Annotated in this window: 352 protein-coding genes, 2 tRNA genes and 1 pseudogene (2 of these 355 cut by a window edge); 220 read left to right on the top strand and 135 right to left on the bottom strand. The window is 48.8% G+C overall.

Annotated elements, in window-relative coordinates:
• The 24 genes from rplD to M4J38_RS12340 form a co-directional block, all read left to right on the top strand.
• A protein-coding gene (gene rplD, locus M4J38_RS12455) for a 50S ribosomal protein L4 (RefSeq protein WP_251759933.1) crosses the window boundary here: on the top strand, positions 1 to 444 show its 3' portion. It extends 198 nt beyond the left edge of the window; 444 of the gene's 642 nt are visible here — the last part of the coding sequence; its start codon lies off the left edge, out of view; its stop codon occupies positions 442 to 444.
• A 19-nt stretch (positions 445 to 463) separates the two neighbouring features.
• Positions 464 to 763, top strand: a complete 300-nt coding sequence (rplW, locus tag M4J38_RS12450) for a 50S ribosomal protein L23 (RefSeq protein WP_251759932.1) — start codon at positions 464 to 466, stop codon at positions 761 to 763.
• Between the two features lie 64 nt (positions 764 to 827).
• Positions 828 to 1,664 carry a 50S ribosomal protein L2 gene (gene rplB / locus M4J38_RS12445; protein ID WP_251759931.1) on the top strand — a complete coding sequence of 279 codons (837 nt, stop codon included), beginning with the start codon at positions 828 to 830 and terminating at the stop codon, positions 1,662 to 1,664.
• Between the two features lie 61 nt (positions 1,665 to 1,725).
• Positions 1,726 to 1,995: a 30S ribosomal protein S19 gene (rpsS, locus tag M4J38_RS12440; protein WP_251759930.1), complete on the top strand. Its 270-nt coding sequence runs from the start codon at positions 1,726 to 1,728 to the stop codon at positions 1,993 to 1,995.
• Positions 1,996 to 2,051: 56 nt separating this feature from the next.
• Positions 2,052 to 2,387, top strand: a complete 336-nt coding sequence (gene rplV / locus M4J38_RS12435; RefSeq protein WP_251759929.1) for a 50S ribosomal protein L22 — start codon at positions 2,052 to 2,054, stop codon at positions 2,385 to 2,387.
• A 31-nt stretch (positions 2,388 to 2,418) separates the two neighbouring features.
• On the top strand, positions 2,419 to 3,216 hold the full coding sequence (gene rpsC / locus M4J38_RS12430) for a 30S ribosomal protein S3 (RefSeq protein WP_251759928.1): 798 nt from the start codon (positions 2,419 to 2,421) through the stop codon (positions 3,214 to 3,216).
• Between the two features lie 51 nt (positions 3,217 to 3,267).
• Complete coding sequence (gene rplP, locus M4J38_RS12425) at positions 3,268 to 3,687, top strand: 50S ribosomal protein L16 (RefSeq protein WP_251759927.1); 420 nt, start codon at positions 3,268 to 3,270, stop codon at positions 3,685 to 3,687.
• A 29-nt stretch (positions 3,688 to 3,716) separates the two neighbouring features.
• Positions 3,717 to 3,929, top strand: coding sequence for a 50S ribosomal protein L29 (rpmC, locus tag M4J38_RS12420; protein WP_251759926.1), 213 nt, complete (start codon positions 3,717 to 3,719; stop codon positions 3,927 to 3,929).
• A gap of 21 nt (positions 3,930 to 3,950) precedes the next feature.
• A complete protein-coding gene (rpsQ, locus tag M4J38_RS12415; RefSeq protein ID WP_251759925.1) occupies positions 3,951 to 4,208 on the top strand; it encodes a 30S ribosomal protein S17 in 258 nt (85 codons plus the stop codon).
• Positions 4,209 to 4,263: 55 nt separating this feature from the next.
• Positions 4,264 to 4,632 carry a 50S ribosomal protein L14 gene (rplN, locus tag M4J38_RS12410; protein WP_251759924.1) on the top strand — a complete coding sequence of 123 codons (369 nt, stop codon included), beginning with the start codon at positions 4,264 to 4,266 and terminating at the stop codon, positions 4,630 to 4,632.
• A 150-nt stretch (positions 4,633 to 4,782) separates the two neighbouring features.
• On the top strand, positions 4,783 to 5,121 hold the full coding sequence (gene rplX / locus M4J38_RS12405) for a 50S ribosomal protein L24 (RefSeq protein WP_251759923.1): 339 nt from the start codon (positions 4,783 to 4,785) through the stop codon (positions 5,119 to 5,121).
• Positions 5,121 to 5,699, top strand: coding sequence for a 50S ribosomal protein L5 (gene rplE, locus M4J38_RS12400; protein ID WP_251759922.1), 579 nt, complete (start codon positions 5,121 to 5,123; stop codon positions 5,697 to 5,699). The genes rplX and rplE overlap by 1 nt, the downstream gene beginning before the upstream one ends.
• Before the next feature lie 3 nt (positions 5,700 to 5,702).
• On the top strand, positions 5,703 to 5,972 hold the full coding sequence (rpsN, locus tag M4J38_RS12395; protein ID WP_251759921.1) for a 30S ribosomal protein S14: 270 nt from the start codon (positions 5,703 to 5,705) through the stop codon (positions 5,970 to 5,972).
• An 84-nt stretch (positions 5,973 to 6,056) separates the two neighbouring features.
• Entirely contained in the window at positions 6,057 to 6,455 is a 399-nt protein-coding gene (gene rpsH, locus M4J38_RS12390) for a 30S ribosomal protein S8 (protein WP_251759920.1), read from the top strand.
• 113 nt (positions 6,456 to 6,568) lie between these two features.
• Positions 6,569 to 7,123, top strand: coding sequence for a 50S ribosomal protein L6 (rplF, locus tag M4J38_RS12385; protein ID WP_251759919.1), 555 nt, complete (start codon positions 6,569 to 6,571; stop codon positions 7,121 to 7,123).
• A 47-nt stretch (positions 7,124 to 7,170) separates the two neighbouring features.
• A complete protein-coding gene (gene rplR / locus M4J38_RS12380; protein WP_251759918.1) occupies positions 7,171 to 7,524 on the top strand; it encodes a 50S ribosomal protein L18 in 354 nt (117 codons plus the stop codon).
• 75 nt (positions 7,525 to 7,599) lie between these two features.
• Positions 7,600 to 8,118 (top strand): 30S ribosomal protein S5, encoded by a 519-nt coding sequence (gene rpsE, locus M4J38_RS12375; protein WP_251759917.1) that lies wholly within the window; start codon positions 7,600 to 7,602, stop codon positions 8,116 to 8,118.
• Between the two features lie 84 nt (positions 8,119 to 8,202).
• The gene (gene rpmD / locus M4J38_RS12370; protein ID WP_251759916.1) at positions 8,203 to 8,382 is read left to right on the top strand and encodes a 50S ribosomal protein L30; all 180 of its coding nucleotides are present in this window, start codon (positions 8,203 to 8,205) and stop codon (positions 8,380 to 8,382) included.
• 48 nt (positions 8,383 to 8,430) lie between these two features.
• The gene (gene rplO, locus M4J38_RS12365) at positions 8,431 to 8,880 is read left to right on the top strand and encodes a 50S ribosomal protein L15 (protein WP_251759915.1); all 450 of its coding nucleotides are present in this window, start codon (positions 8,431 to 8,433) and stop codon (positions 8,878 to 8,880) included.
• 79 nt (positions 8,881 to 8,959) lie between these two features.
• Complete coding sequence (gene secY, locus M4J38_RS12360; RefSeq protein ID WP_251759914.1) at positions 8,960 to 10,294, top strand: preprotein translocase subunit SecY; 1,335 nt, start codon at positions 8,960 to 8,962, stop codon at positions 10,292 to 10,294.
• A gap of 80 nt (positions 10,295 to 10,374) precedes the next feature.
• Entirely contained in the window at positions 10,375 to 11,169 is a 795-nt protein-coding gene (map, locus tag M4J38_RS12355; RefSeq protein WP_251759913.1) for a type I methionyl aminopeptidase, read from the top strand.
• Between the two features lie 333 nt (positions 11,170 to 11,502).
• A complete protein-coding gene (locus M4J38_RS12350; RefSeq protein WP_251759912.1) occupies positions 11,503 to 12,750 on the top strand; it encodes an NAD(P)/FAD-dependent oxidoreductase in 1,248 nt (415 codons plus the stop codon).
• A gap of 195 nt (positions 12,751 to 12,945) precedes the next feature.
• Positions 12,946 to 14,841 carry a 30S ribosomal protein S1 gene (gene rpsA, locus M4J38_RS12345; protein ID WP_251759911.1) on the top strand — a complete coding sequence of 632 codons (1,896 nt, stop codon included), beginning with the start codon at positions 12,946 to 12,948 and terminating at the stop codon, positions 14,839 to 14,841.
• A gap of 207 nt (positions 14,842 to 15,048) precedes the next feature.
• The gene (locus tag M4J38_RS12340; protein WP_251759910.1) at positions 15,049 to 16,893 is read left to right on the top strand and encodes a T9SS type A sorting domain-containing protein; all 1,845 of its coding nucleotides are present in this window, start codon (positions 15,049 to 15,051) and stop codon (positions 16,891 to 16,893) included.
• A gap of 3 nt (positions 16,894 to 16,896) precedes the next feature.
• Here the strand turns inward: M4J38_RS12340 and hxpB are convergent, their stop codons facing one another.
• Together hxpB and M4J38_RS12330 are read right to left on the bottom strand one after the other, a co-directional pair.
• Positions 16,897 to 17,550 (bottom strand): hexitol phosphatase HxpB, encoded by a 654-nt coding sequence (gene hxpB, locus M4J38_RS12335; RefSeq protein ID WP_251759909.1) that lies wholly within the window; start codon positions 17,548 to 17,550, stop codon positions 16,897 to 16,899.
• A 35-nt stretch (positions 17,551 to 17,585) separates the two neighbouring features.
• Complete coding sequence (locus M4J38_RS12330) at positions 17,586 to 18,110, bottom strand: acyl-CoA thioesterase (protein ID WP_251759908.1); 525 nt, start codon at positions 18,108 to 18,110, stop codon at positions 17,586 to 17,588.
• 242 nt (positions 18,111 to 18,352) lie between these two features.
• Between M4J38_RS12330 and M4J38_RS12325 the strand changes: the two genes are divergently transcribed.
• Positions 18,353 to 19,579, top strand: coding sequence for a proline dehydrogenase family protein (locus M4J38_RS12325; RefSeq protein WP_251759907.1), 1,227 nt, complete (start codon positions 18,353 to 18,355; stop codon positions 19,577 to 19,579).
• Here M4J38_RS12325 and M4J38_RS12320 read toward each other — a convergent pair.
• The gene (locus tag M4J38_RS12320) at positions 19,568 to 22,480 is read right to left on the bottom strand and encodes a DEAD/DEAH box helicase (protein WP_251759906.1); all 2,913 of its coding nucleotides are present in this window, start codon (positions 22,478 to 22,480) and stop codon (positions 19,568 to 19,570) included. The genes M4J38_RS12325 and M4J38_RS12320 overlap by 12 nt on opposite strands.
• Before the next feature lie 137 nt (positions 22,481 to 22,617).
• On the opposite strand from M4J38_RS12320, the gene M4J38_RS12315 reads away from it, so the two are divergent.
• The 7 genes from M4J38_RS12315 to M4J38_RS12285 all read left to right on the top strand — a co-directional run bounded on the left by M4J38_RS12315 (position 22,618) and on the right by M4J38_RS12285 (position 35,717).
• Positions 22,618 to 23,784: a FecR family protein gene (locus M4J38_RS12315; RefSeq protein WP_251759905.1), complete on the top strand. Its 1,167-nt coding sequence runs from the start codon at positions 22,618 to 22,620 to the stop codon at positions 23,782 to 23,784.
• A 183-nt stretch (positions 23,785 to 23,967) separates the two neighbouring features.
• Positions 23,968 to 27,495 (top strand): SusC/RagA family TonB-linked outer membrane protein, encoded by a 3,528-nt coding sequence (locus M4J38_RS12310; RefSeq protein ID WP_251759904.1) that lies wholly within the window; start codon positions 23,968 to 23,970, stop codon positions 27,493 to 27,495.
• A gap of 18 nt (positions 27,496 to 27,513) precedes the next feature.
• Positions 27,514 to 29,052, top strand: coding sequence for a RagB/SusD family nutrient uptake outer membrane protein (locus tag M4J38_RS12305; RefSeq protein ID WP_251759903.1), 1,539 nt, complete (start codon positions 27,514 to 27,516; stop codon positions 29,050 to 29,052).
• An 18-nt stretch (positions 29,053 to 29,070) separates the two neighbouring features.
• Complete coding sequence (locus M4J38_RS12300; protein WP_251759902.1) at positions 29,071 to 30,000, top strand: hypothetical protein; 930 nt, start codon at positions 29,071 to 29,073, stop codon at positions 29,998 to 30,000.
• A 12-nt stretch (positions 30,001 to 30,012) separates the two neighbouring features.
• Positions 30,013 to 31,134: a thioredoxin domain-containing protein gene (locus M4J38_RS12295; protein ID WP_251759901.1), complete on the top strand. Its 1,122-nt coding sequence runs from the start codon at positions 30,013 to 30,015 to the stop codon at positions 31,132 to 31,134.
• Positions 31,134 to 33,224, top strand: a complete 2,091-nt coding sequence (locus M4J38_RS12290) for a prolyl oligopeptidase family serine peptidase (RefSeq protein ID WP_251759900.1) — start codon at positions 31,134 to 31,136, stop codon at positions 33,222 to 33,224. Before M4J38_RS12295 ends, M4J38_RS12290 begins: the two co-directional genes overlap by 1 nt.
• Positions 33,225 to 33,248: 24 nt before the next feature.
• Positions 33,249 to 35,717: a zinc-dependent metalloprotease gene (locus M4J38_RS12285; protein WP_251759899.1), complete on the top strand. Its 2,469-nt coding sequence runs from the start codon at positions 33,249 to 33,251 to the stop codon at positions 35,715 to 35,717.
• A gap of 375 nt (positions 35,718 to 36,092) precedes the next feature.
• On the opposite strand, the gene M4J38_RS12280 is transcribed toward M4J38_RS12285, so the two are convergent.
• Positions 36,093 to 36,707, bottom strand: a complete 615-nt coding sequence (locus M4J38_RS12280; protein ID WP_251760868.1) for an RNA polymerase sigma-70 factor — start codon at positions 36,705 to 36,707, stop codon at positions 36,093 to 36,095.
• 86 nt (positions 36,708 to 36,793) lie between these two features.
• Here M4J38_RS12280 and M4J38_RS12275 point away from each other — a divergent pair, with 86 nt between their 5' ends.
• The 9 genes from M4J38_RS12275 (at position 36,794) to M4J38_RS12235 (ending at position 51,980) form a co-directional block, all read left to right on the top strand.
• Positions 36,794 to 37,828 (top strand): LacI family DNA-binding transcriptional regulator, encoded by a 1,035-nt coding sequence (locus M4J38_RS12275; RefSeq protein WP_251759898.1) that lies wholly within the window; start codon positions 36,794 to 36,796, stop codon positions 37,826 to 37,828.
• 173 nt (positions 37,829 to 38,001) lie between these two features.
• Positions 38,002 to 40,155: an alpha-glucuronidase family glycosyl hydrolase gene (locus tag M4J38_RS12270; RefSeq protein WP_251759897.1), complete on the top strand. Its 2,154-nt coding sequence runs from the start codon at positions 38,002 to 38,004 to the stop codon at positions 40,153 to 40,155.
• Between the two features lie 19 nt (positions 40,156 to 40,174).
• A complete protein-coding gene (locus tag M4J38_RS12265) occupies positions 40,175 to 40,909 on the top strand; it encodes an SDR family NAD(P)-dependent oxidoreductase (RefSeq protein WP_251759896.1) in 735 nt (244 codons plus the stop codon).
• Positions 40,910 to 41,191: 282 nt separating this feature from the next.
• Positions 41,192 to 43,738: a glycosyl hydrolase 115 family protein gene (locus M4J38_RS12260; protein WP_251759895.1), complete on the top strand. Its 2,547-nt coding sequence runs from the start codon at positions 41,192 to 41,194 to the stop codon at positions 43,736 to 43,738.
• A gap of 4 nt (positions 43,739 to 43,742) precedes the next feature.
• Positions 43,743 to 44,867, top strand: coding sequence for an endo-1,4-beta-xylanase (locus M4J38_RS12255; protein WP_251759894.1), 1,125 nt, complete (start codon positions 43,743 to 43,745; stop codon positions 44,865 to 44,867).
• A 22-nt stretch (positions 44,868 to 44,889) separates the two neighbouring features.
• Positions 44,890 to 46,356, top strand: coding sequence for an MFS transporter (locus tag M4J38_RS12250; RefSeq protein WP_251759893.1), 1,467 nt, complete (start codon positions 44,890 to 44,892; stop codon positions 46,354 to 46,356).
• Between the two features lie 26 nt (positions 46,357 to 46,382).
• The gene (locus tag M4J38_RS12245) at positions 46,383 to 47,402 is read left to right on the top strand and encodes a glycoside hydrolase family 43 protein (protein ID WP_251759892.1); all 1,020 of its coding nucleotides are present in this window, start codon (positions 46,383 to 46,385) and stop codon (positions 47,400 to 47,402) included.
• A 24-nt stretch (positions 47,403 to 47,426) separates the two neighbouring features.
• Complete coding sequence (locus tag M4J38_RS12240) at positions 47,427 to 50,042, top strand: glycoside hydrolase family 3 C-terminal domain-containing protein (protein ID WP_251759891.1); 2,616 nt, start codon at positions 47,427 to 47,429, stop codon at positions 50,040 to 50,042.
• A gap of 6 nt (positions 50,043 to 50,048) precedes the next feature.
• Positions 50,049 to 51,980: a sialate O-acetylesterase gene (locus M4J38_RS12235; RefSeq protein WP_251759890.1), complete on the top strand. Its 1,932-nt coding sequence runs from the start codon at positions 50,049 to 50,051 to the stop codon at positions 51,978 to 51,980.
• A 13-nt stretch (positions 51,981 to 51,993) separates the two neighbouring features.
• On the opposite strand, the gene M4J38_RS12230 is transcribed toward M4J38_RS12235, so the two are convergent.
• From M4J38_RS12230 to M4J38_RS12205, 6 genes are all read right to left on the bottom strand, one after another.
• Positions 51,994 to 53,058, bottom strand: a complete 1,065-nt coding sequence (locus M4J38_RS12230; RefSeq protein ID WP_251759889.1) for a LacI family DNA-binding transcriptional regulator — start codon at positions 53,056 to 53,058, stop codon at positions 51,994 to 51,996.
• Positions 53,059 to 53,281: 223 nt separating this feature from the next.
• Positions 53,282 to 55,654: a hypothetical protein gene (locus tag M4J38_RS12225; RefSeq protein ID WP_251759888.1), complete on the bottom strand. Its 2,373-nt coding sequence runs from the start codon at positions 55,652 to 55,654 to the stop codon at positions 53,282 to 53,284.
• Between the two features lie 12 nt (positions 55,655 to 55,666).
• Positions 55,667 to 56,842, bottom strand: a complete 1,176-nt coding sequence (locus tag M4J38_RS12220; protein WP_251759887.1) for a DUF4249 domain-containing protein — start codon at positions 56,840 to 56,842, stop codon at positions 55,667 to 55,669.
• 11 nt (positions 56,843 to 56,853) lie between these two features.
• A complete protein-coding gene (locus M4J38_RS12215) occupies positions 56,854 to 58,044 on the bottom strand; it encodes a DUF4249 domain-containing protein (RefSeq protein ID WP_251759886.1) in 1,191 nt (396 codons plus the stop codon).
• A gap of 15 nt (positions 58,045 to 58,059) precedes the next feature.
• Complete coding sequence (locus tag M4J38_RS12210; RefSeq protein ID WP_251759885.1) at positions 58,060 to 60,807, bottom strand: carboxypeptidase-like regulatory domain-containing protein; 2,748 nt, start codon at positions 60,805 to 60,807, stop codon at positions 58,060 to 58,062.
• A gap of 19 nt (positions 60,808 to 60,826) precedes the next feature.
• A complete protein-coding gene (locus M4J38_RS12205) occupies positions 60,827 to 61,540 on the bottom strand; it encodes a hypothetical protein (RefSeq protein WP_251759884.1) in 714 nt (237 codons plus the stop codon).
• 250 nt (positions 61,541 to 61,790) lie between these two features.
• Here M4J38_RS12205 and M4J38_RS12200 point away from each other — a divergent pair.
• From M4J38_RS12200 to M4J38_RS12095, 22 genes and pseudogenes are all read left to right on the top strand, one after another.
• A pseudogene (locus tag M4J38_RS12200) lies at positions 61,791 to 62,264 on the top strand (RNA polymerase sigma-70 factor); the annotation flags it as partial.
• Positions 62,265 to 62,337: 73 nt separating this feature from the next.
• The gene (locus M4J38_RS12195) at positions 62,338 to 63,210 is read left to right on the top strand and encodes a hypothetical protein (protein ID WP_251759882.1); all 873 of its coding nucleotides are present in this window, start codon (positions 62,338 to 62,340) and stop codon (positions 63,208 to 63,210) included.
• Between the two features lie 352 nt (positions 63,211 to 63,562).
• Complete coding sequence (locus M4J38_RS12190) at positions 63,563 to 66,661, top strand: SusC/RagA family TonB-linked outer membrane protein (RefSeq protein WP_251759881.1); 3,099 nt, start codon at positions 63,563 to 63,565, stop codon at positions 66,659 to 66,661.
• A gap of 9 nt (positions 66,662 to 66,670) precedes the next feature.
• Positions 66,671 to 68,083 carry a RagB/SusD family nutrient uptake outer membrane protein gene (locus M4J38_RS12185; protein WP_251759880.1) on the top strand — a complete coding sequence of 471 codons (1,413 nt, stop codon included), beginning with the start codon at positions 66,671 to 66,673 and terminating at the stop codon, positions 68,081 to 68,083.
• Between the two features lie 9 nt (positions 68,084 to 68,092).
• Positions 68,093 to 68,845, top strand: coding sequence for a DUF4843 domain-containing protein (locus M4J38_RS12180; RefSeq protein ID WP_251759879.1), 753 nt, complete (start codon positions 68,093 to 68,095; stop codon positions 68,843 to 68,845).
• A gap of 18 nt (positions 68,846 to 68,863) precedes the next feature.
• Positions 68,864 to 70,405, top strand: coding sequence for a PKD-like family lipoprotein (locus M4J38_RS12175; protein WP_251759878.1), 1,542 nt, complete (start codon positions 68,864 to 68,866; stop codon positions 70,403 to 70,405).
• A 20-nt stretch (positions 70,406 to 70,425) separates the two neighbouring features.
• Entirely contained in the window at positions 70,426 to 71,577 is a 1,152-nt protein-coding gene (locus tag M4J38_RS12170; RefSeq protein ID WP_251759877.1) for a TlpA disulfide reductase family protein, read from the top strand.
• Between the two features lie 733 nt (positions 71,578 to 72,310).
• A complete protein-coding gene (locus M4J38_RS12165; protein WP_251759876.1) occupies positions 72,311 to 74,008 on the top strand; it encodes a trypsin-like peptidase domain-containing protein in 1,698 nt (565 codons plus the stop codon).
• A 54-nt stretch (positions 74,009 to 74,062) separates the two neighbouring features.
• Positions 74,063 to 74,671 carry an HPP family protein gene (locus M4J38_RS12160; RefSeq protein ID WP_251759875.1) on the top strand — a complete coding sequence of 203 codons (609 nt, stop codon included), beginning with the start codon at positions 74,063 to 74,065 and terminating at the stop codon, positions 74,669 to 74,671.
• 277 nt (positions 74,672 to 74,948) lie between these two features.
• On the top strand, positions 74,949 to 75,965 hold the full coding sequence (locus M4J38_RS12155) for a GntR family transcriptional regulator (RefSeq protein WP_251759874.1): 1,017 nt from the start codon (positions 74,949 to 74,951) through the stop codon (positions 75,963 to 75,965).
• Between the two features lie 19 nt (positions 75,966 to 75,984).
• Positions 75,985 to 77,574, top strand: a complete 1,590-nt coding sequence (locus M4J38_RS12150) for a solute:sodium symporter family transporter (protein ID WP_251759873.1) — start codon at positions 75,985 to 75,987, stop codon at positions 77,572 to 77,574.
• A 48-nt stretch (positions 77,575 to 77,622) separates the two neighbouring features.
• The gene (locus tag M4J38_RS12145; protein WP_251759872.1) at positions 77,623 to 79,776 is read left to right on the top strand and encodes an alpha-galactosidase; all 2,154 of its coding nucleotides are present in this window, start codon (positions 77,623 to 77,625) and stop codon (positions 79,774 to 79,776) included.
• 27 nt (positions 79,777 to 79,803) lie between these two features.
• Positions 79,804 to 81,861, top strand: a complete 2,058-nt coding sequence (locus tag M4J38_RS12140; RefSeq protein WP_251759871.1) for an alpha-galactosidase — start codon at positions 79,804 to 79,806, stop codon at positions 81,859 to 81,861.
• Positions 81,862 to 82,031: 170 nt separating this feature from the next.
• Complete coding sequence (locus tag M4J38_RS12135) at positions 82,032 to 85,250, top strand: TonB-dependent receptor (protein ID WP_251759870.1); 3,219 nt, start codon at positions 82,032 to 82,034, stop codon at positions 85,248 to 85,250.
• 17 nt (positions 85,251 to 85,267) lie between these two features.
• Positions 85,268 to 87,184 carry a RagB/SusD family nutrient uptake outer membrane protein gene (locus M4J38_RS12130; protein WP_251759869.1) on the top strand — a complete coding sequence of 639 codons (1,917 nt, stop codon included), beginning with the start codon at positions 85,268 to 85,270 and terminating at the stop codon, positions 87,182 to 87,184.
• A 27-nt stretch (positions 87,185 to 87,211) separates the two neighbouring features.
• On the top strand, positions 87,212 to 88,471 hold the full coding sequence (locus M4J38_RS12125; protein ID WP_251759868.1) for a DUF4959 domain-containing protein: 1,260 nt from the start codon (positions 87,212 to 87,214) through the stop codon (positions 88,469 to 88,471).
• Positions 88,472 to 88,505: 34 nt separating this feature from the next.
• The gene (locus tag M4J38_RS12120) at positions 88,506 to 89,741 is read left to right on the top strand and encodes a DUF4998 domain-containing protein (protein WP_251759867.1); all 1,236 of its coding nucleotides are present in this window, start codon (positions 88,506 to 88,508) and stop codon (positions 89,739 to 89,741) included.
• A gap of 52 nt (positions 89,742 to 89,793) precedes the next feature.
• On the top strand, positions 89,794 to 92,223 hold the full coding sequence (locus M4J38_RS12115) for a glycoside hydrolase N-terminal domain-containing protein (RefSeq protein ID WP_251759866.1): 2,430 nt from the start codon (positions 89,794 to 89,796) through the stop codon (positions 92,221 to 92,223).
• Positions 92,220 to 94,172, top strand: a complete 1,953-nt coding sequence (locus M4J38_RS12110; RefSeq protein ID WP_251759865.1) for a sialate O-acetylesterase — start codon at positions 92,220 to 92,222, stop codon at positions 94,170 to 94,172. The genes M4J38_RS12115 and M4J38_RS12110 overlap by 4 nt, the downstream gene beginning before the upstream one ends.
• A 29-nt stretch (positions 94,173 to 94,201) precedes the next feature.
• Positions 94,202 to 95,428 carry an enolase C-terminal domain-like protein gene (locus M4J38_RS12105; RefSeq protein ID WP_251759864.1) on the top strand — a complete coding sequence of 409 codons (1,227 nt, stop codon included), beginning with the start codon at positions 94,202 to 94,204 and terminating at the stop codon, positions 95,426 to 95,428.
• Positions 95,429 to 95,455: 27 nt separating this feature from the next.
• Positions 95,456 to 97,108 carry a sodium:solute symporter gene (locus tag M4J38_RS12100; RefSeq protein ID WP_251759863.1) on the top strand — a complete coding sequence of 551 codons (1,653 nt, stop codon included), beginning with the start codon at positions 95,456 to 95,458 and terminating at the stop codon, positions 97,106 to 97,108.
• 13 nt (positions 97,109 to 97,121) lie between these two features.
• Entirely contained in the window at positions 97,122 to 97,880 is a 759-nt protein-coding gene (locus M4J38_RS12095; protein ID WP_251759862.1) for an SDR family NAD(P)-dependent oxidoreductase, read from the top strand.
• 10 nt (positions 97,881 to 97,890) lie between these two features.
• On the opposite strand, the gene M4J38_RS12090 is transcribed toward M4J38_RS12095, so the two are convergent.
• Positions 97,891 to 98,364 (bottom strand): hypothetical protein, encoded by a 474-nt coding sequence (locus M4J38_RS12090; protein WP_251759861.1) that lies wholly within the window; start codon positions 98,362 to 98,364, stop codon positions 97,891 to 97,893.
• Between the two features lie 468 nt (positions 98,365 to 98,832).
• Here M4J38_RS12090 and M4J38_RS12085 point away from each other — a divergent pair, with 468 nt between their 5' ends.
• From M4J38_RS12085 to M4J38_RS12065, 5 genes are all read left to right on the top strand, one after another.
• Positions 98,833 to 100,773 (top strand): alpha/beta hydrolase-fold protein, encoded by a 1,941-nt coding sequence (locus tag M4J38_RS12085; protein ID WP_251759860.1) that lies wholly within the window; start codon positions 98,833 to 98,835, stop codon positions 100,771 to 100,773.
• A 15-nt stretch (positions 100,774 to 100,788) separates the two neighbouring features.
• A complete protein-coding gene (locus tag M4J38_RS12080) occupies positions 100,789 to 101,664 on the top strand; it encodes a sialate O-acetylesterase (protein WP_251759859.1) in 876 nt (291 codons plus the stop codon).
• Between the two features lie 35 nt (positions 101,665 to 101,699).
• A complete protein-coding gene (locus M4J38_RS12075; protein WP_251759858.1) occupies positions 101,700 to 102,962 on the top strand; it encodes a glycosyl hydrolase family 8 in 1,263 nt (420 codons plus the stop codon).
• 64 nt (positions 102,963 to 103,026) lie between these two features.
• Complete coding sequence (locus M4J38_RS12070; RefSeq protein WP_251759857.1) at positions 103,027 to 105,495, top strand: glycoside hydrolase N-terminal domain-containing protein; 2,469 nt, start codon at positions 103,027 to 103,029, stop codon at positions 105,493 to 105,495.
• Positions 105,496 to 105,538: 43 nt separating this feature from the next.
• Entirely contained in the window at positions 105,539 to 107,110 is a 1,572-nt protein-coding gene (locus M4J38_RS12065; protein WP_251759856.1) for a glycoside hydrolase 43 family protein, read from the top strand.
• A 60-nt stretch (positions 107,111 to 107,170) separates the two neighbouring features.
• On the opposite strand, the gene M4J38_RS12060 is transcribed toward M4J38_RS12065, so the two are convergent.
• Positions 107,171 to 108,109, bottom strand: a complete 939-nt coding sequence (locus M4J38_RS12060; protein WP_251759855.1) for a ThuA domain-containing protein — start codon at positions 108,107 to 108,109, stop codon at positions 107,171 to 107,173.
• Between the two features lie 674 nt (positions 108,110 to 108,783).
• Between M4J38_RS12060 and M4J38_RS12055 the strand changes: the two genes are divergently transcribed.
• From M4J38_RS12055 to M4J38_RS12025, 7 genes are all read left to right on the top strand, one after another.
• A complete protein-coding gene (locus tag M4J38_RS12055) occupies positions 108,784 to 111,912 on the top strand; it encodes a TonB-dependent receptor (RefSeq protein ID WP_251759854.1) in 3,129 nt (1,042 codons plus the stop codon).
• Between the two features lie 12 nt (positions 111,913 to 111,924).
• Positions 111,925 to 113,823 carry a RagB/SusD family nutrient uptake outer membrane protein gene (locus M4J38_RS12050; RefSeq protein WP_251759853.1) on the top strand — a complete coding sequence of 633 codons (1,899 nt, stop codon included), beginning with the start codon at positions 111,925 to 111,927 and terminating at the stop codon, positions 113,821 to 113,823.
• A gap of 18 nt (positions 113,824 to 113,841) precedes the next feature.
• Positions 113,842 to 116,709 carry a SusC/RagA family TonB-linked outer membrane protein gene (locus tag M4J38_RS12045; RefSeq protein WP_251759852.1) on the top strand — a complete coding sequence of 956 codons (2,868 nt, stop codon included), beginning with the start codon at positions 113,842 to 113,844 and terminating at the stop codon, positions 116,707 to 116,709.
• 22 nt (positions 116,710 to 116,731) lie between these two features.
• Positions 116,732 to 118,510, top strand: coding sequence for a RagB/SusD family nutrient uptake outer membrane protein (locus M4J38_RS12040; protein WP_251759851.1), 1,779 nt, complete (start codon positions 116,732 to 116,734; stop codon positions 118,508 to 118,510).
• 39 nt (positions 118,511 to 118,549) lie between these two features.
• Entirely contained in the window at positions 118,550 to 119,584 is a 1,035-nt protein-coding gene (locus M4J38_RS12035) for a DUF5627 domain-containing protein (RefSeq protein WP_251759850.1), read from the top strand.
• A 286-nt stretch (positions 119,585 to 119,870) separates the two neighbouring features.
• Positions 119,871 to 121,205: a family 43 glycosylhydrolase gene (locus tag M4J38_RS12030; RefSeq protein WP_251759849.1), complete on the top strand. Its 1,335-nt coding sequence runs from the start codon at positions 119,871 to 119,873 to the stop codon at positions 121,203 to 121,205.
• Between the two features lie 177 nt (positions 121,206 to 121,382).
• Positions 121,383 to 122,090, top strand: coding sequence for a hypothetical protein (locus M4J38_RS12025; protein WP_251759848.1), 708 nt, complete (start codon positions 121,383 to 121,385; stop codon positions 122,088 to 122,090).
• Between the two features lie 7 nt (positions 122,091 to 122,097).
• Here the strand turns inward: M4J38_RS12025 and M4J38_RS12020 are convergent, their stop codons facing one another.
• Genes M4J38_RS12020 through M4J38_RS11990 form a run of 7 tightly spaced genes read right to left on the bottom strand, consistent with a single transcriptional unit; the run spans position 122,098 to position 133,470 of the window.
• Positions 122,098 to 123,408, bottom strand: coding sequence for a gluconate:H+ symporter (locus M4J38_RS12020; protein WP_251759847.1), 1,311 nt, complete (start codon positions 123,406 to 123,408; stop codon positions 122,098 to 122,100).
• Between the two features lie 42 nt (positions 123,409 to 123,450).
• Positions 123,451 to 124,281, bottom strand: a complete 831-nt coding sequence (locus tag M4J38_RS12015; protein WP_251759846.1) for a fumarylacetoacetate hydrolase family protein — start codon at positions 124,279 to 124,281, stop codon at positions 123,451 to 123,453.
• Positions 124,282 to 124,291: 10 nt separating this feature from the next.
• Positions 124,292 to 125,305, bottom strand: a complete 1,014-nt coding sequence (locus M4J38_RS12010) for an SMP-30/gluconolactonase/LRE family protein (RefSeq protein WP_251759845.1) — start codon at positions 125,303 to 125,305, stop codon at positions 124,292 to 124,294.
• A gap of 45 nt (positions 125,306 to 125,350) precedes the next feature.
• Positions 125,351 to 127,069, bottom strand: coding sequence for an IlvD/Edd family dehydratase (locus M4J38_RS12005; RefSeq protein WP_251759844.1), 1,719 nt, complete (start codon positions 127,067 to 127,069; stop codon positions 125,351 to 125,353).
• Positions 127,070 to 127,107: 38 nt separating this feature from the next.
• Positions 127,108 to 128,685: an aldehyde dehydrogenase (NADP(+)) gene (locus M4J38_RS12000; protein ID WP_251759843.1), complete on the bottom strand. Its 1,578-nt coding sequence runs from the start codon at positions 128,683 to 128,685 to the stop codon at positions 127,108 to 127,110.
• A gap of 58 nt (positions 128,686 to 128,743) precedes the next feature.
• Positions 128,744 to 130,297 (bottom strand): SusD/RagB family nutrient-binding outer membrane lipoprotein, encoded by a 1,554-nt coding sequence (locus tag M4J38_RS11995; protein WP_251759842.1) that lies wholly within the window; start codon positions 130,295 to 130,297, stop codon positions 128,744 to 128,746.
• 11 nt (positions 130,298 to 130,308) lie between these two features.
• Positions 130,309 to 133,470 (bottom strand): SusC/RagA family TonB-linked outer membrane protein, encoded by a 3,162-nt coding sequence (locus M4J38_RS11990; RefSeq protein WP_251759841.1) that lies wholly within the window; start codon positions 133,468 to 133,470, stop codon positions 130,309 to 130,311.
• Between the two features lie 225 nt (positions 133,471 to 133,695).
• Between M4J38_RS11990 and M4J38_RS11985 the strand changes: the two genes are divergently transcribed.
• From M4J38_RS11985 to M4J38_RS11965, 5 genes are read left to right on the top strand one after another with little or no spacing between them, the layout of a single operon-like run.
• Positions 133,696 to 134,583, top strand: coding sequence for an AraC family transcriptional regulator (locus M4J38_RS11985; RefSeq protein ID WP_251759840.1), 888 nt, complete (start codon positions 133,696 to 133,698; stop codon positions 134,581 to 134,583).
• Between the two features lie 7 nt (positions 134,584 to 134,590).
• Positions 134,591 to 136,108 carry a gluconokinase gene (locus tag M4J38_RS11980; protein WP_251759839.1) on the top strand — a complete coding sequence of 506 codons (1,518 nt, stop codon included), beginning with the start codon at positions 134,591 to 134,593 and terminating at the stop codon, positions 136,106 to 136,108.
• A gap of 32 nt (positions 136,109 to 136,140) precedes the next feature.
• Positions 136,141 to 137,265: a bile acid:sodium symporter family protein gene (locus M4J38_RS11975; protein WP_251759838.1), complete on the top strand. Its 1,125-nt coding sequence runs from the start codon at positions 136,141 to 136,143 to the stop codon at positions 137,263 to 137,265.
• Positions 137,266 to 137,275: 10 nt separating this feature from the next.
• Positions 137,276 to 138,217, top strand: coding sequence for an RraA family protein (locus tag M4J38_RS11970; protein WP_251759837.1), 942 nt, complete (start codon positions 137,276 to 137,278; stop codon positions 138,215 to 138,217).
• Between the two features lie 36 nt (positions 138,218 to 138,253).
• Complete coding sequence (locus M4J38_RS11965) at positions 138,254 to 139,534, top strand: mandelate racemase/muconate lactonizing enzyme family protein (protein WP_251759836.1); 1,281 nt, start codon at positions 138,254 to 138,256, stop codon at positions 139,532 to 139,534.
• Positions 139,535 to 139,556: 22 nt separating this feature from the next.
• On the opposite strand, the gene M4J38_RS11960 is transcribed toward M4J38_RS11965, so the two are convergent.
• The 6 genes from M4J38_RS11960 to M4J38_RS11935 are packed head-to-tail and all read right to left on the bottom strand — an operon-like array spanning position 139,557 to position 148,740.
• On the bottom strand, positions 139,557 to 140,684 hold the full coding sequence (locus M4J38_RS11960) for a Gfo/Idh/MocA family protein (RefSeq protein ID WP_251759835.1): 1,128 nt from the start codon (positions 140,682 to 140,684) through the stop codon (positions 139,557 to 139,559).
• A gap of 46 nt (positions 140,685 to 140,730) precedes the next feature.
• Positions 140,731 to 142,662 carry a glycoside hydrolase family 97 protein gene (locus M4J38_RS11955; protein WP_251759834.1) on the bottom strand — a complete coding sequence of 644 codons (1,932 nt, stop codon included), beginning with the start codon at positions 142,660 to 142,662 and terminating at the stop codon, positions 140,731 to 140,733.
• Between the two features lie 25 nt (positions 142,663 to 142,687).
• Positions 142,688 to 145,300, bottom strand: coding sequence for a xylan 1,4-beta-xylosidase (gene xyl3A / locus M4J38_RS11950; protein ID WP_251759833.1), 2,613 nt, complete (start codon positions 145,298 to 145,300; stop codon positions 142,688 to 142,690).
• A 31-nt stretch (positions 145,301 to 145,331) separates the two neighbouring features.
• Positions 145,332 to 146,405, bottom strand: coding sequence for an esterase (locus M4J38_RS11945; protein ID WP_251759832.1), 1,074 nt, complete (start codon positions 146,403 to 146,405; stop codon positions 145,332 to 145,334).
• Positions 146,406 to 146,413: 8 nt separating this feature from the next.
• Positions 146,414 to 147,562, bottom strand: a complete 1,149-nt coding sequence (locus tag M4J38_RS11940) for an esterase (RefSeq protein WP_251759831.1) — start codon at positions 147,560 to 147,562, stop codon at positions 146,414 to 146,416.
• Positions 147,563 to 147,591: 29 nt separating this feature from the next.
• Positions 147,592 to 148,740, bottom strand: coding sequence for an esterase family protein (locus M4J38_RS11935; protein ID WP_251759830.1), 1,149 nt, complete (start codon positions 148,738 to 148,740; stop codon positions 147,592 to 147,594).
• Between the two features lie 664 nt (positions 148,741 to 149,404).
• On the opposite strand from M4J38_RS11935, the gene M4J38_RS11930 reads away from it, so the two are divergent.
• Together M4J38_RS11930 and M4J38_RS11925 are read left to right on the top strand one after the other, a co-directional pair.
• A complete protein-coding gene (locus M4J38_RS11930) occupies positions 149,405 to 149,740 on the top strand; it encodes an L-rhamnose mutarotase (protein ID WP_251759829.1) in 336 nt (111 codons plus the stop codon).
• A gap of 28 nt (positions 149,741 to 149,768) precedes the next feature.
• Complete coding sequence (locus M4J38_RS11925) at positions 149,769 to 150,671, top strand: AraC family transcriptional regulator (protein ID WP_251759828.1); 903 nt, start codon at positions 149,769 to 149,771, stop codon at positions 150,669 to 150,671.
• A gap of 57 nt (positions 150,672 to 150,728) precedes the next feature.
• Here M4J38_RS11925 and M4J38_RS11920 read toward each other — a convergent pair whose 3' ends face one another.
• The gene (locus tag M4J38_RS11920; RefSeq protein WP_251759827.1) at positions 150,729 to 152,375 is read right to left on the bottom strand and encodes an alpha-L-fucosidase; all 1,647 of its coding nucleotides are present in this window, start codon (positions 152,373 to 152,375) and stop codon (positions 150,729 to 150,731) included.
• A gap of 269 nt (positions 152,376 to 152,644) precedes the next feature.
• On the opposite strand from M4J38_RS11920, the gene M4J38_RS11915 reads away from it, so the two are divergent.
• On the top strand, positions 152,645 to 153,247 hold the full coding sequence (locus M4J38_RS11915; protein ID WP_251759826.1) for an RNA polymerase sigma factor: 603 nt from the start codon (positions 152,645 to 152,647) through the stop codon (positions 153,245 to 153,247).
• Positions 153,248 to 153,351: 104 nt separating this feature from the next.
• Here the strand turns inward: M4J38_RS11915 and M4J38_RS11910 are convergent, their stop codons facing one another.
• Positions 153,352 to 154,470 (bottom strand): DUF4932 domain-containing protein, encoded by a 1,119-nt coding sequence (locus tag M4J38_RS11910; RefSeq protein WP_251759825.1) that lies wholly within the window; start codon positions 154,468 to 154,470, stop codon positions 153,352 to 153,354.
• A gap of 357 nt (positions 154,471 to 154,827) precedes the next feature.
• Between M4J38_RS11910 and M4J38_RS11905 the strand changes: the two genes are divergently transcribed.
• From M4J38_RS11905 to M4J38_RS11885, 5 genes are all read left to right on the top strand, one after another.
• The gene (locus M4J38_RS11905) at positions 154,828 to 155,979 is read left to right on the top strand and encodes a FecR family protein (RefSeq protein WP_251759824.1); all 1,152 of its coding nucleotides are present in this window, start codon (positions 154,828 to 154,830) and stop codon (positions 155,977 to 155,979) included.
• A 173-nt stretch (positions 155,980 to 156,152) separates the two neighbouring features.
• Positions 156,153 to 159,506, top strand: a complete 3,354-nt coding sequence (locus tag M4J38_RS11900; protein ID WP_251759823.1) for a TonB-dependent receptor — start codon at positions 156,153 to 156,155, stop codon at positions 159,504 to 159,506.
• A gap of 18 nt (positions 159,507 to 159,524) precedes the next feature.
• Positions 159,525 to 161,156 carry a RagB/SusD family nutrient uptake outer membrane protein gene (locus tag M4J38_RS11895; RefSeq protein WP_251759822.1) on the top strand — a complete coding sequence of 544 codons (1,632 nt, stop codon included), beginning with the start codon at positions 159,525 to 159,527 and terminating at the stop codon, positions 161,154 to 161,156.
• 234 nt (positions 161,157 to 161,390) lie between these two features.
• Entirely contained in the window at positions 161,391 to 162,800 is a 1,410-nt protein-coding gene (locus tag M4J38_RS11890) for a glycoside hydrolase family 43 protein (protein WP_251759821.1), read from the top strand.
• 138 nt (positions 162,801 to 162,938) lie between these two features.
• Positions 162,939 to 163,012: transfer RNA gene (locus M4J38_RS11885), tRNA-Met, on the top strand.
• A gap of 197 nt (positions 163,013 to 163,209) precedes the next feature.
• Here the strand turns inward: M4J38_RS11885 and M4J38_RS11880 are convergent.
• From M4J38_RS11880 to M4J38_RS11855, 6 genes are all read right to left on the bottom strand, one after another.
• Complete coding sequence (locus M4J38_RS11880; RefSeq protein WP_251759820.1) at positions 163,210 to 164,454, bottom strand: T9SS type A sorting domain-containing protein; 1,245 nt, start codon at positions 164,452 to 164,454, stop codon at positions 163,210 to 163,212.
• Positions 164,455 to 164,603: 149 nt separating this feature from the next.
• Positions 164,604 to 165,800, bottom strand: coding sequence for an FAD/NAD(P)-binding oxidoreductase (locus M4J38_RS11875; RefSeq protein ID WP_251759819.1), 1,197 nt, complete (start codon positions 165,798 to 165,800; stop codon positions 164,604 to 164,606).
• A gap of 448 nt (positions 165,801 to 166,248) precedes the next feature.
• Positions 166,249 to 167,565 carry an ammonium transporter gene (locus M4J38_RS11870; RefSeq protein WP_251759818.1) on the bottom strand — a complete coding sequence of 439 codons (1,317 nt, stop codon included), beginning with the start codon at positions 167,563 to 167,565 and terminating at the stop codon, positions 166,249 to 166,251.
• 240 nt (positions 167,566 to 167,805) lie between these two features.
• Positions 167,806 to 169,002 carry a pyridoxal phosphate-dependent aminotransferase gene (locus tag M4J38_RS11865; RefSeq protein ID WP_251759817.1) on the bottom strand — a complete coding sequence of 399 codons (1,197 nt, stop codon included), beginning with the start codon at positions 169,000 to 169,002 and terminating at the stop codon, positions 167,806 to 167,808.
• Between the two features lie 797 nt (positions 169,003 to 169,799).
• Complete coding sequence (locus M4J38_RS11860; RefSeq protein WP_251759816.1) at positions 169,800 to 170,186, bottom strand: DUF1573 domain-containing protein; 387 nt, start codon at positions 170,184 to 170,186, stop codon at positions 169,800 to 169,802.
• A gap of 62 nt (positions 170,187 to 170,248) precedes the next feature.
• Complete coding sequence (locus tag M4J38_RS11855) at positions 170,249 to 170,704, bottom strand: DUF1573 domain-containing protein (protein ID WP_251759815.1); 456 nt, start codon at positions 170,702 to 170,704, stop codon at positions 170,249 to 170,251.
• A gap of 170 nt (positions 170,705 to 170,874) precedes the next feature.
• Between M4J38_RS11855 and M4J38_RS11850 the strand changes: the two genes are divergently transcribed.
• On the top strand, positions 170,875 to 173,271 hold the full coding sequence (locus M4J38_RS11850; protein WP_251759814.1) for a thiamine pyrophosphate-dependent enzyme: 2,397 nt from the start codon (positions 170,875 to 170,877) through the stop codon (positions 173,269 to 173,271).
• A gap of 131 nt (positions 173,272 to 173,402) precedes the next feature.
• On the opposite strand, the gene M4J38_RS11845 is transcribed toward M4J38_RS11850, so the two are convergent.
• Both M4J38_RS11845 and M4J38_RS11840 read right to left on the bottom strand, forming a co-directional pair.
• Positions 173,403 to 174,128 carry a YebC/PmpR family DNA-binding transcriptional regulator gene (locus M4J38_RS11845; protein WP_251759813.1) on the bottom strand — a complete coding sequence of 242 codons (726 nt, stop codon included), beginning with the start codon at positions 174,126 to 174,128 and terminating at the stop codon, positions 173,403 to 173,405.
• Positions 174,129 to 174,649: 521 nt separating this feature from the next.
• Positions 174,650 to 176,137, bottom strand: a complete 1,488-nt coding sequence (locus tag M4J38_RS11840; protein ID WP_251759812.1) for an amino acid permease — start codon at positions 176,135 to 176,137, stop codon at positions 174,650 to 174,652.
• A gap of 184 nt (positions 176,138 to 176,321) precedes the next feature.
• On the opposite strand from M4J38_RS11840, the gene M4J38_RS11835 reads away from it, so the two are divergent.
• The 3 genes from M4J38_RS11835 to M4J38_RS11825 are packed head-to-tail and all read left to right on the top strand — an operon-like array spanning position 176,322 to position 179,685.
• Complete coding sequence (locus tag M4J38_RS11835; RefSeq protein WP_251759811.1) at positions 176,322 to 177,722, top strand: dicarboxylate/amino acid:cation symporter; 1,401 nt, start codon at positions 176,322 to 176,324, stop codon at positions 177,720 to 177,722.
• Between the two features lie 33 nt (positions 177,723 to 177,755).
• Entirely contained in the window at positions 177,756 to 178,421 is a 666-nt protein-coding gene (locus M4J38_RS11830) for a DedA family protein (protein WP_251759810.1), read from the top strand.
• A 19-nt stretch (positions 178,422 to 178,440) separates the two neighbouring features.
• On the top strand, positions 178,441 to 179,685 hold the full coding sequence (locus tag M4J38_RS11825; RefSeq protein ID WP_251759809.1) for an MFS transporter: 1,245 nt from the start codon (positions 178,441 to 178,443) through the stop codon (positions 179,683 to 179,685).
• 11 nt (positions 179,686 to 179,696) lie between these two features.
• On the opposite strand, the gene M4J38_RS11820 is transcribed toward M4J38_RS11825, so the two are convergent.
• The 3 genes from M4J38_RS11820 to M4J38_RS11810 form a co-directional block, all read right to left on the bottom strand.
• Positions 179,697 to 180,194: a hypothetical protein gene (locus M4J38_RS11820; protein ID WP_251759808.1), complete on the bottom strand. Its 498-nt coding sequence runs from the start codon at positions 180,192 to 180,194 to the stop codon at positions 179,697 to 179,699.
• Between the two features lie 196 nt (positions 180,195 to 180,390).
• On the bottom strand, positions 180,391 to 181,320 hold the full coding sequence (gene mdh / locus M4J38_RS11815; RefSeq protein ID WP_251759807.1) for a malate dehydrogenase: 930 nt from the start codon (positions 181,318 to 181,320) through the stop codon (positions 180,391 to 180,393).
• 56 nt (positions 181,321 to 181,376) lie between these two features.
• Positions 181,377 to 181,871, bottom strand: a complete 495-nt coding sequence (locus M4J38_RS11810) for a peroxiredoxin (RefSeq protein WP_251759806.1) — start codon at positions 181,869 to 181,871, stop codon at positions 181,377 to 181,379.
• A gap of 410 nt (positions 181,872 to 182,281) precedes the next feature.
• Here M4J38_RS11810 and M4J38_RS11805 point away from each other — a divergent pair, with 410 nt between their 5' ends.
• From M4J38_RS11805 to M4J38_RS11785, 5 genes are read left to right on the top strand one after another with little or no spacing between them, the layout of a single operon-like run.
• Positions 182,282 to 183,148: an ATP-binding cassette domain-containing protein gene (locus tag M4J38_RS11805; protein WP_251759805.1), complete on the top strand. Its 867-nt coding sequence runs from the start codon at positions 182,282 to 182,284 to the stop codon at positions 183,146 to 183,148.
• Positions 183,141 to 183,959 carry a hypothetical protein gene (locus M4J38_RS11800; RefSeq protein ID WP_251759804.1) on the top strand — a complete coding sequence of 273 codons (819 nt, stop codon included), beginning with the start codon at positions 183,141 to 183,143 and terminating at the stop codon, positions 183,957 to 183,959. The genes M4J38_RS11805 and M4J38_RS11800 overlap by 8 nt, the downstream gene beginning before the upstream one ends.
• 46 nt (positions 183,960 to 184,005) lie before the next feature.
• Positions 184,006 to 184,383 (top strand): GntR family transcriptional regulator, encoded by a 378-nt coding sequence (locus M4J38_RS11795; RefSeq protein WP_251759803.1) that lies wholly within the window; start codon positions 184,006 to 184,008, stop codon positions 184,381 to 184,383.
• Between the two features lie 24 nt (positions 184,384 to 184,407).
• Positions 184,408 to 185,139: a hypothetical protein gene (locus M4J38_RS11790; protein ID WP_251759802.1), complete on the top strand. Its 732-nt coding sequence runs from the start codon at positions 184,408 to 184,410 to the stop codon at positions 185,137 to 185,139.
• Between the two features lie 39 nt (positions 185,140 to 185,178).
• Positions 185,179 to 185,682 carry a hypothetical protein gene (locus tag M4J38_RS11785; RefSeq protein WP_251759801.1) on the top strand — a complete coding sequence of 168 codons (504 nt, stop codon included), beginning with the start codon at positions 185,179 to 185,181 and terminating at the stop codon, positions 185,680 to 185,682.
• Between the two features lie 182 nt (positions 185,683 to 185,864).
• Here the strand turns inward: M4J38_RS11785 and M4J38_RS11780 are convergent, their stop codons facing one another.
• The 3 genes from M4J38_RS11780 to deoC all read right to left on the bottom strand — a co-directional run bounded on the left by M4J38_RS11780 (position 185,865) and on the right by deoC (position 188,454).
• A complete protein-coding gene (locus M4J38_RS11780; protein ID WP_251759800.1) occupies positions 185,865 to 187,040 on the bottom strand; it encodes a M20 family metallopeptidase in 1,176 nt (391 codons plus the stop codon).
• A 280-nt stretch (positions 187,041 to 187,320) separates the two neighbouring features.
• Positions 187,321 to 187,755, bottom strand: a complete 435-nt coding sequence (locus M4J38_RS11775) for an SPOR domain-containing protein (protein WP_251759799.1) — start codon at positions 187,753 to 187,755, stop codon at positions 187,321 to 187,323.
• A 27-nt stretch (positions 187,756 to 187,782) separates the two neighbouring features.
• Entirely contained in the window at positions 187,783 to 188,454 is a 672-nt protein-coding gene (deoC, locus tag M4J38_RS11770; RefSeq protein WP_251759798.1) for a deoxyribose-phosphate aldolase, read from the bottom strand.
• A 92-nt stretch (positions 188,455 to 188,546) separates the two neighbouring features.
• Between deoC and M4J38_RS11765 the strand changes: the two genes are divergently transcribed.
• The 3 genes from M4J38_RS11765 (at position 188,547) to M4J38_RS11755 (ending at position 194,519) form a co-directional block, all read left to right on the top strand.
• Positions 188,547 to 191,621: an amidohydrolase family protein gene (locus M4J38_RS11765; protein ID WP_251759797.1), complete on the top strand. Its 3,075-nt coding sequence runs from the start codon at positions 188,547 to 188,549 to the stop codon at positions 191,619 to 191,621.
• 29 nt (positions 191,622 to 191,650) lie between these two features.
• Positions 191,651 to 192,949 carry an amidohydrolase family protein gene (locus M4J38_RS11760; RefSeq protein WP_251759796.1) on the top strand — a complete coding sequence of 433 codons (1,299 nt, stop codon included), beginning with the start codon at positions 191,651 to 191,653 and terminating at the stop codon, positions 192,947 to 192,949.
• A 220-nt stretch (positions 192,950 to 193,169) separates the two neighbouring features.
• Positions 193,170 to 194,519 (top strand): hypothetical protein, encoded by a 1,350-nt coding sequence (locus M4J38_RS11755; RefSeq protein ID WP_251759795.1) that lies wholly within the window; start codon positions 193,170 to 193,172, stop codon positions 194,517 to 194,519.
• A gap of 75 nt (positions 194,520 to 194,594) precedes the next feature.
• Here M4J38_RS11755 and secA read toward each other — a convergent pair whose 3' ends face one another.
• Positions 194,595 to 197,909 (bottom strand): preprotein translocase subunit SecA, encoded by a 3,315-nt coding sequence (gene secA / locus M4J38_RS11750; RefSeq protein WP_251759794.1) that lies wholly within the window; start codon positions 197,907 to 197,909, stop codon positions 194,595 to 194,597.
• 354 nt (positions 197,910 to 198,263) lie between these two features.
• On the bottom strand, positions 198,264 to 198,920 hold the full coding sequence (locus M4J38_RS11745) for a response regulator transcription factor (RefSeq protein ID WP_251759793.1): 657 nt from the start codon (positions 198,918 to 198,920) through the stop codon (positions 198,264 to 198,266).
• Between the two features lie 427 nt (positions 198,921 to 199,347).
• Here M4J38_RS11745 and atpG point away from each other — a divergent pair, with 427 nt between their 5' ends.
• The 11 genes from atpG (at position 199,348) to accC (ending at position 211,992) form a co-directional block, all read left to right on the top strand.
• A complete protein-coding gene (atpG, locus tag M4J38_RS11740; protein WP_251759792.1) occupies positions 199,348 to 200,229 on the top strand; it encodes an ATP synthase F1 subunit gamma in 882 nt (293 codons plus the stop codon).
• Between the two features lie 28 nt (positions 200,230 to 200,257).
• On the top strand, positions 200,258 to 201,172 hold the full coding sequence (gene scpB / locus M4J38_RS11735) for an SMC-Scp complex subunit ScpB (protein ID WP_251759791.1): 915 nt from the start codon (positions 200,258 to 200,260) through the stop codon (positions 201,170 to 201,172).
• A gap of 19 nt (positions 201,173 to 201,191) precedes the next feature.
• Positions 201,192 to 202,394 (top strand): diaminopimelate decarboxylase, encoded by a 1,203-nt coding sequence (gene lysA / locus M4J38_RS11730; protein ID WP_251759790.1) that lies wholly within the window; start codon positions 201,192 to 201,194, stop codon positions 202,392 to 202,394.
• Between the two features lie 33 nt (positions 202,395 to 202,427).
• Complete coding sequence (locus tag M4J38_RS11725) at positions 202,428 to 203,279, top strand: AraC family transcriptional regulator (RefSeq protein WP_251759789.1); 852 nt, start codon at positions 202,428 to 202,430, stop codon at positions 203,277 to 203,279.
• Between the two features lie 85 nt (positions 203,280 to 203,364).
• Positions 203,365 to 203,805 (top strand): hypothetical protein, encoded by a 441-nt coding sequence (locus tag M4J38_RS11720; protein WP_251759788.1) that lies wholly within the window; start codon positions 203,365 to 203,367, stop codon positions 203,803 to 203,805.
• A gap of 77 nt (positions 203,806 to 203,882) precedes the next feature.
• Positions 203,883 to 206,714, top strand: a complete 2,832-nt coding sequence (locus M4J38_RS11715) for a TonB-dependent receptor (protein ID WP_251759787.1) — start codon at positions 203,883 to 203,885, stop codon at positions 206,712 to 206,714.
• A gap of 184 nt (positions 206,715 to 206,898) precedes the next feature.
• Positions 206,899 to 207,270, top strand: a complete 372-nt coding sequence (locus tag M4J38_RS11710; protein ID WP_251759786.1) for a BlaI/MecI/CopY family transcriptional regulator — start codon at positions 206,899 to 206,901, stop codon at positions 207,268 to 207,270.
• Between the two features lie 10 nt (positions 207,271 to 207,280).
• Positions 207,281 to 209,215: a TonB-dependent receptor plug domain-containing protein gene (locus tag M4J38_RS11705; protein WP_251759785.1), complete on the top strand. Its 1,935-nt coding sequence runs from the start codon at positions 207,281 to 207,283 to the stop codon at positions 209,213 to 209,215.
• Positions 209,216 to 209,305: 90 nt separating this feature from the next.
• Entirely contained in the window at positions 209,306 to 209,872 is a 567-nt protein-coding gene (gene efp, locus M4J38_RS11700; RefSeq protein ID WP_251759784.1) for an elongation factor P, read from the top strand.
• 272 nt (positions 209,873 to 210,144) lie between these two features.
• Positions 210,145 to 210,636 (top strand): acetyl-CoA carboxylase biotin carboxyl carrier protein, encoded by a 492-nt coding sequence (accB, locus tag M4J38_RS11695; RefSeq protein ID WP_251759783.1) that lies wholly within the window; start codon positions 210,145 to 210,147, stop codon positions 210,634 to 210,636.
• Between the two features lie 18 nt (positions 210,637 to 210,654).
• Positions 210,655 to 211,992, top strand: coding sequence for an acetyl-CoA carboxylase biotin carboxylase subunit (gene accC / locus M4J38_RS11690; protein WP_251759782.1), 1,338 nt, complete (start codon positions 210,655 to 210,657; stop codon positions 211,990 to 211,992).
• A gap of 57 nt (positions 211,993 to 212,049) precedes the next feature.
• Here the strand turns inward: accC and M4J38_RS11685 are convergent, their stop codons facing one another.
• Positions 212,050 to 212,496, bottom strand: a complete 447-nt coding sequence (locus M4J38_RS11685) for a hypothetical protein (RefSeq protein ID WP_251759781.1) — start codon at positions 212,494 to 212,496, stop codon at positions 212,050 to 212,052.
• A 122-nt stretch (positions 212,497 to 212,618) separates the two neighbouring features.
• Here M4J38_RS11685 and M4J38_RS11680 point away from each other — a divergent pair, with 122 nt between their 5' ends.
• Complete coding sequence (locus M4J38_RS11680; protein ID WP_251759780.1) at positions 212,619 to 213,476, top strand: hypothetical protein; 858 nt, start codon at positions 212,619 to 212,621, stop codon at positions 213,474 to 213,476.
• A 189-nt stretch (positions 213,477 to 213,665) separates the two neighbouring features.
• Here the strand turns inward: M4J38_RS11680 and M4J38_RS11675 are convergent, their stop codons facing one another.
• Complete coding sequence (locus M4J38_RS11675) at positions 213,666 to 214,280, bottom strand: hypothetical protein (RefSeq protein ID WP_251759779.1); 615 nt, start codon at positions 214,278 to 214,280, stop codon at positions 213,666 to 213,668.
• 122 nt (positions 214,281 to 214,402) lie between these two features.
• Here M4J38_RS11675 and M4J38_RS11670 point away from each other — a divergent pair, with 122 nt between their 5' ends.
• The 11 genes from M4J38_RS11670 (at position 214,403) to M4J38_RS11620 (ending at position 231,288) form a co-directional block, all read left to right on the top strand.
• Positions 214,403 to 215,524, top strand: coding sequence for a hypothetical protein (locus M4J38_RS11670; RefSeq protein ID WP_251759778.1), 1,122 nt, complete (start codon positions 214,403 to 214,405; stop codon positions 215,522 to 215,524).
• A 164-nt stretch (positions 215,525 to 215,688) separates the two neighbouring features.
• A complete protein-coding gene (locus M4J38_RS11665; protein ID WP_251759777.1) occupies positions 215,689 to 217,539 on the top strand; it encodes a sensor histidine kinase in 1,851 nt (616 codons plus the stop codon).
• Positions 217,540 to 217,548: 9 nt separating this feature from the next.
• Entirely contained in the window at positions 217,549 to 218,199 is a 651-nt protein-coding gene (locus M4J38_RS11660) for a response regulator transcription factor (RefSeq protein WP_251759776.1), read from the top strand.
• A gap of 296 nt (positions 218,200 to 218,495) precedes the next feature.
• Positions 218,496 to 219,092: an RNA polymerase sigma factor gene (locus tag M4J38_RS11655; RefSeq protein ID WP_251759775.1), complete on the top strand. Its 597-nt coding sequence runs from the start codon at positions 218,496 to 218,498 to the stop codon at positions 219,090 to 219,092.
• Positions 219,093 to 219,175: 83 nt separating this feature from the next.
• Positions 219,176 to 220,393 (top strand): FecR family protein, encoded by a 1,218-nt coding sequence (locus M4J38_RS11650; RefSeq protein ID WP_251759774.1) that lies wholly within the window; start codon positions 219,176 to 219,178, stop codon positions 220,391 to 220,393.
• 161 nt (positions 220,394 to 220,554) lie between these two features.
• Positions 220,555 to 223,923, top strand: a complete 3,369-nt coding sequence (locus M4J38_RS11645) for a SusC/RagA family TonB-linked outer membrane protein (protein ID WP_251759773.1) — start codon at positions 220,555 to 220,557, stop codon at positions 223,921 to 223,923.
• 9 nt (positions 223,924 to 223,932) lie between these two features.
• Entirely contained in the window at positions 223,933 to 225,348 is a 1,416-nt protein-coding gene (locus M4J38_RS11640) for a RagB/SusD family nutrient uptake outer membrane protein (RefSeq protein WP_251759772.1), read from the top strand.
• Positions 225,349 to 225,363: 15 nt separating this feature from the next.
• A complete protein-coding gene (locus tag M4J38_RS11635) occupies positions 225,364 to 226,116 on the top strand; it encodes a DUF4843 domain-containing protein (protein ID WP_251759771.1) in 753 nt (250 codons plus the stop codon).
• 25 nt (positions 226,117 to 226,141) lie between these two features.
• On the top strand, positions 226,142 to 227,665 hold the full coding sequence (locus tag M4J38_RS11630; RefSeq protein WP_251759770.1) for a PKD-like family lipoprotein: 1,524 nt from the start codon (positions 226,142 to 226,144) through the stop codon (positions 227,663 to 227,665).
• Between the two features lie 15 nt (positions 227,666 to 227,680).
• A complete protein-coding gene (locus M4J38_RS11625; RefSeq protein WP_251759769.1) occupies positions 227,681 to 229,693 on the top strand; it encodes a TlpA disulfide reductase family protein in 2,013 nt (670 codons plus the stop codon).
• Positions 229,694 to 230,226: 533 nt separating this feature from the next.
• Entirely contained in the window at positions 230,227 to 231,288 is a 1,062-nt protein-coding gene (locus M4J38_RS11620) for a S9 family peptidase (protein WP_251759768.1), read from the top strand.
• Between the two features lie 4 nt (positions 231,289 to 231,292).
• Here the strand turns inward: M4J38_RS11620 and M4J38_RS11615 are convergent, their stop codons facing one another.
• The gene (locus tag M4J38_RS11615; protein WP_251759767.1) at positions 231,293 to 233,785 is read right to left on the bottom strand and encodes a T9SS type A sorting domain-containing protein; all 2,493 of its coding nucleotides are present in this window, start codon (positions 233,783 to 233,785) and stop codon (positions 231,293 to 231,295) included.
• 214 nt (positions 233,786 to 233,999) lie between these two features.
• On the opposite strand from M4J38_RS11615, the gene M4J38_RS11610 reads away from it, so the two are divergent.
• The 12 genes from M4J38_RS11610 to M4J38_RS11555 all read left to right on the top strand — a co-directional run bounded on the left by M4J38_RS11610 (position 234,000) and on the right by M4J38_RS11555 (position 258,859).
• Positions 234,000 to 236,600 (top strand): alpha-L-arabinofuranosidase C-terminal domain-containing protein, encoded by a 2,601-nt coding sequence (locus M4J38_RS11610; protein WP_251759766.1) that lies wholly within the window; start codon positions 234,000 to 234,002, stop codon positions 236,598 to 236,600.
• A gap of 9 nt (positions 236,601 to 236,609) precedes the next feature.
• A complete protein-coding gene (locus M4J38_RS11605) occupies positions 236,610 to 238,313 on the top strand; it encodes a beta-xylosidase (RefSeq protein ID WP_251759765.1) in 1,704 nt (567 codons plus the stop codon).
• 188 nt (positions 238,314 to 238,501) lie between these two features.
• Positions 238,502 to 242,440, top strand: a complete 3,939-nt coding sequence (locus M4J38_RS11600; protein WP_251759764.1) for a discoidin domain-containing protein — start codon at positions 238,502 to 238,504, stop codon at positions 242,438 to 242,440.
• Positions 242,441 to 242,979: 539 nt separating this feature from the next.
• A complete protein-coding gene (locus M4J38_RS11595) occupies positions 242,980 to 243,552 on the top strand; it encodes an RNA polymerase sigma-70 factor (protein ID WP_308217826.1) in 573 nt (190 codons plus the stop codon).
• A gap of 62 nt (positions 243,553 to 243,614) precedes the next feature.
• Positions 243,615 to 244,784, top strand: coding sequence for a FecR family protein (locus tag M4J38_RS11590; protein ID WP_251759763.1), 1,170 nt, complete (start codon positions 243,615 to 243,617; stop codon positions 244,782 to 244,784).
• Between the two features lie 133 nt (positions 244,785 to 244,917).
• Positions 244,918 to 248,544, top strand: a complete 3,627-nt coding sequence (locus tag M4J38_RS11585) for a SusC/RagA family TonB-linked outer membrane protein (RefSeq protein WP_251759762.1) — start codon at positions 244,918 to 244,920, stop codon at positions 248,542 to 248,544.
• A 10-nt stretch (positions 248,545 to 248,554) separates the two neighbouring features.
• On the top strand, positions 248,555 to 249,904 hold the full coding sequence (locus tag M4J38_RS11580) for a RagB/SusD family nutrient uptake outer membrane protein (RefSeq protein WP_251759761.1): 1,350 nt from the start codon (positions 248,555 to 248,557) through the stop codon (positions 249,902 to 249,904).
• 89 nt (positions 249,905 to 249,993) lie between these two features.
• Entirely contained in the window at positions 249,994 to 251,985 is a 1,992-nt protein-coding gene (locus tag M4J38_RS11575; RefSeq protein WP_251759760.1) for a TlpA disulfide reductase family protein, read from the top strand.
• Positions 251,982 to 254,576 carry a prolyl oligopeptidase family serine peptidase gene (locus M4J38_RS11570; protein WP_251759759.1) on the top strand — a complete coding sequence of 865 codons (2,595 nt, stop codon included), beginning with the start codon at positions 251,982 to 251,984 and terminating at the stop codon, positions 254,574 to 254,576. The genes M4J38_RS11575 and M4J38_RS11570 overlap by 4 nt, the downstream gene beginning before the upstream one ends.
• A gap of 453 nt (positions 254,577 to 255,029) precedes the next feature.
• Positions 255,030 to 257,459 carry a glycoside hydrolase family 127 protein gene (locus tag M4J38_RS11565; RefSeq protein WP_251759758.1) on the top strand — a complete coding sequence of 810 codons (2,430 nt, stop codon included), beginning with the start codon at positions 255,030 to 255,032 and terminating at the stop codon, positions 257,457 to 257,459.
• Positions 257,460 to 257,504: 45 nt separating this feature from the next.
• Positions 257,505 to 258,077, top strand: coding sequence for a Crp/Fnr family transcriptional regulator (locus tag M4J38_RS11560; protein ID WP_251759757.1), 573 nt, complete (start codon positions 257,505 to 257,507; stop codon positions 258,075 to 258,077).
• Positions 258,078 to 258,133: 56 nt separating this feature from the next.
• A complete protein-coding gene (locus M4J38_RS11555; protein WP_251759756.1) occupies positions 258,134 to 258,859 on the top strand; it encodes an SDR family oxidoreductase in 726 nt (241 codons plus the stop codon).
• Here the strand turns inward: M4J38_RS11555 and M4J38_RS11550 are convergent.
• Both M4J38_RS11550 and M4J38_RS11545 read right to left on the bottom strand, forming a co-directional pair.
• Complete coding sequence (locus tag M4J38_RS11550; protein WP_251759755.1) at positions 258,849 to 259,559, bottom strand: hypothetical protein; 711 nt, start codon at positions 259,557 to 259,559, stop codon at positions 258,849 to 258,851. The two genes, M4J38_RS11555 and M4J38_RS11550, sit on opposite strands and share 11 nt — an antisense overlap.
• A 72-nt stretch (positions 259,560 to 259,631) precedes the next feature.
• Positions 259,632 to 260,930 (bottom strand): M23 family metallopeptidase, encoded by a 1,299-nt coding sequence (locus tag M4J38_RS11545; RefSeq protein WP_251759754.1) that lies wholly within the window; start codon positions 260,928 to 260,930, stop codon positions 259,632 to 259,634.
• A 172-nt stretch (positions 260,931 to 261,102) separates the two neighbouring features.
• Here M4J38_RS11545 and M4J38_RS11540 point away from each other — a divergent pair, with 172 nt between their 5' ends.
• Positions 261,103 to 261,654, top strand: coding sequence for a ferritin-like domain-containing protein (locus M4J38_RS11540; protein ID WP_251759753.1), 552 nt, complete (start codon positions 261,103 to 261,105; stop codon positions 261,652 to 261,654).
• A 260-nt stretch (positions 261,655 to 261,914) separates the two neighbouring features.
• Positions 261,915 to 264,677, top strand: a complete 2,763-nt coding sequence (locus M4J38_RS11535) for a PAS domain-containing protein (protein ID WP_251759752.1) — start codon at positions 261,915 to 261,917, stop codon at positions 264,675 to 264,677.
• Between the two features lie 422 nt (positions 264,678 to 265,099).
• On the opposite strand, the gene M4J38_RS11530 is transcribed toward M4J38_RS11535, so the two are convergent.
• Complete coding sequence (locus M4J38_RS11530; RefSeq protein ID WP_251759751.1) at positions 265,100 to 266,680, bottom strand: calcineurin-like phosphoesterase family protein; 1,581 nt, start codon at positions 266,678 to 266,680, stop codon at positions 265,100 to 265,102.
• A gap of 65 nt (positions 266,681 to 266,745) precedes the next feature.
• Positions 266,746 to 268,041, bottom strand: a complete 1,296-nt coding sequence (locus M4J38_RS11525; protein WP_251759750.1) for a Gfo/Idh/MocA family protein — start codon at positions 268,039 to 268,041, stop codon at positions 266,746 to 266,748.
• A 298-nt stretch (positions 268,042 to 268,339) separates the two neighbouring features.
• Here M4J38_RS11525 and M4J38_RS11520 point away from each other — a divergent pair, with 298 nt between their 5' ends.
• Positions 268,340 to 268,723: a YidH family protein gene (locus tag M4J38_RS11520; protein ID WP_251759749.1), complete on the top strand. Its 384-nt coding sequence runs from the start codon at positions 268,340 to 268,342 to the stop codon at positions 268,721 to 268,723.
• 3 nt (positions 268,724 to 268,726) lie between these two features.
• Here M4J38_RS11520 and M4J38_RS11515 read toward each other — a convergent pair whose 3' ends face one another.
• The 4 genes from M4J38_RS11515 to M4J38_RS11500 form a co-directional block, all read right to left on the bottom strand.
• Entirely contained in the window at positions 268,727 to 269,410 is a 684-nt protein-coding gene (locus tag M4J38_RS11515; RefSeq protein ID WP_251759748.1) for a type 1 glutamine amidotransferase, read from the bottom strand.
• 399 nt (positions 269,411 to 269,809) lie between these two features.
• Positions 269,810 to 270,607: a Ku protein gene (locus tag M4J38_RS11510; protein WP_251759747.1), complete on the bottom strand. Its 798-nt coding sequence runs from the start codon at positions 270,605 to 270,607 to the stop codon at positions 269,810 to 269,812.
• Positions 270,604 to 273,231 carry a DNA ligase D gene (ligD, locus tag M4J38_RS11505; protein ID WP_251759746.1) on the bottom strand — a complete coding sequence of 876 codons (2,628 nt, stop codon included), beginning with the start codon at positions 273,229 to 273,231 and terminating at the stop codon, positions 270,604 to 270,606. The genes M4J38_RS11510 and ligD overlap by 4 nt, the downstream gene beginning before the upstream one ends.
• Positions 273,232 to 273,266: 35 nt before the next feature.
• On the bottom strand, positions 273,267 to 273,557 hold the full coding sequence (locus M4J38_RS11500; protein WP_251759745.1) for a YciI family protein: 291 nt from the start codon (positions 273,555 to 273,557) through the stop codon (positions 273,267 to 273,269).
• A gap of 97 nt (positions 273,558 to 273,654) precedes the next feature.
• On the opposite strand from M4J38_RS11500, the gene M4J38_RS11495 reads away from it, so the two are divergent.
• The gene (locus tag M4J38_RS11495) at positions 273,655 to 275,949 is read left to right on the top strand and encodes a GAF domain-containing protein (RefSeq protein WP_251759744.1); all 2,295 of its coding nucleotides are present in this window, start codon (positions 273,655 to 273,657) and stop codon (positions 275,947 to 275,949) included.
• 399 nt (positions 275,950 to 276,348) lie between these two features.
• Here the strand turns inward: M4J38_RS11495 and odhB are convergent, their stop codons facing one another.
• Both odhB and M4J38_RS11485 read right to left on the bottom strand, forming a co-directional pair.
• Positions 276,349 to 277,905: a 2-oxoglutarate dehydrogenase complex dihydrolipoyllysine-residue succinyltransferase gene (gene odhB, locus M4J38_RS11490; RefSeq protein ID WP_251759743.1), complete on the bottom strand. Its 1,557-nt coding sequence runs from the start codon at positions 277,903 to 277,905 to the stop codon at positions 276,349 to 276,351.
• A 20-nt stretch (positions 277,906 to 277,925) separates the two neighbouring features.
• Entirely contained in the window at positions 277,926 to 280,661 is a 2,736-nt protein-coding gene (locus M4J38_RS11485; RefSeq protein ID WP_251759742.1) for a 2-oxoglutarate dehydrogenase E1 component, read from the bottom strand.
• Between the two features lie 201 nt (positions 280,662 to 280,862).
• Here M4J38_RS11485 and rpsT point away from each other — a divergent pair, with 201 nt between their 5' ends.
• From rpsT to M4J38_RS11470, 3 genes are all read left to right on the top strand, one after another.
• Positions 280,863 to 281,117 (top strand): 30S ribosomal protein S20, encoded by a 255-nt coding sequence (gene rpsT, locus M4J38_RS11480; RefSeq protein ID WP_251759741.1) that lies wholly within the window; start codon positions 280,863 to 280,865, stop codon positions 281,115 to 281,117.
• An 80-nt stretch (positions 281,118 to 281,197) separates the two neighbouring features.
• Entirely contained in the window at positions 281,198 to 282,931 is a 1,734-nt protein-coding gene (locus tag M4J38_RS11475) for a M14 family metallopeptidase (RefSeq protein ID WP_251759740.1), read from the top strand.
• A gap of 66 nt (positions 282,932 to 282,997) precedes the next feature.
• Positions 282,998 to 283,873, top strand: a complete 876-nt coding sequence (locus M4J38_RS11470; RefSeq protein ID WP_251759739.1) for an energy transducer TonB — start codon at positions 282,998 to 283,000, stop codon at positions 283,871 to 283,873.
• 3 nt (positions 283,874 to 283,876) lie between these two features.
• On the opposite strand, the gene M4J38_RS11465 is transcribed toward M4J38_RS11470, so the two are convergent.
• Positions 283,877 to 285,088 (bottom strand): MFS transporter, encoded by a 1,212-nt coding sequence (locus tag M4J38_RS11465; protein WP_251759738.1) that lies wholly within the window; start codon positions 285,086 to 285,088, stop codon positions 283,877 to 283,879.
• Between the two features lie 219 nt (positions 285,089 to 285,307).
• On the opposite strand from M4J38_RS11465, the gene M4J38_RS11460 reads away from it, so the two are divergent.
• Positions 285,308 to 288,856 carry a glycoside hydrolase family 2 TIM barrel-domain containing protein gene (locus tag M4J38_RS11460; RefSeq protein WP_251759737.1) on the top strand — a complete coding sequence of 1,183 codons (3,549 nt, stop codon included), beginning with the start codon at positions 285,308 to 285,310 and terminating at the stop codon, positions 288,854 to 288,856.
• Positions 288,857 to 289,097: 241 nt separating this feature from the next.
• On the opposite strand, the gene M4J38_RS11455 is transcribed toward M4J38_RS11460, so the two are convergent.
• Positions 289,098 to 294,470 (bottom strand): alpha-2-macroglobulin, encoded by a 5,373-nt coding sequence (locus tag M4J38_RS11455; RefSeq protein ID WP_251759736.1) that lies wholly within the window; start codon positions 294,468 to 294,470, stop codon positions 289,098 to 289,100.
• Between the two features lie 66 nt (positions 294,471 to 294,536).
• Here M4J38_RS11455 and pbpC point away from each other — a divergent pair, with 66 nt between their 5' ends.
• Positions 294,537 to 296,864, top strand: a complete 2,328-nt coding sequence (pbpC, locus tag M4J38_RS11450; RefSeq protein WP_251759735.1) for a penicillin-binding protein 1C — start codon at positions 294,537 to 294,539, stop codon at positions 296,862 to 296,864.
• Between the two features lie 36 nt (positions 296,865 to 296,900).
• Here the strand turns inward: pbpC and M4J38_RS11445 are convergent, their stop codons facing one another.
• Positions 296,901 to 297,332 carry an META domain-containing protein gene (locus M4J38_RS11445; protein ID WP_251759734.1) on the bottom strand — a complete coding sequence of 144 codons (432 nt, stop codon included), beginning with the start codon at positions 297,330 to 297,332 and terminating at the stop codon, positions 296,901 to 296,903.
• 231 nt (positions 297,333 to 297,563) lie between these two features.
• Here M4J38_RS11445 and M4J38_RS11440 point away from each other — a divergent pair, with 231 nt between their 5' ends.
• From M4J38_RS11440 to M4J38_RS11430, 3 genes are read left to right on the top strand one after another with little or no spacing between them, the layout of a single operon-like run.
• On the top strand, positions 297,564 to 298,316 hold the full coding sequence (locus tag M4J38_RS11440) for an intradiol ring-cleavage dioxygenase (RefSeq protein WP_251759733.1): 753 nt from the start codon (positions 297,564 to 297,566) through the stop codon (positions 298,314 to 298,316).
• A 16-nt stretch (positions 298,317 to 298,332) separates the two neighbouring features.
• Positions 298,333 to 298,875, top strand: coding sequence for a hypothetical protein (locus M4J38_RS11435; RefSeq protein ID WP_251759732.1), 543 nt, complete (start codon positions 298,333 to 298,335; stop codon positions 298,873 to 298,875).
• Complete coding sequence (locus M4J38_RS11430; protein WP_251759731.1) at positions 298,862 to 299,542, top strand: hypothetical protein; 681 nt, start codon at positions 298,862 to 298,864, stop codon at positions 299,540 to 299,542. Before M4J38_RS11435 ends, M4J38_RS11430 begins: the two co-directional genes overlap by 14 nt.
• Here M4J38_RS11430 and M4J38_RS11425 read toward each other — a convergent pair.
• The gene (locus M4J38_RS11425; RefSeq protein WP_251759730.1) at positions 299,539 to 300,387 is read right to left on the bottom strand and encodes an Rpn family recombination-promoting nuclease/putative transposase; all 849 of its coding nucleotides are present in this window, start codon (positions 300,385 to 300,387) and stop codon (positions 299,539 to 299,541) included. The two genes, M4J38_RS11430 and M4J38_RS11425, sit on opposite strands and share 4 nt — an antisense overlap.
• Positions 300,388 to 300,590: 203 nt before the next feature.
• On the opposite strand from M4J38_RS11425, the gene M4J38_RS11420 reads away from it, so the two are divergent.
• The 4 genes from M4J38_RS11420 to M4J38_RS11405 are packed head-to-tail and all read left to right on the top strand — an operon-like array spanning position 300,591 to position 307,773.
• Positions 300,591 to 301,895 (top strand): YdcF family protein, encoded by a 1,305-nt coding sequence (locus M4J38_RS11420; protein WP_251759729.1) that lies wholly within the window; start codon positions 300,591 to 300,593, stop codon positions 301,893 to 301,895.
• A gap of 18 nt (positions 301,896 to 301,913) precedes the next feature.
• Entirely contained in the window at positions 301,914 to 302,780 is an 867-nt protein-coding gene (locus tag M4J38_RS11415) for a hypothetical protein (protein WP_251759728.1), read from the top strand.
• Positions 302,781 to 302,812: 32 nt separating this feature from the next.
• The gene (locus M4J38_RS11410; RefSeq protein WP_251759727.1) at positions 302,813 to 306,214 is read left to right on the top strand and encodes a TonB-dependent receptor; all 3,402 of its coding nucleotides are present in this window, start codon (positions 302,813 to 302,815) and stop codon (positions 306,212 to 306,214) included.
• Between the two features lie 20 nt (positions 306,215 to 306,234).
• Positions 306,235 to 307,773 (top strand): RagB/SusD family nutrient uptake outer membrane protein, encoded by a 1,539-nt coding sequence (locus M4J38_RS11405; RefSeq protein WP_251759726.1) that lies wholly within the window; start codon positions 306,235 to 306,237, stop codon positions 307,771 to 307,773.
• A gap of 72 nt (positions 307,774 to 307,845) precedes the next feature.
• On the opposite strand, the gene M4J38_RS11400 is transcribed toward M4J38_RS11405, so the two are convergent.
• Entirely contained in the window at positions 307,846 to 308,886 is a 1,041-nt protein-coding gene (locus M4J38_RS11400) for an MBL fold metallo-hydrolase (RefSeq protein WP_251759725.1), read from the bottom strand.
• 83 nt (positions 308,887 to 308,969) lie between these two features.
• A complete protein-coding gene (locus M4J38_RS11395; RefSeq protein ID WP_251759724.1) occupies positions 308,970 to 309,560 on the bottom strand; it encodes a TetR/AcrR family transcriptional regulator in 591 nt (196 codons plus the stop codon).
• Positions 309,561 to 309,863: 303 nt separating this feature from the next.
• On the opposite strand from M4J38_RS11395, the gene M4J38_RS11390 reads away from it, so the two are divergent.
• Genes M4J38_RS11390 through arsB form a run of 4 tightly spaced genes read left to right on the top strand, consistent with a single transcriptional unit; the run spans position 309,864 to position 312,585 of the window.
• Positions 309,864 to 310,193 (top strand): helix-turn-helix transcriptional regulator, encoded by a 330-nt coding sequence (locus tag M4J38_RS11390; RefSeq protein WP_251759723.1) that lies wholly within the window; start codon positions 309,864 to 309,866, stop codon positions 310,191 to 310,193.
• Positions 310,194 to 310,247: 54 nt separating this feature from the next.
• Entirely contained in the window at positions 310,248 to 311,087 is an 840-nt protein-coding gene (locus M4J38_RS11385) for an arsenite methyltransferase (RefSeq protein ID WP_251759722.1), read from the top strand.
• Positions 311,088 to 311,101: 14 nt separating this feature from the next.
• Positions 311,102 to 311,518 (top strand): arsenate reductase ArsC, encoded by a 417-nt coding sequence (locus M4J38_RS11380; protein ID WP_251759720.1) that lies wholly within the window; start codon positions 311,102 to 311,104, stop codon positions 311,516 to 311,518.
• A complete protein-coding gene (arsB, locus tag M4J38_RS11375; protein WP_251759719.1) occupies positions 311,518 to 312,585 on the top strand; it encodes an ACR3 family arsenite efflux transporter in 1,068 nt (355 codons plus the stop codon). The genes M4J38_RS11380 and arsB overlap by 1 nt, the downstream gene beginning before the upstream one ends.
• Positions 312,586 to 312,952: 367 nt before the next feature.
• Here the strand turns inward: arsB and M4J38_RS11370 are convergent, their stop codons facing one another.
• Positions 312,953 to 313,291, bottom strand: a complete 339-nt coding sequence (locus tag M4J38_RS11370; RefSeq protein WP_251759717.1) for a hypothetical protein — start codon at positions 313,289 to 313,291, stop codon at positions 312,953 to 312,955.
• Positions 313,292 to 313,429: 138 nt separating this feature from the next.
• Here M4J38_RS11370 and M4J38_RS11365 point away from each other — a divergent pair, with 138 nt between their 5' ends.
• From M4J38_RS11365 to M4J38_RS11355, 3 genes are all read left to right on the top strand, one after another.
• A complete protein-coding gene (locus M4J38_RS11365; RefSeq protein ID WP_251759716.1) occupies positions 313,430 to 314,086 on the top strand; it encodes a porin family protein in 657 nt (218 codons plus the stop codon).
• 257 nt (positions 314,087 to 314,343) lie between these two features.
• On the top strand, positions 314,344 to 315,276 hold the full coding sequence (locus M4J38_RS11360; RefSeq protein WP_251759714.1) for a D-2-hydroxyacid dehydrogenase: 933 nt from the start codon (positions 314,344 to 314,346) through the stop codon (positions 315,274 to 315,276).
• 89 nt (positions 315,277 to 315,365) lie between these two features.
• A complete protein-coding gene (locus tag M4J38_RS11355; protein WP_251759712.1) occupies positions 315,366 to 316,697 on the top strand; it encodes a Gfo/Idh/MocA family protein in 1,332 nt (443 codons plus the stop codon).
• Between the two features lie 497 nt (positions 316,698 to 317,194).
• Here the strand turns inward: M4J38_RS11355 and dnaJ are convergent, their stop codons facing one another.
• Positions 317,195 to 318,355: a molecular chaperone DnaJ gene (dnaJ, locus tag M4J38_RS11350; RefSeq protein ID WP_251759710.1), complete on the bottom strand. Its 1,161-nt coding sequence runs from the start codon at positions 318,353 to 318,355 to the stop codon at positions 317,195 to 317,197.
• Between the two features lie 19 nt (positions 318,356 to 318,374).
• Positions 318,375 to 318,932 carry a nucleotide exchange factor GrpE gene (locus M4J38_RS11345; protein ID WP_251759708.1) on the bottom strand — a complete coding sequence of 186 codons (558 nt, stop codon included), beginning with the start codon at positions 318,930 to 318,932 and terminating at the stop codon, positions 318,375 to 318,377.
• Positions 318,933 to 319,061: 129 nt separating this feature from the next.
• On the opposite strand from M4J38_RS11345, the gene M4J38_RS11340 reads away from it, so the two are divergent.
• Positions 319,062 to 320,234, top strand: coding sequence for a class I SAM-dependent rRNA methyltransferase (locus M4J38_RS11340; RefSeq protein WP_251759706.1), 1,173 nt, complete (start codon positions 319,062 to 319,064; stop codon positions 320,232 to 320,234).
• Positions 320,235 to 320,321: 87 nt separating this feature from the next.
• On the opposite strand, the gene M4J38_RS11335 is transcribed toward M4J38_RS11340, so the two are convergent.
• From M4J38_RS11335 to M4J38_RS11305, 7 genes are all read right to left on the bottom strand, one after another.
• The gene (locus M4J38_RS11335; protein ID WP_251759704.1) at positions 320,322 to 320,669 is read right to left on the bottom strand and encodes a T9SS type A sorting domain-containing protein; all 348 of its coding nucleotides are present in this window, start codon (positions 320,667 to 320,669) and stop codon (positions 320,322 to 320,324) included.
• 353 nt (positions 320,670 to 321,022) lie between these two features.
• On the bottom strand, positions 321,023 to 321,496 hold the full coding sequence (locus M4J38_RS11330; protein ID WP_251759703.1) for a redoxin domain-containing protein: 474 nt from the start codon (positions 321,494 to 321,496) through the stop codon (positions 321,023 to 321,025).
• A 133-nt stretch (positions 321,497 to 321,629) separates the two neighbouring features.
• Positions 321,630 to 322,661: a PorP/SprF family type IX secretion system membrane protein gene (locus M4J38_RS11325; protein WP_251759701.1), complete on the bottom strand. Its 1,032-nt coding sequence runs from the start codon at positions 322,659 to 322,661 to the stop codon at positions 321,630 to 321,632.
• A gap of 8 nt (positions 322,662 to 322,669) precedes the next feature.
• Positions 322,670 to 327,004, bottom strand: a complete 4,335-nt coding sequence (locus M4J38_RS11320; protein WP_251759700.1) for a PKD domain-containing protein — start codon at positions 327,002 to 327,004, stop codon at positions 322,670 to 322,672.
• A 47-nt stretch (positions 327,005 to 327,051) separates the two neighbouring features.
• Positions 327,052 to 331,857, bottom strand: a complete 4,806-nt coding sequence (locus tag M4J38_RS11315; protein WP_251759698.1) for a PKD domain-containing protein — start codon at positions 331,855 to 331,857, stop codon at positions 327,052 to 327,054.
• A gap of 47 nt (positions 331,858 to 331,904) precedes the next feature.
• Positions 331,905 to 332,327 (bottom strand): hypothetical protein, encoded by a 423-nt coding sequence (locus M4J38_RS11310; RefSeq protein WP_251759697.1) that lies wholly within the window; start codon positions 332,325 to 332,327, stop codon positions 331,905 to 331,907.
• 12 nt (positions 332,328 to 332,339) lie between these two features.
• The gene (locus tag M4J38_RS11305; RefSeq protein ID WP_251759696.1) at positions 332,340 to 333,842 is read right to left on the bottom strand and encodes a carboxypeptidase M32; all 1,503 of its coding nucleotides are present in this window, start codon (positions 333,840 to 333,842) and stop codon (positions 332,340 to 332,342) included.
• 298 nt (positions 333,843 to 334,140) lie between these two features.
• Here M4J38_RS11305 and M4J38_RS11300 point away from each other — a divergent pair, with 298 nt between their 5' ends.
• Complete coding sequence (locus M4J38_RS11300; RefSeq protein ID WP_251759694.1) at positions 334,141 to 336,528, top strand: hypothetical protein; 2,388 nt, start codon at positions 334,141 to 334,143, stop codon at positions 336,526 to 336,528.
• 3 nt (positions 336,529 to 336,531) lie between these two features.
• On the opposite strand, the gene M4J38_RS11295 is transcribed toward M4J38_RS11300, so the two are convergent.
• A complete protein-coding gene (locus M4J38_RS11295; RefSeq protein WP_251759692.1) occupies positions 336,532 to 339,300 on the bottom strand; it encodes a S9 family peptidase in 2,769 nt (922 codons plus the stop codon).
• 143 nt (positions 339,301 to 339,443) lie between these two features.
• On the opposite strand from M4J38_RS11295, the gene M4J38_RS11290 reads away from it, so the two are divergent.
• From M4J38_RS11290 to M4J38_RS11275, 4 genes are all read left to right on the top strand, one after another.
• Entirely contained in the window at positions 339,444 to 340,547 is a 1,104-nt protein-coding gene (locus M4J38_RS11290) for a Nif3-like dinuclear metal center hexameric protein (RefSeq protein WP_251759690.1), read from the top strand.
• A gap of 1 nt (position 340,548) precedes the next feature.
• A complete protein-coding gene (locus M4J38_RS11285; RefSeq protein WP_251759688.1) occupies positions 340,549 to 341,301 on the top strand; it encodes a zinc ribbon domain-containing protein in 753 nt (250 codons plus the stop codon).
• A 150-nt stretch (positions 341,302 to 341,451) separates the two neighbouring features.
• Entirely contained in the window at positions 341,452 to 343,107 is a 1,656-nt protein-coding gene (gene recN, locus M4J38_RS11280) for a DNA repair protein RecN (protein ID WP_251759687.1), read from the top strand.
• 53 nt (positions 343,108 to 343,160) lie between these two features.
• Positions 343,161 to 343,976: an enoyl-ACP reductase gene (locus M4J38_RS11275; protein WP_251759685.1), complete on the top strand. Its 816-nt coding sequence runs from the start codon at positions 343,161 to 343,163 to the stop codon at positions 343,974 to 343,976.
• 311 nt (positions 343,977 to 344,287) lie between these two features.
• On the opposite strand, the gene M4J38_RS11270 is transcribed toward M4J38_RS11275, so the two are convergent.
• Positions 344,288 to 344,509: a DUF2795 domain-containing protein gene (locus tag M4J38_RS11270; RefSeq protein ID WP_039131553.1), complete on the bottom strand. Its 222-nt coding sequence runs from the start codon at positions 344,507 to 344,509 to the stop codon at positions 344,288 to 344,290.
• A 170-nt stretch (positions 344,510 to 344,679) separates the two neighbouring features.
• Here M4J38_RS11270 and M4J38_RS11265 point away from each other — a divergent pair, with 170 nt between their 5' ends.
• Positions 344,680 to 345,336, top strand: coding sequence for an ABC transporter ATP-binding protein (locus M4J38_RS11265; protein ID WP_251759684.1), 657 nt, complete (start codon positions 344,680 to 344,682; stop codon positions 345,334 to 345,336).
• Here the strand turns inward: M4J38_RS11265 and M4J38_RS11260 are convergent.
• The 6 genes from M4J38_RS11260 to M4J38_RS11235 all read right to left on the bottom strand — a co-directional run bounded on the left by M4J38_RS11260 (position 345,333) and on the right by M4J38_RS11235 (position 350,462).
• Positions 345,333 to 345,890 (bottom strand): cob(I)yrinic acid a,c-diamide adenosyltransferase, encoded by a 558-nt coding sequence (locus M4J38_RS11260; RefSeq protein WP_251759683.1) that lies wholly within the window; start codon positions 345,888 to 345,890, stop codon positions 345,333 to 345,335. The genes M4J38_RS11265 and M4J38_RS11260 overlap by 4 nt on opposite strands.
• A 78-nt stretch (positions 345,891 to 345,968) precedes the next feature.
• Complete coding sequence (locus M4J38_RS11255; protein ID WP_254004475.1) at positions 345,969 to 346,676, bottom strand: ABC transporter ATP-binding protein; 708 nt, start codon at positions 346,674 to 346,676, stop codon at positions 345,969 to 345,971.
• 20 nt (positions 346,677 to 346,696) lie between these two features.
• Positions 346,697 to 346,999: an Asp-tRNA(Asn)/Glu-tRNA(Gln) amidotransferase subunit GatC gene (gene gatC, locus M4J38_RS11250; RefSeq protein ID WP_251759681.1), complete on the bottom strand. Its 303-nt coding sequence runs from the start codon at positions 346,997 to 346,999 to the stop codon at positions 346,697 to 346,699.
• A 131-nt stretch (positions 347,000 to 347,130) separates the two neighbouring features.
• On the bottom strand, positions 347,131 to 347,382 hold the full coding sequence (locus M4J38_RS11245; RefSeq protein WP_251759680.1) for a type B 50S ribosomal protein L31: 252 nt from the start codon (positions 347,380 to 347,382) through the stop codon (positions 347,131 to 347,133).
• Between the two features lie 94 nt (positions 347,383 to 347,476).
• Complete coding sequence (locus M4J38_RS11240) at positions 347,477 to 347,968, bottom strand: YajQ family cyclic di-GMP-binding protein (RefSeq protein ID WP_251759678.1); 492 nt, start codon at positions 347,966 to 347,968, stop codon at positions 347,477 to 347,479.
• Between the two features lie 34 nt (positions 347,969 to 348,002).
• Complete coding sequence (locus M4J38_RS11235) at positions 348,003 to 350,462, bottom strand: TonB-dependent receptor domain-containing protein (protein ID WP_251759677.1); 2,460 nt, start codon at positions 350,460 to 350,462, stop codon at positions 348,003 to 348,005.
• Between the two features lie 301 nt (positions 350,463 to 350,763).
• Between M4J38_RS11235 and M4J38_RS11230 the strand changes: the two genes are divergently transcribed.
• Genes M4J38_RS11230 through M4J38_RS11220 form a run of 3 tightly spaced genes read left to right on the top strand, consistent with a single transcriptional unit; the run spans position 350,764 to position 353,485 of the window.
• Positions 350,764 to 351,939: a T9SS type A sorting domain-containing protein gene (locus tag M4J38_RS11230; RefSeq protein WP_251759675.1), complete on the top strand. Its 1,176-nt coding sequence runs from the start codon at positions 350,764 to 350,766 to the stop codon at positions 351,937 to 351,939.
• 32 nt (positions 351,940 to 351,971) lie between these two features.
• A complete protein-coding gene (locus M4J38_RS11225; protein ID WP_251759674.1) occupies positions 351,972 to 352,586 on the top strand; it encodes a hypothetical protein in 615 nt (204 codons plus the stop codon).
• A gap of 2 nt (positions 352,587 to 352,588) precedes the next feature.
• Positions 352,589 to 353,485 carry a class I SAM-dependent methyltransferase gene (locus M4J38_RS11220; protein ID WP_251759673.1) on the top strand — a complete coding sequence of 299 codons (897 nt, stop codon included), beginning with the start codon at positions 352,589 to 352,591 and terminating at the stop codon, positions 353,483 to 353,485.
• A gap of 2 nt (positions 353,486 to 353,487) precedes the next feature.
• On the opposite strand, the gene M4J38_RS11215 is transcribed toward M4J38_RS11220, so the two are convergent.
• Positions 353,488 to 354,327 (bottom strand): glutaminyl-peptide cyclotransferase, encoded by an 840-nt coding sequence (locus M4J38_RS11215; RefSeq protein WP_251759672.1) that lies wholly within the window; start codon positions 354,325 to 354,327, stop codon positions 353,488 to 353,490.
• 427 nt (positions 354,328 to 354,754) lie between these two features.
• Between M4J38_RS11215 and M4J38_RS11210 the strand changes: the two genes are divergently transcribed.
• Positions 354,755 to 355,993, top strand: coding sequence for a M43 family zinc metalloprotease (locus tag M4J38_RS11210; protein ID WP_251759670.1), 1,239 nt, complete (start codon positions 354,755 to 354,757; stop codon positions 355,991 to 355,993).
• A 91-nt stretch (positions 355,994 to 356,084) separates the two neighbouring features.
• On the opposite strand, the gene M4J38_RS11205 is transcribed toward M4J38_RS11210, so the two are convergent.
• On the bottom strand, positions 356,085 to 357,221 hold the full coding sequence (locus tag M4J38_RS11205) for an FAD-binding oxidoreductase (RefSeq protein ID WP_251759669.1): 1,137 nt from the start codon (positions 357,219 to 357,221) through the stop codon (positions 356,085 to 356,087).
• Positions 357,222 to 357,379: 158 nt separating this feature from the next.
• Between M4J38_RS11205 and M4J38_RS11200 the strand changes: the two genes are divergently transcribed.
• The 3 genes from M4J38_RS11200 to M4J38_RS11190 all read left to right on the top strand — a co-directional run bounded on the left by M4J38_RS11200 (position 357,380) and on the right by M4J38_RS11190 (position 361,303).
• Entirely contained in the window at positions 357,380 to 358,087 is a 708-nt protein-coding gene (locus tag M4J38_RS11200) for a DUF4197 domain-containing protein (RefSeq protein ID WP_251759668.1), read from the top strand.
• A gap of 71 nt (positions 358,088 to 358,158) precedes the next feature.
• Positions 358,159 to 359,142, top strand: a complete 984-nt coding sequence (locus M4J38_RS11195; RefSeq protein ID WP_251759666.1) for a pyruvate dehydrogenase complex E1 component subunit beta — start codon at positions 358,159 to 358,161, stop codon at positions 359,140 to 359,142.
• A gap of 127 nt (positions 359,143 to 359,269) precedes the next feature.
• Complete coding sequence (locus tag M4J38_RS11190; protein WP_251759665.1) at positions 359,270 to 361,303, top strand: TonB-dependent receptor; 2,034 nt, start codon at positions 359,270 to 359,272, stop codon at positions 361,301 to 361,303.
• Between the two features lie 3 nt (positions 361,304 to 361,306).
• Here M4J38_RS11190 and M4J38_RS11185 read toward each other — a convergent pair whose 3' ends face one another.
• Entirely contained in the window at positions 361,307 to 361,456 is a 150-nt protein-coding gene (locus tag M4J38_RS11185) for a hypothetical protein (RefSeq protein ID WP_251759664.1), read from the bottom strand.
• 281 nt (positions 361,457 to 361,737) lie between these two features.
• Here M4J38_RS11185 and M4J38_RS11180 point away from each other — a divergent pair, with 281 nt between their 5' ends.
• A complete protein-coding gene (locus tag M4J38_RS11180; protein WP_251759662.1) occupies positions 361,738 to 362,898 on the top strand; it encodes a sigma-54 dependent transcriptional regulator in 1,161 nt (386 codons plus the stop codon).
• A gap of 8 nt (positions 362,899 to 362,906) precedes the next feature.
• Here M4J38_RS11180 and M4J38_RS11175 read toward each other — a convergent pair whose 3' ends face one another.
• A complete protein-coding gene (locus M4J38_RS11175) occupies positions 362,907 to 363,785 on the bottom strand; it encodes a MerR family transcriptional regulator (protein WP_251759661.1) in 879 nt (292 codons plus the stop codon).
• A gap of 119 nt (positions 363,786 to 363,904) precedes the next feature.
• Between M4J38_RS11175 and lepB the strand changes: the two genes are divergently transcribed.
• Genes lepB through M4J38_RS11160 form a run of 3 tightly spaced genes read left to right on the top strand, consistent with a single transcriptional unit; the run spans position 363,905 to position 366,425 of the window.
• On the top strand, positions 363,905 to 365,416 hold the full coding sequence (gene lepB, locus M4J38_RS11170) for a signal peptidase I (protein ID WP_251759660.1): 1,512 nt from the start codon (positions 363,905 to 363,907) through the stop codon (positions 365,414 to 365,416).
• 31 nt (positions 365,417 to 365,447) lie between these two features.
• A complete protein-coding gene (locus M4J38_RS11165) occupies positions 365,448 to 365,933 on the top strand; it encodes a cytidine deaminase (RefSeq protein WP_251759659.1) in 486 nt (161 codons plus the stop codon).
• Complete coding sequence (locus tag M4J38_RS11160; RefSeq protein WP_251759658.1) at positions 365,934 to 366,425, top strand: YkgJ family cysteine cluster protein; 492 nt, start codon at positions 365,934 to 365,936, stop codon at positions 366,423 to 366,425.
• 119 nt (positions 366,426 to 366,544) lie between these two features.
• Here the strand turns inward: M4J38_RS11160 and M4J38_RS11155 are convergent, their stop codons facing one another.
• On the bottom strand, positions 366,545 to 367,855 hold the full coding sequence (locus M4J38_RS11155; RefSeq protein WP_251759657.1) for a sugar MFS transporter: 1,311 nt from the start codon (positions 367,853 to 367,855) through the stop codon (positions 366,545 to 366,547).
• A gap of 282 nt (positions 367,856 to 368,137) precedes the next feature.
• On the opposite strand from M4J38_RS11155, the gene M4J38_RS11150 reads away from it, so the two are divergent.
• From M4J38_RS11150 to M4J38_RS11135, 4 genes are all read left to right on the top strand, one after another.
• Entirely contained in the window at positions 368,138 to 369,655 is a 1,518-nt protein-coding gene (locus tag M4J38_RS11150) for an MFS transporter (protein ID WP_251759656.1), read from the top strand.
• A gap of 70 nt (positions 369,656 to 369,725) precedes the next feature.
• On the top strand, positions 369,726 to 370,697 hold the full coding sequence (locus M4J38_RS11145) for an ROK family protein (protein ID WP_251759655.1): 972 nt from the start codon (positions 369,726 to 369,728) through the stop codon (positions 370,695 to 370,697).
• Positions 370,698 to 370,719: 22 nt separating this feature from the next.
• Positions 370,720 to 371,718 carry a tryptophan--tRNA ligase gene (gene trpS, locus M4J38_RS11140; RefSeq protein WP_251759653.1) on the top strand — a complete coding sequence of 333 codons (999 nt, stop codon included), beginning with the start codon at positions 370,720 to 370,722 and terminating at the stop codon, positions 371,716 to 371,718.
• 58 nt (positions 371,719 to 371,776) lie between these two features.
• Entirely contained in the window at positions 371,777 to 372,412 is a 636-nt protein-coding gene (locus M4J38_RS11135) for a deoxynucleoside kinase (protein WP_251759652.1), read from the top strand.
• A 106-nt stretch (positions 372,413 to 372,518) separates the two neighbouring features.
• Here M4J38_RS11135 and pckA read toward each other — a convergent pair whose 3' ends face one another.
• On the bottom strand, positions 372,519 to 374,123 hold the full coding sequence (pckA, locus tag M4J38_RS11130) for a phosphoenolpyruvate carboxykinase (ATP) (RefSeq protein ID WP_251759651.1): 1,605 nt from the start codon (positions 374,121 to 374,123) through the stop codon (positions 372,519 to 372,521).
• Between the two features lie 425 nt (positions 374,124 to 374,548).
• On the opposite strand from pckA, the gene M4J38_RS11125 reads away from it, so the two are divergent.
• From M4J38_RS11125 to M4J38_RS11100, 6 genes are all read left to right on the top strand, one after another.
• Entirely contained in the window at positions 374,549 to 375,841 is a 1,293-nt protein-coding gene (locus M4J38_RS11125) for an aminopeptidase P family protein (RefSeq protein ID WP_251759650.1), read from the top strand.
• 27 nt (positions 375,842 to 375,868) lie between these two features.
• Positions 375,869 to 376,636 (top strand): phosphatidylcholine/phosphatidylserine synthase, encoded by a 768-nt coding sequence (locus M4J38_RS11120; protein ID WP_251759649.1) that lies wholly within the window; start codon positions 375,869 to 375,871, stop codon positions 376,634 to 376,636.
• A gap of 7 nt (positions 376,637 to 376,643) precedes the next feature.
• Entirely contained in the window at positions 376,644 to 376,889 is a 246-nt protein-coding gene (gene purS / locus M4J38_RS11115) for a phosphoribosylformylglycinamidine synthase subunit PurS (RefSeq protein WP_251759647.1), read from the top strand.
• A gap of 77 nt (positions 376,890 to 376,966) precedes the next feature.
• Positions 376,967 to 377,653: a 16S rRNA (cytidine(1402)-2'-O)-methyltransferase gene (rsmI, locus tag M4J38_RS11110; protein ID WP_251759645.1), complete on the top strand. Its 687-nt coding sequence runs from the start codon at positions 376,967 to 376,969 to the stop codon at positions 377,651 to 377,653.
• Between the two features lie 55 nt (positions 377,654 to 377,708).
• Complete coding sequence (locus M4J38_RS11105) at positions 377,709 to 378,161, top strand: PepSY-like domain-containing protein (RefSeq protein WP_251759643.1); 453 nt, start codon at positions 377,709 to 377,711, stop codon at positions 378,159 to 378,161.
• 23 nt (positions 378,162 to 378,184) lie between these two features.
• Positions 378,185 to 380,089 (top strand): M1 family metallopeptidase, encoded by a 1,905-nt coding sequence (locus M4J38_RS11100; protein WP_251759642.1) that lies wholly within the window; start codon positions 378,185 to 378,187, stop codon positions 380,087 to 380,089.
• A 358-nt stretch (positions 380,090 to 380,447) separates the two neighbouring features.
• Here M4J38_RS11100 and M4J38_RS11095 read toward each other — a convergent pair whose 3' ends face one another.
• The 7 genes from M4J38_RS11095 to M4J38_RS11065 form a co-directional block, all read right to left on the bottom strand.
• The gene (locus M4J38_RS11095) at positions 380,448 to 381,083 is read right to left on the bottom strand and encodes a response regulator transcription factor (RefSeq protein WP_251759641.1); all 636 of its coding nucleotides are present in this window, start codon (positions 381,081 to 381,083) and stop codon (positions 380,448 to 380,450) included.
• Between the two features lie 98 nt (positions 381,084 to 381,181).
• A complete protein-coding gene (locus M4J38_RS11090) occupies positions 381,182 to 382,615 on the bottom strand; it encodes an efflux transporter outer membrane subunit (RefSeq protein ID WP_251759640.1) in 1,434 nt (477 codons plus the stop codon).
• Complete coding sequence (locus M4J38_RS11085; protein ID WP_251759638.1) at positions 382,605 to 385,718, bottom strand: efflux RND transporter permease subunit; 3,114 nt, start codon at positions 385,716 to 385,718, stop codon at positions 382,605 to 382,607. The genes M4J38_RS11090 and M4J38_RS11085 overlap by 11 nt, the downstream gene beginning before the upstream one ends.
• A 106-nt stretch (positions 385,719 to 385,824) precedes the next feature.
• On the bottom strand, positions 385,825 to 386,916 hold the full coding sequence (locus M4J38_RS11080) for an efflux RND transporter periplasmic adaptor subunit (protein ID WP_251759637.1): 1,092 nt from the start codon (positions 386,914 to 386,916) through the stop codon (positions 385,825 to 385,827).
• A gap of 57 nt (positions 386,917 to 386,973) precedes the next feature.
• Positions 386,974 to 387,315 carry a hypothetical protein gene (locus M4J38_RS11075; protein ID WP_251759635.1) on the bottom strand — a complete coding sequence of 114 codons (342 nt, stop codon included), beginning with the start codon at positions 387,313 to 387,315 and terminating at the stop codon, positions 386,974 to 386,976.
• A 153-nt stretch (positions 387,316 to 387,468) separates the two neighbouring features.
• Positions 387,469 to 388,113, bottom strand: coding sequence for a 16S rRNA (guanine(527)-N(7))-methyltransferase RsmG (rsmG, locus tag M4J38_RS11070; protein WP_251759634.1), 645 nt, complete (start codon positions 388,111 to 388,113; stop codon positions 387,469 to 387,471).
• Complete coding sequence (locus M4J38_RS11065; RefSeq protein ID WP_251759633.1) at positions 388,083 to 389,204, bottom strand: glycosyltransferase; 1,122 nt, start codon at positions 389,202 to 389,204, stop codon at positions 388,083 to 388,085. Before M4J38_RS11065 ends, rsmG begins: the two co-directional genes overlap by 31 nt.
• Before the next feature lie 30 nt (positions 389,205 to 389,234).
• On the opposite strand from M4J38_RS11065, the gene tgt reads away from it, so the two are divergent.
• The 7 genes from tgt to M4J38_RS11030 all read left to right on the top strand — a co-directional run bounded on the left by tgt (position 389,235) and on the right by M4J38_RS11030 (position 396,299).
• On the top strand, positions 389,235 to 390,374 hold the full coding sequence (tgt, locus tag M4J38_RS11060; RefSeq protein ID WP_251759632.1) for a tRNA guanosine(34) transglycosylase Tgt: 1,140 nt from the start codon (positions 389,235 to 389,237) through the stop codon (positions 390,372 to 390,374).
• 121 nt (positions 390,375 to 390,495) lie between these two features.
• Complete coding sequence (locus M4J38_RS11055; RefSeq protein ID WP_251759631.1) at positions 390,496 to 391,587, top strand: LptF/LptG family permease; 1,092 nt, start codon at positions 390,496 to 390,498, stop codon at positions 391,585 to 391,587.
• A gap of 85 nt (positions 391,588 to 391,672) precedes the next feature.
• Positions 391,673 to 392,998 (top strand): citrate (Si)-synthase, eukaryotic, encoded by a 1,326-nt coding sequence (locus M4J38_RS11050; RefSeq protein ID WP_251759630.1) that lies wholly within the window; start codon positions 391,673 to 391,675, stop codon positions 392,996 to 392,998.
• Between the two features lie 150 nt (positions 392,999 to 393,148).
• Positions 393,149 to 393,224: transfer RNA gene (locus M4J38_RS11045), tRNA-Ala, on the top strand.
• A gap of 85 nt (positions 393,225 to 393,309) precedes the next feature.
• Complete coding sequence (locus M4J38_RS11040) at positions 393,310 to 394,536, top strand: tyrosine-type recombinase/integrase (RefSeq protein ID WP_251759629.1); 1,227 nt, start codon at positions 393,310 to 393,312, stop codon at positions 394,534 to 394,536.
• 85 nt (positions 394,537 to 394,621) lie between these two features.
• The gene (locus M4J38_RS11035) at positions 394,622 to 395,572 is read left to right on the top strand and encodes a hypothetical protein (RefSeq protein ID WP_251759628.1); all 951 of its coding nucleotides are present in this window, start codon (positions 394,622 to 394,624) and stop codon (positions 395,570 to 395,572) included.
• A 19-nt stretch (positions 395,573 to 395,591) separates the two neighbouring features.
• A complete protein-coding gene (locus M4J38_RS11030; RefSeq protein ID WP_251759627.1) occupies positions 395,592 to 396,299 on the top strand; it encodes a hypothetical protein in 708 nt (235 codons plus the stop codon).
• A gap of 175 nt (positions 396,300 to 396,474) precedes the next feature.
• On the opposite strand, the gene M4J38_RS11025 is transcribed toward M4J38_RS11030, so the two are convergent.
• The 3 genes from M4J38_RS11025 to M4J38_RS11015 are packed head-to-tail and all read right to left on the bottom strand — an operon-like array spanning position 396,475 to position 397,959.
• On the bottom strand, positions 396,475 to 397,236 hold the full coding sequence (locus tag M4J38_RS11025) for an SOS response-associated peptidase (RefSeq protein ID WP_251759626.1): 762 nt from the start codon (positions 397,234 to 397,236) through the stop codon (positions 396,475 to 396,477).
• A 2-nt stretch (positions 397,237 to 397,238) separates the two neighbouring features.
• Positions 397,239 to 397,424, bottom strand: coding sequence for a hypothetical protein (locus tag M4J38_RS11020; RefSeq protein ID WP_251759625.1), 186 nt, complete (start codon positions 397,422 to 397,424; stop codon positions 397,239 to 397,241).
• 1 nt (position 397,425) lies between these two features.
• Positions 397,426 to 397,959, bottom strand: coding sequence for a hypothetical protein (locus M4J38_RS11015; RefSeq protein WP_251759624.1), 534 nt, complete (start codon positions 397,957 to 397,959; stop codon positions 397,426 to 397,428).
• A 174-nt stretch (positions 397,960 to 398,133) separates the two neighbouring features.
• On the opposite strand from M4J38_RS11015, the gene M4J38_RS11010 reads away from it, so the two are divergent.
• From M4J38_RS11010 to M4J38_RS11000, 3 genes are all read left to right on the top strand, one after another.
• Positions 398,134 to 398,328: a hypothetical protein gene (locus tag M4J38_RS11010; RefSeq protein WP_251759623.1), complete on the top strand. Its 195-nt coding sequence runs from the start codon at positions 398,134 to 398,136 to the stop codon at positions 398,326 to 398,328.
• A gap of 37 nt (positions 398,329 to 398,365) precedes the next feature.
• A complete protein-coding gene (locus M4J38_RS11005) occupies positions 398,366 to 398,614 on the top strand; it encodes a hypothetical protein (RefSeq protein ID WP_251759622.1) in 249 nt (82 codons plus the stop codon).
• 322 nt (positions 398,615 to 398,936) lie between these two features.
• Entirely contained in the window at positions 398,937 to 399,233 is a 297-nt protein-coding gene (locus tag M4J38_RS11000) for a helix-turn-helix domain-containing protein (protein WP_251759621.1), read from the top strand.
• Positions 399,234 to 399,237: 4 nt separating this feature from the next.
• On the opposite strand, the gene M4J38_RS10995 is transcribed toward M4J38_RS11000, so the two are convergent.
• The 35 genes from M4J38_RS10995 to M4J38_RS10825 form a co-directional block, all read right to left on the bottom strand.
• Positions 399,238 to 400,392, bottom strand: a complete 1,155-nt coding sequence (locus M4J38_RS10995) for a hypothetical protein (RefSeq protein ID WP_251759620.1) — start codon at positions 400,390 to 400,392, stop codon at positions 399,238 to 399,240.
• 49 nt (positions 400,393 to 400,441) lie between these two features.
• Complete coding sequence (locus M4J38_RS10990) at positions 400,442 to 400,903, bottom strand: hypothetical protein (protein ID WP_251759619.1); 462 nt, start codon at positions 400,901 to 400,903, stop codon at positions 400,442 to 400,444.
• 1 nt (position 400,904) lies between these two features.
• Entirely contained in the window at positions 400,905 to 401,906 is a 1,002-nt protein-coding gene (locus M4J38_RS10985) for a hypothetical protein (RefSeq protein WP_251759618.1), read from the bottom strand.
• The gene (locus M4J38_RS10980; protein ID WP_251759617.1) at positions 401,903 to 402,244 is read right to left on the bottom strand and encodes a hypothetical protein; all 342 of its coding nucleotides are present in this window, start codon (positions 402,242 to 402,244) and stop codon (positions 401,903 to 401,905) included. The genes M4J38_RS10985 and M4J38_RS10980 overlap by 4 nt, the downstream gene beginning before the upstream one ends.
• 9 nt (positions 402,245 to 402,253) lie before the next feature.
• Positions 402,254 to 402,898: a phage tail protein gene (locus M4J38_RS10975; RefSeq protein WP_251759616.1), complete on the bottom strand. Its 645-nt coding sequence runs from the start codon at positions 402,896 to 402,898 to the stop codon at positions 402,254 to 402,256.
• Positions 402,891 to 404,000 (bottom strand): baseplate J/gp47 family protein, encoded by a 1,110-nt coding sequence (locus M4J38_RS10970; protein WP_251759615.1) that lies wholly within the window; start codon positions 403,998 to 404,000, stop codon positions 402,891 to 402,893. Before M4J38_RS10970 ends, M4J38_RS10975 begins: the two co-directional genes overlap by 8 nt.
• Positions 404,000 to 404,932: a GPW/gp25 family protein gene (locus tag M4J38_RS10965; protein ID WP_251759614.1), complete on the bottom strand. Its 933-nt coding sequence runs from the start codon at positions 404,930 to 404,932 to the stop codon at positions 404,000 to 404,002. The genes M4J38_RS10970 and M4J38_RS10965 overlap by 1 nt, the downstream gene beginning before the upstream one ends.
• A 72-nt stretch (positions 404,933 to 405,004) precedes the next feature.
• Positions 405,005 to 405,661 carry a phage baseplate assembly protein V gene (locus M4J38_RS10960; RefSeq protein WP_251759613.1) on the bottom strand — a complete coding sequence of 219 codons (657 nt, stop codon included), beginning with the start codon at positions 405,659 to 405,661 and terminating at the stop codon, positions 405,005 to 405,007.
• The gene (locus M4J38_RS10955; protein WP_251759612.1) at positions 405,661 to 406,677 is read right to left on the bottom strand and encodes a phage late control D family protein; all 1,017 of its coding nucleotides are present in this window, start codon (positions 406,675 to 406,677) and stop codon (positions 405,661 to 405,663) included. The genes M4J38_RS10960 and M4J38_RS10955 overlap by 1 nt, the downstream gene beginning before the upstream one ends.
• A gap of 3 nt (positions 406,678 to 406,680) precedes the next feature.
• A complete protein-coding gene (locus M4J38_RS10950; protein ID WP_251759610.1) occupies positions 406,681 to 406,932 on the bottom strand; it encodes a tail protein X in 252 nt (83 codons plus the stop codon).
• A complete protein-coding gene (locus tag M4J38_RS10945; RefSeq protein ID WP_251759609.1) occupies positions 406,929 to 407,807 on the bottom strand; it encodes a phage tail protein in 879 nt (292 codons plus the stop codon). The genes M4J38_RS10950 and M4J38_RS10945 overlap by 4 nt, the downstream gene beginning before the upstream one ends.
• Positions 407,808 to 407,816: 9 nt before the next feature.
• Entirely contained in the window at positions 407,817 to 409,649 is a 1,833-nt protein-coding gene (locus tag M4J38_RS10940) for a hypothetical protein (protein ID WP_251759608.1), read from the bottom strand.
• 152 nt (positions 409,650 to 409,801) lie between these two features.
• Positions 409,802 to 410,191 (bottom strand): hypothetical protein, encoded by a 390-nt coding sequence (locus M4J38_RS10935; RefSeq protein ID WP_251759607.1) that lies wholly within the window; start codon positions 410,189 to 410,191, stop codon positions 409,802 to 409,804.
• 89 nt (positions 410,192 to 410,280) lie between these two features.
• On the bottom strand, positions 410,281 to 410,805 hold the full coding sequence (locus M4J38_RS10930) for a phage major tail tube protein (protein WP_251759606.1): 525 nt from the start codon (positions 410,803 to 410,805) through the stop codon (positions 410,281 to 410,283).
• 5 nt (positions 410,806 to 410,810) lie between these two features.
• The gene (locus M4J38_RS10925) at positions 410,811 to 412,232 is read right to left on the bottom strand and encodes a phage tail sheath subtilisin-like domain-containing protein (RefSeq protein ID WP_251759604.1); all 1,422 of its coding nucleotides are present in this window, start codon (positions 412,230 to 412,232) and stop codon (positions 410,811 to 410,813) included.
• 3 nt (positions 412,233 to 412,235) lie between these two features.
• Positions 412,236 to 412,457: a hypothetical protein gene (locus tag M4J38_RS10920; protein WP_251759603.1), complete on the bottom strand. Its 222-nt coding sequence runs from the start codon at positions 412,455 to 412,457 to the stop codon at positions 412,236 to 412,238.
• Between the two features lie 6 nt (positions 412,458 to 412,463).
• Complete coding sequence (locus M4J38_RS10915; protein ID WP_251759602.1) at positions 412,464 to 412,940, bottom strand: Gp37 family protein; 477 nt, start codon at positions 412,938 to 412,940, stop codon at positions 412,464 to 412,466.
• Positions 412,937 to 413,278, bottom strand: coding sequence for a hypothetical protein (locus M4J38_RS10910; protein ID WP_251759600.1), 342 nt, complete (start codon positions 413,276 to 413,278; stop codon positions 412,937 to 412,939). The genes M4J38_RS10915 and M4J38_RS10910 overlap by 4 nt, the downstream gene beginning before the upstream one ends.
• Before the next feature lie 14 nt (positions 413,279 to 413,292).
• Complete coding sequence (locus tag M4J38_RS10905) at positions 413,293 to 413,619, bottom strand: DUF2190 family protein (protein WP_251759599.1); 327 nt, start codon at positions 413,617 to 413,619, stop codon at positions 413,293 to 413,295.
• A 60-nt stretch (positions 413,620 to 413,679) separates the two neighbouring features.
• Positions 413,680 to 415,734: a Mu-like prophage major head subunit gpT family protein gene (locus M4J38_RS10900; RefSeq protein WP_251759598.1), complete on the bottom strand. Its 2,055-nt coding sequence runs from the start codon at positions 415,732 to 415,734 to the stop codon at positions 413,680 to 413,682.
• A gap of 111 nt (positions 415,735 to 415,845) precedes the next feature.
• Entirely contained in the window at positions 415,846 to 417,360 is a 1,515-nt protein-coding gene (locus tag M4J38_RS10895; RefSeq protein ID WP_251759597.1) for a phage portal protein, read from the bottom strand.
• Complete coding sequence (locus tag M4J38_RS10890) at positions 417,357 to 417,578, bottom strand: phage head-tail joining protein (RefSeq protein WP_251759596.1); 222 nt, start codon at positions 417,576 to 417,578, stop codon at positions 417,357 to 417,359. The genes M4J38_RS10895 and M4J38_RS10890 overlap by 4 nt, the downstream gene beginning before the upstream one ends.
• A 350-nt stretch (positions 417,579 to 417,928) precedes the next feature.
• The gene (locus tag M4J38_RS10885) at positions 417,929 to 419,857 is read right to left on the bottom strand and encodes a phage terminase large subunit family protein (RefSeq protein ID WP_251759595.1); all 1,929 of its coding nucleotides are present in this window, start codon (positions 419,855 to 419,857) and stop codon (positions 417,929 to 417,931) included.
• A complete protein-coding gene (locus tag M4J38_RS10880; RefSeq protein WP_251759594.1) occupies positions 419,857 to 420,543 on the bottom strand; it encodes a hypothetical protein in 687 nt (228 codons plus the stop codon). Before M4J38_RS10880 ends, M4J38_RS10885 begins: the two co-directional genes overlap by 1 nt.
• Positions 420,544 to 420,899: 356 nt before the next feature.
• Positions 420,900 to 421,574: a hypothetical protein gene (locus tag M4J38_RS10875; RefSeq protein WP_251759593.1), complete on the bottom strand. Its 675-nt coding sequence runs from the start codon at positions 421,572 to 421,574 to the stop codon at positions 420,900 to 420,902.
• 96 nt (positions 421,575 to 421,670) lie between these two features.
• A complete protein-coding gene (locus M4J38_RS10870) occupies positions 421,671 to 422,048 on the bottom strand; it encodes a hypothetical protein (protein WP_251759592.1) in 378 nt (125 codons plus the stop codon).
• Entirely contained in the window at positions 422,045 to 422,278 is a 234-nt protein-coding gene (locus tag M4J38_RS10865) for a helix-turn-helix domain-containing protein (RefSeq protein WP_251759591.1), read from the bottom strand. The genes M4J38_RS10870 and M4J38_RS10865 overlap by 4 nt, the downstream gene beginning before the upstream one ends.
• Positions 422,275 to 422,721, bottom strand: coding sequence for a hypothetical protein (locus M4J38_RS10860; RefSeq protein WP_251759590.1), 447 nt, complete (start codon positions 422,719 to 422,721; stop codon positions 422,275 to 422,277). Before M4J38_RS10860 ends, M4J38_RS10865 begins: the two co-directional genes overlap by 4 nt.
• A 251-nt stretch (positions 422,722 to 422,972) precedes the next feature.
• Positions 422,973 to 423,365: a hypothetical protein gene (locus M4J38_RS10855; protein ID WP_251759589.1), complete on the bottom strand. Its 393-nt coding sequence runs from the start codon at positions 423,363 to 423,365 to the stop codon at positions 422,973 to 422,975.
• Between the two features lies 1 nt (position 423,366).
• Positions 423,367 to 424,083, bottom strand: coding sequence for a ParB N-terminal domain-containing protein (locus tag M4J38_RS10850; RefSeq protein ID WP_251759587.1), 717 nt, complete (start codon positions 424,081 to 424,083; stop codon positions 423,367 to 423,369).
• Positions 424,084 to 424,097: 14 nt separating this feature from the next.
• Positions 424,098 to 425,816, bottom strand: a complete 1,719-nt coding sequence (locus M4J38_RS10845) for a toprim domain-containing protein (protein WP_251759586.1) — start codon at positions 425,814 to 425,816, stop codon at positions 424,098 to 424,100.
• Complete coding sequence (locus M4J38_RS10840) at positions 425,809 to 426,696, bottom strand: DUF4373 domain-containing protein (RefSeq protein ID WP_251759585.1); 888 nt, start codon at positions 426,694 to 426,696, stop codon at positions 425,809 to 425,811. The genes M4J38_RS10845 and M4J38_RS10840 overlap by 8 nt, the downstream gene beginning before the upstream one ends.
• Before the next feature lie 72 nt (positions 426,697 to 426,768).
• Positions 426,769 to 427,005 (bottom strand): hypothetical protein, encoded by a 237-nt coding sequence (locus M4J38_RS10835; protein ID WP_251759584.1) that lies wholly within the window; start codon positions 427,003 to 427,005, stop codon positions 426,769 to 426,771.
• A 512-nt stretch (positions 427,006 to 427,517) separates the two neighbouring features.
• On the bottom strand, positions 427,518 to 427,838 hold the full coding sequence (locus M4J38_RS10830; RefSeq protein WP_251759583.1) for a hypothetical protein: 321 nt from the start codon (positions 427,836 to 427,838) through the stop codon (positions 427,518 to 427,520).
• 333 nt (positions 427,839 to 428,171) lie between these two features.
• Entirely contained in the window at positions 428,172 to 428,411 is a 240-nt protein-coding gene (locus tag M4J38_RS10825; RefSeq protein WP_251759582.1) for a hypothetical protein, read from the bottom strand.
• Between the two features lie 158 nt (positions 428,412 to 428,569).
• Between M4J38_RS10825 and M4J38_RS10820 the strand changes: the two genes are divergently transcribed.
• Positions 428,570 to 429,694 carry a S24 family peptidase gene (locus tag M4J38_RS10820; RefSeq protein WP_251759581.1) on the top strand — a complete coding sequence of 375 codons (1,125 nt, stop codon included), beginning with the start codon at positions 428,570 to 428,572 and terminating at the stop codon, positions 429,692 to 429,694.
• A gap of 330 nt (positions 429,695 to 430,024) precedes the next feature.
• A complete protein-coding gene (locus M4J38_RS10815; protein ID WP_251759580.1) occupies positions 430,025 to 430,420 on the top strand; it encodes a hypothetical protein in 396 nt (131 codons plus the stop codon).
• Between the two features lie 418 nt (positions 430,421 to 430,838).
• On the opposite strand, the gene M4J38_RS10810 is transcribed toward M4J38_RS10815, so the two are convergent.
• Together M4J38_RS10810 and nagA are read right to left on the bottom strand one after the other, a co-directional pair.
• Entirely contained in the window at positions 430,839 to 431,090 is a 252-nt protein-coding gene (locus tag M4J38_RS10810; RefSeq protein WP_251759579.1) for a hypothetical protein, read from the bottom strand.
• Positions 431,091 to 431,124: 34 nt separating this feature from the next.
• Complete coding sequence (nagA, locus tag M4J38_RS10805) at positions 431,125 to 432,219, bottom strand: N-acetylglucosamine-6-phosphate deacetylase (protein ID WP_251759578.1); 1,095 nt, start codon at positions 432,217 to 432,219, stop codon at positions 431,125 to 431,127.
• A 178-nt stretch (positions 432,220 to 432,397) separates the two neighbouring features.
• Between nagA and M4J38_RS10800 the strand changes: the two genes are divergently transcribed.
• From M4J38_RS10800 to M4J38_RS10755, 10 genes are all read left to right on the top strand, one after another.
• Positions 432,398 to 433,162 (top strand): DUF5995 family protein, encoded by a 765-nt coding sequence (locus M4J38_RS10800; protein ID WP_251759577.1) that lies wholly within the window; start codon positions 432,398 to 432,400, stop codon positions 433,160 to 433,162.
• Positions 433,163 to 433,315: 153 nt separating this feature from the next.
• Complete coding sequence (locus M4J38_RS10795; protein ID WP_251759576.1) at positions 433,316 to 434,206, top strand: aldo/keto reductase family oxidoreductase; 891 nt, start codon at positions 433,316 to 433,318, stop codon at positions 434,204 to 434,206.
• A gap of 215 nt (positions 434,207 to 434,421) precedes the next feature.
• Entirely contained in the window at positions 434,422 to 435,672 is a 1,251-nt protein-coding gene (locus M4J38_RS10790) for a YeiH family protein (protein WP_251759575.1), read from the top strand.
• 27 nt (positions 435,673 to 435,699) lie between these two features.
• Positions 435,700 to 436,875: a FecR family protein gene (locus M4J38_RS10785; RefSeq protein ID WP_251759574.1), complete on the top strand. Its 1,176-nt coding sequence runs from the start codon at positions 435,700 to 435,702 to the stop codon at positions 436,873 to 436,875.
• Positions 436,876 to 437,111: 236 nt separating this feature from the next.
• Entirely contained in the window at positions 437,112 to 440,618 is a 3,507-nt protein-coding gene (locus tag M4J38_RS10780) for a SusC/RagA family TonB-linked outer membrane protein (protein ID WP_251759572.1), read from the top strand.
• Positions 440,619 to 440,636: 18 nt separating this feature from the next.
• Positions 440,637 to 442,121 carry a RagB/SusD family nutrient uptake outer membrane protein gene (locus M4J38_RS10775; RefSeq protein WP_251759571.1) on the top strand — a complete coding sequence of 495 codons (1,485 nt, stop codon included), beginning with the start codon at positions 440,637 to 440,639 and terminating at the stop codon, positions 442,119 to 442,121.
• 13 nt (positions 442,122 to 442,134) lie between these two features.
• The gene (locus M4J38_RS10770) at positions 442,135 to 442,866 is read left to right on the top strand and encodes a DUF4843 domain-containing protein (RefSeq protein WP_251759570.1); all 732 of its coding nucleotides are present in this window, start codon (positions 442,135 to 442,137) and stop codon (positions 442,864 to 442,866) included.
• Positions 442,867 to 442,883: 17 nt separating this feature from the next.
• A complete protein-coding gene (locus tag M4J38_RS10765; RefSeq protein ID WP_251759569.1) occupies positions 442,884 to 444,389 on the top strand; it encodes a PKD-like family lipoprotein in 1,506 nt (501 codons plus the stop codon).
• A gap of 61 nt (positions 444,390 to 444,450) precedes the next feature.
• Entirely contained in the window at positions 444,451 to 445,923 is a 1,473-nt protein-coding gene (locus M4J38_RS10760) for a TlpA disulfide reductase family protein (protein WP_251759568.1), read from the top strand.
• An 82-nt stretch (positions 445,924 to 446,005) separates the two neighbouring features.
• A complete protein-coding gene (locus M4J38_RS10755; RefSeq protein WP_251759567.1) occupies positions 446,006 to 446,653 on the top strand; it encodes an RNA polymerase sigma-70 factor in 648 nt (215 codons plus the stop codon).
• Here the strand turns inward: M4J38_RS10755 and M4J38_RS10750 are convergent.
• A complete protein-coding gene (locus tag M4J38_RS10750; RefSeq protein ID WP_251759566.1) occupies positions 446,632 to 447,630 on the bottom strand; it encodes a bile acid:sodium symporter family protein in 999 nt (332 codons plus the stop codon). The genes M4J38_RS10755 and M4J38_RS10750 overlap by 22 nt on opposite strands.
• 131 nt (positions 447,631 to 447,761) lie before the next feature.
• Between M4J38_RS10750 and M4J38_RS10745 the strand changes: the two genes are divergently transcribed.
• From M4J38_RS10745 to M4J38_RS10735, 3 genes are all read left to right on the top strand, one after another.
• On the top strand, positions 447,762 to 448,847 hold the full coding sequence (locus M4J38_RS10745) for a DUF2891 domain-containing protein (protein ID WP_251759565.1): 1,086 nt from the start codon (positions 447,762 to 447,764) through the stop codon (positions 448,845 to 448,847).
• Positions 448,848 to 449,031: 184 nt separating this feature from the next.
• Positions 449,032 to 450,387 carry a DUF1080 domain-containing protein gene (locus M4J38_RS10740; protein WP_251759564.1) on the top strand — a complete coding sequence of 452 codons (1,356 nt, stop codon included), beginning with the start codon at positions 449,032 to 449,034 and terminating at the stop codon, positions 450,385 to 450,387.
• Positions 450,388 to 450,414: 27 nt separating this feature from the next.
• Complete coding sequence (locus M4J38_RS10735; protein ID WP_251759563.1) at positions 450,415 to 451,770, top strand: Gfo/Idh/MocA family protein; 1,356 nt, start codon at positions 450,415 to 450,417, stop codon at positions 451,768 to 451,770.
• On the opposite strand, the gene M4J38_RS10730 is transcribed toward M4J38_RS10735, so the two are convergent.
• Complete coding sequence (locus M4J38_RS10730) at positions 451,727 to 452,650, bottom strand: DMT family transporter (protein ID WP_251759562.1); 924 nt, start codon at positions 452,648 to 452,650, stop codon at positions 451,727 to 451,729. The two genes, M4J38_RS10735 and M4J38_RS10730, sit on opposite strands and share 44 nt — an antisense overlap.
• A gap of 48 nt (positions 452,651 to 452,698) precedes the next feature.
• On the opposite strand from M4J38_RS10730, the gene M4J38_RS10725 reads away from it, so the two are divergent.
• From M4J38_RS10725 to fmt, 9 genes are all read left to right on the top strand, one after another.
• Positions 452,699 to 453,715 (top strand): metal-dependent hydrolase, encoded by a 1,017-nt coding sequence (locus tag M4J38_RS10725; protein WP_251759561.1) that lies wholly within the window; start codon positions 452,699 to 452,701, stop codon positions 453,713 to 453,715.
• Positions 453,716 to 453,791: 76 nt separating this feature from the next.
• Positions 453,792 to 454,991 (top strand): thioredoxin fold domain-containing protein, encoded by a 1,200-nt coding sequence (locus M4J38_RS10720; protein ID WP_251759560.1) that lies wholly within the window; start codon positions 453,792 to 453,794, stop codon positions 454,989 to 454,991.
• 200 nt (positions 454,992 to 455,191) lie between these two features.
• Complete coding sequence (locus M4J38_RS10715) at positions 455,192 to 456,004, top strand: thymidylate synthase (RefSeq protein ID WP_251759559.1); 813 nt, start codon at positions 455,192 to 455,194, stop codon at positions 456,002 to 456,004.
• Positions 456,005 to 456,024: 20 nt separating this feature from the next.
• On the top strand, positions 456,025 to 456,516 hold the full coding sequence (locus tag M4J38_RS10710) for a dihydrofolate reductase (protein ID WP_251759558.1): 492 nt from the start codon (positions 456,025 to 456,027) through the stop codon (positions 456,514 to 456,516).
• Complete coding sequence (locus M4J38_RS10705) at positions 456,449 to 457,318, top strand: O-methyltransferase (RefSeq protein ID WP_251759557.1); 870 nt, start codon at positions 456,449 to 456,451, stop codon at positions 457,316 to 457,318. The genes M4J38_RS10710 and M4J38_RS10705 overlap by 68 nt, the downstream gene beginning before the upstream one ends.
• Positions 457,319 to 457,427: 109 nt before the next feature.
• A complete protein-coding gene (locus tag M4J38_RS10700; RefSeq protein ID WP_251759556.1) occupies positions 457,428 to 458,549 on the top strand; it encodes a Re/Si-specific NAD(P)(+) transhydrogenase subunit alpha in 1,122 nt (373 codons plus the stop codon).
• Between the two features lie 8 nt (positions 458,550 to 458,557).
• Positions 458,558 to 458,872, top strand: coding sequence for an NAD(P) transhydrogenase subunit alpha (locus M4J38_RS10695; RefSeq protein WP_251759555.1), 315 nt, complete (start codon positions 458,558 to 458,560; stop codon positions 458,870 to 458,872).
• Positions 458,873 to 458,900: 28 nt separating this feature from the next.
• Positions 458,901 to 460,409, top strand: a complete 1,509-nt coding sequence (locus M4J38_RS10690; RefSeq protein WP_251759554.1) for an NAD(P)(+) transhydrogenase (Re/Si-specific) subunit beta — start codon at positions 458,901 to 458,903, stop codon at positions 460,407 to 460,409.
• Positions 460,410 to 460,556: 147 nt separating this feature from the next.
• Positions 460,557 to 461,373: the 5' portion of a methionyl-tRNA formyltransferase gene (gene fmt, locus M4J38_RS10685; protein ID WP_251759553.1), read on the top strand. Its footprint extends 116 nt past the window's final position; only the first 817 of its 933 coding nucleotides appear in the window; its start codon is at positions 460,557 to 460,559; its stop codon lies beyond the right edge, outside the window.

The following is a 461,373-nucleotide window of genomic DNA, read 5'->3' as shown; positions in this document are numbered from 1 at the left end:
CAGAAAGGTACCGGCGGATCCCGTAAAGGTAACCTGCGTAACCCCCTCTACAAAGGTGGTGGTACCATCTTCGGACCTAAACCCCGCGATTACAGCTTCAAACTGAACCGCAAAGTGAAGGACCTCGCCAAAATGAGCGCCCTGAGCTTCAAAGCGAAAGAAAACGCTATCGTGGTACTGGAAGACCTGAACCTTGACGCGCCAAAAACAAAACAATTCGCCGGTGTACTGAAAACACTGAACATCGATAACAAAAAGTCTCTGTTCGTTCTCCCCGAGTACAACGAGAACGTGTACCTCAGCCTCCGCAATATTCCTTCCGTACAAGGTTCCCTGCTGAGCGATATCAATACTTACGATATCGTGAACGCCGACTTCCTCGTACTGAGCGAATCCGCCGCCAAGGTATTCACCGATGAAGCTGTTGAAGAAGTAAACGCATAATTGTCTAAATCATTCAGAGATGAAATTATCAGAAGTTTTGATAAAACCGATCCTTACCGAGAAAGCAAACGCCCAGCAGGAAAAGCTGAACAGGTACGCTTTCAAAGTGGCCCGGAAAGCCAATAAGCTTGAAATTAAAAAAGCTATTGAAGAGTTCTACGGTGCAACAGTTGTGGACATTAACACTTCCGTTGTTCCGGGAAAAGATAAAACCCGCTACACAAAAGCAGGTTTCATCAAAGGCCGCAAACCCGCTTACAAAAAAGCGCTGGTGACCGTTGCCGAAGGAACTACCATCGATCTGTATGCTAACATATAAGCCGTGAATGGTTGTATATACAGATCAAGAATTTAATTAACAACAACGAAGAAATCAGAACATCATGGCACTGAAGAAGTTCAAACCGATGACCGCCGGTACCCGTTGGAGAATCGGAAACGCGTACGCGGAAATCACAACCGATACGCCTGAAAAAAGCCTCCTGGAACCCCTGAAAGGAACCGGTGGACGTAACGCGCAGGGTAGAAGAAGCATGCGCTACATTGGTGGTGGCCACAAGAAGCACTACCGTGTTATCGACTTCAAACGCAACAAAACCGGAATCGAAGCTAAAGTCGCTTCCATTGAATACGATCCGAACCGTACAGCTTTCATCGCACTGCTGAACTACGTTGACGGTGAGAAAAGATACATCATCGCTCCCCAGGGCCTCACAGTAGGTACCACTGTAATCAGTGGAGATGCCGTGGCGCCTGAACTGGGTAATGCGCTGCAACTGAAAAACATGCCACTCGGTACCATGGTGCACAACATTGAGTTGCAACCGGGTCAGGGTGCGAAAATGGCAAGAAGCGCCGGTTCCTCCGCGCAGCTGAACGCCAAAGAAGAAAAATACGCGGTATTGAAAATGCCTTCCGGTGAACTCCGTAAAGTATTGATCAACTGCTACGCTACCGTAGGTGTTGTTTCCAACTCCGACCACAGCCTCCAAAGCATGGGTAAGGCAGGTAGGAACAGGTGGAAAGGTATCCGTCCAAGAAACCGCGGTGTTGCGATGAACCCTGTAGATCACCCGATGGGTGGTGGTGAAGGTAGGGCTTCCGGTGGTCACCCACGCAGCCGTACCGGTAAATACGCTAAAGGAGAAGTTACCCGTACAAGAGGTAAGTCTTCCGATAAGCTGATCATCCAACGCAGAAACGGTAAGAAAGTTAAATAAGTAACAAGTGTTAAAATGGCCCCGCTCTCGCGGGCGGGGCAAATAAACAACCCAATACAATATGGCTCGTTCGATTAAAAAAGGTCCTTTCGTAGACGTTAAACTCGAAACCAAAGTGCTCGCCATCAACGAAGGCAAAGCGAAAAAAGGTGTAGTGAAAACATGGTCACGCCGTTCTACCATCACACCGGATTTCGTAGGACACACTTTCGCGGTGCACAACGGTAACAAATTCATCCCTGTTTACGTAACTGAATTCATGGTTGGCCACAAACTGGGCGAATTCGCTCCCACCAGGAACTTCAAAGGACACTCAAACAAAAAAATGTAAGTGAACCCGGTGTACTGAAAAGGAACCGGAGGAACTGAAAACAGAAACTGAATACAATGGAAGCAGTAGCTAAACTGAGAAATTATCCAACATCACCACGTAAAATGCGTTTGCTTGCAGACCTGATCCGTGGTATGCAGGTGGAAAAAGCGCTGGCGGAACTGGAATTCAACGCCAAGCACAGCGCAAGCCCGCTCCGCAAACTCGTACTGAGCGCTATCAACAACTGGAAGCAGCAGAACGAAGGTGGAGACGAGAGCCAACTGGTGGTGAAGACCATTTTCGTGGATGGCGCAAGAACACTGAAAAGAATGCGTCCTGCCCCGCAGGGTCGTGGTTACAGGGTTAGAAAGCGCAGCAACCACGTAACTGTAATCGTTGATACAAAATAACTATAACAAGTAAACTTAATATACCAAACTCATGGGTCAGAAAACAAATCCTATTGGTGCAAGGTTGGGAATCATCCGCGGATGGGAGTCTAACTGGTATGGTGGTAAAAAAGATTATGCCCAGAAGCTGATCGAAGACAATAAGATCAGAACTTATCTGAACGCACGTATCAATAAAGGCGGTATCGCCAAGATCGTGATCGAGCGTACGCTGAACAAACTGATCGTGACCATTCATACTTCCAAGCCTGGCATCATCATAGGTAAGGGTGGTAATGAGGTGGACCGCATCAAGGAAGAACTGAAAAAGTTGACCGGTAAGGAAGATGTACAGATCAACATCCTGGAGATCCGTCGCCCCGAACTGGACGCCAACATCGTTGGTGATACGATCGCCAAGCAGATCGAAAACAGGATCAACTACAAACGCGCCATCAAAATGTCTATCGCTTCCGCACTCCGTATGGGCGCCGAAGGGATCAAGGTAAAAGTGAGCGGTCGTTTGGGTGGTGCGGAAATCGCACGTTCCGAAGAGATCAAACAAGGTCGTGTTCCCCTGCATACACTTCGTATGGACATTGACTACGCCAATGTTTTCGCCCTTACGGTTTACGGTAAAATCGGTATCAAAGTTTGGATATCCAAAGGTGAAGTGCTCGCTAAGAGAGACCTGAACCCCAACTTCGTAGGCGGTAAGAGCGATGTGAGCGACAGAAGAGGTGGTGAGCGCGGAGATTTCCGTGGCGGCGACCGTGGTGACCGTGGCGGACGTCCTGAAAGAAGGGATGACCGTGGTGGCGACAGAAGAGGCGGTGGCGGAAGAAGATAATCCCCCGATCGTTGGTAATAAATTTCAATTAACTACTTAATATAACGTAAGATGTTACAGCCAAAAAGAACGAAGCACAGGAAGATGCAGAAAATGCCTTCCAGAGGGAATGCCAAACGTGGTACCACCCTGTCGTTCGGTTCATTCGGTTTGAAGGCATTGGAAAATGTTTGGATGACCGACCGCCAGATTGAAGCCGCCCGTCAGAGCATGACGCGTGCCATGAAGCGGGAAGGTAATGTGTGGATCCGTATTTTCCCCGATAAACCCGTTACCCGCAAGCCCGCCGAAGTAAGGATGGGTAAAGGTAAAGGCGCACCCGATCATTGGGCTGCCGTGGTGAAACCCGGAAGAGTTCTGTTCGAAGCCGACGGTGTTCCCGTTGAAGTAGCGAAACACGCTATGGAACTGGCTGCGCAGAAACTGCCGATCAAAACCAAATTCATTGTGAGGAGAGATCTCCAAGCATAATTCGTTCATCAACATAAATCGTATATACGATGTCGTCTAAGAAAGTTGAATTTAACAAAAGCCTGAAAGATATCAGTGATGCGGATCTGAAGGCTAAAATCCAGGAAGATGAACTGCGTCTGAAAAAGCTTGAGTTCGCGCACGCCATCACTCCCCTGGAAAATCCGGTGAGCATCCGCTCACTCAGAAGGGATGTGGCCCGTCTGAAAACAGAATTAACTAAACGTGCATTGGGAGTTTAATCCCGATATAAAAATTGAACAATGGCTGAAAGAAATTTGCGTAAAACAAGGATCGGTGTGGTTGCCAGCAACAAGATGGACAAAACCGTTACCGTAGCCGTGGAAAGAAAGGTGAAACACCCTATCTACGGAAAGTTCGTAAAAAAGACAACCAAGTTCCACGCCCATGATGAAAAGAACGAGTGCAGTATCGGCGACCTGGTGAAGATCATGGAAACCCGCCCCCTCAGCAAAACAAAACGCTGGAGGCTGGTTGAGATCGTGGAAAAGGTAAAATAATCCCTCTGTTTTACATTATATAACAAGTTCCGGAAGGACTTAAAATTATTCAACGATGATTCAGCAAGAAAGCAGATTGAACGTAGCTGATAACAGTGGTGCCAAGGAAGTATTGTGCATCCGTGTGCTGGGAAACAGCGGACAGGATTACGCCAAGATCGGTGATAAGATCGTGGTTACTGTAAAAGATGCCATCCCCGCAGGCGGTATCAAAAAAGGTACCGTAACCAAAGCGGTGATCGTTCGCACTACCAATAAACTGCGCCGTAAAGACGGATCTTACATCCGTTTCGACGACAACGCAGTGGTACTGCTCAACAACTCCGATGAGCCAAGAGGTACCCGTATCTTCGGACCAGTTGCCAGGGAACTGCGCGATAAAGGTTACATGAAGATCGTTTCCCTCGCTCCCGAAGTGTTATAAGATGCCCGGGCAGGTGCTTAACGCAGGTTTTTCCCGGATTTCCGGGGCGTTTGGCAATCAGCGTTGAGCATTCAGCAAAAAAGCATATCTTTGCACCCCCAAAAGGGAAACCTGGGGTGGCGTTTTATAAAAAACGATAAACATTTTACAGTGAGTACAAGATTCAAACCGAAGTTTAATATCAAAAAAGGTGACGCCGTAGTGGTGATCGCCGGAGACGATAAAGACCTGGCCAAACCCCGCCAGGTACTGGAAGTTTTCCTGGATAAATCACGCGTCCTGGTGGAAGGTGTGAACATCGTTACCAAACATACCAAACCTTCAGCCCAGAACACTAAAGGTGGTATCGTTAAAAAAGAAGCCCCCATCCACATCTCTAACGTGATGTTATGGGACGCTAAAGCTGGTAAAGCCACCCGCGTTACCCGCAGCCGTGAAACCGGTAAATTAGTTCGTATTGCAAAAAAATCAGGGGAGGTAATTAAATAATGAGTACCGTAAACTATTCTCCGAGACTGGCAGAAAAATACTCCAAAGAGGTATTACCTGCCTTGATGAAAAAGTTTGGTTACAAAAGCATCATGCAGGCACCCAAACTTACCAAGATCTGTCTGAACCGCGGCGTGAATGGCGCGGTAGCCGATAAGAAACTGGTGGACATCGCCGTGGATGAACTCTCTACCGTTACCGGTCAGAAAGCTGTTCCCACCATGTCTAAAAAGGACATCTCTAACTTCAAACTGCGTAAGAACATGCCCATCGGTGCACGTGTTACGCTGAGAGGTGTAAAAATGTACGAATTCCTCGATCGTCTGATCGCTGTGTCCCTCCCCCGCGTACGCGACTTCAAAGGAGTGAACGACAAAGCTTTCGATGGCCGCGGTAACTATACACTTGGTGTTACTGAACAGATCATCTTCCCCGAAATCGATATCGATAAGGTGAACAAGATCACTGGTCTCGACATCACTTTCGTTACTACCGCCAACACGAACGAAGAAGCTTACGAACTGCTGAAAGAACTCGGCATGCCGTTCAAAAACATTAAAAAAGAAAACGCTCAATAAACCATGGCAAAAAAGTCAGTAATAGCCAGACAAAAAAAGCGCGAAGCCACAGTTGCTAAGTTTGCTGAAAAAAGAGCCGCTCTGAAAGAAGCAGGTGATTACGCAGCATTGTCTCAACTGCCCCGCAACGCTTCTCCTGTAAGACTGAAAAACCGTTGTCAGCTCACCGGTCGTCCCAAAGGATACATGCGTTACTTCGGTCTCGGAAGGGTGATGTTCCGTGACATGGCGCTTGCAGGAAAAATCCCTGGCGTGAAAAAAGCAAGCTGGTAAGAACAACCGCTTGGTTACTGATATCAAATTATTAATTGGATATCGCATTGTAAATCATTTTTATCATTTAACCTCAATCAAACAATGGTTACTGATCCAATAGCAGATTTTCTGACGAGAGTACGTAATGCGCAGATGGCCAACCACCGCATCGTGGAGATTCCTGCCTCAAACCTGAAGAAGCGTATCACTGAAATTCTGTACAACCAGGGTTATATCCTGAAGTACAAATTCGAAGAAGACAATAAGCAAGGGCTGATCAAGATCGCGTTGAAATACGATCCTACCAGCAAACAACCCGCAATCAAGGCGCTGGAAAGAATCAGCCGCCCCGGTTTGCGCCAGTATGCAAAGCCTGAAGACTTCAAACGTGTGAAGAATGGTCTTGGTATCGCTATCGTAAGTACTTCCAAAGGAGTAATGACCGATAAAGAAGCCAAAGCGCAGAATGTAGGCGGAGAAGTGCTTTGCTACATCTACTAAACTGAAATGTTAGCCGGGTCCGTTTTTCGGATCCGGTTCATCATATACCCGGCGCACAAGCCTTTTAGTCGGGGCTGAACACGGGATAACTATCAACTTAAAAGTTTACGACTATGTCACGTATCGGAAAAAAAATCATCAGTGTGCCTGCAGGCGTTACCATTACCGTAGCCGCCGACAATGTGATCACTGTAAAAGGGCCTAAAGGCGAACTGAAACAAGCCATCGACAGAGACATCAAGATCGAAGTGAAAGATGGTGAAGCAACTGTAACCCGTCCTACCGACCAGATCCGCCACCGCGCATTGCACGGTTTGTACCGTTCCCTGATCGCCAACATGGTGAAAGGTGTAACTGATGGGTTTGTTCGCAAACTTGAACTGGTGGGTGTAGGTTATAAAGCCGCCAACCAGGGCAATATCCTCGACCTCGCACTGGGTTATTCTCACAATATTATTTTCGAAATTCCCAAGGAACTGAAAGTGGTGACCGCCCAGGAAAAAGGGCAGAACCCCACCATCACCCTGGAAGGAATGGACAAGCAACTGATTGGCCAGGTGGCAGCAAAGCTCCGCAGCCTGCGTAAACCAGAACCATACAAAGGTAAAGGTGTTAAATTCGCTGGTGAAGTGCTTCGCAGAAAAGCTGGTAAATCTGCTGGTAAATAATTTTAAGCAATAATTCCCGGCAGTATCGGGAATATAAAATAAGAGAAATGAACAACAAAGTAATAAGAAGGCAGAAGATCCGCTACAGGATCCGCAGGAAAGTAGCAGGTACAACTGCGAAACCACGCCTCAGTGTTTTCAGAAGCAATGCTGATACTTATGTACAACTGATCAATGATGAAAATGGTCAGACTTTGGCTTCCGCTTCCACCAGGGATAAAGATATCGCTGCGCAGAAAGGTACCAAATCCGAAAAGTCTAAGCTGGCAGGACAGGCAATCGCCCGTAAAGCCGCTGAACTGGGTATCACCACCTGCGTATTCGATCGTGGCGGATATCTCTACCACGGCCGTGTAAAGTCTATCGCTGACGGCGCCCGTGAAGGAGGTCTTCAGTTCTAATTATCCCTTTGGGAACGAACCAAATCAAAAAAGTAAACATCAACCGGCTTTGTCCGGTACAACAGAATAACTACAATGGCAAAAGTAAACTTAAACAAGGTTAAAGCCGGCGACCTCGAACTGAAGGAGAAGGTGGTTGCTATTAACAGGGTGGTGAAAACTACAAAAGGCGGTCGTGCCTTCAGTTTCTCCGCGCTGGTGGTAGTAGGGAATGAAAGCGGCGTGGTAGGTCACGGTTTAGGTAAAGCCAAAGAAGTTCAGGAAGCCATCACCAAAGGAATTGAAGATGCGAAGAAAAATCTCATCAAAGTTCCCGTAATGCACGGCACTATTCCTCACGACCAACTGGCTAAAGAAGGCGCTGCAAAAGTGCTCATCAAGCCAGCAGCACACGGTACCGGTGTAATCGCCGGAGGCAGCATGCGCGCCGTGCTGGAAAGCGCAGGTGTTACCGACGTACTCGCCAAATCCCTGGGAAGCGCTAATCCGCACAACGTGGTGAAAGCAACTTTCAAGGCCCTGGCTATGCTGCGCGAGCCCATCTCCGTAGCAAAAACACGTACCGTTGCCCTGAAAAAAGTATTCAACGGATAAACTGTTCCTCCGGGAACAACTGTTCAGAATATTGATTGAAAAGTATTTTTCACCCATAATAAACTGGCCCGAAAGGGTAGTTGTATGAGCAAGATAAAGATCACCTTAGTAAAAAGTCCCATCGACAGACCAGAGCGCCAGAAGCTGACGCTCCAGGCTTTGGGTTTGAACAAGCTGAACTCTACGAAAGAAGTGGAAGCTACCGACTCCATCCGTGGTATGGTGCGTAAGGTTAGCCATCTCGTGAAAGTAGAAGAAGCCTAATTTTAATTGCGAGGGGTTGTTGCCCCGTTGAGTAAAAAACAAACAATCATGAAATTACATCAGTTACAGCCTGCAGAAGGTGCAGTTCATAAAGAGAAACGTATTGGTCGTGGTGAAGCCTCCGGTAAAGGTGGTACTTCCACAAAAGGTAACAAAGGTCAGCAAAGCCGTGCCGGTTACCAACGTAAATTCGCGCACGAAGGTGGTCAGATGCCCATTCAGCGTCGCGTTCCAAAACGTGGATTCAAAAACAACAACCGTATCGAATTCAAAGTATTCAACCTCGGTCAGATCGATCAGGTGGTTGAGAAATACGGTATCACTGAGTTCACACTGGAAAACCTGTACATGAACGGGTTGATCAGCCAGACGGACTCCGTGAAAATCTTAGGAAACGGTGAACTGAAATCTAAACTGACCTTCAAAGTAAACGCCATCAGCGAAAAAGCGAAGGCGGCAATTGAAGCGGCAGGCGGAACAGTTGAAATTGTGAAATAATTTTTCCGTAACTTGCCAGACGCATTTAGGAATGCGTCTTTTTTTATTTTGGGGTATTCACAACTAATTACTAACACCCGTGAAGAAATTATTTCAAACACTGAAGAACATTTGGAGCATAGACGAACTGCGCAGTAAGATCATTACTACACTTCTTCTTGTTGCTGTTTACAGAGCCGGTGCACACATCGTTCTGCCGGGTATCGATCCCAATAAACTGGACCTCAGCCGCGCCAAAGAAGGTGCGCTGGGACTGATCGATACTTTCGCAGGTGGCGCCTTCTCCATGGCCTCTATTTTCGCACTCGGTATCATGCCCTATATCTCCGCTTCCATCTTTATGCAGCTGATGACGATACTCGTTCCCAGCATGCAAAAGATTCAGAAAGAAGGAGAAAGCGGACGGAAAAAGATCAACCAATGGACCCGTTACCTCACCGTGGGTGTTACCCTCGTGCAGGGCGCGGCTTACGTGGCTTATCTGAAACAGTCCAGCCAGGGCGCTTTGATCGAGAGTTTCTCCCAATACTTCTGGTTGTCCACCGTGTTCACCCTTACGGCAGGTACCCTGTTCGTGATGTGGCTCGGTGAAAAGATTACTGATAAAGGTCTTGGAAACGGTACTTCCATCATCATCATGGTAGGTATCCTCGCTCGTCTCCCGCAATCATTTGTGCAGGAATTGCAGGCTAAAGGTACCGGCGGTGGCGGTGGAATCCTGATCTTCCTCATTGAGATGGCCGTACTGATCGCCATCATCATGGGACTGATCGTGCTGGTACAAGGTGTACGTCGTATTCCTATTCAGTATGCGAAGCAGATTGTAGGCAACCGCCAGTTCGGTGGTGCGCGCCAGTTCCTGCCGCTGAAAGTGAACGGTGCCGGTGTAATGCCGATCATCTTCGCCCAGGCCATCATGTTCCTGCCTACTTTGTTCTCTTTCACCAAATTTGAAACCGGACAAGGTATCGCGAGGATTTTCTCTGACCCCAAAGATGCGGTGTATATGATCATTTACGCTGTTGTGGTAATTGGTTTCACCTTCCTCTACACAGCTTTGATCTTCAACCCGAAACAAATTGCCGACGACCTGAAAAGGAACAACGGTTTTATTCCTGGTATCAAGCCCGGACAGCCCACCGCCGATTATATCGGTGCGGTAATGGATAAGATCACCCTTCCCGGCGCCGTATTGCTGGCATTGGTAGGTATCCTGCCCGGCTTCGCGCAACGCCTTGGTGTAACGCAGGGATTCGCTTCCTTCTTCGGAGGTACTTCTTTGCTCATCATGGTGGGGGTTGTACTGGATACATTACAGCAGATTGAGACCCAGTTGCTGATGCGTCAGTACGATGGCCTGATGAAGACCGGTCGTATCCAGGGTCGCCAAACGGCTTCCCCGGTATCTATGTAATTCATTTTTAGATGTCATAGTAGCCTGTTGGGAGCAATCTCAACAGGTTTTCTTTTAATAACAGTATGCGTTCAAAGAATATGATTTTTTATAAAACGGAAGCGGAGATCGCGATCATGCAGCGCAATGCGCGCCTCGTGAGCCAGGGGTTGGCCGAAGTGGCCGCTATGCTTAAACCCGGTCTTACCACACTTGAAATTGATAAGTTCTGTGCGGATTATGTGAAGAAACAGGGGGGCATCGCCACATTCCTGAACTTTCATGGTTACCCCTTCAGCATCTGCGCCTCGGTGAATGACGTGGTGGTACACGGATTTCCCAACGATACCCCGTTGAAAGATGGTGATATCGTCAGCATCGATCTGGGGATCACGAAGGATGGATATGTGGGAGAACACGCCTATACATTCATCCTGGGCAATGCAGCGCCTGAAGTGATTGAACTGGTGAAAGTAACCAAAGAGTCACTGTACAAAGGAATCGAAAAGGCGATCGCCGGGAACAGGATAGGAGATGTGGCCTGGGCCATCCAGGAACATACTGAGAAGAAACACGGTTATGGCGTGGTCCGCGAATTGGTTGGGCACGGCCTGGGCAAAACGATGCACGAAGACCCGCAGGTCCCCAACTACGGCAAACGCGGAACGGGCACCATGTTGAAAGAAAACATCACCCTCGCCATTGAACCCATGATCAACCTTGGTAAAAAAGATGTCTATACCGAAGACGACGGCTGGACCATCCGCACCAAAGATGGCAAACCCAGCGTACACTTCGAACACAATGTATGCGTAAAGAAAGGCAAAGCACTCATTCTTTCTGATTACTCGGTGATTGAAGCGGCTGAAAGGGCGAATCCGGAGTTGACGAAGTAGCCTCACCCCACCCCCTCTCCCCGGGGAGAGGGGCAAAGTTCACAGTATTCGATTTGTGTAGAATTCATTTGCAGGAACACATTAATCAACATACTTTACAATTGTTCGCCTTAATTAAAAAAACAAGCCCGCCGCGTCGCTGCGTTGCGAGGAATGAAGCAACCGCGTGAAAAATCAGCCATCACCCGTTGCGTCGTCGCGAGAAAGAAATCTCTTCTAAATAAACGTCCCCAAACACAAACAACGCCTTGCGTCCTTGTTTCTTAGCGTCTTTGCGTGATACGATACGAAACAATGCGTGCTTAGAAACAATGGCGTGAAAAAAACAACACCATGCAACATCCCGATCTCATCATCATAGGCGGCGGCGCCGCCGGCTGCTTCACCGCTGCCAACGCCGCCTCGATGGCCCCGGGTATACGCATCCTCGTGTTGGAAAAATCCCACCGTCTCCTCTCCAAAGTAAAAGTTTCCGGCGGCGGGCGATGCAACCTCACCCACAACCTCACCAGCATCTCCGAGATGGTGAAACGCTACCCGCGCGGAGAAAAATTCCTCAAAAAAACCTTCCACCAGTTCTTTACCAAAGATACCATCGCCTGGTTCGAAAGCAGAGGCGTACCCATCAAAGCAGAAGCGGACGGAAGAATGTTCCCGGTATCGGATGATTCACAATCGGTAATAGAAGCGCTGATGCGGGAGGTGAACAAATACAGTGTGCATTTCCGCCTTAGTTGTGCCGTGCAATCCATCGTGAAACAAGCGGATTTATTTGAACTGGAAACAAGCACCGGTAAAGTATATGCGAAACATGTGGTGATCGCCTGCGGCGGCTTCGCGAAAGCGGAGCAGTTCAACTGGATAAGCGCTTTGGGGCACAGCTTCAGTTCCCCGGTTCCTTCCTTGTTCACCTTCAATATGCCGGGAAATTCGATCCGGGACCTGATGGGCATCAGCATTCCGGATGCGCAGGTGAAAATCGCGGGCACAAAATTAGTGGAGAAAGGCGCTGTACTGATTACCCACTGGGGACTGAGCGGACCCGCCGTATTGAAACTATCGGCCTGGGGCGCCCGGGAACTGGAGGAGAAGCAGTACCAGTTTGCCGTACTCATCAACTGGGTACCGGATTACAATGAACACTCTTTAAAGGAGAAGTTCCGGGAGTGGCGCTTCGCGCTTGCTGCGCAGAAGATCGTCAACCGCAATCCGCTGGGCCTGCCCCAGCGCTTCTGGGAATACCTGCTCCTTCAATCCGATATTCATCCCGATACAAGATGGGCCGATCTCCCGGCAAAAGCGCAGAACCTGCTCATTAAAAACTGTACGGCACAGGAACATGCCGTAAAAGGAAAAACAACTTTTAAGGAAGAATTCGTTACGGCCGGAGGGATTGATCTTGCGGAGATTGATCCGAACACCATGATGAGCCGGATCGTACCTGATCTTTACTTTGCCGGAGAAATCATGGATGTGGATGGCATCACCGGAGGATTTAACTTCCAGCACGCCTGGACCAGCGGTTTCATCGCCGCGAAAGCGGTAGCAACTTCTTTTAATGCATTGAAAAGCAGTGAATAAGTTAAAATATTCGCGATGGTGTTTTTCTTGCCTGGCAACTATTGAATAAAACGGGTGGTCCCCCTGTAAAATCACGCATCCCAACCCTGTATTTTCACTGCTCCTAACCCCGTTTTTTTGTAACCGGTGCCACCGCTAGTACGGAAAAAAAACGTAACTTTGCCGTCCCGAATAAAAAACAATCGGGGCTTTTTTATGTCAGAAAATCAAATTATTAACGAAAACGCTGATCAGCAGGAGAACGTAGCGGCCGAAGCTACCTCTACAGCGACAACAAATGCACCTGCCGCTCCTACGCAGTTTGATACTGCGCACGATGATTTCGACTGGAGCATCGACAAACGCAACGTATCTTCTTACTCTAAAGACGAGAAAGAAAAATACGACAAGGTTTACGACGACACTTTCAAAGTGATCAACGACAACGAAATGGTGACCGGTATCGTAGTTGGTCTTACCAAAACTGACGTTGTGATCAACATCGGCTTCAAATCCGATGGTCTGGTTTCTCTCAACGAATTCCGTGACCTTCAGGGCCTGAAAACAGGTGATGAAGTGGAAGTGATGGTGGTAGAGAAAGAAGACAGGCAAGGGCACCTTCACCTGAGCCGCAAACAAGCCCGTATCACCCGCGCCTGGGAAAGAATCGTTGAGGTTCATAAAACAGGTGAAGTGGTTACAGGTACCGTTACCAGCAAAACCAAAGGCGGCCTGATCGTAGACGTATTCGGTATGGAAACCTTCCTGCCGGGTTCTCAGATCGACGTGAAGCCCGTTACAGATTACGATCAGTTCGTAGGAAAAACAATGGAATTCAAAGTGGTGAAAGTAAACGAAGCCATCAAGAATGCCGTAGTTTCCCACAAAGCGCTGATCGAAAGCGATATCGAAGCACAACGTGCGGAGATCATGAGCAAGCTCGAAAAAGGTCAGGTACTCGAAGGTACCATCAAGAACATCACCGACTTCGGTGCGTTCATGGACCTGGGCGGACTCGACGGCCTCCTGTATATCACCGATATCAGTTGGGGACGTATCAACCACCCTTCAGAAGTACTGAAACTCGATCAGAAACTGAACGTGGTTGTACTGGATTTCGACGACGACAAAAAACGTATCTCTCTCGGCCTGAAACAACTGACCCCACACCCATGGGACGTGCTGCCTGAAGGTGTTGGCGAAGGACAGGTGGTGAAAGGTAAAGTGGTAAACATCGAAGACTACGGCGCATTCCTGGAAATCATGCCAGGTGTGGAAGGTCTGGTACACGTATCAGAAATTACATGGGCCAACTCTCCGATCAATGCGAAGGAATTCTTCAAACTGGGTGATGAATACCAGGCGAAGATCGTAACCCTCGACAAAGACGCCCGCAAAATGTCGCTGTCTATCAAACAAATGACAGAAGATCCCTGGAATACCATCGAAAACAAATTCCCGCTCGACAGCCGTCACAAAGGTGTGGTTAAAAACATCACTCCCTATGGCGTATTCGTTGAACTGGAACCCGGCATCGGCGGCATGATCCACATCAGCGACCTGAGCTGGCTGAAACGCTTCAACCACCCAACCGACTATACTAAAGTTGGCGCTGAAATCGAAGTGATCATCCTGGGTATCGATAAAGAAAACCGCAAACTGCAACTGGGTCACAAACAACTGGAAGAAGATCCATGGAACGCCCTGGAAGAATCTTTCCCTGTTGGATCCGTGCACGAAGCTACAGTGATCAAGAAAGACGACAAAGGCGCGGTAGTATCCCTGCCTTATGGTCTCGAAGGATTCGCGCCTAACCGTCACCTCAACAAGGAAGATGGTAAAACCGTAGTGGCCGACGAAACATTGCCTTTCATGGTAATTGAATTCGACCGCAACGAAAAGCGCATCGTAGTAAGCCATACCCGCATCTGGGAACAAGTACAGGCCAGCGAAAAAGACGCTGCCCGTAAAGAAGCCAAAGCGGATGCTGAAAAAACCAAAAAAGCGGTGAAAAACCTGCAAAGCAAGGTTGAAAAAACCACGCTTGGTGACCTCGGCGTACTGGCTGAACTGAAGAAGAAGCTGGAAGGCGGAGACGAAAACAACGGATAGTTTAACCTGTTTTCAATAGTAAACGGGAACATCTTTTTCAGATGTTCCCGTTTTTTTATGCCATTCAGCGATCGGTTACTAGTATAAATATTGATTATTATCAAAATAAACGCTTACTAAATATAAATAATACACTTAGTACAATAAGTAAAAACACTTATCGTTTTCAAGCCTGTTAGCATCCATTATCCAATTTAATTCCAGGTTATGAAAAACCTTTACACCCTTTTATGCCTTTTCCTATGCCTGCAAACGAAGGCGCAGGTGAATGCCTATGCTAAAGTTGCTTCACTTACCGGAACCAACAGGCTTAACCTTACACTGGTCAATGAATCTTTCGACACCTTTGAAGACGGTGAGCAGGTGATCATCATTCAGATGCAGGATAATGTGATCGGAAGCTACAGTGGGAACAATGTCAATTTTGGTCTTTTAAGTGACATCAGGCAGGCGGGCCGCTTCGAGTTGGCGTATATTCAATCGCACACGGAAGCCGCGGGACTACCCACACAACTTACCCTTTCCGCTGATCTTCAATACACGTATAATATCAATGGCAATTCAAGCGTGCAGGTCGTGAGTTTCCCACGGCTGGGGTCGCCCAATTATACTACTACCGGAACAATGGCCCCTTTGGCCTGGAACGGCAATATTGGCGGTATACTTGCTTTCCAGGTGCAGGGTACCCTGACCATCGCGCACAATATATCCGCTTCGGGACTTGGGTTCCGGGGAGGCGCCACGAACAATGGGAACGCGGGTTCATGCGAAGCGACTTCCAGTTACCGTGTAAGCGCAGACGATGAACATGGCAACAAAGGGGAAGGTATTTACAAATCCACGTCCAACAACCATGCAGCCGGGCGCGCGCGCATCCTCTCTGGCGGCGGCGGCGGCAATAGCCATAATGCCGGAGGTGGTGGCGGCGGACACATCACCGCGGGAGGAGAAGGCGGACCAGGGTGGGGATGCTCCACCGGTGCAGGGGGAATGGGCGGCATTGCATTAGGCACCTATTCGCTGGCCAACCGTATTTTTATGGGCGGCGGTGGAGGAGCAGGAGAGGGCAATGATAACAACAATACCGCAGGTGGAAATGGAGGTGGAATTGTTTTGATATCCGCTGGTAGTATCCGCACAACCGGTACCGCAACCGGCTTAGGAATCCGATCAGATGGCGCAACGTCCGCTAACGTTGGAAACGACGGTGCCGGAGGGGCAGGTGCAGGCGGCACGGTATATATAGACTGCTCTTCCTGGAGCATCGCAGCTACCGCGCCCCTTACCATTCGGGCCAATGGCGGGAATGGTGGGAATGTGAATTATACGGGTCAGCATGGCGGTGGCGGCGGCGGCGGACAAGGCGCTGTAATGCTCAGTTCTGCCCCACCCACCAATGCTACTTTACAAACACTGCCAGGTAATGGGGGATTAAATGAAACCGATGGCGTAGCGGCAGCTTCGGGTGCAGGTACTTCAAATACAGGCGTCCAGGTATTGATCAATGCTATCCTGCCCACACGAGTACTTTATTTCGGTGGAAGGAATACCGGATCGCAACACACGCTCCACTGGATGGTGGCGGATGAAACGCCCGGTACGGAATACCAGGTAGAAAAAGCTGAAGACGGAACCAACTTTAAATTGGTGGCAAAACTGAATGGTAAAGGAACAGCAAATTACCAATGGTCTGAGCAGGCTTTATTTGAAAAAACATTCTATAGGATCAGAGTAGCTGCACCCGGCGTTCAGCCGTATTATACCAATACTGTTTTGTTGCGGATGGGCAACGCCAATGCCAACGAGATGGTGCTTCAACCCAATCCAGCTGTGGGTTTCACGGCGGTCATGCTTAAAACAGAAAAGCCCGGATCAGTGCAACTGAGCCTTGTGGACCTTTCGGGCCGAATGCTGAAGCAATGGAATGAACGTGCGATTGCGGGAAACAATACATGGATTATCGCTTTGGACCAATATCCGCCAGGTATTTACTTGCTAAAAGCCTGGGATGGCGTAACAATGCGCACTTCCAAACTGGTGATCGGTAAATAATGGTCAGATCGTATTCAGCAGCAGTTGGTTGAAGTTGGAGAGCGCGGCTATTTTAAGGTCCGCTGCCGCCCACCTGGCCATCTGCTGTTGGTGTTGCGCGGGTACTACCACGCACTTCATCTTGGCTGCTTTGGCGGCGATCATGCCATTGAAGGAATCCTCAAAACACAAACATTGTGTGGGGACCACGCCTAAAGCGTTCGCGCAGTTCAGGTACACTTCGGGGTGCGGTTTGCCATAAGCAAGATCGCCCGCGGAAGTGATGGCATCAAAAGCGTTTTCAATCCCCAGGAAACGGATCACGTTTTCGATCATGTACATGGGGGAGGAAGAAGCAAGTCCGATACGGAAGTTTCGTTCCTTGAAGAAGCGCAGGATGTATTCCACGCCCGGCATGGCTTTCCCTTTTTCGTGCACTTTTTCGATCACGAGTTCCACGATCTCTTTTTCAGCGGATGGAATATTTTCCAGGGGAAGATTATAGGTCCTGAACCACCAGTCCAGGAATTCGCGGGTACGCAACCCCGTCGTTTTTTCGTATTCTTCCAGCGAGAGTTTAATCCCGTATTTACCCAGTAGTACATCGGCCGCTTCTTTCCAGAGTGGTTCGGAATCTACCAGCAATCCATCCATATCGAAAATCACCGCAGCTTGCATAAGGGACAGTTTCAGAAAAGCTTAAAAAGGAATGGTTATTTCGTGATGCCGAACAGCGCTTTCAGTTCAGTGGCATCATCGGGTTTCATTTTGCCCCCGAGTATCAGGCGGATCTGACGGCGGCGGAGCGCGCCTTCAAACAACTTCCTTTCTTCGTCTGTTTCCACCACGAGTTGGGGAACAGGACGCGGCTTGCGGTTGGGGTCCAGCGCCACGAAAGTATAATAGGCCTCGTTGCTCTTGTATTTGTACTGGTGCGTGTGGTCCTCACCCCATACATTCAGGTGTACTTCCATGGAAGAATTGAAAGCACGGGTAACTTTCGCTTCAATGTGCACCACATTACCGAGTTTAATGGGTGCCTCAAAGGAAATATTGTCAACGGACGCAGTTACCACCGGTGCATTGCAATGTTTACCCGCAGCCAGTGCGGCAGCAATGTCCATCCAATACATCAACCTGCCACCCATCAGGTTACCAAAAACATTGGTGTCGTTCGGAAGCACGAGTTCCGTCATGATAATAGCCGAATCGCTGACTTTTTTCGCTTTGATCTCCATTCCGCTTAAAATTTTTGCGAAGATAGTGCCTTTTCCGCCAGCGGGTGCAGGTAAATGGGCGCATGGTGTTTTTCTGTTTCAAACCACCGTGTTCATACGTCCGGAAGCTGTGCTTTTTCTGCTTCAAAACGTCGCCAACTGCATACAATCGATTGCGGTAAGTTTTTCGGCGTTGTACGTTAAAAAACGGTGCGCAGTCAGGCCCAGATGCTGTACTTTTGCGCTCTGTTAAATCAGCCTGTATGAATCAACACCCTGCATTATCATTCGATAATACAGCCAATGCATTTGCATATAAATCTGACAAGGATCTTAAAAAAGCGCATTTTCTCTTTTCCTGTATGGGCATCGCGCCACTGGTGAAGATCGGTACACGTCTTACGCCCTGGGCCATAAAATCCGGGCTTCCCGTAAAAGGAATCATCAGGAATACCATCTTCGAACAATTCGTAGGTGGTGAAACACTGGAACAGACTGCAAAAGTCGCGGATAAACTCGGCGCCTACCACGTGCAGGTGATCCTGGATTACGGAGTAGAAGGAGGAGAAGACGGAGAACATGGATTTGACCATGCTACCGACGAGTTCATCCGGGTGATTGAATACGCCGCCACGCAAAAGAATATACCCTTCATGAGCATCAAGGTGACCGGTTTTGCCAGGTTCGCCCTGCTCGAAAAACTGGATGCCGCCTCCGGCGATAAAAGCGGTTTTGAAGGAACGGTGCATACAGAGGCGCTTACGCCTGAAGAAAAAGAAGAATGGAACAAGGTGGTGGCGCGTATGCAAAGGATATGCACCGCCGCGGCTGAAAAAGGAATAGGTGTACTCGTGGATGCCGAGGAATCCTGGATACAGGACCCGGTGGATGCGCTCACCATGCAGATGATGGCATTGTTCAACAAGGAAAAAGTGGTGGTGTACAATACGATTCAATTGTACCGCCACGACAGGCTGCAATTCCTCAAAGACAGTCACCAAACAACGAAAAGCAGGAACTTCCTGCTGGGCGCGAAAATCGTACGCGGCGCTTACATGGAAAAGGAACGGAAACGCGCCGCTGAAATGGGCTATGCTTCACCCATTCAACCTAGTAAGGAGGCCAGCGACAGAGATTATAACCTGGCGCTGGAATATGCCATCGCGCACCTCGAGGAGATCGGACTCATCGTGGCCTCACACAACGAATACAGCAACTTATACGCCACTAAGCTCCTGGCGCAGCGTGGATTGCCAATGGATTATCCCCACATCCATTTTTCACAGTTGTATGGGATGAGCGATAACATTACGTTTAACCTCGCTGAGGCGGGTTGCCCGGTGAGTAAATACCTGCCGTTCGGGCCCATCGAAGATGTGATTCCTTACCTGATGCGCAGGGCGCAGGAAAACAGTTCCGTATCCGGGCAAACCGGTCGGGAACTGGGCCTGATCAAAAAAGAACTGCAAAGGAGAAAATCAGCCAAATAGGTAAGCGATATCTTCTTCCGTGAGTTTTTTGATGAAGCCGGAATCTTCACTGATCAGTTCTTCAGAAAGTGATTTCTTCCTTTCCTGGAGGTGCAGTATTTTTTCTTCCACGGAATCGCGGCAGATCATTTTGTAGGCGAATACTTTTTGTTGTTGCCCGATGCGGTGCGTCCGGTCGATGGCCTGTTGCTCTGCGGCGGGATTCCACCAGGGATCCACGAGGTACACGTAGTCGGCCGCGGTAAGTGTAAGCCCCACGCCACCTGCTTTTAAAGAGATCAGGAATACCGGGTGGTCATTGGTTTCCTGGAACTGTTTCACCAGCAGTTGCCGGTGTTCCGCCTTCGTTTGCCCATCGAGGTAGAGGAACGGAATGCCCTGCTCTTCCAGTTTTTGTGCAATCAGCTTCAGCATTCCCGTGAACTGGGAGAATACGAGGGCCTTATGTCCTTCGCCGATCTCGTTGAGGGAGCGGAGCAACTCTTCCATTTTTACCGGCATATCGGTAATGTCTTCGTAGCCCGGCACCAATTGCGGCGCATTACATACCTGGCGCAGCCGTGTAAGCCCTTCGAGGATATATACAGTGCTGGAACCGATACCTTCTTCTTTTACTTTTCCCAACAAAGTCTCCCTGTATTGTTCTTTAACGGTATCATATATGCGTTTTTGAGCTTCCGTCATTTCGCACCATTGGATGATCTCTGTTTTGGCCGGAAGGTCGGTAGCTACCTGCTCTTTTGTCCTGCGCAGCAGGAATGGATGAATCAGTTTGCGGAGTTCAGCGGTGCGCGACGCATCCCCGAACTTATCGATCGGTTGAACGAACAGGTCGCGGAACGCCGCTTTGTTGCCGAGTAGTCCCGGGTTGATGAACTGCATTTGGGTGTAGAGATCCATCGTATTGTTCTGGATCGGTGTGCCACTCAGGATGATGCGGTTCCGCGCATTCAATTGTAATACGGCTCTTGCGGTGAGGGAGTCGGGGTTTTTGATGACATGACTTTCATCCAGGAATACATACCCGAAACTGTGCTGCATGAACTTCGCGATGTCTGACCTGATGGTGCCGTAACTCGTAATCACGATGCTGTGTTCTTCCGATTCCACCGTGGAAAAACGCCTGTCTGCACCGTGATAAATGGCGTAAGCAACATCCGGCGTAAACTTTTTAAGTTCGGCCTCCCAGTTGTACATCAGTGAGGTTGGACAAACTACCAGGTGTTTTTCTCCCGGGTATTTTTTCAATAAGAAACGGAGAAAGCTGATGGTCTGCAATGTTTTACCCAATCCCATATCATCGGCAAGACAGCCGCCCCATTGGGCTTCGTCGAGCAGACAGAACCATTCGAAGCCGGCCTTCTGGTAGTCGCGCAGGTTGGCTTTTACCTCGCCGGGAACCTGGAATACGGTGCCCGGTTGCTGTTGGTGTTGCTGCCATTTTACCGTGAAATCTTTTTTCAGAATGGGTTTTTCCCCCGCTTCTGTTCCGAGGTAATGATCGATCAGGTTCCAGTGTTTATCGGAGAGCCGAAGCGTGTTTTTATCGACGGTTCCCAGCCGGAGCAGGGTTTCATATTGTTTGTTCCATTCTTCCGGTATAATGCCCAGGGAGCCATCTTTCAGGAGGATAAACGGCTGGTGGAACTGCATGGCTTTTTTGATATCGGGCAGCTGCGCTTTTTCGGGGCCGTACATCACTTCGAATTGCAGGTCGATATACCCCTGGTCTTTCGTGGTCCTTTTGACGGAGAGTGTCGGAAAATGTTGATTGTACCTGAAATGCTTCAGTGTTTCCATGCCCATTACCGGGATGTTCTGTTCAGAAAGTTTCCGGTAGAATTTGATGAACCACTGGCTTTTCTCCGCTTCCGCGAAGGGCAGGTAGCAATAGTCGGCAGGTTGCGTCCTGAAACGCGGACTGGTGGAGCGGATCATGTCACGCACCTGTTTTTCTGTTTCCTGGTGCCTTTTAATGGTGATGCGTTCAAGTGCGGTATCAATTACCGTCTCCGTATTAAAATCATCATCAATCAGGTGTTCTTCGTACTGCCATTGGAGTCTGATCATCAGGAAACTACCATTCAGTTCACTCAATCTTACCAGGCATTCGGGTGGTGTGGTAAGTTCTTTTTTTACCAGCAGCACTTCCAGGTTCACCGGGTATTTTTCTTTTAAGGGAAGGATATTTTCACGGATGAATTTTTCCTCCGGCACTGCGCCCTGGTCGATATAACCACCATGTTCAAAGGGGCGGAGCGCTTCCACATCGGGTAGGTTTAGCAGGAAGAATTCGTTCCGGTGGCGCAGCAGGAAGCCGTATTGTTTGAAATCGCTGCAAAGCTGACTTTGTCCATTGATATCAATATAAGCCAGCAGCCTGAGCTTTCCCGAGGGCGTCCGCAGCAGGTGAAAATGGAGTTTGGGTGTATAGGCGCTGATGGCAGCTTTTTTTATTTCGGCTGTGGTACTCAATAAAGGATCAATATACGTATAAAACCAGTGCAGCATGCCTGCGAAGGGTTTGAGTTGCTGGAACTGGTTATAGAAAAAAGTGAGCAGGTTTTTAGCGGTGAGCGCATCCGTGGATTCACTGTGCGTTTCATTGTTTTTTTCACGGAACCAGGCTGTTTGTTCCTGTAAAGCCTGTTTGGTGCACCGGAAGAGAATGGTCCTGATCTCCTTCGGAACCATATTCAATTTCAGCAAAGAAGATTCGTTCAGCAATGGAAAACGGGTCAGTCTTTTACCCTGTTTATCTTCCACGAGCAGGATGCCGTCCAATACAAAGGGTAGATTTCCTTCAGCGGTGAGATCGATCAGTAAGCCCGGTTCTCCTTTTTGTTTTTTCGCGTCGCCTGCACCGGTGGTGATCACAATGGTTTTTCTGGAAGTAGCCATGCGGCAAAAATAGGTATTGCGGGTATTAATGACGGCTTTCCGGGTGAACACGCCAGGAAAAAAAACTTTTGGCGGCACTAGGCATTTTGTTTTTTCCCATCGTTTCATAAAAGGGGATGCCAACATTCCTTTACAATATGACCAGTAACCGACTTACTATACTGCTTTCAAAATACGCTGACAATAATCTTTCCGCGGCGGAAACAGAAGAAATGTTCCATTTGATCGCGGAAACACCCGATGCCGCTGTACGGGAAGAACTTACGCTTTTGCTGAAGCATACCCAACCGGTGTTGGTGTACGATGAACAGCGTTGGGCACCCACCTTACAGCGTGCGATAGAACGGGCCGAAGCGATCCGGAAAACGCCGTCGCAGGTACCTTCAAAACTTATTTTCCTGCGGAAACTGGCCGTTGCTGCTGCGGTTACCGGGCTGATCGCATTGGCGGCATACCAGTTCTTGCAGCCTTCAACTACCAAAAATGAGACGCCCAAAGCTATCGCTCAGCAAACGAAGCCCATCGTGGCGCCGATCATTTCGAAGGCAGTTGTAACATTGGAAGACGGTACAAGTATCTCTTTGGATAGTCTTCATGTTGCCGCCGCTAAGAAAAGTATTCCGGTTTCCATAGCGGACGACGGCACTCTCGTATATGAAGAAAAGGAAGTAACTGCGGCGATACATACCTTGACCAACCCCCGTGGCAGCAAGGCCATACAACTGCGGTTGAGTGATGGTACGCAGGTATGGCTGAACGCCGGAAGCAGTGTACGTTACCCCGCCTTCTTTGGTGCGGGCGGTCGCCAGGTGGAAGTAAACGGGGAAGCTTACCTCGAAGTAGCGAAAGATGTTTCCAGGCCTTTCTCCGTTGTGGCCGGTAACACCATTACAACGGTGTTGGGTACACATTTCAATGTAAACAGTTATACCGACAATGGACCCGTAAAAGTGACTTTGCTGGAAGGAAGCGTGCGTTTCAGTGCCGGTGAATCATCGGTATTGCTGGAGCCGGGAGAACAGGGTATTGCGGGCAACAAACTGGTGAAGATACCGGTAGACGTGGAAGATGTGGTGGCCTGGAAGAATGGTTACTTCGCCTTCACCCACCAAAGTATCGGTGAATTGGCGAATGAACTTGCGAGATGGTATGATATCACCATACATTTTGATCCTGCACTCGCTGGAAGGCGCTTCGGTGGCGGTATAGCCAGGGATGCCGACCTGCAGCAGGTGATGCGGATACTGGAAGAAACTAAAATAAAATGCCGCTTGGAGGGGCGGACATTGTACCTCAGTAAATAAAAAACCAACAACACCCGCGGCACGAAACAGAACCGGGATGTGCGGACACACACCCCGGAGTATGGTCTGGCATCGTGCGCAATGACCTGTCACTGCTTTTTCAACCAAAACCAGAACAAATTTATGCTTTTCAAAGATTTATCCCTTCTTTCAGGAAGAAGGGTGTCTAAACTACTGCTGATTATGAGACTGACCTGTTTCCTGCTGCTCGCCTGCTGCCTCTCGGTAAGCGCCCGCGGCTTCAGCCAGAAAGTATCGCTTAAGGCGAACGGAACATCTATGGGAACGGTGTTCAAAACCATCCAGAAACAGACGGGCTATGTATTCTTTTACGACGAGGCATTGTTGCAATCGGCGGAACCCGTGTTTGCTGACCTGAACGGTGTGCCATTGGAGGAAGCGCTGAAAATATGTTTCCGCGAACAACCGCTTACGTATTCGGTGATCGGTAAAACAGTAGTGGTGAAAAGGAAGACCGGCACGGGATTACCTGAAGTACTTCCTCCTGTGGAAGTGAAAGGGATCGTCCGTAACGACAAGGGAGAACCACTGGAAGGCGTTACCCTGCTCATTAAAGGCTCTTCAAAAGGAAGGACCACTGACAAGAATGGTGAGTTTGAATTTAAAGATATTGAACCCGGAACCATATTGGTGGTATCCGCCGTGGGGCACGAATCCAAAGAAGTGACCGTTAAAAACGGCACCTATCTTTCCATCGTATTAAAGGTGAAGGTGAACGAAATGGAGGCCACCGTAACCGTAAGTACCGGTTACCAGCAAATTAAAAAAACGAACGTCGCGGGTTCGGTAAGCACCATCAAGGCTTCCGAACTGGCATTCAACGGCGTGAATACCATAGAACAGGCTTTACAGGGGCGTCTGCCCGGTGTGGTGGTGCTGAACAATAATGGTATGGTAGGTACCCGCCAGCGTACCATCGTGCGGGGCGTGTCAACCCTTACAGGATCGCAGGACCCCATATGGGTGGTGGACGGCATGATCCAGGAAGATCCGCTTCCTTTTAAAGCCAGTACACTCGACGGGTTGGGGAACATCAGTCCCGATAACTTCGACTTTGTACGCAATTTCGTGGGCAACGCCATCGCCTGGCTCAACCCGAACGATATCGAAGACATTACTGTGTTGAAAGACGCTTCGGCTACCGCAATTTATGGGGTGCGTGCGGGCAACGGGGTGATCGTTATCAATACCAAGAAGGGAAAAGAAGGTCCCCCGGTAGTGAGTTATTCCAATACGGTGAACATCGGGGAAAGGGTGACTTACGACCGGTTGGAAAAAATGAATTCGAAACAACGGGTCGCCGTTTCCAGAGAGGTTTTTGAAAGGGGACTTACCTCTACGACCAGCGCCAACAATATCGGTTACGCTGGTGCACTTGATGATTATCTTTTCGGAAGGGCCACTTTTGACCAGTTCAATGCAAGGGTGAAACAACTTGAAGTGAACAATGTAGACTGGTTTGATATCCTGTTCAGAACACCCGTAAGTGTGAATCATAACCTGAATCTTTCAGGTGGGAACGCCAGTACCAGGTATTATTCCTCTTTCGGCTATTCCACCAATAACGGTACGGCAAAAGGCAACGATCAACGTACTTTCACGGCGAATGTTGGTGTGAATACAAGACTGGGCCGCAAGTTCAATGCGTCGATCCGCGTTTCCGGCAACCAGGCACAGACGAATGGTTTCTTCAAAATGGAACCTTACAAGTATGCTTCTGAAGTGAACCGCGCTATTCCCGCTTACGACTCTACTGGTAGCCTGTCTTATTATAAATTGCGGAGCGGATTCCTCTTTAACGCGATCAACGAACTGGAGAACAGCGGCTCCGCCAACAAATCGGTGAACGTGAACGCCAACCTGAACCTGAACTACGATATCAGCCCGAACATCAGGTTCAATACCATGTTCAGCATCAGCAGCTCAAATACCAACGGGTACACCTATGCGTCGGAACGTACGGAATACATCGCTAAAATCAGGATGTATGACTATGGCACAGTGAAACCGACAGATGCCGCTTTCCGTGCCAGTAAGCTGCCTATCGGAGGAGAATACAATGCCGATGACAACCAGAAAGTGTCCTGGAACTGGCGCAACAACATCAGCTATTCCAAAGTTTTTGCATTAAAACATACTTTTTCCGCCATGCTGGGCCAGGAGGCGAACAGTGTACGTTATACCGGGTTCGCCACTACCAATTACGGATACCTTCCTGAACGCGGCAAAAGTTTTGTAGACCTCCCTGTTTCTACTACAATTGGCTCCATCGTTACACCAAACTCTTTGCTGCTCACTAAAAAAGTATATACCGACAGGGTTACCAATACCATGGGGCTATATGGAACACTGAATTACAGTTTCGATAACCGTTATGTATTGAACGCCAGCGTGCGCTCCGACGCCTCTAACCGTTTCGGACAATTTACCGGGGAAAAATTCAATCCCGTTTACGCGTTGGGACTTCGGTATAACCTGATGTACGAACCTTTCGTGAAAAACCTGGCGTGGTTGTCCGCATTCAGTCTGCGTGCAACTTATGGTTTCCAGCGGAACATAGTAAGCAATGTGAGCCCGGAACTCATTGCCAGGGTTAATTCATCTGTTGGCGCACAGGCTACCGATCTCATGACGGGAGAACCAAGGCTGGTGGTGAGTTCTTTGCCTTATGGCGACCTGCGCTGGGAAAAAACGGCTACCACCAACTTTGGACTTGATTTCGGTTTCCTGAACAACCGGGTGAGCGGTACCGTAGAGTATTATACGAAGAAAGGAAGGGACATCATTACCAGCCTCGACGTTCCCATCGAATACGGCGTTACCACCATGCCGGTAAATGGAGGGGAACTTTCCAACAAGGGACTTGAAGTGTCGATGGCTTTTATCCCGGTTCAAAAGAAAGATTACACGCTTACCGTTTCTTTCAATACATCGAAAGTCTTCAACAAGCTTGAAAGGGCAGGCGCGCAGAATCCTAATTTCAGAACAGCCTCCAACGGCAGTTACTACCTTGACGGATACCCGGTTTCCGGATTCTGGGCTTTCCGCTTCGATGGTATCGATCAAACCAACGGTACTCCTAAGATTGACCTCACCGTTGATAGTAAGAGAAATCCCCTGACTGACCCCTCTGCCTATATGCAATACATGGGCACCTTGAATCCTGATCTCACGGCAGGAAGTTCGGTCAGCTTCAGGTACAAGATGTTCAGCGTGGCCACTTCATTGTACCTGCAACTGGGCGGGTATAAATTCCTGACGCCAGTGTATGTGGTGGGCGATAACCAGGCAGCCGGATTACCAACAGAGTACGAAAACCTTTCCGCCGAACTGGTGAACCGCTGGACACCCACCAATACAACCGCCACTTTCCCGGGGCTACCCACAGGTTCCGGAAATTTCCTTTTGCCCGATGGGAAGACCTACTCCAATGTTTACCAGATGTACAACTTCAGTACGGCAAGGGTGGTAGACGCTTCCACTTTAAGAATGAACAGTATTTCTCTTTCTTACAACCTGCCCGCCAAAATCGCATCGGCGCTTCGCGCGAAGAACCTTTCAGCAGGAGTTAGCGCCTCTAACGTGTTCGCCTGGGTGAGCAAAGATTTTAAAGGGCGCGACGCGGAAGTGGCCACGGGTGCGCAGCCCAGGACAAGAAGCTTCTCTTTCAGGATCAACGCAAGTTTCTAAAAACATTATACCAACGTTATGAAAAAATATTGTTCCATACTCTTACTCGCCTGCACCTGCTTCCTGGCATCTTGCAGTAAGTTCCTGGAGGAATCCAGCCAGGATGAGATCAGACCAACAACTACCTCGGATCTGTATGCGCTGCTTATTGGTACCGCGTATCCTTACCAGAACGTTTTTGATAATTACCTTGATCTTCTTACGGATGATATTCAGTGCAATGGCGTGCCCCGACTGCCCAATGGGGACATCAACGGAACCTTCACCGGTTTCCTGAACAACGGATATTACCTTTTCCGGTTTGACCCTAATATGTTTGAAAGAACAGAAACGGCCATGTCAGCAGATCAGAACTCATGGCTTAATTATTACAAACTGATCAACGGTTGCAACCTGATCCTCGACTATATAGACAAGGTGAACGGTCCGGAAACAGAAAAAAAAGCATTGGAGGGGCAGGCGCTTTTTCTGCGCGGGTACTATTACTTTAAGCTGGCAAATATTTATGGAAGGCCCTATGATGAACCGGGTGGGAACCCTGCCGCCAACCTGGCTGTACCATTGATACTTTCTTCCAAAGTATCGGATGAAAGAAAGACGCGCAATACCGTACAGGAAGTGTATGCACAGGTGGAGAAGGACCTTTTGCAGTCGGAACAATTGCTGGAAGCATATTACGCGCCAACAAACAGCTTCAGGGTGGGGCACGTTACGGCGAAAGCGGTACTGAGCCGATTCTACCTTTACAAAGGAACTGCTGAAGACCTGAAAAAAGCTGCGGCCTACGCATCCGCGGTAATTGAGCTGAAGCCTTCCCTCACCCTGCTCTCCTCGTACTTCAATGCATCAAATGTATTTTCAGTGGCAGGTATATACGATCCGGCAGCGAGCCAGGAAGTAATCTGGAGCTATGGGGTGAACCCCACTGGCGCCAACGCTTATTTTCCGGCTGTTGCCAATGTAGCCAATCTACACCCGCCTTTCACGGTTTCCAACCAACTGGCGGGCATGTACGACAGAGGTACCGGTACCAGTAACCAGGGCGACCTGCGCTATCTTTCTTATTTCGTGAAGTATACCGTTTCGGGCGTACAATATCCGCTGAAATCTTTAAAGATTGGGGTGAATGCGACAGCGATCGGTGACCGCGGCATTCGTGTGGCTGAAATGTACCTCAACAGGGCGGAAGCCATCATCAGGCTGAACGCGCTTGGCGATCAGTCTGCGGGTGCGCTCACGAAAGCATTGGAAGACCTGAACACCTTACGCATTGCACGCTATGATACCCGGAATACGCCTTACCAACCCGTAACCATCACCGATGGCGATGAACTCTGGGCGTTCTGCCAGGATGAAAGGAGAAAAGAACTCTGTCTCGAAGATGGGCACCGCTGGTTCGATATCCGCCGCTGGCGTGTTCCGGTGAAGCATACTTTCATTGATGCGAACAACCAGTCCTCTGAACACGAACTGCCTGCCGGAAGTTTGCTCTACGCTTTGCCGGTTCCTTACCAGGCCATCGAAGCGAACAACGCGCTGCAACCCAATCCCCGTTAATGTTCAAATTCAGTTAAAATGAAAAAGATTATTCTTTATATACTACCACTGTTCTTCCTGGTTGCCTGTTACAAAAAAGAGGATGCGCTCCTGCCTTCCGAAGGAAAAGAAGGATACATAGTACCACAAGGAAACAATGCCTACGACCAAACCATACTTAACTTTTATGAGAAATACGGCAAATACCTGTTGTATGAGTTTACCGATAAGGATACCTATTGGACACCCGGAGGCTGGAAAAACAGTACGCCGAACGCCTCCGGCGTCTGGAGCAACGGGTATGAGGCTGCAAAGGCTGATCCCGCTTATGTGGCTTCCCAACTCCAACTGCTGGATACCATCTGGTTTAAGTATTATTCTGATGCTTTCCTTAAAGAGTTCCTGCCGGTGAAGATCATGTTGTGCCGTTCAGTGGATTCCGTATTCACGAGGTTCGTATCGTTTAATCCGATTACAACAGAAAAGGGGGTTAAGCCCGTGGCGGCATGGTTCAATTACGATAACATTTGCGTGAACCATGGCAATCAGGCTGGCGCTTCCCTCACGCCCGCGGAAGTAAAAGTGGCGGGAGCGAAGCTGAACCTCATCTTCGGACAAAGCATCGGCCTGAGAAGAATGGTTACGGCCACACCCCGATTCGCAGCAGTGGCCAATTACAACGCAACGATCACCACACAGGCCGTCGCTTATGGACAAGGTATCATATACACCTACTACAACGCTCCTAACGCCGACCTGGATTGGGGATTCTACATGCTCGCCATGATGACCACCAGCGAACAGACGCTGAACACAAGTACGCCAAATACCGATGCTTCTTTCAAAGGAATCCTGAATACAACAAAAGACAGCAATGGCAGGATCCGCCAGCGGTACAACATCGTGCGCGATTACTACAAAGAAAATTACAATGTTGACCTCCAGGCCGTGGGCAACGCGTTTAACTGATAAATCCGACGTATGAAAAAATGGCTTTTGATAGTAACCGGGATACTTTTTTTCGCAGGCATTAACGTGCTTGCGCAGGGGGTGAAATTCGAGAAAATCACCTTCCAGGAGGCGCTGAACAAAGCCGGTAAAGAAGACCGCCTGGTTTTCATAGATTGTTACACCGAATGGTGCGGACCCTGTAAAGGCATGGATAAGCAGGTGTTTCCTAAAGAAAACGTAGGTGCGTTTATGAACGCGCATTTCGTGAACCTGAAAATGGATATGGAGAAAGGAGAGGGGCCGGCCTTGCTGAAAAAATACGCCGTGGGCGCTTTCCCAACCTTCCTCCTTCTTAAGCCGGATGGCTCCCTTCATTTCAAATTTGTCGGGGGAATGAGCGATTCTCAATTCGTATCTACTGTACGTTCGGGTATGGCTGCGGACAACAAAGTATTCGCACTACAACAGGCCTATGCTGCCGGTGATAGGTCCCCGGAAGTTTGCAGAAGCTATATTAAAATGAAAGTGGAGGTGCAGGAAATTCCGGCTGCCCAGGAAGCCGCTAAGGAATACCTGGCTTCGCTTTCGCCCAAAGAAAGGACTGCCCCGGAGAACTGGTTCCTTTTTGGAGAGAACCGATATGCCATGTACCTTTCCAATGTGCATTCGGCTTCGTTCCGTTACCTTGTCCAGAACAGGAAGGCCTTCCTCAAAAGGATACCCGCGGATACAGTAGATGCCAGGATTAGGGCGCTGTATGGCGCTTTGGCGGAACATGCGTTGCGCGACTGGTACTTTAAGAAAGAACCCTATACGCCGGGCATGTTTAACGACCTCGTGGCGTATGCCGAAGCTTCTGGTATGAAAGATAAAAAACAATTGGTGGCACTGATCAGAATCGCGGATGCCGCGGGACGCAAGGATGATGAGGAATTGCTGGAATTACTGGCAGCGAATACCACGAAGTTCTCCGAGCAACACAAGCGTGTTTTCTTTCCGTTCATCGGGGGCTACATGTCTCATCTTCCAAAACATGAATTTGACGGTATCCTGAAGCGCATGTTCAGCGACCTGGTCAATACATCCACGAATCCGCACCTTGTATCAATGGCCAATTCCCAACTGAAAAGGCTGAATGAAAACGTTAATTGATGATAACAGTGAAGAAGTTGCTGCTGTTGTGTCTCTGTATCCAACTGCAAAGTTTATTGAAAGCGCAACCTCCCTTGTCCTATCCCGTGGACCTCAAAAGAACGGCAGCCGTCGATTCATTTGATATTCCCGCGCTCCGGAAACTGGTGGGAAGTCTGGACATTGTTCCATTCTTCCTGCCCGCTTCCAATGCGTTCTGGTATGTTTGGGAAGATACGCCCGGGGTAAGAAAATACTGGCTGGCCGATCCCGTAACGAAAACAAAAACCCCGATTCCCGGTCCTGATCCCGGTCCGAAGCGCCCTGTAAAATACCGCGGCGTAGGAGAGCATGCTGCCAATGACAGGTATATATTATACAGCAAGGGACACGAGTTGTACCTGCAACGCGATAGTGTGGAAACAAAGCGGCTCAGCGCCGATGGCGCACGTTATTATTCCTTCGGTGAATACGAGGCGGATGAGCGTGCCGACCGTCCTGCGGCTACTGTTGCCCGTTGGGTAGACAGCTCCACTTTCTTTTATGCGCTGCGTGAAGATAACCGGAAGGTATTTGAAATGCCGTTGGTGCACAGCATGCCATCTCTTCCCTGGTTGGAAAAATGGAAATACCAACTGGCCGGCGATACCGCGGTTACACAGTATGAACTTTTCATTGGCGATACTTCCGGCAGGATCAATAAAGTGGCGATCGAAAAATGGAAGGACCAGGAACTGAAGATCATCGGTGCCAACCCCGTTTTCAATGAAGTGTTCTTTACCCGAAAAAGCAGAACCGGCCAGCAGATTGAACTGTGCGCCGCGCACCTGGTTTCCGGGAAAATACGGGTGATCATTGCCGAAACAACGGATCGTTATTTCAGTCCAGATCTTTTCCAGGTGATCCCCGTAAACAATGGAAACGAATGGCTCTGGTGGAGCGACCGCTCCGGATGGGGGCACTTCTACCTGTACGACCGGAACGGGCATTTGAAAAGAACCCTCACCAACGGGGCGTGGACGGCAGCAAGAAAAGTAAGGCTGGACGAACGTGCCAGGAAACTCTACTTCTATGGCTATGGAAAAGAACGGGGCAGAAACCCAAACCTGCAGCATTTGTATGAAGTATCGCTTGAGGGCGGAACAGTAACGTTGCACACGAAAGAAAACGCGCACCATAAAGTATGGTTTCATCCAGATGGAAAATATTATATCGATGTATTTTCCAGGATAGACCAATCGCCACAGATCAATGTCAGGTCGCTTGCCGGGAAATTATTGATGGAACTTGAAAAACCGGATGTTTCGCGCCTGTATGGTTATGGGTGGCGTCATCCCGAGCCTTTCACCGTAAAAGCCGCGGATGATTCCACCTTGCTGTACGGCCTGATATGGAAGCCTTCCGGCTTCGATTCCACCAAAAAATATCCGGTGATTTCCCAGGTATATCCCGGACCATTTACGGAGACCGTGTGGCCCGATTTTACTGTGTTCGACAAATACAACAACGCGGCCCTTGCTGAAGCCGGGTTTATCGTAGTGGTCATGGGCCACAGAGGGAGCAGTCCATTCCGGGGAAAGGCCTATGCCACTTATGGATACGGCAATCTCCGTGATTATGCGCTGGAAGATGACCGGCATGGCCTGCGCCAGTTGATCCGCGGCAATACTTACATGGACAGCACACGCATTGGGATCATCGGGCATTCAGGTGGCGGGGCCATGGCCGCCGCGGCGATATGCACCTACCCGGACTTTTATAAAGCGGCGGTGGCTTCCGCAGGTAACCACGACAACGCTTTCTACCATAAAAGCTGGGGCGAAACCTACCAGGGCATCGCTTATGATTCCACCAAAACAAAGCCTTTCAATTACAAGGTGAAAAACAATATGGAACTGGCTTCCCGTTTGGCGGGCAGGTTATTGCTGGTGACCGGCGAAACGGACAACAACGTGCATCCCGGGAACACCTTCCGCCTCGTAGACGCGCTGGTGAAAGCGGGCAAGAACTTTGAACTGCTCGTGCTCCCCAACCAGTCGCATCACTACGAAGGGCCATACAAAACCTATTATGAAAACAAAGTAAGGGCATTCTTCCTTCAATATTTATAAACCCGGCTCCGGCCATTTTACTGTATGATGATACGATTTGTTGCCGCCATTCTATTGGCGCAGGTGCTTTCTTTTTCTGCTATCGGTCAGAAAAAAGATTCGATTCCCCCCAAGCGAACCACAACGGGATATGATGCGATCGTTAACGCGCAAATGAAAATTTCGAAAGGACTTTTCACCGTTTACCGGAACGATACGAAATGTTACTTCGAACTTGCCGACTCCGTTTTTGGAAGAGATGTGCTCATCGTTTCCAGGCTCGCCGGCACGTCCGCTGAAATGAGGGGGGAGGGCAGTATTAGGGGATTTGTGGGCGATCAGATCAATGAGAACCTGATTCGCTTCGAAAAGGCGCCGAACGGAAAAATATTCGTCCGTTCCGTTTCCTACCGGGAACGTTCAGCCGATTCCTCCATGCCACTCTACCGTGCCGTGGTAAAGAACGGCATCCTGCCCATTACCATGATCTTTGAGGTGAAGGCCACAAAAACTGACAGTACTACCGGTATGGGATATTCGCTAATTGATATGACGGATTTGTTGAACAGCGATAACGATATGTTGTTTTTCGGCGGATCAAAATCGGCTTTTCGGTTACAGTCTTACCAGCAGGATAAATCTTTCCTGCTGGATGTAAAAAGTTTTCCTGCCAATACCGAGATCAGGACCATGAAAACTTATTCCCGTGCCCCGGCGGGAAACTCCCTGGTGAACGGTGCGCCTGTTGCCGCCGGTGGTGGCAACGCAACAATTGAGATTAATACTTCAATGGTGTTGTTGCCCAAAGAACCGATGCGTCCGCGTTTCGCCGATGAAAGGCTGGGCTACTTCAGTACAAATTATGTCGATTTCGACAGGAATGGCCAGCGTGTAACTAAGCGTTCCATCATCCAGCGTTGGCGGCTGGAACCTCGGCCTGAAGACATGGAGCGGTACAAAAGAGGGGAGTTGGTAGAACCCTTGAAACCTATCGTCATCTATGTGGACCCACTCACCCCCGAGCAATGGATTCCCTACCTGGTACAAGGCATCAACGACTGGAACACCGCTTTTGAAAAAGCGGGTTTCAAAAATGCCATCATTGGACGAAGAGCGCCCACACCTGAAGAAGATCCGTCATGGTCGCTGGAAGATGCGCGGCATTCGGCACTGGTATACAAACCTTCTGATCTGCCCAATGCCAGCGGTCCGCAGGTATCCGATCCGCGCAGCGGCGAAATCATTGAAACACATATCAACTGGTACCACAATGTGATGAAACTGGTGCACGACTGGTATTTTGTGCAGGCCGGCGCTATTGATACGGGTGCCAGAAAAATGGTGTTCAGCGATGAACTGATGGGGCAACTGATCAGGTTCGTTTCTTCTCACGAAGTAGGACATACCCTCGGACTATTGCACAATTTCAGCGCCAGTTCCGCCACGCCGGTGGAGAAACTCCGGGATACCGCATGGCTCACAAAATATGGCCATACCGCATCAATAATGGACTACGCCCGTTTCAACTATGTGGCCCAGCCAGAGGATCACCTCAGGCGGCAGCACATCTTCCCCCGAATCGGCGATTATGATAAGTGGGCGATTGAATGGGGCTACCGTTATTTTCCTTCAGCCGGGAATGCGGAGGAAGAAACTGCGTTGCTGAAGAAAATGGTCCTGGCAAATGCCGGCAACAAAAGATTGTGGTTCGGTGGCGAAACAGTCTCTTCCGATCCGCGTGTGCAGAACGAGGACCTTGGTGATAATGCGATGAAAGCCGGGGAATATGGCATAAAGAATTTAAAAAGAATGGTACCGTCCCTCGTAAAATGGTTCGGTGTGCCGGGCGAAAATTACGCTGATGTAAAGGAAATGCACAGCGCCATCCTCAACCAGTTCTCTCAATACGTTACGCATGTACTTCGTAACATAGGCGGAAGATACATTACGTTGAAAACGGCCGATCAGCCCGGTGCTGTATATGTCCCCGTACCCGCGGCTATCCAGCGCGAGGCGCTTGCGTTCATAGCCAGGAACATATTTATCGCGCCCAGGTGGCTGGCCGAACCAGGCGTACTCAATAAAACAGGTGTTTCAGCCCTTGACATCATTGGAGGATTGCAGGACGAGGTACTCAGCAAACTCATCAATACCACAGTGTTTAACCAACTCCAGGAAGCCGCGGCCCTCTACCCCGGAAGTTATTCACTGCAGGAATACATGCGTTCCGTCCGGATCGCCATTTGGGGTGATCTGTATGCAGGGGTAGCTTCAGATCCCTTCAGCAGAAACCTCCAGTTGCAATACCTGGATCGTATGCTTGTACTACTCGCTCCCGCCGGAGCCGCTCCTTTAAAAACTACGGTTTACGGTCCCGATGGCCTGGCAACAGTCCGCATGCAGTTATCCGAACTGGTAGTCGCCCTACAAAAGAATATTTCAACCGAAACGGACAACCTGGTAAAAACGCACTACACCCTTGCGCTCAAAAGAATAAAAGATGCTTTGAAATAACGTGTTAATGTGTCGCTGTATATCAAGGGGGCGTATCTTAGCTGATGCGCCCCCATTGCGAGTTACGAAGCAATCACGAGTTACGAAGTAATCACGAGTTACGAAGCAATCACGAGTTACGAAGCAATCAAGAGGCAGGAAGCAATCGTGAAATAAGCTATCCCTGCATAAGCTATCCCACCTTCAACAGCCCGTAGCGCCGTGTTGCGAGGTAACGAAGCAATCGCGAGAAAAAAACTTAAACAAGAAACTGCAAAACCAATCCTGCCCGAAATACAACCGCCCTTTGCGTCTCTGCTCTGCGAGGAACGAAGCAGTCTGCCTTCGCGAAGAACGAGGCAATTTCGTGAAAAACAACTACCCTACAAGAAAAAACTACTTCCCAAAGCACCCCAGCAACAACAACGTCAAAGCCCCGCCTGGCTGCGAACTGATAAACGCCCTGATCTGCCGCGTCGCCTCCTGCAAATGCGCCTGCACGGTTTTTACCGAAATCCCCAGTTGCTCCGCGGCGTCTTTATAAGATAATCCCTGTTCCCTGCACAGCTTATACACTTTCAACCGCTGTGGCGGCAGCGTGGCCACAGCTTCATGAATCAGCTGACTCGTTTCTTTCCCGTCCAGCCATGCCTCAATATCGTTGAGGGGCGTGTTGCGCATGGTTTCCGTGAGCGCCTGCACCAGTTGTGTTTCCCTTGATATTTTACGTAACTGGTCCAGTGTGCGGTTGGCGGCCATCTTAAAAAGATAGGCCTGTGGATGTTCCCAATGTGTTGCTTCTTCCCGTTTTACCCAGAGCTGGGTGAAGATGTCCTGCACGATTTCTTCCGCCAGTATTTCAGACTTAATCATGTTCAACACAAAAGGGAATATGCGTTTATTGAAATGATGGAAAACACGGGCAAAAGCCTCCTGGTCTCCGGAAGCTATCCGCGTGAAAAGATCGCGCTCTTCGGTTTCGTTCCATCTGTTGTTGGGTTGGACTGACATTCCTTTCAAAAATAATAATATTCCCGCAACAAGAAGGCCGTAACTATGTACTGGTACAGAACTGATGAATGTATTACATTTGACGCATGAAGCCCGAAAAAGCCGTTACCATCTACGATATCGCGAGCCACCTGAATATTTCCGCCGCTACCGTGAGCCGGGGCTTGCAGGATCATCCCGCCATCAGCCGGGAAACCAAAAAACGCATCCTGGCCGCAGCTAAAAAACTCGGCTACCGTACCAACACTTTCGCGAAAAGTTTAAGAACCCGGAAAACGAATACTATCGGCGTGATTGTGCACCGGCTGAACAGCTACTTCATTTCAACCGTACTGGCCGGAATGGAAAGTACAGCCAACAAAGAAGGCTATAACCTCATCATCAGCCAGTCGCTGGAGCGTTTTGAAAAGGAACAACAGGCCGTACTTACCATGTACAACAAACAGGTGGATGGACTACTGATCTCTCTGGCCGCAGATACGCCCTCTATCGAACACCTCGAGCCTTTTTTCAGCCGGAAGATACCGGTCGTATTTTTTGACCGTGCGCCTGGCGTTAACCTGCACACGAGTATCCTGGTCGATAATTTCAGGGCGGCCTATAAAGCTACCACACATTTACTGGAACAAGGTTGTAAGAAGCTGATGCACCTGGCAGGAAACACCACCAGTAACTTATACGCCGAAAGGCTCGCGGGGTTTAAGCAGGCGCTGAAGGATCATCATATCCGCTTCTCCGACAAACTGCTCTTCGAGAGCGACCTCAGTGAAGATGCCGGCCTTGCTGCGGCAGATTATATCCTGAGTCTGAAAGACCGGCCCGACGGCGTTTTTGTGGCCAACGACAACTCCGCCGTGCATTGTATGCTGCGCTTGCAACAGGCCGGCATGAAGATTCCCGAAGATATCGCCTTTGTGGGGTTCAACAACGACCCCATTACGAGGGTAATTTCTCCCAACCTTTCCAGTATTAATTATCCCGGACTTACTTTAGGTGTTACCGCCATTCAAACCATGCTCAACCACATCAACGGACTGGCAACCCTCGAAAATACCAGTTCCATCGTGCTGCGCGATGAACTCATTATAAGGGCTTCTTCGCTACGGAATAAAAACTTGTAGGATGTCCTGTTTTTTCGCATCTTTACGCAACCGATTGCAAAACTATTTGGTTTTTGAATATAGCTTGTTAAGCTGAAAGCTTCTGAAAATAAGGATTGAAGATGCTGATAAGTTATGCAACGGATGGCGTAAATGTTATTCAGAACCGATTTTAATGTCCAACGATTTATACCATGAAAAGGATTGCTGCCGCCCTGCTGATTTTTTGTTGTATCGCTCTTCCTGCCTTTGCCGCGAACGGTTATGAACTGTGGTTGCCATACCATAAGGTAAACAATACTGTACTTGCCCAACAATATACGAACACGTTTAAAGCTGCTTTCGTTCCAGGAAGTTCCGCTACTGTTGAAGCGATCCGGAAGGAATTGTCGCTGGCTATTCCAAAACTTACAGGTAACGCGCCGGTATGGAACTCTGCTTCATCCAACTCGAGGTTGCTGATCCTGCGTTTTGATGCGTTAAAGAAAATAGATGTACGGGCCAAACTTCAGCCACCACCTTCTCACAAAGAAGGTTACAGCATATTCACCACTTCGATGAATGGCGCTTCAAGGCTGATCGTTACAGCCAATACCGATGAAGGTCTTCTATACGGAACCTTTCACCTGTTGCGGTTATTGCAGTCCGGGAAAAGTATCCAGGCGCTGAACATTGTGGAGGCTCCGAAACTTGATGTGCGCGTGCTCAACCATTGGGACAACCTTGACCGGCACGTGGAACGTGGCTATGCGGGGCAATCCATCTGGAACTGGCACACCTTACCTGGCTACATCGACCAGCGTTACATCGATTACGCCCGCGCCAACGCTTCCGTGGGCATCAACGGAACGGTGCTCACTAACGTGAACGCCAACGCGCTCGTGTTATCTGAAGAATACATCAGCAAAGTAAAAGCGCTTGCCGACGTATTTCGTCCTTATGGCATAAAAGTGTACCTCACGGCACGTTTCAGCGCACCCATTGAATTAGGAAAACTGAAAACCGCCGATCCCCTCGATCCGGAAGTGCAGCAATGGTGGAAGAACAAGGCGGCGGAAATTTACCGCGCCATTCCTGATTTCGGCGGATTCCTGGTAAAAGCCAACAGTGAGGGGCAACCGGGCCCGCAGAATTATAACCGCACGCATGTGGATGGCGCCAACATGCTGGCCGATGCCGTAAAACCTTACAAGGGAATCGTGATGTGGCGCGCTTTCGTGTACAGCAACGAAGTGCCGGAAGACCGTATCAAACAGGCATACAATGAATTTCAACCTTTCGACGGGCAATTTCGAAGCAACGTGTTGGTACAGGTAAAGAACGGACCGCTCGATTTTCAACCCCGCGAACCTTTTCATCCCCTGTTTGGCGCCATGCCAAAAACGCAGTTGATGATGGAGTTCCAGTTGACCCAGGAATACCTCGGCTTCGCTACCCATCTTGTATACCTCCCCCTTCTGCAAAAAGAAGTGCTGGAGGCCAATACGTTTACAGGAAACAAACCCAATCCCGTGAAGCAGGTGCTCACCACCAAAGTGAGCGATAGCGCTGTTTCCGGTATAGCTGGTGTTGCCAACATCGGCAGCGACCTTAACTGGTGCGGGCATCCTTTCGCGCAAGCGAACTGGTACGCCTTCGGAAGACTGGCCTGGAACCCGGACGCGGATGCGAAGGTTATTGCACAGGAATGGATCGCACAAACTTTTGCGCTGAAAAATCAGGCTTCCGCGCCAATCATCCTCCGTATGATGCTCCGTTCCCGCGAAGCGGTCGCCAATTATATGACACCACTCGGACTTACCCACATCATGGGCAATGGACACCATTACGGCCCGGCGCCCTGGAGCGACAACCTGCCCCGTCCAGACTGGAACCCTGTTTATTACCACCGCGCCGATAGTACAGGCATCGGGTTCAACCGCACCGCATCCGGAAGCAACGCCATCGCGCAGTACAGTCCGCAGGTGGCCGCACAGTGGAACGATCCCAAAACATGCGACGAAAACCTCTTGCTCTGGTTCCACCGCCTACCCTGGGATTTTAAAATGAAGAACGGTAATACGCTTTGGAACAACCTCTGCCTGAAATACCAATGGGGCGTAAATGAAGTAAGAACCATGCGGGAAGAATGGAAGCAGGTGGAACAAGCCGTGGATCCAATGCTTTTCAAACAGGTGGCGCAATTGCTCAATGTGCAGGAGCAGGAAGCGGTTTGGTGGAAAAATGCCTGCCTGCTTTACTTCCAGACTTTCTCCAAAAAGCCTTTCCCGCAGGGCGTCGAAAAAGCCGGTAAAACACTAGAAGAATATAAAAAGATGCGGTTCCCCTATGCCCCGGGGAACGGATAACCCTAAACCAGCTAAGTGTATGAAAAATGTAATCGTTACAGGAGGTGGCTCCGGAATTGGTCTTGCGATAGCGGAGAAATTCGCGGCACAGGGACATACTGTAATTATCATAGGAAGAGATGAGCAGAAACTGAATGCGGCACGCGAACGCATTGGCGGCAATTGCCATACGCTGTCCTTCGACCTGAATAAACTGGATGAACTGCCCGCCCTGGCGGAAAGGATCGAAAAGACATTCGGCTTCCCCGATATACTCGTGAACAATGCGGGCATCAACCTCAAAAAGAATTTTGAAGAGGTGACCGATGAGGATTTCGCCCGCATCCAGCAGGTGAATGTGCAAAGCGTATTCGCTTTCTCCCGGGAAATCGTGAAAAGTATGTTGCGGGAAGGCAAAGGCAGTATCGTGAACATCAGTTCCATGGCCTCGCAATATGGTATTCCGAAAGTGATCGCGTACACGGCTTCAAAGAGCGCCATTGAGGGGATGACGCGGGCCATGGCCACCGAACTTTCTCCCAAAGGGATCAGGGTGAATTGCGTGGCACCGGGTTTCATCGCTACGGAAATGAGCGCCAAAGCACTAAACAACGATCCGGAGCGTAAGGCGAAAGTAATGGGACGGACCCCGATGGGCTTCCTCGGTAAGCCTGAAGATGTTGCGGAAGCCGTGTATTTCCTGGCTTCCGACGCGGCGCAATATATTACCGGTGTGATATTGCCTGTAGATGGCGGGAACTCAATCGGTTTTTAAAATGTAAGCGGTTTCATTTTTATAACAGGATGAAGCAATTTTAATACCTCAACAACAAAGGGTGGTTGGAAATGGATTTATGCAGGACAATAGGATTGCTCTGTTTTTTAAATAATTGAAAATCAACTAGTTGTCTGAATTTGTTAAATTTAGTATGGCTTTTTACAGAATAATTTAGCCGATTGATTTTGTAGGAAGCCTTTTTTTACGAACTTTAGCAACCGATTGCAAATTTGTATTTAAGTTTCGATCCATTTTAAAATAACCTTGCATTGCTTGCAGATGAACAGACTATTGATCTTTCTTGGTTTATGGCTTTTTTCTTCTCAAAGTTTCGGACAACGGCAACTCGTTGCTGAAAATGGATCAGGCGCGTTCTCCCTGGCGAATGCGGTAATAGTGGTGGATGCTAACGATCACGAGTTGGTGAAACGGTCCGCTGAACTGCTGCAGCAGGATATAGAAATGGTAACCGGGCAAAAGCCACGGATCATTCATGCTGCTCAAAAAACAACCACTCCGGCCATACTAATCGGATCCTTAGACCGGTCATCGATTGTGAAGGAGTTGCAACGCAAGGTGCTTCCCGGAATAGATTCATTGAACGGAAAATGGGAAAAATATGTATTGAAATCCTCGGACAACCAGTTGTTCATTGTAGGGAGTGACCGGCGCGGCACGGCTTTTGGCGTATTTGAACTTTCCCGGCAGATCGGGGTTTCACCCTGGTATTGGTGGGCGGATGTACCTGCACAGAAAAAGACTTCGATCTTCTTAAAGAAACATCAGCATGCAAGCGATGAGCCTAAAGTGAAATACAGGGGCATCTTCATCAACGATGAGGCCCCTGCGCTTTCAGGTTGGTCCAAAGAAAAATTCGGGGGCTTCAACCACCTCTTCTATGAGAAGGTGTTTGAGTTGATCCTTCGGTTGAAAGGAAACTACATCTGGCCCGCCATGTGGGGCAATGCTTTTTACGACGACGATTCCCTGAACATAAAAATAGCAGATCAATATGGTATCGTGATAGGCACTTCACACCACGAACCGCTGATGCGCGCACACGATGAATGGCGCAGGTATGGCGTGGGGAAATGGAACTACGACAGCAACGCCGTGCGCCTGCAGGAGTTCTGGAAAACAGGGCTCGCGCGTTCTACCAATGAAAAGATTGTAACAGTGGGTATGAGAGGGGATGGCGATGAGCCGATGTCGAGGGAAACCGCTACGGATTTGCTGGAAAAAATCGTTGCGGATCAAAGAAAGATCATTACTGAAGTGACCGGAAAACCCGCATCGGAAACGCCCCAGCTCTGGGCGCTGTACAAAGAAGTACAGGACTACTACGATAAGGGAATGCGGGTACCCGACGACGTTACTTTGTTGCTTTGCGACGACAACTGGGGCAACATCAGGAAACTGCCCAAGCCCGGTGAAAAGCCCAGGAAAGGCGGGTACGGCATCTATTACCATTTCGATTATGTGGGTGGTCCCAGGAATTATAAATGGATCAACACGAACGCGATCCCGCGTGTATGGGAGCAGATGCACCTCGCATGGGAGCACCAGGTAAGGGATATCTGGATCGTGAATGTGGGCGACATTAAACCCATGGAATACCCGATTTCTTTCTTCCTGGATTATGCCTGGAACCCGGAAAATATCTCGCATAAGGATCTTCGGCAATACGCCGGAAACTGGGCGGAGCATCAGTTCGGAAAAGCGTACGGGGAAGCGATCGGTGAACTGATTTCTTCTTACTCAAAATTTAATGCCCGCAGAAAGCCTGAAATGCTGGATGCGAACACATATAGCCTGGCAACCGGTGAATGGGATTCCGTGGCCAATGCTTACAACCGGCTCCTGCAACAGGCGGAAACCATCGCTAAAAAATTACCGGCAAACTGCTACGATGCTTATTTCCAGTTGGTGTTGCATCCGATCAAGGCCAGTGCCAACCTCAACGAAATGTACCTTAATGTGGCCCGCAACCGGGAAGCCGCTTCCAATAAATGGATCGAAGCGAACGGATTCGCGGAAAAAGCAACACAACTGTACCTCAGAGATTCACTCATCACATTGGAATACCACCAGCTCAACAATGGAAAGTGGAACAGGATGATGAGTCAGACGCATATTGGCTACAGGTCATGGCAGGAGCCCCGCCGCCAGCAAATCCCGGAACTGAAACTGGTGGCGGCGCATGAGGCCGTTAAGAAGCAGGATTTCGGGGTGAAAGATATGCAGGCAGTGATAGTGCCTGATGGGGCAAAGGGGTATGTTTTTTATGAAGAAGAGGGGAAGGGAGTGTCTATAAATGCGGATCATTTTACTGCGTCGCATACCGTAAAAAATACCCGTTGGGAAGTGTTGCCCGATCACGGAAGAACGGGTTCGGCCATCACCATTTTTCCGGTTACTGCCGGAAGATGGGAACCTGCCAGTAACGCGCCTTATGTGGAATATGAGTTTTATACGTACAGCAAGGGAAATTTTGCGGTGAACGCTTATTTTTCGCCCTCCCTGAATTTTTACAATACGCCTGAAGGTTTGCAATATGCCGTCTCCGTTGACGGGGAAGCGCCGCAGGTGCTCAGCCTGAACAAGGAGGACCGCGCCACGGGTTCAGGCATCTGGAACCGCTGGGCGGGCGACAACATTATCGTCAAAACAAGTAATCATACCATCACTGCACCGGGCAAACACAAAGTACGCATCTCCATGGTGGATGCGGGCGTGGTACTGCAAAAACTGGTGCTCGATTTCGGCAACGTCGCCAAAACTTACCTGGGACCGCCGGAAACATTGTATAACCCTCAAAACAAATAATCAGATGCGCTACAAATTATTTTGCTCTCCCAAAACACTTGCGGCAGCCCTGCTGCTGGTGACGGGCTGCGTGGCTCCCTCAAAGCAGGTGCCCGCGCAGCAGATACCCTCGCTGAAGGACGCGTTTAAAAACGACTTCCTGATCGGTACCGCCCTCAATGTGGCGCATATACAGGAGCGTGATCAGAAAGCCGCCGTGCTGATCCCTAAGCAGTTCAACGCCGCTACGCCGGAAAATATCATGAAGGCGGAACACATTCACCCGGAATGGGGCAGGTACGATTTTGATATGCCCGACAAGTTGGTGGAATATGGAAAAAAGAACAACATCAGCATCAATGCGCATACATTGATCTGGCACAGCCAGATGCCCGCTTTTGCAAGAAGGATGCAGTCGGTGGATTCGTTCCGTACCTTCTTCAATGAACACATCAAAACGGTGGCCGGAAGGTATAAGGGAAAAGTGCAGTCATGGGATGTGGTGAACGAAGCATTGAACGAAGACGGCACCATGAGAAGATCGCCCTTTCTCCAAAAACTTGGCCCTGACTTCGTGACCGAAGCCTTCAGGCTGGCAGCCGCCGCGGATCCGCAGGCGCAGCTGTACTACAACGATTACAACAACGAGCAGCCTGCCAAAAGAGCGGGATGTATCGCCCTCATCAAAAAAGTGCAGGATGCCGGTGTGAAGATAGACGGTGTGGGGATCCAGGGGCATTGGCACGTAGGCAGGGTACCCTTTCAGCACATCGAAGAAAGTATTGAACAATATGCCGCGCTCGGCATCAAAGTAGCGTTCACGGAACTTGATATCGAAGTACTGCCCCGTAATTTCCAGGGCGCGGATGTGAACCAGCGCATGCAGGACAATCCCGGGTTGAATCCTTATAAAGATGGCCTGCCCGATAGTGTGCAACAACAACTGGCCAAAGATTACCAACAACTGTTCGAATTGTTTTTAAAGCACAAGGATAAAATTTCCCGCGTAACTTTCTGGGGCGTTACGGATGGCGATAGCTGGCTGAATGGCTGGCCGGTTAGGGGACGTACGAATTACCCCCTGTTGTTCGACAGGAACTATGAACCCAAACCCGCTTTCTACAAAGTGGTGGCCACCAAGCGCAAATAAGACATACCGATATACGCTATTTATGAGTACTACCGCCCCGCACAAACTGACCGTTGGAGAGAAAATAGGCTACAGCCTCGGCGATCTTGCCGCCAACCTGATCTTTCAGACCCTGATGGCCTTCCTGGCTTTCTTTTACACGGATATCTATAAAATACCCGCTTCCAGCGCCAGTTTGGTGATGCTGGTAGGCGGTATCGTTGGCGCCGTGTTCAACCTGGTAATGGGCGCCATCGCCGACCGTACCAATACCCGCTGGGGTAAGTTCCGTCCCTGGATTCTGTGGACATCCGTCCCGTTCGGGGTGATCGCCCTGCTCGCTTTCTCCACACCGGATTTCAGCGAAAGCGGAAAAGTGATCTACGCATTCATCACTTACTTGCTGCTCGTGGTGATCTATTCCGCGAACAACCTTCCTTACTCCGCACTCAGTGGCGTAATGACGGGCGATATGAAAGAAAGGAACAGTCTTTCTTCTTACCGGTTCGTGTCTGTAATGGTGGCGCAGTTCATCATCCAGGTATTGTTGTTGCCCCTGGCCATTTCCATCGGGAAAGGCGATAAGGCCGCCGGCTTCGAAAAAGTAATGCTCGTTTTCTCCATAGTTGGGGTGATCTGTTTCCTGATCACCTTCTTCACCACAAAGGAACGCATCACGCCGCCGAAGGAGCAGAAAACGCCTTTGCGGCAGGACCTGACGGATCTGGTGAAGAACCGTCCCTGGCTCATTATGCTCACGCTCACCGTGCTGGTGTTCATCACGTTGGCGCTGAAAGGTGGCATGAACATCTATTTCTTCAAATATTACCTCTCCGAGGCCAGTCAGACTGCTTTCCTGCAACAGATTGGTTTCGGCGGATTCCTGGATAGTTTGTCGAACACCTTCGGAGAAGCCGCTTTCATGGAGTTCCGCAAGGCGGACAGTGCGCCGTATGCCACGTCCAGCATCGCCAACGCGGCCAGTACCATCGCGATGATCCTGGGGATATTTCTTTCCAAACCGCTGGCGGATAAATATGGCAAACGCAATGTGTTTGGCTGGTTCCTCACACTTTCGGCACTCTGCCTGATGGCGATTGTAACGCTTTCTACCGCCAGTGTATGGGGTATGGTGGTACTGCTCGCCATCCACGGGTTCATTTACGGCATTACCATTCCCCTGTTGTGGGCGATGATCGCGGATGTGGCCGATTTCAGTGAGTGGAAGAACAACAGGCGCGCCACGGCCATTATCTTCTCCGCGATGATCTTCGGGTTGAAAGTGGGACTTAGCCTGGGCGGTGCCATCTCCGCGTGGTTGCTCAGCATCTTTGGTTACAACGCCGATGCCGTGCAGCAAACGCCCGAGGCGTTGAACGGTATCAAAATGCTGGTGAGTGTTATTCCCGGCGCTGTATTCATCGCGGGAGCCTGCCTGCTCTTTTTCTATAAGATCGATAAGAAAACTGAAATACAGATAGAGGCCGAACTGAAACTGCGTCGCGCCTGATCGCTATAACTTTAAACGAATTTACCATGCCTGAGGATCCGATAGACCATATTGATTTTGATGAACTGGATAAAAAAGCGATTTCAAAACCCCTTGTAACGCATTTGTACACCGCGGATCCCTCCGCGCATGTGTTCAACGGAAAAATTTACATCTATCCTTCGCACGATGTGGAAGCAGGTATTCCATTTGACGACCTGGGTAGTCATTTCGCCATGGAAGATTACCATGTGTTTTCGATGGATGCGCCCGGTGGCGAAGTGAAGGACCATGGCGTGGCCCTGCATGTAAAAGATGTGCCCTGGGCTGAAAAGCAAATGTGGGCGCCCGACGCGGCGTACAAAAACGGTAAGTATTACCTCTATTTCCCCGCCAAAAAAGCGGATGGTATTTTCCAGATCGGAGTGGCGGTTGGAACGGATCCCGCCGGGCCATTCGTCGCAGAACCGGAACCCATCCAAAACAGTTATTCGATAGACCCCGCGGTTTTTGTGGAAGATAACGGGGAGGCGTACATGTATTTTGGCGGACTATGGGGCGGGCAGTTACAATCCTATAGGAACAACCAATATGATGTAAAGCACGAAGAGCCTTCTGCTGACGAACCGGCTTTAGGTCCGCTGGTGGCAAAGCTTTCAGAAGATATGCTTCAGTTTGCGGAAGAAGTGCGGGAAATAAAGATATTGGATGAGAACGGCAATCCGCTGCTGGCGGGCGACAACGAACGCCGCTTCTTCGAAGCAAGCTGGTTGCACAAGCACAACGGTAAATATTATTTCTCCTATTCAACAGGGGATACGCATTTTCTCTGTTATGCCATCGGCGATAATCCCTACGGACCGTTTACTTACGGAGGTAGAATACTGAACCCGGTGGTGGGCTGGACCAGCCACCATTCCATCTGTCAATTCAACGATAAATGGTATCTTTTCTACCACGATTCCAGTTTGTCGAAAGGGATAACCCACCTGCGTTCCATCAAAATGACGGAGCTGGTGCACCTGGAAGACGGACACATTAAAACCATCGATCCATACATCTGGTAAAGGTGTTGCTAAAATTTTGCCATCATGAAAAAGCTATGCTTTCTTTTCCTGCTGTTCGTTTCCGCCCGGCTATTGGCTCAGGAGTGGAAACAATATCCCATGTGGAACCCATCCCTGCCCATTGAGCAACGGGTGAACGATGTGGTGAGCAGGTTAACGCTGGAAGAAAAAGTGGCCCAGATGCTGAACGCCACACCGGCTGTACCACGGTTAGGGATACCTGCTTACGACTGGTGGAACGAAGTGTTGCACGGGGTGGCCAGAACGCCTTACCGTACCACGGTGTTTCCGCAAGCCATCGCGATGGCTGCTACCTGGGATACCAATTCGCTTTACCGCATGGCCGATTACTCCGCGCTGGAAGGAAGGGCCATTCACAACAAAGCGATTGAATCCGGGAGAACAAAAGAAAGGTACCTGGGACTCACCTACTGGACCCCGAACATCAATATATTCCGTGATCCCCGCTGGGGAAGAGGACAGGAAACCTACGGTGAAGATCCGTTTCTAACGGCGATGCTTGGCCGCGCATTTGTACGGGGCCTGCAGGGGGAAGATGATAAATACCTGAAAGCCGCCGCCTGCGCCAAACATTTTGCCGTGCACAGCGGACCGGAGCCTTCCCGCCACTCCGATAATTTTAACCCCACCACCTACGACCTCTGGGATACCTACCTGCCCGCGTTCAAAGAACTGATCGTGGATGCGAATGTGGTGGGCGTGATGTGCGCCTACAACGCGGTGAACAAACAGCCCTGCTGCGGCAACGACCTGCTGATGAACGATATTCTCCGCAACCAGTGGAAGTTCAATGGTTATGTAACCTCCGACTGCTGGGCGATTGATGATTTTTTCAAATACCATAAAACTCATCCAGATGCTACCTCTGCCGCGGTAGACGCTGTACTGCACGGGACTGATATCGAATGCGGGCAAACCGTGTATTATACCTTGAAAGATGCCGTTCAGAAAGGACTGATTACTGAAGCGCAACTGGATGTTTCTCTGAAAAGACTATTCACTGTAAGGTATAAGCTGGGTATGTTCGATCCGGTGTCTATGGTGAAATACGCGCAAACGCCTTCTTCCGTGCTGGAAAGCGCGCCGCACCAGGCACACGCGCTCAAGATGGCGCAGCAGTCCGTCGTATTGCTGAAGAACGATAAACAAACCCTTCCCCTCCAAAAGAACATTAAAAAAGTGGCTGTTGTTGGTCCCAATGCCGACAACCGCATCTCCGTGCTCGGCAACTACAATGGTGTTCCTTCGCGCATCGTGACGGTGCTGGATGGGATAAAGGAAAAACTGGGTCCTGGTGTGGAAGTGATCTATGAAAAGGGCGTGAACTTCACCAATGATACCTTATTGGCCTACAGCGATCTTTCCAAACAATTCACGTACAACAACGCATCCGGTTTCCAGGCTGAGTACTTCGCCGGACGTGAACTGGAAGGTAATCCTGTTTTCACCAGGGTGGAACCAACGCTGGACCTCACCTGGCAAAGAGGCGATATTATTGGCAATGGACTCACGGCCACCAATTTTTCCGCCCGTTTCAATGCTGTTTTCAAACCTGCACAAACGGGTAAGATTAATCTGGAAGTGAATGCGGACGATGGTTACCGGCTTTTCGTGAACGGTAAAAAAGTAATCGATGCCTGGACGAGAAACCGCTGGGGCGCCCGCACCTATGCTTTGGATGCGAAAAAAGATTCTTCTTATAAAATTACTTTGGAATACTGGCAGGGAGACGATCAGGCGAATGTTTCGCTGCGTACGGGTAACTTTAAAAAGACCGATCACAAAGCGTTGGCCGCAAGACTGGCACAGGCAGATGTGATTATCTTCGCCGGAGGTATTTCTCCCCAACTGGAAGGAGAGGAAATGCCCGTGAATGATCCCGGTTTTGATGGCGGAGACAGAACCACCATTCAATTGCCGGTTGTGCAAACGGAATTGCTGAAAGCCCTGAAAGCAACAGGAAAGCCCCTGGTATTCGTGATGATGACGGGCAGCGCGATCGCTATTCCATGGGAAGACAAGAATGTTCCCGCTATCGTAAATGCCTGGTACGGCGGACAAAGCGCCGGAACGGCGATTGCTGACGTGCTCTTCGGCGACTATAACCCCGCGGGAAGATTACCCGTTACTTTCTATGCCAGTGATAAAGATATTCCCGGTTTCAGCGATTATACCATGAACGGCAGAACCTACCGCTACTTCAAAGGCAAAGCGCTTTATCCTTTCGGATACGGGTTGAGCTATACTAATTTTAAATATGCTGATCTTAAACTTCCTTCAGGAATTTCTTCCGGAAAAGAGTTGCCCGTTACCGTTACCCTCACCAATACGGGGAGCAGGGATGGCGAAGAAGTAATTCAACTGTATGTAGCACACCAGGGCGTGAAAGGGAAAGCCCCGATCCGCGCGTTGAAAGGCTTCAAACGGGTGTTCCTGAAAGCCGGGGAAACGGCCACATTTGATTTTACACTGAAGGCGGATGACCTATCGCTCGTAAAAGAAGCTGATGGTTCCCGTTATATTCCTTCCGGAAAAGTACAGGTGAGCGTTGGCGGTGGCCAGCCGGGAGAAAGAGCCGGTTCGGGGAATGTGGTGTCAGGCATCGTATCCATTCAATAAAAGGTGATGAAAAGATTGTTTGCCTATATAACGGCGCTTTGTTTGCTCCAGGGTATAGCGTATGCGCAGGTGAAATTACCAGCCCTTGTACGGGATAGCATGATCCTTCAGCGCGATAAGCCCGTAAACATCTGGGGCTGGGCCGCCGCGAATGAAAACGTAACCGTTCGTTTTAATGGAAAGCAATACCGCGCCCGTGCGGACAAGGGTGGAAACTGGTCCGTTACATTGCCGCCCGTAAAAGCCGGTGGTCCTTATAATATGGAGATCCGTGGAAAGAATACCATCCGGTTGAAGGAAATTCTTTTCGGTGATGTATGGTTGTGCAGCGGACAATCCAATATGGTACATCAACTCAACATCCACGATGTAACTTATGCGCAGGACATCGCTACAGCCAATTATCCCATGATCCGGCAGTTCTGGATACCCACGCTGACGAATATGCGACAACCAGAAAAAGATTTACCCGAAGGATATTGGGTGCCTGCTGTGGGAGAGGCGGTACGGCCATTTTCAGCAGTGGCTTTTTTCTTCGCGAAAAAATTACATGAAGCACATCAGATACCAGTAGGTATTATTAATGCCAGCGTAGGCGGAACGCCGATACAGGCATGGATAAGTGAAGAAGGATTAAAAGAATTTCCTTCCGCAGTGGAGGCAATCGCCCGAAACAGGGATACGGCCGCATTGAACAGGTCACGCCGTCGTGTACCTGAAAACAGAAATAATACGCTGCCACCCGAAGATGCGGGTATGACAGGAAGCCTGAAATGGTTCGAGCCCGCGTATGCACCAAAAGGCTGGCGCAACATTGCCGTGCCGGGTTATTGGGAAGACCAGGGGGTGCGCGACCTCAATGGGATCGTATGGTACAGGAAGGAAATTGATATACCCGCGTCAATGACGGGCAAGGCCGCGAAAGTGTTCCTGGGAAGAATTGTGGATGCCGACGAATTGTACATTAACGGGACCCGTGTAGGAAGTACCGGTTACCAATATCCGCAGCGAAGGTATTCGGTGCCCGCTGGTGTTTTAAAGGAAGGCAGGAACCTGTTTGTGGTACGTGTGACCAATAATGGCGGGAAAGGCGGATTTGTGCCGGATAAGCCTTACTGTATTTTTTCAGGCACCGATACCATTCCATTGTATGGTTATTGGCAATATAAGGTAGGCGCGGTTTTCAGACCCTCACAAGGCGGATTCGGCGGCGGAGGCGTGAATGCGCAGAACCAGCCTTCGGCCTTGTACAATGCCATGGTGGCGCCCACCGTTCCTTATACCATCAAGGGGATTTGCTGGTACCAGGGCGAGAGCGACAGTGGTCAGCCCGCCATGTATGCAAAGTGGCAGAAAGCCATTATAAAAGACTGGCGCGTACAAAGGAACGATACCACATTGCCGTTCCTCTATGTGCAGTTGCCCGGGTACATGGAGTACAATTACCTGCCTTCGGAGAGCAACTGGGCATCGATGCGCGAAGCGCAGACCAATGCGTTGGAATTGCCCAATACGGGCATGGCCGTGGCCATCGACCTGGGTGAATGGAACGATATTCATCCCGATAATAAAAAGGATGTAGGTGAAAGACTCGCGCTTGCCGCCGAAAAAATCGCCTACGGAAAAGAACTGGTGTATTCCGGTCCCATGTTCCGTTCGGCCCGTATAGAAGGAGATAAAATCAGGATTGGTTTTAACCATACCGGTAGTGGGTTAACCACCAGCGATGGAGAAGCGCCCGCTGAATTCGCGATCGCGGGGGCAGATAAAAAATTCGTTTGGGCCAAAGCCCGGATTGAAGGTGAAGAAGTAGTGGTTTGGAGTCCTGAGATAAAAGAACCGAAGTATGTGCGTTACGCCTGGGCCGATAATCCCGTAAACCCTTCGCTCATAAATAAAGAAGGCCTGCCCGCAGCTCCGTTCCGGACCGATAAGTAGAAAAGCAAAGTTTTTAAAGTACGCCTGTTGTTGCCGGTACGGCCACAGGGCTTTCTGCCCGAAGAGAAGATTCCCGTACGATCAGTTCGGACCGTACAATGATTGTTTTCGTCTGATGCAGTTCCGATGCGCCATTCAGGTACCCGATCAGGTTCCTGGCCGCCACTTCTCCCATATCCGTTCCGGGGTAGTTGATCGTACTCAGTTTGGGGTGAACGATCTTGCCGATGGCGTCGTTGTTGAAGCCAACCACGGCAATGTCGCCCGGGATGTTTAACCCGTTCTCTTTCAGCGTGTGCATACAAACGGCTGCGGTGAAGTCGTTCGTGATGAAAGCGCCGTCGGGCATCGGGTCCATATGCATGATCTCCATGGCGGCGTCTATGCCGCATTGTTCACTGAGGTCCTTGATCAGTACGAGGTGTTTGTTGTAGGGAATGCCGTTGTCTCGCAAGGCGTCCATGTACCCGCTGTGTCGCTGTTCATATACGTTGCGCTGCAGGCTGGCGGTTACCAGTACAATTCTTTTGCAGCCCTGTTCTATCAGGTGTTTGGTGGCCTGGTAGCCACACTTATGGTTGTCGATGATCACATGAGTACTGTCGTGGTTCTCCTCTACGCGGTCGAAGAATACTACCGGAACGCCTCTTTCCCCGAAAGGGGTGAAATGGTCCAGGTTGTGTGTGGTGAAGGAGAGGGATGCGAGTACGCCATCTACTCTTTTGTGGAAGAAATTGAGGGCGTTCGCCACTTCTTTTTCATGGTTTTCAGAAGAGTGCGCGATGATAAGGTCGTAACCGGCGGCGGTGGTCACTTTTTCAATACCTGCGAGCACGGAGGTGATGAAATTGCTGTTCAGCTCATGGACGATTACGCCGATGGTATTCGTTTTCTGCTTGCGCAGGTTGCTGGCGAAGGTGTTGTGCCGGTAACCCAGTTCACGGGCGGTTTCCTGTACGGTTTTTCGTGTTCTTTTGTTGATGATCGGGTTGTCGTTCAGCGCACGGCTGATCGTGGAGGTCGAGAGGTTCAGTTTCTGCGCCAGGTCATAAATGGTGATGTCTTTCTTGATATTCATTGTAATCAATTGCAAACATGTTCACGGCCATTCATTTCCGGCTGAGTATCGCTGAGGTCATGAAATCCTTTAACTATCAGTATTTCCTAAGAAGGGAAGGTGCTGGCCCGCATCGTTTATTTTCCTAAAAGAAATGTTTTAAAAGCAAATTTGCAAACTTTTTCCGTGAAATTTACGCAATCGGTTGCCTTATTTTTTTGCTTATGATTTCCTGATGCTTTTATTACTTCACCTCAAAGAACAACATCCCACTTCCGGCTGTTCCTCCGGTGGAAAGTCCCTCCGCCACCACCACATATTTGCCGGGAAGATCAGATGTATAAAAACGGAGTTTCGCATCAGTGTTTTTCCCGGCTTTAACGGCCGGCGCCCAATGCAGCACGTTTCTGAAATCGGGTATACGACTGTCTTTTTTATCTGGTGAATCATATGCCGGGCTGTAAAATTCCCTGGTCAGTTGCAGTCCCTCATAGTCGACCTGGAGCATGTTGGGCGTTGCCTCATAGTAGGCGGCTGAAGGCGCGTAGGTCCTCCAGTTGAGGATGCCCGGAAAACTGGTATTGCCCAGCACGTATTGTTTTGCCACCACATCCACGCTGTATATTTTCATGGGATCGAACGCCAGGAACTTTGTAAAATTGAATACGGGTACGCCGTCCAGCAGGTTCAGTGGTTTGTTTTCGAAGTAGGCCTTTCTCAATGGATCGATCACGAACAGGTTTACTTCTTTGTTTTTAAACCGCACATCCACCAGGTTCACATATTCGCGCAGCACTTCTTCCATGGTAGTGAAACGGGTGTATTTATCCAGTTGGTATTGCTGGTCGGCGCGGTTGTAAAACGGAATGGTGTCTCCGGAATGGGGCAAATGGTGAACATTCAGTTGGTCTCCCGAATAGATGTTCCTGACCTGCATCCCGATGTTCTGCTGCAGCAGCGTGCCCGGATTTTCCAGCGGTCTGTACATGGTGGGCAGCGTGGAAGTGGAGAATTGCCGGCTGAACGGATCGTGGATGCTGATGGTATAAGAAGAGGATTCCGTTTGTGCGATCAGGTGATGGCTGCCAAACAGGTTCGGGACATCGGCCCTGAAGTTCCCGTTCACATCACTGGTGGCGGGCCTGAACAGGGTGAGGGAAGAAGGGGCCGAAAGGAATACGGTGGTATTGGATGCGGGCTTTTCTCCGCTAAATACGGTTCCGGTAATGAGGTGTCCCTGCAATTCCGGCGCATAACGGTAAATGGGTGTTTTTTGCGAGGTTATAGTTTTCCAGTTGAACCTTCTCCAGCCCTGCGTACGCAGCAGCAGGTCCATTTGCCGGGCTTTGTCTGGATTACTTTCAGCAAAATAAGTCTCCGGATTTTCTATATGCCCCCTGATATCGGAGGACAATAACAGGTAAGAAAGGATATTCCCTGATCCCGGTTGCTGGAGCGAATCTATACTGTACACCGATAAGGAGAACTCCGCGCTGTCTGTTGATGCGGTACTCAACTGCAGTTCCACGGCTTCACGGGTATGGTAAACCGGTTTTGAAACTGAAAGGTTGATGTCCAGTTCTTTTTCGGGATAACTGAATATCAGCCGTTCGCAAACGGGTTGTCCTTTCCCGTTAAAGATCGTTACTACGGAGATGCCTTCTCCCGGAACGGATGCGGGAAGTTGGAATTGCGCTTTCCCTTCTGTAAGTGGAAGTGTGGTATGAAGTCGGGTGATGCCCCGCGTGTGCACGAGTAATCTCATTGCTTCATTGCCTGGTTCGTTCGTATGAATATGTATCCTGAAACCATCCGGCGTGGGTTGCACCGCAAGCGAGGTTCCAACGGAGCGCGTCTCCGGAAGTATTGCTTCAAAAGGAAGGCCGTTCTCCGGTACAATGAAGGCGCGGTAACGGTGTCCTGCTTCTGGTGTAAGCGGGAATGTGCCCATGCCCAGGTGTTCGGGTTCAAAATGCAGCAACGTATCTTGTCCATCCAGTAAATAACCTTTGAACGCAACGCCTTTTCCTGTAGCATTGCTGGCTTTGAAGGCGATCCTGTTCTCCATTCCCTGCACGAGGTCGCCACCCTCCGGGAAGAAGGTGATCTGTGTTTTGTTGCTTTCCGTAACGGGCTTTACCGGCGGCAGGTGGTTCAGGTTCATTACCGCGATCTGTTTCTCGAAGAACCAGTGCGGATCATCATTCTGCATCCACCGGGTATAGGCCCGGAGTTTGTAGTGGCCCGATGCTACCTGTTGGGAAAGGTAGATGGAGCCGTTGCCCGTGGCGTTATGTAAGGCTATTTTTTCCTGCCGGACGGCTTTATTGGCGCTGTCCAGTATTTCAACGTAAGCTACTTTACTGAGGGGGAGCGGCTTGTGCAGGAAAGCATCGGCGCAATATATTTTGAACCAGATGATTTCCCCCGGCATATAATAATCCTTATCGGTATGCACATACAATTTCTCCCTGATCGATTGTGCGCTGAAACGGGTAAGCGCTTCCGCGGGGTTTATTCCGGTATCCTGCGCATGAAGCTTTGGGCCACAAACAGCCAGGCACAACACGAAGCAGGGAAGGAAAGAAGAGGAACGTATATTGTTGGGTAATTTCATTTGAAAGGAATTTTATGGCCAGAAAACCGGTTTAATATTGGAGCCTCCGTTCTGCCGGCAGTCTATGCAAAATGAGGGTGCCGCTGTAAAGTGGGTAATGGCGCCGGTATTGGGATCATCCATGAATACGGTGGCGGGCATTACCTGCAATCCATATTTGGTAATACTGTCGGGGTTGTTCTGAATGATGGTGACTTCACACCCGGTTTTATAGTTCCAGTTCCGGAGTTCGTTGTTGTGGATGAAAAGCCGGCTTGTTTTTTCCTGGGTTACTTCCACGAAACCGATCACTGCTTCTCCGGGGTGGGTAAGGCAGCTCATGTTGCCGGGCATTTCAGAAGGTTGTGCATCGAAGATGGAACCCAGTTGCTCGGTGTTTTTTTTCATCTGCAATAAGAAGGTATAGGCCGCCTTGCTCAGTTTGTATTGTTTCAGTAAAATGCTGTACTGTACGCTTATTTTTACTGAGTTGGCTTCAATAAAATGAATGGGCAGGTACACCACATCTTTTTCAAGTTTTTCGGTGGAGCCTATCAGTATACCCGATGATTGCTTTTCCGTCCAGCATCTTACAAAGGAAGGTTCGTTCATGCGGTTCGGATAACGGTACTCCACACCTGTAATTCTTTGTTGCGCATCGTAACCGTACACCAGGTTGCTCACAAAAGGCGGGTTGGTTTCCCAGGTTTCATCGAACTTCCATTGGTAGTACCTGGACTGATTGTCAGGAGCGTTAGCATGTACATGCAGTTGAACCCCGGCGGCATTTTGTACCCACGAAATGCTGTCGATGCCGGGAGTGGTCTGGATACCGGAGTAGGCGGAAACATATTCTTTTTCTTTCGCGTAAATATGGATCCGGTATTGTTCGTTGGTGTTTAGTGCCAGGTGCGCGGAACGGTAAATGCCGGGTGCTGTTTCCTGCAATGGAAATCGGTTGGCGGTATTGCTTTCCACAAACACGGTGGCGCCTGTTTCCGGCAGCGGCGATGAGGGGCCATCGAGTTGTACGGTTCTGGAAAGCCTTATTTCGGTGGGTTCTGTTCCGTTGTTGATGAAGCCTTCCACTACAAGGTAACCGGTTTCAGGGGTGAGAACCATGGCGTCGTAGCGTTCTCGGCAACTGGTTACGGAGAACAGGAATAGTAGCGTGAGCAAGCGGTATATGAGAAAAAAAGATGGGTGCATGCGTTTTATTTTTAGGGCCAGAATATCGGTTTCAATGTTGATCCTCCGGAAAGCGTACAGTCTACACAAGCTGGCCGGTAAGCGGTGAAAGTGATGATCTTAATGGGCGGTGGTTCAGGAACGGATTGATAGGGTGCGCCTGGAACCAATCCCATGTTGATGCTGTTTTTCAGAATGCTGTCGCCGATATTGTCCACTATAGCTGGTTCACATCCCGGGAACACATACTGCCAGCCTCCCACGTCGGCTGCGGTCAGGAAGATGCGTTTTGTCTGCTCCTGTGTTACTTCCACAAAGCCGATCACCGGTTCGGAGGGATCGCTTGAACAACGGATGTTGCCGATGAGTTCAGATGGCTGCGCATCGAATATGGAGCCGAGTTGTTCTGAATTTTTTTTCATTCGGAGCAGGAAGTTATAAGCGGCTTTACTGATGCTGTATTGCTTAACAAGCGTACTGTACATTACGCTGAGTTTCGGGGAACCGTTGCTGATGGCATACAGTGGAAGAAAAACAACACTCTGGTCGAGGTGCTCGGTGGTGCCGATGAGCAGGCTGCGCGAAATGGCTTGTTGCCAGCACCGCCGTGGCGGGGCATCAGCTTGTCCATTGGGATGGAACCAAACCGATTCCACTTTCCCGGCATTGTCATAGACGTACCTGAGTTCGGAGGAAAAGGGGGCATTGGTTTCCCAGGTGTCCTCGTACTTCCATTGAAAATGCCGCGCTTCACCGGAAGGATCCTGCGTGTGTACGTAGAGTCGGACACCCTGGCTTTCGCGTTGCCAGGAGATGCTGTCGATTGCCGGCGTTGTGCGTATGGATGAATAAGCTGAAATGTATTCTTTTCCTTTTGCCTGTATCAGCAACCGGTATTTTTTCCCGGCGGTTAAGTTGATGGGATCGCCGGTGTAAATGCCGGGACCGGTTTCCCGCAAAGGGAAGCGGGCGTTGTCGTCGCTTTCTATAAAAACGGTGGCGCCTTCCTCCATTTCTTCCGCGGTGGCATCGGTTAATTTTATGGTACGCGAGAGGCGGATTACCGTAGGCGTATTGCCATTGTTGATGAAGCCTTCCACCACCAGGAAGCCGGTGTCGGGGGTGATGAAGTTCTCGTCATAACGTTCCCGGCAACTGCACCACAACAGTACGATCAGTATCGCCTGAAGAAGTGGCATGGATGGTGGAGAAGATGTTTTCATCTGTGTGATGTTGCTTTAGAACTTTATATTGAAATTCACAAACGGTATAATGCTTCCGAAGATGGACAGTTTGTACCCGTTGATTACGCCGTTGTCGGAAACATAATAAACGGAATAAGGGTTCCTTCTTCCCGTGAGGTTGTACGCGCCTATCGTCCAGGAGTTGTGGGTTTTCTGTTTCACTTTGTGGTTTCCTTCTATGTTCAGGGAGAGGTCGGTCCGGAAATAATCGGGGATGCGGTGACTGTTCCTGTCGCCATATAAAGTGCGCATACCGTCGGCGTAAAAGAATTTTCCGATGGGCAACGTAATGGGTCTGCCGGTGCTGTAGGTGGCGTTGAAGGAAACACTGAAGCGGTGCGATATGCGGTAGTTGCCGATGAAAGTGGCGTCGTGCGGTTTGTCGTAGTTGGCCGGGTAATAGTTGCCGTTGTTGATGGATTCTCCCGTAGAAGCGTCGTCGGCTTTCAGGAGGATGCGGCTGTAAGTATAGCTGATCCATCCGTTGAATTTACCCGTGGTTTTTTTGAGGAGGAACTCCGCGCCATAAGCTTTTCCACGCGTGCCGATCACATCGGTTTCCACGTGCGGGTTCAGGACAAGTACCGCGCCGCTTTTGAAATCGAGGTAGTTTTTGATTCTTTTATAATAGCCTTCCACTGAAAGTTCAATGGTATTGTTCTTCATGTTCTTGTATATGCCGAACGAAACCTGGTCTCCGAACTGCGGTTTGATGTTGGGATCACTCAGTTTCCAGATGTCGGTAGGCGCCATGGCCGCTGTATTGGAGAGCATGTGAATGTATTGCCGGAGGCTGTTGTATCCCGCTTTCAGGGAAAGCGTGGGGGTGATGATCTGCCGCAGGCCGATCCGTAGCTCCGGACCCTGGTAGGTTTGAATGTTTTTCCCTTTGCCATAAGTGGTGGTACCCAGAATATTGTCTTCGCGACGCGGTACACCGGGTGCGTAATTGTTGACGGTGAACGGTCCGAGGTAGTTGTAGAGGGAATAACGCAGACCCGCTTCCACACTGAAGTTGGCGCTCACCTTATATTGATCGCTGAGGTAAAGCGCCGATTCCATCGCCTGTTCCGCGGGCATTACCACGGGTGTTACTAGTGATTGTTTGCCCAATGGCTGGTAATCGCCCGAGTGCAGACTGTGTCTGGTGGTGTTCAGTCCGAATTCCAACGTATGCTTGTTGTTGAGGAGGTAATTGAAGTGCGCCTTGAAATAAGATTGCGTGATGCTGAAGGAAAGGTCGTAGGCGTTAACAGGGTTTTGTTCGCTGTAAATATTGTACGCGTACTGGTCGTGTCCGGCCGTGAACGCGGTATGGAAACGGCTGTTGAAAACATGTTTCCATTTCACCGAGATGTTCCGGTTCTTATAATGGTAAAACGTATCGCTGTTGAGGTTGAATAGGTCACGACTCGTGTACGCACTGAGGTGGAGCGTATTGTTCTTGTTGAGTTCGTGGTGGTAAATGGCGTTTACATCATAGAAGGAGGCTTCGCTGTTCCTGTATTCGCTGGGAAGCCTTTTCAGCAGCCAGCCGGCGTAAGTAGTGCGGCCGGCGAGGATAAAGGAGGCTTTGTCTTTCACAACGGGACCTTCAATTAACGCTCTGCTGGTGAGTAGACCAATGCCCGCAGATCCGGAGAATTCTTTTTTATTGCCTTCCCTGCCATTGATGTGCACCACGGAGGAGAGTCTTCCGCCATAACGTGCGGGAATGCTGCCTTTGAAGAGCTCCACATCTTTCACGACTTCAGGATTGAATGCGGAGAACATGCCAAAGAAATGCGACGGGTTATAAATATTGCTTTCGTTGAAAAGGATCAGGTTCTGATCGGCGGCACCGCCGCGCACGTTAAGACCGGTACTGGCTTCTCCCACGGTTTTAACGCCTGGCGTGGTGAGCAGTACACGCAATACATCGGCTTCTCCAAAAACAACGGGTACCTGCTTGATGGTTTTAATGTCTATTTTTTGTACGCCCAGTTGCGTACTCCGGAGGTTGGTAGACTTCTGCGCGGAGATGACCACGTTCTTCAAAGTGGCTACCCTGGTTTGCATGTTGATGTTGAGCAGCCCGTTCCCCTGCACCAGCAATTCCATGTTCGCGTCTTCCATGCCCATACTTTGTACATTCAGTTTGTTGGTGCCTTTCGGTACCATCAGGCTGAAATAACCGGACTGGTCGGAAACAGTATTGATGCGCGCGTTTTCCACCAGCAACGCCGCGCCTATAATAGGTTCGCCCGTTTTCATATCACGGATATACCCGGATACGGTAAAGCGGTCTGCGGTGCTGTTTCCAGGCTCGCCCACCGTATAAGGTTCTGTATTTTTTTCAGGTGTGGCGGCTTGTGTATACACGACGGGTACCGTTTTTTTCTTTGTTTCCGCGCTGTAGAAATCATCCGGTAGCCTGGTGGTGATGGACAGGCCTTTCGTAATGAAGACGTTTTGTTGTTGGTCTATGGAGAAACCCACATTGTTGTTCCTGAACAGTTGTTCCAGCGCTTGCTGAAGAGAACCGCCCGTAAAATGAAAGCTGATTTTTGCGGTATCCAGTTGCGCGATATTGTAATAGAACCTGTGCCCGGATTTTTGTTGAAGGGAATCCAGCAGGTTTGCGTAACTGATCGATTGGTACTGTATCGGCGGTAAATTTGCTGGCTGCGCCTGCGCTATGACCGCGTTGTTCCGGCAACAGGCAAAGGAGAGTAGTAAAAGTAGAAAGAACTTATTGCTCACGCTGTAAGGTTTAATGTTTTCAAGGCTGGTTGTCGTAAAACTGCGCTGCCAGTATCGCTGCGGGAGCGAGGTCCTTTTTCATATCAGGCTTTTCCTGTTGGAGAAAATTGCTCAGTTCCTTTCGTTTGTCGGTATAAATTTTCAATAAGGTGTTCCTGTTGGTTATTTTGTGCAGCAGCCCGTCTTTCAATACATATACCGTTTTGCTTTCCGTGATATTTCTTTCCGTGAATTGTCCTGAAAGATCTTCTTTCACTTCTTTCCTGTACATGCGGTAAACACTGCTTTTTTCGCCTTCATGCAGTACTTCCAGGAAATCGTTGCTTTGTGGAATGCGCAAAAACCGGCTTCCGTGAATTGAAAAAAAACTGACCTTGTTCAGGTCTATTTCAATCCATGTTTCAGTATTTCCGGGCATGGGAGTCAATACTTTTTTTCCCAGTACATCAAACAGCAGGGGGATATTTTCATACAGGATACCATTGTAGTGAATGGTTCCGGCAACAGGTTGTGCTGTTTTGAAGAACGGGCTACCGTTGTTGATGGAGGCGCGTTGATCCCTGTACAATGGGCCGCTGTACAAGGGCGCCTGGCTACCAATGTACTGAAGGTAGGCGGTGGTGGCATGTTGGATCGCGGCGTTTCGGATACTGTCTGCGTGCGCCATTTGCGCGGCAGCGTTTCCATAAATGCCGAGAAGCAGGCAGGAAAAGGCAATCGTTCTGGCTGGCATGGGTTGGCAATTGGTTAATGGTCCTGATTTCAACCTGAATGAAATCGGTTACATTTCAAATGTAAGTATATTTTTTTAACCGGGAGCCGAAGCGCGGCAGCGGTTTGCCTGTAAGGGCGGAAATAATTTAGCGTGATATTTTTGTACCTTGTAAAATTATGGGCTCACTCCTAAGTTTGTGACTATGCGATTAACCAATGAGCGGGAACTGGTTGCCCGGTAAAAAGAAGGGGATGAAAAGGCTTTCGTTGATGTGTACAACGCGTACAGCGCGGTATTGTATTCTTTTCTTGTAAAACTGAATGGCGACAGGGAAGACATCCGGGATGTGATCCAGCAGACTTTCACCAAATTATGGGAGCACCGCGCCACGCTGAACGAAAGTTTTTCGCTGCAGTCTTACCTCATTACCATCGCGAAGAACGATATCCAGAATATGGTGAAGAAACGCATCGTGGCCAGGAAATACCAGGAGGCGTTACCCGCTGTGGAAGAACGCGTAGCTGAGTTGAACACCAACGAACTTTACCAGGTTCTGCTTGATATATTAAACCAGTTGCCCGAAAAAAGGAGAGCCGTTTTTGCCCTTTCCCGGATGGAAGGGTACTCCAACAAAGAGATCGCGGAAAAACTCAATTTGAGTAAAAGCACGGTGGAGAACCACATCAACCAGTCTACCAAACAAGTGAAAGGACTCCTGAAAAAACTGGGACTTTCCGGCTGACCCCACATGCCGGAAAATATTTTTTCCTCCCCTTAGGTGCATGCAGGCACCAGATTGTATAGTATATAGATTTTTGACCAAGCACCCGTTCAGCAACGTGAAAAAAGAAGTCTTAAGAAGTTATTTCGAGAAAACCTGTTCCGGAGAAGAAGCGGCAGCGGTGGAGTTTTGGTTGCTGGATCCCGCGAACAAAGCGGCATTCGATCAGTTTCTCGAGACCTATTGGGACGAGCATGTGCAGGCACAGGAAAAACCGGTGATGAAGGAGTTGAAGCAGCGCAGCACTATCCGCCGTTTCCTGCCGCGTGTTGCTGCGGCGGCTGCGGTAATAGCTGTGATTGTGTTGACGGCAGTGTATGTAAACTCCGGCGAAAACACGACGGAGCAACGCAATCCGTTGGCAGCGGTAACACAGGAGAAAATTGCACCGCCGGTTGCCGATACAGCGGAATTGCTGATGAAGTCGGATGTGGTAAAGGAGATTAAGACGGAAGCTATGCCCTCGGAAAAGCGCTCGAAAACAAATGCTTCGAAGCAAGCCTCAGTGGTTAAAGCAATGGTTACCACCATCGGGTTCGGTAATAAAATCGATTCTTCTGCTATGGCGCAGCATTCAGTGAAGCCTACCAGGATGAACAGGATCATGATCAACGACAGCCTGCTCAGCAAGCTGGGAGAAACGGAACGAATGGCTGTGTTGCACCAGATGGCGTTGCGGGTCGATTTCAACAATGCGTCTTTTAATGATATAGCGGCAGTGTTCCGCGACAAATATGGTATTGTGCTGGAACTCTGTGCCTCCAATGGGGTAAAAGATGCGAAGGCCCATGCGTACACGGCACAGTTTTCCAATGTAACCTTTCCTGAGCTGATGAATGACATGTCGAAACAAATGATGTTCACCTACACGATGGTCGACAACGTGGTGAAGGTGTGTTTCAACTGATCACAACAGCATAATCAACAAGTTTGTTTTGCCTGAGATGAATGGTATGATATACCGTTAGGATAGCTTTTGTCCTGATGAACGGATAAACTGTGCGTATATAGGTTGCCGTTAATATCATCTCATGCGGAAAAATTTTTTACAACCAGAACGAATTAAAAATAACACCAAACCCACGCTTATGCAGAAGTTAAAGCGGCCTGCCGCCTACCCTGAGTTCCCTTGTTTTGCCCCTTTTTGTGAAAACGGAATCCGGGAGCGCTGATCCTGTAGTTGCTCCCGGTGCTGTTCCTGCGTGCGCAGCGTAACCATCCGTTCCGTAAACCAATTCTAAACTGTGAATCATTCTGCTATGAATCATCCGTTCCGTCATGGAATAGTGCTGAAGTTTTGTTTTGTGCTGTTCCTGGCCGTTGTACTCGGACCTGTTGCCGCGTTGGCGCAGGTGCCGGCCACTACCATGAGGGTGGTGCCAAAAATCATCGGTAAAGTATTTGATGAGGAAAAACGCCCGTTGGCCAATGTGTCTGTTTTGTTGAAAGGAAACAAGCGCATAGGCGCCGCTACCAATAACCAGGGCGATTTTGTATTCACCCCCGATAAGATGGATGGGGTGTTGTTGTTCAGTCATACCGGGTTCACAACAAAGGAAATTGAGTTGAAGCCTGATATGAAACTGCCGTTGGTGGTGGTGTTGGAGAAAAAAGAGGAAGAGATTGAAGAAGTGGTGGTAACGGGCTACGCCAACAGGTCGAAGAGCAGTTTTACCGGCGCTGCCGTGAGTTATTCTTCCGAAGACTTGAAACGCGTGGGCAACCGCAACGTGTTGCAAAGCTTGCAGAACCTGGACCCGGCATTCGTGATCACCGAGAACCTGAGCCTGGGCTCCAACCCGAATGCGCTGCCCGATATTCAGTTGCGTGGAAAATCCGGTCTCGATGATGTGCGTGGGGAATACGCGGGTAATCCCAACGAACCTTTGTTTGTTCTCGATGGATTCGAGGCCAGTTTACAGAAGATCTACGACCTTGATATGAACCGTGTTGCCTCCATCACGTTGTTGAAGGATGCCGCAGCCAAAGCTATTTATGGCGCCAAAGCCGCTAATGGCGTGGTGGTAATTGAAACGCTCCGGCCCAAAGAAGGAGAGATGCGCGTTTCTTACAACGGCAATTTTAACGTGGAAGTGCCCGACCTGAATTCCTACCACCTTACCAATGCACGCGAGAAATTACAGGTGGAGAAAAACGCCGGACGCTACACGTCAACGCAGCCCTTCGTGCAACAATTCCTGAATGAGCAATACAATGGTATTCTGAAAAATGTGGAAGAGGGCGTGAACACGTATTGGATGTCGAAGCCTTTGCGTGTGGGCCTCGGCAATAAGCATACGCTTTTTCTGGAAGGGGGTTCTTCATCCATGCGTTACGGCATCGACCTTACTTACAACAATGTGGTGGGCGTGATGAAGGAATCGAACCGGGAAAACGTGGGCGGAACCATCAACCTTTCTTACAGGAATGGGAAGGTGAATTTCAGGAATATTCTTAATGTGACTTTTAATAAATCGAACAATTCGCCGTACGGGAATTTCTCGGAATACACCGCGCTCAATCCTTATTTCAGGCCGGTAGACGAATTTGGAAACACGCAGAAGCTGCTTGGTTCTTTCCAGTCATCCGCTTCCGCCACGCCGTTGTATTATTTCAACCCCCTGTACAACGCGCAACTGGAAACGAAGAATTTCTCCAAATACAACGAGATTACGGAGAATTTCTACGCGGAATACCAACCCGTGAAAAACCTCCGGCTTACCGCCAGGGTTGGGTTCACGTACAATGGTAACGCTTCGGAAGTGTTCCTTCCCGGAGACCATACCAGTTTTGCGTTATGGACCGGGGAGTCCTTTTATAATCGCGGTTCCTATCGCATGAGTGATGGTGAAAGCACTTCGCTGAGTTCCGATCTTTATGCCAACTGGACAAAAACCGCGGGCAAGCACGTGTTCTTCGTGAACGGTGGCTTCAACCTGGCGGCGTTCAAAAATGAAAGTCATGGCATGACGGCCTGGGGCTTCCTCAACAACCGCGTAGACTTCATCACTTTCGCGAAGCAATACGAAGAGAACGGCGTTCCCTTCGGTGCCGAATCCAATAAACGCGAAGTGGGCATCATCAGTTTCGGTAACTACGCTTACGACAACCGGTTCCTGGCCGATTTCAGCTTACGCAGGAACGCCTCCTCTGTATTTGGCGCCAACAGCCGCTGGGGCGATTTCTGGTCTGTGGGGCTGGGCTGGAACCTGCACAACGAAGAAATGTTCCGCAATTACAAAAGCATCAATAACCTCAAAATCAGGGGATCGGTAGGTTCAACGGGGAGCCAGAACTTCAGTCCTTACCAGGCCATGGCCACCTACAATTTCTTCACCAGCAGCACCTACGATAATATTCCTGGCGCATACCTGTTCGCGTTGGCCAACGATAACCTGAAATGGCAGGAAACAATGGATTACAATGCGGGGGTGGATATGAAACTGTTCAACAAACTCAACCTCCGGTTCGATTATTTCCTCAGCAACACGAACAGCCTGCTCGTTGATTTTACACTGCCTACTTCCACGGGTTTCAGTTCTTTCAAAGAAAACCTCGGTTCCCTCCAGACCAAAGGTTTTGAAGGCACGGTAAGTTATATGGTGTACTCCAACCCCAAGAAGCAGTCCTTCGTAACCGTGAATGCTTCATTCGCGAAGAACAGCAATAAAATCACGAAAATATCCGATGCGCTCCGGGCGCAGAACAAGGAACAGGATGAAAGCACCACCAACCTGAACGCGCCAAAAACGCGGTACGAAGAGGGGCAGTCTATCAGTTCCATCTGGGCCGTTCCTTCCCTCGGCATCGACCCCGCCACCGGTTCGGAAATGTTCCTTTCCAAAGATGGAAAAACAACTTATGTGTGGAACGCCGACGACCAGGTGGTGGCCGGTGTAACCGATCCGAAACTGCGGGGCAACTTCGGCATGAGTATGGAATACAAAGGCTGGGGGCTGTCGGCTTCCATGCGTTATACCCTGGATGCGGGTTTCTACAACAGTACCCTGGTGAACAGGGTGGAGAATGTGAACGTGGCCAATAATGTTGACACCAGGGTGCTGAACAATACCTGGCAGAACCCCGGAGATGTAACCTACTTCAAAAGAATATCCAGCACTCCTACGGTAACCAGGCCTACCACAAGGTTCTACGAAACCAAATCCGATCTTACTTTTTCCTCCCTGAACGCGTATTACGATTTTAAATGGAGGAACATTAAGAAATACGGTATCCAGAACCTGAAACTGGGGTTCTATATGTCGGAAGTATTCGTGGCTTCCAATGTAAGAACGGAGCGTGGAACAGATTATCCTTTCGCCCGCACTTTTTCTTTCTCCATTCAAACCACTTTTTAATTACAGCAGATGAAAAAGATAAGTTTAGTATTCCTGTTGGCCGCGCTGTTGCTAGGTGCATCCTCCTGCAAAAAGTGGCTCGATGTATTGCCCAACGCGCAGATAAAAGAATCGGAATTGTTCCGGTCAGAAGCCGGTTTCAAAGAGGCCCTCTCCGGCGTATACACCATACTTACTGAACAATCCCTGTATGGAAAGGAACTTACCTACGGCATGATGGGCGTATTGTCGCAGGAATGGGCCGGGAAGCCCACGGCGTATGATGATGACGGTAATTATAATTACACGGCCACCATGTCGCAGAGCAGGATCGATAATGTTTGGGCTACTATGTATAAAGCCTTGAGTAATACGAACAACATCATTGAAAACATTGACAACTACAAGGTGTTCACAGGCGAAAACTACAGCATCATCAAAGGAGAAGCGCTGGCGCTGCGCGCCTTTATGCACTTCGACCTGCTGCGGTGTTTTGGCGCCGCTTACACGGTGAACCCCGCGCGGCCCGCTATCCCGTATGTTACGAAATATACTTCGCAGCAAACACAGCAGGTTTCAGTGGGAGAGGTGGCGAAGAAAATCCTGGAAGACCTGCTCGCCGCCAAAGCGTTGCTGAAAGCAGATCCCATTTTCACCGGCAGACAGGTCACCGAATTCGACGACAACGGCTACCTGATGAACCGGCAATTGCACCTCAATTACTACGCGGTGGAAGGGCTGCTCGCCAGGTTGTACCTCTACATGGGCGATTATGAAAAAGCCCGCGCCAGCGCAAGCGCCGTGGTGGCTTCCGGTAAATTCTCCTTCACGCCGCAGGCCGACCTTATCAGCGGTGAAGATCTTTGTGGCGCGACAGAACACCTTTTCGCGTTGCAGATCAATAACCTTACCCAGTATTCCATCAACTTCCTGTCGCAGGAAGGAACGCAGATATTTTCACTCACCGCGGCTGCGCACCTGAGCTATTATGAGAACAATACCGATGATTACCGCTATCTCTATCTTTTCCAGAATGGCACAGGCGCCAATGCGGATAGAAGGTATCTGCTGAAGTTCGCCGAATCAACCGCTACTGAAACGTATTACCAGAACAAAATGTCCATCATCAAACTGGCTGAAATGTACTACATACTCGCGGAATGCGACCAGCACGACGGGCAAAACGTCCTGGACGATGTGAACCCGGTAAGGAAAGCGCGCGGGCTCCAGGAACTCACTACACCACCGGCGGATTTCAGAACGTTTATGACCAATGAGTTCCGCAAGGAATTTATTGGGGAAGGACAACTGTTCTTTTACTACAAGCGCCTGAACCAGGCTTCCATCCAGGGTTCTGATAAAAACCTGGTGGGACTGAAAGCCTATATTTTTCCATTGCCCGCCTCCGAATACGAAGCGGCCAACAGAGTTGATAACCGATAAAACTGTTTTATGAACGCACTCAGATTTTTGCTCCTTATAGGCAGTTGCGCCCTGTTTTCCTGCTCGCAGAAAAATGACTTCTTCTTTCCTGAAAAGAAAAACGGCCTGAACATCTGGCTGGGATCCGCTACCATTCGGGAAGACAGCGTGACCTATAATTTCGCCTACACACTGGCCGGTCGCGATTCCGTTATGTTCAACTACCGTATGTCGGGCCATCCCCTGCAACAGGATACCGAGTTTGAACTGGAAGCCGTTTCCGGCGATACGGCGCTGGTGCCATATTCCTTCGGGAAATATGTACTGAAAGCCGGTACCTTCCAAGGCAGATTTCCCATCTACATTGATAAACCCGATGGTTACAAGGAGTTTGAAAATACCACCGGAAGCATTGTCTTTCGCCTGAAACCATCACCGGTGCTGGAGGAAGGGGCAAAGGAAATAAGCGGGCTGAAGCTCCGGTTCAGGAACTTCGTTTCCAAACCCGATAACTGGGATGTGGCTACTTCGCCGTATTTCACCATGGCGCGGTATTTCGGCGCCTACAGCAACAGAAAATATTCCTTCATCATTCAAACCACGGGTATGGCCAATTTTAAGATATACTACACGGTGTCGAATAACCCGGTGCTGGAAGAAAATACCATCACCGCCACACAGGCTACCTACCTGCAGAACAAGTGCAAAGTGGCGCTACAGGCTTATGTGGCCCAGCATGGACAACTGATGGATGAAAACAATAACCCCGTGGTTTTTCCCTGATTATTATCTGACTGAATTATGAAAAAACTTAGCTTTTTAACTGGTGTCATCGCTTTGCTCCTGGTGGTGCAAGGTTGTTACAAGGATAAAGGAAATTATGATTACACCGCGCTGGATGAAGTGCGGATAGATACCGCCGAAGCGGGCATCCTTCCTGCGTATGCAGTTTACCGTTACGATACATTGCGGATTGAGCCGAAAGTATTCCTGAACGGAAGCCTGGTGGCCAGCGAGGCCCAGGTATCGGACAAACTGAGTTTCACCTGGAGTATTTTCCAGGCTACCGTGGGCGGTCCCATTCAATCGAGGGATACCTTGTCGAATACGATCCGCCTGAAAGCGCCGATTACCAAACCTGCGGGCAAATGGATTGTACACCTTGCGGTGAAGGACCTGGTTACCCAGGTGGAAACTTACCAGCGTTTCAACCTGGATGTGTCGGAAGTACTTTCCGATGGTTGGATGGTATTGTATGAAAGGGAAGGCAATACGGATGTGGGCTTGATTGTGGACGACAGAACAAAAACAGGTGTGGTAACGCCCCGGCTTTTCCTGGACCTGATCAGGAGTGGCAATGAGGCGCCACTGGAGGGTAAACCTGTCGCCATGCTGCATTCCGCCGCGCCCCTTTCCAGTGCCCAGGTGCTGGTGGCCTCCGAAAAAGATATGGTGGGCGTGGAGCGTTCTTCTTTCCAGGCGACTTTTAAGTTCAACGACCTGTTCTGGTCGGCTCCCGCTGAGCGGAATGTAGGATTCGTGGGCGGTACGCTGGTAAGAAAGGAAATGGCGATCGTGAACAACCGGGTGCACGTAGTCAATTTCGCGTCGTCCGGGCTCTTCCGTACCAATAAACTTGGAGTGGAACTGAACGGCGAATACGGGGAACTGGAGAAGTGGTCCACGGTCTGCTACGGCGCGGCTTACGATGCGGTGCTCTATGATAAGACCAATAAGAAGTTTAAATATGTGCCATCTAACGGCACAGCCGTGATGGATTTTCCCACCCAACTGCCCACCACAGGATTCAACGTAGGAAATGTGGGACTGGACCTGAAAGCCTCTGACTGGGGCCTGACCAACTATGAGTACAGCATGATGAGCGACAATGCGGGTACCTACCTGATGGTATCAAACTTTATGGGGGTGAACACGAATGTAGGGTTAAGAAAAATAGACATGTCCACCAGTCCGGGCGTAAACAATGTAACTACGCTGAGTGCCGCGGCTACCGGTCAGTTTGTGCTCTACGGTTCAGGCAGTAATGTTTACATCTTCAAGTACAATACCAACCTGCCAGCGGAAATGGCCTGGACGGCCCCTGCCGGAGAACAGGTAACCTGCGTGCGCCTGCAGAAATTTTATTTTCCCTCCATACAGGCCAGCCTGCTGCCGCTTCCTCACCAGGTGGTGTACATCGCGACCTGGAACGAAACCGCCAAACAGGGGAAAGTGTACAGCTTCAGAATCGATCCTTCCAGCGGCGCCATCAATACGGCTACCGAAAGGGTAACGGAAGGGTACGGTAAAGTGAAGGATATGAGTTACAAATGGAATCTTTAATAAACCATAAAACAAGAAAGATGAATTGTTTCAAGTTAATCAGTGTGTGGGCGCTTGCCTTGCCTTTCAGCGTGATGGCCCAGAACCAGGCCCCGAAAAATGTGAAGATCACAGGAAAGTTCGTGAACGTAAAAGAAGACTTCAATAAGATATACATCTTTTATACGGAAGATGGCGTGAAGCATCTCGACAGCGCCGATGTGATCAAAGGAAAATACAGCACCGCCATCAGCGTGCAGGATCCGCTTATCATCACAATGGTAGGGCTGAAGAGCTTTCCGGGCAAAAGAGCCGGTGTGATGATCAGCAACGACAATAAAATGGATGTTTACGTGGAGCCAGGGAAGATCAGCATCCTGAATAAGGACAGCTTCCTCAATTACACGGTGAAAGGCTCCAAAAGCCACACGGAATATGTGAAAATCAACAACCACGCAAAAGAATACCAATCTAAGATGATGGACCTGATGCGCGCCTCCCAGGAAAAAGGACTTTCCGCTGAAGAAAAGAAGGAGATACAGGATAAGCTGGTTAGTATGCGGGATGAAATGAATGAACAGGTATTCAAAAAATACATTGACGAAAATCCGAATTCCCCCGTTCTTTTCTATGCGCTTCAACGCTACTCCGGCGGCTCCCGCGACGGACTGAGGAAAATCCTGGATATGTACAACCAACTGCCCGACGACCAGAAGTTCTCCAAAGAAGGTGTCGCTTTCGCGAAAAGAATTGAAGGTCAGCTGGCCATCACCATCGGCAGCATGGCGCCCGATTTCTCCATGCCTACCCCCGAAGGGGTGGAAGTCGCGCTCTCTTCCCAGCGCGGTAAATATGTATTGCTCGATTTCTGGGCCAGTTGGTGCGGTCCCTGCCGGAAAGAAAATCCGCACGTGGTGAGCGCTTACGAAAAATTCAAGGATAAAGGCTTTACGGTATTCGGCGTATCCCTCGATCGTGCCAACGATAAAGCGAAATGGGTGGAAGCCATCAAAACCGATAACCTTGGCGCCTGGACCAATGTTTCAGATCTTAAATACTGGAGTTGCGAGGCCGCGCTGAAGTATGGGGTGTCTGCTATTCCGCAGAATTTCCTGATTGATCCTACCGGGAAGATTATCGCGAAGAACCTGCGGGGAGAAGCGTTGCATAAGAAGCTGGCGGAGTTGCTGTAGGTGTCCGCGAAGACATTTCACGCAAAGACGCAAGGGAGCAAGGGCGCAAAGAGTGGTTGAGGTGCTGCAGGTTGAATGGGGTGTTTTCACGCCACGACGCTACGATGCAACGCCTTGTTTGTTGGTTGGCTTGTTGTGTTTCCTGGTTTAGCTTTTATACTTCATTTGCCATTCATGGCTTAAAGCAAAAGTTATAAGGGTGTGTCCTCATTTGCAGGCGCACCCTTTTTTATACTATGATTTCCTATTAAATCATTTGAGGAATGTCTTGTGTAAAAGAAGCTTACACTCAAAGCGGTCCAAACACAAACAAGGCGTTGCATCGTAGCGTCGTGGCGTGAAATAAAAAACGTCTCCTCAAAGAAACCCCTGGCCAACCAATCAATGCTTTGCGTCCCTGCTCCTGCGAGGCTGCGAGGTACGAAGCAGGAAGCAGTGCGTTGCGAACTGCGAAGCAGAAAGCAATTGCGTGGAATAAAAAGCTTCTCCTCAAAGAAACCCCAGCCAACTAATTAACGCTTTGCGCCCTTGCTACTTTGCGTCTTTGCGCGAAAAAAACTTCTCCCAAAAGAGATCTCCAACCAACCAATCAAGGCTTTGCGCCGCCGCGTTGCGAGGAACGAAGCAATCGCGTGAAAAAAAACACCCCCTCCCCAGCAGGTTTTCCCACCACCCATCGTCCAACGAAACACATACACACAACATGTAAAGAACCACCCTCAAAATTCTTTATATGAACCAACCTTTTCGCCCCATGGCAATTTTATTGAAAACCAAGCGCACTCATTCCCTGCAATGGCTGTGCTTTTTATGTTTTGCCCTTATTTCATTTCAGCCTTTGTTCGCCCAGCAATTTCGTCCCGCTGCTTTTGAGGAAGAAGTGATTGCCGTGGTGAAAAAAGTAAGTAGCGCTGCCGTACGCATTTCGGGCTATGATTCTGTCCGGAATGTTCCGGCAGGCGGCAAATTCAGTGGCGTGGTGGTAAGCGCCGATGGCCTGGTGCTCACCGCCGCCCATGCTTCCCGCCCCAATGCAAAATATAAACTCTTCTTCCCCGATGGCAAAGAGGCCATTGGTGTGGGACTGGGCCGTATCGGCACCGTGGATGCGGCTTTGATAAAAATCATTGATGCGGGAACCTGGCCCTACGCTGAAATGGGCTGGTCGTATGGATTAAAAGAATATCAACCCTGCCTCAGCATTGCGTATCCCGCGAGCATCGAAACCAATAAGGCGCCCGTGGTACGGTTGGGTTATGTAGCCGAACCTGTTTCGCGTTCGGGCATGATCCGTTCCACCTGCCTGATGGAACCCGGTGATTCCGGCGGACCATTGTTCGATATGTTCGGAAGGGTGATCGGTATTCACAGTCGAATAGACGTGGCGCTGGATGTGAACCTGGAAATCCCGGTAGATCATTTCCGTAAATACTGGACCGCGTTGCATGCGCCCGAGAATTACCGGGGCAGGGAATTGCCCGCGGAAGACAATGTGGGAATAGACCCACTCGAAGGAAAACAAAAAGTACATCCGCAACTGGCCGCTTTAACGGGTTTGTTTAATGAAGGTAAGCAAGCGACTGTATCGGTTACGAATGGCGCTGAAGGTGCGCCCGTAGCCTGGGGTACTGTTGTTGCGCTGAAAGGTGCCAAAGAAAAATACATTGTAAGCAAGAGTTCACTGGTGGGCAATGATCCCTTCGTTCAAACAGGTGCGCGTTCTTCCAAAGCAACCGTCGTGAGGCGCCACGATTCCCTTGACCTGGTATTGCTGAAAGCCGATGTTCCGGTGAATGCCGTGGAACTTTCTTCCGGGTATGGAGATACGCTGCGTGCGGATGTGGTAGGAAGTTTTCTGGTGTCAGTGGCGCCATCGGGGAACAAAAGGGTGGGCGTATTCTCCGCTGCGCCGGTTGCTGTGCCGGGAAGATCGGGCATCGGTTTCCTGGGGGTGATGTCGGAGCAGTTGAATGGAAAACTTAGTCTGCGCGAAGTGGTGCAACGTTCTCCCGCGGAACTGAGCAGGTTGCAGAAAGGAGATTTGCTGCATACCGTGAACGGAACCGATGTCAGTTCTCCTGAAGAATTGTCTAAAGCGCTGGAGCGCTTTAAGCCCGGAGATTCGGTTGAATTGAAAGTGAACCGCAACGACAGCGCTTTCGCGGTATTTGTGAAGCTCGGCGCAAGGCCGGAAATAGAGCGCCACGCTGCAGACAGGCTGGAAGAAGGTAAAAGCGTCCGCAAAGATGGTTTTGCCCGCGTGTTTGTGCATGATACACCTGTTCGCCCTGAAGAATGCGGTGGACCGGTGTACAACAGGAATGGCGCGTTCCAGGGCGTTAACATAGCCCGCATCAGCAGGACCTCCACGCTGGCCGTTCCCTATAAAGTATTGTACGATTTCGTGCGGGGCAGTACTGCTGGAGAATGAATCCTTCGGTAGCTTACACGCAATGCTGTACCTTTGCGGCTCAATAGCTTGCGCATGATGCGGAAACGGATCAGGCGGTTCTCGCGCCTGTCGAAGTATATCGTTTATAAAGAGACCCTTGTTGATGCGAAGGAACATTTCTGGTCGTTCATCGGTTCCTTCTTCGGGATAGGGCTCATCGCGTTCCTTCAGCGTAAGGTGTTGCTTTCCCAGGACAATGTATTGCTGATCGGCTCTTTTGGCGCGTCCAGCGTATTGGTGTACGGCGCCATTCAGAGTCCGTTGTCGCAACCCCGGAACCTGATCGGCGGGCATGTGATTTCGGCGCTGGTCGGGGTTACTATTCAGCAACTGTTGCCGGACCTGCTCTGGTTGTCGGCGCCGCTGGCGGTTTCAGCCTCCATCGTACTGATGCAGATCACAAAAACACTTCATCCTCCCGGCGGGGCTACGGCGCTGATCGCCATTATTGGTTCAGAAAAGATCAAGGCGCTCGGTTATTGGTACGTGCTTTCACCTGTACTTACCGGCGTACTCCTTCTTTTTATGACGGCGGTAATCTTCAATAATATGACACCGGAACGCGGCTATCCCACCAATAAAAGATTTACAAGGGTATGGAAACGGTTGATCATTTCCAGGAGATTGTTCCGGGGAAGATGATATGCTGCTGATCCAGTATGATGGAGGTGGAAAACTGGAATCTCCTTCCGCTCAAACCCCGGTAATAAGTATGATTGAATACAAGTCAAAGCGGCGGTCTCTGTGGGGATCGCCGCTTTGTATTTGAAAGATGCACACAAAATCTTCTTTCAAAACACCTTTTTTCAATCTTATTTTCTACATTTGATTTCATTATAGTATAGAATAGGATAGATTAATTCTCAATTAATTGATTTTAAATTAGATAACGATTTTACTTGCATTCCGAATAAGTACAATGAATACCGTTTTTGAACAGATTTACGAAATGGAAGGCGTGCATGGCCTGTCGAAACACGAGCAACTCGTGAACGGCATCCTGAACGCCATTCAGAACAAAACCTTAGCCCAGGGCGATATGCTGCCCTCCGTGAACAACCTTATCAATGAATTCGGTTTCGCCCGGGAAACCATCGCCAAAGCGTATAAGGACCTCGTGAAAAGAGGCATCGTGGAATCGAAGAACCGGGTGGGCTTTTTTGTGTCTAATGTGGATGTGAAACAGCATTTGCGGGTGGCCCTTATTTTATTCGCCTTTGATGCATTCCAGGAAACTTTCTATAAAACTTTCCGCTCACGCGTGGGAAAAGGGGTTCATATCGATGTGTTCTTTCACCACAACAATATTGATGTGTTTGAAAGTACCATCAACAAAGTGCGCGGGCAATATGGCATGTACGTGGTGGCGCCTATCCCGCATACGCGCACGGCAAAAATACTGGAGGCCCTCCCTATGAACAATTTCCTGATGATAGACAGGTACGAACAGATTGGTGCTGACCATTCCTATATCGCACAGGAATTTGAGCAGTCATCGTACCGGGTATTCATGGAACTGAAAGATACCATCCGTGCCTACGAAGGCATGGTGTATTACCACCGGCCCGCGGCGGATACCCCCATTGAGATACTGCACGCGTACAAGAAGTTCGTGAAAGAAGTGGGCATCAACAGTGAAATACGGGCGGAATACCTTTCCGGTACCATCGAAAAAGGGAAGGTGTATTTCACAATCAACAACACCGAGTTGTGGAACATGCTGAAGGATTGTAAACTGAAAGGACTGGTACCCGGCAAAGATGTTGGTATTCTGTCTCATAACGACGAGGTGGTGAAAGAACTGATTATGGACGGGATCACCACTTATTCCGCCGATTTTAAAGTAATGGCGGAGAAGGCGGCGGATTTTGTGCTGAAAAGAAAAAAGATACAGGAAATTATTCCCACTGTGCTCATCAGGAGGAACTCACTGTAACGATTAGCCGATAACTACCATGAACCAGACCGGGCTCATAGGATTTTTTTTGTTCCTGACATTGGTTGCCGTCATTTCCATCTTCAAAACAAGGAAGGTGAAACTGAATACGACCGCAGCCTATTTTATGGGCAACCGGTCGCTGGGCTTCTGGATGGTGGGGACCTCTCTTTTTCTCACCAACATCAGTTGCAACCAGTTCATCGGCGAGAATGAATTTGTGTATACCAACGATATGTCGGTGATGGCCTGGGGCATGAGTTCCATCCTCGCGATGCTGATTGTGGCGGAGTTTTTCCTGCCGGTTTACCTGAAGATGGGTGCGGTAACCACGCCCGATTTTCTGGAACAACGTTTTGGAAAAGGCATGAAGCGCATCGTGTCCCTTATTTTCCTGGCCAGCTATCTTGTAAGTCTTATCCCTACGGTGTTGTACGGGAGCGCAGTGGCGCTGAACGGTATTTTTCATATCGACACAGCATTGGGAATCAGCTATTTTTCAGCCATCTGGATACTGGTGGTGCTGGTGGGGATTATTGGTTGTTGTTACACGGTATTGGGCGGGTTGCGCGCGATCACGGTGTCCGACCTGGTGCAGGGACTGGGTATGTTGATAGGCGGCTTCCTGCTGCTCTGGTTCAGCCTGCAATACCTCGGCGACGGTAGTGTACTTCATGGAATCGAAAAGATTACCGGTTCGGAGAAGGAACACCTCAACGCGATCGGAGGGGCGAATGATCCCATTCCGTTCGGCACGCTGTTTACGGGAATGTTCCTGATCAACCTGTATTACTGGGGTATGGAGCAATACATTGTGCAGCAGGTGCTGGCTTCGAAGAGTCTGTCGCAAGGGCAGAAAGGGATTTCCCTGGCCTGCGTGGGCAAACTGATTTCTCCTTTACTCCTCAATGTGCCGGGGTTGATCGCGGTGCATCTTTACCCCGACATCACCAATACGGCCACGGTGTTCCCAAAGCTGGTGAGTGATGTGTTGCCGTCTTTGTTAACGGGCTTCATGGCCGCGATCGTGTTCGGTGCCGCCATCAGTACTTTCAATGCGGGACTGAACAGCTCCGGGACATTGTTCATCATGAACCTGTACAAGCCCTGGCGGAAAGCCGCGGCCAGCGATAAAGAGCTGGTAAGAACGGGCCGGATTTTCCAGGTCACCATCACGGTGCTGGCGATGTGTTTTTCGCCTTTCATCCTGTATTTCGATGGAGGGTTCTACCACTATATTCAAAAAATATCCAGCTTTTTCAGTGTGCCGGTATTCACGGTAATGATCATTGGATTGTTAACCAAACGCGTGCCGGAGCTGGCGGCGAAAGTGGGACTGGTGTTCTTTATCGTGATGTATGGCATCAGTCAGTTCGTGGTGGATACCGGATTGAATTACCTGCATGTACTGGCCATTTTATTTGCGGTGTCGGTGATGTTGATGTTGCTGATCGGGAAGCTGCGACCTATGCCCGTGGCTTATGTAGCTAAAAATATGGCAGTGGTGAACATGCGCCCCTGGCGCGCGCGCTATTGGTTCTTCGCGGCCCTGCTGGTACTGATGGCTGGGATGTTCCTGCTTTTTTCTGAATACGGGCTCGCGGCATAAATGCGGGGCTTTTCATACTGTGCTCACTTTAATAAATTAATCAAAAGGATGAAAAATCTGATCAGGGTTTTAGGTGTTTTATTGTTGCTGATGAAAGGGGGAACCACTTCGGCACAACAACAGATTGCCATAGAAACGGAGAAAATAAGTCTGGTATTCACAGTGGGTACCAACGGAAGATTGTACCAGTCGTACCTGGGAAAGAAATTGTCTGCTCCTTCAAAAGCATTGCTTTCTCCCGGCAATGGCGAAGCCTATGTGCCTTCAGGTGGCGATAATCTTTTTGAACCCGCGGTAAGAATGATTCATGCCGATGGCAATCCTTCATTGGAACTGGTGTACGAATCCCATGCCGTTAAAAATGAAGGCGGGAACACAACCACGAGTATCGTGTTGAAGGATATGGTATACCCGGTGAAGGTTGTACTGCATTTCAGCGCTTTCAGCAAAGAGAATGTGCTGAAGGAATGGGTGGAGATTTCACACACAGAAAAAGCGCCTGTTCAACTCACCCATTTCGCGTCTTCCATGTTGCATTTCAAAGCGGACGATTACTGGCTCACGCAGTTCCATGGCGACTGGGCAGAGGAAATGCACATATCAGAAACAAAACTTACCAGCGGTATCAAAATCATCGACAGTAAGCTCGGTACCCGCGCCAATATGTACCAGACCCCGGCATTCGCGCTGGCTACCAACCGGCCCGCCACGGAAGAGGAAGGGGAAGTGCTGCTGGGCACACTGGCCTGGACGGGCAATTTTCAGTTCGCATTTGAAGTGGATGAAAAGCAGCAACTGCGCATAGTTTCCGGAATGAATCCTTTCGCGTCCGAATACACGCTGGAAACGAAAAAGAATTTTACCACACCCGCGTTCATCTTTACTTACAGCGATATGGGGAAAGGGCAGGCTTCCCGTAACTTCCATGCCTGGGGTAGGAATCATGGGGTGCTGAACGGCAACAAAGAAAGGATGACCCTGCTCAACAACTGGGAAGCCACACAATTCGATTTCGATGAGAAAAAACTTATCGCGCTCTTCGGTGAAGCGAAAGAACTTGGTGTAGACATGTTCCTGCTGGACGATGGCTGGTTCGGCAACAAATATCCCCGCCATAGCGACAATGCCGGTTTGGGCGATTGGGATGCCAATAAAAAAATATTGACCAATGGCGTATCAGCACTGGTAAAAGGCGCAAACGAAAAAGGCGTGAAATTCGGCATCTGGATAGAACCGGAAATGGTGAATCCGAAAAGTGAATTGTATGAAAAGCATCCGGACTGGGTACTGAAACTTCCGAACAGGAAAGAGCATTATTTCCGCAATCAACTGGTGCTGGACCTTATCAATCCACAGGTACAGGATTTCGTATACAAACTCGTGGACGACCTGCTTACTACTAATCCCGGCATCGCCTACATCAAATGGGATTGCAACCGGATGATGACCAATACTTATTCTCCGTTCCTGAAAAATAAACAGTCGCAGGTATACATCGATTACGTGAAAGGATTTTATGCTGTAATGGAAAGGATCAGGAAAAAGTATCCGGCATTGCCCATCATGTTGTGCTCCGGCGGTGGCGGCAGAACCGATTATGGTGCGCTCCAGTATTTTACTGAGTTCTGGCCCAGCGATAACACCGATGCTGTGGAACGCATCTTCATCCAGTGGGGCTACTCTTATTTCTTTCCCGCCAATACCATCGCCGCGCACATCACTTCCTGGGGCAAACAACCTTTGAAATTCAGGACCGACGTGGCTATGATGGGCCGGTTGGGCTATGACATCAACCTGGCCCACCTTTCCGAAACGGATATCGCGTTCAGCAAAGCCGCGGTGAAGAAATACAAAGAACTGAGCCCCGTAATAGGACAGGGTGATTTGTTCCGGCTGATAGCGCCAACAATGGATGGAAGGGCCGCCCTCATGTATGTTGACAGTCTGAAACAAAAGGCGGTACTCTTCGCCTATACCCTTCATCCAAGATATGGAGAGAACTGGTCCGCGGTAAAATTGAAAGGGTTGGATCCACTCAAAAAGTACCTGGTAAATGAAACCAATATTTACCCCGGCGCAAACCCTTCCCTGTCAGAAAACGGTAAAACATTTACCGGGGAATACCTGATGGAAAATGGACTGATGGTGTCGCAAAGCAATGCGCTTTCCAGCGCTGTGATCGAATTAACAGAGGTGAAATAGCTTTTCTTAACCCGGAAAACGAGTAACATGAAGAACATTTTTTGTGCGTGGCGATGTGCGCCTCCATTGTTGATCCTTTGCACATTGCTGATGGCCGCACCCGCGGAAGCAAAGGATATCCGGAAAGATTCTGTACTAACAATGCCTTTCGGAAAGAACAGTTATATCCGTTACGCGCTGGAGCGCGGTATTTATGATGTGTATGTGAACGGAAAACTGAAAGTGCGGAACGTGCATGCGCAGTATAGTGGTCCGGATAGTGGCGATAGCAGAACTCTCGTCTTTAATGACTGTGCAATCACGCCGTTGAAAGACGCTTTCGGGAAAGGAAAATTATTCGTGGTAAACCGCGGTAGCGGCAAAAACATGATGCAGCAGTTGTTCTATGTTTACCCGGGAAAAGATTATTTTTTTGTACAGGTAAACAAACGTGCTTTGAATGCCGGCGTGAACTATTCCGCACCGTTCTCCGGCGCTACCGTTATCGCACCGCAAGGCGAAGACCGCAGGGGCCTTTTCGTGCCCTTTGACAATGATATGTGGGTGCGCTACAATGCCTGTACGCTGGAGGGTGCCGATTACACAAGCAGCGAAGCAACAGCTTTGTACAGCAATGGAAGCCGGGAAGGAATGGTAATTGGTTCCATAGAACATGAGGTGTGGAAATCGGGAGTGCAGGTAAAACACCTTTCCGGAAACGAAGTTGCGGTTACCGCTTTCGGCGGCTACACGGACAGTATAACAACACACGATAGAAATCCGCATGGGATCGTTGGCGCGAAAGACAGTGTAGCTCGTTCTCCCAAAATAATGGTAGGCTTCTTTAGCGACTGGCGTGAAGGGATGGAAACCTATGCCCGACTGAACAGGTTGGCGGAGCCACCGGTTGTTTTCAAATGGAAGAAGGCAACGCCGATGGGCTGGAACAGTTGGGGCGCCATTCAAAGCAATATATCGCTGGACAATGCAAAGAAGGTGGTCGATTTTTTTGCGGACTCCTGTAAAACGTTCCGTAACGCAGACAGTACTTTATACATTGATATAGATTCTTACTGGGATAACCTCACAGGTGGCATGACTGGTGATTTCTCCGCGTTAGCGGCATTCTCCGCTTATTGCAAACAGAAAGGATTACAACCCGGTATTTACTGGGCACCGTTCGCTGACTGGAGCAAAACGCCCAGGAAGATGGAAGCAGGGCCTTACCGTTATGAAGAAACCTGGTTGAAAGCGAAAGGCGCACCGATGGATATAGATGGTGCACGGGCCATGGATCCCACGCATCCGGGTACCCAACAACGGATGGCTTATTTGCTGAACCGCTTTAAAGAAGCCGGTTTCACCATGATAAAAGTGGACTTCCTTGGCCATGGTGCACTGGAAGCCGACCGCTTCGCAGATCCGGCGGTTACAACAGGTATGCAGGCTTACAAAGTGGGTATGGCTTTTATGGACAGCGTACTGGATGGCGCCATGTTGTTGTATGCCGCCATTTCTCCCAATATGGCGACTGCCCGGTACGTGCACATGCGGCGCGTGGGCTGCGACGCGTTCAGCGCCATCGACAATACGGAATATACATTGAACAGTACAGGATACGGCTGGTGGCAGAGTAGCCTTTACGATTTTATTGACGGAGACCATGTTGTTTTCGGAAAGGAAAAGGAAGGTGCCAACCGTGCACGACTCGCTTCCGCTATTGTGACCGGAACACTGATTACCGGAGATGATTTCTCTCAACAAGGGCCATGGACCAGCATTGCAAAGAACTTACTGCAACAAAAGGATTTGCTCCGGATCATGAAAGATGGAAAGAGCTTCCGCCCGATAGAGTCCAATACGGGCAATAAAGGCGTGGAACTCTTTGTGAAAAAGCAGGGAAGAGACACCTATATCGCCGCTTTTAATTTCGGAAAGGAGGAAAAAACATTCCGTTTCTCCCCGGAAAGGATCGGGCTGAAACGGGGAAGCCGTCTTGTACTTCAATCCCTTTTTTCAGAAGCGCTTGTGCCCTTTTCAAGTGAAATATCTTTTGATGTGCTGCCCGAAGATGCCGCAATTTATCAAATCATTCAGCGGAATTGACAACTGTATTTAAACCAGGAATATTTTTTTTGCGAAGCGCTGAAAAAAGATATATTTGTACTAGTATAGTATAGTATAGAACAGCTGGCTTTGAAGGTAGCATTTCCTATTGGCTGTTGCCTTCCTGCACGCTGCTCGTACTTATTTTAAAGCCAATAATTGCTTATTATATGATCAGGAGATTTGCTTGCTGCATGTGGCGGATTACCGCCCATTCTTCCCGTTCGTTCCATTTTTTATTTTCCCTCACCTTTATTGCAATGTTGTTTATGGCCGGTGATGTGGTAGCGCAAACGCCTTCACGCATCACCATTACCGGTACCGTGAAAGATACTTCCGGCCGGGTATTGGAGGGGGCCAGCGTGGTGACCAACACAAAGAACGCATTGTCCACGGCTACCGACAGGAATGGTAAATTCGTGCTGGAAGTGCCTGTTGGAACTGAATTCAGGGTATCTTTCGTGGGATTCCTGGAGCAATCTTTCGAGGCCACCGCGTTGCGAAGGGAGTTCACCATTGTTTTACACGAGTCTTCTGCCGCAGGCGAAGAGATTGTGGTAACGGCCTTCGGAAAGAAGCAGCGCCGGGAAGCCGTGGTAGGCTCCGTTTCCAGCGTGAACCCCGATGATCTCAAGATTCCCGCGAGTAACCTTACCAACGCGCTGGCGGGGCAGGTGGCCGGGGTAATCGCGTTCCAGCGGATCGGCCAACCGGGTGCAGACAATTCTCAGTTCTTTATCAGGGGCGTTACTACGCTGGGGTACAGCGCCAGTCCGTTGATTCTTGTAGATAACATTGAACTGACCGCGAATGACCTCGCGCGTTTGCAGGTGGACGATATTGCCAGCTTTTCTATTCTGAAAGATGCCAGCGCCGCTGCACTGTATGGCGCGCGTGGCGCGAATGGCGTGATCCTGGTGACCACCAAAGAAGGTAAATCCGGAAAGGCGAAGATCAATTTCCGCATTGAGAACTCATCTTCCCGTCCAACTAAAAACCTGGAGCTGGCCGATCCCATCACGTTTATGAACGCGTTCAACGAGGCCGTGACCACGCGCGATCCACTCGCTACACCATTCTTTACGCCAAACGAAATTATCAATACCAGGGCCACCCTGAACAAGGAGCCTGGTCATAACCCCTACGTATATCCCGCGGTGGATTGGATGGATGTTTTGTTCAAAGACAAAACCACCACGCGCAGGGCAAACTTCAGTGTATCCGGCGGTACGGATGTTACCAAATATTATTTCGCGGGAAGCTATTCGCGTGATAACGGTATCATGGAAGTGAACCCGGTGAACAACTTTAATACCGGCATGAAGTTCGAAAACTACCAACTCCGTTCCAATATCAACGTTAAGGTGACCAAAACCACGGAAGCGGTAGTGCGGCTATGGGGAAATTTCAACGATTACACCGGGCCTATTACAAGTCATGAATCAGGTATCGCCACCGATCTGTATAACCAGGCGCTGCATACCAGTCCTGTGGCTTTCCCCGCATTCTATCTGCCGGACAGCGCCACGATGCTCAATAAGCACATTTTGTTCGGTAATTCATTGCGTTCCGGTAACCTGCTCCGTAACCCGTATGCCTCGTTGATGTACGGATACAAGAATTTCTCCGAATCGCGTATTTCCGCGCAGTTTGAACTGAACCAGGATTTTAATTTTATCACCAAAGGGTTATCGTTCAGAGGAATTTTCAGCACCAACCGATATTCTTATTTTGACATCAGCAGGAACTACCTTCCTTTCTATTATTCCTGGAATACCTACGATCCGGCTTCTAACGAATATACCCTGCGTTGGCTGAACGATCAGCCCGGCCAGGCACAGGAGTTTCTCGGCTACAATGAAGGGCAGAAAAACATTTTCAGCTATGTCTACCTCCAGGGAGCACTGGACTATAACCGTGATTTCGGGATGCACAACCTGAGTGGTGCGCTCATCGGTACACGGCAACAAACCTTATACGGCAACGCGGGTAGCTTGCTGAACTCGCTTCCTTTCAGGAACCTCGGCCTTTCGGGAAGGGTATCTTATTCTTACGACAGCCGCTACTTTGTGGAAGGAAACTTCGGTTACAATGGCTCTGAACGTTTTGCGCCCGATAACCGTTGGGGTTTCTTCCCCACGATTGGTGCGGGCTGGGTGATTTCCAACGAAAAGTTCTGGGGCGGAAAAATCGCCGATTATATTACCCGGCTTAAACTGCGCGGGAGTTATGGTCTCGTAGGGAACGACAACATCGGCAGCCAGCGTTTCTTCTACCTGTCCAGTGTGCGCCCCCGTGGCGGACCGCAGGCCTGGTTCGGTACCAACAACAGTGTAACCATGAATGGTACCGCCATTGATGCTTATCCCAACCCCGATGTTACCTGGGAAACAGGAAGAAAATCGAACCTCGCCCTGGAACTCACCATCGCGAAAAACCTGAATATTACCGCCGAAATTTACAAGGAACACCGTTACAATATTCTTATTCCGCGTGGATACATTCCCGTTACCGTTGGTATCGAAACTTCAGCGGCCAACAGCCTGCAGGCCAATCTGGGAGAAATGGATTCCAAAGGGCTGGACCTTAACCTGAACTACAAGAAAACCTTCTCTAAAAACTTATGGGCCTCCGTAATGGGGAACCTCACGGTAACCTCCAGCAAGATCGTTAGCTTTGAAGAACCCGAATACAACTACGATTACCGCTTCATTACAGGACGCCCGGGCGCACAACCTTTCGGCTACATCGCAGAAAGACTGTTCGTGGACGATAAAGAAGCGCTGAACGCGCCCACGCAGCTTTTCGGGGACGGTTTCAGACCGATGGGCGGAGATATTAAATACAGGGATATCAACGAAGACGGCGTAATCAACCAGGACGATCAGGTGCCCATCGGATTACCTACCACACCTGAAATCATCTATGGATTCGGGTTCTCGCTTGGTTATAAAAATTTCGACCTCAACGCTTTCTTCCAGGGCCTCGCCAGGGAATCTTTCTTCATTGACGCGCAGAATACCGCTCCCTTCGTGAACAATGCCCAGTTGCTGAAAGCCTATGCGGAGAACCACTGGTCGGAAGAAAACCAGAACCTCTATGCACTGTGGCCGCGCCTCTCGCCGAACCATATCGCCAACAATACCCAGCGCAGTACCTGGTGGATGCGGGATGGCAGTTTCATGCGGTTGAAATCGGTGGAAGCGGGATACACCCTTCCGAAAAGATGGTCCGGTACACTGCACGCGGAGAACATCCGCATCTACTTCAGCGGACTGAACCTGCTCACCTTCAGTAAGTTCAAAATGTGGGATCCGGAACAGGCGGGTGACGGTTTCGCCTACCCGATACAGAAAGTAGTGAACCTGGGTGTGAATATTAATTTCTAACCGAAAAAGAGAAAACGATGAAACGATTGACCAATATAACTTCCCTCGCCATAGCCGGCATGTTGTTGCTGGTGTCCTGCAAAAAATACCTGGACATTACACCAGACAATGTGGCCACACTGAACAGTTCGTTCACCAATGCCAATGAAACGCAGGCTTATCTCTTCGGTTGTTATTCCCCGCTACAATCCCTGGCCGATGTAAGGAGGAACCCGGGTTTCACCAGTTCCGGCGAAGTCATCTTCCCCATCAACCTTCAGGACCAGACAACATTGGGCGGAGCGGGCGGCGACGCGGGTTTCAACGTAATGCGCGGCCTTCAGAACAGCACGAACCCCCTCCTGAACTATTGGGACGGTTACAACATGGGCCTCAACCTATGGCAGGCCATCCGCATGTGCAATACTTTTCTGGACAATGTTCACATTCCGCGCGATCTCCCCGAGTACCAGCGGAAAAGATGGGCGGCCGAAGCCAGGTTCCTCAAAGCATACTACCATTACTGGCTGATCAGGATGTATGGTCCTATTCCCATTGCGGATGTGGCCATCCCCGTGAACGCCCCGGCGGAAGTGGTGCGCCAGAAACAACAAACACTCGATTCCTGTTTTAACTATGTGGTGAAACAACTGGATTCCGCGATCACGGACCTGCCACCCACCATACAGAACGCCGCTGCCGAAGCGGGCCGCATCTCCGGCACCATCGCGCTGGCGGTAAAGGCCGAAGTGCTCACCACACAGGCCAGCCCCCTGTTCAACGGTAACCCCGATTATGCCTCCTTCAAAGGCAAGGACGGAGAAAATCTTTTCCCCCTTACTTACGATGAAAACAAATGGCGCCGCGCAGCTGAGGCCTGCCGCATAGCGATAGCCGCCGCTGAACAGGCAGGACACGATCTCTACCAACTCAGGACCACAGGCAATATTGTTCATATCTCTGATGAGACCCGTCGCCTGCTGACCCTGCAAGGTGCTTTCGTGGACAGTTGGAACGCAGAACAGGTTTGGACACTCAACCCCGGCTTCGGCTGGCAATACATGGCTTCTCCCAGGGTGACGGCAGAGGCAGCCGCCAATGTGTTCGCCGTGTACTCGAACTTCTCGGTACCCGTGGGCCAGTCCGAAATATTCTATTCCGCCAACGGCGTACCCATCAGTGAAGACAAGAACTGGGACTATGCCAACAGGTATAAAACCCAACCCGGAGACGAGGCGCACGCTTTCTACCTCAAAAAAGGATACACTACCGCGATCGGTAATTTTAAACGTGAACCGCGTTATTATTCCAGCGTTTCCTTCGATGGTGGCATCTGGTTCGGTTCAGGTACCACAGATGACCGTGTCGCCAACCACATCAACGCGGTAAACGGCCCCGCGGCACCGCCCGACAGGTTGCGTTACAATGCGACCGGCTACTGGGCCAAAAAACTGGTGCCTTACCAAACCACTTTCGGGCAAAACAGCGTGCAGCAAAACTATTCCTGGCCCTTTATGCGTCTTTCAGGATTGTGGCTGCTGTACGCGGAATGTTTGAACGAAGCGAATGGCCCGGGATCTGAAGTATATGAACTTATTAACAGGGTAAGAACCCGTGCCGGATTGCCCGGCGTAGTGGAAGCGTGGCAACAGTATTCCCGCAACCCTACCAAGCCTTCCTCCAAAGAAGGACTCCGGCAGATCATTCACCAGGAGCGGAGGATAGAACTGGCTTTCGAAGGACAGGCAGGATGGGACCTCCGCCGCTGGAAAGAACTGCAACAGGTACTTGCGGCACCCATCCAGGGCTGGAGCGTATTCAACAGAACAACACAGGGCTACTACCAGCTGTCTACCGTGTATCAACCCGTATTCGCCCGCCGCGACTACCTTTTCCCGATACAGGATTACGACCTGCTCACGAACCCTAACCTGGTTCAAACCCTTTACTGGTAAACATTCTATTTATTTTAATCTTGTTATATGAGACATTCTTATAAAAATTGTATCACCTTACTCGTACTAACGGCGGGCATGGTATTGCAGTTGGCTTGCAGTAAGTCTGATCAGTACAACGGCGTTATCTCCAACGACCCCACCAAACCCGGTCCCGTTACCAACGTGAAGGTGGACAATTTCAATGGCGGCGCGCACATCACCTACAGCTTGCCCGATTCAAAAAACATTCTTTATGTGCAGGCGGAGTATAAGATCAACGGCAGTACTTCGCGGCAGTCTAAATCTTCTTACTATTCCGATACCGTTACGGTGAGCGGTTTTGAAGAAAGCAAAGATTACGACGTTACCTTGTACACGGTAAGCCGTTCTGATGTGAAGTCGGATTCGGTGGTGGTGAAGGTGCGGCCCCAGACACCGCCATACCTGTTGGTGGTACCCACGATTGAAATATCCAGCGATTTCGGTGGCGTGCGGATAAAAGCTAGGAATACCGTGCGGGCTGAAATAGGGCTGATCACCATCACCATGAATGCCGTGACCCGCAAAAGAGAGATCATTTCCCAGCATTACACCAACCTCGATTCCATCTCCTTCGCTTTGAGAGGATATGATACGATTCCGCGCGAGTTTGGAGTGTATGTAACCGATAAATGGGGCAATATTTCCGATACGGTGCTGAACACCATCACCCCGATTTATGAAACACAAATGAGTAAGTCCCGTTTCCAGCCCTATGTGTTGCCCAAAGATGCTAAAACAGGCTTTGGCTGGGTGTTACAGAACATCTGGGATGGTAATACAGGTTCCCCGGGATACCATACGGAACAACCCATTCAGCCCCTGGTATGGCCCGCGGTGATCACTTTCGATATGGGACAGGCTGCGAAACTGAGCCGGTACACCATCTGGAACCGCGGCATCGATGGCAGTGGTAACTGGTTGTGGCAAGCAGGCGCGCCACAGGAATGGGTGTTATGGGGTAGGGCAGATGCTCCTGTTGACGAAACCATGCCCGACGAAACCAACCGTCCGCCGGTTGGGGGCACCACCGCGAACGGCTGGATCAACCTCGGCGTGTTCACTGCGCTGGAGAAACCCTCTAAGTTGCCCAACCCTTTGTACACGAACGCCGACCTCGCTTTCTGGAACGCAGGCTTCAGCTATAACTTCTCGCTCGCGCTGCCAAAAGTAAGGTACATCCGGTTTGAATGCCTCTCGAACATGGCGCTCACCAATACTTTCTTTAACGTGGCGGAACTCACGTTCTGGGGCGACGATCGATAGTGTTCTCTTGTTCACGGGTCCATGATCAAATTTTATGAAACGAAAAATTAACGGGATGAAAAATATTCCTTCTTTCAAAATACTCACGCTGGGCTGCATGCTGGTAGCGCTGTCCTGCTCCAGGAAAGCAACGGATTTTAAAGACTTTCTCGATGATAAGGAACTGGTGTTCCCCGGGAAAGTCACCAATGTAACCGTGCTTCCGGGAAAACAAAGGCTGATGCTGAAGTGGCCTCCAAGTCCTGATCCGTCCATTACAAAATACCTGGTGTACTGGAACAATAAAATGGATTCGCTGGTGGTGAACGCCACCTCACACGATCCAAAGGATACTGTTGCGGTATTGATCAATAACCTGGATGAATACAATTACTCCTTCCAACTCTTCGCTTACGATGCCGAAGGCAACAGGTCGGTGGTTACCGAACTCAACAATGCCCAGAGTTATGGCGCCACTTACCAGAATGGCCTGTACAACCGGCTTCCACGGGAAAATACTCCTTATGTGGTGAACAACGACGGTTCCGCCACACTGTATTTTGTTGCACCGGATACCATCAACATCACCACGCGCATTCAATATACCAATGCGGCCGGACAGGCGGCCGTGGCTTTTATTGGGCCGGATGAAACATCGGTTACCCTGCCCAGTTATAAACAGGGCGAACCCATTACTTTTCAATCTTCTTTCGTGCCGGTACGCAATGCGTTGGATACTTTCCTGACCAATTTCGTGGATACGTTCCCCGATGTTTTCCGCCTGGTACAATGCAACAAAGGTTTGTTCCGCGAGTATGGCATGTGGGGCGATATGTCGGCATGGGAAGGGAATACCAGTACATGGCGGCTTTGGGATGGCTCCAATGGTCCGCAGGGATGGCCCGATGTGTTCCACAGTGGCGGCGGTGCGGTACCGGGTACTTTCAGTTTCGATATGGGAGCCGTTTACAATAATCTGTATGAGTTTGAAGAAACCGGAAGAAACTGCTGCCATAACCCGACTGAATTTGAAGTGTGGGGAATTGCCGATATTACCAACGCGGTTCCGCCGTTGAACCCAACCGATGCCAACTGGAAAACAGAGATGCAGAACAAAGGCTGGACGCTGATCGCGAACGTGGTGCGCGGCGACGATGGTGTTGCGGCGCGGAAATTCAGGTTCATCGAAAATGTCCCTCCCGTCCGTTATATGCGCGTACGTGTATTGAAGAACGCCAATGGTGAATCTTATGTGAACCTGAGCGAGCTTACTTTCTGGAACAAAGAATAAGCGGGACCTTTCCGCATGGATTGAATAGAACATCCGATTAAAACCCTTGCTGATGTATTGTAAGAAGAATAGTTTTTTATTACTGCTGTTTGTTGTTTTTGCATGGCCCGTTTTTGCGCAGAAAACGGAGGAAACGCCAATGCCATTGCGGATCTGGTTCGATAAGCCTGCCACACAATGGGAGGCCACGCTGCCCCTGGGCAATGGCCGTCTGGGTATGATGCCCGATGGTGGCGTACTGAAGGAAAATATCGTATTGAATGATATTACGCTCTGGTCCGGCGCACCGCAGGATGCCAACAATTACGAGGCGTATAAAAAACTGCCTGAAATACAAAAGTTACTCCTGGAAGGAAAGAACGATCAGGCGCAGGCGCTGATAGATAAGGATTTCGTATGCACTGGAAAAGGGTCGGGAGCAGAACCCTTCGGCTGTTTCCAGACATTGGGTAACCTGACTTTCAATTTTCAATACAAAGGACTGAAAGCAGATGAAGTGACTTTCAGCGATTATGCAAGAACCTTATCACTGAACAACGCGGTCGCTGTTGCCTCATACAAAGTAGGGAAGGTTGCTTACCACCGCGAGTACTTTACCAGCTTCGGGAACGACGTGGGTATTACACGGCTTACAGCCGATAAGCCCGGAAGTATTTCGATGACCGTGGCGCTCTCAAGAGAAGAGAAGGGAAATGTTACGGTGAGCAATAACACCATTGAAATGGAGGGACAGTTGGAGAACGGCACCAACGGCAAAGGCATGCGTTACATCGCTAAAGTAAGGCTCAGGGTTAAAGGAGGAACTGTTGCTACCTCCGGGAAAGAACTGGTGGTGAAAGATGCTTCGGAAGTAACGGTGTTCTTCTCCGCGAAAACCGATTTCCGTGATCCCGACTACCTGGCCCATGCGGAGCAGGCATTACAGGGGGCCATGAAAACGCCTTACGAAAAAGAAAAGAAAAAACATACCACTGCATACCAGCGTTTCTTCAACAGGATGAGCCTTTCACTCGGTGCGGGCAATACCGAACACCTGCCCACCGATAAAAGACTGGAGCTGTTTTACAACGCGACCCCCCCCGACAACCAGCTCCCGGTATTGTTCTACCAGTTCAGCAGGTACCTCAGCATCAGCAGTACACGCGTTGGATTGCTGCCGCCGAACTTACAGGGACTGTGGGCCCACCAGATCCGGACCCCTTGGAACGGCGACTACCACCTGGACGTGAATGTGCAGATGAACCACTGGGGCGTGGAAGCCGGCAACCTCTCTGAACTGAACCTGCCGCTGGCTGATCTCGTAAAGAACCTTGTGCCACATGGTGAACGTACAGCAAAAGCGTATTACAATGCTGAAGGATGGGTGGCCCACGTGATCACCAACCCCTGGATGTTTACCGAACCTGGCGAAAGCGCTTCCTGGGGCGTCACCAAATCCGGGTCGGGATGGTTGTGCAACAACCTTTGGGACCATTATATTTTTTCTAACGACCAGCAATACCTTAAAGATATTTATCCTGTATTAAAAGGTTCCGCGCAATTCTACGCTAGTATTTTAATCAAGGATCCGAAAACAGGCTGGCTCGTTACTTCACCTTCTTCTTCCCCTGAAAACTCGTTCTACATGCCCGATGGCAGCGGGAAACACGCGAGTATATGTATGGGTGCCACGATTGATAACCAGATCATCCGCGAACTGTTCACCAATGTGATCACCGCTTCGGAAACATTGAATACAGATGCCGATTTCAGAAACCAACTGAAGGAAACATTGCGCCAGATTCCGCCTCCCGGCGTGGTGGCCCCCGATGGCCGTTTGATGGAATGGCTGGAAGACTATAAAGAAACCGATCCGGAACACCGGCATATTTCGCACCTCTATGGATTGTATCCCGCAAACCTGATTACGCCTTCACAAACACCTGAGCTGGCGGAAGCCTGTAAGAAGTCGCTCAACGTGAGAGGTGATGATGGTCCGAGCTGGGCCATCGCCTACAAACAATTGTTCTGGGCGCGGCTGCACGACGGGAACCGCGCTTACAAGCTGTTCCGCGAAATCATGAAGCCCACGCTTCAAACGCACATCAACTACGGTGCCGGCGGCGGCGTGTATCCCAACCTGCTTTCCGCGGGGCCCCCGTTCCAGATCGATGGTAATTTCGGGGCAGGAGCAGGCATCGCTGAAATGTTGTTGCAGAGCCATGAAGGATTTATTCATTTCCTGCCGGCTATCCCCGATGTATGGAAGGCCAAAGGAAAAGTAACCGGCATGAAAGCAAGGGGAAACCTTACCGTGGATTTTGAATGGGAGAATGGTGTGGTGACCAATTTTGAGATTAGCAGTTCCGGTAAAATTCTTCCTGATGTTGAAACCTATGGTTCGGGAATCAGGGTGAATGCAAGCGGTAAACCTTCAGTCAAAGTAAAAGTAAACGGCCAGATGCAAGACGTGCTGGTGGAACTTTATAAAAAACGCAGATGAGTTGTAGAATGATGCGGCATTTGGTGGTTACAGTCATGCTTTCTGTTTTCGGAACAGCAGGTGTTGCGCAACCAACCCTCCCAAAAATATTCGGCGACAGCATGGTCTTGCAGCGTGATCTTCCCGTAAAAATATGGGGATGGGCTGCGCCTGGAGAAGCCATTACCATTTGTTTTCACCAGCAAACAGCGGAAACGAAAACAGGTACGGATGGTAAATGGTACCTTCAGTTGAAACCCGAAAAAGCAGGTGGTCCTTATGATATGGAAATACAGGGAACTACCACGCGGGTGCTGAAAGGTATTCTTATGGGCGATGTATGGGTGTGCTCCGGTCAGTCCAATATGGAGTTTCCGGTAAAAGGATGGTCGGAGGTACTTAATGCGGAAGAAGAAATCCGCAACGCGGACTATCCCAACATACGATTATTCACGGTTGAAAAGAACATCGCCGCACTGCCGGCAGACGATCTGAAGGGCGGCCATTGGCAAAGTTGTAACCCCGGAGCGATCAGCCCGTTTTCCGCGGTCGGTTATTTTTTCGGAAGGGCCATTCACCAGAGAACAGGCGTACCCATCGGGCTGATCAATACTACCTGGGGCGGCACCAATATTGAAACCTGGACCAGCAGGGAAGGTTTTGAAGGATCGGCGGATTTCAGCCAATGGATCGCTTCGTTTCCCAAAATTACGTTGGATTCGATGTATGCCTTGCGGCGGAAAGAAGCGGAAGAATACATCGGCGGTTTACAACGCATCATCGGCGATACGGCAGGTTCGGCAAGCTGGAAAGAAATAGATTACGACCATCATGGCTGGCTAAAAATGGTATTGCCGGGACTTTGGGATAACCAAGATTGGGGGGCGCGTTTCGATGGCGTGGTATGGTACCGGAAAGAACTGTGGCTGGAAGATGAACCCGGTAAAGAAAGTATGCTGCACCTCGGCATGATCGATGACAGCGATGAAACCTACCTCAATGGGGTGAAACTTGGAAGCACAGCAGGTTATAATGTGCACCGCGTGTACCGTATTCCGGATGGAATTTTACGGAAAGGGAAAAATACCATCGCCGTAAAAGTGGATGACTCCGGCGCAGGCGGCGGTATTTATGGCGACTCCGCGCAGCTATTCCTTTCAACAGGTAATAAGCGTATATCCCTTTCCGGTAGTTGGGCCTATCACCTCTACGAAGCGCGGGTATCTACCAATAACATCGGTGCGAATGAATACCCTTCTCTCCTGTACAATGCCATGATACACCCGTTGGTACCTTTCGGTATAAAAGGAGCCATCTGGTACCAGGGCGAGGCCAATGTGCAGAACGCAAAAGCATATGCAAAACAATTCCCACTCATGATCTCCGATTGGAGAAGGCATTGGCAACAGGGTAATTTCCCTTTTTACTTCGTGCAGCTCACCAGCTTTAACGAGGCTGGTGGCAACAGCAACAAAGGAAGCAAATGGGCTGAATTACGCGAAGCGCAACAAATGGCCACCAAATTGCCGCATACGGGGATGGCCGTTACCATCGACATCGGCGACGCCAACGATATTCATCCCCGCAACAAACAGGGAGTAGGTGCGCGCCTCGCAGCGCTTGCCCTGCAAAAAACGTATGGAATAGATACAGTTGCTTCCGGTCCTGTGTTTCAGGGGATGAAAATAAATGGCAACACAATCACAGTTCGGTTTGCGCAAACAGGTCCGGGCCTGGCACTTAAACCTGGTGATACTGACTTAAATGGATTTGAAGTTGCCGCTTCGGATGGTGTTTTCTATCCCGCGACAGCGGTGATTCAAAACAATAAAGTGATGGTTGCCGCGGACCAGGTGAAAAAGCCGGTGGCGGTGCGTTATGCCTGGGCCGATGACGCAGGAGCGGCGAATCTTTTCAATAAAGCAGGGTTGCCGGCAGCACCCTTCCGGACAGACGCACAGCAGCCCTAACAGAAACATTATCCCCTAATAATTTTTTTATGATTCATAAAGTTCAGGTATCCGACAGGCGCTTCCCACTCGGGAAGGGAGCCGGAAGCGATGCCATACACCGCGATCCCGTTTATTCCTACGCTGTTACTACTTTGGTGGATTCCAGCGGCCATGAAGGAACAGGGTTGGCTTTTACATTGGGCGAAGGGAATGAACTGGTTTGCGCAGCGGCGGCTTTTTATGCGGAACAGCTCAAAGGGAAGGATATTGAAGAAGTGATGGCGGACTTCGGCCAATTGTTTTATCAACTAAGCAACGAGCAGCAGTTCCGTTGGCTCGGTCCGCACAAGGGCGTGGTACACCTGGCGCTCGCTTCGGTTACCAATGCCTGTTACGACCTGTGGGCAAAAAAGAAAGGCGTGCCCTTGTGGAAGCTGCTTATCGATCTTTCCCCTGAACAAATACTCGCCACACTTGATCTTTCTTACCTCGAAGATGAACTGACCCGCGAAGAAGCATTGACATTGCTGCAAGAAAACAATGCGGGAACGGAACAACGGAAAACTATTCTGTCGGCAGGTTACCCGGGATACGATACTTCCATCGGTTGGTTCAATTACACGGATGAACAGGTAAGGGAGAATGTGAAGAAAGCCGTGGGCGAAGGGTTTACGGCCATGAAACTGAAAGTTGGGTCACCGGACGCGCAACGGGATATCCGCAGGGCCAACCTGGTGCGGGAAGCAGCGGGTGATGCCGCAACCATTATGCTGGATGCCAACCAGCAATGGAACCTGCCCCGGGCCATTTCCATTTGCGGAGCCCTTAAAGCAATGAATCCATACTGGATCGAGGAACCCACCCATCCCGATGATGTGCTGGCGCACAAAACCCTTGCTGATGCCATCGCGCCGGTGAAACTGGCGCTGGGCGAGCATGTGCCGAACCGGATACTATTTAAAAATTACCTGCAAACCGGTGCGGCGGGTTTTATACAGGCGGATGCGGTACGGCTGGGCGGCGTGAGTGAGTTTATCACGGTAAGCCTCTTGTGCAGAAAGTATGGCATTCCCGTGGTGCCGCATGTAGGGGATATGGGACAACTGCACCAGCACCTGGTATTGTTCAACCACATCAGCCTGGGACATGAGGCGCTTTTCCTTGAACACATTCCGCACCTCCGAACGCATTTTGTGCATCCGGTACAGGTTTCCGGAGGGGTGTACAAGGTGCCGCAGGAAGCCGGAAGCAGTTGCGAGCTGAAACCAGTATAGCCTATTTATTCGTTTATTCATTGCCGTATGATACAAGCGCCCGATCTTATCATCAGTATAGTATATGTGCTCCTGATTGTGGGCATTGGCATCTACACGGGCTACAGGGCCCGTCGTGCACCGGAGGGGAAAACCGCGGGGGCTTATTTCCTTGCAGGAAGATCACTCCGCTGGCCCGCGATCGGCCTGGCGCTTTTCGCGACCAATATTTCCACCGTGCACCTGGTGAGTCTGGCTCAGAGTGGATTCGACAGCGGCTTATTGTACGGGAACTTCGAGTGGATGTCGGCCTTCACCCTTATTTTGCTCGCGCTGTTCTTCGCGCCTTTCTACATTAAATCAGGCGTGGCCACTTTACCCGATTTTCTTGAGAAAAGATATGACCGATCCAGCAGGAACTGGCTCGTGATCGTTTCTATTGTGTCTGCCATCGTGATCCATATTGCCTTTTCTATGCTGGCAGGGGGCATCGTGCTGGAAACGCTTTTCGGTATTGATCTGTACCTGAGCGTGATTGTGATATCGGTAATCACCACAATTTATACGGTGCTGGGCGGATTGAAAGCCGTGGTGGTAACGGAGTCTATTCAAACGGTAGTGCTCATCACTGGTGCGGTGGTGATTTCGGCGGCTGCCTTTTTCAAAATGGGCGGATGGGAACCGATGGTAAAAGTACTGCAGGAGCAGGGAGAGATGAGCCGCCTTTCGATGATGCGCCCTTCGGGCGATGAAAGCGGTATGAGCTGGTACGCCGTATTCCTGGGGTATCCCGTACTGGGCATCTGGTATTGGTGCGCCGACCAGACCATCGTACAACGGGTACTCGGTGCGAAGGATGAGAACCATGCGCGGGTGGGACCTCTATTTTGTGGATTCATAAAAATACTTCCGGTATTCATCTTCGTGTTGCCCGGGTTGTTCGCGTTCACCCTGGCGCAATCGGGGTTGCTGGATGTGTCTGCACTAAGATCAATGGACGCGGCAGGCAACGAAACGGTGAACAGCAAAGGCATTTATACACTAATGATCACACAATTGCTGCCCACGGGACTAGTGGGTGTATTGGTGGCGGCATTGTTGTCGGGCTTGATGAGCCAGGTTTCTGGAGCGTTGAATTCCATCTCAACGATGGTGAGCTATGATATTTACCGACAGCGGTATCCGAAAGCCAGTGATGCCAGGCTGGTAAAGGTGGGGAAAATAAGTGCGGGTGTGGCCCTGGTGTTGTCGCTGGCGCTGTTGCCCCTGTTGAACCGGTATGAAAGTATTTTCAGCGGATTAAACGACATCATCGCACATATCGCACCGCCGATAACGGCCGTTTTCCTGATGGGGATATTCTGGCGAAAGGCATCTGCGAAGTCGGCGAAGCTCACGCTATGGTTGGGTTCTGCTTTGGGTGCGGTCGTATTCGCCTTAAACAAAATTCATCCCGGGAATCCGATGGGAAACATTCACTTCATGATGCTGGCCTTTTATCTTTTTTGTGTGTGTCTCCTGATGCAGGTGGTATTCTCTTTAGTATTTCCTGTTCAGCATACACCGGTGAGTGAAGGTTTGTACTGGCGCTCGTTTCGTGAGCCCTTAAAAGCAGGGGGCTGGAAGGGGATCGGCAACTATAAGGTGTTGTCGGCCATCCTTTTTGTTGTGATGCTCACGCTTTTTTATTTATTCAGGTAATAAAACCAATGATATGCTGAAAGGAAAAACCGTTTTTCTTACCGGGGGAACTGCCGGGATAGGCTGGGAGTGCGCGAAACAATATGCGCAGGCGGGAGCAGCAGTGGCGATTGTTTCAAACGATGCGGCTGGACTTAAGGAGGCGATGAACTTTTTAGGTACACAACACGCAGGGTTTTTGGGTGATGTGTCCCGGGCTGCAGATGTGGCCAATGCGGTGAAAGCTACGATTGAAAGGTTCGGTAACATAGATGTGGTCCACAATAACGCAGGCATTGCCGGGCCTTCCGTACCCTTGCATGAAACTTCGGAAGAAGAATGGACGCAATTATTTGAGGTGAACCTGAAAAGCATCTTCCACACCACGCGTTACGCCCTTGAAGCGTTAAAGCGGTCGAAGGGCTGCATCATCAATACCAGCAGTTTAACCGGGGAAATCGGGCAGGAACGGCATGCGGCCTATACTGCCACCAAAGGCGCCATGAATGCGCTTACCAAATCGATGGCATTGGACTATGCGCCGTTTGGTATCCGGGTGAACGCCGTTGCGCCCGCCGGCGTATGGACGCCTATGCTGCGTTCCTGGAGCGCGCAGCAGCCGGATCCCGCCAACATAGAAAATTACCTGGATGCAATACACGCGCTGGGGTATTGTCCGGAAGGTGACGTGGTGGCGGATGCCTGTGTATTCCTGGCCTCGGAAAAAGCGAGGTTCATCACCGGCACGATATTGCCCGTAAGCGGCGGGGCGGAACTGGGGTATAAAAGATAAGCCCGGTAACTTACGACGCTTTTCCCTCTTTCAACGGCGTGCCCGAACAGGAAAGTGTTTCCTCTTCTTCCAAAGGCTCCAGTTCCGGGAAACTGTTCGCGAAGAAATGTTCGATAACAGATAATTTCCATTTGAGTAACCTGTTCTCCTGGAAAAGTGCCTCGGGATCGTGGTGTTGAAGTTGTTTCAACTTTCCCCCGGGAATAGTGTCCTTGCTAAGTGTTTCTTTGATGTGCTTCATGACGCCACTCACCCTGTTGCGCAATTTTACTTTCTCGCTGTAATGTTTTTGTACCAGGAGATGGTAGGCTTCTTTCTGCGCGAGCAGGTCGGCTGCTTTTTTCTCAAGCTGGAGCAGCTTTTCATCGTGACTGCGCTGGTTGGATCCGCGTTGAACATCGGGTTGGGATGTGGCAGGCTTAAGCGGGTTATCGGCCAGGATCCGTTTACGTTTTTGTACGGCTGGAACCGGAGATGCATTCATAATAAGGTTTTTCTATACGTTAGAGGTTTAAAAATACATCTTTTAGGTATAAAAAAATATTTTGCCGCCCCGCTTCTTTGCCGCCTCATTTTTACAAATGAACCATGCTTTTTTATGTGGAAGAAATACGGCCATTTCCCGGCTAGCATTAAACACGATTGACTAGCACGAATCACTAAAATCCCCCGGTTTTTAAACATTTTTACTCCTTTTCTGGCGATTGTGTAGGGTGGTTCCCTGAACAGAAAGCTATTTTTGGGGAGTATGGGTAGATTTTACCCTGCATCCAAAAACAACGCTTGCAATATGTTTACTGCCGCCCTTCGGTTTCCTGACCGATGTATATTCTTCCCAGCAATTGCCTTTTCAGCGAAAGTTATTCCATCTGACTATTCAGGTGCGGCCTGTTTCCGCATCCTGTTCTGACCCTTGTCATATATTTAAGTAATCAACCAGCAATTTTACCCGATGTTCAAACTTCTGCAAACAAGGAAATTTGTCCGCAAGATGTCCGCCCTGTTCGTGGCGTTTTTCTCCTGCGGCGTATTACTGGCCCAGCCCTCCGTAATGGAAGCGCCCGCCGGCTTCGATGTTGCCCGCACGGATATTCCGCATGGCCGCATTGATTCCATCACTTATCCCTCTAAAACGGTTGGTGTTTCCCGGAAAGCGCTGGTGTACACGCCTCCCGGATTCTCTAAAAAGACCGCTTACCCTGTGCTCTACCTCTTACACGGTATTGGCGGCGATGAAAAAGAATGGCTGAATGGCGGCAAACCGCAGCATATACTCGATAACTTATATGCAGAAGGCAAACTGGCGCCCATGATCGTGGTACTGCCCAACGGCAGGGCCATGAAAGATGACCGCGCAACAGGTAATATTATGGCCTCCGATAAAGTGCAGGCTTTCGCCACCTTCGAACAGGACCTGCTCAACGACCTGATCCCCTTTATGGAGAAAAAATACAAAGTGCTTTCCGACCGGGAACACCGGGCCATTGCCGGGCTTTCCATGGGCGGAGGACAATCGCTGAATTTCGGTCTGGGTAACCTCGATAAGTTTGCCTGGGTGGGCGGTTTCTCTTCCGCACCCAATACAAAGGAGCCTCAGCAACTGGTGCCTGATCCCAAAGCTGCCAAAGAGAAACTCAAACTCCTTTGGATATCCTGCGGCGACAACGATGGTCTGCTTCGTTACAGCAAAAGAACGCACGAATACCTCGACGAAAACGGGGTGCCCCATATTTATTACCTCGAACCTGGTGGCCACGATTTTAAGGTGTGGAAAAACGGGCTGTTCATGTTCTCCCAGTTCCTCTTCAAACCGGTTAATCCCGCTACGTTTAAAAAGTTCTCCGTATTGGGTACTTCCGCCGAAACCAATACCCGTTCCGCCAAATACCCGCAGGTAATGCCCGACAGCCGGGTGGTGTTTAAACTAAAAGCGCCCGATGCGCAACGGGTGCAGGTGGACCTCGGTAAAAAATACGATATGCAGAAGGGCGCCGATGGCGTTTGGTCCGTTACCACCGACTCCATCGGAGAAGGCTTCCACTACTATTCCGTGCTGATCGACGGCGTTGCTGTGGCGGATCCCGCCAGTGAAACTTTTTATGGCATGGGTCGCATGGCCAGCGGCATAGAAATTCCTTTTGCGGGCGGCGGTTACTACGCGGCGAAAAATGTTCCCCACGGCGATATCCGTCAGAAAAGGTATTTCTCCCAGATGGGCGGATGGAAACGCTGCTTCGTGTACACACCACCGGGATATGATGCGAATACAAGTCAGCGGTACCCTGTACTTTACCTGTTACACGGTGGCGGTGAAGACGAAAGGGGCTGGGGCCAGCAGGGAAAAACCGACCTCATCCTCGATAACCTGATCGCCGAAGGAAAAGCCGTTCCCATGGTGATTGTGATGATGGACGGCAATACCGGCGGAGCCGGATTCGGGGAGAATGCGCTCCGTTCCTTTGAAATGGAACTGAAACAAGCCGTGATCCCTTTTATTGAACAAAATTTCCGGGTAGCCACGGAACCCTCAAAACGGGCGCTGGCGGGCTTGTCGATGGGCGGCATCCAAACCCTGCACGCGGGCATCAGGAACTCCAATATGTTCTCCTACCTCGGGGTTTTCAGTTCCGGCTGGTTCGCCAACCAACCCGCTATCTCTGATCCGCAGTACGATTTCATTCAGAAAAACCTCGCTTCCATCAATAAAAATGTGAAACAAATCTGGGTATCCATGGGAGGAAAAGAAGACATCGCTTTTGAAAACTGCAGGATCATGCGCCAGAAATTTGATGCGATGGGACTAAAATATACTTACCACGAATATCCTGGCGGACATACATGGCCCGTTTGGCGCAACAACCTCCACCAGTTCGCTCAGGTACTCTTTAAATAATTCAATACAGAAAGGATGAAACGATTCAAAAAAGCCATTGCTGTTGTCGTAATGTTCCTGATGGGAAGCGCCGCGGCCTTCGCGCAAGACCCCAATTTCCATATCTATCTGTGTTTCGGTCAATCCAACATGGAGGGGCACGCTAAAATACAGGAAGAAGACAAACAACAGGTGAGCGAGCGCTTCCGAGTGCTGGCCGCGGTGGATTGCCCTGAAACCGGACGCAAAAAAGGAGAATGGTATACCGCTGTGCCCCCGCTCTCAAGGTGCAATACAGGCCTTACACCCGCCGATTATTTTGGGAGAACCATGGTGGCGAACCTGCCCGAAAAAGTAAAAGTCGGGGTGATTAATGTGGCCGTCGGTGGTTGCCGGATTGAACTCTTCGATAAGGAAAATCATAAGGAATACGTGGCCACCGCACCTTCCTGGATGATCAATATGTTGAAATCGTACGACGATAATCCGTACCAAAGGCTGGTGGATATGGCGAAGATCGCGCAGAAGGATGGCGTCATCAAAGGCATATTACTGCACCAGGGAGAATCGAATACAGGAGATACTTCCTGGCCCCGGAAGGTAAAAGGGGTGTACGATAACCTGTTGAAAGACCTGGGGCTTGCCCCCAATTCAATCCCATTGCTTTCCGGCGAAATGGTGAATACCGATCAGAACGGCGCCTGCGCCAGCATGAACGCCATTATCGCTACACTCCCGCAATCCATTCCCAACGCGCACATCATTCCTTCCACCGGTTGTGAAGGTGTTGCCGACAGGCTGCATTTCAGCGCCGCCGGTTACCGTGAACTGGGCAGGCGTTACGCGGCGAAGATGCTGGCTTTGCAAGGTGTAACCGTAAAAGAATCTACTACGGCTGTTGGTACGCGTTAGCCGAATTATATAGTCATTCGTGAAAGTGTTGTCATATGAAACCCATGATCCGTTCGCTGTTCATCGCCTGCATGCTGCCCTTGTGCGGCATGGCGCAAAATAATAGCTCAAAAGGGAAGGCAGCTACGCAAAAGGTGTTTAAAAATGCCTCGTACAGGAACCTTTTTAAAGAGGCGGGCTATAAGCAGGCCGATATTGATAAGAAGGTAGAAAAAGCCTATAAGGACCTGTTCGAAGGGCCGGACCGCATTTATTTTGAAGTGGGCGATTCCATGGCGTATGTGTCGGACATCAAGAACAAAGATGCGCGTACGGAAGGACTTTCCTACGGGATGATGGTGGCGGTACAACTGGATAAAAAAGAAGTATTCGATAAAATATGGCGCTGGTCGAAGAAATACCTTCAGCACCAGGATGGTCCCCGGAAAGGGTATTTCGCGTGGAGTTTCAATCCCGCCACGATGAAAAAGAATTCCGAAGGCTCCGCCTCCGATGGAGAGTTGTATTATATTACCAGTCTGTTGTTCGCCGCGAATAAATGGGGCAACAATACCGGGATACATTACTACAATGAGGCCAGGTTTATCCTCGATGAAATGTGGAAGAAGAATGGCACAGGAAACATCTACAACCTCATCAATACGGAACACAAACAGATCACTTTTGTACCCGAAGGCAACAATTACAACTGGACCGATCCTTCCTACCACCTGCCGGCTTTCTACGAAGTATGGGCGGTGTACGCCAAAGACGGGCACGAACAATTCTACCGCGATTGTGCGGACACCTCCAGGGCCTTTCTGAAAAGAACAACACATCCCGTAACAGCGCTGAATCCCGACTATGCGGAATTCAGCGGCGCGCCACATTCCACCCGCTGGATGCCCGCGGCCTTCCGCTACGATTCCTGGCGCGTACCCATGAACATCGCGATGGATTATACCTGGTTCGGCAAAGACAAAGCCTGGCAGGAAGGTTACGCCAAAAGATTTCAGCAGTTCCTCCGCTCCAAAGGAATAGACAGTTTCGAGGACCAGTTTGAACTGGATGGCTCCAGGCCGGAATTTGTTTTGCAGGCCGGCACCGTAAAAAAACTAAGGCATTCTATAGGATTGATCGCTACCGCGGCATCCGCTTCATTGGTGAACAGGGAAAAACAAAGTCTGGACTTCGTACACAAGTTGTGGAACGCAAAACTGGAACCTTATGAAGATGGCTATTTCGACCCCTATTATGATGGGCTGCTTTACCTGTTCTGCCTGATGCACCTGAGTGGAAAATACCAGATCATTCAGTGAATCTCAGTTGATTTGGGCTGATATAAGTTAACTTGTTCCTGATTTTATTTTAAAACAGACGAAGATGCGATTGCGCCTGAATATTTATTGTGTTTTACTGGGACTGGTTGGAATTACAGGAGTTCCGAAGGCGCAAACGAACGCCTGGAAACTCTGGTACAAACAGCCTTCCGGTAAAGTGTGGGAGAATGCCCTGCCGATTGGAAATGGAAGGCAGGGCGCCATGGTGTACGGAAATGTGCCGCAGGAAATTATTCAGTTAAACGAACATACGGTATGGAGCGGAAGTCCTTACCGGAACGATAGCCCCGGAACATTGGATTCTCTCGCCGCAATACGGCAACTGATCTTCGATCGTAAATACAAAGACGCTGAAAGGATGGCCAACAGGGTGATGTTCGGAAAAGCCTCCTCCGGCCAGATGTTTCAGCCCGTAGGTAACCTGCTGCTTACTTTCGATGGCCACGAAAAGTACACGGGTTACCACCGTGAACTGGATATTGAAACCGCGGTAAGCAAGACCTCTTATACGGTGAATGGCATCACTTACACGCGTGAAGCGATTGCTTCTTTTACAGATAGAGTGGTAGCGGTAAGACTTACCGCGAGCAAGCCCGGCAGCATTTCTTTTGTAGCGGCTTATTCCACCCCGCATCGCCGTGCAACAATAAAGGCAGCAGGAAACGAACTTGTGATAGATGGCCTTACAAGTGACCACGAGGGGGTAGAAGGTAAAATACGTTTTAAAGGCATCGCACGTTTGCGCAATGAAGGTGGTACCGTAATTCCCGATGACAGCACCATTGCAGTAAAGGACGCCAACGCGGTTACGATCTATATCTCGATCGCGACTAATTTCAACAATTACAAAGACATCAGCGGGAATGAACAGGAGCGGGCGAAAACTTACCTGAACAAGGCTGCGGCAAAATCTTACGCCGCCCTTTTTAAGATGCATGTGCCAGCCTACCAGAAATATTTCAACCGGGTAAAACTGGATCTGGGTACTTCTGGTGCGGAATCGCTTCCTACAGACGAACGCCTTTCTAATTTCAGGAACACCTTCGATCCCCAGTTCATCGCGTTGTACTACCAGTTCGGGCGCTATCTGCTGATCTCTTCTTCCCAACCCGGAGGACAGGCAGCCAACCTGCAGGGCATCTGGAACCACAACCTCCGGCCCGCGTGGGACAGCAAATACACCATTAACATTAATGCGGAAATGAACTACTGGCCCGCGGAAAGAACCAACCTCGCCGAATTGCACGAACCCTTCCTTACGATGGTAAAGGAAATGGCGGAAACCGGTGCCACTACAGCAAAAAGCATGTACGGCGCGAGAGGATGGGTGGCCCACCATAATACAGACATCTGGCGGGCCACAGGCCCCGTGGATGGAGCCTTCTGGGGTATATGGAACGCGGGTGGCGGCTGGACGAGCCAGCACCTCTGGGAACATTTCTTATATAACGGCGATAAAAAATACCTGGAAAGCGTTTACCCGGTACTGAAAGGCGCGGCAACTTTTTATGTCGATTTCCTGGTGGAACATCCTACGTACAAATGGCTGGTTGTAAACCCCGGAACTTCTCCGGAGAATGCGCCCCGTGCGCACGAAGGCGCTTCTATTGACGCAGGCGCCACCATGGACAACCAGATCGTTTTCGACGCCTTCACCACCGCCATCCGCGCGGCGCGTGTGTTGGGTAAGGACGCTGCTTTTGTGGACACGCTCATCCGTATGCGCAAACGCCTGCCGCCCATGCACATCGGGCAGCACGGGCAGTTACAGGAATGGCTGGATGATGTGGACAGTCCGGATGATAAGCACCGCCATATCTCGCATTTGTATGGACTTTTTCCTTCCAACCAAATCTCTCCATACCGCACACCGGAGTTGTTCAGCGCTTCCAACACCACGCTGATTCACCGCGGAGACGTATCCACCGGATGGAGCATGGGCTGGAAAGTAAACTGGTGGGCCAAGATGCAGAACGGGAATCATGCCTATAAACTGATTCAAAACCAGCTTACCCCACTGGGCGTAAACCCCGGCGGTGGCGGAACTTACAACAACCTGTTCGATGCGCATCCGCCGTTCCAGATTGATGGTAATTTCGGTTGCACGGCCGGCATCACAGAGATGCTGATGCAAACTTCAGATGGCGCCATTCATATCCTGCCGGCGCTGCCCGATCAGTGGAAGTCGGGGAGTATTACCGGACTGCGTGCATGGGGCGGTTTTGAAGTAGTGAAGATCGAATGGAAGGAAGGAAAGCTCACAAAACTTTCAGTGAAATCGAACCTGGGTGGAAACCTAAGGCTTCGCGTGCACCATGCGCTGGCGCTTAGCAACGGCGCACCATTAAAGGCGGCTTCCGGCGTTAACCCGAATGTCTTCTTTGAAACTGCGCCTGTTCCTGATCCTGTAATTTCGCCCAAAGCATCCGTGTCCGCTCCGCAAATTAAACCGTCTATGTTATATGATGTGCCCACGGTAAAAGGCCAGGTGCTTACTTTCGTAGCACTTTAACCAGGATTCAACGGCCGGCCCGGGCAATAAAACAATAAAGAACATGAAGCAAAGTATCATTCGTTTTACGGCTTTACTCACCTTACTGGCCGCCTTCAAATTACAGGCGCAGCCAAAAGCCACCAACCCGGTCATATTCGCGGATGTGCCCGATATGTCCATGATAAGAGTGGGGAATAATTATTATATGAGCAGCACCACGATGCACATGAATCCAGGTGTTCCCATTATGAAGTCCACGGATCTTGTAAACTGGAAACTGATCGGCTACGCCTACGATACGCTGGCTGATATGGATGAACTCAACCTCGCCAACAACAAGAGTACTTACGGAAGAGGTTCCTGGGCCAGCTCCATCCGTTTTCATAAAGGAACCTACTATATTTCCACGTTCGCCCAAACAACCGGGAAAACCTACATCTTCAGTACAAAAAACATAGAAAAAGGACCGTGGAAAAGGATTTCATTCTCTCCCAGCATGCACGACCACAGTTTGTTTTTTGATGATGATGGACGTGTTTATATGTTAGGGGGTGCCGGTAAACTCAGTCTAGTGGAGTTAAAAGATGACCTCACCGGTGTAAAACCCGGAACGGAAAAAGTGGTGATCGAAAACGCCACAGCACCGAGTATGCCGGAAGGCAGGCGTGGCGGACTTCCGGCGGAAGGGTCCCAACTCTTCAAAGTGAACGGAAAATATTACCTGTTCAACATCTCCTGGCCTCCGGGCGGCATGCGTACCGTACTGATTCACCGCGCTGATAATATACACGGTCCATACGAAGGGAGAGTCGCGTTGCAAGACCTGGGCGTTGCCCAGGGCGGTTTGATAGACATGCCCGATGGTACCTGGTATTCCTACCTTTTCCGCGATTACGGCGCCGTGGGCCGCATTCCTTACCTGGTGCCCGTGAAATGGGTAGATGGCTGGCCCGTACTGGGTGTAAATGGAAAAGTGCCCGAACAACTGGAGCTGCCGGCCATGAAAGGACTCATCCCCGGTATCGTGCATTCCGACGCGTTCACCCGTAAAAAGGGCGATGCCGCTTTACCCCTGGTATGGCAATGGAACCATAACCCGGACAACAGCCTGTGGTCGGTAAAAGCAAGACCAGGTTACCTGCGCCTGACCACCGGAAGGGTAGACACCAGCTTCCTGCAGGCCAGGAACTCTTTAACACAGCGCACCATTGGCCCGGTTTGTTCCGGCAGCACGGCCATTGACGTGTCTAAAATGAAAGACGGAGACTTCGCGGGACTTGGGCTGCTGCAAAAAAACTTCGGACAGGTTGGCGTAAAGATGGAAGGCAACCAGAAATATATTGTAATGGTGAATGCCGGCGGAACAGGAATACCCGTTGAACAGGAACGTATCCCGCTTGAGCAGCATACAGTGTATTTCAAAGCGGATTGCGATTTCACGGACAGAAAGGATGTCGCCAGTTTCTACTACAGCCTGGATGGTAAAAAATGGACTGCTATCGGGCAACCGTTAAAAATGGCGTACACCATTCCCCAGTTTATCGGGTACAGGTTCACGTTGTTCAACTATGCCACGAAAACCCCCGGCGGATCAGTGGACTTCGATTATTTTAACATTACAGATAAGTTATAGATAAAATATAAATAATTATCGCAGGGGAAATGGCGTATCGATGGCGGTACGCCATTTTCATTACAAATCACCTTCCTTATAATCCGCTTCGTTTCTGAGGCTGGTGCTGCTTTTGGTGGGAAAGTTTTTGGGAACGGGGTAAGTAACTTTCCCGGTGGCGAGCCATTCCGTTGCCCGGATTACAGTGGTCTGGAAGCCGATACACCTGTACGATACAGGGAACTTTTCCCCGGCCCACAAATGCCCCATGCTGGAATTGTATACCCTTCCTTTTCCATATTGAACCACCCATTCCAGCGGCCATTTTCGTTGTGTGGCTGAACTGTCGAAGGCATACGACAGCACGGTCAGGTTTTCCGCGCTGCCTCTTGGAAAATGGTATACTTCGGTATTGGCCGTTTTCCATGTTTGGGGGAAACCCTTGTTGATGGGGTGGGGGGTAAGTATTTGAACGAGGGCGTCGAACCTGTCGCCGTGGCCGGTTCCCTGTCCTTCACCCGGTGGAATACGCTGCACTTTTTGAGCGGAGTCGATCTCCAGCGCATACCCATAGGACCTGGGTCGCCATCCCATACCGATCATTTTATTATAAGCTTCCCAATGGGCGAACGCGTTGTTGGCCGAATGCAACACATAGAGCCCGCCCCCGTTTCTAATATATTCTTCCAGTTTTACCTCCGCGGCCCTGGGCCAGCGGAGTTTTCCATTGTGGATATTATTGGTATTCTGGATCACGACGGCATATCGGGAGAAGTCGGGTGCCCAGGAATAGGCCGTGGTGTCCGTTGGTGCGGTGGAGACAGCTACCTCGAAACGTCCTGTTTCTTCCAGCATCCATTTGATCAGTCGGGTGGTTTGTTGCCAGTCGTGGTTGCTGTAGCCGTCAACAATAAGTACCTCGATGGGTTTGTTTTTTCGCTGGGCCGCGCCTTCAGGTTGTAAGCAAGTCAGCAACAGGAAGCAAAAGAAAAGTCGGAAAAAGCAAGCGTGACTGGTCATTAATTTATATTGAAATTTTCTTTATGTATGCAAGCAGTCCAAGACAATTTCATAAAAAAAACGGTAACCCGGAATGAGTGGCTGATAAAAAAATGCCGCTGAACAATAAAATGTAATCGAATACATCTTCTTGTTGCTTTCCCGGATGCGCCACTTTGTAAGTTAAAATCTGTTCCTGGGTCACCAATTTTAAGTATGGATTGAATATTTAGCGTAGGTTTTTGCTACGTCAGCGCATGTTTTTTAGAACGAATCGATAGCATTTTGAATGGATACTGATGGGCGACAATCGGTTGCATAATTTTTTAGTTATTTGATTATCAATATTTTGAGTAGAGGATAGCACTTGTTTTTTCACTTGTTAAACATTCCTCCTATTCTTTTAAAGATTCCTGCTACTTATTTTTTAGCAACACAATTACTTTTAGTTCGCTGCTATAGTCAGGTCCTAAGCTGACTTCCCATTTTTCAACTTTAAACGATTGCATTATGAAACCAAAACGATGTTTATGCCAGTGCGCACTTTCTCCCATTAGTGTCAGTATTACAATTAATTCTTAAGGTGGATTTACGGAAATCTCGAAATCATCCCCTGGATGTTTCAGGTTTCCCGGATCAGTGTTGAAGCATTCCGGCTTCTTTCGCAAAAAATTCAAACATTAAAAAAGCTCATCATGATTCTCAGTTCAATGATGCGGAGAGGGCTATACGTGGCTACGTTAGCGCTATCGGCGATCTTTTTCTGTGGCCCCCTGTTCGCGCAGAACGCGCGGGTGGTGAAGGGATTGGTGCTTGATGCCAAAAGCGCGCCTGTAGCGGATGTTTCCGTTCAGGTAAAACAGACGGGCGTAAGTACCAAAACAGACAAGGATGGCAATTTTTCCATATCCGTTCCGGGTGGGGCACAGGTGCTGGAAGTGACCCACGTGGGTAAATCGACCCAAACGATCAATGTCGGCAACCAGGATTATATCGTGATCAACCTGAAAGACGCGGCCTCCGAACTCGATAATGTTGTGGTGATCGGTTACGGCCAGCAAAGAAAGGCCAGCGTGGTGGGGTCCATTACCCAAACCACCGGTAAGGTACTGGAGCGTACGGGCGGCATCAGCAACCTCGGGATGGCGTTAACGGGAAACCTTCCCGGCCTCGTCACTTCTTCGAGCTCCGGTATGCCCGGCGCCGAAGATCCGCAGATCATCATCCGTGCGCAAACTACCTGGAACAATGCCAGTCCGCTGATTTTGGTGGATGGTATTGAACGTTCCATGAGTTCTATTGATATCGCTTCCGTTGAAAGTATTTCCGTATTAAAAGACGCTTCCGCTACAGCTGTTTATGGCGTGAGGGGCGCAAACGGGGTAATTCTGATTACAACCAAGCGCGGTACACAGGGAAGAGCGAATATTCAGATCCGTTCCAATATGACGGCTAAGATCGCTTCAAAGCTCCCCGAAAAATATGACGCATACGATGCGCTCTCTTTAAAAAACCGCTCTATAGAAAGGGAACTTATTATTAACCAGAGTGGCTGGAGCGCGTCCCTCCCCGAAGCTATTCTGCAGAAATACCGCAATCCTGCCAATGATGAAGAGTGGGACCGGTATCCCAATGTTGACTGGGAAAAGGAATTGTTCCGGGAACGCGCCATGTCGTACAACACCAGCGCCAACGTATCGGGAGGTTCTAAATTCGTAACTTATTTCGCAGGGATTGATTATACGTATGAAGGTGACCTGTTTAAGTCTTTTGAGAACGACAGGGGCTATAAATCCGGTTATGGTTACACGCGTGTGAACATGCGCAGTAACCTTGATTTCAACCTTACCAATACCACTAAATTCTCTACCAAAATCTTCGGGTCTAATGGTGTGCGCCAGTTGCCCTGGGGTGCCCAGGATGGCGACCAGGCTTATTGGATATCGGCCTACCGTTCCGCTCCTGACGCCATGCGTCCGATCTATTCCGATGGTACCTGGGGTTTCTATTCTCCCCGTAACGCTGATGTACCCAATTCGGTGTACAACCTGGCGGTATCCGGCCTGGAGAAAAGAACAAGAACGCAGCTCACTACCGATTTCGCTTTACAGCAGCAACTGGATTTCATCACAACAGGCCTGAGTGCAAGGGGAAGTTTATCGCTGGACAATACTTTTAGCGAAACCCAGCGTGGTGTGAACGACCTCTATAATGGTCCCCAGCGCAAATGGATCAATCCATTGAACGGTGTAGTGGTGCTGGAAAACGTGGTGAACGCCGGAACACAACTGGATTATGCCGATATGGTACGCTGGACGAGCCAGGCAGGCAGTGTGGACCGTGGCGCCACTTACCGCAGACTGAACTACATGCTTCAACTGAACTATAACCGCAGGTTCGGCAAACATGATATAACCGGACTCGGCCTGTTCCAGCGCGAAAGAGGCGCTACGGGCAGCGCGTTCCCCTTCTACCGTGAAGACTGGGTATTCCGCGGTACTTACGGCTACGACTCCAGGTATTTCTTTGAAGTGAACGGCGCGTACAATGGTTCCGAAAAGTTTGGTCCTGGTTACCGTTTCGCCTTCTTCCCCTCCTTCTCCGGGGGCTGGCTGATCAGCAATGAAAAATTCATGAAAGATGTATCGTTCATCGATAACCTGAAACTCCGCGCCTCCTGGGGACTTGTGGGCAGCGACAACGTGAATGGTCGCTGGCTGTACAGGGATCAGTGGAGCTTCGGCAGCAACACCGTATTGCCCACTCCTTCCGGCTCCGGCAATACGATCTATACCTTCTACAGGTTGTCCAGTCTCGGGAATCCGGTTATTTCCTGGGAAACCGTTGAAAAACGAAACTTAGGCCTTGAATACAGTGTACTTAATGGTGCGATTTCCGGAAGCGTGGATGTGTTCAACGATATCAGAAGAGACATCATCGTTGCTGGCGATCAACGTTCCGTACCTACTTATTTCGGACAAACCGCTCCCAACATCAATATTGGGGAAGCTTCAGGCAGAGGCTATGAGTTTGAGCTCAGAATTAACCACGTATTCCCCAGCGGTGTAAGGGTATGGGCCAACACCAATATGACTCACGCACAGAATAAAGTAGTGTTCCGCGATGATCCGGAATTGTTACCCGCCTACCGTAAGCAGGAAGGTCACTACCTCGGACAAACGCGGTCCTATCTGAACCAGGGCTATCTCAGCAGTTGGGACGATATTTATGGAAGTACCCAGCGCAATACGAACAACCAGAACAAATTACCCGGCGACTTCAACATCATCGACTATAACGGAGATGGTATTATCGACCAGAACGATCAGGCGCCTACTGAATACAGCGGATCCCCACAGAATACCTACAATGCGAGCGTAGGAGCCGACTGGAAAGGCTTCAGCATCTTCCTCCAGTTCTATGGGGTGAACAATGTGACCCGTTTTGTTGACTTCCCCACTTTCAATACTTATTCCGGTTCCAACGTAGCTTATGTGGAAGGTTCTTACTGGACAAAATCATCCGGAGGAGACCTGCCGCTTCCCAGAATTGGTACGGAAGGAGGTGCCGGTAATAACGGTACGCGCTATTTGTTTGATGGATCTTATGTAAGGTTGAAAAATGCTGAAGTAGGGTATACCCTGCCAACAAGAACCACTTCAAGGCTCGGCATCAAGACCTGTAAAATATTCGCCGGAGGAAACAACCTGTTGCTGTGGACCAAAATGCCGGATGACAGGGAATCCAACTTCGCCGCCGGCGCAAGTGGAGGCGCGTACCCAACCGTAAGGCGTTTCAATTTAGGTTTAGATATCACATTATAAATTTTAATTGGTATGAACAAGCGTTTTAAAACAATATTATTGCCCGTAACAATTGTGCTGGCGATAGCCATTGGAGTAAGTTCCTGCACCAAATACCTCGACCAGTCGCCCCTGGCGGACATAGATGAAACGGAGGCTTTCAAAAACTTCCGCAATTTCCAGGGATTTACGGAAGAATTGTATTCCTGCATTCCGCTGGTAACCGGCATCGGATCACACAACAGCTGGAACTTTGGTGAAGATGAAATGTGGGAACCCACGGAAACACGTGTATTCGCTTATAATATAGACCAGGGCGATTACTGGGGATGGAACACTGCCATCTTTGGTTCCTGGTTCAAGAGTGGTGGTAACCCTGCGGCCACCAACGATCGGGGATCAAAAGGCAACCTCTGGGGACTTGCCTGGTATGGCATCCGCAAAGCGAATATCGGATTGGCCAACCTGCCCCTGCTTACCGAAGCGACTCAGGCGGAAAAAGATGTGATCGCCGGACAACTGTACTTCTTCCGCGGATGGTTCCACTTTATGCTGATGCAGTACTGGGGTGGCCTTCCATATGTGGATACGGTGTTGTCTAAAACAGTCGCGCCCAGGATTCCGCGCCTGAACTACCAGCAAACCGCTGATAAAGTAACGGCTGATCTGCAGAAAGCCGCTGAGCTTCTTCCTGTAAGGTGGGACGATGTACAACCCGGACAGGCAACCGCAGGATCCAATAACTTCCGCGCCAACAAAATTATGGCCATGGCATTTATGGGTAAGAACCTGTTGTATGCCGGTAGTCCGCTGATGAACAGAGAGTCTACGGGCAGTGCCACCTACAACATTGAATATTGTAAAAAGGCCGCTGAGGTATTAGGTGAAACACTGAAGCTGATTGAAACTACACAGCGCTATAAACTCTCCAATTTCGCCAACTATTCCAACCTGTTTTTCACCCATAACGCAGGTGGAAGGGTGCCCGGAGAAGAAGAGGCCATCATGATGGAAAACTTCGCCGACCTGGGTGGTCGCTTCCGCTGGAACCAGGTCAACGACTACAGGCCGATGAGCATCAATAACTCGGGTATCAAAGTTTATCCTACGGCCAACTACGTTGATCATTACGGTATGGCCAACGGACTTCCGATTCCGAATCCGGAAGCGGCGGACCCTGAATCCGGCTATACCCCTGAATACCCCTGGAGAAACCGGGACCCCAGGTTGTACCACGATATTGTGATTGACGGAGAAAGAATGGTGCAGAACGCGACTTTTGTAAACAACGACAACAGGCGCCTGTACGCAAGCCTGTTCACCGGCGGATATTTCAGAACAGATAACGCCACCAAAAGAGTATTCACCGGATACATGCTTTCCAAATTCTTCAGGAAGATGGTGAACGACTACGATGGCTTCAGGGAAAACAATGCGGTTTCGCTCAGCTTCATGCGCCTCGCCGATGTTTACCTGCTGTATGCAGAAGCTGCGTCCGAAGGATACGAATCACCCACCGGTAAAGCCCCGGGTTATGAGAAGACCGCCGTGGATGCCGTAAACTTTATCAGGGACAGGCCAGGTTTGGGCGTGGGACATGTAGCCGCCAAATTCCTGGTTTCACAAGAAGCTTTCAGAAGTGAATACCGCCGCGAACGCGCCGTGGAACTCGCTTTCGAAGGACACCGCTTCAACGATCTCCGCCGCTGGTTGCTCTTTATCCAACGCCCCTACACCTACAAAAAGGGTATTGAATTTGACAGGGCCACGCCGGAAACCCAGGTGTACGCCGATCCTAAGAATGCGCGTGTAGCCAACTTCAGGCAAACCATCCTCTTCGAACGACAACTGGCTGAAAGGCATTACTGGTTCCCCTTCCTGGTGAACGACGCCAGTATTTATTTAGATTTTAAGCAGAATCCAGGCTGGTAAAAATTAAAATTTGAAAAAATGATTTGCAAAAATATAAAGGGTTCCTATATCGCGCTCTCTATGGCTTTATGCAGCGCCATGGGTTTGCAGGCACAGGACAATAAAGACAGTCTGGTAAATATAGCTTTTGGCACCGTGGCACAAAAGGACCTGCTGGGAGGTGTAAGTACCATTAATGTAACTGAACTGCTGAAAAAAAGTTATGGCGTTAGCAGCCTGGATAACCTCGCGAGTTTGGTGCCCGGTTATACCGGTAGTGTGTGGGGACAAGCGCCGCTTATTCTCGTGGATGGTGTTCCCCGCCAGGCGTCTGAAGTACGCATGGTGGAAGTGGAATCCATTACCGTGTTGAAAGCAGCAAGCGCAGTGGTACTATATGGAAACAACGCGGCTAAAGGCGCTGTACTCATCACCACAAAGCGCGGAACCATTAAGCCGCTTTCAATAGATGTAAGGGCCAACACCGGCATGTTTACACCCAAAAGCTATCCCAAATACCTGAACGCCGCCGATTATATGACGCTTTACAACGAAGCGTTGATGAACGACAATGCTTTTACACCCGGTGCGGGATATACGCAAGGTGCTATCGACAGTACGCGGTCGGGCAATTACGGCTACAGGTTTCCCGATATCAACTACTTCAGTGATGAATACCTGAAAAAAGCTTTTTCAAGAACCGATCTTACCACTGAAATTTCAGGCGGTAACGAAAATGCCAGGTATTATACGAACATAGGTTTGTCTACAAACGGAAGCCTTATGAACTATGGAGAAACAAAGAAAAATAACGACTTCTCCTTTAAGATCCGTGGTAACGTGGATATGAACCTGAACAAATGGCTTACCGCGTCTACGGATATCGTGGCGAACGTGTCTGATAACTATACCGGAAGGGGTAACTTCTGGGGAGAATCCGCTTCCGTGAACGGGAACTTCAACAGGTATATCCCATTGGTGCCGATCGATAAGTTTGATCCCAATAACGCGGACCTGCAAACGATCGTGAACAACAGTAACTTTGTGATTGATGGGAAGTACCTGCTGGGTGGTCAGGCCGGAAACCTTACCAACTCCATTACGGATATGCTTGCGGCAGGGTACATCAAAACCAAGTACCGCACTTTCCTCTTTAATGTGGGCGCCAATGCGGACCTGAGCAATCTGCTGAAAGGATTGTCATTTAAAACGGCGTACAGCATGGACTACTCTTCCCTTTATTCCGAAGCCTACCAGGTTACTTACGCGGTTTACAGGCCCACCTGGGAACGGATTAATGGGGAAGATGTGATCACGCGCCTCGACAGGTTCAACAACGACCTGAATACGACCAGTGAATCCATTGGACGTACTACTTATACCCAGACCACCTCCATGCGCGCGCAGTTGAACTACGACCGCTCTTTCGCGCAGCGGCATAACTTTAATTCTTCCTTAATGGGCTGGTGGTACACTACAACTTTCTCCAGCGATGTGGACAATGAAGGGGGAAGCGATTACCATCCCATCAGGAACGCGAACCTGGGGTTGCGCGCGGCATACAACTACATGCAGAAGTACTACCTCGATTTTACGGGCGCTTTGGTGAACTCTCCCAAACTTGCACCGGGCAACAGGGCAGGGATTTCTCCAACCCTCACCGCGGGATGGCGCATCAGCGACGAGGATTTCTTCAAAAACAATATCAGCTTTATCGACAACCTGAAACTGTTCGCTTCTTACGCTTCCGTTAAGCAGGACCTCGATATCACGGGAGTGAGGCCGAACAACGAGCCTACCGATTATTACCTGTATGCCAGCTATTACGGCAACAGCGGCGATCTTGCCGGCTGGTACCCCTGGCGCGACGGTACTTCCGGCGGTTTCACCACGCTTTCCGGAAGAGGAGCCAACCCCAACCTTACTTTCATTCAAAGAAATGAATTCAGGGCAGGGTTCGACGCCTCGCTGTTTAAAAACCTTATAACCCTCGATGTAAACTATTTCACCCAGGATACCAAAGGCCTGCTTTCAAGAGGAAATACCATTTATCCTTCTTTCTTCTCAGGTTCCGGCGATTTCCGTAACTGGCTCAACAGCAACAGTGAAAGACGCTCCGGATTTGATTTTGGATTGAATGTGAACAATAAGATCGGTCAGTTGCAATACTCCGTTGGCTTTACGGGAATGCTGTTTTCTTCAGAAGTGCTTTTCAGGGATGAAATTCAGCCCGAAGAAGCATTGTACGCCGCCGGGAAAAGCATCGACGTGGCAAGAGGTTACGTAAGCGAAGGTTTCTTCCGCAACCAGGCGGAGATAGACGGCCATGCCCTCCAGACTTTTGGCGGAGAAGTAAGACCGGGAGACATCAAATACAAAGATGTGAACCAGGATGGCATTATCGATTACCGCGACCAGGTTGAACTGGGCAAATACGGTTGGGGCGCAAGTCCTTTCTCTTATGGTATTAATCTTACACTCAAGTACAAGAACCTTACACTTTTTGCTTTGGGTAATGGCCAGAATGGCGCGATCGCCTTCAAAAACAGTTCTTATTTCTGGGTGAGGGGAACCGGTAAATTCTCCGAACAGGTGTTGGGCCGCTGGACAGAAGCAACAGCCAATACCGCTACTTACCCCAGGCTTACGGCAGGCTCCGGCAACAACAATTACCAGAACTCCACTTTCTGGATCTATAAAAACAACAGGTTCAACCTCAACAGGGTGCAGCTTACATACGATTTCGACCAGGAAATGTTTAAGGGCTCTTTTGTACGTGGGCTGAGCGTGTACGGACTGGCTGACAACCTGCTGGTGGTGTCCAAAGAGCGCCGTTTAATGGAAACCAATATTGGAGCGCCCCCGCAATACCGCTTTTTTAACCTGGGTGTGAGGGCTTCTTTTTAACGAATATTAAAGTGCGAACTATATGAGAAATTTTCTGCTGATTATAATTGCTGCGATCTCCCTGGCGGGCTGCAAAAAAGCGCTGGAACCCGATGAGGAGAACCGCAGAACGGTAGAGCAAATGTATGAGGACGGAGGCTACGCCCAGGGCTTTATCATGAACGCTTACCGTTCTATTCCGGGGTATTACGACAACAGTGAGTATGCGACGGATGATGCCGTAACCAACGACAGGATCAATCCCTTTGCATTGGTGGCCACAGGCTCATGGACGGCGAACAACAACCCGCTTTCCGTATGGAACCAGTCTTATGGCGCCATGCAATACATTAACCTCTTCCTCGCGAATGTGGACTCCGTAAAATTTGCCGCGGATAAAGAAGCGAATACTCTTTTCAGAATGAGAATGAAAGGGGAGGCTTACGGTTTGCGTGCCATGTACATGTACTTCCTGTTGCGTGCGCACGCCGGGTTCACCGATGACGGGCAACTGATGGGCGTTCCCATCATTACAAAACTGCTCACGGTGGAAAGTCCTGTAGATGAATACAACACACCAAGAGCGACGTTCGCTGCTTGCATGGAGCAAATTTATAAGGACCTGGACAGTGCCCAGAGCATGCTGCCCATGGAGTATGGGGATCTCAATACCCTAACCGGCCGGGTGCCGGATCAGTTCCGTTCCGTTACGGTAAATGTGAATGTGTACAACCGGGTAATGGGTCAATACTCCAATCAGTTGTTCAATGGTTTGATCGCGAGGTCCATAAGGGCAAGAGCCGGTTTACTTGCGGCCAGTCCCGCTTTTCAACACGTTTCCAATACCGCGCGCTGGGACTCCGCCGCGAACTACGCTGCCGCGGTGATAAGGCATAAAGGCGGCGCCAACGCGTTGCCCAACGACGGAGGTACGTATTATGATAACAGGTCACAAATTGACGGACTCAGCAACGGCAATAACCCGCCCGAAATGATCTGGAGAGAAAACTTTGTTGGCGATAACAATGAGCAGGAAATTCAACACTACCCGCCCAGCCAGTTTGGAAACGGTCGTATGAATCCCACACAAAACCTCGTGGACGCGTTTCCCATGGCAAACGGTTATCCCATCAGCAGTAACCTCAGCAATTATGATCCCGCTAACCCTTACGCGGGAAGAGATCCGCGGTTGGCCAAATACATCGTGTACAATGGGAATACCGTAGGTTTCAACAATCCTGTGATTTTAACGGGAAGTGGATCCGGTTCCGACGATGGCATCAATGTTCGGACAAACTCTACCAGGACAGGCTATTACATGAAGAAGCGCCTGCGCCAGGATGTGAACCGCAGACCAGGCGCTACCGCCAACAGGAGGCGTTACTACCCGAGAATCCGTTATACTGAAATCTATCTCAACTACGCTGAAGCGGCCAACGAAGCATGGGGCCCCACCAACGGCGGTACCAACGCGTTCTCCGCCTACGATGTAATCAAGGCCATCAGAAGAAGGGCCGGAGTGGGTACAACCAACGGCGACGCTTACCTGGAAGCATGTAAGAATGACCAGAACCTTATGCGCGAGTTGATCCGCAACGAACGACGCCTGGAACTTTGCTTTGAAAGCTTCCGTTTCTGGGACCTCCGCCGCTGGAAGGCGAGCCTGAATGAAACCGCCCGTGGCATGGATGTGAACGCCGCTGTTTATACGCCAATCGTAGTAGAACCAAGGGTATTCGAAGACTACATGTACTACGGACCAATACCTTTCTCGGAAGTGTTGAAGTTCAGCAACCTCAAACAAAACAGGCAATGGCGGTAAGCGTCAACACCAGATTTTAAACTATCAATTATCATTAACATGAATACGAATAAGTTTTTTGCAGGTCTATTGATTGCCGCCAGTGCGCTTGTTTCATGTAATAAAGCTGTTACATATCCTGATTACGACTATAAAACCGTTTACTTCGCGAGCCAGTTTCCCATCAGGACCATCGTGCTCGGAGAGGACCTGAATTTTGATAACAGTCTGGACAACGAACGTAAGGTGAGTATCAAGGCCACCATGGGGGGCGTAAGAGAAAACAGGAACGATGTGGTGATCGGCGTAACGGTGGATGAAACCCTCTGTAACAACCTTTTCTTTGATAACGTGAATCCCGTAGTGCCTATGCCTGCCAGCTATTACAGCCTGGCGGCACCTGAAATCCGCATCCCCGCAGGTAAATTGCTGGAGGGCGTGAACGTTCAGTTTACCGATGCGTTTTTCGCCGACCCGAAAGCGCTCACGAATACTTATGCGATTCCGTTGAAGATGACTAGCGTTACCGGTGCGGATTCTATTCTGAGAGGCCGCGCCATCGTGGATAATCCCAACCCGGTAAACGCGTTCAACTGGGGCGTGAAGCCACAGGATTACACTGTTTATGTGGTGAAATTTGTGAACCCATGGCATGGCAACTACCTGCGCAGGGGCGTAGATGCCATTGAAGGTAAACCGGCATATCCTACGCTTACCCGCAATGTGGTGCGCAGAAAAGACTATGTTGAGCAGGATGAAGTAAAGCTCCTCACCACCAGAGCGCTGAATATTGTGGATTTACCGATCGCTATTGCCGGAGCGAACAACGCGAACCAAACGATGAACCTCCGCCTTACATTTGATGACAAAACAGGAGAATGTGTGATCTCCGCCGCAGGTACAGGGTACACCGCTACCGGCAAAGGTAAATTCGTTAAAAAAGGGGAGAAGAAAAGTTGGGGAAACATCGACCGCGACGCATTGTATCTCGAATATACCATTGATCATCCCCAGATGACCGTGGTAGGAAAAGATACACTGGTAATGCGCGACAGAGCCGTGTCGCCTCAGTACTTCACACCAGTATTAAAATAACCGGTCACCCCTTAATCTTCCGATGCTTGTTATGGAAGGATAATATGGAAACATGTTGTCCTTCTTACTTACGATACTGTTTTATGTAGCAGTTTTATCTCAATTCAATCGCAACCCGGCGGCGTTCTCTCCGCTGGGTTTTTTTATGCGCTTTTCTCGAAATGCAATCGGTTTCTTTTGAGATGGATTCGTTACATTTGAATGGTGTTATTTGCCACACAGGAACAGTGTTTTAGCCACTTAACATTGAGTGTATATGCGTATGCTGTTCTGCAATTTTGTAAACATGAAGAAGAGATTGCTTTTTACCTTACTTGGTGTTGTCGCCATCTTATCCGCCAGGGCACAAAACCCATTCATCACGAACCAGTTCACCGCCGACCCCACCGCACGCGTATTCGGCGACCGCATATATGTTTATCCTTCCCATGATATTCCCTGCACCGAAGGCAGGGGGCGACCCGGCTGGTTTTGCATGGCCGATTACCATGTTTTTTCTTCGCCTGATCTCACCGAATGGACCGATCATGGTGTGATCGTGAGCCAGGATAAAGTGGATTGGGTGAAGCCCGAAAGTTACAGTATGTGGGCACCCGATTGTGTGTTCAGAAACGGGAAGTATTATTTCTATTTTCCCTCTACTCCCGTTGATACAACCAGTGGCAGGGGATTTAAAATTGGTGTGGCGGTGTCCGATAAACCCACCGGCCCCTTCGTGCCTGAAAAGTTGCCCATCAAAGGCGTGAACGGCATTGATCCCAACGTGTTCATCGATAAAGATGGACAGGCTTATCTCTACTGGTCGCAGGGACATATTTATGTCGCGAAACTGAAGGAGAATATGCTGGAACTGGCTTCGGAACCAAAGATTATCCCGAATCTTCCTGAAAAAGGATTGAAGGAAGGACCATTCGTTTTTGAAAGAAACGGTATTTACTACCTCACGTATCCCCACGTGGAAAACAAGATTGAAAGACTGGAGTACGCGGTGGGAAAAACACCCGAAGGCCCGTTCACTGTAACCGGTGTGATCATGGATGAATCGCCCACGGGCTGCTGGACCAACCACCATTCGCTGCTGCCTTTCAAAGGACAATGGTACCTTTTCTATCACCACAATGATCTTTCTCCTGAATTCGATAAGAACCGTTCTATCCGTGTGGACCGTGTAAGTTTTAATGAAGATGGTACCATAAAGAAAGTGGTCCCCACACTAAGAGGTGTTGGTGTTTCAAAAGCTACTTCTCATATACAACTGGACCGTTACAGTGCCATTAGCGGGGAAGGTGTTCAAATCGCTTTCGTTGATACCGCGGTGCGTTGGAACGGATGGAAGGCTGTGCTGGGAAAAGAAGGCGCCTGGCTGCGCTACAATACAGTGGTGTTCGCGAAAAAGCCCCGTTCAATAATTGCGCGCGTGCAATCGAATGGAGATGGTGTTGTGGAATTGCGACGTGGCGGGGAACAAGGCGCTTTACTTTCCACGATGAAAGTTTCCGCCGCGAAAGATTGGAAAGAAATGAAGTTTCCGGTAAGTGGTGTTGAAGTGGGCACACACGATCTGGTGGTGGTACTGAAGCAAGGTACTCCGGTGGAAATTGATTGGGTTCGGTTTGAGTGACCCCCTTGAATTGGAAAAAAACTTTAGGGCTGACTTTTATTAAAAGCTAAAGGGCCGCGGTAAGCGACCCTTTAAAAACTTAAACTTAGTTACGTTGCATGAATGCAAGAGGCTTTACTAAGCATCATGAAGCAAAATTAAGTCTTAATGCCGAGTTTTGCAAAAACTAATTTGCTGATGAGGTTTAATAAAATAAGACTTTATTTTTCTCCCCAACGTATTGATAGATACCTGGTTGCCAGCGGAAATAGTAAGGCCAGGGCAATCAGCCTTTACAAGGCGAATCTAAGGGTCGCGCAATCTTTTCATCCCCTGTTAGGGGCTTTGGAAGTGGCCCTGCGAAATCAGATCAATACCATATTGACTGCACATTTTGGGGATGCAGACTGGATAATTAATCAGAAGAAAGGGTTCATGGTTGATCCATCTCTAACTTACATGGATCGTAGAAGGGGAGTAAGGGTGGTAAATGATTTTCTGAAAATGTCTGTCGAGAAATCAGAGAGAAGATTCAGGCGTTTGGGTATCCCTGTCTCAAGCGGTAAAATCATCTCAGATCAGTCTTTAGGTTTTTGGACAGACTTGTTCGAAGTGCATCACTACAAGTTGCTTTTAGGAAGACCAATAAAGGCATTTAATCATCTTCCTCCAGGACATGGAAGAAAGGAGGTTAGTGAAAGGCTCACCAAAATAAGATTAATGAGAAACAGGATAAACCATAACGAACCAGTATGTTTTAAGGGCTCCTGTATCGATTTCTCCTGTGTTGAAGATGTTTATTCGGCAGCAATTGACATATTATCCTGGATAGACCCTGAACTTGTGAGTTGGGTAAAGGATATCAATGGCGTGCAATCAAAGATCGCTAAAGCAAAGGCGTTATAGGTAATACTCACACCACCAGTTCCAGCAATAATATCCCTCCAAGTCCCGCAACTGAAATAATACTTTCCATCACCGTCCACGAAAGGAAGGTTTGTTTCATCGAAAGGTTGAAGAATTCTTTAAACATCCAGAAGCCGGAGTCGTTCACATGAGAACCGAAAACGCTGCCCGTGCCCACGGCCAGTACCATTAATTCCGGGGAGGCCGCACCGGATGCTACTAACGGTGTAACTACGCCTGCGGCTGTTATGCCCGCTACGGTAGCGGAACCGATGGTGATGCGCAGGAATGCCGTGACGGTCCACGCGAAAATAAGCGGTGGCATTCGCCACCTGGTGCTGAAGGCGGCGATATACTGATCGGTGCCGCTGTCCTGTAGTACCTGTTTAAATACACCGCCCGCTGTAATGATGAGCATGATACCCGCGATACCCGCAATGGCTTCATTGAGCCACCGCATGGTGGTGGTGGCGGAATGCCCGCGTTGAATACCAAGTTGCCAGGTGGCGAGGAACACGGAGCACAGCAGCGCTATGGTGGGGTCGCCGAGGAAAAGAAAGAATTTCTGCAGGTTTCCTTCTGGTAAAAAGTAGGTGGCCACCACGGCCAGCGTAATCAGGATTACAGGCAGCAATCCCAGCAAAAAGCTGGGCAATACTGGAGGGAGCGCTTTAGCGGGCTGCGGTTCTTGCGCTATAACGGGTTCGGTCAGTTGCAGTTTAATGGAGCGGAGGTTCCTGCCCAGCAACGGGCCGGCGATGATGACTACAGGAACCGTGATCAGAAGGCCGTAGATCAGGGTTTTGCCCATGTCCGCGCCGAAGGCGTTCACGAGGAATACAGGTGCCGGGTGTGGCGGCAGGAAACAATGGGTGGCGGATAAAGATGCCGCCATCGGAATGGCCACATACAGTAATGGAAGATTGGCCTTCCGGGAGATTGAAAAAACCAATGGCACTAATATCACAAATCCCGCATTGTAATAGAGCGGTAGTCCCACCAGGAAACCTGTGAGCAATACGGCCCACTGAATGCGCTTCGGCCCAAAACTATTGATAAGCGTGGTTGCTATTTTTTCAGCGGCGCCACTGCTCTCCAGTATCTTTCCCAATATCGCGCCCAGGCAAATGATGAGTGCCAGTCCGCCAAGGGTGCTGCCCACGCCTTTTTCGATCGACTTCACCAACTGCATCGGTTCCATACCCAGTAAGAGGCCCGATAGTATTGCTATGAAAAGCAGAGACAGGAAGGGGCTTACTTTTTTATAGGTAAGGAAAAGTTGTATGCCCACCGCGAGCAATATGACCAATAGTTCCATGGCGTGTATTTAGTGTGCCCTGTATCGTTAGTTTGTGAACGGTTATTGAACGGTGTTCACCAGCGCGCCGATCCCATCTATGGCAATAGTGATCTGGTCTCCGGCCTGCAGGGTGAACGGGTGGTCGGGCACAATGCCTGTGCCGGTCATAATCATGCAGCCATGTGGGAAGCTGCTCTCCCTGAAAATGAAGGATACCAACTCTTTCGGCGTACGCTTCATCTGGCTGATGGCGATACTGCCCTGGAACACAACTGCATTGTTCCGATGTATAGTGAGGTGAATCTGTGTTTGCTGGTCCAGTGGCGCGTCGGTAAGGTACACGCAGGGCCCTAATGCCGCGCAGCCGTCATAAGTTTTGGCCTGTGGCAGGTAGAGCGGGTTTTCTCCTTCAATGCTGCGACTGCTCATGTCGTTGCCGATTGTGTATCCGATGATTTTTCCTGAACTGGTGACCACCAGTGTAAGTTCCGGTTCGGGTACATCCCAGGTGCTGTCTTTTCTGATGCGTACCTTGCCGTTGTTGCCGGATACGCGGAACGGGTTGCTTTTAAAAAAACATTCGGGCCGTTCCGCCTCATATACTTTGCCGTAAAAATCAGCGCCGCCAGCGGCTTTACTTTCTTCCTGCCTGCCCACCATACTTCTGTAATAGGTTACGCCGCAGGCCCATAGTTCCTGATGACTGCCGATGGGCGCAAGCGCATCCTGAACGACGGATGCATCTGTGGCCGGCAGTTCGTTGCTTAGAGCGATGGCACATTGCAGCGCGTTGTCGTTGTTGATGAACGTATCCCATTGTTCATTTTCCGCGAGGTAGAAGGTGTTGTCCTTTTCAATCACCAGGCCTTTTCTTGTGTTGTAGATTTTCATGATGGAAGCGTTATTTCAGTTTTATGCGCAGCAGGTACATGTCGTTGGTAACGAATAATGTTTTTTCATCGGCGGAGAGGGCACAGTTGCTCGCCGGATTTTCCAGCCGGATGATGCCCAGTTTTTTCCCTTCTTTGCTGAAGATATAAATGCCGCCGGGGCCTGTCGCGAAAACAATGCCCTGTTTGCTGATCTTTAATCCGTCAGGCAGTCCTTTCCAGTTGCGTTCCCTTTCTTTGAGGTGGAAGAATATTTTCCCGTTGGAAAGCTGGTCGCCGTTCACATCGTACATGTACCAGAACGGCTTTGCCGGATCGCTGTTGGCGATAAGCAATTTCTTGTGTCCGGGGAAGAAGGCTATCCCGTTGGGGCGTGTAATGGAATCGGTAAGAAGAACTATGGTGCCGTCTTTTTTAAGTTTATAAACACCGTTGAAAGGGAGTTCTTTGGATGGATCCCTGTCGTTCTGGGTTGGAAGTCCGTAAGGAGGATCGGTGAAGAACAGTTCTCCTTTGTTGTTGAAAGCGCAATCGTTCGGACTGCTGAACTTCTTCCCGTTATACGTGGCCGCCAGTGTGGTGAATTCAGGTTGAGGCGCGTTCAGGGGCGCATCCATCCGGGCCATTTGCCGGTTGCCGTGCTGGCACAATACAAGTTCTCCTTTTTCATTGAGCGTAAGTCCGTTGCTGCCCGGTTCTTTAGACTGGCTCTTCATTTTTCCGGTATAGCCACTGGGCGAAAGATAGGTTTCCATACCATTGGCTTCCGTCCATTTGTATACGGTGTTTTTAGGGACATCACTAAACAACAGCATGTTGTGTTGTGGTACCCAAAGTGGTCCTTCACTCCATTCAAATCCTTCAGCGATGATCTCCGCACGTGTGTTCGTGTCAATGATTTTATCCAGCGCCTGATCGAACCTCAGGATAGCGCCGGTTTCAGGGAAAACTTTTCTTTCCTGTGCCATGGTATTGTAACTGAAGCCTACAAAGGTGAGCAGGAGGGTGTAATGAAAGCAATTCATTGTCTCGTTTTATTGTTCATCAATATACCGCATATTCCTCACCCATCAATGTGAATCGCGGGTCACTTCGCTGCCGCTGCTTCCTTGCAGAAAATCGAGGTCGGCGCCTTTGTCTGCTCCCAAAACATGTTGTACATACAGGCTCACGTAGCCTCTGGTGGCGGCAGGCTGTGGTTTTACCCATGCCGCCCTTCTTTTGGCCAGTTCTTCATCACTTACATGGAGGTGGAGTTTTCTTTGGGCCACGTCCAGTTCAATCATGTCGCCGTTCTGCACCAACGCCAGGTTTCCGCCAATGGCGCTTTCGGGTGAAACGTGCAGTACAGCGGTTCCGTAAGCGGTGCCACTCATTCGTCCATCGCTGATGCGTACCATATCGGTGATGCCTTTCATCAGCACTTTTTTAGGAAGGGCCATATTGCCTACTTCAGGCATTCCGGGGTAACCCACGGGCCCCACATATTTCAGTACCATCACGCAGGTTTCATCAATATCAAGTTCAGGATCATCAATCCTTGCATTATAGTCTTCAATGCTTTCAAATACCACGGCCCGCCCTGTATGTTGCATCAGGGCCGGTGTGGCCGCGGATGGTTTAATGACCGCGCCATTCTCCGCCAGGTTGCCTTTCACGATCACGCAGCCGCCTTCGGGGATGAGTGGTTCGTTATAGGGGAAGATCACATCATTGTTGTAACAATCCGTGGTGCCTTTGATATTGTCGTGGTGGTTCTTTCCTGTAACCGTGATCACGTTTTTATGCAGGGTGTCTTTCAATTCGTTGAGGATAACGGGCAGACCACCGGCGTAGAAGAAGTCTTCCATCAGGTATTTGCCGGATGGCATCAGGTTGAGCAGGAGGGGTATCTTGCTGCCGATGGTATCGAAATCTTCGAGGTCCAGGTCCACGCCAATTCTTCCGGCAATGGCCAGCAGGTGGATGATGAAGTTGGAAGAGCCGCCCACTGCCGCGTTCACTTTGATCGCGTTCTCGAAGGCTTCCCTGGTCAGAATTTTGTCGATGGTAAGGTCTTCCCGTACCATATCCACGATGCGTCTTCCGCTGAGTTGCGCCATCACTTTTTTTCTGGAGTCCGCCGCGGGTATGGCGGCCGCGCCGCTGAGGGTAAGGCCGAGTGCTTCCACCATACAGGCCATGGTAGAGGCGGTGCCCATGGTCATGCAATGGCCGATGCTGCGGCTCATGCAGCTTTCGGCGAGTTCGCATTCTTCCTGGCTGATCTTGCCGGTTTTCATGTCTTCGTCAAACTTCCATACATGGGTGCCGCTTCCAATGAGTTGGCCTTTGTAGCGTCCGTTCAGCATGGGGCCGCCGGGCACCACGATGGTGGGAAGTCCTACGCTGGCTGCGCCCATCACCGTGGAGGGCGTGGTTTTATCACAACCTGTAAGTAGTACCACACCATCCAGCGGGTTGGCCCGGATGGATTCTTCCGCGTCCATACTGGCGAGGTTCCTGAAAAGCATGGCGGTGGGCTTCATCAGTGTTTCTCCCAGACTCATGATGGGAAACTCCAGGGGGAAACCTCCTGCTTCCAGTACACCTCTTTTTACGGCTTCGGCATGTTCCCTGAAATGCGCGTTGCAGGGCGTGAGTTCGCTGAAGGTATTGCAGATGCCAATTACGGGGCGCCCATCAAACATGTCGGTGGGCATGCCCTGGTTCTTCATCCAGCTGCGGTAAATGATCCCGTCTTTGTCCTTGCGGCCAAACCAATGCCGGCTTCTTAAATTCTTGATCATCGTCTTCTGATTTGAATTTGTGAAACAGTATGTTACTGTTATATGAGCTTTCGTTCTCCGTTTACCAGTCTTTGGATAGCGAGCGGGTTATCATGTTTCAATTCATCGGGCAGCAGTGCATCGGGCATATTCTGGTAACACACGGGTCGTGTGAACCGGTATATGGCTGCCGTGCCTACTGAGGTGGTTTTGCTGTCGGTGGTGGAAGGAAAAGGGCCGCCATGCACCATGGCGCTGCAAACCTCCACGCCGGTGGGGAATCCGTTGACCACGATCCTGCCCACTTTTCTTTCCAGTATATGGATCAGTTCGCCGTATTCCGCCAGTTCCCGCTCCGTGCCATGCACTGTTGCCGTTAAATGTCCTGAAAGATCGCTTGCTATCTGCAAAAGTTCTTCCTTTGACGTTACGGCCACGACCATACTTGCGGGACCAAAAACTTCATGGCTCAAAGATGGATTGGATCGGAACGTACCGGCAGCTGTTGCCAATAAAACCGGCGTGCCGTTATTCTTTCCTTCGGATGGATTATTGCTAGTGGCGAGTTCTTCCACACCCGCGGCCTTACGGTTCTTTTCCAATCCTTCTTGATACGATTTGGCTATGCCGGGAGATAGCATTACACCACCAGTCGTTTTAGAGAATGCTGTTTTCAATTGTGGTTTAAATTGATCTCCTTCACTTGACTGATAGAATAGTAAACCGGGATTGGTGCAGAACTGTCCCACGCCGAGGGTCACGGAACCTGCATAAGCCGCCGCTATTTCAGCGCCTTTTGTTTCCATGATTTCAGGTAGAATGAAAACAGGGTTGGTGCTGCCCATTTCCGCATATACGGGAATGGGTTCCGGCCTTGTAACCGCGGCATCATACAACGCCTTTCCGCCTTTGTAAGAGCCGGTGAAGCCCACCGCTTTTACTTCCGGGTGTTTTACGAGTTGAATGCCGGTGGTGGTGCCGTCTCCAAAAAGCAGGGAGAATACACCATCGGGCATATTCATTTTTCGGGCCGCTTCCATAATGGCCCTGCCCACAATGGCGGAAGTGGCGGGATGCGCGCTGTGCGCCTTCACGATTACGGGGCATCCTGCTGCCAATGCTGAGGCTGTGTCGCCACCGGCAACGGAAAACGCGAGTGGGAAATTACTGGCGCCGAATACCACTACGGGCCCTAATGCCACTTGCATATAACGCAGGTCCGGTTTGGGAATGGGCGTACGTTCCGGGAGCGCGGTTTCAATGCGTGCGTCCACCCAGGAACCTTCTTTCAAAAGATCGGCGAACATTTTCAGTTGGTTCACCGTTCTGCCCCTTTCATTTTCGATGCGGGCTTTTGGAAGACCGGTTTCGTTAGAGCAGACAGCGATCAATTCTTCTCCGGCCAACATGATTTGTGCCGCTATCGTTTCAAGGAAAAGCGCTTTAATGGAGCTGGGTAATTTGCTGTACCGGGGGAAGGCGGCCGCGGCTTTTTCCGCTGCGCTGTTCACTTCCTGTTCGGTCGCTTTGAAAAACAGGTACCCGTTGTGCTGATCTGTACCGGGGTTGTACGATTGAAAGGTCTCTGTTCCTACCGCTGAAAATTCGTACCCGATAATGTGCTTTTCTTCCTTCATTGATGAAAATTTGATCGCTGCCTGCTGTTGTTTTCACTATAACCGCTTCCTGAGCCGGTTAGTTGTCCCAGAATATCCTGGTAGTAAGATTATCTTGTCCGCCCATGCTGGTTACGGCTTCCTGGTAATTGGCGTTGTTCCTGGCCGATTCTTCGTTGGGATAGGCGAATCTTCTCGCGAAGCCTCCCTGAAGGTTGTTGTTGTAACCGTTTGGGGTAAGTGTAGGGAAGCCGCTTCTCCTGAAGTTGGCGAATCCTTCGGCGCCATTGCCCAGGCTCGCGATCCAGTATTGCGTATTAATGAGTTCCAGCGCGTTGCCCGCGTTCCAGGCCACGCCCGGCATAGTGAGGTAACTATTCTGTGCGGATTCTGGTATGGCCACCGCCGGCACGTTGGGATAGAGGGAATATTCATCCATGGATGCTTTTACCCCCGCCTCATAGTATTGCTGCGCGGTAAGCGCGCCTGAAAGTCCCGTTAACCATCCTCTTTGGGCGGCCTCCGCGAGCAGCAATTTTGTTTGCGCGTTCGTAACATAGAAAACCGGTGCCGTGGCGCTGCCGAATACGGAGAAATTAAGTTGCGAATAGTTTTGTCCTGTACCGTTAGTGCCTCTGTAACCAGGATAATTGAGTACGCTGGTTTGGTCGTAGCCTACGGGGAAGCCGAACTGCGCGGCCATCGTGGTGTCTGGAGTGAGCGCCAGCGCCTGGTTGGGGTCGGCGTATTTTCCTGCGATGTACTTGAGGCGCGGGTCGCTGAAGTTTTTCATCCTGTTCACGAAAGGTTCCGCGAGGTAATAGAAATAAGGGTTCGTGGCGCGCGGACCATTGTTGAGCTGGTTCACATACACGGAGGTGAACCTGATCTTAGCGTTGTCCGCGTTGGTCTGCATCAGGCCGGCATTGTAGGCCTCCTGCACGATGCTGCGGGCTTTGTTCGCGTCGATCTTCGAGTAGCGCATGCCCATCCGGAGCAGTAAGGAGTTGCCAAACCTTTTCCATTTGGTGGCCTGGTCGGTGGCAGACTCGCTTCCATACAAAAGGTCTTCCTTAACACCTGCCTTGGTACCATCCAGCGCCGCAACTGCGGATTTGATTTCATTGTACAGTGCTTCGTAGATGACTTCGTCCTTATCATACTTGGGGTAGAAGGTCGCTTCGAGGAAGGCTTTACCTGCTTGTGAATAGGGTACATCACCATAAGTATCCACCAGCGTCATGTAGATATAGGATTTCCAGAGGCGTGTCTGGTTGTACAGGTTTACTTTGTCCGGATTGTCTTTCACTAAACTGAGTATCTGTTCAATCAGTTTGATGGAGTTGGGGTAGTTGTCGTTCCAGCGGGGCACATTGAAGTTGTTGTTGTCTTCATTGAAGTTGAATCCCGCGGTGGCCCCGGTGTTGTAAGCATTCACAAACTGCTGTACAATGGTTTGCTCTCCTTCCCAGAATCCGGGATGGGTAAGCCTTTGTACGTTGGTGAACAGTAAAGCCGGTTCAATGGTAGTCAGCGCATAAGGATTGGTGTTGATCTCCTCGAATTCCTTGTCGCAGCTGGCGAGGAAAAATAACGAGACGGGCAATAATATATATCGGTTGATCTTTTTCATAAAGCAATAGTTTAGAACTTCACATTTAGGTTCACTCCATAGTTGCGTGTGGTGGGCAGTGTGGTTTGTTCGTAGCCCACGCGGCTGTCGCCGGAAGAGGCGAATGCTTCAGGATCGAGGTCATCGATGTATTTCTTGATGATGGCCACGTTCCGGCAGGAAGCGGAGAGCGACAGTCCCTTCACGAATTTCAGTTTGTTGCTTACCAGTTGGGTGAAGTCGTAGGAGATCGTGATGTTCCTCAGTTTTATGAAGTCTGATTTGAAAACGAAAGGATCGGCGATCTGGAGGTTGCGGTAATCGGTGTAGAAAAGCTGGGGGTCCACCGCCGTAGTATTGGGGGAGCCGTCGCCTTTCACGCCGGGGAATATAACGCCGCCCTCGCGGCCCACGAGTGATTTTTTGGTATGGCCCTGGCGCAGCCCGTTGAGTGCGGTGGAAGAAATTACTTTACCACCCGCTTTGTAATCGAAGTGCACCAGCATGCTCAGTTTTTTGTACCGGAACACGTTGTTCCATCCGCCGGTGAATTTAGGCAGCGCGCTGCCGAAAAGTACATCGGGCCCAGTGCTGGCTTGCAGACGGCCATTGTTGTTCAGCACAATTTCTCCTTTCGCGTTGCGGAGGTATGTTTTCGCGGCCAACTGGTTCAATGGTTTGCCTACTTCATACACGAGTGAGCCAAGGAACTCGTTCCCGCCGAAAGAAGCCACGATCAGCCTGTTGGTGTTCGGCGCCAATGCGAGTACTTCGGTGCTGTTGGTCGCGGTATTGAAGGAACTGCTCCAGGTGAAATCTTTGTTTTTTACCGGGATCACTTCCAGCATGAATTCTACGCCCCTGTTTTGAAGGGAACCGAGGTTCAGCGGCGTGCCGGTGTACCCGGAAGCATTGGAGATTTCAACGGTAAGAATCTGGTCCCTGGTTTGTTTGTCGTAGGCGGCCACATCCAGGTTCACCCTGTTGCCGAACATTTTCAGTTCAATGCCGATCTCTTTTTCACGTACGCTAAATGGGCGCAGCAGGGGGTTGGGGCTTGATCCGTTGGCGATAGTGCCCAGACTCATGCCGTTGAACTGGTTGGGGAGGATACCGTAAGCGAGCACGCCTGTGAACGCGTTGATGCCGTTTGCGCTGCCCACATCCGCGTAAGAGGCGCGCAGTTTACCATAGTTGAGCCAGGTCTGGCTTTTCAGCAGTTCGGAAAAGATAAAGCTGCCGCTGAAGGAGGGGTAGAAGTAGTTGTTGTTGGCCGGATTCAGTACCGTGAACCAGTCGTTGCGCCCGGTCACGTTAAGATACAGCAGGTTTTTATAGCCAAACTCCGCGAACCCATACAGGGAGTTCACCCTTTCCCGGTACACCGTAAAGTTGGTGGGGTTATTGGGATCGGATTTGTTGAGACCGTTCTCAAAGGAATAAAGGTCTCTCACTACGAAGTCCAGTACGCTTTGGTTAAAAGTACGGCTATAGTTGGTGTAGATGTTGCCGCCCACACTCAGGTCAATCGAGAAATCTCCGAACTGGTGGTTGCCGCCCAGCAGGAAATCGGCATTGATCTGCCTGTTGGTGGAAGTGTTGGCGCTGTAGGTGCCGTTAAAGCCGGTGCCTGCCTGGTTAAGCGGTGTAGAGGTACCTACGCCGGTGGGGAAATTCTGTTCCAGGAAAGAAACGCCGTAGTCCATATTCATCCGGCCTTGCAGGTACAGCCATTTGGTGAAGTCGTATTTGATGGTAGCCGTGCCCAGCAGGCGGTCCCTTTTGTTGATGATGAATTGTCTTGGCATCAGGAAGTAGGGATTGAAAAGGGTGGTCTGGAAACCGGAGGTTTGTGTTTCCGTTCCATTCGGGGCCACTGCTTTTTCTTTCAATACATCCAGGCCAATCGAATTGGCGATCCGGTTAAGGAAGTTGGGGGATCCGGCACCCTGTACGCCCACCTGCGGCGGGTTTTTATTCTCTTCGTTGGTGTAATTCATGTTCAGCATAACGTTCAGCTTATCGGATATGCTGTGGTTTACGCCGAGGTTGAAAATCCTTTTGTAATAGGTGTTGTTGGGGGCAATGCCTTTTGCTTCCTGGTTGGAATAGGAGGCCCGGAAGCTGCTGGTGGCGTTGCCGCCGGAAAACGCGATGGTGTTGGTGAAGGTGGTGCCCGTGCGGAAAAATTCTTTGATCCTGTTGGGATGCGCCACGTAAGGGCGCATTACACCATCGAACTGTATGGTGGGTGCGCCGTCCAGTTTCGCGCCCCAGCCGAATTGTCCGGTAGTGATGGCCTGGCCTTGTGTAGTGGGCCTTACCCCAGCCTGTCCCTGACCATATTCCATCTGGTAATCGGTGAAATCAAGTACTTCATCACGGGTATAATTGGAGATGAACTCCACGCCCAGGCCGGTATTCTTCGCTCCGTTCTTGGTGGTGATGATAATGGCCCCGTTGGCGGCCCTTGAGCCGTAAAGCGCGGCGGCGGTAGCACCTTTCAGTACGGTCATACTTTCGATATCGTCGGGGTTGATCTGTTGCATGTTGTCGCCCAGGTCAATAGAAGCGTTGCCTGAGGCGCCCCTTGCGCCCTGGTCCATCGGTAAACCGTTAATGACGATGAGCGGGGCGTTGTTGGCGCCGTTAAAGGCGGACTGCCCGCGTAGGCGAATCTTGGTGCTGGCGCCCGCGCCGGAACTGGGTGGTGAAATATCCAGGCCGGCCACCTTTCCTTCCAGTGCGCCCATCATGTTGATGGTGCGGTTCTGTTGCATTTCGTTCACCCTGACGGTTTCCGCGGAATAACCCAGTTTTTTGGATTCCCTTTTGATACCCAGGGCCGTTACCACCACCATGTCCAGGTTGTTGCCTTCGGCGCGGTACATGGTAACGGACAACGTTGTTCTTCCATTCAGGGTTATTTCCTGCGTGCCGTAGCCGACATTACTGACTACGATAATGTTGCTTCCTCCGGCATTGAGGCTGAAGTTGCCGGAAGCGTCGGTGGTGGTGGCGTTGGAAGTGCCTTTGGCGGAAACAGTGGCGCCATTGAGCGGTTGGTTCTTTTCATCGGTAACGGTACCGGTTACTCTTTGAGCGCTCGCGGCATGTACGGTGAAAAAAAAGAGGGTGGAAATGAACAGCCTGTAAAAGCCAGGCTTAAGCCTGAGCGGCAGATGTACATTCATAAAGCAAGTCGTTTTGTTTAAAAAATATGATTCAGAAAGAGGAACTTTCTGCTGGTAGGTTTAACAATCGTAACACTAAAGTAGACAGATCGCCAACTAATAACTTCCAATTTTTAACATCGTTGAATTTTGTAAATTCAATACATGTATTTTCCCTTTCTTTACTACCGTTATCATTAAACGATTGCCCGGGAATAAGTTGTTCATTTATACCCGATCCTGCTTATGAACCAATTTGTACTTCGCCAACATAGTGCACCGGAACTCAAATTGTTCCCGCATATCCTGGAGATCGGGGTGGTGAAGAATTCCGCTATTCATCTGCATGGCTTTCCCTGCGCTTCGGAAAATTGTTTGCGTTTCTATTTTATCCAGGATGGAAAATTTGAATGGAAGATAGAAGGTCGAAATTATACGCTCTTTCCGGGGGATGTAGCGCTGGTACTACCCGGCGCTGCTTTCGGCAGTCCCGATGATGTGTTGGAGATCGGTACTTTTTTATGGCTCTACCTTCAGGTGAGCACGAACGAGGAATGTACGCTGGCCACGGGCTCCTGGAGCGGACTTTCCGCGGCCGAGAACATCGCCATCTGTAAAATGCTGCAAAGGGACCACACACCGGTGCTGCACAAATGCCAGGAAGCGGGTTCGATACTCAGGAACATTCAGGCTGAATTGTTTAATAAGGACATTGGTTTCGAAACACGGGTCAATCATTTACTGGATGACCTGCTGATTCAACTGGCCCGGCAATGCACCAGGATGAATAACCCCGGCAGGGACTTCCCCAAAACATTCATGGCTTTGGAACAGGAACTGCGGAAGAACCTTTCCCACCAGTGGACGGTAGACGAAATGGCTGGTTTCGTTGGACTGGGAACCACACTCTTCAACGAAAAAGTAAAAAGTTATTCCGGATTCTCTCCACTCAGTTACCTCATCAATATCAGGATTTCAGAAGCGATGAAATTATTGAAACGTCCCGATGTGAGTTTAACGGACATCGCTTTCGATACCGGGTTCTATTCTTCCCAGCACTTTTCAACCACTTTCAAGAAACTGACCGGCTACACCCCAAGTCAGTTCCGCAAAAATCATTCGCGTACAAAATAAACGGACTATGGAATGCATCATCACCATCGAACTAGGAACGAACGCTGTAAGGGTATATGCCTTCGACCTGAAAGGAAATATCATTGGTTCGCTGAAGGGGTATTGCCCCACTTTCCATAGTGAACCGGATTACAGCGAACAGGATCCCGACCAGGTGTTCATCACCATGTTGTATGTATTGAAGAACCTGCTGAACGAGATGATTCATCCGAAAAAATACCGGGTGTCGCGCATCTGTTTCAGTTCTTCCATGCACAGTGTGCTGGCCGTGGATAAAAAGGGCAACCCGATGGGCAACGCCATTACCTGGGCCGATAACAGGGCGATAAAGGAAGCGGAAACGCTGAAGGGGTCTTCCCTCGGGAAAAGGATTTACAATGCTACGGGTACGCCGCTGCACCCCATGTCGCCGCTTACCAAAATCGCCTGGATCAAAAACAATGAAAAGGATAAATTCAAACAGGTCAGTAAATTTCTCTCGCTCAAAGCGTACATCCTCCAGCAGCTTACCGGGGAGTACATGATCGATTACAGCATCGCCTCCGCCACAGGATTGCTCAATATCCACAAGATCAAATGGGATGCCGACGCGTTGAAATTCGCGGGTATCAACGCAGGCATGTTGCCCGACCCCGTTCCCGTTTTTACCAAAGCGGGGAAACTGAGTAAGGCCCACCAGACCTCACTGGGCCTGTCTGCCGATACCACGATACTGGTTGGTTCCAGCGACGGATGCATGGCCATACTGGGCGATGGTGTGAACGGTGAAGGAATGGCCACCATTACCGTGGAAGACAGTGGCGCCGTACGTGTGATGGGCAATAAAGTACTGCAGGATGAGAAACAACGTTTCTTCAACTACCTGCTTACTGAAAACCTCTATGTGTCCGGTGGACCCACCAACAACGGCGGGGTTATTTTTGAATGGTTCACCAGGCAGTTCGGCGATTTCAGGAACCTCTTCGATATTGAACAGAGTATGATGGAACTCATCAGCGAAGCATCTAAAGTGGCGCCAGGTTCTGATGGGCTGCTTTTCCTGCCTTACCTGCTCGGGGAACGCGCGCCCATTTGGAACGCCAACGCGCGTGGCGTGTATTTCGGGATGAACATCAAACACGAAAAAGCACATTTTGTACGCGCCACTATTGAAGGAATCCTGTATGAAATATACAGCATCGGTAAAACTCTGGAGGAACACCGTAAAATAAATAGTCTGTGCATAAACGGTAGTTTCGGAAGCATTCCGTTTTTTACACAGTTGGTGTCGCATATTTACAATAAACCGGTTCGTTTAAGGCAGCACTACCACAGTGTGAGTTACGGCGCTTACCTGCTGAGCGCTACTGAAATGGGGATATACGCTTCGCTGGAGGAAGCCGCGAAAACGGTGGTGCTGGCCGATATGGTAACACCGGACAAGCAGGTGCACAAACTGTACATGAAATACTATAAAATATTTGAACGGCTCAGTACAAAGTTGTCGGGCGAGTTTGAAGCGATTGCCGCTTTACAGCACCCCTAGTTTTAATTCTTCATTTTGATCAACGATTGCTTATGTCATTTACAAAATATACCAGGTTGTTTTACGGACTTTCGGCGGCCTGCATGATGGCTGCGGCTGTATGTTGGTTTACCGGAAATATCAACATAACAGGCTGGGTGCTCAGTCTTTCTTTTGTATGCATTGCATTGGCTTTCAGGGGAAGTCCTGTTTTAAAAGGCATGTCGTTTACTGCTTTTATCTTCGCTTCGGTGGCGCTGGCCATGTTTCATCCCGGATATTTTATACAATGGGGCGATTTTAAATTGAGCGGCGCCATCATTCCATTGATACAGGTGCTGATGTTCGGTATGGGTTCTTCCATGGGCTGGAAAGATTTCGCAGCTATCGCCCGGTCGCCTAAAGGTGTGTTGATCGGAGTGCTGAGCCAGTTCACCATTATGCCTTTTCTCGGTTATGCGCTGGCGGGTGTTTCCGGGCTTGAACCGGAGATCGCCGCAGGCATCATCCTGATCGGTTGTTCACCCAGCGGACTCGCTTCTAATGTAATGGCTTACCTCGCGAAGGCCAACCTGGCGCTTTCTGTTACCATCACCTCTATTACCACGTTGATTGCGCCGTTGGTAACGCCATTGCTCATGCGCCTGCTTGCGGGCGCGCTGGTGGAAATTGATGTGCTGAGCATGATGTGGGATATCCTGAAAATGATCATCATCCCGATAGGGGCGGGACTCTTGTTCAACAGACTTTTAAAAGGAAGGATACAATGGCTGGACGATGCGATGCCTTTCATCTCCATGTTCAGTATCGCCGCCATCGTTACTATCATTACTGCCGCGGGAAGAGACCATCTCCTGAAGATCGGCGCTTTGTTGATCGTGCTGGCACTGGTACACAATGCGTTTGGGTATTTACTTGGTTATTGGAGCGGCAGGCTGTTGCGGATGCCGGAAAAAGATTGCCGTACCATCGCAATAGAAGTGGGGATGCAGAATGCAGGATTGGCTTCGGGTATCGCGAAGGAAATGGGTAAAGTGGCCACGGTGGGACTGGCCGCCGCGGTGTTCGCGCCCCTGATGAACGTGACCGGATCGGCCCTGGCCAGCTGGTGGCACAACCGGTTGCCCAAAGAAACGGATGCCGACGCGGCGAAGGAGGAATTGATTCATTCAACTTAAAACAAGTCTTATGATAAAAGCGAAAACCATTTTTGTGTTGCTGCTGGTTATACTGGGGCAGCAAAGTATCGCGCAGCAAGTGCAGATTTCCAAAGAACAACTGATCGCGCTTACCCCGGAATGGAAGGGGGAACGTTTTCCCGATGGACGCCCAAAAGTCTCCGATAAAATCCTTACACGCATGAAAGCGGTGAGCGTGGAAGAGGCCTGGGCCGTGATGAAAAATGCAGGATACGCCTACCAGATCGCGGAAGGATGGGAGCGGATCAACCCGGACAGTGTGCTGGTGGGAAGAGCGGTTACGGCCACCTTCATGCCAGGACGGCCCGATGTGTGGAAGGCCATTGATTCGGCGGGAAAGAAAACGGGAAAAAGGGGGCAGAACACCTGGGCGGTGGACCTTCTCGTTAAAGGGGATGTGTATGTGGCCGATCAGTTCGGGGCGAAAAGGAATGGCCCTACCATCGGGGACAACGTGGGGAACGCCATCTACGCGAAATCGGGTAACGGTATCGTTTATGACGGCGCGCTGCGCGATGTGGAAGGTTTGAAAGAAATCGGCGGTTTTACTTCGTTCTATACCAGTTATGATCCTTCCCACCACAATCCGCCCGGAGACCTGAATACGATGATCGTAGGCATCAACCAGCCCACAAGGATACGAACAGTTACCGTAATGCCGGGTGATGTGGTGCTGGGTAAAATGGGCGTGGTGGTATTCGTGCCGCCGCACCTGGCGGAAAAAGTGGTAACCACTTCGGAGATTGTGCGGTTGCGCGATATGTTCGGCCATGAAAGACTTCGGGAGGGAAAATATACCGCAGGGCAGATCGATGCCCGCTGGTCCGATGAAATTGAACGCGATTTCTCGAAATGGCTGAACGATCATATCAACGAATTGCCCGTCGCGAAAGAACAGATCCAGGAGTTTCTGAAAGAAAGAACCTGGTAGCGGTCATTTTTAAATCATTCATTCAAAACAAAATATATGTCTGACTATAATTCAAGGAGGTCCTTTCTATCCAAAGCAGCCATCGCTTCGGCCATGGCGCCCTTCGCTTCGCTCAATGTATTCGGGAATGGGTACGAAAAAGCTGTGGACGATTATTCGAAACCTTCCGCGCCTTCCGATCTGAAAATAACGGAGATTAAATGCGGGTACATCAGGGGAAGTCTGTTCGTGAAGATTTTTACCAACCAGGATATTTATGGTTGCGGAGAAGGGGTGGATGCCGTAATGGGTACTTATCACCTCGTGAAAAACTTCGAAATGCGCCTCAAAGGCCGGAATCCTTTGGATGTGCACCGTTTGTTTGAAGACATTCGCAAAGGGGGATTTTTTCAGGGCGCGCAGGCGGGTATGTACGTGGCAGTACTATCAGCCATAGAAACGGCGCTCTGGGATATTGCCGGGAAAGCCCTGAATGTGCCGGTGTACCGGTTGCTGGGCGGAAAGTTCCGCGACAAGATCAGGGTGTATTGCGATACGGCCCTGTACCAGCGCAACCTGCCGCAACCCAAAGATTTCGCGGAAGCCGCCGCAAAGTCAAAAAGCATGGGCTTCAACGCCATCAAGTTCGACCTCGATCAATTCAATGACCCCAACAAATATGACCGCTACAACTGGACCGCCAGTCCGGGCGAATTGCAGCGCATGTACGACCAGGTGGCCGCTGCGCGGCAGGCCGTTGGTCCCAATGTGGATATTCTGGTGGATATGCATGGCCGTTATGACGCCGTTACCGGCCACGCGGTAGCGAAAAGACTGGAGCCGCTCAACCTGCTCTGGCTGGAAGAGCCCACGCCTGCCGAAAATGTGCAGGCGTATAAATCCATCAGGGATTCTTCTTCCACCCCCATAGCCGCAGGCGAGAACCAATACCTGGCCTATGGTTTCCGTGAAATGCTGGAGATCGGCGCGGTGGATATTGTGATGCCTGACCTTCAGAAAGCAGGAGGGCTGGGAGAGGGCCAACGCATCGCCAACCTGGCGAACCTTTACTACACGCCATTCGCCCCGCACATGGTGGCTTCTTTCCTCGGTTGTATGGCCGCCTGCCATGTATGCGCCTCCGTGCCCAATTTCCTGATCCTCGAATGGCAATCTTATTTCCATACGGAACCCATGTACAAGGAGATTGTTCAATACGAAGGAGAATGGGTGAAAGACAGTTTCATTACCCTTTCAGAGAAACCGGGCATCGGTGTGGATATGAATATCGACGCCATGAAAAAATACGCGGTGCCCAACGTGCCATTCTTCGTTTAATCCTATATGTTAAGTCATGTGCTCAGGAGAGTTTCACCTTCTTTCCTGTGCGCATGGCTTCATAAATGGCCTGGAGGTATTTCACGTCCCTGCGCCCCATTTCTCCAGGTACAATGCTGGGCTGGTTGTTTTTGATGGATAGCGCGAATGCATCCATTTGTTTCGCCTGTTGGTTCACGGGCGTGAGTTGCATGTCGCCGTTAGGTGTATACCCTCTTTGCCGGCCATAATTGTAAGCTGGTTTCAATTCAAAACTGCCCTGTTCGGCTTCCGCTTTCAGGAAATTGGTGAGGGCGTCGTAAGTGGCGCTTCCTTCCCCTTTAAGTCCGCCTTGAAACTCAAATTCCCAGGAAAGGGATTGTTCCACCTCTTTAAACCGCACCGGGTCGGTTTTTTCACCTTCCACGGCAGTAACGGCAATCGGGTTCATGCCCGATGTATAGCACATGCCCTGCACCACATATATGCCGAGGTCCATTAACGGTCCGCCGCCGGCGTATTGTTTGGAAAGGCGCCATTGTCCGGCTTCCGCTTTAAAGCCGAAAGCACCTGATATTTTTTTCAGGTTGCCGAATACTTTTTGTGTGCCCAGTCTGGCCATCTCCAGGTTGAATGGGTCGAAATGTAACCGGTACCCGATGGAAAATTTTTTACCTGCTTTTTGCTGTGCGGCCAGCATCTTGTCACAATCTTCCACCGTAATGGCCATGGGTTTTTCGCAGATCACGTGTTTGCCTGCCCCGAAACCACGGATGGTATATTCAGCGTGCATGCTGTTGGGTAGCACCACGTAAATGATATCGATGTTCTTGTTGTCCTTTATACGATCGTAATTGTCGTAGTTGTAAATGTTCTCGTCGGGGATATTGTATTTTTCTTTCCAGGTGGGTATTTTGGAAGGCGTTCCGGTAACGATCCCCGCAAGGTAGCAGTGTTCCGTTTGCAGCAACGCTGGCGCGAGTTGTCCGGTGGCGTAATTGCCCAGTCCCACGAGGGCGATGCCGAGTTTCCCATTTTTATCAGGCATTGTGGTTGGTTTTGATGATGATCCCGGAAGCAGGTCCGCGGGGCTGAATAAGGTCATGCCCAGGCCTGCAAGGCCGGATTGATAAAGGAAATTTCTCCGCGATGAACCGATTGTTTTTTTCATAAAATTGTTTTGAATGAATAGAAATCAGGGTGCGGAGGAATGCCGTTTATTCAACCGGGTGAAGCACGGCCGCGAAACCTCCGCGTCGCAGCAGCCGTACATTTACCTTGTCTTTTCGTTCCACTACAAGTTGCCGGGTTGAAAATTCTTTATCGTGTTTGCCATCAGCGATGAGGGTTAGCTTAAATGCTTTTCCCTCCGGCAAAAAATCAAGTGAAATATTGGTTTGTCTTTCCCGCAGTTCCGCACTGATGCCGGCGATGTACCAGGTGTTCCCTTTGCGCCTTGCCATGAAGACGTTTTTGCCGGGCGTACCATCCAGTAAGCGTGTTTCGTCCCACGACGCGGGCACCGTTTTCAGGAAGGATTTCGGCGCGTCGGGCAACTGGCGGTATCCTTCGGGCCGATCGGCCAGGTGCTGCAGTGCGGATTCAAAAATTACGCTGAGCGCCAGCTCGTGGCCATAAGAGGTGAGGTGCGGAAACTGTGAATTGGTGAAGGTGACCGGCGTATAATCCATGGAGCCGACAACATTCCTCGTGAAAGGCAGAATGGTGTTGTGTTCCGGTGCGGTATTGGTAAGATCGGGACCGTTGTTGTACCATTCCGCGCCGCGCACCGCTTCGTAAGTCATCAGGTTGGGGTATGTTCTGGCCCATCCTCTTGGTACGATACAGCCGTGGAAATAGACCATCATTTCAAACTGCGCGGCATCTTCCAGGATGTCGAGGTAATAATTGATCATATCCTGTTTCTCGCTTTCAAAGAAGTCAACTTTCACGCCAACGAATCCCAGTTTTTTCAACTTCGCGAATTCTTCCATCCGGTTTTCATGCGTGAGCATCCTGTCTTTCGGGGTGGAGGATACCCAGGTGTGGTTACCGCCTGAATTGTACCATATCAGTGGTTTCACGCCTTTGGAGCGGATGTATTTCGCGGCGTCTTCCATGTTGCCGCCGTTGGTCATGGCATCCCATTCCCAGTCGAGCAGGGTGTAAGGCCAGTTCATTTCAGCTGCGAGGTCGGCAAAATCGCATACAATCTTGTAATCCCTGGTGCCGTGGTTGCTCGACCAATAGTTCCAGGATACGGTGCCGGGTTTTATCCAGGCTGTATTTTTAATGACCGAAGGCGTGGAAACATCGTCCACCAGCGTAGAGGATACGATGTCTGAAAGACTGCCCATGGTCACCACGCGCCAGGGCGATCGCCAGGGCAGGGTGATGGTGGGTGTCGGCGTTCCTGTTCCGCGGCCATCTCCGGCGTCGGGGAAAGTGAGTTTGTATTTGGTGCTGTCGTTGCGGTTGCTCAGTTTGGTGCCGCAGTAACTTCTGGTGAGGTCGGCCTCGTGGAGCAGGAACCAGCAGGAACTGTCTTTGGGTTGAAAAAGCGCCGGGTAGCCCCATTCCTGCTTTTGCACTTTGTCACCACTCATCGCGGTGTACAATCCTTCGTTGGCGGGGTTCCAGCGTTCCATCCAGCGCTGTGTTTCTTTTGGGATGGTGTAGGTGGTGAACTCGTCTTTTATGATAAAAGTGCCTTGTTTTTCCGGGAACTCGTAGCGGAACACCACGCCGTCGTTGTATGCCCGTATAATGAGGTTAAGTTTCGCTTTGGAAGGATTCTCGAAGAAGACGACCAGTTCATTGCCTTCGTTGGTGCAGAGCGATTTTTTGCCGTGAAGCGCGGTGTACTGTTCCTTAATGGGTGTGGGCTTGCCCACTTTGATGAGTTTTAGTTCGTTTTGAAAATCCTGGTCACTGCGCGATAACCCGAGGTCGATGGCGGGGATGGCTTCTGTTGTGCGGCCATTGTGCGCATAAGAAAGTTTCAGCTGCCACTTCCCGGCTGCGCCGTTGTTCAGACTAAACAATTCAGCCTTCGCTTTCTGGTTGGGGGAAACAATACCCGCCTGCTGGGCTTGAACCGGGATGAATACAATGAATAGAAAAAGGCTACTCAGCAAAATGCGCCGCATGTTTTAGTATTTGTAGAAAGGTAAATTATTTGTCTGTGATGTTCAGGCTGATCATCTTTAAGTTTTTTTCATCCGAACTGTTGCCGTACCAGATTTCGTAAGCGCCCGGCGTAACTTTCATTTCAAAACCAGTTTCATCATAAAATTCAAAAGAGGGGTAAGGCAATTTTATTTCCGCCAACGCTTGTTTCCCGGGCGCCACTTCCACTCTTTTAAATCCTTTTAATGTTCTCAGCGGCCCATTAGTATCGCCGGATTTTTTTACATATACCTGGACAATCTCGATGCCTTTTCTTTTCCCTGTATTTTCAACCGGGATGGTGATGGTCAGTTCCTGGTCCTTGTTTAAAGTAGCGGTGCTGAGTTGCGCCGTTTTAATGTTGAAAGAAGTATAGCTTAATCCATAGCCGAAGGGGAACAGGGGTGTGCTTTGAAGATAGCGGTAAGTTCTTCCTTTCATGGTGTAGTCTTCAAAATCACCGAACTGGGTGGTATCCTTGTAAAAAGTGATGGGCAGTTTTCCCGAAGGGTTGTAGTCGCCGAAAAGCACTTCGGCCACGGCCTGTCCGCCGGATTCACCGCCATACCAGGCTTGCAATATAGCATCGCAGTTTTCGGTTTCAGGCACCATGCCGATGGCTGATCCGGAGCAGTTAACGAATACCACTTTTTTGCCGGCATCGTGTAATGCTTTCAGGCAATTGCGTTGCACTTCGGGCAGTTGAATATCGGTACGGTCGCCATCGCGGAACCCGGGGTAGGAAACGGGCATTTCTTCTCCTTCCAGTAAGGTGGAGAGTCCGCCCACAAATACGACGGTTTCAATGCCTTTCAACTTAGTGATGAGCCCGGTGAAATCGACGTCCACTTCTTTACCGAAATTGAATTCGATGTTGGCCTGCCAGTTGTTGAGTTGCGCGTACCTGATCTCAATTTTGTAGCGTTTTCCTTTTTCAACCGGGAATGGAATCCGCGAGGGAAGGGTACGCCAGTTGTTGTATTTCCTGATGGAAGAATCGTTCACAAAAAGTTCAAAATAACCTGTGGCGCCACATTTAAAAACGATCTCTTCCGTTTCCGGTGCAATGAATTCCGTTTCGTACAATGCGGAGAATTGCTCCAATGCCACACCCGAAGCGAATTCATGCTGGCCAGCCGTTGTTAACTTTAGGGGATTCACAATTTGGGTGGTAGTTACCGGTGTACCCGTCCTTTCCCGGTTGTTCCAGTACGTGGCTTTAAATCCTTTCTGCTGGCCTGCTGAAATGTGGGAGAAATAGCTTTGCGTGACTTTGTTTTCTACCAGGTCGCAGGCTTTGTCGTAGAACAGTTTCCCGGCAGGTACTTTGGAGCGGATGCCTTCCAGTATGCTGATGGTTCGGATGGGCGTGCCATTGTAGTTGCCCCAGAGCATGGGTTCGTTCGCCGCGTTGGGGCCTATCACGGCTATTCTGCTGTTTTTAGTGAGCGGCAATGTGTTGTTGCGGTTCTGCAACAGTGTCATCGACTGCCGGGCCATTTCCAGCGCAAGGGCGCGGTGCGCGTTGTTGTTGAGGATTGATTTGGGTGTTTGCGCCCAGGGTACGAGCGCGTCATCGTCCATGTCGCCCAGTTCAAACCGCCCTATCAATACCTTCAGGAGTCTGGCGTTCACATCTTTTTCTTTTACCAGGCCACGGGCCACGGCTTCCGGCAGATTTTTGTAAGCGTAACCTTCCCAGACGCATTCCACATCGGTGCCGGACAGTACGCCTTTGGCGGCGGCATGCAGCGGGTCGGAAGATGTTTTGTGGCTGGAATAGAAGTCGGTGATGGCCCCGCAATCGGATACCACAATATGTTTAAAGCCCCAGTCTTCCCGCAGAATAGTTTGCAGCAGCCTGGTGTTGGCGCAACAGGGTTCATCGTCCAGGCGCTGGTAGGCGCACATCACCTGGCGCACGTCGGCATCTTGCACCAGGGCTTTGAAGGCGGGGAGATAGGTCTCCCAGAGGTCGCGGTTGCTTACATTGTTCAGGTTCAGGGTATGCCTGCTCCATTCCGGGCCCGAATGTACGGCATAGTGTTTGGCGCAGGCGAGTAGTTTGCGGTACTTTGCATCATCAGGCCCCTGCAATCCTTTTACTACGGAGATGCCCATCTTCGTCGTCAGAAAAGGGTCTTCTCCGTAGGTTTCCTGTCCTCTTCCCCAGCGGGGATCGCGGAAGATGTTCACGTTGGGCGTCCATACGGACAGGCTCAGGAAACGTTTGTTCTCTTTGCCCTGGCGCAGTGCATCGTGGTATTTGGCGCGTGCTTCGTCGGAAACGGCGTTGAAGATGTCGAATACCAGTGCGTCGTTGAAAGAGGCCGCCATGCCGATGGGTTCAGGAAATACGGTCACGCTGTCGTTGTTCGCGAAACCGTGCAGCGCTTCGCTCCACCAGTTGAATTTTTTAATACCCAGTCTGGGGATCGCGGGCGACTGGTCAAAAAGCAAAGATGCTTTTTCTTCCAGCGTGAGCCGGGAGATCAGGTCTTTTGCCCTGGTTTCAAAATCCAGGTTGGGATTCTTATAAGGAAGTTGTGCGAACAGCGCATTCGTTAAGAATATTAAAATAGCGGGTAACAATATGCGCTTTTTGTGAACGTATTTCATTTGTCAGAATTGATCGGAATGGTTTCAGTACTTACTTGAACGCTTCCTGCAAGGAGTTGCCGAGAAACAAACGGCAGTTCATCCAGGTGTGTCCTCCGGGAACGATATGTGTTTTGAGTTTTATGTTCTTTTTTTCGAACATGGCGATGTTTTCTTTAACACTATTGTAAAGGAAGTCTTCTGTGCCTACGCTGATGGTGAACAATTTGAGTTGTTGGTTGAGTTTGGCCGCATCGGGCGACCAGTTGGAAAAGTTGCGCTGAAACTCTTCCGTAGCGGTGTAGGGCGCATAAGAGAAGACATAAGCAAACTTGTCCGTGTTTGTAAGGCCGATGTTCAGAGTCTGTCCGCCACCTACGGAGAAACCGGCGATGGCGCGGTTGGTGCTGCCAGGCAACACATTGTAATTCGATTCTATGAAGGGCAGCAAATCGTTCACCACATCTTTTGTGAAATCGGGCATTGGTTTGGGCCGTACATTGCCGTACGGCATCACGATGATCATGGGTTTGGCCTTGCCCTGCGCGATGAGGTTGTCGGCAATCAGGTTGGCCCGGCCCACTTTTGTCCAGGTTTCTTCCGTGTCGGAGCCGCCATGCACCAGGTACAATACGGGGTATTTGGTGGCCGATTGGGGGTTGTAGCCCGGCGGGGTGTATACCAGCGCCTGCCTGGTGGTGCCCAGTGTTTTGGAAGTGTACAACCGGTAACTGATTTTTCCGTGCGGCACATTTTGAAGGGCGTGCAACATCGGCTGATCGCCGGGGATATCCACGATGCTTCTTTTGAAACGTTCGTTGGCGAAGATGTTTGTATTGTTGGGATCCGCCATTTCTACGGAGTCCACCATAAAGCTGTAAGGATAGATATCGGGCTTCACCTGAGGAATCGTAACGCTCCAGATGCCCGATGTGTCTTTATTGAGGGCAACCGGACCCGAAAGAAACTCTCCCCGTAAGGTCACTTTTTGCGCGGTGCGGGAGTAATAACGGAACGTAACGCTGTTATCGGTGTTTACTTCCGGTGAACTGATGGAAGGCGGACGTTGCGCGAAGATCGGCTGGATGCAGAGCAGCAAGGCTGCTGCGGCGATTGTTTTTTTCATGGCGTGCATCATTTAAAAAGTAATTGAGCGGTTTCGTTCAGGTACAGTTTGGTATTCATCCAGGTATGTCCGCCCAGGCTCACATGGCTTTTATACCGCACCTGTTTCGATTTCAGGTAGTTCATGAATTCCGCTGTCTGGTTGTATAGGAAGTCTTCCACGCCCACGCCTATCCAGAACAGGTTCAGTTGCTTGTTAGTATTATCGGGTGTATTTACGATAGCCGGGTATTGTTTTTCAATTTCCTGTTGGGAGAGATAGGAACTGTAGCAGCATATCCAGGAGAACTTGTCCATGTTCCCGAATGCGGCGCGCAGTGTTTGTCCGCCTCCGCGGGAGAAGCCGCCAATGGCACGACTGTTTCTGTCTGTGCGGGTCCGGTAGTTCTTTTCAATGTAAGGCAGGATATTTTTAACGAGGTCGTCTTCAAACTCTTTTGACCTGGAGAGCGCGTCGGTGCTTTCCCTGCCGGTAGGGTCAGCCGGTTTGGCCCCGCCTTTCTGTTCTTTGATCCGCGCCTGTACGTTACCGTAAGGCATCACGATAATCATGGGGGTGGCTTTGCCTTCGGCGATGAGGTTGTCGAGGATGAGGTTGGTTTTGCCCACCTTGAACCAGGTTTCTTCTGTATCCGTTGTGCCGCTGATCAGGTAAAATACCGGGTATTTTTGCTGCGCGTTTTTATCGTACCCCGGCGGCGTGTACACCACCAGCGATCCGGTGGTGCCCTGGACAGAAGGATAGTATTCGTAATTAACGGAGCCGTGGGGCACATCGCGGAGTTCATGCACCATGGGCGTGAAGCCGGGAATGTTTACCAGGCTTGCCTTGAAGCGTTCGTTGGGAAAGAAGTCAACGTTGGCGGGATCCATCACGGTAATGCCATCTACCACAAAACTGTACGGGTAGATATCGGGCTTAACGGGATTGGTGGTCACGCTCCAGATGCCGATGGAATCTTTGGTCATGGAAAGCGGCGCTTTCTCGAACTGGGCACTCAGCTTTACTTCTTTTGCCAGTGGGGCAAGGTATCGGAAAGTGACTTTCTTATCTGGATGAACTTGTGGTGATATCACCATCGGTCCTCGCGGTGGCTGGGCCAGGAGTGAACCGGAAATAAGGACTACTACGCATATAAGAAAATGATGTGGGCGCATGGCAGAGCGTTTTTGAGGGAATGGTTGGTTTATTTGAAGAGCAGTGGCGCGAACTGGTGGAGGCATCTTCTCCAGGTATGCCATTCGTGGGCGGTACCTTTGGATTCGTAATACACATTGTTGATGCCCGCGGTCTTCAGTCCTTCACTCAGCGCTTTCATGCGTTGTCCTTCCTCGGTGCCGATGCCGAGGAACAGCACTTTTACTTTTTTGTTGAAGGCGGCCGGGTCGCTGAAAGCGCCGTTGTAGGCGGTCTTTAATTCTGTTTGTACGTTGAACATGCCCGCTCCGCTGAATCCGCCGATGTAAGCGAATTTGTCCAGGTTGTTCAGGGTAATCTGGAAGGTCTGGAAGCCGCCCCAGGACAATCCGGCCATGGCTCTGTTGTTGCGGTCGGTAAGTGTGCGGAAGTTTTTATCAACCATTGGAATGAGGTCGTTCAGGAGCATAGGCGTGAAAGAGGCGCCGAACCTGCTTCTGGCTTCATTTACATCTTCTCCCGGCTTTGGACGGAAAGCTTCTTCTATGTTGCCGCTTTCCATCACCACGATCATGGGTTTGGCTTTTCCTTCGGCGATGAGGTTGTCGAGGATGAAGTTCATATAGCCCTGGGTGGACCAGCCCGTTTCATCTTCCGCCATGCCGTGCTGCAGGTATAAAACCGGGTATCTTTTTTTAGGGTCGGCATCGTATCCCGGTGGGGTATACACGAAGCAGCGACGGGTTTCCTTCATAGTGTTCGAGTAATAGTAAACACCGCGCACTTCACCGTGTGGCACTTGTTTGGCGGTGAAAAAGTCTTCGCCGGTAGGCACTTCAATGCCACTGGTCCACCTGCCCGTTCCAAAGTAGGATACGCTGGCGGGATCGGCTACGCGAACGCCATCTATCCACAGGAAATAATAATGGAACCCTGGGGCCAAAGGTGCCGTGGTAATGGTCCAGAAACTATCTGCTCCCATTACCATATCGTATTTCTTTCCGAGATCAAGCTGAATCTTTTTGGCTTCAGGCGCTTTGAAGCGGAAGATGCCACGCAACTGGTTGTCGATCCTTGGGTAAACAAACCCAGGCGCATTGGTGACGGCGCGTTGCGATTGTGTGGTATCCTCATTTTGTGCGAAGCAATGGCTCCCGGTAAGGGACAACAGAAGCAGTGCGATCGTTAGTACTTTCATGATGGCTGTTTTGATTTGAAGGTTAACCGGTGATGGTAAATGAACGTTGGTATTATGGTTAAAAAAATAGCAGTGCATCCATTGGCGTAACTGGTGAGGCAGGTTCTGATCGGCAAAGGGAAAAAATACCCGCGCCTCTAAAATGCAATCGGTTTCAAAACTATTGTTTTGATCGGTTACTGCAAATTTTTTTTGGGGGAACGTGGGTTGGTGCTGGTAAGATTCGCCCTGTATTGTTGCCTGTGTGCGATGCCGCATAAAGTTGTTCCGGTTGCGTTGCTTTTAACCTTTCTTTAAGGGGTGAGTCTCTTTTGTATAATAAAAAGTCTGTTTAGGATAAAGATAGCAATGGATGGGACGATAAATTTGTTGTGTGTTCAATGTTGTAATTGCAGCGTTCATGTGTGTTTTACTTTAAGTGAGTTTGCTTTGCTGATGGAAACGGCGGTTGGTTGACTTTAACGTAAAACGGATATGTATAAACTGGCGCCACTTTGACCACTGCGATGTTCTGATTAAAACGATTTGCGATGCTATATCTCCAGCCACTGCCCATGGTTTATTTCCCGCTTCTTTTCAAAAACAGCCGTATGTACAGCGATGTGCGGTACTGTGTTTCCGCACAACATAAGGGTGTTCATTTATCATCTAAATCCTGGTGGCCATGAAACGTTATTGCATGGCCCTTGACCTCGAAGATGATCCGGACCTGATTTCGGCGTACCGGGAATGGCATAAGGCTGAAAACGGATGGCCCGAAGTGAACGAAAGTATCCTGGCGGCCGGTGTACGGCAAATGGAAATTTATTGCGTGGGAAACCGCTTGTTCATGATTATGGAAACCGAGGATACTTTCAGTTTTGAACGTAAGGCGATGCTGGATGCGGCTAACCCCAAAGTGCAGGAATGGGAAAAGCTGATGTGGCGTTTTCAACGTCCGCTTCCTTTTGCGAAGGAAGGGGAGAAATGGGTGGTCATGAACAAAATATACGAATTGTGAATACGGTAGCGTCCTAAAATTATAAGCAATGGATCAGAAACAATTTGCGAATATGCCCCAGGACCTGATGTGGTCAATGCCCGTGCAGGAAGCTGGTGTTTCGGTACGTGAGCAGTTGGAGGAAGACCTCGCGAACAACTGGCACTGTCATCCGGAGATGGAAATCGTGTATGTGAAAAGAGGCGAAGGTGTTTGTTTGATCGGCGACCATGCGGGCCGTTTCAGTAAGGGAGATGTCTTTTTGCTTGGTCCTTATCTCCCGCATTGTTTCCACCATGAACCAGTGGTGCTGGATGAAACGGGGATGAATAACGGTACGGCCGTCTGTTTGAAATTTTTACCGGGAATTATGGGCGGCACCTTCCTGAATGGCGCGGAAACCATCTCTATCCGGAAATTGTTCCAGGCTGCCTGCAATGGCATCAGGCTCACAGGTGCTTTAAGTGAGGAGGTGGCCGGGCTGATGGAAGAAATGGTTGCCGCGACACCGGTGAAAAGGCTTATTCTCCTGTTCACTTTGCTGGAACGTATGGCAGACGATAACGGCGGTATATTACTGTCTTCAAACGGGTATTCCAATCATGTGAGTATTCCCGACCAGTCCAGGATCTCGAAGGTGTTTGATTATACGATGAACAATTATGGCGATAAGATTTCCCTGGAATCGGTAGCGGCGCTGGTGCACATGTCGCCACATTCTTTTTGCCGGTTTTTCAAGAGCCGTACGCGCAAAAGTTATTTCCAGTTTCTCACGGAGGTCAGGGTGTGGAACGCGTGCAGGTTGTTGCTGGAAGATGACCTCACGGTGTCTGAAATCAGTTTTATGTGCGGCTACAATAATATTTCGCATTTCAACCACCAGTTCAAACAGGTGATGTTTAAGTCGCCGCGTGAATATAAAAAAGCTTTTCACCACGAAGCGGCATCCTGAATACAAGGTCTTCCCATTTTTATAACAGGGCGTCCCATTGCGGGACGCCCTGCTTTTTTAACTGAGTTTGAAAACATAGGCTACCTGCTCCGGTGCCGATGCGGGTATTTCGAGGGTAAGCGCTTCGCTGCCATTGGTCATTTTCACGCTGCCTGTACCCAGCAGGGTGGCTGAGGCGATTGTTTTACCGAACTGATTTCCCTGTTTCAGGCTTTTGATGCGGAAAACATTGTTGGCTGGTCTGCCCATCACGATGGCGTAAAGTGTATCTCCTTTGCTGGTGAAGCGCACGTCTTCGTGCGTGGAGGGGCCGGCTTTTCCTTCGTTGAATCCTTGCGCGGTAAGTGGTGCGGCTTTCGCGAGGGAAGGGCCTTCGCCGAAGGTTTTCCAGGGGCGGGTACCAACGATGGCTTCGCTGTTCACCTGCATCCAGGTGGCGATGTCTTCCACGGTTTTCCTAGCTTTGTCGTCGAGGGATCCGTCGCCGCGAAGCGGCACGCTGAGTAACAGGTTTCCGTTTTTGCTCACGATGTCCACCAGCATGTGGATCACTGTTTGGGCGGACTTATAATGATTGTTGTCGTAGATTCTCCTGTCGTAGTGCCAGCTGCCGATGCAGGTACAGGTTTGCCAGGGCAGGGGTTCGATCTTGTCGCTTTGTCCGCGTTCAATATCCCATACCATTGTTTTGCGTTGTTCTTCGTCCAGGATTTTTCCGTTGATTACCGCTTCCAGTTTGCCGTGTTTTTTGATGCTGCGGTTGTACATGTGCGCGGCGATGCGTAATCCCGCATCGCTTACGGGCCATAACGGAAGCGCCGTATCATCGAAGTACACGAGTTTGGGATCGTATTTGTTGATGAGTTCGATGGTTCGTTTGTAGAACTTTTCGCAATATTCCTTGCTGGGTGGCGTAACACCATTGCCCCAGTTCCATTGGCTGTGAATGGTGCCGGTGTTTTCGCTGTTTTTAGACAGCGGGTGGTTTTGCGCATACAATTCCTGCGGGTCCATACCGTCCCACCATTTTCCTTTGCCGTCAGCTTTTGTAACATTGCCATCATAGGGGATGCCTGCTTTCGGTCCTTTTTTATCGGAGCGTTGCGCGGTTTCCATCCAGCTCCAGGCGTGGGCCGCGTGCACGCTAACACCAAAGTGCAGGCCATGTTTGCGGGCGGCTTTTGCCCATCCGCCCACGAGGTCTTTTTTCGGACCCACTTTAACGGAATTCCAGGGTTGGTGCTTTGAATCGTATAAGTCCATATTGTCGTGGTGGTTGGCGAGGGCCACAAAATACTGGGCGCCCGCTTTTTTGTACAGCGCCAGCAATTCGTCGGGGTTCCATTTTTCCGCTTTCCATTCGTGGATCACATCTTTAAAACCAAATTCGGATGGGTGACCATATTTTTCAACATGGTACCTGTATTGGTCGGATCCTTCATCGTACATGTGCCGTGCGTACCAGTCGCCACGTTCGGGTTGACACTGCGGTCCCCAGTGTGCCCAGATGCCGAATTTGGCATTGATGAACCAATCGGGTGTTTTGTATTGTTTCAGGGATTCCCAATCGGGTTTGAATGGTCCTTTCGCAAAGGCTTCTTCGCCTGCCGGAAGAAAACTGATCAGTTCATCCTGGAGGAATCTGGAAAGAAAGGCTGCAGGCGCTGCGCCGGCAATAGTTTTGATGACAGTCCGTCTTTTCATGCTCTATGTTTATTGAAGGATTATTGTTGGATGAAATGGCCGATTGTAATGAAATATTGCAAGGGCAACAATGGAACTTCATCTAACTTAAAAGCAATTTATCAAAGTATTCCGGCTTCAGGATTGCTACGTTAATATAGTGCAAGTTTTAGCGACTATGCCACATGCCGCTCTGAAGAATTAACAGGAAGTTTGTGTATTGTAAGCATGGATGTTATGCCTGCCTACAGTAGCATGTGAATGCCCCTGGTTCATTAAATAGGTTTGCCATGGAAGTGAGGAACGGCGATGAGTTTTTATGGACAGGTTTTCGAAACGGAGACCGGTTGTGCCTGGAAATGCTCGTAAAAAAGCACTACGCGTTGTTGTACGATTACGGTAAGAAATTTACCGGAGACCAGGAATTGGTGAAAGATGCCATACAGGAACTCTTCCTTGTATTGTGGAAAAACAGGGCCACAATAGGAGAAACTCAATCTGTCCGGAATTATCTTTTTAAAGCATTGCGGCGGAAAATCGAACGTTTGCTCAATGCAAAAAAAGGAACCCAGGCCGTTCCGCTTGAGTTTGAACATTTCCTCCCCGCCAACCTGGAATCACCTGAACTTTTACAAACGCTGCGCGAAGAGAACAATGCGCGATCCGCCCTTGTTTTCTGCATCCTGGGTACACTTTCCCGCCGCCAGCAGGAAATTATTTATCTCCGGTTTTACCTGGAAGCCGACCATGATGAGATCGCCAGGATCATGGGGCTTAGCAGGCAGGCGGTATATAACCTGCTTCATCTTTCCATCGCCAGGCTGAAGCGCCTCTCCATTCATGTGAAAGGGCATGAACTGATGTTCCTGGCCCTGGGATTATTTTTTTGCTGAAAAAATCTGGAATGCTTATCCTTCAAGACTACTCTGGTGGAGGATCAGTATGTAGAAAATGTTCAACTTTGACCCCCACTTAGTACATCAATACCAGCCGTCGTTTATTGTACGAACTGTTTCAAAAATTCAGGGTAAATGTCATCAATTTTTTTATCCGGATGCTCCGATCGCGTTTTCAATAATTTATCAGTGAATTCCTGCATTTTAGGAAAGCCTCTTTCCTTCATCAGGCTAATAACGCTCTGTTTGGTTTCCTGAAAATCTTTCTCGTCATAAGTGTCTTTGCAATACAATACAAAAACGGCGTAAGTCATGTATTCATCGAAAACCTTTACGGGGTTGGGATAAGCGGAAACACCTTCTATGGCTTCATTTGTCCACTTTTTCCTGTCTTTAAAATATTCATTGACCGCTTCCTGATTCGCGAGCGTTGGGGCCTTTACATAATTGTGGTCAATTTCGGTAAACATCACCCTCGTATTGAGCAATTCGTTTTCACGCGCTGAGAGGTTTTCCAGCTTGTCAACCGGTGGCAGCACCATATAGATGAGTTTAAAATTGTTGTTTTCGAAGTCACCTGTATAATTCAGGCTGTTGATTAACGGGGAGCAGAAAATAGTGTAACTGTTCTGCGTTGTTTTGAAATTTTTTTCCAGCCATTTCCATTGTTTACCCAGGTTGGCGTTCTTTTCATAAGTAGACACAATGGTTGCATAATAGGGTTTGTGTTTTTTATAAAATGCCCTGAAGTTCGATTTCCTGGCGAACTCCTCGATTGCGGTTTTGTAAGTCGAAATAGGGTTTTCCGTTATTTTAATCTTAGAAATTGTAGTCGCGGGAAAATCAAAGATGTTGTTTTTCACCAGTTTGTTCCCTTTAAAATCGTAGGAAATGCCGTTTCCGGTGAGAAAAATATAGTTGTAGATGGATTCGACCAGCAGGGAGTCGAATGTTTGGATGATTTTTTCGTTTGCAAAAGGTTTGAAGTGCTGGATAACATCCTGATAATATGTTCCTTTCTGCTCTACCATATCGTCGTTCTCCAAACCAGATGCGGTGATGGCGATCATGATTTGAACCAGCTCCTTTACTTCATTGATTTCAATTTTATATTTCCCCTGATTCGCTTTTTTGAATTTTTCTGTGAAATTCACTTTGTATTGTGCGTGTGAGAAAACTGAAGTTGAAATTAAAAGGATTAACAAGAATCTTTTCTGCATTATGGTATTTTGTAATTTATTCTTTTGTCGATGTAAGGTCTTTGCCCGAAATCACCGTATATATCCGGTAGCCAGATGTGGAACCGACAATCAAAGCACAGAAATTAAGTAAGCACTAACGTCAACAAAACAGATTTGCGCTGCAAATTTACAAAATTCATTCGCAAGCAAGAAGTGGCAAGTAAGGTGGACCAGGGCTCACAGGTTTGTTTCCTTTTGTTGTGAAGGCACGGCCAATACCGCATAGGGGTTTGTATGCTGCTTTATGCTGAAATTTTTTCTGAAAAAATCCAACTTATATAGTTAGATATTCCTGTTGCCGGTGTATTACCATAGAGACTACAGTAATTTTTTACGATGCCGCAGCCGATCATCAGGAATATCGACGACATTATAGCCAGCGCTTCTTTCAGAAGATGGATCCTCGACAACAACGAGGAGGATGCCGTTTTATGGCAACAATGGCTGGCTGAAAATCCCGACAAAATAGAATGGGTGGCCACGGCAAACCTGGTGGTGCGTACACTTATTTCCGCGCAGGAAGAAGTGCCGGCCGCTGAAGTGGAATGGGAGGTTGAGAAACTGATGGCGCGCATCGCCGAAGAAGAAGCAGCGGAAGAAGAAAACAACGGTGCGCCGTCTCTGACCATAACGCTACCAGAACCCCCGTCTGCTGAAGGCTTTAAGGCCAGGCCGTTGGTCAGGAAATACTGGTGGGCCGCCGCCTGTGTTTTATTGCTGGCCGGTTGGCTGGCTGTTCAGGGCTACTACAATAAATCTGCTCCGCAGGAACTTTCCCTGGCTTCTTTTCGTGCCGCGACAACTGGCGGAAACGTGGAATATGTGAACAATACGGATACCACCCTGCACGTGGTGCTGAAAGATGGCTCAAAAGTAGAGCTGATGAAAGGCGGAAGACTGGTAAGCAATATGCAGGATCCTGGTGGTGAAAGAGCGGTTTTCCTGGAAGGCGATGCGTTTTTTAACGTCACCAAAGACCAGGATCATCCATTCGTAGTGTACACCGGCAAGTTGGTGACCAGGGTATTGGGAACAAGCTTTTGGGTGAATGCTGGTGCCAATACAAACGAGCTTGGCGTGAAAGTAAAAAGTGGAAAGGTTTCCGTTTTTAAAGCGGAAGTTTTTGTTGCGGCAAAAAAGAGCGGCAGGATGCCGGGAGGCATATTGCTGATGCCCAATCAGCAGGTGAAACTGAATGCCAGAACCATGACGCTGGAAAAAAATGTGGTGGAAGTTCCGGTTGGGTTAAAAAACAGTGTTATAACGCGATTTGAAGCAACGCCCGCCGCTGAAGTGTTTCAGCACCTGGAGCAGGCCTACGGTATTCCCATTCTTTTTGAGGAAAGCGTCATGTCGGATTGTTCGGTAACGGCCGTTCTGGAGGATGAGCCGTTCTACGAAAAACTGAAGGTGATATGCCGTATTATTCACGCCCGCTACGAGGTGGTGGATGGTAATGTGGTGGTGTCTTCAAAAGGATGTAAATAAGAAAAGTATTTTATTTCCTCACTATAAAACCAAAACAACTGTTGTAAAAGAACATCTTATTAATTAAAAGGCCCGCAATGTTGGTCGCATTACAGGCCTGTGCTGTACTAAGCGTGGTTGCGCCGTACGGCTGTTCAGTAAATCTTCAACAATCAACTAAACGATTGCAATTTATGAGAAATTCAATTATTTCCATTGGTGTCGCCATTATGAAAATTTCTATCATTCCGCTAGTCGTATTGCTCACATTCTTCAATTCGTTTGCGAGCGAAACCCTGGGCCAGTCGCCGCTCAGTAAAAAAGTGACGCTTTCCGTGAAGGAAGCCGCGTTAAAAAATGTTTTAAAAGAGGTGGAAACGAAAACCGGTGTGCGCCTGTATTACAGTCCCGAGTTGATCAGGACCGACAGGCGGATCACGGTGGAAGCGAAAGAGGAACGCCTGGAAACACTCTTTGAGCGCATACTCACGCCCCTGAATATAAAGGTGGAGGTAGACGAACGCGCACGAGTTTTTCTTACCAGGATGACGGCTGTTTCTGCCGTTTCCGATGCCGGCCCAGCCGTGGCGCGAACGGTGACCGGTAAAGTGCTTTCCTCCGATGGCGCCCCGGTGGAAGGAGCCACCGTTCAGGAGAAGGAAAGTGGTATTGGTACCGCGACTTCCGCCGATGGGGCTTTTGAATTGAATATTCCCGGCGATAAAGGTGTGCTGGTGGTAAGCGCCGTTGGTTACGAAACAAAGGAGGTGCCCTTAACCAGCGCGGCAACCATTACGGTGGTGCTTGCGCCTGTCGCGAATAGTTTAAATGATGTGGTGGTGGTGGCATTCGGCACACAGAAAAAGGTGAACCTTACGGGAGCGGTATCCAGCGTGTCCGCTAAAGATATTGAGAACCGACCCATTACACAGGCTTCACAAGCCTTGGCCGGACTGGCCAGCGGTGTGACCATTGCTCAGGGTTCCGGCAGGCCCGGTAACGATGGGGCGGGTATCACGATCCGTGGATTAGGTACCTTTTCCGGAGCGGGAAATAGTCCGCTGATTTTGGTGGACGGACTCGCTTCTTCCATCAATGATGTGGATCCCAACAACATCAAGAGTATTTCTATCCTCAAAGACGCGGCGTCCGCTTCTATCTACGGAACACGCGCCGCCAACGGCGTTATCCTCATCGAAACTAAGAGAGGGCAACGCGGTAAACTGCAATTGAGTTATAACAGTTATGTAGGTTGGCAGAAGGTAACAGAGCTGCCCGATTTTGTACCCTCATGGGAATTCGCCACGCTTACCAATGAAGCCAATGTGAATGCCGGACAATCACCAACTTACAGCGCCAGCGATATCGAGAAGTTCCGTGACGGCTCCGACCCGGATAATTTCCCCAACGTACCCCATCTTAAAAACCTGCTCAACTCCGGTTCAGGATTTCAGACCAACCATAACCTGAGCTTTACAGGAGGCGACGCGAAAAATACTTACTTGTTCTCCGTGGGATATTTGTCGCAGGATGGACTGGTTAGAAAGAATACATACAACAAATACAATATCCTCCTCAACTTCGACAGTAAGTTAAAGGATAACCTTACGCTGCGCGTGAACCTGAGTGGCAACGCGGCCAATACCGATGAACCCAGGCAATATGATGGTGAAATGACCAGCATGATCGGCTTTGCCGTAAGGCAGGGGCCCATCTTCGCGGGGAAGAAATCGGATGGTACCTATGGCTACCAGGACAACTACAGCCCTGAAGCCTGGCTGGACAGTAAATCCTTCGTGAACCGTAAAAACAAATTTTTCCTGGGTGGCGCGGAACTGGCCTGGGAAGCGTTTAAGGGATTCACACTAACCGGAAAGGCGGGTTATAACTATACGAATTACACCGACAATAGCTTTGCATCCTCTTTCGTGTTCGATCAGTTCAAAACGGTAGGCCCCAGTAACCTGTCTGTTCAGTCCGGCGATAATTCATTGCTGACATTACAGGCACTCGCCAACTATACCAAAACCTTTGGTGACCATACCATCAGTGGGCTCGCGGGCTTCTCACAAGAAGAATTCCGGGAAGACTGGATCCGTGCATTCAGGGATAATTTCCCCAACAACGAGTTGTATGAAATCAACGCCGGGGCGGCAGGCAACATGCAGGCTTTCGGTTCAGGTTCCGAATGGGCGTTGCGCTCGTACTTCGGACGGCTCAATTATGCTTTCAACGGGAAATACCTGTTTGAAGCCAACGCGCGGTACGATGGTACTTCACGTTTCCCCTCAGCGGGAAGATGGGGCGTATTCCCTTCCTTCTCCGCAGGCTGGAGAATTTCTGAAGAAAACTTTGTACGCGATAATGTATCCTGGATCAACAACCTTAAACTCCGGGCTTCCTGGGGTAAGCTGGGTAACCAGAACGTAGGAAATTATCCGTACCAGAACCTGTTGAGCCTGGGACAGAACTATACTTTCGGCGGCACACTCGCCTCCGGCGCCAGGGTAACCACACTTGCGAACGGAGACATCACCTGGGAAAAAACACAGGTGACGGATATAGGACTAGATGCGGATTTCTTCGGCGGTAAACTGGGACTGGTTTTCGATTACTTCAATAAAACAACATCCGATATCCTCTACAATGTAACGGTGTCAAGCGTGCTGGGGCTGGGTACTTCGGAAGTGAATGCGGGGGAAGTGAAGAACACCGGCTTTGAATTGTTGCTGAATTACCGGGACAGAATAGGGAATTTCAACTTTGGTGTGTCGCCCAACTTCTCTTATGTAAAGAACAACATCACCAAATTGGGCGGTGGTTTGGAGGAAGATATCAGCAAAGGACTTTTTGTGGGCAGCCCGATGAATGTGATCTACGGTTATGTTGCGGATGGATTATTTGTTGATGCCGCCGATATTGCCAGGTCTCCATCGCAACCTTACGCGGCTGAACCAGGTTTTGTGAAATACAAAGACATCAGCGGCCCCGATGGTGTTCCCGACGGAAAAGTGGATGCCACTTACGACCGTACGATCATAGGTTCCACGTTCCCTAAATATTCTTTCGGCGCCACGCTTACAGCGGATTACAAAGGGTTCGATCTGATGGTATTGCTGCATGGGCTGGGCGGCTTCGAAAAACAAATGGGTTCTTACCAGGCTTTCGCCTTCTACAACAGCGGCCAGGTGCAGCGCTGGCAGGCGGATAACCGCTGGACCACAGACAATCCTGATCCCAATGCGCAGTATATTAAAATGAGTAAACTGAATATGGGTAGCGGAACCATTCTTACTTCCACTTTCTGGAACAGGAACGCGTCTTTCCTCCGGGTGAAAAATATCCAGTTGGGCTATACACTTCCCGCCTCGGTGGTTGGAAAAGCGGGTATTGAAAGGTGCCGCATATTCTTCAGCGGTCAGAACCTTTTCTCCCTCAACAATTTCTACCAGGGATGGGATCCGGAAATGAGCCAGTCTACAGGTGATAACAGCCCGTTCTATCCCATCACCGGCGTGTACACTTTTGGTGTGAATGTGAAATTCTAAGGATTAAAAAGAAAAATCATGAAACAATTACTTGTCATAAAACAATATACTTTCGGTACCCTTCTGTTGATCATGACCATGTGGATGGCCGGATGTAAGAAAGATTTTTTCGACAAACAACCGCTGGATGCCGTTTCCGACGCCACGTTCTGGCAAACGGAAAACGATGCGCAACTGGCGCTGGTAGGGTGTTACAATACTGGTGGCGGTTGGAAAGGAGAAGATTTCTGGATGCCCAGAGGTTTGCTTTACCTTGACCTGATGGCCGGCAACGGATCGGAAAAAGAACTGATCCCCGACCATGTAACGGATGGCACACTTACTTCCGATTACTGGGTGACACGCGGCTACTGGCAGAATTCCTACGCGAAAATCGCGACCTGCAACAACTTTCTGTCGCACATCGACGCCATCACCATGGATGCCAATAAAAAAGCCATCTTTACGGCCGAGGTAAGAACACTCAGGGCATACGAATACTTCAACCTCGCTTTGTATTTTGGTGATGTGCCGTTGGTTACGAAAGTGCTTACGGTAGATGAGGCGAACAGTGTTTCCAGAACGCCTAAAAATGAAGTATGGGCCTTCGCGGAAAAAGAATTGAAGGAAAGCGCTCCGGTATTACCGCCTTCAAGACCGGCAGCTGAAAATGGCCGCATCACGGCAGGTGCGGCGCTCGCCATTCTCGGACGGCTTCAGATGGCCGCTAAAAAATGGGAAGATGCGGTAACAACTTACAAAACCATCATCGACAACAATGTTTACAGCATTCAACCATATTACAAAGGTCTTTTCTGGCAGGCCAATGAACTGAACAATGAAGTGGTACTCAGTTCACAATTCCAGCAGGATGTGTACAGTCACGTGATGCTGCAATATCTCTATCCCGAAGCATGGGGCGGTTGGCACCAGTTTTCTCCTTACAACGAACTGGCGAAAGAATTTGAATGTACTGATGGCAAACCGGTAACCGAATCTCCTTTGTATAATCCGGATAAGCCTTATGATAACCGGGATCCCCGCCTTGATTATACGCTTCTTATTTCCGATAGGTCCGTGTTTAAAGGACAGGTGTACAAAGCGCATCCCGATTCCACTTCCTCACCCGACAGAATGAATAAATATGCGGTATGGAGTGGGTATTGCATCAGTAAATTTATGGACGAAGGTTTCTCGGGTAACCTGATGAACTACGGTGGGAATTTCTCCATCATCCGTTACGCCGAAGTGCTGTTGAGTTATCTTGAAAGTATGGTGGAAGCAGGGAAAACAATAGACCAGTCTCTGCTTAACAATACCATCAACCTGGTTCGGGGAAGGGGTACCGTTAACATGCCCGCCGTTACCACTACGAATACCACGGAACTCATGAAGATCATCCGCAGGGAAAGAAGGGTGGAGTTCGCTTTCGAAGGATTGCGGTACTATGATATCCTGCGCTGGGGCATTGCGGCACAGGAACTGAACAGGCAGTTCACCGGCATGAAACTGACCACCAATCCCGCCAGCTATACAAAGTTCCCGGTGGACGCGGAAGGGTATTTCCTCTTGCACAAAAGAAACTTTATCGCGGGAACCAACGAGTTATGGCCCATCCCGCAATCGGAGCGAGACATCAATAAAAATCTTTCCCAGAATTTCGGGTATTGATTTTCTTATATGGCAATTTCGATTATACCGGCGGAGTTCTCTCCGCTGGTTTTGTTTTATATGCACCTTCTTCAAGAAAAAACTTATATAAATGTACTTCTTACATTTATTTTTTATATTGCGTTCCGGTAAACAATGTAACCGATTTCATTCTGAAAAAGGTTTCGCATGAACCGGTCGTTACTTATCGATAACCCTTTCATAAACCATCTAACGATGCTCAACAAACGCAATATGAAAAAGAATGCTTTAATGGCCCTCGCCATCTCGTTTACGGCGTTGCATGCCAATGCGCAGAATCCTGTTGTTCAAACTTCCTACACACCTGATCCGGCACCAATGGTGTACAACAACAAAGTATATATGTACACGGGTGATGATATTCCCGGATTTGATTTTTATTACATGACCCGCTGGCGCGTATTTTCTTCATCCGATATGGTGAACTGGACGGATCACGGTATTCCGCTGGCTTTGGAATCTTTCAGTTGGGCACGCGACCGGGCCTGGGCCGCGCAATGTATTGAACGCAATGGAAAATTTTATTGGTACATCTGTGTGCAGACGGAACAAAACAATATGTCTATTGGTGTTGCCGTAGGCGATAGTCCCACCGGCCCCTTTAAGGATGCACTCGGCAAACCGCTGATCACCACAGGAACCTGGTACAATATCGACCCCACGGTTTTTGTGGATGACGATGGGCAGGCTTATCTCTATTGGGGGAACCCGAACCTGTATTATGTAAAGTTGAACAAGGACATGATCTCTTATTCCGGAGCCATCAATGAAATCCCTCAAACTGTTGAAACTTTTGGTGGCGTGCGGCCGCCCCGGGGCAATGGCAATGCAGCAAACGCCAATGAAAAAAGGCCCGAAATCAAGGATATGTATGTAGAAGGGCCATGGTTTTATAAGCGGAACGGCAACTACTATATGATGTATGCCGGCATGGAGAAGGGGAAGGAATGTTTGTCGTATGCGATGAGTAAAAGTCCCACAGGTCCATGGGTGTATAAGGGCAAGATTATGACAGAGCAGCCGACCAATAGTTTTACCAACCACGGTGGAATCATTGACTACAAAGGGAATTCGTACCTGTTTTACCATACTGCGTTGCTGAAAGGTGGTGGTAGTTACGGGCGCTCCAGTTCGATAGAATCTTTTAGTTATAACCCTGATGGTACCATTCCACAGATCAATATTTCGAAGGAAGGCCCTGCGCCGGTGGATGTCTTGAATCCCTATCAGAAAACGGAGGCCGAAACCATCGCCTGGTCGGTGAACTGCAAAACGGATCAGCACGCGAAAACCGGTGTTTTTGTGTCCGACATCAGGAATGGCGGTTACATCAAGGTGCGCAATGTAGATTTTGGAAAGGAATCCCCGAAAAGTTTCACCGCATCTATTGCCGCCGGATTGGGTGGCGGGGTGCTGGAAGTGCATGTCGATAGTGTGGGGGGAACGAAAATAGCCGCCATCAATGTGTCGCGCACAGGAGGTTGGGATACCTGGAAGACTTTTACGGAAGCGGTGGTTAGCCCGGTTACAGGGGTACATGATGTGTATTTTTCCTTTAAAGGACAAAATGTAACTGCGGGAAGGAAGCTGTTCAATTTTGATTACTGGCTGTTTAAAAAATAGGCCGCTTCTCCGGAACCAGTGGAAATCAATTTTCTGGATGCCTGACTATCAGGTAGTTGATTGAAAATGAACCGTAAAAAAAAGTTAGAGAAGGATATGGAGTTTTAAGGTAAATACTTTTATCTTTGCACTCCTTTTGGCGAGGTAGCTCAGCTGGTTAGAGCATCGGATTCATAACCCGAAGGTCGGCAGTTCAAGTCTGCTCCTCGCTACGATAGAGAGAAAAAGCCTGTAGATATTGCTTCTACGGGCTTTTTTTATGTTGTTTTTTCTTACGCTGAGGTCGCTAGAAAGGTCACAGTGGTGAAAATTTCCCTATGAATCCTGCTGCTACGGAATCCTCTCCAGTTAAGGCTTTTGTTGGTTTAGGTTCATCGCGGTTCTGGCCATGAAGAAATGTGACCTTTTTCTATTGCTTCAGGAACTTTGCTGCTTCGTAACCAGCTAGTCTTATCAAATAAAGTCCTGGGCTAAACTCCGCCACTGGTATATGTTCTCTGTGTTTTTTAAGAACATCTTTTTTTATGACCTTACCGGTCCAGTCTGTAATCGTATAAGGGAGCGGCTGGCTAAAGGCATCCGTTTCCAACACCAGGTAGCTTGTTGCCGGTACAGGATATACTTTGATGGTGTTTTTTGTACCAGCAGCAATCCGGACAACAGTACTTTGTTTGCGGGAGCCGTCTAAATCGGTCATTTGGAGCCGGTAATAATTATTGCCTCGCACCGGATTTTGATGGACGAAAAAATAGTCCTTCAAAATATCACTGTTGCCTGCTGCCGCCAAAGTTCCTATTTGTTTCCATGTAACCAGGTTCGTGCTGTGCTCTATTTCAAATCTGCTGCTGTTCATTTCCTGGGCGGTTTGCCAGTTCAGGTGGACCGCCTCATTTTCGATCTTGCCTGTAAAGCCGGCCAGGGTTACAGGCAGTGCGTCCGGTATCACCGTAAAGGAGGTCGCGCAGGACGTGTAAGTAGTATTATTGTCTCCTTCCCAATTGACGTAATTGTTAATGGCGGCAAGCAACTGAGATTTGGTGCCGCTGGTTATAAAGCAATTGTATCGGTTATTATCTAATTCTGTACCATTATTAGCATTGATTACGGCAATGGCATTCACACCATTGGTAAGTCCCGGCGGTAGGGCTGATGAAGTAATATTACTTAACCCGTTGCTGCCCCACATTGTGGTTGTGTTATAAGTACTGGGGTTGTAATCAACAGTAATACCTGCAATAAACTGGGTGGGGTTTTGAACTGTACCGGTATATGCCAGTATTTGATCGCCTGCTGTGCTGAAGTCCCAGGTATCAGTAGAAGTAGATGCGAGTACAGCCGTTCCGTGCGAACAGGTAAACGTATTGGCTGTTACAGTCTCCGCAATGTTTACAACGGTTCCGGCCGTTATACCGCCGATAGGGGATGTCCATAAAATATGCGCTTCTGTAATAGCCGGGTAAAAGGCTGTGCCGTTCCAGCCGTCTTCTGTAAAGAATATCTCCGTTCCTGCGGCAATGTTTACCAGCGCTACCCATGAGAAGTCTTTTGGGGCATCAGCATTGGCGTGGAGAAAGGCGATATCGCCGGAGGTTAACTGAGCAAATACTGTGAGTTTCAGGCAGAGGGCTAACAAAAAAGTGTATAATTTTTTCATGGTTATAAAAATTATCGTTGTTTTTTATCAGGGGGGTATCAATGCATTACAAATGTAAAAGTTGTCGTGCATAATATCCTTATAAATGTTCGACAATTATAGCCACATCATTGGAGTTGCAACCTGTAAGTCGGCCCGACTGTTTTTCTCTACGCCTTCCCGGGCAGTATCTTCGCCCAGTATAACCACGGAAGTATATGTCTTTTCAAAATATACATGCTCCATCTTTCCTTGCTCTGGTCGAAAGGGAATGTTTCCTGCGGTTTATTTTCATAATCAAATTCCGCCAGCACCAGTTTTCCATATCCGGTAAGTAGGGGGCAACTGGTATAGCCATTGTATTGGGCAGTGGCGGGCTGGCCGTTCATAACGGCGATCAGGTTTTCTACTAATACCGGAGCCTGTTTGCGGATGGCCGCGCCCGTTTTGCTGGTGGGTAAACCGGCTGCATCGCCCAGTGAAAAGATATTGGCGTAGCGTACATGCTGAAGACTGTATTTATCCACATCAACCCATCCGGTGCTGTTGGCGAGCGGGCTATTTCGGATAAAGTCCGGCGCGCTTTGCGGAGGCGTTACATGCAGCATATCGAAAGCTACTTCATAAGACTGGTCCTTATTTTGTTCACCGATACCAACGAATCTTGCTTTCTTGTTGGGGCCATCCACTTCCACCAGTTTGACCATAAAGTGTAGATTGATATGTGCTCTTTCACACACTTTCAATAGCGTCTTTTCATATTTGGGGACGGCGAATAGCCTGGTGCCGCCGCTCCAGTATTGGATATTGGCTTTGTCCAATACACCTTTTTTGCGGAAATAATCGGCAGCCATATACATGATCTTGTGGGGCGCGCCGCCGCATTTAACGGGAGTATGTGGGTTGTGGAATATGGCTTTGCCGCCTTTAAAGTTTTGGATGCATTCAAAGGTGTACGGCGCATAGTCATAACTGTAGTTGGAGCAAACGTTGTTCTTTCCCAATGTTTCGTTCAATCCTTTTATTTCATCCCAGTTGAGCTGGATGCCCGCTGCCACTACGAGAAAATCATAATGCAGTCGTGTACCGTCTTCCAGGGTGATGGCGTTATGTTCTGGGTCGAATCCGCTCACTTTTCCTTTGATCCACTTTGCGTTTTCAGGCATTACATCCGCTTCGTTCCGCATGGTTTTGCTGATATCGAATACGCCGCTTCCCGCGAGGGTCCAGGCGGGCTGGTAATAATGTTTATCGGAGGGTTCCACGATAGCGATGTCCAGGAGGTTGTTTTGGAGCAGGAGCCTGGAGGCTACGGAAATACCGGCGTTCCCGCCTCCTATAATGATGATTTGATGCTTGAGCGACATACAGCGGTTTTTTATGCCGCATAGTTAGCCTGATTTTTTCTTACTGGTTGTGATCTATGTCACGCCTTAGGGTGTTTTTAATCATTCAGGGCCAACGCTTCCGCAAGCATTTGTGCATTTTTCTTAGGTGTTGTGTGGTTGGGAGGAGCAGCCGGTTGGTATCACAGGAAAATACATCTATCTCATCTCCACAAAATAAAGAAGCCGGATCCCACACGAATCCGGCTTTTGCTTAACTAAGCAATTGGTTTTGGTTAAAACAGGTTGGTTGAAGTCCGGGTTGTCCCGGAAAAACAGTTGGTTGGTAACAGGGAGGATAGGTTTAAAAAGGAACCATTCGGTAAGTGAAAATGTTTTTATGGCTTTAAAAAGGTCCCCCCATAGAAATGGGGGGAGTCTACGATTGCTTGCCATTATGACTGTATATCTACGCCTTGTTTGTGGTCAGCTAGAGTCTTTCTCCATGCTGACTGAGGTCCAGTCCCTCACGCTCTTCCTCGTCTGAAACGCGGAGTGGTGTGATGAGATCGGTCACTTTCAACAGCAGCAGTGTGCCGAAGAAAGCGAAGAGTGAAACGCCCACCATGGCGAGGAGGTGTACACTGAACAGGTGTGTTTCTCCGTACACCAGTCCATTCTCCGCGATGTTCGCGTTCACGTTTTTGCTGGCGAACACGCCGGTAAGGATCATACCGGTAATACCGCCGATACCGTGGCAGGGAAATACATCCAGGGTATCATCGATATTGGTTCTGCGGGTCCTCAGTTCCACCATCAGGTTGCTCACGATGCTGCTGATGATGCCGATGGCCAGTGCATGGGAGATGGTGACGAAACCGGCTGCCGGTGTTATGGCTACCAGTCCTACCACTGCGCCGATGCAGGTGCCCATGGCTGAGGGCTTTCTACCCCTGATGGCATCAAAGATGATCCAGGCGAAAGCGGCGGAACCCGAGGCGGCACTGGTGGTGGCGAGGGCGGTGGCGGCCAGGCCGTTTGCGCCAAAGGCGGAACCGGCGTTAAAACCGAACCAGCCGAACCACAGCAAACCCGTACCCAGTAATACATACGTTACGCGTGCCGGATTGTGGGAGGGCTCGTTCCTTTTTTTAAGGTACAAAGCGCCTGCCAGCGCGGCCCATCCTGCACTCATGTGTACTACCGTTCCACCTGCAAAGTCCAGCACGCCAAGTTTAAAAAGGATGCCTTCCGGATGCCAGGTGGCGTGTGCCAGCGGACAATAAATAAAGAGCGAAAAAAGAACTATAAATAATATATAAGATGTAAACCTTATTCTCTCCGCGAACGCACCCGTTATTAAAGCGGGTGTGATGATGGCGAACTTCAACTGGTACATCGCGAAAAGTACCAAAGGAATAGTGGGCGCCAACTCCCAAGGTTTTCCACCCAGCACGCCCTGCATCATAAAGAAGGTGCCGGGGTTTCCGATCACACCGCCGTTGGAATCTCCAAAAGCCATGCTGAAACCCAGTACCACCCACAAAATCGAGATCACGGCCATGCAGATAAAACTCTGCAGCATGGTGGAAATCACGTTTTTCTTACTCACCATTCCTCCGTAGAAGAATGCCAGACCAGGGGTCATGATCAGTACCAGGGCGGTGGAAGTCAGCATCCAGGCGGTATCGGGAAAACTAATTCCTTCCTGGTTGATGCCATTCACCGGGTTGCCCGGAAAAATAAAACTAAGAACTAATACGGCCAGCAGCAGCCCAAAGGGCAGCATGGCCAGTCGACGGCTCATTGACATAGTTGCGTAGATATTAAAGTCTGTTCAGCTTGATGATGATGAAGCAAAGAAAAGTAAAACTTTTATAACAGATAAATATTTTTTACGCTAATGTGAGATTTTAGAAGCTATTCAATTTAAAAACGAATATTTGATTAAAAAATAATTAGATTATTTTTAAATTATATGTGTTTGTTGAGGTAAAAGAAAACCGGCCACTGCTGATGGCCGGTTGAGGAGATGAAATGAAATTTATTATAACGTTCTTCCCGGGTACACTTTCAGTGCTGCTTCCAGGCAGTCCATGGCTTTATGAATGGCATCCTCGTTCAGTACATAAGCGATCCGGACTTCTTTTTTACCCAGTCCCGGCGTTTGATAGAACCCGGTTGCAGGGGCCATCATTACTGTGGCGCCGTTGTGTTCGAAAGATTCCAGCAGCCACTGGCAGAAATGGTCCGAGTCTGAGATAGGAAGTTCCACTACCGCGTAAAAAGCGCCGCCCGGATTGGGGCAGGTTACGCCCGGCATGGCGTTCAGCCTTGAAACCACCGCATCCCTGCGCTTCAGGTATTCTTCCTTAATGGTGTCAAAATAGTTTTCGGGAAGGTCAATCGCGGCTTCTCCTGCGATCTGTGCGAAGGAAGGGGGGCTGAGCCTGGCCTGTGCAAACTTCATTACAGCATCCAGAACCGCCTGGTTTTTGGTGACCAACGCGCCGATTCTTCCGCCGCATGCGCTGTACCTTTTGGAAATGGTGTCCATCAGCAATACATGATCTTCGATCCCTTCCAGCTGCATCGCGCTGAAATGGGTACCGGTATAGCAGAACTCGCGGTAAGCTTCATCAGAGAACAGGTAAAGGTTGTGTTTCTTCACAATCTCCTTCAGGGTATCCAGTTCTTCCCTGCTGTACAAATAACCTGTAGGGTTATTCGGGTTGCAAATGATGATGGCTTTGGTACGCGGGGTGATTTTTTGTTCGAAATCGGCGATGGGAGGCAGGGCGAATCCGGTTTCAATTGAAGCGGTGATCGGTACCACTTTCACGCCGGCCTCCACCGCGAATCCGTTGTAGTTGGCGTAAAAAGGTTCGGGGATAATTACTTCATCGCCCGGATCGAGGCAGGCCATGAAGCCGAAAAGGATGGCTTCGGAACCACCTGTGGTAACAATGATCTGCTGGTGGTTCACGTCAATGCCTTTCCCGGCATAGTACTGCACCAGTTTCTTCCGGTAACTTTCGTTGCCTGCGCTGTGGCTGTATTCCAGTACTTTAAAATCGGAGTGCCGCACGGCATCCAATACCGGTTTGGGCGTTTCAATATCGGGCTGACCAATGTTCAGGTGGAACACCGTGAGCCCCTTTTTCTTGGCTTGTTCAGCATAAGGAACAAGTTTTCTGATGGGTGAGGCGGGCATTTCATAGCCGCGTTGGCTGATTGTTAGCATGGCGCAAAGGTATTTGAATTTTGAATTTTGAATGTTGAATTTTGGATGAATAGTGGGAGCTGATGGATGAATCGGGTGTAGTAATCTTAAATTTTAAGTCTGAAATTTTGAATTTTGAATGATGGATGTAGAATTAGAGCGATAGAAGGGGAGCGGTTGTGTTTCAGTAGTGTGTTTTGTTGGAGGCGATTTTGTTGTGCACCATTCTGTAAACAGATATCAGCTTAATCATCGGGCACAAATTGATTTTCCAAAAAGCGAGCTGGGTATAGGATCGGAAGTTCTAGTTTTTTCACCTTTTATCTGGAGATGAAAAACGGTTTGGACTGCAGTGTTTCAACGGATGCATCGTTGGGAAAACAACCTCGGTGGCACCGATTTCTGAACCAAGATAAGTTTGTCGTGTTCTCGATATTCTTCTCAACCAATTCTTCCTCCGTTTAAATACCTTTTCAACATGAAGATTTTCACCCACTCCCAAACGCAAGAATCCCCGCCCGGCTTCAGAGGCATTAACTGATAGGTGTTATTGAAACCCATACTTGCCAGCATAGGCTGCAGGCGCCTGAAGCGTATTAACTGATTAAGGTGTTCTTGAATCGTGTTCCTGTGGTAGCGTCTGATGGTGTTTTTTCTGAAATGAACGTATTCGGTTATTCTTGTTCAGAAATAGAAACAGCCAAAAAAAAGGTGCAGCCTCAGCCACACCCCGCATATTCTATTCAAAAATTCAGATGATACAAATCCTGGAACAATCCAGCATTAATCATCCATCATTTAAAATCTCGAATGATAAACTACTTCCCTCCGGCAACCACTTCTCCTGAAATCCTCACTTCTACGGGAAGTTGAACGCCTTTGATTTTTACCGTGATGGTTTTATCGAACGGGCCGGGAGCCGCGGCGTTGAAGCCTGCTTTAATGGTGCCGGTTTTGCCGTTCATGATGGGTTGTTGTGGCCAGGTTGGCGTAGTGCAGCCGCAACTTGCAAGTGCATTTTCGATGATAACAGGTTTGCCGCTCACATTGGTGAACTTGAATTCATATTCAACCGGAACGCCTTGCTTGATCTTTCCAAAGTTGTGTTTTGTTTCCACGAACTTGATCACCTCGGGCGCTTTTGTTTGTGCCTGTGCTACGAACCCAACGGCGAAAAATAGGAAGGCGAGAATTGCTTGTTTCATTGCTTGCTTTTTTATTAGGTTAGTTAGATGTATGTTTTTCCCATTGTGTTGCAATGGAAGTGTTATTTCCAGTTTAATTGTTTCAGGTTGGCCACGGCCGCGTTTGCGGGAACAGGCGTAGCATTGCGCATGTAAACACTTCCTTTTACTGAAAGTTGTGACATGGCGCCTTTATTGTAGTAAATGGTAACAGGTTTGTCGAAGGCGCCTTCCGCCGCAGCGTTATATCCAACTTCTATTTTGGTGGAAGCGCCAGGCGCTACCGGGTCTTTTTTCCATACGGGCGTGGTACAGCCGCAGGAAGCGGTTACGTTCTCCAGGTAAAGCGAATCCGTTCCATTGTTTGTGATCGTAAAAGTATGTGTCACAGGCCTTCCCATCGGGATTTTTCCGAAATCAAATGTTTGCTCAGAAAATGCGATGGTTTCCTTTTTTACTGCGGCGGCATTGCTTTGCGCCATCAATCCATTTATAGAAAGTATACAAATGGTGGCGGTTATGGAAAGTAGTTTTTTCATTTGTCCGGTTATCATTCCATCAAAATTAAGTATTTTCAATATAGGCACATACCCACAGGCACTATCCATCCTATATTTAACAAAAACCAGTTGTTTTTATTGTTTTTTCAGGAAAAATTCGTCCTTTTACGGGCGGAATTCAGTAAAAAAAATTGATTTAGCTTTGCATCATGGAAAACTTGACGCATCAGAACGAAGTGCTTGCCGGTGAAAAACTGTCGTTCGACAGGTTCCGGGAGGCCGTACTAAGCGATTACAGGGTTGCTGTTGAAAGCAGGGAAGCCAGCTTGCTGGGGCGAAAAGAGGTGCTGACCGGGAAGGCCAAATTCGGCATTTTCGGCGATGGCAAGGAAGTGCCCCAGGTGGCCATGGCCAAGTTCTTCCAGCCTGGTGATTTTTATGCGGGTTATTACCGCGACCAGACTTTCGCCTTCGCTACCGAGATCGCGACCGTGGAGCAGTTTTTCTCCCAGTTGTATGCCGATCCCAATCAAGATAACGATCCTTTCAGTGCAGGAAGGCAGATGAACTCCCATTTCGCTACCAGGATGATGGATGAAAACGGAGAACTGCTGGACCTGATCAACAGGAAAAATATTACCGGGGGCATCGCGCCCACCGCGGCCCAGATGCCACGCGCATTGGGTATGGCTTATGCTTCAAGAATGTTTAGGAAAGTGGATGCTTTGAAGCGGTTTCCGAATCTTTCCTCCGATGGCAACGAGGTTTGTTTTTGCACTATTGGCGATGCCTCCACTTCAGAAGGACATTTCTGGGAGGCAATGAACGCCGCTGGTGTACTACAAATTCCCCTCGCTGTTTTCGTATGGGATGATGGGTACGGCATTTCCGTTCCCAAAGAATACCAGACCACGAAGGGCTCTATTTCTGAAGCCATGAAGGGCATGCAGAAAAGAGAAAATACCAACGGCATTGATATTTACCGGGTGAAAGGATGGGATTACGCGGGCATGTGCGAGCTGTTCGAAGAAGCCATCCAGAAGATCCGTGATACACATATTCCGGCCTTGTTCCATGTGGAGGAAATTACGCAGCCACAGGGACATTCCACTTCGGGTAGTCATGAGCGTTATAAATCTTCCGACCGCCTCGCCTGGGAGCGTGAATGGGATGGGTTGAAGAAATTCCGGGAATGGTTGCTCACCAACGCGCTGGCGTCTTCAGAAGAGCTGGAGCAGTTGGAAAGAGCTGCGCGGGAGCATGTACGTGAGAGTAAGAACCGCGCCTGGGAAAAGTACAGTACACCACTGAAGGCCATGGTGGAAAAATCTGTCGCGGTAATGGAAGAGCTTGTAACCGCTGAACTGGACGCCAAAGGAACTATTGCCAAAGCCATCCAGGAACTCCGCACCAACCGTGAACCCGTGCGCCGCGATGTGCTGAGCGGGTTGCACAAGGCAATACGTTCCGCAGGAAAAGAAGCGCAAAATTATCCTATAGTTTCCTGGTACGAGGAACTGAAGCAAAGGGAATACACGCAATACAATAGTCACCTCTACGACGAATCACCGAAGCAGGTGGGGAAAATAACGGGCATCGATCCTGTTTTTTCGCCCAACGCACCCATGTTGAACGGGTACGAGGTGCTGAACCGGTATTTCGACGAACTGTTCGCCGCCAACCCCAAAGTAGTGGCCTTTGGAGAAGATGTGGGCCATATCGGAGACGTGAACCAGGGCTTTGCCGGCTTGCAGGAGAAACATGGAAAAGAACGCATCTTCGATACCGGTATACGCGAACAGACCATCATGGGGCAAGGCCTTGGAATGGCCCTTCGCGGGTTAAGACCCATCGCCGAGATACAATACCTCGACTACCTTTTATACGGCCTCCAGACCCTGAGCGACGATGTGGCCACCACACATTACAGGACAAAAGGGTTGCAGAGTGTGCCGTTGATCGTGCGGACCCGTGGTCACCGGCTGGAAGGTATCTGGCACAGCGGATCTCCCATGGGTATGATCGTAAATTCGTTGCGCGGAATGCATGTTTGCGTGCCCCGTAATATGGTGCAGGCCGCAGGATTCTACAATACTTTATTACAGGGCAACGATCCCGCCATTGTGATCGAGTGCCTGAACGGATACCGTTTGAAGGAGAAAATGCCGTCGAACCTGCTGGAGTTCCGGGTGCCGCTCGGCGTGCCGGAAGTGCTGCGTGAAGGAACGGATATCACCATTGTGTCTTACGGTTCTATGCTGCGCATCATCGCGGAGGCGGCCACCGTGCTGGAAGAACATGGGATCAGTTGTGAAATTGTTGACGTGCAAACCTTATTGCCCTTCGATACCGGTCATAAGATACTGGACTCGCTCAAAAAAACGAACCGGATCATTTTTATTGATGAAGATGTGCCCGGAGGCGCCGCCGCTTATATGTTCAATAAGGTGATGGAAGAACAGGGCGGTTACCGCTGGCTGGATGTGGCCCCGCGCACCCTTACCGCGAAAGCGCATCGTCCCGCCTACGGAAGCGATGGCGACTATTTCAGTAAACCCAATATGGAAGATGTGGTAGACGTGGTGATGGAGATGATGGGAGAGTAGGGGAATTTTGAATGTTAGATGATGAATTAATATTAAAACGGCGTGTTGAACTTCAGCACGCCGTTTTACATATCAGGTATTTACCAATTAGTCTTTTAATTCAAAATCCATCATTCATCATTCAAAATTTTCTAAGCTAAATTGTGGAACACCTTCTGCACATCTTCATCCTGTTCCAGTTTGTCTACCAGCTTCAGTAGTTCCTGCGCTTTTTCTTCATCCAGTTCAACGGTGGTGGTGGGGATCCATTCCAGTTCACTGCTGATAGGGGTGATGCCACGGTCTTCGAGCGCTTTTTGCAGGTTGCCGAAATCGGTAAACGCGCAACGCAGCACCAGCACTTCTTCGCCATTCTCGCCGGTTCCTTCGCCCAGTTCTTCCAGCCCGAAATCTATGAGTTCGAGTTCGAGGTCTTCAGCGGAGATGTTATCGGCGAGGGCCAGTTTGAAAACGCCCATTTTTTTGAACTGAAAACTTACGCTGTTGCTGTTGCCCAGTGCGCCGTTTCCTTTGTTGAAGATGGCTTTCACGTTAGCCACGGTGCGCACATGGTTGTCGGTGGCCGTTTCCACGAGAATAGCCACGCCATGGGGACCGTATCCTTCATACAAAATCTCATCGTAGTTGCTGGTATCCTTTCCCATCGCCCTTTTGATGGCGGCTTCCACGCGGTCCTTCGGCATGTTTACGGCCTTGGCGTTCAGGTAGCACCGGCGGAGGGTAGGGTTGGTGGCGGGATCGGGGCCTCCGGCTTTTACGGCGATCACGATCTCTTTTCCGATACGGGTGAATTGCTTGGCCATGCGGTCCCAACGGGCGAACATGGTGGATTTTCTTACTTCAAATATGCGTCCCATCTATGTTTTTTTGCGGGTTTTTATTGTTGAGAGGGCAAATTTACTGTTTTCACGCAAAGACGCAAAGGAGCGGGGACGCAAAGCGTTGTTTGTGTTTTGCTGGCTTTAGTAAGGGATGCGTATTTTTTATTTCTCGCAACGACGCGGTGACGCAACGGGCTGTTGAATGAAAGATTGTTGATTAAGTTCGAAAAACGCCCAAACCGGAAAGATCAGGGTTGTTTACGATTAGCCACAAAAAATAGCAAGCTTGTATTAGTCAGTAAGCAGGAAATCACATCAGCGTCCAACGTTGCGTCGCTGCGTCGTGGCGAGAAACAAAAATATCTTCGTTCAAAGAAATCTCCCCAACCCACCAAGGCCTTGCGTCCTGCGATGCTGCGAGGAACGAAGCAGGAAGCAGTGCTCCCTTACGTTGCGAAGTGCGCAGCACAAAGCAATCGCGTGAAAAAAAGAGCCGCTCCCATATCCTGAAAGCGGCTCCTGTTATTTTGCGAGTTACAAAGTAAAGCGTGAAAAAACTACTTATTCTTTTCTTTCTGCAACTTACTATGCTTCTTCCCGTACGCGAAATAGATGATAAACCCAAGCGCCAGCCATCCCGCGAGCCTTGCCCAGTTTTCCCATCCGAGTCCGAAGATCATGGCCGTACAGGCGAGAATGCCTAGTATCGGGAACAACGGTACCATCGGGGTTTTGAACTGACGGGGCATATCAGGTTCCTTCTTCCGGAGGATAATCACCGCCACACAAACCAGGATGAACGCGAACAGCGTACCGATGCTGGTCATGTGACCAACCACATCACCGGGAACGAAGGCCGCGAAAAGGGCCACCAGCAACAGGATCACGAGGTTTCCTTTGTAAGGGGTTTTGTATTTGGGGTGCACTTCGCTGAAAGTTTTAGGGAGCAGTCCGTCTTTACTCATGGAGAAGAATACACGACTTTGCCCTAAGAGCATTACGAGGATTACAGAGGAGAAACCGGCTAGAATAGCCACGGTTACTGATTTGCTCAACCATCCGTATCCGGGCATGAATTCCCTGATGGCTGCCACTACGGAGGCTTCACCACCTTTGGTTGGATCGCGGAAGAATTCTACCGGGGCCAGACCAGTGAGTACGTGGGCGAAGAGAATATAGAGGATGGTACAAACGATAAGGGAACCAAGGATACCGAAGGGCATGTCTTTCTTCGGATTTTTCGTTTCCTGTGCGGCCGTGCTCACGGCATCGAAGCCGATGAAGGCGAAAAATACCGTTCCTGCCGCGCCGAGAATACCCATAATGCCACCGAAGCTGTGTGTAATGCCCTGGTGATCGGTGTATTTGGTGGCTTCAGGAATGTAGGGGGTATGGTTGTCGGCGTTGATGAAACCCCATCCCAAAGCGATGATGAGTACAACGATGGTTACTTTAGTAATCACGATCAGGTTGTTCACGAAAGCGGATTCCTGGGTACCTTTAATGAGCAGCAAGCTAATCGCTGTAACGATGCCAAGCGCAGGCAGGTTGATGATGCCGCTTACGCCGTCAACAGAGGTCTGGAAAGGAGAGTGGCACCATTCGTAAGGAATCGGACTCATATTAAGTACTTCCACCAGCAGGTTGTTGAGGTACTCGCTCCAGGCGATGCCAACGGTGGCCGCGCCTACAGCGTATTCCAGTACCAGGTCCCAGCCGATGATCCACGCGAGGAATTCGCCCATGGTGGCGTAAGTATAAGTGTAAGCGCTACCGGAGATGGGAATGGAAGAAGAAAGTTCCGCGTAACAAAGTCCTGCGAAAGCACAGCCGACAGCGGCGAGGATAAAACCGAGCGTAACGGAAGGACCAGCATTCTGGGCCGCCGCCGCTGCTGTTCTTACAAATAATCCGGCGCCAATAATGGCTCCGATACCGAGGGCCACGAGTCCCCATCCGCCCAGCGTGCGTTTTAATGAGTGCTCACCGGTTTCACGGGCCTCATCCATCAGGCTGCTGATGGGCTTCTTTAAAAACAAACTCATACGTCGTTGTTGGTTTACGATTTAGATTAATTCAGCAAATACAAAAAGTGCGGAAAAATAGGTATTTATTCAGTTTCCCCCGCCAAAAATTTAACAAACCGGATTTTTTACCGACCAATTCCCGTTCCCTTTCTTTCTCATTTTAGTACTATATTGCGGCACTTTGTTACCTAAAAGCTCGTGAATGGGAACGCCAACATCGTCAGGTTCTAACCGCCTCACCCTTTATATTATCATAGCACTGGTGCTGGGCGTGGCCCTTGGCTTTATCCTGAACGGTAATTACCTCGCAACGGAAAATGCGGTGGTTACTTCCGCCGAAGCCAAACTGAAGGTACTCAACCAATCCATCAAATCATCCACCGATACCAGTTCCGCCGCGTTCAAACAATTGCTTGCCGAAAAGGCGGAGCAGGCCACACTGAAAAACAGTGCCCTTGCTTCCCGCGATAAAAAAGTAGAACCATTCTCCCTTTTAGCCGATATCTTTCTTCGTCTCATTAAAATGATCGTGGCCCCGTTGGTGTTCACCACACTCGTGGTGGGCGTGGCCAAACTAGGGGACATCAAATCGGTAGGAAGAATTGGGGGCAAAACCCTGCTCTGGTTCCTCAGCGCCTCATTGATGAGTTTGTTGCTGGGGTTGGTGCTGGTGAATCTCTTCAAACCGGGTATCGCCATGAACCTGCCTCTGCCCGACCTCGGAGAAGATACCGGCATCAAAAAAACAGCGCTTACTTTAAAGGAGTTCCTCTACCATGTGTTCCCCACCAGCGTGATAGATGCCATGGCGAAAAATGAAATTCTCCAGATCGTGGTGTTCGCGCTGTTCTTCGGCGTAGCTACCGCCGCCATTGGCGATATGGGTAAAATTGTAATCAAGGCCTTCGATGCCATCGCCCACGTGATCCTCAAACTCACCGGTTATGTGATGAACTTCGCTCCGGTAGCGGTTTTCGGCGCCATGACCGCCGTGATCGCCAAACAGGGAATTGGTATTCTGAAAACTTATTCCATCTTTATCGGCGAATTCTACCTGGGATTGGGTATCCTTTGGCTCGTACTCATCTTGGCGGGTGGCGTATTCATCGGAAAGCGTGTGCTTGACCTCGTTAGAAGAATAAAAGAACCTACTTTACTTGCTTTCTCCACTTCTTCCAGCGAAGCGGCCTTCCCGAAAACCATGACGGAACTGGAACGCTTCGGCTGCAAAGATAAAATTGTAAGTTTTGTGCTCCCGCTGGGTTATTCGTTCAACCTCGACGGCAGCATGATGTATATGACCTTCGCCTCCCTGTTCATCGCGCAGAGCTACGGTATTCAGCTTGACATGGGCACGCAGATCAGCATGCTCCTCGTGCTGATGCTCACCAGCAAAGGCATTGCGGGCGTACCCCGGGCTTCACTCGTGGTGATTGCCGGCACACTCGCTACATTTAATATTCCTGAGGCCGGTCTGGCGCTCCTGCTGGGCATCGACCCACTCCTGGATATGGGCCGCAGCGCCACCAACGTAGTGGGGAACAGTATTGCCACCGCGGTGGTAAGCAAATGGGAAGGAGAACTTACACCAGCCGATTCTTAATTCAAAAGCAGCATTTCATTTAACTCAAACAGTATGCAAGATTTTCTGGATTTTTTAAAGCAACTCATCGACCCGGTCTGGATACACGCGCACGGCGGATTGTACCTCGTGGCCTTTATTATTTTCGCTGAAACAGGGCTTTTCGTGGGCTTCTTCCTGCCCGGTGATTCCATTCTTTTCGTGACCGGCATGCTGATTGCCCAGCACCAGGCCCCGTTCGCCAGTGATCCCGCAAACCTGTTCTACTGGATGGCGCTGATTTCGATCTGTGGTATCGTTGGAAACCTGGTCGGATATTGGTTCGGTAGAAAATCCGGGCACCTGCTGTTTGAAAGAAAAGATACCTGGCTCTTTAAAAAGAAACACCTTTACCAGGCGAAAGAATTCTATGAGAAAAAGGGTGGCGCAGCCATTATCCTCGCCCGTTTCCTACCCATAGTAAGAACGTTTGCGCCCATCGTGGCGGGCATCGTGGGGATGGAAAGAAAGAAATTCATGTTGTACAATGTGATTGGCGGCCTCGCCTGGGTGGTGAGTCTTGTACTGGTGGGTTACGCCCTCGGTGAGAACGAATGGGTGAAGCACAACCTCGAAAAAATAATCATCGGACTGGTATTGGTGACCACCGCACCCGTTGCGATCAAGATGTTCTTCCCGAAGAAAAAATCAGCGCAAACGGCTGAAGGACCGCAGGAGTAATTTATTCCCCAACTGCTATATGAAAAAATCGGCCTCCCTTTTTAACATGGTGGTCCTTGTTGCCGCCCTGGGTTACTTCGTCGATATCTTCGACCTTCTCCTGTTCGGCATGATCCGCACCACGAGCCTCAGAGATATTGGCATCACCCTGCCGGAAGAGGTGGAACGCATCGGGCTGATGCTCGACAACTGGCAGATGGCCGGTATGCTGATCGGCGGAATCTTCTGGGGGATACTCGGCGATAAGAAGGGCAGGTTATCGGTACTTTTCGGATCCATCATCACTTATTCACTGGCCAATATCGCAAATGGTTTTGTACAGGATACCTCCATTTACGCGGTCCTTCGTTTTATCGCGGGCTTTGGCCTGGCAGGTGAACTCGGGGCGGGGATTACACTGGTGAATGAATCCATGGACAAAGAGAAGCGTGGTATAGGCACAGCGCTCGTGGCTTCCATAGGCATTATGGGAGCGGTTTTCGGCGGATTCATTGTAAAGTGGGTGGGCGACTGGCGCACCTGTTATTTTATTGGCGGGGGTATGGGATTGTTGCTGCTCCTGTTGCGCATCGGCGTTTACGAATCAGGTATGTACGAAAACATTAAGCATGGCAATGCCTCCAAAGGGAATATCCTGATGTTGTTCAACAACCGCAAACGTTTCACGAAGTATATCGCGGTTATCCTGATGGCGGTTCCCATCTGGTATGTCATTCAGTTGTATGCGAAGTATTCTCCGGAACTGGCTGCTGCTATTGGCGTGGATATTCCGGAAGAGGAAAAAAAGAACATCGCGATCAATGGCATCATGCTGGCTTATCTCGGGCTTACGCTGGGCGACCTGGCATGCGGCCTCTTCTCCCAATACCTGCGCAGCAGGAAAAAAGCGCTGCTCACTTTTATGATCGGCACAATGGCCGCCATCGGCTTATTCTATCTGATTGGCGCGCAAAGCAGTTTCGTATTCTATTCCTGTATATTATTAATGGGTTTTATGGTGGGGTACTGGGCGGTTTTTATGAGCACCGCGGCCGAATCCTTCGGCACCAATATTCGTTCCACCGTTACCAATACCGCTCCCAATTTCGTGCGCGGATCGGTGATCGGGGTAAACAGTTTATATGCCTACTTTAAATACAATGCCGGGTTGGATACGGTTACCGCCAACCTGCTGGTGGGCGCATTGGTATTCATCCTGGCTTTCTGGGCCTGGGGAAAACTGGAAGAAACTTTCGCTAAGGACCTTGATTATGTGGAAGCGTAATGCTCCCAGCCCTAGTTTAGTGGAACGAGATTGGCCCTCATTTCCGGCGTGATTTTATTGATATCCAGGATTTTTAACTGCGGCTCGTTCATGGAAGTTTCGTTGATTGGAACCAGTGTGGTGCGCACATCTTTGTTCTTCATCCTGTACATGGCGCCACTGATGGGGTCTACCACAAGCAACCCGATAACACCACCAAACAGGAGGTTGCCGAAATACCAGCCATTCAGGTTCGCGTTCAGCGTAATGGTACTTTTCTGGAAACCCTCTTTCTCCACCACGATGGTGTAAATAGCACGTTTAAAATACCCGGCACCACATTTCAGGTGCACAGTGGCCGGCGTACCTCCTTTGAATACTTCTTTCCCTTTTCTATCGGTAATGGTTACCTGTGCTTTAACAGGATCGCTGTCTATCCCGACGGGATACGATGTTTTGCTGACAATTGTGGCGCAATTGGAAAAAGTGACCGCCGCGCAAGCGGCGATGGCAATGAGTTTAAGGTGCATGATTCGGGGGGTATGATTTGAAGGCTAATATAAAAAAAGAGGGCGTATCAAAAAAATGATACGCCCCGCATAATATATAAAAGCCGACATTCCTCTTGCCTAATCTCAGCGTCTCAAAACAGGAACAAGCCTTTGCGTCCCTGCTTCCTTGCGTCTTCGCGTGAAATGAAGCAGTGCGTGTAATCTCCCACCCAGGTTAAAGCGTTTTCAGCACATCATTCATCGTACGCACCGCATCAGCGCTCTTATTGAAAGCCGCCTGTTCTTCTTCGGTCAGCTTGAAGTCGATGATCTTCTCCCAACCACCTTTTCCGAGTACCACGGGTACCACGAGGGAGATATCGTTCTGGCCGTATTCTCCTTCCAGGGCCACACCGCTGGAGATGAGTTTTTTCTCATCGCGGAGAATGCTTTCCACCATAGCCGCGGTGCCTGCTCCGGGTGCATACCAGGCGGAAGTGCCGATCAGTTTGGTGAGGGTAGCGCCGCCCACCATTGTATCGGCAACAATCTTATCCTGTTGTTCCTGGGTAAGGAAATTGGTAACAGGCGTACCGTTCCAGGTGGCATGTTTAATAAGGGGGATCATGGTAGTGTCTCCATGTCCGCCGATTACTACCGCGTTCAGGTCGGCAGGGGAGCAACCCAGGGCCTGGCTGAGGTAGAATTTAAAACGGGCGGAATCCAGTGCGCCACCCATACCGATCACTTTGTTCTTGGGCAGACCGGAAGTTTTGTACGTCAGGTAGTTCATGGTATCCATGGGGTTGGATACTACTATGATGATGGTATCGGGAGAATATTTCAGGATGTTTTCGGTTACCCCTTTAACGATGCCTGCGTTCACGCCGATGAGTTCCTCGCGGGTCATACCGGGTTTGCGGGGCAGGCCGGAAGTGATTACTACCACGTCGGAATCTTTGGTAGCGGCGTAATCATTGGTCACACCTTTGATCTTTGTGTCAAAACCAAGCAGGGCGGCGGTTTGCATCATGTCGATGGCCTTACCTTCGGCAAAACCTTCTTTAATATCCAGTAATACCAGTTCTTCGGCCAGTTCTTTACGGGCGATATTGTCGGCACAGGTTGCACCTACGGCACCGGCTCCTACGACAGTAACTTTCATGGAAGCTTATTTATTAGAATGAAAAAATAAAGATTTGCGGGGCAAAGGTAGGGAGTTTACTTCTCTTTAAAGTTGTTAATAAGTGCGGCGGGCTTCACGTTGCCCTCGTTCACTTTAATGAGGTTTCCCTTTTTATCGTAGAAGGCCAGGTAAGGCAGCGAATTCACCCCGTAGAAAGATGGAACGAAATATTTGGTATCCCTCCCGATCATGATGTTGGGATATTGGGCGAGTTTGTATTTCTCTTTAAAGGCCCGGATGGTTTCCATGGGTTGATAAGAACACATCACGATCTGAACATCTTTCAGTTTGTCTATATTGGCGAGAATGTCTTCGGTCTGGTGCTGGCAATGGTCGCAATCCGGACTGAAATACATGATCAATACAGGTTGGTTCTTTTTCAACTGGTTTTTGCTGAGTTTGGATACACTGTCGGTGGCCAGCAGTTCAAACGGCGGAACCGTGGGGAAACGCTTGTAAGCGGGTTCTGTATTTTGAGCGGAAAGGGTGGTGAGGGAAAAAAAAGTTGCCAGTAAAAAGATGTATTTCATAATGTAGCTGTTTTTAGCATTGGATAACCTGATTCCGGTGGAAGCCTGGCGTTTCATTGTACATGAAGAGCACGGGCGGTTCTGGAATTATGCTTGTAAAGATAAGGAAGAAGCCGTGGGGATACGAGCGGTATTATCACATGGCGGATATCCGCTTTTCATCATGCTCTGTTCGGTGAAAAAACTTAAACTACGTTTTTGGAATTTATTTCATTGAATTATAGTGGATTAGGATGATGAGGTGCATCCCGGTGCACCGGACCCGGTGCCACCGGGGTGGTTTTCCCCCTTCGCCTACCGTGTTTCTCTTTCTCAGAAACGATAAAAAAACTTCCCGACTTATTTGTTCAATTCAAAAATCCTCCTACATTTGTAGTGTACTAATACAATAGTACACTAAATCAGTAAGCATGATAAACATCCAACAACTCAATTTCTCTTACCGGCGCAAGCCTGTATTCCGCGAGTTGAACCTTAGCCTGCAGCCCGGGTACATTTATGGTTTACTCGGAAAGAACGGAACCGGGAAGTCTACGCTCCTGCGCAACATCGCCGGGTTGCTTTTTCCCGGCGGCGGTTCTATTTCAGTAAATGGTTTCAATCCCGCGGAGCGGAAACCCTCCTTCCTGGCCGACATATTCATGGTGCCCGAAGAATTTTTCCTGCCCAATATCCCCATCAAGGCTTTCGTAAAAAGCAACGCGCCTTTCTACCCGAACTTCAGCAAAACCCAGTTCGAGCAATACCTGACAGAGTTCAGTATTCCCATTGAAAATACCCTGCAGCAAATGAGTTACGGCCAGAAGAAGAAAGTGCTCATCAGCTTCGGCCTCGCCTGCAATACCTCGGTATTATTAATGGACGAACCCACGAACGGACTTGATATCCTCAGCAAAAGCCAGTTCCGCAAAGTAATGGCAGGCGCCGTGAACGAAAACAAGTGCATCATCATCAGTACCCACCAGGTAAAGGACCTCGAAAACCTGATCGACCGCATCACCGTAATCGATGAAGGAAAAATCCTGTTCGACCAAACCATCGACAATATCTCCCGGAAACTGTTGTTCAGGATTTCTTTCAGCACCGATGAACTGAAGCAGGCTATTTACGCGGAAGAATCCCTCAAAGGCAACGCGCTCATTCTGCCCAATTATATGGAAGAAGATACCGCCATCGACCTGGAAATGCTCTATAAGGCCATCGTGCTGAAAGGAGAAGCCGTACACGCCGTTTTTAACAACCCATCCTCCACTTCTAAATCCGTTCAACATGCATGATACACTTAACTTCGGCCGCCTGGGCATGCTTATACGCAGGCATTGGGCCGAGAACGTAAAATTCTTCTTACTCGCCGCACTTGCTTTGTTCGGGCTCATGGCCATGGTCTTCGCTATCTGGGTAATTGCTGAAGGATCAGATTACCATGAAGACGATACCTGGGTGATATTCCTTGTCGGACTTTTTATTACCGGTTGTATTTTCGCCAGTCTCTCTTTCAATGCACTCGGGGATAAAGCGAAAGGTACTTACTGGATGAGCCTTCCCGCGAGCCACCTGGAAAAACTGATCGTTACCATTCTCTTTACTACCGTTTTCTTTTTTGCCGTGTACTGTGCCGTTTTTTTTCCTATCCGGCAAATGGCTTTCGCCTATATTGAATCTTCGGCAAAGGATGATCCTTTGAATTACAAACTGACTTATCTGGACTGGAAAAGAGATGCTGAAGTAAAACTTGTGGCGCGTTATTTCTTCTTGTGCTTCATCGCCGTACAATCGCTGTTCCTGTTGGGAAGCGCGTATTTCAAAAAGTTCGCTTACGTGAAAACGGTGATAGTTGGCGCGGCCTTCGTCTTTCTTTTTGTATGGATGATGACGGGAATTGACGATAAAATGTTTAGAGAATTCGGGCAGGTAAACTGGAACGTATTTGAAGCAAGAAAGCTGGATTTATCTGGAAGAGGTGCACCTACACAGGTGTATAAAGTATCTGAATTGTCCAAAGACTTTTCACTCTTCATGCTCCGGTACATGTGGGCGCCGGTGTTCTGGGTCGTAACCTGGTTCCGCCTGAAGGAAACCGAAATTTAACAGCGGGAAAGTATAGCCATAGCCAAACAAATTAAAACAAAAAATTATGCAGTTCCACAATAACGGACAGGCCATTTACCTGCAGATCGTTGATTATGTGTGCGAGAAGATCCTGCGGAAACAATGGAACCCCGATGATAAGATACCCAGCGTGCGCGAATTGGGGATGCAGCTTGAAGTGAACCCCAATACCATCGCCAGGGCCTACGATTTCCTGAAGCAACAGGACATCATTACCGATAAAAGAGGGATCGGATATTTCATTGCGGCGGAAGCCGAAGCCCGCGTGCAGCACTACCGCAAATCGGTGTTCATCGAAACCGAATTGCCTCCAGTGTTCCGGGTAATGCGGATGCTGGGCCTGGAAACCAACGATCTTCAACCATTGTACGATCAATTCAAAAAACAGGATGCGGTTGCCTAACCCGCCACCATAAAAACTTTAATCATGAAAACAAGTAATAGAATTCTGCTCGCGCTGGGGGTATTCGCGTTTGCGCTGCCTTTGTTCCTGGCATTCACCCTGAAAAGTAAAATAGAAAAAGGGGAATATGTTTTGGATGATAAGCCTCATTATGATGGCATCTCATCCCGTAGAATGTTGCCTGAAACCGGCTATTCCGTGATCAAGTTAAAAGGACCCGAAGTTGGAGCAGATGTATTCCAGGTAACGGTGATACAGGATTCATCCGCTTATTTCAACTATTACAATGGATGGGAGCGTGACAGTGTGCACTCCCACATTCAATCGGACACACTTTTCCTGGAATACGCCACCCGAAATGACCCCAACTCTTATACGCATACAGCTATCCAGCTTTCTATCCCCAAAGATTATACTTTACTGATAGACGGAGCGCTGGTGAATTTGAATGAGTACACCCATTCCATCGATTCTCTGCACCTGGTTACAAAGGGGTATGCAACCCTGAACCTGGGAACAAGGGAGAATCAAAATACTTCTGATTCATTGGTGATCAACTCCTTGTTTATTGAAGCGAGTGGTGGTGGCGTTCTTTTTGCCAATAATATGAGGGTTGACAACCTGAATATGGACTTGAAAGGAGATGCATCCCTGACCGTGGAGAAAGGGGCGAAAGTGAATAAAATGAATGCCGCTATTGGCGATAACGCTACCATTCACGCCCCGCTTTCTTTCCTGAAACAATTGCTGAAATAACTTTTGAATTGTACATTCACCCCCAAACCTTTATCACCCATGCTAAAAAACATCTTACTCGCAACCGCGCTTATCCTTGGAAAAATTTCATTCGCGCAATGCGATAAACCCATCTTGCTGAAATGCTCGAAAGGGATTGAGATCAAAAACGGCAATCCTGGACAGGAAATGCCCTTTGAATGTTCCCTGGAAATTGCCAATGGTAAAATCACCCTTACAGCTACCATGGAAGGCAAAACGGAATCTGTGGAAGGAAATATTACGGAGACCGTTCGTTGCGACTGGAAAGAGTTCCTGAAGAACGGTATCATGCAGTACAGGGCCTCCATGAGAAAAGGGGACGAACACGAGGAGAATGCCACCATAGAGATTAAGAGCGAAAACAACTATACGCTGGTAACACTTGCTTCCGATCCCGATACTGGTTCTAAGCTACAACTCGTCGTAAAGGAGTATACGATTCTGGAGACATCCGGAAATGAACAGGAGCAACAGCCTGTTGTTGAAAATAAGAAGAAGAAAAAGGCTAAAAAGAAACAGTAAAGCTCGTCTCGTAAGAACAGTCGCCTATACAAACGGGTTATGAATTTCAGCCATTCATAACCCGTATTTTTTTAGAATAAGTTGAAATCAGCCAACTCACCAATGCCTTGCGTCTCCGCTCCCTTGCGTTGCGAACTGCGAGGCTGCGAGGAACGAAGCAGGAAGCAATTGCGTGAAACTTCCTAAACCGAAGCCCCCAGCCACGCCATCATACCCATCCCGATCTCTATCGCCGATTCATCAATATCAAAAGTTGGCGTATGCACCCCCGATGTAATGCCTTTTTCCTTATTCATCACCCCCAGCCTGTAAAAGCATCCCGGGATCACTTGTGAATAGTAACCGAAATCTTCGGCCCCCATGCGCAGTTCCGTTTCTTCCACCTTATCATCGCCCATGTACAACTTAGCCTGGTCCCAGGCTTTGGTGGTGAGTGCTTCGTTGTTGTGCACGGTGGGATAGCCAACATCGATGTGCAGGTGCACTTCGGCGCCCATGCTCTTCGCGGTGCCTTCCACGATGTTCCTGATCAGTTCGTGTGCCTTAAAGCGCCATTCTTCATTCATGGCCCTGAAGGTACCCATCATTTTCACTTCACTGGGAATCACATTGGTGGTATGACCGCCTTGTATAGAGCAGATGGACAACACGGAAGGTGAGAACGGACTATTGTTGCGGCTGATCACCTGTTGCAACGCGGTCACGATGTGCGCCGCCACAAGAATGGTATCCACGGTTAAATGTGGTGCGGCGGCGTGTCCGCCTTTGCTTTTCACCGTGATGTAAATTTCATCGGCGGAGGCCATCACCATCCCGCTTCTGAAACTCAGTTTGCCTACTTCCAATTGGGGATTTACGTGTAATCCTATAATGCCCTGCGGTGCGGGGTTTTCCAGTGCACCGTCTTTGATCATTAAACTCGCGCCACCGGGGTTGCGTTCTTCTCCCGGTTGGAAGATGAGTTTCACGGTTCCTTCCCAGTCGGCTTTTGTTTCCTGCAGTATTTTCGCGGCGCCCAACAGGCAGGTGGTATGCACATCGTGGCCACACGCGTGCATGATGCCAGGCTTTGTAGATTTATACGGCACATCGTTGGCCTCTTCAATCGGCAACGCGTCCATATCGCCACGCAGTGCGATGATGCGGGAAGAAGGATTTTTTCCTTCAATAATGCCAACTACACCGGTGGTGGCTTTGGTGGTAAATGGGATGCCCCAGGAACGAAGTTTTTCCTGCACGAAGGCCGCCGTTTCAAATTCCTGGTAACTGAGTTCGGGGTGCGCGTGTAAATGATGTCTTACGGCGATCATTTCGGGCGCGTATTGTTGGGCTAGGGCTTTTATTTTTTCGGAGAGCAAATTTGAAATTTTGAATTTTGAATGATGAATGTTGAATGAGGAGGTTGAATTCACATACTCATCCAGCATTTCAGCATCTAAAATAAGTGAATTATTATGGGAAAGAAAAACAGTTTGCAGTAGCGGATAATGTTGTATATGGAAAGAAATACTGGTAAAGCTCCGTCAATGGGAAGTTGCCCAATAAAAAGCAGAATACCATAAACAAGAACGGTTGAAGAGCTTCGTGCTTTTTAAAAGAGAGCAAATATGTTGAATTATGAAAATCCATCATTCAACATTAAAAAGCGTCCTCCTCCAACTTATCCAGCTTCACCTCAATGGTTTCGGCCACAATGAAAGAGCCGCTGGGATAGAACTTCACCACCTGCCGCATGACCTGCTCGGCTTCGGCGCGGGTTTTAAAGTTGCCCAGTTTCAGTTTAAAGAATGGCGCGTTGTATTGAATGTACGAATTGTGCGCCGGGAAATTCTGGAGCATTTTGGTTTTGGCGGAAATGGCTTCGTTACGGTCGCGGGTGCTCACCACCTGAATACGGAACCCTTTTGCTGTACGACGGTTGTCGCGGGTGGTGTATTCATTGATCTCCATCTGTTTTTTCACCAGTTGATCGATCCGTGGATCTTTGTGTACCACCACGGCGTTTGAAGTGGTTTGCGCAAAGCTCGCCAGGGAGCAGGTCACCAATAAGAGGAGTATAAAAACTTGTTTCATCCGGTGATATTTAGTGGTGAACGGAGATCAATAACCATGCCCGTTCACCGGGGTTTCTGTTACAATGGCCACGCCCGCGCTGCATCCGATGCGGGTGGCACCGGCGTTGATCATGGCCAGGGCGGTGGCTTTGTCGCGGATACCACCCGACGCCTTGATGGCGATGTGCGCAGGTAGGTGTTGCCGCATCAGTTCCACGGCTTCCACGGTGGCGCCTTTTTCAGCGTATCCCGTAGAGGTTTTAAGGAACTGTACCGGGAACTTGCTGTAAAGTGCGCAACAGCGGATGATTTCATCGTTGGAGAGTACGCCCGTTTCGAGGATCAGTTTGATGGCCTTTCCTTTTTGCCGGACGATCTCCGCGATGGGTTGAATCTCTTTTGCGAGGTAATCCCAGTCGCCGTTTTTGATTGCGGTTATGTTCACCACCATATCTATTTCGTGGGCGCCATCCACAATGGCCAGTACTGTTTCGGCCACCTTTGCTTCTATGGCGGAGTAGCCGAATGGGAATCCCACCACCGTGGCCACTTTCACTTCAACCGGCGCCAGTATCGCGGCGGCCCTTTTTACGTAGGGCGGTGGTACGCATACGGCGGCGAATCCATATTCTACGGCCTCGCTGCATAGTTTTTCAATGTCGGCGGTAATGGCCGTGGGTTTCAATAAAGTATGGTCAATAAAAGAAGCGATATTCATCTCCGGTAATTCTCCGGCAAAGGTAGGCGATTGAATCTATTTCGAAGGGTTTCCGTATTTTCGGCATCATATCTTCTAAAACTTCCAAACACATGAGTCTACTAAACCAACCGGTCCGGAACACCGGAGGCCGAAAACTGCTTTTGCACCGCTGGCGGAATCGTTTTCTCACCGCCACACTTGTATCCTGCTCCTTTTCTCTTTATGCGCAGCCCACTTTTCCCGAGAACGGGGTGGCCGATAAAAGGGAAGGGGTATATGCTTTCACCAACGCCACTTTGGTAAAGGATGCCGCCACGAAAATCGAAAAAGCCACCCTTGTGGTACGCGACGGACGTATTGTGGCTGCCGGAACCGGCGTAGCCGTTCCGAAAGATGCGGTCGTGATCGATTGCAGCAACAAATTCATCTACCCCAGTTTCATTGATATTTACAGTGACTATGGGATACCTGTTCCGCAGCGCTCTGGCGGATTCAGTTTCGGCGCACCTGCGCAACTGACCAGTAACCAGAAAGGCGCTTTCGGCTGGAACCAGGCCATTCGTGCCGATGTGAGCGCGGCGTCCATTTTCAATGCCGATCCCGCCAAAGCCAAAGCTTACCGTGAAATCGGCTTCGGTACCGTGCTTACCCACCAAAAAGATGGCATCGCGCGCGGCACCGGCACCGTGGTGACCCTCGCCGATAAGAAAGAAAACCTCGTAATGCTGAAAGATAAGGCCACCGCGCACTATTCTTTCAGCAAAGGCAGCTCCACACAAAGTTACCCCTCCAGCATGATGGGTACCATCGCCCTGCTGCGCCAGAACTTTATTGACGCCGCATGGTATAAAAGCAATCCAAAGGCAGAAGGCGTTAACCTGTCGCTGAAAGCATTCAACGAAGCACAAAACCTGCCGCAGGTATTCGAGGCCAACGACAAATGGAACGCTGTCCGCGCCGACAGGATCGGCGATGAATTCGGTGTGCAATACATTATTAAAGCCGGTGGAAACGAATACCAGCGCATCGCGGAAATGAGCGCCACCAAAGCCGCGTTCATCCTGCCATTGGAATTTCCCCAGGCCATGGATGTGGAAGACCCCTCCGAAGCACGTTTCGTTTCCCTCCAGGATATGAAGCATTGGGAAATGGCGCCTTCCAATCCTGCTGCATTTGAAAAAGCCGGTATTACCTTCTGCCTCACACCATCGGACATGCGCGACATGAAACAGTTCGTTGCCGTGTTGCGCAAAGCCATGCAATATGGTCTTTCCGAAAAAGCCGCGCTGGAAGCGCTTACTAAAAACCCCGCTACTTTACTCGGGGTAGCCGACCAGGTAGGGACGCTGGAACCGGGCAAGCTCGCAAATTTTCTGGTGACCTCCGGTCCTGTTTTCGAGGAGAAAACCATCCTGCTCCAGAACTGGGTGCAGGGCGAAAAATACGCCATCCGGGAAAACGCATGGCACGAAACAGGAGGCACTTACCTCGTTAAAACATCTACCGGTAAAACCTATACGCTGGACGTGAAATCCGTTTCCGCCGCTTCACTCATCGCGGCAGATACGGTAAGCGCGAAGTTCAGCTTTGACGGCAAAACCGTTAAATTCAGTTTCCCGGAAACTAAAAAAGCGCCTTCCGCCATTCGTTTCAGCGGCGTAAGCAACGGAGAAACCTGGCAGGGAACCGGCGCGGATACCAGCGGACAGGCATTTACCTGGACGGCGGCTAAAATAAAGGACGCCGTGGTAAAAGAAGACCGCAAACGTGCCGAAAAAGCCATCGATATGGGCAAGGTTAGCTTCCCTTTCAATGGCTATGGCTGGGAAGAAATGCCGAAGCAGGAAACCATCCTTATTAAAAACGCCACCGTTTGGACCAATGAAAAAGAAGGCAAACTGGAAGGCGCGGATGTGCTGGTCCGGGATGGCAAGATCGTACAGGTAGGTAAAAATATTTCCGCCTCCGGCGCGAAACTGATCGATGGAACCGGCAAACACCTTACCGCGGGCATCATCGATGAACACTCCCATATCGCCGCGGCTTCCATCAATGAAGGTGCGCAGTCGGTGACTTCGGAAGTGCGGATCGCCGACAACCTTGATCCCGATGACATCAATATCTACCGCCAGCTCAGCGGCGGGGTTACTTCTTCGCATATCCTGCACGGTTCGGCCAACACCATCGGTGGACAAACCCAGTTGCTGAAACTGCGCTGGGGCGCGAACGACGAAGGACTAAAGTTCAAAAACTGGGACGGCTTCATCAAGTTCGCACTCGGGGAGAACGTAAAACGCTCCAGCAGCCAGAACAATAACCGCTTCCCCGATACGCGTATGGGCGTTGAACAAGTGCTTACAGATGCCTTCCAACGCGCAACAGATTATAAGAATGCGATGAAAGCCGCTTCCGATGCAGCGAAGGCAAAGAAGGGTACAATGAATTTCCGCCGTGACCTGGAACTGGATGCCCTGGTGGAGATCATGGAAAAGAAGCGGTTCATTACCTGCCATTCTTACGTTCAAAGCGAAATCGTGGCAGCCATGCGGGTAGCCGAAAAATTCGGTTTCCGCTTCAATACTTTTACGCATATTCTGGAAGGCTATAAAGTGGCCGATAAAATGAAAACGCACGGGGCCGCGGCTTCCACCTTCTCCGATTGGTGGCAGTACAAAATGGAAGTGGTGGATGCCATTCCTTACAACGCGACCATCATGCACAATGTAGGATTGAACGTGGCCATCAACTCCGATGACGCTGAAATGGCCCGCCGCCTGAACCAGGAAGCCGCCAAAAGCGTGAAGTACGGTGGTATGAGCGAAGAAGACGCGCTGAAAATGGTGACGCTGAATCCTGCTAAGATGTTACATGTGGACGATCGTGTGGGCAGCATCAAACCTGGTAAAGACGCGGACCTGGTATTGTGGAGCGATCATCCCCTCAGCATCTACGCCAAATCTGAAAAAACCATCGTGGACGGCATCGTTTATTTCGACCGCGAAAAGGATGCGCAGATGCGTAAAAACATCGTGGCGGAAAGAAACCGCCTCGTGCAGAAAATGCTGGGCGAAAAGAAAGCCGGTATGCCTACGCGTCCTGCGGAAGCCAGTATGCTGATCATGCACAGTTGCAGCGAACACGCACACGACCATGGTTTGTTGGTGATTGATGCGGAACAGGAATAATATTGAATTCAAATCTGAAAAAAAGAGCAATGTTCAAACTGAAATATATACTGGCCCTTTTCAGCACCTGTATGCTGAACCTGGCCATGGCGCAGGCTGATGTTTATCCCGCGCCTGCTTATAAGGGACTGCTGTTCCTGAAAAATGCCACGGTGCATGTGGGCAACGGAAAGGTATTGGAAAACGTGACCATAAAAGTGAGCAATGGAAAAATAGAAGCCATCGCCGTCAATATGCCCATTCCTGCGGATGATGTGAAAGTGTTCGACGCCGCGGGAAAGCATGTTTATCCGGGGCTCATTCTCCCAAACTCCACCCTGGGACTCGTGGAAGTGAGCAGCGTGCGCGCCTCGGCCGATGCCCGCGAACTGGGGGAGCTGAATACGAATATCCGTTCCATTGTGGCGTACAATACCGATTCAAAGGTGATCAATACCCTGAAATCGAACGGGATACTTTTTGCGAACGTGGTACCGGAAGGTGGACTTATCAGCGGAACATCTTCCGTAGTGCAACTCGATGCCTGGCATTGGGAAGACGCAGTGGTAAAAATGGATGGCGGCGTACATTTCCGGATGCCCAGTTTACTGAACCGGGGCGGAAGGGGTGGTCGTTTCCGCCAGGCCGCACCCGCGGCGGATCCTATGGAAAGGATCGAAGCCGTGAAACAATTCTTCCGCGAAGCGAAAGCCTGGTACCAGGCGCCGCAGCATGAGAATACCAACCTCAAATTCGACGCGGTGAAAGGATTGTTTGACAAGAAACAGAAATTATTCATCCATTGCAGCATTGTAAAAGAAATGCTGGTAGCTGCCGATTTTAAGAAGGAATTCGGTTTCGATGTAGTGATCGTGGGTGGAAGTGAAAGCTTCCTGATCGCCGACATGCTGAAACAATTGGATATGCCCGTAATCCTGGCCCAGTCTCACGCGCTGCCCACTATGGAAGATGATGATGTGGACCAGCCTTATAAAACAGCCGTGGCGCTTCAGAAAGCAGGAGTGCTGTATGCCATCGGCGATGAAGATGGTCAGACAAGGGGCCGTAACCTCCCATTCAACGCCGGTACTGCCGTGGCTTACGGTTTGAGCAAAGAGGAAGCCTTGCAGGCGATCACGCTCAATCCAGCGAAGATACTGGGCGTGGATGCCGCTACCGGTTCCATTGAAGTAGGAAAAGACGCCAACTTCGTGGTCAGCGAAGGCGATATACTGGATATGCGCTCCAGCAAAATTACAATGGCGTTTATTCAGGGCCGTTACCTTGACCTTACGGACAAACACAAACAACTGGATGAACGTTACCGTAAAAAATACGGTCTGAAATAATATCTATTCTTATCTTTTTAGTAAGTGGAAGCCCGGTCGTTTAGGCCGGGCTTTTATTTTGTCCGGGTATTTTAAGCAGCTGCCATGGCTGGACTTTAAACGAAAATCGGGCAAACGTTTGCGCGTTGTTTATTGCATTGAATGGCCCATTTTTGGAAAGGAACCAGTTTTGCGTTCCTCCTTCAAAATGCTTCTGTAAGTTAAAACAACAGCAATGTTTATGCAACCTTCTAACGTATTGAGTTCAGCAAAAAGACTACTCTTCTTTCTCCCTTGTTTGTTCGTGCTCCCGGCTTCTGCCCAGGACGGAGACCAGATCGTTCCTTCCAGAACCGAGGTTATCCAACCTGCACGCAAAACAAGTTTCAACAACAACGGTGAATGTCCGGAACGGAAACAGGGTGGCAACGCGAGGAATGTAAACGGTTATCCCGTTTTTGATGCGTCCATGGACGGCAACAGGCAGGTAGATCCCCAAATTGCTGTAGGCGGCGGTTATGTGCTCCACGGCACCAACAGCGGATTGATTATTTACAACACGAAAGGCGAATTTATACAGGGAGTTTCCCAGAACTGTTTTAAAGGGGGAATTGATCCCAAATTGTTTTATGACGCCCACAACAAAGTTTTCGGCTTCGACCTCTGGGTGTATTGGGATTCCGCAAAGATTAAGCCCGTGAACATTTCCGTGTCGGAAACCAATGATCCACGCGGCGCGTGGAACACTTATTCCATTCCCGCCCCCAAAGGTGTTGACGGTGGCGGAATTGGCTACAGCAAAAAATGGATCGGCTATGCTTTCCCTGGTGGGGAAGAAAGGACATTTGTATTGAAAACAGCGGATGCGAAGAGCGGCAAACCGGCCAAAGTGTACCACTTCCCCGGAAGTCTGGGACACCCCGTTTACGGACAGGATGCCATGGATGACCTGTATTTCTTCGCCATTGAAAGGGATCAGTTCGTGCTCCGGAAAGTAACGGAAGCCGCGGATGGCTCTCCGGTATGCGTTACCGTTAGTAAGCAGCGCCATAACCAAAAATACATCAATCAGCCACCCCAATCTCCGCAGTTCAATACCGCCCAGAAAGTTTCTTCCGGAGACCGGAATCCTAAAAACCTGGTATTACAGAACGGAAGCATCTGGTTCTCGCAGGCCGTGAATTGTGAGGGACGCTCCGCTGTTCAATGGCACCAGATCGACGCTAAGAATGGAAATATCGTTCAGACAGGACTGATTAAAAGCGATACCACGAATTACATCCAGACCACCATCGCGGTGAATAAAAGAAGTGATGTGTTGGTGGGGTTTCAGGAAGTGAACGCGAATATGTTCATCAGCCCACGGTTCGCTTTCAGGAAAAGTACGGATAAGCCAGGTACCATAAGAGAGATTGTACGGGTAGGTGAAGGGCGTGGTGCCACGGATGGCGTGGCCTGGGGCGATTACAGCGGAAGCGTAGTGGATGGCGACAATCAACTGGATCTATGGACCATCCAGAGCATCGCCAACGAAAAAGGCAGGGGAGAAACGGTGGTGATCAAACTGCCGGTAGAAAAAATAAAGAAGTAATCTGCTATTAACCTTACTAAATAAAAATCCCCCGCAGTGCAAACAGCGGGGGATTTTTTATGTTCTGATGCGATTTTATACACCGTGGCATTGCTTGTATTTCTTGCCGCTGCCGCAGGGGCATGGATCGTTCCTGCCAATCTTAGGCCCCACTTTAATGGGTTCCTGTTTCACATTTGCGCCTGAAGGATCAAAATAATCATTCTGGTTGGCGGCGTAATCATCTCCTCTTTCGTCGATTTCTTCTTTGTTCACCTGCATTTTACTCATATCCGTTTTCTCTTCATGTCCTTCGCGGATGGGAGCGCCCTGTTCAATGGGAATGCCTGCATAGGAGAGGAAGGATATGATGTCTTTTCCGAGTTGGTCGTCCATCTTTTTGAAGAGGTTGAACGCTTCGATCTTGTAGATTACCAAGGGGTCCTTTTGTTCGTAGCCTGCTGTTTGTACACTTTGTTTCAGGTCGTCCATGGAGCGGAGGTGCTCTTTCCAGGCATCGTCAATCATCGCTAGGGTGATGGTGCGTTCCATGGCGTTGAGCAGTTCACGTCCTTCCGACTGAATGGTTTTATCAAGTGCGGCAAGTACGTTCAATCCTTTTCTGCCGTCGGTGAAAGGTACCCATACGTTTTCGATGTGTGCACCCTGTGTTTGACGGATGTTCTGGAATACCGGCAGCGCCTGTTCCTGCAGTACGGCCTTTTTACGGTCGTAATTGGTAACGGCTTCGTTATATAGTTTATCGGCCAGTTGTTGCGGGTTGCCAGATTTGAACTCCTCTTCCGTGATCGAGGTTTCGATGGCGTAGTTCACGATAACGGCCAGTTTGAAACCTTCGAAATCTTCCATTTCCCGGAAGGAATTCACCAGGCCTTCGGCCACGCTGTAGAAAGCGTTGTCCAGGTCGAGCGCGAGCCTGTCTCCGAACAGGGCGTGGTTACGGCGGCTATAGATCACCGTACGTTGCTTGTTCATCACGTCGTCGTATTCAAGCAGGCGCTTCCGGATGCCGAAGTTGTTCTCTTCCACTTTTTTCTGTGCGCGTTCAATGCTCTTGGTGATCATGCTGTGCTGGATCACTTCGCCTTCTTTGTAACCGAGTTTGTCCATCAGTCCGGCGATTCTTTCGCTGCCGAACATGCGCATCAGGTCGTCTTCGAGGGATACATAGAATTGGGAAGTACCGGGATCACCCTGGCGACCGGCGCGTCCGCGCAACTGGCGGTCCACCCTTCTGGATTCGTGGCGCTCCGTACCAATAATAGCGAGACCACCGGCTTCTTTCACGCCTGGTCCGAGTTTGATGTCGGTACCACGACCTGCCATGTTGGTAGCGATGGTGACCGCTCCGGCCAGACCGGCTTCGGCAACAATCTGTGCTTCGCGCGAGTGTTGTTTCGCGTTCAATACATTGTGCGGGATCTTTTTTACCTGGAGCATCTTTCCAAGCAGTTCACTCACTTCAACCGAGGTAGTACCCACGAGTACCGGGCGACCCGCGTTGCGGAGTTTTTCGATCTCCTCAATAACCGCCTTGTATTTTTCCCGCTTCGTTTTGTAAACGAGGTCTTCTTCGTCTTTTCTTGAAATGGGGATGTTGGTGGGAATCTTCACCACATCCAGTTTGTAGATGTCCCAGAGTTCGGCCGCTTCCGTTTCCGCTGTACCGGTCATACCGGCGAGCTTGTGGAACATCCTGAAATAGTTCTGTAGGGTAATGGTGGCGTAGGTTTGCGTAGCCGCTTCAATCTTCACGTTCTCTTTCGCTTCAATGGCCTGGTGGAGCCCGTCGCTGTAACGACGTCCTTCCATGATACGACCGGTCTGTTCGTCTACGATCTTCACCTGACCGTCTATTACCACGTATTCCACGTCTTTTTCGAAAACGGTATATGCTTTCAGCAGTTGCTGAACGGTATGTATTCTTTCAGCTTTTATGGCGTAGTCTTTCAGCAATTGTTCCTTCGCCTGCAGTTTTTCTTCGGGTGTGGTATCCTGTTTTTCCACTTCCGCCAGTTGAATGCTGAGGTCGGGCATGATGAAGAAAGAAGGATCTTCACCCGCTTTGGTAATCATCTGGAGACCACGATCTGTAAGGTCAACGGAGTTTGTTTTTTCGTCGATATGGAAATACAGTTCTTCGTCCACTTTCGGCATTTCCCTTTGCTGGTCGGCCAGGTAGTAGTTCTCGGATTTCTGCAATTTCACGCGGATGCCGGGTTCGGAAAGGAACTTGATCAGCGGACCGCTTTTGGGAAGGCCGCGGTAGGCGCGCATCAATGCGAGACCGCCGCTTTTCGGATCGTCATCACCTTCAGTGATTTTCTTTTTCGCTTCAATCAGGAATTTGTTCACCACCTGTTTTTGCGCGTTCACCAGTTGTTCGATCCTGGGTTTCAGCAGGTGAAACTCCTGTTCATCGCCGCGTGGAACGGGGCCTGAAATAATCAAAGGTGTACGGGCATCATCGATCAATACGCTGTCCACTTCATCCACCATGGCGTAGTGGTGCTTGCGTTGCACCATTTCTTCAGGGGAATGGACCATGTTATCCCGGAGGTAATCGAAGCCGAATTCGTTGTTGGTACCATAAGTAATATCAGCCTGGTAAGCTTTTCTTCTTTCAGGACTGTTGGGGGTATGTTTGTCAATGCAATCCACGGTGAGTCCGAGGAATTCGAACAAGGGCGCGTTCCATTCAGAGTCACGTCGGGCGAGGTAATCGTTCACGGTTACGATGTGTACCCCTTCCGCCGCGAGTGCGTTCAGGTAGGCGGGCAGGGTGGAAACGAGTGTTTTACCCTCACCTGTGGCCATCTCGGAGATCTTACCTTCATGCAGTACCATACCACCGATCAACTGAACATCATAATGCACCATGTTCCAGGTGATGGGGGAGCCGGCTGCCTTCCAGCTGTTCTGGAAAGCGACCTTGTCGCCGCTAATGGAAATATGTTCGCGGGTGATGGCCAGTTCACGGTCCAGATCAGTGGCGGTGGCTTCCAGTACAGTATTGTTGGAAAAGCGGCGCGCGGCTTCTTTTACCACGGCGAATGCTTCGGGAAGAATTTCCTTGAGCACCACTTCCAGTTGGGTGTCTTTTTCTTTTTTCAACTTGTCCACTTCCTGGTAGATGGTATCTTTTCCCGCAATATCGGTAGCGGGGAGGGCCTCGGCCTGTTCGTTCAGGGAGGTTATTTTATCGCTGATCTCTTTCAGGTGGTCCTGTATGCGGGCACGGAACTCAACGGTTTTGTGGCGGAGTTCATCATTACTAAGAGATTGATATGCAATGAAATGTTCGTTTATTTTTCCAACCAGGGGCTGAATCGTCCTGATATCTTTTTCTGATTTGCTGCCTCCGAACAATTTCGAAAGAAAACCTAACATAAGAGCGCTTTAAATTGATAATATGGTATGCCAAAAGGATGTCAAAGATGGTGCAATAATTTGAAAATAGCCATATTGACAGGGGGAAATTTGCCCGGTATGACCGCTATCGGGGTGCTGCGGTGTATTCACGTTTGCGGAATGGGTGTTTTTCCATGGCGAAGCCACGTTTTTACACCTAATGCTTTAAGCGTTGCCGCACAACTTAAAAACGGGGAAAAACGAAAGTGAGGAGTCATATAAAAAATAAGGATGTGCCGCTTACCGGCACATCCTTTTGGGAGGTGAACAGGAGTTTTATCCGGGAAGGAAGGAGTATGGTTGTTCCGGACTTTCAGTGTGGATGGTGGGTGGTTATGGGTTGATGAGACCGTTTTTTACCGCGAAAATGGCCAGGCCCACGCGGTTTTTGATCTGTAGTTTTTCGAACAGGTGATCGCGGTAGGAATCCACGGTCCTGTGGCTGATGCCCATTTCGAAGGCGATCTCTTTATAGGTCATTTCCGAGCAGGCGAGTTTCAGGAAGTTGAGTTCTTTCTCGGAGAGTGTGCTCACGGGATTGATGTGTTCAAATTCCACGGCGGATTCGCTGAGCGTTTGCATCAGTTTGTCGGACACCGGGTCGGTGAGGTAATAGCCCCGGTCCTTAACACTGTGCAGGGTTTTCCGGAGTTCTTCATAACCGGCGGATTTGGGCAGAAATCCTCGCGCGCCCAACCTTACGGCCTTCAGGATGGCCTCATCGGAACAGTCGCCGCTCACTACTATCACCCTGATCCTGGGGCAGTTTTCCCGGATCCAGCGGATGGTTTCGAACCCGTTCATGATGGGCAGGTCGAGATCCAGCAACACGATATCAGGCGGGAAATTTTTGTCGATTAGGTTGATAAACTGCTGGCCGTTTCCGGCTTCCACGCTAACCACATACCCGGGCTCGTCCTGGATCAGCGCTTTCAGGGCCATGCGGAAAAGGTGCTGCTTGTCTACAATAGCAACGGTTGTTTTTTTCATACAACAGGGTTTAAACGGTTTAATTATAAAGATATAAGCGCGGGGGTGGGGGAATAACAGAAATATTGCGCGTATAAGTGTTGCGGCTCCGGCTGAGGAACAGCCAGATGGTAATGGAATGGGCACAGCCCTCCGTTACCAGTGGGAACTTGGTTCGGTACATACAATAAAAGTGTTAGGAGTAAAAGAAGCTCTTTCTGAAGTGCAGCGGTAACGTTGGGTAGTGGTGTAAAAATACCGTGAAACGTTGGCCGGAACAGCGGTATGGGGAAAAAACAAGCGGAAATAGGGTGCTTTAACGGACGGCTGTCGGGGTATTTACGGTGTTTTTCTACAATTTTTACCCCGTGCATGGATAATTTAGTGTGTTCGAGTACCTTTGCAGCCAAATTGAATCATTAAGTTCATATAATATAATCAGCGGACCATGAGCGGTGCATTAAAAGAAGTTCGTAACAGGATCAAATCGGTACAATCTACCCAGCAAATTACCAAGGCCATGAAAATGGTAAGCGCGGCCAAACTGCGCCGTGCACAGGATGCCATCCTCCAGATGCGCCCCTACGCCGGAAAACTTCAGGAAATGCTCAGCAATATCGTGAGCAACACTGAAGGAGAAGTTGGTATGTCGCTGGCGGAAGAACGTCCGGTAAATAAAGTACTGCTCATCGTCATCACGAGCGACCGTGGCCTTTGCGGCGCTTACAACGCGAACATCATCAAGCTGGCCAAAACCCTGCTGAAAGAAAAATATCCCGTTCAAACCGAAAAAGGCAATGCCCATATCTGGGCCATCGGCAAAAAAGGATACGAACATTTCCAGAAGAACCGCTTCACTGTTGACGCGGCTTTCAAAGATATTTTCCTCAACCTCACCTTCGAGAACGTACAGGCCTGTTCCGCCGCCGCCATGGATGCTTTTGTAAAGAAAGAATATGACGTGGTGGAAGTGATTTACAGCGAATTCAGGAATGCCGCCACCCAACGTTTCTCCGTGGAAAGGTTTCTCCCTATTCAGAAAGTGGAGAAAGTTGAAGGCGCCAAAAAATCCGACTTCATCTTCGAACCCGCCAAAGAAGAACTGATCGCCGAACTGATGCCTAAAATCCTGAATACCCAGTTGTACAAAGCCGTGCTGGATGCCAACGCTTCCGAACACGGTGCCCGTATGACCGCTATGGATAAGGCTTCCGATAACGCGAACGAACTGCTGAAAACACTCAAGATTTCTTACAACCGCGCCCGCCAGGCCGCCATCACTACCGAACTTACCGAGATCGTGAGTGGTGCCGCCGCGCTGCAAGGATAGTCCACACGCTTTTCAACCAATACCTGCTATGGAAATCGGACACATCATTCCGCACATAGAAGCGCTTATCTTCGCCAGCGAAAAACCGTTGACGTCCCCCGAGATCACCGATCTCGTGAACAACGCCTTCGGTTTCATGGAAGATAAGATCACCATAGAACAGGTGGAAACCTCCCTGGAAGGGATCGTTGAAAAGTACAACGCGGAGTTCTATCCTTTCGAAGTAAGAGAGAGCGGGGGAGGATGGCAGTTCCTTACCAAAAAGGATTTCCACAAAACCGTGGCGCAACTCAATGGCGATAAGTTCATGAAGAAGTTATCCGCCGCCGCCATGGAAACACTGGCCATTGTCGCTTACAAGCAACCCATCACCAAGTCGGAGATCGAAGCCATCAGGGGCGTGAGCAGCGACTACGCGATCCAGAAACTCCTTGAAAAGGACCTCGTGATCATCTCCGGACGGAACGAGGATATGCCCGGAAAACCCCTGTTGTACAGCACTTCCAAATCTTTCATGGATTACTTCGGGATCAATTCCGCGGATGAACTCCCCAAAATCAAGGAAGTACTCGCCGAACAAATGGTGGAACCAACGGTGGTAATGGGTGAAAATACAGCTTCAGATACAGTGGAAACCGCGGAAGAAACGGCGGTTGAAGCAACGGAAGAACATGCGGCCGATGCCGAAACCCCTTCCGGTGAAAATGATACTGCAATCCTCGTAATAGAAGAAGAGATCATCGTGGATATGGCCACTTCCGATATCGCGGTGGATGAAGATGGTGAAGCGGAGCTTACCCTGGAAGATGCTTCAGAAGAGGATGCTACCGAAACGGAAGAACTTTCTATAGAAGACGAAATATCGGATGAAGATAATACTTCCGAAGATGATGCTTCTGAAACCGACCCGGCAGCTCCGGATGCCGACAAATCAGCACAATAATATTTCCGAAATACAGTATATGTCAGGAGTTTCTTTACAGCCACAGGAACTGGCCGCTATCGCACGTGAATTTGGTACGCCCGTATATGTTTACCACGCCGAAAAGATCGCGGAACAGTACAACAAACTGAAGCACGCTTTTAGCGGCAGCAACGTGCATTTCTTTTACGCCTGTAAAGCGCTCACGAACCCGCACATTCTTTCTTATGTACGTGAACTGGGTTCTAACGTGGACTGCAGTTCCATCAACGAAGTAAAACTGGCCCTGCACGCTGGTTTCGAACCCGAACGTGTGTTATATACTTCCAACGGTATCGCTTTTGAAGAAATCGCCGAAGCAAAGGAACTGGGCGTGAACATCAATATTGACAGTCTTTCCAACCTCGAAAAATTCGGGGCAGCCTATGGCCATTCGTATCCGGTAGGCATCCGCCTTCGGCCGAACATCATGGCCGGCGGTAACCTTAAAATTTCCACCGGACACGATAAAAGTAAATTCGGTGTGCCGGTAGAGCAGCTCGAAGATATCCTGGCATTGGTTAAAAAATACGATCTCTTTATTTCCAACCTGCACATTCATACCGGTAGCGACATTAAAGATGCCGATGTGTTCGTAAAAGGGATCGAAGTATTGTTCGATATCATTCCCCATTTCCCCGAACTCCGTTCCGTGGACCTCGGCGGTGGCTTCAAAGTGCCTTACAAAGAAGGCGATGCGGTGATCGATATCGCGCTTGTTGGGGCTAAAGTGAAAGAAGCTTTCGACAGCCATCCGCAGGCCAAAGGCTTACAGATATGGTTTGAACCCGGGAAATTTATGGTGAGCGAATGCGGTTACCTTGTTGCTGAAGTGAACGTGCTGAAGCAAACGCCCTCCACGCATTTTGTAAGCGTGAACAGCGGTTTCAACCACCTCATCCGCCCCATGTTTTACGATGCGTACCACCGGATCGAAAACATTACGAATACCGATGCGCCAAAACATACCTATTCCATCGTGGGCAATATCTGTGAAACGGATACTTTCGCCTGGGACCGTGAACTGAACGAAGTGCGCGAGGGCGATTTACTCTGTTTTTACAATGCCGGCGCGTATGGTTTTGAAATGTCCTCCAATTTTAACTCCCGCTACAAACCCGCGGAAGTACTGGTGAAAGACGGTAAACCCATGCTGATCAGGAAAAGGGATGTATTTGAGGATTTGCTGCGGAATATTGTATAGGGAATTACCCTCATCAGCGGAGATCAAACAGCAATGATACTCAGCAGAAAACATTTTGATTTAAACGGTTACTGCGTAATTGAAAAATTGTGCATCAGGCCGCCATATAAACACAGCGCGGTCTTTCGCGATGAAGCTTGTTTTTTACACCTCAGGAATGGAGAAGGTGTGCTGAAATCATCTTCCGGCCAACTGCCAATTCAGGTTTCAGAGAGTGTGGTGTTAAAATGCGGCAATTACTTCGCTGATTTCATTCAAAAATCAGGAGCCACCTATTGTGAAGTGATCGTTGTGCATCTTTACAGCGACGTGCTGAAAACGCTGTACAAAAACGAAGTGCCGGGTTTTATTCAGGCTGAAGGTAAAAAGTTGTATGCTGAGAAAATTGAGCGATACGAAATTATCCAACATTTCATACAAAGCCTTGATTTTTACTTTCGGCAACCGAACCTGATGAACGATGAGTTGCTGATCCTGAAAATTAAGGAACTGATTTTGTTGTTGCTCCAGACCAGCAATTCAAAAAATATTATTGAGTTGTTTTCCCACTTGTTCACGCCAAGACAGGCGAATTTTAATGAAATAGTACAGGCGCACCTGTTTTCAAATATTACCATCGAAGAACTGGCCATGCTTTCGGGCCGCAGCTTATCTGCGTTTAAACGGGATTTCGAGAGCTATTTTAAAACTTCTCCCGCTAAGTATATTAAAGAACAAAAACTTTTGCGCGCAAGAGATTTACTGGTATCCACCGATAGCAGTATTCTTGAAATATGCCATGAAGCCGGTTTTAACGATGCTTCTCATTTTGCGAAGCTGTTCAGGCAAAAATATGGAAGCGCTCCTTCCGACTACAAAGAGCAGTTTGCACGCACGAACAACTGAACCGTATTTTCCAGTTTTTGGACCGCAGGTTCCGGCAGCTTTCCTGGTTTAGTCTGAATTTTACCCGACACAATTCTTCTATGTCATGTATCAGAAAATCACTTCATGGTTTTTAGGCATTGCTATGTTTATGTTCGGCATACTTAAGTTCATAGATCCTTTTAAAAGTTGGTATAGTGTTCAGATCGCTAACAGCAGGATGGGGCAATTTTCTTATGCACTGGGCATTTCAGGAGAAATCTTTGTTGGGCTGGTACTTATGGTATGCCTGTTGTTCCAACAAAATATTCCGGTTAAAACTTTAAAATGGGGGATGAATTTCTCTTTTCTGACCATTATTGTAATGATGCTTACGGGCATATATGTTCACCTCCACCCCGATGTTCCGGCGGATGTGCTGCCCTTGAAGCTCAAGGCTCCGTATATACCGGGTTGCTTTTTGCTGTTGGCTTTCTCTAACATTATTATATCGAACCGGAAAAAAAGAGATAACCATGCGACTAAAGGGCAGTGCCCCAAAACTTAACACATCCATCACGCTTTCGAAACAATTCCGTAACACAGGCCTTCTACTTTCGCCGCAGCATAAAAAACTACTGCGGAATGAAAAAAATCCTGCTTTTCTCCAGCCTTTTTCTCCTCCTTTTCCAATTTTCTGCCCTGGCGCAGAAAGGAATCGTGACCATAAAAATCACCGACGATCAGAAACTGAACCTTCCCGGCGCCACTATCGTAAGTACCACACTCACCCGTGCGTGGAATACCGATAACGATGGAGAGGCTCAGCTCGCTGGCCTTCCAGCCGGTAAACACACAATACGCATTACGTACATCGGATACGAAGATGTAAACACAGAAATCAATGTGCCCGCCTCCGGAACCGCTTCGCTCAGTTTCGTACTCAAACCCGGTATCACCGTACAGAAAGAAGTAATCGTACTGGGCGACAGGCTCCGTGGCCAGGCCCGGGGACTGAACCAACAGAAGAATAACTTCAACATCACCAACGTGGTTTCCGCCGACCAGATCGGTCGTTTCCCCGATGCCAATATCGGAGACGCGATGAAACGTATTCCCGGCGTAACCATGCAGAACGACCAGGGGGAAGCACGCAACATCATCATCCGCGGACTCTCTCCCGAACTCAACTCCGTTACCCTCAATGGCGACCGTATCCCTTCCGCCGAAGGCGATAACCGCCGGGTACAAATGGACCTGATTCCTTCCGATATGATCCAGACCATCCAGGTGAACAAAACCCTCACGCCCGACCTGGATGCCGATGCCATCGGTGGTTCCGTGAACCTCGTGACCAGGGCCGCCCCCAACGGATTGCGCATTTCAGGAACAGGCTCCGCTATCTACAACCCCATCCGTGGGAAAGCGGGTTATACCGGTTCATTCATCGCAGGCAACAGGTTTGCCAAAAACAAACTGGGCATCCTGCTCAACGGTTCCATCAATTCCAATAAATATGGTTCCGATGATGTGGAAGCCACGTGGAAAGAAGATGATTTCGGAAACGTTTATACCGATGAATTCGAGATCAGGAAATACTTTGTGGACCGCACCCGCCGCAGCATTGGCGCCAGCATCGACTTCCAGCCCAATACCCGCACGAACATCATGTTCCGCAGCATGTACAACTGGAGAGATGACTGGGAGAACCGTCTCCGTTACACTGCTACAGATATCGAACCCGAATACGATGCCAATGATAATATTACAGGTTACGTAGGAGAGGTGAGAAGAGAAACAAAGGGCGGACTGAACAGCGACCGCGTGAAGAGCCGCCGCCTGGAAGACCAGCGCGCGCAGAACTATAGCCTGAAAGGTGACCATATCTTCGGAAAGGGACTGAAACTGGATTGGTCATTCGGATTCTCCCGCGCCAGCGAAGAACGTCCGCATGAAAGGTACATCAGCTTCCGTTCCAAAGACGCAACAGTATTTGCGAATGCCGCAGATAAAAGAAGTCCGATTGTAACAGATCAATTGACAGCTTCTGACTTTGAACTCCGTGAAATCACGGAACAGTTCCAGGACCAGTATGAAACAGAAAAAAGTGGTCGTGTGAACCTGAGCATTCCTTTCACGGCCGTGAAGGAGAAAGATGGTTTCCTGAAATTCGGTACCAGCCTGCGCATCAAAAACAAAGTGCGCAACAACAATTTCTTTGAATACGCGCCCGTAGGCAGCAACGAAGACAATTTTGAGAACATGGGTTCAGTTCCAACGGTAATGCACAGTGGAAAAGATTTTAACCCCGGTTCAAAATACAACGCGGGTATGTTCGTGGATCCCGCATATTTAGGTGGATTGAATCTTACGAATACCGGGCTTTTTGAATCAGAAGATATTCCAGCCGAATACCTGGCCGCCAACTACGATGCAAAAGAAATCCTGTTCGCCGGTTATGCCATGTGGCAACAACAATGGAGCCGTAAACTGGGTATGATCGCTGGTCTTCGTTTTGAAAATACCTCCAGTGAATACACCGGCAATGTGGTGGAAGACGAAGAGAACCTGCTCGGCAAACAAACCAATAAAAACGACTACCTCAACATCCTGCCGCACCTTTCCTTCAAATATGATATCACGAAGAACGCGATCGTAAGACTGGCCTGGACCAACTCCATCGCCCGTCCCAACTACTACGACCTCGTTCCTTACTTCAACGTGCTGCCCGGCGACAACGAACTTTTTGTTGGAAACCCCAACCTGAAAGCTTCCCGCGCCAACAACTTCGACCTGATGTTCGAAAATTATTATAAGTCTATCGGACTTATCTCCGGAGGCGTATTCTACAAAACAGTTGACCAGTTCATGTACGTTTACCGTGACGAGAATTTCACGAACACCAAGTTCGCCGCCGCCTTCCCCGATATTACACCGAACCCCATTCCCGCCTCTACCGACTGGACCTTCTTCCAACCCCGCAACGGCGACAACGTGCAGGTGTACGGTTTTGAAGTGGCCCTTCAACGCCAGTTCGATTTCCTCCCCGGCTTCTGGAAAGGCTTCGGCATCTACGCCAACTATACTTATACCAAATCCAAAGCGAAGGGCATCTACAATGCCGATGGCGATTTGAGGACCGGTCTTACCTTGCCCGGAACAGCTCCCCACATGGTGAACGCTTCATTGTCTTATGAGAACAGCCGTTTCCTGGCCCGCGTTTCCGCCAACTACACCGCCGCTTATATCGATGAACTGGGTGGCGATGCCTTCGAAGACCGTTACTACGACAAACAATTCTTCCTTGACCTGAACGCTTCTTACGCTGTGACGCCACGTATGCGTGTATTTGGTGAAGCCACCAACCTCACCAACCAATCGCTCCGCTACTACCAGGGTGTTAAAGACAGAACCATGCAAAACGAATTCTATCAACCCCGCTACAACTTCGGCGTAAAATTCGACTTGGTAAAATAACTATTGCCCAACCGATGCCACCGCTTACAGCGACGGTATCAGTAACCCCAAGCCCCTCCGGAAACCGGAGGGGCTTTTTTTTATCGGTACCGTCGCTTCAAGCGACGGTACCGGTTGCGACAGTACCGGTAAAAATAAACTTTTCCATTTCCGAAACTTTCGTACATTTACGAAAAGTTCGGAAATGGAAAAGTTAGAACGCCTCACCAAGCAGGAAGAAGAAGCGATGCTGGCCATCTGGAAAACGGGCAACGGCTTCGTGAAAGACTTCCTCGATAAGATCCCTGAACCGCAGCCGCATTACAATACATTCACCTCCACTATTAAGAACCTGGAGAAGAAGGGCTATGTGAAAGGGACCAAACGTGGATTGATGTATGAGTATGAACCACTGGTTGGTGAGGAACTGTACAAGAAGCAATTCCTTACCGGCGTGGTGCGCAACTACTTTGACAATTCTTACAAGGAACTGGTCGCTTTCTTCGCGAAGGAGCAGCAGATCAGCGAAGCGGAGTTAAAGGAGATATTGGAAATGATCCATCAATCGAACAGATAAACTTATTGCTATGCTGTTGTACCTGATCAAACTATCGATATCGTTGGCCGTGGTCACCACATTTTACTGGGTGTTCCTGCGGAAACTCACTTTTTACAAATGGAACAGGTGGTATTTGCTGGGGTATTCCTTATTGTCGTTTTTATTGCCTTTCCTGAATGTGTATGATTTTTTGGAGCCAGGTGCCAGTAAGCCTGTTGTGGTTGAAGCCGTGCCGTTACTGGACCTGGAGCAACTGCGTTTGTTGATGGGCCGTGAGGAAGATGCCTCCCTGTTCAGCGATCCGCTGCGGATGGCGGGAGTATTATTAATGGCGGGGATGGTCTTTTTTGTGGGGCGCTTGGTCTTGAACGTGAGTTCTTTCCTGGTGATGAAAAGAAAAGCCGTGTTGTTGCAGGATGGTCCGGTTAAGGTGTTCGCGTTGCCCGATGGCTCCAGCCATTTCTCTTTCGGCAACAATATTTTTATCAATCCGGCATCGCATACCGATGGGGAGTTACAGCGCATATTGCTGCACGAATACGTGCATGTGCGCCAGAAACATACTTTCGATTTGCTGCTTGCGGAGTTCCTCTGCCTGGTGATGTGGTTCAATCCATTCGCCTGGTTGTTGCGGCGCGCCATCCGGCAGAATCTTGAATTTCTTGCAGATGAAGAAGTCTTAAAACAGGGCATCGCCCCTAAAGAATACCAGTTACTCTTGTTAAAAGTAATGAGTGGACTGCCACATCGGTTTGTGGCGCCATTCGGTTTTTCATTCCTTAAAAAACGTATAGCCATGATGAACAAAAACAAAACGGCCCGCGTGCATGCGGTGCGCTTCCTCTTTGTGCTGCCACTGATGGCCGCCACGGTACTTTCGTTTCGCAGTATGGCAGGCATGCAGCCTCCGCCCGCTCCCCCCGTAATGGATGTGCCGGCTCCACCGCCACCCCCGGTTGAGTTTTCCGGAGAAGATCCCTTTTCGGATTTCTTCAGGAGAAATCCGCAAGTGAAGTATGTCTCCATGAAATCGCCGGATGGGGAAGTTATTGTTACCCTAAAAAATGGTAAGAAAGAGGTGTATGATTTTTCCAATGCCACACAAAAAGAAGCGTTCACAAAAAAGTATGGAAAGTATACACCACCGCCACCACCACCACCGCCACCTGTGGAAATGAGAAAAATGCCAGCGCCACCCGCTCCGCCCAAAGTAAGCGGTGATACAGGTGCGCCGAAGCTGAAAGGCGAAGTAAAGAACATCAAGGTGAGCAATAGAACGCTGAACGAAACATTCAGTTACGACAACAGGGTAGATGCCAGTCTTGATCAGAACAAAGTGTTGGAGAGCCAGGGGAAAACCAATCACCTGGGCACAACCAAAATAATGGTACGCGGCGCGAGCGATACTACCAAAAAACCTTTGTTCGTAATTGATGGTGTTGTGATGAAAGACGATTATAAATTAGATGCAATTGACCCTAACGAAATAGAATCGATCAGCATTTTGAAAGATGCTTCCGCCGTAGCTATTTATGGAGAAAGAGCAAAAAACGGCGTTATCCTCATCACTACGAAAAAGATTAAGGAAGTCGTTGTGGTAGGCTATGGCACAAAAAAGGGTATTGCGGTTGTGGATGCCAAAAACCAAGCGAAAGAAGAAGTGGTAGTAGAAGGGTATAAGAAAACAACACCGGCCGCTACCGGAAAAGAAAAGGTTATCGTGGTTGAAGGCTACAAAAAAACAACTCAACCTGACCCTGAAAATATAATATTGAACAATGGCGGCCAACCCGTTAACGCACTTGTGATCTACAATGGAAAAGAATATACAGTAAAAGATTTCCAGGCGCTGAAGGTGGATCCCAATACCATCGACTCCATAAGTGTACTGAAAAATGAGTCCGCCACAGCCCAATACGGCGACAAAGGCAAAAATGGCGTCATCATCATCAAATCAAAATAATAAGGTTTTACACCTGAAAAATTGAATTGCCCGGGGGCATGGGGAAGGAACGAAAACCCTTACCTTTGCCCCCAAATCATTTTTCACTATATGGCAACTACAGCAGACATCAGCAGGGGAATGATCCTTAAACTGGACAATAACCTGTATTCAGTGGTGGAATTCGGTCAGAACAAAACTGCCCGCGCCGCCGCGAAAGTTTGGGCAAAACTGAAAGGGGTGGACAACGCCCGCACCATCGAACATACCTGGAACAGCGGTGATACCATTTTCCCCGTGCGTGTTGAAAAGAAGAACTACCAGTTCCTTTATAAAGACGATTCCGGTTACAACTTCATGGACAACGAAACCTTCGAACAGATCGTACTGAACGAAGACATGGTGGACGCCCCCCAGTTCCTGAAAGATGGCCAGGAAGTGTTCGTGATGATCAACACCGATACCGACCTCCCCATGAGCGTGGAACTCCCCGATAAAATTGTGCTGCTGGTCACCTACTCCGAACCCGGAATGAAAGGTGATACCGCAACCCGCACCCTCAAACCAGCCACCGTTGAAACAGGCGCTACCGTTATGGTGCCCCTGTTCGTGAACGAAGGTGAGCTGATCCGCGTGAACACCAAAACCGGTGAATACGTGGAACGCGTGAAAGAATAATATTTTACCAACGGCGTCGCTTGGAGCGACGCCGTTGGTTTTTACCGCAAACGATGCGCCAGTTCTTAAACAATAAAATGGCCCCAAAGAACAACCGCTCCTTGCGTCCTTGCTTCTTAGCGTTCTTTGCGTGAAAAGAAGAATTTTACCCCGTTTTTACCCGGTTTTCATAAAAAAATGACCATTTTCAACCGGTTTTGACGTTTTGAATGGTGTTTTCCCTAATTTAGCCGCCCGTTATATTTTCAATCAAACAACCTAAATTGAACCCCATGGATTTTAAACAAATTCAGGAGTTGATCAAAATTGTCAACAAGTCCAACATCGGTGAACTGACCATCGAGCAGCAGGAATTCAAAATAACCATCAAACAGAAAGAAGAACCCGTTCAACAGATGATCGCCGCGCCACAGGCCATGTACGCCGCGCCTGTTGCCCAGGCTCCCGCTCCGGCACCTGCCGCACCTGCTCCCCAGGCCGGCGCCCCCGCTGCCCCTGTTGCGGCGGAACCCAAGGCCGACAACCTGCTCACCATCAAGAGCCCGATGATCGGAACTTTCTACCGCAGTCCATCACCCGATAAACCCTCTTTCGTTCAGGTTGGCGACGAAGTGGCGGCCGGTAAAGTGGTGTGCATCATCGAAGCCATGAAGCTTTTCAACGAAATTGAAAGCGAAGTGAAAGGCCGTATCGTAAAAATACTGGTGGACGACGCTTCCCCCGTAGAATACGACCAGCCACTGTTCCTGGTTGAACCAGCCTAACCTCAACATTCAATTACTATGTTTAAGAAAGTACTGATTGCGAACCGCGGTGAGATTGCTCTTCGTGTGATAAGGACCTGCCGGGAAATGGGCATCAAAACGGTCGCGGTTTACTCTACTGCCGATAAAGACAGTTTACACGTGAAGTTCGCGGACGAAGCCGTGTGCATCGGCCGCCCACAAAGCGCGGATTCCTACCTCAACATCCCCCATATCATGGCCGCCGCCGAAATCACCAATGCCGACGCGGTGCACCCCGGATATGGTTTCCTCGCCGAAAACGCCCGCTTCGCGGAAATATGCGGCGAACACAATATTAAATTCATCGGACCAACACCTTCCCAGATCAATTCCATGGGCGATAAAATCACCGCCAAGGAAACTATGATTAAAGCCGGTGTTCCCGTTATCCCCGGAAGCGAAGGGCTGCTGGGCAGCCTGGAAGAAGCCGTTAAGCTCGGCAACGAAATGGGCTATCCCGTCATCCTCAAAGCCACCGCGGGTGGCGGAGGAAAGGGCATGCGCGTGGTATGGCAGGAAAGTGAAATGGAACGCGCCTACACCACCGCTAAAACAGAAGCCGCCGCTTCTTTCAAGAACGATGGCGTGTACATGGAGAAATTCGTGGAAGAACCCCGCCACATCGAGATCCAGGTGGCAGGCGACCGCTACGGTACCGTGTGCCACCTCAGCGAACGCGATTGCTCCATCCAGCGCCGTCACCAGAAGCTAGTGGAAGAATCTCCTTCGCCTTTTATGACGCCCGAACTGCGCCAGAAAATGGGGGAAGCCGCTATTAAAGCAGCCTCTGCCATCAACTACGAAGGTGTGGGTACCATCGAGTTCCTGGTAGACAAGCACCGCAACTTCTACTTCATGGAAATGAATACCCGTATCCAGGTGGAACACTGCGTTACGGAAGAAGTGATCAACTTCGACCTCATCAAGGAACAGATCAAAATCGCGATGGGAGAGAAGATATCAGGACTGAACTACGAGCCGCAGATGCACGCCATCGAATGCCGTATCAACGCCGAAGATCCCTACAACGATTTCCGCCCGTCTCCCGGGAAAATCACCGTACTCCATACGCCCGGCGGGCATGGCGTGCGGGTTGACTCTCACGTGTATGCCGGTTACGTGATACCCCCGTATTACGATTCCATGATCGGGAAACTGATCACCGTGGCACGTACCCGCGACGAGGCCATCAATACGATGTACCGCGCGCTCAGTGAATATGTGATCGAAGGCGTGAAGACCACCATCCCCTTCCACCTGCAACTCATGCAGAACGAAGATTTCCGGAAAGGCAACTTCACCACCAAGTTCCTCGAAACATTCAAAATGGTTTAATACAACAAGCCCCGCCAACGAATGGCGGGGCTTTTGCTATGACGAAACAAACCCAGTCTATTTTCCTGCGCCGGTTGCTTTCTTCCCTTTACGCTCCTTCATTTTCTCTCCGGCTTCCTTACGCATCTCTTTTCTCTTCTGCTCCATCTCCACGTATTTCTCGTCCCCCACAATGGTTTTCAGTTTGGCGTTGCGCTCCGCGTTCATACTTTTCAACTGCTCTTTTTTCTGGTCTTCACTCAGCGTCGTGTTCTGGCGCACCGCTTTCATTTTTTCTCCATATTCCTGGTTCAGCTTTTTCACTTCCTGCCCCTGGGCATCCGTAAGCCCCAGTTCTTCTTTCAGGTCCATTTTCTTCGCTTTCACCTTATCGCCGTTCTCCTGTTTCCACTCTTTCTTTACTTCTGCACGTTTTGTAATCTTTACGGAATCGGCTTTGGACTGTGCGCTGGCGGTAAATACAGCGGCAAAACCTATGGCCGCGAGGAAGCATATTTTTTTCATTGTATTCGTTTTATGTAAGAATAGAAAGGGCTCGGGGCCAAAAGTTTAACGCGGTACCATACATTCCTTGTTAACGATTTGCAAAGACTATTAAGCAATTCCTCTATTTGGTAAATTTATAAGTGCGTAAAATCAGACTGACCATATTATTTTGCCTGCTGCTCACAGGTATTCAAGCGCAGCAACAGCCTGTGAAGCCAGCGGCGGTTACGTTCGTGAATCGCCTCCCCGATGTGCTGAAGGAAAGTTCTTCCCTGGTGTATTGGGACGGTGGTTTCTGGACCCACAATGATAGCGACAATACACCCTTTCTCTTCAAGATAGATACCGCCACAGGCGCCATCCTGCGGTCCGTTTGGGTGAAGAACGCTTACAATGCCGATTGGGAATGTCTTGCGCAGGACGATCAATATTTTTATATCGGCGATACCGGTGATAACCTGCAACGGCGCATCCGGAAGAAGATTTATATCGTCTCCAAAGCCGCCCTGTCCGATGCCGGTGCAAAAACAGTCATGGCCGATACTATTAGCTTCGAATACCCGGAACGGAGGGAAGGGCGCATGAAACTGGATGCGGAAGCCATGGTTTGCCTCAATGGGCAGTTGCACCTTTTTACAAAAGAAACGGATACCACCAGGTTGTTCATCCTTCCCGCCAGGCCCGGCCAGTATTACACCGCGAAGTATGCGGACCAGCTCCTGCTGAAGGGCCGTGTAACGGACGCCTGGTACGACTCCACTACACAACACCTGTGGTTGCTCACGTCGGTGCCTTTCGGCGCACGATACATGTACCGCGTGGCCACAAATGGCAGGGATTTACTGAAGGGTAAAGTAGACAGTTTCCAGATTGGCACCTTATTGCAATGCGGGCAACTGGAAGGGATGTGTCGTTTCCGCAACAATTTTTACTTTACCAACGAGGCGTTTCAGGGTTTCGCCCAAAGCCTCTGGAAATGGAAGGTGCCCAGGCAATAAGTTTATTCAGCAATTATTTTACGGGCGTGTCCCTCCTTCGTCGGGCCGGGCTTTCCACTGCAAGTCCTCCCGCCGGCCGCAACGAAACCCAGGTATAGGAAGCAGTTCATTTTCTGCGGCGGCGGTTGCGGGCTTTCCGTTGCAATCCCTCACGCGGGTACTTGTATAGCGTTCACCGGAAACGAAGCATTACCGGGAAAACCAATGCACCAGGAACCGGAGCAGCAGAAATGGGGTAATCATCAATACGGCGCTCCAACTGTTTTCCGGCCTGAAAACATCGGGAAACCCTTTTACGACCATAAAAAATACGAACGCGCCGAGTATAATGGAAACATGCAGTACAATCATGTTGGCTGTAACACCCGGGGAGGGGTTGGCGGTGAGCTGTCTATCATTTTCTAATGTATGAAGGCAGGCCGTCACAAGTATGAACAGGATATTCAGGTTGAAATATACATTTCTGAAAAACAACACCGAGAAATTGGTTTGTATGGCCGTTTTATCTTCCCAACTTGCCACAAAGCCGAAAATAACCACAATGAATATCCAGTAAATCGCCATCAGCGGCCCGGATGATGCGGCCGCAGCCGATACCGTGTATTGCGCTTCCCGGTTACGGCGCCATTTAAAAATCCTGTTAACAGCTTTAACGATCAGTTCGTTCCACCAGAAAAGATAGATTATATAGAATACCGTTGCCTGGCCATTGTACACCGACAGTCCGGTCAGTGCAAGCATCACGGTAAAATCACTCCATACCGTTATGCCTGTACCTGTTTCTTTCCGAAGGATTTTTTTCATGTGGCATCACCTGTCTTTTTTCAAAAGTAATAAAATGTACCGGTGGTCAAAATGGGGCATCTGCCCTATTCCACAGCCGTTTACGGGTGGTTAATATTGCATCGAAACAATTATTCAACATTATGAAAACGGGACTTACTATTGTTTGCGGATTTTTTATGCTTTTGTCAACCGCCGCTGCCCAAACCCTGGGTGAATTTGCTCCGAAAGAACAACGGGGAACTTATGGCCCCAGAAAATTTCCTTCCAAAGACGTGTACATCGCCGGTTTTTCGGTCAACTTCCAGTTGTACAACCTGAAAACAACTTCCACAAAAGGTGGCTTTGCGGGAAAGATGCTGACCGGAGATACCAAAGCTTCATTAGCGGTGGGCTTGGACATACCTGCTGCTACGCTGCAGCAGATCACAGACGATGCTTACCAGCAGTTTGTGGCAGATCTTAAAGCAAAGGGGTTTAATGTGATCGGCGCCGATGCCGCGGCAACAACAAAGTATTTTGAAGGGTATCAGCGTTTTGATAATATGGAGATGAGCCTTTCGGAAGCGCCGGGCATGGTTACCGTTTACCCGTCCAATACCACATTCTTTGTGAAGGGGTTTTCTAAAAACGGGCAGAAAAAAAGACAGGGGATGTTCAGTTTTATAGGTTTGGCCGACAGGGCCGATGAGGTGGCCAGCTACCCGAAGTTATCGCAGGAACTGAATGATGCCATCATCGTGAACGCTGATCTGTTCGTGCTGTTCCTAGACATAAAAAAGCCTTATCAGGGCGACGGCGCAAGACTTATCGCCAATACCGATCTCAGGCTCAGCTCTTATGGTACGGTCGACAGCAGGGTGGCGACCAATACAAATTCAAAAAGCCTCACCAACAAAATCGGGCTTACGTCGCCTGGATCAAAGGAGGTTTCTGTGGGCACCACGTCGGCCATTGACTTTGTTGCCGGAAGAAACAAAATCGGAGGCTCCCCTTTCGGTACCTATACCGGCGTGCTGAAAAAGGACCTCCAGATTAATGGTGTTATCGGACAAGAAAAGATTCAGGCTTTTGCCAAAACAGACCAGGACTATATTGGTACGGAAACCGCATTCGGGAAAATGTACCGTGCCGACAATATTGCCGTGGAAAACACGGCGCTTATCAAGGCCGATCCGGCCATGTATGCGGGGGGTGTTTCACAGGCCATCAACGCGTTTCTGAAGCACCATGTCAATGCTTTTCAAACGAAATTTTTCAAGTAAGCGGGTACTTGCTTTAAATGATGAGGTAAGCGTCAGAAATGAAAAAACTGACGCTTACCCTCGTTTATTGGTTGCGTGGGTAAATACTTGGGCGTATTTTCATAATTTTCACCCTCGTATTTATTGAGTCGTACGACTTCAACAACAATAATCCCGCCTGAATCATGAATCAAAGAGGAGTTTTATGCCTTACGATTGTTTGGATGCTTTTATCGCCCGTTTTTGCCCAGTCTCCTGTTGCTACGGATAGCCTGAAAGAGGTGCTGCTTCAGCAAAAAAATTACCAGGCTAAGGTTTCACTGCTCCGGGATTATCTCAAAAAAATATACCTCACACAATATGATGAAACCATAGCGCTTTCACGTATTGGCCTTGACCTGGCCAGAACTGAAGATGACAAAGCGGCCTCGGGTGATTTTCTTAGGATGATAGGTGGAGCATTCATAAAAAAGGGCAATATAGATACAGGGTCCGTCTATTACTACAAGGCGCTGGCAGCGCTGGAAAATACCGGCGACAACGAAAGGCTTGGCTTGCTGTACGACGATATGGCGAGAATGTACAGAAAACTGCGACAGCCCAAAAGGGCGTTGGAGTTTTACGAAAAGGCGCTGGCCATTTATGAGGCCGGCAATAACCAGGAAGGTATCGCGCGCATTAACAATGAGAGTGGCGTTGTTTACAGAGATGAAGGCAACTATGCTGAAGCTAAAAAAAGATTTGAAAAGTCCCTGAACATTCAACGCCTGCGTAACGATTCCGTTGGCATCGGTTACTCCCTCGAGTTTCTCGGTTATAATCAACTGATGGTCAAAGAATATGGTGAGGCAGAGCGTTACTTGCGGCAGGCGCTGGCCATCCGTGAAAGTCTTCCAGATGATTTTGCTTTGATGTTGAATTACACCGCGCTGGGCGAGTTCTACAAGGAAACTGGGAAATACAAACTTTCCAATGACTATTTCGAAAAAAGCAATGCCGTGGCAAGGAAAATAAAATTCACGGACATTCAAAAATACAATTACGAGCAGATTACAGGAAATTTTGAACAACTGGGAGACTTTGAAAAAGCTTTTCAAAGCCTCAGGTTATATAACGTACTTAACGATAGCCTGTACAGCGCCAGAAAACTTAAAGATGTGGAAGAGATATCGGCGAAGTATGAAACCGCGGAAAAAGAAAAGCAGCTTTTCGAACAACGTACCCGGATAGCCGAAAATGAACTCCGGTTAAAAACACGGAATCTATGGATTTTCGCACTCTCAGCGTTTACGCTTATTATGGCGCTGATCGGCTTCCTGATTTTCAAGCAGCAGACGCTTAAAAACCTGAAGCAACAACAGGAGGCGGAAATGAAGCTGGCCATGGAGCGGATCGGGAGTCAGAACAGGTTACAGGAACAAAGGATTGCTATAGCAAGGGATCTGCACGACAATATCGGCGCTCAGTTAAGTTTTATTATTTCCACCATTGATGCCATTAAATATCATGTTCATCAAGCAGATGCGCGTGTAGTTGACAAGTTGAACAATATCAGCGCCTTCGCCAAAGAAACCATCCGGGAACTGAGGGATACCATCTGGGCCATGAACAAGTCCGCAATTACAGTAAGGGATCTCCGTGGCCGCACGTTGAACTTCATTGAAAAAGCAAAACAGTCGCAGGACCGCACAACCATAACACTGTCTATAGGCGAAGATGTTGCCGAAGACGCAGTTTTTTCCGGTATCCAGGGACTGAATATCTTCCGCATTGTTCAGGAAGCTACTAATAACGCCATGAAATATGCGGAGGCAGGAAACATTCATATCTCCATCGGTAAAACGGACAATGATTTTCTGTTTGAGGTACGGGATGATGGCAAGGGCTTCAAAGAAGCAGGTACTGCGGAGGGGAACGGATTGTTGAATATGCGCAAAAGGGCACAGGAACTGGGGCGGGAACTATTACTGGAGTCAGGTGCTGAGCGGGGTACAAAAGTATCTTTTAGGGTTCCACAAAACAGCTCAACCGCTTAAGTTATGTCTATGAAAATACATGTTGGTATTGCCGATGATAACAATTTTCTTATCCGGAGCGTGAAGGAGAAACTTGCACTTTTTGAAAATGTTGTCGTCACGTTTTCTGCCCACGATGGACAGGACTGTATGGATATGCTGCCGCAGCATCCGGGCACCGACCTGGTGCTCATGGATATTGAAATGCCGGTTCTGAACGGTATTGAAGCCACACGCCTCATCAAGCAAAAGCACCCGCAGCTTAAAATAATCGTCCTCACAGTTTTTGATGACGATGAAAACATATTCAACGCGATACAGGCCGGGGCAGACAGTTATTTGTTGAAAGAAATAACACCCCATGAGCTTTATGAGGCCATTCTGCAAACATTGGAAGGAGGTGCGGTGATGACACCGTCGATCGCGATGAAAACACTTCAGTTGCTGCGCCATGCGACTCCACCACCAAAGGATTCGTCAGGTGAAGCAGTGCACCTCAGCTCCAGGGAAACTGAGGTGCTGGAGCAACTCTCGAAAGGCCTTCCTTACACTTCTATCGCGGCGAATCTTTTTATTTCTCCCGCTACAGTACGCCGGCATACGGAGAATATCTACCGGAAATTGCAGGTGCACTCCAAAATTGAAGCAGTGGAAGTGGCGAGAAGAAACAGGATGCTGTAATAGGGTATGTGCTGCAGGTTTTGTAAACCCAATTTTATGGGGGCAATTCGCGTATAACAAAAGTGGTTAGCGACTGCTGTATTTGTTCCTCAGCTTTCATGTTCCGGCTTTCTAGTAAATGAAAAAGCCTGCTGAACTGGTTTTTGGCAGGCGGATGATTAAAGTTACTGCGACAGCTCAATAGGTTTATCGGAATTGCTAACAATAAAAAAATCCACTAGAAAGGATGAAGTGGATTTTCACATGAATATGTGGTCTCGTTTTCATTCCCTAATTTTACCCACTAACACGGTTAATTGGCTACTTCTCCATTGCATACGGATCCTGTACTGATTGAACAAATCGCCGGGGGCGACTCCGCCGCCTTCAGGGTATTGTTCAATGCGCATTGGGACAGGATATTCTCCGTGGCCCTGGCTTTTACGAAATCCACTGAACGTTCCGAGGAACTGGTGCAGGATGTGTTCCTGAAGATATGGCTGAACCGCACCGAACTGCCCGGGATCAGGAACTTTGAAGGATACCTTTTTACCGTGGCCCGGAACCATATTTTCAACGCGCTCCGCACCAGGTTAAAGGAAGTGTCATTCGGAGAAGAACTGGAGCACTACTTTAAAGAAAGCTCCCTCGCCGACGACCTGCTGCTTTTAAAGGATGCCGAAGCCCTCGTGCACAAAGGGGTGGAAGCATTACCCGGCCAACAGCGGGCCGTATTCGAAATGAGCCGTTTCCAGGGATTGAACACCGCGGAGATCGCTGAAAAACTGAATATTTCCCCGCTCACGGTGAAGGTGCACCTGCGCAAGGCGCTCGCCGCTCTCCGTACCTTTCTCCAACAGCATGCCGCCGGAATGGTGCTCCTGCTGGCGCTTTACCGGCTCCTGGAAAAATAATTTTACCCCCGGCTACTCCTTACGTTAAATAATTGTGTCTTTATACCAGATGGCCTTGCCTTATCTGGAAAAATACCTGCAACATGCAACCTGATTGGAATATATTATTGACGAAATACCTGAACGACCAGCTCACACCGGACGAACTGACCCGGTTCCTGGAACTGGCCCGGGCGGCAGAAGGAGAGGAGGAACTGAAAGCCGCTGTGGAAGCGGCCTTGTCGGATGAACAGTTCAGTGGATTGTCCGATGAAAATAGGGCGGATGCCCTGTTCCGGGCCGTGATGCTGAAAGCGGATACTTCGGCGCAAAAGCAACAGGGCCTTATCGTGCGCATGTTTCGTAAGCGGATGGCCGTGGCGGCTGTATTGCTGGTACTGGTAGGATTGGCCGCATTCCTCCTCTGGCCTGAGACCGGCGAAACTGATCTGATCGCAGAAGTACGCAAACAGGTGGTACCGGGCGATGTATTGCCCGGGGGCGACAAAGCCACGCTTACACTGGAAGATGGAACAGTAATCGTGTTGGATACGGCCGCCAACGGTATGCTGATGGCCGCCGGTAAACAGGTGCGCAAGTCATCCTCCGGAGAGTTGCTGTACACTGCAGTTGGGGATGCAGGGGCCACACCCGCTATGCACACGCTTTCCACGCCCAGGGGCGGTCAGTTCAGGCTGGTATTGCCAGATGGTAGTATCGTTTTCCTGAACGCGACCAGCTCGGTTACCTTCCCTTCTTTCTTTACAGGGAATACACGGGAAGTAGCCGTAACGGGGGAAGCTTATTTTGAAGTGGCCGCGAAAATGGCCGGTACACAGAAAGTTCCATTTATCGTAAATGTGAAGTCCGCGGTGGGAAAAGAGAAAGCCCGCGTGGAAGTACTGGGTACCCACTTTAACATCATGGGGTACGATAACGAAGCCCGCATGGTAACCACCTTACTGGAAGGCGCCGTAAAAGTAGTGAGTGCCGGATCCAACGAAACCAGGTTGCTGAAGCCGGGGAAACAATCGGTATTGAATCCTGAAACCGGTGCCCAGGGTGTGTCGGATGCGAATGAAGAGCAGGCCGTGGCCTGGAAGAACGGGTACTTCTATTATGAACGTGCCGATATCAGGACCATCATGCGCCAATTGGAAAGATGGTACAATATAGCCGTCGAGTATAAAACCATCCCGTCTAAAAAGTTCAGCGGGACATTGCCCAGGAAAGAAAAAGTATCTAAAGTGCTGGAGATGCTCGAACTAACAGGCAACGTTACATTTAAAATAGAAGGCGATAAAGTAATCGTAGACAATTAACAACCAATAACCAATTTGTTCACCCCCTAAAAAAACTGTTATAGAGAAAAGATCCTTCCACTGAGAAGAAGCCATAAATAAACCGGCGATGCGCCAACATCCCGGTTCACGGGGCTTCAAATGACTTGCTGAAAGAACATTTTTTTACCCAAAACAAATGTATGTTTTTAACTGCTTTGCGCAAAAACAAAGAGAAAAGCACTGCTTTGCTCACCAAAACCTGGATGATCATGAAGTTGTCCATCATTTTATTACTCGTCGGAAGTATGCACGTATGCGCCTCCGGCCTGGCCCAGAACGTTTCCATGGAAGGAAAGAATACCACCCTCGAGAAGGTGTTCGCCCAGTTCAGGAAACAAACGGGACTCAATTTCTTCTACACCAGTGATGACGTGGACCGTATCGGTAAGATAGATGTGTCGCTGAACAATGTGCCGCTCCGCGACGCGCTTACGTCACTGCTGAAAGACACACCGCTTTCCTTCAACATCGTTGACGGCGTGGTGGTGATCAAAAAAAGAACGGAGCCTGTTGGTACCCTTGCGGAAAAGCCGCCTGTTGTACTCACGGGAAAAGTGCTCAACGAAAAAGGGGAACCCATACAAGGCGCCTCCATTGTAGTGGTAGGAACAAGAAATGGTACCACCACCAACAGCGCGGGTGTATTCACGTTGCGTGTAGACAATACACCGGTATCGCTATCCATTACGAGTGTTGGTTTCAAAAGGAAGTTCCTCGAAAACGTAACCGGCACCAACGCGCTGAATATCGTATTGGAAACGGAAACCGAAAAGCTCGAGGATATTGTGGTGTCTAACGGGATGTTCAACAGGAAAATGGGCAGCATTACCGGAGCAGTGGCCACTTTCACAGGTGAACAACTTAAAGTTGTTTCCAATCAGAACATACTGAAGTCGCTCGCTATCCTGGATCCTTCTTTCCAGGTGGTAGATAACCTCGACCTGGGTTCCGACCCCAACCGCCTTCCTGAGATTCAACTTCGCGGGCAAACCGGGTTCCCCGATCTCCAGGGCGCATATACCACCAATCCCAACCAGCCCCTGTTTATTCTCGACGGATTCGAGACCACTTTGGAAAAAGTGAACGACCTCAACCTGAACCTCATCAAAAGCGTAACCATCCTGAAAGATGCTTCCGCCAAAGCGATCTGGGGCTCCCGTGCCGGGAACGGCGTGGTGGTGATTGAAACCAAATTGCCCACCGCAGGAAAATTGCGGGTGTCATATAACGGTAGTGCCGATGTTACTGCCCCGGATTTGTCCAGTTATGAACTTACCAATGCTATGCAAAAGGTGGAAGCAGAAGTGCTGGCCGGAGTCTATTCTTCCGCAAATCCTGCCACCCAGGCTGCTTTGCTCCGGGATTACTCCAACAACCTGAATGCTGCGTTGGCAGGCGTAAATACCTACTGGTTGTCGCAGCCGCTCCGCAACGGGATAGGACAGCGCCACGCCATCAACCTCGATGGGGGTGATGATGCCATGCGTTATTCCGTTAACCTCAACTATAATAATGTGGCAGGGGTAATGAAAGGTTCCGACCGCAACACACTCTCCGGAATGGTAAACCTTATTTACAGAACCGGTAAGTTTCAGTTCAGGAACAGCCTTACAATAGACCGCAACAGATCTGATAATTCCCCTTACGGCAGTTACGGTAATATTGCCCGCCTGAACCCTTACTGGAGAATTACTGATGACAATGGGAACCTTATCAAGACCTTTGGCAATGGCATAGGAAATCCAATGTACGATGGCTCGCTAAACAGTAAGGATTTTTCTACCTATACCAATATCATAGAGAACTTTTACGCTGATTGGGATCCAGTCCGGAATCTACGTTTTACAGCCCGTGTTGGTCTCAATGCACAAAACAACAGCGCGGAACAGTTTATCCCCGCAAGTCATTCCCGTTATGCTACAATTCCCATCAACAGTGAGGAATACCTTGACAGAGGGCAATACACTATGAGCAATGGTAAACAGAACAACATCAATATCGACTTACTTGGCAATTATTCCATTCAGTTGGATAAGCACCACTTCTTCCTGAACGGAGGTTATTCGCTGGTGCAGAATAAGGCCCAGACCAATGGTATGACGATGGTAGGCTTTCCCAATGATAAGATGGATGATATCTCCTTTGGCCGCCGTTACCTGCCCGGAACCAAAGCTTCGGGCATAGAAAATACCACCCGTTCCCTGGCCCTTACTTCCGCTGTAACGTACACTTACGACGATCGCCTGACAGCTGAACTTTCCCTGCGCAGTAATGCAAGTTCTCAGTTCGGCGCTGATAAGAGATGGGGGGCATTCTGGTCGGTGGGTGCCAATTGGAATGTGCACCGTGAGCAATTTATGCGGAATGTGAAAATGATAGACCAATTGCGTTTCCGTGCCAGCACCGGCGTTACTGGTACGCAGAACTTTAATTCCTATCAATCACTGGCCACCTACATTTATAATACGCTGGAAACCTATAACGGAGACCTTGGCATGGCACTGGCCGCCTTACCTAATCCGTCGCTTCAATGGCAGCAGGTGCAGGATAATAACGTTGGTTTTGACCTGGGTTTATTCGGAATAGCGAGTGTGCGTTTTGATTACTATATAAAGGATACTAAAGAGTTGTTGAGTGATATGCTCGTTGCGCCGTCTGCGGGATTTACCACTTACAAAGAGAATATAGGCAGTATGCGCAACGAAGGTTTTCAGGCCAGCGCAAGTGTGAGGGTTTTCCAACGCTCGGCTACAAGAACTTCTGTAAGCCTTTTCACAAATATCGCCTCCAATAAAAACAGAATTCGGGAAGTGGCCAATTCATTGACGCAACTGAATATGGCGGAGGATGCAAAAAGGGATGACCTTAATCAGGATGAAGCGCTGCTTCAACGTCCTTATACAAGGTATGAACCAGGGCAGTCAACAGGTGCGATATGGGTTGTTCCTTCTCTGGGGATAGATCCTGCCAACGGTCGGGAAATATACGTTAAGAAAGACGGCTCACTTACCTACGACTGGTCCACGGCTGATTTAGTGGTTTCAGGCGATGAAAATCCTTTTCTTAGCGGCACATTTGGTGCAAACGTACAACACAAAGGTTTTACAGGTAACCTGGCATTCACGTTTCGCACAGGTGGACAATTGTACAATGGAACATTGGTGGCGAAGGTTGAAGATGCTGACTTCGACTACAACATAGACCTGCGTGCCTTTGAAGAAAGGTGGAGAAAACCCGGCGATGTGGTATTGTATAAGAACATCGCGGACCTTACGCCAACGCGCCCCACTTCCCGTTTCGTGCAGGACCTTCACGAGTTGCTGTTTTCATCTATCAGTCTGGGCTATGATTTTTCAACTTCCCGCTGGTTAAAAAACGCGAAGGTGAGCAGGGTATACCTTGCATTGAACCTGAACGATCTGGGAAGGATCAGCACCGTCAGAACGGAACGCGGTCTTGATTACCCTTACGCACGTACCATTTCCACTTCATTGAATATTACTTTTTAATCGAACAGTATGAAGTACTCATATTTAATCATATTCGCGGCCCTCTTGGGATTTTCTTCCTGCAAGAAATTCCTCGATGTGCGTCCCAAAACGCAGATCGACGGCGCGGTTGCCTTTAGCGACGAGCAGGGTTTTATGGATGCGCTCACCGGCGTTTACCTTAAAATGAACGACAATGAATTGTACGGAAAGGAGCTCGGTTTCGGTCTTACCGAAGTGCTGGCGAAACAACACACACGCTTCAACAGTACCTTTCACGAATATTACCAGGCGTCATTGTACAACTATCTTAATGCAGAAGTAAGAAGCAAAATTGATGGCATCTGGCTGAACATGTACGGTACCATCGCCAACAACAACAACCTGCTTACACAGTTGAATACCGTTGATAAGCGTATTTTCAGGGATAACAATTATAATGTTATTAAGGGGGAAGCGCTCGGGCTGCGTGCCATGTTGCATTTTGACCTGCTGCGTTTGTTCGCTCCTGCTCCCGCAAGTGCAGGCGGCGCCACACAAAAAGCAATACCTTATCCCGACAGGCTCACCGCCGATGTGTTTCCGCAGCTTACCGTAACAGAAGTGCTGGCCAAAATACAGGCTGACCTTGATTCTGCTGCGAACCTGTTGAAGGCTGTTGATCCCATTGTGGCAACGAATAACATCGCGGAGGAAGGGTTTCTGCGGGACAGAAGGTTCAAGTTCAATTACTACGCAGTGCGGTCACTTCAGGCCAGGGCTTATTTGTATGCAGGTAATAAAGAAAAAGCGCTGGAATATGCGAGGGAAGTGATCAATGCCAATGTGTTCAACTGGGCGTCTCCTGCACAGCTTTCCGCCGGCGACAGGGCCCGGTTCTCTGAACTCAGTTTTTGCTTGTACAAGTCGGATCTGGCACCATCGTTCACCACCTATTTCCTTCCTGCTGCAGGTGCAACCAACCTGCTCACCAGAAGTGGAGACAGTGAGTTCCTGAATGTATTCGGAACATCGGCGGATGCTCGGTACACTTATCTCACCGCATTCGACAACGTGACCCAATTGCGTTACTCCCTCCTGATACAACAGAATACAGCAGGAGCAGCCGCATACCTTAACCGCCTTCCAGTGATGCGTGTTTCCGAAATGTACTATATCGCAGCCGAATGTCTTTCAAATTCCGATATGGCTTCGGCAGTGGAATACGTGAACATCATAAGGAGAGCCAGGAACCTGCCGGATGATCTTCCTGCAACACTTACTACTGAAGAACTTCAGTTTGAATTGTTCAAAGAGTACAGGAAGGAATTCTATTGCGAAGGACAGTTGTTCTACTATTATAAAAGAAGGAACAGCGCTACGATAGAAGGTGCCACCATTACCGCCGATAATTCCATTTACGTATTGCCGCTTCCCGATGATGAAGTGGTGTATGGAAACCGTTAGAAAAATACTATTGTTATGAAACAGAAAATCATTTATTCTACTATACTATTCCTGGCGATCGCCCTGTTTTCTTCCTGCGAAAAAAGTATTTCCGGGTATGAAAACGACGCACGGGTGTATTTTTTTGAAAGGGGAACCGACCTTAATCAGACGCGCATCACCACCAGGTCTTTTTCATTCCTGCGCCTCCCGTTGGATGTAACAAAGGATACCTTTCTGATCAAAGTGAAGATTATGGGTGAAACCGCTGATTATGACCGTGTGGTACGTGGAAAAACAGTTGCCGAAGGCTCTACGGCGCAGGAAGGGGTGCATTATGATTTTATAGATGGTATTGTGCCCGCCGATTCTATCATCGGCTACCTGCCGGTGGTGTTGTACCGGACTGCGGACATCGCTACGAAATCTGTTCAGTTGAACCTTACCATAGCGGAAACAAAAGATTTCAAACCAGGGGTGGCATCAGACATCAACTTTAACCTGCAATGGAGCGATAACGTGGTGAAACCCGCGAACTGGGATGCTTTCATCGGACTCAGAACTTACTTCGGAACATACAGCGATGTGAAATGGCGTTTTATCATTGCCGTTACCGGTATTGATAACTTTCCGCTGCAACAAAGCGGAAGGGTTCCTCCGGCGCCCGGAGAATTTACCGGGGCGGCCATGATGGACATAGCGCTACAGTTGAAAGCTGCCCTGGCGGCTTACAACCTGGCCAACGAACCGGATCTTACGGATGAATTCGGCCTGGTTACTTTCCCCTGATTTTTTCAACTTAACTATTCAGTAAATGAAAAATATAATTTCTGCCCTGTTCATCGGATGCGCAATGCTGATGGCAGGTTGCAAAAAAGATAAAGGCAATTACGATTATACCACTGTACCTCTCGCTGTGATTGATACAGCAGGGATTGGTCAGCCGCGATACGTGGAAAGGTCCCAGGTCCTTGATATTGACCCGGTGATCCGTTATGAAGGCGGAAACATCAACGCGCTGAAATACCAGTGGCTGATTTATCCATATGTGGTGGGAAGTGCGGCCACCACTCCTTCAAAAGTGATCTCCAATGAAAAAAGGTTGAACGTGCCCATTGGTGAGAAAGTGGGAGAATACAGGCTTGAACTGGTGGTGACCGATACCACCAATCTCCTGAAATCGAACACGGTGTTCACGGTGGTGGTTTCCGCAGGAATAGAATACGGATGGATTGTACTGCATGGCAACAGTGAAGGTTCGGATGTCGATTTTATGGTAACGGCCAATGCTGTTCCGGTAGCCGGCATCACACCTAAAAGATTACGGAATATGTATTCTGCCAACGTTGGCGAAAAGATTCCCGGTACACCAAGGTTTATTGCACAAAACCGGAGAACCAACAGTCTGGCCAACTGGATCACCATTGCCAGCAGTGAACAGTTTTCCCGGATGAGTGGAGCGGATTTCTCGCTGGTTCGCGAGAATGGCGCGTTCTTCCGTCGCTCCGAGGAAGTGATTGACCCACAGGCTTACATGCTCACTTCCAGTTCAAACGATGCGCTGATTAACAATAAACGGCTTTATCTTTTCAATACCACTTACGAAACGGATGCGCGCTTCGGCACCTCGGTTCCCGGCGATTATGAACTGGCGCCGTTTATGGCCTACATGGTCGGGTTCAACTATCCTGTTGTGGTGTACGATCAGAAGAATGGCAGGTTCGCCAGGCCAGCTTCCACTTTCGGCAGCATGATCGACTTTAACGCGCCAGCCAATCCGGCCACAGCGGCTTTTGACTTGCGCAGCATAGGAATGGATATGTTGTTCATGGACAGGGGATTCAGCAGTTATACCCACGCTTTTTTCAAAAGCCGCACGGGCAACGCTTATTGGTTGTACATCGCGAACTTCAATTCTTCGGATAATGGTCAGCTCGCCGTGGCGAAATATGATATGAGCGCGCTTCCTGAAATCGCTTCGGCAAAATTCTTCCAGACCAGCGAACTCGGTTACGTGGATTGGTATGCTACGGAAGATAGAATCTACGCCTACGATTTTCAAACTACCAACACGGCCAAAGTCGTGTTCAGCGGTTTTCCCGCCGGAGAAAAAATTACAGCGATGAAGGTCTACAAGCCGCGGCCCAATTTTAACCTGAGTACCGTAGAGGGAAGGTTGATGTACGTGGCCACCTGGAACGGTACGGAAGGAAAAGTATATGAGTTCGCCCTTAATGGCATCAGCGGAGAGATTACGGCTACACCGCTCAATACTTTCACCGGATTGGACAAAGTAGCGGATATGACCGCCAAGGCCAGAGGTTCAGGTACTTATTAAGCAAATTGAATGGACATGAAACGAACAGGAATGAATAAAATATTACTACCGGTGGCCCTCTTAGCGGCCATCTGTACAACAAAGGCGCAGACCAGGTTTAAAGTGTCGCCGGAAAAGAGCGTGGGCGGAAAAGAAATGCAGGTATTCTACAATCCTAAAAATACCGCGCTGGAAGGATTGGCCCCGGTAAAAGCTTCCGTCGCTTACTTTAAGGATTTTTCCTGGCAGGTGGAAGAAAAAGAACTGGAGATGAAAATGGTGGATTCCGGTTGGGTGCTGCAATATACGCCCTCCGTAGGAACCGGACTCGTTACCTTTAATTTCCATTCCGGAGATAAAACAGATAAAGGAGAAAAACCAACTTACACCTGGATGCTGATGGACAGCGCCGGGCAGAAACAGCAACGTGGCGCTTATATTGGCTGGGCCATGCTGCGGTTGAATGATTTCAAAAACGAAGTACCTCCGTTCCGTGAAGATTCTGTCTTTATAGAAAACTCGGTTGGCTTGTTCTGGATCAACCAGGAACTGCGGAATTTCCCCGAAAGCAGGCGTGATGTATTTCCGATGGCCGTGCGTTTGTTGCAAAAGGAAAATCCCGCAAAAGCCGATACCATCGCTTTGCGGGACATCGCCTTCATTCGTTCACTACCTGATCCTAAAGAGCGCGAATGGGTGGCTATTATTGAGATTGCGAGGAACGTGCTGCGTAATAAACCACTGGCTGATTCCCTGGAAGCAGAAGGCTTGAAAAAGTTTCCGGCCGGACAAATCGCTTTCGATAAAGACCTGTATGCGGTTTTCAGGGCGCCAGATGCACAAAAACGTGCTGAAATGTGGACCGCTTTCAAAAAGAAGTTCCCACTGGATGAAGCGCGTTTCGTTGACTCAGATGCGGCACGCATGTATTACCTGAAAGTGTTCCGTGGACAAGCCTTTACAGAGTTTTTGCAGAAAGGAAACGAACAATCCATCTACAATTACCTGCCCGTGGCCCCTGTGTTGGCGTTGTTTGATTTCCACCGCCATATTGTTGCAGGTCCACTCGAAAGATTGGATGAACAGAAAAGAACACCGCAACAGGTACTTGCGCTTTCAAACGCCATCATCGCCGAAGTGGAAAAAGCAGCTACACATACCCGCTTTCCGGAAGCGCGTTTTAAAACGCTTCCTCAATGGAAAGATTATGAATACAGGCTTTTCAAAGACGCGTTCAAAACACATGCTTTTGTATTGTCTCAAACCGGGAGCCTGGAAAAGGCATTGGCTTACGCGGAAATGGTGAAGGGATATTATGAATACAAGTCTGCTGATTTCAATAAGCTTTATACCGATCTGCTTTTGAAAAACAGGCGCGTAACCGACGCTGTTGCTTATGCGGAAAGAAGCGCCCGCGAAAATGCCGTTTCTCCCGAAATGATTGACCTGCTGAAAAAAGAGTATGTAAAGAAAAATAAGAACGAGCAGGGTTTTGAAACCTATTTCGCTTCGCTGAAATCAACAGACAAAGCCGAACAGCAGAAGCAACACCTGAAAGACCAGCTCATCAGTATGCCCATCGCCTCTTTCGCGCTGGAAAGCAACAAAGGCGGCATCGCCGATCTTTCAAAGCAGAAAGGTAAGATCGTGGTACTGGATTTCTGGGCCACCTGGTGCGCACCCTGCAAAGCCGCGATGCCCGGTATGCAGATGGCGGTCAATAAATATGCTTCCGATCCCAATGTTCAGTTCTATTTCATTGCCACGCAGGAAACAAAAGCGGATTACAAAAAGATGATCGCCGATTTTCTTACGGAGAAGAAATACAACTTTAATGTATTGTACGACGGAAAGAATCCCGCAACCGGCAAACCCGATGCCGTGTATTCAAAGTATGCGAAAAGTATCGGGTTCTCCGGTATCCCGCAGAAAATGATCATTGATGGAAAAGGAAACCTGCGCTGGCGATCCACGGGGTACATGGGAAGCCCGAGCGAACTGGCCGATGAAATTTCTTATGTGATTGAGTTGCTGAAAGCGGAGAAATAGGGTTTCTTAGAAAATATTTAATGTCACGCAATTGCTTCGTTCCTCGCAACGCGAGGGAGCAAGGACGCACTGCTTCGTTCCTCGCAGCCTTGTTTGTATTTGGAGTGTTTCTTTTTGGAATTGAAGAGTGGTTTTTATTTCTCGCAACGACGCAACGACGCAACGACGCTACGATGCAACGGCCTGTTCTAATGCAAGCTTGTATAAAACCGGTAAGTGGCCGCAAATACAACGAGTTTGAAAATACTTTACGCGTTGCGTCGTTGCGTCGTTGCGAGAAAATATTCCTCAGCGAGCCGCATCCCAACAGCTCCTTGCGTCCTTGCTACTGAGAGGCACGAAGCAGTGCGTTGCGAGGAACGAAGCAATTGCGTGAAAAATACAATTAACAATGAAATAATAAAAAGTCTCGCAACGACGCTACGGCGCAACGGATACCTTTCTTGCCTGAAAAAAACTTTTGTACACCATCAATTCATACCCCTGAACATTGCCCCTCTCCCCGGGAGAGGGGGCGGGGTGAGGCTACCACTATGCTTAAAATCATCTTCCCCACACTCACATTCTTCCTACTTGGCACCTACACCCACGCCCAGGAAGAAATAAGTTTTTACAACGCCGATCATTCTATCCGATTCAGCGGAACCTTCGAAAAACCTGCCGGCAAAAAAACATTCCCTACCATAGTATTGGTCTCAGGTACAGGCCCACAGGACCGCAACGGTACCATGGCCGGACAACCCATCTTCAAGCTCATCGCACAGCACCTGGTCGCCAACGGCATCGCGGTATTGCGCACCGACGACCGGGGAACCGGCGGCACCACCGGCAGGTATGATACTTCCTCCACCGCAGATTTCGCGGACGACGCGCTCGCTGCCATTCAATACCTGAAATCGAGAAAAGATATCAAAGGAAAAATTGGACTTACAGGGCACAGCGAAGGCGGTGCCGCTGTTTGCATCGCCGCCGCGAAAAGCAAAGACGTGGATTTTGTAGTGAGCCTCGCCGGGTTGGCCGCGCCCGGGCTTATCGCGCTGAAAGCCCAGAACCAGGCTATCGTAAATACCACAAAAGGCATTTCAGCATTGAAGAAAGAAAGATTGAACACCCTCAATAACCAGGTATTCGATACCGCTTACACTTACCGCAACGCTGCGGATAGTGTACTTATGAAAAAGATCATAGCCACCCATGCCGCCTGGAAACAAAAGGACGACAGTATGATGAAAAATCGCGCAGATTCCTTTCAGGAAAGAATTTATTATCCAGCCGACCGCTTCGCTCACCATGCCGCCGGGAAATGGTACCGTTTTCATATCGGGTTGGATCCCGCTGCTTATTTCCCAAAAGTAAAAGTGCCTGTGTTGGCCATAAATGGCGCTAACGATATTATGGTGCCTGCTGAAGCACACCTCCCTTTCTTCCGGAAATATATTCCGACCAAACAACTCACCACAGCAGTGATTCCGAACATGAACCACCTGCTGCAAAACTGCACCACTTGTTTGCCGGATGAATATGCAAAACCCGGGCAGCAGGCTAGTCCGGAGTTGCTGAACATGCTCACGGCCTGGATTTTGAAGCAATCGTAGCGCTTTATTGTTTCACAATGCGCAGCAGTTGTTCCGCGCCTCCTGTGGTTATTTTAAGCAGGTATATACCGGGTGTAAATCCTCCCATATTTATAACGGGCGTTTCGCTGAGGAACGTCCCGTTTTTTAACTGGACACCTTGTGCATTAAACAGTGCATAATTTACGGTATGGTTGGCGGGCAGGCCTTTCACCTGCAAATTGCTGCTTACCGGGTTGGGATAGATGGATACTTGTGAAAGAATAGTATTTTCTGAAGCGTTACACCTGGAGTGGAGCACATCGCTCAATGATTGTTTTCCACTATGGTCTGTTTGTTTAAGCCGGTAATATGCCGTTGATGGAGTAGGGGAAGCATCAGTGTATTGATAGGCGGTTAAACTGTTTGCGGTACCTTTCCCTTTAACGAAACCCAGTGTTTTCCAGTTTTGCAGATCGGTGCTTTTCTCCACGTAGAATCCGCTGTTTGCTGTTTCCGAAGTAGTGGCCCAAAGCAGTACCGTTGTTCCCTCCACGCACTGCGTGCGGAAGTTGACGAGTTGAACTGGCAATGCGCCTGCTTCCCGGTACAGTGCATACATACCGGTACCCAGTGCGGGGGTAATGGTTGCGGTGAACGCGTCCACATTTTCCCTTGCATTTGATGTGCCGCCTACCAATGCCAGCAACCCGGTACTTCCCGCCACACTTCCTGTATAAAACGAGGCCCTTCCACCAGCGCCGGTGGTAACAACCGGTGATCCGGAAACAATGATGTTTCCTCCTGAAGGATCGCCCGCTGTTTTATTGGCATCAGCGTATAACCTGATGGCGGTTGCGCCGGCATTATCCGAACTAATATCATCCGTTATAGTAAGGTTGCCCGTAAGTGTCTCAATTTGAATGCCGCCTGCGGCTTGTATGTTCTCCAGCGTGAGCGCTGCGTTGTTCACTACATGGATGGCGCCGGTGTTGGCGGCCAGCGTTTGGATGTTGTTGGCGCTGTTGGTAAGGGCCGCGCTGCCTGTTGCCCCCAGCAACGTTATTTTTTCACTGCTCGCTGTGATTGCCCCGGTTTGAATGACAAAACCATTCGTTTCAAAACTCATATTGTCGCGGAACGTAACGCTGCCGATGGTAATATTGCCCGAACCTGTGCTGGTACCTATATGAATATCGTTAAATCCGTTGGCAAAATTGTTGGAGAAAAGAAGGGCAGGAAGTTCGAGCCCGCCGGTGGTGGCGATAGATATGGTCTGGGTTGACGTAGCCGGTTCTATCAAAAGATTACCGGTGGATTGAAATACTGCCCCGATATTTGAAAGACTGATTTTGTCTGAAATGATCCGGATATTACCGCTATAAGTATTTACGCCATCATAACCTATACGACTAACCGTATTCATTGCTATGCCCGGTGCGGTGGTTTGTGTGGAATTGCCACGCAAGGTGATGTTTCCGGTTCTTGAAATGATCTGTTCACTGCCGCCTCCTGTCAGAAAAATGCCGCCATAAGAAGGGTTGGTGGTATTGAATGTGCTGCCGGTAACATCAATGTCTCCGGAGTTGCTCATGATGCGCGCTACAGCGGTAGCGTTCTGCGTAAACAATGCGATCCCGGCGTTATGGTTCGAGTTCTGGTTTTGTGCCGCGCTCGCATTGATGGTGATGCTGCCGGAAGTGGATTCAATACTCGCCGTGCCATACAATGTATTCGTATTGTTGGTAGGGATCATCAGTATTCCGTAGAACCAGCCGACAGCTATGGCAGAACTGGCACCTGATGTTTGCGCATTGATGGTAATATTTCCGGTGGCGGAAGAAATGACAGCATTGTAGCCCATGAACAGGCCCATGTAGCCATAAGAAGTACTGAGCGCTGCCCCCTGTCCGTACAGTGCAATATTTCCACCTTCGCTCAGTATGTTGTTATTGTAGCAGGTAATGCCGTTCCTGAAACCCGCGGCATTCGCGCCTGAGTTGAGTTCGGCACTGGGGATAGCGGCTACACTTGATCCCGTCGCATAACCATTCCCGACTGTTAACCCGTTCCAGGTGGTGGAGCCGCCTCCACCGCCCATCCAGATGTGCCCGCCTTTGGAATTCAGGGTGGAAGTGGATTTGAAATAGATGTGTCCACCATTGCTGTTGTCGGTATCCGACCAGAACACCATATTCAGACTACCCGATGAACAACTGATGGTATAAGTGGCCTCCGTAACAATATTGTTCCCGGATTTCAGCGTAAGTGTTCGGGTAATGCCCACACCTAAAGCAGGATTAATGTCTCCGGAAAGAATAATGTTTGTTCCGGCCTCAATGGTAAGGTCTCCGGAAGTCAGGTATCCGTTGATGGTTGCATTATTAATGGTAACATCTGCCGAAGCTGTGATTACGCCTGAACTGTAGCTCCAGCCGCTGCCACTGCTGGCAGAACTTGAAATGGTGATGGTGTTGGAGAATGAAAACAGGGAGACAAATAACAGAAAGATGGTCAAAGGTAACTTCTGGTTGGTCATCGGAATGGGGATTTGACGGCAAAATACCATTATTCATATTGGAATCTTTAAATGACTGGCTTATTTGATATATGTCAACTCCTTTCCTTCATTCACTTACCCCTGAAATGCAATCGGTTTAATAATTGTTATTTGTACACTTAATTATATTTCGGTATTTTCGGCAGGTAACAGCTCTTGTAAGAGCATATTGCTTTTGAAAAAGTCAACGATCATGCGTTTTGCCATTTCCCGCCTTTGCGCGGTTGTATTGTGTTTTTTGGGATTTCTTCCCGTAAATAACCTGTTGGCCAATAATAGTGAGCCAGACTCCGTTTACCTGCTTTCTTACACAACTGCCAAAAACAACTACCACAACGGGCTGCATTTCGCCTGGAGCCGCGACAGGCAGAACTGGTTTCCCATCGGGAACGAATTCGGTTACCTAAGATCGGATTACGGCAGATGGGGAGCAGAAAAAAGAATGATAGACCCTTTCCTGCTGCGTGATGCTTCCAATACCTGGCACTGCATCTGGAGCCTGAACGAAAACGACAACGCTTTCGCGCACGCGGCTTCTTCCGATCTCGTGAACTGGGGACGGCAAAGTTACCCGCTCGTAGCCAATGGACAGCGGTTTATGAAACCCGCGGTCAGCTTCGATAAAAGCACGAACCAGTACCATGTGATGTATGAAAGTGCGGGTAAATATTTCAAGGTAACTACAAAGGATTTTAAAACCTATTCGGCGCCGGTGGAAACAAGCGCTTCCGCTTACAACAATGGCGCGAATGAAACGGTATTCCTGCCCGAAGGAAAGGTGAACGGGCAAATACACCGGGTAACCTGGAGCGCCGTGGAGGAACTGGTGAAGAAGTTTGAAGTACAACAATACCGCGGAGGATTGCACGGTGAAACAACCAGCCAGGATGCTACCCGTTTTGCCGGACTCAAACCCGTTGAAATGAAATTGCAATTGCAACCGGCCAACGCGAAACCGATCAGTGATTTATTGGTGGGTGTTTTCTTCGAAGACATCAACTACGCGGCCGATGGTGGTTTGTATGCTGAACTGATCCAGAACCGCGGGTTCGAATACCAGCCTTCCGATCGTGGCAATGATCCCAACTGGAACAGTCTGCATTCCTGGAAACTGGTAGGGGAGAACGCCACACTTCAAGTGGAAACAGCCGCCCCCATTCATGCCAATAATCCGCATTATGCGGTATTGCGTACCACCCAACCGGGTGCAGTGCTCATCAATCAGGGCTTTGACGGCATCACTGTAAAACAAGGGGATAAGTATGATCTTTCCCTTTTCTCCAAACAATTGGAAGGGAAGAAAGGAAAGTTACAGGTGCGATTGGTGAACAAGAACAAAGAAGTACTGGCCGAGGTTATCGTTCCCGTGAATAACAGTTCCTGGAAGAAAACTTCAGCTGTATTAACGGCCCGCGCCTCCGCTCCGGACGCCGTACTGGAAATTAAACCCGTTTCAGCAGGAACCGTGGCCCTGGATATGGTTTCTCTTTTCCCGCAAAAAACATTCATGGGCAGAAAAAATGGTCTTCGTGCCGATCTCGCCCAAACGATAGCCGATATTAAACCACGCTTCATTCGTTTTCCCGGAGGATGTGTGGCGCATGGAGATGGATTAGAGAATATGTACCGCTGGCCGAATACGGTTGGTCCCCTAGAGGCACGTAAGCCGCAACGTAACCTCTGGGGTTACCACCAAACCGCGGGACTGGGCTATTTTGAATATTTCCAGTTCTGCGAGGATATTGGCGCTGAGCCATTACCGGTAGTACCCGCGGCGGTGCCCTGCCAGAACTCCGGAACCGGGGGAGCGGGCCAGCAGGGTGGTGTGCCGATGGAGGAGATGGATGAATACATTCAGGAAGTGCTGGACCTGGTGGAGTATGCCAATGGAAGCGTAAAAACAAAATGGGGAAAGGTGCGCGCTGAAGCGGGTCACCCCGCGCCATTCAACCTGAAATACATCGGCATCGGCAACGAAGACCTGATCACAGATGTGTTTGAAGAACGCTTTACCATGATCTTCAGTGCCATGAAAGAGAAACATCCTGAAATTACGGTGATCGGAACCGTAGGGCCTTTCTTTGAAGGAACCGATTATGAAGAAGGATGGCATGTGGCCGATAAAACCAATGTACCAATGGTAGATGAACACTATTATCTTCCCCCCGGATGGTTCATCCACAACCAGGATTTTTACGATAAATACGATCGTTCCAAATCGAAAGTTTATCTGGGTGAATATGCGGCACATTTGCCCGGCAGACCAAACAATATTGAGACCGCGCTCGCTGAAGCTTTGTACCTCACCTCCATTGAGCGCAATGGCGATGTGGTTGCCATGACGTCATACGCGCCCCTGCTGGCAAAGGAAGGACATACACAATGGAGTCCGGATCTTATCTATTTCAATAATGCGGAAGTGAAGCCAACAGTGGGTTACCATGTGCAGAAGTTGTATGGTCAGCATGCGGGAACGGAATACCTGCCGGCAACAACGGCTATTTCGAACAACCGCGACGCCGTTAAAAAAAGAATTGCCTCTTCCGTAGTGCGCGATGCGAAAACCGGCGACCTGGTGGTGAAACTCGTAAACATGCTGCCCGTGGAAGTGAAAACCTCGGTGGATATGAATGGAGTGCCTGTTTCAGGAAAAGAAGCTTTAAAAGTAGTACTGAAAGGCGAGCCTGCCAGTAAAGATGCGAAGCCCGTTGAAAGCAGGATGGAAGTGGGCGATAATTTTAATGTGGAACTCGCACCATATTCGTTTACAGTTATCCGCATCAAAACCAGATAATCAGCTATCATGTATAAACGCTTGCCATCGCTCCGGAGGCTGATGCTCTCCATTGCCACTGTACTGATTTTTAACGCAGCCGACGCACAATCTGCCGCAGGCGCGCGTATTGATATCGATATGGGCAAAACGATTGGCCCCATGTATCCCGCCTGGGCCTGGTTCGGGTACGATGAACCGAACTATACCTATATGAAAGACGGGAAGAAATTGTTGTCGGAAATCGCGGAACTTAGTCCCGGTCCTGTGTATGTGCGTACCCATAGTTTATTGGTTTCCGGCGATGGAAAAGCCGCGCTGAAATGGGGTTCCACCAATGCCTACACCGAAGATGCCAATGGTAATCCGGTGTACAACTGGACGATTATCGACAGTATTTTCGATACCTATATCCAACGGGGGATGAAACCCCTCGCGCAGGTGGGGTTCATGCCGGAGGCGCTGTCCACGCATCCCCAGCCTTACCGCCATTACTGGAAACCCGGTGATCCTTATACTGATATCATTACCGGTTGGGCCTATCCCCCAAAGGATTATAATAAATGGGCAGAACTCGTTTACCAGTGGGTAAAACATTCGGTGGATCGTTACGGTAAGAAAGAAGTGGAAAGCTGGTATTGGGAACTGTGGAACGAACCGAACGGACACTACTGGAAAGGCACGATGGAAGAATTTCATAAGTTATACGATTATACAGCCGATGCCATTAAAAGAGCATTGCCAACAGCTAAAGTGGGCGGCAACAACATTGCCGGAACAGCGAGCAGTGGCGCACAAAAATGGCTGCGCGCTTTTTTTGAACATTGTTTAAGGGGAACCAACTATGTAACGGGCAAAACCGGTTCCCCTCTCGACGCGATACTTTTTCATGCGAAAGGATGGCCCCGTTTGGTGAATGGTACCGTGCGCATGAGTATGGGCAACCAGTTACGCGATATAGAAGCCGGGTTTAAACTTGTGGCGTCTTATCCCGAACTGAAAGGTTTGCCCATCATCATCGGGGAGTCGGATCCGGAAGGTTGTGCGGCCTGCGGAATGCATACGAATCCGGAGAACGCATACCGGAACGGCACAATGTATTCAAGTTATACCGCGGCATCTTTCGCCCGGAAATATATGCTGGCCGATTTGTATAAGGTGAACTTCCTTGGAGCGGTATCCTGGTCTTTTGAATTCGAGGACCAGCCCTGGTTTTATGGCTTTCGCGACCTGGCCACCAACGGCGTGGATAAGCCCGTATTGAACGTGTTCCGAATGTTTGGTAAAATGAAAGGCAACAGGGTGGAAGTAGTAAGTGACCGCGCTTACGATCTGCGTACCGCAGTGGATTCAAGTTTCAGAAGAAATTATACGGATATCAATGCCATGGCCTGCAGCGATAAACGTTCAGCCACCATCATGGTATGGAACTACCATGATGATGACCTGAAAGGAGTGGCCGAAACGGTACAACTTCAATTGAAAGGACTTCCCACAGGGAAAATGAAACTTTCTCATTACCTCATCGACGACCAGTTCAGTAATGCTTATGAAGTGTGGAAGAAAATGGGTGCTCCCCAAAATCCAACACCTGCGCAGGTGAAAGAGCTGGAAGCGGCTGGTAAACTGCATTTGCTAAAGCAGCCTGAACAGGTTTCCGCGGTGAAAGGCAGGCTGCCGGTCTCCTTCAGTCTGCCGCGACAGGGCGTTTCTTTCCTTCAGCTGGAATGGTGAGTTGAATATTCTTTTGATAAAAATAGCGCAAACGTTTGAAGGGCTGCTCTCAATCGTTTGCGCTTTTCTTTTTAGTGTCTCTCACAGTTTCGGCTATTGCAGAACGTGGCAATTAGTGATAATTTAGAGAAACCTGGCCAGGATTAACCCTCTCTCTTAATTGATCACCAAATACCAACCACTGCATTATGAAAAGCAAACGTTTGTTGCCTGTGATGCTGTTGTGCAGCGCATTGCTGCAGGCCCAGGACCAACAATTCAATTCTGTAAAAACCAAGGCTGTTGCGGCGCAACACGAAGAAGCCGCTTCACGGTTCGAAGAGAAACACCGGAAATCTGTATGGTTCACCCTGATGAAGGAAAAAAATCCCAACTATTTCCAGGTGAAAAAACTGTTCACCGATTATTTCAGAAAATATCCTTCCGAAGACAGTAAGGCCAAAGATGTATGCGCCAACTGGCTGAAGACGCAGGTGTTCTACCTCGACAAAAAGAACAGGGTGATGGAACCGCCCAGAACCAATTACAATAAAATTGCCGCCGCCGCGCCCAAAGCCTGGGCTTCCGTAACGGATACCATGGCCGGCGACTGGCGCATGATCGGCCCGCGCAACATCTATGAAACCAACTATTCAGGTAAGGGGAACAAAGGCGGTTACGTAAGTTGCGCCAGAATTGATCCCACAGATGCCAACAAAATGTTCATCGGCTTTACAACAGGTGGTCTGTGGGTTTCCGCAAACGGCGGAAGTGTATGGCAGCTTACTGATGCCAACCTTCCCGACAGAGAATACATTGACCTTGATATCTGTAAAGCAAACAACAGTTATGTGTATGCGATAAGCAGGGGAACCTCTGCCGCGGTCATCAAATCAACCGATGGTGGCCTTACCTGGTCTTCCACCAACATGAACTCCACCAACTATCCCGGCGTGAACGCGTATGATATCGCTGTCTCTCCTTCAAACCCCAATATCGTGCTGGCGCGGTGGGGGACGGCTGTTTACCGTACCACAGATGGCGGTACTACCTGGACAAGCATCCTCACGGGACTTAAAAACTACAGCGTATGGGGTGGTGCCGGTGTGAATGCTGAAATGCTCGACTTTCACGGTACAAACAGCAATATCGTTTACCATATCGACCGGAACGATAACCAGAATTACGTAACGCTGTACCGTTCAGGAAACGCGGGATCAAGTTTTACCAACCTTGGCAACATCAGCATTCCATCGGGCGTTACCGATAATATTGTTGGTTGGGCCAAATTGCTTACCGCAACGAATAATCCCGGGGTAGTTTACATGGCCATGGGAACGGGAACCAGCGCTTACGGCCACCATGCCGTGCATCTGTTTAAACTGGATTCACTTACCGGCGCTGTATTGCAAACAAGGGCCAACATGGTGAGCGGAGACCCCGGGTTGCACCATGGTGATATTACCATGGATATCAACAATGATAACAACATTATTTATGGTTCTTACGCGGAAACCGTGGCGCATTATTCCACTAATAACGGCGTATCGTTCAGCAATTCATCCACTACCGTTCACGCCGATCTCCGCACCCTGAGCATGGTAAGCGGGAAAGTATTGCTGGGGAACGATGGCGAAGCCGTGTATTCCACCAACAGCGGCAATACGTTCACCAACCTTACCGCCGCGATTTCCAACCATGAACTCTGGGGATTTGGTGCGGCACATAAATCGGATGTGCTGGGTGCCGGTACCAACCACGGACCGCTCATGATCAGGGAGAACGAAGGCTACCAGGGCTGGTACAATGCCATGGGCGCCGACCAGGGCAACAGTGATGTGAACCCCCTGCACGATATTTACCTGTATTCACAGGGGTACAACACTTACCATGTGGTGCGTACCGGACCCCGTACCATGAATTCCGGCGCGGGCGCTCAGGAAATAGATCCGGGTGGTATATACGCGTATTTCAATACCATGCACTTTCACCCCAATCTTTACTATACCTTCATCACGCACCATGCCGGCGGATTTCCATCCGGGAACCCCAACCTTGCTACCTGGAAAAAATCGTTGATCCGCAGCGATAACAATGGCGTTACCATCAATAAGGTCATCAAAACGTTTACCAACGACGTTTTCCGGGAAGACATCTGCATGAGTAACCCGAACGTGATTTACGTAGTGGAAGGATTAACGAACAACAAACTCTGGAAAACAACGGATGGCGGCACCAACTGGACGGATATCACTCCTTCGACCGCTGTAACAGGAACGGGTGTACGTAATATATCAGATATTGCGGTCTCCGACCTTGATCCCAACGAAATTTGGGTCACCTATTCCGGGGTGCAGAATACCTGCCAGGTGCTGCGTTCGGCCAATGGAGGAACTTCGTATTCAAATCTAACCACCTCAGTACTTACCAGTTTTCCCGTTACCAAAATCATCTTCCAGCGCGGCAGTGCCGGTGGTGTGTATGTGGGGAATAAATCAGGCGTGTTCTACCGGAATAACGCCATGGGCAACTGGGTGAAACTGGGCAACGGACTTCCAATGCTCGACGTGCGGTTCATGTTCATCAATTACTTCAAAGGAAAACTGATGATCGGCACCAGTCGTGGCGCCTGGGAACATGATTTATACGAGCCTTCTAACCCACGTGCGCAAATTTCCGCCGATCGCGATACCATTAGTTGTACCACTACAGGTTCGGTTCAGTTCCGTGATTACAGTGTGGTGAAAAATGGTACTTCGGTTTCCTATTCCTGGAGTTTTCCGGGTGGTAGTCCGTCCACATCCACCGCGGAGAACCCTTTGGTAAGTTATACCGGTGCCACGCCGGGAAGTTACAATGTATCCTTAACCGTAACCGATCAGTATGGGTCACATTCCCAAACACTCACCAATTTTATAAAAGTATTGCCCAATACCTGCGAACCATGTCAGGCCATCATTCCGCGCACGCAGTATGCGATTCATGGTTTCAGCAGCCAGGAAACATCTTCGGAGTCAGCGCCCGCTTCCAACGTGATCGATGGCAACAGCGGCACGATATGGCACACCAAATATTCCGGTGGGGGAACAACGCTTCCGCAGTTCGTTTCAGTTGACCTGGGCGGCACCTACAACGTAACCAAACTCAACTACCTTCCCCGCCAATCCAGTACCAACGGACGCATCAATGCCTACCAGGTGCATGTGAGCACCAACGGCACCACCTGGACGCAGGTGGCCACGGGCAACTTCGCCAATTCGGCCCTTGCGCAGGATGTGGTGTTTTCCGCTCCTGCAACGGCCCGGTATGTCCGTTTAACGGCTACTTCTGAGGTGGGTGGCAACCAGTTTATCTCTGCAGCGGAACTCAGTTTCTATGGCTGTGCGGTGCCTGCTTCCTGTTCTTCGTCTGCTATTGCACGGTCCAATTACAGTGTGCACGGTTTCGACAGCCAGGAGACCAGCGCTGAAACATCACCTGCCACGAACGCCATTGATGGCAGCACCAGCACCATCTGGCACACCAGGTATTCCGGCACCACAGCGCCTATGCCACATTATATCACCATCAACCTGGGGGCTGTGCACAACCTTACGTCCATGAGTTATACGCCGCGGCAGAACAGTGCCAACGGTCGTATTAAAAACTACACGATAGAAGTAAGTGTACACGGCACCACCTGGTTTAAAGTGGCGGAAGGCGTTTGGCCCAACAGTACGGCCGTACAAACGGTAAGCTTTACGGCTATCCCTGCCCGGTATGTGCGCTTAACGGCCACTTCCGAAGTGAACAATAACCCCTGGGCCTCCGTGGCGGAATTGTCGTTCGCGGGTTGTGGAACCGTGTCCGGGTTCTCCGCGCGCATGCAAACCCCTGCTGCCGGAACGATTACGGAATTCAGCGAAACGCTTTCCGTGCATCCCGTTCCCACCAGCGGCCCTTTAACCGTGAAGCTTCCCCAGGGAACCGCTAAAGGCGCAGCGCTGGAATTGTTCAACATGAATGGCGCACTCGTCAAAAAGCAGCACCTCGCGGGAGCCGAAACTTCCGTTCAACTGAACATTTCTTCCTTGCCTGCCGGCATGTACCTCCTTGTTCTCAAAGATGAAACCGGTGCTTCCCACAAAGCTCGGGTCATAAAGCAGTAGTTGGTTTATTCGTTTATATGTTGAAATCGCTCCCGCCTCGTCGGGGGCGATTTTATTTGCAATACCGCCCCGTTCCCCAAGAAATTATCAAACCAAACTCCCCGCCAACTCCTCAACGTTCCACGCCCGCGAGGTGCAAAGCAGTGCGCTCCGCGAGAAAATATTCTCCACCAACTTATCAATGCCCCGTGTCGTGGCGTCGTTGCGAGAAATAACTCTTCACGAACTACTTTACGTTCCGCACTTCCGCGCCTCCGCGTCCCCGCGAGAAAATATTCTCCGCCAACTATACACTGCTCCGCGCCTGCGAGTCACGAAGCAGCGCACCGCTGCAAAAATATCTCCACGCTAACTTGTCAATGCCCCGCGTCGTAGCGCCGTTGCGCGAAAATATCTCTTCACCAACTCCTCAACGCCTTGCGTCCTTGCTCCCTTGCGTTGCGAGGTACGAAGCAATCGCGTGAGCCCCCGCTTTCCCCCGAAACCTCCATCCCCATCAAAAAAAACTTAATTTTATCCCCTCACAAAACTGTTGAAACCTGAAACACGACCTGTACAACGAACCGGAACTGCTGGAACTTGTTGCCGAAGGCGATGAAACTGCTTTCAGGAAAATCTACGATCAATACCGTGTTACCGTCTATTCTTTTGCCTATACCCTCGTTAAAACGGATATCCTCGCCGAAGAAATTACCCAGGATGTATTCATTAAAGTGTGGGAAAACCGAACCCAGTTGAAAACCATGAATTACTTCAGTACCTGGATCCGCACCATTGCCCGGAATGCCGCTTATTCTTTTTTCAGAAGGGCAGGGGTGGAAAAACGGGCGCTGGAGGAACTGGGGGAAACGGTGGCGGTCTTACCGGCGCCCGATGAAAAGCTGGAGTTTCGCGAAATGGAGCGCCGGATCCAGCAGGTATTTTCTGAGCTTACCCCACAACAGCAGACCATCTTCAGGATGAGCAGGGAAGAAGGCCGTACCTATGCCGAAATAGCCGGACGCCTGAACATCAGCGTTCACACCGTGAAGTACCATCTTACCAATATTTCCGCCTTGCTCCGAAGCAGGATCGGCCCATTCCTCACCTTGCTGCTCTTCATAAAAAAATAATTTCGCGGCGCACTACCCGATCTTGTTTTTCGTGCGTTTAACCTATACCGGAACACTACAATATGACCAGTCAACGACTTCGTACATTATTTGATGCCCTCACGCAAAGGCCGCTTTCGCCCGATGAAACCCGCGAATTGTCGGCGCTTTGGGAAGATCCTTCGCAGGAGGCGCTGGCGAAAGAACTGCTGGAGCAGTGGTACGACCGGGTTCCTGCCATTTTCGAACAAAAGCCTGAAGATGCGGAACGTGTGTTCCGCACGGTGGTGGGCAGGCAGGATGATATTACGCCTGAAGCTGTGCAGCCTGAAGCGAAAGTCCGTCGTATGCGCAGTTTCTGGTGGGCCGCCGCTGTAGTACTCGTTTTGTTGGCCGGAGGCGGTTACCTCGCGTTACGGAAAAACGATGTGGCGCAGCAAGGTGTTGTGAAAAACTTACCCGTTGCACCGGGCAGGGAAGGAGCCATCCTGACCCTTGCCGATGGCAGCACGGTGTTGCTGGATACATTATCCGACGGTACCATTGCCACACAAAATGGTACGGCGCTCCGCCTCGCGGGAGGAAAACTCAGCTACGAAGCGGGTGCGGATGCCATGCCGGTATCCAATACCATATCCACGCCGCGCGGCAGGTTTTTCAGGCTGGTATTGCCCGACGGCAGCAGGGTTTGGCTCAATGCGGCTTCCTCCATACAGTATCCTACCGCGTTTTCGGGTAAGGAACGCAGGGTGGAAGTGAAGGGTGAAGCCTATTTTGAAGTGGCGCATGATGCTGCGAAGCCCTTTATGGTGGCGCTGGGCGATGGGGCCATGGTAGAAGTGCTGGGCACCCATTTCAATGTAAATGATTATGGCGATGAGCCAGCCCCAGTTGTAACGTTACTGGAAGGATCGGTAAAGGTGAAAAGAATGGCGCAGGCCGCCATGCTGGAGCCAGGGCAGCAGGTTATACTGGAGAACAGTTTCCGCGTGCAACGCGAGGTGAATACCGCGCAGGTGGTGGCCTGGAAAGATGGCGGGTTTAATTTCGACAATATGGGCGTAGAAGCCGTGATGCGGCAGCTCTCCCGCTGGTACGATATAGAAGTGGTGTATCAGCATGGCGTTCCCGATAAGAAATTCTATGGCGAAATAGGACGCGACCTTACGTTGGAAGAAGTGCTGGAGGGCTTGAAGTTATCGGGGGTGCGTTTCCGTATTGAGGCCGGCAGAAAACTCATTGTTTTACCTTAAAAGAACTGTTTTAAAACCTTTGTCCTTTCAAACAAAAACCGCCCTGAGGTAGGAGTCAGAGCGGCGAATGGTTTGGAAAAAGGACAATTATTTTCTGTACAACTGTTTTAATCAACCAAACCAAATGCAAATTATGCAAAAAACTGCTATTTGTAGCCGGTATGGCGCACCTGTGGGTTACAGGGAAGGCGGCAGCCGGTTGTCAACCAAAATGCTGAAAGTGATGAAACTGACGGTTCTTTTCCTGGCCGTAGCACTAACCGCGGGCGCCCGCGGTGTTTCGCAATCGGTAACGCTTTCGGGGAAGAATATCTCCCTCGAAAAAGTATTCTCTTCTATCCGTACGCAAACGGGTTACAGGGTATTCTGCGACCGCGCGCTGCTGAACGATGCAAAAAACGTTTCCGTTTCCGCGCAGAATGTACAACTGCTCTCTTTCCTGGAAACAGTATTCAAAAACCAGCCACTGGAATATACCATCCGTTCGCAAACTATTTTTGTGAGCAGGAAGGCTGGAAGTGCGCCCGTAAATGAATTGCCCCCGGTTCCCATACAGGGAACTATTACGGACGGGAACGGCGGTGTGCTTTATGGCGCCACCATCAAAGTAAAGAACGGCGAAAGATCTGTAATATCCGACGAGAAAGGAAAGTTTCTGATTACCGTGAATACTGGAGATATTCTGGTGATCAGTTATGTAGGTTTTCATTCGAAGGAAATTAAGGTGGAAGGTTCCGCGGAACTGACCATAGTGCTGGAACGTATGCCTGTTTTGATGGAGGAAGTGGCGGTTACCGTGAACAACGGTTACCAGGCCATTTCAAAAGAACGTTCCACCGGGTCGTACGGTGTGGTAACGGCAAAGGACCTGGAAGAAGTGCCGGCGGTAAACATCATGCAGCGTTTGGAGGGAAGAGTTCCGGGCGTTCGTTTTGATGTAAGGGGCAGCAGGATACAAATCAGGAGCCAGAACGGGTATGGAGACAATTCCGAGCCACTCATCGTGGTGGATGGCTTTCCATTGATAGAAACTGGAAGCTCCCAGAAACTGGTAAACACCAACAATGTGGTGGGTACGATGGCGAACGGGAACATTCTTTCTTCACTGAATATTAACGATATTGAACAGATTACTTTCCTGAAAGATGCCGTGGCTACCTCTATCTGGGGGTCCAAAGGCGCGAACGGCGTGATCGTTATCCAGACCAAACGCGGGAAAAAAGGCAACGCGTCCATTAATTTTTCTTCTACACTGGGCCTTTCGCAACCGCCGTCACTCAGTTCATTGAACTGGATGAATACCGCGCAGTACGTGGACCTGGAGCGCGAACTGGTGGAAAAAAACTTTATCACCGATCCAACCGCCGTATCCTGGTACAGCCCGCTTAACACCGCCAATTCAAGTGAAGTGCAGGAATGGCTCTTCAAGGTGAAACGCGGAACGGCCACACAACAGGAGGCTGATGCGGCGCTGGCGCAAATCTCCGCACGCGACAATTCCGGTCAGATCAGGGATTACCTGCTTCAAACCGGTATCAGTCAGCAATACAATCTTTCACTTTCAGGTGGTGGAGACAACAACACTTATTTTGTTTCTACCAACTTCAACAAAGATGTTCCCATTTACAAAAGCAACTTCGCCCAGAACATCAATATTAACGCGAACCTGACCAACGACTTCTTTAACAAACGGGTAAGATTGAGAACCGGATTTAACTACCAGGCCACCCGTTCTCAAAGTAATAATACCGCAACAGATGCGCTCGGTTTGCTGAATACTTCCTTGCGTCCTTATGATATGCTCGTTGACGAACAGGGAACGCCGATTCAATACCATATTTTCCTGAGGCCGGAAGTGGCGTTGGGCCTCACCAACAAAGGTTACCTGCCCTTCACGTACAGCTCCGTGGATGAACTGAATTATGGGAATACGAATGCGCGTGGTCACCAGATCAGGCTGAACGCCGGCGTGAATGTGAAGATCACGGACTGGCTGGACGCGGATGTGTCGGGTATGTACCAGCGCAATATGTCGGATAGCCGTGGCATCACCGAGGCAGAAAGTTACAGCGGAAGGAAGTTCATCAATGAAGGAACAACAGTGAACAACCTGGGACGGCTGGTTTACAATGCGCCTAATGGGGGGATTTACCGGGTGAGCGAAGTAAATAATTTTGACCTTAACCTGAGGGGGCTGCTCAACTTCAATTACAATATCGGCAACGACCACAGTATTACCGCGATGGCAGGAACGGAAGTGAAAGAAGCGAACACACGTGGGCTCGCGTTTACGCAATATGGCTTCGATCCGCTTACCAACAGCTTTGCGACAGTGAACCCCACCACACCTTACATGACGCTTTACGGCTGGACCACCACACTGGGAAGTAATATTACCGGTCCTTCCGACAACCGCACCCGTTTCCTTTCTTATTTCGGTAACGCCGCTTACACCTGGAAAGAAAAATATAATTTCTCCGGAAGCGCCAGGTTTGATGACTATACCAATATCGGACTCGACAGAAGCAAAAGGGCCCGTCCATTCTACAGCATGGGCTTTAAATGGAGCGCCGCCAGGGAAAAATTCCTCAGTGATGTTTTGTGGCTGAACGGGCTTGATGCAAGGGTTACATACGGCACTGGTGGTACAATACCGCAGGGCGGATACAACAAAACCGTCATCTCGGTAAACCAAACTGATCCGCTTACCTTGCAACAGATCGCTACGCTACAGAATCCCGCCAATCAGCAATTGGGTTGGGAAACTACGGCCACTTTTAATACCGGCCTGGATATCCGCGCCTTCAACAATAGAATCACTGCCAGCGTGGACGCTTACTGGAAAAAAAGCAGTGGTATCCTGGCCACCTTGCCTTTCAACGCTACTTATGGCTGGTCCACCTTGTCCTACAATACAGGTAAACTCAAAAGTAATGGTGTGGAATTAGGACTGTCAGGTAAAGTGGTTAATAAAAAAGACTGGGGTATCACCTCTACGCTGAACTTCGCTTATTCAGAAAACACGGTAACGGATAGTCGCTATTCTACTTTCATCGCCTCACAAGTAGCGCAAGGTGGAAGTTATATCATGGATGGTTACAATCTCGGTTCCATGTTCGTTTACAGGAACGCAGGGCTGGACCCGGCTACCGGTCAAACGCAGATTTACAACAGTAAGAATGAAATCATAAAGCACACCCAGAACCTTACTTCAGACTTTACCATTGATGACCTGAAGTATGTTGGCAGGAAAATAGCGCCTTACCATGGTGGTTTCAACAATGCCTTCCGGTATAAAAATATAGAACTGGGTGTTCAAACCGCGTTCTATTTGGGGCATGTATTCCTGAAACCATCTATCAACAACTATCCAAATTTTTCTTCTTTCTTCGGGGTGCTGGGTAAACAGGAAGACCTGGCTTACCGTTGGAAAACGGCTGGCGATGAAGCCAATACTGTGGTGCCCGGACTTACCGGCGTGAACAACAACAGTATTATACGTTACCGTTATTCCGACGCGCTGGTGCGTAAGGCCGATAACATCCGCCTGCAACAAATTTCGCTGGCCTACAGGTTTTCAGAAAAAATGCTGCCCCGGGGCATCAAGGGACTTTCCCTCAGCGCTACGGCAAGGAATCTGGGTATGATCTGGGCCGCTAACGCGGAGAAACTGGACCCTGAATTCCTGAATCCCAACGCGAATTATTACAGCGTGCCACCGGTTACCAGCTATTACTTCAACCTCAATGTTTCATTCTAATTCAATTGCAATGAAAAGAATTTATTTCCTTTTACTCATTATAGCGGTCGCCTCAGGTTGCCGCAAATTCGTGGAGATCGATCAGAATACAAATAGAACACTGACTTATACCAGTGATTACCGCGCTTTGCTCGACAACAACTTCACCATGGAATCCGGCTTCGGACAAGTAATTTATTCCAATGATGATACCCGGATACTGGATGTGAGCAAACAGAATGCGCTCTCCGATATCAACCAGAATGTATATACCTGGCAGGCGAAGTACCTTTCTGAAATACAGGGCGATGTGGACTGGGAGAATCTTTACAAGGTTATTTATACCGCCAACGAAGTGATCGCAGGCGTAATGGACAGCCAGCGTGGTACCACTGAACTGAAAGAAACGGTGCGCGCCGAAGCGTTGGTGCACAGGGCCTATTCCTATTGGTGCCTGGTTAATATTTACGCGAAGCAGTTCGACAGCACCACCGCTGCTACCGATCCCGGCGTACCCCTGCTTACCACGCCCAACCTGTTTGTGCCATTGGTACGTGCCTCTGTTCTGAATGTGTACAACCAGATCATTGAAGACCTCATTGCCGCGGAACCCCACCTGCTCGACGTGGCCGATTTTAATACGCGTCCATCCAAAGCGGCCGTGTATGCGTTGTTGGCGCGTACGCACCTCTTTACCCGGAATTTTAGTCAGGCAAAATTGTATGCGGAAAAAGCGCTTTTCATCAAAAATGAATTGCTGGACCTGCGTACTTATGAAACAAATGCTTCCGCCATTCCACGCCGCCTCCAGGATCCGCAGATCATCTTTTCCAAAAAGCAGGCGGGCAACTATGATGGTATTCAACTGGATACGGCGTTGCTTTCTTTGCTGGGTACCGATGACCTGCGCTACAAACTTTTCGTAAAACCCGGCGGAAGTTTTTCGCCCGCGTTCACCGGCTTCGGCTACTGGAGGCACCGTTATACTTTCGAAGGTATTTACCAGGGACCTTCCGTGCCGGAAATGATGTTGGTGAAAGCTGAAGTGGAAGCGCGTTCCGGCAATGCTGCAACCGCCATCGGCATACTGAACGAACTCAGGAAAAAACGTTTTTCCACGACTACTTATACCGACCTTCCTGTGGGCACCGCTGAAGAAGCATTGAACGCCGTGGTGCAGGAAAGAAGAAGGGAATTCTTTGGAACCGGCTTGCGCTGGTTCGATCAGAAACGCCTGAACAAAGATGCCGCCTTGCAGGTAACCGTTACCCGCTCTTTCAAAGGCAATAACTATACATTGATGCCCAACAGTGACCGTTACGTGTACCCGATAGGCGATAAATACATTCTCCTGAATCCTGAACTGAAACAGAATCCATAAACAAACAATCTCTTTATTGTTGGCGTAAGTGTGAGCCGGCCGGGGTTTTCCCACGGCTCGCACTTATTGTTCACGAAAAATTTCTGACGATGAAAAAACTGATGGCGGCAGCCGGCTGGCTGCTCTATGCGATGCCTTTTGCCCATGCGCAGAACGGTGCGGGAAAAATGAATGATTTTGGAATGCTCAAAGCGGGGGATACTTTCCAGGTCGCGTACAAGCCCGAAGATGGTCCGCTGAAAGGAAGTGATTCCATTGATGCGGTGGTGTACATGTACAACAACTACCGTTGGGAGTTGTCTGACCTCCCGCTCCGGAAGACCGATACCGCCTGGATTGGTCAGCTGAAGCTGCCGGAACAATGTGCTTTCGTTGGACTTAAATTTGTGCAGTGGAATAATGGAGAACTGGTTGCTTCAGACAACAACAATGACCGCGGTTTTGTAACCACCACTGTATCTAAGGATGGTGGTCGCGTGCCAGGTGCCGCATTGTCGTGGGCGCTCTTCAGGAAACCTTCCCTGCACATGGCGCCATCAGGCTATTTCGAGAAGTTTGAGATCAGCAACGAAGCGTTGGAATTGTGGGTACGCAAGGAAATGCAGTATTTCCCGGATAGCATGCACCGTTATTTCGACAGTTATATCGCGATGCTGAAGCACAAAGAGGATTACGATTTTCAAAACAATGTGGAAAGGAACCTGCTGAAGTTCGCCAATAATCCGCATATTGATGAAAGCGGGTATGCCATCATCGCCGATACCTACCGGATGCTGAAAATGAACGATAAGGCGGATTCTGTAAGAAAACGCATAATCACATTGTTTCCTTCGGGGAACGCTGCCCGGTTTGACCGTTCCCGCGCTGTAGGAGCGTCAAAGAGCATTGCGGAAATGATAACGGCTATGGAAGGCTTCCTGCGCGATTTCCCCATAAAGGACTACCTGCGGCAGCCGGTAAGAAATCAGGATCTCCTCTATTTCAACGCGTACCGTACCCTGGCCTCTGCATACTTTAACCAGGAGCAAAACGAAAAGATTTTCACCCTGGTGCCCGATATGAATTTCGCCACGCTCAACGAAGTGTTCAGAAGCAACCTCGACGCGGCGTTTACGGTGGGAAAAATATCCGCCGAAAAAGCATACTCCCTTTCTAAAGTGCTGATCAATGAAATGATCAACAAACAAAAGGATGGTTCTTACATGGAGCAGACGCGCTATTCGCCTTTGCAGTCGGACATGATCGCCTTAAAACACCTGGATGATAAACTTGGCATCCACATCAGGGTACTGGAAAAGCTGGGGAAGTACAAAGAAGCATTGTCCTACATGGCCAGGTTATCTGCCGAGGGTAAATACCGCTCAGTACTGGCACTGGAAGCACAGGTGAACATCCTGGAAAAAACAGGCAATAAAAAAGGCGCGCAGGAACTGCTCGAAAACAGTGTCAGGAAAAATATGGCTTCTCCCGTAATGCTGGCGCAGCTTAAAAAATATTATGCCGCAAAAAAAGGTTCCGAAAAAGGGTTTGACGCGTATGTGCAAGCCCTGAAGCCCGCCGCCGCCATGAAGGCGATGAAAGAAAAAATACGTGCGGAATTGATCAATGAACCCGGTCCTGTATTTGAACTGGAAGCCATGAACGGAGGAACGGTGAAAACCGCTGACTGGAAGGATAAGATCGTGGTACTCGATTTCTGGGCCACCTGGTGCTATCCCTGCAAAGCCGCTTTCCCTGGTATGCAAATGGTTGTTGACAAATATGCGAATGATAAATCTGTCGCTTTCTATTTTATCGCCACGATGGAACCCAATCCTGCTTTCAGGGACAATATCCGCAAGTACATCGCTGAAACAGGCTACCGTTTTAATGTGCTTTTTGATACGAACCTCAAGTTGGGACAAGCTGATAACATCGCTTACAATTCAATGCGCCACATATTTCAATCGTCGGGAATTCCCAGGAAAGTGGTGTTGAAAAATGGTGTGATCAGGTACACCAGTGAAGGTTACAATGGAAGTCCTTCGGAGTTGGCGGATGAAATCAGTGCCGTGATCGAAATTTTGAAATCTGAACAATGAGAAAATTACTTATAGGAATATGCGCTTTTTTCGCACTGGCTTCCACCGTGCAGGCGCAGAAAAAAGAATTGGATACCACCGCTTATAAACAATGGCGCAGGTTGTCTTCCCCCATCATTTCCCATACCGGAGAATGGTTGTTGTATGGGTATTTTATGGAAGATAACAATGACAGGTACCTTGTACATCCGAAATCGGGGAAAGAAATTATGCTGGAAGATGTCACCAATGCCGAGTTCTTTGGTGGGGGAAACTGGTTGAAGTACACGGTGAACAGGAACAACAAAGATTCGGTTCTGCTCCGCCAGCTTTCCTCCGGCAAAACCCTTCATTGGGAAGGTAATGTTTTTTTCAGAACATCGCCTGTATCGGAGCGTATCGTTTTTACGGAGTTTAAGCCGGATGGCAGCCGCATCGTGGTGCGCGATCTGTCAAAAGGGGATAGCGTAGTGCTGAATGGCATCGGCAGGCATTTTATCTTCGATAACGAAAGTTCCATTGTGTACATCAAAAACAAGGAACTGAGGTCCGGCGCATTGAAGGGGCCGCATGCGCTTTTGTTTGAAGGCGATATCACAGATATGTCTTTTGATGAAGCATTGAAGCAGGGCTCATTTGTGTCCGGTGACAAGCTCTATGTTTTTTCACTCAAAAACAAAACGGTGCGGGAATGGATGGACTTCAGCGTTATCCGTGCACCTGAAGGTTTTAAGTTTGAAAAGAAGGCCTATCCTGTAACCGCGGCAACACAGGTATTGCTGCTTGATTTGGCGCCCGCTGTAGCCCCGCAACGCAAGCTGCAGAAACCGCTGGACCCGGGCTTCGAACTGGAGCTGTGGACCTGGAACGAACCTGTCTTGCAAACAAAACAGCGGCGCGGCGTTTACGATAAGAACTACCAGAATTACCCTAAAGTAATCTATACTGCGGATACGCGTACCTGTAAGGAGATTGCGCCGGACGGTTCAGAAAGACTTATCGCGCCCTCCGCCGATGCTTTCAACTTTGTGTTCCGGACTGATCAGGAACCCTACAGGCTCCGTACCGACTGGACCTACGATCCCGCTTCAGATGTATATCTTATTGATGTAAGAACAGGCGAAAGTAAACTGGTGGTGAAAGATGCCGGGAATTTACCGGTATGGACACCGGGTGGGAAATTCGCCATCCGCTACAACGAGGTGGAACAACAATGGCAGGTGCTCGATACCGTGAGCCGTTCCTTTAAAAACATATCCTCCGGCATCGGATTCCCCGTTCATGACGAGGACCACGATTTTCCCCGTCCGGCTCCGGCTTACGGACTGGCTGGCTGGGCCGACCAGGGAAACAGTGTTGTGGTGTACGATCGCTACGACCTTTGGGTGATTGATCTGTCAGGAAAGAAAGCCCCTTATTCGCTCACCAAAGGCTACGGCAGGAAGCACCAGGTGCGCCTGCGTTTGCAGGGTGCGGAGTTCCAGGAAAAGCTGGATATCACCAAAAAATTGCTCTTCAATTCGTTCAATGAAAACACCAAATCAAAAGGTGTATACGCTTTTGAACCTGGAAAAGGAGTGGAGAAATTATTGGACGAACCCGCGTACAGTTCAAGAATTGATGTTGTTTCAGGAGATGGTACCACCTGTGTCTTCACCAAAGAAAGGTATACCATGCCACGTGATATCTGGTGGGCCGATACCAAGTTCCGTTCACCGAAAAAGATCACGGCCATTAATGCGCAACAGCAACAATACAATTGGGGAACCGTACGGCTCATAGCATGGAAAAACCTGGAAGGTAAACCAAACCAGGGCTTGCTGTACCTGCCTGAAAACTACGACAGCACCCGTTCTTACCCCACCATTGTGGATTTCTACCAAACACACAGTGAAGACCTGCACGAATACCTTTTTCCAGAACTCAGTACGGCCACCATTAATATCCCTACTTATGTGAGTAAAGGATACATTGTGTTCCGTCCCGATGTGCATTTTACCATCGGCGCACCCGGAGAAAGTGCCGTAAACGCCGTAATAAGCGGCACCCAGGCCTTGATTGAAAGGGGCATCGCTGATAAGAAAAGAATTGGCTTGCAGGGACACAGTTGGTCGGGTTACCAAACCCTCTACCTCATCACCCGCAGCAACCTCTTCGCGTGTGCCAATGCTGGCGCGGCGGTCTCCAACATGAGTTACAACTACTTCGCTATCCGGAACAGCGGCGCGCCCTGCATGTTCCTCTACGAAACAGGACAGTCGCGCATGGGCAAAAACCTCTGGGAAGACCAACAGGGGTACATCGACAATTCCCCCATCTACCGCGCCGACAAAGTACAAACCCCGCTTTTGCTGTTCCACTGCGATAAAGACGGCGCAGTAGCCTACACACAGGGCCAAAGCTTTTTCCTCGCCATGCGAAGACTAGGAAAGCCCGCCTGGCTGCTCAATTACAAAGGAGAAAATCATACCCTGAACGGCATCCCCGCTCAACACGACTGGACCATCCGCATGGAACAGTTCTTTGAACATTACCTGAATAAAAAGCCAATGCCCCGCTGGATGAAAGAAGGCATCAGCATCGATGAAAGAAAATTCGATCTGAAATATTAAACAGTAAGGGCTTTATCTGATACGGGCGGTTCCTTAAGAGCCGCCCGTTTTCGTTACAAGTTCAGCGTCAACTCCTCAATACTCCGCGTCGTGGCATCGTTGCGAGAAAGATATCCTCCCAACTCCTTAACGCCCTGCGTCGTGGCGTCGTTGCGAGAAATATCCTCACCAACTACCCAAGGCTCCGCGTCTGCGAGGTACGAAGCAGGCGTCGTTGCGAGCAATAAAATAAAACCATCTTCCCCCGAACTCCAGCGTCCCGCATACAAACAAGGCTTTGCGTCTTTCATTCCTTGCGTCTGCGCTGTGCGAAGCACAAAGCAGTTGCGTGAAAACACTCCTTCCCTGAAAACGTTTGCAAGACTCAAACCTTCCAAATGCAAATTCTCTAAATTAAATGTGTTTTGTACACTTATTAAATTTCGTTATTTTCACCACCTAATTGTTGCCATTATGATTGAAACCCTCGTTACCTTCCCAAGGCTTGGTAAAAAAGACGCACGTTCCATAGCATTTGAACTGCTCCCAACCATCTTTCGGAAAAAAATCATTGCGATAGCTTTGCTCTCTGCTCCAGTACTCGTTCATGCCCAAAAAGCGGAGCTCTTCCCCCTTTCTTCCATAAAACTACTGAACGGCCCTTTCCTCCGCGCGCAACAGGCTGATATGAAATACATGCTCTCCCTGGATGCCGACCGCTTACTGGCGCCTTACCGTAAAGAAGCCGGCCTCGCTCCCAAAGCGCAGAATTACGGCAACTGGGAAAATACCGGTCTGGATGGACATATCGGCGGCCATTACCTCTCCGCCTTGGCCAATATGTATGCGGCCACGGGGAACAAAGAAGTGAAAAAGAAACTGGATTATGCGGTAGCTGAATTACTGGCCTGCCAAGAGGCCGCGGGCAACGGATATACCAGTGGCGTGCCCGGGGGGAAAGCCATGTGGCAGAACGTAGCGGATGGAAAAATTAACGCGAACGGTTTTTCGCTCAACGGAAAATGGGTGCCACTGTACAATATCCACAAAACTTTCGCGGGTTTATACGATGCCTATACCATTGGCGGCAATGAATCAGCAAAAAAAGTACTGCTTGGTTTAACCGACTGGTTTTATAATTCCTTCTCCCCACTCACCGATGCACAAATACAGGACATGCTGCGCAGCGAACATGGCGGTCTCAACGAAGTGTTCGCTGATGTGGCACAGTTGACCGGCGATAAAAAATACCTGGAACTTGCCAAACGTTTCTCCGACCAGCGTATCCTTCAGCCGCTGCTGGAAAAAAGAGACGCGCTCACAGGACTCCACGCCAATACGCAGATACCCAAAGTGGTGGGTTACAACGCGGTGGCCAAAGCCGGTGGCGATCCCGCCTGGCGCGAAGCGGCGGATTTCTTCTGGAGTACCGTGGTACGCAATCGCTCTGTTTCCATTGGGGGGAACAGTGTTCGCGAGCACTTTCATCCCACCGACAACTTCAGTTCCATGATCGAATCGCGGGAGGGGCCTGAAACCTGCAATTCCTACAATATGTTGCGGCTTTCCAAAGGACTTTTCCTATCCCGTCCTTCGGCCCATTACATGGATTATTATGAAAGAACACTGTTTAACCATATTCTTTCTTCCCAACATCCGGAAACGGGTGGATTCGTTTACTTCACGCCCATGCGTCCCGGTCATTACCGTGTGTATTCACAACCGCAGGAAGGCTTCTGGTGTTGTGTGGGCTCAGGGTTGGAAAACCATGGTAAATACGGGGAACTCATTTATGCGCACAAGGGAGATGATGTGTTCGTGAACCTGTTCATGGCATCTGAACTGCAATGGAAAGAAAAAGGACTCACGCTCACGCAGACAACAACTTTTCCGGAATCGGAGCGAACTGAATTAAAGCTGGCGCTGAAAAAGAAAAAGAAATTCGTGTTGATGATCCGCAAACCTTCCTGGGTTGCCGGCACAATGACGGTCAGCATAAACGGAAAGCCTTTCGTTCCCGCAACCGGAGATTCAGCGCACTATATCACCATTGAACGCAATTGGAAGAATGGGGATAAAGTTACGGTGAAACTGCCCATGGAAACCCGTGCGGAAAGGCTGCCCGATCAATCCGAATGGGTGTCTTTTGTGCACGGGCCCATCGTGCTCGCCGCACCTATGGATACTTTAGGTTTGAACGGGCTTTTCGCGGATGGCAGCAGAATGGGACATGTGGCTTCCGGTCCTATCCGTCCGCTGGATGATGCGCCAATGCTGGTGGGCAACGAAAAGGAACTGGCCGCTAAAGTGCGTGCACAGCCGGGTGAACTGGTGTTCAATATTCCTCAGCCCGTGGTGCAGGAGAAGTACAGCAAATTGCAGCTGCGCCCTTTTTATATGGTCCACGATCAGCGATACACGGTGTATTTCCCATTCACAGAAGCATCAAAGCTTGAAAAAGTGCGGGCGGAAATGAAACAAAAAGAACTGGTGAAAATAACCCTGGATAACAATACGGTCGATAGGATAAATGCAGGAGAACAACAACCGGAGTCGGACCACGCATTCAAAGGAGAAAAAACGGAAACAGGGCTATTTAAAGAAGAGCGCTTCCGGAATGCGAAGGGTTGGTTCTCTTATGAAATGAACAACAAAGAAGGCAATGCATCCAAACTCCGCGTGGTGTATTTCGGCAGAGAAAGGAACCGTTCCTTTGATATTTACGTGCAAGGGCAAAAGCTGGCTTCCGTAGAAATGAAAGGCGACAAAGGGGATGACTTCTATGCGGAAGAATATGCACTGCCCGCATCCTTAAAAACATTACGCGGCAAGCTGGAAATAAAATTCGTTGCGCATGAGGGCAGTACCACGGCGAATGTTTATGAGGTGCGGCTGATGAAGTAGTGATGCGTGAACGTATCTTTAGGGAAATCAATATAGTTCCTGCTTATGGAGGTATTGCGTCAGTATATAACACAGTTCGTGGCGCTGGACGAAGCAGCGTGGATTGCCTTCAGCAATTTGTTTTCGGAACGTTCACTGGAAAAAGGCGCGTACTTCGCCCGTGAGGGCCGTGTGGAAAAAGAGATGGGTTTCCTGCTGCACGGCGTGATGCGCGCTTTCTACAGGGATGTTTCCGGAACCGAATACAATAAGTTCTTTTTTACGGAAAATGAATTCGCGGGCGCATATACATCACTGGTAATGCGGCAGCCGAATTACATCAATATAGAGGCGCTTACGCCCTGCACTTTATTGGTGGCTCCTTACGCCGGTATGCAAGCGCTTTACCGGGAGCACCGCGGTATAGAAACGCTGGCGCGTATGCTGGCCGAAAGTTTCTATTGCTACAAGGAGCGCCGGGAAATCCAACTGGTGCTGATGGACGCGGGGCAACGGTATAAATTGTTCCGGGAAGAGTACCCAGCGCTGGAAAACAGTATTCCTCAATACCATATCGCTTCTTACCTGGGTGTTACGCCTACACAACTCAGCAGGATACGCGCCCGGAAAGAAGCGTGATATCTTTACCTATGTAAATGGAATCCGTTTTGTTTCTCCTGAACATTGCATAAAAAATGCGTATTTCAGGAAATAAATTTTTGATTACCGGCGCTTCTGATGGAATAGGGAAAGCAATGGCATTGGCACTGGCAGATAAAGGCAATACCATTATCGCAATCGGCCGGAACCGGGAACGGCTAGAACAACTGTCCATCAGGCACTACGCTATAGTTCCTTTCTGTGCTGATCTCTCGCTTCAGCAGGATATTGATGGATTAATACGATTTATTCATGCCCAACATGCTGATCTGAATGTGCTCATAAACAATGCGGGTATTCAGTACAACTATTTTTGGGGAACTGAAGCACCTGGGGCGGTTCAGATAGAGGAGGAGTTAAAGGTGAATCTTTCGGCCCCGTTGCAATTGTGCGCAGGATTGTATCCTTTGTTACTGAAGCAGGAGGAAAGCGCTATCGTAAACGTATCCTCAGCATTGGCGGTAGTGCCCAAGGCTGATGCTGCGGTGTACGCGGCCACAAAAGCTGCCCTGCGTATGTTCTCTCAATCTTTAAGACTCCAGGATCAAAAGGTAAGAGTGTTTGAACTTGTTCCTCCCTTAGTGGATACGGCCATGACGAAAGGACGCGGAAAGGGAAAAATGCAGGCGGAAGAACTTGCTGCTCTATTCATCCGCCTGTTCGAAAAAGATGTATTTGAAATGAATGTCGGTAAGGTGAAATTGTTGAAATTGGTGCACCGGGTTTTTCCTGCCCTGGCGCTCCGTATCGTCAACAGGTGATGTATTTCACCAGACTTCTTTTTGCTACCGGCAACAACGTTTCATTCACCGGAAAACTGAGTTCGGTCTGGATGGCATACACGGCTGGATTGGGAAGTTCCTTTTTGTTCCGGATGATATCGGCTTTAATGTGTTCATAAGTATTGGCGATACTTCTTTGCCAACTGTCGAGGAACGTGGTGCGCATGCTCCTGTATTTTTCGTGATGCTTCTCAAAAATGGAGAGCCGGTAATGATAAACCAATGTGGTTTTGATGTTCCCGTTTGTGAGGAAAAAATAACCTTCCTGTGTATCCAGCGGCAGCAGCCCTACGGGGGAGATGTTCAGCTTTTCTTCCACGAAATCATAAATATCGGACCCGGTGCGCAGGGTGGAGTTGATATGTGTTTCGGCGTATTGGATAATGTTTTCAAGTTCAGCCATTACCTCATCGTCTTCCAGCATCTGTTCGTAAAGCAGTTGCAGCTTTTCGAGCTGGATACCCGTTAATTTTTTCGGGAACTGTTGCTGCAGGAACTGTTTGTTTTCTCTGAAGGAAACGATGTTGTTGTAATGGAACACTACTTCCGCCAGTTGCGGGTAGAGTTTGTTTTCTGAGAAGTAGCGGTTCACTTCCTGGAGGTACGCGAGCAGGGTGTATTTTTTCAGTTCAAAATCAATATAGCCTTCCGCGAACCAGGTTTCAGATAACTGTTTCATACACTAAAAGTTTGCTCCATTAATATAACAAAACCAGGTGGTAATTTCGTATGTACGGCGCTGAAAATTTTGTTAAGGAAGGTTGAGTATCCAGCCGGTAGTTGTTCCGCTTTTTACGAAAAGGTGGTTGTTGAAGCGGGCGAGCACCTGTATGCCAGTTCCTTTTTCCAAGGTTGTTTTAATGGGCGCATCTCCCTGAGGCGCAAATGCGAGTGCACTGTTTTCCCGCACTGTTGTTTGGGTATAGGGCTTATCAAGCGCCGATATACTGTTTGTGCTGATGAAACCTGTATGTCCGTTGGGAAGAATGGTTTTGTATTTTTTCTCTGGTGCAATGGCCTGGATGTATAGGAGGGTATTGGCCGGAAGTGAACTGTCTTTGTTGTTGATGGCGTTGGTCCACTGGGCTTTGGCGTTTGTGCGTACCAGTGTGCCCGGTTCATGACTGGTATTTTGAAGCGTTGGCGTTGCGGGTCGTTTATTGTTGATGAAAGGGTAGGGGTCAATGGCGCCGTTGCCGGTATATATTCCGAAATGGAGATGTGGTGGCGTGGTGCGTGCGTTACCTGTATTGCCCATTAATCCGATGGTGTCTCCTTGCTGTACTGTTTGTCCTGGGGATACCAGTTGCTCATCGAGGTGTGCATAATAGAGAGAAATGTTTTTTCCTTCCGGTTTCATAAAGATCACTTTCCCGCCGAGGTTATTCTCGCCTGTTCTCAGTATACGCCCATCCGCGGCTGCCAGCAAAGGCGTTCTTTTGGCGGCGAAAATGTCCACACCTTCGTGGGAGCGGTTTCCGCCGTCTCTTGCCGCGCCCCAGAAGCTGGTGGTTCTCGGATTCGCGTTCGCTGGTACAGGGAAGGCGAGTGATGGACCTGTTTGAATAGTGAGGGTGTAATTGCCGTTCGACAACAGTTCCGGCTGTATCCTCAACTGGTAAATGCCATCGCTCGGCACTTCGAATGTGATATTGTATGTGGTATCTGCGGCTTTAACCAGTTTGTGTTCCAGTTCTTTGTTCCTGGCCCAGAGTTCCATAAAGAGCCGAAAAGCGGAATCAGGATTCGCTTCCAGCGAAGCGGTAATCATTTCTCCCCTTTTCACTGAGAAACTGTATCCGGTGGCCCCTGGTGTTTCCGCGGAGAAATAACCTTTCTCTGTATAAGGCAGGGAGATGCTGGCCGGAGCGCTGAGGCTTTTTTTCGCGGCATCCATCCACTGTTTTCCCATGGCGCTGTTGTCTAATCCAAGCTGTGCGATCTTTTGCTGGTAAGCTTCGTGGGGTGTTTTGCCGGATAAAAAAGATTTTCCGGGTCCGGTACAACCGGCAAGCAGGAATAGCAGTAGCATGGGGTAGAACGCTTTCATAAAATTCATTTCATGAAATTATTCAATATACATGCCATGTGGCGAAAAATCAACGGGTAAGGGATGTCTCATTTCCAGCAAATTGTACATTGATCTTTACACCTTCTGTGCGAAAAGGCTGGTATGGCTTTTTCACGTTATTGATTATTGCCAATTATAAAATACAAATAGTATGAAAGCGACAAACAACAAAAAGATGCAAGGCGCAGCCAAGGGGTCCAATAACAACCATTCTATGTTAGAAGAATTCTTTGTGGATGAATTGCGGGATATCCTTTATGCGGAAAGAAAACTGGCGAAAACCTTGCCTGAAATGGCTGCCGCCGCTACCAATGAAGAGTTGCGAGCCGCTATAGAAAAACACCAGGGAGAAACGGAAACACAAGTGGAGCGCTTGCAGGAAGTGTTCGGTATGTTGGGGAAAGCGCCGCGTGGTAAAAAATGCGAAGCTATGGAAGGGTTGCTGGAAGAAGGAAAACAGGTACTGGAAGATACCGACGACGATACTTTCACCCGTGATGTGGCCATCATCTTCGCCGCGCAAAAAGTGGAACACTACGAGATTGCCACTTACGGCGGATTGGTACAACTGGCCACCCTGCTCGGGTACAGCGATGCCGCATCTTTGCTGCAACAAACGCTGGACGAGGAAAAACAGTGTGATATGGACCTGACCAATCTGGCGGAATCGCATATCAACGAAATGGCGTTGGAAGAAGAATAATCATCCAACCATATCCTATCAATACCGTCCGCGTAGTATATACAGGAGGTGTATCTTTTGATACGCCTCCTTTACATTTTAAACCTAAGGATGCCGTGGCTTTACGAAGCCAAAGACTCGACCTGCCGGGTCCACGTGTTTTACCTGGTCATCCGGAGCGCTCCGCTTTGCACGTTACAGGTAATGTAGTGCCGGGTATTATGGCACAATATTAATAGGGTAATCGTTACATTTGTTAACGCTTAAAACACCTTCTTACTATGCCGCACCGGGTAAATGCAGAAAATTCACCTTCGGAACAGATTGAAAGACTTGTTTTTGCCCTGAATGCAGCCGGCGTAGGCACCTGGAATCTTGATCCACAAAATAATACGGTCCATTGGGATGAGCGTTGCAGGGAACTGTATGGCTTTTCAGATGGAGAAAAAGTTGAATACGGACAGGTGCTGAAATACATTCATCCGGACGACCGTCCGCAGGTGGAAAAAGCTGTTGCGGAGGCCCTTCTGCCGGGTGCCACAGGCGGATACGATGCGCGTTTCCGGACCATTGGCGCTGATGGTAAACTGCGTTGGTTGCATTGCCGCGGACGTGCTTCTTTTGATGCGGAAGGAGTGCCGGTGCGCTTTTCAGGAACGGCGCTGGACGTAACCGCGGAAATGGAAGGGCAGGAAAAGGTGCGCCTGTCTGAAGCGATAGCCCAACTCGCATTGGAAAATTCAAACTCCTCTTACTTCTTGATTTCATTGGAAACAGGGGAAATGGAATATTCTCCTTCACTCGCCAAAGTGCTTACCGGTAATCCCACGCAGCAGTTAACGCGCCAGGATTTTATCGCCCATATCCATCCCGAGGACCGCCGTTTAAGAGAGGAAGCTTATAAGGTCGCGGAAAGAACAGGAAAATTAAACTACGAGGCCCGGGTAATATGGACCGATGGCAGCATCCACTGGATGAAAGCGGCGGGTTCTTACCTGAACGACATGCACGGCAAGCCCTATCTTTTCACGGGAACCGTTTATGACACCACCGCCGAACACCAGGGTAAATTAACGCTTGCGCAAAGTGAAGTCCGTTTCCGTTCACTCGTGGAGGAAGCCCCGGTGGCCACCTGCTTGTTCGTTGGTCCAGATATGAAGATTGAAGTAGCCAACGAAATTATGCTGAAGTATTGGGGCAAGGACAGGTCCATTATTGGAAAACCATTATTGGAAGGTGTTCCGGAACTGAGGGGCCAGGCTTTTATCAACATACTTAGCGAAGTGTACCAAAGTGGTGTGGCGTATGTGGCCAGGGCCGCGGAGGCGCAACTGGAACTGGATGGGAAACTTGGGACTTATTATTTTGATTTTACCTATAAGCCATTACGGAACGAAGCCGGTGAGGTGTATGCCATCATGGATATGGCCGTTGATGTTACCGAACAAGTTAAGGCCCGTAAGCAACTGGAAGAGAGTGAATTGTTTTCCCGGAGCCTGATCTCCAATTCGCCCGTCGCCAAAATGGTACTGATCGGGAAAGAACTGGTGGTCCGTACCGTGAACGGAAAGATGATGACCATGCTGGGAATCAGTGCACCACCCATTGGTAAAACACTCGATGAAGCCGTACCTGATCTGGATGATCCTGAAATAAAAGAAAAACTGCTTCAGGTGATGGAGCATGGCAGTACTTTTTTTCAGCATGAAGAAAGGCCCCCGCTCGTAAAAATTAATCGTTCTTATCCCGGTTATTACAATTACATCTACCAACCCTTACAAAATATCGCAGGGGAAATTTACGGGGTACTCATTACTGCAACGGAAATCACCGGGCAGGTGCTTGCCCGGCGAAAAGTAGAGGAAGTGGAAACCAGTTTGCGTGCCGCTATTGAACTGGCCGAATTGGGTACCTGGGAATTGGATACCCGCAATGAAACACTTTCCGTTTCTTCCCGGCTCCGCAACTGGCTCGGGTTTTCCAAACAAGAGGCCGTTACGCTCACTGGCATCTTCCGGCACATCCGTAAAGAAGACCGCGCTCATGTAATGATGGCATTGCGCAAATTGCTGCGCGAAGAAGGAAGTTCTATCGACATCAGTTTTTTTACTTCTGGTTCCAAACCAAGAATATTACACGCGCAGGGGAAATCTTTCCCCGGTCTGCACCGCATTGGTGGAGCCATTCAGGATGTAACCCGCCAGCGGATGATCCAGCTCGAACTGGAGCAGGTGGTGCAACAAAGGACCGAAGAACTCCAGGCCCTGAACGAGGAATTACAAACCACTAACGAAGAACTGGCCGATTCCAACGAGCAACTGATACGTTCCAATGAAGAGCTTGCACGTTACGCTTATGTGGCCAGTCACGATCTCCAGGAGCCACTCCGCAAAATCAGGATATTCACCAGTATGCTGGAAGGAAGCGATCAGCTATTGCCGGCACAAAAACAGTTGCTGGAAAAAGTGGGCATGGCCGCAGGAAGAATGACCAACCTTATCCAGAGCCTGCTCGATTATTCCCGTTTATCCGGGATGCAGGCATTGTGGCAGAAAGTGGCGCTCTCCGATTTACTGCTGGACATCACCAGCGATTTTGAACTGATCGTGGCGGAAAAGAATGCGGAGATACAAATAGCCTCTTTGCCTACTATCCGTGCCATTCAACTGCAAATGAACCAGTTGTTCCACAACCTGCTCAGTAATGCACTGAAATTCACGGGCAACAACAAACGCCCGGTCATAAAAATTGATACCGTTCCGGTGGATCAGGAAAACCTGAAGCTGATCCTGCCTTCCTACAACCCGTTAAGTGCGTATGTGCATATCCGTGTTTCCGACAACGGTATTGGTTTCGACCAGGAATACGCCACTCATGTTTTCGAGGTCTTCAAAAGGTTGCATACACGCGAGCAATATCCCGGTTCTGGTATTGGCCTGGCACTTTGTAAACGCATTGTGTCTAATCACGGAGGGCATGTGTATGTTGAGTCGGCGGTAGGCGTGGGTACTACGGTGCATGTGGTGTTGCCGGTGGAGGGGTGAATTTCTCGCAACGACGCCACGGCGCAACGCACTGCTTAGTTCCTCTCAGAAGCAAGGACGCAAGGAGTTGTTGGTTTGCAGCCTGTTAATTAATATTTTCTCGCAACGGCGCCACGGCGCAACGTTAGCGGTTGATTTAATATTCTGTTCAATATATACAGTAATGGCGTGGCTTAGAAAAGGCGCGCCATTTTATTTTAGGCCTTTGAGGATACAGCAGTGCACCCATTATTGTAATACTCAGCAAGTCTGTAATTAAACCTTTCGTCGCGCCGTGGCGTCGTTGCGAGAAACAAAAATCTCTTCGTTAAAAGAAATATCCCCAACCAACTTACGCCTTGCGTCCTTGCTCCTTTGCGTCCTTGCGAGAAACGAAGCAGTGCGTTGCGAAGTGCGAAGCACAAAGCAATTGCGTGAAACAACTATTTCTCCAACGCTGCCACCTTAAAACCACCCTTCTGCGTGAAAACTCTCCCGAACATATCCGTGGCCCGCACCTCAATCGTATGCTCACCCAATGCCAGGTTATTGGGAATCGCCGTTCTCCACAAATGCGAGGACGCCTCGGGATTGCTTGGCCTTTTACCGGGAATCAATGTTTCGCTGTGATCGAACTTATGCAGGATTCCCAGGAAGTTAGGATCGAAGTTTTCCGCGAACTCCATTTTTTTCCACTTGGCATTGTCGATCTTGTATTCCACTTTTGAATCTTCCCTGCCCATGAAGAAATTCGCGTAGATGCCCGCGGAAGTTTTCTTTTTGAAAGGAATCACTTTAGGCGCGAAAATTTCGATCTGGAACGAAGCGGGCTTGCTGGCCACTTTATAATCGATCACATATTGGTTACCGTTAAAGTGGAGGAACGCGTAGCCTTTTGGCGTACCGTCGCGCATGGTGCTGTAGGGAATGCCGTTTTCATCCAGCTGACCGGAATACCAGTCGCCTGAAGTGGTGCCTGCATTGTATTCGTGGTGCGGGGTGTTGCGGAGCCAGCCGTCTGATTTACCGTAAAGGTCGTTCCTTTGCAGGTGCGTGTGGGCGGAGAGGGAAAGGGTATGGGGGAAGCGTTGCAGCAGTTGGAACAGGCGGTTGCGGTCTTCCGGACGGAAAGCATCGTTGTACATCTTTAAGGGGATGTGCATGGAGAAAACGATCAGCTTGGAGGTGTCTACAAGTTTCAGGTCGTTTTCGAGGAAACGGAGCTGGTCTTCGCGGAATCCGCCCCAGTAGCCTTTTCCATCACGGGGATCGGGGTAGATGATGTCGTCCAGTACGATGAAGTGCACATTGCCTTCGTTGAACGAATAGTTGGCCGGGCCGAAATTCGCTTCGTAGGTTTCATCTGAAAGTGAGTCCGTAACGGCATCATAGTTCATATCGTGGTTGCCGATCACATTGTACCAGGGGATACCTACTTTCTGAACGGCATCAATGTAGGGGTTGTGAAGATCGAGGTTGTCGCCAACGAGGTCGCCCAGACTAAGCCCGAAGCTGATGCCTTTGATGCCTTCCACTTCTTTCACGATACCTCTGGAGAAATAATCGATTTCTTCCAGGGTATATGGTTGCGGATCTCCGAATACGAGTGCTGAGAATTTATCTTCCTGAATAGTAGGTATCACGGCGAAATCGATAGAGCCGGGCAGGGGGCCTGTTGGTGCGCTGCCTTTGAACTTAAAATTCGCGGGTGTGCCAACAGGTTTATGGATGTGGTAGAAAATGGGTTGGTTCTTACTGTTCAGCGGTAATTTATAACCGGAAGGCTTTACGACGAAGATGATGTTGTCGTTTCCGATGGGGAGTTCGTAGGCCCCGTTTTTATCGGTAAGTACCACTTCAACCCCGTTCGAAACGGCAACGCCTTCAATTCCTTTTTCTTTCTTGTCTTTCTTTTTGTTCCCGTTTGTATCAGTGTAAACAAAGCCTTTAGCGGGTGTTTGTGCCTGTGAGGTTGTTGCAAGGGTGAGCAACCACAAAAAACAGGTGGCGCGGAGTAATTTCATGTTCCAGTATTTTGGGCGCAAAATTACAGCGTGCCACCTGCCGTGGATATGAAGAAATCGTTACGTTATACCGAAGGTATTTTGTAGCTGTTGTTGTAAGAGGCCGTTAATAATTTATTGGCGGCCTTATCATCGAACGCGCCTTTCTTTTCGTTCCAGTAAATTTTCTTCCCGGTACGGTAGGCGATGTTCCCCATTTGTGAGAAGATAGCGATGTGCGCGCCTGCTTCCACGGGCGCGTTCAGCAGTTCCGGTTTCCTGGCTTTCACGGCGGCTACGAAGTTGGCGGTATGCATGTCTAGCCCGCGGTCCACACTTTTTTGGAGGGGAACGGCTTCCAGTTTCGTGCCATCTGGTATCACTTCCCATCCGCCACGGTTCACGACCAGTGTGCCGTTGTTACCGAGAAAGGCCACGCCGTGGTCGCGGTTGTAAGGACCACCGTTGATGCCGGTGGCGTGTTCCCATTGAATGTTGAACCCGTCAAATTCATACAGTGCGGTGAGGGTATCCGGTGTTTCTGCCGCATCATCGGGGTAGGCGAATTTGCCTCCGCTGGCCACCACGGATTTAGGTGTATGCGCTTTCATTCCAATCAGTGCGAAGTCGAGCATGTGCACACCCCAGTCGGTCATCAATCCGCCGGCATAATCCCAATACCACCTGAAATCGAAATGGAAACGGTTGGGGTTGAACGGACGTTTTTTCGCGGGGCCGAGCCACATATCGTAGTTCACGCCTTCCGGAACGGGACCATCGGGCTTAACGGGAATGCTTTTCATCCATCCCTGGTAGGCCCAGGCTTTCACCAGCCGTATCTTCCCGAGTTTGCCTGAATGCACATAGGCCATGGCATCTTTGAAGTGCTGCTGGCTTCTTTGCCATTGTCCTACCTGCACAATGCGGTTGTATTTTTTAGCTGCTTCGGTCATGGCGTTGCATTCCACGATGGAGTTGCCGAGTGGTTTTTCTACATATACATCTTTACCTGCGGCGCAGGCTTCAATCATCATCAGGCAGTGCCAGTGATCTGGCGTCCCGATGATCACGGCATCCACATTTTTATCGGCCAGCAGGTCGCGGTAGTTGCCGTAGGTTTTCACTTTAATGTTCTTCGCTTCCAGTTCTTTTACACGCTTGTCCAGTTCGCGTGCATCCACATCGCAAAGGGCGGTGCATTCCACGTCGGGGAGTTTGAGGAAAGAAGACAGGTTGCTCCAACCCATCCCTTTAACGCCGATCAGTCCGAGTTTTAGCTTTCCTTCCAGGGCGAAACTCCTGATGCCGGGAAAGGCGGATACCGCACCGGTGTAAGCGGCAAGGGCGGCTGTGGTAGCAATGAATTTTCTTCTGCTGTTCATAATGGCATGTTTGTATGGTATGAAATGATGTTCGGGAATCATTTGAAAGAAAGAACTACGGGTTATATACACAGTAATTTCCAGCCCAATTTTTCCTGCCGGATACTACCTGTTCACATGGCGCGAAAATTGTTTGCCATGAAGACATAGTCTGTTCTTTCAATAAAAATTCAATTTAATGTTTTGATCCTGAATTGCCCTCCTTGATCCGGGAAGAAATTCTTACAGGTTAAAATAGTATTGGGGTACGAAAAAATAGTACAATCTTTCGGTAATTTTAAGAAAACCAGGCATGAATATGGAGCCGAAGCAACCTCAGAAAAATACGAATGAGCACCTGGCCAACGAACGTACTTTGCTGGCCTGGGTGCGAACGGCCATCGCCATTATTACTTTCGGGTTCGTGATCGTGAAGTTTTCTCTTTTTCTCCGACAGATGGCCATTGTAACGGGGAATGAATCCGCGGTGCCGCGTACAGGTTTTTCAGGACCCGTGGGAACGCTGCTGGTAATACTGGGCGCATTGGGATTGGTATTTGGAACCATCCGGTACCGGAAAGCCGAACAACAGCTGAACCGTGGCGAATACACGCACCGCTCCGGGTGGCTGTATGTTTTTATAGGCTTTATGTTGGCGATAAGTCTGGTGCTGGTGGTTTACCTTGTAGAAACGGCATTGTAAACATCAGGAGAAGAGTTTGGTCAGGATAAGTTCCATTGTTTCATGCGCTTTTAGCAGGTGTTCTTCCTTTACGGGCTGGGCGGTGGTTTGAACGTACTTTCCGGTGGTTATTGTCCCGGAATGGCTGTACATGTTTTCTATATCTTCCCGGCGCACTTCAGGATGAAACTGGATGCCCGCAACTTTGTCGCCGATCGTGAATAACTGGTTCCGACACGCGGGTGTGGAGCATTGAAGCACCCCGTTGGGCGGAAGATGGAAGGTGTCGCCATGCCAGTGGAAGTAGAACTGTTCTTTTGAAAGTGGCGCGTTTAACCATTCAGACATTGAATCGTGCCAGTGTACCGGGAGCCAGCCAATTTCCTGCCCCCCGTTTTCAAATACTTCAGCGCCTTGTGCAACGGCAATCAGTTGCGCTCCCAGACAAATGCCCAATACCGGTTTTCCCGCTTCAATCATTTCGCGGATGAAACGTTTTTCGTTGATCAGCCACGGGTATTTCGCTTCCTCGTATACATTCATCGGGCCGCCCATAATAATCAGCGCGTCAATTTCATGAAGGGGCGGAAGGGCATATTTTTCTTCAAAAAAATAAGTATAGGTTAAACGATGTTTCTTCGCCAGCAGCCAGTCTTTCATGATGCCTGGTCCTTCAAAATCCACGTGCTGGAAAATATGTACGTTCATTTATAATGTTTTGAAGGTGTAAAATAATGCATTCGTTCTGAATGATAACAGGGAAGAACCTGGTTGCTGATGTGGCCGGTGTTGAAAACTTCTGCTTTCCTTTACAGCTTCTTCCAGCTCTTCAGGTAGACTGTCTCAAACCAGGAATACGGATGCAAGATGCTTGGGTGTTGCATGTTTTTTAACGGTGTCGATTACGTTTTTTCACCAGTACATCAGCAGAAAAAAACGAAATCCCGGGGTAAAAAACATACCCGGTGCCACCGGGTCCCGGTGTTTACACCGGGTTTTTGTACTCATGCAGTAATTCGTTCACCGTGTAATCACGGTTGTGAAGAGGTGTAGTTGCACCGAAGCGTTTGCCGGAAAATCACTGTGTGCCGTATGAGGTAACACCATTTATTTTTTAGCGGGTGTTCTTTTCTTTTTTGCCGGGGCTTTCTTCGCCGGTGATAAGCTTTGTTCCAGTTGCGCGATCAGGTCGTTGGGGATAGACTTCGTTTCTTTTTTGGGCGCGGCTATCTTTTTGCCAGTTGCTTTTGCTTTGATGAACTTCATCAGTTTTAACGTGTAGATATCTTTGTAATTTCTGATATCAAATTTTCCGCCCATATTCTCCACCAGGTTCACAGCCATTGTAAGTTCGTTTCGTTTTACGGAGGTTTTTGTTTTGATGAGTTCGGAAGGATTCCTGATTTCATTGATAAAACGGAGCGTATGCAAAATAAGAATGCCGTTTGCTGCACGCAGCGAAACAGGGCGCTCTTTGTTGCGCAGTACAAAAGTACCTATGCCTGTTTTGTTGGTTTTCCGAAGTGTTTCCTCCAGCAAAGCGTAGGCTCTTTCCCCGCCTTTGGCAGGTTGCAGATAATACGCTCCGTCATACAGGATCACATCAATTTCTCCGGGATGAACGAAGGTTTCGAGTGTGATTGTTTTTGTTTTTTCCGGCAATGCTTTTTCAAAATCGGCATCGTTTAGCACCACGTATTTCCCGTTTACATCGTACCCTTTCACGATGTTGTTCCAGGCCACTTCTTTCCCGGTGTTTTCGTTTACTCTTTTGTATTTGATGTGCGAATGATCTTTCTTGTCCAGCATATCAAAACCAAGCCTGCTTTCGTTTACCGCTGAAAATAGTTTAACCGGGATGTTGACCAGCCCGAATCCTATGGCGCCGCTCCATATTGCTCTCATGAATTTTCATTTTGTAAGGTGAAATTACTTTTGATCTTTTTCAACGCCTGTTGAAGGCTGATGCCTTTGCCCAGTACGCCTTTAAATACATCTCCTTTTTCCTGCAGTATGCTCATCGTGTTTTGTACCGTGAAAGTTTCCATTTTTAAACCTTTTTTCACTTCCTCCCAAAGCAGCGGCATGGATACGGTGGCAAAGGGTTTGGGACGGGCTGAATAGGGCGCTGCCAGCGTTGCCTGCGGACGGTTCTGCAAAAAATCGAGGTATATTTTTCCTTTGCGTTTATTTACTTGTCTTTCGATGCTGGTCAGTTCAGGCAGTTCCTGCTGAACGAGAGTGACGATCAGGCGTGCGAATTCCTTTGATTGTTCATAGTCGTACTTGCTGCGCAGCGGAATATAAATGTGCATGCCGGTTGATCCTGAAGTTTTGCAGAAAGATGGTACACCGGCCGTTTCCAGGATATCGTGGGCAACCCTTGCGGCTTCAATCACTTCATCGAAACTGTTTTTGTCGGGATCAATATCAATGATGCACCAGGTGGGATGATCCGGTTTTTTAACGGTGCTGCTCCATGGGTTCATCTCAATGCAACCGAGGTTGGCCATATACAAAAGGCTGGCTTCATCGGTGCATACGAGAAAGTTTTTCTGCTGCGGATCATCATCCGTGCGGTAAGGAAGCGTTTCAATCCATTCCGGTATTTTTCCTGTAACATCTTTCTGGTAGAAGTTTTTTCCTGCAAACCCGTTGGGGTGCCTGTTTAGGGAGTGCGGCCTGTTCACCAGGTAAGGCAATATATAGGGCGCTACCTGGTAGTAATAGTTGAGGAGGTCCCTTTTCTCGATCTTCAGTTTGGGCCAGTAAAATTTGTTCAGGTTCGTGAACTTAAGCTGATGGCCGTTGATGGTTTTTTCCTGGGTTTTTTCGGAGGGATTCAATAGTGTTTTACTGTCGGTTTCCCGGGTGAATTTCTTTTTGGAAGTAGTTGTTTTTCTTTTAACCGCAACTGGTCGTTCTTCTTCTACTTTCAGCGCGGGTTTATCCGTTCTTAATCCTTCAAAAGAAGGATGGCGCATCAATCCGTCGGCGGTTACTTCCGTGTAACTCACTTCGCATACCAGTTCAGGCTTTACCCATACCGCCGTAGCGTTGGGCGGATCGGGCCGGAAGCGGGATGGTTTGTTTACATCAGGCAGTTCGGTAAACGGTGTTTTTTTGCGTTCCAGGGCCTGTAGTTTTTTCAGGATCTTCTTTTGGAGTTCAACCGAAAAACCGGTTCCGATTTTTCCGGTATAATGCAGTTTTCCTTCATTGTAAACGCCTACGAGTAATGAGCTGAATGGTTTGGGAGAGCCATCGTTCTTCGTATAACCACCGATCACGACTTCGTGGCGCATGCCTGTTTTAATTTTCAGCCAGTCGCGGCTTCGCGCACCAGGCATATACACACTATCGGCTTTCTTCGCGATAATACCTTCAAGCCCAAGCTTGGTTACTTTTTTCAACAAACCCTGAACTGTTCCGGTGAAGTTTTTGCTGAAACGGATGAGTTCCGAATCCTGTTGCTGAAGTACTTTTTCCAGGATGTCCCTTCTTGCTGAAAGTGGTTTTTCCGTAAGGTCTTCTCCGTTCAGCCATAAAATGTCGAATACATAATAGAGCAGGTGCCCGTCAGCTTCACTCCGCCAGTTCTGCAATTGCCCGAAGCTGGTCGTTCCTTTATCGTTTATCACCACAATTTCTCCATCTACAATGGCCTTGACATTCCATTGTGTAATGGCTTCGTATACCGGGTAGAATTTTTCGTTGAAAGATTTGTTGTTCCTGGAAAGCAATTTGCTTTTCTTTCCATCGAGGTGCGCGATTGCCCGGTAGCCATCCCATTTGATCTCATACAACCATCCTTTTTCCTGGAAAGGCTCCGAAAGGGTGGCGAGCATGGGCGGCATAGAAGAAGGTAGTTTGGCGGAATTGTTTTTTGGTGGGGAAGAAGTCTTTGCTGCTGATGCCTTTTTAGTGGCGGCTTTTTTACCCGGCTGCTTCCTGTTGTTTTTCTCCAGTTCTTCAAGTGTTTTTCCTGATTTTACGGAACGTGTTTTCCTGGTTATATCCGTGGAAGTCGCGTATTCGTCTTTGTGTTTGATCAGCAGCCAGGATTTTTCGGATTGTTTGGTATGCACAAGCGCATATTCGCCGTTCAGCTTACTACCGAAGAGCCGCACTTTCAGTGAGCCACTTTTCAGTTGCTTGCTCAGTTCTTTTTCCGCCGCTTTTTTTGATGTAACGGGCACAATGGGTTCATAATAACCTTCATCCCACACAATCACTGTTCCGGCGCCGTAATTCCCTTCGGGGATGATCCCCTCGAAGTTGCGGTAATCGAAGGGATGGTCTTCCACCATTACCGCGAGGCGTTTATCGGAGGGTTGGAGGGAAGGCCCTTTCGGCACGGCCCAGCTTTTCAGCACACCGTTCATTTCCAGGCGGAAATCATAATGAAGGGAACGCGCATCATGTTTCTGAACCACGAAGCGCAGTTTCCCGGAGGAGGTGGCTTTTCCGCCCGCGGGCTCCGGTGTTTTCCGGAGGTCCCTTTTGTTTTTGTATTGGGTCAATGGCATAAGCAACGGCATGTAAAATCCGTGCCAGCAGCAGGTTATACAACTGCTACCTTAAAGGGTTGTACCTCAACTTCTTCCCATACATTTCCCAGTACGTAAGGTTCTGTACGCAGCCATTCGTCCACAGCTGCACGGTCGGGAAACTGGACCACCATCATGGAGCCATTCATGATACCTGATTCATCCAAAAGCGCTCCGCCCAGGATAAAGTTTCCGGACATTTTCAGTTGTGCCGCACGCTCGAAATGAGCCGGACGCGCCGCCATCCTTCTTTCCAAAGCATGTTCGTCCCGTCCATCACGGGCTATGAGCAGGAACTGTTGCATTTTTTGAAGGAAAGGTAATAAAATCGTGCGGTGCATATACCTGAAAAGTGCGGATTCATCCTTTCACCATTTGCGTTTAACCCCGTAAATTGCCGGTATGAACCTGCTCAGTAATATAGAAACACCTTTCCAGGTGCAATTCAGTTTCGAATCAATCATCACACCCCTGGAAAAGAAGGTGATGGAAGAAGGGGAGAAGGCGCTTTCCTCCGACCGTCAGTTGCTGGAGGCCCTGCACCAGGTACCTGAACTGAGAACAGGTATAACAGATCCGGCGCAAATAGTGCAACACGAACCGCTGATCAGCGCTTTACTGGCGCCTATATTTCCGGCAGCGCTTACAATGAACGAGATCAAAGCCGTGAGCATACCGTACACCAATATCGTATTCAGCCATACAACGCGGTTCCGTAACCTCCTGAAAGCCGCTGGACCTTCCTTCTCCATCAATATCCGGGATTTCGATGAAACGCAGTTTTATATACAGAGTTGCTGTATTATCCTGAACGAATATTACGGCACGCGGCTCGATTTCAGCAAACCCATCTTCTACGACATTCCTACCGCGGATGGCATCATCAGGCACTACAGGATATTGTACAATGCTGATTTTATTGATATACACCCTACAGAAAAAGCTGTTCAACTGACCGAAGCAGACATCGAATTGTTGCTGAACAGTTATGATGATATTGCGCTTTGGAAAGAGAAATTTCCTCATGAGAGCTGGGTTTTAAAAGGATTTGCCATTATGAATCTTTTTGATGCCACCGTGGAAAACGCGGTTTCCATATTCAAAGAGAAACTGCTGGCGCTGAATACCACCAATTTCCAATCCAGCGTGGAGTCAATCTTCAGGTCGATATACCGGATCCCGGATATAAGGGTGGGCTTTACCGTATTTGACCGGAACGAATCCGTTTTTAACCTGAATGCCTTAGGCAGGCAGATGCAAAGTTTTATACTGAATACCAGTGAACGCGCCGCGGCGAAGGAAGTGCTCTGTGCGCCTTCTTTCTATTGTTTGGTGGATCAGCGGCGTTTCTTCGCCATATCCGATACCGCTGTTGCGTTGAAGCATTATCCTGAGAGTTTGCTGATCAGGAATTTCGCTGCACAGGGCATCGGAAGTTTTATCCTTGCGCCCATTGTGAAGAATGATGTGATGCTTGGAGTGTTGGAAGTAGTGGCGTTGCGAAGTAAAGAACTGAACAGCATTAATGCGAATAAACTGGAAGTGGTGATGCCGTTTTTAACGGATACCGTTGAACGACTAATCGCCCAATTGGAAAACCGTGTGCAGGCCGTAATCCAGGAAAAATATACTTCCGTGCACTCAAGTGTGCACTGGCGCTTTCGGGAAGAGGCGCAAATGCTGATACAGGAAGAAGCTGCCGGTCATGAGTATGCGCTGCATGAAATCGTTTTCCCCGATGTGTATCCTTTGTACGGACAGGTGGATATTAAAGGTTCTTCCGAAGTCCGTAACGCGGGCGTCCAAAATGACCTCATCACCCAATTGAATACACTGCTGGAGTTGTTGCCGAAACTGGAAATTCATTCTTCCGAAGATATTTCAGAAATTCAAAAACACCTCCGGGCTTACCTGGAAGAACTTTCCGTTCCATTGAAAGCCGGTACTGAACAACATATCACGAACTTTTTAAGCGAACGTGTTCATCCCTTGCTGCAAGGCGCTTCGGGAGGCAGGTTAAAAGATGCGGTAGCCGATTATTTTTCCGGTACATTAAAGGAAAACGGTGTTTTCCATACCCACAGGCGGATGTATGAGCAAACGATTAGTCTGATCAACAATAAGATGGCCCGCGTAATCGATAAAAGTCAGTTGGAAGCCCAGGAAATATTTCCGCATTACTTTGAACGTTTTAAAACAGATGGGGTGGAGCACAACCTCTATATTGGCCCCTCCATCGCGCCGGCACTGAACTTTAGTGCGGCGCATTTGAAACAACTCCGTTACTGGCAACTGGAAGTGCTGTGTAAAATGGAAGCTGCACAACACAAATTGAAGTCTTCGCTTCCTTATCCGCTGGATGTTACCACGCTGGTGCTTGTATACAATGCCACTATTTCCATCCGCTTCCGTATGGACGAAAAACGCTTTGATGTAGACGGTAGCTACAACGCGCGCTTCGAAATCGTGAAGAAAAGAATAGATAAGGCGCATGCAAAAAAAAGCGGTGAACGCATTACGCAGGCGGGAAAAATAACCATTGTGTATTCAGATGATGCGGAAGAAACGGAATACAGGAAGTACCTGGTACGGTTGCACGAAAAAGGTTATGTGGAAGCTGAAGTGGAGTGCTTTGAGGTGGAGGATTTGCAGGGTGTTTCGGGGCTGAGGGCGTTGCGGGTGGGGGTGATGCGGTAGTTTCACGTAAGGTGCTGGGGAGAGTTTTTTCACGCAACTGCTTTGTGCTTTGCACTGCGCAGCGCGAAGGGGCAAGGACGCAAGGCCTTAGTTGGTTGGCTGGAGTTTCTTTTGGGTAGTTTTTTTAATTTCTCGCAACGGCGCTACGGCCTTGATTGCTTGAAGATACGTTGAGTCTTTGGCTTTTCTTTTAAAGATTATCTTATAAATACAAAGTGGATGCCCAACTAAGGCATCCACTTTGTATTTATAATAAGCCTGGTAAATCATGGTCCAACGTTGCGTCGTAGCGTAGTTGCGAGAAATGAAAAATACGCTACAGCTTAATCCCCACAACCTGCTAAACACAAACAATGCTTTGCGTCCTTGCTCCTTTGCGTCGTTGCGTGAAAATCTTTCCTACAACTCCAATAACGTCCTCAATGGATCTTTCCCGAACAACAGCAACTCCGGATTCTCCAGCAATTCTTTCACCCTTACCAGGAAAGAAACGGATTCCCTTCCATCAATGATCCTGTGGTCGTAACTCAGTGCGAGGTACATCATCGGACGGATCACCACCTGGCCGTTCACGGCCATCGGACGTTCCTGTATTTTGTGCATGCCCAGGATAGCGGACTGCGGGATATTAATGATGGGGGTAGACATCAGCGAGCCGAATACACCACCATTGGTGATGGTGAACGTACCACCCTGCATTTCCTCCATGGTGAGTTTGTTGTCGCGTGCTTTGGTGGCAAGTTCCACTACTTTTTTCTCGATTTCGGCCATGCTGAGGCTTTCCGCGTTGCGGATCACCGGTACCACCAGGCCTTTCGGGGCAGATACGGCGATGGAGATGTCACAATATTGGTGGTAGATGATTTCGTCTCCGTCGATGTATGCGTTCACGGCCGGCCATTCCTGCAGTGCGTAGGTAACGGCTTTGGTGAAGAAGCTCATGAAGCCCAGGTTGACCTGGTGCGTTTCTTTGAATTTGTCTTTGTATTTACCGCGCAGTTCCATGATTTTACCCATGTCCACTTCGTTGAAAGTGGTGAGCATAGCGGTGGTATTTTTGGCTTCCACGAGGCGGCGGGAAACTGTTTTGCGGAGATTGCTCATTTTCTCGCGCTTATCGTCGCGGGTGAACATGGCGGCGCCGGGCTTGCGGCCCGGGTTCTGGAGGGCTTCCAGTACGTCCTGTTTCAGGATTTTACCACCGCTTCCGGAGGCCTGCACTTGTTTGGGGTCTACTTTTTTGTCGGCGATGATGGCGGCGGCTACCGGGGTCGCTTTTACATCCGAAGATGGGGCAGCAGGGGCAGCGGGAGCGGCTTCTTTCTTTTCAGGTGCGGGGGCGGGCTTCGAAGCGCCTGCGGCGGGCACGGCCACATCGGAATCGATAGAAGCCACGTGATCACCTATTTTCAGTACATCGCCTTCTTTTGCTACCTGTATCAGCTTGCCAGCTTCTTCCGCGTTCAGTTCGAAAGTGGCTTTTTCGCTTTCCATTTCACAGATGATCTCGTCGCGTTGAACGAGGTCGCCATCTTTTTTCAACCATTTTACAAGGGTGACCTCGTTGATGGATTCTCCGATGGTGGGCACTTTCATTTCAATCACACCCTTGCCTGTGGCAACAGCGTCGGGCGTGGATTTTTCGTTCTCACGCGCTGTGGCGTCAGGTTTCGCTTCTTCTTTCGGCGCTTCCACGGCGGGAGCGCTTCCGGATGGCGCGGCGGCGGTATCATCAATAGATGCTACGATGTCGCCGATATTAATCGTGTCACCTTCGTTTGCTTTGGTGTGCAGTATACCTGCTTTTTCAGCGTTCAATTCAAAAGTAGCCTTCTCACTTTCCAATTCTGCGATCACTTCATCGCGCTGAACGTATTCTCCTTCTTTCTTTAACCATTTCACCAGTGTTACTTCACTGATGGATTCTCCTACTGTTGGTACTTTGATATCGATCATAATGCGGGTTTCTGATTAGTTTAGATTGAAAACGCGGTATCTATGATTTCAGTTTGTTCCTGTGCGTGCACTTTCGCATAACCGGTAGCGGTAGCGGCGCTGGCCTGGCGGCTGATCACACCGTAGTTCAGTGTTTTCAGGTTCATTTGCAGGAAGGAGGCGGCGCCCATGTTAAGCGGTTCTTCCTGTACCCAGAACCAGGTAGCTTTGTTGTATTTCTTATACAATGCTTCCAGTTGGTTGGCGGGCAGCGGGTACAGTTGTTCCACGCGTACGATGGCCACGTCTTTCCTTCCCGTTTTCTGTTGCCTGTCGGCGAGGTCATAATAGATTTTGCCGGAGCAGAACAATACTTTCTTCACCTCGTCCGCTTTTTCAACGAAGGTATCGTCGAGCACTTCCTGGAATTTCCCGGACAGGAAAGCCGATTTTTCAGAATAGGTAGCCGGCAAACGCAGGTTCGCTTTGGGCGCGAAATTGACCAGCGGTTTACGGAACTGCCAGGCCAGCTGACGGCGCAGCGAATGGAAGAAGTTGGCCGCCGTGGTGATGTTGGTAACAACAATATTCAGTTCAGCGGCAGACTGCAGGAATCTTTCCATGCGGGCGGAACTGTGTTCTGGTCCCTGTCCTTCGTATCCGTGGGGGAGCAGCATGACGAGTCCGCTCATCATGCGCCATTTCTGTTCTGCGGAAGTGATGAACTGGTCAATCATACACTGCGCGGTGTTCATGAAATCACCGAACTGTGCTTCCCAGAGCACGAGTGTGTTCGGGTTAGCCATAGAGTACCCGTATTCAAAACCGAGTACGCCGAATTCGCTGAGGAAGGAGTTGAAGATTCTGTACTGACCCTCGGCGCCGGGAATGCGGCTCAACCTGTTGTAAGCGGCATCTGTTTCTTCGTCGCGGAGTACGGCATGACGGTGGGAGAAGGTGCCGCGGCGGACATCCTGCCCACTCATGCGCACATCCTTACCTTCCAGCAAAATACTACCGTAAGCCATCAGTTCAGCGGTGGCCCAGTCGAGTTTGCCTTCCTCGTTGAATAATTTTTCTTTGTCCTGGATCAGTTTCTCCACTTTGCGGAGCGGCTTGAATCCTTCCGGGATAGCCATCATCGCTTTAAAAACAGTGTTGAACTGGTCTTCCGTAATACCTGTTTCTGGCGATTGCAGGAAATCTTCTTCTGTAGCCTTTCTCAGCGCCTGCCACCATTCTTCGGGTTTCTGGTATTTGTAGGGGAGGGGGTTTTGTTTGATCTCGTCCAGCCTTTCCTGGAGATCGCTCCAGAATTTCTTTTCCATTTCCTTCGCGAGTTCTGCGTCCACTGCGCCGGAGGCGATCAGTTGCTGCGAATATACTTCGCGGGGGTTGGGATGCTTGTCGATCAGGTTGTACAGGCGGGGCTGGGTATATTTGGGATCATCGCCTTCGTTGTGGCCATGGCGGCGGTAGCAAAGGATATCGATGAACACATCTGAATTGAATTCCTGGCGGTAGCGGGTGGCTATTTCCACCGCTTTCACCACGGCTTCCGCATCGTCGCCGTTTACGTGCAACACGGGGGCCTGCACCATGGCCGCCACGGAAGTACAGTAATCGGAGGAGCGGGCATCATCGAAATCGGTGGTGAACCCGATCTGGTTGTTGATCACCAGGTGCATGGTGCCCCCCACATAATAACCTTCCAGCAAACTCATCTGGATCACTTCGTAAACGATGCCCTGTCCGGCGAGGGAGGCGTCTCCGTGGATGAGGATGGGCAATATTTTATCGTAATCGCTTTCGTAGATAACGTCGGCCTTGCTGCGCGCGAAACCGATCACCACGGGGTCAACCGCTTCCAGGTGGGAGGGGTTGGGGCAGAGTTGCAGGTTTACTTTTTTCCCGTGCGCCGTTTCCACTTCACTTCGGAAGCCGAGATGGTACTTCACGTCGCCGCTGCCCATGGTGGTATCCGGGATGGCGGTGCCTTCAAATTCACTGAAAATCTGCTCGTAGGTTTTGCCGAGTGTGTTGGCGAGTACGTTCAGCCTTCCCCTGTGGGCCATACCAATCACCACTTCCTGAACGCTGAGTTCTGCCGCGGTGTCAATAATGGCATCCAGCGCGGGGATGGTGGCTTCGCCCCCTTCCAGGGAGAAGCGTTTCTGGCCAATGTATTTAGTATGGAGAAACTTCTCGAACATCACGCCTTCGTTCAGTTTCCCCAGGATTCTTTTTTTCTTTTCCAGCGGCATGGGCTGGTGGAAGTTTTGTTCTACTTCCTTTGCGAGCCATTCCACGCGCGCGTGGTCGTTCAATGCGGAGTATTCCACGCCCATGGAGGCGCAATAGCATTTTTGAAGGTGCGCCACGATCTGCGCGAGTGTGGCATTGGGTAAGCCGATGAATTTACCTGCTTCGAAGGATGTTTTCAGGTCAGCATCCGACAAACCGAAATATTTCAGGTCGAGGTTGGCCCGGCGGTCCTTCCTTTCCCGGATGGGATTGGTTTTGGCCACCAGGTGTCCCTTTTTACGGTAGGCCTGGATGAGTTGGTATACGGAAAACTCTTTGGCAAGCTGGCCCGCGTCTGCCGCTCCGGTTGCAGGTTTGCCGTTTGTGGCATGCCCGTTGGTAACGGCAAAATCAAAACCTTCGAAAAATTTCCGGAAATCGGGATCTACTGCGGCGGGATCCTGCACATAATCCTGGTACAAACCTTCTATATAGGACGGGTGCGAATGCGTGATATAAGAAAAATCCTTCATTGAATCATTATTTGGCCGATAGTTATTGAATGATGTCTATAGAGCAATTTGGCAAATATCGTTGAAAATATGGTACGGTTAACAGGAGAATTCAATGGTTTTAAGGGAAATTTGTATTCTCGGAAGATTCTGAAAAAAGTCTGACAAAATTTGTTTGTTCTTATAAAAAGCCTACCTTTGCCGTCCGAAATCGAAAAAATTATGGCAAATCATAAGGCAACCAAGAAAGATGTGCGTCAGGCCGAAAAACGCAGAGATAGAAACCGTTACTACGGAAAAACAACCCGTAACGCTATCCGTGACCTGAAAGCGCTGGAAGATAAAGCTGCCGCAGGTGAGAAACTGCCCTCTGTGATCTCTATGATCGACAAGCTGGCAAAACGTGGCGTTATTCACAAGAATAAAGCTTCCAACCTGAAGAGCAAGCTGGTGAAAAGAACCACTGCCCTGGCATAAGGTAAACAGCAAAACAAACTTTCTATATAGAAGGCGTCCTTTGGGCGCCTTTTTTTATTTTAGTGCATCAAACCGTTTTTATGCGCCCCTTTTCCCTGCTCTGTTTCTGCTTCCTGCTTTTATTAAATGTTTCAAACGCTCAGGTGCCCCCAACCAGGTTCCAGTTGAGCAATGGAAAGGAAACGGGTAATTATAAAGAAGTGATCCAATGGTGGGAACGTGCCGCCAAAGCTTCCCCCAGGCTGGAACTGAAAAAAATGGGTATGACCGATGCCGGAGAACCCCTGCACCTCGCTATCTTTTCCCCTGATAAGGATTTTAGTTTTACTTCAGCCGAAAAAAAGAACCGGGTAAAAATTCTCGTCAACAACGGCATTCATCCCGGCGAACCGGATGGTATTGACGCAAGCATGCTGCTGGCGCAAAAACTCATCTCCGGGAAAATACAACTTCCTTCAAACGTGCTCATCGCTTTTATACCGGTATACAATATCGGGGGATTGCTGAACCGAAGCCCCTGGTACCGCGTAGACCAGAATGGTCCCGACAGCTTCGGCTTCCGCGGCAATGCCCAGAACCTCGACCTGAACCGTGATTTCATTAAATCAGATTCTAAAAACGCCACCGCCTTCGCCGAAATATTCCACCTCGTGGACCCGGATATTTTTATCGATAACCACGTAAGCAATGGCGCGGATTACCAACACGTAATGACCCTGATTTCCACCCAGCACAACAAACTGGGGGGCGCCATGGGGGATTTCCTGCAACAACAAATGGAACCAGGCATCTATGCGATGATGCGGGAAAAAGGTTTCGACCTCGTTCCTTACGTGAACTTTTTCGGTGAAACCCCCGAGAAAGGCTGGTCCGAATTCCACGACGGTCCACGGTATTCCACCGGCTACGCCGCACTGTTCCAATGCTTCAGCTTTATGCCGGAAACACATATGCTGAAACCGTATCCGCAAAGGGTGGAAGCCACGGAAGCGCTGATGGATTGCTTTATCGCTTACGCTTCGGGCCATGCTTCCGCCATTAAAAGTCTGAAAAGGCAGGCGAGGGCACAACTGGTCGAATCCATGCAACTGCCCGTTTCCTGGAAGTTAAACAGAACGCAACAGACACAAATTACCTTCAAAGGGTATGCCTCAGGTTACAAACCAAGTGCCATCTCAGGATTGCCAAGACTATTCTACGACAGGGCCAGGCCCTTTACACTCCAGGTGCCTTTCTATAATTATTATGAAACCGATAAGGCTGTAACTGTTCCAAACGCTTATATCCTTCCCCAGGGCTGGTGGGCCGTGGCCGAACTGCTTAAAAAGAACGGTGTTCCGATGCGTCCAATCCTCAATGATACCCTCGTTGAAGTGGAGATGTACAGGATCGCGGACTACCAATCGCCGAACCGCCCTTTCGAGAAGCACTACCTCCATTCAAAAGTTTCGGTTACCAAAACCGTTGTTACAAAGCGTTTCAGGAAAGGCGACTGGATGATTCCCACACAAAATGCCAAACGGCGGTTTATCGTGGAAGTGCTGGAGCCTGAAGCGCCCGATTCTTATTTCGCCTGGAACTTTTTTGATGCGATACTCGGACAGAAAGAAGGCTATTCCTCTTATGTTTTTGAAGATACCGCTGAAGAATGGCTGCGCAACAATCCCGCTGCGCGGGCGCAATTGGAAGAGAAGAAAAGAACGGATACCAGCTTCGCTAAGAATGGCGCGGCACAACTGGAATTCGTGTATAAGTTGTCGCCCTATTACGAACCGGATCACCTGCAATACCCCGTGTACCGGGTATTGAAATGATTTTCACAGTACGGTAACAATATTATTGTCTTGTTTTCCTCAAATTGCCGGAAACCTTTTCAGCCGATGAAAGTATTGTTACCCCTCTTTTTCCTGCTCCTTCAAGCCAATACATACGCGCAGAAGAATGATACGCTCAGGGTGTATTTCGATTCCTCCCTCCGGCGCGTACCGCAACATATGGCGCAGATCGCCGGACAGGCTTTTAAACATGGGGATGTGTGGTTCGCCAATCTTTTCTATCCCAACGGGCAAATTCTTTGTGAGATTGGTTTTGAGAACAAAAAACTTACCATCAGGCATGGGCCGTACACCTTGTATAACCCTTCAGGTGTGCCCATTGAAAAAGGCAATTATTCCAACGATATGCTGGATGGCGCCGTTTCCACCTGGTTCAGTTCCGCCAAACCCTCAGCTTACGTGGAGTACCAGATGGGGGTAAAAACGGGGGTAAGCAAACAGTGGTACGAGAACGGTAACCCGGAACATACAGGCGCTTATCAACTCGGTCTTCCCGCGGGGGAGTGGGTATGGTATTTTCCTAACGGGAAGCCAAGTACGAAGGAAACCTATAACCGTGGTAAACTGGTAGCGCTTGAATGCTTTGATTCTTCCGGAAAATCTTTGGGGCCGATGTGTAACGTCCGGAAAGAAGCTTTTCTGCTGGGTGATATTCCTGATTTCAAAAACTATGTAGTCGAATACCTGCAGTGGCCCAAAGAAGCTTTCGATAAAGGCATAAACGGCCTGGTGAAAGTGTCTTTTGAAGTAAGTGAGCACGGCAAACTACGGAAGTTCAGTATCACGGAGTCCACACATGAAATGTTCTCTGTGGAAGTGCAGAAGGTTTTTGAAAGTATGCCGGATTGGTCGCCCGCTATTTCGCACAACCGCGCCATTCCTTCTGTATGGGAGATGTCAATTCCTTTCTACCACCGCTAAAAATCAGGCCGCTTCGGCTATGGTTCTTTCCTGCGAGCGGTACATGGCCCTTGCCACAAATATGCTGCAGCAAACCAGGATGATGCTGAGGTAGCCCACCCAGTTGTAATGCGCAATCTTGCCCGAAGGTTCTTTGATCACGATGGCACCTGCTATCAGCGAAGCCATCCCGGTGAACAACTGCTGGATGGAAGAATTGAAACTCATGAAACTCCCGCGTTGCGAAGGTTCCACCACATTGCTGATCATGGCCTGGGCGGGAATACTTCTGCCTGTAGACAGTACAAACCAGATTCCGGTAACGATCAGTACATAATAGAAAGGAATGGGGGGCATGTGGGTGATCAGGAAAACCGGTATCAATGAGAAAAGTACAAACATGACGAACACTCTTTGTTTGCCATATTTATCGGAGAGTTTCCCCACCAGTGGTGAGCTGAAGAAGGTAAGAATGCCGCCAACGGTGTAAATCCACATCGTCTGATCTTTGTGGAATCCGACATTAAATTCCATAAAGGGGTTCAGGAACGGGATGATCAGGAAGTGGCCGAGCATGAGCAGTCCGCCCAGGGAAAGCGCCAGGAGCTGAGATCTGTTGCGCATGATCTGCCCGATCACTTCGGTTGCTTTAGGACGATCCTGCCCGGAAAGGTGTCCACTTACGGAAGGCAGGAATTTGATGAGCAATGGGATCAGTACGAGCCCTATACCGCCTACCAGCAGGAATGGCGCGTGCCAACTGAGGCGGGTGGCGAGGAAAAGTCCGAGGGGAACACCTACAATGGAGGCCAGTGAAAACGCCGACATCAGGGTGCCCATGGCCATACCCCTCCGCTCATAAGAAAATGTATCGGCTACGATAGAGAGTACCTGTGCGCCGATCAGTCCCCCGAAAATGCCCGCGAAAATGCGTGCGCACAATAATGTAGTATAAGTGGGCGCGATGCCGCAGATGAGGGTGCCGAGCACAAAACCGACATAAGCGAATATCAATACTTTTTTACGGTCGTAATTGTCTACGAAAAAAGCCGCGGTAAAACCCGAAATACCCGCGCTTAGTGTATAAGATGCAACAATAAAACTGAACTGCTGCGCGGAAATATGGAAATAAGGCATGAGGTAGTTGCCGAGCGGCATCATGATCATGAAATCGAGTATATGCGTAAAGTTCACCGCCGCCAGCAGCAACAGGAGTATCCTTTCTTTCTTGCCCATAAAATTTATATGGCGCAAAGGTAGTAAGGTTGGGGGCAAGAATTTGTTAATTCTAATGCTCCGGGTGGAGCAACGATAGCGCCACCGGTACGCGGAGAACTTTAAACACACTGTTAATGGAAGTGGTAAAAGCCAATAGAAGTGATAGTTTAGCCAATTATTGACGCTGGTGTTATCTTTTTATGATGCACCTGCGGGTTAACCCAAACACCAACCTTCATGTTTTGCTTTATTCTTCGCCGCGTTGCGTTCGCTTCAGCAATGCTTTTCCTTGTGCAGCTTTCTGTTTTTTCACAACAATTCAAACCTGGTGTATGGTACAGAATCGTTACACCTGAGGGGTTCGCCATCGACAACCTTGAAGATGGAGAAAATGAATCGGGGATTAAACTGAAAAAGGAAGATGTAAAATCGCCCGGCCAGGTCTGGGAGATAAAACCCGTTGGCGACGGTTGGTTCAGCATTAGTGCTCCCGGCACATTAAAAAGCATCGACAATGGCAACCGGCGTCATCCCGATGGTGTACCCGTGATCCACTGGAACAGGGAAGAAAACAACTACAACCAGCATTGGCGGATAACACCCGTCGCGGGTGGGTATGTGATCCACAACCGGGTGCACGGCATGTTCCTGGCGCCGGGAAAGAACAATCCCGGTGAACTCTGGCAGATGGCCTCCGGAGAAAAGCAGGTATGGCGCATGGTGGAAGCCGGGAAAAATTATGTTTTCAAGAAGAGAACCGGCGATACCGAATGGGAGAATGAAGCCATTTTTGAAGTGAACAAAGAAAAGGCGCATGCGCCCTACGTTCCTTTCACCACGTTAAATGAATTGAAAGCGGATCCCACCTTCCTGACGCCCTGGGCGCATACAAAATCACCGAACGTAATGCTGTTGAACGGCAACTGGAAATTCAACTGGGTCAGAAAACCTGCCGACCGGCCTGTAGATTTTTTTCAACCAGGCTATGACGTTAGTACCTGGAAAGAGCTGCCTGTGCCCTCTAACTGGGAAATGCACGGTTATGGTACGCCCATCTATACCAATATCACTTACCCTTTTAAAAATGATCCGCCTTTCATTAAGCCGCAACAGGGATACACCAACGAAACGGAAACCAACCCGGTTGGCAGTTACAGGAGAGATTTCGAACTGCCCGCCTCCTGGAATAAAAAACAGGTGCTGCTTCACTTTAACGGCGTGTACAGCGCAATGTATGTCTGGGTAAACGGACAAAAAGTGGGCTATAGTGAAGGTGCCAACAATGGTGCGGAGTTCAATGTTACCAAGTACGTGAAACCCGGAAAAAACACCCTGAGTGTGGAAGTGTACCGCTGGTGCGATGGCAGTTACCTGGAGGACCAGGATATGTTCCGGCTGAGTGGTATCCACCGCGATGTGTTCCTGTACGCCGTTCCGGATGTGCATATCCGTGATTTCTCGATTGCCACGAACTTTAAAAACAAATCATTCACCGAAGTGGAAGTGGATATCAAAGCGTTGCTGCTGAACAAAGGTAAAACCGTTTCCAATGGCGGGAAGCTGGAAGTGTTTATTGAAAACCCGCAAGGTAGGGTAGTGGCTGCCGCAGATATACTAATAGGAAAAATTCAGAAAGAAGAAGAACTGGTGTCGGAAGTGAAATTGAAAATCCTCCAGCCGGAACTTTGGTCGGCGGAAGATCCTAAGTTGTATACTGCTTTCTTCCACCTGCATGATAAAGCGGGATTTTCAAAAGAGCTATTCGCTTCAAAATTCGGTATACGGCACATTGAAATAAAAAACAAGCGCGTGTATGTGAACGGCGCACCCGTTTTCTTTAAAGGCGTGAACAGACACGATACGCATCCTCAATATGGAAAGGCTGTTCCCGTTTCGTCGATGCTGGAGGATATTTTGCTGATGAAACAAAACAACATCAATACCATCCGTACCAGTCATTACCCCAACGATCCCCGGATGTATGCGATGTTCGACCATTACGGATTGTATGTGATGGCGGAAGCTGACCTGGAATGTCATGGCAACCAGGGCATCAGCAATATGCCGAACTGGATACCCGCTTTCCTTGACAGAAATATCCGCAACGTAGAAGAACACAAGAACCATCCTTCTGTGATTTTTTGGTCCATGGGCAACGAAGCCGGAGGTGGCAGCAATTTCGATACCGTGTATGCGCATATTCACCGTATGGACAGCTCCAGGCCCGTTCACTATGAAGGAAAGAGCAGCGCGGCGGATATGGATTCGCGCATGTATCCCAGTATTCCCGGCTCAAAACAACTGGATAAATACCCCAGCAACAAACCATTCTTTATTTGTGAGAACACGCACGCCATGGGGAACGCGATCGGAAACCTTGAAGAATACTGGGATTATATCGAAAACCATTCGGAAAGAATGATCGGTAGCTGCATCTGGGATTGGGTGGACCAGGGACTGAACAAACCCGGGGAACCAAAAGAACATTTTTATTACGGCGGTGATTTTGGCGAACGGCCCACAGATTGGACCTTCAGTCTGAATGGCGTGGTTACGCCCGATAGAAAAGTAACCGCTAAACTCCGTCATGTAAAGAAAGTGTACCAGTTCATCGCATTCAACTGGAAATCGCCTGGCGAATTACGGATACACAACAAATACAATTTCACGAACCTGGACCAGTTTACATTAACATGGCAGTTGCTGAAAGATGGTGTGGTCGCCGATTCCGGCCGTGTATCACTTCCGTCTGTTGCTCCGGGTGAGGATGGTGTTGTTCGTATTCCGCTTCCAGATTCTATTTCGGCTGAACACGAATATTTTCTCAATGTGCAATGTCTTAGGAAGGAAGCCACTTTGTGGAGCGATGCCGGACATGTATATGCGCAGGAACAACTGCCGGTGGCATCAAAAAAGGTTACTGCAGCCTCTATTGTAAAATCCGGAAAAATAAGTTTAAAAGATGCTGATGGGTATGTACATATTACTGCCGGAAACGGATCATTCAGTTTCAATAAGCAGACCGGTATGATGGAATCCATCCGGTATGGAGCAAGCGAATACGTACACAACAAAGAAGGGCTGAATTTCAACTGGTACCGCAGCATTGATAATATGAAGGTGGAATACGAACAAACACAGGTGCGCCTGGACAGCTTCAGCGCCATTGTTTCCAGAGATGCGCAAACGGCTACCATTACAACTTTGCACTCTGCCACGGTTGGAAAGAATGTGCATCCTTATTCTGTTAAGTATATTGTTACAGGTGACGGTGTTGTAGAGGTTGATGCTGCTTTCGAAACCGGTCAGCAACTAACCCTTCCCCGCTATGGATTACGCATGAGCCTCCCCGCTGGATTGGAGCAGGTAAAATGGTATGGTCGTGGCCCGTTTGAAAACTATCCGGATCGTAAATCATCGGCCTTCATTGGCACATATACAAAATCAGTAACGGATATGGAAGAGGAGCATTACGTGCATGCCCAGAGTATGGGCGCCCGGCAGGATGTGCGCTGGCTGGAAGTTTCCGATGGTGCGGGGAAAGGTATTCGTATAACGGCAATGGATACATTGGGTTTTTCGATTTTACACCATACGGATGAAGCGCTCTGGAAAGCAGGGCACGATTTCAAATTGCCCGGCTTGCGGCGGCCGGAAGCTTTTCTTTCGCTGGATTGCGCGCAAACAGGGTTAGGGAATGCGAGTTGCGGGCAGGGGCCTTTGGAGGAATATAGTATTGCGGCAGGGAAGAAATTACGGTACAGGTTTATGATTTCTGAGAAGTAGTTTCACGCAGATTGTTACACTAAGTTTTCACGCAAAGACGCAAAGGAGCGCAGACGCAAAGCCTTGTTGTGTAGGTAGGTTGCTGAAATTTAGGGGTAGCGTATTTTATTATTTCTCGCAACGAAAAGACGCAAAGCATAGATTAATTGCTAGCTTGCACCAACCAATCTGTGCTTGGCGTCTCCGCTCCTTTGCGTCTTTGCGAGAATCAAAGCGAAAACAGTTGCGTGAACCCCATTTCTTACCTCCCCACCCGGATCACCCCGCCACCATTATAAGAATGAATCGCGCCATCATACATCGCCTCCGCGCTTGCCGGCCCCATTTTGAATACGCCGGGTGATACCGCTCTTACCGCATAATAGTAAGTTTGTTTGGGCTGTGAAAGATCCATAAAGAAATGAATCCTGTCGTCACGGATATCCATGGCTGTTGGAGCGGACGCGTTCTTGATCCAGTCCATACCGGGGAGTTCCCTGATGCGTGGGTTCTCTATTTCGAAGCAGGCGGGGAGCAGGTCGGTGAGCACCATGTTTTCTACGGTTCCTTTGTACATGTTTTCAACGGAAATACCTACGATGATGAGGTCGTTCTGTGAAAAGCTGGTAGTGGAGAGCGGTGCGCCTGTACGTGAATAGAACTGCCTTCTTACTTTCACGCTGTTATCGGCTTGTACGTAGTCGCCGGTAGCGCTGATGCCCTGTGCTTTCCAGAAATAATAGAGGTTACCGCTGCCAGTTGTTTGCAGCGAAATAGCTGTTCCTTTCAATTCTTTATCGGTCAATTTGCCGGCGGCGTTGGATATTGGGGCTACTTTTTTGCCGTTCACCAGCACGCTGCCGGAGATGTTGGCTTTGCCGGCATTGGCTGCGAGTTTACCGAGCCCCAGCATACTGAATACCATTTCCTGCGTACTCAGCCAGCGGTTTTGTTTCAGCGAGGAAGCCACTTTTCGTGCAAGCATGGGGATTTGCGGATGTTTGGGATCTGCTTCTACCAGCATCAGCAGCGCCATAGCCTCATCGCGTAAGGGGGAATAAAAGCTGCCGCCGGTTTGTTTGGCGGAAACTTCTCCGGTAAAACTTGCGGGTAAAATTTCGTTGATACTTTTTTTATCTCCCGCGGCTGCGAAGGCTGCGGCAAGCATATAGCGTCCGTCCAGGCTGAGCCATTCGGGATGTGCCTTATAATAGTTGAGCGTGGCGGCCTGCGGTTTGCCGGCCAGCGAAAGCACATAGAGGGAATAAGGCACTTCTTTGGGCGCGATCTTCTTCTGTTGATCGCGGTTATAGGTATAGGTGATGAATTGCCTGTTCCTTAACCTGAACTGCAGGTAGGAAAGCATGGGCTCTATCAGGTTCTTGTCGATGCTGTAACCTGCTTTCTCTGCTTCCAGCAGGAAGTGCGCGGCAAATACGGTAGCCCACCAGTTTTCTTCCCCTGTGTTGTCCCACATCATGACGGCGCCGTTGTAGAGTTGCCTGGCTTTTATTTTCCGGATGGCTTCCTGTACATGCGCGGCGGCGGTAACAGTACCGGCTTTTTTTCCCTTAATCGCGTTGGCCAGGTCACCAAAATACAATTGGGGAAATGCCGCTGAAATAGTTTGTTCCGTACAGCCATAAGGGTATTGCAGGAGATCGGATAATTGCACGCCCCATTCCAGCAAAGGGGAAGCGCCAGTAACCAGTTCTGTGGTCACCGAGCCGGGCATAAAATCGTTCACAGGGAGGTTCAGTGGCAGGTTTTTGCCTGCGGTCACAACGCCGCTGCCGCTCCGCGTCTGGAGTGTGGAAGCCGGTCTTACGGTAATATCCAGTTGTTCTGTGAATGTTTCTCCCAGGCCCTTAACGGTTGTTTTTACTTCGGCGGTTCCGGGTTGCATACCGGCTACCAGTTTATAAACGAGCCTGGCTTCTTTGCCGCCCTGCGCCTCTCCCTCGGCGGTGGCGGATCCCACCACTTTCAATGCGCCGCCAACCTGTAAGGTGCCGGTAACTGAAGTGCTTTTGGTGGTGGTATTCATCACGGATACCGGTACCTCAAGCGTATCGCCCGGGCTCAGGAACCGGGGTAGCGCTGTGCTCACCACCAGTGGGTCGGCCACTTTCATCAGGGTGGTGGCCGCTCCGAAACGATCATCTTTAAACGCCACACTCATAATCCGGAGTTCTCCTGAAAAAGTGGGGACATCTATGTCAAAAGAAACGTTTCCGCTGCCATCGGCTTTCTTCAGTCCACTCCAGAAAGAGACCAGTTTGAAACGCTTGTTGGTAACGGGATTGATTCTTTTCTCCATAGAAAGGCCACCATCACCACCGGTGCTGCTTAAACGCTGTTTCAGTTCGGGTAACAATAGCGGGTAGATGTCAAACGCGTTCACACCCAAAGCCCGTGACTGGTAGAAATACGCGTAAGGGTCCGGGCTCTTGAAATCGGAGACCTGCAGGATACCGTTGTCTACGGCGGCTATACTCACCATCGCGCCCGGCGCGGCTTTCACGCGGATCGTTTGTTTTTTACCTGATCGCGTCGTGGCCACGGCATTCACTTCAAGGGGAATCTTCCGGTTCAGTTCTTCCACCCGGAGGGATTGAAAACCGTGTGCTACCGTAAGTGGGATATCCGCTACCTGGTGCGGTTTGATCAGGGTGGCAGTGATGTACACGTTGGGAAGATGGGTGGGATCAATGTTCAGTTCCCAGGTGGCGGTCCTTTTCTTTACTTCCAGGTACTGGTGCGCCAGTACGCCGTTGTTTTCCACGGTTACGAGCATTCGCCCGTCGAACGGGGCCTTAAACAATATTTTCGCTTTTTCGCCGGGCTTATAGCCGTTTTTGTCCGGTGAAATGTCTACGTTGCCTTCTGTGTTCACGTCGAAACTTCCGCCGGCGATGCCCCAGGATCCATAACTGTAAAAGCTGCGGGCGATATAAGTGGTAGCGCCGGGCATGTACACCCGTACTTCGTAGCTGCCGGGATCGGTGGGTACGAATGAAAATTGCGATGAAGTGCCCGTAATGTTGATGTCTTTCTCCTGGAGGATAATTTCTTCCGGTTGTGAATCGTACCGGAAATAGCCGCCATTCTTAGTTAATACTGTTTTATATGTTTTTTTCACCACCCGGATATGCGCTTTTGCACTGACGGGCTGATCGTTTTTATCCACCGCGATCAGTGGGAAACGGATCGATTGGCGGAGGGGATAATAGCCATAATCATCGGCGCCCAGTCCCAGGAAATAATCCTGCGTGTACAAGGGGAGTTTGTGGTGTCGGCTCACTGGGCGTCCGGATTCATCAAAAACTGTGGTATAGAATGCTACCTGCAAAAGCCCCCTGTTTTTGTATTCGGCAGGAGCGGTGTAATTAAGCGTGGCATGTCCGGCGTCATCTGTTTTGCCTTCCTGAACTACTTTGTCGTAGAAATCACGGTGGTTGGCCAGGTTAAAGTCGTAGTCGGGGAATTTTTTTGAGCGGAAACTTTGTTGCTGCAATTGAATTTCCGTTTCCCATTTCCGGTCGGCGGCGGGACTTCCAAAGAAGTAATCAGCCTGTATGTTCAGGGTCGCTTCTGTTCCGGGTTTCAGCAGGTCAAGTCCTGTCGAGGCCTGCACTTTCAGGCGGTCCGGAACGAATTCCTCCACCTGGAACGGGTAGGTAGCGAGCAGCAGGTCGTTACCTGTATACACTTCCAGGGTGTAGGTGCCCGTTAGTGCGGAGGCGGGAATGTCTAAAGTGCCTTCCAGTGCGCCTTGTGCGTCCGCGTTTTTCCGGAGGGCGGTCCATTCTTTGCCACTGGGCATCACGAACCTCAGTTTCAGCGGAAGTTCTCCCGGTACTTTCCATTGCGGATCGCGCACGATCATGGCGTAGCGGAAAGTTTCTCCGGGGCGATACATGTCTCGTTCAGCATATACATAAGCATCCAGGCCGGAACTGTGCATTCTTTTGCCACCCACTTCAAAGCGGGAGGTGTTTACACGGGTGGACTGGAAGGGGAGATAGTTGAAATCCGAAGCGGTTTTCACGGTCACCATGGCCGGTTTAAACCCCGATGGTTCCTTGCGGATGTATTTGATCTTTCCTACGCCATCTTTATCGGTACTGCCCACGCCCAGTACCTGGTTGTTGCTGCCATACACCGTGAGTTGCGCATCCGGAACCGGGTTGGTGGTTTGAATGGATTGAACGAATACGGTCATATCTTCCGCTCCTTCCCGGGCAATCACTCCAAGATCGGAGAGTGCCACAAAACGGCTGTCGCGCACCCAGTAATCTTCCATAGAGCGGATGGATACATGGTAAATGCCTTTAAAATCCTGGATGCGGTCCTCCAGGTTGAAATTGAAAAGCCTGCTGTTGCCGTACTTCGGAAGATCGGAAGAATTGATTTCCTTTTCGTAGACCACATCTCCCAATACCCCCATATCTGCATTGTCGTAGTAATAATCTCCAGCTTCATCGCGGGGGTAATAACCATATCGCTGCGCGGCCAGCAGGTTGCTTTCGTAAATTTTCGAGACCGTGATTTTCATTTTGGGTACACTCACTACGCTGATCTCCATGTTTCTGGCACCCATTTTTCCCAGGTACATTCCTTTGCTGTTGGTGAACCGGATATCGGGTTCCAGTTCGCCGAAGGCCACCTGTTGCGTGTATGTTTCTTTCAACACGCCGCCAATGGCGCCTTTCAGTCCTTTATTGATGATCAGTTCATAAGTCATTTCTTCTTTGGCCTGGTCGGCGGTCATCACGAAACCATCATCCAGCGGGGTAAATTCCCAGTTCAGGGCCGGATCGGTTTTTACGAAATCCTTCATGCCTTCCGCTACGAGGGGCTGACTCGTTCTAACCTGGATGCTGGCGATGTTACCGTTCAGTTGCGCCTGCACATCCAGCACATCTAATCTGAAAGGAGAGGGCACGGTAACTTCGGCGGTGATGTCTTCCTTCGCTTCGTTGCGACCGCCTTCAGGTAATAATTTCTTCAGTATTTTAATTGAAACCGGAGTTTCTTTGTCTTCTACCGGAATATCGGTGAGGCGTACCTGTAAATGATCGCCCGCTCCCGCGGAGAGGAGGGCGAAGCTGCGGGTGGCGTCTCCTGATTTCAGTTCAAGCACCTCCTTCAATTTTTCGGGATCAACCGGGTGGTTGAACACAAGGTGCATAACGGGCGTGGGTTTGGTGGCTTCTGTTTTTGTCCAGGCTACATAACTCTGGTCAAGTTGCAGCGAAGCGGTATAGAAATTTATTTTGTCGCCGGCTTCCACCTTATTGTATTCCGAATAACGGAAAAGTTCATCCGTAAACTTTGCCGTGAATGCTGTGGCAGGCGGGAGTGGTTCGGAAGGAGAGAACACGAGTTTGTCGGGCGTTTCCCAACGGAACCTTCCGTGAATAGCCGGATTGAACCTGATGTATGCTGTGGAGTCCCATCTGTTCAGTAGGGAATCCGGGAACAACGCTTTGGAGAACCGGAATTCCAGGTTACCCAGTACGGGCACTTCTTCCTTCGCATTGGTCTCGCTCAGTTCAACAGCGTTTCGGTTACAGGATACCAGGAAAAAAACGGGCAGCAGTAAAGCATAAAGGCGGGCAATGGTACGCATAAAGAATTAAGGTTGTAACGGGAGAAAGGTACATAATTTAGCACAACTATCTGTAACTTCCGGCCGTTGAAAAAGCATAAAATAAAGGTATACTTTGGACGGTTCAGAAGGACCCGTACGGGAAAATTCTTCCTTTTCCTCGTATTGCCCCTGGTCGTGCTGTTTTTTCTGCTGAATGCCTTGTTCCCGCTCCCCGCGCTGAAAGACCATTCTGTCATTATCCGCGACCATAAAGGGCAGTTGGCGCACGCCTTTCTGACCCACGATGAAAAATGGCGGATGTATGCGGAGGCCGATGAAATTTCTCCTTTGCTCAGGAAGACGCTGATCGAAAAAGAGGACCATTATTTCTATTATCATTTTGGCGTGAACCCCATTGCGGCTGGAAGGGCTTTTTTCCAGAACCTGTTTTCCGGTCGAAGGGTGTCCGGCGCTTCCACGATTACCATGCAGGTGGCCAAAATGCTCGACCGTTCTCCCCGCACCTGGGGAAATAAATTCAAGGAAGTGTTCCGTGCCTTACAGCTGGAATGGAAATATTCAAAACAGGAAATTTTCCAGCTGTATTGCAACCTGTTGCCTTATGGCGGAAACATTGAAGGTATAAAAGCCGCTTCGCTGTTGTACCTGGGCAAAGACCCGGATCATCTTTCCCTCGCGGAGATCGTAACCTTGTCTATTATCCCCAACAGACCATCAGCCTGGCGGATCGGGGTACACAACGAAGCGTTGTTTTCCGCCCGCAACCACTGGTTAAAAAAACTGTCTTCCTCCGGTATTTTCACGGAAAAGGAAATCAACGACGCGCTTTCGGAGCCATTGGAAGCATGGCGGAGGCCGGTTCCCCGGCAGATACCGCACCTGGCCCGCAGGCTTTCGGCTTCTGGAAGCGATGTTCATACGGCTATTGAGATGAACCGCCAGCTCCAGGTGGAGCAACTGTTACAGGCTTATGTGAATGGCATTACGCACCGTGGCATCCGTAATGCCGCCGCGCTCGTGGTGGACAACCAAACCGGGAAAGTGATCGCTTATGTTGGCTCATCGGATTTCTGGAAGAATCCCGATGGCGGACAAGTAGATGGCATTACCGCTATAAGGCAACCGGGCAGTACCCTGAAGCCCTTTCTGTACGCGCTTTGCATCGACGAAGGATTGTATACGCCCAAATCGGTGATGCACGATGTGCCCGTTTTTTACGATGGGTATGCTCCCGAAAATTATGACCGGCGTTTCAATGGTGAAGTTACTTTGGAATATGCCCTGGAACACTCACTCAATATCCCCGCGGTAAAAGCAATGGCCGCATTGGGAAAGGACAGGTTTATCGATGAACTTACCCGTGCCGGATTCGCTGCGGTGGCGCGGAAACGGAAGGCGCTTGGTTTGTCTGTGGCGCTCGGCGGATGCGGGGCAACGTTGGAAGAACTGACCGCGCTTTTTGCCGCGATAGCACGCGAAGGGGTGTATCGACCGCTCCGGTACCGTGAAAAAGACGAAGCCGGTAAGGGGAAAAAACTGGTAAGTCCGGCTGCGGCATTTATGATCACGGAAACTTTATCCAAAGTGAACCGCCCGGATTTTCCCTTGCATTGGAGCAGCACGGAACACATGCCGCGCATCGCCTGGAAAACCGGAACATCTTATGGCCGGAGAGACGCGTGGAGCATTGGCTTCAATAAAAAGTATACGGTAGGCGTGTGGGTAGGGAATTTTTCAGGAGTCTCCGCGCCCGACCTGAGCGGTGCTGATATCGCCACGCCATTGTTATTCAGAATCTTTAACGCCATTGATTACAACGGGCAAACAGACTGGTATGCGCCAACGCCGGATTGCGAGCTCAGAACGGTGTGTGCCGAAACTGGGCTTCCGCCTTCCGCACATTGCACACAACTGGTTTCAGATTATTTTATTCCGCTGATTTCACCCGCTACTACCTGCGATAACCGCCGGGAGTACCATGTTTCCGCGGATGAAAAAATCAGCTATTGCGTTTATTGCACGCCCGCCGCGGGCTACAAAAAAAAGATGTATCGCGTGATGCCGCCTTCGCTACAGGCATATTATAATGAACGAAGGATCGCTTACGATCATATTCCGCCGCATAACCCTTCCTGTGAGAAACTATTCAAAGGAAGTGGTCCCGTAATTATTTCACCGCAGGGCGGGACCGTGTACTATACCTCTCCTGATGATCCCGATATGATCCGTCTTTCCTGCCAGACATCCAATGATGTATTGAAAGTATATTGGTACATCAACAATAAATTCTACCGAGCGGCCGCGGCTGGGGAAAAACTTTTTTTTAAAGCCGTTCCCGGGGAAACCGAAGTAGTGTGTACGGATGATAAAGGCCGGAGCAGTAAGGTCAGGATAAGTGTGGAGCATTACTGAACCTTTCGCTCCGGAACACTTTTCGTTGCTCCTGAATTATTTTTTCTTCCCGATTTCAAACCTGGCCAGCGGGGCCATACGCGCTTTGTTCAGCGAAAGTTTACCATCTGCAATCGTGTAATTGTCTGCTGTTCGCAGTGCCTTCAATAATTCGTTCTCCGTATCCAGCGCATCGCAGGCCATCAGGGTGCCGATCATCTGGGAGAAGACTACGCGGTTGCCGGCTTTCAGTTCGTAGTTGCCACCGAAGCCGTTGCAACCGGCAAATCCCTGGACCCGGTTTTCCGATTTGTTGAGGAGGATATGTATCTCTTTTCCGTTGGGCTGTTGAGCGCTCACCGGTTTTCCCATCAGTTCCGTAAGCACCCAGTAGGTGTCTTCAATGGATGTTGCTGTCTGGGCGGTTTTAGTGGATGTACAACCCGCAAGTACAAAAAACATAGCGCAGGAGAACAGAATGGCTTTCATGTTATAAGTTTTAAATGATAAAAAGGAACACAACGAAGGTAGACATTACCCGCGATTGCCGTTAATCACAGGCATGATGCAACAGGTGCCGGAATGTATGTTTAAGAATTGTTAAGATAAAACCGGCGTTACAATTCTGCTGTTCATCGGGACTTTTTACACAGTAGAAATCCCTGGCTGTAATTTCAATTCATAATCTACAACACAATTTCCTCACTTAAAAATCAAACCATGGAAAGGAAACATTTTTTAAGGAACGGACTGGCTGCCTTAGGAATCACCGCCATTGCCCCGCTGGCCGCCGCCTGCCGGAAAGATACTTTAGATGGCACCGATACAGCTACCGGTACGGAAACAGGTTCGGGGTCAAATCCCACGTCCTGCACGGTGGCGCCAACAGAAACGGAGGGCCCTTTTCCCACTAAATCTCCTTCTTCCCTCGTGAGAACGGATATCACCGATGGCCGCACGGGTGTTCCCTTTACCATGAAGATCACCATTCAGAATACGAACGCCAATTGCGCGGCGCTGGCCAATGCTATCGTGGATGTATGGCATTGCGATAAAGATGGCTACTATTCGGAGTATGGTGGAACGAGCATGCAGTCGGCCAATTTTACCAGTGTTCATTTTTTACGTGGCCGCCAGGTGACCGACGCGAATGGCTTGGTAAGCTTCACCTCCATATTTCCGGGTTGGTACCAGGGACGCGCCACACATATTCATGTTCACATTTACAATGCCTCCGGTACTTCGCTGAAGATCACGCAGATCGCCTTTCCGGAAGGAAGTTCCAGCGCGGTTGCCACCGTAAATGGATCAGCGGGTGTGGCTTATGGCTATACGAAAGGCATGAGTGGCTATACATATAACGCTTCGGATAATGTTTTCAGTGACGATTCGGCAGGTGTGCAAGTGGCTGCGCTCACGGGAAGTGTTTCAGCGGGCTATACCCTTACGCATACCATAAAGGTGGCTGCTTAAGTATAAACTTACCATCATGAAAAACCGCATCATCCAATTGTGCTATAGAAAAGTGATAGACGCCACATCGGTAAGGCCCTGGGATAAACTGGTGTTCGAAGCCAGCTATACCGAGTTCAGGATGCAGGTTCAACTATTCGATCCGGAACGAAAGTACAGGCGCTTTGCTGATGTGTTGCGTCATGTGAGGGGAGCGGAACAATTACATTTCCTGGTAAGTTCCGCTGTTACAGGCTACTTGATTCAGTTGAATGATGTGGTGCCTGATGTGGTGAATGCGTTGGGTAAACACTTTCTCCGCTTTCAAAATTTTCGCTTCGAAATTATAAATTCTGATGTGCTGGATAGTACAAAGCACCAGGTGGCGGTTAATTTCTATTCCGAGCCATTGATCTGGCACGATACCATTGACGGGCAGTTGGTGGTATCCCGAGAAAAGACGGAAGACGATGGGGGATACGCGATAGAGCAGTTCCCGCTTCAGCCATTCCTGGCCATTCATTCCTTACAATATTCAACGCTTCAATATGGAAACGGGTGCAAAAATGTTTCTCTCTGAGCAGCGCGGTTGCAATGAGCTGAGTTGGTTCAGGAGTTATAATACCTTCAATTTTGGTGGTTACTTCAATCCATACAAAATACCTTTCGGTAATTTATATGTATTGAACGATGATACGCTGGCCGGAGGTAAGTCGCTGTTAATGCAGGTGGAAGAGCCTTCGGTGATCTTGCTGATTCCCGTGGTTGGCGCCGTTCAATATAAAGACGATTATGGCAATGATGCCTTTGTGGAAGCGGGCGCGTGTATGGTCGCAAGAATTGGTGGGGGAAAAAAGCTGGAACTCATCAATCCTTACGCTAACGAACTTATTAATTTTATACAAATTTGGTTCAGGGTTTCAACCACTGAGTCATTTGGAAATATACAAACATTCTTATTTAACCTGGATGCGCATCCCAATGTAATGTTGCCTTTGTTTTCAGCAGATGAATCCAGTGTTGCTAAGCCTTTCATCGGTAAGTTTGATGGGCGTGTTGAAGGGGAAATGTGCGTATCGGAAGGAATGAATGGGTTCTTTGTATTCGTTATAGAAGGCGCATTTGAGGTGGAAGGCAGATTACTGCATGCCCGCGATGGCCTGGCTTTATGGAACCTTCAAAAAATTGAATGGGAGGCACTCTCCGGCGGTGCTATTTTGATGGTTTTGCAAATTCCGCGGGGTTAGAGTTGTTCTATTTCATTTGATGAAAGTCCGGTTGAAGCGGCGATGACATCAACAGGGAAGCCTTGTGCTTTCAGTGCTTTTGCTACCGTAAGTTTCCCTTCCATAAACCCCTCCAACTTCCCTTCGTCAAAAGCTGTGTCGATAACACCTTTAAGGTCACGGTAAATTTTCAGGCTATTCTGGTACCTGCTGAGGTCCGTTTCATCCATCTTTGCGATCTCAGCTTTTTCAAATGCTTTTTTGAAAACATCGTCTTTAAAAATGGAAGGGATGTTTTGAAAGTCTTCAAGGTGTTTGATAAAATACAGCCATTTATCCAGACGGGTTTTTAACTCCTCCTCTTTCAGGCTGAAATTGGGCATTTCCAGGTAGATATAAGTCAGCTTATCATAAAAGGTTTTCCCATTCTGATTTTTGAGCTGAATGGTGTGCACCACTTCACTTTTTTCTGGTTCGGTTTCATAATCGTCAAAAGTGAAATCCAGTATTCCAACACAATAAACCGCTTTCAGGTTATAGTTCCATTCTCCGCGCTCACCTTGTTCCCTAATCGGAAAGGTGGAATAATAAATAGTTCTTTCTTTAAAATAATTCTGTTTGGCCTTCTGCAATTCAACAATGAATTTCTCCCCGCGGTCATTCTCGCAATAAATATCATAAATCGCTTTTCTGTCTGCTTCCGTTTGGCCAAGTTGCTCCGCGTTTTTGAACGAAAGATCAACGATCTGGCTTTTTTGAGGCAATAGCGCGTTCAGGAAGTCGAGCAAAAGAGGTTTGCTCGCTTCTTCTCCGAATATTTTTTTGAATCCGAAGTCTGTGAATGGGTTTATATATTTAGCCTTCATAACTCCTGCGAATTTAAGTCTTTTTCGGAAGATGGTATCATTGTGACTTCGGTGTTTTCACCGTATTTACAGCTGTTTAATAACCGTTCTGTTACCGGAACATTATTAAATCGTGATGTAAAGAATACCATATCGTTACCTGTTTCAGAAGTGGCATTTAACATTTTATTGGCGCCTAGCTTTGTGGCATCAATCAAAATTTTATGCGTGCTGCTGTAACCGTGCGCAAAGTGGTTCCCGCTTTGTGCGCCCTGCTTTTTATTGCTTTCTCCGCGCTTCGTTCCGTTGAACCTGGCCCCAAGGTGACTTATAAATTTATCATCGGAAAAAGTGTTGTTCAGGCTAAAAATTATTACCTCCTTACCCTCCTGGCGAATCTTCCCGAAGCAAGAAACTTATTGGTTAAAGATGCCGTTTTCCGGCAGCTTACACAGCAGCGTTTTGATACGCTGGCTGCAGCGCTTCAGCATTGCGGGCGCGATGGTACCTGTTATGTTCAACGCATGAAGTTTGATTCCTCAGCTATAAAACTTGTAAGTGATCGGATCCGGGCTTTGTATGCGCCCGGTAATGCGTTGGATAAGCTTGTGAAGGAGCACCTCCTGCCTTCCGGTACTTATATTCGTTTTAGCCAAGACGCTCCAGTTGAAATGCTGGTGAAAGCATGGGAGCAGGACGCGTATGGCGTGAATTGGTCCATCGGCGTATACGCGGGTGGTGATAAGCCCAATTATCCGCTGATTGATTCCATTGCTTTTAATACCTGGGATAAAAAAACGGGCGCCCGCTATAATGCCGGGTATACCTCACTTTTATACAATACCGTCTCTCTTGTAGTTGCCCAGCGGGATGAGCTTGATTTGTTTTTTGAAGCTCCGCTGGCTTTTTCACTCCGTTTTATTGAAATGAATGAACGGGAGCAGGCGGCTGATTTTGAACCGATGGAAAAAGGAGAGAACGCTGCCGCGGTAAAAAAGGTAACCACGGTGCGTTGGGAGCAATACAACTACTCGGTTATCCTTGTACCTGGAGCCGGCCCTGATGATCCCGCCGTTCCACTCAGCGCGGAGGGCATGTTGCGCTGCCGGCTGGCCGCAAGGTTGTACGCAAAAGGATACGCACCGTTTATTATGCCTTCCGGCGGAAGGGTACATCCCTATAAAACAAAATATTGCGAGGCTACGGAAATGAAGAAATACCTGGTTGAGAAACTTGGGGTGCCTTCCGATGCCGTGATTATTGAACCGCACGCGCGGCATACTACCACGAATATGCGCAATGCGGCCAGGCTGATGTACAGGTATGGTTTTCCGTTCGATAATGTCGCGCTTACCTGCACCACGCGGGGGCAAAGTAGTATGATTGAAAGAACGCTGCCGGAGCGGTGTATGCGTGAGCTGAAAGCCGTTCCGTATAAAACCGGAAAGCGTTTAAGCGAAACGGAGCTGGAGTTCTATCCTTTGATGGCGGCGCTGCACATCAATCCTTCCGAACCAATGGATCCCTGAATTTAAAATGATCTTCAGATGAAAATACTGTCTGCTTTTTTATTGGTAACCTCACTGCTTTGCATCGACCATAAGGAGCCGAAAGGCTTTATTACGCATTCTTTTTCGGTTGATTCACTCGGGGCCTGTCAGGGAATTTCTATACAAGGGAACCGTGTTTTTCTTTACGGCGACCGGGAAATCGGCATGATCCGCGAGTTCCGTGTAATGGGAGATAGCCTGGAACGTGTTGGGAAAGAGCTGAAACTTACCCTGAACGATACGGATGTGATCAATCATCCAACGGGACTGGCGGATCATGATGATATGCCGGTATTCATAGGGAATAGTATCCGGCTGAACAAAGAAGGTACGCTCTGGCGGGCGGTGATTTACCATGTTAACTGGGATGGGTTACAAAAAACCGGTACGCTCGACGGTAATCTTTTGAATATTATAGAAGACGATGCCTGCATTCAAGGCACCAGGCCGGAATATGTTCCTTACCGCAACAAATGGTATGTGGCTACGGCGGATTATGGGAATAAAGGAAATGAAGTAAGACTTTACGATCCTGAATTACTCCGTAGAGCGCGTTCCACCAAAGAGAAAGGAGTATTGTACAAAAAGTTCACATGCCCCGCATGGGTGCAGAACCTTCATTGGATTCCGGGGAAAAACAAGCTTGTACTCATTCAGAACCAGATCGAGGGCAAAAGATGGAGACTGAGTTTTGTAGACCTGGCTTCCTCCATAGAAAAAGGAACCGCGCAGATAACGGGTGTGGTGGAAACTGATCGCGCGGATGAACTAGAAGGCTTCGCGTTCATTAACGCGGAAAATGGTTTCGCGGTTACTTCTTCCAGGAAAAACAATGTGAGTAAAATGCGGCTCACTGATTATTGATAAACAAAAAATACAAATAAAACATGCAAGAAATGCTACCTGTAAAAATGCTGAAGCGTACTTCCCTCTGTGCAGGGGCACTGCTTACCGGCACGTTCCTGCTGTGCCGGCCCGTAACGGTAATGGCTGGCGCGGAACACACTTCGGTTGTTGTTCAGGCCCTGGTGAAAGTGTCGGGTAAAGTAACCGATGAAAAAGGTAATCCGCTTCCCGGTGTGAGCGTTGCCGTTAAAAATGGTTCTAACGTTGTGGTGACTGATAGCGAGGGCCACTTTGTGATCAATGTGGAAGAAGGCGCGGTACTAGTGCTGAGTTCCGCTGGCTTTTCTCCTAAAGAAGTGAAAGTGTCCGGAAGTGATACTTTAAACATTGTATTGAAGGAAGATATTCAGGCGCTGGATGAGGTGGTGTCTATCGGGTACCAGAAACTGCGTAAGTCAGATTTAACGGGAGCGGTTTCCAGTGTTAAAGCGAATGAGTTGAACCTTTCCACGCCAACGCTTAGTCAGGCACTGGTGGGTAAAGTGGCGGGCGTGCAGGTATCGCAGGTGAGCGGCGCTCCAAATGCGGGTGCGAAGATTCGTGTTCGGGGCATCGGTTCTATCAATGCGAGTTCTGAACCATTGTATGTGATTGACGGATACGCTGTAGGAGGAAACCAGAGCGCGGGTCCTGGCAATGGCGGTACTGGAACAGGCGGGTTTAACCCGAATACCAATGGCAACGATATCTTCATCAATCCTGATGATATTGAGTCGATAGAAGTATTGAAGGATGCGGCTTCCGCGGCCATTTACGGTTCACGCGCCGCTGCCGGCGTGGTGCTGATTACCACCAAAAGGGGCAAGTTGGGCAAAGGAAGATTGGAATACCATTATCAACTGGGAGTTCATCAATTGGCGAAAAAGGTTGAATTGATGAATGGCGCTGAATTCGCGCAGATGTTCATTGATGGAAGGAACGGCAACTACAAGAATACGCTCATCGCTAATGGTGTTACCTGGAACGATGCGTTTTATTCCGATGACAACGCTACGCGTATCGCCAAAGGCGGCGGCAATTCCAGCACGATCCTGAAGTCCATTTACGATTTCGCCAACCAGAAAATGATTCAGCCGGAATTCAATACCGACTGGCAGGACGCATTGTACAGGAGTGCGCTGGTGCAAAGGCACAATCTTTCTTTTTCAGGTGGAAAGGATGGGGTAAGGTATGCACTGAGTGGCGGTTACCAGGACCAGCCCGGTATCATTACGGCCACTTTTCAGAAAAGGATCAATTTCCGCGCGAATGTGGATGCCGAAGTAAATAAGAAATTGTCGGTAGGTGCCAGCATGGCGTTCACCAATACCGATGGCCGTGAAGTGCAGGAAGGCCGCTTTAACCAGGGACCGATATTGGGCGCCCTGGTGATGATGCCGATTTTCCCGGTATACAATACCGACGGCTCTTTGCAACTCGGCAGGGCCTCTGAAAGGACGGATGGTTACCAGTACGCTTTCCAGACTATCGAAAACCCCGTGGCGCTCGCCCAGAAAGTAAATATCACACGCAAAGGAATCCGCGGCACCTATAACGGGAACGCGGTATACAAGATCCTTCCTGATTTGTCTGCCAAGGTGAACCTCGGCTTACAGACTTACAATGAAAAGTATGAGTACTTTTATCCCACCACTTTAAGCAGTGGGGTGAATCCTCCCGGTTCAGCCGCCGCGATCGCCGCGGCGAGGGCTTCTGCCCAAACCATCAATACCCTGGACAGGCTCGCTGAATTCACACTGAATTATCAGAAGCAATTTGGTAAACACCATATCAATGCGCTGGCCGGCTATTCCGCACAGGAAACCACCAGTGATATCGTAAGCGTGGAAGCCAGGAACTTCAGCAACGACCTGGTGCCGGAGATCACGGCCCAGGGCGCGGCAGCCGGCAGTTTCCTGTTACAGGACAATACCGGTAAAGCCGTGACCACACTGGTATCTTATTTCTCCAGGGTGATGTATAATTTCGATGACCGCTACTTCGCTTCCGCTTCCATCCGTGCCGACGGCTCTTCCAGGTTCGGTCCGCAGAACAGGTTTGGTACCTTCCCTTCTGTTTCCGGAGGATGGAATATCTCAAACGAATCTTTCTACAACAACTGGCTGGGCGCGGGTTCAACCCTGAAGTTGCGTGCAAGCTGGGGGTTGAGCGGCAACAATAATATCGGGAACTACCGTTATGAGCAGCTTCTTGCGCAGCCAGGAGGTACCGTGATCGGCGAGAATATTCTCACCGCGATCTGGGCGCAGGGCATCACGGATGATAAACTTGGCTGGGAATCTACTTCCCAGTACAATATCGGCACAGATGTTACTTTGCTGAATGGCAGGATCGGCGCGATCTTCAACTACTATGTGGGCCGTTCCTTCAACCTGCTCTATGGAAAAAGCGTGTCCGCGATCAGTGGGGCCAGAACGGTGCTGACCAACCTGAAAAATTCCGACATCCGCAACCACGGTTTCGACCTGCAGGTGGATGCGAAGGTGATCCGTAAAAAAGATTTCTCTTTCAACTTCAGCGGCAACATCACCGCCAACCGGAACGAAGTAAAAAGCCTGGATGGCGCCAGCGCTCTGTATAATGCCGGTGCGGAACGTTCTTACACCACACACGTAACGCGTGAAGGCAACAGTATCGGTATGTTCTATGGTTTCCGTGTGGCGGGGATGGTCCGCGAAAGCGATATGGCCAACATCGCCGCCGATGATGCCGTTTACAGGGCCAACAACAACGCTTTCCCCAAAGGCTATGTACTGAAAGGACCGGCACGTTCCAATGCTTCCAGCACGCCGCTCGCTCCCGGTGATCTTTATTTCGTGGATGTGAACGGTGATGGTGTGGTAACGGATGCGGATAAAGATGTGATCGGTTCTCCCTATCCGGATTTTACCTACGGCTTTAACCTTAGTTTCAATTATAAACATTTCGACCTGAGTGCGTCTTTTAACGGATCGCACGGCAACGAGGTGCTGGACGGACAGGATTATTATATCCGCAACATGGAAGGATCGGGTAACCAGTATAAAGTGCTTGTAAACAGGTACAGGAGTGAGGCTGAACCCGGCAACGGTCATGATTACAGGGCTTCAAGGGGTGGAACGCAGAGCAACAGCACCAGGTTGTCTGATTACTACCTGCAGGATGGAACTTATTTCCGTTGCACCAATATCACCATCGGCTTTAATATGCCGGTGCGGCAGGGACTGAAAAAAGCCGGCCTGAGCAGCGTTCGTATTTACGGTGGCATTGATAACGCGTTCACCATTACCAATTACCTGGGTTATAATCCTGAAGTGGATTACAACAACGGAAGTAACCTTACGCCCGGCGTGGACTATGGTAAATACCCACTGGTACGGGCTTTCAATTGTGGTGTTCGTATGGCTTTTTAATCACTAATAAATTTCAGCAAATGAAAAATAAATTCATTCCGGTGGTGGCGGTGATCTTTATAACAGGGATCACTTCCTGCAAGAAATCATTCATGGAACAAAGTTCCCCCAACTCTGTAAACATTGAGCAGGGCATGAACACGGAGGCGGATGTGGCCCTGGCGGTGAATGGCGCTTACGAGGCATTGAGAAGTTCCAACTGCATCGGGGAAGAAGCTATACTTTGGACAGATGACCGTTCAGATGACTACAACAGTACGGATAATCAGTCGAACAGTGGCGACCCCTTCCAGTTTACCGCATTCGCGCTGGCGCCCATCAATCCTTATCTCTACAACCACTGGGTGGCATTGTACAACCCGATTGTGCGGGCAAACGTGGTGCTTTCCCAGATTGATAAGATTTCGTTCGCCAACGAGTCCACCAAAACCCAGTATATCGCCGAGATGAAGTTCATCCGTGCAGTGATGTATTTTATGCTGGTTCGTGAGTTTGGAGATGTGCCGGTAGTAACAGAAAGACTTACCAATCCGGAACAGGTGGAAGCACTTACCTATCGCCGCAAGCGGGAAGAAGTGTATGCGCAGATATTCACCGACCTGAAAGATGTTACAGAAAGTAACCTGCCTGTGATTCAGCCCGCATCGGGAAAAGGGCGCGCATCACTTCAGGCCGCGAACGCCATGCTGGGCAAAGCTTACCTTACCGCCGCCGCATCAGGTGTAGACGCGGCGAATGCCACGGCTAACCTGAACAATGCGAAGAATTACCTGATGGCGTGTTACAATCAGAAGACATTCGCGAAACTGTCGGATATCCCTTTCGCCGATGTTTTTGATGTTGCGAAAGAAGCTACCAATCCAGAGATCATTTGGCAGATATCCTATAAGCAAGGTGATCCTACCTATTCTTCCGCGATCGCGCGCAACAACCAGGCTACTGGTGAGAACACGAACTCGTTGTTTGTTTCTACGGGAACCGGTCGCGCACCAACACTCGACCTGGTGAAGGAATTTGAAGCAAATGATATTCGGAAGAATTTTACTTTCAAATATGCCGCGCATCCTTCTGTTCAGAATAATTACATTACCAAATTCAGAGACGCAAGTGCGGCCGCCAGCAACCTCGGAAGAGGCGGTAATGATTGGATACTGATGCGTTATGCAGATGTGGTTCTTTGTCTGGCCGAGGTATCCATGCTTCTGAACGATGAAGCAAATGCCATTGTGTACCTTGATATGGTTCGTTCACGAGCGGGCCTGCCGGGTTATACCGCTATGCAGGGCGATGCCGGATATAAAGCTAAGTTCCCTACACTGAAACTGGCCATCCTTCATGAACGCAGGATGGAGTTGGCTTTTGAGCACCACCGCTGGCACGACCTGGTTCGTTTTTTCACCCCTGAACAACTGGTGGCCTACTTTAAACAGAAGAGCCAGGCGGATTATAACAATTCACCATTGAGCAATATCGGAACCAAGGATTATTACTTCCCGATTCCACTCGACGAAAACAAACTTGATCCGGAGAAAATGTACCAGAATCCCGGTTATGAGTAAGGAGAACAGTTAATTAAAATAAAAACCCCGGCGCACATCGGGGTTTTTATTTTCTGATCGTGAGGTGAATATTTATTTCAATGCTTCCCACCAGGCATTTTCCCGGATACTGTCACCGGGAAATAGTGGTTCTCCGATCAATGGCGTAACAATAGGTAAACCTAGTTGCCTGCTTTTAGTGGTGACCCTCACAATCGGATCATCCCAGGCGTGGTTACCAAGTTGAAACTTACTCCAGTGCACAGGGAACAGTACTTTGGCTTTAAGGTCAAGTGCTGCCTGCGCTACTTCTTCGGGCATCATGTGGATGTATTTCCAGCTTTTATCGTATTGCCCGCACTCCAGAATGGCGATATCGAATGGTCCAAATTGTTTTCCGATGGCATGAAAGTGGGTATCGAATCCGCTATCGCCGCCCATGTAAATTTTTTGAGTGGGAGTTTTCAGCGCAAATGAAACCCATAACGCACCGTTCCTTTTGAATCCCCTGCCGGAGAAATGCCTTGCGGGCAATAGCGTTACTTCAAATCCGGGGTCCAGTGGGACCGTAGTGCTCCAGTCTTCTTCGATGATCTTTTCCGGATCATAGCCCCAGTATTCAAGGTGTGCTGCGGTGCCTAGTCCGGTGATTACTTTGTTTACTTTATTTTTTAATGCCAGTATGGTTTTGTAATCGAGGTGGTCATAGTGGTCGTGGGTAATGAAAAGGTAGTCGATGGCAGGAATATCCTCCGCGGAATAGATGTCGGCGCCTTTAAAACTTTTTGTAGTAAAGCTAAGTGGCGATGCGTTGCCGCTGAATACAGGATCAACCAGTATTTTCTTACCGTCTATCTGCATAAAATAGGAGGAATGTCCGAACCAGATGATCGTGTTTTGCTGTGGCGGAAGTGTATGAAGGTTCGTTTTTACGGATGGCAAACTGTCTTTGGGGGTGCCATTGTTTTTTCTCTCAAAAAGAAACTCCTTTAGTACGGCGAAATAACTTGCGCCTTCGGTAAGCGCCGGAGTATGGCTGATGTTCTGAAATGCGCCATCCTTATAATTGGGCGATTTTTTTATCCTTTCCAATCTTGCGCCTTCGGGTGCCTTTCCGAAAACCGGTTGTTGCATAAAAAAGTAACCGGCGATAAAGAGGCCTACGACAATTGCTAAGCACCAAACTAACATGCGTTTAAGTATTTTAATTGTTTTTTTCATTTTCCTGTGCTGATCATATCCCATAGAAGATGTACGGTCTCTTCAATCAGGGCTTGTTGTTTTTTCCTGGATAGGTTGGTTTGGATGAGGTATTTATATAATCCGAAAAGCTGGCTCATCACGATGGTGATCATAAAGTCAACATCCATAGGTTTAAGAATCTTTTCCTTAATACCTTTTTTCAGCAGGTCAAGTGCTGGTTTCCCTTGTTCCTGAATTTCAGCGGTCGGCACCATTTTCAGGAATGGGGAGTGGTGGAATTGTTCTATAAACTGAAATTCATTCCTGTGTTTCAGTCCCCATTCAATAGAAGCGGTGAAAATCCCCATTACTTTTTCTTTCAGCCCGATGTCCTTTTCAAGAAAGGGTGCTGAGCAGGTGCCCATTTCCTGTTTGATACTGATGTAAAGAGCTATCACCAATTCATCTTTTGTTTTGAAATAGTGGAATAAGGTGCCGTGGGCCACGCCGGCTTCTTTCGCGATACTGCTTGTTGGGGTACCGTGGAATCCATTTTCCACGAAGAGCTTCAGGGCGGCTGCGAGCAACTCTTTTCTTTTATCGGATATGTTTGATTGAGTAATCACTCAGTAAAACTAGTTTAAAAACTTGAACTATTTATTTATTTGGATGAACGGTTATAGAATGAGGTTGATTTAGCTCTATAGAATGATCTCTTCAACTACTTTATGGAACCTTTGAATGAAATTGGGTTGATGGTAACCGTGCAGGTGGCAGTTTTACCTGTTGCGCGGCGTTAGTCGCGAAACGGGTAAAACGGGTAAAACGGGTAAAACGGGTAAAACGGGTAAAACGGGTAAAACGGGTAAAACGGGTAAAACGGGTAAAAAAAATTCTCTCTTATTTAAAATTCATCGTAATATTGCGATATGGGAATTACGAAAACAGATCTCTTCACCAAAAAGCAAAATGAAATCGCCTCCATGGCCAAGGCCCTGGGGCATCCCGCACGTATCGCTATCCTCCAGTACCTCGTGAGAAAAAATGCCTGCGTTTGCGGTGATCTGGTGGATGAACTCGGACTCGCACAAGCCACAACTTCCCAGCACCTCAAAGAACTGAAAAACGCGGGGCTGATCCAGGGAACAATTGAAGGCGTAAGCGTTTGCTATTGCATCAACCCCAAAGTATGGAACGAATACCGGGAACTGTTTAGCAGTTTCTTTGCTGATGTAACACTGAACGGCAATTGCTGCTGATTTTTTTTAATTCTAATTATCGCAATATTGCAATAATACAATAAAACAAAAACCATGTCACACGACACTACCAAAGAAATGGTGCGGCAAAAATATACCGAGATCGCCGCACAGGATAAAGACACCAATGCGGCTTCCTGCTGCGGTGCCGGCGGCTGCTCCACCGAAGTATACAATATTATGAGCGACGATTATGCTGCTATTGAAGGGTATCATCCAGATGCGGATCTTGGGTTAGGTTGCGGACTCCCAACACAGTTTGCGGGAATCAAACCCGGGGATACCGTGATCGACCTGGGGAGCGGTGCAGGCAACGATTGCTTCGTTGCCCGGCATGAAACAGGAGAGAACGGTAAAGTAATTGGTATCGATTTTACGCCTGCCATGATAGAACGCGCAAGAGCAAACGCGGAAACCCGCGGCTTCAATAATGTGGAATTCCGTCAGGGCGATATTGAAAACATGCCGGTTACTTCAAATGTAGCTGACGTGGTGGTGAGCAACTGCGTGCTGAACCTTGTACCCAATAAGGATGGTGTTTTCAAGGAAGTTTTTCGTGTACTGAAAGCTGGCGGTCATTTTAGCATTTCCGATATCGTGTTGGAAGGAGCATTGCCCGCTGAAATCCGGGAAGCTGCTGAAATGTATGCGGGATGTGTTTCCGGTGCTATTCAGAAGTCTGAATATTTGCAGTTGATAGAGAACAATGGTTTCACCGGTATCAAAATTCAGAAAGAAAAAAAGATCACCATTCCTGATGATATTCTTTCTGGTTACCTCACGCCGGAACAACTTCATACTTTCAAAAATTCCCAAACCGGTATTTTCAGTATCACTGTTTACGCACAAAAGCCCGCCGAAGCACCATGTTGCGCACCCGGCTGCTGTAATTAATAAACCAACAAAACATGAAAAGGATTTTAGTATTGTGTACCGGTAACAGTTGCCGGAGCCAGATCGCCGAAGGGTATCTCCGTTATTTTGCGAATGGAAGGGCTGAAGTTTACAGCGCCGGCGTGGAAACACATGGCGTGAATTCACGTGCCATCGCCACGATGAAGGAAGATGGGATCGATATCTCCGGACATACGTCTAATAATATGGAGGAATACCGCGAAATGGATTTCGATTTCGTGATAACCGTGTGCGATAACGCACGTGAACGTTGTCCTTACTTTCCTTCTTCCGCGCAGAAGTTTCATTACAATTTCCCCGATCCGGCCAAAGCCACGGGCACGGAAGAAGAAATCATGGCGCAGTTTCGTGCGGTAAGAGCAATGATCAAAACGTACAGTAAAGATTTTATTGAGCAAAACCTGAACTGATGGCTGCAACTTCCACCTGTGCGCCCGCGCACGAACGCAGGCGCCTTTCTTTTCTTGACCGTTACCTTACGCTCTGGATATTCCTGGCCATGGCCGCAGGGGTCGCATTGGGCAATTGGTGGCCGGAAGTCCCGGAAATGATTCAGGCTGCATCTTCGGGAACCACGAATATTCCCCTCGCTATCGGGCTGATCCTGATGATGTTCCCGCCATTGGCCAAAGTTCGGTATGAACAGATTGGTAAAGTCTTTCGCAATACCAAAGTATTAGGCGCTTCACTTTTACTCAACTGGGTAATTGGTCCGATACTGATGTTCGTGCTTTCCATCCTGTTTCTCCACGATTATCCGGAGTACATGGTGGGACTTATCCTGATCGGACTTGCGCGCTGTATCGCGATGGTGATCGTATGGAACGAACTCGCTGATGGTAACCGCGAATACGCCGCAGGACTGGTGGCGCTGAACAGCATTTTCCAGGTATTGCTTTACAGTGTTTACGCGTATGTATTTATAACCGTTTTACCACCTTTACTTGGTTATACAGGGATCGATGTGCAAATCACGATGAAAGAAATCGCGGAGAGCGTGGGTATATACCTCGGTATTCCTTTCCTGGCAGGAATTGTTACCCGTTATTCTCTACTGAAATGGAAAGGGGAGGAATGGTATAAGAACAGGTTTATTCCCATGGTCTCCCCCATCACATTAGTGGCGCTTCTTTTCACCATCGTGGTCATGTTCAGTCTGAAGGGAGCGCTTATCATTCAGATTCCTTTGGATGTATTCCGAATTGCTGTGCCGCTGGTCATTTATTTTGCCATTATGTTCCTTGTGAGTTTTCTGCTTGGCAAAAGGCTTGGTGCTGATTATGGACAGAATGCCGCCATCTCCTTTACGGCTGCCGGTAATAATTTCGAATTGGCGATCGCGGTGGCCATCGGTGTATTCGGAATCAATTCCGGGCAGGCTTTCGCCGGAGTGATAGGCCCGCTCGTGGAAGTGCCTGCTTTGATCGCATTGGTAAATGTAGCCTTCTGGTTGAGAAAGAAATGCTATCGCAGTTGATTTCATGATGGCCCAGGAACTTTTCTTAATCGTTTATACCTGATTTAAATGATTAAGATATGTATTCTAAGATTGTATATGAGCGTTTTTCAAATTCGCTTTCATTCATTCAATAAGCGTTTACTTTTTATGATCAATCATTGATTTCTGAAAAGCAAACTAAATTCGTTACTGAAAGCTGGAACGGAAAAAGGAGAGATTGTATCAACTTATACTCCCTCTCCTTTTTTTAAATGAACTTCACTAAGGTGCTCCGCAACATCATTCCGTATCAACAAATCTTCGCATTCGATATGTGCGATGCAGCAACCGGCGCACCTTCGCGTCTTAGCTTCTTTGCACTGCACAAAGCAGTTGCGTGAAAATCTTAAAAAGAAATATCCTCATCATACTCTTCACCTTCCTGTTCCATAATGCCAACCCAGTATTCCCAGGCGGCATCCAGCACGGCGAGTTTTTCATCTTCGGTAGACGCGGGAACCAACTGGCTCCTGGAACCGATGGGTGTAAAGATGAGCTGGTATTCTTCCACTTCATCTTCATCAAAAGCGAATTCATAAATCTTCGAAACGAATTCATCGCTTTCTACCGGCGCTTCTTCTTCCAGCGCAATTACTTTGATCAGTGCATTAGGGTCTTGTATATGCAGCAGGTATTCTCCTACATTCTCATCGAGTGGGTCATGGCAGTACAAGAAGTTCGTCATGTTACATCGTTTTTACAAATGTAAGCATCCCCGTGTGGAAATGAAAAAGGAAGTTGGCACGGTTTTTTAAAAACCTGAGACGGAAATTAATTTCGAAGACTACTCGCTGGTTTTCAGTAACCTTAAAATGAATTGAAGATGAAAAAGATGTTATTGGCCTGCCTGGTTTTGGCCGCCACAATGCAAGGTGTTTCAGCACAGAATTTATCATTTGGCCCAACCATCGGCGTTGGTCATTCCTGGATGACCGGATTTGAAAACGTGAAGTTCAAACCTTCCGTGAACGTGGGCGGAACCCTGGTGTATAGCTTTGTTTCCCACTGGGGCGTAGGCGCAGATATCCGGGCTTCTTTCCTGGAAGGCGTACGCACGAAAACGGAAAACGGCAACGCTTCTTCCGAATACAAAATGAACGCTACTTTTTTGCGTGTGCCTTTCAAAGCCTACTATTTCTTCGGAGAATACGGCGACAGGGTGCGTCCTAAGTTGTATGCAGGCCCGTCACTGGGTTTCCTGCTCGGTGGTAAAACGAAACTGGAGAATACTTCGGGCAGCACAACAAACACCATTGAAGGAGATACCAAAGATGTATTAAAAAGTTTTGATTTTGGATTTGTTGCCGGAGCCGGATTAAACTATCGCCTCAAAAAAAATACCTGGCTTAACGTGGACCTTAACTACCAGAATGGATTGGTGGATATGTCCGAAACACCCAACTCATTTAACGCTACACGCAATATCGGTGTGAACGTTGGCGTTACTTTCCCGCTTGGAACAGTGGTTCCCGATAAGTAAGCACCCATTATTTTCTATATACCACAGAACGGCGCCTCAACAATGACGCGCCGTTTCTTTTTTTGCTGCCCAACAACCAAATATTTTATGTGCAGCACTACTGCATCGATATGGAAATTCTTTCATTACGAGCAGCGCCTGAACCGCTCTTCGCGTCCTTGCTCCTGCGAGGTACGAAGCAGTGCGTTGCGAAGTGCGTAGCACAAAGCAATTGCGTGAAACCTCCCCTAAAGCCGTACATTTACCAAAATGCTTCCATGAAACTATTTGTTTACCCTGAGCTTACCGCTTCAGCAAAAGCGTTGCTATTACAACAACTCCCCGAGGAACATGCTGTTTCTTTCGCGAAAGAACTTTCCTATGAACAAGCGCTGGATGCCTTCCAGGATGCTGATGCGCTCTTAGGGAATCCGCCGGTGGAGTGGTTCTCCCGCCCCTTGCCGGCACTGCGTTTCTGGCAACTGAGTTCTGCCGGATTCAATCAATACGATACACTTGAATTAAACGCGGTGGTTTGCAATATGGGTGATTTCTTTGCGCGCCCCTGTGCCGAAACAATTGTGGGCGGCGTGCTGGCTTTTTTAAGAGGCATACACGAACTTACGCGGTTGCAGCAATCCAGGAACTGGAAATCAAAAATGATAAGGCCTGATTTAAAGTTGCTGGGTAATAGCCGTGTGCTTGTGCTGGGAGCTGGTAATATTGGTTTATTGGTGAAACAGCAGTTGCTGGGCTTTGGGGCCGAAGTACTTATGGCTGCCAGAAGTAATCCCGTCGCTGATATTGTGGCTGAAAAAGCCGTATTTGAAATTCTTCCCGTGATTGATATTATTATCAATACTTTGCCCGGTTCAGCGGATAAATATGTTTCAGAAAGCTTTATCCGTGCCATGAAACCCGGTGCCGTATATGCGAATGTGGGCCGTGGCAATACTACTGACGAAGCCGCTTTGCTGGATGCGCTCCGCGATGGCAGACTAGCAGGAGCGGTGTTGGATGTTACGGAACAGGAACCGCTGCCGGAGGGTAGTCCTTTCTGGGAAATGAACAACGTGATCCTGACCCAGCACACCGGCGGAGGACAGGAGCGGGAGGAAGAAGGATTTGTGCGGTATTTCCTGAAGAATTTTTCTTCTTTCGAAAGTGGGCAGGATCCGGAAGACAGGGTTCAACTCCGGAAAGGATATTAGGTTCCGGCTACGTTTGCGTAAATTTTCCGTGCTGCGCACGAAACTGGTATTTCATTAATGGCTATCTTATCGAATAAATTGTTGCCATTATGAACCGCAGACACTTTCTTCACCAAACCGGTGCAGCCGGCTTAAGTACGCTTCTTGTTCCCGAAATTCTACAGGCCGCTCCAGGCGCGAAAAAACGGATCGCCATGGTAGGTACAGGTCACCGTGGTACCAGCATGTGGGGTTCTTCCGTGGTGGAAGAATTCGGTGATATCGTGGAGTTCGTGGGTTTGTGCGACAGCAATCCCGGAAGAGTGGAAACTGGCCGGAAGATGATTGGTGTGCAATGTCCCACTTTCACGGACTTTGAGAAGATGATGAAAGAAACAAAACCGGAATTACTCATCGTCACCAGTATGGATGGCGTGCACCATGAACATATTGTACGCGGACTGGAGCTCGGTGCCGATATCATCACGGAAAAACCGATGACCATCGATGAAAAGAAATGCCAGCTGATCCTGGATGCTGAAAAGCGCACTGGCCGTAAGGTACACGTTACTTTCAACTACCGCTTCTCGCCGCATCGACAGAAAATTTATGAACTGCTCCGCGAGGGAGCCATAGGAGAAATTACTTCCGTAGATTTCCACTGGTACCTCGATGTACACCATGGTGCCGATTATTTCCGTCGCTGGCACCGGCTCCGCAAGAACGGAGGTTCGTTGCTGGTGCACAAATCCACCCACCATTTTGACCTGCTGAACTGGTGGCTCCAATCTGAGCCGGAAGAAGTATATGCATATGGTGCATTGGAGCATTATGGTAAAAACAACGCTTTCCGTCATACACATTGCAGACCCTGCCCACACAAATCGGAATGTAAGTTTTACTGGGACATCAACAAAAGCGCGCGCCTGGTAAAACTGTACGCGGACAATGAAAAATATGACGGTTACCACCGCGATGGCTGTGTTTGGAGGGAAGACATCGACATCTTCGATAAGATGGCGGTGCAGATCAGATATGCCAACAAAGTGCAGGTGAGTTATTCGCTCACCACTTATTCTCCTTATGAAGGTTACCGCATCTCCTTTAACGGTACCAAAGGAAAACTTGATGCCTGGATTCAGGAAAGCCAACCCTGGGAAGCTGAAAAGTTTGATGAAATACAGGTTACCAGCAATTTCGGAAAACGGGAAATCATCCGCGTTTCCAATACTGAGGCCGGGCACGGGGGAGGAGATGTGCGTTTGCGCAAACAGCTTTTCAAACCTGATGGGAATGATCCTTTGAAACAGATTGCCGGAAGCAGGGATGGGGCGATGTCTATTCTTGTGGGGATTGCCGCGCGGAATTCAATTGATACGGGGATGCCGGTGAAGATTGCGTCTTTAACGAGTTTGAAACCGATGGCTTCGAGGGAGGTTTAGTTTTTTTTCACGCAACTGCTTTGTGCTTCGCACTGCGCAGCGCAAGGGAGCAAGGACGCACTGCTTCGTGCCTCGCAGCGTTGTTTGTGTTTTAACAGGTTGGAGGAATATATGGTTTCGTTATTGTTTTCTCGCACTGCTTCTTACCTCGCAGGTGCGGCGACACCGAGTACTGATTAATCGCTGGCTTGCTCAGTATTTGTTTTATAGTTGCGATTGTTGCACCCCGAATTACCTAAAATATAAGGGTGTGCCTTGCGAAAAGGCACACCCTTACTATATATTTTGATCAGGAAATTAAATCAACTGCTAACGTTGCGTCGGCCGTTGCGGAAAAATATCCTCCAAACAGCAACAGTTCAGCTATTTTTCTCATCTCGCAAAACACCTGCGCAATAGAAACTTTTCCCATCTAATTAACACTTTGCGTCCTTGCTTCCTTGCGTTGCGCAGTGCGCAGCACAAAGCAATTGCGTGAAAATCTCTCTGTGAAAACATTACGAAAACATCTCCTTCACCTTATCAAAGAAAGTCTTCTCCGATTTGTCCGGCTTAGGCTGAAAATTAGGTGATGCACTCATCTTCTCGATAGCCGCTTTTTCTTCAGCCGAAACATTTTGTGGCGTCCACACATTCACGTGAATGAGCTGGTCTCCTTTTTCGTAGGAGTTCACTGCGGGGAACCCTTTTCCTTTGAGCCGGAATATTTTTCCGCTTTGTGTTCCCGCGGGTATTTTGATTTTTGCCCTGCCATCGATGGTGGGAACTTCCACCTGTGTGCCGAAAACCGCTTCAGGGAAGGATATATATAATTCACAGGCCACATTGAGCCCATCGCGTTGCAGGTCTTTATGTGTTTCCTCTTCGATGAGGATGATGAGGTCGCCGGGTGCGCCGCCTCTTTCGCCTGCGTTGCCTTTGCCGCTCATGCTCAGTTGCATGCCTTCCTGAACGCCGGCGGGGATATCGATGCTAACGGTTTCTTCTCCGTACACTCTTCCTTCCCCTTTACAGCTGCCGCATTTGGCGGTGATGCTGGTGCCTTCACCGTTACAGGTAGGGCAGGTAGTTACGGTTTGCATCTGGCCGAGGAAAGTGCTGGTTACTTTACGCACCTGGCCACTACCGCCGCAGGTATTGCAGGTTTGCACACTGCTTTTGTCTTTGGCGCCGCTGCCACCGCAGGTGGTACAGAAAACGTATTTTTTAACTTTGATGTTCTTGGTGACCCCTTTCGCGATCTCTTCGTAAGTGAGTTTAAGTTTGATCCGGAGATTACTGCCGCGGGTGCCGGTGCCACGACTTCTTCTTCCTCCGCCGCCTCCACCAAAGAAACTGCCGAACATGTCTTCGCCGAAGATGTCGCCGAACTGACTGAAGATGTCGTCCATGTTCATGCCGTGTCCACCACTGAAGCCACCGCGTCCGTTTCCGCTCATGCCGGCATGGCCGAAGCGGTCGTATTGCGCTTTCTTATCGTTGTCGCTCAATACTTCATAGGCTTCCGCGGCCTCTTTGAATTTTTCTTCGGCCTCTTTATCACCTGGGTTCCGGTCGGGGTGGTATTGCATGGCTACCTTGCGGTATGCCTTTTTGATCTCATCCGCGGAGGCGCCTTTAGATACACCGAGTACTTCGTAGTAATCTCTCTTTGCCATACAGTTTTTTCAGCTTTAATTATTTTCCAACCACCACTTTGGCAAAGCGGATGATCTTGTCGTTCAGGTAATAACCTTTTTCCACTTCATCAATCACTTTTCCCTGCATCTCGGGGGTGGGGGCGGGTATTTCGGTAATGGCTTCGTGCTTGTCAGCATCGAAGTCGGTACCTTTTGTTTCCATGGGTTTCAGTCCTTTGGCGGTCAGTTTGTTCCTTAGTTTGGTAAAAATAAGGCCGATGCCCTGTTTCAGGGATTCCGCGTCCTGCTGGCTGGCGAACTGCTGTTGGGCACGGTCGCAATCGTCCAGCACTTCCAGCATTTCGGAGATCACTTCCTTGCCGGCGGTCTGCATCAGCTCAATCCTTTCTTTAGCGGTCCTTCTCCTGAAATTATCAAACTCCGCTGCCTGGCGCAGGTATTTGTCTTTCAATTCTTCTACTTCGGCTTTCAGCTTTTCCAGTTCACTGCCTTCGGCAACAGGTTCGGTCAGGTGGGCCGTTCCGCTTACATCGGCATCCGCGTTAATGTCCATTTCAGTGTCAGGAACGTGGTTCTCTTGTTGTTTTTCTTCCATATTTCTTCCAGATTATAGCAGGTGTTCGTTCAGGCCTGGCCTGAAAATTCTTGCAAAGGTACAACTGTCAAAAGTTTTGCCAATGGGAGAAGGAAAGACAAATTGGCGGGGTATCTGTATCTTCGCGGCATGACAAAACTGTTTCTCAAAAGAAAGATCACTACCCGGATCGCTAACGGGCACCCCTGGATATTCGCCAATGAAGTAAATGAAGTAGACGGAGATATTGAACCCGGCGCAACGGTTGAAGTATATTTTCACGATAAAAAATTTGTGGGAAGAGGGTATGCCAACCCGCAGAGTCAGATTGTGGCAAGACTTTTAACCCGTGATCCCAAAGAAGAGATCAACGAGGCGTTTTTCTACAACAGATTGCTCGATTGCTGGAACTACAAGAAAAAACTGGGCTATGAGGAGAATTGTCGCCTGGTTTTCGGGGAAGCGGATTTCCTCCCGGCCCTTATTGTCGATAAATTCAACGATTATTTTGTGATCCAGACCCTTTCCCTGGGAATGGACCTCTGGAAACCGGCCATCGTCTCGGCATTGAACCGGATTTTCTCCCCCAAGGGTATTTTTGAAAGAAACGACGTGCCGGTGCGCGAACTGGAAGGAATGCCGCAGCAGAAGGGTTTTCTTTCCCCAGAGTTCGATACGAATATCGTGATCAACGAAAACGGGCTCAAATTCCATGTCGATATTCTCAACGGACAGAAAACCGGCTACTTCCTGGATCAGCAGGACAACCGCCGCGCCATCCGAAATATTGTCAGGGATGCAGATGTGCTGGAAGCGTTCTGCTATACCGGAACCTTTTCCCTTCATGCCGCCCATTACGGCGCAAAATCTGTTCTGGGACTGGATATTTCTGAAAATGCGGTGGCGCAGGCCCGGAAGAATGCGGAACTGAACAACCTGCAGGATGTGTGTAAGTTTGATGCAGTAAACGCCTTCGATGTGTTGAAACTCTGGGCAAAAGAAGGTCGCCAGTACGATGTGGTGATGCTCGATCCGCCTGCGTTCACCAAGAGCCGGGAAAATATTCAAAAAGCCATCACCGGTTACAAGGAAATTAACCTGCGGGGCATGAAACTGGTAAAACCTGGTGGTTTCCTCGTTACGGCTTCCTGTACCAACCTGGTGCAACCCGACCTCTTTCTCCAAACCATCGAAATGGCCGCCAAAGATGCCCGTAAGAAACTAAGGCAGGTCACTTTCCAGGCGCAGGCCTCTGATCACCCAATCATCTGGGGCATGGAGAATACGAATTACCTGAAGTTTTTGATTGTAGAAGTGCGGTAGGAATTTTGGAGGTTGAATATTGGATGTTGAATTTTTTGAAGGAATGTCTATCATTCATCTTTCGATATCCAACATTCGTCATTTCCATTATTTCGCCACCTGAAATTTCCCGCTTTCCAGGACCCTTCCGTTTTTATCTTTCAATTGGAAAATGTAAATCCCACGGAAGAAATTGTTGAGGTTCACGTTGTTACGCGGCGTAACCTTACTGATTTCATGCACTTTTTTGCCCATCATATTGTAAATCTGGAAAGTGTAGGAGTTGTCGTATCCTTTGGTGAAATCGAAATTAATATCAGAAGTGGCGGGGTTAGGGTAGAAGCGTACCATCTTAGACGGTGCCTCATCGTGCCCGGTGCCTGATTTTTTCTCCTGGGAAAAACTCTGTGTTGTGAAAACCAGTAAAAGCGATAATATAAAGTAGAATTTCTTCAAATATGGTTCGGATGTGTTGCCAAAATAATACGTTCTTTCAAATTTACAAACAGAAACCCTTAAAAAAAAGCGAAAATACCGGCAGGATACAATAATATACTTACCGCTTCATGCCGGATTTGGGTATTGCTCATTCCTTGTGCAGGTGTAATGTTCTTTATTCCAGCTTTATTCCAGGTCTGGGCATCATGTGCTCAAGAATGATAAATTACATCGAAAGCTGCTATAATCCTAGTGGCCAATAAACCCTGCGGGATCACTTTATGAGCTCCGCAGGGTTTACAAATAGCGCATTCCATGGATAAATATCAAAACTATGCGCCATAAATTATATTACCGCCAAGGTTTTATTGTTAGTTCAGTTTCGCAAGCGTTTCCTGGATCGCATTAAAATCAGGAAGGTCGCCAGGCGTTGGACAAACCTCAGCATACCTGATCACACCTTCTTTATCGATCACAAAAGCGGCTCTCTTACTTACACCAGCCATTTCAAATGCCGGGAAGGTTTCATACAATACGTCGAATGCTTTGGATGCTTCTTTGTTAAAGTCGCTGAGCAAAGGGAAGTTGAGTTGCTGTTCTTCCTTGAATTTGCCCAGTGTGAATACGGAATCCACTGATATGCCCAATACCTTAGCGTCCGCGGAATTATAGGTGGAGATACTGTCACGGATACTGCACAATTCGGCGGTGCAAACGCTTGTAAATGCGAGCGGGAAGAAAACGATCACTACATTGTTTCCTTTCAGGTCGGCAAGGTTTACTTTGTTTTTATCCGTATCGTACAAACTGATCGCCGGTGCTGGTTGTCCTGTCTGAATTGCCATATTTGATTATATTTTTGAATAAACTAATCCGGTGCCAGATGGCAGCGGTCTACTCCAACAAAGGTAAAGCATGTTTGTTGAGGATAATTCGGTGAAATCACCATTTTAAGGACGGTATTTTAACGGATACCCGTTAGAACCTCGGGCAGCGCACGGCGTCTCTGGTCGTATTGAACCTGTCCAGGAAGCCCATATAGGAAACGGAAAGCTCCACGCCGCCCCTGCCCATGCTGGCGGTTTTGAGTTGTGAAACGTTCACATCATAGCTGATGGCTACGGACATTGGCCTGAAATCGATCTTCACCACCGGTATCAGGGCGTCGCGCCAGCGCAGGAACGCACCGGCATAGATGATGTATTGCGGATCGTCAGGAAAATCTCCCAGCTTATGCCCGTATAATGCACCGGCAACCACTTCCTGGCTGCCAGCCTGCTGGGAATAATCGCCCTGAAGGTTGAAAAAGGAGTATTCGTTGATGGCAAGTTTCACGCCAGAACTGAACACCCATTTCGGTTCCAGCCCAATGGTAGGATCCTTGTAGAACGAGTTGAGCGGGCGGTTAAAGTGGTGGTAAGCGGCACCTATAAAAAAAGTGTTGTCCTCATTCGAACTGAGGTTCGAGTTAAAACTCATGCCCACACTTCCATCCCAGTAATTTTGTTTGAAATCCGTGAAATATTCTCCGTCGGGGAGGGAAGGGTTGTAGCCGTTTCCATCGTACTGGTTATTCGTTGTAACGCGGGAACGGTCCAGTCTTTTCTGCACGAGCCCGCCCATGAATCCCAGCGAGAGGTACATGTTCCTGTCGCTGTTCAGTGATTTATGGTAATTCAGCGCGGGAAGAATCTGGGTGGTAGTGAGTGCCACACTGCCTGCCTTATCGTACACGGTTTGGAGGCCCATCGTAATAAAATCGTCCTGCCTGCCGATTGGTTGTTTGTATTCCATGTTGAAAGAACCGCTGCGGTACGCGTTGGTGAAGCTGTTCCACTGGTCGCGGTAAACGCCCTGCACCCTGATATCGCCATTGAAGATACCGGCCAATGAAGGGTTCCGGAGTAATGGCGCTTCGAAGAACTGTGAAAAATGGATGTCTTGCGCATACGAAATACCTCCCCGGAGAAGTAATAAGATGAACAGGTATTTCAGCAATGCTGGTCTCATATCTTTGATTACCGGATTAAAGTTACGTTTCCTTTATAAGGAATTATAGTGGCGTTTTCACAAATGAGTTCAACTACGTACACATAAGTGTCGCTTGATGCGGGTTTTCCCTGGAAATTGCCGTCCCAGCCCATTGCCGGATCGTTGGCCCCGAAGTTCCTCTTTTCGAACATGATTTGTCCCCAGCGGTTGAATACGCGCATGGAAGCGATGCGTTCAATACCTTTTCCCCTGGGATAAAATACATCGTTCATGCCATCTTTATTCGGACTGAAAGTATTGGGAATAAAGAAATTCAAGGTATTGCATATAACGGTAACGGGCACCTCAGCCGTATTGCGGCAACCGTTCTGGTCTACCACCGCAACAGTGTACACGGTATTGAACTGCGGATTGGCGATTGGTTGGGCGCAGTTGGTGCAACTCAGCGCCGTAGACGGCGTCCAGGTCCAGGAGGTGACCTCCTGGCTGTAAGAAAGTTGCAGTGGCGCCGAGCCGCCGGAAGGAACGGTAATATTTGTGGGTACCTGGATTTCGGGCAAGGGATATACTTCAATGGTAGCGCTGGTGCTGCCCGTACAATTCAACAGGTTGGCGGCACTAAGATTTGCCGTGATGGTTCCTGGTGAATTGAACACAACGCGGTGTTCAGGTCCCGTTAAGTTCATGCCATTGCCAATGCTCCATCTCCAGGTGATGGAAGTATCTGCGAAAGCGAGTGATCCATTGATATCTAATGTATCAAACACACATATCCCCGGTAATGTATTGATGATGGGCGAAGGCGTGCGGTAAACACGGATGGTATCGCTGAAAGTACTGGTACATCCTGCCTGTGTAGACACGTTCAGCGTAACGGGGAACGTGCCGGGATGGTTGAATTGATAATTAGGATTTTGGTCCGTACTGGTACCGCCATCTCCGAAGTTCCAGTTGATGGAATTGATCGGATCTGCCGCAAGCGGGATGGTATAATTGGTGAAGCTTACCGCACCGTTGTCGCAGAATTCTTTTCGATCCTTCGCGAAAGCAACGATAGCGCCGCTCACGCGGATCGTGGATGGTCCGCCTACGCTGGCGATGCAGCCCATTCTGTCCGTATAGGTGATACGGGGCGCATAGGTGCCGGGAGAGCCGTAACGGTGCGAAAAAGAAGTAGCACCGGTAGTATCCTGTCCATCGCCGAATAAGAAATTGTATGACAATCCTTCTATGGGTGAAATAGTAAAATTCGTGGTGATTTCATTGCATGCGGTTATGGGAGAATAATTCATAACAGTGGTGCCGGGATCAGGGAAACGGATGGCCTGTACCGCGGAATCCACACATCCGCCGAAGCCATACGCATACAACTTCACGTTATATACTCCAATGTTGTTGAAGAACTGGTTCGGGTTCTCCAGCGTGGAAGTATTGTCGTTGTTGAAATCCCAAAGCAGCGCTTCATATCCCGCGCTTTGATTGGTAAACTGCACTTCAGCGGGCGCGCACAGGAAAAGACTGTCTGAAACCATGAATGCGGCTACGGGATTAACAATGCGTATCAGGTTTTCTTTCCGGATGGAATCCACGCAGCCATAACCGTCGGTCACTTCAAGGAAGATGGTGTAAGTGGTGTCTCCGCCTCTGAATTCCTGAGTTGGATTTTGTTCGGCGGATGTATTGCCATTCCCGAAATCCCAACGGTAGCTGAGGTTGTACCCGGAAGATGTATCGGTGAACTGAACGGGAAGCGTTGGACAAAACAATGTATCAGAAATGTCAAATCCCGCCTTCGGACTGGTAATCTGAAGGGCTACGGGAATGAAAGCGGTATCGGTACAGCCACGTGTGTCCGCTATCGTGAGGGAGGGAAGATAGTTGCCGGAATTGGCATAGCGGTGTACAACAGATGCGGTGCTGTTGTCAATAATGTTTCCATCGCCAAAATCCCACCTGTACCGGCTGATGCCATTGGAAGAGGTGGCGGTGCTGTTCAGTGTGATGTCGCCGTTAACGCAGGCGCCTGTATTGCTGGCGCTGAGTCCGGGTACCGGGCCCGTTACTGCAATGGAAACCGGAGTGCCGAGACTGGTAACGCACCCGTTGATATCTGTAATGGTAAGGCTGATCGTATAGTTGCCATTATTCGCGAAACTTGTATCAAAACTTCTGCCTCCGGCGAAAGGCGTACCTCCGTTGATGCGCCATTCGTAGGAGCGTATCAGTGTCGGGTCGCTGTTGATGGCGCTCACGGTAATACGTTCATGTTTACAGGCGTTGTTGTTGGAAACGGAAACATCAGCGGATTGTGAGGTAATGATCACTTCACGTTGAATCCGGTGGGAACAGGTGCCGTTTGTTACTGTGAGGGCCACATTATAAGAACCAACAGCCGGGAAAATGAAGGATGGATTTGGATTAGTGGAAGTGGAGGCCGTAGCATCACCAAACTCCCAGAGGTAGGAGACTGTTTGTGTATTATCAATGAGGGAGTTGTTCGTAAATACCACTTCCCTGAAATCAGGGCATTGCACTGCAAAATCAAACCTTGCTAATGGTGGTAATACCGTAATATAATTTGTATTGGTGATCTCCTGCCTGCAACCATTGTTGATGGCAACAAACCGGATGGTATAAGTTCCTGGTTCCGCGTAAGAATGAGCGGGATTTTCCTCCGTGGATGTATTGCCATCTCCGAAGTCCCATTCCCAGGCGTCACTTTGAGCGGAGGTATTGGTGAATTGAATGCCGGAACCTACACAGCTTTGGGTAGCCGAGCTGGTGAAAGCCGTGCCTGGCGAACTGCCTACGCGCACAGCATTGGTCGCGGTAACGGTAGTATTGCATCCTGGCCCGCTAACGGTAAGTATAACGGTGTAATTGCCGGTATTCGTGTAAACATGGGTGGGGTTTTGCACATTGCTGGTGGTGCCGTCTCCAAAGTCCCAAAGCCAGGATGTGACGGGAACAACCGTGTTCACAACGGGCGTGGGGGTGTAAGTATAGGGGGCGCATCCCGCTCCTTGCAAACTAGCTGTATTTATCTGGGGTTGACGAATCCGAATATAGTTGTCTTGCCTGATTGTATTAGTGCAACCATTAGCGTTGGTGATGGTGAGGCTAACATTATAATTGCCTGCCGTGCTGTAAGTATGCGATGGGTTGGCGAGGTTGGAGCTGTTGCCATCTCCGAAATCCCAGTTCCAGGAAACCGCGCCTGGTGCGTTTGCCGTGAAATTGGTGGTGAGCGGCGCTGCACAGCCAGTTCTGCCCGAAGCGGAGAAGTTAACCGCGGGACGGGGCGTCACGGTCAGCGCACGCGTAACTGAATCTTTGCAGAAGCCAAAGTCTGTAACAAGTTTTACCTGGTAAGTTCCGGCTGTATTGTAGGTATGACTGGGAGATGTTGCGGTTGAGGTATTACCGTCTCCAAAATCCCAGGTGCTTGAAACCGGGGCAGGGCTGCTGTTGTTGGTAAAGGGAAATGGTGTTTCGATACAGGCAACGGTGCCTGCGGAAATAGCCGGGTTGGCGCCAGTGACGGTGATGGAACGGGTTAATGTTTCACTACAGCCTAAAGCACTGGTGGTTACAAGCGTAATATTATAAGTGCCCGGCGCTGAAAAATTGGCGGTGGGGTCCTTGTCGGTACTGGTTGTTCCGTTGCCGAAATTCCAGTTGTAAGAAAGGGTGCCCGGGCCTGCGCTCTCATTGGTGAAGCGCACGGGGAAGGGAGCACGGCAAACACTATCCTGTGCGTGTCTGAACGCGTTTGTTATACCTGAAAGGATGCGAATATATCTTCCGCGTGATACGGTTCTCCGGCAGCCGGTGCTGCTGGTTACGGTAAGGGTTACCGTGTAAAAGCCGTTCGCGGTGTATTGTTTACTGGGATTGCGTTGGGTGGAGGTGGTTCCGTCGCCGAAATCCCAGCTCCAGGCCGTTATGGTACCTCCGGCATCGGTGGAGCGGTCGGTAAACCTGATGGTGCTGCCAAGACAGCCCTCCGTAAGGTTGGCCTCAAATGCGGCGACAGGCGAAGGATTAACAGTGATATAGCCTGTTTTCGTTTCCCCATCCACGCCATCCTGGTTGCGTACCACCAGCGTTACCGTATAGGTTCCGGGTGTCGAAAAATTAACGGTGGGGTTCTGGAGATTGGACAATTGCCCGTTTCCGAAATCCCAGTTCCAGAATTGTGGTGATCCTGTGGATTGATCCGTAAATCTTACTGATAACGGTGCGCAGCCCTGGGTAACGTTGGCGGTAAACTGTGCTACGGGCACCTGCGCGCCAGCGGCCTTAAAGGCCAGGCATACGAACAGGGTGAGCAGCAGCCGGGTATAATGAAGCGGGTACAATAGTGGTTTGTTTGGTAGCAGGAAGCACTGTGCAAAAACTATTCCGTTTAACGCACCAGGGTGATATTTCCTTTAAAAAGAAGCACCTGGTTGTTTTCGCAAACTACTTCCAGTGTATAAACGAATACGTTCGGATCAAGTAATTTACCCTTAAACGTCCCGTTCCAGCCTTTGTTGGGTTCGTTGGCTAAAAAATTTCGCTGCTCAAAAATCTGCTGTCCCCAGCGGTCATATATCCGGAAGGAACGGATGCCGTAAATGCCCTTTCCCCGTGGATAGAGGATATCGTTCATGTTATCGCCGTTGGGAGAGAAGGTATTGGGCAAAAACAGGTTTCCATCGTTACACACCACATGTACGGTAACTTCATCACTGGTGGCACAGGCGCCGGGGTTGCTGCCTGTAACCCGGTAAGTGGTGGTGTTTTTCGGGCTGGCGAATGGAGCGGGGCAATCAGCGCAACTCAGTCCTGTGGCCGGCACCCATCGGATATTGGTGACATCAGCCGAAAAGGAAGCGCTGATGTTTGCGCCGGAGCCAACAGGTATGGTGATGTCTGTACCGGCCAGTACAACAGGAATGGGGTACACGGTAACCGTTACGTTTCCTGTATCTGTAAAACAATTGTTGTCGTCCCTTCCAATTACCTGGTACGTGGTGGTAACCGATGGATTTACGGTAGGATTCGGGGTGGAGGTATTGCTGATGGAAGTGGCCGGCGTCCAGGAATAAAGTTCCGCGCCACTGGCGAAAAGCCTTACGGATGCTCCGGCACAAAGTGTGTCGGCCGAACTGAAGCTGATGGTGAAAGGTTGTTTTACCCTGAGTTCTATGGAATCGGTGGCACTGCAACCGAAGCTGCTATAGCCTGTTACGAAATATTTCCGGTCCGAAATGGGTGCAACGGTTGGTGCATCACAATCAGTACAGGGAAGGTCTGGGTGCGGGGTCCATACATATCTGGCGCCGCCGGTGGGTTGAAGGGTGAAATTTTCTCCCAGGCAGATCACTGAATTGGTGCCCGCATTAATGGGAGGAGTAGGATGCACCACCGCGTTCGTTGAATAACTGTGTGAACAGCCAAATCCGGTGCTGGCCGTGAGTATTACCAGGTAATTGTTGGCCGTGGCGTAATGTACCGGACCGGAACTGATGCCGGTGGCTTCCTGCCCGTTTCCAAACGCCCATTTCCAGGTGAGCGTGGAGGTGTCGTTCCGGAGGATGTTCCCGGTAAACTGCAGCAGGGCTGGTTCACAGGCCTCCATCATTCCCGAAAAACTAATCTCCGGACTCGGTGCCACCACTACCGGCGCAGTAGTTTCAAGTGAATCACTGCATCCGGTAGCCGTTTCAATTACCAGTTTTACGGGATACCTGCCGGTTTGTGTGTAAGTATGCGAAACGTTCTGACCGTTTTTAGAGGTGCCCTCGCCCAGCCGCCAGGTGTATTTTGTGACCAGGTCGTTCCCTTTGCTGGAATCATAAAGCTGAACTGTGCCAATGTCACAAAAGGTGGTGTCCGACATGCCGAAATTAGCTTTCACACCTTTCACTTCCACCGCATCGGTTCCTTCAATGGGAATCTTGCAGCCATCTGCGTCCACCAATATCAGTTTCGGAAAGTATGTTCCCGCCAGTTCATAAATGTGTTCCGTGGTTTTGGCCGTTGTATTCTCTGTTATACCATCATTGTAATCCCATATAAAACTCACTTTATCGTTGGTGACCGCCTCCAGGTTCAGTTTTACGGGCACGCAACCCGTAATGCCGTTGTACTGCATGGTGCCACGCGGACCTCTTACCACGATGGCCCTCGTGGCCGTATCGGCGCAGCCGCCAATAGAATTGATGTAAATCTTCGCCAGGAAGGAATCCGGGGTATTGTAAAAATGCGCGGGGGCGGGAAGCGGGCTCAGCGGACTGTTATCGCCAAAATCCCATATCATGGAAGTGAAGTTGGAAGAGGTATTCGTAAAATTGACGAGCAGCGGTGGGCAGGTGCTGACGCTGTCGCTGATCGTGAAAGCCGCTACCGGATTGGCGATGGTGACCGATTTTTCCTGAACCAATGTATCGGTGCAACCATAATAATCCCTGATGGCGAGACGCACGGTATAGATACCATCACCTTCGTATTGTGTGGTGGGTTCGTAGGCGTTCGAGGTTGATCCATTGCCGAAATCCCAACTGTAAGTAGGGAGGTCCGCGGAAGAGTTGTTGGTAAACCGGATAGGTTTGTTGTCGCAGCTTTCCGTCGCGGAGGCGAAGAAAGATGCTTTCGGAGTGGGTACGAACATGTAGGCGCCTGATTCACTGTGTTTGCATCCGCGACTGTCCGTTACCGTGAGCATGGGGAATTTGGCGCCGCCCGAACTGTAAGCGTGTTGAAAGGGAGGCGCGGCGAGCGTGTCCGCATCAGTGGGATCATATTGCCAGATCCATTGGGTGACAGGGTTTTTCCCATCTGAAAAGGACTGATCGTTTAGGGTGAATGTCTCGTTAAGGCAGGGCCGGTATTTGGAAGGGGTGAATCTGGCCGTGGGCCCGAATATTTCAACTGCCTGTGGTTTGTTTACCGTGTAAGTACAACCATATTGGTTTGTAACGCGCATCGTAATATTGTATTTCCCCGCTTCAGGTAAAGCCATATTTAACGGGGTGTTGCTGAAGGACGCGGAGTAATATGTGTAACCTTTACCCACATTGGTAAATTCCCAGTAAACATACGGCGCACTGGTAATGGTGCTTACGCCTGATGGCGTATACACCACCATAGTATTTTTACAGGCTTCCGCTGTGGCGATGGAAAGGTCGGGCGTAAACACTTCTATCGAGACAGTCTGTGTGTACCGGTTGGTGCATCCGCCGTTGGTAACGGTGAGGGTTACATTGTACACGCCGTTCTTCGCATATGTATGAGCAGGCGACGGGGAAGTGGAACTGGTATTGTCTCCGAAATCCCAGTTCCAGGTGAGCGGTTCTATCGATTGATCGGTAAAGCTTCTGTCAAATGGCGCATTGCAGTTTACAGCATTGGTAAAGAACCTGGCGATGGGCGGTTTGATGAAGATGTAATTTTCTTTCGTGATGGTATCCCTGCAACCGTTGTTGTAAGTAACCAGCTTTACGGTGAATTTTCCGGTGTCACTGTATTGGTGCGTGGCGCCAACGCCGGATACGGAAGCGCCATCTCCGAATAGCCAGAGGTCCGAATTACTGCCGTTCCCCGTTTGTGTAAAAATTACCGGATCGTTTGCGCAGCCGTTCAGTGGCGTGGCCGAAAAATCTCTCCCGCTTTTGCCGCCTACTCTCACGGTGGCCGCGTATGTAACGGAGTCCTTACATCCGCCTGCAGTGGTGATCACAAGTTTTACATTGTATACGCCCGCTGTGGTATAGGTGTAGTTCGGGGTTTGCTGGGAAGAATAGCCCCCGTCTCCGAAATACCATTCGTATTTAACAACGGTTTCCGAAGTGTTCATTACATAAGGGATGGGGCGATAAGTAAGTGGAGCGCATCCTTCCGCGTAAGCGTTGTAGAAGCCAATATTGGGACGAACAATCTGTATCAGGTATCTTTTTTCAACGGAATCCCGGCAGCCGTTTGCCCCAACCACTACGAGTGTTGGACTGAAGTATCCGGTAGTATTGTACGTGTGGTTCGGATTTGCCGACGTACTTGTACCGCCATCATCGAAACGCCAGAAGTAGCTGGCGGGATTGCCGGAACTCAGGTTGTTGAACGTAACGGGGAATGGTACGGAACAGGCGGAGGAGTCGCTTGTACTGAAATCCGGGCGCGGCGTGGGCAGTACCTCGATTTCTTTGGTTACCACATCCTGGCAGGCGCCGAAGTAGCTGGTGAGCTTAACGGTATGTTTTCCTGCATTGGCAAAGCGGTGCGATGCATTCAGGCCATAAGCCGTTCCGCCATCGCTGAACTCCCAGAACGCGCTGTATGGTGCGGGAGAAGATGTGTTGCTGAATTGAACCAGGTTGCGTTGACAGGCGGTAGCGGCCATGCTGAAATCGGCTTTCACTGTACCAATGGTAATGGCGTTCTCCTGCTTCATGGTATCCCTGCATCCTTTGTCGTTCAGGGCCACCAGCATTACGGTATAAGTACCCGCTTTTGTATAGGAGTAGGCCGGGTTCATTCCGGTGCTGGTATTGCCGTCACCAAAATGCCAGGTGTATGTTCTGCTGCCTGTTCCGGATGATGTGTTGGTAAACTGAATGGCGGTTGGCGGCTTACAACTGCTGGGTGCGCTAAAGGTGAAGTCGGCCTTTACACCGTCGGAAAGACGGATATAATTCGGTTTTGAAAAAGTGCTCTTGCAACCTTCACTGTTGGTGACCTGGAGCGTTACATTAAAATTCCCCGCCCTGGTGTACACATGTTCGGGGTTCTTTTGATCGGAGGTGGTGCCATCTCCAAAGTCCCAGAGCCAGGTGCTGATGGTGCCGGCTTCTGGTGTACTGGCATCGAAAAATTGCGCGCGCAAAGGAAAGCAGCCGGTGGTGGCCGATGCGGTGAAATTCACCTTCGGCGAAGCGTTCACGCGGATGTACTGGTTCTTGACGATAGAGTCCTTCTGGCCGTTGGCGGCCGTGATGACCAGTTTTACCGTGATCCAGCCGGTATCGGTATAACTTACTTTCGGATTTTGTTGTGTGGTAACCGTATTGTTCCCGAGGTTCCACAGGTAGCTGACCGCTCCCGTAGATTGATTGGTGAACTCTACCACAATAGGATTACATCCCGATGTGATGTTGGCGCTGAAATCGGCTTTCAGTTGGGCCAACAACATACCGGGCAGAAAAAATAGAAGTGCGGTTAGCACGTGTTTCATGCTGCGGGCGGGTGGAGTTCGGGTTCAAGTTACTTCAAAATGCCCGGTTATTTCTTTTTAAGGTGCATTTTGCGGTCGGGATTTCCGGCTGCCGCGTGCACATTGGTCCAGTTGTTATCGGTGATCTTCCATTCGCCCGTGATGTTCTCCAGCGGAACCGATCCGTCCGGGAAACTGGCGGCGATTTTTTTGTTCAGGAAATCTCCTTCCCAGGTACCTTCAATGGTTTCACCTCCGGCAATGCCCTGCACGGAACCGTCTTCATTAAATTTGAACTCGTACGGCGCATAGCTGCCGGTTGTTTCCGCGCCCTGCTCTTCGAAACGCACGATGTACCATTTGCCTGAAATCATGGCTTTTACCACAATGTCGTTCACCTTTGCTTCCACTTTCTTTTTAACGCAGTGGGAATGAATGATGCAGATAATAAGCGCGGCAAGTGCCACTTGTGGGGTAAAGAATTTGCGCATAGGCAAAACGGGTTAGGTCAATAGGTATATGGATGCATATTTACCGGTCACATATTCCATGAAATGCGCGCTGTTCAAAGGCTCTCCCGTAACCAGCGTACAAAGCTCATTGCTGGTGTATTTCCTGCCGTGCCTGTGAATGTTTGTTCTCAGCCATTCCAGTAACGGAAGTGTATTCCCCTGTGCCAGGTTTGCTTCCAGTTGCGGAATGTCTTGCGTGGCTTTTTTATAGAACTGTGCGGCATACAAACTTCCGAGACTGTAAGTAGGAAAGTATCCGAAGCTGCCATGGCTCCAGTGCACATCCTGTAAACAGCCGTTACGGTCGTTCTCCACTATAACGCCGAGCCAGTTCTTATATTGTTCGTTCCAGAAGGCCGGAATGTCTTTCACCGCAAGGTTACCGCCAATCAATTCCTTTTCAAGTTCGTACCGGATCATCACATGAAAATGGTAGGTGAGTTCATCGGCTTCCGTTCTGATAAAAGAGGGTTTCACCTGGTTGATGCCTTTGTAGAAATGGGGAAGATCAACGCCCGCCAGTTGTTGGGGAAAAGCTTGTTGCAAACGGGGGTACTGGTGTTTCCAGAAGCTGAGGCCCCGGGCAACGTTGTTCTCCCACATCCTCGACTGGGATTCATGGATACTGAGTGAAGCCGCTTCTCCCAGGGGCAGTCCATACTGGTCTTCCGGCAGCCCCTGTTCATAAAGGGCGTGGCCCAGTTCATGAATGGTGCTCCATACCATATTGCCAAGGTCGTGCTCATCCACGCGTGTGGTGATGCGCACATCTCTTGCAGAGAAATTGATGCTGAAGGGATGTTCCGCGATATCCTGCCGGCCAGCTTCCAGGTCGTAGTTCATTTCTTTCAAAAGGTTCATGCCATAATCCCACTGTTCCTGTTTGGGATAATTTTTATGCAGAAACCCATTGTCCACCTGCGGCGCGCTGCCGATGCGTGCTATCAGTTCCCGCAGCGGTTGTTTTAATTGATGGAAAGCGGCGTCAAGCATAGTAACGGTAGCGCCTTTTTCATAATCGTTCAGCAAAGCATTATAACGGTGGCCTTCGTAGCCGAGGAGGTCAGCTTCCTGTTTTTTGAGTTCCACCACTTCCGCCAATGGAGCCGCGAAAAGCGAGAAGTTGTTTTCTTTACGCGCGCTCATCCACTGGTTAAAGCTTTTAGAGATGGTTTCACTCATCTGGCGCACAAAACTCCCGGGGAGTTTACGGCTCTTGGTTACATCTTCTCTGATCAGACGGAGGTTGTGTTGCTGGTCCGCTTCAAGGCCATGCCCTTCTCCCAGTTCTTCCAGCAGGTCATGTATTTCAGGAGAAACGAATTTAGCATGCGCCAGTTCCGTGAGTGTGGCTACCTGCCTGGCCCTGGTGGCGGCGCCTGCTGGTGGCATATAGGTTTCCTGGTCCCATTGTAAAACGGCGGAGGCATAACGGAGGTCGGCTACTTCCTGCATTTTCTGAACAAGGCTGCTGTAAGTTTCGGATGGGGACATTTGTGAAAGTTTGCGGCGAATTTCGGTTGTTTAACGCTAATTCCAGCGCAAAATAAAAAACGGGCGACTGTAAAACAGATCGCCCGGCGCTGACCGACCACCATCTTACTACAATGTAAGAGCCGACAGCAAAAGGATGAATAGCTTTCAGAGGTCGCGACACACACCGGGAATGACGGGCAATTTAAGCAATAGGTTGTCATCATGATAAGCAATACCGTGTTTTAACCCTTTTTGTTGATCTTGAATAAGAATTCCCTGAACTTGTTATAACTTTCCATATCTAAAAGATGAACAGATGACCTTACGAAAAAGCTTACTGGCATTGCTGTGTGTATGTGTTTCCCTTGTTGCCGGCGCCCAGGATATTGATTCCATGCTGAACCGGCTGAGCAGGGATTACCCGGAAGAAGTGGTGTACGTGCAAACCGATAAGTCACATTTTGTTTCCAACGATACGGCCTGGTTCAAAGCCTATATCATGCAGAACGGGATTCCTTCTGTACTGAGTACCACCTTGCTCGCCGATCTGGCCGATGCTTCAGGAAAACTGGTGGCCCGCACATTGTGGCCCGTGCTGGAAGGAAGCGCGGCAGGTTTTTTTTCACTAAAGGATCTGAAAGCTGGCGTGTACCAGTTTCGTGCATACACGCCCTGGATGATGAACAACGATACGGCATTTTTTTTCCGTAAGAACATCGTGGTGGTGGAAACGGGCAATGCAAAGCCTGAAGGTGTGCAGTTCGATTTCGGATTTAAAATGTTGCCCGAAGGCGGCAACTGGGTAGCCGGCGTGGTGAACAATATGGCTTTCATTGTGCGCGGATCAAATGGTATGCCCGTGCAGGTGAAGGGAAAAGTGGTGGAAGAAGGTACAGAAGAAGCTATCACCGACTTTCAATCTGTCCACGATGGAATGGGGAACTTTCTGATGGTGCCCCAGGAAGGGAAAACGTATACGGCCATTGTGGAGGCCGAGGGTAAAACAAAACGTTTCCCGCTTCCTCCCGCCACCAACAACACTGTGTCGTTAAGGGTGCAGCAAACTTCGCAGCAGTTGCTGTTCCAGTTGCAATCGGCCCCCATGTTCAAAACGCTGATGCCGAATATTACCGTGGCCGCTTATATGAACCAGCAGTTGGTGTACAAGGCCATCGCGCAGGTCGGAAAACTGTCGGAAGGCATCAGTGGCCGCATACCCCTGAAAGGCTTGCCCACCGGCGTGTTGGTGCTTACCGTATTCGCCGACAACTGGAAGCCGGTAGCGGAAAGAATTTGTTTTGTAAAAGATGACTCAACGGCGCTCCCCTTGCTCACGCTGAAGCATGATACGACGTCCGTTAAACCCAGAGGACTCAATGTCTGGGAACTGAATTTGCCCGAAGGTGCCGCCGGAAATCTCTCCCTTTCCATCACCGATGCAGATCGGGTACCTGGAACTGAGTTGGAAGAAAACCTGCTCACCAGGTTCCAGCTTACAGGAGAACTGAAAGGAAGGGTGTACAATCCGGGATGGTATTTGTCGAAGCCCTACGATTCCACCAGGAAAGCTTTGGATCTATTGCTCCTCACACAGGGATGGCGGAAATACAACTGGGAAGTGATGGCCAAAGGATTCTATCCACCGATCCGCGTGAAACCTGAACAATACCTCACGTTAAAAGGAGATGTTTCCACCGCCTCCGGTAGAAAATCACTGCCCAACCAGGAACTGATGCTCATTATGGCGGGAAAGGATTCTTCCAAACAGATACTCACGGCCATGACAGATATCACGGGTACTTTTAAAATGCCCGGCATGGTGTTCTTTGATACCGTGAATGTTTATTACCAGTTGAACAAATCGAAAGGCGACGCCAAAGATGTGCTGTTGCGCCTTAGTCCTTCCGTGCCTTCTCTTATGACGGCGCTTCCCCCGCTCGCGGAGAAGAATGCCTACTTCCTGGAGGATACCGCCATGCGAAACCTGGCTTTGAACAGGAAGAATATTTTCGACAGGTTATATGGCCAGAAAGGTGTGCTGGATGAAGTAATTGTTCGTGCCCGCAAGAAATCACCGCTCCAGATGATTGATGAAAAGTACGCAACGGGTTTGTTCTCTTCCGATAATGCCACCAGTTTCGATTTTATCAACGAACCGCCAATGGGAATGATGGACATCTTCCAGTTCCTGCAGGGTAGAGTAGCCGGTTTACAGGTTTCAGGTATGGGTGGAAATGTGTCGCTTTCCTACCGGGGTGGGGCACCCTCTCTTTTCCTCGACCAGATGCCGGTGGATGCGCAGATGCTTTCAGGTATTCCTGTTACAGACATTGCGCTGGTAAAAGTATTCCGTCCTCCGTTCTTCGGCGGAGCAGGTGGTGGCGCGAACGGTGCGATCGCCATCTTTACCAAAAGAGGAGGAGATGGTAATTCTTCTGTTCCCGGACTGGAGAAAACAACGATGGCGGGGTACAACCAACTCAAACAATTCTATAGCCCGGATTACGAACTCGATCCCGAAGCCAATCCTTATGGAGATTTTCGTTCCACCATCCTTTGGCAGCCTTATATTTTGGTGGGAGCGAAGGAAAGAAAAACCGCCATCCGGTTCTACAACAACGATGTGACCACCCGTTTCCGGATAGTGGTGGAAGGTGTAGACGCCGAAGGGCGGTTGTTAAGGTTGGAGAAAGTGGTGCAGTAGAACCTACTTCTTCATTTTTTCCGAGTATTTCACGCCTTCTTCAATCCATTTCGGAGCGGGCTTGCCTAGCAGGTAATGGTCGAAGAATTCAAATTGCCTTTTCTGGTAATCAATCTGGTTCTCTTTTTTGGCCAGGCCATGGTTTTCGTCGGCATATACCAGCATGATGTGTGGCTTCTGCATTCTGCGCAGGGTGCCGTACATTTCAATGCCCTGGTGCCAGTCAACAGCGCCGTCCTTGTCTCCGAAAGCAACCATCAGCGGTGTATTGATGTTCTTCGCCTGGAACATGGGAGAGTTGCGGATATGCTCTTCCATCCTGTCGTACCAGGGACCATCGAAACGGCCTTGTGAGGTCTCGAATATTTTCTGATCCGGAACACCGCTGTTCCAGTAAATACTCATCGACATACTGATCAGGTCCGTTAAAGGCGCGCCGGCAATGGCCGCTTTGAAGAGATTCGTCTGGGTGATGATGAAGGAGGTTTGGTAAGCCCCCCAGCTGTGCCCCATTAAACCAACTTTGTTTTCATCGATCATGCCTGTTTTTAAAACTTCTTCCACAGCCGGCACCACACAGTTCACGGCCGACATACCGGGTTCGTTGATGTCGTAAACGATATCCGGGCGGAAAATGAAATAACCGTTGGTCGTGAAGTTGGTGGTATTGTATGCGCTTCTCTCGTTGGGAGAAGTATAGCCATGCAGGGTGTTGGACAGTATCTCATAGATGTACACCACCATCGGATATTTTTTTCCGGGCTGGTAATCGGCAGGGTAGAAGAGGGCGCCCTGGAGTTGCTGACCTTTCTTATTGGTGAAGTTCACCAGTTCGCTTTTACCCCAGGCATAATCTTTCTGTTGCGGGTTGGTCGTGGCCACTACAGTGGATTTCTTCCAGTCGCCATTCACGGCCACTACGGAAGGTGATTCGCTGAAGGTTTGCTGCAGGTAGGCGTATACGTCAGCGTCTTTTGCTTTGGTAAGCCTGCCCATGGCTTTATCTGCATATACGAGTTCCTGCACCTGACCTTTGTTCAGTTGGTAGAAACCGCTGCGCTTTGTTTTATCGCCATACGCGGAGAGTATGATGGGTTTTGTTTCATCGAAATATTCATTTTCAGCATCGGTGCGCACTATGCGGAAAACGATTTCGTCTTTTTCGCCGCTGGTCAGTTTCCTTGTTTTTTTGCCATCGGCCTGAAGTGCGTAGATATTGTATTCATCGTACACCAGCAGGTCTTTGTCACCTTTTGTCCAGCCTGCCATACCGAAAGGCGGTTTAGTAGCGGGATGGTCGTCTTTGGTATTCCAGAAATCAGTTTTTATACCACCACTCAGGTTCCTGTGCTGGTTTTGCTGCACATCGTATACCCACCAGTTCTGATCGGCGAAATAGGTGAGGTATTTTCCATCAGGTGAGGAGTTGAAGCCTGTGTAATATCCGGCAAGTTTCTTTTCTCCCAGTAACTTTCGAGTACCGGTTTTCAGGTCTACGAGGTGAAAATCGGCGTAATCTTCTTTGAATGCCGGTTTGTATTTAGTGTCGTTCATCACCACTGCGATCTTTTGTTTTCCGCCAATGGATGCACGGGGAAAAACACTGTCGGCCACCTGGATGAAGTTCTTTTTATCGAAGTTGTAAACACCGAGGAAGTTGGCGTTTTTATCCTGGTTGTAGGTGAGTTTCTGGCGGGGTTGGATTTCTTCATCTTTCCAATGCCAGATATCAAGTCCGGAAGGGTTTTTCAGCGAGGAATCCTTTTTAGGCGCTGCCTTTACCAGGGCTGCGGAATCTTTCCTGGTGGAATCTTTTGCGGCGGGCGCTTTCTTTGCCGTATCCTTTTTGGGTTTTTCGGTCCACTTGTTCAATCCGAAGAATACACTGGTAATATCTTCGCTTAACCCGATATTCGCCGTAGGCACAATACGCATGTCTTTTGGAAGACCTGCAAGATCGCTGTTCGAAAGCAGGGTGAGTGCAGGTGTTTTGTATACATTCGTATACGTGTAGATCACACCGGTTTCTTCTTCATGGTCCGGTGATTTAACGGTTTTCATGAAACAAAGTGCATCCCCGTTTTTTTGCCAGGTCAGCTGGCTGAACCTGCAGGTGTCGCTGGCCAGCACTTTCAGCGCATAAGTGTTCAGGTTAAAAAGTTCCACGCTGTTGGCCGCGTCGTTGGCGCCTTCAATAACATAAGCGAGGAAATCTCCTTTTTTATTGAAAGCGGATGCCGTAACGTTCCCGATGGTTCGTGTGGTGCTGTCAGTCAGGTTCCGGAGCAACAGGATGCTTCCTTTTTCCGTGTTACCTTTGGCCGGATCGAGGGTAATGGCCAGGAACTTCCCATTTTCACTGAATGAAAACCTGCCCGCATTTTTGATGGAATACTGCCTGCCTGTAACCAGGTTCATGTAGCCCGTACTGTATTCTACCGGCTTTTTTTGTTCTTCCAGCTTTTCCGATTCTTTGTAGGATACGCCAACCCTGTAAGCGATCCATTGATTGTCGCCGGAAAATACCGGTCCTGAAGCGAAAGCGATGGCGTATTTCTTTTTGGTGAGCAGGTTCTCGAGGAACAGACTGTCATTGTCCTTCTGCACCATCATCTGCCAGGCGAGCCATGCGCCATTGTTGGAAATAGCGGTGGCGCCCAGGCTTTGCCATTTGCCGTAATCTTCGGGCTTTAACTGTTTTTTCGTTTGAGCGTTGCCGGTAATGCCGGCAAGCAGTGCACCTGCCAGTAACAGGCGATAGAATTTTTTCATTCGGTTGCTTTGCATTTTAGTGAAAGATGTATCATTGGTTGACGGGAAAGATATTTTAAATTGCAGCAATGTGGCAAAATTTTGGATGAACGGGCGTAATTTCTTTATTTAGATTTGAACGGAAGTTTAAAAGGGCGGAAGATATGGCTACACGTATTAAAGATATATCGGATTGGCTGGAAATCATAGCGCCTCCGGCATTGCAGGAAGAATGGGACAATTCCGGGCTGCTTACAGGCAACGGGGAAACCATTTGTACCGGCGTACTGGTTACCTTAGATGTTACTGAAGCGGTACTGGATGAGGCCATTGCCCGCGGTTGTAATATGGTGGTGGCGCACCACCCGGTCATTTTCAAAGGACTGAAGAAACTGACCGGGAGGAATCATGTGGAAAGAACGGTTATAAAAGCGATCCGGAACGATATTGCACTTTACGCCATTCATACGAATATCGACAACAGGATCAACGGCGTGAGTGGCCGGATGGCCGATAAAATGGGGTTAGAGAAACAGAAGGTGCTACAGCCGATGAACGGGTTGCTCCGGAAATTATATACTTATGTTCCGGCAAGTCACCTGGAGCAGGTACGGGTTGCCTTATTCAACGCCGGGGCGGGAACCATCGGATTATACGATGAATGCAGTTTTCAGGCCCCGGGCGAAGGTACCTTCCGGGCAATGGATGGTGCAAACCCATTCCTTGGAGAAAAGGGGGCGCGCCACCTGGAGCAGGAGCATAAGCTTGAAGTGCTGTTTGAATCCTGGAAGGAGGGGGCCGTTTTAAAGGCGCTTCGCGCCGCGCATCCTTATGAGGAAGTTGCTTACGAGGTGGTACGCCTTGAAAACCAGCATCCTGAAAATGGCGCCGGAATTGTGGGGGAGCTCACCCAGCCGGTTGCGGAACAGGAATTTCTGGCACGGATTAAAAAATCCTTTGGACTAACAGCCTTACGGCACACGCCGCTCAGGAACCGTGAGGTACGTCGCGTAGCCGTTTGTGGTGGCGCAGGTAGTTTTTTGATTTCCAATGCATTACGTCAAGGAGTGGATTTTTATATAACCGCTGATGTGAAATACCATGAATTTTTCGGAGCGGAAGGGCAAATGGTGATCGCGGATATCGGGCATTTTGAAAGTGAACAATTTACCGTAGAATTGCTATATGAAATTTTGCTGAAAAAATTTCCTAACTTTGCCGTCCTTAAATCGGACGTCATAACAAACCCGATTCAATATTATATATAATATGGCTACAGTTAAAGAATTCTCCGTTGAGGAAAAATTAGCCTCGCTGATCACACTGCAGAAGATTGAGTCCAAACTGGACGAAATCAAGATTTTGAAAGGTGAACTTCCGATGGAAGTAAGCGACCTGGAAGATGAAGTGCAGGGCCTTCATGCGCGCCAGAACCGTATCGAAGAGGAAATCAACGGTATCCAGGAGTTCATCAACACCAAGAAGAACGCCATTACCGAAGCCGACGCGCTGATCCAGAAATACGAAAAGCAGAGTGCTAATGTGAAGAACAGCCGTGAGTTTGAAGCGATCAATAAAGAGATCGAAATGCAGCAACTGGAAATGAAGCTGGCTGAAAAACACATCCGCGACGCCAACGAAGAGGTGGCCGATAAAGCACGCCTGCTGGAAGCCGCGAAAAAACAGATCGCCAACAAAGAAAATACCCTCAAGCACAAAAAAGAGGAACTCGATAAAATCATCGCCAGCACAGAAAAGGAAGAGACCGCGTTCTCCACTTCTTCCAATGCTGCCCGTGAAAAGGTAGATCCCCGCTTACTGCATTCTTACGATCGTATCCGCAAGAACTACCGCAATGGCCTCGCCGTTGTACCAGTTCTCCGCGATGCCTGTGGCGGTTGCTACAACGCGATCCCCCCTCAGCGCCAGAGTGAGATCCGTCAGCACAAAAAGATCATCGTTTGTGAAAACTGCGGTCGTATCCTGGTTGATTCCGATCTGAACGATTCCGTTGAAGTTTAATACCTGTTGCGGTTTTAATATGTTGAAGGCCCTTCCGTTGTGAAGGGCTTTTCTTTTGGGCCTCACCCCAACCCCTCTCCTGCAGAAAGGGGCTCCGTTTTTTCACCCATCCCCTCCAACATACCTTCTCAACGACTTATATTTGTGCGTATGCTGCTCAAACTTAATATCCGTAACTACGCCATCATAGATGAACTGTCCATCGGTTTTTCTCCCCAACTCAATATCATCACCGGGGAAACCGGGGCGGGTAAATCCATCCTAATGGGCGCGCTTTCCCTGATTTTGGGTGAAAGGGCCGATACGTCTTATTTGCAGAACCGGGAACAGAAATGTGTAGTGGAAGGCATCTTCCTGACGGGGGGCAGGAAAGATGTGGCGGCGTTCCTGGAGAACGGCGACCTCGATCCTTCCGATGAACTGATCATCCGCCGCGAGATCAGTACCGCGGGAAAATCACGCGCCTTCATCAACGATACACCCGTTTCGCTGGAACAACTGCGCACATTAAGCGCGATGATGGTTGATCTTCACCGGCAATTCGATACGCTTGATATTGGCAAGGTAGACTTCCAAAGGTCCGTGCTGGATGCGGTGGCAGGAAATGGTGTTCTTAAAGACGCTTATATGGCCCAATACGCGGAGTGGCAGGCAACGCTCCGCGAACTGAACAGACTACGCAAAGAACAGGAACAGTTCAACCGCGACCTTGATTACCACCAGTTCCAGTTCAACGAACTGGATGAAATGAATTTCCGTGCCGATGAATTGGAAGAAACGGAAGCGGAACTAAAGATGCTTTCCCAGGCAGAACAGTTACAAGGCGCACTGGCTGCTGTTTGTTATAATTTGTCGGAGTCCGAACAGCCCATCGTGCAGCAACTGAAGCAGATGCTGCAACAGGTGCAGACTTACAGCGATGGATATGCGCCATTGAAGGAGCTCGTAGAGCGGTTACAATCAGTGCATGTGGAGTTACAGGATATTGCCGGGGAATTCGACCGGCTTCAGGACCATATTAAACACGATCCGCAGCGGTTGGCTTTCCTCAATGAAAGGCTGGCGGCGGGCTACAGGCTTCAGAAGAAACATGGCGTGAACACGACCGCGGACTTGATTGCCATAAAAGAAGAACTGGAGAAGAAGTTGCAGGCTTCTTCAGAAAATGGCGACCGCATCACCGCCCTCGAAATAAAGGCCGCGAAAGAAGAATCGGCTTTGCGGGGAACCGGGAAGAAACTGTCCGAAAAAAGGCAGGAGGCCGCAGGTCCGTTTACGAAAGAAGTAAATACTTTACTCACGCAGGTAGGTATGCCCAATGCCCTGCTGAAACTGAGCTTAACGCCGTGCGAACCCGAACCGCAAGGTATGGACCAGGTGGAATTTCTCTTTGATGCCAATAAAAGTGGTCGCTTTGAACCCGTGCGCAAAGTGGCTTCGGGTGGTGAGTTGAGCCGGCTGATGCTGTGCATCAAATCATTGGTGGCCGGATCAATGGACCTGCCTACGATGATTTTCGACGAGATCGATACCGGTATTTCAGGAGAAGCCGCCAAACAGGTTGGGGTAATTCTCCGGAAACTGGCCACCCAAAGGCAGGTGCTCTGCATAACCCACCAACCGCAGATCGCGGGTAAGGCCCATGCGCATTACTTTGTTTACAAGGAAACCCGGAACAACAAGGTGCGGACCAATATCCGGCTTTTGGGAGAAGAAGAAAGGGTAAACGCCATCGCGCAGATGCTGAGCGGAGAAACACCTACGGCCGCAGCGCTTGAAAACGCAAGGGAATTGGTGAATTCTTAACGGTATTTCCCCCGATATAGCTATTTTTACGGCCTGAATTTAAAGTAAACAATATGGGATACAACCTTTTAAAGGGGAAGCGCGGTATCATCACCGGCGCGTTAGATGAAAACTCAATAGCCTGGAAAGTAGCCGAAAAAGCACACGAAGAAGGTGCCACTTTCGTGCTCACCAACGCGCCTATCGCCATGCGGATGGGAGAAATTAAAAAACTGGCCGAAAAAACCGGTTCCCAGATCATTCCCGCTGATGCTACCAATGTAGAGGAATTGACCACGCTTTTCACCCAATCCCAGGAAGTGCTGGGTGGCAAAATCGACTTTGTACTGCACTCCATCGGCATGAGTGTGAACATCCGTAAAAATGTGCCCTACACTGAATCTAATTATGATTATTTCCTGAAAGGAATCGATGTGTCGGCCCTTTCGTTCCATAAAATGCTGAGCGTTGCCCGTAAACTGGACGCGATCAGCGAATGGGGAAGCGTGGTGGCCCTTACTTATATGGCCGCGCAACGTACCTTCCCGTTCTATACCGATATGGCCGATATCAAAGCCATGCTGGAATCCATCGCCCGTAGCTTCGGCTATCATTATGGCCTGGAAAAGAAAGTGCGTATCAATACCGTATCCCAGTCGCCCACAAAAACAACTGCCGGCACCGGTATCAAAGGGTTTGGCGATTTCTACGATTATGCCAATGCGATAGCCCCCCTGGGCAACGCCACCGCTGAAGATTGCGCGAACTACTGTATTACACTCTTCTCCGATCTTACAAAGATGGTTACGATGCAGAACCTGTTCCACGACGGTGGCTATTCCAATACCGGCGTGAGCAATGAAGTAATGCAGAAGCTTGGGGTAGAGTAAGGAATTTTTAATTTTTGAACGATGGATTTTGGATGGGGAAACTCAATTCAGAATCCATTTTTTTTGCCTCAGCTTCACAAATTTTCAGCTTGGATATTAACCAGGCAAGCATATAGTCAAGGCTGTAGCAGCTGTATTGAACATGGCGATTCTAGTTCTCCCTTCACTCCATCATCCAAAATCAATCCCCCAAACAAAAAAATAATAAGCGTATATACCTGTATCAAACATGTACATACGCTTATTGATAAAAACAGAACAACGGGGTGCAGGATCAATAATCCAACATCCATCATTCAACATTCAAAATCCTAATACTCGTCCTCGTTGAAGAAAAAGTCTTCCTGGGAAGGATAGTCGGGCCATATATCATCGATCCCTTCATAGATCTCGCCTTCGTCTTCCAGTTCCTGCAGGTTCTCTACCACCTCAATGGGGGCGCCGCTTCTGATGGCGTAATCGATCAGTTCGTCCTTTGTGGCCGGCCAGGGTGCGTCTTCAAGATACGATGCTAGTTCAAGTGTCCAGAACATATCACTGATTGTTTAATTTTTGGCAAATGTAATTTTTACAACGAAATATCCAAATCAAATGTTGAAAGAACGGTATTAGTGTTTTCCTAAAACCGGTGTTTTCCACATTTAAACGGGCAAATGTGCATTCCCATTTTATTTTTTGATGCGGGAACCCTTAATTTCGTTGCATGCTCAGCGCCCGAAACATTAAACGTTCATTTGGAGATTTATTGGTTCTGAAAGGAGTGGATATCGATATCCGGCAGGGGGAGATCGCCAGCATTGTTGGGTCTTCAGGTGCCGGAAAAAGTACGTTGCTCCATATTCTGGGCACCCTGGATAAAGCGGATGAAGGCGAAATTTACCTGGAAGGGCAACGGATAGACCAGCTTAAGGGCAAAAAACTGTCCGATTTCAGGAACCGCCACATCGGGTTCGTTTTCCAGTTCCACCATCTGCTCCCCGAGTTCTCCGCATTGGAAAACGTGTGCATCCCTGGCTGGATCTTTAAGGATAAAAGCAAAAAAGAAGTGGAGGCCAGGGCGAAATCGCTGTTGGAGAAACTCGGATTGGGGCACCGGCTGGAGAACAAGCCCGCGGCATTGTCCGGCGGCGAGCAGCAACGGGTTGCCGTAGCCAGAGCCCTCATCAACAACCCGGCGATCGTTTTTGCCGACGAGCCCACGGGAAACCTCGATTCAGCCAATGCTAGGGAATTGCACCATTTGTTCTTCGATCTGAAAAATGAGTTCAACCAGACCTTCCTTGTGGTGACCCATAACGAGGAACTTGCCCAGATGAGCGACCGGGTACTGCACATGAAAGACGGACTCATGGCGCCTTAACGCACTGCCGGTCGCCAGGGAATTTCTTCCACCTGCAGTAGCATACCAGTATACCGAGCCACAACGAACAGGTAATCGCTCAAACGGTTCATGTATTTCAGCACGATGGGCTCAATAAACATATCTTCCTGTTGCAATTGAACGCATAATCTTTCCGCTCTCCTACACACACAACGGGCGATGTGCGCAGTGGAAACCGCTGGATGTCCACCGGGAAGGATAAAGAATTTCATCGCCGGCAGTTGTTCATTCATCTGGTCCATTTCCTGTTCCAGCAGGTGAATATCCTCTTCTTTAAGATCAGGGATACGCATCTTCGTTTCCTTCTCCGGGTCGCAGGCCAGCGATGCGCCTACGGTGAAAAGACGGTCCTGTATGATGCGTAGAATGCTTCGTGTGTGGGTATCTGTGAGGTGATCGTTCAGTAGTCCAATGTAGGAGTTCAGTTCATCCACCGTGCCATAGGTTTCAATCCTGATATGGCTTTTAGGAACTTTCGTTCCCCCGATAAGTGAGGTTTTGCCGGCATCTCCTGTTTTGGTGTAAATCTTCATCCGAATGTTGAATTTTAGCTGTTGAATGTTGAATCGGGTTTCAATGTTAATTCAAAATCCAGCATTCAACATCCAAAATTAATGTTGTACAGCGAATGTGTCGGCATTCATTTTATCGCTTTCCACTACACCGTCTTTAAGGCGTACGATGCGCTTGGCGTGCATGGCGATGTCTTCTTCGTGTGTTACGAGTACTACGGTGTTTCCTGCGGACTGGATGGCGCCAAAGATTGCCATGATCTCGTCTGAAGTGCGGGAGTCCAGGTTTCCCGTGGGCTCATCCGCCAGAATCAAGGAAGGATTGTTGATCAGCGCGCGTGCGATGGCAACCCGCTGACACTGTCCGCCACTGAGTTCGTTGGGTTTGTGGTGGCTTCTTTCCGCCAACCCTACTTTTTGCAGTACATCCATCGCTCTTTCCGTACGTTCTTTTTTGGCGACACCGGCGTACACCAGTGGCAGCGCCACGTTTTCGGCCGCGGTAAGTCTGGGCAGGAGGTTGAACTGCTGGAAAACAAAGCCGATTTCCCGGTTGCGCACGGCGGCCAGGTCGTCGTCGATCATCTTGCTTACATCGTGGCCATTCAGTACATATTTTCCTCCGGTTGGCGTATCGAGACAACCGAGAATATTCATCAGGGTGCTTTTGCCGGAGCCGGAGGGCCCCATCAGCGCCACGTATTCGTTCTTGAAGATATCGAGGTCAATCCCTTTCAGTACCGGGATGGCCTGCGTTCCCATGAAATAACTTTTTTGGATGTTTTCCAGGTGAATGATGCCCTGCATAGGAGTAAGTGTTTAGGTGATTATGCTTCGGAAGGGTTTTTGATAACTTTGGGAACCTTGAAATACTGGTTGTCGTGTGTAGGCGCGTTCTTCAGGCCGAGTTCACGGGGGATGGAGCCCTGCACTTTATCTTCGCGCAATACGTTCACTTCCGGGCTCATGTGGAGCAAAGGCGCCACGCCGGTGGTGTCCAGTTCATTCAGTTTTTCCACGAAAGCGATCATCTTTTTGAGATCGTCGCGTATGGTGTTTTTTTCTTCTTCCCCGAATTCCAGCCTTGAAAGATGGGCCAGTTTATCGATAAGCTGATCGTTTACTTCCATGATTGAAAGGTAATTATTTGCCGTTAAAATTTAGCGCAATAAATGATAAAAGGTATCATAAAAAAATCCCTCCCGTAGAGACGAGAGGGAAAGTATAGCCATGAAAAACAAAAAAATATGAGAAAGAAAGACTAGTCTTTCTTTGCGTAACGTTTTTTGAATTTGTCGATACGACCTGCGGTATCCACCAGTACATTCTTACCTGTGTAGAAGGGGTGCGATGTATTGGAGATCTCCAGTTTGATCACAGGATACTCGTTACCGTCTTCCCACTGAATGGTTTCTTTTGAATTCGCTGCTGAACGGCAAAGAAAAGCCGTACCGTTACTCATGTCTTTAAAAACTACGAGCCTGTAATTAGAAGGATGGATACCTTGTTTCATGATTTTCAATTATTTGCACTTGGATTTTGCCAAGTTGGGTTATAACAGGATGCAAAAATAGCTAATTTTCATTGTTTATACAACGTTTTTTTGCCTAGCTCTTCATGTTGATGTATTGCAGGGGAATGCCGATGTTCCAGCTTTTGGAAGCCTGAATCACTTCCTGGAGGTCATCGATCTTTTTCCCGGTCACCCGAACGATATCGTCCATGATGGCTGCCTGTACTTTCAGGCCTGAATCTTTGATCAATTTAACGATTTTCTTGGAATCTTCCTGTTTTAATCCGTTGCGCACCGGAACTTCTTGTTTGGTCACCTTACCGCTGGGGTAGGGTTCTTTACTGAGGTCGTAGATTTCAGCGGACAGGCCCTGCTTCATGGACCGGCTGATCATAACATCGATGATCTGCTTCATTTTCATGTCGCTATCAGCTTCCAGGTTCACTTTAAAATCCTTTTTGTTGAGGTCGATCACGAGGTGCGATCCTTTAAAATCGAACCTGTTGCTGAGTTCCTTCACCGTGGTATTGATGGCGTTGTCGAGTGTTTGAACATCTACTTTGCTCACGATATCGAATGAGGGCATACGAACTGTTTTGTGCGAAGGTAAGGTTTTCCGGCTACTGCTGTCCTTCGCTGCCCACGCGTTTTTGCTCATCGGAAGCGCTGCCGGTTTTCCTGCGTTGCGGTGCCTGCTGTCCTTTTCCAAACCGGTAGGAAAATGTGACGGCCACACGGCGGTTGTCCCAGCGGTTGTTGATTTTCAGGTCCAGGTTATCGAACCGGGTATATCCCCGGAAACGCTGGATCCAGAAAGGATCGCGGAGGTTCAGGCGAAGGGTACCCTTGTTATTCAGTATTTGTTTGGATGCGCCGAAGTTCACCACGCCCATGGGCCTGGCCACGATAATGCCGCCTTCCAGCGATTTGGAGCGGTAGAATCCGCTTACTTCCGCGCCCCAGCCTTTGTTAAAGCGGAACATGTTGTTCACGTTCACCATGTAGGCGAAAAGATCGGCTTCCAGTTCGGCATTGTTCACCGTGCCTGCGAATTTATTGTAGAAGCCATTGGCGAATACGCTGGTGGTCCACCATTTCAGCAGTTGTTTGTTGTAACTCACGGAAAGCCCGAGGTTCCGGCTGGAAGCGATGTTTTCTTTGGTCTGGTAGGTTACTTTCGCCGCGTCGTCCTGACGCAGGATTTCGTTTATGATGTCGTTTGTACTGGTGTAATTCAGATTGAAGTTCCATTCGCCTTTGTAGTTGTAACTGAGTTCCACGTTTTTGCTGAACTGGGGCCGGAGGTAGGGGTTGCCTTCCTGGTACGTGAACTGGTCGAGTATCCGCTGGAAGGGGTTCATATCCTGGTAATTGGGACGTTCTATCCTTCTGCCGATAGACAACCCTAACTGACTTTTTTCAGAAGCCGCATAACTGAGGTAGGCGGTAGGGAAGAATTCAGTGTAGTTTCTTTTGAATTTCTCATTTTTCACCACCTGGTGCCCGTTCGCGATGGTGTTTTCCATCCGGAGGCCTGCCTGTACGCCCAGTTTTTTGAACTGTGCCCTATAGTTGGCGTAAAGTGCGTTGATGTTTTCTTTATAAATGAAGTGGTTGGAACGGGCGTCCGGTTTCCATTCTCCGTTTTCAAGGAATTCGTAGGGCGAATTATTATCTGTTTCCACATAACTGCTTTTCCAGCCGGCTTCCAGTTTGCCGTTCTTTTTCAGTGGATGAATATAGTCGACTCTTCCGCTGTATATGTTGATCTGAGACGGCACTTCTCCCCGGAGAATATAGGGGTTGGGCACAATGGTGCCGGGATTATCAATTACATCTCCATCAAGGTCATAAAGTGTATTCGTTGATTGCTGACTGCTTTTGGTATCGTATGTAATGTAGTCCAGGTCCGCAGTCAGTTCTCTGCCCTTATCGTTGAGGATTCTTCTGAAGTTGAGGTTGATACCGCCATTGCGCCACTTGTCTCTGTTAGAGGTGAGGGCCACGTTCCGGGATTCGATGTTCTCATAGGCATCCATGAGGTCGGTATTGCTGTTCACATCATTACTTCTTCGGTCGATGGTGCCGTTAAAGCCCAGTCCGAACGTGGTTCTTTTGTCGGCGTAAAAATCTATTCCACCGCGCAAACTATGGTTCCTGCTGTAGAATTTGATGAAGCTGTTCTGATCGAAAATGGAGGAAATGGTTCCGTTGGTGCGGAAGGTCCGGTTCAGTTCCAGTTCATTGAAGCCTTCCCAGTAGTTGAAGCCGTAGTTGCCGAATATGTTCAGTTTGCCCGTGCGGTAATTGGCCTGTAAACTATTGGTGTTTTTGGGTTGAACGCCCTGAATATAACTGGTGGTGAAGTTTCCGTTGAAACCTTTTTGTTTGTTCTTTTTGGTTTTGATGTTGATGATGCCGGAATTTCCTGAAGCGTCGTAACGTGCGGAAGGTTGTGTCATGATCTCCACCTGGTCAAGCTGGTTGGCCGACATGTTTCGGAGCATATTGGCGAGATCCTGCGCGCTCAGGTAAGTGGGTTTGTTGTCGATCATCACCATTACGCCCTGTTTTCCTTTCAGGCTGATGTTGCCGTCTTTGTCCACCATAACGCCCGGAGATTTTTCCAGCACATCCATCGCAGTGGTGCCCGCATTGGTAATGGAGGCATCCACATTCACCACTGTTTTATCAATCTTGTTTTCAATCAGTGGCCTTTTACCTACCACCGTTACACCGCCCAGCGTGGCCGCGGCGGGAGAAAGACTGATAACGGGAACGGTATTTTCCCCTGCCCGCAAGTTGGTTTTTTCTGAAAACCGGGTAGAAAAACCCACAGCCGAGACAGATAGAAAATAATTGCCCGGCTGAAAACCACCAATCTCAAATTTTCCGGTTGAATTACTGAGTGCGGTTTTTACGAGTGCAGAATCGGAAGCACGGAGGAGTTGAACAGAAGCGGAAACAACAGGTAGCTTTTCGTTGTTCACCACACTTCCCGAAACGGAAGCGTTCTTCTCCTGTGCATAGGATAAGTAGACGAATCCCGTTGAAAGGGCCGCCAGCAAAAGTTTTTTCATGACTATGTGTTTGTGTGTGTTCGGTAACCTAATACCAAAATTGGCCTTTATGAACAAACTGTTAAAACGATTTGGGATAAAGGGCGGGAATAAGTGACCAATACATGAGCGGTAAATTGATTGGGTATTTTTAAGAAGGGACCGGAGCAATGGCAGTTTTTTTCGGTTAAAACACGAAGGTGGTTTAGGTAAAAACTCTTATTCTGCATAAATGTAACAGGTAGAGAAAAATACCTGTGCTAACTTTACGTCTGTTAATTGTCCATTTCCAATACCTGAAAAGTCTAAACCATCCGGTCCGATGAAGCGTAATTTGTACCTGGCAGCAGGAATGCTGTTGACTTCTTTTATTTCAAGGGATGCTGTGTCCCAATGCCAGAGTGGGTACACGCCCAATTCTGTTACTTATACGCATACCGTTACCAATGCTTTCGGCACCGAGTTTCATCAATTCTCGGTTCCCAAATTCGGTCTCACAGGTACATTTTTAAATGCACATGTCCGCACATTCGTTACGCTGCACGACTTCAATTACCAAATGGAAAACCCCAATCCTACATCGGTATTTTACCGGGTGGGCGCTCAAAAGGAGGATTTCATTACCAGTCCTGATATACCCATTTCATTTGATAATGCAATTTTGGAAAGAACCCCCAACTATCAGCTTCAGCCCAGCGATGGCGTTCCGGGCAGTGGAACTGATTTCAGAAGCGGGTCAATGGGAGATGTATGGACAGGGGAACCCGTAATTGATGAAATAGATGGCGGCGGGTACTACCAGGGAAGCGGTAATATTTTGTTTGAACTGGAAACCAGTACTTATAATCCGTATGGTAACCCTAACGTAATCACTACTTATTCGTCCTTATCCACCACTTTTGAGATCACCTACAATTACTGCTCTCAGGTTATCCTTTCAGATGATGTCATTAACTTCAGCGCACTGAAGATTGATGATGAAAAATATGGTTTGTTTTGGAATGTTTCAGAAGAGATGCCTGGAAGGAAATACCTCATTGAAAAAAGCCTGGATGGAAAGAATTTTTCAATAGACGGAAGTCTTACCGGACTCGGCACAACTCAGGGTATGGCTGGTTACAAGTATTCAGGCAAGCGTGCTTCGGGTAAAGAACATGCTTTGTATTTCAGGATCGTTCAGGTGGAAGCCGGTGGTGAGAAAAAATATTCACCAGTAAAAAGAATCGAATGGCAGCGTGACTTCTACGCGATTGATGTTTTTCCCAACCCGGCACGTGACCATGTGGGTATAGACCTCAGGAGCCATTCTTCAAAAGACTGGAACATACAAATCTTCAGTCTTGATGGAAAAGCCGTTCAGCAAAGCAATATTAAAACGCCTAATGGTTTCTCCAGGCTGCAACTGAACAACACTATCCAGCGCGGCATGTACATCCTGAAAGCCACTTCCGTTTCCGGAGGAACTTCCGTTTCCACCAAATTATTCGTAGACCGATGAATTGCCTATCTTTGAGCCCCATCCAAAGATAGATGCTTCAGATACTCTATACTTATCTCATTCAACGTAAATCATTGTTCCTGCCGGGTGTAGGGCATTTCCGGCTGCTTTCAGGCACGGCCCGCTATGATGCTGTGCACCAGCAGCTTTTTCCGCCTGTTCCCGAAATTCAGATGACAGACGAACAGCCACCCACACAAAAGGAACTGTTCGATTATATCGCGAGGAAACTGGATATTTCTGAACTGGAAGCCATCCAGCAGTTCAATACCTGCCTGTTCGAAATGCGGCAGCAACTGAAAAGCGGTAAGGCCGTAGACTGGCAGGGGGTGGGTGTGCTTTCCGCGGGTAACTCCATCAGCGAAACGATCCTGATTCCATACCATTACTCCGGTTCGGCCTTAGGACCGGTGGGGGCGAACCGCATCATCCGTAAAGATCGTCAGTATGCGATGCTGGTAGGTGATGAGGAAACGGATACCGGAGAAATGCAGGAGAGGCTTTTCGGAGAAACGGAAAGAAAACCGTTGCATTGGGGCTGGTACGTGCTTCTGCTCGCCATCATAGGCCTGCTCTTTCTAGGATACCATATTTTTAATGCAGGTGCCGGTAGCTTTACCGGTAACCGTCAGTTGATCTTCCCATAAACATGTCTTTTATTCCCGTTCACCATACTTCATGCCCGGCATGTCATTCCACCGATATCAGCTTTATCACAGATGTGAAGGATCATTCCATATCGGGTGCCGTTTTTCCGGTGTGGATGTGTGCTACATGTACGCTTCGTTTCACGCAGGACGCCCCGCCCGCGCAGGAAATAGGCCCGTTTTATGCCGCTACGCATTATGTTTCCCATTCCGACACAAAGGAGGGGTTGGTGAACAAAGTGTACCAGATGGTAAAAAGGCGGACCATTAAGGGGAAAGTGAATATGATCAATACATGGTGCGGAGGAAGAAAAGGAACGCTGTTGGATATAGGTTGCGGTACCGGAAGTTTTCTGGCAGCCATGAAAGCGGACGGATGGAAGGTGGAAGGACTTGAACCGGACCCCGGCGCCCGAACCCTGGCCACTGAAAAAACAGGGCAGGAGATATTTTCACCTGAAAAGATGGATGCGCTCCCAACTGCTACTTATGATGTTATTACTTTATGGCACGTACTCGAGCATGTGCACGATCTGCAAGGTTATGCGGCATCATTCCGGCGCCTCCTGAAGCCCGGGGGTAAACTGCTGATCGCTGTGCCGAACTACACTTCGGCTGATGCTGAACATTACGGCGGTTTCTGGGCCGCCTGGGATGTACCCCGGCACCTGTATCATTTCTCACCGCTTTCTGTTGACATGCTGATGAAAAGCCATGGCTTCAGCGCGACAGGCATCAGACCCATGTGGTACGATAGCTTCTATGTTTCCATGTTGAGTGAGCAATACAGGAAGGGAAGTATCGTAAAAGCTTTCTTCGTTGGATTATGGTCGAATCTGAAAACGGTGTTCAGGCCCGAAAAATGCAGTTCACTTATTTACAGGTTCAGCAAGCAGTAAATTTACTGCCATTTTATTTCAAAGATATTCGGCCACAATTTCCCGGTGATGTACAGGTTTTTCGAAGTGCTGTCATAAGCGATCCCATTCAGCACGGCGCTGCCCTGTCTGTATTTTTCCAGTTGCACATTTTCTTTTGTGTTGCGCGCCAGGAGTCCTGAGAAATCGGCCCTGCCCACTACTTTCCCGTCCGATAAGTCAATCTTCAGGATATAATCCGTTTCCCACTGGTTGGCATAGAGGTAGCCGTCAATATATTCCAGTTCGTTAATTCTGCCCACCGGACCGTTGTTGTCGTATACGCCAATGATCCTTTCCACCCGCATTGTTTCGGGGTTTGTCACGGAAATATTGTTGGAACCGTCACTGATCAATAGTTTTTCGCCATCGCTTGTAATGCCCCATCCTTCTCCATTCCAGTCAAATTCCGCTGTTTTTTTGAACGTTTCGGGATCGTAAACATATACTTTACGGTTCTGCCAGGTGAGTTGGTAAAGTTTATTGTTGAGGATGGTGATGCCTTCCCCAAAGAAGTCTTTTCCCTGTTCAAGTTTTTTTTCAAGCTTACCTGTTGCGGGATCAAGTATCCGGAGGGAACTGGTGTACCGGTATGGTTCAGGTGCTCCGGTTCCTTCATACAATTTTCCTTTGTACCAGTACAGGCCTTGCGTGAAAGCGGTAGAGTCGTGCGGAAGAATATTAACGATAGAATAGGTCATGGCCATGGGTGCACTACTCGTTACAGGGTCAGCCTGCTGGTCAGCAGGCGTGTCGGGTGAAGCGTTGTTGCAGGCAGTTCCGAGCGTGACGGCTATAATCGAGCAAAGGATAACTTTCTTCATCAGTTGAAATTATGGAGTCAAAAATAGGGTTAGGATTTGAAATGAATACATTGGTGTAGAAGATGGGAAAATCGTTCCTCAAGTCTTTTTATCATAATTTGTTGATTATTAATTCTTAATAAGTTTTTGATATAAAATTTTTAGCAAAAGCTTTGTAGTTCGGGGAATTTGTATTTTTTTTACTTCGCTTATCTCCACACCAATCCCCTGAAATGCCCTGGTCGCATAATTGCATACCAGCTTACCGTAATCCACTTTCCTCCGAAAATTCTACCTCTTTTAAAATTTAATACTTCGTCCCTATTTAAATAGTCTCATGGCCATTTTGTGCCGTGCGTAAAATCCTGTACCGCTCATTCTCCAATATTCGTATAGAAAATCAGTGCCCAATCCGTGATGACCAGCCTCAACCACAAAAGAAGCTATCATGACACGTTTTCTATTAGTGCTGGTTTTCTGCACTTATTTTCTGCCACTCGCGGCCCAACGGCAATGCGTAAGCGGAGAATACGCAGAGACGATCAAAAGTAAATTTCCGCACGAACAACAAGCGCGCGTGCAGTCGGAAAGTACGGATGATGCAAATTATAATACCCCCGATACGGCAACCATCACCATCCCGGTGGTGATTCATGTTGTGTATTTCAGCAACGAGCAAAATATTTCGCTCCAACAAATTCAGTCGCAGCTGGATGCCCTGAATAAGGATTTCAATGGCCAAACCACCGACCTACAAAAGATTCCCGCTTATTTTAAACCATTGGCAGCCGGAGCGGGCGTACGCTTTGAACTCGCCAAAAAAGATCCCCAGGGCTTTTCAACCTCCGGCATCAACCGCATTAAAACCACTAAGCGTTATTTCAAAGACGATGACCAGGTGAAGTTTACCACATCCTCCGGCGCGGATGCCTGGGATGCCTCGAAGTACCTGAATATCTGGGTCTGCGACCTTGATCTCAACCTGATGGGCTACGCCAGTTTCCCCGGTGGTCCCGCTAATCGTGATGGTGTGGTGATCGATTATAAAGTTTTCGGCACGGCACCCTATGTGTCCGGCGCATACAATAAAGGTAGAACCCTCGTACACGAACTTGGACACTGGCTCGGTCTCAAGCACCTTTGGGGTGATTACTGGTGCGGTGACGACGGTATAGCCGATACCCCTCCTCAACAGAAGGGAAGCCGTGGCTGCCCGTCCGGCGAGATTTTCAGTTGCGGTACCACGTCTCACGGTGATATGTACATGAACTTCATGGACTTTACCGATGATGCCTGTATGTACACTTTCACCGCCGGCCAGCGTGCAGCCATGCGCAGCAATTTCAAGCCCGGAGGATATATGTACGCATTAACGCAATCTGATGCCGCCCGTTCCGAAGGGATAGCAAAGGCGCCTTTGCCCGAAACCAGCACTGAACCGCAGGCAACGCCAAGCATCAGGCTTTTCCCGAACCCCGTTCAGGGAAAGCTCACACTGGACCTGAAGTCTGAGGTGCCTGCATATACCACGCTTCAGGTATTTAACCACATGGGGCAGCAAATCTTCCAACAGCAAATCTCCCAGACGGTCACTACCATCAGCACTTCACAATTCAAACCAGGCATTTACTTTGTTCAACTGAAAGGCAATGCCGGCGAGTGGCGCGAGAAGTTCGTGAAAATGTAAAAGATTTTGTTGGCGTAATTTTCACAATGCCACCTGCCATAGCCCAAACCGATCTTAACGAACGATCTGTAACATATTGTGGTTGTAAGTATCAGGCGGAACTCAATAGTTCCGCCGCTTTTTTTGCGGCAACCGGCGCCAGCGCCACACCCATGCCACTCATACGGACACAACAAAACACACCTTTACTCACCTCACGGATGATGGGCGTTTTCTCAGATCCCATTCCCATAATGCCCGCCCAGCGGTGTGTGATCTCAGGTGTTTCACCGGGTAAAAGTACCTCTTGCAGGAACGATTCAAGCCTGCTCTGAATAACGGCGCTGGTTTCCATTTCAGTCGTTTCCTCTCCCCGAAAGTCGCTATTGCGTGCACCGCCCAGCAATAACCTGTCGCCCAGGTTCCGGAAATAGTAATACCCTTCATCGAAATGGAAACAACCTTTTATTGGCAGGTTTTCCACCGGCGCAGTAAGCAATACCTGGCCCCGGGCCGGGATCACATCCAGTTCAGGGATAAGTTCACCGGCAAAGGCATTGTTGCAGATGAGTACCTTTTCCCCGGCAATGGAACGCCCGTTGGATGCAAATAAAGTTGTACTACCGGAAGATGCTTCCATGCGGATGGTTTCGAATCCATTGAGTACGCGTACCCCCGCGCCCAATACTCTTTTAAGCAATCCCGCCACCAATTTCCCCGAGTGCAACTGTCCTTCCAAAGGATTATATATAAGATGGCTGATCTTATTAAATCCAAAATGTGCCGTTTGTTCTGGCCTGGAAGAAAAAACCTCGTTATTGCCGGTAAATACGGCCAGGTTCCTGTTCAGCTCCGGGAGGAGTTCAATTATCTGTTCCGCGCGTTCTCTCTGTGTACGGTCGAAGAGTTCATAGCCGCCTAGCAATTGAAAGTCGATTTCTTCTGCCGCAAATGTATTCCTTATCAATTGGAGTCCCTTATAACGCATTTCCGCCAGTTGCCATACTTTTTCAGCACCCATAGTCGCGATATCGGCCACCAGTTCTCCCGCGCTGCCAAAACAGGCGAAACCGGCATTGCGTGTGCTCGCACCTGTCGGGATATCTCCACGTTCCACAATGGTAATTTCCAAAGATGGCGACATCTGTTTAAGGTGCCAGCCCGCCCACAAACCATTCAGTCCACCACCAATAATTACCACATGCTGCCGCTTGAAAAAAACTTCATCCTCCCAAATACTTGTCTGCATAATTGCCGCATTTTTTACCACACAAAAGTCGGGGGAATCCACCGGATTTTTATAGCAATGGTGTTAGTACCGGTTGATTTTCAGTGTAAACACGGCGTTGCTATCCGGAAAACAACGTTGGTGCCACCGCTGTATGTTCTTTTCTCTACATTTGCTGGATGAAAAGAATGATCCTTTTATTCAGTATCCTTTCCCTGGTGAGCATCCGTTGTGAAACGGCCCAGCAGATTCTCACTGAAATGGAGAAAAGTTCGGGCGGACTTACCACGCAGGAGATAACAGCCGGGTTGAAGCAGGCGCTTACCATCGGGGCGGAGAACTCTGGCAATCTGTTGTCGGCTACCGATGGGTTCTTTAAAAATGCCGCCGTTAAAATATTGTTGCCGGAGGAGGCGCAGAAAGTAGAGAAAACACTGCGTGATCTGGGGATGTCGTCGCTGGTGGATAAAGCGGTGCTGTCCCTCAACCGTGCGGCCGAAGATGCGGCCACCAAAGCGGCCCCGATTTTCCGGGGTGCCATTTTGCAGATGTCTATCCAGGATGCGATGGGCATCTTAAAGGGAGGTGATTTTGCCGCTACCAATTACCTGAAAGGGAAAACTACGGCAGCGCTTACGGCAGCGTTTAAACCCGTGATTGAAAGTTCGCTGAACAAGGTAAACGCTACAAAATACTGGGGTGATGTTTTTAATACTTATAATAAGTTTTCAACCACGAAAATCAATCCGGATCTTTCCGGCTATGTAACAGAACGTGCGCTGAATGGTATTTTCCACCAGGTTTCGCTGGAAGAGCAGAAAATCCGCCGAGATCCGCTGGCACGTACCACGGAGCTGCTGAAAAAGGTTTTCGGCAGGGCATCCTAACAACTTTTGGGGGTTTGGTGCTTTACCAATATTTTTGCGACTTTAATTAACACATATAACGCTGAAGATTCATGAGAACTGTCACTTTACGGGAAGCTTTGCGCGAGGCGATGAGTGAGGAAATGAGAAGAGATGAGCGGGTGTTCCTGATGGGAGAAGAAGTAGCTGAATACAATGGAGCTTATAAAGTAAGCCAGGGTATGCTGGCTGAATTTGGTCCTAAAAGGGTGATCGATACACCGATCTCTGAACTCGGTTTTGCCGCGGTTGGCGTGGGCGCCGCACAGAACGGTCTTCGCCCGATCGTGGAATTCATGACCTGGAACTTCGCCGTGCTGGCGCTGGACCAGATCCTCAATACAGCTTCAAAAATGCTGGCTATGAGTGGCGGGCAGGTAGGTTGCCCCATTGTTTTCCGTGGACCTAACGGTTCCGCCGGACAACTGGGTGCACAGCACTCCACCGCTTTCGAAGCGTTGTACGCGAATATCCCAGGTTTGAAAGTGATCTCCGTGGCTACGCCTTATGATGCGAAAGGTTTGATGAAAGCCGCCATCCGCGATGAAGATCCCGTGATGTTTATGGAAGCCGAGCAGGCTTACGGCGATAAAGGTGAAATTCCTGATGAAGAATACCTGATTCCCATCGGAAAGGCTGATATCAAAAAGGCCGGTAAAGATGTTACGATCGTTTCTTTCAATAAAATGATGAAGGTGGCCCTGGCTGCCGCTGCCGAACTGGAAAAAGAAGGCATCAGTGCTGAAGTGATCGACCTGCGTACCATTCGTCCGCTCGACTGGTTCACCATACTCGAGAGCGTGAAGAAAACCAACCGCCTGGTGATTGTAGAAGAACAGTGGCCCTTTGCTTCCGTTTCTTCTGAAATCGCCTACCGCATTCAGAAAGAAGGATTCGACTACCTCGATGCACCGATCCGCCGCATCACCTGCGCCGATGCACCGATGCACTACGCGCCCAACCTGGTGGCCGGTTACCTCCCGGACGTACCAAGAACAGTGAAGCTGGTGAAAGAAGTAATGTATATGAAGAAATAAATGAAAGGCCCCTGAATAAGGGGCTTTTTTAATGTCGCAAAATGTTTGGGAGAGGTTGTTTCTCCTGCTGAAGTAGTTGAATAGTAAGGCCCGAACATTGCATTGGAATCGTTATATCTTTGGCTCCATGAAAAAAACTTTTTTCTGCGTTCTCCTGCTGTCTTTTTTTTACCACGCATTCGCTCAAAAGGATTCAGTAAAACTCCTTGAACATATTGAGGTTCGTGCGTTCAATCTTTTACAACCGGCTTTTTCCTTGCCCGCGACCGTTTCAGTAATCAATGAAGAAACGAAGGCGCGGTTCGGAGTGCCATCATTGGTTCCCGTCATGAATGCCGTGGCCGGCGTGAGGATGGAAGAACGGACCCCCGGCAGTTACAGGCTCTCTATCCGCGGAAGTTTGTTGCGCTCCCCGTTTGGTGTGCGTAATATTAAAATGTACTGGAACGGGCTTCCGTTTACGGATGCCGGAGGAAATACTTATTTCAACCTGATCGACAGAAATTCACTCAGTGGCATGGAAGTGTTGAAAGGACCGGGAGGAAGTTTGTATGGATCCGGCACTGGTGGTGTGGTGCTGATGGAAGACAAAATGCGAAATGAATCCGGCTACGCCACTGTAACGGGCGGTAGTTATGGCAGTTTTTCAATAGGGGCAGGAAAGGAGTTCCATAAAGGAAACCATGGCTTTAAGGTGATGGCACAACACCGGCAGGCCGATGGATACCGTGAACACAGCAGGATGCGGAGGACGAATATTCAATTGCAGGGTGTGCACGAACAAGGGAAATGGAAAACAAACTGGTTGTTGCTGGCCAGCGATATGTACTATCAAACGCCAGGTGGACTTACCTCCGCACAGTTTGAAGCCAACCCTAAAGCGGCAAGGCCCGCCACTGCAGTGGTTCCGGGCGCAGTGGAACAGGATGCCGGCATCTATAATAAAACTGTTTTTGCGGGTGCGGCTGTACGTTATGCCCCTTCCGCAGAGTGGGAGCATCAGTTGGGACTTACAACGGCTTACACGAATTTCAGAAATCCGTTCATTACGAATTTTGAAGAAAGAGAAGAGCCTGGTTTTACAGGCAGGTACCAATCGGTGTTTAAAAGGAGTGCAGGTGAAACGGTAATGCAACTTGAAGGCGGTGCGGAATACGGCTACCTGGCAGCTCAGGTGGCGAATTTCGAAAACAACAGTGGTGAAAAGGGAACAATGATGTATGATGACCGTTTGCGTACCTGGTACCTGTTTCCCTTTGTGCAGGGTGTTTTCCAATGGAGAAAAAACTGGAACCTCCAGGCTGGGCTTAGTTACAATTTCCAGGGTTATGGAGTGAAAAGATTAACGGAAACGGACCCACGCTTCCAAACTAAAAATAATGATCCCCAATTGCTGCCACGGCTCTCCATCCAACGGAGCATTGCTTCGCAATGGTCTTTATATGCTGTGCTGGGCAAAGGGTTTTCCGCTCCGAGCACGGCAGAAGTGCGGCCATCAGATGGCAGTCTGCGCATGGAGCTTCAGCCGGAATACGGCTGGAACCGGGAGTTGGGGATTCGTTTCAGGAACCGGAAAGAAAATGTCCGGATTGCCGCGAATGTGTTCAGGTTCGGACTACAGGAAACCATTGTTAGAAGAATCGCCGCGAATGGCGGAGAGTATTTCGTGAATGCCGGTGAAACAAAACAGCAGGGACTTGAACTGGAATGGGATGCCGTCCTGGTAAAGGGAAGCGCGGAGCGGAATGCACTGAACTGGTGGGGAAGTGTGTCGTGGTACGATTTCCGTTTCCTCGATTACAAAACGGGTAACGATGATTTTTCAGGAAACAAAGTGACCGGGATTCCTGCGCATACTATTTCTTCAGGCGTTAACCTGAATGTACCGGGGCAATGGCGTTTTTTCCTGAACGGCTACCATTGTGCCGCCATTCCATTGAATGACGCGGGCAATGAACGTGCCGCGCCCTATTTCCTGGTACAGGCGCGTTTGGAGAAAACGCTGCCCATAAAAAGAACCGATATTGTCTTTTTTGTTTCTGGCGACAACCTGCTGGATGAAAAATACAGCCTGGGTAACGACCTGAACGCCGTAGGGAGAAGGTATTACAACGCTGCTCCGCGGCGCAGCATTGAAACAGGCGTTCACGTTACATGGTAAACGCTATTGCGTTAGCCATTTATGAACGGTCAGGGTGCTCATGATGAGTCCGTAACTAAGGGCCATCATGGCGGCGGCCAGCACGAAGAGTCGTGAGAACATGGTCCAGCCCGAAGGATGGTGTTCTTGTTCAAGGGCATTGCTTGTTTGCATAGAATTGGATTTTGTTGTTTAAAATTAAGCATCCGGTCCGGCTCGTGCAATAGGGGAAATACAGGTTCGGCGGGAATGTAAAAACACCCTGGGCAAGCGGGATTTTCCCCGATGTGCGTTCGGTGTTTTCACCAGACACGGAGCTGCCGCTACAGCGGTGCCACCAATACCTGGCACTTTTTTTGAAAACGCAAAGCAACCTTCTCCAATTTGGAGAATAAACGATTAATTTACAGTATAATCCCTCCCGAAACGGTGCGGGAAACCACTAAACTACCAATATGTCAAGCATTTTGATCATCGACGACGAAAAGGCGATCCGTAAAACGCTGGGTGAAATTCTTTCCTATGAAGGGTATAAGATCGATGAAGCCGCCGACGGCGAAGAAGGACTCCGGCTGTTCAAGGAGAAAACTTACGATGTAGTGCTTTGTGACATCAAAATGCCGAAAATGGACGGGATCGAATTCCTCGACAAAGCCGGAGAGATCAATGCGGATGTGCCCGTGATCATGATCTCCGGACACGGAACCATCGAAACCGCTGTGGAAGCCGTTAAAAAAGGGGCTTTCGATTATATCTCCAAACCACCGGACCTGAACCGGTTGCTGATTACCATCAGGAACGCCCTCGATAAAACCTCGCTGGTTACGGAAACCAAAGTGCTGAAAAGAAAGGTAAGCAAGGTGCAGGAGATGATCGGGGAATCTGAACCGATCAGGAAAATTAAAGATACCATCGAAAAAGTGGCGCCCACCGAGGCACGTGTGCTCATTACCGGAGAAAACGGTGTGGGAAAAGAACTCGTGGCCCGCTGGATACATGAGAAGAGTAACCGCGCCACCGGCCCGCTGGTGGAAGTAAACTGCGCGGCCATCCCAACCGAACTTATCGAAAGCGAATTGTTCGGCCACGAAAAAGGTTCCTTCACGTCCGCCATCAAACAGCGAATCGGAAAATTCGAACAGGCCAACGGCGGAACTTTATTCCTCGATGAAATTGGGGACATGAGCCTCAGCGCCCAGGCTAAAGTGCTCCGTGCCCTCCAGGAAGGAAAAATTACGAGGGTAGGCGCCGATAAAGACATCAGCGTGGATGTGCGCGTGATCGCCGCTACCAATAAGGATTTGCTGAAGGAAGTGGAAGATAAAAACTTCCGCCTCGACCTATACCACCGGCTGAGTGTGATATTGATTCATGTGCCTTCTTTGAATGAAAGAAGGCCTGATATTCCGTTGCTGGTAGACCGTTTCCTGGCCGATATTTGTGTAGATTACGGCATTTCTAAAAAGTCTATCGATGAAGGCGCCATCAAAGGGTTGCAGGAGTACAATTGGTCCGGCAACATCAGGGAACTCCGCAATGTGGTGGAACGCCTGATCATTCTTTCGGGCAAAACCATCACGGAAGAGGATGTGAAAAGTTATGTTTCTCCCCGTTAAATAATCGGTCAGATTCCGGGGTTCCCCGCGAACACCGGAATCTCTTCCCTGGAAATCGTTCTGAGGTTCGGAAGTGAAAAGTCTATTTGGGTTGCCGGTTCACCTGCCATCACGATTTGTATATCCGGGAATGTGGCGCACAATTTCCGGAGGTATTCTTCCAGGCTTCCTTCTGAAAAATGGGTCAGCACATGCAGGTAAAGATGGCTGATCTTTTTCTGCTCGCAATATGTTTTCAGTGATTCCACCGAAACATTCTTCCCGAAATACACCGAAGGGATGCCGTTTTTTTTCAGGAGGTAATGGGTGAGTAATAACGGTATTTCATGTTCTTCACCTTCGGGTGTAAACAACAATACATTGGTGTTTTCCTTTGGCGTGGGCTGGTCCAGTCCATCTATAGCGGTGATGATCTTCTTTTGGATCAGGTAGCTCACAAAATGTTCCTGCGCCGGGATTACATGGTTCGTCAGCCAAAGCAGTCCAATCCGTTCGAGGAAGGGAAACAACACATATCGCAATGATTTTTCCAGCCCCATGTGCGCGATCACCCGGTGCACGATCATGTTGAACCGGGTTTCTTCAAAGTCTATACTGCATTCGATAAGTTGGTTGATCACCGATTCGTATTGGTCCGATCCATTGAGCCGACTGATGGCGCCCAATATTTCCTCGTCTTCCATAGCCGCGATCCTTGATATCTTGAAGCCCTGCTTATACAGCACGTTCACCCGCAGGATGCGTTTCAGGTCGTCGTTATCGTAGAACCTGTGATTGCTGTCGCGGCGCCGGGCAGGACACAGGCCATACCGCTGTTCCCAAATACGCAGGGTATGCGCTTTTATGCCGGTGAGGTTTTCTATGTCGCGAATGGTAAAACTATGCATGCAGCACCTTTATACAAATTTTGTACATTTTCGGTGCATTTTTAAGAAAACTTTGTGCGCCGGAATAGTACTACCGGGTTTAATATGGTACTTTTGTACGATTCAAAAATAGAATACTCATGGCTATTGATCATTTGCTGGTCATTATTTTTATTTCGCTGCTGATCTGGTTGCTGCCGGCTTTCGGGGTGTCAAAGATGTTTGAAAAAGCGGGGGAGAAAGGTTGGAAAGCTTTCGTTCCTTTCTACAATACCTACACGATGCTCCAGGTGGCGGGACGGCAGAAACACTGGGTGTACTGGCAACTGATCCCGGTAGTGGGCTGGTTCATTACCTTCGGTATCTATATTGAATTTGTGAAAGCCTATGGCCGGTTTGCCTTTTGGGAACACGCGCTCATTGTGCTTACACTGGGTTTGTATATGAATGTGATCGGCACCAATCAACATGCGCGTTTTATCGGTCCCGAAAAGGTAAAGCTGTATAAGAAATCGACCACACGGGAATGGGTGGATGCGGGTGTTTTCGCAATTGTAGCAGCCACGCTTATCCGTACGTTTATTTTTGAAGCGTATACCATTCCCACGCCTTCCATGGAAAAAACTTTATTGGTGAACGATTTTCTTTTTGTGAGCAAAACGGCTTATGGTCCCCGTATTCCCAATACGCCACTGGCCATGCCTTTCGTGCACCATACCATGCCCGTTACCAAAGGTAAGTCCTACCTCGAATGGATAAAACTCCCTTATATCCGTTGGTTCGAAAGCCCGGTAAAAAGGAACGATGTGGTGGTATTCAATTTCCCCGTAGGTGATACTGTGATCAATAAAGATGAGTTCCAATCCGCCATCACGTATTATGATGTGGTGCGGCAAATCGGCAGGGAGGAAGTATTCCGCCGGGAAGATGATTTTCCGCTGGTGGTGCGCCCCGTAGATAAAAGAGAGAACTTCATTAAACGCTGTGTGGCCATTGCGGGAGATACGCTTGAAATAAAGAACGGCGTGGTATGGGTGAATGGAAAAGTGAACGATGTGCCCATCCATTCTGAAATGCCTTATTACGTGCAAACGAAGGGGCAGCCTTTGGATGAGGAAGTGATGCAAAGTGAATACGATGTGGACATGAACGATGCTTCAGAGTTTACGAAACTGGAGCAGCCCGGTCTTTTCAGGATGTTGCTCACCGCGGAAGCAAAGGCGAAACTGGAGAAAAGCGGTGCCGTTACCAGCATACAGGTGGCGAAGGATGAGGGCGGTTACATCTTCCCGTTCGATACCCTGCACAACTGGAGCCAGGACGATTTCGGCCCGGTGATCCTTCCGAAGAAAGGAACCGCGATGCCGTTGAACGCGCAGAATTACAGCATCTATGAAAGAGCAATCCGCGTATACGAGGGACAGTCCATTGATATGCGCAATGGGCAGATTTACATCAATAACCAACCCGCATCTTCCTATACCTTCAACATGAATTATTACTGGATGATGGGGGATAACCGCCACAACTCAGCCGATTCAAGGTACTGGGGATTTGTGCCGGAGGACCATATTGTGGGTAAGGCTTCCTTGATCTGGTTCAGTTGGGAGAATGGTCCCCGTTGGAACAGGTTATTCAGGAGCATCAAATAATTTTCTTCCGGATTCAATATAAAACCGCGCCGTGCAGCAAAAAAAACAGGAATTCACCTACACCGTTTACAGCTCCGCCAACGAATTGCCGGAGCGCTACGCGTGGTTGCTGAACGAGGCGCGGGAAGTAACCGACCAGGCTTACGCGCCCTACTCACGGTTCCAGGTAGGTGCTATGGCATTGCTTGCCAATGGGGAAGTGGTGGCAGGGTCGAATCAGGAAAACGCCTCGTTTCCCGTTGGACTGTGTGCTGAACGGGTATTGCTTTCGGCCGCTACTTCATTGTATCCCAATGTTGCCATTGAGGCCATTGCTATCAGCTATTTCAACAACAATGGCGAAAGCAACCGGCCCATCTCTCCCTGTGGTATTTGCCGGCAGTCTTTACAGGAGTTTGAACAACGCCGCAAACATCCCATCAAACTGATATTGGGTGGCATGGAAGGGGAGGTGATCGTGATTGAAAGTGCCGGCAGTTTGCTCCCGTTAAGTTTTACTTCCGAAAACCTGTTGTAGATGGCGCAGGAGCATCCATATCCTTTGCCTGCCTCCTGGGAGAAAACGGCGGCTGAACATGCGAAACGTTACAAGCAATGGCTGCAACGTGCGAATGTGAAAAAGGTGATGAAGGAACTGCCCGATCTGCACGAGGAGGCTTTCAGTAAAATCAATTGTCTCGCTTGCGCCCGCTGCTGCAGAAATTATTCTCCCCGCTTTAAGACTCCGGACATCAAGAGGATTTCAAAACGCCTCCGTATGAAGGAATCTGCATTCATCGATACCTACCTTCGTTTGGATGAAGATGGGGATTATGTGGTGAAAAGCAGTCCGTGCCCGTTCATTGGCGATGATAATGCCTGTTCGATTTATGAAGATCGTCCTTCGGATTGCGCCAGGTATCCATATACGGATGAAGATGTATTGGTGAAACGTCCTGCGTTAACGCTGAAGAATACAACGGTGTGTCCCGCGGTGTTTTATGTGATGGAGACATTAACCACTCAGTAAGTGCTCCCTTCAAAAAGCGTTGCGCCGTAGCGTCGTTGCGAGAAAAGTATTTGAAGAAATCTGTCGCAACGACGCTACGGCGCAACGGGTAGTCTGATTGTTTGCTGGAATGCGGTGAACTACTTTCTGATCTTATGCCCTTTCACAGCAAAGTATAGTATATACAAATAGCAGGGGAGAATACTTATAAAGAAAGCCAGTTGAAAATTTACACCGGCTTCATCTTTCAGGAAACCATACAGCAGCGGCCAGATGGCGCCACCTGCGATACCCATTACCATAATGGCTGATCCTGTTTTGGTGAACCTGCCGAGATCTTTGATGCCCAGCGGGAAAATGGCGGGCCACATCAGGGAGTTGGCGAGTCCCAGCAAAGCCACGAATATCACGGAAGTATAACCGCTGGTAAGAAAGGCGCCAATGGTGAAAATGATGCCGAGGATGGCGCAGATGCGCAAGGCAGCCTGTTGTGTAATGTATTTCGGAATGGTTACAATGCCTATGGCATAACCGGCCATCATACCGCCCAAAGTGAGGGTGGTAAAGTACTTGGCGATGTCGGCGCTGATGCCGAGTTCTTTTCCGTACGTGCCGATAATATCTCCCGCCATCACTTCAGCGGCCACATATACGAATATGCAGAATGCGCCGAGAAAAAGGTGTGGAAACTGGAATATGCTGGTTTTGGTAGTTTTTACGGCAGCGGTTGGATCAACCGGTTCTTCGGCATCCACATTGATTTCGGGGAGTTTGGAAAGTTTTACCACTAATGCAAAGGCCGCGAACAGTATCGCGAGTACAATATAGGGGGTGTTTACGCGACCAACCACTTCGTTCAGCAGCGCTTCTCTTTCCGCAACCGTAGTGGCGGCATTATTGATCTTGGCTTCTATCGCTTCAGAATTTTTAAGGAACAAGGTGCCCATCACGATTGGCACGATCATGCCGGCGAATTTGTTGCACAGTCCCATGATACTGATCCTTTTGGCCGCGCTTTCAATGGGGCCGATAATGCTGATGTATGGGTTAGAGGCGGTTTGTAGCAGGGACAATGCCGCGCCCTGTACGAAAAGTCCGGTCAGAAACATACCGAATGCGCGGGAATCGGCGGCGGGCAGGAAGATCAGTGAGCCCAGCGCGAGGATCAGAAGGCCCACTACGATGCCATTCTTGAATCCCATTTTTTTGAGCAGCCAGGAAGAAGGCAGCGCCAGGAAAAAATAAGCCATGTAAGAGGCGAAGGTAACCAGGAACGCCTGTAAGTCGGATTCCAGGCCGCAGGCCAGCTTAAGGAAGGGGATCAGCGTGCTGTTGGCCCAGGTTACAAATCCGAAAATGAAAAACAAGGCGCCGATCATCAGCATCGGCAGCAAATTGCTTTTCTTCTCACCCGTCATGGAAACGGGAGCAGTTGAAGTAATAGTTGACATTGATTTCGAAAATTTTCCCGAACATAAACAAGAATCCGCATTTTCCGGTCAAAACCTGCAAAATCCCACAAACGATTGTCTTGCAACCCGCCATGGGAGCGGGAAACGCTTCAGGTGTAGAAAGTGTAATTCCTAACGGATTGTAAATATTGAAGTTAATTGGGATGAATTTTCCCAAATTGCGCACGCGAACGTTACAAAACGATGCGGTACAACGCTTAACTTCGCGGCAACGAAAACTCAAATATCAACCAAATTCAACCAACCAACAAAAGCTTGCGTATGAACGCTCCAACAAAATGGTCACAGTTCGGAACCCTGATTTCCGTATTTTTTTTCTGGGGCTTCGTGGCCGCCAGCAACGATATTCTCATCCCCGTTTTCAAAAGTAAGTTCAACCTGGAGCAATGGCAGAGCCAGTTGGTGGCCTTCGCGTTCTACGTGGCTTATACCGTTGGATCAATTATTTACCTGGGTATTTCCAAGGCGATGGGTGGTGATTTTCTGAATAAAGTAGGGTATAAAAACGGTATCGCGATCGGCCTGATCATTTCGGCGATCGGAACATTGTTGTTTTATCCCGCGGCCAATAATTCCTCTTTTGCGCTGATGATTACCGGGCTTTTTGTAGTAGCGCTCGGTTTCTCCCTGCAACAGATCGCGGCCAACCCGCTCGCCATTGTGATCGGTGATCCGAAAACAGGCTCCCAGCGTCTCACCATGGCCGGAGGGGTGAACAATTTCGGTACCACCATCGGACCGCTGCTGGTGAGTTTCGCCATCTTCGGCAGTGTGACCGGCGCCAATACGGAGGCCAGCATAGAAAGTGTAAAAGTGCCCTACCTGATACTCGGTGCGGCATTTATACTGGTGGCCGTCTTCTTTAAGCTCTCTTCCATCCCCAATAAGATTGACCTGGAAGAAGTGGCGGAAGATGAAGCCATCAACGACGAAAAAATCCTGCATAAGAAATCAGCTATCGGTTACCCCCAGCTCTGGATGGGCATGATCGCCATCTTCGTGTACGTAGGCGTGGAAGTGGCCACGGCCAGCAACCTGCCGGAATACCTGCGTCAGCAGATTGCTGTACTCGATGGGAAATATGTATTGAAATCGCTCAACCTTCCCGGCGCATTGCCTTTCACAGATGACATGAACGCGCCCTTCATCTCCCTGTATTGGGCCAGTTTGATGATTGGCCGCTGGACGGGAGCCGTTGGTGCTTTCGATGTAAGTGCGGGTACCAAAAAAATCCTGGGTTTCTTCATGCCTTACCTGGCATTCGCCATTTTCCTGCTGGTGAATACCATCGCCAAACACGATGTATCCAGCTTTTATGTATACGGTTTCGTGATCCTCGCTATGATTGCCGGGGATATTTTAAGCAAGGGCAATCCGGCGCGCATGCTGCTGCTTTTCTCGATCATGGGCACCATTGCATTGTTCGTGGGCATGCTCACGGGCGGGATGGTAAGCGTGTATGCGTTTATAAGCGTAGGTTTGTTCTGCAGTACGCTCTGGCCCTGCATCTTCACGCTGGCCGTGGCTGGTCTCGGCAAACATACCAACCAGGGCAGTAGTTTCCTTATTATGATGATCATGGGTGGCGGCTTCATCAGTGTGTTGCAGGGTGTGGTGGCCGATGACGCTATTCTGGGGATCAAATGGTCGTATCTTGTGGGGGCGGCATGTTTCCTTTACCTGGCTTTCTACGCCTGGAAAGTGAAGGGCATCCTGAAGACGCAGGGGATCGATTACGATGCCGCCAACGCGCCATCCGTAAGTGGAAAAGGACATTAAGGTGATTTTTTTTGGGAAGAAAGGAATTCTGTAATAACTATGCGTTTTCAACGCATTTTCAATAGTTCGTATGAGTACAATCAATCCGCAACTGGGCATCGGGATAGATATCGGGGGCACGACCACGAAGTATGGTATCGTGAACCACCGCGGTGAAATATTATACAGAGGCGTGATCTCTTCGCGCAAACACGGTACGCCGGAAGCTTTTATTGATGAATTGTATGAGGCGCTGCTGCCCGCCATTGATGAGGCCGGGGGGATTGCCGCCTTCCGTGGAATCGGTATCGGCGCGCCCAACGGGAATTATTATACCGGAACCATTGAAGATGCGCCCAACCTGGTGTGGAAAGGGAAAATTCATATGGCCGACATCGTCACGAAGAAGTTCGCCTTACCCGCCGCGCTCACCAACGATGCCAACGCCGCCGCCGTGGGAGAAATGATGTACGGAGCCGCCAGGGGCATGAAGGATTTTATCATGATTACCCTCGGAACAGGCGTAGGAAGCGGTATCGTGGCCAACGGCCACCTGATTTACGGGCACGATGGGTTCGCGGGAGAACTGGGACATACCATCATTATTCCCGGGGGAAGAAAACACTGGGGAACAGGGGCGCACGGCTCTCTTGAAGCCTATACCTCCGCCACCGGCGTTACGGTTACCGCCAGGGAATTCCTCGAAAACCGTCCCGAAGAAGATAGTCTGCTCCGGGCCTATAAACCCGAAGAGATTGATGCCCGCCTTGTATACGAAGCTGCCGTTAAAGGAGACAAAATCGCTAACGATGTATACGCCTTTACCGGTGAGATACTTGGAAGAGCGCTCGCCAATTTCGTGATGTTCTCCAGTCCCGAAGCGGTGATCCTGTTCGGGGGCCTTACCAAGGCCGGCGACCTGTTGCTGAAACCGGTACGCAAATACATGGAAGAAGACCTGCTGCCCATCTTCCGCAATAAGGTAAAACTCATCATCTCTGAACTGAAAGAATCCGATGCCGCCGTGCTGGGCGCCAGCGCCCTTGTTTGGGAATTGAAATGATGAATCAGTATCTTCGCGCCCTATGCAGAAAGAGGTTGTATTGAGCGGTATACGCTCCACGGGTTTCCTGCACCTGGGAAACTATTTCGGCGCCATGCGCAACTACGTGCGCATGCAGGATGATTTCGATTGCTATTTTTTTGTAGCCGACTGGCATGCACTTACCACTCATCCGGACACGAAAGAGCTGCGCAACAGTGTGCTGCGCGTACTCGCGGAGAACATCGCGTGTGGACTCGATCCTGAAAAAGCATGCCTGTACGTGCAAAGTCATGTGCCGGAGATCGCCGAACTCTATATGCTGTTGAACATGCTCGCTTATAAAGGCGAGCTGGAAAAAACAACTACTTTTAAAGATAAGGTGCGGTTACAACCGCAGAACGTGAACGCGGGTTTGCTGACGTATCCGGTATTGATGGCCGCGGATATCCTCGTGCACCGTGCCTTTAAGGTGCCCGTTGGTAAAGACCAGGAGCAACACCTTGAAATGGCCCGCAACTTCGCCCAGCGTTTTAACCACCGTTATGGTGATGTTTTTCCTGAACCCGTTGCATTCAACTTCGGAGAAAGTCTGGTGAAAGTACCCAGCCTGGATGGCGCCGGCAAGATGAGCAAAAGCGAAAACCAGATGGCCACGCTTTACCTCGCCGATGATGATGAACTGATCCGCAAAAAAGTGATGAAAGCAAAAAGCGACTCCGGGCCAACCGAACCGAACAGTGATAAGCCTGACTATATTGAAAACCTCTTCCAACTGATGCGCCTCGTTTCTAAAAAAGAGACCGTGGACCAGTTTGAAGCGGATTACAACAACTGCACCATCCGGTACGGTGATATGAAAAAGCAGATGGCGGAAGATATGGTGGCTTTTATAGCGCCCATCAGAGAAAAGGCCGCGGCCATTTATGCCGATGAAAAATACCTGGCCGAGGTAATGCAAACAGGGGCGGAAAAAGCGCGGAAAAGCGCCGGAGCAACGCTGGCGCTGGTGAGGGAGCATATGGGCCTTAAATACTTCTGATCCTTCCCACGCAACAACATATTATTTCTTATTTTGTGTCCCTCACACCGTTACCATTATGGCAAAGCTGAAAAAACCCAAACACATTGCAGTTGCAGGAAACATAGGCGCGGGCAAAACCACCCTCACCGAAATGCTGAGCAAGCATTACAAATGGATCCCGCAGTTTGAAGATGTGGAACACAACCCGTACCTCAACGATTTTTACGAAGAGATGCCCCGCTGGAGTTTCAACCTCCAGATTTATTTCCTTAACAGCAGGCTGCGTCAGTTGCTCGATATCCAACGTGGAACGGAAACAATTATTCAGGACAGAACTATATACGAAGACGCACACATCTTCGCACCCAACCTCCACGAAATGGGGCTGATGAGCAAACGCGATTTCGACAACTACTTTCTTTTCTTTCAGAACCTCAAGTCTATGGTGCAACCCCCCGACCTGCTCATCTACCTGCAGGCTTCGGTGCCCACACTGGTGGCGCAGATACAGAAACGCGGCAGGGAATACGAAGAGAACATCCGCCTCGACTACCTCAAACGCCTGAACGATTATTACAATAAATGGATCGAAGATTATAAAGAAGGTCCGTTGCTGGTGATAGATGTAGATAAGAACAAGTTCGCGGAAAGCGAAGAGCACCTTGGTGAGATCATCAACCGCATCGACGGACAACTGTACGGCCTGTTCTAAAAAAGAACTCCCCCGGGGAACCGAGGGAGCCTCAAAACAAAACATGCAAGCGACTGTGAAAGCAAAAACTTCCGCAATCAATTTAAAACTACGGAATTAATTCTGATTATATCTTAGGCCCGGCCATTAAAATTTCTTTTGAAACGCCCGCGGCATATTTTTCAAAGTTTTTAACGAACTGCTGTGCCAGGTTACGCGCCTGCGCATCGTAGGCCTCAGCACTGGCCCATGTTTGCCTAGGTATCAGTATGTTTTGTGGTACACCCGGACAACTTACCGGCACGGCTACCCCAAATACAGGATCAATGGTAAATGCGGTATCATCCAGTTTGCCTTCCAGCGCGGCGGTGATCATGGCACGGGTATAAGACAACTTCATGCGTGATCCCGTTCCAAACGCGCCTCCGGTCCAGCCGGTATTGATCAGCCAAACTTTTACTTTGTGTTCCTTCATTTTTTCGCCCAGCATTTCCGCGTATCTGCCCGGATGCAAGGGAAGGAACGGTGCTCCGAAACATGCGCTGAATGTGGACTTAGGCTCAGTGATGCCTGTTTCAGTGCCGGCAACTTTAGCGGTATATCCGCTGATGAACTGGTACATAGCTTGTCCCGGAGATAATTTGGAAATGGGTGGAAGTACACCATACGCATCGCAGGTGAGGAAGAAGATGTTCTTCGGCATACCGCCGATACTGGGTTCCAATGCGTTGCTGATGAAATCCAGCGGATACGAAACGCGTGTATTCTCTGTAATGGAGCCATCCGCGAAATTGATGCGGTTGGTGCCTTCAAAGAAACGAACGTTCTCTACCAGCGCACCTGGTTTGATGGCGTGGAATATTTCGGGCTCTTTCTCTTCGGAAAGATCAATACACTTCGCGTAGCATCCGCCTTCAAAATTAAAAACACCATCGTTGGTCCAGCCATGTTCATCGTCGCCAATCAATTTCCGGTTGGGATCGGCGCTCAAGGTGGTTTTGCCGGTACCGCTCAGTCCGAAGAAGATGGCCGTATCGCCTGCTTCACCCATGTTCGCGGAGCAGTGCATGCTCAGCACTTTTTGCTCCAGCGGAAGAATATAGTTGAGGATGGTGAAGATGCCTTTCTTGGTTTCGCCCGTGTAGCCTGTTCCTGCGATCAGAATCATTTTATGACGGAAACTGACCACGGCCGCGTTCTCCTGGCGGGTACCACATTTTACGGGATCGAGTTTTAGTCCCGGCGCGGAAATGATGTGCCAGTCGGGCCGGAAGGTTTCCAGTTCCTCTTCTTCGGGGCGAAGGAACATGTTGTGCGCAAACAGGTTGATCCAGGGCTTTTCGTTTACCACGCGGATGTTAAGGCGGTAACGGGGATCGGCACAGGCGTAGCAATCGCGTACCCACATTTCAGGCAGGCGGTTCATGTAAGCCATGATGGAATCGAAGATGCGGTCGAAATACAGTGGCTCCAGGGGGATGTTGAAATCGTTCCAGTCTACCGTTTTAGCGGTGAGTTCATCTTTTACAATGAATTTGTCTTTGGGCGAGCGGCCGGTGAATTTCCCGGTTTTGATCACCAGTGCGCCGGTATCGTTCAATTCACCTTCTCCAATACGGAGCGTGTCCTGAACCAGTTCTTCGGGCGTAAGCTGGTAGTGGATGTTGTCTGAAAAACGCAATCCCAGCTGCGTTAATTTCTCCGCAGGGATCGTAAAGGTTGGTACTGACATGAAGCAATCGCATTTGTTTGTTACAAAACTAAATATTAAAATTTATCTAATCAAGTGGCAATTAAAATGGGTTTTGTTTATTTTAAATAGTTTTAATGCCTTTATTTTTGAATATTCTCTAAAACAGAGGCTTTGCTGATGATTTTAGAAATGAAACCGGATTCCTTTGAATGCCCGCTAAATCTTCCCGTTCACCTAAATAAATCTACCTATCCCGGTGCAGCGTTTTTATGGGAATTCCACCAACCCATCTGATTGATTTACCAATTCCATCCTTTGGATCGTACAGCTACCCAATGCGGCAAGACTATCCTCCATTTCGTCCGCACAAGCAATTGCTCCCCCCATCCATACTAAAATCCCCCATCCCAAATTCAACATTCAAAATCCAAAATCCCTATCTTGCCACCTTCAAAAGCTACGATATGAAATACCTCCCTTTAGATCCGGCTATATTCGTTCAGAACAGGAAGCGCTTTGTGAAAAGAATGGAAAAAAATGCCATTGCGATCTTCAACAGCAATGATGAATTGCCGACCAATGCCGACGCGCAACATACTTTTAAACAGAACTCCGATCTTTTCTGGCTTTCAGGTATTACCCAGGAAGATTCAATGGTGATTCTTTACCCCGATAACCCCGACCCCAAATACAGGGAAGTACTGGTATTGGTTCGTCCGAATGAACTGAAAGAGAAATGGGATGGAAAAAGGCTCCGCACCAACGAAGCCACAGCTATATCGGGTATTACTACCATCGTTTGGCTGGACACCCTGGAAGCATTGCTCATCGGCTGGATACACCTCGCCGATAAAATATACCTCAATACCAACGAGCACGACCGTAAATCGACCATCGTTCCCGTACGTGATTACCGTTTCATCGAAGACATGAAACGCAAATATCCCCTGCACCAGTACCTGCGCAGCGCACCGATCCTGCGCGATCTCCGCGCCATCAAAAGCAAGGAAGAAGTGGTGGTGATGCAGCAAGCGATTGATATTACCGAACATACTTTCAGAAGATTGCTGCAATTCATCCGTCCCGGTGTGATGGAATACGAAATTGAAGCCGAAATATGGCACTCCTTCCTCACGCAACGCGCCACCCGCCCGGCTTACAACAGCATCATTGCCAGCGGCGACCGTGCGCGGATACTGCATTATGTATTCAACAACCAGGAATGTAAGGATGGTGAAATGGTGCTGATGGACTTTGGCGCTGAATACGGCGGCTATTGCGCGGACCTTACCCGCACCGTGCCCGTGAACGGCAAGTTTTCAAAACGCCAGAAAGAAGTGTACAACGCGTGTCTTCACCTGCATGACTATGCGAAAAGCATATTGGTGCCCGGCATCTCCGTACTGGCCTACCAGGACAAGGTAGGAGAGGAGGCCACGAAAGTTTTCCAGAAGATCGGGTTGCTCACTAAGCAAGAGGTGAAGAATGAAGACCCCAACAACAGGGCCTACCGAAAATACCTTTACCACGGCATTTCCCACCATCTCGGCATTGATGTGCACGATGTGGGCACGAAAACCGATCCCATTACCGAAGGCATGGTGTTTACCATTGAGCCCGGTATTTATATTGAGGAAGAACAAATGGGCGTGCGTTTGGAGAACAACGTCTGGATCACCAAAAAAGGCAATGTTGACCTGATGAAGAATATTCCCATTAAAGCCGAAGATATTGAGGCGTTGATGAAGAAGAAATAATTCAGCATTCAAATCAGCACAAACAACATGAAACAAATCCCGAACATATTTACCCTGCTCAACCTGGTTTTCGGCTGCGTGGCCATCATCTGCATCCTGCAACCCGGGGAGAACCTCGCTTCTTTGTATGATGGAACGAGTGTAATCATCAATCTGCCGGAAAAAATATGGTGGGGAAGTGTGTTCATCGGCATTGCGGCGGTGATCGATTTCCTGGATGGGTTCGTGGCCAGGCTGTTCAAAGCTGAATCTGAGATGGGCAAACAACTCGATTCCCTTGCGGATGTGGTGAGTTTTGGCGTGGCTCCGGGGATGATCCTTTACCAGATGCTGCGCATGACTTTCCTCCGGGAAGTGGATGGCATCGAGGTGAGTGTGGCCTGGCTGTTGCCCGCCTTATTGGTTCCAGCCGCCGCGGCTTACAGGCTGGCCCGCTTCAACATCGACCCTTCGCAGTCTTATGGGTTTAAAGGATGCCCCGCACCTGCGGCGGGACTGGTGATCGCCTCCTTTCCCCTGATCTTGCTGTATAATCCGTATGGGATCAACGAGATATTGTTGAACAAATGGGTGTTGTATGCGGTATGTATCCTGGTTTCCTGGCTGATGGTGTCCACACTGCCACTCATGGCCATGAAGTTCAGGGATTACAGTTGGAAGAACAACGCGTCGAAATACCTTTTGGTCCTGATTGCGGCCGTGGCCGGTGTTTTCCTCAGCTGGCTGGCGGTGCCGTTCGTATTTATCGCCTACATTGTCTTATCTTTGGCCTCTTTTAAAACAACCAACAAATAACAGGATCATGACCTACACAGTTCAGGTAAAAGTGATGCCGCTGAAAGAATTGCTGGACCCCCAGGGAAAAGCCGTAATGGGCGGATTGGAAAACCTCGGTATTAAGGAAGTGGCTGATGTACGGATCGGCAAGAACATTACCCTTCAGATAGAAGCGGCCGATGAAGCCGCCGCGAAAGCCATCGCTGAAACCGCCGCTAAGAAGCTGCTGGCCAACCAGGTGATGGAATACTTCGAGATATCAGTGAACTAAGGATAAAAATACTGAGATGTTGAATACCAGGGTACTGCTGCCAGGGTATTCAACATTTTCCGTTTAAACCAAACACATTGAACGAAAGTACAGCCTCCGGTAAACTTTTTCTCGTTCCTTCCCCCATCGGGAACCTGGCCGATATTACTTTTCGTGCGGTGGAGACATTGAAATCGGCCGATCTTATCCTTGCGGAGGATACCCGCACGTCTTCCGTTTTGCTGCAGCATTACAGCATTCAGAAACCGCTCACCGCCTACCACCAGCACAACGAACACCGGGTATTTCAACACCTCACCGAACAAATGAAGGCCGGTAAAGTGATGGCCCTGCTTACAGACGCGGGTACACCAGGGATTTCCGATCCGGCGTTTCTCCTCGTTCGTGCCTGCGTGCAGGAAGGTGTACCAGTAGAATGTTTACCCGGCGCTACCGCTTTTGTGCCCGCTCTGGTGAACAGTGGATTGCCCATTAACCGGTTTTGCTTTGAAGGTTTTCTTCCCCTTAAAAAAGGCAGGCATACTTTGCTGACTGAACTGGCGAAAGAAGAAAGGACAATGGTGTTCTACGAGTCACCGGTGCGGTTGGTGAAAACCCTAGATCAACTCGCGGAATATTTCGGGGCCGACCGTGCCTGCTGTGTTTCCCGTGAACTCACTAAAAAGTTCGAAGAAAATGCGCGGGGTACTTTAAAAGAAGTGGCCGATCATTTCCGGCAGAAAACAGTAAAAGGAGAGATCGTGATTGTGGTGGCAGGAATTTAGGATTTCCTTTTCAGTTCCGGGATTGATATTTGCACTTTGTTCAAAAACAACTCGTATGAAATTAAGAATGATCGCTTTAGGTGTAGTGATGGGAACAGTGTTCCTTGTAAATAGTGTTTCGGCCCAGGTGCGTAAAGTGCCGGCGGCCGTTACGGAAGCCTTCAAGTCAAAATACCCCTCCGCGACCAACGTGGAATGGAGCGACAAACTGACTTCTTTCATGGCCCGTTATGAAGAAGATAATATCACGTACGAAGCGCGTTTCAACGGTAAGGGAGAATGGCTGAATACCGAAAGGCAATTGCCCGCCGAAGACCTTCCTGCTGGTGTGATTGAAGGATATGAAAAAAGCAAGTATGCCGAGTGGGAAATGGGAACCGTTCATAAAATCATGCTGCCCGGTGATAAAATTCAGTACCGTGTGCAGGCCATAAAAAGCGATATTCAAAGAAAGAACCTTTTGTTCAGCAGCGAAGGTCGCTTGCTGAAGGACAATATTACTTTGTAGGATTTTGAATTTCAACCTAACATATGCGAAAACTACACCTGCTTCCCATCTTTCTGCTGTTGGTTACTACAGCATCAGCCCAGCCTTCCCGCTGGCAGCAACGTGTGAAATATGACATGGACATCAACGTGGATGCCGCTGCCAACAAATTTACCGGGAAACAAAAGCTGCAGTACTGGAACAATTCCCCGGATACACTTTTTAAAGTGTTCTACCACCTCTACTGGAATGCGTTTCAGCCCAACAGTATGATGGACGTGCGCAGTCAGGAACTGGGTAAAACACTGATCAATGGCCGTCCCGACTGGGACGGACGGGTGCGCGACCGCATCAGCAACCTGAAGCCGGAAGAGATCGGGTACCAGAAAATCATCTCCCTTTCCATGAACGGCAGGCCGCAGGAAGTGAAGCTGCGCGAAACCATACTGGAAGTGATCCTCGATCAGCCCATCCTGCCCAATTCAAATGTTACATTCGATATGAATTTCGAAGCGCAGGTGCCCGTGCAGGTGAGGAGAAGCGGACGCGACAATGCGGAGGGTATACGCTTCAGCATGGCGCAGTGGTATCCTAAAATGTGTGAATATGATTATGAAGGCTGGCATCCCACACCTTATATCGCCCGTGAATTCTATGGTGTGTGGGGCGATTTTGATGTGAAGATCACCATCGATAAATCTTATGTGATCGGTGGAACCGGATACCTTGTAAATGCCAATGAAATTGGCTTCGGTTATGAAGATAAAGGGGTGAAAGTACCTAAAGCCTCCGGTAAAACACATACATGGCATTTCACCGCACCCAATGTGCACGATTTTATGTGGGCCGCTGACCCAACTTATAAAGTACTGAGAAAAGATATGCCCGGCGGGCCCAGTCTATTTACGCTGTACAAGCCTTCAAATCCTTCGCAGGATGAAGCCTGGAAGAAGATCAACGATGCCGCCGCGCAAGTGCTTCCGTTCATTGAACAGCATTTCGGGAAATACCCTTACAAGCAATATTCGTTTATACAAGGTGGCGATGGTGGTATGGAATACCCCATGAGCACCCTGCTGAAAGGCCCCGGACTGGGTACCGTTTTCCATGAGTGGATGCATACCTGGTACCAGATGCTGATGGGTACCAACGAATCGCTGTATCCCTGGATGGACGAAGGTTTTACCAGTTATGCCGAAAGCCTGGTATCGGAATATTATAAATCACGCACGAGTGAAAAACCGCAGCAGGGAACCGTAAGCACCGGTCCGAAAAAGACCGCCGCCGATACGGAACTGCCTTTGTACCACGCAGGTGCCTACAACAGCTATTTCATGCTCGCGAAAAGCGGACTGGAAGAACCACTGACCACCCATGCGGACCATTACAATACAAATATTTCCTACAGCATTGCTTCCTACTCAAAAGGAGAGGTATTCCTGAGCCAGCTTGGTTACATCACCGGTGCTGAAGCGCGTGATAAAATCCTGCTGGAATATTACAGGCAGTGGGCGTTCAAACATCCCAACATCAATGATTTTATGCGCATAGCCGAAAAGGTGAGTGGCCTGCAACTGGATTGGTACCGCCAATACTGGGTGAACAGCACCAAAACCATTGATTACGCCATCGATAGCGTATGGGAATCCGCTGGTAAAGCTACCGTGCGTCTCGCCCGTATCGGGCAAATGCCCATGCCCATTGACGTGGAAGTGACCTATAAAGATGGCTCTAAGGAACAACACTATATTCCGCTCTACCTGATGTTCGGTGAAAAACCGAATGAGCAGCCGGCGCTGCCCCGCACCACCCACGAAGCCTGGAAATGGACGCATCCCAAATACACATTCACGATCAGTAAAAAATTAAGTGAAGTGGCATCCGTTGAAATCGATCCATCCAAACGAATGGCCGACATCAACCCCACGAACAACACCTCGGGGAGATAACTCCGAGGGGCGAAGCCCCGAAGGAGTCTCCCATCGACTACACGGTGCATCTTTCAAAGGATGAACTGTTTAGCCGATGGGAGATTACTTCGAAGCCTGTGGCTTCTCGTAATGGGAAGACCACCCCGAAGGATGGTCTTCAAAATTGTTCTCGTTGAAAAGAACGTGGTAAGGTTAATGATTAATGCCAACTTCTTGCCATTTATGTAAATGGTATTTGATTAGCCTTAGTGTTGAGTGCCCTACAAAAGTAGGTGGGTAACCTCACCTGTACAATACCACTAAGTGGTATATTTTGCCCTATTCAACTATGCTTTTGCCTTCTGAGGGCATTTAAACTACCCATTTACGGTAGTTTTTACCTTCCGAAGAACTTATTGATGGCTTCGATCCGGTTGTTGACGTGAAGCTTTTCGTAAATATGGTACACATGTTTACGCACCGTTTCCTGGCTGATGAACAGTTCGGCGGCGATCTCTTTGTACAACATGCCTTTCGCGAGGAGTTCCAGTATTTCCTTTTCCCGGTTAGACAACATGCCGAGCGTATCCGCCTGGCTGTCGGCCAGGGATTTGGCCTGGAAGGCCGCCACTACTTTTCTTGCGATCTGGCTGCTCATGGGGGCACCACCTTCATGCAATTCGCGGATGGCTTCCAGTAATTTGTCCGGGGCGGTTTTTTTGAGAATATAACCATTGGCGCCCGCGCTCAGCGCCTCGAAGATCTTTTCATCTTCTTCATACACCGTACACATCATATAAAGAATGTCCGGTACCTGGGGTTTGAGTTTGCGGACACAATCTATGCCGCTGCCCGTTCCCAGGTTGATGTCCATTAACACTACATGAGGATGTACATCAGGAATTCCATCCAGCGCTTCTTCACAGGAAGCGTAAGAACCGATGCAAACATAATCGTCTGATAATTTGATCACTTCTTCCAGCGCCTGTCGGATGTCCTTGTTATCATCCACGATACATACATTGATCTTCATTTAATTTTCCAGGGTCTTTTCCACGTTACACAATATGCAAATGTTCTATAATTTGTGAATATAGACAATAACCGCTTTGTGGTATTTATTCTTGCTGTTTAATTTCCTCCTAATGCACGGTACAGCTTCACTTGTGAAAGCAGCAGTTCTTTTTTCTGCCTGCTCAGTTCCAGTTCGGTTTCCAGTACGGTTCTTTGTGCGGTGATTACTTCAAGGTAATTGGCGTACCCGCTGAGGAACAGGTCGTTCGCGGTGGATACGCCATTGTTCAGCACATTAAATTCCTGCTCTTTGTATTGGTAGGCTTTGGTGATATTCTGAATGGCATTGAGTCCGGAACTCACCTCCTGTACGGCATTCAATACTGTTTTCCTGTATTCCTGGAAACTGATGGCTGCCTGTGTTGCGGCTTCGCGGTGGTTCGCCTTCAGCGCCCGCTGGTTCAGCAATGGTGCGCTGATGTTACCGAGGATGCCGAGTGCGGCTGATTCAGGACTGAAAAGCAAGCCTGCTTTAAAACTGTTCAATCCTGCATAAGGCGTGATCAGGAAGGAAGGTTTGAAGGAAAGTCTTGCCGCTTCCGTACCCGCGGTGACGGCTTTCATTTTTAATTCTTCTCTGCGTATATCAGGACGGTTTTTCAGTAATTGAGCGGGGATGCCCACATTCAGTGTGCCGGGCATTTGCTGGAGGTTCAATGGTGTACCACGTTTAATCCGCTCGGGATATTTTCCCAGCAGGAAGCAGAGCTGGTTTTCCAGTGCGGTGATTTCCTGATTGGTGAGAAATACCGCGCCCTGTGTACGCAGCAACTGCGCCTGGAACTGTTGTACGGCAAGCTCTGTGGCGCGTCCGCCGGTTTTTTGGGTACGGATGATTTCCAACGCGGTTTCCTGGAGTTGAATATTCTTTTCCAGGATGGCGCGTTCATTGTCTTTCGCAAGCAGTTCGTAATACAACGACGCTACTTGTGCCACCAGTTCGGTTTTTACCATCTGTTGCGCGGCCTGGTCGGATAAGTACTGGTAAGAGGCCGCGGTTTTAAGGGTTTTCAGTTTACCCCAGATGTCGAGTTCCCAATTGCTCCGGAACCCGACGAAATAATCCGGCACTAATGGGTCCGGTGTCCGTTGTTTCTCGTTGATGTTGCCTGAAAGATTGGTGTCGAAATTGCCGACACCGTCTATCGTATAATCGCCGTATCTCGTAATGCCCGCGCTGGCTGTGGCTTCCAGGCTGGGAAGAAAGGCGGCTTTCCGGCGGTAGAGTTCCGTTGCGCTGAGGTTCAGTTTCTGTACCGCTATCAACATGTCTGCGTTTTGTTGTAACGCGGTATCTATCAGGGCGAGCAATACCGTATCGGTAAACAGTGTTGTTCTAACGGGAAGGCTTACCTGCAATGAGTCGTTGTCTGCCGCATGGTGGAAGGTATCCGGTAAAGCGGAGAGTTCCGGAGAAAGTTGTTTTTTCGGCACGGCGCATCCTCCGGCGATGGCGATTGCGGAGACAAGTAATATCTTGTTAAGCTGCATTTTTTTCTTTTTTAGAACTGAAGAGATAGATAAGTCCGGGAATGATCAGTACGCCGAACAAGGTGCCGATCAGCATGCCGCCTGCTGCGGCGGTACCAATAGAACGGTTGCCCATGGCGCCCGCGCCGCTGGCGATACACAAGGGGATCAATCCCGCAATAAAGGCGAAGGAGGTCATGAGTATAGGACGCAAACGTGCGAAAGCGCCTTCTTTCACCGCTTCCAGTACCGGCATGCCCTGTTTCCTCTTGAGTACGGCGAACTCCACGATCAGGATGGCGTTCTTTCCCAACAGTCCGATCAGCATCACGAGGGCCACCTGCGCATAAATATTGTTTTCCAGTCCTGCCAGGTAAAGTGTGGCGAACGCGCCGAAGATGCCCGCGGGCAACGAGAGCAGCACGGGCAGCGGCAGCAGGAAACTTTCGTACTGAGCAGCCAGCAACAGGTACACGAACACGATACAGATCAGGAAGATGTAAACGGCCTGGTTGCCGGAAAGAATCTGTTCGCGCGTCATGCCGCTCCATTCAAAACCGAAGCCCCTCGGGAGTTCTTTCTCCGCTACTTTTTCTATCGCCTTAATGGCGTCGCCGCTGCTTGAACCGGGTGCGGCATCACCATTAATCATGGCGGAGGTGTACATGTTGTAGCGGGTGAGTTGCTCCGGTCCGTATACACGTTCCAGTTTGATGAAACTGGAATAAGGAACCATTTCTCCGCTGCTGCTGCGCACATAAAGCTGAAGGATGTCTTCCGGCTTGGTGCGGTATTGCGGGTAAGCCTGTACCATCACTTTATACATCTGTCCGAAGCGGATGAAGTTCGTGGCGTAATAACTGCCGAGCAAAGTTTGCAGGGTGCTCATGGCGTTGTCTATCGTAACGCCTTTTTGTGCGGCCATTTCCTGGTCAACATGGATCATATACTGCGGGAAGTTGGGATCGAAGCTGGTGAAGGCGGAGCCGATGGCCGGGTCCTTTTTCAGCGCGGAGATGAAGCCATTGGTGACCGCCGCGGTTTTTTGCAGGTCGCCGGTACCGGTTCTGTCGATCACCCTCAATTCAAATCCGCTGGAGTTGCCGAAGCCGGGAACGGTGGGCGGGGGAAAGAATTCGATGCGTGCGTCGGTGATGTGCCGGGTAGCGGCGATCAGGGAATCAATGATTTCCTGGACCGAGGAGGTTCTTTCTTCCCACATCTTCAGGTTAATCATGCCCATGCCGTAAGAGGCGCCGGCTACATCGTTCACCAGACTGAAGCCCGCGAGTGTGGAAACGGATTCCGTCGCGCCAAGTTTGGCCGCTTCCCGCTGAATACCATCCAGTACGGCTTCGGTACGTTCAACGGTGGAACCGGGTGGCGTAGTTACGTTCACGTAAATCATGCCCTGGTCTTCCGTGGGAATAAAGCCTGAGGGAAGAATTTTCGAAACACTCCAGGTCGCGCCACAGAAAACAAGCAGCAACACGATCGTTACCATCCTTCTGCCCGCGATCTTGCCCAATAATTTCATGTAACCGTTGGCGGTAGCATCGTAACCTTTGTTGAAGGAAGAAAAGAAACGTTGCAACAGGTTCTTTTTTCCTGTACTGTGGCTGTGTTTAAGCATCAGCGCACAGAGTGCCGGGGTTAGGGTAAGCGCGTTGATGCCCGAGATAACAATGGCTATGGCGAGGGTGAGGGAGAACTGCCGGTAGAAAACACCAACCGGGCCGGATAAGAATGCCACCGGTATAAATACCGCCGACATCACCAGGGTGATGGCCACGATGGCCCCGCTGATCTCTTTCATGGCGGAAACCGTGGCTTCCATCGCCGGAAGTTTTTCTTCGGTCATCTTTACATGGACCGCCTCCACCACCACGATCGCGTTGTCCACCACAATACCAATCGCCAGTACCAGCGCGAACAAGGTGAGCAGGTTAATGGAGAAGCCCATCAACTGCATGAAGGCCAGTGTGCCGATGAGCGCTACGGGTACGGCCAATGCTGGGATAAGCGTACTTCTGAAATCCTGAAGGAAGATGAACACGACGATGAATACAAGTAGAAACGCTTCTATCAATGTTTTCACCACTTCGTGAATCGATGCGTCGAGGAAACGGGATACATCATAGTTTACGTTAAAATCCATGCCCGGGGGAAAGGAGCGTTCCTTCAACTCAGCCATCCGTTCCTTGATGGCCGCGATCACATCCCGGGCGTTGGACCCGGGCCTTTGTTTGATCATGATGGAAGCGGAGGGGCGACCATCTGTTTTCGATACCATACTGTAGGTCATGGAACCAAACTCCACTTCGGCCACATCCTTCAGTTTCAGAAAGGAGCCATCGTCTCCGGAACGGATCACGATATTGGCGTACTGCTCCGGTTCAAAAAACTTTCCGGTGTATTTCAATACATATTGAAAAGATTGGGCATTACGACCGGAACTTTCTCCGGTTTTCCCAGGTGCCGCTTCTATGTTCTGCGCCCGCAACGCTTCGGTTACCTCATCGGCGGAAACCTTGTAGGCGAGCATGCGCTCCGGGTTCAGCCAAACCCGCATGGCGTATTCCTTCTGGCCCATGATCTCCACGAAACCCACGCCATCAATACGTTTCAGCTCCTGCAATACGTTGATGTCGGTAAAGTTGTAGATAAACTGTTCATCGGTGGCCGTATCGGTGCTCATTACGTTCAGGTACATGAGCATACTGTTCACTTCTTTTTCCGTGGTTACACCGGCTTTGATCACTTCTTCCGGCAGTTCATCCAGCACGGTGGTAACGCGGTTTTGCACGTTCACGGCCGCTACGTCGGGGTCGGTCCCAACTTTAAAAAACACCTGTATCAGGGTGGTGCCGTTGTTGCTGGTTACGGACGACATATAGGTCATGCCGGGAACACCGTTGATGGCGCGTTCCAGCGGGGTGGCCACGGCCTTGGCGCACACTTCAGCGTTCGCGCCGGTGTATTTGGCGGTCACCACAACAGATGGCGGCACAATGTCCGGGAACTGCGTCACCGGCAAGGTGAACAGCGCCAGTGCACCGAGTAATGTGATGACGATGGAGATCACCAGTGAAAGCACCGGCCTCCTGATGAATGTTTCGATCATTTCAACAGCTTTAGGATTGAATTATTTCAGTTTTATGAACGGCCGGACAAAAACATGCCCGCTTCCTCCGCAGAGGAATTTTCGGATGGTTTACATGAATGTAATGCTAGAGTGCTGCGCTGGTCTCTTTCGGTGTAATAATGGCGCCATCGCGCAAATCCTGCATGCCTTCGTACACAATGCGGTCGCCTTTTTCAAGCCCTTCCTGCACAATGTAGTAATCGGCTACGCGGGTCTTTGGTTTGAAGTGCCGCATCTTCACTTTGTTCTCTTTGTTCAGGACGAATACGAAGTTTTTATCCTGGATATCGAAAGTGGATTTCTGCGGCACCATGAGGGCGTCTTCAATCTTGTTGGTGAGTCTTACTTTGCCTGAAGCGCCGTGCCGCAACAACTTTCCGGGATTAGGAAAACGTGCGCGGAAAGCGATGGAGCCGGTGGTTTCATCAAACTCACCTTCAATGGTTTCTATCTTTCCTTTGTGGGTGTAGGTTTCACCATTGGAGAGAATCAGTTCCACCTGGTCGTTTTCTTTGTCTTCTTTGTTGCGGTAGCGGAGGTATTCGTTCTCCGATACATTAAAATAGGCGTAGATGGCCCTTACATCGGATACGGTGGTGAGGAGTGCGCCCTCATTTACGAGACTACCAGCCTTCAGCGGAATGCGGTTGATGATCCCATCGAAAGGCGCACGGATGTTGGTGTAAGAGAGTTTCAGCGCGGCATTCGATTCGTTGGACCGGGCTTCGTTCACTTTAGCGTGTGCCGCGGTGAGCCGCGCTTCGGCCAGTTCGAGTTCTGTTTTGGAAATGACTTTTTTGTCTACCAGTAATTTCACTCGTTTTACTTCGAGTTCAGCGCCTTTTTCTTCTGCCATCGCGTTAGAGAGCAGGGCTTTGGCGGAAGCGAGATTCGCTTTGTATTCTTCATCGTTCAGTTTGAAGAGGATTTGTCCTTTCTTTACTTCACGGCCTTCATCAATTAAAATTTTATCGAGAAACCCGGATACTTTAGCGCGTATTTCCACATTTTGAACGGCTTCGATATCGGCCACATAACGGGTTTCGAGCATAGTATCTTTCTGAACCACGGTAATCACCGGGAGTTCAGGTTTCGATTGGGTAGTGGGAACTGCTGAGTTGGCTGTGCATCCCGCAATGGAGAACGCGCACAGTGCCAAACGAAAATCGTATTTCATTTGAAGTATTTTTTGATAAATAGGAATAGTGTGTTTATGGCACGCAATTCATGTTTATCAAAAGGGTTTGAGCCGGAAAAGATAATCGTGGTGAGCGGGAGAAACGTGTTCGCCATTCCATGTGGTGAAATGATGGAGGGAAGAACAGTCTGATGCTATATCTTCCTTAACGATAACGATGGGATCAACGCGGGGCGTGGTTCTTTGCAGAACGGCTTCTTCCTGGTCGGGCGCTTCAAGGCCGGCGCAACTAACGGAAGCATCTGAATCAAGGTCTTTCTTCAGCACCACATGTCCGATAGCGTCGAGGGGATTGGTCACACAGATCATGTTCTGCCGCTTCATGAGGCAGAAACCTGTGAGTAATAAAATAATGACCATCCACCGATGTATCAACATGATGCTTCTACAGTTTGGTTAAAATTGCTGATTGCCGGACAAGCCGGTTAAAAGTGGTGAGTGCTGGTTGAAATAAATGACGCGTGGCTAAATTACAGAAAGCCGCTTTGTTTTTGAAAGCATTGACAAAACGTTAAGATTTTTTTAAGAACCTTACTTGTTCACGCGCACCACGTATTTCTCTTTGAAATAATCTTCCTGGAAAAGATCGTACACTTCTGTAAGCTGCGGCCTGCAGCCACTTTCGGAGATTTCCTGGTGCAGGTCGCCTCCTTTGAGGCAGATGAGTCCGTAAGGGTTTTCGGGTTCGCCGCCTTTGCGGAGCAGCGGTCCTGCCCAGCGCCAGAGGTCCTTCAGTGGGGCCACGGCCCTGGAAACTGCGAAATGGAATTTCCTTCCTTTGATGTCTTCCGTGCGGGTATGTTGCGTGGTTACATTCTGGAGGTTGATGGCTTCTGCCACGGCGCGGACCACGTTCAGTTTTTTGTTGATGCTGTCTACGAGATGGAACTTTGTTTCCGGGAAAAAAATCGCGAGGGGAATCCCGGGGAAACCGCCACCCGTGCCGATATCGATCACTTCCATGCCGGGTTTGAATTCCGCTACGGCGGCAATGGCGAGGGAATGCAAAACGTGTTTTTCGTACAAACTATCAATATCTTTTCTGGAAATTACGTTGATCTTACTGTTCCAATCGGTGTACAAGGCTTCCAGCGCGGCGAACTGCGCGATCTGTTCCGGGGTGAAATCGGCGAAATACTGAAGGATCAGTTCCAGTTTTGACGGGGCTTTTTCCATAATGCTGGTGCAAAGATGCAATAATAAAAGAACATCCAGAGGTCGAACAACCAGAACCATGCGAACAGGTCGTTCTCCTGGAGTTTCTTCGCGCATTTATAATACACGATGCCTTGCGTGATGAGTTTGATGCCCAGGAGGCCGAGTGCGATGCGCCAGTCGGAGAAGATGATGGCCACGGCCAGTAAGGGATAGAAAAGAAAATGCGCCGCCGCGTACCCGCCCAAAAGGAAACGGTGCGTTGGTTTATAGTACCTGGCGGTGGAATAGTGGCGTGTTTTTTGGGCGAACCATTCCTTCCAGGTTTTCTTCGGCTCGGAAAGCGTGAAGGTGTCCGGTTCAATGATGATGCGTGTATTGGAACTGTTCGCTACTTTATTGATGAAAAGGTCGTCGTCTCCGCCCGGGATATGGTTGATGGAGGAAAAACCCTTATTCTTGAAGAAGAGTTGTTTTTTATACGAAAGGTTCCGGCCCACGCCCATATAAGGCTTCCCTGCCAGGGCGAAGGAGAAGTATTGCATGGCCGCGTGGAGTGTCTCGAAGCGGATGAGTTTGTTGAGTAATCCGGGTTTTTTATGGTAAGCGCCATAACCGAGTACGATTTCGGTGCTTTCGTCGTAGGCATCCTGCATTTTCTGCATCCAGTGCTCGCTTGCGGGCACGCAATCGGCATCCGTAAGCAGGAGTATTTCGTGTTTCGCTTCTTTGATGCCGATGGAGAGCGGGTACTTCTTTCCGGCAATCAGTTTGGCTTCCTGGTGCAGTTCTATTACATTCATTTTTTTGAATGTTTTCTGCAATTCCGCCAGCAGGTACCGCGACTCATCGTTGGAGTTATCGTTCACCAATATCACTTCGTTGGTGGAAGGATATTGCTGAAATAGTACGCCCGGAAGATTTTTAGTTAAATTTGCGGCTTCATCGCGTGCGCAGATGATCACCGAAACAGGATGTTGCTGGGAATGTTGTTTCTCCAGCGGCCGGTACCAGGCCAGTCGCCGGAAGAAATACAAATAGTAAACCACCTGAACTACGGTTGTCAGGGCGAAGAGGGCGAGTAGTGCTTCCCTCCAGGGTAGTTGCGTCATGGCTGCGAAGGTAAAAAAAATGTATATAGCATGGCATCATTGGCATTCAGTATAGCGGGAAAGGATAATATGTCGAAAGCCCGGGCCGGGGAAATGGTTACCGATCATGGTGTGATCCAGACGCCCATTTTTATGCCCGTGGGCACGGTGGGCAGCGTGAAAGCCGTGAACCAGCAGCAACTGGAGCAGGAAGTAAAGGCGCAGATCATATTGGGGAACACGTATCATTTATACCTTAGACCGGGATTGGACGTGCTGGAAAAAGCCGGCGGACTGCACCGTTTTAACGGATGGCGCCACCCGATACTGACCGATTCCGGTGGGTACCAGGTATTTTCCCTGGCCGCCAACCGGAAAATAAAAGAGGAAGGTGTGGTGTTTCAATCGCATATTGATGGGTCAAAACACCTGTTCACCCCGGAGAATGTGATGGACATCCAACGCACCATCGGGGCCGATATCATTATGGCTTTCGATGAATGCCCGCCTTACCCCAGTGAATACGGCTATGCGAAAAAATCGATGGAGCTCACCCACCGCTGGCTCGATCGCTGTTTTACGCGGCTGGCCGAAACACCCGATAAATACGGGTATTCGCAAAATCTCTTCCCCATCGTGCAGGGCGGTACATACAAAGATTTGCGCAAAACCTCTTCACAGTACATCGCTTCCAAAGGCGCCGTGGGCAACGCGATAGGCGGACTCTCCGTGGGGGAACCGGAAGAAATGATGTACGAAATGTGCGCGCTCTGCTGCGAAAATCTTCCTGAAGACAAGCCCCGGTACCTGATGGGCGTAGGTACACCCTGGAATATCCTGGAGAATATTGCCCTGGGTGTGGACATGTTCGATTGTGTGATGCCCACCCGCAACGGCAGGAATGGTATGTTGTTTACTTCTGAAGGAGTGATCAATATCAAAAACAAGAAATGGGCCGATGACTTCTCGGTAATTGATGCCGGAATAGATTGCGCTACCAGTAATTATTATACGAAGGCGTACCTGCGGCACCTTTTTGTGGCCAACGAATTGCTGGCCCTGCAAATTGCCAGTATCCAGAACCTTGCCTTTTACCTTCACCTGGTTACCGAAGCCCGCAAACACATACTGGTCGGGGATTTCAGCAGTTGGAAAACGGAAATGGTTGTTAAACTGAAGACAAGACTTTAGATAATTTTGGATTTTGGATGTTGAATGATGAATTTTGGACGCCATATTTATCAAATCATCTGCCATTCAAAATTCAACATTCAAAATTTAAAAAGTGGCCCGAAGCAATAAGATTCGCCTCATGAAGATTCTCGACTGGTACATCCTGAAAAGGTTTCTGGTCACTTTCTTCTTCACCATATTGCTGATAACGGTCATCTCCGTGGTGGTGGATACGTCGGAGAAGGCGGATGATTTCGTGCGGTCGGGGCTTTCTACGCCGGACATCATCACGAAATATTACTTCGGCTTCGTGCCGCATATCGTGGCCCTGATCTTCCCGCTTATCGTGTTTATATCGGTGATCTTCTTCACCTCCAAACTGGCGTTACGTTCGGAAATTATCGCTATCCTGGCGGGAGGCATCACCTTCAACCGCATGTTGAGGCCCTTTATTATGGGGGGCTGTATCCTCGCGGGCATATTATGGATATCGAATATGTTCATCATCCCCAAGGCGCAGGAAATACGTTCCGATTTCCAGATCAGGTATATCGATGGGAACAGCAGTTACCGCCAGGGTGGGGGGAATTACCAGAACTATTACATGCGCGTGGATTCCATCACCTACGTGGGTATCCGCTCTTACGATACCACCTCCAAATCGGCCGGGAGTTTCTTTCTTCAGCAGATCAAAAACGACAAGGTCGTATACAATGTGCGCGCGGAAAGGGTGTTCTGGGATACCGCTAAAAAGAACTGGACGCTTGAAAACGCGATAGAAAGAAAGATAAACGGGACGAAGGAAGAAGTGAAGATGGTGCCGAATATGCGCATCAGACTGAACTTTGTGCCGTCTGAATTACGGAAAGATGAATACCTGAAGGATAAACTGAGTTCCCCCGAATTGTCCCGCTTCATCGAACGCGAGGAACTCCGTGGCGCCGAGGGGCTCAATACACTGAAAGTAGAGCGTTACCGACGCGATGCCACGCCTGTAGCGGTTTTGATTCTGTCCATTATCGGGGCGGTGGTGGCTTCCCGTAAGATCAGGGGCGGAAGTGGTATCCACCTGGCTTTTGGGATTGTAACCGCGGCCACCTTCATCCTGATGGACCGGTTTTCGACCGTGTTCTCCATCAAAGGAAATTTTCCGCCATTGCTGGCAGCCTGGCTGCCAAATATTATATTTGCAGGAATCGCCTACTGGTTGTACAAAAAAGCCCCTAAATAAGTCAGCGCTCACCCTCACCTCCAGGTATTTTTTGTTCTGTAAGGCGACTTTACTTATTTTTATCGATTGAATAAATCTGTTTGTCATGGGTGAATTAAAAGACCGGTTCAAGCTTAAGGCGGATGCTTTAGGAGTAGAGATCAAGGAAATTTTAAAAGAGCACGGATCCAAAAAGATAGGGGAGGTTACCCTCTCCCAGATTTACCAGGGAATGCGCGGGATCACGGGTTTGGTGAGTGAAACAAGTTTGCTGGATGCCAATGAAGGCATTCGTTTCAGGGGCTATTCCATCCCGGAATTACAGGAGAAATTACCCAAAGCGCCAGGTGGGAACGAACCGCTTCCCGAAGGACTTTTCTACCTCATGCTGATTGGCGAACTCCCTACGGAGGCCGATGCACAGTATGTTACTTCTTTGCTGCAAAGAAGATCGCACGTGCCCAACCACGTTTTCGCGGCCATCGAAGCGCTGCCCGTAAGTTCACACCCCATGACGCAGTTCGTTACCGCGATCATGGCGCTGCAAACCGAAAGCTCTTTCGCCAAAAGGTATGCGGCGGGGATGAACAAAAAAGAATACTGGGATGCCGCTTTCGATGATTCGATGGACCTGATCGCGCGTCTGCCACGTGTTGCAGCATATATTTACAGAAGAAAATACCGCAACGGAGACCATATTCAACCCAACGGTCTGCTCGACTGGGCCGGGAACTTCGCCCATATGATGGGCTACAGCAACGAAAGTTTCAAGGAGTTGATGCGGCTTTATATGACCATTCACGCCGACCACGAAGCAGGTAACGTTTCCGCGCACACGACGCACCTGGTAGGCTCCGCGCTCAGCGATCCCTACCTGAGTTTCGCCGCTGGCATGAACGGACTCGCAGGTCCCCTCCACGGACTCGCCAACCAGGAAGTGATCAAATGGATCTTTGAAATGAGAGAAGCACTGGGTGTGGACCTCCCTTCAAAAGAACAGATCGCGGACTACGTAAAGAAAACACTGAGCGAAGGAAAAGTAGTGCCGGGTTATGGCCATGCCGTACTCCGCAAAACAGATCCCCGCTTCACCGCCCAGATGGCCTTCGGTAAACAACATATGCCCGACGATGAACTGGTGAATACGGTTTGGCGCGTTTATGATGTGGTGCCCGATATCCTGAAGGGACTGGGTAAAGTAAAAAATCCATGGCCCAATGTGGATGCGCACAGTGGTGCCTTGTTGGTACACTATGGTATGGTGGAATATGAATTTTACACCGTGCTGTTTGGTGTGAGCCGCGCACTGGGTGTGTTGGCGAACCTGATCTGGGCACGCGCGCTGGCTTTCCCGCTGGAGCGTCCGAAATCAGTGACCACGGACAATGTGAAGCAGTGGCTGGCAGGGAAAGAAGAGATTTGGGGAGAGTAATAAGATTGTTTAGAAATAAATAAGGGTTCTGTCGGAAGGCGGGACCCTTTTAGTTTTTGGCCTTATAGTATGAGGTAAAGAATAATAGAAAACAGTGGAAAAACTTTTTGGAAATTTAATTCACTCACCTATCTTTGCCATCCCAAAAACGGGGAATTAGCTCAGTTGGTAGAGCGCTTGCATGGCATGCAAGAGGTCAGCGGTTCGACCCCGCTATTCTCCACCAAGAATTGCCGAAAGGCCCGCCAAGTCAATGTTTGCGCAATTGTCAATCTTAATTCGGAACAAAACCCGGAACAAAAAGATTGATTATGACAAGGCAAAAAAAGCTCTACTCAACACCTACAATTTGTAAGTGTAAAAATGGTGAATGGTTTGTATTCTTCAGATTTCTGGACATAGAAACTGGAAAGTACAAACCATTTAAGTTTTCAGAAGGTCTGAACCGAATCAAAAACCCAAAAGAAAAGGAAGCAGAATTCAAGGCTCTTCGGCAAGCTCGTGAAATCTTACTTGAAAGCGGATGGAATCCAATTACGAAATCCTACCCGCTAAAAAATGCCCACGAAGAAGAATTGGCCGAATTGAGCAAAATGACGTTTTCTAAAGCCCTCGATTTTGCTTTTAAAAAGAAATCCGTTGATTGGGCAAGGAAAACGAAACTTGATTTTACTTCAGTGATCAAAGGAGTGAAGCAAGCGGCATCGGCCTGCCATCTGATAAACGAACCGGTGGCTTTGTTGAAGCGAGCGCATTATAAAATTTTACTGGACAAAGTTATTGAACTCCGGAAGTTCTCTTCCAAAGGCTATAATAAATACCGGCGGTTCCTTTCTTCTCTATTGAGCGAACTGGTAGAGTGGGAGGTATTGGAGTATAACCCCATCGATAAGATTAAGACTAAGGACGAAATCAAAACCGTCTGCCACCGGCCGCCAACTCAGGATCAGCGCCTGGTAATTGTAAACCGCATCAAAACCGAACACAGACCCTATTACCGGTTTATCTCGGTATTGTACGGCTGTACCATCCGGCCAAAGGAAATAACCGCCCTAAAGGTTAAGAACCTGCATCAGTTGGAACAGGTCTTCCGCCTGATTCCAGACGATGAAGGAAGTACGAAAACGAAATACGAGAGGGAAGTTGCAATTCCGGATTGGGTCCTTGATCTACTTATGGAAATGAACCTCCATAAGTACGATCCGGAATGGTACATTTTTTCGACCCGGAACAAATATGGTAGCTTCTTGCCTGGGCCAACGCGGATGCACCCCAATACCCCTTCAAACTACTGGAAGAAGATCGTAAAGGATCCTGTTGAGAAAGGTGGGCTCGGAATGGACGTTAACCAGTACAGTCTTAAAAAACTATCCGGAGATGATATGATACGCCTCCAGAGAAGGGAAGGGGTTGACAAGCTTCTGGAACTTCCACGCCAGCAAATGGGGCATACGGACAGCAAACAAACGGAGACTTATGTGACTGAACATTTGGAAGTGATGAAGGAGTTGGTGAAGAGGAAGATGCCGATATTGTGAAACTTTTATGGATTTGGTCTAGGCAAATAAGTAAGTTGTGAGTTCCCGGGTTTTGTATTATATTGTCGCAAATTCCTATTCGTCAATGTCAAATAATAGATTGGAGCTAAAGATCAAAAAAGATGCAAATGGCGTCGATATTGACTTAGAAAATCTTTCTATAGGTACTGTTGGCACGTTCATTACGTTTGTTGAATCTCTTAAATGTATTATTGAAAATTCAATTGCCAATGATGAAGTGAGAATAAAGATAACGAAGGGATCTGCATGCGTTTCAACTGAAGTAACAGAAGATCAAGTTATTAAACTTCAGGATGATTTTCAAAAGGTTGTTTCAAATGGATCACTTTCTAATCCCAGTATTTTTAATTCGTGGAACGCAATTCATGAGATCATTGCAGCAAACGGTGTAGAATATGAAGTAAACTTCTGTAAGAATGATATTACAACTTCAATCCTTGGAGAATTGAAGAATAAGGATATTTTCCGAGCAAGGCGAAGTAAAAGAAAAGAGAAAAAATGGCAGCTATTTTTTGAGACAGGAAGAATGTATGCGATAGGAGGAAAAACCAAACCTAACTTTCATATTACTAGGCGGTCGGACCATAAGGAGTTGGCATTTCACTTTGAAGAACGTTTTGCAGCTAATTATATCAAATTTCTATATTCGGATGTTTTTATTTCAGCATGGGGGTATCAAGAGAGTGATGGTAAATATCATTATCAAATTGCCGATGTATATGCCGAAGAGAATATTTATAACGATCTACGTTTGTTCTTTCAACAGCTAACTTTAGCTAGAGGTGAAGATCGTCTTCGACAGATTTTTGCCCAAATAAGGATTTGTCTTGACGATGGCAATTTTGGGTTACTCGCGAAAATATTAAGGCTTCTAAATAATGACTATTGGAATGTAAGTGATCTTCGAACTTCTTTGTTGATTACTAAATCATTTAAGCAGCATCCTAAAATTGCAGAATTACGAGAAGAAATAAAGGAAAAGCTTGAAAAGAAACTCGGACATTCAATAAAATAAACCAAAGCCAACTGACTCCATGCTTTCTTTTGAAGAGATTGATAAAAGTTTAGTATACTTCAATCAGGAAAATCTGCCGGACAATTACGTTGCAGCAGCAGTTAAACTTGACGAAAATGGTTCAGCATTTCACGCTGGCATCTTGATCTGCTTTGAAGCAACGTATTATATTTTACATTTTGACGGCAATACCGTTGACTTCAAAAGCCCGAATTTATCATCTTGGTATTTTCACAAGCCTCTATCAATTATTTTAAGTGACGAAGTAGAAACATTCCGAATTCATTGTTTAATGATTTCCGAAACTGCAAATCCTGAGCAGGGTTACTTTTTTGCCGGATCATATTATGATTCCGATGGTAAATGGTACTCGAAGGAAGGATTTCCAGAAAGAATGACTTGTGTTGGCTTTTGCATTTCCGTGATTATGGGTTTCCTGGATTCGCACACCTATATACAGTTTGAAGATTGGGATTCCAAAAGCATAGGTGATGATGAATACTTTAAAGGGTTTATCAGAAACTTCAAATTAGAAAATGCAGATACGGAAATAGACGAAGAATTATATCGAAAAAATATGCGAAGGATACCACCTCCCGAATTTTTAGCCTCCGCTTTTTTTGATAACCTTCCTATTCGAAAATCGCAAATTGATGAAATCATAGACCACATCACACTATCTCTTAAGTTTAAGTTTAAAGCACTTGCCCCGGGCAGCCTGTCTTAAGTATTGAATAACGATGGATGGTTTCAAAATGCACATTTCCACCATTGTGGTATCTAATACTTCATGGAAGTGTTTCTGATTGTATGTGCGCCAACAGTTTCCCATGGTAGATATTTACTAGATATTTGCTTAATTTCCGGACTCGCCAACCTAAAATTTGAAGATGTCCATTAATTCAAAATCGATTCTCCCAGTCCCATACCGCCGTCTTATCCATTCCGTCTGGCCGACCTTTGGCGCTCCTGATAGTGTAAACGGTTCGGTAATCGAGTTCTTCCGATGGAATCTCATAACCCAAGATTGCGCGGTATTCATCATCCGGAAGTTCATCTTTCAGCCAGGCATCTGAATAGGTTTTCGGAAGAAACAGCGGCATCCTGCCAGCGTTTTCGCCGTCATTATGAATCAATGCCATCAGGTCGTTTGCACCGCGCGTAATAAGGGTGTAAGTAAATCGCTCAACGATTTCCCCGGTTGTCTTGTCTGGAAGCTTTGCAACCGAATAAAGGCCGGGAAGATAGAAGATATCCTGATCCTTCGGCTTCACATGATACGGAACCTTGTTCTTTAAGTTGGTCACTCTCCGATGCTCAAATATGCCTGTAACCGGTATCAGACAGCGCCGGTTCCTGATCTTGTGCCAGTAGCTCTTCTGGTCGTCCAAGATTCTTTCGGCCCTGGCGTTCAGCATTCCATTTCTTCTTGTAAAGGGTGGCTCTTCTTTTTCCCAATAAGCAATCACACCCCATTCCATCTTTCGAATTTGAAAAGGTGGCTGTTCCCTGGGAGAAAAAACTATTGGGTACTTTGGAAACACAGCAACTCCTTGCACATGATCGACCGGACCGAAATTGTTGTCCGGCTCGTGCATGTAAGAGCCAGAAAAATCTTTCAGCAAGTCGCTGGCCTTCGCTTTAAATGAAACATCATAACACATATCTATTCCGCTTCAACATCGGTCATGTAAATGTTTACAAACGCAAAGCCTTCCTGGTTAAACTCCCAAACCGGCGCCGCCGATCGGAAAGTTCTTTCCGGGAAATTCAAAATACTTCCTTCAGTTGGAGGGCAGGGGATGTCCAGAATTATCTTTTCGCCTTCGGGCGTATTGAATATGACTTCCATGTTACTTTTTGGATGAATTTAAGTATTTCTCCTTGAATTCACGGAAGGTGGGGGATGGAAGGCGCTGCCATTGGTATTTGCTTCTGTTGCCGTTCAGCTTTCGCTCTTCATCTTTAATACGCTGTAGTTCTTTTTGCCATTGAGCATAGAGCGGTTCATTATGTTCATGAATCGGCATCTGCACTACCGGCGAAGGCGCTGGACGGAAGAGCTCATCCTGGAAGAGGTTATACCAAATGTTTTGCAGCTCATGGATATAATCGATGACCCGGTTCCAGGGAGAATTTTCAATCGTTACACGAAACCGATCACCTTTCAATTTCAGCACCCAAACCTTTACTGACCCACAAGACTTGTAATAATTCCCACCGGAGTACACGAATCCAAGCAAACTGAGGTGTGGCGGTGTAATGGGAATCGGCCCCAACTCATGCTGTATCTCCCGGATTTGCTCCATGAGTTCAGCGCTCAACTTTACTGGTTTGCCATTCAGTTTCAAATAGTTGGTTATTCGGATGTCACTTGGCTCGATCATTTTATACAGATTGGCCTGCTAAAATACTAAAAAAATTAGCAATATGGTGTTGGTATTTACCACACCGTAGATTTAATGTTCCGGATCAGTGACGCTGATTGAGAGTTTATTTGTATTATATAAAATTGTATATTGATATTACCAAACTCCTAAATCAACATTTAAACCTTAGACATGAAAGAAATCCAAGAACTCCTCTTTATTCTTGCTTCAGCTATTGGTAGCATCGTGATTTTGTACTTAATAATTTCTTCCGCGAGTAGAAGCAGGAGTATTCAACGCAATACCGAAAAGACAGCGATGCTCACAGAACTTATGGCCAAGCAATTGGGTGTGAGCGAAGATAAAATTGATGGTGTAAATAATTAGTCGATAGGGATAAATACGGTTAATATAAAATCTTACTATGGACGAAAGTACTGAATTCAGATTACGAGAGTTTGATCGTAAGCATACAGAATTACGAAGCAAAGTTCTTGTTGAAAATGATATTGAAGTTCTTAAAAGAATCAGATTTCAAGTTCAGGATTTGCTGCAAGAAATTTGGGAAATAAAAGATTCAAACAAGTTTTCTTCAGCTATTAATGAAGTCGAAAGGTCATTGTCTGGTTTGGAACGAACTATTGAATTGAAAATCGAAAATGCTCAAAGTTAACGAACAAGATTGTCGTAATTCCAACGGGTACTAATAACTTATCGTTTAAATGCTATGCGCCACGATCCATACTACCGACACACCAAAAAAGCGTCTTGGGTTCCTGTTTCATTCGTTACCATGGTTACTGGATGGAGTGGTGAAAAACTAAGACAGGCGAGAAACGCAGGTATAATTGAATGCGATGTGAAGGCCGGACACATGCTCTATAATATTGATAGTTTACATCCTTACTTTATTGTCAATTATTGCCGATGCTGTAAGGACGCAAAAGATTCAAAAGAATCTTTTTTAATACCGTTTCATTAAAATGTCTTTTAAGATGGAGCAGAAGCTGACATTTGAAGAGATTCCTGCCGAGTTAATGCGGCAAAGAAAATTGATCCAAGAGATTCATTCTATGTTGCAAATTCTGCTTAATGGCTCAAATACATCTGGCCAGGAATATCCAATAAGTGATAAGCAAGCAGCTAAAGTGTTGGGTGGACTAGCAGTAGCAACGGTAAGAAGGATGGTTGCAGACGGCAGGATTCCGGGTTATAAAAAGGGAGGTAAATACTACTTTTATGAAAGCGAATTGAATGAATCTATTAAAAATCAAGCGATAAAAAGAAGATAGGAGTTTATGGCTGCCATCTTCTGGCTGCGTGTTTATCACTGATCAGAGCCTGAATTATAACACATGCCTGATCATAATATTCTTCAACGATAAAATGAGGCATTCTTAGTCTTTCTGCGACCTCATCAGAAGACTTGTTTTCATTCCTGATTTGAAGAAATATAATCCAAAATAGCCCTGGCTTGTACCAGTCGCGGGATTTATGCCTTTCTAACAATTTGATTGCCTTTTTCGCATTTTCGGTCAAGCAGTATTCAATACTATTCCTTTCGCTGGAAACCCTTGTTGTAATTATACCAGAAGCGATTTTTTTCCCGAGGTGCGCACCAATTGAGTGAGGAGTAAAACTATCATACTTGTAAAGTAAAATTTCTTCTATACCTCGAATTGAACAACAGAAGTCGTTGTTCACAATTACGTGCAGACATTTTTTTGGAAAGGACCATGCCTGTTGTAAAGGAGCCTCAAAAAGCGTTGAAATTTCATATAAATGCCTTGCAACTACACTCGGGGATAACATGGTTTCATGATGGAGCTTTTGTTTCTGCATTTTCCTGACGTAGGGAATCTTTTTGATTATTACCCTTCTGGCCAAAAGGCTGCTTTGGAGTTCTTCTCTCGCTTTTCCCAGTATTGATCTCAGCTCCGGAATTGTTATTCTTATACCGTTGTTACGCAGGCACTGAAGTGTCCCACCTTCCTCAATAGCAACGGACTGGGCCATTATGCACTCCCTTTCAAGATAAGATAGCTTTGAAATTTCGTCCTTGCAGATGTTTAGCAATTCTTCTTTATCATCAGTATTCAGGTCTTCAATATCAATGAAGGCATCACCATGAATCTCATCGATCCATTCTAATGATCTGGCTTCTTTTCCGATCACTTTTCGCAAAATTAATGATCCTTCTTTTGACATGGACAACATGCTGTTATTCAGATACCCCTTCCAGAAGTCAGAAGCATCCATTTCGCGAAGCTTATCGATGCTTGCATTTAGCAGCCGAAGAAAAATTTCGTTTTTCGCATCATCGAATGTTTGTGTGTCTCTTATGAGTTTAGACCTGGACTTTAGCGACTTCACAATCCTGTCAAAAGTTGGGCTCTTGTACCATCTTTCAATTATCGCGTTCCTTTCCTTTTCTATTGGCGTTAGTTCCATGGTGATTGGTTGTTGTTGGTTGAGTGAATGCCAATATTTGAAGCTGGTTTTACAGCGGTGGGATCATAGTGGTTATCATCTTCGGGTTGAATTGAATGTAGAATGGTTGATTTTCAAACTTAAATTGTCCTAATATTGGGCTTTCTGGTGGGAATGTTATTATCCCAGTTTCTTTTTCGTAAGAAAAAGATGCTATAAGGTCATCTGTTAAACCTGGGCCGTTGTTTAATGGGCCATACCCGATAAAGAAAAGCACAATATCCCATCCGATCCAATCGTCTGATTGCACATTGTCACCGGTTACTGTTATTCCTTCTGAATTGATATCGAACATATACCCGGCCTTAAATTCATACCCGGAACTGCCACCGCCAGGTAGAGTAAGGATGATGTTCAGAATTGAGTTTAGAATTATGTTCATCTGTTGGCCACTGATGTTCCGGGTGCCATTTTGTACAACGTTGGCGTTGACAAAGTTTCTGAGTTCTGTAATGGTATCTTCGAGTGCCATATCAAAATCTTATTAATGGATATTTTCCTACGTTTTTCGGTCTGGTTTCACTTCCTCCGGCGTTGATCATTTGTTTAGGAGCATCAGCAACATTAGGCTCCGTGCCGCCCCCGGTTGTATCGTGTCCATCTGGGGTTTTCTTTGCACCTGGAATAGACCTACCCAACAGTCCATAGTTTGTGCCATTGCCATCATTTGTAGGGGTATGGTTGTGCTGGCGGAATTCGTCAAGGGCGAAGCCGCCGGCAGCGTCGTGCAGCCGCGAAAAGTCTATTCCACGCCCAAGATCAAGGTATCGGTCAAATAATCCCCTTTGATCTGGCAGACGCATGGTTGTTGAGCCATTGCCTGATGAAAAGCAGCCACGGTAAACTGGTTGCCCACCCGGGTCGCTGAGCCATGTGGTATCTGAAACTATCGAGGTTCCTAAGGATAATCCAAAATCCCGGAGCCTTGGCATATCAGCACGATTGAACAAACTGCCGTTAAGGACTGCAGTATTGCGCATTACCTTCATGCCTCCGAATATTTCACCCGCGTTGTGGAAATTTCCATGGGCTGAGTAAACTTCCCAGTGATCTACCGCGGCCATCAATACTAGGCGCTCTGAACCGTGCATATACATTTGAGACACATTTCCCGCGCCATCATTAATTACCTGACCAGCCCCTTGGACCGTAAGGGCTTTAATCGCCGTATAGGTTGTAATGATGGGGACGAGCATTCCGGGCCTCAGCAATGCTACATCCGGAAGCGTAAATGTGGCGTTGTCCATCAAACTAAAAACGAACGCCTTTCCGAAATCAGCAACATCGTGAGTGTATGAGCCAGTTATTTGTTTAACGTCTTCAATACCACCCATTCGCCTGCGCAAGTATTCTGTTCTGTTGAAAAGTGCCTTTAATGGGGTATTACTCACTCCAGTTTCACCGCCAAGTACCAAATCACTCGTATCGTAAATATCCGATTCGGTAAATTCATCCAGATCGTCGTATGGTATCATTGGACTTTAATTTTATAGCTTATGTTATAGTTCACTCCGGCAACCTTGTTTACGTCCGGAATGACCTTTCTGTGGCACAAGACACCATCGGCGTTTTTCAGCCCGATTTCACGGATAACCATTGCAGGATCTCCGGCCAGTAATAGTGTGTTGAATTGAACAAACCCATCGAGGTAGTCCACGGTTGTAATATCCTTTTCAAAAGCGCCTGTTATTGTGGTATCGGCTCCTGAAACAGGAGTATTACTTGTACCTACAACAATTTTTGTGTACTCCTGGCCAGAAGCATTTCCGGCAAGTAACCTTTTCGCGTTCAGTAAACCATTTTCAAGTACCATGATAAAATTTTATGCTTCTTCAATAATCACCACATCGCTATCGCCGCTGTGGTCATAGTCTCCGTCATACATACCTTCTCCGTCATATCTGAGGGTACCACTCATCTCAATCAAATCCTCCAGGACAATGGCCGGGTTCGCTATTGCTTCATCCTCGCTGATATCGATCACATCCTCTACCGAAATCGTCAATGAAATACTATCTAACACACATACGGCCCTTTTATATTCCTTCACCATTTGGGTAATGTCTGTGAAAGCATTATCTGAAATCGCCCTGGTGCTATTTGTTATTTCCAAACCGAATTTTGCCCAATGATCGAACCCGGTTTTGATTAACTGTACATCGTCAAAGCCAATACTTTTTAATGCCTCCTTAATCGCCCATTCTGTTCCCTTGTATCTGTGCAACTCAATGGACCTCTTTATGATTTCCCTCTGTTCCTGCTCATTCTGGGCCAGCTTCATCCCTTTGTACCCCAACACATTAAATTGCTCGGCAAGGGCGGGGATCGCACTGCTATCAACCGTATCGATTATATATACCAACAACCTGCCCAAATCAAGATCGGCTACCGTGTCTTTTATTGTTCGGTACCACCCTTGAAATTCGGGTTGATGAGAAATGCTATCTGCCAGGACTTCATTAGCCATCGTTACTTCCGGTTATGGTTACAGAAATGCCGGTACATTTCGGATACGTTTTTTCATCTGCCACAATATCCGAAGCAGGTGAAACGATCGTTGCGTTATATACCTTGTCTTTGATCATGCACAATCCATTGATTTGATTACGCACAACATCCATTCCGAGCCGGTTATTTCGTTCCTGCCGGAACGTTTCAAGGTTTTGGTTTACGATTGATTCCACCTCCGAATTTATCGCGCCGGTGTAGGTTGTGAGTTGAACTTCAATTTCGTATTCCACAACGATTGGCTCATCCACCAAAACAGTATCGTTTTGGGGTCTCACCTTTTCATCATCACAAATTGATAAAATTGAAGCCAGGATTTCAGTGGAGGGAAGAACCCCTCCATCACAAAGGGGATAAATTGTTACCTCACCCGGCTGTGTAGTGATCACCGCAACATCAACAATTGAAGGATGAGCAGATTTTGCGAAAAACTCATACGCCCCACGCGGTCCTGCAACGCTAAAACTGGATGGTGCCAATTTGATACGTTCTCTTAATTGATCATCACTTTCAGAGTTGTTGCCTCCTGAAGTGACCGTAGTGTTCTGCGCCGTGGAAACAAAAGCCACAGGATCCAGAATAATCGAAACCTTTCCCGGCTCATACCCATTTCCAATTACGCCTGCGGTTTGGCATAGGGCGGTAACCACAACCGTGTTTATTCCGATTGGCACATCCACCGCATTATTGGTTGTAAAAACTACAACGCCATCCTCGCTTTGAACTCTCGTTCCTTGTGGTATTTGTATGGGTAAATGTCCGTCTGTTAAGGTGAATTGAATTGTAGTTTCCGCACCGGCTGACGGAAGCCGCTTTACACCTACAAGCTCCCCAAGGTTTTCCAAAGAAGCGCCAACGGAATATTTCACCATGCTTTGCCTGAAAGCCTCGTTCCCGGCAATTGCCTGAAGCTGCATTTCATATACAAATGAATTTGCAATGAGCATTTCTACATCTCCAGGAGCAAGTGGCCGGCCGAGGTTTACTTCCAACCTTTGCTGTATTCTGGTAAGCCTGTTTTGTACGGCTTCCTCAAAAATTGATGGGAGCTGATCTGCCATTATATTTCTATGGTTGAAATTGCGATAATTACATTCTCCGCCTCAGTAGTGTACAGGGCTAGCGTTTGCCTGAAAAGTTCGAAATCCTCATTAAAATCATCGTTGAAACTCCCGGGCATATTTTCTAATTTCCATGAGCCAAACTCTCCAAGTGTATTCTCTGCCCATTGCCTGATTTCCTCCGGGTTGAATAAATCCACATCACTTTCATATTCAGTTCCATCAATAGTAATTGTTACTAAATATTTGAATTCTATAGGAAGCCCTGGAATACCGCCATAGAATTTCATAATTTCCAGAAGGCTTATTGAAAGTGATCCACCTTTGTAAGGTGGAGTGATGTACCCAATAATTTTTTCCACCGTTTGGTACCACTGGCCATAATTGCCCCAATTCTCTTTTATCCACAAATACATTTCATTTATTGAGGGGAAACCACTTTCCGGAACTAACGGAAGAATTGGCACCCCATCCAACGTGAGATCAACCAGGTATTGAAAGCCAGACGGATTTTCAGGTATTAAACCCTGCAAGATCAAACGCCTTGGGGAAACGCCAGTGCTTACCCCGCCAGCACCAATTGTAACAGTCAATAAATCTGCTATGGTGCTATCTGTTAATCTGTATCCTACATCGATAAAAAGATGCGAAACTTCAAGACGGTGTTGAAGGCTGGTAATAATCACTCTGGGCTCCCATGTTTGTATCGCATCCAGTATAGCCGCCTTGATCTGGGGGATATTGGTTGCTGGTGCGTCAACATACAAATAAACATTACTTCCGAAAAGGGGGCGTAATGGGTCCGTTCCTTTTGTCGTTCTTATAATGATATCGATAGCCTGACGGATTGCTGCAATACCTTCAGCGATTCCACCGCCACCGGTAGCGCTTAAACTCCAAATAGATGATCGTATCTGTGAAAGTGTAGCCAAAGGATTATCTCCGTTGTTGAACTACAAAAAACGTGGATATGAAATGGATTAATTAGGCAATGTTTAGGCACTCTATGGGATAGCAACGCCCGTTTGACCCGAACCTGTTTGTACTCCTGGATGTTTATGGGTCGCCAAGTCTATAAGTCCCGCTTTAACTGATCCGCCTTTTAATTCGCCGGTGGTTTCTATATTCCCGGTTGCGGAAATAGCTGAACCGCCGGTTGCAGTTATTCCTGCTGCGGAAAGTGCGCCAGCTACCGCCAGCGTTCCTGAAATGGATACGTTCCCGTCAAGGTTTATGACAGGCGCAGCCACCTTGACAGATGCTGAGGCGGAACACTCTATAATAACGGCTTCAAGCTCGGCTTTTGCCGTTGATTTTATAGAAACCGGACCTTTAACATCTGCGGTTAATTTATGCGCCCCTTTTTCGTATTCCAGTACGGTTCCATCTTCGAAAACCTTTCTGAATTTGCCTGCGCCGGCCCCCGGATCTGGAGGCTCTGGTTTACTGTGAATACACCCAATAATAACCCCCTCCTCGCAATGCTCATCCGTGAGGCACACTACATGCTCCTTTACATTCAGCGGCCAACTTTCAAAGTCCTTCATGCTCGTTTTTACAACTATCGGCCACCAGGTGGTTACAATTTCATCTTCCTCAAAATAGACTTTTGCAAATCCTGGCTTTGCTTCGGAAATAATACCTGTTTTAAAGTTTTTCATTACACGGATTTGAATTTTGTGGAATCAATTGTTTTAACGCGTTTAATTGTTGCTGATGTTGTATAAGCGCCGGATCGGTCAATTGTATGGGTAGATTCTATAATATGAAAAATGCCGCTCATGAAACCGAAGCCAGTTAACTCAAAATTTGAACCGCTTACTAAAAGAATGTTTCCTGGCATGTTAACATCTCCCGAAACCGTTTTAGTGTTATTCTTTGAAAGGGCATACTTTGCCTTCGCCTCTGCTTGTTGCCTGTTTTCAGCCTTTACTCTTATTTCCAACGTATCTGAACTTCCCGTTGGATTTTGTTCAGTTGAGGTAAATTCTTGTACCTCCTTATCGTTTGGTTTATTATGGCGTACCCTTGCGGCCTTAAATGTTTTGTTCGTCTGGTCTGTAAGATTTACCGTTATGCTTTTAGATTTTGGTATTGAAAGTACGGAGTTTGAATTCTCAATTTCCAGGTAATGGGTGAAAACCAGCTTATCCCCCCGGATTGAGAAAACGCAGCCGTATTCCGATCCAATCCGGTTTAAGTAGCCAACGGCAGTTTCCCTGTATTGGTTTGAAACCCCCAATGTGATATCTGGCACCACTCCCAACAATGTCAGGCCAGATTCCGCCGCAATTGTATTGGCTATTTCCCGGAGACTTTTATTATGGTGGGCATATGATTTTTTTGTTCTAACCGGAGCCTTAATACCAGCGGCAAGTCCACGAATGGTGAAAATGTCCCCTCCGGTGGAAGAGGATAAAGCCGTTTCGTCAATTTCAAAAACGCCACAATCCAGTTGCCGGTTATTCTCCCTTATGAAAGCCTGAATTGTATCACCCTTTTTAGGGTACCAATCATTCTGCCATCGCCCGTCAGTATCTTCAACAGAAATTTCAATAGTATCACTTTCCCCGGCAACTTTATCAGTATATGATATCCCTAAAACCTGTTCAGAAATATCCATGCTTATATCTCGCTGGTTGTAAATTATCGAATATTCTGGCTTAGGTAGATTCATTGATTATCTTTTCCAGGGTGGCAAACTTTCCTTTTCCGTTTGTACGGTACCGCTTGGGATTACCGGTAATTGCAAAAGAAGCCCATCTAATAAAATACTTTCAATTGGCAATTCCGGGTTGCTCCTAATGATCAATCCAATTGCGTTCTCCCTCCTCCCATCTTCTAGTGTCACATCAGCAACTGTGCCGTAGGCTTTAAATGCGATCAAATCCCACCTGTCGCCTGGCTTTGTTATATACTCGATTGTGGTCATTTTCTTGTGATTGAGGATTGGCGTATTGTGTTTGCTGCAGAATCAAGCGCGCGAACTGCCGATTGTAACGTGGTATTTCCGGTTTTAACTCCAGTGATGTCTGGAGTGAATAAGCCACTCCCATATCCACCTGCGTTGGCATGAACAATGGCCTTCAGCGAATCTGCTCTGTTCTTTACGTTTGTAGCCGTTCCACGGATATTTGTATTATTGAAAAGGCAGCTTCCGGAGTTGTTTGTCGCGTCAACCAACATTTGGGCGCTGTTCGAGATTATTTTCAAATGGGACATCAATTTGCTGTTTAATGCTGGGTTGTTGGTGTACTGTCTGGAGATTGTATCAACCCTGCCAGAGTTTGCCTTAATTACGCTTATAATATCAATCGACTGTTTGCTGCAAGTCGAGGGATTAATCCTATTGCTTTTGGATGGTGTTTTTTTGTTGCCAACTGCAAGTGCGTCCTTTTTAGCTTGCTGCTGCTGCTGGTCGCGTTTGTCGTCAACAACATTTTCTTTTAATGAAATATTAACCAAGGAAGAAATGGTATTGCCTGTATCGTCCATCTGAGCCTTACTTATACCAATTGAAGCAATTATGAATTCGCCTTCAACCGCTCCATTTCCCCACAACAAAGGGAGAATTTCAAACGAATCTTTTGATGCCCGTAATTTTTTTATTTCGGCTTCAACATTGCAATATTCCTGGTGCAAGAAAAGAGAAATCGCAATCGTGCGCAAGCCGGTTGCCCCCTGTTGCAGTCTCGCCTTTCTGCCAATTAGAGGGTGTTCAACAATAATCGCCTCCTCATCTTCCGAATAGGAATTGAATGTAAACGCCCCTTTGTATTCCGTTGTACCTAACTGTGCAAAAAACATAAAATCTTTTTATGAAAATGAAGTTCGGGCCTGCTGTCTCTGTTTTTCATTCCACCATTTTTCCATTTGATTTTTTATACTGGATGCAACCATTTCCCCGTCTGCCTGAGAAGCGCTACCGCTTAAATTAATTGTCAAATTGAATACAGCACCGCCACTCGATCCTCCTACGCCTGCAACAACCGGCATAGGCCGTGACATTTGCCCAAATAGCGCTCCGGTCACTTTGCTGAAGGCCGTTAATAGAGGTTTAGGGGTTATACTTTGGGCGATAGTCTCAACAAGACGAATCCGATGAATATCTTTTAGCGGACCCTCTTTGGCAGGGGAGAAGGGCAGGAATTTCCTGATTTTTCCAACTATATTTTTGATCATTTCTACTGGTTTCATCGCCAATGCCTTCATGCCGTTCCAAATAGAATTCACAATATTTTTCCCCGCATCGAAAAACATTTTACCCAGTCCTTTTATCCAGTTCCAAACACCGGTAAAAACCGCTTTTACATTGTTCCACACTCGAACGAACATTGGTCCGATCTTATCCCAATGTTTTATGATTAACCCGTGTGGTGTATAATTAAGGAACATTTGTTTCGCCCAATTCCAGAACCTTGAGAATGACTGTTTTACACTTTCCCAAAGCCTGCCGAAAAAGGCCTTGATCTTATCCCAATTCTTAATGATGAAATACACCGCTGCCCCCAGCGCAACCGCTGCCGCAATGTACCAGGTTATAGGGCTGGCAAGGAGGGTAGTACCAAATTTAAGAATAGCGGATCCCGCGGCCTGTAAAGCTGGGATGATTGTGAATTTTAATCCGTATTGAAGGGCGAACATGGCGAACCGTGCGGCTTGGAAACCTCGTACCGCAAGCGCCGCGGCTTTACCTCCGAAAGTAATGGCCATGCTGAAGCCGCGCATAAACATACTTCCCAATCTCAAAGCCGTTGAAAATCCTGAAAGCACAAATCCAATAACTTTCATAACAGCCCCAAATCCAAGAAGGGCGATTGCAACGGCTGAGGCGGTCATCATTATTTGGCGGGAAAGTTTAGGGTTCGCGTCAATCCATTTTTGAATCCTTTCAAGTACAGGTCCAATTCTTTTAAACAGTTCGTTTACAGGAGGAATTAGGATTTTCCCAAGCGAAGCAGCGACCATACGAGCGCCGTCCACTGTCGTTGAGAACTGACCATACAAACTTTTACTTTGCGCATCAATACCTCCGGCAAAATTTACATTGCCAACTTTTTTTAGGTACTGCTCGATTGCAGCCGATTCTTTACGAACTGTTGTTTTTACTCCTTGGAATGTGAATGTTACGAATTTCCCTTGGCTGCTGGCTTTAATACCGAATTCTTTTAACCTTTCGAATTCGCCGGTAGCTGCATCGGCTACTGCCTCAACCATATCGTTAAGGGATTTTCCCATTGCCGAAGCTGTATTTCCGTAGGCATTAAGCGCTTCCATGGACGGATCAAGGCCCATGTTTTTCAACTTAATGAACCCGGTCATTACTTCTTGAAGTCCGTATGGAGTAGCGGCAGCGAATTTATTGATAATTCCAAAAGCTCGGTTTGCCTCCTCCTCGCTTCCTTTGAATGATGTGCGAAGGGCAATTTGCATCCGCTCAACATCGGCGGCCGCCTTCAGTGTACCAAGCAGACCGGCAGACATGGCAGCGCCAGCAACTAGGCTTTTATCGCCCATGTCGCTCATGGTCTTACCTGCCCGTTCCAAACTTTTCGCTCTCCTTTCCGCGTTCGCCATTGCCCGGCCGATCACTGCTGAGGCACGGTCGGTTGCAGAAAGTATAAGCGCTATTTTTAAACTCTTATCCACCTAATACGCTGATTTCATTTGATTGGCCTTCTCTTTTTCCATTTTCACCGCCTCATTGTGATATTCGTGTATTTGAGATGTAAGCCACTCCTCCACCTCCAGCGGGCTAATGCCGTAATACTTTGCTACGTACGCAATGGCATCACGGCCAACTAAAAATTTAGATCGCCAACCATGGCCATAATTGTGGCAAAATCTTTCATGTATAGTTCTTCATAAAACTCCATGGTTTCGTTTTTCCCGTTTACCGTTGTGGCGATCGTCATTGCTGCCATTTGATATTTTTCAGCATCGCCATTGGTAAACCGGGTAATCATTTTTGAATCTTTACCCCGCAATTGCCGAACTACAACATCAAACCCGGACGCTGGCAGTTTGCATTTTTTCACTTTTGAGCCGTTCTCATAGCTATGAGTTTGGATGCCCATTTCTTCATCTTCCAACGATTCGAAAAAATCGCCGTTTTCGTTGGGCGTTGTGGGATAGATTTTCATTTGTTCTGCGATTTTAACGTCCTCGTTCGTGATGTTTTCTTGTTCCATTATTGGTTTTTTTGTTATTTAAAAGAAAGGCTGGCCGAATCAACAGCCAGCCCGATTTAACCATCCAACCCAACCAAAGTCCTCACCGATTAAAAGCCAAGGTTCTTTTTGTATTCTTTCAATTGGTCCTTGTCTTTCACGAAGAAAGTATTGGCAAAAGCGTCAATCTCCAGGTACTTTACACCGCCGATTTCAAGGCGATAATAGGAGCAACTGTATTCGCTCTCTTGCTCGGGATTGTCATTCATTTTTAAGGTAATGGCCGGTAGCACATCCTTAAACCGAATGGTGAGGTATGCAACGACCGCTGTTTCACTCGTTCTGCCGGTAGTATCATATACCTCCAGGTTACCCCGGACCTGAATTTGTTTTGTATTGAAAGGGCTGCCGAACTCTTCAATCAATTCCCCATAAACGGCATTCCATTTCATCTTGCCGGTCATTTTCTCAAACCCACTTGGTACTTCCACATCCATGATCAACCCAAGGGCTTTCACATCAACGATTTTTGCTTTTACGGCTGGAAGTTGTATTTCTTCTACCTTACCCAAAAGGCTGTTACCGTTGCTGTAAACGTTGGCGTTTGATAACCGATTGATATTTATTCCTGCCATTTTTATTAGTTGAATTGATTAAGCAAACTGATATCTAATACATCCCGGTACGTGATACGCTCCAGCGGCGGCGGCACCATGTAAACCCTTTCGAAGGTTACTTTACCGGAAGCCAGATCCGAAGCGCTGTTATCTTCGGGATTATAGTTCACACTACTCCCAGGTAAAACTGCTCCCCTTTGAATCTCAGTTCTCAAAAGGGCATTGCCTGCCTCTCTTATCGTGTCGATCATAGCCTGTGAAAGCGGCAAATCCACGAAATTGATAGAAGCCAATTCCATGCTTTCGATCACCATATCATCAGTCCTCCGAATGGCTACGAAATTTTTAACGCTGGTCGAATTGGGGAAGGAAGCGTTTCGGTTGCCCCATGTACGAATACCGGTTCCATAGCCGGCCGCAATTGTTGCGATGCCAACCGCGTTTAACTGGTTCGCTTCGCAATCCGGATCATTGATACTCCATTCAATAATTCTTTCGGAACCAGTTACTCCGGTAATTTCTTTGTTGGATGGAGAAAACCAGTAACCCAAATCATTGTCGGTGCGAATGATCACCCCGGCCATGAATGCAGAATATGGAAATGCGGCATCGGCTTGTGAGTAATCATCAAAGGTTTTCAGGTATGGATAAAGCAAATACGCTCTTTCATCCGAGGTGTTGAAAACCAAGCCGCCCGATGGTCCGCGCCCGGCAATCGCTCCGGCAATCGTGGTTCCAAAAGGCGCATCGAGAAGGTAAATTCCCCTGTTTTTCTGGGCTGCAGTTGAAAAAGCGGTTGAGATAGCCGAAAGGCTGCTGTAATTCGGCGAAATGAACACCTTTGCTTTAAAGCCGAAGGTATTATAGGCCAGGTCGAACAAAGCCAGACCGGTCCTTACATTACTGCCATCAACGCCGCCAATGAGCTGAGTGGGGGTAACCGTTTCCGCATCCAATTTTTTGTAGGAGAATTTGTAGACAGTTGCGTTTTCAATTTCGCTGCTGATTGCCTGGAAGTTGCCGAATTCATCCAATGTATAATCGGTTCCTAACACTATGGGTGCATCGGTGGTGCCGTCCACCAGCTTTATTGTAACGGCCCCGATTGGGGGGTGCGCAAGTTTAAGGCGACCGGCAACAACTGTTTGCTCCTCCGCTGTAACTTGCTCGGTGTTGGCTGTGGTATCAAAGGTATTAACCACCAATACCGGCGCACTACCGGCTATGGATCGAATGATTTGTAAGGCCTTGGGTATATTGAACCCCGGCAGCGCTTTCCCGAATTGGGCATCATCCCTTTGATTGGAACACAAAACAAGTTGGTTCTTGGCTCCAATGGGAGCAATGCCAAGCAATGCCACAACCGAAGATTTAACTACTCTTATTGTCTGGCCGCCAACCTCAACTTCAATGGTTTCAACCCCATGTAAAAAATCTGCTGCCATTATTTATCTTTTTTCGGTGATTGCTTTTTGTTTTCCCGATACTCCGGGGGCTTGATCTACCAATAGGCCGGTAGCAATGAGGCTTTTAACAACCGGGTGATCCTCGTTCAACATATAGGACTTTCCAGGGGATAGTCTTAAATCTTCGTGAACTATTCTACCTTCTTTTTTCACTTCAATGGTGGAATTATGTTGCTGCTGGCCTATGTATTTAAAATTTTTCATCTTGATTTATTCAGGGTGTACGAGTTCTTTGAATGATGGAACGATTATGGGATCTGATTCTTCCTTTTGAACCAATATTGTATCACACTCGAATTCATAGACATGAACCCATGCTTCCCCGTTTTCCGATTGGGTCACATTGTCTTTCTTCAGGTAAAGCCGCTGACAGTTTGATGGTTTGAATCCTACAATTGATTGTTCAACGATATCTCGAACGGCATTCATTCCGTTTTCCCCGTAAAGCGTTCGCGCAATACATTCAACGGCAAATGTTACTTTCCTGCGCTGGGCTATTGTATTTGTAGTTAAGGGAGGTTCGGAAATACTTCCTGTATATGCAACATAAACAACGGGGTTGGCAACACCTCTAAGAACCTCTCCCGGACTATCCGGCAAATCCCTTGCAACAAAGCTCGTACCCGCCCCGGTGAAATCACTTTGGAGCTTTTGAACGATGCTTTGTTGTGAGGGATATAAGTTCATATTTGTTCTTCGAGGTTGATAATGATGGTTTTCCCATCATACTTTTTACTCCCGTTTTTAAGTGTGACGAACGTTCTACCGTTTATCACCACCGTTTCCGGATTGTTGTTCCTTACACTTTCCAATAGGCCAGGAAATTCGCCCTCCAAATATTCCATCCACGGTTGAAAGGTTTCAAAATCCTGTTCGGAAATTTCCTGTTTACGTGTCGGCTCGTTATAAAGCACACTTCCCGTAATCTCATCCCCACCAGTCAGCGGCATCCATTGGGCCATATACCCCATTGTTTTGGTTATGGCTTTTTGTGCCGTACGATGCATGCTGTCGAAAATATTCATACGGTATGCGCCTACTATTGCCTTAAAATAATGACACCGGAAGCCGCACCGCTGGCTGCCACTGCCCAGGCATATCCGGCAAGAGTGTTTGATGTAGCTGTTTTGGTGAATACCTTGTTGGTATCATCCCAATACAATTTATCACCTGTGGCCCAAGCCGCGCCACCGGCTTTCGGAACCGTGTAAGCTCCTTCCAGATCAATGACCGCTGTTTCTCCCTCAGCATATTTGCTGTGGCTGATACCTACCATGCCGCCAACCAGTAACGGCTGACCGCTTGTAAGCCCGCCTGAAGGAGCAACAATTTCAACGGTGTTTCCTGGTGCTACTGCGTTATTCATACTTCCTTTATTTATCCCCGTTTTAGGGGGTAGTGACTTTTATTGGTTTACTGAATGTGGTTACGCCCCGGCGTTTTTATACAATCCTCTCCAGTCAATCGCTTTAGCGCCGAATACGCTACGGATTTTGTATTGGAACGCATCCTTTTCAAAACTGTACTTGCTTTCGGTGTACAGCTCTTCTCCATCGATGGTGGCGTACTCGATAGTATCGATGGAACGGGGGTCAGCGGCCAAAAACCACTGCTTGCCTGTAATGCGCGCATCAACAATTGCAGTGAGCATACCGGCCCATACGTTGATATCGCTGGATTTAGCGGATACATAATTCGCTGAAGTGTATTGCAGCGCCAACGCTTCATTTTCCGGTCCAACAATCAAATATTTTGGGGCGATGTTCAGGTTACTTCCACCTGGTGCAGTTTGTTTGCGCATCAGTTCCCGGCCCACACCCAGGGATGCTACGGAGATTGCTGTTCCGGATGAGGTAAGGTTGCCGTGACCTGCAACAAAAAGTTCGGCGCTGTCAGACATCAGGTGAGACGCGGTGAGAATGCCGTAGATTCCATCGGCCTGCATTTGAGCAACAGCGGCAGCGGCCTTTTGTGGTAGCCTGCTGAAGGCGTTCAAATCATCGTTCATAACGGCTTCCCAGTCAATGTTGATGATTTTTCCAAACTTGCCTACTTTGTACTTTTCTCCGGAATCGCCAACTGTGGCGTAGGAATATTCTCCGCCCTCCTTGACCTGGCTCAATTTGAAATCATTGAGTTGAGAACGTAACATTTCCCGGAAGTCAGTTGCAGGAGTTTTCCTTGTCCATGGAACAAATGATTTCTCCTGCAATTGATAATCGGCCCGGAGGCTTTTATTCATTACATTGGCCAGGATGTTGGGGAAATCGGCAGATGACTGACCTCCCGCACCCCGGGAGTGCATTTTTAGCGCTTCGGAGGCGATCTCCATGTGGCTCATACCCCGTACACTATGACCCGCGAGGATCAAGCATTCTTTTGCGGTATCAATCAGGCTCATTCCCCGGAATTCGCCGGGATCACCCGCTTTCACTCGCTCGGTATCTTCGAACCCGGAACGAATTAACAGGTTTGCAACCATGCCGCGAGCCTTTTTGTCCGCTTCATCTTCTCCGGGTTTGAACCCGGTGTGAAGGGAAGGGGCTGCCGTATTGGATTTGGCTTTCTCATCAATAATGGCTGCCCTGGCATTGTCCAAGGAAACACCATCTTCCACAAGCTTTTCACCAAACTCAACAGGCAGGCCCAAGGTTCTCACGGCTTTATGAATTTCTGAAATACGGGTACGTTCTTCTTTCACCGCTTTTTCCCCCACCTCTTTTGTGTTTGCAGGAAGGGTATCCGATTTTTTGGCAAGAATTGCCGCACGGCACTCCTCGATACTCATTTCGCCGTCAAGCAGCTCCTGAGCGTATTCATCACTGAGATCCGCGGCGCGACATGCTTTAAAAATTTCAGCACTGCGTTTCCGTTCTGCGGTGAGTGCAGCTTTTGTTTCTGACATTTTACTTGCTTTTACGTTTGTAATTTTTATTTCATTTACATTTTCTTCCGCTGCCCTGGTTCCGCTGTTCATATCGGCCTGCATTGGTAAGAATGAAATTTCATGAGGTTCCCAGTCAGTAGCACGTAACTCCGGCAGTTTATTTTCTTCGCCGTCCGTTACTTCAGCCTCGTGAATGATATAACCAACGGAAACATTACGAATGATGCCATCTTTAATCTTTTCAACCTTTTCCTTGTCCCCCTCAGTTTTGGAGAATCGAATAAGCGCTCTGCATTCCCGTGTGCTTTCGTCAACCCAGGCACGTTCAACAACTGCGAATTGGGAGTCCATGCTCCATGTATTGTGAGAATCTACAACGGGGCCGCCTTGATTCAACCTTTGGAGCTGTACGCTACGTTTGGAGCAATCCAGAATTTCAATAAAACTTTCACCCCATTTGCTGCGCTTAACAGGGGTTTCCGTTGCGAATACAACCTCAATCGTATTGTCCGCTTCATTATAGGTGCTTGGCTGGAACAACCCTCGCCCCTGCATCTTTGGTAGCCCTTGTGAAACTCTTTGTTGTAAAGACATTGATCCGACTGGTATTAATAGATTCAAAAGTATTGTTACGTGAAATTGATTAGTAGGCAAGATTTCGGCACGTTATAGGCACGAAACAAAAAAGCCCCTTACGGGGCTGCATTATTTTTGATCTTCCTCCATTAACTGATCTGGCTTTTCCAGTGGCCTGTTTGAATCGAATCTGGGATCAATAGTTGGTGCAAGTCCTAATTTGTCCCACATTTCTTTATCATTTTTTATTTCTTCCAACAACTCGTCTGGGACGTAACCAAACTCTTTTACAACATCGGTCCAACTTGCCAAACCGGCCCTTAGTTTTTCTTTTATGGCCTGAATTTCCTTATAAGGATCAATCATTTGTTTACGGGGTGCAGTCCAGGAAACACGAACTTTCCCCTCAAAGGAAATAATGCCTTTAAGTCTGCACGCTTCCAAAAACCAGGGAAAGATTTTGTTACAAAACCGCGGGATCATCAAATTGTACTGAAGGTGTTCCACTTGTCCCTGAAACTCCATTCGCCCCATCCTTCCGCTACTAAAATTTACATTGCTGTAATCGTTGGTTAGGCCTTCGTATGATGTGCCAAAACCAGCGGAAACTGAACGAAGGTTGTTTTTTACAAACCCCTCGCCGCCTTCAACGTTAGGAGGCTGTGCCGTTTGGATTTGCTGGCCAGGGGTAAGATGAGCGATCATTCCCGGTTGGATCTTGGTTAACCGGTCCTTATTCGGGCTGGCAGCCGGTGAGCCGTCATTGATAGCATCTTCAGTAATGAACACTGAAAATGATGCCGCAATCTTCATCCTTACAAGCTCAGCATATTCAAAATCTCCCAGATCCTTCAGTTTGCCCATTACCGAGGAACTGAAAGGAACACCACGTATTTGTCCGGGCCGCTCAACCTCATAAACGTGAACAATATCTTTTGCTGGAACAAATTCCGAATCCAACCCGAATTCGTTGGGGTGGCTTTTGTAAATCCAATACCCTAACCTGGTTCCGTCTCGGTGAATTTTGATGCCATAAAAAAGCATGGTATCATCGCTTTGCCACGTACCATCATGTTTGCTTCCATCAATAAAATCGCCTTCAAGAATTTGAAGTTTAAGCGGAATCTCTTGTTTGCTATTACCGTAAACCCTGCGAATAATGCACTCGCCACTTTCAACAACCGTTTTCATTACGAGGCTTTGAATTCCGTAAAAGGTACTCATGCCGTCAAAATCACATTCCGTTACGCTTGCCCAATCTTCCCACGCGGTTTTCAGCTTTTTCAACTGGGACTTGCTAATCCCTTCAGCCCTGGGTGTGGGGATTATTCCTGTACCAACAACGTTGTTTTTTATCATTCGTACGCCCTGAATCGCATACCCATTATTACGGCAGAGATCACGGCTTCGGTTCCTTAGCATAGCCAAGGCGCTAAGAATTTCAGTGTTCACGCTGACTTCACCAGAAAACCATTCATTATTTAATCTGCTTTTACTGGCGGCATCATATCTCCGGCGCTCGGCCTCTTCAAACTCCGACAAATGCCTTTCAGCAACTGTCATTTGCGCCCTGGCTTTCAAGCGGGAAAGCCCCGCTGCGGGATTTACAAATGATACGAACTTATCAACAAAATTTCTTTTCATTTTTCACAATTGCCATTATTTAATCCGGTTGAAAACTGAGCAAACGAAAAGTGAATCCCGGTTTTTTTTGTACCAAGTTCTTTCTCCATCAGGTCACGAAGGCGCAACATTTCATTAAGAGTCCGGTATTCGACTTCTTTGTCAGCATATTTTACCCGCATTGCCCCCTGCGAGATGGCTTCATTTAGCGCACTGAGCTGATCGGCTGTAAATGCCATACGTATTTTTTTTCGAAGGTATTGGCAATTGACATTATACCGTTTAGGTCTTCTAAAGTTTGCCTATAAGTATTTTTGTGAGAATCCATCAGATCAATACCATATCGAACGGCGGTTCTCCCACGTTTAAAAAAATACCCGATAGTTTTATCACAAACGCCCATGGCATTTTTGTGTATGATGTAAAAGCAAAGGTGTCGTACTCTAGCGGTTGCCTTATTTTTTATCAGTGCTTCATCTTCCAGTTCAAAATATTGGCACGCCGATTTCATCACGCATTGAATTATCTCCCGATTGTTGGGAGCTATCAATATCGCTTTTGGCTTTTTCATTGTCTGCATACTCTATGTTTAAAAATTTCGTAATCTTTCGTCTTGATCGTCCCAAAAACCTCCTGCCTGTGGTTCGGGTTCGGGCTTTTGGGGTATTGGTTGAACCTTCTCCGGCTCATACTGGCTGGCTTCCTCTAACCATCGTTCGGGTGTCCAACGATCCATGCCAACAATAGCGGCCGCGCCGCGCGCATATACCCGGCAATCAAGTGGCTCGTTTCGTTTATACTTCTTCACCCATTGGTATTGAGAAAATCCACGGTTATTTTCAACAACCTGTTCCTCTTCGGCCGTAAGCCCACGGAAATAAGTGTATTCTCTTTTGGGAAAGTGGCAATAGCCTTCAGGCACAACACCACCTTCTGGGTTGTCGGGATCATTGCTTATCCGGAGTTTGAGAAAGCCATAGATTTCAGACTTTATAAGGCTTACACCAAGCCGGTAAACTTTTACTTTGCCGGCCACCTGGCCACCTTTCAAAACATCAACCGCTTTGGGGGCGCTGAACATCATTTTCAATCGTTCATCCCCTTTTATTGGAACCACTTTTGAAAGGCTATGCTGCTGAACAAACTGATAAACTCTTTGGGTATTATAGCCGGTATCCACCGCCATTAACCGCAATGGCATTACTACATTATCTCCTTGGCGTACCCATGTTCTATTTACGATTTGGGATAACTCTCTCCATACTTCATCCTGAGAAGTGTCGCCGATAATCTGAAAATATTCTATGCTTTGGGAGGTTTTCCCCTTTATCCATCCGACAATCTCACCTTCTAACCTGTCCTTTTGAACATCCACTCCCGCCGTAATAAAAGCAACGGAAGCCCAGGGGCTATTTTCCGGATAATCTTCTGCTCGCTCATACAAAGCTTCATGATCAATTTTTTCTCCATGCTCTGGTTCGTAACATTCGCCAAGCTTGGTGTTGACAAACGTAATTTGCTTTGGTACATCATTTCTGCTTTCTTCATAATCCAAGGCCATTTCACTCCACGAGTACATTCCATAGGGTGAATACATTGCGCTTATGTGATATCCAAAGGTGAACCCATCCTCTTTGTCTGGAAATTTAGGAACCCACTTGCCTCGGCTGAGCATTGCGGTTTTGTGGTATTCCTCAATAAGCGTTTTGCATTTCGAACATTCGTACTTCGCATCTGTGTACTTACCAGGAGTATAACGTAACTGTTCAAATTCAAGAACCTGAAAATACCCGCACGATGGGCAGGGTACATTGTAATAGCGTTGGCCCGTTTTCTGAAATTCGTTGTCGATCTGGCTGGTTCCCTTCAATTTTGGAGAACTGGTAAGGTAAATTTTACGCCTGCTTCCGAATGTAGCGGTCCGCGTTTTAGCCAAGTCAACAACGGAACCCTCGTTACCCACGCTGATCGGGTACCGGTCGATTTCATCCCCATATATGTTTCGCGCGGCATAAGAAGAAAGCCCTACGGGTGAGTTTGCCCCGATCATTTTAAGAAAACCACCTGCAAATTGTTTGTTCAATATTGTATTTCCACCATCCTTTGATTTGCTCTCAGAGACTTTTACCCTCAAATCTGGTATGCCCTTGATCATGGGTTCGATTCTGAGTTTGGAAGTATCTTTCATCATGGTATCTGTGGGCATGATAAATATGAATGGGGCAGGAGCAAGATCAATACAATAGCCAACCCAATTATTACCGGCTTCAGTAAACCCGAGTTGCGATCCTTTTTTTACAATAATTCGTTGTGCGGGGTCCGTAACGGAAAGTTTATCCATTATCTCCCGGAGGTATGGGGTCCTTTCGACTTTGTATTTACCTGCTTCGGCGGAGGTTTGTGGCAAAATGCCTTTTGCGTCAGCCCATTCGGATACCGTCATGGATGGATCGGGCCTTATGGCATCCAAAAATCCGCTAATTAAAGAAAGGTCAATATCGGTAACAGCTTCGAACATCAGATAATCTCCTGTTTTAGGTTACTGAACTCCAAGAGAATTTCATTGAGCGCCGCGGTTAAAATGGATATACCCTCTACCTCAGTTGGCGCATGTTGAATATTCCTAACAACTCTTTGCGGTACATTCATAATTGCTTTTTTCAGTTCCGATCCGACTGCATAAAACGCCTGGTTTGCTTTGTCTTTCGAGATTAATAAACCTGCCTGTTGTTGAAGTTTCATTTTGCTACTGGCAAGGTTCACCACCTCCTGATACTTCACGGCCGCTTCCATACCCATATCAGCCCGGACCGATATTTTATTCAGCAAGTCCTTTATGCTAGTTCCTTCCTCATTTCCGAGTTCATTCAACAGCGCTTGCGCTTCTTCTTCTTCTTCATATTTTTCGGAAACTGGAACTACCTGCTCCCTTGCAACTACCGGCTTAACCGTACCCCCCCGTTTCCCGGCCTTCGTAATTTTTTCGGCAACCTTTACCCGGCTTACTCCAGGTTTTGCTTTCACAACTCCCTGTTGAATGGCCCAGGTGGTTTTTCGCGCCAATTCCGGAATGATTTTTCCAGTGGCAGGATTTACACCGTTTCCCAGCTTCCCAGCTTTAACCGCCTTCCGCACTGCACCTTCTGATACGCCCAACTCGGTTGCGAATGCCCGGATAGATATTTCTCCGCTTTGTTTTCCCATTAACAGACGCAGTTTTGAACCGCCTGGCGGCACCCCAAACAATGATCCTCCTGAAAGCAATTTCCAAACAGGCCTTTCGAAATTCCTTTATACGTTCCCCACCTCCCCGAGCAAGTGGGGCAACGCTGATCCCGCCGGTCATCCCTTTTTTCCAACTCCTTTTCCAACTCAGCCGTTGGTACGGCACTTAAATCTTGATTCATCTTTATGGGTTTAATATTGCGTACAGTGCGTACCAACTCTGTTTTTTGCGTACTTGAATTTTTTCTATGTGTGATGATATTTTGCGGCTCGGCGTAACCGCATTGTAAAGTGCTGAGGGAGAACCTATTACGCCCACCTCCTGCAGTCAATGCCTATGGCCCCACCCGGTTAAGGAGTACGCGAACGTTGCGCTCCACGCTTGCCGGGAACACATTGTTAACCCTTCTTGCTATTCTTTGAATGGATTGTCTGTTGATCACAGCCGCATGCACTGTTACCGAGATGAGGGGCTTTATGGGTGTGTCACTTCCTGACTTCTTGACCCGCTTGTTACGAGTAACGAAACCGTAGGCACTGCCTGTACGGTATTCACCCCTTGCAAATACCCTGGGTTTCGCTCCTGGGATGAGGAAGGCATATGGTACTACCTCCCGTTTACCTTTAAGGACAGCCACAGATACCCCCTTACCGGGATTATTCTTCGCCCGCTTTCGCGTTCGCTCCCTTTGTTCCCCTCTCTTGGATATGGAAAGTGTCCTCGTGCCTGTTTCAAATTTAGGGGAGAACGCATCCATTGGGATGGGCTTTGAACTCGCGTATATCTTCCCTATTAAACTGAAAGAATTGGCTTTAAAAACGTTGATCCCGCCAATGTAGCGTTGAGGTATGTTGTACAGTGATTTGACTGAATTACGGGCCTCTGTACGGCCTTGAAGAATGGATTCGTTGATTGCCCTGGATACTGCCGTATTGAACTGGCGTTCCGTTAGCCGGCTACGGATCGAACCGAGTTTTTTAACTGCGTCTTTTGTGGAAATTGAAATCATCGTGATGCTGTTTTATGAACAGCTCACGGTAATGTGGGAATTGCGGAAGTAAAGGTAAGGGGGTACGGATTGATTATGAAGCTAAAAATTTTAGGCTTAGAAAACAAAATGCAAATCTCCGTTTTCATCCATTAAAACATCGTATGTTATTGGGGTTATGGCAAACTCTGAATTGTCCGGATTGTCAACCATGCCGGATATTTTAACCGATCGATCCGGAAAGAATAATTTTATCTTTTCACCAATCTCTGCTTGCTTCTTTGAATTGTTTTCGCTTTCCTCCTCCATTTTCTGTAAATCCAATACGGCCTCCATGTACTTGTCTGCATCACTATGCTTTATGTTTTTGACATTTTTCGCAGCCAATTTTAATTCCTCAATTTTTTGAGCCTTAGATTTTCTTTTAGCAGCTAAAATGTCATCCATGTAGCTGATTTTTTTCCATTCGTAAACCAATTCGCTTATTTTTTTCATATTGTAATAGTTTGTTTGGAAATTAAAATACAATCTAAAGAAACTTTGTAAAAAGTTGAAATTTCCACCAAATACCCAATAGGTGGCTCGGCCCGTCCCTCTTCCCAGGCCGCATATCTCTTTACCCCGATTCCCAACTTCTCAGCAACCTGCAATTGCGTCAGTCCGGCCGAGTGCCGTAATTCTTTAAGCCTTTTGGATAGATGCTGTTCAGCATAGTGTTTTTTCATCGGAAGTAGTCTTTTGTGATTTTAGCAGGGATATTGTTGTTGAGAAGCCATTGCGCCTTCCATTCTGGGAAAGATTCTGCGGATCCAATGCTTTCCCATTCTTTCTTCAAAACGTTTACGTTGGACTTTCTGAGTATATAAATAAATGTCACGCTTACGCCAAACCGTTGCACAATTTCGTGTACTGTTAATTCGAATTTTTCAGGGTTATGAAGCGATCTTAGTTTCGCCATCTGCTGGACCAGGTACTTCGTTTTAAGGTCCACCGTTGGCCTCCCCGGCCCTCCCGAGCGGACTGTATTGTCCTTGGTGTATTTCTTCAAATGCTCATGGATGATCTTGAGTTCCGAGAGTACAGCGTTGCGCCTTTGGTCAAGATTGCTCAATTGCGCCAATAGCTCAGACCTCCGGCGTATGAAATTCTCTGGTGTATTATCCATCATTCTTTACAACTTTTCTGGTTGGTGAATTTATTTTCAATAGGAGCGGGGTATCTAAGACGGCAGATTTCACCCATTCGAATTGCGGTTTTAGATTTTGATCGCATCGGTAGTTTGATGAAAACGCTCTTTCGTTACACTGGTGAAACTGATTCTGCATAAGATGAGTGCAGGTAATCTCCGTTGGTGTTTTTTGCTCTTGCCTGTCAATTGTTACTGTAAGATGTCCATGAGCACACCTATATGTGTTTATTTTACCCTTCATGAATCCCTGTTTTCAGTTTCCAGGTTTCCACCCATTTTGAAAAGCCTACTTTATCAAATTCATCTCCTCCGGCTTCCACCCATTCTACCATTAATGGGTGCTTTTCGACCTGCCTTAATCTGTAGATCGCGGATTGGCTAATGTTGAAGTGCTTAGCTATGTCGCGAAGGGACAATAATTTGCCATCTCTTCCATTTTGGATCATTTCGAAAATTCCCACTCGTGTTTTTATGGGAATGATTTGTCGCCCTCTATTTTTCTTAATAATTGAAGCCTTGATTTCAACGATTGCGGATATGATTTCGCGTATTCTCGATTTGTGGGTTTCGAGTTCTTCTTTGAGCTTTTGGATTTCCAACTCTGCCTGTTGTTTTTCTACCATGTTATTTCAAATTAAAAGTAACCCGGTTGTTCTGCCTAATATCTCTGTTAAAGATTTCATTGAATACATCAAAGTACTGCGATAGCTTCCCACAGGGTACAAATTCCCTTGGACTTTTGCTTATTTGGTGGATCATCTTTTTGTGGTCATATTTCGGGTCCCTTGAAATTTGCGTGAATGCCCTTAGAAAGTTGTTGCCATAAACATGCTTGCCAAATTGACCAAGTTCTTCAATCTGTGCAACAATTTCGTTGGACTTTTGCTCGTCATCCACTACAAATTTCCCTTCTTTGAAATCAAGGGTTATTCCCCGGCTGTATTCACATAAAATATGTACTGCCGCCGTAATTGAAAATTTTGGATGCTTAACAATGAAGTTTCTTAATTTTTTGTATTCCGGCTCACCCTTGATGCAATAGTAGTTTAGATAGTCAAGAAGGGCCCAGTTTGATTTGTTCGCGTTCAGTCTGGATATGTCGTTGTCTGTTAATCCCTCAACTACCATGTAGTAAATTTTCCGCTTTAGTGCTTTGGCTGCAGCCAACCTGTGCTGCCCGTCTATAACCTCCATTTTCTCGTTAACAATAATTGGGTTAGCCATAAGGAGGTCGCGCTCGCGGATGGATTCTGTAATTTTTTTTACATGGGAGTCACTAACCTCTCTATTGCTTTTTACGATTTTAAATTTTTCGTAGTTCGTTGTTGATTGAATTTCCATCTGATTTTATTGAATTATTGAAATAAGTCTTCTTTTTCCTCGGGTAGCGGGCTGCGGAAGGGTTGGTAAGGCTTAGGTTGTTCGTGGTCAAACCTTTTGTTAGATATCGTGTAGGATAGGGAACACACTCCAAGTTTGCCGGTAAAGAAGAATCGAATTTTTTGGATGTGGATGTCTGTTAGCCCGGTTTGAAAGTTTCGGTAAACAACAACGCCGTTGTCTGCCTTGTTGAAAAAGTGGGCGCTGCCGGCGATATCATATAGGGAGGGTACCTCATACAATCCATTCGATTGCTTCTTGATCTTCGTTGGGTGTGCAATCAGGAAGATGTGAATGTTGTATTTATCTTTGAATCGGTATATTTCAGTCAAAGCCTCGCTTATGTATTGAGTTTCCGTCTTTCCCGGCGGAACTTTATGCTCCACGTAGTTCCACGGATCGATAACAAGCGCGTTTATTCCATCGCGGCGAACTAATTGTGCTGCTTTCTCCAGTATGCCGGAAAGAGTTACGTCCATTGCATCGATTTTCATAAACCTGAAATGTTCATTTACGAATTCGGCGGCCTCCAACATCTCACCAAGGGACATTTTCCCATCTGGAGAGTAACTATAAAATTTCTTTCCGGTTTTTATTTCGCACAATTCAGCGATTAGGAGTTGGACAGGGTTTTTCTCAGGGGTAAACATTGCTATCCGCCAATTGTGTATGGAAGAAAGGCGAATTAGAACGTTGTTTAACCAGGTCGATTTTCCGCTGCCCGGTGTCCCGGTAATGATTGTGAACTCACCGAAACGCCAGGTGATAAGGTCGTCTAGTGGTTGGATGCCAATTTTGTGGCCCTTGGGGTAACCGTGGTCATAAACGTTCAATAGTTCATCCTGGACATCTTCAACGGTTACAATGCCCTCGATCGGCAAAGGCTTCGAGTTAGCGATAACCTTGCAAACCTCATCCTTCCCGAATTTTACGAGTACATCGTTAATGTCCTTGCAGCCTTCAGGATAAACTATGATCTCACAGATATCCGGCCCCAACCTCCGGCATAGTTCCGACCTAAGCGCGAGGCCTGGCTCGTCATTGTCCGTGCAAACAATAATTTTCTTTTTTCCTTCAAACAGATCTATGCAATTGTCCAGATAGGGGAGCTGCATACTTCCTTTGCTGGCACCATTTGGCACGGAAACGGCGTTATATATCCCGCACTCGATCAACGTAAGGCAATCTATTTCCCCTTCAACGATAATAGCTGTATCAGTTCCTGAAATGGCATCTGCATTGTAAAAAATCAATTCCGCGCCAGCCGAAAGTTTAAAATTCTTCTGTCCGTCCCGGAATTTTATGTTCACTAGTTCACCATCGCGGAAGTAGTTGAAGCAAATGGAATTCCTTTCCTGGCCTACCTGCGGTATGAATTCTTTGGCTTCGGTAACCTTTGCCCGTAGTAGGGTGTTGTTCGATATTCCCCGTGTTTCGAACCAATTAACCATCGCGTCAGAGACCTTTTGGAGGCGCGGTATCGGCTTTGTGTATTCTTTCTTCTGAAATTCTTTTTCCATTGCGCATCCTTTATGCCCGCAGTTGTGGCAGTTGAACAGGCCTGTTTCCCGGTTAACGGATAGAGACCGGTCCCGCTTATTTTTCCTCTCGGTGTGACACTTTGGGCAAAAGCCCTTTCCGCCGCGCACCGCGGATATGTCAATTCCGTGCTTTTCCCAGTTGATGCTACTCATATCCCTTGAATTGTACTGCGGGATTTGTTCTGAAAAATTCTGGCCACTCGTTTGCAGGTATTTTGCCCGTATGATTCATTCCTGGGACGTAAAACACCGCCATTTTCCCTTCCGGTGGATTGTTCATTCTGGGGATGATTTCGTCCTCCCAGGAGCGATTTCTCAGGTAGGTGTCTGGATTTTTACGGAATTGCTTGTCGGGTTGCGCCTGTACGTACAGCGGGACATGCTGCATGATTTTTTCGCGGTCCGCTTTGCTCAGATTGTTCCAAAGCTTTTCGGCTTTTGGTTTAGCTTGGGATTTGTTGTAGGCTTTCCAAAACGTTTCAAACCCATTATCAGGCTTTCCTTGAAGTTTATTTTCGGTTTTGCCTTGATCAAAAATTTCAGGCACATCATCCTCCGAAGGAGGTAAGGAGGTAGTATTCTTTTCTCTTCTTTTCTCTTCTTTTAGCATTGCTATCGCATTGCCTTCGCTATGCGTTCGCATTACGTTCGTATCGTCTCTTTGTCCACCTTTCCATCTTTTATCAGCAGATTCTTTGGCTTTCAATGATTTAGCCTCCTTTTCCTCCATGTCGCGATGTAGTCGGTTGGACCAGAAAAACGCACCATCTGATTCAAAAAGCTCAAATTCTTTTATACAATCCTCCACAAATTTTGCGGCAATCTCATGCGTTGTTCCCAAAATTTCAGCAATCGTATATGCCCAGTATTTACCATCGCATTGCAAACGGAATGCGTTTGCATCTCGCATGGTTTCCACGAGCATCCAGTACCACCCGTAACCCTCGGCTTTGTACACGGAGCGCATGGCCATCACCTTTTGATCATTACGGGCGTTACTGTCATGCTTGAACCAAAATGCATCTTTAGCCATTATCCTGCTTTTTTGAATGAATAGGCTGTACGAAAAAGTAATTCAGGAGTTCGACCTCCAACTGGTACAATGTCATGGGTTCTTTGGTGATAAGGCGTGAATGAATTTTGACGATTTTATCTTTTCCAGATTCTCAATAATTTGATCGATGGTGCTGTCTGTTTGCTTTGATAGTCTGTATGCATCCACTAGGATCATTAATTCGCTATCTGTGATTGTCGGCAGATCAGCATACGTGAGTTTTGTTAGGTCCCGCTGTGTTTGCCGGACCTGTTCGCGGATAGCTTCCAGATTTTGAAGACGTGCCATAGAATTCTTTTGTAGGTTATTTAATATCCACAAAGTCCCTGGTCCCAAATTTTAGCGCCGTTGCGCTTATGCTTAGCCGATTCCTTTTTATGAATTCGTTAGCCTGTGATGCTACATTTTCAGCTTGATGAGGTGGCGTTTTTAAGAAAATGCAGTTATAAAACCGGCTTGATATCTTGGTTCCTTCTGGCAGGGTGAAGGCGCTTATCAGATAATCGAGGCCTTCCTTCTTTGTCCTTATCGTACTTCCCATAAGAGTTAATTAAGGTGGTTATGTAGATTGGTTCCAACCTGGATTTCAATCAATGCGGAAACTGGATCAACTCGTTCATTCCGTGTTTTGTTGAAATTCACTTCTAGCCCCGAGTGTATGATATTCACTGGAAGGAATAGGCAGGCTGCTCGCGCCCACTGTGCGAGGGCCGTAAAAGGGCATTTTCGAGTACATTTGGAGCAGTGCGACAAGATTGGGTTTATATTATTCTGATCTCTCATGGTTTTGGGTTTGATTGTTAGGCAAGGGTTAAGGATTGCATTATTTCACTTGCTTTTGCCAATTGATGATCATCTACAATTGTATTTTCAACCTTTACGATGCCATCGAATAGCGCGAATAGGGATGGTATCTGCGAAGCAAGAACTTCCCGCCTTTGATCCGGAAGATTGGCGAAATGGTCGCTTGCAAAAAAGACGCTTACCATTTCCGGGAGTAAGCCGGTCTGTATTGCGAAAGGGCTTTCCTCTAAGTTGAATACTACCTCCGCAAGCCCAAACATTTCGATTAGAAGCGCTTTATGTTGTTCGCGCTCTTTTGTTTCCAATTGTTTTTTCATACCTTTGTTTTGAAGCTTTAGATAATTGCCTTGTGTCCCCCGACACGGGCTTTTTTATGCAAAAGATTTTAAGAAGCCCCCATGAATAGGGGCTTCGGAGCAATTCCCACGATACCGTGAGCTTATATGTAATTATTTATTTCGGTATCAAGTATTTTAATACCCGCTCTTTATGAGTAGGTTTTCTTTTTTTCGGAAGTTGAGGGGCCAGTAGAGGACTGGCCCCGATAGCTTCCTCAATCCTTTCCAAAAGAAGATTTGCATCTTCCTTTAAGATCGGCTGCAATTGTTTGCGCAATTGTCTAAAAGATTTTATATCGTGAATTTGTGAGGTCACTTATTTATAACCTGATTACGCCTTTGGATACACTTTTTGAAGAATACAATTAAGGAGGCAGCTGTATCATTATCACGAACATCGGGCGTACCTTTCGCTCTGCCTAGATATAATGAAACCGTAGCTTTTGAAAAGCCAAGTTCCTTACATGCGGCCTTTTTGTCATTAGAGGTCACATCCGTCCTGATTTTTAAAATTTCCCGTTTGAGCAGTTCATTTTGTGTAATTTTGTCCATCTTTTGATAATTCAAAGACTAAAAATGTAACCAGTTTGTTTAATAAATCGAAGATACTTTAAAGATTCACAATTTTTACGTGTAAGGTCACGAAATATAAATTAAAGTTATAAACATAGTGTTAGTATTTTTATTTTTTATTATAAAATAAAATCTATATGGATCGCAGTTCTTTCCAAGAAAAAATATCATCACTTGGCTATACTATGGAAAGCATGGCTACTTTGCTTGGAGTCAGTCGGAAGACACTTTATAATTATCTTGATAATAGACAAGCTCATAAACTTTTTGAAAAAAAGGAAGTTGTAGGGGGGCTATTGCCTGAGAAATTCGATGTTGATGAAAATTATATTACTCTTCTTAAAATTGTATCAAGGCTTTATTCTCAAGGTAAAGCCATAGAAGTGTCTCAAATACTTTTCGAGTATAGGGAAAATAACTATGGTTTGCTTAGCGGAACGTCTGAAATCCTCAGCTTTAAGGATACTGTCAATGCTGGAAATAGGGAAATAATACGACTAAGAGAGGCATTTCTTGAGGTGCTTAATTTGGCTGTTGAGTTGGTTGCAAACGTCATTCGTTTACGTGAAAGAAAGTTAGCAGTCGACATCTTTCAGGAATGGGAAAGTAGCGAAAAGCTTTCTGTTTTTCTTTTTAACAATAGAACGGAAATTGATCTTCTCAAATCATTTATTGAACAGGGGCTTTATGATATTCAGAATTTCTTTAAGATCGATCACCAATTTCAAATAGAGGATATCACTCTCTACAATATGTGCAAGCATTTTTATGTCTTGGAAAACTCATCGCTTTCTTCGCTTCTCAACTCCACAATACAGACCCCTGATTACGTCATTCCTTTTTTCACAGTTTCTGACCATTACTTAATTTCTGAATTGGGTGCTGGAAAGGAAGTGTTAGATTTTATTATTGATCGAAATTTTTATGATTTTATGATGATTTCGGCTCCCGGAATGAAAGGAGACTTTGCTGTGACAGCTTGGGGAGATTCAATGTTTCCCAGGTTTGAAAGTGGCGACATACTTATCTGCAAACTTTTTGAAAATCCTAAGGAAAAGCAGATAAAGTATGGGCAGGTTTATCTGCTTAGCATTAATAAAGAAGCGATAATCGGTATCGTGAGAAAATCTGCGCGTGAGGATGAAGGGTTTATTAAAATTGAATTTTTTAATTCCAACTATGACTCGTTCGAAATATTAATTAACGAAAATAATTTTACTGTCGCTACTGTGAAGGGTACGATCAAGCGATTTTCTATGTAGTTTGGGTCAGTATATAAAGGATTAAACATGGGGGCATAACAATATGGGCGTATTATTACCTGCACCTCCAAAATCATGGAAATTTTTTCAGATCAATGAAAATAAAGTTTTGTGGCAATTTTCCATGAATCAAGCTTGAATGTTTAAGCAATCAGCTAATGATATATATATAAATTTGATTTTAAATATATTATGTATTATTTAATTTTTTGTTATTAAAATTATCATTTCTTTGTACAGTATTCAGAACAGATTTACTATTCTTGTGTTATAGTATTCAAAGCCCCCCAACCAAAACTGAGAATCAATTTTTCAGTTATGCCCAACAAAATGAAACAATCTATCAAGCAAGGTAATCTTCAAGGTAGTATGAAGTCTAAAAATACTACCGTTACTGTAAACCTACCTGTAATGGCTTTTATTGAGGACGATTACCATATTGCATATATTCCCGTGCTTGATTTGTCGGGATATGGTAAATCTGAGCAAGAAGCTCACAATTCTCTTGCTGTCAGCCTTCAAAATTATATCGAATACGGTCTTAATAAAAATACTTTACATAAAGATTTGATCGCTCATGGTTGGAAAATAAAGAAGAAAACCAAGCCATATATTGCACCTGAGTTAACTGAGTTAATCAAAAAAAATGAATACCTGCATGATATTGTAAATACTAAAAATTACAGTGTTAAAAGAATGGATGTTGAAATACCTGACTTCGCTTAGCAATGGCATTCAGTTCAAGAAACGTAGACTTAAAAACGATGAATAAAATCCTTGAGAATCAAGGATGCAAAATGATTCGGAATCAAAGCGGTCACGACAAATGGTGTAGAAGTGATCTTTTACGTCCAATTACATTACAAAACCATGTATCTCCAGTACCAGAGTTTATTGTTAAGCAAATAATGAGAACATTGAAGCTTAGCAATAAGGATATGGAGAGGATTCTAAACGAAATTTAAAGCCGGAACAAAACCGGGAACAAATTCTGATTATTCAAGTTCTAAATTAAGAAAAGACTATTCGTAAAATATTGATTTTTAATATTAATCATAAATTTGATTGATGGCGGTTCGACCCCGCTATTCTCCACAAGCTTTAGAAAGCCGGTAACGAAAATTCCGGCTTTTTTGTTTCGTATTCACTCCTCCACCGCGTCACGCAAGGCCAAACACACTAAGTCAATCAACTCCACGGGCACGACATGCTCCTTATCCGTTATGTCCGTATAATAATCATTGTTCTTTTCCACCACCAGGTTGCCGTACTTTTCCGTAAGCAACGGGTTGGTGAAATACACATGAAATATATTCAGTGGTCCGTTGGTATTGCTCAGTACATCGGCGGTTTCATTTTTCCCTTTCCATTCAAAGGAGATCACTAGCTTAGGCATCCGGTTTCTCTTTTTTTGATTGAAATTAAGAAATTTATCGCAGTACCTCCACCACTTCCAATGCGCTGTTCAGGACCACCAGTGCGGCTTCGAATCCAGGTGCGATTCTACCGAACCGTTCTTCCAGCCGGAGCGCCCGCGCCGGATAAAGACTGCACATGCGCAAAGCTTCGTCTAACTCAATAGATGCGTGGGTAACCAGGTTGGCGACTGCCCCTGCCATCGTCAGGCTTGAGCCACTCAGAATGCCATCCGCTTCATATTTGTTGCCGGCAAAATAATGTTGATAGGGGCCGGAATCAGTATCGGTTACGGCATCCGTAATCACGAACAGTCTTTCGCCCATCGCTTTTTTCGCGATGCGGAGCGCCGGGTAAAAAACATGCTCCCCATCAGGGATAATACTGGCCATAACTGAATGATGATCCATGGTTGCACCCGCCAGACCAGGCTCACGGTGCTGCAACGGACTCATGGCGTTAAAAAGATGCGTCACGGCAGTGATGCCGTTTTCAAAACCTTTTATCGCTTCGTTGTAAGTCGCGTTGCTATGCCCGGCAGATACCACGATGTTCGCCGCCAACAACTGATGGATCACCTCATCGGAACATACTTCTGGTGCCAGCGTTACCATCCTGATCACATCTTTCCCATATTCCAGTAAACCGGCCACTTCGGTTACTGATGGCGGATGAATGAACGCTTCAATGTGCGCGCCTCGTTTTATTGGGTTCAGCCATGGGCCTTCCAGGTGAATGCCAAGAATGCCGCGTCCGCCATGGGTGCAGTAGTCGCGAACGGCATCAATACAGGCGTACACTGCTTCCGGGCTGTTTGTGGCTACGGTAGGCAGGCACCAGGCCGTTCCGCCCTCCAGGTTGGAGGCGCTGAGTTTTTCCAAAGCGTCCGTTGAAGGGTAGGCTGAAAAAAGCCTGCCTTTAGCGCCGTAAAGCTGCGCGTCAATGAACGCGGGTGCTATAAAACAATCGTTGTACCTGGAATCGGTTTCGGAAGGATCAAAAGGAATGATATCCTGAATAATGTTGTTTTTTATTTCAATGGCATGGTGTTCCAGCCAGCTTTCACCGGTGAAAATACGGGGCGCTTTTAAAAGGTAATCCTGCTGCATCTTGCTATTTAAGTATCCGCAAATGTATCCTTTTTGGAATCCTTTGGAAAATGGCAACAGATAGAGACAAGTTTTTAACGGATGCGGCGCATGTTAAAACACGGTTCCCGTTCCGGTAAAACAACGGAGCCATGATTTCTTCCCTGAAATTCGCCTAATATTGTGCAAAGCCTTCCTGATGCAGCCAACCACCATCGCCGAAGTAGTGAACTACCTTCACACCATCATGCAGCAATGTGCCGGAGCCGGTAACAGAGCCGGGTATTTCGCGGCATTGTACAAGCGGATGACCATGGCCGTGGGAGAAGGAATCGCGAAGGGCGCGTTTGAAGATGGGCCACGCATGGAGCAACTGGATGTGGTGTTCGCGCAGCGCTACCTGGATGCCTGGAGGCAGTATGGCGCGAAAATGCCCTGCTCCATATCCTGGAAGCTGGCCTTGGATGGGTGTGCGGATAAGAACCTAACAGTGATTCAGCACCTGCTGTTGGGCATCAATACGCACATTAACCTCGACCTTGCGGTGGCTGCGGCCATTGTGGCGCCGGGAGAAAAGATACATGCGCTGGAAAAAGACTTCAACCGCATCAACGATATGATCGCCTCACTGGTAGATGATGTGCAGTACTGCCTGGAACAGGTGTGGTTCCCCATGCGTTGGATCAAACGCATCAGCAACAGGCAGCAACAGGACGTTTTGAATTTCAGCATCGGCGTGGCAAGAAAAACCGCCTGGGCCAACGCAGTGTTGCTGGCGCAACTGAACAATGAAATGCAGGTGAAACATATTCAGACCATGGACAGTATGGTGTTGGGTGTGGGGAAAAAGATTATTCAACCGGGTACATTATCCGCCATGATGCTGCGGGCTGTCCGGCTAACGGAATACGAAAACATTGGCCGTACGATCCGGCTGATTGATACGGTAAGGATCGGAACCTGACAACGGTGGTTGATGGGATGAATGAAGTAGTATGGTAAGTGGGTGGGGCAAAGAATCGGGCGCGCATTTAAAAGTGAAGGGTGCGCACGATTTAATTCTTGCAATTTCGTCTGAAATGAACGATAATTGTAAAGCGTTAAAAAACAGATGAATATGGAGAAAGTATATGTAAGCGACTCAGGGCCGAAAGTGTCGCCGGCGATCTACAGCTTCTGGAGATGGAGCAATCTTTCAGGCAATGGTATCACTGAAATGGAAAGAGTAGTGGGCCTGTGCCTCGAACTGGGCATCAACACATTCGACCATGCGGAAGTATATGGTGATTACCGTTGCGAGGAAATGTTCGGTGAAGTGATGAAACGGAAGTCGTTCAAAAGAGAGGATGTGGTACTGTTCTCCAAATGCGGCACACTGCTTCCCCATGCCTCACGGCCCGAAATAAAAGTGGCGCATGTGAATACTTCGGCGTCTCGGATCAATGAAAGCGTGGAAGCTTCCCTTCGAAAATTGAATACGGAGTACCTCGATATTTTTCTGCTCGACCAGTTGGACCAGCTTTCCAACCTGGAAGAGACCGCACTTGCGCTGGAACGCTTGAAAACATCCGGGAAAGTCAAGAATATCGGTGTGTCAAACTTCTCGGTGTTCCAGCACCAGTTGCTGGCCGCTTATTCCCGGATTCCCATCGTTACCAACCACATCGAACTGAACCTGCTGCATACCAATGCCCTTGATAACGGCCAGGTGGATTATATCAAACAACGCTATATGCGGCCTATGGCCACATCGCCGCTCGCGGATGGTTGGATCCAGGATGGAACGGATGAACAGGCGGTAAGGGTAAGGAAAGTATTGGCCGAACTGGGAGAGAAGTATAACGCCAACATCGAATCCATAGCAGTGGCCTGGTTGGTGAAGCTCGGCGCACTTCCGTTGATTGGTACTTCCGATGAAGACAGGATCAGGAACATAGCGAACGCGTTTAGCGTGCAACTGGACATCCAGGATTGGTATATGCTTTACAATGCCTCGAAAGGCATCTGACCATAAGGTAAAGGCCGGATATGTCTTCTGGTGAACTTCTGGTGAAGAAAGGACCAATCGGAAATTAATTTTAAAGGTTGGTCTTTTCTTTCCTAAATTTGTCTACTATTTTTGTGGACTATTTAGTGTTGGTTTTATCGCATTCAAAGTGGTTGGTGTACACAGTGGGTGCAAAGCTGGCGATTTAAGTACATTAGCTGTTCAAACGGATAAGTATGGATACTGTTAAGAAGACATTAGCTGAAGACTGGGTGGCCGTGGTGGGAGGACTCGCGCTCATTGCGGCGGTATTGATTGGCTTCAGGCCGGCTTCGCCGGCATTCGGCTGGAAAGATGCAACCGGTTTATCAGGATTACTCACCGATCCTGTTCTATGGATGCAACTGGGCGTTTTTCTGGTGGTCTTTGTGGCGATGGCCATTCTTTTCGCGGTACTGCTTGGAAAGCCGGTTGTTGGAGCGGTGAGGTCCATCATTATTGTGTTTGGACTTACCGTGGTGGCGCTTTTGCTCGCGGGGAACAAAACCATGAAATCTTTTAACCTGGAAGCGGTGATATTCAGTTTGTTGATTGGTCTGGCTATCGGTAATTGCTTCAAAGTGCCTGCCTGGTTGAAAAACGGCCTGTTTACGGAGCTTTGGGTGAAAACCGGCGTGGTGATGCTGGGCACTTCCATCATTTTTTCGGATGTGCTGAAAGCAGGCGGACTGGGTCTCTTGCAGGCGCTGGCAGTTGTGGTATCGGTATGGTACTTCGCATTCTGGCTTTGCCGCAAACTAAAGATTGATGAGGAGATGGGCATCATGATCTCCAGTGCCGTATCTATTTGCGGTGTTTCAGCTGCGATAGCCACTGCGGGTGCCATCAGGGGTGACCACAAAAAGCTTTCTTATGTGATATCACTGGTGCTGATCACCGCGATCCCGATGATGATCGGCATGCCCTACCTGGCCCATTGGATGGGACTTTCACAGGAAGTGACGGGTGCCTGGCTCGGTGGAAGCATTGATACCACCGGCGCGGTAGTGGCGTCTGGAACATTGGTAGGGGAGGATGCGCTGAAGATCAGTACCATCGTGAAGTTTTCGCAGAATGTACTCCTTGGGCTGGCGGCTTTCGCGATATCCGTGTACTGGAGTTATAAAGGCAGGGCCGACAAGTTGGACGAAGGTAAGCCCACGTTGAAAGTGATCTGGGAGCGGTTCCCGAAATTCGTGATCGGCTTTGTGGGCGCCTCATTGCTCTTTTCTTTCCTGTTGTCGCCCACTGTGGTGTCAGCGGTAAAAGAACCGGTGAAACAATTACAGGGCTGGTGGTTCGCGTTGGCATTTACCGGCATAGGACTGGAAACAAGGTTCCGCGACTTGTTTACTGAAGGTAACCGGAAACCTATGCTCGCCTTTCTCGGCGCGCAGTTGTTCAATATTCTGGTTACCCTTGTGCTTGCCTGGTTGTTGTTCAGTTAAAAAAATAGTAAAAAAATAACAACCGGTTTGGGGGATGGAAAGCGTTGGGGTGCCATAAAGGATATGAACAGGGACGAAATCAGTCAGTTGGCGGCGAAAGTTACGGATGGCACGGCTACCGATGAGGAGTTAGCGCGCTACAACCAGGTATGCGCAGGCTTTTATGCTTCGGAAGCGGCAGCGCCGGGCGAGGAGCGGGCAGGAGAAAGGCTGTCGCGGGAACTTCGCGGGCACATTAATCCTGTACGCACGCTGAAGTTGAACTGGATGCGCTGGGCCGCGGCCGCTGTGGTGCTGGCCGTAGTAGCAGGCACATGGTATGGCTTTTCACGTAAAGATGTTACTGAACGAGCTGCGCTGGTGGCGGAAGTTCCGGCGGTGCACGATGCAAACCCGGCCGGAGACATCGCAACACTTACACTTGCGGACGGCTCCATTGTATCCCTTGATTCGGCGTTGTCAAGCGGCGTGGCCACCATGGGCAACGTACGCATCACCAATAACAACGGGGTGCTTTCTTACCAGTACGATGCCGCGCTCTTACCGGCCGCACCTGTTAAAGATATTCCGGAGAATACCATTACCACACCACGCGGTGGAAAATACCGGTTGCTCCTGCCCGACGGCACCAATGTTTGGCTGAACGCATCTTCCAGCATACGTTTCCCGGTTTTCTTCGCCGATAATAAGGATAGAAAAGTGGCCATAGAAGGAGAAGCTTATTTTGAAGTGGCCAAAGCCGGCACCCCTTTTAAAGTGCAGACGAAAGATTATGAAATAGAAGTGTTGGGTACACATTTCAATATCGATATGTATGAAGATGAACCCGTAAATGCCACCACATTGCTTGAAGGTTCCGTAAAAGTAAATTTCAAAAAAGGTACTTTCCTCATGAAGCCGGGCCAGCAAACCCGCACCTGGGATCAAAAATTCGTAACCGTTGTTTCCAATGTGAACACGGAGGAAGTAATGGCCTGGAAAAACGGACGCTTCTTTTTTAATGATACGGATTTCAAATCCATCATGCGCGAACTCGCCCGCTGGTACAATGTGGATGTGGCGTATGAAGGGAACATCAGCGATAAAAAATATACGGTGGACCTGTCGAGGAGTACAAAACTTTCCGACCTGCTTGAAATACTGAAAGTGAACGGTATTCAGGCAGATTTCAATGGACACCTTCTAACGGTCAAGAACCAATAAACCTGATCTGATCGTTGCTTGCAGGATAATATAAGTTAACTGCCAAACCTTAAAGCAAAGCCTTAACCTTCTAAAATTTTTCCATGGCGTTCTGAAAAAGAAACCGCCCCGGGGGCAACCGGAGCGGCGTAAAGTTCAGGCGGCCCGCCGATCCCGGAACAGAATCCGGATTATCGGACAAAGCTTGTATTCCGCTATTGCGGCTTGGTATTATTCAACCCAAACTCAACGAAGTTATGAATTTAAACGCTTCCCCCACAAAGCGACCCGGGGGGCTATTAACCAAAACACTGTTATGTAAAAGGACCTTCTCCATTCAACCAGGAAAATGGCTCCGCACACAAACAGCTACCAAAATTGTGCTGGCGATGAAGTTTACAGCAATTTTTTTATTCGCAGTATGCATGCAGGTTTCCGCCAAAACCTTTTCGCAGAACGTGTCCATCAAACAAAAAGGCATGTCGCTCGAAAATGTTTTCCGGGAAATTAAACGGCAGACCGGCTACGATTTCTGGGCCGATAGTAAACTCTTGAAGAATGCTCCGAAGAAAGACCTTAACCTCTCTGACGTGAATTTCAGAGCGGCCATCCAGGAAAGTCTTGATGGAACCGGATTGTCTTACAGGATCGTCGGAAAAGTGATTGTGATCAAAGAAGCGGAAATCGCCTCGAAAGAATTTCATGCCACCATCAATACACCACAGATTACCGTGGAAGGAAGGGTGCTGGACGATAAAACCGGGGAACCCGTTATCGGCGCCAGTGTGGTGATCAAAGGCATGAAGAAAGGCGTTTCTACTGACGCTGCAGGTCGTTTCTCCATTACTGCCGATAAAGGATCAGTACTTGTTGTTTCTTTTGTGAGTTACCTGCCCAAAGAAATTGAAGTGAAAGATGGTGATGTGGTAACCGTGCGCCTGGAAGCGAGTCCTGCTTCCATGAAAGAACTGGTGATCACTGGTGTGTTCTCCCGCAACAAACAGAACTACACGGGGGCGGCAAGTTCTTTTACTTCCGAGGACCTGGGTAAAGTAACGAACAGCAATGTGCTCACCGCTTTAAAATCGCTGGATCCATCTTTCCAGATACCCCAGAATATTAACCTGGGCTCCAACCCGAACGCCCTGCCCGAAGTAACGCTTCGCGGAGGCAACAGCCTGAATGATATCGGCCGTCAGGGGCAGGAGAACCCATTCAATTATACCAATAGTGCAAATACCCCATTGTTTATCCTGGACGGGTTTGAGGTGCCGCTTCAACGGATCAATGATCTCGATATGAACCGCATCGCCAGGGTGGATATCCTTAAAGATGCCGCCGCTACTTCCATCTATGGTTCGCGCGCGGCCAACGGGGTAATCGTAATTGAAACCATCCGGCCCAAAGAAGGTGAACTCCGCTTTACCTACAATGCCAGTCTTGTGGTGGAAGCACCCGACCTTACAGGATACAACCTGCTGGACGCGAGAGAGAAACTGGACATTGAAAAACAGGCGGGCTTTTACAGGAACGTTTTCAACTTCCGCCAGGAAGAAGTGGATATCATTTACGCGTACAGGCTTGCGGAGATCAACAAAGGCGTGAACACCGACTGGATCGCCAAACCACTGCGCTCCGGTGTGGGTACCAAACATAATATTTACCTGGAAGGCGGCTCCAATTCCATGTTGTATGGCGTAAACATTACCTATGATCAAAAGAACGGGGTTATGAAAGGTTCCGACCGGAGAAACATTATGGGGAGTTCATTTCTTTCTTACCGCATCAAGAACTTCCAGTTCCGCAACGATCTCACTTTAAGTTACAACCAGGCGAACAACTCCCCTTATGGAAGTTTCCGCCAATACACCCGGCTCAATCCTTACTGGTCTCCGGTAAATGAAGATGGTACACAGAAAGTATACCTGGAAACAATTGTTGATCCGCGCACGGGACTTCGGCTCACGAACTTCGATTTGTATGATAACCTCGACAATCAGGGGGTTGGAAGGGCCGTAAATCCCATGTACAATGCTTCGCTTAATATCGTGGACCGCACCACTTACAGGAATATGACCAATAATTTCTTTACCCAATGGCAGGCGTTGCAGTGGTTGCGTGTTACGGGTCGATTGTCGTACCAGGAGCAATATGATGAATACGATAAATTCCTTCCGGCGCAGCACACCTCCTTCGTGTCCGTTTCAACGTTCAAAAAAGGTTCGTATTCAAAAACCTATGGTAAGAGAACAAGTCTTGAAGGTATGCTCACCGGTGATATCAACAAGCGATTCGATGACCACATGATCTTCGCGACCCTCGGTTTAAACGTGCAGGAGGTAAAGTCGAACACGGAGTCGTTTACTGTGGAGGGGTTTCCTAACGCCAGACTGGACCAGCTTACGCTGGGCAACAGGTTCCCGGACGGTTCCAAGCCTGTTGGAACGGAAAGTCTTTCCCGCCTGGGCGGCCTGCTGTCCAATTTCAGTTACGCTTATGATAACCGTTACCTGCTGGACCTTTCTTACAGGCTCGATGGTTCTTCCCAATTTGGTTCAGATAAACGCTTCGCACCGTTTTGGTCTTCGGGCATAGGCTGGAACCTGCACAATGAAAAATTATTGTCCGGGCTGAATTATATCAACCGCTTAAAATTGCGGTACTCCTTTGGTTACACCGGTTCCCAGAATTTTGCCAGTTACCTGGGCATTACTACGGGACAGTATTATACGGACCGCGACTACCGGGGTATAATTGGAACTTATCTCCTCGGTTTCGGAAACAGCGCTCTCGTTTGGCAGCGCACACAGAAGAGCAACTTCGGGGCAGACATCACGCTGTTTGATAAGCTGGATATCACCGCGAATTATTTCATCGAAAAAACTAAAGGGAGCGTGGCCCGCGTTTCCACCGCGCCTTCTTCAGGCTTCGATTTTTACAATGACAATATGGGAGACGTGTTGAGTAAAGGGTTTGAAGCAAATTTCAGGTACAATATCTTCAGAAGCAATCGTGGCCGCGACAACTGGTCGGTATTCGCGAACCTGTTCCGTGTTACCAATACCATTGAACGTGTTTCCAATACCATCCAGGCTATGAACAAACGCGCGGATACTACAAGATCTACCACACCCATCGTCCGCTATGCTGAAGGGCAAAGCACTACAGCCATCTGGGCGGTAAAATCACTTGGAATAGACCCGTCTACAGGAGATGAACTGTTTCTTACCCGTGACGGAAAGATCACTTCCGTTTATTCTCCGCTGAACCAGGTGATCGTTGGCGATACAAGAGCGGATATTGAAGGCACATTCGGAACCAATTTTGAAAAGAAAGGAATAGGAATGAACCTGTACTTCCGGTTCAGACTGGGCGGTCAGGCTTATAACCAAACCCTGATTGATAGGGTCGAGAACGTAAATGTGGGGATATATAATGTAGACAGGCGCGTGGCGGAGGAAAGATGGAAACAACCCGGAGACCTGGCGTTCTTTAAAGGACTGTTGGACCAGGGTGGGTATGCCATAAATGAAAGAACATACGCCACATCACGTTTTGTACAGGACGACAACTTCCTCAGTTGCGAAAGTGCTTCGTTGTACTATCGTTTTTCAGACGCGTTCAATAAACGCTTCAGGCTGGAAAATACCAGGGTAACCCTGTTCAGCAACGAGTTGTTCTGGAAATCAAGTATCCGCCGGGAGCGCGGGCTCGATTATCCTTTCAGCAGAAACTTTACGCTGCAGTTCCAAACCACTTTCTAACCAAAGAAACAGTTTAAAATGCGTTTACGTCAATTCATCATCATAACTCTTGCATCACTGGCTTTGCCGGGACTCAGTTCCTGCAAAAAATGGCTGGATGTGAACCCGCGTACACAGATCCGGGAAGAAGAACAGTTCAGCAGTCAGCAGGGATTTACTGAAGCCTTGTTTGGTGTATACCAGCTACTCGCCGATACAGGGAGCTACGGGAAAAACCTTTCTTATTCTTTCCTGGATGTGCTGGCCCAGCGGTATGAAAACAAAAGCAGCAGTACAAACAATGTGTACGGACAGATTGCCCGTTACAACTACCTCGCCACCCTGCCCACAAATGTTCCGGCAATTACCGAGAGTATCTGGAGAACCCAGTACCGGGCTATCGCGCAGGCTAACCTCATCCTTAAAAATGTGGATGGAAAGAAGTCGGTGTTAACGGAGCAGGCCTACGCGATCATAAAAGGAGAGGCGCTGGCCATCAGGGGGATGCTGCATTTTGATTTGCTCAGAATGTACGCCCCGGCTTACCTGGAAGGCGCAAACGCACAGGTGCCCGCAATCCCATACCTGGAAGACTTTACGGTGGAGCCACAGGCGAAGCTTACCATGAATGCTGTGCTGGATAAGTGTATTGCCGACCTGAAGGCCGCGGATGAAATATTATCAGTCTATCCGGAAATTGACCAGATCGCCACCAATCAGGGCGCAACATCGCTGGAACTGCTAACCATGTACAGGCAGAACCACCTGAACAGTTGGGCGGTGAAGGGCTTGCTGGCCAGATTGTACCTGTACCGGAATGAAAAAGCGCTTGCCCTGGAATATGCTAAGAAGGTGATAGACAGCGGAAAGTTCAGGTTCATCCTTTCAACCGAGATCAATGCGGATGCCACCAATGTAGCGTCGGACCTTACTTTCAGCAGGGAACATATTTTTTCCGTCAATGTTTCCAATCTTAAAGTATATGCGGATATCTTTCTGAAAAATACTTCCACCACGGGGGGCGAAGCGGCCGATCTCTTCACTACGCTTACGAAATTGAACAACATGTATGAAAGTTCGGTGCCAGGTTATGGCACTGATGTGCGCAGATTTGATGCGCCGCAAAATATGTGGTTCCGTTTAAATGATGGCGTTATTTATTCCAAAAAGTACTATTCCGATAACGTGAACAATGTGAAGCAAAGACTAATACCTGTGCTTCGTCTTCCTGAAATGTATTACATCGCCGCGGAAGCGGCACCCGCTACTGCCGATGGGTACACTTACCTGAACGAAGTGCGGAAAGCCAGGCTGCTTCCAGAATTGGCCACAACCGGAACCGCCGATCAGCTCAATGCGGAGTTGCTCAAAGAATACCGCAAAGAGTTCGTAGGGGAGGGCCAACTCTGGTTCTATTACAAAAGAAGGAATACCGTTACCATACCCGACGGTGTAGGCAATCCTATGAATCCAACGAAGTACGTTTTTCCGCTGCCCAACGCGGAGATAGAATTCGGTAAATAACAAAAACACATCAATGAAACAGTTAATTAAAATATGCTTTCTCCTGGCGGTTGTTGTGCTGGCCATATCCTGCTCCAAGGACGAAAGGCTGATGTATGAGGAGGATCCGCGCGTGTATTTCTATAAAAGTGTACGCGGTTCTCAAAGCGATGCCGATAGTATTGATTTTAGTTTCAGCGCTTTGCCGGATGCGGAAATGACGGACACTGTGTACCTCTGGATGAGAATTATGGGCTCCGCCGTACCGAAAGAACGGGTCATCAACATTGTAGCGGATAGCGGAAGGGCCGTGGCAGGATACCATTATAAACTGGGGCCGCTGGTAATGCCCGCGAATGCTTATGAAACAAGGATTCCGGTTTATTTGTACAGGAGACCCGGCTTGAAGGATAGCATTGTATCGGTGATGTTCTCCGTGCAGGAGTCCGCTGATTTTAAACCTGGTTTTCCCGATAACCCGGGATTGTCTTACAGGTACGACCGGTTACATTATAAAGTAAGCATTACCGATAGGCTGGTGAAACCTACCAACTGGGAGTCAGTATGGCTGGGGCTTTTTGGCGCGTATTCCGAGGTGAAGTTCAGGTTCCTGATCCAGGCTACCGGCAAAACAAGCTGGAACAGTTACCCCTTGCCGCAAGACCAGCGTTTTCTGGTGCAAACCGCTAAACTCGCGTTGTTGGAATACGAGGCGCTCAATGGCTATTTGTACGATGAGAACAATAATATCGTGTTCTTCCCTTAATCATTAAATCAATTGTAATGAAACATCGGATTCATATAAATATATTCTTTATGGCCGCCTTATGGTGCACACTGGCCGGCTGTTACAAAGATGATTCAACCGAGGCGGTACTCAGGATCAATGAACTTAAATTATCGGATACCGCAGCCGCAGGCAGAATTGTTATTCTGTTTGGAGATACACTGAAACTTAAGCCTACGCTCTCACAATCCACTGGTGCGGATATGTCTAAATTTAAGTTTGTGTGGAAGGCGTATGATAATTCGGCCACCCAGTCTGGAGTGGTGCCTTTCGATACATTAGGTTTTTCCCTTCAGTTAAAAGCGCCCATCAAACCACCCTTCATATTGGGGAACAGTTATCGTGTAACGCTTACGGCGACAGATACTGTAGCGGGAACTTCAGCCTTCCTTTCTTATAACATTACCGTTAACAACATATACGGGCAAGGATGGCTGGTGCTGGAAGATAAGGGCGGTTTGGGCGACCTTTCTTTCATTTTCCCTAATCAGACGGTGGAACATGGCGTATATACAAAAGTAAATACCACCCCGCTGGTTAAACCCCGTAAACTGGAACTTACCAGCTTCGGCCTTACGGATGATATTTCAACCGCCGGAAACAGGATGTATATCTTAGCGGAAAGTGGCAGTCAGGAGTACAACTATGTGACAATGGTGAAGAAGTTTGACCTCAGTACGGTTTTCTTTACACCCCCTTCTGTCATGAATCCGCAACGTGTTACCTGGATAGGGGAAGGGAGTCCCGGTTCCCTGTACGCCACTCTTGGGGTGGCCATCAACAACGGGCTTGTGCATTCCAACCTGGTGGGTGGTTTTCCCGGCGTGAAGAAATGGGGCGCCGCTACGGTTACGCCCGGACAAAGCGGCAACCTTAATTATAATCTTGCTCCATATATAGTGGGAGGAACAACTTACACGGCGGTGGTGTATGATAATAGGGGGAAACGCTTTTGGAGTGTGGGTGGTACCAGTCTTGTGGCCTTCCCTTCTACCGCAAGTACTGAATTTGATATGAATAACGTGGGCATGGAAATGCTCTTTATGGATTCAGCGAGTGTGGTGCGCAATTACAACGCGGTGATGAAAGGTGGCGACGGGTTACCTTATCTGCTCCGTTTTACCACTACGGCAAACCCTGCAACGCTGGGTAAGGTTCAGATGAACGCGCCCGGTATTCTTTCAATGAAAGCGGCAACCAGCGCTACGCTTACGCCCCATATCTATTACAGTGGCGATAACGTGATCCGGAAGTACGAGACCACATCTAACACCACTACAGTGGCATATACTTTGCCCGCTATGGAGCAGGTTACTTTCATGAAATACCAGAAATCAATTCCCGGTGGTACAGGTTCAAGGGTATTAGTAGGCACCTGGGATGGAACACAGGGTAGGTTATATTATTTCCCCACCACGCTTACCGGAGACCTTGAAGCATACTCCCATGTTTTTACGGGGTTCGGAAAAATAATAGATGCGGCTTATAAAGTACCGCAATAAAATAAACACAGGGCGTGTCTGAAACATGATGCGCCCTGTTTTAACTGTTAATCAAAGATCTATGACTACACTTGCTAAAATCTTTTTCTCAGGCACGGTTTTACTAGCCGGCACAGCCGTGAAAGCACAAGGAACCCTGGCCGATAGTTTAAACAGGAAATACACTGTCATGGCCCGTTCCAGCAACCCCGATACCCTTCAACTGTTACAGAAAGAATTGTACGGTTTGCTAAAGTCGAAAGACGAAAGAATATGGAACGTTGCCCGCAATGGGTTCTATCAAATGAAGAAAGGCTCCGTTTCCGATTCCTTGCAAAAAGTGATGGTGAAGAAGTTTCCCAACGGATCAACCGCGAGAAGTGCCGGTGTTGGTAAAATATACGATGAAAAAGATCTCCTGAAAAAGGAAGCCCTTTACAAGGCCTGGCTGAAAAAGTTTCCACCCGAAAATGCCGGCAGCGAAAAAATTGAATACGATTATGCAAAGCAGGCCCTGGCCACTGCTTTCGCACAGGCGGGTAATACTCCTAAGGCACTGCAATACAGCGATGATTTTTATACCGCGCCCTGGAGAGGGGAAGGCTTTGCTGGCGTAGGTGTTTTTTTGTTAAGGGCCGGGGATACCACCGCTGCGCTTCCTTTATTTAAAAAGGCCATCGCCGCCACGGAAGCGTTTCTGGATAAAAGAAAAGATGAACCCGGCGCGGCTTTCGCGGCAGTGGGCTATCCCGGCTATTGCATGACATATGCTGAAATCATGCTGGCGCAGAAAAATTATACGGAGGCGCTGAAGTACCTCACGCTGGCAGAAGAAAACAGCCGTACAACACGTACCGGACTAAGTGCTGCCAAGGCGCGGATTATGAAAGGACTGGGCAGAAACCTGGAAGCTTTTAAAGCGTTGGAAACCACCATCGCGGAAGGACAGGGTGATGATAAAATGAAGGCAGAACTGAAAGCCATGTACGTTCAACTGAATGGTACGGATGCGGGTTTCGAAAAATACCAGGCCGACATGAAAAAGCAGTTCCTCGAAAAGTTAAGAACGCAACTTTCCAAACAACTCATTAAAGAACCGGCGGCGCCATTTACACTGAAGGATGCTTCCGGTAAGCAGGTGTCGCTGGCAGATTACAAAGGAAAGGTGGTGGTACTCGATTTCTGGGCAACCTGGTGCGGCCCCTGCAAACGCTCCTTCCCAGCCATGCAGGTGGCAGTGGATAAATATGCGAAGGATGAGAACGTACATTTCCTGTTCGTGGATACCTGGGAGAATGTGGCCGACTATGAGGCTGAAGTGAATAAGTTCATCACAGAAAACAAATACCGTTTTCACGTGGTATTCGATCCCCGCCACCCCGAAACAAAAGCGTCTGCCGTAGCGGATGCTTACAAGGTAAACAGTATTCCCGCCAAGTTTGTAATTGATGGAAACGGGAACATCCGTTTTAAAATGAGTGGCTTCTCCGGTGGAAACGATGCCGCCGTGGAAGAACTGAGTGAAATGATTGAAATGGCCCGTAAATCATCTTAATTTTTCTGTTCCTTTTAGTGTCTGGCCTGTAATGAATTAAGCGCCCGCATGTCGTGGGTTTTTAATAAATTACAGGCCAGATATGGAAGGATTGGGCAATTACGATGCATACTCCGACGAACAGCTCCTGGTACCCCTTGCCTCCGGCGATGTGGCCGCGTTCGAAGAATTGTACCACCGCCACTGGCAAAGCATGTACCGTTTCGCCTGGAACATCCTGAAAGAAGAAGCCGCAGCCACCGATCTTGTGCAGGATGTATTCCTTTGGTTGTGGACACACCGGGCAACCGCAAATATCTCCCACGTAAAAGCATACCTGCACGGCGCCATTAAATTCAAGGCCGCGAACTATATCCGTTCCGGGAAAGTACGCGATAGTTTTTTTGAAGAAGTACGCCTGAAACATGCAGAACCTACCAGCGATTCCATTGAAGAGGCCTTAGAGATCAGGGAACTGAAAGCCATCATCGCCCACGCCGTAAACCAACTCCCCGACAAATGCAGGGAGATATTCATCCTTAGCCGGGATCATGGGCTTTCACACCGGGAAATCGCGGCGCAATTAGGATTGTCCGTTAAAACAGTGGAAAACCAGGTAGGTATCGCGTTGAAAAAGATCCGCACCTCCATTGATATGCGTTCCGGCGAAAAAGGATGGAACATGGCTGCTTCTCCCAAAATGTTGCTGGAGGTGGTGCTCCTTTCCGGTTATGGTTCCTTTGCATCCTGAGCCGCCGCCTTCTGTGCAAGATAGCCCGCCGAAATCAGTTGGAGCGCATGGTACATCATAACGGGCAGGAGGAACAGGCCAGCATGAGCAGAATCCTGGAACAACACACTGCTCATTACCGTCCCGTGTACCAGTGACTTTTTCGAAGCGCAGAACTGCGCGGTAATCGTATCTTTCTGATCGAGGTTTATTTTTCGGGCTACCATTCCCGTTAGTAAGTAGATGGCCCAGAAAAGTAAAGCCATGCCCAGCATCAGGTAGAGCACATGTGCTGTGGGCAGATCGCTGAAGGCTCTGTGGTAGAAAGATTCACAGAATGATGCGTAAACAATAAGCAGGATCACACCCTGGTCGCTCCATTTAAGGAACCGGGCATTCTTTTTAGCCCATCCGCCCCAGGATTTGTGCAGGATCTGTCCCAGTATCACCGGTAATACCACCTGGTACCCCAACTTTAAAAAGATGGCTCCTGAATCGAAATCTCCATCCTGCGAAAGGAAGAGCGACATCCACAAAGGGGTAAGCACAATCCCGGCCAGACTGGAAACACCTGCATTCAATATGGCGCCGGGTACATTACCGCCCGCTATGGAAACCATCACCACTGAAGATGATACCGTGGAAGGGAGTGCGCATAAAAAAAAGATGGCGAGCCATAAGTCGTGCTGCGCTGAACCGAAAAACGGTTTTACCAGCAAGGCCAGTAACGGGAACAGTAAGAATGTTGCCGTTTGAATCAACAGGTGCAGTCTCGTGTTGCGCATGCCTGCTTTCCATTGCTCCGGGCTCAGTTTGAGACCGTACAGGAAAAAGGTGAGACATACACCCCAGAAGCCGGCGGTATCAAGCGCTTTCGCACCGGTTGTCGCGCCCCATGAAGGATACACCCAGGCAGCTACAATAACGGCCAGCAAAGCCAGCACGAATTGTTGGGAAATAAGGATATGCCGCAGATAGCGTAGCGTTGCCTTCATCATGTAATAAAGTTCGGATCTGGTGGCGAAGGTAGAACATCGGGAAGAATCGCACGCTTCGTACTTGCTATTTTATAGCGGTGATAAGTCTGGTCAGCTGAAATTCGTTGTATCTTAGCGGGCAAACACCTTTCATGCGCAAACTTTTTTTGTTGTTGCTAACCTTGTGCTGCATGCAGTATCTGTCCGCGCAGCAGTTTACGACTAAATCAAACGGTAAAATCAGGCTCACAGATGCAGGCGCAGCCTTCTTCGCTTCGCTTCCGCTGAAATGCCTGAACAAGGAATATCCTTATAAAACGGGTATTGTATTTGGGAATGAAACGCAGGTGACCGCGCCCAAAAATTACCATCCCGCATTCTTCGGGTGTTTCGATTGGCACTCCAGTGTGCATGGTCATTGGGTGTTGGTGAAGATGCTTCGGCATTTCCCTTCCATTCCGCAGGCCGTTACCATTAAGCAGCAACTCTCTGAACATCTGTCAAAAGAAAATATAGAAAAGGAATTGCAGTTGTTCAGTGGTGAGAATGCCAGTTTTGAACGCATCTATGGCTGGGCCTGGTTCCTGCAACTGCACCGCGAACTCGTGCTGTGGAACGATCCCTGGGCGCAACAACTGGCCACGAACCTTGAGCCGTTGAGCAAACATTTTGCTTCGGCTTGGATCAGTTTTCTTTCACGACTGGCTTATCCGATCAGGGTGGGGGAGCATACCAATCTCGCGTTCGGACTCAACCTTACCTGGGACTATGCGGAAACCGTGAAAGATACTGCGCTCCAGCAGTCCATCAGTAAAGCGGCTTTCCGTTTCTATGGAAATGATGTAAATGCGCCGATTGTATATGAACCGGGCGGTTACGATTTTTTAAGTCCATCCCTGGAAGAAGCGCGGTTGATGTCGAAGCTGATGCCGGCTTCCGCTTACCGGCCCTGGCTGAAGCAGTTTCTTCCCCAATTATTCACGGATCCCGCTGCCGTATTAAAAATAGCGATCGTGAACGACCGTACAGATGGCAAACTCGTGCATCTTGATGGGCTTAACCTGAGCCGTTCCTGGTGCCTGAACGCCATTGCGGAGAAATTGCCGGTGCAGGAAGGGCTTCCACTGAAGAGACTGGCGGAAAAGCACCTGGAAGCGGCGTTGCCCAATGTGGCTTCCGGAGATTATGCAGGGGAACACTGGCTTGCTTCATTCGCTACCTACGCCTTGATGCCATAAACAAAAGAGAGGGCGTTTCAAGGCGCCCTCTTCAAGATAAAACAAGGATAACTCTAAATATCGGGTGGGTTATCCTCACGCTTTTAAAATTACAAAAAAAAATCGCGATAAAACAACCATCAAACGTTTGAAGGGGGGCGGCGTTTTATTTTTCTGTACTTTCCTACCTAAAATCGTTTGCTATATGTTGAAGAACTTACTAGTTGCCGCGACTTTCCTGGTGGGCGCGGCCGGGTCGCAGGCTCAGAATGCGGCATTTACACCCTTGTTTAACGGAAAAGATTTGTCAGGATGGAAACAACTGGGCGGCAAAGCGCAGTATGTGGTAGAAAATGGCACCATCACCGGGATTACCGTTCCCAAAACGCCCAACTCCTTTCTTGTAACGGAAAAAGAATACGGAGACTTTATTCTTGAACTGGATATGTGGATGGACAGTGCCGCGAACAGTGGCATCCAGGTCCGTAGTTTGTCGAAGCCCGATTACCTCGATGGGCGCGTACACGGCTACCAGGTGGAAGTGGATCCTTCTGAACGCGGCTGGAGCGGCGGCGTGTATGATGAGTCGCGCAGGGGCTGGTTGTACCCTATGGAACTCAACCCTTCTTCCAAAAAACTGTTTAAACTGGGTGCATGGAACCATTACAGGATCGAGTTCGTAGGCAATACGCTGCGCACTTTCCTGAATGGAAAACCCGCCGCTTATGTGATTGATGACGCCAATAATAAAGGCTTCATCGCTTTGCAGGTGCATTCTATCGGCAATGAAAAAGAAGCCGGAAGGAAGATTCGCTGGAAGAATGTACGCATTCAGACAAAAAACGTAAAACCTACAGCATACGACGGCAAGATGAAGGTCGTGAACATGCTGCCCAATAATCTTTCAGCAGAAGAAAAGAAAAGCGGTTATACCTTACTGTGGGACGGTGTTTCCACCAAAGGCTGGAAGGGTGCATATAAAAATACTTTCCCTGAAAAAGGCTGGAAAATTGAGAATGGCGAACTCGTGGTGCTGTCTTCCAATGGTGGTGAATCTACCAACGGCGGAGACATCGTTACTGAAAAAAAGTTCAGCGCCTTCGTGCTTGAATTCGATTTTAAATTATCGAAAGGCGCCAACAGCGGTGTGAAATATTTCGTAACGGAATCTGAAAACAATGCCGGCTCCGCGATTGGTCTTGAGTTCCAGGTGCTGGACGATGCCGTTCACCCCGATGCTAAAATGGGCGCTGCAGGAAACCGGACCATCGCTTCCTTGTACGATCTTATTCCTTCTTACAAACATCCCAATGCCATTAAACCTGTTGGTGAATGGAACAAGGGGATGGTAGTGGTGTATCCCGATAACCGTGTGGAGCACTGGCTGAACGGTGTACGTGTGTTGCATTATGAGCGGGGCAGCCAATATTTCATCGGGCTGGTGGCCAGGAGCAAATATGCCCAGTGGAAGGATTTCGGCATGGCGAAAGAAGGCCGGATATTGCTTCAGGATCATGGCGATGAAGTACGTTTCAGAAGCATCAAAATAAAAACCCTCTAAACAATTTAACACTCAAAACGATTCGCTATGCAAGATTCACGCAGAAAATTCATCAGGAACGGCGCTTTGGCCGCCACCGGGGTATGGATGGGATTACCCGGTTTTTCCGCAAAAAGTTATAACAATATACTTGGTTCGAACGACCGGTTGCGCGTTGGCGTGGTCGGTTTCTCCGATCGTTTCAAAGATGCCCTGTTCCCTTCGTTCCAGGCCCATAAAGGCGCCTTCAACGCGGAGATCGTAGCTATTTCAGATATCTGGAAACTTCGGCGCGAAGAAGGCACGGAGTGGCTCAAAAGTCGCACTGGACAAGCAGTTCAACCTTTCGTTAATAACGAGGCGCTGTACAATAGTAAGTCGGTGGATGCGGTTATCATCAGTACAGCGGACTTCCAGCACGCACTGCACGCCATTGAGGCCGTGAAAGCGGGGTGTGACGCTTATGTGGAGAAGCCTTTCGCGGAAACGATGAGCGACAACCGTGCCGCGCTGAAAGCGATTCAGGCGAGTAAAAAAATAGTGCAGATCGGCTCTCAACGCCGGAGTGGCGGTAACTACCACGCGGCCAACGAATACATTAAAAGCGGTAAGTTCGGGAACATCACCATGGTTGACCTGGTATGGAACGTGAACCAGCCCGGCAGATGGCGCCGCCCCGAACTGGTGGCGCAATGCAAGGAGGCGGACCTTGATTGGAAGCGGTTCCTCCTGAACCGTCCGTTTGAAAACTTTGATCCCCGCAAATACCTTGAATACCGCCTTTTCTGGCCTTATTCTTCGGGCATGCCCGGGCAATGGATGAGCCATCAGATTGATACGGTACACTGGTTCTCCGGACTCAAACATCCGCGCAGTGTCGTCGCCAATGGCGGGATTTACCAATGGAAAGACGGGCGTCGCAACTGGGATACCACCACCGCCGTATTTGATTACGGCTCCGATGATGGCAAACAGGGCTTCCAGGTGGTATTCAGGTCAAGGATGCACAACAGTGTTGGCGGAGTGGGAGAAGTGTATTACTCCAATGGCGGTGAACTCAACCTCATGACGAATACCATTTCCCCGAAGGGAGGCCTCCAGGCAGGAGATGCCCGGGCTATGGGTATGGAAGCCAACCTGCTGCCCAACCTGAAACTTACTGAACTGGAAACGAAAGTGGAAACCGCCGCCAACGCCGGTGGTGATATGCTCACGTCCGGGCATATGCGCAACTGGCTGGAATGCGTGCGCTCCCGGAAAACGCCCAACGCTCCTGTAGAAGCCGGATACTATCATTCCATCGCGAACATTATGGTAAACGCTTCCGCCCGGATGGGCGCAAAAGCTACATTCGATGAAGCTACGCAGCAGGTGATGGTGAACGGGAAGGCTTTCGAACTCTAGTAATTAGGAGAAGTCCCGCTAAAATAACGATACCACTAATGGCCTGAACCGGCAGCAGTTTTTCACCCAGGAAAACTGCTGCCGCGATGGCGCTGAATAAAGGCAACAGGTTATATACCGCCGACGTATTGGTGGAACCGATCAGTTCCACGGCATTGTTCCAGCAATAATAAGAAAGCAGCGAAGCGCCAATGCCGATGTACGCGATTTGTCCCAGTGTTTCCCCATTGAAATGCAGTTCAGGCTCATAATAATACATTTCCACGCCCCAGAAGGGAAGCAGCATGATTGTTCCCGCCAGGAAAGTGAACAGCAGGACCGATCCCGGGCGGATACCGGGATTTTTCAGTTTCAACAGAACAGTGTAGAATGAAAACAGGAAGGCTCCACCCGCCATCAGCAGGTCGCCTTTGCTGAAACGCAGGCTGGTAAGGGCCGACAGGTCTCCTTTGGTGATCAGCAGCAACAACCCGGCAATCACTACTACAAAGCCGGTTGAACGCAGTGCGCCAAACTTTTCCCTGAAAATGAATTTATTGAGCAGCGCTACGAATAACGGTCCCGATATGGCGATGAGCGACATGTTTACCGCAGAAGTATGATGCGCCGCCATGTACAATAATGTATTGAATACCGAGATCCCCAGAAAAGAGATTGGTATAAGTAACTTCAGTTGTTTGCGTATCATTGGCCAGTCGGCAATAAGTCCTTTCCAGGCGAAAGGCAGCAGCACCAGCGCCGCGGTTCCCCACCGGAACACAGATAAACTCACCGGGGGAATATTGTCTTTTAATCCTCTCGCCACAATAAAGTTCCCCGACCATATAACCGTGGCCGCCAGGGCCAACAGGTAGCCGCGGTATTTGCGTGATGTCAGCATAAGGAAGGCAAAAGTAAAGAATCGCAAAAACTTTTACCTTTAACGGGTATGGATTCACTAACGCATATTGTGCTGGGTGCCTGCGTAGGCGAACTGGTGGCCGGAAAACAATTGGGGAAAAGAGCGCTGTTGTTCGGGGCCGCCGCCCAGAGTTTGCCGGATATCGACTTTGTCGCGTCTCCTTTCCTGGATGCTTCCAGCGACCTCATTGCGCACCGGGGCATCACGCATTCCTGGTTTTTTGTGGTCATTTGCACGGCCTTCCTGGTATGGGCCAGCCGGAAACTTTTTCCGAAGACCACCATGACCAATAAACGATGGGCCATGTTGTGGGGCTTCGAAATGGCCATCCACCTGTTGCTGGATGCCTGTAATGTATATGGAACCGCCTGGTGGCTGCCGTTTTCAAACGAAAGGGTGGCGTTTAATCTTTTGTACGTGGCTGATCCGTTGTTCACGATTGTTCCGCTTATCGCAACGTTATTGTTGTGGTGGAAGAGAAGCCCCGAGTTCAAAAGGCAACGATGGGCAAGGATTAGTTTGTTCGTGTGCATAGGTTATATCCTGGTAAGCATGGGGCACAAACACAAAGTGGATGAAGCCGTGCAATTGGCAGCCGCAGAACAGCAAATTCCTGTGAAGAAATTCTTCAGCACGCCAACGCCTTTTAATATCCTCATGTACTATAGCCTGGCGGAGACCGACAGCGGCTATTACGTGAATTACCGCTCTGTATTTGACAAGGATCAACCTGATCCGTTCCGGTTCTACCCAAAAAATGAGCCGTTGCTTCAACAAGCTCGGAATCAAAAAGAAGTGAAAAATCTCCGGCTTTTTTCGCAGGGATGGTATACCGTTGAAAAGCAAAATGATACCCTCGTTTTTAACGACCTGCGCTTCGGTCAGATCAATGGCTGGAAGTACCGCGATGCCGGTTTCACCTTTTATTATTACCTCGACCGGCCCGATGCCAATGGCCTGGTGGTGCAGCGGGGCAGACTCAAAAACTGGAACGGGGATGTCGTGCAGGAGTATGTCAACCGGCTGTTCGGCATGAAGAAATAAACCCGTTATCCTGGGGTAATCGGCTTCAATTGTTCGTCATTGAAAGAAATACTCATTTCAATCAAATTGCGAACGTATGAAGAAACTATTGCTGGCTTTTTTATCTATTCCGATCGCCTTTATTGCCACTGCGCAAGGAGTTGAGTTCAAAACCGGTTCCTGGGACGAGGTCGTGGCACTGGCAAAAAAGGAGAATAAACTGCTTTTCGTGGACCTGTATTTTGAAGGCTGCATGCCTTGTGCCCAGATGGATAAAACCACTTTTGTAGACCCCGCCATCAGTAAGTTCATCAACGAAGGGTTCATCAGCTATAAAACTGATGTGATGAAAGAAGAAGACGGAAAAGAATTGTGTGTACGGTACGCCGCAGGTGGATTTCCCACCTACCTGTTTCTTTCTCCCGATGGGAAAGCCCTGGATGTGTTCAGTGGATATACTGCTGCGGAAAGATTCCAAACATTGGCTACGGCTGCGGTAGCGCACAACAAAAAGAAAAAATTCCTCGCGTACAGCGTGAACGGCGCTATGGAAAATTACCCGGCATTTTATGCCGGCCCTTACCTGGATCGTCAGAAAAAAGCGGATCCTAGCGCTGCGATGGCCTTTCTGGAGCAGCAAAAAGACCTTCAGTCGGAGCATGCGTTTCTTGTAATGTCGAGAATGTCCCTGAACGAAAAGTACAGTGCTTTTTTCCTGGAACATGCACAGGAACTGGCTGTAAAGTATGGCCGGATGCCGGTAAGAAACAAACTCATCGATATTGTAGGGAAGAAGGCCACAACAATGGGCGCAAAAGGCAACCGGGCAGGTTTTGATGCATTGGTGCTGGCGGCGAAGCCCGTATTTACTGAAAAAGAATGGAGGCGTTTCCACAAAATTTTCATGGAAAGCTATTTTAAATCAGGCCAGGACATGAAGGGGCTCGCGGAATTTATGGTTTCCAGTGGTCATTATGATTGGGAAGATAAGGTTACGGCTGTGGCACAACTCAGTAACAGTAAACTTTCTGCGGAAAAATGGTCCCCGTTCCTCCAAGTGCTTACAGATAAGGAAATTCCTGCATTTGAAAAGGCTTACGCCCAGGCTTTTGTTTTTTACAAACTGGACGATAAGTCCGGTGCATTGTCGGCCATAAAAGAGGCTGTTTCCGCGCCGGGTGGTAAACCGCATGAGGTGGAAAACGCGAAAAAGTTCATGGACTGGCTGGCGGCCGGAGCATCCACGGTGTTTACACCGGTTCCCGTTTACCGGAATAAGCCGTTGCTGAGCGAATAAAGTGCCTGGGAGGGCTGGAAAACGGAACATGGCGGGTACCCGGTGCCACCGACGTTGTTTTCTCTGGCGGGTAACCGTGTTTTTCTCCCGGCAAACTGGTGCTTTTCCCTGGTGTGAAAAGTTGTTTTTCCCCACTATTGGTATCCCGATGGTGGGGATTTCTTTTAACCAAATTCTTCCCATCTCTCTATATTTGCACCATGCAGCAATACCTTCAGCTTGTTCAACACATCCTCGACCATGGCGCGGAAAAGTCTGACAGAACTGGCACCGGAACATTGAGTTGTTTCGGCTACCAGATGCGTTTCGATCTTTCCGAAGGCTTTCCTCTGGTGACCACCAAAAAACTTCACCTGAAAAGCATCATCCACGAACTGCTCTGGTTCCTGAAAGGAGAAACCAATATCGCCTACCTGAAGGAGCATGGTGTAAGCATCTGGGATGAGTGGGCCAACGCGGAAGGTGACCTCGGTCCCGTGTATGGAAAGCAATGGAGAAGCTGGACCGGGGCGGATGGCAAAACATCCGACCAAATCAAGGATGTGCTGCACCAACTCAAAAATAATCCCGACTCCCGGAGGATGATCGTTTCGGCCTGGAACGTGGCGGAATTGCCCGAAATGGCGCTGATGCCCTGCCACGCGCTTTTCCAGTTCTATGTAGCCCCGGCAAAAAACGGGGGAAAACCCAAACTCAGCTGCCAGTTGTACCAGCGCAGCGCGGATGTTTTCCTTGGCGTTCCTTTTAATATTGCCTCTTATGCGTTACTCACCATGATGATGGCGCAGGTTTGTGATATGGAGCCCGGCGATTTTGTCCACAGCTTTGGCGATGTGCACCTGTACAGTAATCACCTGGAACAGGCTAAGCTGCAACTGAGCCGTACCCCGAACCCGCTGCCACAAATGAAACTGAATCCTGAGGTGAAGGACCTGTTCAGCTTCCGGTTCGAAGATTTTACCCTCGAAAATTACCAGCCACATCCCGCCATTAAAGCGCCGGTGGCTGTATGATAGTTATGGAGAAACATGGAATGCGTGTATCACTTGTAGTGGCCGCCGCTGAAAACAATGCCATTGGCCGCAACAACGAACTTATATGGAAGCTCTCGGCTGATCTGAAGTTTTTTAAACACCTTACCTGGGCCATGCCCGTGGTAATGGGTAGAAAAACCTTCGATTCGGTGGGAAAGCCCCTGAACGGGCGCATCAACATCGTGATTACCCGGCAGCAGGACTGGGCATCAGAGGGCGTACAGGTAGCTTCATCCCTGGAAGAAGCCCTGGCGCTTGCCGCGGATGCCGATTGTAAAGAAGTATTCATTATCGGAGGCGCTGAAATATATAGGCAGTCACTGCCTTTCGCTGATCGGGTTTATCTCACCCGCGTGCAGGTTGCGCCCGAAGCGGATGCTTTTTTCCCGGCACTCTCCCCTGGCGAATGGAAACTGGTGGCCGATGAGCCCAGAAAAGCCGATGCAAAAAACGAATACGATTTTCGTTTCCAAACCTGGGATAGAACCTGATACCATGTATTCCGCCCCCGCACTCGCAAAAAAATATATTCAGTATTACCTCTCCGCTTCAAATGGTAAGGGGCACGGCATTCATTCCCCCTTTGTTTACGATTTCGTGACCGCCGTATTGAACGATAAGCGTCACTATTATGCTTATACGCAGGTGGAACAATTGAGGGACGCACTGAAGGCCGACCAGGAAGCGCTTGAGATTGTGGATATGGGAGCCGGAAGTATTTCAGGAAATACCACCCGCAGAACCGTAGCGTCTATTGTCAGGAATGCGGCCAAATCGCGGAAACTGGCGCAATTGCTGTTCCGGGTGGCCAACCATTATGGAGCCGACCATATGCTGGAACTAGGCACTTCCCTTGGCATCACCACCTCGTACCTGGCTTTGGCGCGTTTAGGGGGGACCGTTACCACCATTGAGGGCGCTCCTGCCATCGCAGCCGCGGCCGCACGGAGTTTTCAGGCGCTGGGCTTGCGCAATGTAGCGCAGCTCACTGGGAACTTTGATGAAGTGCTTCCCGCGCTCCTGCCGCCGCAGGAGGCTTACGATTTTGTTTATATCGACGGTAACCACAGGAAAGAACCCACGTTACGCTATTTTCAGCAGTTACTTCCGAATATGTCCGGCCATTCCGTGATGATATTTGATGATATCCATTGGAGCCGGGAAATGGAAGAAGCCTGGGAAGAGATCAAACAACATTCTGCGGTAATGCTGAGCATTGATCTTTTCTTCCTCGGTTTTGTATTTTTCCGCCCCGGGTTCCTGGTGAAACAACACTTTACCATCCGGTACTGATCTTTCAATTTTCTTCCTGAAATCAGGAACACGAATCCATAAAAAGATGTAACTTCTATCCCGAACCGAAGCCGGTGTATCCGGCAGGAAACAATCAAATATGCCGGGGATGAAAATTGGTATCCTGAAGGAAAACGACGGAGAAAAAAGAGTGTCTATGCTGCCCGAGGCGGTCAAGCAACTGATTGCGGGCGGAGCAGAAGTGCTGGTGGAAGAAAAGGCGGGTCTTGCAGGGGCTGCTCCCGATGAGGGATATGCGCAGGCCGGGGCCAGGGTCGCCAGCAGGCAAACTGTTCTGGAAGAAGCCGATCTGTTATTATCTATCCATCTTCCCAACAATCTTTCAGCTATTCCTTCAGGTAAATGGCTTTGCGGAACTTTTCAACCTTTGTTCCGCTTCGATGCCATGCAGCAACTCGCGGAGAAAAATACCACTGTTTTTAGTATGGATATGCTGCCGCGCACCACGCGTGCGCAAAGTATGGATGTACTCAGTTCCCAGGCCAATATCGCCGGGTACAGGGCGGTATTACTTGCGGCGCATTTGTATCCCCGTTATTTCCCGATGCTGATGACGGCGGCAGGATCCGTTCCACCCGCGAAAATGCTTATACTTGGCGCAGGTGTGGCCGGATTGCAGGCCATTGCTACCGGTCGCAGATTGGGGGCCGTGGTGGAGGTGTTTGATACGAGACCCGCGGTGAAAGAAGAAGTAATGAGCCTGGGTGCGAAATTCGTGGAAGTGGAAGGTGCTGCGGACGCGTCTTTAGCAGGCGGTTACGCTGTGGAGCAGTCAGAAGATTTTAAAAGAAGACAACAGGAACGCATCGCGGAAAGCATCCGGAAAGCCGATGTGGTGATTACCACCGCGCAGATACCTGGTAAGGCGGCACCACTTCTCGTTACAGAAGAGATGATCCGTTCCATGCGACAGGGTTCGGTGATCGTGGACCTGGCCGCTGCAACAGGAGGCAATACGGCGCAAACAAAGAACAATGAAACGCTTGTTGTGCATGGCGTTACGATTGCCGGTTATTCCAATCTTGCGGGAGAAATGCCTTTTGACGCCAGCAGGTTGTACGGCAAGAACCTCCTTAATTTCTTTGCGCTGTTTAAAAAAGAAAACAGCAAATGGGAAGCCCCTTTTGAAGATGAACTGATCAAAGGCACCTGCATTACCCTTAACGGAGCGGTGGTGCATGAAAGAATACAAACATTGTTGACCAAATAATACAAGCCATGTCGAATTTCCTGAACTGGATGGTAATATACCAGGAACTGATTTACATCGTGATACTCATGATTTTTCTGGGCATCGAAGTGATTGGTCGTGTGCCGTCGGTGCTGCATACGCCATTAATGAGTGGGGCGAATGCCATACATGGCGTGGTGATCATCGGTGCCATTATCGTGATGGGCAAGGCGGCACCGGATAATTATGCCGCGCTGATACTTGGTTTCCTGGCAGTGATACTCGGAACGGTGAACGTGGTGGGTGGTTTTGTGGTAACGGATCGTATGCTGGAAATGTTCCGGAAAAAGAAACAATCCTGAATTTAATAGCAAGGACAAAAACATTATTATGGGAAACTCAATGCTGATGCTGGCTTATCTCCTTGCTTCCATCAGTTTCATCGTGGGATTGAAGATGCTTTCTCACCCTGAAACTGCAAAAAAAGGCAACCTGATTGCAGGAGCAGGCATGTTCATAGCAATACTTGCGACGATCTTTTTGTACGAAGAAGAGGGACAAACGCTTGGTAATTATGGCTGGATATTTTCCGGCCTGCTGATCGGTTCCGTGATCGGGTGGATGGCCGCCAAAAAAGTGCAGATGACCGCGATGCCTGAAATGGTGAGTCTTTTTAACGGCATGGGCGGGGCTTGCGCGGCGTTGATTTCACTGGTAGAATTCGCGCACCTCCAGGATATGGTAAATATTGCGGGCGCTTCGATCCAGGTTTCCGGTACGCTTGAAGCACTGCCCGATGAATGGAGAGATGTATTGTACAGCAATAAGATCACGCCCGTTTCGCTGTGGATTATCGTTGCGGGCCTGGTAATCGGCTCTGTATCTTTTGCCGGAAGTATGATTGCATGGGGAAAATTGCGCGGTAAAATAAAAGACATCCGCTTCAAAGGGCAGCAGGCGCTGAGTTTGCTGATGTTGGGCGTGATGGTGTTGATGGCCATTTTGTTGTGGTGGAACGCCTCGATTATTGGCGCTGACAGTGAATCAGATTTACTAACCAACGCGGCGTTATTCTATGGATTATTCGCCGTAGCATTGTTGTATGGCGTATTCTTCGTGTTGCCGATCGGCGGGGCGGATATGCCTGTTGTGATTTCCCTGCTGAATTCGTTTACAGGTGTTGCCGCGGCCTGCGGTGGATTTCTATATGAAAATAAGGCCATGCTTACCGGGGGAATACTGGTGGGTGCCGCAGGAACATTGCTCACCATCCTGATGTGCAGGGCGATGAACCGTTCCCTCAAAAATGTATTGCTGGGCTCATTCGGGGCCACTGGCGCACAAGCCGTTCAATCAGGAGAGCAGGGCAGCTATAAAGAGATATCGCTGAACGATGCCGCGATGATGATGAATTATGCCGAGCGCGTAATGATTGTTCCGGGCTACGGTCTGGCGGTGGCGCAGGCGCAACATGCCTGCCATGAGCTGGAGAAATTATTGTCTGCGAGAGGTGTGGAAGTCGGCTACGCTATTCACCCTGTTGCGGGACGGATGCCCGGGCACATGAATGTATTACTTGCGGAAGCGGATGTTCCTTATGAAAAGTTGCTTGAAATGGAAGCGGCCAACGAACTGTTTCCCCGCACCGATGTGGTGCTTGTACTGGGGGCCAACGATGTGGTGAATCCTGCTGCGAAATCTGATCCTGCTTCTCCCATATATGGAATGCCTATTCTAGAAGTCGAACTCGCCAAACAGGTGATCGTGAACAAACGTTCCATGAAACCGGGCTACGCCGGAATTGAAAACGAACTCTTCTTCAAACCGAAAACCTCCATGTTGTTCGGCGACGCGAAAAAAGTATTGCAGGAACTGGTCGCCGCCCTGAAAGATATATAGTGATGTTTACGTTGCGTCGTAGCGACGTTGCGAGAAACAAAACAGCGCATTGCGAGGCACGAAGCAATTGAGAGAAATAAAAACTATAAAACATACTCCAATAAATATCACCTCCAAAGAAACTCCCGAACAACTTACCTTTGTCCCATGCTTCAAGAACTCAGGATCGTATTCATGGGCACGCCCGAATTCGCCGTCGCTTCCTTAAATGCTTTATTAAATGCGGGCTGTAACATCGTAGGCGTGGTTACTGCGCCGGATAAGCCCGCAGGGAGAGGGATGAAACTCACACAGAGCGCGGTAAAACAATATGCGGAAGAAAAGGGGTTACATATACTGCAACCTGTAAAGTTGAAAGATCCGGTATTCATCGAGGAACTTCACGCATTGAAAGCTGATGTGCAGGTAGTGGTCGCTTTCCGGATGTTACCCGAAGTGGTATGGAACATGCCGCCGATGGGCACCATCAATGTGCACGGTTCTTTGTTGCCGCAATACCGTGGCGCGGCTCCCATTAACTGGGCCGTGATGAATGGTGAAAAAGAAACGGGCGTCACCACGTTCCGCCTGCAACATGCTATTGATACAGGAAACATATTACTTCGTGAAATTATTCCCATCGGACCGGAAGAAACAGCGGGAGAAGTGCATGACCGGATGAAAGAGATTGGTGCGGCCCTCTTGGTGAAAACGCTGGAAGGTATTGCCGCTGGAAGTTTGGAGGGTATTCCCCAGGAGCAGTTTGATATTCCGGAAACCGAGGTGAAGCATGCGCCGAAAATATTCACGGAAACCTGTAAGCTGGATTGGGAACGTTCCGCGAAGGAACTCCACGACCAGATCAGAGGTTTATCGCCTTTCCCCGGCGCTTTTACGATTTTGCAGGAGAAAACGATGAAGATTTACAAATCCAGATATGAATTGAAGCAACATGCCGAAACACCTGGCAATTGGAGCACAGATC

This window comes from Parasegetibacter sp. NRK P23 (genome assembly GCF_023721715.1).
Lineage (GTDB): Bacteria > Bacteroidota > Bacteroidia > Chitinophagales > Chitinophagaceae > Parasegetibacter.
This window is presented reverse-complemented; position numbering and strand designations above follow the sequence as displayed.

Coding starts and splice junctions, on each gene's coding strand:
- M4J38_RS11600 (WP_251759764.1), top strand. CDS start 238,502: ATGAAAAGCAAACGTTTGTTGCCTGTGATGCTGTTGTGCAGCGCATTG.
- M4J38_RS11955 (WP_251759834.1), bottom strand. CDS start 142,662: ATGCGGCGCATTTTGCTGAGTAGCCTTTTTCTATTCATTGTATTCATC.
- M4J38_RS11800 (WP_251759804.1), top strand. CDS start 183,141: ATGCATGATACACTTAACTTCGGCCGCCTGGGCATGCTTATACGCAGG.
- M4J38_RS11855 (WP_251759815.1), bottom strand. CDS start 170,704: ATGAAAAAACTACTTTCCATAACCGCCACCATTTGTATACTTTCTATA.
- M4J38_RS12025 (WP_251759848.1), top strand. CDS start 121,383: ATGAGGTTTAATAAAATAAGACTTTATTTTTCTCCCCAACGTATTGAT.
- M4J38_RS11220 (WP_251759673.1), top strand. CDS start 352,589: ATGTCTTTTATTCCCGTTCACCATACTTCATGCCCGGCATGTCATTCC.
- M4J38_RS12095 (WP_251759862.1), top strand. CDS start 97,122: ATGCTGAAAGGAAAAACCGTTTTTCTTACCGGGGGAACTGCCGGGATA.
- M4J38_RS12030 (WP_251759849.1), top strand. CDS start 119,871: ATGAAGAAGAGATTGCTTTTTACCTTACTTGGTGTTGTCGCCATCTTA.
- M4J38_RS10920 (WP_251759603.1), bottom strand. CDS start 412,457: ATGAAAAATTTTAAATACATAGGCCAGCAGCAACATAATTCCACCATT.
- M4J38_RS11625 (WP_251759769.1), top strand. CDS start 227,681: ATGAAACGAACAGGAATGAATAAAATATTACTACCGGTGGCCCTCTTA.
- M4J38_RS12310 (WP_251759904.1), top strand. CDS start 23,968: ATGAGACTGACCTGTTTCCTGCTGCTCGCCTGCTGCCTCTCGGTAAGC.
- M4J38_RS11935 (WP_251759830.1), bottom strand. CDS start 148,740: ATGAAAGTACTAACGATCGCACTGCTTCTGTTGTCCCTTACCGGGAGC.
- rpsH (WP_251759920.1), top strand. CDS start 6,057: ATGGTTACTGATCCAATAGCAGATTTTCTGACGAGAGTACGTAATGCG.
- M4J38_RS12135 (WP_251759870.1), top strand. CDS start 82,032: ATGATCAGGAGATTTGCTTGCTGCATGTGGCGGATTACCGCCCATTCT.
- M4J38_RS10810 (WP_251759579.1), bottom strand. CDS start 431,090: ATGCCTAAGCTAGTGATCTCCTTTGAATGGAAAGGGAAAAATGAAACC.
- rpsT (WP_251759741.1), top strand. CDS start 280,863: ATGGCAAATCATAAGGCAACCAAGAAAGATGTGCGTCAGGCCGAAAAA.
- M4J38_RS11915 (WP_251759826.1), top strand. CDS start 152,645: ATGGAAGTGAGGAACGGCGATGAGTTTTTATGGACAGGTTTTCGAAAC.
- M4J38_RS10705 (WP_251759557.1), top strand. CDS start 456,449: ATGAGCCCAGAAAAGCCGATGCAAAAAACGAATACGATTTTCGTTTCC.
- rplR (WP_251759918.1), top strand. CDS start 7,171: ATGAACAACAAAGTAATAAGAAGGCAGAAGATCCGCTACAGGATCCGC.
- efp (WP_251759784.1), top strand. CDS start 209,306: ATGGCAACTACAGCAGACATCAGCAGGGGAATGATCCTTAAACTGGAC.
- M4J38_RS11790 (WP_251759802.1), top strand. CDS start 184,408: ATGAAAACAAGTAATAGAATTCTGCTCGCGCTGGGGGTATTCGCGTTT.
- M4J38_RS11635 (WP_251759771.1), top strand. CDS start 225,364: ATGAAACAGAAAATCATTTATTCTACTATACTATTCCTGGCGATCGCC.
- M4J38_RS11330 (WP_251759703.1), bottom strand. CDS start 321,496: ATGGCAATTCAGACAGGACAACCAGCACCGGCGATCAGTTTGTACGAT.
- M4J38_RS12230 (WP_251759889.1), bottom strand. CDS start 53,058: ATGAATATCAAGAAAGACATCACCATTTATGACCTGGCGCAGAAACTG.
- M4J38_RS12145 (WP_251759872.1), top strand. CDS start 77,623: ATGAAAAATCTGATCAGGGTTTTAGGTGTTTTATTGTTGCTGATGAAA.
- M4J38_RS12070 (WP_251759857.1), top strand. CDS start 103,027: ATGCGATTGCGCCTGAATATTTATTGTGTTTTACTGGGACTGGTTGGA.
- M4J38_RS10835 (WP_251759584.1), bottom strand. CDS start 427,005: ATGGCACGTCTTCAAAATCTGGAAGCTATCCGCGAACAGGTCCGGCAA.
- M4J38_RS10980 (WP_251759617.1), bottom strand. CDS start 402,244: ATGGTACTTGAAAATGGTTTACTGAACGCGAAAAGGTTACTTGCCGGA.
- M4J38_RS12185 (WP_251759880.1), top strand. CDS start 66,671: ATGAAAAAGATAAGTTTAGTATTCCTGTTGGCCGCGCTGTTGCTAGGT.
- M4J38_RS10895 (WP_251759597.1), bottom strand. CDS start 417,360: ATGAAAAGAAATTTTGTTGATAAGTTCGTATCATTTGTAAATCCCGCA.
- M4J38_RS10740 (WP_251759564.1), top strand. CDS start 449,032: ATGTTGAAGAACTTACTAGTTGCCGCGACTTTCCTGGTGGGCGCGGCC.
- M4J38_RS11225 (WP_251759674.1), top strand. CDS start 351,972: ATGCTTCAGATACTCTATACTTATCTCATTCAACGTAAATCATTGTTC.
- M4J38_RS10800 (WP_251759577.1), top strand. CDS start 432,398: ATGCAGCCAACCACCATCGCCGAAGTAGTGAACTACCTTCACACCATC.
- M4J38_RS11755 (WP_251759795.1), top strand. CDS start 193,170: ATGCAACCTTCTAACGTATTGAGTTCAGCAAAAAGACTACTCTTCTTT.
- M4J38_RS12260 (WP_251759895.1), top strand. CDS start 41,192: ATGAACAGACTATTGATCTTTCTTGGTTTATGGCTTTTTTCTTCTCAA.
- M4J38_RS11305 (WP_251759696.1), bottom strand. CDS start 333,842: ATGTCCCCATCCGAAACTTACAGCAGCCTTGTTCAGAAAATGCAGGAA.
- M4J38_RS11370 (WP_251759717.1), bottom strand. CDS start 313,291: ATGACGAACTTCTTGTACTGCCATGACCCACTCGATGAGAATGTAGGA.
- M4J38_RS11120 (WP_251759649.1), top strand. CDS start 375,869: ATGAAACAAATCCCGAACATATTTACCCTGCTCAACCTGGTTTTCGGC.
- M4J38_RS11985 (WP_251759840.1), top strand. CDS start 133,696: ATGAACCAATTTGTACTTCGCCAACATAGTGCACCGGAACTCAAATTG.
- M4J38_RS11230 (WP_251759675.1), top strand. CDS start 350,764: ATGAAGCGTAATTTGTACCTGGCAGCAGGAATGCTGTTGACTTCTTTT.
- M4J38_RS11410 (WP_251759727.1), top strand. CDS start 302,813: ATGCTACCTGTAAAAATGCTGAAGCGTACTTCCCTCTGTGCAGGGGCA.
- M4J38_RS11215 (WP_251759672.1), bottom strand. CDS start 354,327: ATGAAGAAAGTTATCCTTTGCTCGATTATAGCCGTCACGCTCGGAACT.
- M4J38_RS11295 (WP_251759692.1), bottom strand. CDS start 339,300: ATGAAAAAATTCTATCGCCTGTTACTGGCAGGTGCACTGCTTGCCGGC.
- M4J38_RS11265 (WP_251759684.1), top strand. CDS start 344,680: ATGCTCAGCGCCCGAAACATTAAACGTTCATTTGGAGATTTATTGGTT.
- M4J38_RS11255 (WP_254004475.1), bottom strand. CDS start 346,676: ATGCAGGGCATCATTCACCTGGAAAACATCCAAAAAAGTTATTTCATG.
- M4J38_RS11675 (WP_251759779.1), bottom strand. CDS start 214,280: ATGAAAAAAATCCTTCGGAAAGAAACAGGTACAGGCATAACGGTATGG.
- M4J38_RS12165 (WP_251759876.1), top strand. CDS start 72,311: ATGAACCAACCTTTTCGCCCCATGGCAATTTTATTGAAAACCAAGCGC.
- M4J38_RS11550 (WP_251759755.1), bottom strand. CDS start 259,559: ATGAAACAGTTATCTGAAACCTGGTTCGCGGAAGGCTATATTGATTTT.
- M4J38_RS11125 (WP_251759650.1), top strand. CDS start 374,549: ATGAAATACCTCCCTTTAGATCCGGCTATATTCGTTCAGAACAGGAAG.
- M4J38_RS11945 (WP_251759832.1), bottom strand. CDS start 146,405: ATGAAAAAAACAATCGCCGCAGCAGCCTTGCTGCTCTGCATCCAGCCG.
- rplB (WP_251759931.1), top strand. CDS start 828: ATGGCACTGAAGAAGTTCAAACCGATGACCGCCGGTACCCGTTGGAGA.
- rplW (WP_251759932.1), top strand. CDS start 464: ATGAAATTATCAGAAGTTTTGATAAAACCGATCCTTACCGAGAAAGCA.
- M4J38_RS11820 (WP_251759808.1), bottom strand. CDS start 180,194: ATGCACCTTAAACTCATTGCCATCGCCGCTTGCGCGGCGGTCACTTTT.
- M4J38_RS11455 (WP_251759736.1), bottom strand. CDS start 294,470: ATGCGTACCATTGCCCGCCTTTATGCTTTACTGCTGCCCGTTTTTTTC.
- M4J38_RS11275 (WP_251759685.1), top strand. CDS start 343,161: ATGGGATACAACCTTTTAAAGGGGAAGCGCGGTATCATCACCGGCGCG.
- M4J38_RS11900 (WP_251759823.1), top strand. CDS start 156,153: ATGAGAAATTCAATTATTTCCATTGGTGTCGCCATTATGAAAATTTCT.
- lepB (WP_251759660.1), top strand. CDS start 363,905: ATGGCTATTGATCATTTGCTGGTCATTATTTTTATTTCGCTGCTGATC.
- M4J38_RS10755 (WP_251759567.1), top strand. CDS start 446,006: ATGGAAGGATTGGGCAATTACGATGCATACTCCGACGAACAGCTCCTG.
- M4J38_RS11520 (WP_251759749.1), top strand. CDS start 268,340: ATGGAGCCGAAGCAACCTCAGAAAAATACGAATGAGCACCTGGCCAAC.
- rplO (WP_251759915.1), top strand. CDS start 8,431: ATGAAATTACATCAGTTACAGCCTGCAGAAGGTGCAGTTCATAAAGAG.
- M4J38_RS11500 (WP_251759745.1), bottom strand. CDS start 273,557: ATGCAACAGTTCCTGCTCATAGCCCGTGATGGACGGGACGAACATGCT.
- M4J38_RS11660 (WP_251759776.1), top strand. CDS start 217,549: ATGAAAATACATGTTGGTATTGCCGATGATAACAATTTTCTTATCCGG.
- M4J38_RS11235 (WP_251759677.1), bottom strand. CDS start 350,462: ATGAAAAAACTTTTGCTGGCGGCCCTTTCAACGGGATTCGTCTACTTA.
- M4J38_RS12330 (WP_251759908.1), bottom strand. CDS start 18,110: ATGGAGATCAAAGCGAAAAAAGTCAGCGATTCGGCTATTATCATGACG.
- M4J38_RS12130 (WP_251759869.1), top strand. CDS start 85,268: ATGAAACGATTGACCAATATAACTTCCCTCGCCATAGCCGGCATGTTG.
- M4J38_RS11085 (WP_251759638.1), bottom strand. CDS start 385,718: ATGATCGAAACATTCATCAGGAGGCCGGTGCTTTCACTGGTGATCTCC.
- M4J38_RS11785 (WP_251759801.1), top strand. CDS start 185,179: ATGCTAAAAAACATCTTACTCGCAACCGCGCTTATCCTTGGAAAAATT.
- M4J38_RS10915 (WP_251759602.1), bottom strand. CDS start 412,940: ATGAACTTATATCCCTCACAACAAAGCATCGTTCAAAAGCTCCAAAGT.
- M4J38_RS11875 (WP_251759819.1), bottom strand. CDS start 165,800: ATGTCGCTCAAGCATCAAATCATCATTATAGGAGGCGGGAACGCCGGT.
- M4J38_RS10970 (WP_251759615.1), bottom strand. CDS start 404,000: ATGGCAGATCAGCTCCCATCAATTTTTGAGGAAGCCGTACAAAACAGG.
- M4J38_RS11435 (WP_251759732.1), top strand. CDS start 298,333: ATGAAAAACCGCATCATCCAATTGTGCTATAGAAAAGTGATAGACGCC.
- rsmG (WP_251759634.1), bottom strand. CDS start 388,113: ATGGAAAAAGCCCCGTCAAAACTGGAACTGATCCTTCAGTATTTCGCC.
- rpsN (WP_251759921.1), top strand. CDS start 5,703: ATGGCAAAAAAGTCAGTAATAGCCAGACAAAAAAAGCGCGAAGCCACA.
- mdh (WP_251759807.1), bottom strand. CDS start 181,320: ATGAAAGTTACTGTCGTAGGAGCCGGTGCCGTAGGTGCAACCTGTGCC.
- M4J38_RS10865 (WP_251759591.1), bottom strand. CDS start 422,278: ATGAAAAAACACTATGCTGAACAGCATCTATCCAAAAGGCTTAAAGAA.
- M4J38_RS10900 (WP_251759598.1), bottom strand. CDS start 415,734: ATGTCTTTACAACAAAGAGTTTCACAAGGGCTACCAAAGATGCAGGGG.
- M4J38_RS11530 (WP_251759751.1), bottom strand. CDS start 266,680: ATGAAATTACTCCGCGCCACCTGTTTTTTGTGGTTGCTCACCCTTGCA.
- M4J38_RS12300 (WP_251759902.1), top strand. CDS start 29,071: ATGAAAAAGATTATTCTTTATATACTACCACTGTTCTTCCTGGTTGCC.
- M4J38_RS10960 (WP_251759613.1), bottom strand. CDS start 405,661: ATGAAAAACTTTAAAACAGGTATTATTTCCGAAGCAAAGCCAGGATTT.
- M4J38_RS10735 (WP_251759563.1), top strand. CDS start 450,415: ATGCAAGATTCACGCAGAAAATTCATCAGGAACGGCGCTTTGGCCGCC.
- M4J38_RS11365 (WP_251759716.1), top strand. CDS start 313,430: ATGAAAAAGATGTTATTGGCCTGCCTGGTTTTGGCCGCCACAATGCAA.
- M4J38_RS11605 (WP_251759765.1), top strand. CDS start 236,610: ATGTATAAACGCTTGCCATCGCTCCGGAGGCTGATGCTCTCCATTGCC.
- M4J38_RS12215 (WP_251759886.1), bottom strand. CDS start 58,044: ATGAAAACATCTTCTCCACCATCCATGCCACTTCTTCAGGCGATACTG.
- M4J38_RS12225 (WP_251759888.1), bottom strand. CDS start 55,654: ATGAAATTACCCAACAATATACGTTCCTCTTCTTTCCTTCCCTGCTTC.
- M4J38_RS11840 (WP_251759812.1), bottom strand. CDS start 176,137: ATGAGTTTGTTTTTAAAGAAGCCCATCAGCAGCCTGATGGATGAGGCC.
- M4J38_RS12280 (WP_251760868.1), bottom strand. CDS start 36,707: ATGTCAGTCCAACCCAACAACAGATGGAACGAAACCGAAGAGCGCGAT.
- M4J38_RS12060 (WP_251759855.1), bottom strand. CDS start 108,109: ATGACCAGTCACGCTTGCTTTTTCCGACTTTTCTTTTGCTTCCTGTTG.
- M4J38_RS11805 (WP_251759805.1), top strand. CDS start 182,282: ATGATAAACATCCAACAACTCAATTTCTCTTACCGGCGCAAGCCTGTA.
- rplE (WP_251759922.1), top strand. CDS start 5,121: ATGAGTACCGTAAACTATTCTCCGAGACTGGCAGAAAAATACTCCAAA.
- rplP (WP_251759927.1), top strand. CDS start 3,268: ATGTTACAGCCAAAAAGAACGAAGCACAGGAAGATGCAGAAAATGCCT.
- M4J38_RS10745 (WP_251759565.1), top strand. CDS start 447,762: ATGCGCAAACTTTTTTTGTTGTTGCTAACCTTGTGCTGCATGCAGTAT.
- M4J38_RS11210 (WP_251759670.1), top strand. CDS start 354,755: ATGACACGTTTTCTATTAGTGCTGGTTTTCTGCACTTATTTTCTGCCA.
- M4J38_RS11340 (WP_251759706.1), top strand. CDS start 319,062: ATGACAAAACTGTTTCTCAAAAGAAAGATCACTACCCGGATCGCTAAC.
- M4J38_RS10730 (WP_251759562.1), bottom strand. CDS start 452,650: ATGCTGACATCACGCAAATACCGCGGCTACCTGTTGGCCCTGGCGGCC.
- M4J38_RS11525 (WP_251759750.1), bottom strand. CDS start 268,041: ATGAACAGCAGAAGAAAATTCATTGCTACCACAGCCGCCCTTGCCGCT.
- rpsA (WP_251759911.1), top strand. CDS start 12,946: ATGTCAGAAAATCAAATTATTAACGAAAACGCTGATCAGCAGGAGAAC.
- M4J38_RS11760 (WP_251759796.1), top strand. CDS start 191,651: ATGTTCAAACTGAAATATATACTGGCCCTTTTCAGCACCTGTATGCTG.
- M4J38_RS10720 (WP_251759560.1), top strand. CDS start 453,792: ATGAAGAAACTATTGCTGGCTTTTTTATCTATTCCGATCGCCTTTATT.
- M4J38_RS11325 (WP_251759701.1), bottom strand. CDS start 322,661: ATGAGACCAGCATTGCTGAAATACCTGTTCATCTTATTACTTCTCCGG.
- M4J38_RS12290 (WP_251759900.1), top strand. CDS start 31,134: ATGATAACAGTGAAGAAGTTGCTGCTGTTGTGTCTCTGTATCCAACTG.
- secA (WP_251759794.1), bottom strand. CDS start 197,909: ATGTTAGGTTTTCTTTCGAAATTGTTCGGAGGCAGCAAATCAGAAAAA.
- M4J38_RS12295 (WP_251759901.1), top strand. CDS start 30,013: ATGAAAAAATGGCTTTTGATAGTAACCGGGATACTTTTTTTCGCAGGC.
- M4J38_RS12275 (WP_251759898.1), top strand. CDS start 36,794: ATGAAGCCCGAAAAAGCCGTTACCATCTACGATATCGCGAGCCACCTG.
- M4J38_RS12160 (WP_251759875.1), top strand. CDS start 74,063: ATGATGCGGAAACGGATCAGGCGGTTCTCGCGCCTGTCGAAGTATATC.
- M4J38_RS12350 (WP_251759912.1), top strand. CDS start 11,503: ATGCAACATCCCGATCTCATCATCATAGGCGGCGGCGCCGCCGGCTGC.
- arsB (WP_251759719.1), top strand. CDS start 311,518: ATGGCTGCAACTTCCACCTGTGCGCCCGCGCACGAACGCAGGCGCCTT.
- rpsC (WP_251759928.1), top strand. CDS start 2,419: ATGGGTCAGAAAACAAATCCTATTGGTGCAAGGTTGGGAATCATCCGC.
- M4J38_RS12050 (WP_251759853.1), top strand. CDS start 111,925: ATGAACAAGCGTTTTAAAACAATATTATTGCCCGTAACAATTGTGCTG.
- M4J38_RS10830 (WP_251759583.1), bottom strand. CDS start 427,838: ATGAAAAAACAATTGGAAACAAAAGAGCGCGAACAACATAAAGCGCTT.
- M4J38_RS11925 (WP_251759828.1), top strand. CDS start 149,769: ATGGATCAGAAACAATTTGCGAATATGCCCCAGGACCTGATGTGGTCA.
- M4J38_RS10890 (WP_251759596.1), bottom strand. CDS start 417,578: ATGGCATTTACAGCCGATCAGCTCAGTGCGCTAAATGAAGCCATCTCG.
- M4J38_RS10875 (WP_251759593.1), bottom strand. CDS start 421,574: ATGATTTCAATTTCCACAAAAGACGCAGTTAAAAAACTCGGTTCGATC.
- M4J38_RS12340 (WP_251759910.1), top strand. CDS start 15,049: ATGAAAAACCTTTACACCCTTTTATGCCTTTTCCTATGCCTGCAAACG.
- M4J38_RS12020 (WP_251759847.1), bottom strand. CDS start 123,408: ATGGAACTATTGGTCATATTGCTCGCGGTGGGCATACAACTTTTCCTT.
- M4J38_RS11270 (WP_039131553.1), bottom strand. CDS start 344,509: ATGTTCTGGACACTTGAACTAGCATCGTATCTTGAAGACGCACCCTGG.
- M4J38_RS10820 (WP_251759581.1), top strand. CDS start 428,570: ATGGATCGCAGTTCTTTCCAAGAAAAAATATCATCACTTGGCTATACT.
- M4J38_RS11975 (WP_251759838.1), top strand. CDS start 136,141: ATGTCATTTACAAAATATACCAGGTTGTTTTACGGACTTTCGGCGGCC.
- M4J38_RS11415 (WP_251759728.1), top strand. CDS start 301,914: ATGAAAATACTGTCTGCTTTTTTATTGGTAACCTCACTGCTTTGCATC.
- M4J38_RS10985 (WP_251759618.1), bottom strand. CDS start 401,906: ATGATACCATACGACGATCTGGATGAATTTACCGAATCGGATATTTAC.
- M4J38_RS11065 (WP_251759633.1), bottom strand. CDS start 389,204: ATGACGCAACTACCCTGGAGGGAAGCACTACTCGCCCTCTTCGCCCTG.
- M4J38_RS11025 (WP_251759626.1), bottom strand. CDS start 397,236: ATGTGTTATGATGTTTCATTTAAAGCGAAGGCCAGCGACTTGCTGAAA.
- M4J38_RS11445 (WP_251759734.1), bottom strand. CDS start 297,332: ATGAAAGCCATTCTGTTCTCCTGCGCTATGTTTTTTGTACTTGCGGGT.
- M4J38_RS11155 (WP_251759657.1), bottom strand. CDS start 367,855: ATGTCAACTATTACTTCAACTGCTCCCGTTTCCATGACGGGTGAGAAG.
- M4J38_RS11705 (WP_251759785.1), top strand. CDS start 207,281: ATGCTGTTGTACCTGATCAAACTATCGATATCGTTGGCCGTGGTCACC.
- M4J38_RS12150 (WP_251759873.1), top strand. CDS start 75,985: ATGAACCAGACCGGGCTCATAGGATTTTTTTTGTTCCTGACATTGGTT.
- M4J38_RS11980 (WP_251759839.1), top strand. CDS start 134,591: ATGGAATGCATCATCACCATCGAACTAGGAACGAACGCTGTAAGGGTA.
- M4J38_RS12205 (WP_251759884.1), bottom strand. CDS start 61,540: ATGCCAGCCAGAACGATTGCCTTTTCCTGCCTGCTTCTCGGCATTTAT.
- scpB (WP_251759791.1), top strand. CDS start 200,258: ATGGAAATCGGACACATCATTCCGCACATAGAAGCGCTTATCTTCGCC.
- M4J38_RS10760 (WP_251759568.1), top strand. CDS start 444,451: ATGACTACACTTGCTAAAATCTTTTTCTCAGGCACGGTTTTACTAGCC.
- M4J38_RS11360 (WP_251759714.1), top strand. CDS start 314,344: ATGAAACTATTTGTTTACCCTGAGCTTACCGCTTCAGCAAAAGCGTTG.
- M4J38_RS11040 (WP_251759629.1), top strand. CDS start 393,310: ATGACAAGGCAAAAAAAGCTCTACTCAACACCTACAATTTGTAAGTGT.
- rplN (WP_251759924.1), top strand. CDS start 4,264: ATGATTCAGCAAGAAAGCAGATTGAACGTAGCTGATAACAGTGGTGCC.
- rplF (WP_251759919.1), top strand. CDS start 6,569: ATGTCACGTATCGGAAAAAAAATCATCAGTGTGCCTGCAGGCGTTACC.
- M4J38_RS12220 (WP_251759887.1), bottom strand. CDS start 56,842: ATGCACCCATCTTTTTTTCTCATATACCGCTTGCTCACGCTACTATTC.
- M4J38_RS11650 (WP_251759774.1), top strand. CDS start 219,176: ATGCAACCTGATTGGAATATATTATTGACGAAATACCTGAACGACCAG.
- M4J38_RS11380 (WP_251759720.1), top strand. CDS start 311,102: ATGAAAAGGATTTTAGTATTGTGTACCGGTAACAGTTGCCGGAGCCAG.
- rplV (WP_251759929.1), top strand. CDS start 2,052: ATGGAAGCAGTAGCTAAACTGAGAAATTATCCAACATCACCACGTAAA.
- M4J38_RS10710 (WP_251759558.1), top strand. CDS start 456,025: ATGCGTGTATCACTTGTAGTGGCCGCCGCTGAAAACAATGCCATTGGC.
- M4J38_RS10935 (WP_251759607.1), bottom strand. CDS start 410,191: ATGGAACAAGAAAACATCACGAACGAGGACGTTAAAATCGCAGAACAA.
- M4J38_RS11895 (WP_251759822.1), top strand. CDS start 159,525: ATGAAACAATTACTTGTCATAAAACAATATACTTTCGGTACCCTTCTG.
- M4J38_RS11425 (WP_251759730.1), bottom strand. CDS start 300,387: ATGAAGGCTAAATATATAAACCCATTCACAGACTTCGGATTCAAAAAA.
- M4J38_RS12255 (WP_251759894.1), top strand. CDS start 43,743: ATGCGCTACAAATTATTTTGCTCTCCCAAAACACTTGCGGCAGCCCTG.
- M4J38_RS11615 (WP_251759767.1), bottom strand. CDS start 233,785: ATGACCAACCAGAAGTTACCTTTGACCATCTTTCTGTTATTTGTCTCC.
- M4J38_RS10825 (WP_251759582.1), bottom strand. CDS start 428,411: ATGGACAAAATTACACAAAATGAACTGCTCAAACGGGAAATTTTAAAA.
- M4J38_RS11260 (WP_251759683.1), bottom strand. CDS start 345,890: ATGAAGATTTACACCAAAACAGGAGATGCCGGCAAAACCTCACTTATC.
- M4J38_RS10815 (WP_251759580.1), top strand. CDS start 430,025: ATGAAACAATCTATCAAGCAAGGTAATCTTCAAGGTAGTATGAAGTCT.
- xyl3A (WP_251759833.1), bottom strand. CDS start 145,300: ATGAAATACGTTCACAAAAAGCGCATATTGTTACCCGCTATTTTAATA.
- M4J38_RS12015 (WP_251759846.1), bottom strand. CDS start 124,281: ATGAAAATCTACAACACAAGAAAAGGCCTGGTGATTGAAAAGGACAAC.
- M4J38_RS11545 (WP_251759754.1), bottom strand. CDS start 260,930: ATGAAAGCGTTCTACCCCATGCTACTGCTATTCCTGCTTGCCGGTTGT.
- M4J38_RS11285 (WP_251759688.1), top strand. CDS start 340,549: ATGGCTACAGTTAAAGAATTCTCCGTTGAGGAAAAATTAGCCTCGCTG.
- M4J38_RS11400 (WP_251759725.1), bottom strand. CDS start 308,886: ATGCAACAACCGGTTTTCGGAAAGGCACCCGAAGGCGCAAGATTGGAA.
- M4J38_RS10690 (WP_251759554.1), top strand. CDS start 458,901: ATGGGAAACTCAATGCTGATGCTGGCTTATCTCCTTGCTTCCATCAGT.
- M4J38_RS12045 (WP_251759852.1), top strand. CDS start 113,842: ATGATTTGCAAAAATATAAAGGGTTCCTATATCGCGCTCTCTATGGCT.
- M4J38_RS11845 (WP_251759813.1), bottom strand. CDS start 174,128: ATGGGACGCATATTTGAAGTAAGAAAATCCACCATGTTCGCCCGTTGG.
- M4J38_RS11715 (WP_251759787.1), top strand. CDS start 203,883: ATGAAAAAAATCCTGCTTTTCTCCAGCCTTTTTCTCCTCCTTTTCCAA.
- M4J38_RS10725 (WP_251759561.1), top strand. CDS start 452,699: ATGGATTCACTAACGCATATTGTGCTGGGTGCCTGCGTAGGCGAACTG.
- M4J38_RS11035 (WP_251759628.1), top strand. CDS start 394,622: ATGTCAAATAATAGATTGGAGCTAAAGATCAAAAAAGATGCAAATGGC.
- M4J38_RS12250 (WP_251759893.1), top strand. CDS start 44,890: ATGAGTACTACCGCCCCGCACAAACTGACCGTTGGAGAGAAAATAGGC.
- M4J38_RS11205 (WP_251759669.1), bottom strand. CDS start 357,221: ATGCAGACAAGTATTTGGGAGGATGAAGTTTTTTTCAAGCGGCAGCAT.
- M4J38_RS11765 (WP_251759797.1), top strand. CDS start 188,547: ATGAGTCTACTAAACCAACCGGTCCGGAACACCGGAGGCCGAAAACTG.
- M4J38_RS12005 (WP_251759844.1), bottom strand. CDS start 127,069: ATGATCAAGAATTTAAGAAGCCGGCATTGGTTTGGCCGCAAGGACAAA.
- M4J38_RS11150 (WP_251759656.1), top strand. CDS start 368,138: ATGAACGCTCCAACAAAATGGTCACAGTTCGGAACCCTGATTTCCGTA.
- M4J38_RS11290 (WP_251759690.1), top strand. CDS start 339,444: ATGGCTACACGTATTAAAGATATATCGGATTGGCTGGAAATCATAGCG.
- dnaJ (WP_251759710.1), bottom strand. CDS start 318,355: ATGGCAAAGAGAGATTACTACGAAGTACTCGGTGTATCTAAAGGCGCC.
- M4J38_RS10845 (WP_251759586.1), bottom strand. CDS start 425,816: ATGAGTAGCATCAACTGGGAAAAGCACGGAATTGACATATCCGCGGTG.
- M4J38_RS11345 (WP_251759708.1), bottom strand. CDS start 318,932: ATGGAAGAAAAACAACAAGAGAACCACGTTCCTGACACTGAAATGGAC.
- M4J38_RS11575 (WP_251759760.1), top strand. CDS start 249,994: ATGAAAAAACTGATGGCGGCAGCCGGCTGGCTGCTCTATGCGATGCCT.
- M4J38_RS12000 (WP_251759843.1), bottom strand. CDS start 128,685: ATGAAGGAAGAAAAGCACATTATCGGGTACGAATTTTCAGCGGTAGGA.
- accC (WP_251759782.1), top strand. CDS start 210,655: ATGTTTAAGAAAGTACTGATTGCGAACCGCGGTGAGATTGCTCTTCGT.
- M4J38_RS12080 (WP_251759859.1), top strand. CDS start 100,789: ATGAAACGATTCAAAAAAGCCATTGCTGTTGTCGTAATGTTCCTGATG.
- M4J38_RS11000 (WP_251759621.1), top strand. CDS start 398,937: ATGGAGCAGAAGCTGACATTTGAAGAGATTCCTGCCGAGTTAATGCGG.
- M4J38_RS12305 (WP_251759903.1), top strand. CDS start 27,514: ATGAAAAAATATTGTTCCATACTCTTACTCGCCTGCACCTGCTTCCTG.
- M4J38_RS11465 (WP_251759738.1), bottom strand. CDS start 285,088: ATGGGCAAGAAAGAAAGGATACTCCTGTTGCTGCTGGCGGCGGTGAAC.
- M4J38_RS11245 (WP_251759680.1), bottom strand. CDS start 347,382: ATGAAACAAGGTATCCATCCTTCTAATTACAGGCTCGTAGTTTTTAAA.
- M4J38_RS12315 (WP_251759905.1), top strand. CDS start 22,618: ATGACCAGTAACCGACTTACTATACTGCTTTCAAAATACGCTGACAAT.
- M4J38_RS11590 (WP_251759763.1), top strand. CDS start 243,615: ATGACCAGTCAACGACTTCGTACATTATTTGATGCCCTCACGCAAAGG.
- M4J38_RS11905 (WP_251759824.1), top strand. CDS start 154,828: ATGCCGCAGCCGATCATCAGGAATATCGACGACATTATAGCCAGCGCT.
- lysA (WP_251759790.1), top strand. CDS start 201,192: ATGTCAGGAGTTTCTTTACAGCCACAGGAACTGGCCGCTATCGCACGT.
- M4J38_RS11010 (WP_251759623.1), top strand. CDS start 398,134: ATGAAAGAAATCCAAGAACTCCTCTTTATTCTTGCTTCAGCTATTGGT.
- M4J38_RS11090 (WP_251759640.1), bottom strand. CDS start 382,615: ATGCAGCTTAACAAGATATTACTTGTCTCCGCAATCGCCATCGCCGGA.
- M4J38_RS11745 (WP_251759793.1), bottom strand. CDS start 198,920: ATGAAAAAAACAACCGTTGCTATTGTAGACAAGCAGCACCTTTTCCGC.
- M4J38_RS10870 (WP_251759592.1), bottom strand. CDS start 422,048: ATGAAAAAAATAAGCGAATTGGTTTACGAATGGAAAAAAATCAGCTAC.
- M4J38_RS12190 (WP_251759881.1), top strand. CDS start 63,563: ATGAATCATCCGTTCCGTCATGGAATAGTGCTGAAGTTTTGTTTTGTG.
- M4J38_RS10855 (WP_251759589.1), bottom strand. CDS start 423,365: ATGGTAGAAAAACAACAGGCAGAGTTGGAAATCCAAAAGCTCAAAGAA.
- M4J38_RS11960 (WP_251759835.1), bottom strand. CDS start 140,684: ATGAAAAAAACAATCGGTTCATCGCGGAGAAATTTCCTTTATCAATCC.
- M4J38_RS11830 (WP_251759810.1), top strand. CDS start 177,756: ATGCAAGATTTTCTGGATTTTTTAAAGCAACTCATCGACCCGGTCTGG.
- ligD (WP_251759746.1), bottom strand. CDS start 273,231: ATGCCATTGACCCAATACAAAAACAAAAGGGACCTCCGGAAAACACCG.
- M4J38_RS10950 (WP_251759610.1), bottom strand. CDS start 406,932: ATGACCACAATCGAGTATATAACAAAGCCAGGCGACAGGTGGGATTTG.
- M4J38_RS12285 (WP_251759899.1), top strand. CDS start 33,249: ATGATGATACGATTTGTTGCCGCCATTCTATTGGCGCAGGTGCTTTCT.
- M4J38_RS12055 (WP_251759854.1), top strand. CDS start 108,784: ATGATTCTCAGTTCAATGATGCGGAGAGGGCTATACGTGGCTACGTTA.
- rpsE (WP_251759917.1), top strand. CDS start 7,600: ATGGCAAAAGTAAACTTAAACAAGGTTAAAGCCGGCGACCTCGAACTG.
- M4J38_RS12105 (WP_251759864.1), top strand. CDS start 94,202: ATGATTCATAAAGTTCAGGTATCCGACAGGCGCTTCCCACTCGGGAAG.
- M4J38_RS10975 (WP_251759616.1), bottom strand. CDS start 402,898: ATGGCTAATGAAGTCCTGGCAGATAGCATTTCTCATCAACCCGAATTT.
- M4J38_RS11405 (WP_251759726.1), top strand. CDS start 306,235: ATGAAAAATAAATTCATTCCGGTGGTGGCGGTGATCTTTATAACAGGG.
- M4J38_RS12235 (WP_251759890.1), top strand. CDS start 50,049: ATGAAAAGATTGTTTGCCTATATAACGGCGCTTTGTTTGCTCCAGGGT.
- M4J38_RS11240 (WP_251759678.1), bottom strand. CDS start 347,968: ATGCCCTCATTCGATATCGTGAGCAAAGTAGATGTTCAAACACTCGAC.
- M4J38_RS11200 (WP_251759668.1), top strand. CDS start 357,380: ATGAAAAGAATGATCCTTTTATTCAGTATCCTTTCCCTGGTGAGCATC.
- M4J38_RS11580 (WP_251759761.1), top strand. CDS start 248,555: ATGAAAAGAATTTATTTCCTTTTACTCATTATAGCGGTCGCCTCAGGT.
- M4J38_RS11015 (WP_251759624.1), bottom strand. CDS start 397,959: ATGATCGAGCCAAGTGACATCCGAATAACCAACTATTTGAAACTGAAT.
- M4J38_RS12170 (WP_251759877.1), top strand. CDS start 70,426: ATGAATTGTTTCAAGTTAATCAGTGTGTGGGCGCTTGCCTTGCCTTTC.
- M4J38_RS10715 (WP_251759559.1), top strand. CDS start 455,192: ATGCAGCAATACCTTCAGCTTGTTCAACACATCCTCGACCATGGCGCG.
- M4J38_RS10750 (WP_251759566.1), bottom strand. CDS start 447,630: ATGATGAAGGCAACGCTACGCTATCTGCGGCATATCCTTATTTCCCAA.
- M4J38_RS12090 (WP_251759861.1), bottom strand. CDS start 98,364: ATGAATGCATCTCCGGTTCCAGCCGTACAAAAACGTAAACGGATCCTG.
- M4J38_RS11555 (WP_251759756.1), top strand. CDS start 258,134: ATGCGTATTTCAGGAAATAAATTTTTGATTACCGGCGCTTCTGATGGA.
- M4J38_RS12085 (WP_251759860.1), top strand. CDS start 98,833: ATGTTCAAACTTCTGCAAACAAGGAAATTTGTCCGCAAGATGTCCGCC.
- M4J38_RS10990 (WP_251759619.1), bottom strand. CDS start 400,903: ATGGCACTCGAAGATACCATTACAGAACTCAGAAACTTTGTCAACGCC.
- M4J38_RS11145 (WP_251759655.1), top strand. CDS start 369,726: ATGAGTACAATCAATCCGCAACTGGGCATCGGGATAGATATCGGGGGC.
- M4J38_RS12180 (WP_251759879.1), top strand. CDS start 68,093: ATGAACGCACTCAGATTTTTGCTCCTTATAGGCAGTTGCGCCCTGTTT.
- M4J38_RS11005 (WP_251759622.1), top strand. CDS start 398,366: ATGGACGAAAGTACTGAATTCAGATTACGAGAGTTTGATCGTAAGCAT.
- M4J38_RS11850 (WP_251759814.1), top strand. CDS start 170,875: ATGGAAAACTTGACGCATCAGAACGAAGTGCTTGCCGGTGAAAAACTG.
- M4J38_RS12320 (WP_251759906.1), bottom strand. CDS start 22,480: ATGGCTACTTCCAGAAAAACCATTGTGATCACCACCGGTGCAGGCGAC.
- M4J38_RS11100 (WP_251759642.1), top strand. CDS start 378,185: ATGCGAAAACTACACCTGCTTCCCATCTTTCTGCTGTTGGTTACTACA.
- M4J38_RS10995 (WP_251759620.1), bottom strand. CDS start 400,392: ATGGAACTAACGCCAATAGAAAAGGAAAGGAACGCGATAATTGAAAGA.
- M4J38_RS12245 (WP_251759892.1), top strand. CDS start 46,383: ATGCCTGAGGATCCGATAGACCATATTGATTTTGATGAACTGGATAAA.
- rpsQ (WP_251759925.1), top strand. CDS start 3,951: ATGGCTGAAAGAAATTTGCGTAAAACAAGGATCGGTGTGGTTGCCAGC.
- M4J38_RS11990 (WP_251759841.1), bottom strand. CDS start 133,470: ATGAATGTACATCTGCCGCTCAGGCTTAAGCCTGGCTTTTACAGGCTG.
- M4J38_RS11795 (WP_251759803.1), top strand. CDS start 184,006: ATGCAGTTCCACAATAACGGACAGGCCATTTACCTGCAGATCGTTGAT.
- M4J38_RS11420 (WP_251759729.1), top strand. CDS start 300,591: ATGCGTGCTGCTGTAACCGTGCGCAAAGTGGTTCCCGCTTTGTGCGCC.
- M4J38_RS11315 (WP_251759698.1), bottom strand. CDS start 331,857: ATGAAACACGTGCTAACCGCACTTCTATTTTTTCTGCCCGGTATGTTG.
- M4J38_RS11510 (WP_251759747.1), bottom strand. CDS start 270,607: ATGAGAGCAATATGGAGCGGCGCCATAGGATTCGGGCTGGTCAACATC.
- M4J38_RS10780 (WP_251759572.1), top strand. CDS start 437,112: ATGAATTTAAACGCTTCCCCCACAAAGCGACCCGGGGGGCTATTAACC.
- M4J38_RS11470 (WP_251759739.1), top strand. CDS start 282,998: ATGAAAGTATTGTTACCCCTCTTTTTCCTGCTCCTTCAAGCCAATACA.
- M4J38_RS10765 (WP_251759569.1), top strand. CDS start 442,884: ATGAAACATCGGATTCATATAAATATATTCTTTATGGCCGCCTTATGG.
- M4J38_RS10840 (WP_251759585.1), bottom strand. CDS start 426,696: ATGGCTAAAGATGCATTTTGGTTCAAGCATGACAGTAACGCCCGTAAT.
- rpsS (WP_251759930.1), top strand. CDS start 1,726: ATGGCTCGTTCGATTAAAAAAGGTCCTTTCGTAGACGTTAAACTCGAA.
- M4J38_RS11190 (WP_251759665.1), top strand. CDS start 359,270: ATGAAAAAAACTTTTTTCTGCGTTCTCCTGCTGTCTTTTTTTTACCAC.
- atpG (WP_251759792.1), top strand. CDS start 199,348: ATGAGCGGTGCATTAAAAGAAGTTCGTAACAGGATCAAATCGGTACAA.
- M4J38_RS11920 (WP_251759827.1), bottom strand. CDS start 152,375: ATGAAAAGACGGACTGTCATCAAAACTATTGCCGGCGCAGCGCCTGCA.
- M4J38_RS11670 (WP_251759778.1), top strand. CDS start 214,403: ATGAAAACGGGACTTACTATTGTTTGCGGATTTTTTATGCTTTTGTCA.
- M4J38_RS12040 (WP_251759851.1), top strand. CDS start 116,732: ATGAGAAATTTTCTGCTGATTATAATTGCTGCGATCTCCCTGGCGGGC.
- M4J38_RS10795 (WP_251759576.1), top strand. CDS start 433,316: ATGGAGAAAGTATATGTAAGCGACTCAGGGCCGAAAGTGTCGCCGGCG.
- M4J38_RS11630 (WP_251759770.1), top strand. CDS start 226,142: ATGAAAAATATAATTTCTGCCCTGTTCATCGGATGCGCAATGCTGATG.
- M4J38_RS11880 (WP_251759820.1), bottom strand. CDS start 164,454: ATGAAAAAATTATACACTTTTTTGTTAGCCCTCTGCCTGAAACTCACA.
- tgt (WP_251759632.1), top strand. CDS start 389,235: ATGGCATCATTGGCATTCAGTATAGCGGGAAAGGATAATATGTCGAAA.
- M4J38_RS11640 (WP_251759772.1), top strand. CDS start 223,933: ATGAAGTACTCATATTTAATCATATTCGCGGCCCTCTTGGGATTTTCT.
- M4J38_RS12035 (WP_251759850.1), top strand. CDS start 118,550: ATGAATACGAATAAGTTTTTTGCAGGTCTATTGATTGCCGCCAGTGCG.
- M4J38_RS11195 (WP_251759666.1), top strand. CDS start 358,159: ATGAGAACTGTCACTTTACGGGAAGCTTTGCGCGAGGCGATGAGTGAG.
- M4J38_RS12240 (WP_251759891.1), top strand. CDS start 47,427: ATGAAAAAGCTATGCTTTCTTTTCCTGCTGTTCGTTTCCGCCCGGCTA.
- M4J38_RS10885 (WP_251759595.1), bottom strand. CDS start 419,857: ATGTTCGAAGCTGTTACCGATATTGACCTTTCTTTAATTAGCGGATTT.
- M4J38_RS12155 (WP_251759874.1), top strand. CDS start 74,949: ATGAATACCGTTTTTGAACAGATTTACGAAATGGAAGGCGTGCATGGC.
- map (WP_251759913.1), top strand. CDS start 10,375: ATGATTTTTTATAAAACGGAAGCGGAGATCGCGATCATGCAGCGCAAT.
- M4J38_RS12265 (WP_251759896.1), top strand. CDS start 40,175: ATGAAAAATGTAATCGTTACAGGAGGTGGCTCCGGAATTGGTCTTGCG.
- rpmD (WP_251759916.1), top strand. CDS start 8,203: ATGAGCAAGATAAAGATCACCTTAGTAAAAAGTCCCATCGACAGACCA.
- M4J38_RS12125 (WP_251759868.1), top strand. CDS start 87,212: ATGAGACATTCTTATAAAAATTGTATCACCTTACTCGTACTAACGGCG.
- accB (WP_251759783.1), top strand. CDS start 210,145: ATGGATTTTAAACAAATTCAGGAGTTGATCAAAATTGTCAACAAGTCC.
- M4J38_RS11020 (WP_251759625.1), bottom strand. CDS start 397,424: ATGGAAGTCATATTCAATACGCCCGAAGGCGAAAAGATAATTCTGGAC.
- M4J38_RS12065 (WP_251759856.1), top strand. CDS start 105,539: ATGAAGCAAAGTATCATTCGTTTTACGGCTTTACTCACCTTACTGGCC.
- hxpB (WP_251759909.1), bottom strand. CDS start 17,550: ATGCAAGCTGCGGTGATTTTCGATATGGATGGATTGCTGGTAGATTCC.
- M4J38_RS12110 (WP_251759865.1), top strand. CDS start 92,220: ATGAGTTGTAGAATGATGCGGCATTTGGTGGTTACAGTCATGCTTTCT.
- M4J38_RS10770 (WP_251759570.1), top strand. CDS start 442,135: ATGAAACAGTTAATTAAAATATGCTTTCTCCTGGCGGTTGTTGTGCTG.
- M4J38_RS11835 (WP_251759811.1), top strand. CDS start 176,322: ATGGGAACGCCAACATCGTCAGGTTCTAACCGCCTCACCCTTTATATT.
- M4J38_RS11610 (WP_251759766.1), top strand. CDS start 234,000: ATGCGTTTTGCCATTTCCCGCCTTTGCGCGGTTGTATTGTGTTTTTTG.
- M4J38_RS11685 (WP_251759781.1), bottom strand. CDS start 212,496: ATGAAAAAAATATGCTTCCTCGCGGCCATAGGTTTTGCCGCTGTATTT.
- M4J38_RS11485 (WP_251759742.1), bottom strand. CDS start 280,661: ATGAAGGATTTTTCTTATATCACGCATTCGCACCCGTCCTATATAGAA.
- M4J38_RS11495 (WP_251759744.1), top strand. CDS start 273,655: ATGAACCTGCTCAGTAATATAGAAACACCTTTCCAGGTGCAATTCAGT.
- gatC (WP_251759681.1), bottom strand. CDS start 346,999: ATGGAAGTAAACGATCAGCTTATCGATAAACTGGCCCATCTTTCAAGG.
- M4J38_RS10945 (WP_251759609.1), bottom strand. CDS start 407,807: ATGTTTTTTGCACAGTTAGGTACAACGGAATACAAAGGGGCGTTTACA.
- M4J38_RS11095 (WP_251759641.1), bottom strand. CDS start 381,083: ATGAAGATCAATGTATGTATCGTGGATGATAACAAGGACATCCGACAG.
- M4J38_RS11540 (WP_251759753.1), top strand. CDS start 261,103: ATGAAAGCGACAAACAACAAAAAGATGCAAGGCGCAGCCAAGGGGTCC.
- M4J38_RS11890 (WP_251759821.1), top strand. CDS start 161,391: ATGAAAAAGAATGCTTTAATGGCCCTCGCCATCTCGTTTACGGCGTTG.
- M4J38_RS11160 (WP_251759658.1), top strand. CDS start 365,934: ATGGCGCAGGAGCATCCATATCCTTTGCCTGCCTCCTGGGAGAAAACG.
- M4J38_RS10880 (WP_251759594.1), bottom strand. CDS start 420,543: ATGGGAAAACAAAGCGGAGAAATATCTATCCGGGCATTCGCAACCGAG.
- M4J38_RS11870 (WP_251759818.1), bottom strand. CDS start 167,565: ATGAGCCGTCGACTGGCCATGCTGCCCTTTGGGCTGCTGCTGGCCGTA.
- trpS (WP_251759653.1), top strand. CDS start 370,720: ATGCAGAAAGAGGTTGTATTGAGCGGTATACGCTCCACGGGTTTCCTG.
- M4J38_RS11385 (WP_251759722.1), top strand. CDS start 310,248: ATGTCACACGACACTACCAAAGAAATGGTGCGGCAAAAATATACCGAG.
- M4J38_RS10955 (WP_251759612.1), bottom strand. CDS start 406,677: ATGAATCTACCTAAGCCAGAATATTCGATAATTTACAACCAGCGAGAT.
- purS (WP_251759647.1), top strand. CDS start 376,644: ATGACCTACACAGTTCAGGTAAAAGTGATGCCGCTGAAAGAATTGCTG.
- M4J38_RS10775 (WP_251759571.1), top strand. CDS start 440,637: ATGCGTTTACGTCAATTCATCATCATAACTCTTGCATCACTGGCTTTG.
- M4J38_RS11535 (WP_251759752.1), top strand. CDS start 261,915: ATGCCGCACCGGGTAAATGCAGAAAATTCACCTTCGGAACAGATTGAA.
- M4J38_RS10910 (WP_251759600.1), bottom strand. CDS start 413,278: ATGAATATTTTCGACAGCATGCATCGTACGGCACAAAAAGCCATAACC.
- M4J38_RS10930 (WP_251759606.1), bottom strand. CDS start 410,805: ATGGCAGGAATAAATATCAATCGGTTATCAAACGCCAACGTTTACAGC.
- nagA (WP_251759578.1), bottom strand. CDS start 432,219: ATGCAGCAGGATTACCTTTTAAAAGCGCCCCGTATTTTCACCGGTGAA.
- M4J38_RS11965 (WP_251759836.1), top strand. CDS start 138,254: ATGTCTGACTATAATTCAAGGAGGTCCTTTCTATCCAAAGCAGCCATC.
- M4J38_RS11970 (WP_251759837.1), top strand. CDS start 137,276: ATGATAAAAGCGAAAACCATTTTTGTGTTGCTGCTGGTTATACTGGGG.
- M4J38_RS10700 (WP_251759556.1), top strand. CDS start 457,428: ATGAAAATTGGTATCCTGAAGGAAAACGACGGAGAAAAAAGAGTGTCT.
- M4J38_RS11930 (WP_251759829.1), top strand. CDS start 149,405: ATGAAACGTTATTGCATGGCCCTTGACCTCGAAGATGATCCGGACCTG.
- M4J38_RS11825 (WP_251759809.1), top strand. CDS start 178,441: ATGAAAAAATCGGCCTCCCTTTTTAACATGGTGGTCCTTGTTGCCGCC.
- M4J38_RS11180 (WP_251759662.1), top strand. CDS start 361,738: ATGTCAAGCATTTTGATCATCGACGACGAAAAGGCGATCCGTAAAACG.
- M4J38_RS11080 (WP_251759637.1), bottom strand. CDS start 386,916: ATGAAATACGATTTTCGTTTGGCACTGTGCGCGTTCTCCATTGCGGGA.
- M4J38_RS10905 (WP_251759599.1), bottom strand. CDS start 413,619: ATGAATAACGCAGTAGCACCAGGAAACACCGTTGAAATTGTTGCTCCT.
- recN (WP_251759687.1), top strand. CDS start 341,452: ATGCTGCTCAAACTTAATATCCGTAACTACGCCATCATAGATGAACTG.
- M4J38_RS11175 (WP_251759661.1), bottom strand. CDS start 363,785: ATGCATAGTTTTACCATTCGCGACATAGAAAACCTCACCGGCATAAAA.
- M4J38_RS11050 (WP_251759630.1), top strand. CDS start 391,673: ATGGGTGAATTAAAAGACCGGTTCAAGCTTAAGGCGGATGCTTTAGGA.
- M4J38_RS11030 (WP_251759627.1), top strand. CDS start 395,592: ATGCTTTCTTTTGAAGAGATTGATAAAAGTTTAGTATACTTCAATCAG.
- M4J38_RS11645 (WP_251759773.1), top strand. CDS start 220,555: ATGTTTTTAACTGCTTTGCGCAAAAACAAAGAGAAAAGCACTGCTTTG.
- M4J38_RS11570 (WP_251759759.1), top strand. CDS start 251,982: ATGAGAAAATTACTTATAGGAATATGCGCTTTTTTCGCACTGGCTTCC.
- M4J38_RS11910 (WP_251759825.1), bottom strand. CDS start 154,470: ATGCAGAAAAGATTCTTGTTAATCCTTTTAATTTCAACTTCAGTTTTC.
- M4J38_RS11300 (WP_251759694.1), top strand. CDS start 334,141: ATGACCTTACGAAAAAGCTTACTGGCATTGCTGTGTGTATGTGTTTCC.
- odhB (WP_251759743.1), bottom strand. CDS start 277,905: ATGATCGATATCAAAGTACCAACAGTAGGAGAATCCATCAGTGAAGTA.
- M4J38_RS11940 (WP_251759831.1), bottom strand. CDS start 147,562: ATGCGCCCACATCATTTTCTTATATGCGTAGTAGTCCTTATTTCCGGT.
- M4J38_RS11860 (WP_251759816.1), bottom strand. CDS start 170,186: ATGAAACAAGCAATTCTCGCCTTCCTATTTTTCGCCGTTGGGTTCGTA.
- M4J38_RS11075 (WP_251759635.1), bottom strand. CDS start 387,315: ATGTTGATACATCGGTGGATGGTCATTATTTTATTACTCACAGGTTTC.
- M4J38_RS11055 (WP_251759631.1), top strand. CDS start 390,496: ATGAAGATTCTCGACTGGTACATCCTGAAAAGGTTTCTGGTCACTTTC.
- M4J38_RS12010 (WP_251759845.1), bottom strand. CDS start 125,305: ATGAATTGCTTTCATTACACCCTCCTGCTCACCTTTGTAGGCTTCAGT.
- M4J38_RS11725 (WP_251759789.1), top strand. CDS start 202,428: ATGATACTCAGCAGAAAACATTTTGATTTAAACGGTTACTGCGTAATT.
- M4J38_RS11390 (WP_251759723.1), top strand. CDS start 309,864: ATGGGAATTACGAAAACAGATCTCTTCACCAAAAAGCAAAATGAAATC.
- M4J38_RS11810 (WP_251759806.1), bottom strand. CDS start 181,871: ATGAAATACATCTTTTTACTGGCAACTTTTTTTTCCCTCACCACCCTT.
- M4J38_RS11475 (WP_251759740.1), top strand. CDS start 281,198: ATGCGCCCCTTTTCCCTGCTCTGTTTCTGCTTCCTGCTTTTATTAAAT.
- M4J38_RS10850 (WP_251759587.1), bottom strand. CDS start 424,083: ATGGAAATTCAATCAACAACGAACTACGAAAAATTTAAAATCGTAAAA.
- M4J38_RS11185 (WP_251759664.1), bottom strand. CDS start 361,456: ATGCAAACAAGCAATGCCCTTGAACAAGAACACCATCCTTCGGGCTGG.
- M4J38_RS11355 (WP_251759712.1), top strand. CDS start 315,366: ATGAACCGCAGACACTTTCTTCACCAAACCGGTGCAGCCGGCTTAAGT.
- M4J38_RS11995 (WP_251759842.1), bottom strand. CDS start 130,297: ATGAAAAAGATCAACCGATATATATTATTGCCCGTCTCGTTATTTTTC.
- M4J38_RS11515 (WP_251759748.1), bottom strand. CDS start 269,410: ATGAACGTACATATTTTCCAGCACGTGGATTTTGAAGGACCAGGCATC.
- M4J38_RS11865 (WP_251759817.1), bottom strand. CDS start 169,002: ATGCTAACAATCAGCCAACGCGGCTATGAAATGCCCGCCTCACCCATC.
- M4J38_RS11440 (WP_251759733.1), top strand. CDS start 297,564: ATGGAAAGGAAACATTTTTTAAGGAACGGACTGGCTGCCTTAGGAATC.
- M4J38_RS12120 (WP_251759867.1), top strand. CDS start 88,506: ATGAAACGAAAAATTAACGGGATGAAAAATATTCCTTCTTTCAAAATA.
- M4J38_RS12325 (WP_251759907.1), top strand. CDS start 18,353: ATGAATCAACACCCTGCATTATCATTCGATAATACAGCCAATGCATTT.
- M4J38_RS12175 (WP_251759878.1), top strand. CDS start 68,864: ATGAAAAAACTTAGCTTTTTAACTGGTGTCATCGCTTTGCTCCTGGTG.
- M4J38_RS10695 (WP_251759555.1), top strand. CDS start 458,558: ATGTCGAATTTCCTGAACTGGATGGTAATATACCAGGAACTGATTTAC.
- rpmC (WP_251759926.1), top strand. CDS start 3,717: ATGTCGTCTAAGAAAGTTGAATTTAACAAAAGCCTGAAAGATATCAGT.
- M4J38_RS11585 (WP_251759762.1), top strand. CDS start 244,918: ATGCAAAAAACTGCTATTTGTAGCCGGTATGGCGCACCTGTGGGTTAC.
- M4J38_RS10860 (WP_251759590.1), bottom strand. CDS start 422,721: ATGATGGATAATACACCAGAGAATTTCATACGCCGGAGGTCTGAGCTA.
- M4J38_RS11310 (WP_251759697.1), bottom strand. CDS start 332,327: ATGCGCAAATTCTTTACCCCACAAGTGGCACTTGCCGCGCTTATTATC.
- M4J38_RS11565 (WP_251759758.1), top strand. CDS start 255,030: ATGATTGAAACCCTCGTTACCTTCCCAAGGCTTGGTAAAAAAGACGCA.
- M4J38_RS11560 (WP_251759757.1), top strand. CDS start 257,505: ATGGAGGTATTGCGTCAGTATATAACACAGTTCGTGGCGCTGGACGAA.
- M4J38_RS11620 (WP_251759768.1), top strand. CDS start 230,227: ATGCTTAAAATCATCTTCCCCACACTCACATTCTTCCTACTTGGCACC.
- pckA (WP_251759651.1), bottom strand. CDS start 374,123: ATGTCAGTACCAACCTTTACGATCCCTGCGGAGAAATTAACGCAGCTG.
- M4J38_RS12100 (WP_251759863.1), top strand. CDS start 95,456: ATGATACAAGCGCCCGATCTTATCATCAGTATAGTATATGTGCTCCTG.
- M4J38_RS11710 (WP_251759786.1), top strand. CDS start 206,899: ATGGAAAAGTTAGAACGCCTCACCAAGCAGGAAGAAGAAGCGATGCTG.
- M4J38_RS12140 (WP_251759871.1), top strand. CDS start 79,804: ATGAAGAACATTTTTTGTGCGTGGCGATGTGCGCCTCCATTGTTGATC.
- M4J38_RS11105 (WP_251759643.1), top strand. CDS start 377,709: ATGAAATTAAGAATGATCGCTTTAGGTGTAGTGATGGGAACAGTGTTC.
- M4J38_RS10925 (WP_251759604.1), bottom strand. CDS start 412,232: ATGGCAGCAGATTTTTTACATGGGGTTGAAACCATTGAAGTTGAGGTT.
- deoC (WP_251759798.1), bottom strand. CDS start 188,454: ATGAATATCGCTTCTTTTATTGACCATACTTTATTGAAACCCACGGCC.
- M4J38_RS11720 (WP_251759788.1), top strand. CDS start 203,365: ATGTATCAGAAAATCACTTCATGGTTTTTAGGCATTGCTATGTTTATG.
- M4J38_RS10790 (WP_251759575.1), top strand. CDS start 434,422: ATGGATACTGTTAAGAAGACATTAGCTGAAGACTGGGTGGCCGTGGTG.
- M4J38_RS12270 (WP_251759897.1), top strand. CDS start 38,002: ATGAAAAGGATTGCTGCCGCCCTGCTGATTTTTTGTTGTATCGCTCTT.
- M4J38_RS11775 (WP_251759799.1), bottom strand. CDS start 187,755: ATGAAACAAGTTTTTATACTCCTCTTATTGGTGACCTGCTCCCTGGCG.
- M4J38_RS12075 (WP_251759858.1), top strand. CDS start 101,700: ATGAAACCCATGATCCGTTCGCTGTTCATCGCCTGCATGCTGCCCTTG.
- M4J38_RS11135 (WP_251759652.1), top strand. CDS start 371,777: ATGGCAAAGCTGAAAAAACCCAAACACATTGCAGTTGCAGGAAACATA.
- M4J38_RS11460 (WP_251759737.1), top strand. CDS start 285,308: ATGTTTTGCTTTATTCTTCGCCGCGTTGCGTTCGCTTCAGCAATGCTT.
- M4J38_RS11430 (WP_251759731.1), top strand. CDS start 298,862: ATGTTTCTCTCTGAGCAGCGCGGTTGCAATGAGCTGAGTTGGTTCAGG.
- M4J38_RS12115 (WP_251759866.1), top strand. CDS start 89,794: ATGTATTGTAAGAAGAATAGTTTTTTATTACTGCTGTTTGTTGTTTTT.
- M4J38_RS11665 (WP_251759777.1), top strand. CDS start 215,689: ATGAATCAAAGAGGAGTTTTATGCCTTACGATTGTTTGGATGCTTTTA.